416 protein-coding genes, 1 tRNA gene, 5 pseudogenes and 1 riboswitch (2 of these 423 running past the window's edge) are annotated in these 451,965 nt (G+C 65.5%); of the genes and pseudogenes, 185 read left to right on the top strand and 237 right to left on the bottom strand.

Translation table 11 applies throughout. The features are described from left to right. The 3 genes in view from QHC78_RS12030 to QHC78_RS12020 are tightly spaced (at most 3 nt apart) and all read right to left on the bottom strand, a layout consistent with a single transcriptional unit that may run on beyond the window. Positions 1-165: the 5' portion of an enoyl-CoA hydratase/isomerase family protein gene (locus tag QHC78_RS12030; protein WP_319744741.1), read on the bottom strand. The gene continues 636 nt to the left of window position 1, outside the view; only the first 165 of its 801 coding nucleotides appear in the window; it begins with the start codon at positions 163-165; the stop codon falls past the left edge of the window. Continuing rightward, entirely contained in the window at positions 162-1,400 is a 1,239-nt protein-coding gene (locus tag QHC78_RS12025) for a CaiB/BaiF CoA transferase family protein (RefSeq protein ID WP_319744739.1), read from the bottom strand. The genes QHC78_RS12030 and QHC78_RS12025 overlap by 4 nt, the downstream gene beginning before the upstream one ends. A 3-nt stretch (positions 1,401-1,403) precedes the next feature. After that, positions 1,404-2,378, bottom strand: a complete 975-nt coding sequence (locus tag QHC78_RS12020) for a tripartite tricarboxylate transporter substrate binding protein (RefSeq protein ID WP_319744737.1) — start codon at positions 2,376-2,378, stop codon at positions 1,404-1,406. A 238-nt stretch (positions 2,379-2,616) separates the two neighbouring features. Between QHC78_RS12020 and QHC78_RS12015 the strand changes: the two genes are divergently transcribed. Genes QHC78_RS12015 through QHC78_RS12005 form a run of 3 tightly spaced genes read left to right on the top strand, consistent with a single transcriptional unit; the run spans position 2,617 to position 5,686 of the window. Continuing rightward, complete coding sequence (locus tag QHC78_RS12015; RefSeq protein WP_319744736.1) at positions 2,617-3,600, top strand: tripartite tricarboxylate transporter substrate binding protein; 984 nt, start codon at positions 2,617-2,619, stop codon at positions 3,598-3,600. Positions 3,601-3,623: 23 nt separating this feature from the next. After that, positions 3,624-4,586: a DUF6282 family protein gene (locus tag QHC78_RS12010; RefSeq protein WP_319744734.1), complete on the top strand. Its 963-nt coding sequence runs from the start codon at positions 3,624-3,626 to the stop codon at positions 4,584-4,586. After that, on the top strand, positions 4,583-5,686 hold the full coding sequence (locus QHC78_RS12005; protein ID WP_319744732.1) for a CobW family GTP-binding protein: 1,104 nt from the start codon (positions 4,583-4,585) through the stop codon (positions 5,684-5,686). Before QHC78_RS12010 ends, QHC78_RS12005 begins: the two co-directional genes overlap by 4 nt. Here the strand turns inward: QHC78_RS12005 and QHC78_RS12000 are convergent. From QHC78_RS12000 to QHC78_RS11970, 7 genes are all read right to left on the bottom strand, one after another. After that, positions 5,683-6,390, bottom strand: a complete 708-nt coding sequence (locus tag QHC78_RS12000) for an ABC transporter ATP-binding protein (protein WP_319744730.1) — start codon at positions 6,388-6,390, stop codon at positions 5,683-5,685. The genes QHC78_RS12005 and QHC78_RS12000 overlap by 4 nt on opposite strands. Next, entirely contained in the window at positions 6,383-7,147 is a 765-nt protein-coding gene (locus QHC78_RS11995; RefSeq protein ID WP_319744727.1) for an ABC transporter ATP-binding protein, read from the bottom strand. Before QHC78_RS11995 ends, QHC78_RS12000 begins: the two co-directional genes overlap by 8 nt. Then, positions 7,144-8,142: a branched-chain amino acid ABC transporter permease gene (locus QHC78_RS11990; protein ID WP_319744913.1), complete on the bottom strand. Its 999-nt coding sequence runs from the start codon at positions 8,140-8,142 to the stop codon at positions 7,144-7,146. Before QHC78_RS11990 ends, QHC78_RS11995 begins: the two co-directional genes overlap by 4 nt. Before the next feature lie 26 nt (positions 8,143-8,168). Then, a complete protein-coding gene (locus tag QHC78_RS11985; protein ID WP_319744725.1) occupies positions 8,169-9,029 on the bottom strand; it encodes a branched-chain amino acid ABC transporter permease in 861 nt (286 codons plus the stop codon). Positions 9,030-9,096: 67 nt separating this feature from the next. Further along, positions 9,097-10,272 carry an ABC transporter substrate-binding protein gene (locus tag QHC78_RS11980; RefSeq protein ID WP_319744723.1) on the bottom strand — a complete coding sequence of 392 codons (1,176 nt, stop codon included), beginning with the start codon at positions 10,270-10,272 and terminating at the stop codon, positions 9,097-9,099. A gap of 127 nt (positions 10,273-10,399) precedes the next feature. Next, the gene (locus tag QHC78_RS11975) at positions 10,400-11,182 is read right to left on the bottom strand and encodes a GntR family transcriptional regulator (RefSeq protein WP_319744721.1); all 783 of its coding nucleotides are present in this window, start codon (positions 11,180-11,182) and stop codon (positions 10,400-10,402) included. Positions 11,183-11,410: 228 nt separating this feature from the next. Next, positions 11,411-12,142 (bottom strand): GntR family transcriptional regulator, encoded by a 732-nt coding sequence (locus QHC78_RS11970; protein ID WP_319744720.1) that lies wholly within the window; start codon positions 12,140-12,142, stop codon positions 11,411-11,413. 160 nt (positions 12,143-12,302) lie between these two features. Here QHC78_RS11970 and leuC (QHC78_RS11965) point away from each other — a divergent pair, with 160 nt between their 5' ends. Genes leuC (QHC78_RS11965) through QHC78_RS11955 form a run of 3 tightly spaced genes read left to right on the top strand, consistent with a single transcriptional unit; the run spans position 12,303 to position 15,375 of the window. Next, a complete protein-coding gene (gene leuC, locus QHC78_RS11965; RefSeq protein WP_319744718.1) occupies positions 12,303-13,703 on the top strand; it encodes a 3-isopropylmalate dehydratase large subunit in 1,401 nt (466 codons plus the stop codon). Further along, positions 13,700-14,335, top strand: coding sequence for a 3-isopropylmalate dehydratase small subunit (gene leuD, locus QHC78_RS11960; RefSeq protein ID WP_319744717.1), 636 nt, complete (start codon positions 13,700-13,702; stop codon positions 14,333-14,335). The genes leuC (QHC78_RS11965) and leuD (QHC78_RS11960) overlap by 4 nt, the downstream gene beginning before the upstream one ends. 29 nt (positions 14,336-14,364) lie before the next feature. Next, positions 14,365-15,375 (top strand): tripartite tricarboxylate transporter substrate binding protein, encoded by a 1,011-nt coding sequence (locus QHC78_RS11955; RefSeq protein ID WP_319744715.1) that lies wholly within the window; start codon positions 14,365-14,367, stop codon positions 15,373-15,375. Positions 15,376-15,456: 81 nt separating this feature from the next. Here the strand turns inward: QHC78_RS11955 and amt are convergent, their stop codons facing one another. From amt to QHC78_RS11940, 3 genes are all read right to left on the bottom strand, one after another. Further along, positions 15,457-16,674 carry an ammonium transporter gene (gene amt / locus QHC78_RS11950; RefSeq protein ID WP_413816459.1) on the bottom strand — a complete coding sequence of 406 codons (1,218 nt, stop codon included), beginning with the start codon at positions 16,672-16,674 and terminating at the stop codon, positions 15,457-15,459. 132 nt (positions 16,675-16,806) lie between these two features. Continuing rightward, positions 16,807-17,145: a P-II family nitrogen regulator gene (gene glnK, locus QHC78_RS11945; RefSeq protein ID WP_319744714.1), complete on the bottom strand. Its 339-nt coding sequence runs from the start codon at positions 17,143-17,145 to the stop codon at positions 16,807-16,809. Positions 17,146-17,211: 66 nt separating this feature from the next. Further along, positions 17,212-17,943: a TorF family putative porin gene (locus QHC78_RS11940; protein ID WP_319744712.1), complete on the bottom strand. Its 732-nt coding sequence runs from the start codon at positions 17,941-17,943 to the stop codon at positions 17,212-17,214. 291 nt (positions 17,944-18,234) lie between these two features. Here QHC78_RS11940 and QHC78_RS11935 point away from each other — a divergent pair, with 291 nt between their 5' ends. Then, a complete protein-coding gene (locus tag QHC78_RS11935) occupies positions 18,235-18,501 on the top strand; it encodes an accessory factor UbiK family protein (RefSeq protein ID WP_319744711.1) in 267 nt (88 codons plus the stop codon). Positions 18,502-18,553: 52 nt separating this feature from the next. Here the strand turns inward: QHC78_RS11935 and QHC78_RS11930 are convergent, their stop codons facing one another. Then, positions 18,554-19,459 (bottom strand): LysR family transcriptional regulator, encoded by a 906-nt coding sequence (locus tag QHC78_RS11930; RefSeq protein WP_319744710.1) that lies wholly within the window; start codon positions 19,457-19,459, stop codon positions 18,554-18,556. A 147-nt stretch (positions 19,460-19,606) separates the two neighbouring features. Here QHC78_RS11930 and QHC78_RS11925 point away from each other — a divergent pair, with 147 nt between their 5' ends. Together QHC78_RS11925 and QHC78_RS11920 are read left to right on the top strand one after the other, a co-directional pair. Then, positions 19,607-20,632 carry a winged helix-turn-helix domain-containing protein gene (locus QHC78_RS11925; protein WP_319744708.1) on the top strand — a complete coding sequence of 342 codons (1,026 nt, stop codon included), beginning with the start codon at positions 19,607-19,609 and terminating at the stop codon, positions 20,630-20,632. Positions 20,633-20,765: 133 nt separating this feature from the next. Further along, positions 20,766-22,574 (top strand): ABC transporter ATP-binding protein, encoded by a 1,809-nt coding sequence (locus QHC78_RS11920; protein ID WP_319744707.1) that lies wholly within the window; start codon positions 20,766-20,768, stop codon positions 22,572-22,574. Here the strand turns inward: QHC78_RS11920 and QHC78_RS11915 are convergent. Further along, positions 22,516-22,782: a hypothetical protein gene (locus tag QHC78_RS11915; RefSeq protein ID WP_319744705.1), complete on the bottom strand. Its 267-nt coding sequence runs from the start codon at positions 22,780-22,782 to the stop codon at positions 22,516-22,518. The two genes, QHC78_RS11920 and QHC78_RS11915, sit on opposite strands and share 59 nt — an antisense overlap. 205 nt (positions 22,783-22,987) lie before the next feature. Between QHC78_RS11915 and QHC78_RS11910 the strand changes: the two genes are divergently transcribed. After that, the gene (locus tag QHC78_RS11910) at positions 22,988-23,947 is read left to right on the top strand and encodes a Bug family tripartite tricarboxylate transporter substrate binding protein (RefSeq protein ID WP_319744703.1); all 960 of its coding nucleotides are present in this window, start codon (positions 22,988-22,990) and stop codon (positions 23,945-23,947) included. 28 nt (positions 23,948-23,975) lie between these two features. Here the strand turns inward: QHC78_RS11910 and QHC78_RS11905 are convergent, their stop codons facing one another. After that, positions 23,976-24,473 (bottom strand): MarR family winged helix-turn-helix transcriptional regulator, encoded by a 498-nt coding sequence (locus tag QHC78_RS11905; protein WP_319744702.1) that lies wholly within the window; start codon positions 24,471-24,473, stop codon positions 23,976-23,978. Positions 24,474-24,700: 227 nt separating this feature from the next. Here QHC78_RS11905 and QHC78_RS11900 point away from each other — a divergent pair, with 227 nt between their 5' ends. From QHC78_RS11900 to QHC78_RS11870, 7 genes are all read left to right on the top strand, one after another. Further along, positions 24,701-25,570, top strand: coding sequence for an FAD binding domain-containing protein (locus QHC78_RS11900; protein WP_319744701.1), 870 nt, complete (start codon positions 24,701-24,703; stop codon positions 25,568-25,570). A 2-nt stretch (positions 25,571-25,572) separates the two neighbouring features. Beyond that, the gene (locus QHC78_RS11895) at positions 25,573-27,846 is read left to right on the top strand and encodes a xanthine dehydrogenase family protein molybdopterin-binding subunit (RefSeq protein ID WP_319744699.1); all 2,274 of its coding nucleotides are present in this window, start codon (positions 25,573-25,575) and stop codon (positions 27,844-27,846) included. After that, a complete protein-coding gene (locus QHC78_RS11890; protein ID WP_319744698.1) occupies positions 27,839-28,360 on the top strand; it encodes a (2Fe-2S)-binding protein in 522 nt (173 codons plus the stop codon). The genes QHC78_RS11895 and QHC78_RS11890 overlap by 8 nt, the downstream gene beginning before the upstream one ends. After that, positions 28,357-29,442: a 2,5-dihydroxypyridine 5,6-dioxygenase NicX family protein gene (locus QHC78_RS11885; protein WP_319744696.1), complete on the top strand. Its 1,086-nt coding sequence runs from the start codon at positions 28,357-28,359 to the stop codon at positions 29,440-29,442. The genes QHC78_RS11890 and QHC78_RS11885 overlap by 4 nt, the downstream gene beginning before the upstream one ends. An 18-nt stretch (positions 29,443-29,460) precedes the next feature. Beyond that, positions 29,461-29,931: an SRPBCC family protein gene (locus QHC78_RS11880; RefSeq protein WP_319744695.1), complete on the top strand. Its 471-nt coding sequence runs from the start codon at positions 29,461-29,463 to the stop codon at positions 29,929-29,931. An 87-nt stretch (positions 29,932-30,018) separates the two neighbouring features. Next, positions 30,019-30,960, top strand: coding sequence for a Bug family tripartite tricarboxylate transporter substrate binding protein (locus QHC78_RS11875; RefSeq protein ID WP_319744909.1), 942 nt, complete (start codon positions 30,019-30,021; stop codon positions 30,958-30,960). Between the two features lie 29 nt (positions 30,961-30,989). Further along, positions 30,990-32,099: an FAD-dependent oxidoreductase gene (locus tag QHC78_RS11870; RefSeq protein WP_319744693.1), complete on the top strand. Its 1,110-nt coding sequence runs from the start codon at positions 30,990-30,992 to the stop codon at positions 32,097-32,099. Positions 32,100-32,213: 114 nt separating this feature from the next. On the opposite strand, the gene dmpG is transcribed toward QHC78_RS11870, so the two are convergent. From dmpG to QHC78_RS11840, 6 genes are all read right to left on the bottom strand, one after another. Continuing rightward, on the bottom strand, positions 32,214-33,221 hold the full coding sequence (dmpG, locus tag QHC78_RS11865) for a 4-hydroxy-2-oxovalerate aldolase (protein ID WP_319744691.1): 1,008 nt from the start codon (positions 33,219-33,221) through the stop codon (positions 32,214-32,216). A gap of 10 nt (positions 33,222-33,231) precedes the next feature. Then, on the bottom strand, positions 33,232-34,182 hold the full coding sequence (locus QHC78_RS11860) for an acetaldehyde dehydrogenase (acetylating) (RefSeq protein WP_319744689.1): 951 nt from the start codon (positions 34,180-34,182) through the stop codon (positions 33,232-33,234). 289 nt (positions 34,183-34,471) lie between these two features. Beyond that, positions 34,472-35,344, bottom strand: a complete 873-nt coding sequence (locus QHC78_RS11855) for an NAD(P)-dependent oxidoreductase (protein WP_319744687.1) — start codon at positions 35,342-35,344, stop codon at positions 34,472-34,474. A gap of 2 nt (positions 35,345-35,346) precedes the next feature. Continuing rightward, the gene (locus QHC78_RS11850) at positions 35,347-36,390 is read right to left on the bottom strand and encodes an aromatic ring-hydroxylating dioxygenase subunit alpha (protein WP_319744685.1); all 1,044 of its coding nucleotides are present in this window, start codon (positions 36,388-36,390) and stop codon (positions 35,347-35,349) included. Positions 36,391-36,408: 18 nt separating this feature from the next. Then, positions 36,409-36,588 (bottom strand): recombinase-like helix-turn-helix domain-containing protein, encoded by a 180-nt coding sequence (locus tag QHC78_RS11845; protein ID WP_319744683.1) that lies wholly within the window; start codon positions 36,586-36,588, stop codon positions 36,409-36,411. 4 nt (positions 36,589-36,592) lie between these two features. Continuing rightward, a complete protein-coding gene (locus QHC78_RS11840) occupies positions 36,593-37,564 on the bottom strand; it encodes a Bug family tripartite tricarboxylate transporter substrate binding protein (protein ID WP_319744681.1) in 972 nt (323 codons plus the stop codon). Between the two features lie 154 nt (positions 37,565-37,718). Here QHC78_RS11840 and QHC78_RS11835 point away from each other — a divergent pair, with 154 nt between their 5' ends. Beyond that, positions 37,719-38,663 (top strand): LysR family transcriptional regulator, encoded by a 945-nt coding sequence (locus tag QHC78_RS11835; protein WP_319744679.1) that lies wholly within the window; start codon positions 37,719-37,721, stop codon positions 38,661-38,663. Here QHC78_RS11835 and QHC78_RS11830 read toward each other — a convergent pair. Genes QHC78_RS11830 through QHC78_RS11795 form a run of 8 tightly spaced genes read right to left on the bottom strand, consistent with a single transcriptional unit; the run spans position 38,648 to position 46,178 of the window. Then, complete coding sequence (locus tag QHC78_RS11830; RefSeq protein WP_319744677.1) at positions 38,648-39,427, bottom strand: SDR family oxidoreductase; 780 nt, start codon at positions 39,425-39,427, stop codon at positions 38,648-38,650. The genes QHC78_RS11835 and QHC78_RS11830 overlap by 16 nt on opposite strands. A gap of 33 nt (positions 39,428-39,460) precedes the next feature. Beyond that, on the bottom strand, positions 39,461-40,318 hold the full coding sequence (locus tag QHC78_RS11825) for an HpcH/HpaI aldolase family protein (protein ID WP_319744675.1): 858 nt from the start codon (positions 40,316-40,318) through the stop codon (positions 39,461-39,463). After that, on the bottom strand, positions 40,315-41,391 hold the full coding sequence (locus tag QHC78_RS11820) for an amidohydrolase family protein (protein ID WP_319744673.1): 1,077 nt from the start codon (positions 41,389-41,391) through the stop codon (positions 40,315-40,317). The genes QHC78_RS11825 and QHC78_RS11820 overlap by 4 nt, the downstream gene beginning before the upstream one ends. A 29-nt stretch (positions 41,392-41,420) precedes the next feature. Beyond that, positions 41,421-41,813, bottom strand: coding sequence for a RidA family protein (locus QHC78_RS11815; RefSeq protein WP_319744671.1), 393 nt, complete (start codon positions 41,811-41,813; stop codon positions 41,421-41,423). A 47-nt stretch (positions 41,814-41,860) separates the two neighbouring features. Further along, on the bottom strand, positions 41,861-42,853 hold the full coding sequence (locus QHC78_RS11810) for a DODA-type extradiol aromatic ring-opening family dioxygenase (protein WP_319744669.1): 993 nt from the start codon (positions 42,851-42,853) through the stop codon (positions 41,861-41,863). A gap of 44 nt (positions 42,854-42,897) precedes the next feature. After that, positions 42,898-43,881, bottom strand: a complete 984-nt coding sequence (locus tag QHC78_RS11805; RefSeq protein WP_319744667.1) for a PDR/VanB family oxidoreductase — start codon at positions 43,879-43,881, stop codon at positions 42,898-42,900. 7 nt (positions 43,882-43,888) lie between these two features. Then, entirely contained in the window at positions 43,889-45,157 is a 1,269-nt protein-coding gene (locus QHC78_RS11800) for a Rieske 2Fe-2S domain-containing protein (RefSeq protein ID WP_319744665.1), read from the bottom strand. Positions 45,158-45,197: 40 nt separating this feature from the next. After that, positions 45,198-46,178: a Bug family tripartite tricarboxylate transporter substrate binding protein gene (locus tag QHC78_RS11795; RefSeq protein ID WP_319744663.1), complete on the bottom strand. Its 981-nt coding sequence runs from the start codon at positions 46,176-46,178 to the stop codon at positions 45,198-45,200. A gap of 229 nt (positions 46,179-46,407) precedes the next feature. Between QHC78_RS11795 and QHC78_RS11790 the strand changes: the two genes are divergently transcribed. Then, on the top strand, positions 46,408-47,328 hold the full coding sequence (locus QHC78_RS11790) for a LysR family transcriptional regulator (RefSeq protein ID WP_319744661.1): 921 nt from the start codon (positions 46,408-46,410) through the stop codon (positions 47,326-47,328). A gap of 75 nt (positions 47,329-47,403) precedes the next feature. Next, positions 47,404-48,846: a hydroxysqualene dehydroxylase gene (locus QHC78_RS11785; protein WP_319744659.1), complete on the top strand. Its 1,443-nt coding sequence runs from the start codon at positions 47,404-47,406 to the stop codon at positions 48,844-48,846. Here the strand turns inward: QHC78_RS11785 and QHC78_RS11780 are convergent. Then, positions 48,843-49,496 (bottom strand): acetoacetate decarboxylase family protein, encoded by a 654-nt coding sequence (locus QHC78_RS11780; protein ID WP_319744656.1) that lies wholly within the window; start codon positions 49,494-49,496, stop codon positions 48,843-48,845. The genes QHC78_RS11785 and QHC78_RS11780 overlap by 4 nt on opposite strands. A 210-nt stretch (positions 49,497-49,706) precedes the next feature. Here QHC78_RS11780 and QHC78_RS11775 point away from each other — a divergent pair, with 210 nt between their 5' ends. After that, complete coding sequence (locus QHC78_RS11775) at positions 49,707-50,192, top strand: Lrp/AsnC family transcriptional regulator (RefSeq protein ID WP_319744654.1); 486 nt, start codon at positions 49,707-49,709, stop codon at positions 50,190-50,192. A 42-nt stretch (positions 50,193-50,234) separates the two neighbouring features. Here the strand turns inward: QHC78_RS11775 and QHC78_RS11770 are convergent, their stop codons facing one another. Beyond that, positions 50,235-50,537 (bottom strand): LysR family transcriptional regulator, encoded by a 303-nt coding sequence (locus QHC78_RS11770; RefSeq protein WP_319744652.1) that lies wholly within the window; start codon positions 50,535-50,537, stop codon positions 50,235-50,237. A 34-nt stretch (positions 50,538-50,571) separates the two neighbouring features. On the opposite strand from QHC78_RS11770, the pseudogene QHC78_RS11765 reads away from it, so the two are divergent. After that, positions 50,572-50,652 (top strand): annotated as a pseudogene (locus QHC78_RS11765) (fumarylacetoacetate hydrolase family protein); the annotation flags it as partial. A gap of 20 nt (positions 50,653-50,672) precedes the next feature. Here QHC78_RS11765 and QHC78_RS11760 read toward each other — a convergent pair. Together QHC78_RS11760 and QHC78_RS11755 are read right to left on the bottom strand one after the other, a co-directional pair. Beyond that, on the bottom strand, positions 50,673-51,542 hold the full coding sequence (locus QHC78_RS11760; RefSeq protein WP_319744650.1) for an alpha/beta fold hydrolase: 870 nt from the start codon (positions 51,540-51,542) through the stop codon (positions 50,673-50,675). Between the two features lie 23 nt (positions 51,543-51,565). Continuing rightward, a complete protein-coding gene (locus tag QHC78_RS11755; RefSeq protein ID WP_319744648.1) occupies positions 51,566-52,510 on the bottom strand; it encodes a 3-carboxyethylcatechol 2,3-dioxygenase in 945 nt (314 codons plus the stop codon). A gap of 205 nt (positions 52,511-52,715) precedes the next feature. On the opposite strand from QHC78_RS11755, the gene QHC78_RS11750 reads away from it, so the two are divergent. From QHC78_RS11750 to QHC78_RS11730, 5 genes are all read left to right on the top strand, one after another. Next, on the top strand, positions 52,716-53,984 hold the full coding sequence (locus QHC78_RS11750; protein ID WP_319744646.1) for an aromatic ring-hydroxylating oxygenase subunit alpha: 1,269 nt from the start codon (positions 52,716-52,718) through the stop codon (positions 53,982-53,984). Positions 53,985-54,004: 20 nt separating this feature from the next. After that, the gene (locus QHC78_RS11745) at positions 54,005-54,490 is read left to right on the top strand and encodes an aromatic-ring-hydroxylating dioxygenase subunit beta (protein WP_319744644.1); all 486 of its coding nucleotides are present in this window, start codon (positions 54,005-54,007) and stop codon (positions 54,488-54,490) included. Positions 54,491-54,541: 51 nt separating this feature from the next. Next, on the top strand, positions 54,542-55,516 hold the full coding sequence (locus tag QHC78_RS11740) for a Bug family tripartite tricarboxylate transporter substrate binding protein (RefSeq protein ID WP_319744642.1): 975 nt from the start codon (positions 54,542-54,544) through the stop codon (positions 55,514-55,516). A gap of 18 nt (positions 55,517-55,534) precedes the next feature. After that, positions 55,535-56,566, top strand: a complete 1,032-nt coding sequence (locus tag QHC78_RS11735; protein ID WP_319744640.1) for an alcohol dehydrogenase catalytic domain-containing protein — start codon at positions 55,535-55,537, stop codon at positions 56,564-56,566. A 119-nt stretch (positions 56,567-56,685) separates the two neighbouring features. After that, the gene (locus QHC78_RS11730) at positions 56,686-57,495 is read left to right on the top strand and encodes a helix-turn-helix domain-containing protein (RefSeq protein ID WP_319744638.1); all 810 of its coding nucleotides are present in this window, start codon (positions 56,686-56,688) and stop codon (positions 57,493-57,495) included. 12 nt (positions 57,496-57,507) lie between these two features. Here the strand turns inward: QHC78_RS11730 and QHC78_RS11725 are convergent, their stop codons facing one another. Continuing rightward, positions 57,508-58,395: an alpha/beta hydrolase gene (locus QHC78_RS11725; protein ID WP_319744637.1), complete on the bottom strand. Its 888-nt coding sequence runs from the start codon at positions 58,393-58,395 to the stop codon at positions 57,508-57,510. Positions 58,396-58,636: 241 nt separating this feature from the next. Here QHC78_RS11725 and QHC78_RS11720 point away from each other — a divergent pair, with 241 nt between their 5' ends. The 4 genes from QHC78_RS11720 to QHC78_RS11705 are packed head-to-tail and all read left to right on the top strand — an operon-like array spanning position 58,637 to position 61,969. Continuing rightward, positions 58,637-59,554, top strand: coding sequence for a TauD/TfdA dioxygenase family protein (locus QHC78_RS11720; RefSeq protein WP_319744635.1), 918 nt, complete (start codon positions 58,637-58,639; stop codon positions 59,552-59,554). An 8-nt stretch (positions 59,555-59,562) separates the two neighbouring features. Beyond that, complete coding sequence (locus QHC78_RS11715) at positions 59,563-60,777, top strand: alpha-hydroxy acid oxidase (protein WP_319744633.1); 1,215 nt, start codon at positions 59,563-59,565, stop codon at positions 60,775-60,777. Further along, positions 60,765-61,541 carry a fumarylacetoacetate hydrolase family protein gene (locus QHC78_RS11710; protein ID WP_319744631.1) on the top strand — a complete coding sequence of 259 codons (777 nt, stop codon included), beginning with the start codon at positions 60,765-60,767 and terminating at the stop codon, positions 61,539-61,541. Before QHC78_RS11715 ends, QHC78_RS11710 begins: the two co-directional genes overlap by 13 nt. 2 nt (positions 61,542-61,543) lie before the next feature. Next, positions 61,544-61,969, top strand: a complete 426-nt coding sequence (locus QHC78_RS11705) for a nuclear transport factor 2 family protein (RefSeq protein ID WP_319744629.1) — start codon at positions 61,544-61,546, stop codon at positions 61,967-61,969. A gap of 134 nt (positions 61,970-62,103) precedes the next feature. Here QHC78_RS11705 and QHC78_RS11700 read toward each other — a convergent pair whose 3' ends face one another. Further along, positions 62,104-63,132, bottom strand: coding sequence for a Bug family tripartite tricarboxylate transporter substrate binding protein (locus QHC78_RS11700; protein ID WP_319744627.1), 1,029 nt, complete (start codon positions 63,130-63,132; stop codon positions 62,104-62,106). A gap of 181 nt (positions 63,133-63,313) precedes the next feature. Here QHC78_RS11700 and QHC78_RS11695 point away from each other — a divergent pair, with 181 nt between their 5' ends. The 5 genes from QHC78_RS11695 to QHC78_RS11675 all read left to right on the top strand — a co-directional run bounded on the left by QHC78_RS11695 (position 63,314) and on the right by QHC78_RS11675 (position 67,978). Next, a complete protein-coding gene (locus QHC78_RS11695) occupies positions 63,314-64,231 on the top strand; it encodes a LysR family transcriptional regulator (protein ID WP_319744625.1) in 918 nt (305 codons plus the stop codon). An 81-nt stretch (positions 64,232-64,312) separates the two neighbouring features. After that, the gene (locus QHC78_RS11690) at positions 64,313-64,915 is read left to right on the top strand and encodes an NADPH-dependent FMN reductase (protein ID WP_319744623.1); all 603 of its coding nucleotides are present in this window, start codon (positions 64,313-64,315) and stop codon (positions 64,913-64,915) included. A 42-nt stretch (positions 64,916-64,957) separates the two neighbouring features. Further along, complete coding sequence (locus tag QHC78_RS11685) at positions 64,958-65,749, top strand: alpha/beta fold hydrolase (protein WP_319744621.1); 792 nt, start codon at positions 64,958-64,960, stop codon at positions 65,747-65,749. After that, complete coding sequence (locus QHC78_RS11680; protein WP_319744619.1) at positions 65,746-66,882, top strand: LLM class flavin-dependent oxidoreductase; 1,137 nt, start codon at positions 65,746-65,748, stop codon at positions 66,880-66,882. The genes QHC78_RS11685 and QHC78_RS11680 overlap by 4 nt, the downstream gene beginning before the upstream one ends. Before the next feature lie 109 nt (positions 66,883-66,991). Next, positions 66,992-67,978: a Bug family tripartite tricarboxylate transporter substrate binding protein gene (locus tag QHC78_RS11675; protein ID WP_319744617.1), complete on the top strand. Its 987-nt coding sequence runs from the start codon at positions 66,992-66,994 to the stop codon at positions 67,976-67,978. Between the two features lie 82 nt (positions 67,979-68,060). Here QHC78_RS11675 and QHC78_RS11670 read toward each other — a convergent pair whose 3' ends face one another. From QHC78_RS11670 to QHC78_RS11655, 4 genes are all read right to left on the bottom strand, one after another. After that, positions 68,061-68,492 (bottom strand): MarR family winged helix-turn-helix transcriptional regulator, encoded by a 432-nt coding sequence (locus tag QHC78_RS11670; protein ID WP_319744615.1) that lies wholly within the window; start codon positions 68,490-68,492, stop codon positions 68,061-68,063. 61 nt (positions 68,493-68,553) lie between these two features. Beyond that, positions 68,554-70,170, bottom strand: coding sequence for a tannase/feruloyl esterase family alpha/beta hydrolase (locus QHC78_RS11665; protein ID WP_319744614.1), 1,617 nt, complete (start codon positions 70,168-70,170; stop codon positions 68,554-68,556). Positions 70,171-70,262: 92 nt separating this feature from the next. Then, positions 70,263-71,294, bottom strand: coding sequence for an aromatic ring-hydroxylating dioxygenase subunit alpha (locus QHC78_RS11660; protein ID WP_319744612.1), 1,032 nt, complete (start codon positions 71,292-71,294; stop codon positions 70,263-70,265). A gap of 19 nt (positions 71,295-71,313) precedes the next feature. Then, on the bottom strand, positions 71,314-72,294 hold the full coding sequence (locus QHC78_RS11655; protein WP_319744610.1) for a Bug family tripartite tricarboxylate transporter substrate binding protein: 981 nt from the start codon (positions 72,292-72,294) through the stop codon (positions 71,314-71,316). Positions 72,295-72,374: 80 nt separating this feature from the next. Between QHC78_RS11655 and QHC78_RS11650 the strand changes: the two genes are divergently transcribed. After that, positions 72,375-73,388 (top strand): LysR family transcriptional regulator, encoded by a 1,014-nt coding sequence (locus QHC78_RS11650; protein ID WP_319744608.1) that lies wholly within the window; start codon positions 72,375-72,377, stop codon positions 73,386-73,388. 1,267 nt (positions 73,389-74,655) lie between these two features. Here QHC78_RS11650 and QHC78_RS11645 read toward each other — a convergent pair. Further along, on the bottom strand, positions 74,656-74,970 hold the full coding sequence (locus QHC78_RS11645) for a hypothetical protein (RefSeq protein WP_319744606.1): 315 nt from the start codon (positions 74,968-74,970) through the stop codon (positions 74,656-74,658). A gap of 183 nt (positions 74,971-75,153) precedes the next feature. Here QHC78_RS11645 and QHC78_RS11640 point away from each other — a divergent pair. From QHC78_RS11640 to chrA, 3 genes and pseudogenes are all read left to right on the top strand, one after another. After that, positions 75,154-75,421, top strand: a pseudogene (locus QHC78_RS11640) (nitronate monooxygenase); the annotation flags it as partial. Positions 75,422-75,559: 138 nt separating this feature from the next. Then, on the top strand, positions 75,560-77,086 hold the full coding sequence (locus QHC78_RS11635; RefSeq protein ID WP_319744604.1) for a YifB family Mg chelatase-like AAA ATPase: 1,527 nt from the start codon (positions 75,560-75,562) through the stop codon (positions 77,084-77,086). Positions 77,087-77,273: 187 nt separating this feature from the next. Beyond that, the gene (gene chrA, locus QHC78_RS11630) at positions 77,274-78,635 is read left to right on the top strand and encodes a chromate efflux transporter (RefSeq protein ID WP_413816448.1); all 1,362 of its coding nucleotides are present in this window, start codon (positions 77,274-77,276) and stop codon (positions 78,633-78,635) included. On the opposite strand, the gene QHC78_RS11625 is transcribed toward chrA, so the two are convergent. From QHC78_RS11625 to QHC78_RS11610, 4 genes are all read right to left on the bottom strand, one after another. After that, on the bottom strand, positions 78,619-79,701 hold the full coding sequence (locus QHC78_RS11625; protein WP_319744602.1) for an aromatic ring-hydroxylating dioxygenase subunit alpha: 1,083 nt from the start codon (positions 79,699-79,701) through the stop codon (positions 78,619-78,621). The two genes, chrA and QHC78_RS11625, sit on opposite strands and share 17 nt — an antisense overlap. Positions 79,702-79,721: 20 nt before the next feature. Then, positions 79,722-80,693, bottom strand: a complete 972-nt coding sequence (locus QHC78_RS11620) for a Bug family tripartite tricarboxylate transporter substrate binding protein (RefSeq protein WP_319744600.1) — start codon at positions 80,691-80,693, stop codon at positions 79,722-79,724. Positions 80,694-80,787: 94 nt separating this feature from the next. Continuing rightward, positions 80,788-81,675 carry a fumarylacetoacetate hydrolase family protein gene (locus QHC78_RS11615; protein ID WP_319744598.1) on the bottom strand — a complete coding sequence of 296 codons (888 nt, stop codon included), beginning with the start codon at positions 81,673-81,675 and terminating at the stop codon, positions 80,788-80,790. Further along, entirely contained in the window at positions 81,675-83,360 is a 1,686-nt protein-coding gene (locus QHC78_RS11610) for an FAD-dependent monooxygenase (RefSeq protein ID WP_319744597.1), read from the bottom strand. The genes QHC78_RS11615 and QHC78_RS11610 overlap by 1 nt, the downstream gene beginning before the upstream one ends. 157 nt (positions 83,361-83,517) lie before the next feature. Here QHC78_RS11610 and QHC78_RS11605 point away from each other — a divergent pair, with 157 nt between their 5' ends. Next, positions 83,518-84,417, top strand: a complete 900-nt coding sequence (locus QHC78_RS11605) for a LysR substrate-binding domain-containing protein (protein ID WP_319744595.1) — start codon at positions 83,518-83,520, stop codon at positions 84,415-84,417. A 35-nt stretch (positions 84,418-84,452) separates the two neighbouring features. Here the strand turns inward: QHC78_RS11605 and QHC78_RS11600 are convergent, their stop codons facing one another. The 8 genes from QHC78_RS11600 to QHC78_RS11565 form a co-directional block, all read right to left on the bottom strand. Then, positions 84,453-85,841: an APC family permease gene (locus QHC78_RS11600; RefSeq protein WP_319744593.1), complete on the bottom strand. Its 1,389-nt coding sequence runs from the start codon at positions 85,839-85,841 to the stop codon at positions 84,453-84,455. Positions 85,842-85,901: 60 nt separating this feature from the next. Next, a complete protein-coding gene (locus tag QHC78_RS11595) occupies positions 85,902-86,894 on the bottom strand; it encodes a tripartite tricarboxylate transporter substrate-binding protein (protein WP_319744591.1) in 993 nt (330 codons plus the stop codon). A 50-nt stretch (positions 86,895-86,944) separates the two neighbouring features. Then, positions 86,945-87,904 carry a D-2-hydroxyacid dehydrogenase gene (locus QHC78_RS11590; RefSeq protein ID WP_319744589.1) on the bottom strand — a complete coding sequence of 320 codons (960 nt, stop codon included), beginning with the start codon at positions 87,902-87,904 and terminating at the stop codon, positions 86,945-86,947. Positions 87,905-87,926: 22 nt separating this feature from the next. Then, on the bottom strand, positions 87,927-89,114 hold the full coding sequence (locus tag QHC78_RS11585; protein WP_319744587.1) for a mandelate racemase/muconate lactonizing enzyme family protein: 1,188 nt from the start codon (positions 89,112-89,114) through the stop codon (positions 87,927-87,929). Beyond that, positions 89,111-89,653: a MarR family winged helix-turn-helix transcriptional regulator gene (locus QHC78_RS11580; protein WP_319744585.1), complete on the bottom strand. Its 543-nt coding sequence runs from the start codon at positions 89,651-89,653 to the stop codon at positions 89,111-89,113. The genes QHC78_RS11585 and QHC78_RS11580 overlap by 4 nt, the downstream gene beginning before the upstream one ends. A 151-nt stretch (positions 89,654-89,804) precedes the next feature. After that, entirely contained in the window at positions 89,805-90,770 is a 966-nt protein-coding gene (locus tag QHC78_RS11575; RefSeq protein WP_319744583.1) for a tripartite tricarboxylate transporter substrate-binding protein, read from the bottom strand. A gap of 77 nt (positions 90,771-90,847) precedes the next feature. After that, complete coding sequence (locus QHC78_RS11570; RefSeq protein WP_319744581.1) at positions 90,848-91,924, bottom strand: enoyl-CoA hydratase/isomerase family protein; 1,077 nt, start codon at positions 91,922-91,924, stop codon at positions 90,848-90,850. Next, positions 91,921-93,474, bottom strand: coding sequence for a class I adenylate-forming enzyme family protein (locus QHC78_RS11565; RefSeq protein ID WP_319744579.1), 1,554 nt, complete (start codon positions 93,472-93,474; stop codon positions 91,921-91,923). The genes QHC78_RS11570 and QHC78_RS11565 overlap by 4 nt, the downstream gene beginning before the upstream one ends. A gap of 82 nt (positions 93,475-93,556) precedes the next feature. Here QHC78_RS11565 and QHC78_RS11560 point away from each other — a divergent pair, with 82 nt between their 5' ends. The 3 genes from QHC78_RS11560 to QHC78_RS11550 all read left to right on the top strand — a co-directional run bounded on the left by QHC78_RS11560 (position 93,557) and on the right by QHC78_RS11550 (position 96,050). After that, positions 93,557-94,393, top strand: a complete 837-nt coding sequence (locus tag QHC78_RS11560) for an IclR family transcriptional regulator (protein WP_319744577.1) — start codon at positions 93,557-93,559, stop codon at positions 94,391-94,393. After that, complete coding sequence (locus tag QHC78_RS11555; protein ID WP_319744575.1) at positions 94,377-94,877, top strand: MaoC family dehydratase; 501 nt, start codon at positions 94,377-94,379, stop codon at positions 94,875-94,877. The genes QHC78_RS11560 and QHC78_RS11555 overlap by 17 nt, the downstream gene beginning before the upstream one ends. Before the next feature lie 267 nt (positions 94,878-95,144). Further along, a complete protein-coding gene (locus QHC78_RS11550) occupies positions 95,145-96,050 on the top strand; it encodes an AEC family transporter (protein ID WP_319744574.1) in 906 nt (301 codons plus the stop codon). 16 nt (positions 96,051-96,066) lie between these two features. Here the strand turns inward: QHC78_RS11550 and QHC78_RS11545 are convergent, their stop codons facing one another. Next, complete coding sequence (locus tag QHC78_RS11545; RefSeq protein ID WP_319744573.1) at positions 96,067-97,032, bottom strand: helix-turn-helix domain-containing protein; 966 nt, start codon at positions 97,030-97,032, stop codon at positions 96,067-96,069. A gap of 278 nt (positions 97,033-97,310) precedes the next feature. On the opposite strand from QHC78_RS11545, the gene QHC78_RS11540 reads away from it, so the two are divergent. Continuing rightward, a complete protein-coding gene (locus tag QHC78_RS11540) occupies positions 97,311-97,844 on the top strand; it encodes a 2,4'-dihydroxyacetophenone dioxygenase family protein (RefSeq protein WP_319744572.1) in 534 nt (177 codons plus the stop codon). Between the two features lie 16 nt (positions 97,845-97,860). Here the strand turns inward: QHC78_RS11540 and QHC78_RS11535 are convergent, their stop codons facing one another. Continuing rightward, complete coding sequence (locus tag QHC78_RS11535; RefSeq protein ID WP_319744571.1) at positions 97,861-98,115, bottom strand: YkgJ family cysteine cluster protein; 255 nt, start codon at positions 98,113-98,115, stop codon at positions 97,861-97,863. Between the two features lie 14 nt (positions 98,116-98,129). Next, on the bottom strand, positions 98,130-98,681 hold the full coding sequence (locus QHC78_RS11530; RefSeq protein ID WP_319744570.1) for a hypothetical protein: 552 nt from the start codon (positions 98,679-98,681) through the stop codon (positions 98,130-98,132). Between the two features lie 160 nt (positions 98,682-98,841). On the opposite strand from QHC78_RS11530, the gene QHC78_RS11525 reads away from it, so the two are divergent. From QHC78_RS11525 to QHC78_RS11510, 4 genes are all read left to right on the top strand, one after another. Further along, positions 98,842-99,669, top strand: coding sequence for an alpha/beta hydrolase (locus QHC78_RS11525; RefSeq protein WP_319744569.1), 828 nt, complete (start codon positions 98,842-98,844; stop codon positions 99,667-99,669). Positions 99,670-99,940: 271 nt separating this feature from the next. After that, complete coding sequence (rnk, locus tag QHC78_RS11520) at positions 99,941-100,351, top strand: nucleoside diphosphate kinase regulator (RefSeq protein ID WP_319744568.1); 411 nt, start codon at positions 99,941-99,943, stop codon at positions 100,349-100,351. Positions 100,352-100,415: 64 nt separating this feature from the next. Beyond that, a riboswitch (cobalamin riboswitch) is annotated at positions 100,416-100,660 on the top strand. A gap of 140 nt (positions 100,661-100,800) precedes the next feature. Then, a complete protein-coding gene (locus tag QHC78_RS11515) occupies positions 100,801-102,660 on the top strand; it encodes a TonB-dependent receptor domain-containing protein (RefSeq protein ID WP_319744567.1) in 1,860 nt (619 codons plus the stop codon). A gap of 31 nt (positions 102,661-102,691) precedes the next feature. Then, entirely contained in the window at positions 102,692-103,618 is a 927-nt protein-coding gene (locus QHC78_RS11510; protein ID WP_319744566.1) for a cobalamin-binding protein, read from the top strand. Positions 103,619-103,672: 54 nt separating this feature from the next. Here QHC78_RS11510 and QHC78_RS11505 read toward each other — a convergent pair. Further along, positions 103,673-103,748 (bottom strand) — tRNA-Arg (locus QHC78_RS11505). Positions 103,749-104,028: 280 nt separating this feature from the next. On the opposite strand from QHC78_RS11505, the gene QHC78_RS11500 reads away from it, so the two are divergent. After that, positions 104,029-104,973 carry a c-type cytochrome gene (locus QHC78_RS11500; protein WP_319744565.1) on the top strand — a complete coding sequence of 315 codons (945 nt, stop codon included), beginning with the start codon at positions 104,029-104,031 and terminating at the stop codon, positions 104,971-104,973. Positions 104,974-105,181: 208 nt separating this feature from the next. Here QHC78_RS11500 and QHC78_RS11495 read toward each other — a convergent pair whose 3' ends face one another. Continuing rightward, positions 105,182-106,408 (bottom strand): CaiB/BaiF CoA transferase family protein, encoded by a 1,227-nt coding sequence (locus QHC78_RS11495; RefSeq protein ID WP_319744564.1) that lies wholly within the window; start codon positions 106,406-106,408, stop codon positions 105,182-105,184. Positions 106,409-106,673: 265 nt separating this feature from the next. Between QHC78_RS11495 and QHC78_RS11490 the strand changes: the two genes are divergently transcribed. After that, positions 106,674-107,648, top strand: a complete 975-nt coding sequence (locus QHC78_RS11490; protein ID WP_319744562.1) for a Bug family tripartite tricarboxylate transporter substrate binding protein — start codon at positions 106,674-106,676, stop codon at positions 107,646-107,648. 40 nt (positions 107,649-107,688) lie between these two features. Here QHC78_RS11490 and QHC78_RS11485 read toward each other — a convergent pair whose 3' ends face one another. The 12 genes from QHC78_RS11485 to QHC78_RS11430 form a co-directional block, all read right to left on the bottom strand. Beyond that, complete coding sequence (locus QHC78_RS11485) at positions 107,689-108,462, bottom strand: GntR family transcriptional regulator (protein WP_319744560.1); 774 nt, start codon at positions 108,460-108,462, stop codon at positions 107,689-107,691. Between the two features lie 154 nt (positions 108,463-108,616). After that, on the bottom strand, positions 108,617-109,396 hold the full coding sequence (locus QHC78_RS11480) for a GntR family transcriptional regulator (RefSeq protein ID WP_319744558.1): 780 nt from the start codon (positions 109,394-109,396) through the stop codon (positions 108,617-108,619). A 136-nt stretch (positions 109,397-109,532) separates the two neighbouring features. Further along, a complete protein-coding gene (locus tag QHC78_RS11475) occupies positions 109,533-109,937 on the bottom strand; it encodes a RidA family protein (protein WP_319744556.1) in 405 nt (134 codons plus the stop codon). After that, on the bottom strand, positions 109,930-111,075 hold the full coding sequence (locus QHC78_RS11470; protein ID WP_319744554.1) for an alpha/beta fold hydrolase: 1,146 nt from the start codon (positions 111,073-111,075) through the stop codon (positions 109,930-109,932). The genes QHC78_RS11475 and QHC78_RS11470 overlap by 8 nt, the downstream gene beginning before the upstream one ends. After that, positions 111,072-111,896 (bottom strand): DODA-type extradiol aromatic ring-opening family dioxygenase, encoded by an 825-nt coding sequence (locus QHC78_RS11465; RefSeq protein ID WP_319744552.1) that lies wholly within the window; start codon positions 111,894-111,896, stop codon positions 111,072-111,074. The genes QHC78_RS11470 and QHC78_RS11465 overlap by 4 nt, the downstream gene beginning before the upstream one ends. Before the next feature lie 54 nt (positions 111,897-111,950). Further along, a complete protein-coding gene (locus QHC78_RS11460; RefSeq protein ID WP_319744551.1) occupies positions 111,951-112,718 on the bottom strand; it encodes a dienelactone hydrolase family protein in 768 nt (255 codons plus the stop codon). Between the two features lie 79 nt (positions 112,719-112,797). Beyond that, a complete protein-coding gene (locus QHC78_RS11455; protein WP_319744549.1) occupies positions 112,798-114,987 on the bottom strand; it encodes a hydantoinase B/oxoprolinase family protein in 2,190 nt (729 codons plus the stop codon). A gap of 17 nt (positions 114,988-115,004) precedes the next feature. Further along, positions 115,005-117,098 carry a hydantoinase/oxoprolinase family protein gene (locus QHC78_RS11450; protein ID WP_319744547.1) on the bottom strand — a complete coding sequence of 698 codons (2,094 nt, stop codon included), beginning with the start codon at positions 117,096-117,098 and terminating at the stop codon, positions 115,005-115,007. A 150-nt stretch (positions 117,099-117,248) separates the two neighbouring features. Then, positions 117,249-119,273, bottom strand: coding sequence for a UvrD-helicase domain-containing protein (locus QHC78_RS11445; RefSeq protein ID WP_319744905.1), 2,025 nt, complete (start codon positions 119,271-119,273; stop codon positions 117,249-117,251). A gap of 199 nt (positions 119,274-119,472) precedes the next feature. Then, positions 119,473-121,683 carry a primosomal protein N' gene (locus QHC78_RS11440; RefSeq protein ID WP_319744903.1) on the bottom strand — a complete coding sequence of 737 codons (2,211 nt, stop codon included), beginning with the start codon at positions 121,681-121,683 and terminating at the stop codon, positions 119,473-119,475. 400 nt (positions 121,684-122,083) lie between these two features. Next, positions 122,084-123,157: a uroporphyrinogen decarboxylase gene (gene hemE, locus QHC78_RS11435; protein ID WP_319744545.1), complete on the bottom strand. Its 1,074-nt coding sequence runs from the start codon at positions 123,155-123,157 to the stop codon at positions 122,084-122,086. A 152-nt stretch (positions 123,158-123,309) separates the two neighbouring features. Next, positions 123,310-123,453 (bottom strand): hypothetical protein, encoded by a 144-nt coding sequence (locus tag QHC78_RS11430; RefSeq protein ID WP_319744543.1) that lies wholly within the window; start codon positions 123,451-123,453, stop codon positions 123,310-123,312. Positions 123,454-123,846: 393 nt separating this feature from the next. On the opposite strand from QHC78_RS11430, the gene QHC78_RS11425 reads away from it, so the two are divergent. After that, positions 123,847-124,746 (top strand): LysR family transcriptional regulator, encoded by a 900-nt coding sequence (locus QHC78_RS11425; RefSeq protein ID WP_319744541.1) that lies wholly within the window; start codon positions 123,847-123,849, stop codon positions 124,744-124,746. Positions 124,747-124,753: 7 nt separating this feature from the next. On the opposite strand, the gene QHC78_RS11420 is transcribed toward QHC78_RS11425, so the two are convergent. Next, on the bottom strand, positions 124,754-125,506 hold the full coding sequence (locus tag QHC78_RS11420; protein WP_319744539.1) for a hypothetical protein: 753 nt from the start codon (positions 125,504-125,506) through the stop codon (positions 124,754-124,756). Between the two features lie 109 nt (positions 125,507-125,615). Next, positions 125,616-126,053, bottom strand: coding sequence for a CoA-binding protein (locus tag QHC78_RS11415; protein ID WP_319744537.1), 438 nt, complete (start codon positions 126,051-126,053; stop codon positions 125,616-125,618). A gap of 241 nt (positions 126,054-126,294) precedes the next feature. Between QHC78_RS11415 and QHC78_RS11410 the strand changes: the two genes are divergently transcribed. Further along, positions 126,295-126,531: a hypothetical protein gene (locus QHC78_RS11410; protein WP_319744535.1), complete on the top strand. Its 237-nt coding sequence runs from the start codon at positions 126,295-126,297 to the stop codon at positions 126,529-126,531. A gap of 70 nt (positions 126,532-126,601) precedes the next feature. Here the strand turns inward: QHC78_RS11410 and QHC78_RS11405 are convergent, their stop codons facing one another. From QHC78_RS11405 to QHC78_RS11395, 3 genes are read right to left on the bottom strand one after another with little or no spacing between them, the layout of a single operon-like run. After that, entirely contained in the window at positions 126,602-128,281 is a 1,680-nt protein-coding gene (locus tag QHC78_RS11405) for a thiamine pyrophosphate-requiring protein (protein ID WP_319744534.1), read from the bottom strand. A gap of 2 nt (positions 128,282-128,283) precedes the next feature. Further along, positions 128,284-128,634 carry an AtuA-related protein gene (locus tag QHC78_RS11400; protein WP_319744532.1) on the bottom strand — a complete coding sequence of 117 codons (351 nt, stop codon included), beginning with the start codon at positions 128,632-128,634 and terminating at the stop codon, positions 128,284-128,286. A gap of 34 nt (positions 128,635-128,668) precedes the next feature. Then, positions 128,669-130,030, bottom strand: a complete 1,362-nt coding sequence (locus tag QHC78_RS11395; protein ID WP_319744530.1) for an acyclic terpene utilization AtuA family protein — start codon at positions 130,028-130,030, stop codon at positions 128,669-128,671. Positions 130,031-130,157: 127 nt separating this feature from the next. Between QHC78_RS11395 and QHC78_RS11390 the strand changes: the two genes are divergently transcribed. After that, positions 130,158-131,117, top strand: a complete 960-nt coding sequence (locus QHC78_RS11390) for a LysR family transcriptional regulator (protein ID WP_319744528.1) — start codon at positions 130,158-130,160, stop codon at positions 131,115-131,117. On the opposite strand, the gene QHC78_RS11385 is transcribed toward QHC78_RS11390, so the two are convergent. The 11 genes from QHC78_RS11385 to QHC78_RS11335 all read right to left on the bottom strand — a co-directional run bounded on the left by QHC78_RS11385 (position 131,086) and on the right by QHC78_RS11335 (position 140,566). Then, positions 131,086-132,048, bottom strand: a complete 963-nt coding sequence (locus tag QHC78_RS11385; protein WP_319744526.1) for a Bug family tripartite tricarboxylate transporter substrate binding protein — start codon at positions 132,046-132,048, stop codon at positions 131,086-131,088. The two genes, QHC78_RS11390 and QHC78_RS11385, sit on opposite strands and share 32 nt — an antisense overlap. A gap of 327 nt (positions 132,049-132,375) precedes the next feature. Beyond that, positions 132,376-132,798 carry a F0F1 ATP synthase subunit epsilon gene (locus QHC78_RS11380; RefSeq protein ID WP_319744524.1) on the bottom strand — a complete coding sequence of 141 codons (423 nt, stop codon included), beginning with the start codon at positions 132,796-132,798 and terminating at the stop codon, positions 132,376-132,378. Positions 132,799-132,921: 123 nt separating this feature from the next. Beyond that, positions 132,922-134,340, bottom strand: a complete 1,419-nt coding sequence (gene atpD / locus QHC78_RS11375; RefSeq protein ID WP_319744522.1) for a F0F1 ATP synthase subunit beta — start codon at positions 134,338-134,340, stop codon at positions 132,922-132,924. 42 nt (positions 134,341-134,382) lie between these two features. Then, a complete protein-coding gene (gene atpG / locus QHC78_RS11370) occupies positions 134,383-135,261 on the bottom strand; it encodes a F0F1 ATP synthase subunit gamma (protein WP_319744520.1) in 879 nt (292 codons plus the stop codon). A gap of 131 nt (positions 135,262-135,392) precedes the next feature. Further along, positions 135,393-136,931 carry a F0F1 ATP synthase subunit alpha gene (gene atpA, locus QHC78_RS11365; protein WP_319744518.1) on the bottom strand — a complete coding sequence of 513 codons (1,539 nt, stop codon included), beginning with the start codon at positions 136,929-136,931 and terminating at the stop codon, positions 135,393-135,395. 53 nt (positions 136,932-136,984) lie between these two features. Beyond that, on the bottom strand, positions 136,985-137,524 hold the full coding sequence (locus QHC78_RS11360) for a F0F1 ATP synthase subunit delta (RefSeq protein ID WP_319744516.1): 540 nt from the start codon (positions 137,522-137,524) through the stop codon (positions 136,985-136,987). Positions 137,525-137,610: 86 nt separating this feature from the next. Then, complete coding sequence (locus QHC78_RS11355) at positions 137,611-138,081, bottom strand: F0F1 ATP synthase subunit B (protein WP_319744515.1); 471 nt, start codon at positions 138,079-138,081, stop codon at positions 137,611-137,613. An 80-nt stretch (positions 138,082-138,161) separates the two neighbouring features. Continuing rightward, positions 138,162-138,404 carry a F0F1 ATP synthase subunit C gene (gene atpE, locus QHC78_RS11350; protein ID WP_319744513.1) on the bottom strand — a complete coding sequence of 81 codons (243 nt, stop codon included), beginning with the start codon at positions 138,402-138,404 and terminating at the stop codon, positions 138,162-138,164. Positions 138,405-138,617: 213 nt separating this feature from the next. Continuing rightward, positions 138,618-139,484: a F0F1 ATP synthase subunit A gene (gene atpB / locus QHC78_RS11345; RefSeq protein WP_319744511.1), complete on the bottom strand. Its 867-nt coding sequence runs from the start codon at positions 139,482-139,484 to the stop codon at positions 138,618-138,620. A gap of 78 nt (positions 139,485-139,562) precedes the next feature. Next, positions 139,563-140,159: an ATP synthase subunit I gene (locus tag QHC78_RS11340; RefSeq protein WP_319744509.1), complete on the bottom strand. Its 597-nt coding sequence runs from the start codon at positions 140,157-140,159 to the stop codon at positions 139,563-139,565. A 236-nt stretch (positions 140,160-140,395) separates the two neighbouring features. Continuing rightward, entirely contained in the window at positions 140,396-140,566 is a 171-nt protein-coding gene (locus tag QHC78_RS11335; protein WP_319744507.1) for a hypothetical protein, read from the bottom strand. Between QHC78_RS11335 and QHC78_RS11330 the strand changes: the two genes are divergently transcribed. Then, complete coding sequence (locus QHC78_RS11330) at positions 140,565-141,557, top strand: Bug family tripartite tricarboxylate transporter substrate binding protein (protein WP_319744505.1); 993 nt, start codon at positions 140,565-140,567, stop codon at positions 141,555-141,557. The two genes, QHC78_RS11335 and QHC78_RS11330, sit on opposite strands and share 2 nt — an antisense overlap. Before the next feature lie 28 nt (positions 141,558-141,585). Beyond that, a complete protein-coding gene (locus QHC78_RS11325) occupies positions 141,586-142,551 on the top strand; it encodes a substrate-binding domain-containing protein (RefSeq protein WP_319744503.1) in 966 nt (321 codons plus the stop codon). A gap of 19 nt (positions 142,552-142,570) precedes the next feature. Here QHC78_RS11325 and QHC78_RS11320 read toward each other — a convergent pair whose 3' ends face one another. The 4 genes from QHC78_RS11320 to QHC78_RS11305 form a co-directional block, all read right to left on the bottom strand. Further along, positions 142,571-143,344: a class II aldolase/adducin family protein gene (locus QHC78_RS11320; RefSeq protein ID WP_319744501.1), complete on the bottom strand. Its 774-nt coding sequence runs from the start codon at positions 143,342-143,344 to the stop codon at positions 142,571-142,573. Positions 143,345-143,359: 15 nt separating this feature from the next. Continuing rightward, positions 143,360-144,346 (bottom strand): Bug family tripartite tricarboxylate transporter substrate binding protein, encoded by a 987-nt coding sequence (locus tag QHC78_RS11315; protein ID WP_319744499.1) that lies wholly within the window; start codon positions 144,344-144,346, stop codon positions 143,360-143,362. A gap of 59 nt (positions 144,347-144,405) precedes the next feature. Next, positions 144,406-144,969, bottom strand: coding sequence for a cupin domain-containing protein (locus tag QHC78_RS11310; RefSeq protein ID WP_319744498.1), 564 nt, complete (start codon positions 144,967-144,969; stop codon positions 144,406-144,408). A gap of 127 nt (positions 144,970-145,096) precedes the next feature. Further along, on the bottom strand, positions 145,097-146,047 hold the full coding sequence (locus QHC78_RS11305) for a LysR family transcriptional regulator (RefSeq protein WP_319744496.1): 951 nt from the start codon (positions 146,045-146,047) through the stop codon (positions 145,097-145,099). Between the two features lie 129 nt (positions 146,048-146,176). Between QHC78_RS11305 and QHC78_RS11300 the strand changes: the two genes are divergently transcribed. Beyond that, the gene (locus QHC78_RS11300; protein ID WP_319744494.1) at positions 146,177-147,121 is read left to right on the top strand and encodes an alpha/beta hydrolase; all 945 of its coding nucleotides are present in this window, start codon (positions 146,177-146,179) and stop codon (positions 147,119-147,121) included. Between the two features lie 60 nt (positions 147,122-147,181). On the opposite strand, the gene QHC78_RS11295 is transcribed toward QHC78_RS11300, so the two are convergent. From QHC78_RS11295 to QHC78_RS11285, 3 genes are all read right to left on the bottom strand, one after another. Further along, the gene (locus tag QHC78_RS11295; protein WP_319744493.1) at positions 147,182-148,159 is read right to left on the bottom strand and encodes a Bug family tripartite tricarboxylate transporter substrate binding protein; all 978 of its coding nucleotides are present in this window, start codon (positions 148,157-148,159) and stop codon (positions 147,182-147,184) included. An 85-nt stretch (positions 148,160-148,244) separates the two neighbouring features. Further along, entirely contained in the window at positions 148,245-149,024 is a 780-nt protein-coding gene (locus QHC78_RS11290) for an SDR family NAD(P)-dependent oxidoreductase (protein WP_319744491.1), read from the bottom strand. Between the two features lie 11 nt (positions 149,025-149,035). After that, a complete protein-coding gene (locus QHC78_RS11285) occupies positions 149,036-150,169 on the bottom strand; it encodes a Rieske 2Fe-2S domain-containing protein (RefSeq protein WP_319744489.1) in 1,134 nt (377 codons plus the stop codon). 179 nt (positions 150,170-150,348) lie between these two features. Here QHC78_RS11285 and QHC78_RS11280 point away from each other — a divergent pair, with 179 nt between their 5' ends. The 4 genes from QHC78_RS11280 to QHC78_RS11265 all read left to right on the top strand — a co-directional run bounded on the left by QHC78_RS11280 (position 150,349) and on the right by QHC78_RS11265 (position 154,042). Continuing rightward, positions 150,349-150,867: a MarR family winged helix-turn-helix transcriptional regulator gene (locus QHC78_RS11280; RefSeq protein ID WP_319744487.1), complete on the top strand. Its 519-nt coding sequence runs from the start codon at positions 150,349-150,351 to the stop codon at positions 150,865-150,867. A 106-nt stretch (positions 150,868-150,973) separates the two neighbouring features. Next, complete coding sequence (locus tag QHC78_RS11275) at positions 150,974-151,891, top strand: LysR family transcriptional regulator (protein WP_319744484.1); 918 nt, start codon at positions 150,974-150,976, stop codon at positions 151,889-151,891. A 146-nt stretch (positions 151,892-152,037) separates the two neighbouring features. After that, a complete protein-coding gene (locus tag QHC78_RS11270; RefSeq protein ID WP_319744482.1) occupies positions 152,038-153,012 on the top strand; it encodes a Bug family tripartite tricarboxylate transporter substrate binding protein in 975 nt (324 codons plus the stop codon). A gap of 37 nt (positions 153,013-153,049) precedes the next feature. Further along, positions 153,050-154,042, top strand: coding sequence for an ABC transporter substrate-binding protein (locus QHC78_RS11265; protein WP_319744480.1), 993 nt, complete (start codon positions 153,050-153,052; stop codon positions 154,040-154,042). Here QHC78_RS11265 and QHC78_RS11260 read toward each other — a convergent pair. From QHC78_RS11260 to QHC78_RS11230, 7 genes are all read right to left on the bottom strand, one after another. Then, positions 154,032-155,000, bottom strand: coding sequence for a PhnD/SsuA/transferrin family substrate-binding protein (locus tag QHC78_RS11260; protein ID WP_319744478.1), 969 nt, complete (start codon positions 154,998-155,000; stop codon positions 154,032-154,034). The genes QHC78_RS11265 and QHC78_RS11260 overlap by 11 nt on opposite strands. 29 nt (positions 155,001-155,029) lie before the next feature. Further along, positions 155,030-155,986 (bottom strand): Bug family tripartite tricarboxylate transporter substrate binding protein, encoded by a 957-nt coding sequence (locus tag QHC78_RS11255; protein WP_319744476.1) that lies wholly within the window; start codon positions 155,984-155,986, stop codon positions 155,030-155,032. A 38-nt stretch (positions 155,987-156,024) separates the two neighbouring features. Continuing rightward, the gene (locus QHC78_RS11250) at positions 156,025-157,479 is read right to left on the bottom strand and encodes an aldehyde dehydrogenase family protein (RefSeq protein ID WP_319744474.1); all 1,455 of its coding nucleotides are present in this window, start codon (positions 157,477-157,479) and stop codon (positions 156,025-156,027) included. Between the two features lie 115 nt (positions 157,480-157,594). Next, positions 157,595-158,491, bottom strand: a complete 897-nt coding sequence (locus QHC78_RS11245) for a LysR family transcriptional regulator (protein ID WP_319744472.1) — start codon at positions 158,489-158,491, stop codon at positions 157,595-157,597. 24 nt (positions 158,492-158,515) lie between these two features. After that, positions 158,516-159,565: an NADP(H)-dependent aldo-keto reductase gene (locus tag QHC78_RS11240; protein ID WP_319744470.1), complete on the bottom strand. Its 1,050-nt coding sequence runs from the start codon at positions 159,563-159,565 to the stop codon at positions 158,516-158,518. 146 nt (positions 159,566-159,711) lie between these two features. Continuing rightward, positions 159,712-160,821, bottom strand: coding sequence for a zinc-dependent alcohol dehydrogenase (locus tag QHC78_RS11235; protein WP_319744468.1), 1,110 nt, complete (start codon positions 160,819-160,821; stop codon positions 159,712-159,714). A gap of 4 nt (positions 160,822-160,825) precedes the next feature. Then, on the bottom strand, positions 160,826-162,124 hold the full coding sequence (locus QHC78_RS11230) for an aromatic ring-hydroxylating dioxygenase subunit alpha (protein WP_319744466.1): 1,299 nt from the start codon (positions 162,122-162,124) through the stop codon (positions 160,826-160,828). 148 nt (positions 162,125-162,272) lie between these two features. Here QHC78_RS11230 and QHC78_RS11225 point away from each other — a divergent pair, with 148 nt between their 5' ends. The 3 genes from QHC78_RS11225 (at position 162,273) to QHC78_RS11215 (ending at position 165,174) form a co-directional block, all read left to right on the top strand. Further along, entirely contained in the window at positions 162,273-163,253 is a 981-nt protein-coding gene (locus QHC78_RS11225; RefSeq protein WP_319744464.1) for a Bug family tripartite tricarboxylate transporter substrate binding protein, read from the top strand. 69 nt (positions 163,254-163,322) lie between these two features. Continuing rightward, positions 163,323-164,102: an IclR family transcriptional regulator gene (locus tag QHC78_RS11220; protein ID WP_319744462.1), complete on the top strand. Its 780-nt coding sequence runs from the start codon at positions 163,323-163,325 to the stop codon at positions 164,100-164,102. 13 nt (positions 164,103-164,115) lie between these two features. Beyond that, positions 164,116-165,174: a CobW family GTP-binding protein gene (locus tag QHC78_RS11215; protein WP_319744460.1), complete on the top strand. Its 1,059-nt coding sequence runs from the start codon at positions 164,116-164,118 to the stop codon at positions 165,172-165,174. A 36-nt stretch (positions 165,175-165,210) separates the two neighbouring features. Here the strand turns inward: QHC78_RS11215 and QHC78_RS11210 are convergent, their stop codons facing one another. The 7 genes from QHC78_RS11210 to QHC78_RS11180 all read right to left on the bottom strand — a co-directional run bounded on the left by QHC78_RS11210 (position 165,211) and on the right by QHC78_RS11180 (position 174,867). Then, complete coding sequence (locus tag QHC78_RS11210; protein WP_319744901.1) at positions 165,211-166,071, bottom strand: ParB/RepB/Spo0J family partition protein; 861 nt, start codon at positions 166,069-166,071, stop codon at positions 165,211-165,213. 98 nt (positions 166,072-166,169) lie between these two features. Next, complete coding sequence (locus tag QHC78_RS11205) at positions 166,170-167,051, bottom strand: ParA family protein (protein WP_319744458.1); 882 nt, start codon at positions 167,049-167,051, stop codon at positions 166,170-166,172. A gap of 63 nt (positions 167,052-167,114) precedes the next feature. Next, positions 167,115-167,834: a 16S rRNA (guanine(527)-N(7))-methyltransferase RsmG gene (gene rsmG, locus QHC78_RS11200; protein WP_319744456.1), complete on the bottom strand. Its 720-nt coding sequence runs from the start codon at positions 167,832-167,834 to the stop codon at positions 167,115-167,117. Beyond that, positions 167,831-169,765 carry a tRNA uridine-5-carboxymethylaminomethyl(34) synthesis enzyme MnmG gene (gene mnmG, locus QHC78_RS11195; RefSeq protein WP_319744454.1) on the bottom strand — a complete coding sequence of 645 codons (1,935 nt, stop codon included), beginning with the start codon at positions 169,763-169,765 and terminating at the stop codon, positions 167,831-167,833. The genes rsmG and mnmG overlap by 4 nt, the downstream gene beginning before the upstream one ends. Positions 169,766-171,478: 1,713 nt before the next feature. Beyond that, positions 171,479-171,934: a MarR family winged helix-turn-helix transcriptional regulator gene (locus tag QHC78_RS11190; protein ID WP_319744453.1), complete on the bottom strand. Its 456-nt coding sequence runs from the start codon at positions 171,932-171,934 to the stop codon at positions 171,479-171,481. Positions 171,935-172,283: 349 nt separating this feature from the next. After that, on the bottom strand, positions 172,284-172,760 hold the full coding sequence (locus QHC78_RS11185) for a fasciclin domain-containing protein (protein ID WP_319744451.1): 477 nt from the start codon (positions 172,758-172,760) through the stop codon (positions 172,284-172,286). Between the two features lie 241 nt (positions 172,761-173,001). After that, positions 173,002-174,867: a phosphoenolpyruvate carboxykinase (GTP) gene (locus tag QHC78_RS11180; RefSeq protein ID WP_319744449.1), complete on the bottom strand. Its 1,866-nt coding sequence runs from the start codon at positions 174,865-174,867 to the stop codon at positions 173,002-173,004. A gap of 198 nt (positions 174,868-175,065) precedes the next feature. Here QHC78_RS11180 and QHC78_RS11175 point away from each other — a divergent pair, with 198 nt between their 5' ends. Beyond that, entirely contained in the window at positions 175,066-176,067 is a 1,002-nt protein-coding gene (locus tag QHC78_RS11175; protein WP_319744447.1) for a D-2-hydroxyacid dehydrogenase family protein, read from the top strand. 162 nt (positions 176,068-176,229) lie between these two features. On the opposite strand, the gene QHC78_RS11170 is transcribed toward QHC78_RS11175, so the two are convergent. Further along, positions 176,230-176,436 carry a cold-shock protein gene (locus QHC78_RS11170; protein ID WP_319744445.1) on the bottom strand — a complete coding sequence of 69 codons (207 nt, stop codon included), beginning with the start codon at positions 176,434-176,436 and terminating at the stop codon, positions 176,230-176,232. Between the two features lie 243 nt (positions 176,437-176,679). Continuing rightward, on the bottom strand, positions 176,680-177,744 hold the full coding sequence (locus QHC78_RS11165; protein WP_319744443.1) for an AbrB family transcriptional regulator: 1,065 nt from the start codon (positions 177,742-177,744) through the stop codon (positions 176,680-176,682). A gap of 77 nt (positions 177,745-177,821) precedes the next feature. Here QHC78_RS11165 and QHC78_RS11160 point away from each other — a divergent pair, with 77 nt between their 5' ends. From QHC78_RS11160 to QHC78_RS11150, 3 genes are all read left to right on the top strand, one after another. Beyond that, positions 177,822-178,997, top strand: a complete 1,176-nt coding sequence (locus QHC78_RS11160) for a methionine aminotransferase (protein WP_319744442.1) — start codon at positions 177,822-177,824, stop codon at positions 178,995-178,997. A 440-nt stretch (positions 178,998-179,437) separates the two neighbouring features. Next, complete coding sequence (locus QHC78_RS11155) at positions 179,438-180,280, top strand: NAD-dependent protein deacetylase (protein WP_319744899.1); 843 nt, start codon at positions 179,438-179,440, stop codon at positions 180,278-180,280. Between the two features lie 110 nt (positions 180,281-180,390). After that, positions 180,391-181,839, top strand: coding sequence for an amidase (locus tag QHC78_RS11150; protein WP_319744440.1), 1,449 nt, complete (start codon positions 180,391-180,393; stop codon positions 181,837-181,839). A gap of 31 nt (positions 181,840-181,870) precedes the next feature. Here the strand turns inward: QHC78_RS11150 and QHC78_RS11145 are convergent, their stop codons facing one another. Next, positions 181,871-182,881: a LysR family transcriptional regulator gene (locus tag QHC78_RS11145; protein WP_319744438.1), complete on the bottom strand. Its 1,011-nt coding sequence runs from the start codon at positions 182,879-182,881 to the stop codon at positions 181,871-181,873. A 165-nt stretch (positions 182,882-183,046) separates the two neighbouring features. Here QHC78_RS11145 and QHC78_RS11140 point away from each other — a divergent pair, with 165 nt between their 5' ends. Genes QHC78_RS11140 through QHC78_RS11130 form a run of 3 tightly spaced genes read left to right on the top strand, consistent with a single transcriptional unit; the run spans position 183,047 to position 185,389 of the window. Further along, positions 183,047-183,859: a Rieske (2Fe-2S) protein gene (locus QHC78_RS11140; protein ID WP_319744436.1), complete on the top strand. Its 813-nt coding sequence runs from the start codon at positions 183,047-183,049 to the stop codon at positions 183,857-183,859. After that, on the top strand, positions 183,846-184,721 hold the full coding sequence (locus QHC78_RS11135) for an aromatic ring-hydroxylating oxygenase subunit alpha (protein WP_319744434.1): 876 nt from the start codon (positions 183,846-183,848) through the stop codon (positions 184,719-184,721). Before QHC78_RS11140 ends, QHC78_RS11135 begins: the two co-directional genes overlap by 14 nt. Positions 184,722-184,738: 17 nt before the next feature. After that, positions 184,739-185,389: a glutathione S-transferase family protein gene (locus QHC78_RS11130; RefSeq protein WP_319744432.1), complete on the top strand. Its 651-nt coding sequence runs from the start codon at positions 184,739-184,741 to the stop codon at positions 185,387-185,389. A gap of 19 nt (positions 185,390-185,408) precedes the next feature. On the opposite strand, the gene QHC78_RS11125 is transcribed toward QHC78_RS11130, so the two are convergent. Further along, the gene (locus QHC78_RS11125; protein WP_319744430.1) at positions 185,409-186,254 is read right to left on the bottom strand and encodes an alpha/beta fold hydrolase; all 846 of its coding nucleotides are present in this window, start codon (positions 186,252-186,254) and stop codon (positions 185,409-185,411) included. 11 nt (positions 186,255-186,265) lie between these two features. Then, positions 186,266-186,685, bottom strand: coding sequence for a VOC family protein (locus tag QHC78_RS11120; RefSeq protein WP_319744428.1), 420 nt, complete (start codon positions 186,683-186,685; stop codon positions 186,266-186,268). A 212-nt stretch (positions 186,686-186,897) separates the two neighbouring features. Between QHC78_RS11120 and QHC78_RS11115 the strand changes: the two genes are divergently transcribed. From QHC78_RS11115 to QHC78_RS11095, 5 genes are all read left to right on the top strand, one after another. Continuing rightward, on the top strand, positions 186,898-188,322 hold the full coding sequence (locus QHC78_RS11115; protein ID WP_319744427.1) for an MmgE/PrpD family protein: 1,425 nt from the start codon (positions 186,898-186,900) through the stop codon (positions 188,320-188,322). 4 nt (positions 188,323-188,326) lie between these two features. Further along, positions 188,327-189,493: an aromatic ring-hydroxylating oxygenase subunit alpha gene (locus QHC78_RS11110; RefSeq protein WP_319744425.1), complete on the top strand. Its 1,167-nt coding sequence runs from the start codon at positions 188,327-188,329 to the stop codon at positions 189,491-189,493. Further along, positions 189,490-189,978, top strand: coding sequence for an aromatic-ring-hydroxylating dioxygenase subunit beta (locus QHC78_RS11105; protein WP_319744423.1), 489 nt, complete (start codon positions 189,490-189,492; stop codon positions 189,976-189,978). The genes QHC78_RS11110 and QHC78_RS11105 overlap by 4 nt, the downstream gene beginning before the upstream one ends. A 12-nt stretch (positions 189,979-189,990) precedes the next feature. Next, positions 189,991-190,224, top strand: coding sequence for a hypothetical protein (locus QHC78_RS11100; RefSeq protein ID WP_319744421.1), 234 nt, complete (start codon positions 189,991-189,993; stop codon positions 190,222-190,224). 86 nt (positions 190,225-190,310) lie between these two features. Beyond that, on the top strand, positions 190,311-191,354 hold the full coding sequence (locus tag QHC78_RS11095) for an ABC transporter substrate-binding protein (protein ID WP_319744419.1): 1,044 nt from the start codon (positions 190,311-190,313) through the stop codon (positions 191,352-191,354). On the opposite strand, the gene QHC78_RS11090 is transcribed toward QHC78_RS11095, so the two are convergent. Beyond that, entirely contained in the window at positions 191,347-192,285 is a 939-nt protein-coding gene (locus tag QHC78_RS11090) for a LysR family transcriptional regulator (RefSeq protein WP_319744417.1), read from the bottom strand. The genes QHC78_RS11095 and QHC78_RS11090 overlap by 8 nt on opposite strands. 118 nt (positions 192,286-192,403) lie before the next feature. Between QHC78_RS11090 and QHC78_RS11085 the strand changes: the two genes are divergently transcribed. After that, positions 192,404-193,939: a CoA-acylating methylmalonate-semialdehyde dehydrogenase gene (locus tag QHC78_RS11085; protein WP_319744415.1), complete on the top strand. Its 1,536-nt coding sequence runs from the start codon at positions 192,404-192,406 to the stop codon at positions 193,937-193,939. A gap of 15 nt (positions 193,940-193,954) precedes the next feature. On the opposite strand, the gene QHC78_RS11080 is transcribed toward QHC78_RS11085, so the two are convergent. From QHC78_RS11080 to leuC (QHC78_RS11070), 3 genes are all read right to left on the bottom strand, one after another. Beyond that, a complete protein-coding gene (locus tag QHC78_RS11080; protein ID WP_319744412.1) occupies positions 193,955-194,854 on the bottom strand; it encodes a LysR substrate-binding domain-containing protein in 900 nt (299 codons plus the stop codon). Between the two features lie 119 nt (positions 194,855-194,973). Then, the gene (gene leuD / locus QHC78_RS11075) at positions 194,974-195,630 is read right to left on the bottom strand and encodes a 3-isopropylmalate dehydratase small subunit (RefSeq protein ID WP_319744410.1); all 657 of its coding nucleotides are present in this window, start codon (positions 195,628-195,630) and stop codon (positions 194,974-194,976) included. Between the two features lie 11 nt (positions 195,631-195,641). Next, on the bottom strand, positions 195,642-197,042 hold the full coding sequence (gene leuC, locus QHC78_RS11070; protein WP_319744407.1) for a 3-isopropylmalate dehydratase large subunit: 1,401 nt from the start codon (positions 197,040-197,042) through the stop codon (positions 195,642-195,644). Positions 197,043-197,165: 123 nt separating this feature from the next. On the opposite strand from leuC (QHC78_RS11070), the gene QHC78_RS11065 reads away from it, so the two are divergent. The 7 genes from QHC78_RS11065 to QHC78_RS11035 all read left to right on the top strand — a co-directional run bounded on the left by QHC78_RS11065 (position 197,166) and on the right by QHC78_RS11035 (position 203,538). Beyond that, positions 197,166-199,100, top strand: a complete 1,935-nt coding sequence (locus tag QHC78_RS11065) for an aconitase family protein (protein ID WP_319744405.1) — start codon at positions 197,166-197,168, stop codon at positions 199,098-199,100. 73 nt (positions 199,101-199,173) lie between these two features. After that, entirely contained in the window at positions 199,174-199,533 is a 360-nt protein-coding gene (locus tag QHC78_RS11060) for a winged helix-turn-helix domain-containing protein (RefSeq protein ID WP_319744403.1), read from the top strand. 69 nt (positions 199,534-199,602) lie between these two features. Further along, the gene (modB, locus tag QHC78_RS11055; RefSeq protein ID WP_319744401.1) at positions 199,603-200,280 is read left to right on the top strand and encodes a molybdate ABC transporter permease subunit; all 678 of its coding nucleotides are present in this window, start codon (positions 199,603-199,605) and stop codon (positions 200,278-200,280) included. Positions 200,281-200,290: 10 nt separating this feature from the next. Continuing rightward, on the top strand, positions 200,291-201,040 hold the full coding sequence (gene modA / locus QHC78_RS11050) for a molybdate ABC transporter substrate-binding protein (protein WP_319744399.1): 750 nt from the start codon (positions 200,291-200,293) through the stop codon (positions 201,038-201,040). Further along, the gene (locus tag QHC78_RS11045; protein WP_319744397.1) at positions 201,037-201,825 is read left to right on the top strand and encodes a sulfate/molybdate ABC transporter ATP-binding protein; all 789 of its coding nucleotides are present in this window, start codon (positions 201,037-201,039) and stop codon (positions 201,823-201,825) included. The genes modA and QHC78_RS11045 overlap by 4 nt, the downstream gene beginning before the upstream one ends. An 80-nt stretch (positions 201,826-201,905) precedes the next feature. After that, positions 201,906-202,850 carry an NAD(+) diphosphatase gene (gene nudC / locus QHC78_RS11040; RefSeq protein WP_319744395.1) on the top strand — a complete coding sequence of 315 codons (945 nt, stop codon included), beginning with the start codon at positions 201,906-201,908 and terminating at the stop codon, positions 202,848-202,850. 94 nt (positions 202,851-202,944) lie between these two features. Continuing rightward, on the top strand, positions 202,945-203,538 hold the full coding sequence (locus QHC78_RS11035; protein ID WP_319744393.1) for a hypothetical protein: 594 nt from the start codon (positions 202,945-202,947) through the stop codon (positions 203,536-203,538). Positions 203,539-203,596: 58 nt separating this feature from the next. Here QHC78_RS11035 and QHC78_RS11030 read toward each other — a convergent pair whose 3' ends face one another. From QHC78_RS11030 to QHC78_RS11010, 5 genes are all read right to left on the bottom strand, one after another. Beyond that, complete coding sequence (locus QHC78_RS11030; protein ID WP_319744391.1) at positions 203,597-205,327, bottom strand: bifunctional protein-serine/threonine kinase/phosphatase; 1,731 nt, start codon at positions 205,325-205,327, stop codon at positions 203,597-203,599. Between the two features lie 26 nt (positions 205,328-205,353). Further along, a complete protein-coding gene (locus tag QHC78_RS11025; protein WP_319744389.1) occupies positions 205,354-206,166 on the bottom strand; it encodes a formate/nitrite transporter family protein in 813 nt (270 codons plus the stop codon). Positions 206,167-206,205: 39 nt separating this feature from the next. Beyond that, positions 206,206-206,556, bottom strand: coding sequence for a nitrite reductase small subunit NirD (nirD, locus tag QHC78_RS11020; RefSeq protein WP_319744387.1), 351 nt, complete (start codon positions 206,554-206,556; stop codon positions 206,206-206,208). Further along, on the bottom strand, positions 206,556-209,105 hold the full coding sequence (gene nirB / locus QHC78_RS11015) for a nitrite reductase large subunit NirB (RefSeq protein ID WP_319744385.1): 2,550 nt from the start codon (positions 209,103-209,105) through the stop codon (positions 206,556-206,558). The genes nirD and nirB overlap by 1 nt, the downstream gene beginning before the upstream one ends. A 292-nt stretch (positions 209,106-209,397) precedes the next feature. Then, positions 209,398-210,294 (bottom strand): LysR family transcriptional regulator, encoded by an 897-nt coding sequence (locus QHC78_RS11010; protein ID WP_319744383.1) that lies wholly within the window; start codon positions 210,292-210,294, stop codon positions 209,398-209,400. A gap of 128 nt (positions 210,295-210,422) precedes the next feature. Between QHC78_RS11010 and QHC78_RS11005 the strand changes: the two genes are divergently transcribed. Together QHC78_RS11005 and QHC78_RS11000 are read left to right on the top strand one after the other, a co-directional pair. Beyond that, positions 210,423-211,328: a ferritin family protein gene (locus QHC78_RS11005; protein WP_319744381.1), complete on the top strand. Its 906-nt coding sequence runs from the start codon at positions 210,423-210,425 to the stop codon at positions 211,326-211,328. After that, entirely contained in the window at positions 211,329-212,246 is a 918-nt protein-coding gene (locus tag QHC78_RS11000; RefSeq protein WP_319744380.1) for an alpha/beta hydrolase, read from the top strand. A 36-nt stretch (positions 212,247-212,282) separates the two neighbouring features. Here the strand turns inward: QHC78_RS11000 and QHC78_RS10995 are convergent, their stop codons facing one another. The 4 genes from QHC78_RS10995 to QHC78_RS10980 form a co-directional block, all read right to left on the bottom strand. Beyond that, positions 212,283-213,212 (bottom strand): tripartite tricarboxylate transporter substrate binding protein, encoded by a 930-nt coding sequence (locus QHC78_RS10995; RefSeq protein ID WP_319744378.1) that lies wholly within the window; start codon positions 213,210-213,212, stop codon positions 212,283-212,285. 246 nt (positions 213,213-213,458) lie between these two features. Further along, positions 213,459-214,133, bottom strand: a complete 675-nt coding sequence (locus QHC78_RS10990) for a histidine kinase dimerization/phosphoacceptor domain -containing protein (protein ID WP_319744375.1) — start codon at positions 214,131-214,133, stop codon at positions 213,459-213,461. A 196-nt stretch (positions 214,134-214,329) separates the two neighbouring features. Further along, complete coding sequence (locus tag QHC78_RS10985; protein ID WP_319744374.1) at positions 214,330-215,841, bottom strand: helix-turn-helix transcriptional regulator; 1,512 nt, start codon at positions 215,839-215,841, stop codon at positions 214,330-214,332. A 108-nt stretch (positions 215,842-215,949) separates the two neighbouring features. Beyond that, positions 215,950-216,864: a LysR family transcriptional regulator gene (locus QHC78_RS10980; RefSeq protein WP_319744372.1), complete on the bottom strand. Its 915-nt coding sequence runs from the start codon at positions 216,862-216,864 to the stop codon at positions 215,950-215,952. A gap of 176 nt (positions 216,865-217,040) precedes the next feature. On the opposite strand from QHC78_RS10980, the gene QHC78_RS10975 reads away from it, so the two are divergent. The 7 genes from QHC78_RS10975 to QHC78_RS10945 all read left to right on the top strand — a co-directional run bounded on the left by QHC78_RS10975 (position 217,041) and on the right by QHC78_RS10945 (position 225,717). Further along, a complete protein-coding gene (locus tag QHC78_RS10975; RefSeq protein ID WP_319744369.1) occupies positions 217,041-219,134 on the top strand; it encodes a hydantoinase/oxoprolinase family protein in 2,094 nt (697 codons plus the stop codon). Positions 219,135-219,148: 14 nt separating this feature from the next. Continuing rightward, on the top strand, positions 219,149-220,888 hold the full coding sequence (locus tag QHC78_RS10970; protein ID WP_319744367.1) for a hydantoinase B/oxoprolinase family protein: 1,740 nt from the start codon (positions 219,149-219,151) through the stop codon (positions 220,886-220,888). After that, the gene (locus QHC78_RS10965) at positions 220,878-221,264 is read left to right on the top strand and encodes a hypothetical protein (protein WP_319744365.1); all 387 of its coding nucleotides are present in this window, start codon (positions 220,878-220,880) and stop codon (positions 221,262-221,264) included. Before QHC78_RS10970 ends, QHC78_RS10965 begins: the two co-directional genes overlap by 11 nt. Beyond that, the gene (locus tag QHC78_RS10960; protein WP_319744363.1) at positions 221,261-222,334 is read left to right on the top strand and encodes a CobW family GTP-binding protein; all 1,074 of its coding nucleotides are present in this window, start codon (positions 221,261-221,263) and stop codon (positions 222,332-222,334) included. The genes QHC78_RS10965 and QHC78_RS10960 overlap by 4 nt, the downstream gene beginning before the upstream one ends. 47 nt (positions 222,335-222,381) lie before the next feature. Further along, a complete protein-coding gene (locus QHC78_RS10955; protein WP_319744361.1) occupies positions 222,382-223,347 on the top strand; it encodes a Bug family tripartite tricarboxylate transporter substrate binding protein in 966 nt (321 codons plus the stop codon). Between the two features lie 113 nt (positions 223,348-223,460). After that, on the top strand, positions 223,461-224,441 hold the full coding sequence (locus QHC78_RS10950; RefSeq protein WP_319744359.1) for a tripartite tricarboxylate transporter substrate binding protein: 981 nt from the start codon (positions 223,461-223,463) through the stop codon (positions 224,439-224,441). 25 nt (positions 224,442-224,466) lie between these two features. After that, on the top strand, positions 224,467-225,717 hold the full coding sequence (locus QHC78_RS10945) for an FAD-dependent monooxygenase (protein WP_319744357.1): 1,251 nt from the start codon (positions 224,467-224,469) through the stop codon (positions 225,715-225,717). A gap of 33 nt (positions 225,718-225,750) precedes the next feature. Here QHC78_RS10945 and QHC78_RS10940 read toward each other — a convergent pair whose 3' ends face one another. Further along, positions 225,751-226,515, bottom strand: a complete 765-nt coding sequence (locus QHC78_RS10940; protein ID WP_319744355.1) for an IclR family transcriptional regulator domain-containing protein — start codon at positions 226,513-226,515, stop codon at positions 225,751-225,753. Positions 226,516-226,643: 128 nt separating this feature from the next. Between QHC78_RS10940 and QHC78_RS10935 the strand changes: the two genes are divergently transcribed. From QHC78_RS10935 to QHC78_RS10910, 6 genes are read left to right on the top strand one after another with little or no spacing between them, the layout of a single operon-like run. After that, on the top strand, positions 226,644-227,120 hold the full coding sequence (locus QHC78_RS10935) for a MaoC family dehydratase (RefSeq protein WP_319744353.1): 477 nt from the start codon (positions 226,644-226,646) through the stop codon (positions 227,118-227,120). A 21-nt stretch (positions 227,121-227,141) separates the two neighbouring features. Continuing rightward, positions 227,142-227,591 (top strand): MaoC family dehydratase, encoded by a 450-nt coding sequence (locus QHC78_RS10930; protein WP_319744352.1) that lies wholly within the window; start codon positions 227,142-227,144, stop codon positions 227,589-227,591. Positions 227,592-227,625: 34 nt separating this feature from the next. After that, positions 227,626-228,603, top strand: coding sequence for a Bug family tripartite tricarboxylate transporter substrate binding protein (locus QHC78_RS10925; protein ID WP_319744350.1), 978 nt, complete (start codon positions 227,626-227,628; stop codon positions 228,601-228,603). A 7-nt stretch (positions 228,604-228,610) separates the two neighbouring features. Beyond that, positions 228,611-229,870 carry a CaiB/BaiF CoA transferase family protein gene (locus QHC78_RS10920; protein WP_319744347.1) on the top strand — a complete coding sequence of 420 codons (1,260 nt, stop codon included), beginning with the start codon at positions 228,611-228,613 and terminating at the stop codon, positions 229,868-229,870. Positions 229,871-229,903: 33 nt separating this feature from the next. After that, entirely contained in the window at positions 229,904-230,296 is a 393-nt protein-coding gene (locus QHC78_RS10915; protein ID WP_319744345.1) for a Zn-ribbon domain-containing OB-fold protein, read from the top strand. Next, the gene (locus QHC78_RS10910) at positions 230,293-231,453 is read left to right on the top strand and encodes an acetyl-CoA acetyltransferase (RefSeq protein WP_319744343.1); all 1,161 of its coding nucleotides are present in this window, start codon (positions 230,293-230,295) and stop codon (positions 231,451-231,453) included. The genes QHC78_RS10915 and QHC78_RS10910 overlap by 4 nt, the downstream gene beginning before the upstream one ends. 27 nt (positions 231,454-231,480) lie before the next feature. Here QHC78_RS10910 and QHC78_RS10905 read toward each other — a convergent pair whose 3' ends face one another. From QHC78_RS10905 to QHC78_RS10895, 3 genes are all read right to left on the bottom strand, one after another. Beyond that, positions 231,481-232,626: a winged helix-turn-helix domain-containing protein gene (locus tag QHC78_RS10905; protein ID WP_319744341.1), complete on the bottom strand. Its 1,146-nt coding sequence runs from the start codon at positions 232,624-232,626 to the stop codon at positions 231,481-231,483. Positions 232,627-232,752: 126 nt separating this feature from the next. Further along, the gene (locus QHC78_RS10900; protein WP_413816458.1) at positions 232,753-233,499 is read right to left on the bottom strand and encodes a slipin family protein; all 747 of its coding nucleotides are present in this window, start codon (positions 233,497-233,499) and stop codon (positions 232,753-232,755) included. Between the two features lie 80 nt (positions 233,500-233,579). Continuing rightward, entirely contained in the window at positions 233,580-235,046 is a 1,467-nt protein-coding gene (locus QHC78_RS10895; RefSeq protein ID WP_319744337.1) for an NfeD family protein, read from the bottom strand. Positions 235,047-235,240: 194 nt separating this feature from the next. On the opposite strand from QHC78_RS10895, the gene QHC78_RS10890 reads away from it, so the two are divergent. Continuing rightward, positions 235,241-235,837 (top strand): flavin reductase family protein, encoded by a 597-nt coding sequence (locus tag QHC78_RS10890; RefSeq protein ID WP_319744335.1) that lies wholly within the window; start codon positions 235,241-235,243, stop codon positions 235,835-235,837. Positions 235,838-235,861: 24 nt separating this feature from the next. On the opposite strand, the gene QHC78_RS10885 is transcribed toward QHC78_RS10890, so the two are convergent. The 4 genes from QHC78_RS10885 to QHC78_RS10870 form a co-directional block, all read right to left on the bottom strand. After that, complete coding sequence (locus tag QHC78_RS10885) at positions 235,862-236,800, bottom strand: aldo/keto reductase (protein WP_319744333.1); 939 nt, start codon at positions 236,798-236,800, stop codon at positions 235,862-235,864. Then, positions 236,797-238,131 (bottom strand): NTP/NDP exchange transporter, encoded by a 1,335-nt coding sequence (locus QHC78_RS10880; protein WP_319744331.1) that lies wholly within the window; start codon positions 238,129-238,131, stop codon positions 236,797-236,799. The genes QHC78_RS10885 and QHC78_RS10880 overlap by 4 nt, the downstream gene beginning before the upstream one ends. 81 nt (positions 238,132-238,212) lie before the next feature. After that, complete coding sequence (locus QHC78_RS10875) at positions 238,213-239,178, bottom strand: Bug family tripartite tricarboxylate transporter substrate binding protein (RefSeq protein ID WP_319744329.1); 966 nt, start codon at positions 239,176-239,178, stop codon at positions 238,213-238,215. Between the two features lie 22 nt (positions 239,179-239,200). Further along, the gene (locus QHC78_RS10870) at positions 239,201-240,202 is read right to left on the bottom strand and encodes a dihydrodipicolinate synthase family protein (RefSeq protein WP_319744327.1); all 1,002 of its coding nucleotides are present in this window, start codon (positions 240,200-240,202) and stop codon (positions 239,201-239,203) included. A gap of 145 nt (positions 240,203-240,347) precedes the next feature. Here QHC78_RS10870 and QHC78_RS10865 point away from each other — a divergent pair, with 145 nt between their 5' ends. The 3 genes from QHC78_RS10865 (at position 240,348) to QHC78_RS10855 (ending at position 242,394) form a co-directional block, all read left to right on the top strand. Next, the gene (locus QHC78_RS10865) at positions 240,348-241,271 is read left to right on the top strand and encodes a LysR family transcriptional regulator (RefSeq protein ID WP_319744325.1); all 924 of its coding nucleotides are present in this window, start codon (positions 240,348-240,350) and stop codon (positions 241,269-241,271) included. A gap of 110 nt (positions 241,272-241,381) precedes the next feature. Continuing rightward, positions 241,382-241,783, top strand: coding sequence for a DUF4878 domain-containing protein (locus QHC78_RS10860; RefSeq protein ID WP_319744323.1), 402 nt, complete (start codon positions 241,382-241,384; stop codon positions 241,781-241,783). Further along, positions 241,780-242,394, top strand: coding sequence for a YiiX/YebB-like N1pC/P60 family cysteine hydrolase (locus QHC78_RS10855; RefSeq protein ID WP_319744322.1), 615 nt, complete (start codon positions 241,780-241,782; stop codon positions 242,392-242,394). Before QHC78_RS10860 ends, QHC78_RS10855 begins: the two co-directional genes overlap by 4 nt. A gap of 16 nt (positions 242,395-242,410) precedes the next feature. On the opposite strand, the gene QHC78_RS10850 is transcribed toward QHC78_RS10855, so the two are convergent. Beyond that, entirely contained in the window at positions 242,411-243,328 is a 918-nt protein-coding gene (locus QHC78_RS10850) for a LysR family transcriptional regulator (protein ID WP_319744320.1), read from the bottom strand. Between the two features lie 191 nt (positions 243,329-243,519). On the opposite strand from QHC78_RS10850, the gene QHC78_RS10845 reads away from it, so the two are divergent. The 5 genes from QHC78_RS10845 to QHC78_RS10825 all read left to right on the top strand — a co-directional run bounded on the left by QHC78_RS10845 (position 243,520) and on the right by QHC78_RS10825 (position 247,868). Then, entirely contained in the window at positions 243,520-244,080 is a 561-nt protein-coding gene (locus tag QHC78_RS10845; RefSeq protein ID WP_319744318.1) for a cupin domain-containing protein, read from the top strand. Further along, positions 244,061-244,867, top strand: coding sequence for an alpha/beta fold hydrolase (locus QHC78_RS10840; protein WP_319744316.1), 807 nt, complete (start codon positions 244,061-244,063; stop codon positions 244,865-244,867). Before QHC78_RS10845 ends, QHC78_RS10840 begins: the two co-directional genes overlap by 20 nt. Positions 244,868-244,910: 43 nt before the next feature. Beyond that, positions 244,911-245,963: a TRAP transporter substrate-binding protein DctP gene (gene dctP / locus QHC78_RS10835; RefSeq protein WP_319744314.1), complete on the top strand. Its 1,053-nt coding sequence runs from the start codon at positions 244,911-244,913 to the stop codon at positions 245,961-245,963. A gap of 92 nt (positions 245,964-246,055) precedes the next feature. Continuing rightward, a complete protein-coding gene (locus QHC78_RS10830) occupies positions 246,056-246,562 on the top strand; it encodes a TRAP transporter small permease (RefSeq protein ID WP_319744313.1) in 507 nt (168 codons plus the stop codon). Positions 246,563-246,569: 7 nt separating this feature from the next. Beyond that, positions 246,570-247,868 (top strand): TRAP transporter large permease, encoded by a 1,299-nt coding sequence (locus QHC78_RS10825; protein ID WP_319744311.1) that lies wholly within the window; start codon positions 246,570-246,572, stop codon positions 247,866-247,868. Between the two features lie 42 nt (positions 247,869-247,910). Here the strand turns inward: QHC78_RS10825 and QHC78_RS10820 are convergent, their stop codons facing one another. Further along, on the bottom strand, positions 247,911-248,411 hold the full coding sequence (locus QHC78_RS10820; protein ID WP_319744309.1) for a YaiI/YqxD family protein: 501 nt from the start codon (positions 248,409-248,411) through the stop codon (positions 247,911-247,913). A gap of 388 nt (positions 248,412-248,799) precedes the next feature. On the opposite strand from QHC78_RS10820, the gene QHC78_RS10815 reads away from it, so the two are divergent. From QHC78_RS10815 to QHC78_RS10805, 3 genes and pseudogenes are all read left to right on the top strand, one after another. Beyond that, complete coding sequence (locus QHC78_RS10815; RefSeq protein WP_319744307.1) at positions 248,800-249,984, top strand: STY4528 family pathogenicity island replication protein; 1,185 nt, start codon at positions 248,800-248,802, stop codon at positions 249,982-249,984. 72 nt (positions 249,985-250,056) lie between these two features. Beyond that, the gene (locus QHC78_RS10810; protein ID WP_150342693.1) at positions 250,057-250,341 is read left to right on the top strand and encodes a HigA family addiction module antitoxin; all 285 of its coding nucleotides are present in this window, start codon (positions 250,057-250,059) and stop codon (positions 250,339-250,341) included. A gap of 736 nt (positions 250,342-251,077) precedes the next feature. Next, positions 251,078-251,938 (top strand): annotated as a pseudogene (locus tag QHC78_RS10805) (phage integrase N-terminal domain-containing protein); the annotation flags it as partial. Positions 251,939-251,995: 57 nt separating this feature from the next. Here QHC78_RS10805 and QHC78_RS10800 read toward each other — a convergent pair. The 9 genes from QHC78_RS10800 to mnmE form a co-directional block, all read right to left on the bottom strand. Beyond that, positions 251,996-254,104: a UvrD-helicase domain-containing protein gene (locus tag QHC78_RS10800; protein WP_319744300.1), complete on the bottom strand. Its 2,109-nt coding sequence runs from the start codon at positions 254,102-254,104 to the stop codon at positions 251,996-251,998. Position 254,105: 1 nt separating this feature from the next. Further along, positions 254,106-260,468 (bottom strand): DEAD/DEAH box helicase, encoded by a 6,363-nt coding sequence (locus tag QHC78_RS10795; RefSeq protein WP_319744298.1) that lies wholly within the window; start codon positions 260,466-260,468, stop codon positions 254,106-254,108. A gap of 1 nt (position 260,469) precedes the next feature. Continuing rightward, positions 260,470-262,353 (bottom strand): DUF8451 domain-containing protein, encoded by a 1,884-nt coding sequence (locus tag QHC78_RS10790; RefSeq protein ID WP_319744296.1) that lies wholly within the window; start codon positions 262,351-262,353, stop codon positions 260,470-260,472. 23 nt (positions 262,354-262,376) lie between these two features. Further along, positions 262,377-264,647 (bottom strand): KAP family P-loop NTPase fold protein, encoded by a 2,271-nt coding sequence (locus QHC78_RS10785; RefSeq protein ID WP_319744293.1) that lies wholly within the window; start codon positions 264,645-264,647, stop codon positions 262,377-262,379. Next, on the bottom strand, positions 264,644-269,611 hold the full coding sequence (locus tag QHC78_RS10780) for an Eco57I restriction-modification methylase domain-containing protein (protein ID WP_319744291.1): 4,968 nt from the start codon (positions 269,609-269,611) through the stop codon (positions 264,644-264,646). Before QHC78_RS10780 ends, QHC78_RS10785 begins: the two co-directional genes overlap by 4 nt. Then, complete coding sequence (locus QHC78_RS10775; RefSeq protein ID WP_319744289.1) at positions 269,608-272,526, bottom strand: DEAD/DEAH box helicase; 2,919 nt, start codon at positions 272,524-272,526, stop codon at positions 269,608-269,610. Before QHC78_RS10775 ends, QHC78_RS10780 begins: the two co-directional genes overlap by 4 nt. Positions 272,527-272,591: 65 nt before the next feature. Then, on the bottom strand, positions 272,592-272,783 hold the full coding sequence (locus QHC78_RS10770) for a type II toxin -antitoxin system TacA 1-like antitoxin (protein WP_104588210.1): 192 nt from the start codon (positions 272,781-272,783) through the stop codon (positions 272,592-272,594). Between the two features lie 208 nt (positions 272,784-272,991). Next, the gene (locus QHC78_RS10765; RefSeq protein ID WP_319744285.1) at positions 272,992-274,182 is read right to left on the bottom strand and encodes a tyrosine-type recombinase/integrase; all 1,191 of its coding nucleotides are present in this window, start codon (positions 274,180-274,182) and stop codon (positions 272,992-272,994) included. A gap of 184 nt (positions 274,183-274,366) precedes the next feature. After that, positions 274,367-275,737, bottom strand: a complete 1,371-nt coding sequence (mnmE, locus tag QHC78_RS10760) for a tRNA uridine-5-carboxymethylaminomethyl(34) synthesis GTPase MnmE (RefSeq protein ID WP_319744898.1) — start codon at positions 275,735-275,737, stop codon at positions 274,367-274,369. Positions 275,738-275,916: 179 nt separating this feature from the next. On the opposite strand from mnmE, the gene QHC78_RS10755 reads away from it, so the two are divergent. Then, positions 275,917-277,866: an FAD-binding monooxygenase gene (locus QHC78_RS10755; RefSeq protein WP_319744283.1), complete on the top strand. Its 1,950-nt coding sequence runs from the start codon at positions 275,917-275,919 to the stop codon at positions 277,864-277,866. A gap of 234 nt (positions 277,867-278,100) precedes the next feature. Here QHC78_RS10755 and yidC read toward each other — a convergent pair whose 3' ends face one another. From yidC to rpmH, 4 genes are all read right to left on the bottom strand, one after another. After that, the gene (gene yidC / locus QHC78_RS10750; RefSeq protein ID WP_319744282.1) at positions 278,101-279,762 is read right to left on the bottom strand and encodes a membrane protein insertase YidC; all 1,662 of its coding nucleotides are present in this window, start codon (positions 279,760-279,762) and stop codon (positions 278,101-278,103) included. A gap of 129 nt (positions 279,763-279,891) precedes the next feature. Continuing rightward, positions 279,892-280,200, bottom strand: a complete 309-nt coding sequence (gene yidD, locus QHC78_RS10745; protein ID WP_319744280.1) for a membrane protein insertion efficiency factor YidD — start codon at positions 280,198-280,200, stop codon at positions 279,892-279,894. 29 nt (positions 280,201-280,229) lie between these two features. Continuing rightward, a complete protein-coding gene (locus tag QHC78_RS10740; RefSeq protein WP_413816447.1) occupies positions 280,230-280,616 on the bottom strand; it encodes a ribonuclease P protein component in 387 nt (128 codons plus the stop codon). A gap of 65 nt (positions 280,617-280,681) precedes the next feature. After that, the gene (gene rpmH, locus QHC78_RS10735; RefSeq protein WP_008650850.1) at positions 280,682-280,816 is read right to left on the bottom strand and encodes a 50S ribosomal protein L34; all 135 of its coding nucleotides are present in this window, start codon (positions 280,814-280,816) and stop codon (positions 280,682-280,684) included. A 398-nt stretch (positions 280,817-281,214) separates the two neighbouring features. Here rpmH and dnaA point away from each other — a divergent pair, with 398 nt between their 5' ends. The 4 genes from dnaA to QHC78_RS10715 all read left to right on the top strand — a co-directional run bounded on the left by dnaA (position 281,215) and on the right by QHC78_RS10715 (position 287,232). Then, positions 281,215-282,726, top strand: coding sequence for a chromosomal replication initiator protein DnaA (gene dnaA, locus QHC78_RS10730; protein WP_319744277.1), 1,512 nt, complete (start codon positions 281,215-281,217; stop codon positions 282,724-282,726). 243 nt (positions 282,727-282,969) lie between these two features. After that, positions 282,970-284,076, top strand: coding sequence for a DNA polymerase III subunit beta (dnaN, locus tag QHC78_RS10725; protein WP_319744275.1), 1,107 nt, complete (start codon positions 282,970-282,972; stop codon positions 284,074-284,076). A gap of 417 nt (positions 284,077-284,493) precedes the next feature. After that, positions 284,494-286,887 carry a DNA topoisomerase (ATP-hydrolyzing) subunit B gene (gene gyrB, locus QHC78_RS10720; RefSeq protein ID WP_413816457.1) on the top strand — a complete coding sequence of 798 codons (2,394 nt, stop codon included), beginning with the start codon at positions 284,494-284,496 and terminating at the stop codon, positions 286,885-286,887. Positions 286,888-286,965: 78 nt separating this feature from the next. Continuing rightward, a complete protein-coding gene (locus QHC78_RS10715; RefSeq protein WP_319744270.1) occupies positions 286,966-287,232 on the top strand; it encodes a hypothetical protein in 267 nt (88 codons plus the stop codon). On the opposite strand, the gene QHC78_RS10710 is transcribed toward QHC78_RS10715, so the two are convergent. Next, the gene (locus tag QHC78_RS10710; protein WP_319744268.1) at positions 287,216-288,142 is read right to left on the bottom strand and encodes a fumarylacetoacetate hydrolase family protein; all 927 of its coding nucleotides are present in this window, start codon (positions 288,140-288,142) and stop codon (positions 287,216-287,218) included. The genes QHC78_RS10715 and QHC78_RS10710 overlap by 17 nt on opposite strands. A 101-nt stretch (positions 288,143-288,243) precedes the next feature. Between QHC78_RS10710 and QHC78_RS10705 the strand changes: the two genes are divergently transcribed. Continuing rightward, positions 288,244-289,017, top strand: coding sequence for an IclR family transcriptional regulator (locus QHC78_RS10705; protein ID WP_319744267.1), 774 nt, complete (start codon positions 288,244-288,246; stop codon positions 289,015-289,017). A gap of 25 nt (positions 289,018-289,042) precedes the next feature. On the opposite strand, the gene QHC78_RS10700 is transcribed toward QHC78_RS10705, so the two are convergent. From QHC78_RS10700 to QHC78_RS10660, 9 genes are all read right to left on the bottom strand, one after another. After that, positions 289,043-290,002, bottom strand: a complete 960-nt coding sequence (locus tag QHC78_RS10700) for a Bug family tripartite tricarboxylate transporter substrate binding protein (RefSeq protein ID WP_319744265.1) — start codon at positions 290,000-290,002, stop codon at positions 289,043-289,045. Between the two features lie 37 nt (positions 290,003-290,039). After that, a complete protein-coding gene (locus QHC78_RS10695; protein ID WP_319744263.1) occupies positions 290,040-291,236 on the bottom strand; it encodes a CaiB/BaiF CoA transferase family protein in 1,197 nt (398 codons plus the stop codon). A 23-nt stretch (positions 291,237-291,259) separates the two neighbouring features. Beyond that, positions 291,260-292,045, bottom strand: coding sequence for an enoyl-CoA hydratase/isomerase family protein (locus tag QHC78_RS10690; RefSeq protein WP_319744261.1), 786 nt, complete (start codon positions 292,043-292,045; stop codon positions 291,260-291,262). A 112-nt stretch (positions 292,046-292,157) separates the two neighbouring features. Beyond that, the gene (locus tag QHC78_RS10685) at positions 292,158-292,874 is read right to left on the bottom strand and encodes a DUF6216 family protein (RefSeq protein WP_319744259.1); all 717 of its coding nucleotides are present in this window, start codon (positions 292,872-292,874) and stop codon (positions 292,158-292,160) included. Then, on the bottom strand, positions 292,864-293,679 hold the full coding sequence (locus tag QHC78_RS10680; protein WP_319744257.1) for an IclR family transcriptional regulator: 816 nt from the start codon (positions 293,677-293,679) through the stop codon (positions 292,864-292,866). Before QHC78_RS10680 ends, QHC78_RS10685 begins: the two co-directional genes overlap by 11 nt. Before the next feature lie 30 nt (positions 293,680-293,709). Further along, positions 293,710-294,690, bottom strand: a complete 981-nt coding sequence (locus tag QHC78_RS10675; RefSeq protein WP_319744255.1) for a Bug family tripartite tricarboxylate transporter substrate binding protein — start codon at positions 294,688-294,690, stop codon at positions 293,710-293,712. 42 nt (positions 294,691-294,732) lie between these two features. Next, positions 294,733-295,095, bottom strand: coding sequence for an NIPSNAP family protein (locus QHC78_RS10670; protein WP_319744253.1), 363 nt, complete (start codon positions 295,093-295,095; stop codon positions 294,733-294,735). Then, positions 295,092-295,856, bottom strand: a complete 765-nt coding sequence (locus QHC78_RS10665; protein WP_319744251.1) for an RraA family protein — start codon at positions 295,854-295,856, stop codon at positions 295,092-295,094. Before QHC78_RS10665 ends, QHC78_RS10670 begins: the two co-directional genes overlap by 4 nt. Before the next feature lie 15 nt (positions 295,857-295,871). After that, positions 295,872-296,846 (bottom strand): dipeptidase, encoded by a 975-nt coding sequence (locus tag QHC78_RS10660; protein WP_319744249.1) that lies wholly within the window; start codon positions 296,844-296,846, stop codon positions 295,872-295,874. A 184-nt stretch (positions 296,847-297,030) separates the two neighbouring features. Between QHC78_RS10660 and QHC78_RS10655 the strand changes: the two genes are divergently transcribed. Genes QHC78_RS10655 through QHC78_RS10645 form a run of 3 tightly spaced genes read left to right on the top strand, consistent with a single transcriptional unit; the run spans position 297,031 to position 300,923 of the window. Then, the gene (locus QHC78_RS10655) at positions 297,031-297,633 is read left to right on the top strand and encodes a (2Fe-2S)-binding protein (protein WP_319744247.1); all 603 of its coding nucleotides are present in this window, start codon (positions 297,031-297,033) and stop codon (positions 297,631-297,633) included. Between the two features lie 9 nt (positions 297,634-297,642). Then, positions 297,643-298,650, top strand: a complete 1,008-nt coding sequence (locus tag QHC78_RS10650; protein ID WP_319744245.1) for an FAD binding domain-containing protein — start codon at positions 297,643-297,645, stop codon at positions 298,648-298,650. A gap of 44 nt (positions 298,651-298,694) precedes the next feature. Further along, a complete protein-coding gene (locus tag QHC78_RS10645; protein ID WP_319744243.1) occupies positions 298,695-300,923 on the top strand; it encodes a xanthine dehydrogenase family protein molybdopterin-binding subunit in 2,229 nt (742 codons plus the stop codon). Here QHC78_RS10645 and QHC78_RS10640 read toward each other — a convergent pair. Then, on the bottom strand, positions 300,832-301,863 hold the full coding sequence (locus QHC78_RS10640) for a LysR family transcriptional regulator (RefSeq protein WP_319744241.1): 1,032 nt from the start codon (positions 301,861-301,863) through the stop codon (positions 300,832-300,834). The two genes, QHC78_RS10645 and QHC78_RS10640, sit on opposite strands and share 92 nt — an antisense overlap. Positions 301,864-301,966: 103 nt before the next feature. On the opposite strand from QHC78_RS10640, the gene QHC78_RS10635 reads away from it, so the two are divergent. The 4 genes from QHC78_RS10635 to QHC78_RS10620 all read left to right on the top strand — a co-directional run bounded on the left by QHC78_RS10635 (position 301,967) and on the right by QHC78_RS10620 (position 305,895). After that, a complete protein-coding gene (locus tag QHC78_RS10635) occupies positions 301,967-303,310 on the top strand; it encodes an aromatic ring-hydroxylating oxygenase subunit alpha (RefSeq protein WP_319744239.1) in 1,344 nt (447 codons plus the stop codon). Continuing rightward, entirely contained in the window at positions 303,310-303,807 is a 498-nt protein-coding gene (locus QHC78_RS10630) for an aromatic-ring-hydroxylating dioxygenase subunit beta (protein ID WP_319744237.1), read from the top strand. The genes QHC78_RS10635 and QHC78_RS10630 overlap by 1 nt, the downstream gene beginning before the upstream one ends. Positions 303,808-303,816: 9 nt before the next feature. Further along, the gene (locus QHC78_RS10625; RefSeq protein ID WP_319744235.1) at positions 303,817-304,821 is read left to right on the top strand and encodes an FAD-binding oxidoreductase; all 1,005 of its coding nucleotides are present in this window, start codon (positions 303,817-303,819) and stop codon (positions 304,819-304,821) included. A gap of 78 nt (positions 304,822-304,899) precedes the next feature. After that, the gene (locus QHC78_RS10620; RefSeq protein WP_319744233.1) at positions 304,900-305,895 is read left to right on the top strand and encodes a Bug family tripartite tricarboxylate transporter substrate binding protein; all 996 of its coding nucleotides are present in this window, start codon (positions 304,900-304,902) and stop codon (positions 305,893-305,895) included. Here QHC78_RS10620 and QHC78_RS10615 read toward each other — a convergent pair. The 12 genes from QHC78_RS10615 to QHC78_RS10560 all read right to left on the bottom strand — a co-directional run bounded on the left by QHC78_RS10615 (position 305,885) and on the right by QHC78_RS10560 (position 317,424). Further along, complete coding sequence (locus tag QHC78_RS10615; protein ID WP_319744231.1) at positions 305,885-307,462, bottom strand: class I adenylate-forming enzyme family protein; 1,578 nt, start codon at positions 307,460-307,462, stop codon at positions 305,885-305,887. The genes QHC78_RS10620 and QHC78_RS10615 overlap by 11 nt on opposite strands. Next, positions 307,459-308,082 carry a 2-hydroxychromene-2-carboxylate isomerase gene (locus QHC78_RS10610; RefSeq protein ID WP_319744230.1) on the bottom strand — a complete coding sequence of 208 codons (624 nt, stop codon included), beginning with the start codon at positions 308,080-308,082 and terminating at the stop codon, positions 307,459-307,461. Before QHC78_RS10610 ends, QHC78_RS10615 begins: the two co-directional genes overlap by 4 nt. Before the next feature lie 4 nt (positions 308,083-308,086). Continuing rightward, complete coding sequence (locus QHC78_RS10605; protein WP_319744228.1) at positions 308,087-309,052, bottom strand: Bug family tripartite tricarboxylate transporter substrate binding protein; 966 nt, start codon at positions 309,050-309,052, stop codon at positions 308,087-308,089. Positions 309,053-309,233: 181 nt separating this feature from the next. Then, the gene (locus QHC78_RS10600) at positions 309,234-310,013 is read right to left on the bottom strand and encodes a class I SAM-dependent methyltransferase (protein ID WP_319744226.1); all 780 of its coding nucleotides are present in this window, start codon (positions 310,011-310,013) and stop codon (positions 309,234-309,236) included. Positions 310,014-310,137: 124 nt separating this feature from the next. Continuing rightward, a complete protein-coding gene (locus QHC78_RS10595; protein WP_319744224.1) occupies positions 310,138-310,956 on the bottom strand; it encodes an ABC transporter ATP-binding protein in 819 nt (272 codons plus the stop codon). Further along, entirely contained in the window at positions 310,953-311,909 is a 957-nt protein-coding gene (locus tag QHC78_RS10590) for an ABC transporter permease (RefSeq protein WP_319744222.1), read from the bottom strand. The genes QHC78_RS10595 and QHC78_RS10590 overlap by 4 nt, the downstream gene beginning before the upstream one ends. Beyond that, positions 311,906-312,895 (bottom strand): isopenicillin N synthase family dioxygenase, encoded by a 990-nt coding sequence (locus tag QHC78_RS10585; protein ID WP_319744220.1) that lies wholly within the window; start codon positions 312,893-312,895, stop codon positions 311,906-311,908. Before QHC78_RS10585 ends, QHC78_RS10590 begins: the two co-directional genes overlap by 4 nt. A 21-nt stretch (positions 312,896-312,916) precedes the next feature. Further along, positions 312,917-313,897, bottom strand: coding sequence for an ABC transporter substrate-binding protein (locus QHC78_RS10580; protein WP_319744218.1), 981 nt, complete (start codon positions 313,895-313,897; stop codon positions 312,917-312,919). A 44-nt stretch (positions 313,898-313,941) separates the two neighbouring features. Beyond that, positions 313,942-315,342 (bottom strand): FAD-binding oxidoreductase, encoded by a 1,401-nt coding sequence (locus QHC78_RS10575; protein ID WP_319744216.1) that lies wholly within the window; start codon positions 315,340-315,342, stop codon positions 313,942-313,944. After that, positions 315,339-316,205, bottom strand: coding sequence for a creatininase family protein (locus QHC78_RS10570; protein ID WP_319744214.1), 867 nt, complete (start codon positions 316,203-316,205; stop codon positions 315,339-315,341). The genes QHC78_RS10575 and QHC78_RS10570 overlap by 4 nt, the downstream gene beginning before the upstream one ends. A gap of 25 nt (positions 316,206-316,230) precedes the next feature. Continuing rightward, on the bottom strand, positions 316,231-316,689 hold the full coding sequence (locus QHC78_RS10565) for a RidA family protein (RefSeq protein ID WP_319744212.1): 459 nt from the start codon (positions 316,687-316,689) through the stop codon (positions 316,231-316,233). 81 nt (positions 316,690-316,770) lie between these two features. Then, positions 316,771-317,424 carry a TetR/AcrR family transcriptional regulator gene (locus QHC78_RS10560; protein ID WP_319744210.1) on the bottom strand — a complete coding sequence of 218 codons (654 nt, stop codon included), beginning with the start codon at positions 317,422-317,424 and terminating at the stop codon, positions 316,771-316,773. Between the two features lie 435 nt (positions 317,425-317,859). Between QHC78_RS10560 and QHC78_RS10555 the strand changes: the two genes are divergently transcribed. Continuing rightward, complete coding sequence (locus QHC78_RS10555; protein ID WP_319744208.1) at positions 317,860-318,963, top strand: aromatic ring-hydroxylating dioxygenase subunit alpha; 1,104 nt, start codon at positions 317,860-317,862, stop codon at positions 318,961-318,963. Between the two features lie 94 nt (positions 318,964-319,057). Here the strand turns inward: QHC78_RS10555 and QHC78_RS10550 are convergent, their stop codons facing one another. Continuing rightward, on the bottom strand, positions 319,058-319,891 hold the full coding sequence (locus tag QHC78_RS10550) for a DUF3014 domain-containing protein (RefSeq protein ID WP_319744206.1): 834 nt from the start codon (positions 319,889-319,891) through the stop codon (positions 319,058-319,060). 249 nt (positions 319,892-320,140) lie between these two features. Here QHC78_RS10550 and QHC78_RS10545 point away from each other — a divergent pair, with 249 nt between their 5' ends. The 4 genes from QHC78_RS10545 (at position 320,141) to QHC78_RS10530 (ending at position 325,544) form a co-directional block, all read left to right on the top strand. Next, entirely contained in the window at positions 320,141-320,935 is a 795-nt protein-coding gene (locus QHC78_RS10545) for an enoyl-CoA hydratase-related protein (protein WP_319744204.1), read from the top strand. 256 nt (positions 320,936-321,191) lie between these two features. Next, positions 321,192-322,166, top strand: coding sequence for a Bug family tripartite tricarboxylate transporter substrate binding protein (locus QHC78_RS10540; RefSeq protein WP_319744202.1), 975 nt, complete (start codon positions 321,192-321,194; stop codon positions 322,164-322,166). Between the two features lie 41 nt (positions 322,167-322,207). Continuing rightward, the gene (locus QHC78_RS10535) at positions 322,208-323,998 is read left to right on the top strand and encodes a thiamine pyrophosphate-binding protein (protein ID WP_319744200.1); all 1,791 of its coding nucleotides are present in this window, start codon (positions 322,208-322,210) and stop codon (positions 323,996-323,998) included. A gap of 73 nt (positions 323,999-324,071) precedes the next feature. Continuing rightward, positions 324,072-325,544: an aldehyde dehydrogenase family protein gene (locus tag QHC78_RS10530; protein ID WP_319744198.1), complete on the top strand. Its 1,473-nt coding sequence runs from the start codon at positions 324,072-324,074 to the stop codon at positions 325,542-325,544. Here the strand turns inward: QHC78_RS10530 and QHC78_RS10525 are convergent, their stop codons facing one another. After that, on the bottom strand, positions 325,545-325,841 hold the full coding sequence (locus QHC78_RS10525) for an acylphosphatase (RefSeq protein WP_319744195.1): 297 nt from the start codon (positions 325,839-325,841) through the stop codon (positions 325,545-325,547). It abuts the gene before it with no gap. Positions 325,842-325,990: 149 nt separating this feature from the next. On the opposite strand from QHC78_RS10525, the gene QHC78_RS10520 reads away from it, so the two are divergent. Then, the gene (locus QHC78_RS10520; RefSeq protein WP_319744193.1) at positions 325,991-327,190 is read left to right on the top strand and encodes an MFS transporter; all 1,200 of its coding nucleotides are present in this window, start codon (positions 325,991-325,993) and stop codon (positions 327,188-327,190) included. A gap of 82 nt (positions 327,191-327,272) precedes the next feature. Next, positions 327,273-327,935: a bifunctional 4-hydroxy-2-oxoglutarate aldolase/2-dehydro-3-deoxy-phosphogluconate aldolase gene (locus QHC78_RS10515; protein ID WP_319744191.1), complete on the top strand. Its 663-nt coding sequence runs from the start codon at positions 327,273-327,275 to the stop codon at positions 327,933-327,935. A gap of 30 nt (positions 327,936-327,965) precedes the next feature. Here QHC78_RS10515 and QHC78_RS10510 read toward each other — a convergent pair whose 3' ends face one another. Next, positions 327,966-329,801 (bottom strand): ABCB family ABC transporter ATP-binding protein/permease, encoded by a 1,836-nt coding sequence (locus tag QHC78_RS10510; protein ID WP_319744189.1) that lies wholly within the window; start codon positions 329,799-329,801, stop codon positions 327,966-327,968. Between the two features lie 216 nt (positions 329,802-330,017). Here QHC78_RS10510 and QHC78_RS10505 point away from each other — a divergent pair, with 216 nt between their 5' ends. The 4 genes from QHC78_RS10505 to QHC78_RS10490 are packed head-to-tail and all read left to right on the top strand — an operon-like array spanning position 330,018 to position 334,127. Next, entirely contained in the window at positions 330,018-331,007 is a 990-nt protein-coding gene (locus QHC78_RS10505) for a Bug family tripartite tricarboxylate transporter substrate binding protein (RefSeq protein WP_319744185.1), read from the top strand. A gap of 10 nt (positions 331,008-331,017) precedes the next feature. Next, the gene (locus QHC78_RS10500) at positions 331,018-331,986 is read left to right on the top strand and encodes a TAXI family TRAP transporter solute-binding subunit (RefSeq protein WP_319744184.1); all 969 of its coding nucleotides are present in this window, start codon (positions 331,018-331,020) and stop codon (positions 331,984-331,986) included. A gap of 24 nt (positions 331,987-332,010) precedes the next feature. After that, positions 332,011-333,021 (top strand): hypothetical protein, encoded by a 1,011-nt coding sequence (locus QHC78_RS10495; protein WP_319744182.1) that lies wholly within the window; start codon positions 332,011-332,013, stop codon positions 333,019-333,021. Further along, the gene (locus QHC78_RS10490) at positions 333,018-334,127 is read left to right on the top strand and encodes a zinc-dependent alcohol dehydrogenase (protein ID WP_319744180.1); all 1,110 of its coding nucleotides are present in this window, start codon (positions 333,018-333,020) and stop codon (positions 334,125-334,127) included. Before QHC78_RS10495 ends, QHC78_RS10490 begins: the two co-directional genes overlap by 4 nt. Before the next feature lie 33 nt (positions 334,128-334,160). On the opposite strand, the gene QHC78_RS10485 is transcribed toward QHC78_RS10490, so the two are convergent. From QHC78_RS10485 to QHC78_RS10465, 4 genes and pseudogenes are all read right to left on the bottom strand, one after another. After that, positions 334,161-335,042 (bottom strand): LysR family transcriptional regulator, encoded by an 882-nt coding sequence (locus QHC78_RS10485; protein WP_319744178.1) that lies wholly within the window; start codon positions 335,040-335,042, stop codon positions 334,161-334,163. A 5-nt stretch (positions 335,043-335,047) separates the two neighbouring features. Continuing rightward, the gene (locus tag QHC78_RS10480; RefSeq protein ID WP_319744176.1) at positions 335,048-335,455 is read right to left on the bottom strand and encodes a DoxX family protein; all 408 of its coding nucleotides are present in this window, start codon (positions 335,453-335,455) and stop codon (positions 335,048-335,050) included. 145 nt (positions 335,456-335,600) lie between these two features. Further along, positions 335,601-336,407, bottom strand: a complete 807-nt coding sequence (locus tag QHC78_RS10475; RefSeq protein WP_319744174.1) for a DODA-type extradiol aromatic ring-opening family dioxygenase — start codon at positions 336,405-336,407, stop codon at positions 335,601-335,603. Positions 336,408-336,514: 107 nt separating this feature from the next. Next, positions 336,515-337,479, bottom strand: a pseudogene (locus QHC78_RS10465) (LysR substrate-binding domain-containing protein). Positions 337,480-337,581: 102 nt separating this feature from the next. On the opposite strand from QHC78_RS10465, the gene QHC78_RS10460 reads away from it, so the two are divergent. Then, positions 337,582-338,475: an MBL fold metallo-hydrolase gene (locus QHC78_RS10460; protein WP_319744169.1), complete on the top strand. Its 894-nt coding sequence runs from the start codon at positions 337,582-337,584 to the stop codon at positions 338,473-338,475. A gap of 53 nt (positions 338,476-338,528) precedes the next feature. Then, the gene (locus QHC78_RS10455; protein WP_319744167.1) at positions 338,529-339,506 is read left to right on the top strand and encodes a Bug family tripartite tricarboxylate transporter substrate binding protein; all 978 of its coding nucleotides are present in this window, start codon (positions 338,529-338,531) and stop codon (positions 339,504-339,506) included. Here the strand turns inward: QHC78_RS10455 and QHC78_RS10450 are convergent. Next, positions 339,483-340,292, bottom strand: a complete 810-nt coding sequence (locus QHC78_RS10450) for an AraC family transcriptional regulator (protein ID WP_319744165.1) — start codon at positions 340,290-340,292, stop codon at positions 339,483-339,485. The genes QHC78_RS10455 and QHC78_RS10450 overlap by 24 nt on opposite strands. Positions 340,293-340,402: 110 nt before the next feature. Here QHC78_RS10450 and QHC78_RS10445 point away from each other — a divergent pair, with 110 nt between their 5' ends. From QHC78_RS10445 to QHC78_RS10435, 3 genes are all read left to right on the top strand, one after another. Continuing rightward, positions 340,403-341,635 carry an MFS transporter gene (locus QHC78_RS10445; RefSeq protein WP_319744163.1) on the top strand — a complete coding sequence of 411 codons (1,233 nt, stop codon included), beginning with the start codon at positions 340,403-340,405 and terminating at the stop codon, positions 341,633-341,635. Between the two features lie 129 nt (positions 341,636-341,764). After that, positions 341,765-342,817 (top strand): ABC transporter substrate-binding protein, encoded by a 1,053-nt coding sequence (locus tag QHC78_RS10440; RefSeq protein WP_319744160.1) that lies wholly within the window; start codon positions 341,765-341,767, stop codon positions 342,815-342,817. A 19-nt stretch (positions 342,818-342,836) separates the two neighbouring features. Next, entirely contained in the window at positions 342,837-343,790 is a 954-nt protein-coding gene (locus tag QHC78_RS10435) for an isopenicillin N synthase family dioxygenase (RefSeq protein ID WP_319744158.1), read from the top strand. 6 nt (positions 343,791-343,796) lie between these two features. Here the strand turns inward: QHC78_RS10435 and QHC78_RS10430 are convergent, their stop codons facing one another. After that, positions 343,797-344,702 carry a LysR family transcriptional regulator gene (locus tag QHC78_RS10430; RefSeq protein ID WP_319744156.1) on the bottom strand — a complete coding sequence of 302 codons (906 nt, stop codon included), beginning with the start codon at positions 344,700-344,702 and terminating at the stop codon, positions 343,797-343,799. 174 nt (positions 344,703-344,876) lie between these two features. Here QHC78_RS10430 and QHC78_RS10425 point away from each other — a divergent pair, with 174 nt between their 5' ends. Both QHC78_RS10425 and queC read left to right on the top strand, forming a co-directional pair. Further along, complete coding sequence (locus tag QHC78_RS10425) at positions 344,877-345,038, top strand: DUF6726 family protein (protein WP_319744154.1); 162 nt, start codon at positions 344,877-344,879, stop codon at positions 345,036-345,038. Continuing rightward, a complete protein-coding gene (gene queC / locus QHC78_RS10420; protein WP_319744152.1) occupies positions 345,038-345,751 on the top strand; it encodes a 7-cyano-7-deazaguanine synthase QueC in 714 nt (237 codons plus the stop codon). Before QHC78_RS10425 ends, queC begins: the two co-directional genes overlap by 1 nt. A gap of 25 nt (positions 345,752-345,776) precedes the next feature. Here the strand turns inward: queC and QHC78_RS10415 are convergent, their stop codons facing one another. Then, on the bottom strand, positions 345,777-346,745 hold the full coding sequence (locus QHC78_RS10415) for a D-2-hydroxyacid dehydrogenase (RefSeq protein ID WP_319744150.1): 969 nt from the start codon (positions 346,743-346,745) through the stop codon (positions 345,777-345,779). 90 nt (positions 346,746-346,835) lie between these two features. Then, positions 346,836-348,092: pseudogene (locus tag QHC78_RS10410) on the bottom strand (malic enzyme-like NAD(P)-binding protein); the annotation flags it as partial. Positions 348,093-348,277: 185 nt separating this feature from the next. On the opposite strand from QHC78_RS10410, the gene QHC78_RS10405 reads away from it, so the two are divergent. Next, positions 348,278-350,131 carry a PhoX family protein gene (locus QHC78_RS10405; RefSeq protein ID WP_319744149.1) on the top strand — a complete coding sequence of 618 codons (1,854 nt, stop codon included), beginning with the start codon at positions 348,278-348,280 and terminating at the stop codon, positions 350,129-350,131. 139 nt (positions 350,132-350,270) lie between these two features. On the opposite strand, the gene pcaDC is transcribed toward QHC78_RS10405, so the two are convergent. After that, the gene (gene pcaDC / locus QHC78_RS10400) at positions 350,271-351,443 is read right to left on the bottom strand and encodes a bifunctional 3-oxoadipate enol-lactonase/4-carboxymuconolactone decarboxylase PcaDC (protein ID WP_319744146.1); all 1,173 of its coding nucleotides are present in this window, start codon (positions 351,441-351,443) and stop codon (positions 350,271-350,273) included. A gap of 3 nt (positions 351,444-351,446) precedes the next feature. Beyond that, positions 351,447-352,808 carry a class-II fumarase/aspartase family protein gene (locus QHC78_RS10395; RefSeq protein WP_319744144.1) on the bottom strand — a complete coding sequence of 454 codons (1,362 nt, stop codon included), beginning with the start codon at positions 352,806-352,808 and terminating at the stop codon, positions 351,447-351,449. Positions 352,809-352,970: 162 nt separating this feature from the next. Here QHC78_RS10395 and QHC78_RS10390 point away from each other — a divergent pair, with 162 nt between their 5' ends. Further along, positions 352,971-353,921 carry a bifunctional helix-turn-helix transcriptional regulator/GNAT family N-acetyltransferase gene (locus tag QHC78_RS10390; protein ID WP_319744142.1) on the top strand — a complete coding sequence of 317 codons (951 nt, stop codon included), beginning with the start codon at positions 352,971-352,973 and terminating at the stop codon, positions 353,919-353,921. A gap of 195 nt (positions 353,922-354,116) precedes the next feature. Next, on the top strand, positions 354,117-355,325 hold the full coding sequence (locus tag QHC78_RS10385) for a zinc-dependent alcohol dehydrogenase (protein ID WP_319744140.1): 1,209 nt from the start codon (positions 354,117-354,119) through the stop codon (positions 355,323-355,325). Between the two features lie 32 nt (positions 355,326-355,357). On the opposite strand, the gene QHC78_RS10380 is transcribed toward QHC78_RS10385, so the two are convergent. The 8 genes from QHC78_RS10380 to QHC78_RS10345 all read right to left on the bottom strand — a co-directional run bounded on the left by QHC78_RS10380 (position 355,358) and on the right by QHC78_RS10345 (position 362,292). Further along, entirely contained in the window at positions 355,358-355,834 is a 477-nt protein-coding gene (locus tag QHC78_RS10380; RefSeq protein ID WP_319744138.1) for a BON domain-containing protein, read from the bottom strand. A 111-nt stretch (positions 355,835-355,945) separates the two neighbouring features. Further along, positions 355,946-356,806: a fumarylacetoacetate hydrolase family protein gene (locus QHC78_RS10375; protein ID WP_319744136.1), complete on the bottom strand. Its 861-nt coding sequence runs from the start codon at positions 356,804-356,806 to the stop codon at positions 355,946-355,948. Between the two features lie 22 nt (positions 356,807-356,828). Further along, positions 356,829-357,806 carry a Bug family tripartite tricarboxylate transporter substrate binding protein gene (locus QHC78_RS10370; protein WP_319744134.1) on the bottom strand — a complete coding sequence of 326 codons (978 nt, stop codon included), beginning with the start codon at positions 357,804-357,806 and terminating at the stop codon, positions 356,829-356,831. 49 nt (positions 357,807-357,855) lie between these two features. Further along, positions 357,856-358,374: an aromatic-ring-hydroxylating dioxygenase subunit beta gene (locus tag QHC78_RS10365; protein ID WP_319744132.1), complete on the bottom strand. Its 519-nt coding sequence runs from the start codon at positions 358,372-358,374 to the stop codon at positions 357,856-357,858. Positions 358,375-358,389: 15 nt separating this feature from the next. Next, complete coding sequence (locus QHC78_RS10360; protein ID WP_319744130.1) at positions 358,390-359,670, bottom strand: aromatic ring-hydroxylating oxygenase subunit alpha; 1,281 nt, start codon at positions 359,668-359,670, stop codon at positions 358,390-358,392. 25 nt (positions 359,671-359,695) lie between these two features. Then, positions 359,696-361,051: a metal-dependent hydrolase family protein gene (locus tag QHC78_RS10355; RefSeq protein ID WP_319744127.1), complete on the bottom strand. Its 1,356-nt coding sequence runs from the start codon at positions 361,049-361,051 to the stop codon at positions 359,696-359,698. A 10-nt stretch (positions 361,052-361,061) separates the two neighbouring features. Next, on the bottom strand, positions 361,062-361,868 hold the full coding sequence (locus tag QHC78_RS10350; protein WP_319744125.1) for an alpha/beta fold hydrolase: 807 nt from the start codon (positions 361,866-361,868) through the stop codon (positions 361,062-361,064). Between the two features lie 16 nt (positions 361,869-361,884). After that, positions 361,885-362,292 (bottom strand): RidA family protein, encoded by a 408-nt coding sequence (locus QHC78_RS10345; RefSeq protein WP_319744123.1) that lies wholly within the window; start codon positions 362,290-362,292, stop codon positions 361,885-361,887. A gap of 188 nt (positions 362,293-362,480) precedes the next feature. Between QHC78_RS10345 and QHC78_RS10340 the strand changes: the two genes are divergently transcribed. Next, positions 362,481-363,428 carry a LysR family transcriptional regulator gene (locus QHC78_RS10340; protein ID WP_319744121.1) on the top strand — a complete coding sequence of 316 codons (948 nt, stop codon included), beginning with the start codon at positions 362,481-362,483 and terminating at the stop codon, positions 363,426-363,428. A 10-nt stretch (positions 363,429-363,438) separates the two neighbouring features. Here QHC78_RS10340 and QHC78_RS10335 read toward each other — a convergent pair whose 3' ends face one another. Further along, positions 363,439-364,185 carry an SDR family oxidoreductase gene (locus tag QHC78_RS10335; RefSeq protein ID WP_319744119.1) on the bottom strand — a complete coding sequence of 249 codons (747 nt, stop codon included), beginning with the start codon at positions 364,183-364,185 and terminating at the stop codon, positions 363,439-363,441. 103 nt (positions 364,186-364,288) lie between these two features. Here QHC78_RS10335 and QHC78_RS10330 point away from each other — a divergent pair, with 103 nt between their 5' ends. Genes QHC78_RS10330 through QHC78_RS10315 form a run of 4 tightly spaced genes read left to right on the top strand, consistent with a single transcriptional unit; the run spans position 364,289 to position 367,837 of the window. Next, on the top strand, positions 364,289-365,239 hold the full coding sequence (locus QHC78_RS10330; protein ID WP_319744117.1) for a LysR family transcriptional regulator: 951 nt from the start codon (positions 364,289-364,291) through the stop codon (positions 365,237-365,239). A 56-nt stretch (positions 365,240-365,295) separates the two neighbouring features. Continuing rightward, positions 365,296-365,706 carry an alpha/beta fold hydrolase gene (locus tag QHC78_RS10325; protein WP_319744115.1) on the top strand — a complete coding sequence of 137 codons (411 nt, stop codon included), beginning with the start codon at positions 365,296-365,298 and terminating at the stop codon, positions 365,704-365,706. Further along, on the top strand, positions 365,681-366,784 hold the full coding sequence (locus QHC78_RS10320) for a cupin domain-containing protein (RefSeq protein WP_319744113.1): 1,104 nt from the start codon (positions 365,681-365,683) through the stop codon (positions 366,782-366,784). The genes QHC78_RS10325 and QHC78_RS10320 overlap by 26 nt, the downstream gene beginning before the upstream one ends. A 60-nt stretch (positions 366,785-366,844) precedes the next feature. Further along, complete coding sequence (locus QHC78_RS10315; RefSeq protein ID WP_319744111.1) at positions 366,845-367,837, top strand: Bug family tripartite tricarboxylate transporter substrate binding protein; 993 nt, start codon at positions 366,845-366,847, stop codon at positions 367,835-367,837. Between the two features lie 34 nt (positions 367,838-367,871). Here QHC78_RS10315 and speE read toward each other — a convergent pair whose 3' ends face one another. The 6 genes from speE to QHC78_RS10285 all read right to left on the bottom strand — a co-directional run bounded on the left by speE (position 367,872) and on the right by QHC78_RS10285 (position 373,923). Further along, complete coding sequence (gene speE, locus QHC78_RS10310) at positions 367,872-369,110, bottom strand: polyamine aminopropyltransferase (RefSeq protein ID WP_319744109.1); 1,239 nt, start codon at positions 369,108-369,110, stop codon at positions 367,872-367,874. 293 nt (positions 369,111-369,403) lie between these two features. After that, positions 369,404-370,408, bottom strand: coding sequence for a Bug family tripartite tricarboxylate transporter substrate binding protein (locus QHC78_RS10305; protein WP_319744107.1), 1,005 nt, complete (start codon positions 370,406-370,408; stop codon positions 369,404-369,406). Positions 370,409-370,642: 234 nt separating this feature from the next. Continuing rightward, positions 370,643-371,449 (bottom strand): aspartate dehydrogenase, encoded by an 807-nt coding sequence (locus tag QHC78_RS10300; RefSeq protein WP_319744105.1) that lies wholly within the window; start codon positions 371,447-371,449, stop codon positions 370,643-370,645. A gap of 29 nt (positions 371,450-371,478) precedes the next feature. Further along, a complete protein-coding gene (locus QHC78_RS10295; RefSeq protein ID WP_319744103.1) occupies positions 371,479-372,279 on the bottom strand; it encodes an IclR family transcriptional regulator in 801 nt (266 codons plus the stop codon). A 3-nt stretch (positions 372,280-372,282) separates the two neighbouring features. Beyond that, positions 372,283-373,179 (bottom strand): alpha/beta fold hydrolase, encoded by an 897-nt coding sequence (locus QHC78_RS10290; protein WP_319744101.1) that lies wholly within the window; start codon positions 373,177-373,179, stop codon positions 372,283-372,285. A 207-nt stretch (positions 373,180-373,386) separates the two neighbouring features. After that, positions 373,387-373,923, bottom strand: coding sequence for a cupin domain-containing protein (locus QHC78_RS10285; protein WP_319744099.1), 537 nt, complete (start codon positions 373,921-373,923; stop codon positions 373,387-373,389). Between the two features lie 355 nt (positions 373,924-374,278). Between QHC78_RS10285 and QHC78_RS10280 the strand changes: the two genes are divergently transcribed. Further along, positions 374,279-375,694 (top strand): DEAD/DEAH box helicase, encoded by a 1,416-nt coding sequence (locus QHC78_RS10280; protein ID WP_319744894.1) that lies wholly within the window; start codon positions 374,279-374,281, stop codon positions 375,692-375,694. A 248-nt stretch (positions 375,695-375,942) separates the two neighbouring features. Then, the gene (locus QHC78_RS10275) at positions 375,943-377,184 is read left to right on the top strand and encodes an FAD-dependent monooxygenase (RefSeq protein ID WP_319744097.1); all 1,242 of its coding nucleotides are present in this window, start codon (positions 375,943-375,945) and stop codon (positions 377,182-377,184) included. A gap of 58 nt (positions 377,185-377,242) precedes the next feature. Here the strand turns inward: QHC78_RS10275 and QHC78_RS10270 are convergent, their stop codons facing one another. The 5 genes from QHC78_RS10270 to QHC78_RS10250 are packed head-to-tail and all read right to left on the bottom strand — an operon-like array spanning position 377,243 to position 382,151. Next, the gene (locus QHC78_RS10270) at positions 377,243-378,649 is read right to left on the bottom strand and encodes an amidase (protein WP_319744095.1); all 1,407 of its coding nucleotides are present in this window, start codon (positions 378,647-378,649) and stop codon (positions 377,243-377,245) included. A gap of 35 nt (positions 378,650-378,684) precedes the next feature. Continuing rightward, the gene (locus QHC78_RS10265; protein WP_319744094.1) at positions 378,685-379,737 is read right to left on the bottom strand and encodes a 2,5-dihydroxypyridine 5,6-dioxygenase NicX family protein; all 1,053 of its coding nucleotides are present in this window, start codon (positions 379,735-379,737) and stop codon (positions 378,685-378,687) included. 9 nt (positions 379,738-379,746) lie between these two features. Continuing rightward, a complete protein-coding gene (locus QHC78_RS10260; RefSeq protein WP_319744092.1) occupies positions 379,747-380,382 on the bottom strand; it encodes an isochorismatase family protein in 636 nt (211 codons plus the stop codon). 10 nt (positions 380,383-380,392) lie between these two features. Continuing rightward, the gene (locus QHC78_RS10255; RefSeq protein ID WP_319744090.1) at positions 380,393-381,148 is read right to left on the bottom strand and encodes a maleate cis-trans isomerase family protein; all 756 of its coding nucleotides are present in this window, start codon (positions 381,146-381,148) and stop codon (positions 380,393-380,395) included. 28 nt (positions 381,149-381,176) lie between these two features. Next, positions 381,177-382,151, bottom strand: a complete 975-nt coding sequence (locus QHC78_RS10250) for a Bug family tripartite tricarboxylate transporter substrate binding protein (RefSeq protein ID WP_319744088.1) — start codon at positions 382,149-382,151, stop codon at positions 381,177-381,179. A 183-nt stretch (positions 382,152-382,334) separates the two neighbouring features. Between QHC78_RS10250 and QHC78_RS10245 the strand changes: the two genes are divergently transcribed. Next, complete coding sequence (locus QHC78_RS10245) at positions 382,335-383,168, top strand: IclR family transcriptional regulator (RefSeq protein ID WP_319744086.1); 834 nt, start codon at positions 382,335-382,337, stop codon at positions 383,166-383,168. A 22-nt stretch (positions 383,169-383,190) separates the two neighbouring features. Here QHC78_RS10245 and QHC78_RS10240 read toward each other — a convergent pair whose 3' ends face one another. The 11 genes from QHC78_RS10240 to QHC78_RS10190 form a co-directional block, all read right to left on the bottom strand. Further along, positions 383,191-383,700, bottom strand: a complete 510-nt coding sequence (locus QHC78_RS10240; protein ID WP_319744084.1) for a 3-hydroxyanthranilate 3,4-dioxygenase — start codon at positions 383,698-383,700, stop codon at positions 383,191-383,193. Between the two features lie 11 nt (positions 383,701-383,711). Then, positions 383,712-384,116, bottom strand: a complete 405-nt coding sequence (locus tag QHC78_RS10235) for a RidA family protein (RefSeq protein ID WP_319744082.1) — start codon at positions 384,114-384,116, stop codon at positions 383,712-383,714. Next, complete coding sequence (locus tag QHC78_RS10230) at positions 384,109-385,524, bottom strand: amidase (protein ID WP_319744080.1); 1,416 nt, start codon at positions 385,522-385,524, stop codon at positions 384,109-384,111. Before QHC78_RS10230 ends, QHC78_RS10235 begins: the two co-directional genes overlap by 8 nt. 9 nt (positions 385,525-385,533) lie before the next feature. Then, positions 385,534-386,694: an ABC transporter substrate-binding protein gene (locus QHC78_RS10225; RefSeq protein ID WP_319744078.1), complete on the bottom strand. Its 1,161-nt coding sequence runs from the start codon at positions 386,692-386,694 to the stop codon at positions 385,534-385,536. Between the two features lie 173 nt (positions 386,695-386,867). After that, positions 386,868-387,590 (bottom strand): ABC transporter ATP-binding protein, encoded by a 723-nt coding sequence (locus QHC78_RS10220; protein ID WP_319744076.1) that lies wholly within the window; start codon positions 387,588-387,590, stop codon positions 386,868-386,870. Continuing rightward, positions 387,583-388,350 (bottom strand): ABC transporter ATP-binding protein, encoded by a 768-nt coding sequence (locus QHC78_RS10215; protein WP_319744074.1) that lies wholly within the window; start codon positions 388,348-388,350, stop codon positions 387,583-387,585. The genes QHC78_RS10220 and QHC78_RS10215 overlap by 8 nt, the downstream gene beginning before the upstream one ends. Further along, a complete protein-coding gene (locus tag QHC78_RS10210) occupies positions 388,347-389,312 on the bottom strand; it encodes a branched-chain amino acid ABC transporter permease (RefSeq protein WP_319744072.1) in 966 nt (321 codons plus the stop codon). The genes QHC78_RS10215 and QHC78_RS10210 overlap by 4 nt, the downstream gene beginning before the upstream one ends. Next, a complete protein-coding gene (locus tag QHC78_RS10205) occupies positions 389,309-390,169 on the bottom strand; it encodes a branched-chain amino acid ABC transporter permease (protein ID WP_319744070.1) in 861 nt (286 codons plus the stop codon). The genes QHC78_RS10210 and QHC78_RS10205 overlap by 4 nt, the downstream gene beginning before the upstream one ends. A gap of 98 nt (positions 390,170-390,267) precedes the next feature. After that, positions 390,268-391,428, bottom strand: a complete 1,161-nt coding sequence (locus tag QHC78_RS10200) for an ABC transporter substrate-binding protein (protein WP_413816456.1) — start codon at positions 391,426-391,428, stop codon at positions 390,268-390,270. Between the two features lie 289 nt (positions 391,429-391,717). Further along, the gene (locus QHC78_RS10195; protein ID WP_319744066.1) at positions 391,718-392,407 is read right to left on the bottom strand and encodes an RES family NAD+ phosphorylase; all 690 of its coding nucleotides are present in this window, start codon (positions 392,405-392,407) and stop codon (positions 391,718-391,720) included. Then, positions 392,404-392,808: an MbcA/ParS/Xre antitoxin family protein gene (locus QHC78_RS10190; protein ID WP_319744064.1), complete on the bottom strand. Its 405-nt coding sequence runs from the start codon at positions 392,806-392,808 to the stop codon at positions 392,404-392,406. The genes QHC78_RS10195 and QHC78_RS10190 overlap by 4 nt, the downstream gene beginning before the upstream one ends. Positions 392,809-393,015: 207 nt before the next feature. On the opposite strand from QHC78_RS10190, the gene QHC78_RS10185 reads away from it, so the two are divergent. Next, a complete protein-coding gene (locus QHC78_RS10185; protein ID WP_319744062.1) occupies positions 393,016-394,641 on the top strand; it encodes a peptide chain release factor 3 in 1,626 nt (541 codons plus the stop codon). 47 nt (positions 394,642-394,688) lie between these two features. Further along, positions 394,689-395,315 carry a hypothetical protein gene (locus tag QHC78_RS10180; RefSeq protein ID WP_319744060.1) on the top strand — a complete coding sequence of 209 codons (627 nt, stop codon included), beginning with the start codon at positions 394,689-394,691 and terminating at the stop codon, positions 395,313-395,315. A 407-nt stretch (positions 395,316-395,722) separates the two neighbouring features. Here the strand turns inward: QHC78_RS10180 and bfr are convergent, their stop codons facing one another. Then, positions 395,723-396,202, bottom strand: a complete 480-nt coding sequence (bfr, locus tag QHC78_RS10175) for a bacterioferritin (protein WP_319744058.1) — start codon at positions 396,200-396,202, stop codon at positions 395,723-395,725. Positions 396,203-396,402: 200 nt separating this feature from the next. After that, the gene (locus tag QHC78_RS10170; protein WP_319744056.1) at positions 396,403-396,687 is read right to left on the bottom strand and encodes a (2Fe-2S)-binding protein; all 285 of its coding nucleotides are present in this window, start codon (positions 396,685-396,687) and stop codon (positions 396,403-396,405) included. A 286-nt stretch (positions 396,688-396,973) separates the two neighbouring features. Here QHC78_RS10170 and QHC78_RS10165 point away from each other — a divergent pair, with 286 nt between their 5' ends. Both QHC78_RS10165 and QHC78_RS10160 read left to right on the top strand, forming a co-directional pair. Further along, a complete protein-coding gene (locus QHC78_RS10165) occupies positions 396,974-397,948 on the top strand; it encodes an amidohydrolase family protein (protein WP_319744054.1) in 975 nt (324 codons plus the stop codon). Positions 397,949-398,018: 70 nt separating this feature from the next. Next, positions 398,019-398,786 carry a DNA-binding transcriptional regulator gene (locus QHC78_RS10160; RefSeq protein WP_319744052.1) on the top strand — a complete coding sequence of 256 codons (768 nt, stop codon included), beginning with the start codon at positions 398,019-398,021 and terminating at the stop codon, positions 398,784-398,786. Between the two features lie 31 nt (positions 398,787-398,817). On the opposite strand, the gene QHC78_RS10155 is transcribed toward QHC78_RS10160, so the two are convergent. The 5 genes from QHC78_RS10155 to QHC78_RS10135 form a co-directional block, all read right to left on the bottom strand. Then, a complete protein-coding gene (locus tag QHC78_RS10155; RefSeq protein WP_319744050.1) occupies positions 398,818-399,675 on the bottom strand; it encodes a hypothetical protein in 858 nt (285 codons plus the stop codon). Positions 399,676-399,703: 28 nt separating this feature from the next. Next, complete coding sequence (locus QHC78_RS10150; RefSeq protein WP_319744048.1) at positions 399,704-400,459, bottom strand: HpcH/HpaI aldolase family protein; 756 nt, start codon at positions 400,457-400,459, stop codon at positions 399,704-399,706. A 35-nt stretch (positions 400,460-400,494) separates the two neighbouring features. Further along, entirely contained in the window at positions 400,495-401,139 is a 645-nt protein-coding gene (locus tag QHC78_RS10145) for a flavin reductase family protein (RefSeq protein ID WP_319744047.1), read from the bottom strand. 149 nt (positions 401,140-401,288) lie between these two features. Then, positions 401,289-402,269, bottom strand: coding sequence for a Bug family tripartite tricarboxylate transporter substrate binding protein (locus tag QHC78_RS10140; protein ID WP_319744045.1), 981 nt, complete (start codon positions 402,267-402,269; stop codon positions 401,289-401,291). A 374-nt stretch (positions 402,270-402,643) separates the two neighbouring features. Beyond that, positions 402,644-403,636 carry a ketopantoate reductase family protein gene (locus QHC78_RS10135; protein ID WP_319744043.1) on the bottom strand — a complete coding sequence of 331 codons (993 nt, stop codon included), beginning with the start codon at positions 403,634-403,636 and terminating at the stop codon, positions 402,644-402,646. Between the two features lie 121 nt (positions 403,637-403,757). Here QHC78_RS10135 and QHC78_RS10130 point away from each other — a divergent pair, with 121 nt between their 5' ends. Beyond that, entirely contained in the window at positions 403,758-404,657 is a 900-nt protein-coding gene (locus QHC78_RS10130; protein ID WP_319744041.1) for an NUDIX hydrolase, read from the top strand. Here QHC78_RS10130 and QHC78_RS10125 read toward each other — a convergent pair. After that, a complete protein-coding gene (locus QHC78_RS10125) occupies positions 404,647-404,886 on the bottom strand; it encodes a DUF3717 domain-containing protein (protein WP_319744039.1) in 240 nt (79 codons plus the stop codon). The two genes, QHC78_RS10130 and QHC78_RS10125, sit on opposite strands and share 11 nt — an antisense overlap. Positions 404,887-405,034: 148 nt before the next feature. On the opposite strand from QHC78_RS10125, the gene QHC78_RS10120 reads away from it, so the two are divergent. Then, a complete protein-coding gene (locus QHC78_RS10120) occupies positions 405,035-405,793 on the top strand; it encodes an outer membrane lipoprotein (RefSeq protein ID WP_319744037.1) in 759 nt (252 codons plus the stop codon). 22 nt (positions 405,794-405,815) lie between these two features. Here QHC78_RS10120 and QHC78_RS10115 read toward each other — a convergent pair whose 3' ends face one another. Further along, positions 405,816-406,769 carry a LysR family transcriptional regulator gene (locus tag QHC78_RS10115; protein WP_319744035.1) on the bottom strand — a complete coding sequence of 318 codons (954 nt, stop codon included), beginning with the start codon at positions 406,767-406,769 and terminating at the stop codon, positions 405,816-405,818. 92 nt (positions 406,770-406,861) lie between these two features. Here QHC78_RS10115 and QHC78_RS10110 point away from each other — a divergent pair, with 92 nt between their 5' ends. Both QHC78_RS10110 and QHC78_RS10105 read left to right on the top strand, forming a co-directional pair. After that, positions 406,862-408,043, top strand: a complete 1,182-nt coding sequence (locus tag QHC78_RS10110; protein ID WP_319744033.1) for an FAD-dependent monooxygenase — start codon at positions 406,862-406,864, stop codon at positions 408,041-408,043. Between the two features lie 184 nt (positions 408,044-408,227). Next, positions 408,228-409,211, top strand: a complete 984-nt coding sequence (locus QHC78_RS10105) for a Bug family tripartite tricarboxylate transporter substrate binding protein (RefSeq protein WP_319744031.1) — start codon at positions 408,228-408,230, stop codon at positions 409,209-409,211. 39 nt (positions 409,212-409,250) lie between these two features. Here the strand turns inward: QHC78_RS10105 and QHC78_RS10100 are convergent, their stop codons facing one another. The 4 genes from QHC78_RS10100 to dprA all read right to left on the bottom strand — a co-directional run bounded on the left by QHC78_RS10100 (position 409,251) and on the right by dprA (position 414,666). Further along, entirely contained in the window at positions 409,251-409,817 is a 567-nt protein-coding gene (locus QHC78_RS10100; protein WP_319744030.1) for an SET domain-containing protein, read from the bottom strand. A gap of 12 nt (positions 409,818-409,829) precedes the next feature. Then, positions 409,830-412,508 carry a DNA topoisomerase III gene (locus tag QHC78_RS10095; RefSeq protein ID WP_319744027.1) on the bottom strand — a complete coding sequence of 893 codons (2,679 nt, stop codon included), beginning with the start codon at positions 412,506-412,508 and terminating at the stop codon, positions 409,830-409,832. Between the two features lie 420 nt (positions 412,509-412,928). Next, positions 412,929-413,387, bottom strand: a complete 459-nt coding sequence (locus QHC78_RS10090; RefSeq protein ID WP_319744026.1) for a Smg family protein — start codon at positions 413,385-413,387, stop codon at positions 412,929-412,931. A gap of 166 nt (positions 413,388-413,553) precedes the next feature. Further along, on the bottom strand, positions 413,554-414,666 hold the full coding sequence (dprA, locus tag QHC78_RS10085) for a DNA-processing protein DprA (protein ID WP_319744024.1): 1,113 nt from the start codon (positions 414,664-414,666) through the stop codon (positions 413,554-413,556). Between the two features lie 299 nt (positions 414,667-414,965). On the opposite strand from dprA, the gene def reads away from it, so the two are divergent. From def to QHC78_RS10010, 15 genes are all read left to right on the top strand, one after another. Beyond that, positions 414,966-415,472 (top strand): peptide deformylase, encoded by a 507-nt coding sequence (gene def, locus QHC78_RS10080; protein ID WP_319744023.1) that lies wholly within the window; start codon positions 414,966-414,968, stop codon positions 415,470-415,472. A 288-nt stretch (positions 415,473-415,760) separates the two neighbouring features. Continuing rightward, entirely contained in the window at positions 415,761-416,708 is a 948-nt protein-coding gene (fmt, locus tag QHC78_RS10075) for a methionyl-tRNA formyltransferase (RefSeq protein WP_319744021.1), read from the top strand. Continuing rightward, positions 416,708-418,030, top strand: coding sequence for a 16S rRNA (cytosine(967)-C(5))-methyltransferase RsmB (gene rsmB / locus QHC78_RS10070; protein ID WP_319744019.1), 1,323 nt, complete (start codon positions 416,708-416,710; stop codon positions 418,028-418,030). The genes fmt and rsmB overlap by 1 nt, the downstream gene beginning before the upstream one ends. After that, positions 418,027-418,872 carry a DUF4390 domain-containing protein gene (locus QHC78_RS10065; protein WP_319744017.1) on the top strand — a complete coding sequence of 282 codons (846 nt, stop codon included), beginning with the start codon at positions 418,027-418,029 and terminating at the stop codon, positions 418,870-418,872. The genes rsmB and QHC78_RS10065 overlap by 4 nt, the downstream gene beginning before the upstream one ends. A 23-nt stretch (positions 418,873-418,895) precedes the next feature. Then, on the top strand, positions 418,896-421,349 hold the full coding sequence (locus tag QHC78_RS10060; protein WP_319744892.1) for a sensor histidine kinase: 2,454 nt from the start codon (positions 418,896-418,898) through the stop codon (positions 421,347-421,349). A gap of 17 nt (positions 421,350-421,366) precedes the next feature. Then, positions 421,367-422,101: a response regulator gene (locus QHC78_RS10055; protein WP_319744015.1), complete on the top strand. Its 735-nt coding sequence runs from the start codon at positions 421,367-421,369 to the stop codon at positions 422,099-422,101. Then, positions 422,098-423,474, top strand: a complete 1,377-nt coding sequence (gene trkA, locus QHC78_RS10050; RefSeq protein WP_319744014.1) for a Trk system potassium transporter TrkA — start codon at positions 422,098-422,100, stop codon at positions 423,472-423,474. The genes QHC78_RS10055 and trkA overlap by 4 nt, the downstream gene beginning before the upstream one ends. A gap of 17 nt (positions 423,475-423,491) precedes the next feature. Beyond that, complete coding sequence (locus QHC78_RS10045; RefSeq protein ID WP_319744012.1) at positions 423,492-424,961, top strand: TrkH family potassium uptake protein; 1,470 nt, start codon at positions 423,492-423,494, stop codon at positions 424,959-424,961. A 469-nt stretch (positions 424,962-425,430) separates the two neighbouring features. Next, positions 425,431-425,682, top strand: a complete 252-nt coding sequence (locus QHC78_RS10040) for a BTH_I0359 family protein (RefSeq protein ID WP_319744010.1) — start codon at positions 425,431-425,433, stop codon at positions 425,680-425,682. A gap of 424 nt (positions 425,683-426,106) precedes the next feature. Beyond that, entirely contained in the window at positions 426,107-427,348 is a 1,242-nt protein-coding gene (locus QHC78_RS10035) for a YbdK family carboxylate-amine ligase (RefSeq protein WP_319744008.1), read from the top strand. A gap of 114 nt (positions 427,349-427,462) precedes the next feature. Further along, the gene (gene metH / locus QHC78_RS10030) at positions 427,463-431,233 is read left to right on the top strand and encodes a methionine synthase (protein ID WP_319744007.1); all 3,771 of its coding nucleotides are present in this window, start codon (positions 427,463-427,465) and stop codon (positions 431,231-431,233) included. A 177-nt stretch (positions 431,234-431,410) separates the two neighbouring features. Next, positions 431,411-432,382, top strand: coding sequence for a Bug family tripartite tricarboxylate transporter substrate binding protein (locus QHC78_RS10025; RefSeq protein WP_319744005.1), 972 nt, complete (start codon positions 431,411-431,413; stop codon positions 432,380-432,382). A 255-nt stretch (positions 432,383-432,637) separates the two neighbouring features. Beyond that, positions 432,638-433,246, top strand: a complete 609-nt coding sequence (locus QHC78_RS10020; protein ID WP_319744003.1) for a TetR/AcrR family transcriptional regulator — start codon at positions 432,638-432,640, stop codon at positions 433,244-433,246. Between the two features lie 207 nt (positions 433,247-433,453). After that, positions 433,454-434,449, top strand: a complete 996-nt coding sequence (locus QHC78_RS10015) for an isopenicillin N synthase family dioxygenase (protein ID WP_319744001.1) — start codon at positions 433,454-433,456, stop codon at positions 434,447-434,449. A gap of 48 nt (positions 434,450-434,497) precedes the next feature. Further along, positions 434,498-435,496: a Bug family tripartite tricarboxylate transporter substrate binding protein gene (locus QHC78_RS10010; RefSeq protein WP_319743999.1), complete on the top strand. Its 999-nt coding sequence runs from the start codon at positions 434,498-434,500 to the stop codon at positions 435,494-435,496. Positions 435,497-435,647: 151 nt separating this feature from the next. On the opposite strand, the gene QHC78_RS10005 is transcribed toward QHC78_RS10010, so the two are convergent. Continuing rightward, a complete protein-coding gene (locus QHC78_RS10005) occupies positions 435,648-436,139 on the bottom strand; it encodes an Hsp20 family protein (protein WP_319743997.1) in 492 nt (163 codons plus the stop codon). A gap of 196 nt (positions 436,140-436,335) precedes the next feature. Here QHC78_RS10005 and QHC78_RS10000 point away from each other — a divergent pair, with 196 nt between their 5' ends. Next, the gene (locus QHC78_RS10000) at positions 436,336-436,458 is read left to right on the top strand and encodes a hypothetical protein (RefSeq protein ID WP_319743995.1); all 123 of its coding nucleotides are present in this window, start codon (positions 436,336-436,338) and stop codon (positions 436,456-436,458) included. An 85-nt stretch (positions 436,459-436,543) separates the two neighbouring features. Then, positions 436,544-438,241: a 2-isopropylmalate synthase gene (gene leuA / locus QHC78_RS09995; RefSeq protein ID WP_319743993.1), complete on the top strand. Its 1,698-nt coding sequence runs from the start codon at positions 436,544-436,546 to the stop codon at positions 438,239-438,241. Positions 438,242-438,310: 69 nt separating this feature from the next. On the opposite strand, the gene QHC78_RS09990 is transcribed toward leuA, so the two are convergent. Next, on the bottom strand, positions 438,311-438,895 hold the full coding sequence (locus QHC78_RS09990) for a DUF924 family protein (RefSeq protein WP_319743991.1): 585 nt from the start codon (positions 438,893-438,895) through the stop codon (positions 438,311-438,313). A gap of 11 nt (positions 438,896-438,906) precedes the next feature. Continuing rightward, positions 438,907-439,218: a DUF1840 domain-containing protein gene (locus QHC78_RS09985; RefSeq protein ID WP_319743989.1), complete on the bottom strand. Its 312-nt coding sequence runs from the start codon at positions 439,216-439,218 to the stop codon at positions 438,907-438,909. A 116-nt stretch (positions 439,219-439,334) separates the two neighbouring features. Here QHC78_RS09985 and QHC78_RS09980 point away from each other — a divergent pair, with 116 nt between their 5' ends. Continuing rightward, positions 439,335-439,850, top strand: a complete 516-nt coding sequence (locus QHC78_RS09980) for a hypothetical protein (protein WP_319743987.1) — start codon at positions 439,335-439,337, stop codon at positions 439,848-439,850. 59 nt (positions 439,851-439,909) lie between these two features. On the opposite strand, the gene QHC78_RS09975 is transcribed toward QHC78_RS09980, so the two are convergent. The 5 genes from QHC78_RS09975 to QHC78_RS09955 are packed head-to-tail and all read right to left on the bottom strand — an operon-like array spanning position 439,910 to position 445,149. Then, on the bottom strand, positions 439,910-441,226 hold the full coding sequence (locus tag QHC78_RS09975) for an amidohydrolase (protein WP_319743985.1): 1,317 nt from the start codon (positions 441,224-441,226) through the stop codon (positions 439,910-439,912). Position 441,227: 1 nt separating this feature from the next. Next, a complete protein-coding gene (locus QHC78_RS09970) occupies positions 441,228-441,998 on the bottom strand; it encodes an ABC transporter permease (RefSeq protein ID WP_319743983.1) in 771 nt (256 codons plus the stop codon). After that, complete coding sequence (locus QHC78_RS09965) at positions 441,995-442,795, bottom strand: ABC transporter ATP-binding protein (protein WP_319743981.1); 801 nt, start codon at positions 442,793-442,795, stop codon at positions 441,995-441,997. Before QHC78_RS09965 ends, QHC78_RS09970 begins: the two co-directional genes overlap by 4 nt. Continuing rightward, the gene (locus tag QHC78_RS09960; RefSeq protein WP_319743979.1) at positions 442,795-443,787 is read right to left on the bottom strand and encodes an ABC transporter substrate-binding protein; all 993 of its coding nucleotides are present in this window, start codon (positions 443,785-443,787) and stop codon (positions 442,795-442,797) included. Before QHC78_RS09960 ends, QHC78_RS09965 begins: the two co-directional genes overlap by 1 nt. A gap of 18 nt (positions 443,788-443,805) precedes the next feature. Next, positions 443,806-445,149 carry a UbiD family decarboxylase gene (locus QHC78_RS09955; RefSeq protein ID WP_319743977.1) on the bottom strand — a complete coding sequence of 448 codons (1,344 nt, stop codon included), beginning with the start codon at positions 445,147-445,149 and terminating at the stop codon, positions 443,806-443,808. A gap of 211 nt (positions 445,150-445,360) precedes the next feature. On the opposite strand from QHC78_RS09955, the gene QHC78_RS09950 reads away from it, so the two are divergent. From QHC78_RS09950 to QHC78_RS09935, 4 genes are all read left to right on the top strand, one after another. Next, a complete protein-coding gene (locus QHC78_RS09950; RefSeq protein WP_319743975.1) occupies positions 445,361-446,059 on the top strand; it encodes a GntR family transcriptional regulator in 699 nt (232 codons plus the stop codon). Positions 446,060-446,152: 93 nt separating this feature from the next. Further along, positions 446,153-447,838, top strand: a complete 1,686-nt coding sequence (gene argS / locus QHC78_RS09945) for an arginine--tRNA ligase (protein WP_319743973.1) — start codon at positions 446,153-446,155, stop codon at positions 447,836-447,838. A 24-nt stretch (positions 447,839-447,862) separates the two neighbouring features. Next, positions 447,863-448,504 carry an SPOR domain-containing protein gene (locus tag QHC78_RS09940; RefSeq protein ID WP_319743971.1) on the top strand — a complete coding sequence of 214 codons (642 nt, stop codon included), beginning with the start codon at positions 447,863-447,865 and terminating at the stop codon, positions 448,502-448,504. Positions 448,505-448,595: 91 nt separating this feature from the next. Further along, on the top strand, positions 448,596-449,258 hold the full coding sequence (locus QHC78_RS09935; RefSeq protein WP_319743969.1) for a thiol:disulfide interchange protein DsbA/DsbL: 663 nt from the start codon (positions 448,596-448,598) through the stop codon (positions 449,256-449,258). Between the two features lie 311 nt (positions 449,259-449,569). Here the strand turns inward: QHC78_RS09935 and QHC78_RS09930 are convergent, their stop codons facing one another. Then, on the bottom strand, positions 449,570-451,009 hold the full coding sequence (locus QHC78_RS09930) for an FAD-binding oxidoreductase (RefSeq protein ID WP_319743967.1): 1,440 nt from the start codon (positions 451,007-451,009) through the stop codon (positions 449,570-449,572). A 103-nt stretch (positions 451,010-451,112) separates the two neighbouring features. On the opposite strand from QHC78_RS09930, the gene QHC78_RS09925 reads away from it, so the two are divergent. Both QHC78_RS09925 and QHC78_RS09920 read left to right on the top strand, forming a co-directional pair. Beyond that, the gene (locus QHC78_RS09925) at positions 451,113-451,865 is read left to right on the top strand and encodes an SDR family oxidoreductase (protein ID WP_319743964.1); all 753 of its coding nucleotides are present in this window, start codon (positions 451,113-451,115) and stop codon (positions 451,863-451,865) included. A 27-nt stretch (positions 451,866-451,892) separates the two neighbouring features. After that, positions 451,893-451,965, top strand: partial view of a SulP family inorganic anion transporter gene (locus QHC78_RS09920; protein WP_319743962.1) — the 5' end (the start) only. It continues 1,604 nt past the right edge of the window; only the first 73 of its 1,677 coding nucleotides appear in the window; its start codon is at positions 451,893-451,895; its stop codon lies beyond the right edge, outside the window.

Raw genomic sequence — 451,965 nt, 5'->3', positions numbered from 1 at the left:
TACGTCGTCATCCTCTTCGGCATCGAGCATGGCCTCGATGATGGCCACCATCAGCCCGCGCGACAAGGCGTTGCGGCGCTCCGGCCGGTTCAGCCTCAACAGCCTCACGTGGCCTTCGGTGGATACGACCAGTTCCGCTTCCGTGGCGGCATGGCCTTGATTCATGATAGTCCCTCCTGCTTGACGTCATAGACGATACGGTCGCGGATGGCCGCCTCGACCTCCTCCGCGCCGAAACCGCATTCTCTCAATACGGCCACCGTGTCCTCCCCCAGCCGCGGAGCGGGCCTGAAATCGGTCCGGTTGCCGCCCGAAAACGCGTTGGGCAGGCCGATCTGGCGGATATCGCCCTCGGTGGGGTGCTGCGCCCGTTCGATGAAGCCCGCATCCTGGAGATGCGGATCGTCGAGCAGGCTCTCCAGCGTGTTGTAGCGCATGGCCGGAACATCGATCCGCTCGAATATTTCCAGCCATTCCGCCGATGTCCGCCCTTTCAGGGCGCTGGCGCGGAGCGCGTAGTAGTCCAGGCTGTTGGCCGTGCGCGCCGCGACGCTGCAAAACCGCGGATCGGTCTTCAGTTCGGGCCGGCCGATGGCGTCGAAGAACGCGAACGCCTGGGGATCGGTATTGGGCGAAATGGCAATGTAGCCGTCCTTGGTAGGAACCGGCCGGTTGTCCGCGTTCAGGATGCGGGCGTCGCCCGGTGGCCCGATGGGCGGGTCGAAGGTCATGTTACCCATGTGTTCCCGCATGACAAAGGCCGCCATGGTCTCGAACATGGGCACTTCGATGGACTCGCCTTCTCCGGTCCGGGACCGCCGGTACAACGCGAAGCCGATGGCTTGCGCGGCCACCAGGCCGGTGATGTGGTCGGTCATCACGAACGGCACGAAACGCGGCTCGCCGCTGGACGCCTGGAACGCTCCGGCCACGCCCGAAGCGCTTTGGATCACGGTGTCATAGGCGGGCCGCCCGGCATAGCGGCCCTTGCGGCCGAAGGCCAGCACCAGGCAGTGAATCAATCGCGGATTGACCGCGCGCAGCGACTCCCAGTCCAGGCCGAGCTTATCCAGCGCGCTCGCCCGCATATTGGTGACGAACACATCCGCGGTTCCCAGCAGCCGCCGTAGGACGGCACGGCCGCCTTCGGTCTTGAGATCGACACAGACGGAGCGCTTGTTGCGGTTGAAGTTCATGAACTTGCCCGTCATGCCGCGATGGCGGGCGCCCCCGCCCAGCTGGCGCATCAGGTCGCCATCGGGAGCTTCGACCTTGATGACCTCGGCCCCATGATCGGCCAAGGCCAGCGTGCAGGCCGGCCCGACCACCACGGTCGACAAGTCGACGACGCGAACGCCTGCGAGCGGGCCCTGGGCGGCAGTTTTGATTGTTTCCATCATGCCTTATTCCTGCTTGATGCCGATTTGGCGAACCAGTTCGCCGGACTTCCGTATGTCCTCCCGCAGGAAGCGGTCGAACTCCGCCGGGCTACTTCCGACGACGTCCGAACCGTCGGAGCCGAGCCGGGTGCGCACGTCGGGCTGCTTGAGGACTTGCGCAATACCGCGGCTGATTTTCTCCACGATGGCCGGCGGGGTCCTGGACGAGGCCACCACGCCGAACCAGTTGAGAAACTCGTAGTCTTTGACGCCCAGCTCCTGCATGGTCGGCACATCGGGCAGCATGGGCGTGCGCCGGGTGCTGGTCACCGCAAGCGGCCGCAGCTTGCCGGCGTTCATCAATTCCTTGGCGGTGACCTGCGCCACGAAGGCGAAGTCCACATCGCCGGCCGCCACGGCCGAAGCCGCCGGCGCGGCGCCACGATACGGAACGTGCACGGCCTGCATGCCCGTCGACAGCCGGAGCATCTCGGCAGTCAAGTGCCCGCCGCTGCCGACGCCGGCCGATCCATAATTTAAGGAACGCTTGCGGGACAACTCGACCAAGTCCTCGATGCGCTTGATGGGCGAAGCGGCACTAACCACCAGCGTCAACGGCGACGTCACGACCATCGAGACGCCTGCTACATCTTTCCCCGCATCATAGGGCAGATCCTTGTAGAGGCTGGGCGCCAGCGAGTACGAGGTGTAGACGAACTGCAGGGTATAGCCGTCGGCCGGCGCATTGAGCATGGCGCTGGTGGCCACGATGCCGCTGGCGCCGGTACGGTTCTCGACCACCACGTTCTGGCCCAGCGCCTTGCCGAGGGGTTCGGCGATGATGCGGGCGTAGGTATCGGTCGAAGCGCCGGGCGGCGACCCGACCAGCAGGCGCAGCGGCCGCGACGGAAAGTCCGCAGCCGCGTCGGCGGCCATGGCGGGGGCGGAGAGTTGAAGCGAGATACCGGTCAGCAAAACGCCGAGCGCCCGTTTGAGCATGGTTGCCTCCTTCTAATCATTGCGGCGAATGCGCCGTTCGTTGTTCGTCGGCAAATGATAAGAACGGCCGCACGGCCGGAACAATCGCCAACGGCCGCCAGTGCTTCGAAATCACATATGTGATTTCACCATTTGCACCGCAGCAAAGCCGTCCACGCCGCAAGCGCGCGGTCTACAGTCCGTCCATTGCCGATGGCCCGGAGACAGGTTGCCGTTCATCGCACTACAAGGAGACACCATGCACCGCCCCTATGGACCGCTCGAACATCGGCGCGCCGCCGCCCTGCTTGCCCTATCGATACTGCCCGCGGCGGCTGCCGCGCAGCCTTCTTCCTATCCCTCCAAGCCGGTACAGATCATCGTGTCGTGGGCGGCGGGAGGCAGCATCGATACCATGGCCCGCGGCTTTGCCAGGGCCATGAGCCAGGAGCTGGCGCAGCCCGTGGTGGTGGAGAACCGCGACGGCGCCTCGGGCATGATAGGTACCGCCGCCACCGTCTCCGCGCCGCCCGATGGCTACGTGCTCAATTTCGGACCCATCACGCCCATTACCAATGCGCTGCACTTGGTGAGCAAGCCGGCCTACGGGATCGATTCGCTGGAGTACGTATGCCAGGTGTTCGAGAACCGCTTCGCGATCGCGGTCCCGCAGAACTCCCCCTACAAGACGCTGCAAGACTTGTTCGCCGCGATCCAGGCCTCGCCCGGCAAGCTGAGCTACGGCCACCTCGGCGTGGGCAGCATCACGCACCTGTCGCTCGAGACCGCCATACAGGGCCGCAACTTTTCGGTCACCGGCGTTCCGTACCGGGGAGAAACGCCCATGTTCCTGGACCTGCAGACGTCGCGGCTGGACTTCGGCATCGTGACCGTCGGCAATACTCTGGCCACGTCGCGGCCGGTGCGCATGCTCGCCATCATCAGCGAACGGCGCCACCCCGAGATGCCCGGCGTCCCTACCCTCAAGGAGCTCGGCCTGCCCTCGCTGCAACCCGCGCTGGTCGGGTTGATGGCGCCCAAGGGCACGCCCGCGCCCGTACTGGCCAAGCTGGAAGCGGCGTGCAAGAAGGCGGTGGAAACCGATGTCATGCAGTCGGCCGTCAAGACGCTGCGCGACGAGATCGTCTACAAGGACCGCAAGGCCTTCACGCAAAGCGTGATGCGCGACTACGAAGAGAAAGGGGCGCTGGTCAGGCGGCTCGCCATTTCGCCGCAGAACTGAACACCGCTCTACAGGAGGAAGACATGCCCGACGTATCCACCCTGCACGACCGCTATGTGCAAGGCCCCTTCGACCTCACCGATTGCGTCGACCTGCACGTGCATTCGGCGCCCTGCCTGTTTCCCCGGCTGGGCGACGACCTGGACATGGCCACCCGCGCCCGCGACGCCGGCATGCGCGCCATTGCGCTCAAGAGCCATCACGAGAACACCGTCTCGCGTGCCTATCACGCGCAACGGGCGGTTCCCGGCCTGCAAGTCATCGGCGGCGTGACGCTCAACCAATGCGTGGGCGGCGTCAATCCGGCCGCGGTAGAGGCCGCGCTCATGCTGGGCGGCCGCATCGTATGGGGCCCCACCGGCCACGCCTGCTACCACGGCACGATTACCGGGGAATTCGGTAAATGGGGCGTACCGGGCATGGTGCTGCCCGGCAGCGAACGGGGCGGCGTGACCGTACTCGACGCCGGCGGCAAGCTGACCCGGGAAATCCTGGACGTGCTGGACCTGATCAAGCAGTACGACGCGCTGTTCTGCACAGCCCATCTCAGCCCCGATGAAATCAGCCTCATCGTCGACCGCTGCGCGCAGATCGGCGCCCGGGTCATGGTGAACCACATCTATTACTTCCCCCGGGTCGACATTGCCTATGCCGAGGACATTACCCGGCGCGGCGCCTACATCGAACTGTGCTCGACCCTGCTCATTCCGTCGCGGCACCGCAAGGAACTGCGCTACGACTACGAGCTCATGGCCGAGACGGTCAAGCGCGTCGGCGCGGCGCGCTGCGTGATGTCGACCGATGGCGGCGGCATGATCTCCGGCTTGTTCCCACACGAGCAATTCCGCATGTTCGGGCAACGCCTGCAAGGTTACGACGTCGCCCTGGCCGACATCTACCGCATGATGCGGGACAACCCCACCGAACTGGCGGCGCTCAAGGACCGCACACCGCTCGGGCCCCCGGCGCGCGGAGCGGAGGCATGAGCGCCATCGCCCGGCCGCCCGAAGGGCCCGCGTCCCGCGCCGCGCGCATCCCCGTCACCGTACTGACCGGCTTCCTGGGCTCGGGCAAGACGACCCTGCTGAACCGCATCCTGACCGAGCGCCATGGCCAGCGGATTGCCGTGATAGAGAACGAGTTCGGCCCCGAAAGCATAGACACCGACCTGCTGGTGCGCGAAGCCAGCGAGGAAATCGTGGAGATGAGCAACGGTTGCCTCTGCTGCTCGGTGCGGGGCGACCTCACGCGCGCCCTCGAAGACCTCGCCCGGCGACGCCAGGACGGCAAGCTGCGCTTTGACCGGGTCGTCATCGAAACCACCGGCATGGCCGATCCCGGGCCGGTCGCGCAGACGATATTCCTGGAACCCGGCGTAGCGGCCGCCTATGAACTGGACGCCATACTGACGGTCGTCGACGGCTGCCACGGTGTCCGCACGCTCGCCGCGCACCCCGAGGCGCGGGCGCAAGTGGGCTATGCGGACCGGCTGCTAGTCTCCAAGGTGGACTTGGTCGACGAATGCGAACGGGACGAGCTGGCGCAGGCCCTTGCCGGCATCAACCCGCGCGTTCCCATCGCCTGGATGCAGCACGCGAAGACGGACCTGGCGGCCTTGCTCGACGTCGGCGGCTTCGATCCGGCCTCGGTACTGCGCGACCACGCGGCCGACGCCGATACGGCACCGGCAAGCGGCGCAGCCTGCCACGGCCATGCGCACCACGCCCATCACGTCCACGACGGCGATTGCGCCCACGGCGGGCCGCACACTACAGCTGCGCACCATACGCCGGACGTCGGTTCGTTCGTGTTCGCGGCCGACCGGCCCTTCGACGCCGGACGGTTGGAGCAATTGCTGTCGGCGCTGGCCGAGGGGCTGGGTACCGATTTGTACCGATGCAAGGGTGTGCTATGGGTGGCGGGCCATCCGCGGCAGATCGTCCTGCAGGCGGTCCAGCTGACGATAGCCGCCGACCTGGGCCAGCCCTGGGGCGACGGGCCACGGCGCAGCCGGCTGGTGTTCATCGGCCGCGACCTGCCGGCCGATGCGATCAAGGACAGCTTGTCGCGGTGCCTGGTGCGCTAGTGCTTCGCTACGCCAAGCAACCCGTCCAGTTGCGCTTCCTCCGCCAGCAAAGCCTGCGCCGTGCTCGCATGCACCACGCTGCCCCGTTCCAGCACGATGGCATCGTGCGTGATGCCCAGCGCCTTGCGTGCGTTCTGCTCCACCAGGATCACGGACATCCCTTCATCGCGGATGATCCGATGCAGCACGTTCATCAGCTCCTGCACGATGATGGGCGCCAGGCCCTCCAACGGTTCGTCCAGCAGCAATACGCGCGGATTCAACATCAGCGCGCGGCCGATGGCGAGCATCTGCTGTTCGCCACCCGACAGCTGGTTGCCGAGGTTCGCCCTGCGTTCCTGCAGGCGCGGGAACATGTCGTAGACGCGCTGCAGGTTCCAGGGGCCCGGCACGGCGACGGCAGTAAGGTTCTCTTCCACCGTCAGCGATTTGAAGATGTTCCGCTCCTGCGGCACCCAGCCTATGCCGGATAGCGCCCGCTGGTCCGGACGCAGCGCGGTCAGCTCCTTGCCCGCGAGCCAGATGCGGCCGGCGAAGCGGCGGGTGTGGCCGACGATGGTGTTGATCAGCGTGGTCTTGCCCGTGCCGTTGCGGCCCAGCAAGGCGAGCGCCCTGCCCTCGCCCAGCGTGAGGTCGATGCCGTGGAGGACCCGCGCCTCGCCATAGCCGGCGACGATGCCTTCGACTTTCAGCAAATCAGGCATGGGCGCCCCCGACGATTTCTTCGCCCAGATACACGGCCTTCACGCGCGGGTCGCGGGCGATTTCGGCGTTGGTGCCTTCGACGAAAAGGCCGCCGTTCACCAACACCGAAATCCGGTTGGCAAAGCTAAATACCAGGTCCATGTCGTGTTCGATCAGCAGGATGGTGACGTCGTCGGGCAGCGCGCCTACGGTATTGAGGATTTCGCGGCGCTCGCCGTCCGGCACGCCCGCCACCGGCTCGTCCAGCAAAAGTACGCGCGGCTTGGCCGCCAAGGCCAACGCGATCTCCAGCAGGCGCTGCTTGCCATAGGGCAGCACGGCGGTCTTGCGGTCCATGACGTCCAGCAGGTTGCATTGCTCGAGCAGGGCCGCGCATTCGTCCATGATTTCGCCGCGCCGGCCGAGAGGACGCAGGAAACGCCAGCCTTGCCCCTCACGCTCGGAGATGGCCACGGCGAGCGATTCGGCGGGGGTCATCTCGGCGAACAGCTGGTTGATCTGGAAGGTGCGCACCAAGCCCCGGCGCGCACGCGCGTGCACGGGCAGGCCGGTGATGTCGCGGCCTTCCAGCTCGATGCGGCCGGAGGTAGGCGCGAGCACGCCGGTCAACAGGTTGATCAACGTGGTCTTGCCGGCGCCGTTGGGACCGATCAAGGCCTGGCGCGCGCCGCGCTCGACCTTGAGAGAAACGTCGTTGGTGGCGACCAGGCCGCCGAAGCGCTTGGTCACATTGAAGGTCTGCAGTACGGTGGTCATTGTCCGCCTCCTTGGCTGCGGCGGAACCACGTCCAGGGACGCACCAGTTTTTCGTGGCCGACCACCACGATGACGACCAGCAGCAGGCCGATCCAGAATTGCCAGTACTGCGGCGTGATGCCGGACAGCCAGTCCTGCATGAACTTGAACACCACGGCGCCGATGATGCCGCCGTACAGGTAGCCGGCGCCGCCGATGACCAGCATCAGCATCACGTCGGCCGACCGGTGGAAATCCAGCACGTCCAGCGAAGCGAAACCCGTGGTCTGTGCCAGCAGCCCGCCCGCCACGCCGGCATAGGCCGCGCCCAGCGTGTAGACCGCGGCCCGGCGGCGGTTGACGGCCACGCCCATGGCAGCCGCGCGCAGCGGATTCTGGCGCACCACTTGCAGCGACATGCCGAAGGGCGAGTGCACGATGGCGCGGGCGATGAAGAAGAGTATCGTCAGCACGACGATCGAATACAGGTACGCCGTGCGGCCGAACAGGTCGAACTCGAACGTGCCGAACAGCGGGACCATGGTGACGCCGGTGAGCCCGTCCGCGCCACCGGTGAGCCAATCGAACTTGTTGGCGAGCTCGTAGAGGATGAGAGCAACGCCCAGCGTGACCATCAGGCGGGTCAGGTCCGAACCGCGCATGACCAGCACGCTGGTCACCAGGCCCAGCAGCGCGCTGACCGCCGCCGAGGCCAGCAGTCCCAGTACCGGGTCCAGGCCGAAGTGCTTGGCCAGCAGTGCCGCGCAATAGGCGCCCAGGCCGAAGAAGGCGGCGTGCCCCAACGAAACGATCCCGGCATAGCCCAGGATGAGATCCAGCGACACCGCGAACAAGGCCAGGATGGCCAATTCATTGAGCAGCAGGAAGCCGCGCGGCAACACGAACGCCGCGCCGATGGCGACCACCCAGAACACGATCTCGAACGGCTTGATGCGCGACCAGCGCGCGCCCAGCGTACGCAGCCCGGTGGGGGACTGCCCTGCCGCGGCCTGCATGGTGGCTTGGGTTGCGATGGCCATTTTCACTTACCCCCTGCCCGGGCGAACAGCCCTTGCGGGCGCAACATCAAGGTGACGATCATGACGCAATAAATAATGAATGCCCCCAGCGTGGGTATGTAGTACTTGCCCGCGACGTCGGCAATGCCCAGCAGGAGCGAGGCCAGCAGCGGCCCGGTAATGGACGTCGTGCCGCCTACGGCCACCACGACGAGGAAATAGATCATGAACTTGAGCGGAAACGTCGGATCGAGCCCGAGCAGGTCGGCGCCCAGCGCACCGCCCAGGCCCGCCAGGCCCGAACCGAAGGCAAAGGTCGACAGGAACACCAGGTTGATGTTGATGCCTAGCCCGCTTGCCGCCCGCGGGTCGTCCACTGCCGCGCGCAGGCGGCTGCCGAAACGGGTCTTGCTCAGGATGAGCTGTAGCGCAATGACCAGCACTACGCAGATGGCGATGACGAACAGCCGGTAGTGGCCTATGCCTACGCCGCCGATTTCCGAACGGCCGCTGAGCCACTCCGGCAATTGCAGGAACTGCTGCTGCGAACCCATGAAGTAATCGACCGCCGCCGTAGCCATGAAGGTCAGCCCGATCGAGAACAGCACCTGGTTCAGATGCGACTGTCCATACACCCGGCGGTACAGGGTCCGCTCCAGGATCGCGCCCAGCAGGGCCGATACCAGGAAGGCCAGGGGCAGGCACAGAAGAAACGGCACATTCAAGCGGGACATGGCCAGCACGGTGACGTAGCCGCCCGCCATGGCAAAGGCGCCATGGGCCAGGTTGATGAAGTTCATCAGGCCCAAGGTCACGGCCAGCCCGCAGGCCAGCACGAACAGCAGCATGCCGTAGGCAATGCCATCGAACAATATGGTCAACATGAAGCTCTACCGGAACAAGCCCGTCCCTGGCGGTGCATAGCCGCCAGGGACGGGCTTCCCTTGCGGGTTACTTGATTTTGGCCGGGTCCTTGACGGCCTCGATCTTGTCGAAAGGCACGTTGTAAAGACCGCCGTTCACGCGCTCGACCTTGCTGATGTAGATGTTCTGCACCATCTCGCGCGTTTGCGGATCCAGCATGACCGGGCCGCGCGGGCTTTCCCATTTCTGGCCCTTCATGGCGGCCAGCAGCTTGTCGCCGTTGGTGTCGCCTTTGGTCGCTTCCAGCGCCTTGTAGATCAGGTGCATGCCGTCGTAGCCGCCCACGCTGTGGAAGTTGGGCCGCATGCCGTTGTTGGCTTTCTGGAAGCCGGCCACGTAGGCCTTGTTGGCGGGATTGTCGAGCGCCGCGCTGTAGTGCATGGAGGTCACCACGCCCAGCGCCACGTTGCCCATGTCGTTGAGCAGATCGTCGTCGGTCACGTCGCCCGTGCCGATCAGCTTGATGCCCGACTTGTCCAGACCGCGCTCGGCGAACTGTTTCATGAATACCGAGCCCACGCCCGAGGGCACGAACACGAAAACCGCGTCGGGCTTGGCATCGCGCACGCGCTGCAGGAAGGGCGCGAAATCCGGGTTGCGCACCGGCACGCGGAGTTCCTGCACGACTTCGCCGCCGCTGTCCGTAAAGACCTTCTTGAACGAGTTCTGCGCATCGATGCCGGGGCCGTAGTCGGATACCAGCGTCACGACGCGCTTGATGCCGTTCGCGGGGGCCCACTTGCCTATGCCCAGCGTGGCTTGCGGCAGCGTGAAACCGGCGCGCACGATGTACGGCGACTGCTCGGTAATCATGGCAGTAGCCGCCGCCATGACCACCATCGGGACTTTTGCCTGGGTGGCGATGGGCGCGGTGGACAAGGCCAGCGGTGTCAAGCCGAAGCCGGCCAGCACGGCCACGCGGTCATTGACCACGAGTTCTTGCGCCAGGCGCTTGGTGGTGTCGGCGACGTTGGTGTCGTCCTTGACGATCAGCTCGATCTTCTTGCCCGCGACGGTGGAGCCGTGCTCGGCCATGTAGAGGCGCGCGGCCGCTTCGATCTGGCGGCCGGTGGATGCGAACGGACCCGTCATGGGCAGGATGAGGCCGACCTTGACGACGTCCTGTGCATAGGCAGGCAGCGCACTGGTGCCGGCAAGCATCAGCGCGGCTGCGATTTTGAGCAGACTGCGTTTGTTGTTCATGGTGTCTCCTAGCTAACTCACTCGACGTGAATCGTTTAAGAATCGAAAACCGCCTGCGACGCCGCATAGCGTATCAGTTTGTAAGCGGCGGAAGGTACAACTCCAGGGTAATCCGGGTCCCGGAACGTCAGCGCGGAATGCGCCGCCGTATCAGGCGGGCGCCCGGTATCTGTTCGAACATGTGCTGGTTGCGCAGCACCGACTGCATGTTGCGGAAGGCGATGCGCGCGTGTTCGCGCATGATCGCCTCGGCACGTGCCCCTTCGCGGTTCTCGATGGCGGCCAGCACCATCCAGTGCTGGTCCTGGGCGACGATCAGGCTGAGCCACGCCTCGTCGTCATCGGCCTGGGCCTGAAGGAAGCCGTTAGGCGAGGCAAAAGGAAGATTGCTGGCACGTTCGATCTGGCGCTCGAGCACGGAGCTGCCGGGCAGATAGCGCAGCATTTGATGGAACTGGCGATTCAACTCGACATAGCGCGACAGGTCGGCCACGCCCTTCTCCGCCCCCTTGAGGGTCTTGTCGATGTCGGTCAGGCAGTCCCGCATCGCGTCCAGGTCCGCCGGCGCCACCCCGCGCTCGGCCGCCATGCGCGCCGCCAAGCCTTCCATCGTGCCGCGGACTTCGATGGAGTCGCGGATCTCGGTTTCGGTGAAGGCCTTGACTGCATAGCCACCCGACGGGATCAGCTCCAGCAGTCCTTCGTCTTCCAGGCGGGCCATGGCCGCACGTATGGGCGTGCGCGAAATGCCCAGCCGCTCGGCCACGCTGGGTTCGGACAGGCGCGCGCCCGGGGCCAATTCGCCGGAAAGAATGAGTTCGCGCAAGCCCAGTTCGGCGGCGGTGGTCTGCGCGCCACCCGATTTGGTCTTGCCCTCCGCGCGCACGAGGGCGGGTGCCCGCGCGATCATGGACGATGCCCTGCGGAAAAAGAAACGGGGCCGGCGCGGCGCGGGCCATGCGGGGTGCCGGCGACGCGGCGGAAGCGGCGGGGGGTACTCATTGTCTCCATCGACTGCGTGGCAGCTTGTTGGATACAGACTGTATACAAAGGCCCTGCCCTATAACAAGACCTTTTGGGCCGGCCTAGGGAAAACATGGAGCCATGTGTACAGCCCGGGCACGGGCCGCTCGCGGCGTCACCCCGCGATAGTGACGCGCATCTGGTAGCGGTCCGGCGGCCCCAGGACGTTCTGGTATTCCACCGGGCGTTCGTGCTTGTCGAAAGCCACGCGGTGCACGTCCACCAGCGCCGCGCCGATGGGCACTTGCAGGCTGCGGGCAATGAGCGGATCGGCCAGCGAGGCCGCGGCCGTCGCTTCGATGCGGGAATACGGAAAACCGGCGCGCGCCATCAATTCGCTCAACGCGTAGCGGGAAATGTCGGCCGGCTCGAATCGCGTGCCCACGTCCAGGGGCAGCCAGGCGGTGCTATGCAGGATGGGCAGGTTTCCGCGCACCCGCAGGCGCACCAGCTTCATCACCCGCTCGCCCGCCGCCAGGGACAGCGCCGACCGCACGTAGGGCGGCGGCTCGGCCTCCTCGAAGGATTCCAGGCGCGGTTGGCTCAGCGCCCGGCTTTCGGCCACCTGCTTCATATAGCCGGCCAACGGCGTTTGCAGCGATACCACCGACGCCGACTGCGCAACGAAGGTGCCGTCGCCTTGGCGCCGGTCGATCAGCCCCTGTTCCTCCAGTCCTTGCATGGCGCGGCGCACGGTAATGCGCGAGACAGAGAACAGGCGGCACAGCGCGTCCTCGGTAGGCAGGCGTTGGCCCGGCTGGTAGCGGCCGGTGGCAATGCCGTCCTTGATCACGGCGGAGATCTGGTGGTGCAGCGGGGTTCCGAGTGTGCGGCTGAGTTTCTGCATGGGGCGACGGGATACCGCGGAAGACGCCATTGTGGCATGGCACCAGCCGGGCCGGCGCCGTTGCGCCGCCGGACTGCCGCGGTTAATTGTTATGTTGTAATAATGAATATACAATCTGCCGCCGGCAGGGTCGGCCGACCCGGCGTAGCAAGGAGCATCCATGGGGCGCACGCTCTTCGACAAGATCTGGGACGAACACGTCGTGGCCGATTTGGGCGACGGCTTCGCGCTGCTGCACGTCGATCGTCATTTCATTACCGACGCCGGCAGCAAGGCACTGATGGAGATGCGGCGGCGCGGGCTGGCCATGCGCAACCCGGAACTGGCCTTCGCCTCGCCGGACCACTCGGTATCCACCACGCCCGGACGGGGCGACCTCAACGCCAACAGCATCCGGCTGGTGGGCAACCTGCGCCAGGAAGCGGCGGCCCGCGGCATACGCCTGTTCGATATGGGCAGCGGGTCGCAAGGCATCCTGCACGTGATCGGCCCCGAGCTGGGACTGACCCTGCCGGGCGCTCTCGTGGTGTGCGCCGACAGCCATAGCTGTACCCACGGCGGGCTGGGCGCGCTCGGCTTCGGCATAGGCGCAAGCGAGTTCGTGCATATCGGGGCGACGCAAACGCTGGTCCAGCAACGGCCGCGCACCCTGCGCATCCGCTTCGACGGCCAGGCGGCGCCTGGTGTCACGGCCAAGGACCTGATCCTGCACACCGTCGGCGTCATCGGCGCCTCGGGCGGCACGGGCTACGCGGTGGAGTACGCCGGAGAAGCTATCCGGGCGCTGGACGTCGAGGCCCGGTTGACACTGTGCAACCTGTCGATCGAACTGGGGGCCAAGTTCGGGCTGGTCGCGCCCGACGAAAAAACCCTGGCCTACGTGCGCGGACGCCCTTATGCGCCCGCGGGGCGCGACTGGGATGCCGCGGTGGACCACTGGCGCACGCTGTACAGCGATACCGACGCGGCCTTCGACCGCGAAGTGGTGATCGACGCCGGCCTCGTCGTGCCCCAGATTACCTGGGGAACCAGCCCGGAACAGGTGATCGGCGTCGATGCCGCCATCCCGGACCCGGCGCAGCTGGACGGCGACCGGCAGCAAGCCGCCCGGGCCGCGCTGGACTACATGGGGCTCGAGCCGGGCCAGCCCATCGCCGGGACCCCTATCGATTGGGTATTCATCGGCTCGTGCACGAACTCGCGGCTGTCCGACCTGCGCGCCGCCGCGGCCGTCGCGCGTGGCCGCAAAGTGGCGCGGCACGTGCAGGCCTGGGTCGTACCTGGATCGGAAGGCGTCAAGCGCGCGGCCGAGGCGGAAGGACTGGACCACATTTTCCGGGACGCCGGCTTCCAGTGGCGCGAACCCGGCTGCTCCATGTGCGTGGCGGCCAACGGCGAGACCGTCGGCCCCCGGCTGCGCGCGGTGTCCACCTCCAACCGCAATTTCGCAGGGCGCCAGGGCCCGCTGGCCCGCACCCACTTGGCCAGTCCCGCAATGGCGGCAGCGGCCGCGATCACCGGGACCATCTGCGACGTGCGCTCGCTCCAGGAACCAGCATGACGCCTTTCACCCGCCTGCAATCGAATGCCGCGCCCCTGATGCGCGACAACATCGACACCGATCTCATCATTCGCGTGGAACCGCTGTTCAGCGGCGTGCCGCGCCAAGAACTGGGCCGCTACTGCTTCGAGTCGTTGCGCTACCGTGCCGACGGCTCCGAAGACCCGGACTTCGTGCTGAACCAGGCTCCATACCGCGACGCGCGGATCCTGCTGGCCGGCGCCAATTTCGGCTGCGGCAGCTCGCGCGAAGGCGCGGTATGGGCGCTGATGGCCATGGGCGTGCGCTGCGTGATCGCTCCCGGTTTCGGCGACATTTTCTACGGCAACTGTTTCCAGAACGGCTTGCTGCCGGTGCGGTTGCCGCGCGCCGAAGTCGAACGGCTGGCTGCGCAGGTGCGAAACGACCCGGCGCAACCGCTCACGGTGGACCTTGAACAATGCATGGTCGCGGGGCCGGACGGCCGGCCCCTGGCTTTCGAGATCGCCGCGCTGCGGCGCGAAGCACTGCTGGAAGGACTGGACGCTATCGCGCAAACCCTCCGGCGCAGCGAGCTGATCGACGCTTTCCAGGCGCGCGATGCCACACGGCGGCCGTGGATCTATCGCGTCGGCCACCCCACCCACTCATAACACCAGACAACCCTGCCAAAGGAGCAAAAATGGATCTTTCTTCCCCCTTCAATGCCGGCCGCCGCACCTGGCTGACCGGCGCCGCCGCGCTTGCCGCCGGCGCCCTCCTGCCCGTTCCGGCGGGCGCCGCCCAACCCGCCGCGGATTATCCCCGGCGGCCGGTACGGGTCATCGTGCCCATGCCCCCCGGCGGCGCCACCGACGGCACCGCACGTCTGATCGCGCAAAAGCTGGGCGAAGCCTGGGGCCAGAGCGTCGTGGTGGAAAACCGCGCGGGCGCGGGCGCCATCGTCGGCACGCAGGCCGTCGCACGGGCCGAGCCGGACGGCTACACGCTGGGCATGGTCATCAGCTCGCACACCATCAATCCCGCCATCCGCAGCAACCTGCCGTACGACACGCTCAAGGATTTCACGGCCCTGACCCAGATCGGGTCGGCCGTGATCGCGCTGGTCGCGCATCCCGCCTTCCCGGCGCAGGACGTGGCGGGGCTGGTCCGCCTGGCGCGGGCCCAGCCCGGCGCGCTGGAGTATGCGTCGCTGGGCGTCGGCACCGCCACCCACCTGGCCGGCGAGATGCTGAAGGTCAAGACCAACGTGGACCTGGTCCATGTTCCCTACAACGGCAGCGCGCCTGCCTACAACGACCTCCTGCCCGGCCGCATCCGCCTGGGCTTCGTGCTGCTGGAATCCGCCCTGCCGCACATCCAGGCCGGCAAGCTGCGCCTGCTGGCCATCACCAATGCCAAGCGCAGCCCCGCCCACCCGGACTTCCCCACCGTGGGAGAAACCGTTCCCGGCTACGCGTCCGAAAGCATCCTCGGCTTCGTGGCGCCAGCCGGCGTACCCGCGCCCATCGTGCAAAAGCTATCGACCGACCTCGTCGCCGCCATCAAGCGGCCGGAAGTCGTGCGCCAGCTCAGCACCTGGGGCACCGACATCGTCGCTTCCACGCCGGCGGAATTCGATGCCTTCATCCGTGCCGAGATCGCGGAAAATCGCAGCATCGTGAAAGCGGCCGGCGTAAGAATGATGGATTGACCCCGCGCGCCGGCCCATGAAAAAACCGCCATGCCTTTGCCGGCACGGCGGTTTTCTTTTCCAGCGACAGGCGTCTACCGATTACGAGTGGTAGGCGCTTTCTCCGTGGGTCGTGATGTCCAGGCCTTCGCGCTCTTCCTCTTCGGAAACACGCAAGCCCAGCAGCGCATCAGCGATCTTGTAGGAGATCAGCGCGACGATGGTGGTCCAGACGATGGTGATGATCACCGCTTCGATCTGCACCCACAGCTGGCCCATGATGGTCACGCCTTCCACGCCCGGGCCGCCCAGCACCTTGGCGTTGAAGATACCGGTCAGCAGCGCACCGACGATACCGCCCACGCCGTGGACGCCGAAGACGTCCAGCGAGTCGTCGGCCTTGAGCAGGCGCTTCAGGCCATTCACGCCCCAGACGCAGATCACGCCAGCGGCCAGGCCGATGACGAGCGCGCCCACCGGACCGACCACGCCGGCAGCCGGCGTAACGCCCACCAGGCCGGCGACCGCGCCGGAAGCACCGCCCAGCATGGAGGGACGGCCCTTGACGGCCCATTCGGTGAACACCCAGCCCAGCACCGCGGCGGCGGTCGCGACCAGCGTATTCATGAAGGCCAGCGCCGCCACGTTGTTGGCCGACAGCGCCGAACCGGCGTTGAAACCGAACCAGCCCACCCACAGCAGCGACGCACCGATCATGGTCATGGGCAGGTTGTGGGGCGACAGGGCTTCCTTGCCGAAGCCGATGCGCTTGCCGATCACGTAGGCGCCCACCAGGCCGGCCACGCCAGCGTTGATGTGGACCACGGTGCCGCCCGCGAAGTCGAGCGCCCCGCGCGCGAACAGGAAGCCCTGGGTATCGCCGCCGAACCAGACCATGTGCGCGATGGGAATATAGGCAAACGTGAACCACAGGACCATGAACAGCAGCACGGCAGAGAAACGCGCGCGCTCGGCGAAGGCGCCGACGATCAGGGCGCACGTGATGCCGGCGAACGTCGCCTGGAACGCGGCGAAGCTCAGTTCAGGCACCGTGCCGGACAGCGGGAAGGTTCCGGTTTCCGCATCGAACAGGCCTTTCAGGAACAGCCGGTCCAGCCCGCCGAAGAAGGCGTTGCCGCTGGTGAAAGCCAGCGAATAGCCATAGATGAACCACAGGACGATGATGAGCGAAAACGTCACCAGGACCTGCATCAGCACAGACAGCATGTTCTTGCTACGGACCAGGCCGCCGTAGAACAGCGCCAGGCCCGGTACCACCATCAGCAAAACGAGGATGGTGGAAGTGCTCAGCCAAGCCATATCGGCCCCCACCAGCGTGGGAGCTTCCTCCGCCAGCGCGGGGCCGGCAAACAGTGCCAGCACCAGCGCCAGACCCGCCCCGAGTGCCTTGACCAAAGAAGAATGCATTGTTTTCATTTTTGAATCGTCCTATCAGAGGGCGTCCTTGCCGGTTTCCCCGGTACGAATACGAATGACTTGCTCGAGCGGGAACACGAAGATCTTCCCGTCCCCGATCTTGCCGGTGCGCGCGGAATTCTCGATCGCCTCGACCGCACGATCGACCAGGTCGTCTTCCAGCGCGATCTCGATCTTGACCTTGGGCAGAAAATCGACCACGTATTCGGCGCCCCTGTAGAGTTCCGTGTGGCCTTTCTGGCGGCCGAAGCCCTTGATCTCGGTGACCGTGATGCCCTGGACCCCGATACCGGAGAGGGCTTCGCGCACCTCGTCAAGCTTGAACGGCTTGATGATTGCAGTGATGAGTTTCATGACGAACCCCACATGTTGATGAATCGAATGGCTGACCGGAAAGCGGCCTGGCGGCCGCCGCCGGGGTCAGAACGCTTTGCTCAGGCTAAGCACCGCGCCGAAGCGGCCGGCATTCTTGCCCTTGTTGGTGATAACCCAGTCCTTCTCGCTCGTCCCGACCAAGGACAGGCCCAGCATCCAGCCGTTCAGGTCCTTGGTCACGCCGGCCTTGTAGTCGACGTAGTGGCTTAGGCCGGCGGGGTCGTTCTTCAGCTTCTGGTAGCCGACGTGCGCGTTGGCGCCCCAGCCGTTACCCAGGTCGAACGCAGCGCCCAGATCCAGGTAGTAGTTGTTCTTGCTGTCGGGGGTATTGAAGAAATCGGTCATGCCGTGCGAATACTTCAGCGTAAACGGCCCCCAGCCCACCGCGCCGTACAACTCGAAGTTGTCGATGGTGCTACCGTTCAGATCGGAGCCGGGGTAGTAGTAGTAAAGGCCCCCGACGTCGAACTTCAGGCCCTCGTATTCGAACTTGTAGCCCCCATAGAAGTCCATTTCAATATTGCCGCCGCTGTACAGCTCGCTGGCGACATTCGAGTTCCAGTTGCCCAGGTAGAAGCCCGACTTGTGGGCAAAATCGAAGCCGCCCTGGAATGCCGGCTTCAAGTTGGTCTGGCTGAATCCGCGGAATCGATAGTCGCTGAAGAGACCGGCGTTACCGGTGAACGTGAAATCGGGTTCGGGCTCGGCCGCAAAGGCGGCCGAGGTCGCGCCCAGGGTGCCCATGGCCAGGGCTATCGCAAGCAGTCTCTTCTTCATCTATGTCGCTCCGAAGCGGGGTTATCAGCCAAGCGGTGCAGGTGCGTGGGTGGCGCAACCGGCGTGAACGCAGGAAAAAGCCGCCGCAGATGGCGGCCCTGACTGTTACCGAGCATTTCCCGTGCCAGCTTGCGCCGCCCACGGAGCGCACCATGCCTGGCCACAGAAGGAACCAATCTGGTGCGCTCGTGACCGAAGAAGCGAACAAGCCGCACCATTATGTTGCACACCCGCTCGGGGCCGGGCCGGACTACACTGGAGGTCGTCAGCCCGCATGAGAGGAAGCGCATCATGATCCATCGCACCGACTGGTTCGAAGACTTGCAGAAGAACATCTCCGACCTCATCGCCCGCAGCCCGGCGGCCGACATCGAGCGCAACGTCAAGGGATTTCTGGGCCAGACCTTCACCCGCCTGGACCTGATTACCCGGGAAGAATTCGATATCCAGACCGAGCTGCTGGCGCGCACGCGCGCAAAGGTCGATGCGCTGGAAGCGCAGGTCCAGGCACTCGAAGCCCGGCTGATTGCCCTGGAAAATCGATCGTCGCAACCTTAAGGCCCATGCCCCGAGACGGGGCATGGCTGTTCCGCTCCGGCCGCGGGCAGCATCATCCGGGCTCGAAATCCGCGGCCACTTCCGTCAGCAGATTGGCCATGTGCCGCGCGGCGGGTCCCACGTCGGAAGGATTGCCGAACATCAGGTAGAGCGGCACGCGGCGCGTGCCGCCCTTGTCCAGCGGCAGCTCCAGCAAATGGCCGGCCGCCAGTTCCGTTGCCACCAGATGGCGGGGCAACCACGCATACCCCAGCCCCGTACACACCATCTGCAGCGACGTTTCCATCCCCGTCACCGTCCATCTCCGCGGCGCGCCGAGCCAGCCATCGTCGCGCGGGCTGACCGTGCCGGAATCGCGGATGACTACCTGCATATGCTTTTTCAGGTCTTCGGTGGTGAGGGACCAGCTCAAGCCATGGAGCGGATGATGCGGAGCGGCCACCGCGACGAACTCGATATCGAGGATCAGGTCCCCCAGGAAGCCCGTAGGCACCCGAGTGCCCACCACGATGTCCGCCCTCCCCTTGACCAGCGCCTCGTCGGCGCCCGACAGCACCACCTCCGATAGCTGCACCCGCGTCTGCTCGGCCGCTTCCATGAAACGCGTCAAGGCGCGCAACAACAGCGGCGTAGGAAACGCCATGTCGACGACCAGCCGGATCTCCGGTTCGCGCCCCTTGCCCAGGCTCTGCGCCAGCAACTCCAGCTGGCGGGCTTCGTTCAACAGGCCGATTGCCTCTTCCAGCAGCACCTTGCCCTTTTCCGTCAGTCTTGCCTTGCGCCCCTCGATCGCCAGGATCTCCACGCCCACTTGTTCCTGGAGCTTGGCCACCATGTAGCTCAGCGAAGACTGGCTTCGGTGCAAGGCCTGAGCAGCCTGGGCATACCCGCCATGATCCACGATGGCTTGCAGGATGCGCCACTGCTCCAGGGTTGTTCTTAACGTGAGCGTATTCATCGAAAAATATGATTAATTTGCACGAAAATTACCGCTTTTTTATCTAACTTACGAAACCTAGACTTTCTTACCGAGGAACTGCAATGAAACTTTAAGGGTTGTCGCCGCGAGGTCAAACGACGCTCCGGTTCCAAGCCCGGAGCACATATGGATACCCTGCGCGCCAATACCCGGATTCTATTTACCCTCCTGCTTCAAGAAACGTCCAGGATGGGCTACCTGCTTGCGGTGCACGAGGCGCTGAGCACGAAGACCATGGCATGCCGGCTGTGCACCGACCCGAAGGAGCTGCGACGCAGCCCCGACAACGTGCCCGCCGCCTACCTGTTCGACTGCTCCGTAGAAAACACGCATCCGCTATGGCAATGGACCCATACCATACGCGCGCTGCAGCCCGCTTTCATTGCGGCGCTCGTGGATGACCGTCCAGGCGTCGCGGACGTGCTGAAAACCTGGCCCGTCAATCTGTATATCCCCGCCCAGGCCACGGCCGTCGACGTCGCGGACACATTCATCGCGGGCGCATCCCAATGGCATCACCGCTCGCCGTTCGACGACCATCGCGAACCGGAAAACGACTGGCCTTTGAGTACGCCCGGAAGCCTGTCCGGCTGGTCTCCGAAGCGGGAGCAGAACGAAGCACTCTACGCGCGGCTGTTGGAAGAAGTGCAGCAGTCGCAGCGGACCACACCCCCGGTACCGGCCTGGTTCGCTCCACCGCCGTCGCCCGGCACGCAAAGCCTGGGTCGGCCCGAAAATCCGTTCCAAGCGGAGACGGCGGTCCCGCGGGAAACACGGCCTGCCGCCGCGCCCGATGAAGAAAGAAAAAAAGGGGGAGAAGGAGAAAAACCATCGCGGTGGATCCTGGCTGACCAAGGCTTTTCCCTGGTGCCGCCCAAGGGGAAGACCGTGCACCTGACACGGGCCGAAAGAACGTTGCTGCTCTGGTTTTCCCAGGCGCCGAATGGCCTGATTACACATGACGCCATCGAATCGGCCGAGCCCGACGTCCCTTTCCAGACCCGGACGCTTGTATCCGTGATCGTCAGCCGGCTACGCACCAAGTGCGCCGCAGTGGGCATCGAGCTTCCTATTACCTCCCGGCGGGGGCTGGGCTATCAGTTCACGGAAATGTTGACGCCCGGGACGGCGGAAAGGTGGTCACGCGAATGAGTCCTGGCGCCCCAGCAACACCTGATCGACGATACGCTGCGGGGCGGCGACGAATAGTGAAAAATAGAGGGCTTTGCGCGTCCGCGCCTGCCGCGGCCGACGTGCTGCGACCGCGCCGAGGAGTGATGCCCGCATGCCGAAGTCAGAGTCCCCGTCCCGTCCACCCGCCATCGGCCTGAGCAGCGCCGCGCGCGACCTGTACCGCGCACTCTGGCGCCACGCTGCAGGCGTGCGTGCCCACATGCTCGGCGCCGCCGGCCTGCTGTCGGCGGCGCAGCTGCTGCGCCTGACCATGCCGTGGCTGGCCTCCCACGCAATCAACGCGCTACAGCAGGGCAGCCTGGCCAATGCCGGCCGCTGGATCGTCTACCTCGTCGGCGTCTATTTACTCTCATGGCTGCTCCATGGTCCGGGCCGGGTGCTGGAACGCAACGTGGGCGTGCGGGTACGCGAGCGCTTGGCGGACCAGCTCTATGGCCGTATCGCCGCGGCACCGCTGGCGTGGCGCGACGGCCGGCACTCGGGCGAATTGCAGCACCGCGTGATGCAGTCCAGCCGTGCGCTATCGGAATTCGCCCAGAACCAGTTCGGGTATCTGCAAAGTGCTTTCAATTTCGTCGGGCCCCTGGTCGCGCTGGCCCTGCTCTCACGCACCAGCGGCACGATCGCCATAACGGGCTACGTGATCATCGCCCTCATCATCTTGCGCTTCGACCGTGCGTTGATGCAGCTGGCCCGCGCCGAGAACGACGCGGAGCGCCGCTATGCCGCTGCGCTGCTCGATTTCGTCGGCAATGCCGGCACCGTGATAGGCCTGCGGTTGCAGGCCGCTTCGCGCAAGGTGCTCGGCCGCCGCATGGAAGCGGTGATGGCGCCGCTACGGCGCGCGGTCATGGTCAACGAAGGCAAGTGGTTTACGGTGGACCTGCTCGGCATGGGGCTGACCTGGATCCTGGTGGTGGTCTACGTGCTGCAATCGCGCCAGCCCGGGCAGGCCGTGATGCTGGGCACCGTATTCATGATCTACCAGTACGCGCAGCAGGCTGCCACGGTGGTCGGCGCGATGGCGACGAACTTCCAGAGCTTCGCGCGCATGCATACCGACTACACCAGTGCCGAGCCGATCTGGGAAGCCCCCAGCGATCCCGATGCCGCGGTGCCGGCCGTGGTTCCGGATGCGCCTTGGCAGACACTGGAACTGCGCGGCGCCACCTGGCGCTACGCCGACGACGCGCGCGGCGGCCTGCATGGCATCGACCTGATACTGCACCGGGGCGCGCGCGTGGCGCTCATCGGTCCCAGCGGAGGCGGCAAGAGCACGCTGCTGCGCATGCTGGCCGGGCTCTATCCTCCGCAGCAAGGTGAGCTGTTGCGCGATGGCGCGGTGGTGGACTGGACCGAGCTACGCACCCTGGCCACGCTGATCCCTCAGGAGGCCGAGGTGTTCGAGGCCAGTGTGGAAGAAAACCTCACCTTCGGCGAATCGGCCGATGCAGCGGCGCTGCAGTCCGCCGTCCATGCGGGCGTGTTCGACGAAGTTCTGCAGCGCATGCCCGAAGGCCTGGCCAGCCCGCTCAACGAGCGCGGCGGCAACCTCTCCGGCGGCCAGCGGCAGCGGCTTGCATTGTCCCGGGGTGCGCTGGCGGCGCGGGGAAGTTCGCTACTGCTGCTGGACGAACCGACCAGCGCGCTGGACCCGCAAGCCGAGGGCCGCGTGTTCGACCGCATGGTCGCCGCCTTCCCGTCGGCCTGCATCGTGGCTTCGGTGCACAGGCTGAGCCTGCTGGCGCGGTTCGATACGGTCGTGGTGATGGAGGCCGGCAGGGTGGTCGATGCGGGCCCGCGCGACGAGGTGCTGGCGCGGCGCATGCATGGCGACCCCCTCACCCCCGTATCCGCCCCCACAAATACGCCACCGCCGCCACCACTGCCACCGACGTAATCGGGTGCTGCCGGATCACGTCCTTCGCGCATAGCAGCGCGTTCTCCAGCGCGTCGCTGCCCTGCTCCAGGGCATCCGACGCAACATCCTTCGCGCGATGTGCGGCGCTGGACACCTTGTCCGCCGTGGCGTGAGCGGCTTGCTCGACCGTGTTCGCGCCTTCTTCCAGCACGTCCTTTGCCTTTTCCACGTTGCCGTTCGTCGCCATGATGTTCTCCTGGTTTGGGTTCGCCTTGAGTATTCCCAACAATCGGCGGGCAAACCGCAACGGGGTGCAACAGGCGGTCATCGCCTTTTATTGACGGGCGCCATCGCGGTGCTTATGATGACTTCCGATATGCGAAACTTTGTTTCGCATTTTACGGACAGGTGCTGCTGCCGGTCTTCCCCCTGCCATCCGGACGGAGGCGTTCATGAAGATTCTCACCTTCTTTGTCGGCGTGGCCCTGTCGTTTGCCGCGTTCACTGCCGCGGCGCAGGATACCGGGCACCCGATACGCATCGTCGTGCCCTTCCCGGCGGGCGCCACGCTGGACAATACGGCACGCAGGCTGGCACCGCTGCTGTCGCGCCAGCTGGGGCAGCCAGTGATAGTGGAGAACCGGGTCGGCGCGGCCGGTAACGTGGGCGCCCAGCACGTGATGCGGTCCGAGCCCGATGGCTTGACCCTGCTCTACACCGCTCCGGCCACGCTGGTGGTGAACAAGCATCTCTATCCGAAGATCGGCTTCGACCATACGTCGTTCGCGCCGGTCTCGCTGGTGGCTACCAGCCCCTTCGTACTGTTCGTGCCGGCATCCTTTCCGGTGCGCACTTTCCAGCAATACATCGACTACGCCAAGAAGAATCCGGGCCGCCTCTCCTATGGGTCGATGGGCGTAGGGACGGCGTCCCATCTTTTGCTGGCCGCACTGAACGGCGAAGCCGGTACCGATATCCTGCACGTGCCCTTCCTGGGCGCGGCACCGGCGCTGAACGCTTTGCTCGGCTCGCAGGTGGACTCGATGACGACGGGGCTGACCTCGACCATGGAACACATCAAGGCCGGCAAGCTTATCCCGCTGGCGATCACCAGCCGGGAACGCAATCCGGTGCTGCCGGATGTGCCCTCGATGAACGAGTTCTATCCCAAGCTCGAACCGACAGGTAACTGGTTCGCCTTCCTGGCCCCGCCCAACACGCCGGCCGCCGCCACCGAGCGGTTCGCGCGGGCGCTCCAGACCGTGCTCAAGGACGAGACCTTGAAGGCGGACCTTGCCCGGATCGACGTCAAGCCGGTAGGCAGCACGCCGGCCGAACTGGCCGAGTTCATGGACAAGCAGGCGCGGGTCTGGGGCGAAGTGATCGTGTCGAACAACATCACGGTGCAATAGCGCGGCGGGGCCGCGAGGCGCATTCCGCTCAGGCGACGCTGCGGAGCGATTCGTCCGCCTCGTCCCCCGGATCGCCATCGGCGTTCAGCTCCCGGGGAGCGGGCGTGGCGGTGATTTTCTCGAGCAAGTACACCAGCGCGACTTGCTCGGCCGGGGTCAGCCCTTCCATGGTGAGTTCGGCTACCTGCTGCGACCGCGGGCGCATGGCGTTGACCATCTCCATGCCCGCCGGCTCGAGCGACACGAAGGACTTGCGGCGGTCGCTGGGGTCTTGCTGTATGGCGACCAGGCCGCGCATCTCCAGCCGCTTGACGACGTCGCGCGTGGTGGCGGCGTCGATGTCGGCCTTGCGGCCGATCAGGGCGAGCGAGCACGGGCCGTGCTTCTCCAGCACGTACATCACGGCGAACTGCACCGACGTCATGCGCGGATCGACGCATAGCCGGCTGTAGATCGCCTGGTTTTTCTGTACGGCTTTCCGCAGCAGGTGTCCCACCTGCTTCGTGAAATCGAATTCTGTGGTCATGTTCTTGGGCCGTCCTCCACGGGCGTCGCTGCATGGGACGACTCCCAGCCAGGGATTATAAGCACGCCAAATTCGAGTGTATACATCGACACATTCCCATATTTTTAGGGAAAACTCTTATAAAAATCGAACGTATACATTGTATTATTTCCGCAAGGCAGTTGCGTGCCCGCCGGTGCCGAGCGATGGCGGCGTGCAACCTCGAACCCAATGTCCATGGTGGTGATATGAAGCCCGCGCCGTTCCAATACGTCCGGCCTGCCAGCGCGCAGGAAGCGGTCGCGCTCCTGCAGCGCCACGCCGATATGGCGCGGTTGCTGGCGGGCGGGCAGAGCCTCGTGCCCATGATGAATTTCCGTATCGCGCGGCCCGAGGTATTGATCGACCTGGGCGCCTGCGCCGAACTGGCCTTCATCGACCGCGAGGCCGATCGCCTGCGGATCGGTGCCATGACTCGGCAACGGACGGTAGAACTGGATGCCGGCGTACGCGCCATGTGTCCGCTGGTCACCATGGCCCTGGAGAACGCGGGCCCGGTGCCGGTGCGCAACCGGGGCACAGTGGGCGGCATGCTGGCCAATTGCTACCCGGCCGCCGATTTGGTCTGCGCCGCGCTTTGCCTGGACGCCGAGCTCGAAGCCCTGGGGCCGTCCGGCATCCGCACCGTACCGGCCCACGAGTTCTTCATCGCGGAATTCACCACGGCGCTGGAACCCGATGAACTCTTGTTCGCCTTCTCGATTCAGTGCAAGCCAGGGCGCCGCTATGCCTACCGGAAGGTGAGCGACCACGCAGCCGGCGCCGCGGCGGTGGCCATCGCGCTGGCCGCTACGCCCCCAGCGTCTGCAACGTCCGGCTGGACCGACGTCGCCGCCGGCGCACTTGGCTTCGACAGCGTGGCTATCCGCCTGTCCACGCTCGAGCAGGGCCTGTCCTCGACCGCGGCGCCGGCCCCCGCCCAGATCGCCCGATGGCTGGCCGACGATCTGGCGCAATGCGGATCCGACCCGGCCGAACCGGAGGCGGCCTACAAGGTACGCGCCGCCGCCGCCCTGGTACGCCAGTCGCTGCCCACCCTCCTTCACCCTGAAAGGTAGCCATGACGCCATCGCAAGACCCGCCACGCGCACCGGGTGGCACAGCACGCATCGGCGACGCGATTCCCCGGCTGGAAGACGACCGGCTGCTGCGTGGCGAAGCCTGCTTCCTGGACGACGTCGGCGACCTTCCGGGGATTTTGCATGCGTGCTTCGTGCGCAGCCCGCACCCGCACGCCCGCATCGCACGCATCGACACTTCCGCCGCCCAGACCTTGCCGGGCATCGTCGCGGTATTGACCGCGAAGGACCTGGAAGAGCAGGTGCGCCCCATCCTGGCGGACATGGCACTGCCCGGCTTCGTGCAAACCACGCGCGACGTGCTGGTCAGCGACCGGGCGCGGTTCGTCGGCGACGGCATTGCCCTGTGCGTGGGCGAGGATCCGTACCAGGTGCTGGATGCGGCGGAACTGGTCGATGTGCAGTTCGATCCCTTGCCTGCAGTGGCGTGGCTCGAGGACGCGCTGGCCGAGGATGCGCCGCGGGTCCATGACAACGTTCCCGGCAACCAGGTGTTCCGGGGCAGTTTCGCGACACCCGGCTTCGATGCCGAGCAGGAGGCGGCCCCGCTGCGCCTGCGAGAGGAATTCCGCAGCGGGCGCATTGCCTGCGTATCGATGGAGCCGCGCGGCTGCATCGCGCACTATGACCCGGACGCCGGCCGCCTGCGCTTCTGGTCTTCCACCCAGGTGCCGCATATCCTGCGTACCTGCCTGGCGGAGCAGCTGGGGCTGGACGAATCCGCCATCACGGTCATCGTGCCGGACGTGGGCGGCGGCTTCGGCGGCAAGACCACCGTGTACCCGGACGAGATCGCCGTGGCGGCCGCCGCCATGCGGCTGGGCCGGCCCGTGAAATGGGTGCAGGACCGCTACGACGATCTGCTGACCACCTCGCAGGCCCGCGATCATCGCTACCTGGTCGATGCCGGCTTCGACCATGAAGGCAGGCTGCTGACCCTGGACGTGGACGTGGCCGTGAACGTGGGCGCCTATCCCATGCTTCCCTTCGGTTCCAGCCTCGAGGCGAACGGCGCGCCGCGGAACATGCCGGGGCCCTACCGGCTGCGCCACTTCCGCTATGCGACCCAGGCCGTGTTGAGCAACACCTGCGGCACGGGCGCCTATCGCGGCGTCGCGGCGCCGCTGGCCTGCTTCGTCATGGAAAGCGTGATGGACCGCATCGCGGCCCGCCTGAAGCTGGACCCCGCCGAGGTGCGGCGCCGCAACCTGGTTACCGAGTTTCCCTACGTCAACGTGCTGGGTCTGACCTACGAGGAGGGCTGCTTCCTGCCGGCCCTGGACCGTGCCCTCGAACTCATCGATTACCGGGGCTTCCGCGCGGAACAAACAGCCCAGGCCCCCGAGAGCCGAGTGCGCAAAGGCATAGGTTTGGCCGTCATTACCGAGCAGACGGGCATGGGCCGCGCCCGCTACCAGGCGCGGGGGCTGCTGCGCATACCGGGCCACGAAGCCGCGCGCGTAACGGTGCAGGCCGACGGCATGGTGGAAGTCTTCGTCAGCCAGGCCTCGCAGGGCCAGGGCCACCAAACCGCGTTCGCACAGATCGCCGCCGATACCCTGGGTATTCCGATCGACCGCATCTCGGTCGTGGAAGGCGACACCGCCCGTACGCCAGGCGGCACGGGGACCTTCGCCAGCCGCGGCATGGTGCTGGCCGGCGGCGCCGTGGAAAAGGCGGCCCAGGCGGTCAAGCGCCGCATGGCCGCGGCGGCGGCCGAGGGCCAGCCAGCAGGCGGCTTCAGCGAGGAGGCCCAACACGACATTCCCGGCATCCGCCTCGCGAGCGGCGTGCACGCGGTGACGGTTCAAGTCGACCTGGATACCGGCAAGGTCGCCATCGACGACTATGTGGTGATCCACGACTGCGGCCGCATGATCAACCCGATGATGGTCGATGGCCAGATCCACGGCGCAGTGGTGCAAGGCATCGGCGAAGTGCTGCAGGAGCAGGTGAGCTACGCCCGGGACGGAACGCCCTTGAGCGTGAGCCTGCTGGACTATCACCTGCCGCGCGCCAGCACGCTGCGCAAACTGGTGGTGGAGGCCATGCACACCGAAGCCGGGGCCAAGACCTTCAAGGGCGTGGGCGAAAGCGGAACCATAGGCGCGGTACCGGCGCTGGCCAACGCCATTGCAGACGCCCTGGCGGACCTGGGCATCCGCCCCACGCGTCTTCCCCTCGATCCTGCCACCCTGGCCGGCCTGATCGGCCAGGTCGAAGCCGCGCAGGCACCGGAGACCCAACATGCATGACACCGGATCCGAACCGGTCGGCCAAGCCACCGTTCGCGTACGCGTCAATGGCCGCGAGGTGACCCAGACCGTGGAATGCCGGCTGCTGCTGGCGGATTTCCTGCGGCATCACGCCAGCCAGAAAGGCACCCATATCGGCTGCGAGCACGGCGTGTGCGGCGCCTGCACCGTGCTGGTCGACGGCGCGAGCGCGCGCAGCTGCCTGATGTTCGCGGTGCAGGCCGACGGCCGAGAGTTGATCACCGTGGAAGGGCTGGGCTCGGGACAAGCGTTGAACGCGCTGCAGGCCGCCTTCAAACGCCACCATGCCTTGCAATGCGGCTTTTGCACGCCGGGCTTTTTGGCGGTAGCCACCGAGCTGCTGCAGCACAACCCCGACCCCACCGCCGAGGAAGTGGTCGCGGCGCTGGACGGCAATCTTTGCCGGTGCACGGGCTACATCAACATCGTCAACGCGGTGCTCGATGCCGCGCGGCAACTGCGCGAAGCCGCCGGCGCCGGGAGCCGGCCATGACGCCTCGCCGCCCGACCCTGCCCCACGCGGTGCGCAGCCTGCTCGACTACATGAGCGTCAAGCCCGGCGAGACCGTGCTCATCACGGCCGACACCGGCACCGATATGAAGGTGGCCGATGCCCTCTTCCTCGGCGCGCTGGATCTGGACGCGCAGCCCGCCATCGTCCGCATGCCGCAGCTGCCCTTCCAGGGCCAGCTCGCCGATCCGCACATACCGGCCCCTGCACGCGCCGCCATGCTCGCCGCGGACTGCTGGATAGACCTGACCTTTCCCTACCTGGCGGGCTCGCATGCCCATGACGAAGCCATGAAGCAGGGCAAGACGCGCTACCTGCTGGGCGGCGACCTTCATGAAAAGGCCTTCTGCCGCCTTTTCGGGGCGCTGGACTTCGACCGCTACTACCAGGCGCAGGCGGTGTTCGACCAAGTGCTTCGTGCCGCGATCGGCAAAACCTGCCGCATCACCAGCCGTACCGGCACCGACGTTTCCTTCCGGCTCGACAAGGCGCCATTCGCCAAGCCGCGCCGCGTCACGCAGCCCGGCATGTACGTGGTTCCGGGAACCTGGACCATCGCTCCCGACATCGAATCGGTAGCCGGCACCATCGTGGTCGAACGCGGTTTCCACGAAGCCTATGGCGTGTTCGGCTCGCCCGTCACACTGTACATAGACCGGCAGGTAATCGACGTCGCCGGAGACGCGGCGGCATTGGCCCCGCTCCGGCGCGCCATGCTGCGGGCCGGCAATGGCAAGGGCTACGGCGGCGTCATTCATTTTTCGCACGGCATGCATCCGGCAGCCATGCTGACCGGGACTTGCTTCATCGAGGACTCGCGCACGCTGGGCAGCAATGCCATAGGCCTGGGTATTCCCTGGTGGCTGCCCGGCGGCGGAGAAAACCATCCCGACGTCGTGCTCACCGGCCATTCCGTCTGGATAGACGGCGTGCCCATCATCCAGGACGGCCTGATCGTCGGCCCGCCCGAGCTGGTGGACGCCGTCGGGCCGCTGGCGCCGACTTATCCGCCCAACATCACGGACAGCGTGACATTGGCGCGTCCCCCACACATCCCTGGTTAAAGGTACCCGCAGATGCACATGCAAGACGAGCAGACATTGCCGGCCGCGCAAGAAGCCGTATGGAAAGCGCTCAACGATCCGGAAGTGCTGCGCCAGGCCGTTCCCGGCTGCACCGAACTGACCCGCACCGCGGAGGACAGCTTCGACGCCACCGTGGAGATCAAGATCGGCCCGATGAAGGTGCGGTTCAAGGCCAAGGTCAATCTGCTGGAGATCAACGCGCCGTCCGGCTACGTCATCAGCGGCGAAGGCATAGGCGGGGTAGCGGGTTTTGCCAAAGGCTCGGCCCGCATCGATCTCTCCTCCGACACCCCGGCGGAAACCACCATGCGCTACGAAGCCGACATGCAGATCGGGGGAAAAATCGCGCAGCTGGGCGCCCGCCTCATCGATACCACCGCCCGCAAGTACGCCGAACAGTTCTTCGCCAACTTGCGCGCCCTACTGGCGCCCGCCGCCGACGCCCCGGCCCCCGCAACGCAGGCGTAGCCCGCGGCGTCCCCCTGAAACCCTCGTCCTGACAGGTCCAGCATGAATCCCTTTCATTTTCTTCGTACACGAAGTGTATTGGCGCTGATGGCAAGCGCGCTGCTATCCGGCACTTGCCTGGCGGACAGCTTTCCCAGCAAGCCGCTGCGCATTTATGTGCCCAACCCGCCGGGCGGCGGCGGCGACACGATCGCGCGGCTGGTCGGCAGCAAGCTGGCGGAACGGCTGGGGCAGACCGTCGTAGTCGAGAACAAGCCGGGCGGCAGCTCCGTCATCTCGACCGATGCCGCGGCCAAGGCCGAACCGGACGGCCACACGCTGGCCTTCATTACCGACACGCACTCGATCAACCCCGTGGCCAACGCCAACCTGCCCTACGACTCGATCCGCGATTTCGCCCCGGTCGCCCAGCTCATCCGCGGCGACTACATCCTGGTCGCCAGCCACAAGTCGGGCATCCGCGACCTGCAAGACCTGATCACCAAGGCCAAGGCCCAGCCGGGACGCTATTCCTACGGGTCGACCGGCATCGGCTCGGTCCACCACCTGGCCATGGAACTGATGAGCCATAAGGCCGGCATCAAGCTCTCCCACGTCCCCTATAAAGGCGTGTCGCAAGCCATGGCCGACGTCCTTCCCGGCCACATCGACCTCGTGCTGTCCGGCACCGCGGGCGGCGTGGTCCCCGCCGTCGCCGCCGGCAAGCTGGTCGGCCTGGGGGTCACGGGTTCGTCGCGCGTGGCCGCCGTGCCGGACGTGCCGACATTCGCCCAGGCGGGCCTGCCGCAGTTCGATTCCAGCTTCTGGTTCGGTTTCGTGGCGCCGGCCAAGACGCCGCCCGCGATCGTGGACCGGCTTAATCGCGAAATCATCGCTGTGCTCAAGTCCGACGAAGTGAGCGAGAAACTCGCCGGCTACGGTATGAAGGCGGCCCCGCCGCTGTCGCCCGCCGAGTTCCGGCAATTCATGATCGAGGACGCCAAGCGCTACAAAGACCTGATCGAATCCACGGGCACCAAGCTCGACTGATCCGGGGCCGATAGGAAAAAGGAAGCTCAATGTCCAAGAAGTATCGAATCGCGGTGGTCGGCGCAGGAATGGGGGGGCTGCTGGCGGCATGCATGCTGCAGCGTGCCGGCCACGCCTGCACCGTGTACGAGCAGGCGCCCAAGCTGGCGAAAGTCGGCGCCGGCATCAACGTCGCCCCCAATTCCACCCGCATCTTCCGCGCGCTTGGCCTGGAACAGCAAATGCTGGAGGCGGGCATCCAGCCCAAGCTCAAGTTCAGCCGCGAGTGGGACACCGGCGAGCTGCTCTATACGGTGCCGGTGCCGGAACTGCGCGCACGCTATGGCGCCCCCTTCCTGGCTTTCCATCGCGGCGCGCTGCAAGAAGTCCTCTATAGCGCGCTCGAACCGGACACCGTGCAATTCGGACGGCAACTGGCCCGCCTGGAGCAAACACCCGATCACGCCCGGCTGGATTTCGCGGATGGCTCCAGCGTCGAGGCAGACATCGTCATCGGCGCGGACGGCGTGCACTCGCGGGTGCGCGAAAGCCTCTTCGGCGCCGCGCCGGCGGACTACCACGGCTTGGTCGCATACCGCTCGCTCATCACCGGCTCCGGGCTGAAACCGGCGGACAACACCAAATGGTGGGCGCCCGACCGCTATGTGCTGATCTACTACACCACCGAGGCGCGCGACGAGATCAACCTCGTCACCGGTAGTCCGCAGCCGTGGACCCACGGCGACTATCAGCCGCGCCCGGCCTCGGCGCAGGACCTGCTGGACACCTTCCGCGGATTCCACGAAGAGGTCCAGGAAGTGCTGCGGGCGGCCACGTCGGTCACCTGCTGGCCCATGCTGGAGCGTGTGCCGTTCTCGCCCTGGAGCCAGGGCCGGGCCGTGCTGCTCGGGGACGCCTGCCATCCGACCACGCCCCACATGGGACAGGGTGCGGGCATGGCGTTCGAAGATGCCGTCGTGCTGGCGCGCTGCATCGATGCCTTCGGCGACGATCTGACGGAAGCCTTCGGACGGTACGAAAAAGCCCGCCACGCGCGGACCTCGCGCATCCAGCACGAGTCGCACGAGAACCAATGGACCAAGAAGGGGATGGATCCGGACTGGGTCTACGGCTACGACGCGCTGACCGTCCCGCTTTGATAGAACGGACTATGCCCCCACGCTAAGCGGGCGACAAAAAAACCCGGAGCGGTCATCCGCCCCGGGTAGCCAAATGCGCCTTGCGGCGCCACGTGCTCTTTACTGCGTCGCGCTTTACTTCTTCAGGTCCAGCGCCACGTCGACGATCATGTCTTCCTGCCCGCCCACCATTTTCCGGCGGCCCAGCTCGACCAGGATGTCGACCGTCTTGAGGTCGTACTTGGCGGCGGCGGCTTCGGCATGGCGCAGGAAGCTGGAGTAGACACCCGCATAGCCCAGGGCCAGCGTTTCGCGGTCCACGCGCACCGGGCGGTCCTGCAACGGACGCACGATGTCGTCGGCCGCATCCATCAGCTTGTACAGGTCGCAACCGTGGTTCCAGCCCATGCGCTCGGCCGCGGCGATGAAGACTTCCAGCGGCGCGTTCCCGGCGCCCGCGCCCATGCCCGCCAGGCTGGCATCGATACGGTCGCAGCCTTCTTCCACCGCAACGATGGAGTTGGCCACACCCAGGCTCAGGTTGTGGTGGGCGTGGATGCCGGTCTGCGTTTCCGGCTTGAGCACATCCTTGAACGCGCGGAAGCGGTCCCGCACGTCGTTCATGTTCAGCGCGCCGCCCGAATCCACCACGTACACGCACGAAGCGCCGTAGCTTTCCATCAGCTTGGCCTGCTCGGCCAGCTTCTGCGGCGTGTTCATGTGGCTCATCATCAAAAAGCCCACGGCGTCCATGCCCAGCTCGCAGGCATACTCGATGTGCTGCTTGGAAACGTCGGCCTCGGTGCAATGGGTAGCCACGCGCACGACGCGGGCGCCCGCATCATAGGCATTGCGCAAGTCGTGCACAGTACCTACGCCCGGCAGCAACAGCGTCGCAACCTTGGCATGCTTGACCGTTTCCGCCACGGCGGAGATCCATTCCAGGTCGGTATGCGCGCCGAAGCCGTAGTTGAAGCTCGAGCCCGACAGGCCGTCGCCATGGGCGACCTCGATGCTGTCGACGCGTGCTTCGTCCAGCGCCTTGGCGATCTGGCGAACGTTCTCGACGCTGTACTGGTGGCGGATGGCGTGGCTGCCGTCTCGCAGCGTGACGTCGGAAATATAGAGTTTCTTGTTGCTCATAATGCGGTCCTCAGGCGGCTTCCACCAGGTGGGTCTGCGCGAAGCGCTCGGCGCACGCCAGCGCGGCCGAGGTCATGATGTCCAGGTTGCCGGCGTAGGCGGGCAGGTAGTGGGCAGCGCCCTCCACTTCCAGGAACACGGAGGTCTTCAGGCCCGACAGCTTGCCCAGGCCCGGCACGTTCAGCGGCGCGCTGGCGGGGATCTCGTCGAACTGCACGCGCTGCTTCAGGCGATAGCCCGGCACATAGCTCTGCACGGTCGCGACCATCTCGGCGATGCTGTCCTCGATCGCCTTGGTGTCGGCCATTTCCGATAGCGTGAACACCGTGTCGCGCATGATCAGCGGCGGCTCGGCGGGGTTCAGGATGATGATGGCCTTGCCGCGCGCGGCGCCACCGATCACCTCGATCGCCTTGGACGTGGTTTCGGTGAACTCGTCGATGTTGGCCCGCGTACCGGGGCCTGCCGACTTGCTGGCGATGGAAGCGATGATCTCGCCGTAATGCACCTTGGCCACGCGCGAGACGGCCTTGACCATGGGAATGGTGGCCTGGCCGCCGCAGGTGACCATGTTGATGTTGGGCGAATCCAGGTGTTCGTCGATATTGATCGCCGGGATGACGTACGGGCCGATGGCCGCCGGCGTCAGGTCGATTACCTGCACGCCCTTGGCCTGCAGCAGTTCGTTGTGGCGCTTATGGGCGCCGGCCGAGGTCGCGTCGAAAGCGATGCGGATCTCGTCGAAATCAGGCATGGCGAGAAGGCCATCGATGCCGCCCGCGGTAATGGGCACGCCCAGCCGCTCGGCGCGCGCCAGGCCGTCGGATTTCGGATCGATCCCGACCATGGCGCCCATCTGCAGGTGCTTGCCATGCCGCATGATCTTGATCATCAGGTCGGTGCCGATATTGCCCGACCCGATGATCGCCACTTTGGATTTGTTGTCGTCTTGCCGCCCCATGAGCCGCTCCTGAGTGTGGTGATGCTGATACGGATACGGCGGATAGTATCTTCCAGATGGGGGGAAATAGCCTTGCTTTTTTTGGGTTTTCTACCTGTTAAAGCAGAAGATCCTTCTTTTCAGACCTACTTATATGGAAGAAACCCCTTCATCGCTAGACGAAAGCGCCTAGGGGGCACCGAACTGGCGTGAAACCCCGCGATAACCGCGCTGGACGGGCATGTCATGACGCGCGCGTACCCACGTCCTGGAACCACCCCAAAGGCCGATAAAGATGCGACCTGCCCTTTCACGTCACGGTTTTCCGCAGCTTTGGGGCGAGCGCATCAAAGATGTCCACGTCCATTCCCTCAGCCGCTCCCGCTGCGTGCAGCACCGATTCCAACTGGGTCAACCATTGCATTGCGACCGGATCGGCAGAGTCGCGCTCCTCTACGCCCTTGAGGTCTTTCAGGGCGCGCCACACCAGGAATCCGGACTGAGATTCGGGATCCTTCAAGGCATCCAATCGAGCATTGATAAGGGGATGCGCGCACGCGCCCTCGAGAAGGACTGGCCACAATGACTCGGCTGGCAGCCCGGCTTCGCTGCCCAATCGTGCTCCTAGCGCAAACGCGGCGTTATACGACAGATAAATAAACTGCACGACCGCCTTGAGTTGGCTGCCGCTGCCACTGCCCCCAGCATGCACCACCCTGCCGCCCAGGCGTGCGAGCCATGGCTCGGCAAGCTTGAACGCGTCGGTATCGCCGCCGACCATGACGCAGAGCCGTCCTTTCTCAGCACCGAGCGACCCCCCTGTGACCGGGGCGTCCAAATAACGAATGCCAAGACGGTCGAACCGGGAAGCGAAGCCTCGCGATACGGAAGGAGGCGTCGTACCCATGTCCACCACCAATCGGCAGGTATTGGGGCCGCCTTTCTCCCAGCGCTGCAGCAAAGCCTCGACGCCATCGGGTGTAGGCAAGCATAGAATGCACACGCTCGCCTCCGGATTCCCGAGTTCAGCGGCCTCGCACACCACCCCGCCGGCGGCGCGCCAAGCCTGCCGCGCGGTTTCCTGCGTGTCCCATGCTCGCAAGGACACACCGCTGTTCAGCAGCTTGAGAGCTAGTGGATAGCCCATGCGGCCCAGCCCCACGAAGCAGACATCGTCCGCCATGCTCATCCGTCCACCGATTGCGCGGCGGCCTGCAGAGCCTGGGCCTGCTGCTTGGCGATCTGATGCAGCATACGACGCAGGCGGACGATGCCGATATCGGTCTGGAACAATCCTTCACGATGCCGAGCGTTATGGTCGATGGTCTCGATCATCTCCTCGTCCTGCGCCGCGACATAGGCATGCCGCGCGTCGAGCCGGTTAACGTAGAAGAACCTCCACAAGTCCCGCCGCCAGCCACTGGATCGTTGATAGCGAAAGAACCAGATTAAGGTGCGGTTTTCGTCTATGGGGGTTGGATAACCCAGGATCCGGAAGAAATTTCCTCCGACCGATTTCGGGTAGGGGATCTCGGTTTCGATCCAGATATTGTTGCCCGGACGGTAGGTTACGTACGTGTGGTCGATATTGACGCCGGCCTGGTTGTCCCTATAGATCTCGAATCCATCGGGAGTTTCGTCCAGCATAATGACCGAGCTCTTCTTGCCAAACCCAAGCGTGAACGTGTCATTGTGTAGATAGCTGCCGTGTATCGGGTCCACGCGGTTATCAAGCGGACCGCTGTAGTGGCAGTTCCATTCCGTCATGTAGAGAAACCCCGACCACTCCTCCGAGGTCAACGGTTCGGGCAACCAGAACTCAGGAACCTCGTCGCTGGTTCCGTCCGAAAAATACAGGAATATCGCACCGTTCGACTCTCGCAAGGCGTAAGTTCGATTGCGCTTCTCCCCGTGGTACGCACAGCTTTCCACAGCGGGAACTTCTGCCACCGTGCCGTTCGGCGCAACCACCAGGCCGTGGTACTTGCACGCGATACCCCCATCGACCGCGACACCTTTCGACAGTGCTGCCCCGCGATGGGGACAGAAATCTTCAAGGGCGTGGGCTTGCCCGGCAGCGTCGCGCCACAGAACGATGCGTTGGCTAAGCCGGGTGAGGCCAAGTGGCCGCGCACCCACCTCTTCGCTGCGGCAGACCAGATACCATTGATTCAGAATGCCGGTGCGCAGGATCGATTCCGCATTAGGTATCGACGATGTATTTTTCATGATCTTGATGAAACCAGGTCAGGCGCCAAGGCGCTGCAGTTCGGCAACGAGGCTGTCTGGAGTCCACCTCCCTTTCGTGGGTGGCTCCAGGCCGGAAGCGTTGAGACCCTCAACGATGGCCTCGAGCGAATCGGCGCCCCCTTCCAGAATGCGCTCCAGGTGGTCGCCCAGTTGGTTCGCATAGTCCGAGTCGTGCATATGTTCAATCCTGTGGAGGAATATTCGCCTTGCGTACGATGTCTTTGAACAAGGCCATGTCGGCGGTGTAGCGCGTCGCAAAATCGGCACTTGAGTTGCCCACGGGCTCCTGGCCCTGGGTACGCAACTTGTCGGCGATTTCTGGCGTCCGGACCGCGTCCCTGGCGGCCTCATTAATGGCGCGCAGCACGTCGGCAGGCATCTGGGCGGGACCGAACAAGCCCTGCCAGCTTGATACCTCGTAGCCGGGGAGGCCGCTCTCCGCGACGGTCGGCACCGTGGGAAGATATCTACTTCGCTGGCTGCCCGTGACGGCCAATGCCTTGAACTTGCCGCTATCGATATAGGTACGCGCCACCGAGATGGGCATGACGGCCAGTTGCACTTCGTTTGCCAGCAACGCAGTGATGATGGGGCCGTCCCCGCGATACTGAATGGCCTGGACGTCGATGCCCGCATTGGTCTTGAGCAATTCGACGGCAAAATGCAGGGGACTTGCGACACCGGTGGAACCGTAGTTCAGCGTGCCCGGCGAACGCTTAGCCAGAGCAATTAATTCCTGCACGTTGTCCGCGTCCAACTTGGAAGCGCCGACCAAGACCAATTCCGAGGCGATCAACTGCGTGATTGGCGTGAAATCCGTGGCGGCGTTGAAGGATATGTGTCGGTAGAGCGCCGGCATCATGGCAAGATTGATCGGCATAATTAGTACCGTGTGGCCATCAGGCGTTGCCCGGGCCACCTGACCCGCGCCGATGATGCCGCCCGCTCCTCCGGCGTTGACCACCACGACCTGCCGCCCCAGGTTCTCCGACATGCGAGGAGCGATTAGACGCGCCAGTGCATCGATCGAGCCGCCGGCGGCAAATGGCACGATCAATTGCACAGGCCTGTTTGATAACGCCTGTGCATAGGAAGCCCCCAGCGGACAGAGTACTAACAGCAGCGTCAACAACGCAGTGCGACGACTGAGCATATATGCTCCCACGATGGTTAAGGAAAGTGGCGATGAACCAATCTTAGAAGGGTCGCAACATCGTCATCCATAGCAGAAATGGGAAGATAAATTGCGCAAACCGGGATAATCGGAGGATACTGATCCGACACATGACAGCCGGCAGGGGCATGCAATGGATCGATGGACGGAAACCCGTCTGTTCGTACAGACGGCCGAAATGGGCAGCCTCAGCAAGGCAGCGGACTTACTGAATCTCTCCAGCTCGTCCGCCAGCCGCTACCTGGCCTCGCTTGAAGGGCGATTGGGCGCCCGGCTCATTGAGCGATCAACGCGGCGCATCGTTCTGACGGAAGTCGGCAGCGCCTATCTTGCACGCTGCAAAGCCATACTTGCCGACCTGGCAGATGCCGACTCCATGGTGACTGCCGCATCCAGTCAGCCCAGCGGCACCTTGCGTATCACGGCATCGCAAACCTTTTGCCAGAATTTCATCGTCCCGCTGCTACCGGCATACCATCGCCGCTACCCGGACGTGCGATTCGTCATCGAGGCGGCCAATCGTTATCCGGATCTACTGGAAAGCGGCATGGACTTGGCAATCCGGACGCGTGAATTCGAAAACAACTCCAGCATTATCGTGCGCCGTCTCGCCACGACGCGTAGACCGATCACGGCAGCCCCCTCGTACCTTGAAAGAGCGGGCGTGCCGCGCAAGCCGGCAGATCTCCTACAGCACAATCTTTTGCTGTACACGCTCGCCACTCGGCCACACGAACTGGCGCTCAGCTCCCGGCAGGGCCGCACCGAAACACTGCAAGTGAGCGGTTTCCTGGAATCGAACGACACCCAGGTCTTGAGGGCCGCAGCGCTCGCCGGCCTGGGACTTCTGATCCAACCCGTCTTTGCGATCCGGGAGGATCTGGACGCGGGCCAACTAGTGCCGGTCCTATCCAACTGGAGCCTTCCTCCCCTGACCATCAATGTCGCCTACCCCAGCCGCAAGCACGTCTCAGCCAAGGTTCGGACATTCATAGACTTTCTTGCGGACAGGTTCAAGGACGGGCAGTTCGACCGGCGATTTCCGCCCGCTCTCGACACGGGTCATATAAGCCCGTGATACGACCCCCCATCCACCTGCAGATTCTGTCCCGAAATAAACCCGGCCTGCGCCGAGCACAAATACGCGCACGCGCTGGCCAGCTCCTCCGGCGTCCCCATCCGCTTGGCCGCGATGCTGTCCGCAAAGCGCGCCCGGGCTTCCTCGTAGCTGATGTCCTCCAGTTGCATCAGCCTTTTTGCCATGAATTGCTGGCGCGGGGTGTCGATGCGTTCCGGCAGGAGGTTGTTGATGGTGACGTTATCCGCGGCCACTTCCATCGATAGCCCTTTGCAGAAAGCGGTGAGCGCGGTACGCGCGGCGCTGGACAGGGATTGGTGGACGCGGGGCGACTTGACCATGGCCGAGGTGATGTTGACGATGCGGCCGAATTTGCGGGCGCGCATGCCGCCGACATAGTTCCTGATGAACAGCGCATGCGGGATCATGTTTTTCTCGAAGGCCTTGACCCAGGTGTCGTGATCCCAGTTTTCCAGGCTGCCGGGCGTCGGGCCTTCGTTGTTGGTGACCAGGATGTCGACGTCGCTGATTTCCGCAAAGATCCGCTCTCGATCCGCCTCCAAGGTAATGTCCGCGGCGATGGTTTGCACGCGCCCCGTCGCGCCGCGCCGTATTTCTTCCGCGGCCGCCTCCAGGCGTTCGCTGTTCCGGGCGTTGACCCATACATCCACGCCCTCCGCCGCCAGCGCCTTGGCGCAGGCGAGTCCCAAGCCGCTGGACGAGGCCATGAGGAAGGCCTTGCGTCCCTTGATTCCTAAATCCATATCGTCTCCTGTTGCCGCTTAACGCATTCGGGATCAGCCGCCGGCCAGCTGCCGGACTTTGTCCAGCGCCGGATAGGTACGGCTGGGGCCGCACACCAGTATCCGGTAGCCTTCATTGAAGACGTGCTCTGCGTTCTCGGTCGTAACGTGGGGATGGGCGACAGGAACGTTGAATTCCTTGCAGGCCGCCCGGATCTCGGCCATGGCGGACAACAGTTCCGGATGTTCGTACTGGCGGGGTATGCCCAGCTCCTGGGACAGGTCGCCCTCGCCTATCATCACCGCGCCTATGCCCGGGACTTGCTTCAGGATGTCGCGCAGGTTGCCGATGCCTTCGAGGTCCTCGATCATCAGCATGGCAAAGATTTCACCGTTGGGATTCAACGGCCAGACGTCGGCCTTGGCGTAGTACTCCTGCTGGGTCAATCCCCAGTAGCGCACGGCGCTGGTCGGGCCGTCGCCGCGCTGGCCGAAGGGCTGGTGCAGGGGGTGGCTCTCGAGGGTCGGGTACCGGCAGGCGGCGATGGCGGCATAGGCCTGCTCCACGGTACTGATATGGGGCCAGACGATTCCATAGGCGCCCAGGTCCAGCGCCTGCTTGGCCAACCATTGGCTGTGCTCGGCGCCGTTGGCGGGAATGCGCACGATGGGCGTGACCGACGGCGCGATGGATCCCGAGGCCGCGATCAAACGGCGGTTCAACAGGTATTGGAACGTGTCGCGCAGGGACAGCGGGTTCCAGGGCTGGTGCTCGCATTCGATCAGCACGCCGTCGTACTTGGTGGTGCTGAAGGCGATCGCCGATTCAATGGTGGGAGGGCAGAACGACATCGTCGCGATCCCACCCGATTCGAGTTTGCGGATAAGCCCATTGAGCCTTTGCGTAGTCATTGCAGCACCTGGTTGGAAGTAGCGTTGGTCGACGGAGATTGCGCAGCGGCCGCGCGCCGCTCGAGCAAGGGGTTCAGGCGCGGGAACACCTTCCTCGCATTGCCTTCGAAGAGCTGGTGCCGGGCGGTCTCGTCCAGCGAGTCGACGGCTTCCAGATAGCGCCGCGTGTCGTCGAAGTGGAAGCCCGTCTGCGGATCGATGCCTTTTACCGCGCCCACCATTTCCGATGCGAACAGCAGATTGTCCAGGGGGATGACATCCGTCAAGAGATCGATGCCGCGCTGGTCGTAGACGCAGGTGTCGAAATACACGTTCTTGAAGAGGTGCTCTTCGAGCGGCGGCCGCTTCAGCATCTGGGCCAGGCCGCGATAACGCCCGAAGTGGAAGGGAAACGCGCCGCCGCCATGCGGGATGATGAGCCGCAGGGTGGGAAAGTCCTTGAACAGGTCGCCCTGGATGAGCTGCATGACAGCGGTCGTGTCGGCATTGATGTAGTGGGCCCCGGTGGCATGGAAACACGCATTGCAGGATGACGATACGTGGACCATGGCCGGCACGTCCAGCTCGACGAGTTTCTCGTACAAGGGATACCAGTACCGATCGGTCAACGGGGGGTCCTTCCACCATTCGCCGGAGGGGTCGGGGTTCAGGTTGCAGCTGACGAACCCCAGTTCGTTGACGCAGTATTCGAGTTCGGGAATGCAGTTTTCGGGCGAGACGCCGGGCCGCTGGGGTAGCTGGCAGGCACCCGCGAAGTTGTCGGGGTAGAGCTGCGTCAGCCGGTGGATGAGGGTGTTGCATACGCGCGCCCATTGGGCGGCGACGCGCTCGTCGCCGTACTGGTGCGCCATTCCCGCCGCGCGCGGGGAGAATATCGTGAGGTCGGTGCCGCGTTCGCGCTGGAACTTCAATTGCGCGCCCTCCACGGATTCGCGCAGCATGTCGTCCGTGATGCCCAGGGATTCGATGGACGGCCGCAGGCTGGGGTCGATCATGCCGGCCAGCTGCCTGGCCCGGAAATCCTGGAGTTGCCTGGGGGCGGTGGTGTAGTGACCGTGGCAGTCGATGATCATAAGCTTTCCAACTTGTACGAGGTTGAGGGTCAGTCGCGAACGACAGCGATCGCTTGCAGCTGCAACAGCATGCCGCCACGCAGGGGCTGTACGCTGGTGTGCCGGGCGGGGCGATCGGCTTCGTCGGGGAAGTGCTTGAGCCATGCCTTGTTCAACGCGTCGCGCACGGATTCGTCCGCAACCGCGACGTTGATCACCCCGACGTCGCGCATCGTCGCGCCGCCTTTCTCGAGCAGCGCTTCCAGGTTTTCAAATGCCTGATACGCCTGTGCCTCCGCTCCTTCCGCCAGCTTGTTGGTGGCAGGCAGCTTGCCAGCGATGCCCGAGGTAAAGATGGTGTTGCCCACTTTGGCACCCATCGGGATGGGCGTCGATCCGTGGCTCACCCCGTCGATTTCCAGTGAACGTCCGGCTGTTTTCATCTGACAGTCCTTTGGATGGTTGAATGATCCGGCACCGGCCATGCCCGTTACGCCTGCCAGACGCAGAACGCCGCCCCCACGCCGGTACCCGCCTCGGTCCGGTACAGCGGGTAGTACTCGATATCGCGCACCGGCAGGAAATCGACCGCACCGGCCGCGAGGATCCAGTTGAGGGTCTCGGACGTGCCCGAGCGCAGCGCTTGCGGCGGGATCGCGCGAAGGCCCTGTTCATCCTTTTCTTTCAGCATGCGGATGAACGCGAGGTCGAAGTCTTCCTCGACGACGAAGTGCGACAGGCCGCCGGACGCCACCACGGCGACCCGGAGTTCGGAGGGATGCGCTTCGATGGCCACGCGCAGGCGGCGGCCTATCTCGTAGCAGCGATTCGCCGTCGGCACGTTGGGCGGAAAGTACGTATTCAGCATCACCGGCACGACGGGAATGTTCTTCCGGAACAGCCGCTTGATGATGAACCCATAGGCATGGCCGAACCCCGCGCGGGCGGGATCGGCGACGGCCGCGACCGCGGCCACGTCGATTTCCTGCCGGATCAGCCCTTCGATCAAGGAGGTCCCGAACTCGGCGGCGGCGGGCGTCCGGTATATGCCGTCCATGAGGTAGCCCCGGCCGATCTGCATCATCCAGTCCGGCGCCCCATCCGCATACTTGCCGCGGGTGGTGGCGATCTCGGTCCCGTGAAACACGGCCACAGCGGGCTGGTGGTCCGGTGTGAAGAGTTCCGCCTGGTCATCGCCGACGATGACGACCACGTCGGGATCCACCTGCTCCAGGGTGTCGGCCAGCCGGTCGAGCGCCGCTTCGCAGGCGGCCGCTTTTCTTTCCATGACGCCGGTCTCGACCTCGGCCCGATAGCGCGGTCCGCGCAGCTCCAGCAGCTCCGGGTAGGTCATCCGCCTCCCGTTCGACAAATGCAGCTTCTTGTTCGCGAAGTCGATGTCGGCACGGTGATGCCACTGCTGCGCGGTCAGGTTCAACATGGGACTGTGGCTCGTGCCCAGTCCCAACACAATCTTGGCCATAGTCGTCTGAAGGTTGGTTATGCGGGGTTGTCGCAAGGACCCGATCAAAGATCGAGCACCAGGCGAGGGGACGTGCAATGCGAGACGCACGCCTGCATCAATTGCCGCTGGGAGCGGTCGCTGTCGGTCAGGCAGGTATCGTGGTGGACCACGTCCCCTTCCAGCACCTTCACCCTGCACAGGCCGCAGAAACCGGAACGGCAGTCGTACGGAATGTCGACCTCCTCGTCGACCAACACATCCAGCAGGCTCTGGCCCGGCCCGACGGACAAGGTCTTGCCGGTTTGCTGCAGCACGACCTCGTATCCCGACCGGGTCTTGCTGCTTTCGTCTACGCCGAACAGCTCGAACTTCACCATGTCCGCAGGCCAGCCCAACCGCCCCGCGGCGGCGACCGTTGCGTCGATCATGGGCTTGGGCCCACATACGTACACGGGACGAGGGCCGCCTTGCCCGAGTACGGCGGCCACGTCGAGATGATGGCCAGCCTCCTCGTCGACGTGCAGTTGCAACCCGTCGCCGCAAAGCCGCGCGAGCTCGTCGCGGAACACCGCTTCGTCGCGACTGCGTACCGCATAGCAGAAGCCGAACGGGATGCCTTGCCGGCGCAGTTCCGCTGCCATCGAGACGATGGGCGTGACACCGATGCCGCCGGCCAGCAGCGTTGCGCCGCTCGCCCTGCCGAGCTGGAATTCGTTCTTGGGCCGGGAGATGCGCAAAACATCGCCAGGTCGAACCGCCTCGTGCAATTGCCGCGATCCGCCGCTGCCCTTTTCGTCCAGCCGGACGGCGATCCGGTAGCAGGCCTGCGGCAGGGAGGTGTCGATAGACGGGTCGGTGTTGACGAGCGAGTAGGCCCGTACCCGGTCCGCCCGGCCCGGCACAGGCAGGTGCGCCGAAACATGCGCCCCGGCCTGGAACCCGGGCAGCGCAGCGCCGCTCAGGCCAGCCAGCTTGAACGCCCGGATGGTGGGACTGCACCAGGTGATCTGCACCACCCGGACGTCGATAAGATCTTCGCTCGCCATCGCTCTCTCACGCTTGAACGGTTGTCCCGTTTTGGCGGACTTCCGCCAGAATGCGTTCGAGCAGCGTGTGCCAGTCCTGCCCTTCGTCGATGACGCCGCCGATCGAATAGACCTCGGAGTAATCCAGCGCCGAGTCCTGCGCCACCCAGGGCACCTCGCCCTTCTGGTAATCGCGCACGGCTTTCAGCAGCATCTGGCGCAGGCGTATGACTTCCGTGTCCGCCGAGCAAAGCTGCTCGTCGGTACGGTCGAGGATGGGGCCTTGGCTCATGAACATGGCGAAGTCCTCGGTGGCCACGCCCTCGGGGAAGCCCGAGAAATGCCCGCGCTTCATGAGGTCGCGATTCTGGCCCCAGTTGTCCTCCGGCGGTCCCGGCGGAAGCGGGGGCCAGTTGGTGATGTCGGGGCTGGCCGACAGCGGCGTCATGCCCAGCGGGCGATGAACGTTGAAATGCACGAACCACGCGCGGTAATGGGTGTCATCGACTGGCACCGACATGAATACGGTGGAGGGTCCGCCCGGGTCGGGCGCACAGATGACGCCGTACCATGGGAATACGTAGTGGTTCACGCGCGCATAGACCTTGCCATCGCCAATGCGCCGCACGGCAACGGAACGAAAACCGAAGTGGGTACGTTCGTATTCGAGCCGCGGGTGCTTGTCCACCAGCATGTTCTGCTGCTCGCGGCGGCCACGTACCTGTATCTGGGTCTGGTGCAGGTGGCTCACGTGCGACGAATCCATGGTGGCTTCGACGCCTTGCAGCCAGTTCACGGGCGCGATGACCGACGTGACCGAACGCTGGTTCTCCGGCAGCTCGGTGAACGGCAGGTTGGGGAACTTGGGCGCCTTGCCCTGGCCCAGCCATACCCAGATGATGCCGCCCCGCTCTTCGACCTGGTAGCTGTTGAAGCGCACCGAATTGCAAAAGGCCTCCTGGTCGCCGTGAATGTTCGGCGCTTCCACCATCTTTCCTTCGACGCTGAAGCGCCATCCATGGAACAGGCATTGCAGCGAGTCGTTCTCGTTGCGGCCCAGCGCCAGCGAGGCCTTGCGATGCGGACATTGTTCATCGAAGCATCCCACGCGGCCGCCATGGCCGCGGAACAGGACGTAGTTCTTGCCGAGCAGACGCAGCCGGTACGGCTTGCCGCCGGCCTCCAGTGCCGCGGAAGGATAGGCGGGAAGCCAATAGAACTGCCTGAACATTTCCCCGAGCGGCGCGCCGTTCTCGACCCGAGTGATCAAGTCGTTTTCTTCTTTCTTCATTGCCATGTCATAGCTCCTAGATGTGCTTTCGCGCCGGCCGCTGCGCTCACGGCTCGGCCGTTATGCCGGCCTGCTCTGCCGTCTCGCGGTTCTTCTTCATTTCGCGCTGGATGAAATCGGCGAACTGGGCAGGTGAACTGGCGAAAGCCTCGGACTGGATGGAGTCCAGATATCCGGCGAACTCATCCGACGCGACGATGGCCCGCACGTCGGCAGCGATCTTGTTGACGATGGCATCGGGTGTCCCGGCGGGCGCCAGCAGGCCATACCAGCTTTGCGTATCGAAATTGCGCAGCCCCTTTTCGGCGAACGTCGGCACATCGGGCAAGGACGACAGCCGCGTCTCGCCCGACACGGCCAGCGCCTTGAGCTTGCCGGACTTGATGTGCGGAAGGTAGAAACCGGGGATCTCCAGCGCAAACTTCAGTTGTCCGCCCATCAGGTTCGTCGCCAGGTCGCTGGTCCCCTTGTAGGGAATGTTCTGGAGCTTCACGCCTATCGCCCGCATCAGGCTTTCGTTGGCCAGACGGCCTATGCCTGCGGCGCCCACGGTCGGCAGGTTGTACGCGTCGGGATCGGCGCGCAGCTTGGCGATGAATTCATCGAGGTCGTTGGCCTTCATGCTGGGATGGGTCAGCAGCACGAAGCGATTGATCAACACCGTACAGACGGGCGTGAAATCGCGCACCGTGTCGTACGGTAACTTGGGCATGACCGAGGGGTTGATGGTGTGGCTCGTGTTGGCAAACAGCAGCGTATAGCCGTCAGGCTCCGCCTTCGCGACGATGTTCGAGCCGATAACCGTGTTGCCGCCCGGGCGGTTGTCGACGATGACCGGTTGGCGCCACTTCGCCGAGAGCTTGTCGGCAAGGAAGCGGGCGGTGTTGCTGGTACCGCCCCCTGAGGTGAACGGCACCACGATACGCACCATCTTGTTGGGATAACCGGCGTCGGCGCTTGCCTGGCCGGCGGCCATCATGCTGACGGTGGCAAGAGGAAGCAGCATCGCTGCATGCAGGATCTTCATTTTTGTCTCCGGTTGATTATTGGCCGCGTGGCGGGCGCTGCGTCCCGACTGCGCGACCGGCGCCGCCCCGGCGTTGGCGGCGACCCGGCTCCCGCGCGGCGGCCTTCCCGCTATACGTGCTGCGCACAGCGGACGGCATGAATTCTAGGAAGGGCAATTACCCATAACAATCAAATTATTTTTGTCCATTATTATTGACCTTGTTATTAATAGTCCTGGCCGCCCCGCCATGCGAATCACGTTCCGCCAGCTAAGAGCCTTCGTGTCCACTGCCCAGCTCAACAGCTTCGTCGAAGCGGCGCGGGCCTTGCATATCACCCAGGCCGCCTTGAGCAACGCCGTCAGGGAGCTCGAAGACGCAGTCGGCTTTCGTCTGCTCGAACGCACGACCCGGCGGGTCCGGCTATCGCAGGAAGGCGAACAGTTCCTGCCCCATGCCATCCACGCGCTGGATGCCCTCAAACAGATCGAACAATGCGCCGCCGAGCTGCGGGGCCACCATCACGTCGTCAAGATCGCCACTTCGCGCCTGGTGGGCTGGTCGCTGATGACGCGCATTTATCACGACTTCCATGCTGCCCATCCCGACGTCCGGCTGACGCCGGTAGACGTCAAGGTCGATGACATACGGACCTCGGTGGAACAGGGCTACGTCGACCTTGCGATTTCCACGCACTCGCCCGTCGCCGAGCACGTGCTCGCCATTCCGCTCTTCCACAGCCGCATCTGCGTGGTCTGTCCGCAGAACCACCCACTGGCCCACCGGAAACGGCTTCGCTGGAGGGAGATCGTCGACGAACCGTTGATATTCGTCGGCAACCTGCCCCTGTTGCATCTGTCCAAGCAACTCGGGCCCGGCTACCGCTTCAGTCAGGTGCGCCAGGTGGGCGACACGACTGCGGCATTGAGTCTGGTGGCGGCCGGCATGGGGCTGGCCGTATGCCCCGGCTTTGTGGAACCTGCCACGCGCGTACATCAGTTGAAGGTGCTGAAGGTGGAAGGGCCGGCGGTCAGCCGCCCGTATTCCTTGTTCGTCGACTCACGGCGCTCCAGCAACGCCGGCGTCAAGCGATTTTCGGAGTTCGTGCTCGAATACTTTGCAAGAGTCGGCCAGCGGCACGTGGAAGATGCGCCGCGCGAGGTGTTCTAAGCGGCTGCGGCACGAGCCTGGCATGTCCGTTGCTACCCACCCTTCCCCGCCGCAGCGTCCAGCCAGGAGCGCGCCATGCAGCTACGCTCGTCCGCCCCACACCCCGACGTCGTCATCGTCGGCGCCGGCATCGCCGGGCTATCCTGCGCCACGCTGCTGGCGGAAGCCGGCCTGCGCGTCCTGGTGCTGGAAGCCGGCGAGACGCCGGGCGGCCGGGCACGGAGCTGGGTAGACCCGGCCACCTCGCACACCGTGGACATCGGCCCGCACGTCATCCTGAACAAGTACGTCAACATGCTGACGCTGCTGTCCAGGCTGGGGACGCGAAGCCAGATCGCCTGGCAGACCGAGGAATTGCTGACCGTCCTGGACAAAGGGCGGCACATTCACTTCAAGATGCGCGGCCTGCCGGCTCCGCTGCACACTCTTCGCAACCTGCACCGGGTGTTGCCCAGCGTGCCGCTGCCCCAGTTGTTGTCGAATGTGCCGCTGGCCTGGCGCACGATGCGCAGCACCCCCGAGGACATCCGCGCACTGGATGACCGCAGCGGGCGCGACCATCTCCGCGCCGCCGGCGTGAGCGACGATTTCATAGACTGGTTCTGGGCCTCGGCGGCCATCGCTTTCCTGAACCTGCCGGTGGAAGCGTGTTCGGCCGCTTCGCTCATGCGCATGTTCGTGCATCTGCTGGGTCACAACGATGCCGCCTTCGGCTTCCCCAAAACCGGCCTGAGCGAGTTGTACGCGTGGCCCGCGATCCAGTACATAGAAAAACGCGGGGGCGAGGTCCGCCTCAGTTGCGCGACAACGGGGCTGCGATGGGAACAGGGCAGGGTCGCCGGCGTCCAGCTGGACGAGGGCACACGCATCGATGCGCCGGTCGTGCTGGCCGTCCCGCCCGACGCCTTGCCGGCGCTGCTGCCCCCCGGGCATCGGCTGGCCCGGCTCGCACCCCGCTTCGAACCCAGTCCCTATATCAGTTGCTATCTCTGGTTCGACCGCAAGATCACTACTTCCCGCTTCTGGGCGCGCCCCTGGTCGCCCCAGGACTTCAACACCGATTTCTACGATTTGTCGAACGTGCGCACCGACAGCACGGGCGCGGGTTCCCTGATCGCCTCCAACATCATCTGGAGCCACAGGGTGAACGGTTTGCCGGACGCGGCCGTCATCGAGGCGACCCTCAAGGAAATCGGCGAGTTCACGCCACAAGCCCGCACTGCGCGGCTGCTTGGCGCGTCGGTACACCGCATTCCCATGTCGGTTCCCTGCGCCCGGCCCGGCATCGAGAGCGCAAGACCGGCGACCCGCCAGGACCCGGGACTCTTCCTGGCGGGGGACTGGATCGATACCGATCTGCCGTTCTGCATGGAGAGCGCCACGCGGGCAGGCGCCCTGGCCGCCGAAGCGGTCATGGCGGATCGCGGGCATCGGCGGGCCTGGGCACTGCCGCCGCCCGCGCCACGGGGCCTGGCCGGCCTCCTGAGGCCGCGCATGCGCGGCAGCATCGCGGACTAGATGCCGCAGGCCAATTGCATGTCGGAGATCTGCACGCTGAAGAGGGGCTGGCGTCCATGCAGATACGCCAGTGGTCCATCAAGCGGGAAATCCCAGATCGCGCGGCCGCCTGCGACTTTCCCGCTGACCGAGCAACGGGTGCGCAGCGGCCCGCCTTCCCCGACCTGGACGACGAAACCCTTGAGCTTGGGCCGCCCCGGCCACGTCGAGCCCGGTTCGAAGCGCAAGGCCGCCACGTCGCGGCCGGCTTCCGACAAATGCCGGGCGTACCCGCGGTTATCGTCGGGCGGCGCATCGAAACTCCCCACTACCTTGGGAATGCCCCACAAGCCACAGCCGCCCTCGGCCGCCACGGCGTCGCTCACCCAGATCTGGCTCACTGTGCACGCCGCCAGCAGCCCCGCCCCACGTACCGGCACGGCCACCGCCAGTTCGTCGTACTGCACCGTGCTGCCTGGCGCGTAGCTGGCCCAGATGGTAAACAGCAGCGCCTGGTCGGCCCACTGCGCGTAGCGGAGCCCGGTTGCAGCCGGGGGAAGCGCACGGCCCGGCACCTTCCATAAGGACACCCACGCGGATCCGAACAGGATCCACGGGGCGGCAGGGTATGCGTCGGCGCTGCTGGCAGTCGTCGTCCCGGTCGCTTCCATGGCTGTCTCCGTAAACCATCGGTTCAAGGCGCCCTCGCAGGCATCTTAAAGCAGCGGGGCCGATGCGGATATCACCGGCTCGCGTTGCGGCGGGCCCGTTCCACGCCAGCCGCGCTCAAGACGGGCCACGGGTCCGGCGCTAGCTGCGAAGCCGTAGATTCTTGGCGCGACCCGCTTTACAGTAGATCGTTCTTTTTCTAAGCTAGACCGATGAAGAAGAACGCCCCCACCGAATCCCTCGACGATATCGATCTGCAGTTGATGCGCCACCTGCAGGACGACGGCCGCCTCTCCAACGCCAAGCTGGCGCAACGCGTAGCCTTGAGCGAAACGCCTTGCTGGCACCGGCTGCGCAAGCTCGAAGCCGAGGGCTACATCCAGGGCTATCAGGCCATGCTCGACCGGCGCAAGCTCGGGCTGGGGGAGCTGGCCTTCATCAGCCTGAACTTCTCGCCCCACACTGCCGAAGCCTTCGCCGCGCTGGAAAAACTGGTGGAGGCGAGCGACCAGGTGCTTACCTGCCACCGCGTCACCGGCGAGGCCGACTTCGTCATGATGGTGGTGGCCGAAGACCTCGATTCCGTGCGCGACTTCATCGACAAGGTCTTGCGCACGCTGCCCAACGTAGCCACCGTGCGCACGAGCTTGTCGCTGCGGGAAGTGAAGTTTTCCAGCAAGCTGCCGCTGCCGGCCTAGCGCACGCGCCGCTTCCCCGGTCCTGCGCCATCACGGCCGGCGTCAGCCGACCACCTCGCGAAACAGCCTGGAAGCGGCTTCCAGCGCATACACCACGACCGCGGAGCGGCTCCAGCGCGTTTGCGCGATCAGGCAGATCGTGGTGGCAATCTCGGCGCGCCCATGGCGGTGAAACAGCGTGGCACGCAACTCGACTTCCAGCGCCCGGACCTGGCGGCTGAGCGCGGGCTGCGCCACGCCGAGCAGCCGGGACGTCTTCACCGTGCCGCGCAACCAATGGGTGCGCCATGTTCCGAGCGGCCCGCAGGCCAGGCTGTTCGTCGTCAGCAGCGCACTGGACGTCAACGGCTCACGCCGGCAATCGTGCTATCCGCGGGACATGATCATGGGCATCGCCGAACAGATCGCGTGGGTCAGCGAGTACTGCACGCTGTGGCCGGGCGATGTGATCATGACCGGCCCGAAGGCCGGCCCGGCATCTCAATGCTGGAGGAAATCCAGCACCATACGGTTGAACTTGTCGGCGTGCTCCCACTGCGCCCAATGCCCGCAGCGGTTGAACACGTGCAGCTCGGCATTGGGCAGGCCCCAGACCAGGCGCAGCCCGACGTCCATGGGCACGAAGCGGTCGTCGCGGCCCCAGATCACCAGCGTCTGGGCCCGGATCTCGCCCAGGCGATGGCCCAGGTCGGGATACTGCTTGGGATTGAGCTCGGAACTCTTGACGAAGTTCTGCAAGTGCTCGCGGCGCGCCAGCATGTTGTCCAGGCGCGCCTTGAAGAGTTCCTCCGTCAAGCTGCTGGGATCGTAGACGAACACGTTCATCATGCGCTTGAGGTTCTCGATGGTCGGGTCGCGGTACAGCGCCCCGATCAGCTTCAGCCCTTCGGTAGGCATGGGCACGAACTGGCTCGGGCCGCCCGTGCCGCCGCCCATCAGCACCAGCTTGCCAGTGCGGGCGGGGTTCGCGAGGGCGAAGGCCACGGCGCTGTGGGCACCCATCGAATTGCCGACGATATGCGCCTTCTCCAGGCCGATCGCATCCATCAGGCCCTTGAGCGCGCTGGCATTGAGATCCGAGCGCGAACCGGTGCTGACGATGGGATCGCTTTTGCTCCAGCCAGGGAAATCCAGCAGGATGACTCGGTAGCCGGCGGCGACGAAGGGCTCGATGTTGCGGCTGAAGTTGGCCCAGCCGCTGGCCCCGGGCCCCGAACCGTGCAGCATCACCACCGTTTCGGTCCCGTTGCCGATTTCGTTGTAATGCACTTGCAGCTTCAAGTCGCCGCTGTCGATGCGGGCAAACTTGCTGGTGGCTTCCTCGCTGATCGGAAGAGATTGCGTAGACATGTATCGATATCCTCCTGGTGGGGTTATTGGGTGTGCATGAACAGCACGCCGTAGCCGGCGATCAATTCCGGTATCGCCTGGTAATGGCGCAGCTTGCACGGCAGCGGCCCGGCGGGCAGCGCAGCGCGCGCCACCAGCCAGGTCTTGGACTCGTGCGCGGACAGCCCGGCCTCGCGTTCGATGGCGGCCTCGTCCCAGGCGGTCAAGTCGGCCAGCGCTCCGCTTTGCAGGGCATCCATCCAGCGGGCGTCCCAGGCCGGGTTGAGGGGCTTCATGCCGGACGTTCCGCTGGCCAGCGCCATGCCGGCGGCCATGACACGCGCGGTCTTCGCATCGCGCTCGGCCGCCGTGGGCGCCTGGCGGACGATGATCCGCTCGCGCACTGCGCTGTCGGGATGATCGAGCGTGGGGACGGGCGGTTCGTGCGACAGCCCCCCTGACCCGATCACCAGAGTCCGCCGCGGCAATCCGTCCAGGAACCTGCCTATCTCCTCGCCCAGGCGCAGGCACCGGCCCAGGCGCGGAATGCCGGGCTGTGCCACCGCGTTGAGAAAAAGCGGGATCACCGGCGGCGTATCCAGTCCGCCCCACAAGAATTGCAGCGCCTGTACGAAACCGTGGTCCACCTGCATGCGGCGCGACAGTGCGATGTCGAAGCCCGCGTCCATCAAATGGGTCGCCAGGCCCAGCGCGGCCTGTTCGTCCACATTCAGCTCGCCCTCCGGCGTCAGGTAGTCGCCTACCGAACGCGCCGCGCTGCCCAGGCAGAACGGCGGCATCAGCTCGTTGAAGAATCCGTTGTAGTGGTCGGGGCCGGCCAGCACCACCAACTCTGGATCAAAGGCGCGCACCAACTCCCGGGTCCGGTCGATCGCTGCGGTCAACGCCTGCTGCACGTCGTCGGCCAGCGGGTTCAGTCCGAACAACGGTGTATGCGACATCCCCAGGAACGCTCGCTTGGCATTCACTTGGTCACCTCGTCTTGTCTTTTATCTTGTGCGCCGCGGGAGCGGCAACGGTTCGCCGCCGCGCCTGGCCGGTGCGTGAAAGCAGGCACTTTAAGGACTAACCCGGCAAAATGGGGTGCACATTGTGCACCCTGATCCACGCCATCGTTGATGTCCGCCGGAGCGGCTCATAGCATGCGTCCCACCTAGAAGTAGGAGTAGACACATGAATGCCCGGCTGGAATCAAGTCCGTTCGCTGCCATGGTGGATGAGCAGCCCAACGAGTTCCGCGTCTCGACCGCGGCCTATCGGGGTCCGGAGATCTTTGAAGAAGAAATGCAGAAGATCTTCTACAAAACCTGGATCTATCTCTGCCACGAAAGCGAGATTGCCAACCCTGGCGACTTCAAATCGACGCAGATCGGCACCCGGCCGGTCATCGTCGCGCGGGGCCGCGAAGGCGGCGTGCACGCCTTCCTCAATGTGTGCTCGCATCGCGGCGCCACGCTGTGCCGCGAGGAAAAGGGCAATACCCGCTCGTTCGTCTGTCCGTATCACGGGTGGTCGTTCCGGACGTCCGGCGAATTGCTGGGCATTCCCGACGAAGCGCGCTACCCGGCAGGCTTCGACAAATCGAACAAGAATCTCAAGCAGGTACCCCGCCTTGCGTCGTACGGCGGCCTGGTCTTCGGGTCGTTCAACCCCGACGTGGAAGACCTGGAAGTATTCCTGGGCGGCGCCAAACGCCACATCGACCTGTGGCTCAAGCGCGCGGCGGGTAGCCGTTATCACCTGGCTACCTCGCACAAGTACGGCTTCCATGGCAACTGGAAATTCCAGGCCGAGAACGTCCACGACGGATACCATCCCGGGTTTGTCCATAAATCCGCGTTCAACACGGTACGCAAATTCGACGGATCGTTCGAAAACCGCGAGCTCAAGGCCGCCGTGCGCCAGCAAGGCTACACCCGCGGCTACCCCGAAGGGCACGGCACCCTGGAAGCCGGCGCGCCGCTGGAATCGGGCGGCATCGATCCCGCCGTCCGGCAGGCTTACTGCGACAAGCTCAAGGCGCTGTACGGCGAGGACGAAGCCGCCGAGATCCTGACCAACCGGCAGTTCCTGATCTTCCCGAACCTGGTCATCTTCGACTTCAACATCCGGGTGGTCCAGCCGATCGCGCACGACCGCACGGAGGTCTATTCCTACCCCGTCATGATCGAGGACGCGCACGAACAGCTCAACGCCAACCGGATGCTGGACGCCCAGACCCGCGTGGGCACGGCCGGCATCCTTTCGGCGGACGATATCGATGTGTTCGCCGGCAACCAGTACGCGCTCCAGGCCGAGGGATTCGACTGGATCACCCTGAGCCGGGGCCTCGACAAGGAAGAAGTGCTGCCCACCGGAGAACGCGTGGGCGTCTATAGCGACGAAACGCCCCAGCGCGCGTTCTGGCGCACGTGGCGCTCGAAGATGACGTCAGCCTGCTGAACAGCCCGCGCGGAGAATCCATGTCCCATCCCATCCAACGACTCATTTTCCAAGAAGCCCGGCTGCTGGACGAAGGCAAGCTCGACGACTGGCTGGCCCTCTATACCGAGGACGCAACCTACTGGGTGCCGATCGAAGAAGACGCGGATCCGCTGCGGGATTCCTCGGTCATCTACGACAACCGCCTTCGCCTGGCGATGCGCGTCGAACAGATCATGCGCCAATCCCGCGTGGCCCAGTCCCCGGCCTCGAATACGCTGCGCATGATCAGCAACATGGAGGTGGCCGAAACCGGCGACGACACCGCGACCGCCACGTTCGCCTTGCTGTTGACCGAAGTCCGGTCGGGAGACTGGCGCCAGAACGGGCTGGGCGAAACCCGGCTCTTCCCGGCGCATTGCGCCATGACGTGCAAGAAAACCGGCGACGGCTGGAAGATCCAGCACAAGAAGATCGTGCTGCTGCATCGCCGGCAGCCGATCGTCGGACTCTCGTTCATCATTTAGGACTGCCCGCCGCGGCTGCCCCCGCAGGCACCCACAAAACCAGGAGACCTCATGAAAACCATCATCGCCCGCGCGCCTCGTGCCGTTGCGACCGCCGTGGCCGTGGCGGCCGCGGCGTTCGCCTCGCCTGCCCTGGCCTACCCCGACAAACCCGTCACCATCGTAGTTCCCTTCGCCCCCGGCGGCTCATCGGACAGCGCCACGCGCATGCTGGCCGAACAACTGAGCCAGAAATGGAAGAAGCCCGTGGTGGTCGAAAACAAGCCCGGCGCCTACAGCAGCATCGGCGCGGGCCAAGTGGCACGCGCCGCGCCCGATGGCTACACCATCCTGCTAGCCTCGGTGTCCGTGGGCACCATCAAGCTGTTCCTCAAGAACCCGGGCTTCGACCCGCTCAAGGACCTCACGCCGGTCACGCAGATCGCGCGCGGGGACTATGTGCTCGCGGTGAACAAGTCCCTGCCCGTAAGCAACATGAAGGAACTGGCCGAATACGCCCGGGCGAACCCCGACAAGGTCAACCACGCTGCCTTCGGCAGCGGCTCCATGCTGGCCTTCGAGCAATTCTCGGAATCCATGAAGTTCAAGGCGCAGAACGTCAACTACCGCGGCGAGGCGATGGCCTTGAATGCCTTGATGGCGGGCGACGTGCAGCTGATGCTGGCCACGCTTAGCGCGGCACGTCCTTTCATCGAAGCCGGCCGCATCAAGCCGGTGGGTATCTTCTCCAAGCAACGCTCGCCCATCGCGCCCGACATCCCCTCGGCGGACGAGAGCGGCGGAAGCGGCTATTACGTCGACTTCTGGTTCGGCTTCATGGTGCCTACCGGCACGCCAGAAGCCATCCGGCGGAAGATCGCGGCCGACACCGCGGAAATCCTGCAAAAGGACGAGGTCAAGAAGAAGCTGTACTCGCTGGGACTGGTCGCCACGTCGTCCACGGCCGAGGCGTTCGGCAAGCTGATCCATACCGAATCCACACGGTGGGTGGAAACCGCCAAGCGCGCCGGACTGCAAGCGGAATAACCTGCCAAGGGGCAAGCGATGTTGTCTTTGAATAAAGTCCAGGCCGGCGTCAACGGACTGGCGCTGCTGGACCGGGACGTGCGGGAGCCGGGCCCCGGGGAAATGCTGCTCAAGGTGCACGCCGCGGGCGTCTGCGGCACGGACATGCAGATCTATGGCGGCAGCGGCGCGTTTGCCCAGCGGGTCAAATTCCCGACCATCCTGGGCCATGAGATGTGCGGCACCGTGGTCCAGGTCGGACGCGACGCGGGGACCGTCAAGGTCGGCGACGTGGTCAGCCTGGAAAGCCACATCCCCTGCTGGACCTGCCGCGCCTGCCGCACCGGGCGCGCTCATGTCTGCACCCATACCCGGTATCCGGGCATAGACATCGACGGCACGTTTGCCGAATACGTCACCGTGCCCGCATCGATCGCGTGGGTCAATCCGGCGGACGTCTCCAAGGAAAAGGCGGCATTGCTCGAACCGCTGGGCATCGCCGTACACGCCACGCTGGAAGGCAGTGGCGTCGCCGGACAAACGGTCGTGGTCAATGGCTGCGGGCCGATCGGCCTGATGAATGTCGCCGTCGCGCGGCACTTCGGCGCGCGCCTGGTAGTCGCCGTCGACCCCAACCCGAAACGGCGGCAGGCCGCACTGCGGATGGGCGCGGACCGGGCCGTGGATCCCATTGCCGAATCGCCGGTGGACGCCGTGCGCGACATGACCCGCGGCGACGGCGCCGACGTGGTATTCGAATACACCGGCAGCCACGACGGCGTACGCAACTGCTTCGCTATGGTCGGGGCGCTGGGCGAGGTACGCTGGTGCGCAACGCCCGGCAAGCCGATGGAGTTCGACTTCGGCGCCTGGCGCCGGGGCCGGCCCACGATCTACAACATCCACGGCCGCAGGCTGTGGCAGACCTGGGAAGCCGCCGCGCCGCTCGTCTACGAAAACAAGATCGACCTGGAGCCGGTCATCAGCCACCAGATCCCGCTGGCCGAAGCGCCGCGGGCATTCGAGCTCATCCTCGCCGGCGAGGCCGTCAAGCCGCTCATCCTGTGCTGACCCGGCGGCCGCCCGGAGCCGGCCGCCCCGGTACCGCCCTGCGCCGCTCGAGCCGGGCGGCGCTGCGCCCATCTGTCGTAAGATCGGAGGAAGACTCTTCCAGCACGAGACATCCGCAGATGGCGAACGACTCCGGTGGCAGCTACCGGCTTTGCCAATCCCTGGTCAAGGGCCTGGACATCCTGGCCGCGCTCAACCGCGGCTCCGGCGCGTCAGCCTCCATTGCCGAACTGGCGCGCGCCACCGGCCTGCACCGGACCACCGTCAAGCGCCTGCTGGAAACCTTGCGCGATGCCGGCTACGTAGAGTGGGATCCCGCGACCAATCTCTACCGGCTGAGCTTCCGGGTGCACCAGCTCAGCTATGGCTACCGCGACAACGTCGCGATTACGGAAGTCGCCTGGCCGATGATGCGCGCGCTGTCCAAGGCCATTGTGTGGCCCTGTTCCATCGTGTCGCTCGAAGGCGACGAAATGATCGTGCGCGCCTCCACCCGCTCGTACAGCCCGCTGTCCTTCCATCCCGGCATGCCGGGCCGCCGCCTGCCCATCCTGACCACCGCCGCGGGCCGCGCCTACCTGGCGTACTCGCCGCCCGAAGAACAGGAAGCCATCCTGGACTTGCTGCAAGGACGCTCAGACGAACATGCCGGACTGGCGGCGGATCATCGCTTTGTCCGTACGCTGATCGACCAGACGCGCGAGCGCGGCTATGCGCTCAACCAGGGCGAATGGAGCGACGAGCCCAAGTTCGGCGGGGTGGCCGTGCCCTTGCGCTTCCAGGACCGGGCCGTGTCCTGCCTGAACGTCATCTTCCTGTCCCGGGGCGTGAAAGACGAGGCCTCGTTGCGAAAAATCGTCACCCACTTGTTCGAGGCGCAGAAGGGCATAGAGGAACGGTTCGCCCTGCACAAGCTGCAAACCGGCTGAACGCAAAACCGACTACCGGGGCGCCCCGTTGGCGATCATTTCCAGCGTCGCCCGCGTCAATGGGCTCTCCGCCTTGGCCAGCTCGCACAGCAGGTTGAAGTGGTTGCAGTGCGCGGCCTCGACCCGCTGCACCTGCACGCCGGCTTCGCGGCAGGCTGCTTCGTAAGCCGCGGTCTGGTTCTTGAAACCGTCCGTCTCCAGCCCGCCCACCGACACTACCATGGGCAAGCCGCGCGGCGGCAAGGCGAACAAGGGGCTCAGGCGCTCGGCCTGGTCCGGATACAGGCGCAGCCATTCGTTGACGTTGATGTCGCACAAGGGCCGCACGTCGAACAGTCCGCTGAGCGCGACGGCGCCTTTGACGACGTTCTGCGGCACGCGGTATTGATCCTGCCAGCCGGTGGCGGCGGCCATGCCGGTCAGATGGCCGCCGGCGGAACTGCCGCCCACGTAGATGCGGTCGCGGTCGAGCCCGTAGCGATCGGCATGGTGATACACCCAGGCCACCGCGGAGCGGACTTCGCGCACGGCTTCGGCCAGGGTGCCTTCGGGCAGCAGGGTGTATTCCACCGGCACCACCGCCACGCCGGCGGCGTTGAACACCGGCGCCATGATGGGCGCATCTTCCTTGGCCTGGGAGCGCCAGTAGCCGCCATGGATGAAGATGAACACAGGCGCCGGCTGGCGCTCGGCGGCGGGCAGGAAGATGTCCAGGCGTTCGGCCGCGCCCATGCCGTAATAGAGATCGCATACGGCGGCGCATTGCCGGCGGGCCACCGTGGCGAGTTCGGCATACTCGCGCACGCAGGCGTCGAAGTCGGGCACCGACGCGCGGGCGTTGTACTGGCGGGCCCGTTCGGTAAGGTCGGCGAAAAGCAGGTCAGGCTTCCTGGAAGTCATGCGAGGCGGCATCCTTGAGAGGTAAAACGTGCGATCCGTTCCGCGGTCGTGCGGTGGTGCATGGCCATGGCTTGATGGGCACGCCCGGGCTGGAACTCACAAATGATAATTCGCGGCAGTATCGTATCGGCGATCGCGCCATTGTTTCCTGCCAGGAAATAACAAGTTTGCGCACCATGGATGTCCAAACCGGCCGCCGATGCCTACCATTGGGCCATCGTTCAGCAAGACAGGACTCACCATGATGGACATCGTGCCTTCCGGAAAAATACTCGGCGCCACCGTGCAGGGGCTGGACCTTTCCCAGCCGCTTACCGAGGAAAACTTCGCCACGCTGCTGGCCGCGCTCGGCAATCACGGCGTGCTGCGGTTCCCGGCGCAATCGATCACGCCGGCGCAGCTGCGAGATTTCTCCAGCCGGTTCGGCTCGTTGCAGCGCACGGTTTCCAGCGCCAACGAACCCGGCATTCCCGAAGTCAGCATTCTTTCCAATATCGTCGAAAACGGTAAACCCATAGGCATCGCCGACGCCGGCCAGGACTGGCACACGGACATGTCCTATAACCGCACGGTGGGCTTCGTCAACGTGCTCCACGCCCTGATCGTGCCGCGCCGCGACGGGCGCGCCCTGGGCTCTACCAGCTTTGCCAACATGCACGCCGCCTACGACGACCTGCCCGAGGACATCAAGCAGCGCCTGGAAGGCGCGACGGCGACCCACGACTTCAACAAGTTCTGGGAAAACATGCGCGCCCGGCCCGGCAGCGAGCGGCCGCCGCTGACGCCCGAACAACGCGCCAAGCGGCCGCCTTCGACCCATCCGGTTTTCCTGACCCACCCCATCACGGGGCGCAAGGTGCTGTACTGCAATCCCGGCTACGCCATCCGCATCAACGAACTGGACCCGCGCGAGAGCGACGAGATGCTGGAGATGCTGTTCGCCCACCAGTTGCAACCGAAGTACCAGTACACCCACGAATGGACCGAAGGCGACGTGCTGATGTGGGACCACATCGGCACGCTGCACAACGCCTGGCCCGACTATCTGCCGCACGAACACCGGCTGATCAAGCGCTGCCAGGTCATGGCCGACCGCATCTTCGATCCGGCATTCCTGCCGGCGGCGGTGCGGGATGCCCGCGCCGCCGCGGGGCAGTGAGCACTGCCATGGGCATTTTCGATCGCGGCATCGCCCGCGCCCAATCCATAGACGAGCTCCGCGCGGCAGCGCGGCGCCGCCTGCCCCGCCTGGTGTTCGACTTCTTCGACGGCGGGGCCGAGAACGAACTCACGCTGTCCGCCAACCGCGAGGCCTTCGAGCGCGTGCGCCTCCTGCCCCACGTGCTGGTGAACGTGGCGAACGTCTCCACGCAGTGCACCGCCCTGGGTGCGCCGGCCGGCTTTCCGCTGGCGATCGCCCCCACCGGCGGCGTCGGCTATGGCCGCCATGGCGGCGACCTGGCCATTGCCAAGGCCGCGGCTCACTACGGCATTCCCTACACGCTTTCCACCAGCGCCACGGCCTCGATCGAAGAAGTGGCGCGCGTAGCGCCGGGCCGCCTGTGGTTCCAGGCCTACGTGCTCAAGAACCAGGACTTTTTCCACGGCCTGATCGAGCGCGCCCGTGCCGCCGACTATGAAGCCCTGGTGATCACGGTGGACCTGCCGGTGGGCGGCAAGCGCGAACGCGACGTGCGCAACGGTTTTCGCACGCCATTCCGGCTCACCTACCGCAGCTTCGGCGACGTCGCCCTGCATCCCCGCTGGGCGTTCGCGCTGCTGCGGCATGGCATGCCGGTCAACAAGAACCTGATCGGCCTGCAGCGGGACGTCACCTCGGTGGCCGGCCTGGCGTCGGCGGTGGGACGCAACTATGACCCGTCGTTCGACTGGGGCCGCCTGGCGCAGATCCGCGACCGGTGGCCGCGCAAGCTGATCGTCAAGGGCGTCCTGCGCGGCGACGACGCCGATCGGCTGGTCCGGCTGGGCGCCGATGCAGTGGTGGTCTCCAACCATGGCGGGCGCCAGCTCGATGGCGCATGTGCCACGCTGGACGCGCTGCCGGGCGTGGTGGAGGCCGTTGCCGGGCGCATCCCGGTCTGGCTCGACGGCGGCGTGCGCCGCGGCGTCGATATCGTCAAGGCTCGTGCGCTCGGCGCCGAAGGCGTCCTGGTCGGGCGCGCCACGCTCTACGGTGCGGTAGCCGGCGGCGACACCGGCGCCCAGCGCGCGCTGCAGATCCTGACGGAAGAATTGGTCAGGGCGATGAAGCTGTGCGGCGTCAGCCGGATCGAAGACATAGACCACACTTTGCTGGCGCCGCCCCGCCCCGTGCGGGCGCTGCGCCTTGCGGCCGAGGAGGGCCAGACATGCGTTGGATAAGATTCACGGACGCCGCCGGCACCCATTACGGCCTGCTCGAAGGCGAGCGGGTACGCAAGGTAGCCGGTTCGCCGTTCGACGGGTATGAAACCACCGGCGAGTGGGCCGAGCTTGCGCAGGTGCGGCTCGAAGTCCCGGTAATTCCGCGCACGTTTTACTGCGCCGGGCTCAATTACGCGGAACACACCATCGAAGCCGCCCGCAAGCGCGGACAGGAACCGCAGCTGCCCAAGCAGGCGGACATCGGCTACCGTGCCAACAACGCCCTGGTCCCCCACGGCCACGACGTCGTGATCCCGCCCGATGCGCGCACCATCCATTACGAAGGCGAACTGGTGGTGGTCATCGGCCGCGAGGCCCGCAACCTCACGCCGGACGAGGCGCTGGACTGCGTGCTCGGCTACACCATCGGCAACGACGTCAGCGAACGCAACTGGCAGCGTTCGGACCGCACGCTCTGGCGCGCCAAGAACACCGATACCTTCAAGCCCATGGGGCCGTGGATAGACACCGATTTCGATCCGCGCGAAGCGCAGACGCGCGTCCGGGTCAACGGCAAGACCACCACGGAGTTCCCCACGGCCGCGATGATCTTCGACATCCGCACCTTCCTGAGCACCATGAGCCGCTACCTGACGCTGCATCCCGGCGATGTGGTCTGGATGGGTACCGACGGGCAGTCGCCCGATCTCAAAGCCGGTGACGTGGTCGAAGTCGAGATCACGGGCCTGGGCACGCTACGCAATACTTTCGTCCAGGGATGACCATGTCCGAACTCGAACGCTGGGCGGCCGTTGCCGGCTGCCAGCAAGCCATTCACCGCTTTTATCTTGCGCTCGACGCTTCCGATTTCGATACGGTCGCTGCCAGCATGGCCGGACATGGCGTCTGGCATCGCCAGGGCCGCGCCCTGCAAGGCCCGGAGCAAGTGCGCCAGGCGCTGGCCGAGCGTCCGGCGGGGCGCAGGACCGCTCATCTGGTGCAGAACCTCGTGGTGGACGTGACGGCGCCGGACCGGGCCACGGCCCGCTACATGACGCTGGTCTACCGCGTCGATGGCGCGGAAGCGGCAGGGCCGGTGGCACTGCCGCCGCCTTTGTCGATCTCGATGTACGAGGAACGGCTCTGCCGGTCTGCCCAGGGAGACTGGCTGGTGGAAGAAAAACGGTCGCGGCGGGTATTCGGGGCTTGATCTCCCGACTGTGCTGTTCGACAGCAGAGGCCGCACCAGGCTGAAAAGCGAACCAGTCTGGAAAACAAACGGGCCGCCACCGGCGGCCCGTTGGAGCGGGCAGGCGTCGAGCACGGCGCCCGCCCCGCCTGCATTTACTGCAGCGTGTTTTTCGCCTGCTTCAGCAGCGTTTGATACTGCTTGGTATCGCGCGCCAGCAGTTCGCGCAGCTCGGCCGGGCTGGAGATGCGGACCTCCATGCCCTGCGCGGCCAGCGTCTGGACGATCTTGGGCGACTTGCCGGCCTGCACCAACGCGGCGTTCAGGCGCTCGACCACCGCCGCCGGCGTGCCGGCGGGTGCCATCACGGCCTGCCACGTCTCGGCCTGGAAGCCCTTCAGCCCGCTTTCGTCCACGGTAGGCACCTCGGGCGTCGCGGGCGAGCGCTTGAGGCCGGTCGTCGCGATCAAGTTGAGCCGGCCTTCGGTCACGTGTTCCATATTGCCCACCAGCGAGCTGAACATCACGTCGACGCGGCCGGCCAGCAGGTCGGCCATTGCCGGCCCCGTGCCTTTGTACGGGACATGGACCATTTCTATGCCGGCAGCCTTCGCGAAGGCCTCGCCCGCCAGGTGCTGGGCCGATCCGTTGCCCGACGACGCAAAATTAACCTTGCCGGGATTGGCCTTGGCGTAGGCGATGAAGTCCTTCACCGTGCGGATCTTCAGGCCCGGCGTCACCAGGATGCCCAGCGACTGCACGGTGGTCTGGCCCACGGGCTGGAAATCCGTCAGCGGATCGTAGGTCTTGGTGTCGTGCAACAGCGGCGTGATGACGAAGGCGTTGGTGCCGAACAGCAGCGTATAGCCATCGGGCGCGGAACGCTTGACCGACTCCGTGCCCACCAGGGTGCCGCCGCCGGCCCGGTTTTCCAGCACGACCGTCTGGCCCAGTGTCTCGGACATTTCCTGGGCGAACATGCGGCCGACGATGTCGGTGGCGCCGCCGGGCGCATAGGCCACGATCATGCGCAGGGGATGCGTAGGGAAGGCCTCGGCCCGGGCGGGCGCGTGCGCCCACGGGCCCACGGTAGCCACTGCCAGCGCGAGAGCCGTCAGGCGGCGGCGGGCCGGGTTGGGCGAACCGGCGTCTTTGGCGCCGGCACGCAGGGGATTCTGGAACATGTGTCGTCTCCGGGGGTCTGGGCCCTGCGGCGGTCCTGCTGGAACCGGCCGCCGCATCGCCCGATCTAAAGTGTCGATTGCGAAACAATGAACGCAGGCATTATTCGGTGCTGCTGCCCGCTCAACAAGGCAGTGGTGCTAAATTTGAAATTTCCAAAATCGAAACAAGCGAGAACGAGAAGTGGACCAGCTCAGCTGCCTGCGCATGTTCCTGGAGGTGGCCCGGCGCAATAGCTTCGCCGGCGCGGCGCAGCATTTCGGCGTCTCGCGGGCCACTTGCACCAAGCAAGTGGCCTGGCTGGAGCGCTCGCTGGGGGTCAAACTGCTCAACCGCACCACCAAGCAGCTGGGCCTGACCCCGGCCGGCCTGCAGGTGCTGGAAAACGGCGAGGAACTGCTGCAACGCTACGACGACCTGCGCGAGTCGGTGCACGACCTCTCGCGTGATGTCTCCGGCGTCGTCCGGGTGGGCGTGCCGCCCGCCTTCGGCACCCGCCGCCTGCTGCCGGTGATCGCGCAATTCCACGAACGCTATCCCGACGTCCAGATCGCGCTCAGCCTGCTGACGGTCCGCAAACAGGAAACCTTCGTCGAGCAGGGTCTGGACGTAGGCATCATTATCGTCCCGGTGCTCAAGGATGCCAGCTTCATCGCCATCCCGCTGGCCGAAGCGCGGCAAGCGCTGGTGGCCTCGCCGGGCTATCTGGCGTCGGTGCCCCCCATCCGCCACCCGCGCGACCTGCAACACTGCAAGTGCCTGGTGAACTGGAACAAGTCCCCCACCGCGACGTGGAACTTCACCGGCCCGGAGGGCCCCGTATCGGTCCGCGTCCAGGGGCCGCTGCGGTCCGACTTCGGCGACGCGCTCAAGGAAGCCGCCGTGGCGGGAATGGGCATCTCCATGCACCCCTACTATATGCTGGCCGAGGAAATCGAGCGCGGCGAGCTGCAGGTCGTGCTGCCCGACTACGTGCCCTCGGGACTGGACGTCTACGCCATCTACTCGTCGCGCAAGAACCTGCCCATGCGGGTCCAGGTTTTCCTGGACTTCCTGAAGGAATGGGCCAAGACGCCCAAGTCCTGGAGCAAGGGCATGTAACCCTCGGTAGTAACCATCTCTTGACATTTGCGCGTGTTGGGCGCGTAATACATAGCTAGCTATGTATCGACGGAGACAAGCATGAATACCTCCCCGCCCCGGATCGTGGCGCTGGGCGGCACGACGCGCCCCGATTCATCCACCGAACGCGCGCTCAGGCATGCGCTGGACGCAGTGGCCGCCGCCGGCGCGCAGGTCGTCCTGCTCGCCGGCGACGATCTCGTCCTGCCCATGTATGCCCCGCACGACCCCAGCCGCACCCCGGCGGCGCTGCGCCTGGTGGCCGAGCTGCGGCGCGCCGACGGCGTCATCATCGCCTCGCCCGGCTATCACGGCAGCTTGTCCGGGCTGGTCAAGAATGCGCTCGACTACACCGAGGACCTGCGCACCGATGCGCGGCCCTACCTGACCGGCCGCGCGGTCGGCTGCATCGCCAATGCCGCCGGCTGGCAGGCGGCCGTGACCACGCTGGGCGCGCTGCGGGACATCGTGCACGCGCTGCGCGGCTGGCCCACGCCGCTGGGCGTCTGCATAGGCGGGACCGAACCGGCGTTCGGGCCTGACGGCCGCTGCATCGATCCGCGGGTGGACGAGCAGCTGCGCACACTGGGCCGGGAAGTGGCCGAGTTCGCGCAGCGCATGCGCGCCCAGGCCCCCGGGGCGGCCGTCCGCGCCGCGGCATAGGGCAGCCGCCCTCAGATACTTATTCCATCAAGGAGGACATCCATGACCACAATGGACGCGTCAACCCTGCGCGTACGCGATACCGAGCTGCGCGTCGCGCGCGCCGGCAAGGGCGAGCCGCTGCTGTTCCTGCACGGCCCTGGCGGCCTGGCCGAATCGCAAGCCGTACTGCCCGCGCTGGCCGAGCACTACGACTGCCATGCCCCGGAGCATCCGGGCTACGGCGGCAGCGCCGTGCCCGGCTGGCTGGACAACGTGCGCGACCTCGCCAACTTCTACCTCGACTATATCGACCAGCAGAAGCTCCGCGGCGTGCATCTGGTGGGCTACGACCTGGGCGGCTGGATCGCGGCCGAACTGGCGGTGCGCAACAGCCACGCCCTGGCCTCGCTCACGCTCATATCGGCCCAGGGCATACACCTGCCGGGCGTCCCCACGGTAGACGTCTTCCTGCGCACGGACGAGGATCTGGTGCGCGACACCTATCACGACCCGGCGCTGGCTGCCCGCATGCTGGAACGCAAGCCTTCCGAGGAAGAACTGGACGTGGCCGTGCGCAACAAGGAAATCACGGCCCGCCTGACCTGGCAGCCCCGCGGCCATGATCCCGACCTGGCCAAGTGGCTGCACCGCATCACCGTTCCCACGCTGGTGGTATGGGGCGCGAACGACCGTATCCTGCCAGCCGAGTACGGCCGCTCCTGGCGCGACCGCATCGCCCGCGCCACGCTGGCCGAGATGGGCGATTGCGGCCACGCGCCTCACCTCGAACGCACGGCCGAAACCGTGGCCGCGCTGACACGATTCACCGCCTCGACCGGGAGCACCGCATGAAATTCTTCAATTTCCACCTGATGCCCTATCGCCATGCGGACCTGGAGGCGATCCAGAAGAACGGCTCGGCGTGGGTGACCTTTTCCAATAGCCACTACGACCCCAAGCTGGGCGCCGAGCTCTACCACGAGTACCTGGACCAGATGGAGTACGCGGACCAGCTCGGTTTCGATGGCGTGTGCCTGAACGAGCATCACCAGACCGCATACGGGATGATGCCCATTCCCGGCGTGCTGGCCGGCGCGCTCGCGCGCAGCGTGAAGCGCGCGCAGATCGCCATCCTGGGGCGCGCCCTGCCGCTGTTGAACAATCCGTTGATGGTGGCCGAAGAGTTCGCGATGCTGGACAACCTCACGCGCGGACGGTTCATCGCCGGCTTCGTGCGCGGCATCGGCGCCGAATATCACGCCATGGGCATCAACCCCGCTGAGTCGCAGGCACGCTTTGCCGAGGCGCACGACCTGATCACCCGCGCGTGGACCGAACCGGGGCCGTTCTCCTACACCGGCAAGCACTACCAATTCCAGTACGTCAATCCGTGGCCGCGCCCCTACCAGCATCCGCATCCGCCCATCTGGGTGCCGTCGCAGGGATCGAGCAGCACCATCCGCTGGGCCGCAGGCTTGCGCTACACCTATTGCCAGACCCTGAGCCCCATCGCGACGGTGAAGAAATTCTTCGACATGTACCGCGAGGAAGCGCGCAAGGCCGGCTACGAGGCCAGCCGCAGCCAGCTGGCCTGGTCCAACTGTATCTACGTGGCGGAAACGGACCAGCGCGCCATGGCCGAAGCCAAGCCGCATTTGGAAGCGCTGATGACGCGGCTGTTGAAGATGCCGATGGAAATGCTGCTGCCTCCCGGCTACACCAACATCGAGGCCATGAAGCGCATCAAGTCGACGCGCGCGGTAGGCGCCAAGCCGCAATCGGTGGAAGACCTGGTCAAGGCGGGCCTGGTCATCATCGGCAGCCCGGCCACGGTGCGCGAGAAACTGGCCGAATACGAAGAGCTGGCCGGCTTCGGCACCACGCTGACCAAGACCCAGTTCGGCACCATGCCCGACGACATGGTGCGCGCCAACATGCAGGCCATTGCCCAGGAGATCATCCCCCACTTCAAGGACGCCGCCTGAACCCGCCGCCCGGCCGACGGGCGTGTGCCTGCGCGCGCAAGATTGCCGCGCAGCGACAGGAGGCCCCATACTGAGCAGCCATTTGGTATCAAACGAGGAGACAAAAAATATGCCTTTCAAGCTATCGCGCATGCTTGCGCCATGGGTGGCGCTGACCGGCGTGTTGCTCGCGCCAGCGGCCATGGCCGACACGGCGGCCAATTATCCGGAGCGGCCGGTCAAGCTTGCCTTGCCATTCCCGCCCGGCGGATCGGCAGACACCATCACCCGCAGCATGGCCGAAAGGCTGCAGGCGCAGCTGAACCAACCCTTCCTGATCGAGAACCGGCCCGGCGCCGCCGGCAACGTCGCCACCCGCTACGTCGCCAAGGCGCAACCCGACGGCTACAACCTGCTGGTGGGCGTAACCGGCGCCATGGCCATCAATCCCAACCTCTACAAGCTCGACTACGATCCGCTGCAGGACTTCGTCGCCGTGTCCATGATGGCGCGCGCGCCGGTCGTCGTGGTGGCCGACCCCCAGGCCGGCATCGGCAACATCAAGCAGCTGATCGAACAAGCCAAGGCCAAGCCGGGAATGCTGACCTATGCCACCAATGGCGTCGGCACCAGCCACCATCTGGCAGCCGAGCTGTTCCGCCAGGCCGCCGGGCTGGACATGCGCAACGTGCCCTACAAGGGCACGCCCGAAGCCTTGCAGGACATCATCGGCGGGCGCGTGCCGATCGGCTTCATGGACTTGACCGCATCCATTCCGCTGATCGCCTCCGGCAAATTGAAGGCGCTGGCCACCACCGGCACAAAACGCTCGCCGGCGCTGCCCGACGTACCGACCGTGGCCGAAGCCGGCCTGCCCGGCTTTTCCGCCGACACCTGGGTCGGCATCTTCGCGCCCAAGGGCACGCCGCGGCCCATCGTCGAGAAGCTGAGCGCCGAGATCAAGACCGCACTGGCATTGCCCGAGCTGCGCGCCCGCGCGCAGACCCAAGGCCTGGAGGTTGGCAGCAGCACGCCTGCCGAACTGCAGCGGTTCGTGCAGGAAGAATCGGTGAAGTGGAAGCGGGTGGTGAACGAGGCGGGGATCAAGCTGCAATAGCGCCAGCAGCGGGGGCCGGGCCCGCAAGGCCTGGCCCCTCGGCGCGACCGCGAAAGGCGGGCAGGCATCGCGCCCGCCCGTCTTATTTTTCCTCTTCGAGGTTCTCGATCATCTTCGCGCCTATCCGCAGGAACTCCGCCACTTCGTCCGGCGTCAGGCCATTGCATGCATCCTTGTAGACCTCCATGGCCGAGTCGGTCATCAAGGCCAGCATGTCCTTGCCGCGGTCGGTCAGCGAGACCAGACGCCGGCGCGCGTCCTGCTCGTCCGACACGCGCTGGATCAGCCCGTTCTTTTCCATGCGCGTAAGCGTGGCAGCCATCGACGGCTGCTCGACGCCGACCATGCGCGCCAGCTCCATCTGCGTCGAGACCTTCACGTCCCGCAAGCAGCGCAGCACCGGGAACTGCCCCGGCATGACGCCATGCGGCCCGGTAAGCTGCGCCAGACGCCAGACGATGCGGCGGTTCAGCGTGCCGACGACGAATCCTAGGCTTTGCGTGCGTATGTTCATGAGCGGGGGAAGCAGCGGCGGAGCGGCAAAAGTAGCACAACTCCGGCCTGCGCCGCCCCCCTCAATCGACGCGCAAGGCCGCCTCGCCTGCCACCTGCCGGCACGAGAAGCTGGATGCTTCCTCGGGCTTGCCCGCACCGTCGTAGACCGCCTCGAGCGGATACGGGCATTGCGGCCGCGTCGAACCATCCGACGGCCTGGTGCCTACGATGCCTTCCGGTGCCTTGCCCTCTTCCACCCAGGCCGACAGCGCGGACATCCAGTCGATGGTGTTATGCCCCTGGCCGCCTCGGCAGTGCCCCAGCGCCGGCACCATGTACAGCTTGTAGAACTCGTCGACCTTGCCCGCGTCCCCGAACACGGTCTCGACGTTCTTGCGATATTCGATCGTGCCCCGCGGGTTCACGCCGGGGTCGCCCCAGCCGTGGTACATGATCATCTTCTTGCCGGACTCGGCGAACTTGCGCAGGTCGGGGTCCGTGGCGTTATAGATGGACTTGGCCTTGTCCATCAGCAGCGGCTCCCGGGACCAGTCCAGGTCGCGGAGATAGTCGAACTCCGGGCGGTCGGGCTCGAAAAGCAGGTACTGGAACGCATCGGCCATGACGGTGTGCAGCTGCGGCACGCCCGCGCCACTGGCGATGAACCAGGTGCCCCATCCGCCCTCGGTGAACTCGCTCCCCGGCGGAAGCGGCAGGACATTGACGTCGGGCCGGCCCGCATAGACCGCCTCGATAGCCGACAATTCGGTCGGCGTAAAACAGGTCTCGCCATCGGCTTCGGCACACCGCGGCAAGTGCTGCGCCGGATCGAACGTGCAGGCCAACGGGTTGGTAATAATGCCGTCCTTCAGGCCGTCGATGGCATCGCACCCGGCAAAATCGCCGCCGTTGCCCTGGTAGACAATGTCGTTCAACAGCTTGAGCTTGCCGTAGGGCAGCTCGGAGGGACCGCGTATGCCGTTCTTGTACAGGTTCTGGAGAATGGCCGGGGCCGATAGTTGCTGACGCGTGTAGTCATAGACCGGCGCACCCACCAGGTAGCCATCGAAATCGTCCGGGTAGCGCTGCGCCTCCATCAGCCCTTGCCTGCCGCCGGTAGAACACCCGTTCCAGTACGAATAGGCAATATCGGTTCCGTAGTGCGCCTGGATGAGCTCCTTGGCCACCACCGCCGTCAAATGGACCGAGCGGTAGCCGAAATCTATCTCCATCTCGTCGCCGAACTCCTGGTCAAAGCCGAACCGCGCACCCGACTGCGCCGGCACGCTGGCATCGTGGCCGGTATCGGTCGAAGCCGACGCATACCCAGCCTTCATGGCCGTTTCCATATCGGAGAGGGAAATGCTGCCGGCCTTCCCGCCATTGCCGACCATCTGGAATCTTCCGTTCCAGTCGCGCGGCAGGTAGACGGCAAACTTGATGTTGCCCTTGATCGATCCGCGGACATCGCAATACGCGGGCCGGCCGTCCTGCGCGGGCACCTCCGCCGCCGAACCGATCTCGACCCGTTCGGTCTGGCTGGAAGCAAAGCGGGCGGGAAGGTCCGCACAGGCAATGGACAGCGGCGGCGGACTGCCCGGGCCGTCGTCGTCGCCGTCTCCACATCCGGTTGCCAGGAATGCGCACAGGATGGATGCCGTGAGCGCGGTCATGCGGGGGGAAAAGGGTGTTTTCATTGGTCTCCTCCAAGGCGTCGAGCCTGCGCGTATTAAGCTCCCCCGCGCGGAATGTGTGAAATTAAGATAAGAAATGGATTGATAAGCCTCCGCTATCGTTTGGCTCCTTCCTCGGCCTCCAGCAAATGCCGGACGATGCGCCTGGCCCGCACCGCGGCGGTATCGATTGGCAGCAGCACGGGCTTGAGGCTCATCAGGTCGGTCGTCCCCATGGCCTGCTGGACGGCTTCCAGCATGGGCTTGTCCTGCTCGCCGAAGCCCACCCTCTGCCAATGGGCGATGGCCTCGTCCATGTCGGCATCGCCCACGCGGAAATTCCGGCTGTGCGCAAAGAAGTAGTGCGTGCTGGTCTCGGTCTCGGGCGTCAGGATGTGGGCGGTAAAGCTCTGGCCGCCCTCCTCGCGCGGCCTGCCCGCCGGCGTAATGCCGGTATCCAGCCGCAACAGGCAAGGAGGATCCCAGCGCATGTCCATCCACTGGTCCACCGGCGACCGGCCGTCGTAGCCAGGGATGCGCTTGGCGAACATGGGAGATGCGGCGCCGTTCGGGCACCAGAGGTTGCTGTGGACGGTATCGCCGGCCTGCGTGACTTCGTGCCTGCCCTGCAGGATGGCCTCGCTGAAGTGGAAGTTGGGATGAACGAACTGGGTATGGCTCAGGTCCAGGAGATTGTCCGTCTCGAGCAGGTAGTTCGCCTGCACGTGCAGATAACCGTCGACCCGGCCACGGCCCGGGTCGTCCAAGAACGAGAAATCCGGGATGGTGGAAGGGTCGGCGCGCGCCGGGTCCCCGAACCAGATCCACAACAGCGTGTACTTCTCCACCAGCGGAAAGGCCTGCACTTGCGCCGCCTGGGGGATCCTGCCGTCGCCATGGGGATTGCCCACGCATTTCCCGCCCGCGTCGAAGCGCAAGCCGTGATAGCCGCATTCGATGACGCCGCCCTCGAGCCGGCCACGGCTGAGCGGGGCAAAGCGATGCGGACACCGGTCATGCAAAGCGGCCGGCTGGCCGTCCTCCCGGCGATAGACGACAACGGGCGTATCGGCGATCCGGCGGGCCAGCATGGCGCCATCGATTTCCCGCGCCCACCCCGCCATGTACCACGCATTGCGCAAAAACATGAATGGCTCCAACTGCTGATTAATCGACGCGGATCCCGAGCCGCTTGACCATGGCCCGGTATTCCTCGAACTGGGACGCAAAGAAGCCCGCAAAGGCCTGCCGGTTCAGTCTCCCGGGCTCGACACCCAGCTGAGTAATGCGCTGCCGCGTCTCGGCATCGGCCAGCGCCGCTTCGGCCGCAACGGCCAGCTTGGGGACGATGGCCGGCGGCGTCGCGGCCGGCGCGAACAGCCCGAACCATTGCGTCATCTGCACCGAGGGATAGCCCGCCTCCACGGTAGTAGGCAGGTCGGCCAGTAGTTCCGTGCGCTTTTGCGCGGCCACCGCCAGGGCCTTGAGCTTGCCCGAGCGGATATAGGTAATGCTCGATGCGATGGGCAGCACCGAAAAGTCGAGCCGCCCGGCAACCAGGTCATTGATGATGGCCGGTTCGCCCTTGTAGGCGATTTCGGTCACCTGCAGCGATGCTGCGCGCCCGAACAACTGGGAAACGATATTCGTCGTCGCGCCGGTGCCGAGCGAACCGAAGTTGGCGGGACGGCCGGCCCGCGACGCCGCGGCGGCGAATTCCCGCAGGCTGCGCGCGCTCGAGCTGCCCGACACCAGGAACACGTTGGGCGACGACGCCACCTCGGCCAACGCAACGAAGTCCTTGCGGGCGTCATAGGGCACGCTTGCGTACACATGGGGATTGATGGCCATCACCCCCGAACTGCCCAGCATCACGGTATAGCCGTCGGGCGCGGCCTGGGCGGTCGTCCGGGCGGCGATGAATCCGCTTGCGCCCAGCCGGTTCTCGACAATGATGTTCTGTCCGATGTGCCGCGACATCCCCTGCGCCAGGATCCTGCCCAGCAGGTCCGCCTGGCTTCCCGGGGCGTTGGCCACGATGATAGAAATCGGCTTGGCGGGGAAATCCGCCTGGGCTCGGCCCGGCGCCGCCTGCGCGCCGATAGAGGCGGCCACGCAGGCCGCATGCACCACGCATCGTTTCCACATGTCTCCATCCCCTCTTGTCTTCCGGTGGGTGAAGAAACATGCTATTGATGCGCGTGGAATTCCTCAAACAAATTTTGGCCATGTCCACTATTAACGATATAGATGTGCTGGCGGGGAAGATAGACCTGAACCTGCTGCGCGTCTTCATCGCCGTGATGCAAGAGCGCAGCATCACCACGGCGGGCGCGCGGCTCGGGCTGACGCAATCGGCGACCAGCGCGGCGGTGAACCGCCTGCGCCAGCAATTGAACGATCAGCTGTTCGTACGCACGCGGCAAGGCATGGAGCCCACGAGCCTGGCGATGTCGCTCAGCGCCCCCGTGGAAAACGCGCTGGGCCTGCTGCGCGACGCGCTACGGGAATCGCGCGGCTTCGACGCCGGCAGCACGGTCAGGGAATTCCGGCTGCTGATGACGGACGTAGGCAAACTCATGTTCCTGCCGCGGCTGACCGCCTGGGTCCATGAACACGCGCCCGGCGTGCGGCTCAGTTGCAGGCAAGTCCCGCGCGACCAGTACGGCGCGGAACTGGAAACCGGCGGCGCCGACCTGGCGCTGGGCATGCTGCCCCTGGGCGAACGCGATTTCGTGCAGCAGCGGCTCAAGGACGAAACCCTGGTGTGCCTGGGTTCGTCCCGCAATCCGGTGCTGCGCAAGCGCCTGACGATGGAGGCCTTCCTGTCGGTACCCCACGTCGTCATCCGCGCCCCGGCGATGGGCGACAGGTTCGTGGTCAAGGCCCTGGGCGAACGGGCCAGCCGCCGCAAGATCGTGGCCGAGGTCCAGCACTATCTGTCGGTGCCTATGATTCTGCGCGACAGCCTCTTTCTTGCCGTGGTCTCCACGTCCGTGGCGGAAGCGCTGGCCGCGCCGAACCAACTCGCCGCCATTTCTCTTATCTATTTCCTCCTATCTTGCGAGCATTTGTATGGCTCTCCCACGGAGGTCATTCTGTCCCTCCCTCGCAAGTGGCGACGCCTGCCCTGCGTCAGACAGCAGTTGCAGCAGCTGTCTGCGCTGTGGCTCTGTTACTTTGGAGGCGATCGCGGGCCCGAATTGGGCAGCCATGACTGCTGCCACCTGATTGCTCCCTGAAGACGAGCCAAGCAGTTGGCCAAGCATGAACTCCGGCATCGCGTCATTTGACACGCCGGCCAGACGGCCTCGGGCCTCCAGCCAATTGTTGTAGTCCACCGATGGAAAACCACCCGCGGCCCACCCCGGCGCGCGACCGGGCTCTTGGCCCAGGAGAAACGCGTCGAGTTTCTGCTTGCTCGCAGGGCCGATTGAGCCCGTAAATTTTTCGGACTTCAGATATGCCCCAAGTAGCCGGGTAAGGGTGATCGCCTCTGGACCATTTACACGCAGCCCAGCGAGCACGAGGATGGAGTCGATGGTAACGTCCTGGTCGGCGCGCGCGAGGGCTGGAATCTGGATGATGGACTCCCGCATGAAATGCTCAGCACCCAAGGCACCTCGCTGATTCGCCTGCTGGATCAAAGCCACGGCACGCGGACCCGGTGCGATGCGGGAATGGGCCAGCACCGCAGTACGGGCAACGTCGTCGTCCTTGTCAATGGCAGCCTGTTGAAGGAACGCCAAGACTTCGTTGTTGCGAGAGGGGTTCGTATCGGCAGGCGCCTTGCCCTCAGCCCAGGGAGTGCTATAAAGCCCAGCAATAGCCTGAACCAGTTGAACGCGGCTCCTGCTTGGCGTATCCGCCCGCGCGAATTCTTCCTTTAGTTCTTGCAGTTTGTCAGCCGGTTTGAGAAAACCGATCGCACTCGCGGTATAAGCAGCGAGCGTGGGCTCAGTACGATATGCCTGATACGCTTTCCAAAGCGCGTCGAACTTCGCTTGTGTACTCAATCCTCGGTTCTCGACCAGCGCGCGCGTCGCAGTGTCCAAGTCACCCATATTCTGCTTCTTCACTGCTTCACCGACCTGGGTCAGATAGGTATCTGCCGGGTTTGATGCAACAGGCTGAGCTCCAGCACCTTGGGACAGACCGGCGAAGACAATTGCCAGCGTCAGGTTACGGATCCTAAACGTCATGTCTGCCTCCCTTACCGAATGCTAAATGCGTAAAACATGGTGTTGGGCAACTGGGTACCTGGAAAGGACGCCACAGGAACCGTGTCGCCGGTCCTCCACACCTCTCGTACAAATGTGTCGCACCTAAACTTTCCCATGGTCGGCCCCTTGTAAATAGGATTCGCCGGCGGCCCCCACGGAGGCGACTCTGGCGTGTACCAACCACCGGGCTGAGGATGCGTAAAAAGGACCGTTGTTGTGTAGGTTGCGCCGGCAGCCCACCACAGGCTGGCTTGCCATTGAAGGGCATAGTCAGGAGGGTACGTAATTAGGTTGTCGCAGTACGCAATGTTGTTGCAGACCTGAACGTATGGTCGGTCATTAATGAAGAGTAGTAGCTTGCTCCCCAATACGCCGTACGCGACTTGAAATTGCTCGGAGAGTTTTGCTGAAGTGCCGTTGCTTCATCCAGCATTTCGATGACATAGCCGACAGCGCTACTCCACAGCCCGACGTGTCCAATGGCTCCGAGCAGAGGAACATTAAGGTCGCGCCCAACCATGTCTGCGTTCTGCCAAGGGTCCGCAGCGTATGTGAGACTGGCGGTGCAAGCCAATGCTACAGCCGTGATGATGCGTTTCATCGTTTCCTCCCGCAATATTCTCTAGTTAGTGAATAATGAGAATAAGCGATGTATTTGCGTTACGAAACGGGGAAAACACGATACCAGTGGATCGCCCGTGCCCTAGGCCCCATTCGCCATCACTCAGTGAAGGTCGGCAGTCTAAGAAGCATTCCGGCCACCCGTCGTGAGCTTTCATTTCGGGCTGCTGGCAATCTGTTTACCGGACGCCCGGCGCGGGGGCATCGTCAATCGCCTCATGAAAGAGCTGGGCCCCATCAGCCCGGCTGCTCCGGCCTTTCCGTTGGCCACCTCCGCCATCGCCCCATTGCGCGCCAAGGCCGAAGCCAAGGGGTTGGACGACTTTTCTCCGCTATGGTGCGGCCAGAATGCCAGTGCTGGCCGCGAGGTGCCCGCGGCGCAGTTGCTGCGCAAATTCGCCGATGCGTGGCGCCAAGCCGCAAGCAGGTAGCGCTTGCGCCAAGCGCGGGCCTTCTGCGGAAATCACCAGCACGAAGCGCCGGCGGGCGTGGACCAAATCGTCCTCGTCCCGCTCCGGTTGCCGTCGTTTTGCGGGGATACTTCGGTCTTTTCACCGCCCCCGCCCACCATGACCCTCGCCGTCCTCGCCAGTTGCGCGCTTACGGGCATCGACGCGCCTCCCGTGCGCGTCGAAGTCCATCTCGCGCCCGGCCTGCCCTCGTTCACCATGGTCGGCCTGGCCGATACCGAAGTCCGCGAAAGCCGCGAACGCGTGCGCGCGGCGCTGCTCAGCTCGGGCTACGAATTCCCGGCGGGCCGGGTCACGGTCAATCTCGCCCCGGCCGACCTGCCCAAGGAATCCGGGCGTTTCGATTTGCCCATCGCCGTCGGCGTGCTGCTGGCATCGGGGCAAATCGCCATGCCGGCGCTAAAGGGCCGCAAGCGCCCCTCCTCGCCTCTCGCACGATGGGTGCTGGCAGGCGAACTCTCGCTTACCGGCGCCCTGGTCCCGATAGCCGGCGCGCTGGCTATCGGCCTGTCGCTGTCGCGCCGGCAGCCGGACGCCGACCTGCTACTGCCCGCGGCGAGCGCCGCCCAAGCGGCACGCGTGCCGGGGCTGCGCGTCTACGGCGCTGCGACGCTACAGGAGGTGGTGGCGCACCTAGAGGAAAAATGCATGCTGACTGCAACGGCCAGTCAGGCCGAAGCCACAGCCTGCACGCCGCCCTGCCTGTCCGACGTCAGAGGTCAATACGGGGCGCGGCGGGCGCTTGAGGTCGCGGCGGGAGGTGGCCACAACCTGCTGATGCTTGGGCCGCCGGGCTCGGGCAAGAGCATGCTGGCGCAGCGCCTGCCCGGCCTGCTTCCGCCGCTGCGTCATGATGAAGCCCTGGAAGCCGCCGCCATCGCAGGCTTGGCGCCGGGGGCGCCGCCGCCATTTGGCCTGCGGCCCTTCCGTGCCCCTCACCACTCGATCTCCGGCGCCGCGCTGGTCGGCGGCGGTAGTCGGCCGCGCCCGGGCGAAATTACCTTCGCGCACCTGGGCGTACTGTTCCTGGACGAGCTGCCCGAGTTCGGCCGACACGTACTCGACACCCTGCGCGAACCGCTGGAAACTGGCCGGGTATCCATCGCCCGCGCGCTACATCGAACCGACTATCCCGCGCGATTTCAGCTCGTGGCCGCGATGAACCCCTGCCGGTGCGGCTGGCACGGCAGTACGGTGAAAGCATGCTCCTGCACGCCCGATCAAGTGGCGGCCTATCGCAGCCGGCTGTCCGGCCCCTTGCTCGATCGCATCGACCTGCAGGTCGAGGTTCCCGCCGCCGGGGACGACTGGACCGATCTTCCGCCGGGCGAGCCGACGGCAGAAGTACGCCGGCGCGTCGAGGCAACATTGGACCGCCAGCTCCACCGCCAGGGTTGCACCAATGCCGCTCTCTTGCCTGGGCAGGTCGATGTTCATTGCCGTGCCGATACCGCCGCGCGCGCATTGTGGAAGCAGTCCATGAAACAGTTCGCCTGGTCGGCGCGTACTGCGCATCGGGTGCTGAAGGTGGCGAGGACGATTGCGGATCTGGCCGGCGCGGCTGAAATCGGGAGCATCCACATGGCCGAGGCGGTGCAGTTCCGGCGACCGCTCCGCGAGCGATGAAAGAATGCATGGAAAGGCGGAGCGCCGCCGTTAGCGGACTGCCGGCAAAGACTCCGGCCGGATCCTGCCGAAGCTTGGCGATTGCGCGTGTCGTGCTAGCATTCATTCATTCGGGATTTCAGCCTCCCGCTCTTCCAAGATAGACGGTGTCCCGTCCAAGCGCTGGCACTTTCAGCCGGAGTTTTCCGTGGACACCGCTACGCCCGTATCCATCCCCCCATCCGAATCCGGGCGCCCTCAGCTTTCGCTGGGCGCCGCGCTGCGTTTTTGGCTGAAGCTGGGCTTCATCAGCTTCGGCGGACCAGCCGGACAGATTGCCATCATGCATACCGAGCTGGTCGAGCGCCGGCGCTGGATCAGCGAACGGCGTTTCCTGCACGCCTTGAACTATTGCATGCTCTTGCCCGGTCCCGAGGCCCAGCAGTTGGCGACCTATATCGGCTGGCTCCTGCACCGCACCTGGGGCGGCATCGCAGCCGGCGGCCTGTTCATCCTCCCTTCCCTGCTGGTGCTGGTTGCCCTGTCATGGGTCTATGCCGCGTATGGCAGCCTGCCGGCCGTCGCGGGCCTCTTCTACGGCATCAAGCCCGCGGTCACGGCCATCGTGCTGCACGCTGCGCATCGCATCGGATCTCGGGCGCTGAAAAGCACGGCGCTCTGGGCGATTGCCGGTGCAGCGTTCGTAGCCATCTTCGCGCTCGGCACTCCCTTCCCGCTCATCGTAGCCGTTGCCGCATTGGCCGGTTTCCTGGGCGGGAAGTGGCGGCCGCAGCTGTTTCGTACGGGAGGAGGACACGGCTCAAGTATCCAGGAGCCTGGCCCAGCCATTATCGACGACGATACGCCGACACCGGCTCACGCGCGCTTTCGCTGGCCTCGCTTAGGCGTGCTGCTGCTGGCGGGCTGCGCGCTCTGGGCCATTCCCATGGCGGCACTAGCCGCTCTCTACGGATGGCATGGCGCCTATACGCAAATGGCCTGGTTTTTCACCAAGGCCGCGCTGCTGACCTTCGGCGGCGCTTACGCCGTGTTGCCCTACATATACCAGGGCGCCGTGGACCACCATGCCTGGCTGACTGCCCCCCAGATGATCGACGGCTTGGCGCTGGGCGAGACCACCCCGGGGCCGCTGATCATGGTGGTGGCCTTCGTGGGTTTCGTGGCGGGCTACTTCCATGAACTGCTTGGCCCAGGCGCGTTGTTTCTTGCAGGCGCGCTGGGAGCGACGCTCGTGACGTGGTTCACGTTTCTACCCTCCTTCCTTTTCATCCTGGGAGGCGGGCCGCTGGTCGAAGCGACGAAAGAAGACCTAAAGTTCACCGCGCCGCTGACCGCTATCACCGCCGCCGTGGTAGGGGTGATCCTGAACCTCGCCTTGTTCTTCGGCTACCACGTCTTGTGGCCCGAAGGCTGGTCGGGGAGGTTCGACTGGGTCTCCGCCGTGATCGCTCTTGCGGCGGCAATAGCGCTATTCCGCTGGCAGCGCAGCGTCATCCAGGTCATTGCGGGTTGTGCGATGATAGGACTGCTGGTCACCCTGGCAGGTTGAAGCCCGCGCCGTGGCGGACCGGCGCGCCCGCCTGGCGCTCCTCTTCGATCAGCTTGTCGAGCAGGCGGTTTGCCCGCACGACGCCGGCATCGCTTTTCAGCAGGCATTGCCGTGCGGTGAATTGCGGAAACCGGCGGATCACCTCCTGCTGCGCCTCGATCATCGGCTCGTCCTGGTGCTCGAAGGCCTGGCGGCGCAACTCGGTCAGCTGGACGGCGAGCTCCTCGGCATTGCGCTCCGGCGGCAGCGGCACGCCTTGCCGGACAGCGGCGAAGTGATACATGGTGTTGAACTCGTCGATGGGCGTCAGCAGATGCGCGCTGAGCAGTCCCGCGCCGTCCGACCGCACGCCGTTGACCGGGTACACGCCGGAATCGTTCTTGAAGTTGCTGGGCGGGGTCCAGCGTATCGTCTGCCAGGCATGGACCGGTTGCCCGTCGTTCCGGAATAGTTTGTCGAGCAGCCCGGGCGGCGTCACATCGAATTTGTCGCGCGAGACGAACACCTCGTCGCCGCGTTCTTCGACGCGGGTGTCGGCCTTAACCGTGCTGGCGTTGCCCAGCAGGCCCTCGTGCAGATACGGCACGTGGCTCAGGTCCAGCAGGTTGTCCAGCACGAGCCGGTAGCTCGCCTTCATCGTCAGCCACTCGCGGCGGCTCGCCACCTGCCCGGGTTGCTCTTGGAGGAAGGAAAAATCCGGAATGCGGTCGGGGCGTGGCGGCTCGTTGCCCATCCACACCCACACGATCGTATCCTTTTCCACGACGGGATAGGCGCGAAGCCGGCATGACGCCGGCGCGGCACCATGCGGGTTGTGCACGCATTCGCCATGCTGGTCGAACTGCAATCCGTGATAGCCGCACTGCACCCGCCCGTCTGGACGTACGCTACCCTTCTGCATGGGGGCGAACCGATGCGGGCAGATGCCGAACAGCGCCCGTGCCTCGCCCGCGGCGTTGCGGAACAGGACGAGCGGCTCGCCCAGGATCGTCCTTGCCGCCAACTCGCCCGGGGCGAGGTCCTGGCCCCATAGCGCGACATACCAGGCATTTCTCAAGAAGCTCACGCTCATCTCCCACGATTCTGCTATTCGGGATGTACGCCGGCGTTGTTGACCAGCTGATGCCAACGTTTCTGTTCGCTGGCAACGAAGGCAGCCATCTCTTCCCCGGTCGTTCCCCAGGGCTGGACGCCCAGTTCTTCGAGCCGCGTCCGCAGCTGCCTGGTCTGCACGGCCTGGATCAGCGCGTCCGTCAGCTTGCGCCTTACCGCGAGCGGCACGGCGGCCGGCGCTGCAAAGCCGAACCAGGACTCGACGTCTGCGCCTTCGAGCCCCGCATCGGCCAGCGTGGGAACGTTGGGCAGCTGCGCGAGCGGCACTTTCCCGGTGACCGCCAGCGGCACGAATTTGCCGCTTTTGATGTAAGGAAGCACGCCGGGCACGCCGTCGAAGAGGAAATGTATGCGTCCGCTCAGCAGCTCGGAATAGGCCGGCGATGAGCCTTTGTATGGGATATGGACGGCCCGCAAGCCGGCCTTGGAAAGGAAGAGTTCGCCAGCGATGTGCAAAGGCGTGCCGATTCCCGCGGACCCGTAGGCCGCTTCGTTCGGATGCTGGCGCAGCCAGTCGCGCAGTTCCGCCACCGTGCGGACCCCGAGCTGCGGCCGCACGAGCAGCACCTGCGGCACTTTTGCCACCAGCGACAACGGCGCGAAGTCGGCAATCGGATCGTAAGGCAGGGACTTGAACAGCCAGGGATTGATCGCCATCAGGCCCGTATAGGCGAACAGCAGCCGGTATCCATCCGGCGGCGCTCCTTTGATGTCGGTGGCCGCGATGAAGCCGGAAGCGCCGGGCTTGTTCTCGATGACCACGGGGGCTCCGAGCTGCTGCGCGAGCTGCTCGCTCACCAGCCGCGCCACGATGTCGTTGGGCCCGCCCGGCGCGGCACCGACGACCACGGAAATCGAGCGCGTGGGAAAATCCTGCGCCGCCGCACGGCCGGATGCCGCGGCTGCGATGGTGGACAGGATGAACTGACGTCTGTTCAGGGCCATGGGCGTGTCTCCATTGTTGTAATCGCTGCTCGCTAACGAGCACTCTGCTGGCGCCAGCCCGACGCGCGGCACGTGGGACGCGCCGGCTGGCATGTCATGCGGTGGGCGACTTGCTCCGGTTCCCGTGCTCGAACGCCGCATTCATGCCGTGCGTCGACTGCCGCACCGCGAGCGCCATCGCGCCCAGGCCCTCGACCTCGATCGACACCGTATCGCCGGCGCGCAGCGGTCCTACGCCGGCCGGCGTGCCCGAAGCGATGAGATCGCCCGGCTGCAGCGTCATGACCGACGAGGCCATCTCGATCATTCCTGGGATGTCGAGGATGAGGTCACGCGTGTTGGCCTGCTGGCGCACCTGCCCATTGACCGACAGACGCAGCGCCATCGCGTGCGGGTCCGGCACCTCGTCGGCAGTAACGAGCCAGGGGCCGATGGGCGTGAAGGTGTCGTAGGACTTGCGCATCACCCGCTCTTCGTCGCCGCGCACCGTCATGTCGATCAGGCAGCAATAGCCGAACACGTGCGACATGGCCTCGGCGCGCCCGATGCCGCGTCCGCCGCGCCCGATCACGATCCCGAATTCGCATTCATGGTGGATCTCGCGCAGCGGTATGTCGGGCAGCTCGATGTCATCGGCGGGACCGCAGATCGACGAGGTGGCCTTGAGGAAAAATCCGCGCGAACTGGCGCGATAGGGCGAGCGCATTTCATCGCGATGCGCTTCGAAGTTCGCCGGATAGGCGATCAGGTTGCCCGGCCGTGGCTGCGGCGGACCCAGCCTCACCGAATCCAGGGGAACCGCGGCAGCCTCGATGGACCGCCGGCGGATTTCCGGGGCAAGACGGGGAAACTGCGCAATGAGCCGCGACATGCCGATGGGCGGCCAGAAATCGGCGGGGACGCCCGCAAGGTCCGTCACGTCGACCACCCCGCGCGCCGTGACCACGCCCAGGTGTCCGCCGTTGTAGGTAACGAGTTTCATCACGTCGCTCCTTCCGCTATCGGCTCGCGCCGGGTCTGGGAGGCCGATGCGCCGCGCAGCGTGTCGAATATCGCCTCGGGTTGCGCCGGCACCAGGTGGCCGCGCCAGCCGACATGCCCGTCCGGGCGCACCAGGACCAGCTTGCGTTCGTACAAGCGGCAGATGTCCGGATCGGCGATGTCCAGCACCGAGAAAGGAATGCCCAGCCGCGCGGCAGCCGCCGCGAACGGATCCGCGGGCGGTGCGTCGGGCCCGGAGCGCACCAGCGTGAAGCCGCGCCCGAAGGCATCCAGGGTCGAGCGCCCCGGCGCAAGCCACGCATGCGGCGCGCGCGCGCCGGGCAGGGTGGTCTGCTCGTAGGTGGACACCGTAAGGGGCGGCCGCGGACTGGCGTCGTAGCAGATGACGCAGGAATCGTCGTAGCGATAGCCGAGGTTGATGCCGATGGTGAACCATTCCTGGCGCAGCAGGTCGGCATACCATTCCCCATACTCCTTGCGGACCGCCGCCGCCCGTTCGCCGTCCTGGAACACTTCCGGCGGCGGCCGCCGCTTGCGGGTTTCCAGCATGCGGCGCAGGTTGCCGGTCGCTTCAGCGACGTTGCGCAGCGCGACAGGACGGCGCTCCTGCTCGTAGGACAGGAGCAGACCGGGACCGCCCCATCCTTTCAGCACGGCATCGAGCTTCCATCCGATGTCCACGGCATCCTGCATGCCGGTGTTCATGCCAAAGGCGCCCGTGGGCGACATCAAGTGCGCGGAGTCGCCCGCGAGAAAGCAACGCCTCGTGCCATAGTGCTCGGCCACGAGTTCCCGGCGCACCCATGGCATCACGTCGATGATGTCGTAGTCGAACTCGCATCCGACGGCGCGGAAAAGCGCCTCGCGCACCTGCTCGGGAGAGGGCTTGCTGGGCGCGGCGTCCCCGATGAACTGGACCCGCCATTCGTCCCTGCCGTTGGTCGACGTGATGGTCAGCCAAGTGCCTTCGGGACCGACGAAGATGTAGCGGTAGCCCCGGCCCTTGTCATGAAGCGGGTCCAGATCGGCGCGGATCAGCACATTCGTCGTGTAGGTCAAGGTGCCGGAGCCCGACATGCCGATCGACAGCGCCTTGCGCACCGTGCTGTCGCCGCCATCGGCACCGACCACGTAGTCGGCGCGTATCGTTTTTTCGTGGCCGGTCCGGACGTTGCGGAGCACGAGCTCGACATGCGATTCGGTTTCGACGAGGCTTTCGAGCTGCGTCTCATAGCGCAGTTCGACCGTCGGGAACGAAGCGGCAAAGCGCGCCATGATCGGATCGAACATGTGCTGCGGGCAGCGCTCGCGCTTCTGCGGGCTTTGCGGCGGACAGGGCTCCTGGTCCTTGCTCGGGAAGGGTTCGCGCGAGAGCTCGAACCCGCGCAGCGAGGTCAGGTAGATGTAGTCCTGCGGGACGTCGCGCGGATAGGGTGCCGCCTCGACCGCCGGCACCAGACCCCAGCGGCGGCAAAACTCCATCGTCCGCACGCCGACCAGATCCATTTTCGGCTGGTTGACGTTGCCCGTCCCGCGCTCCACGAGCAGGCAACGATTGCCTCGCCAGCCGAGGTCTCCCGCCACGGCGAGGCCGACGGGACCGCCGCCCACCACTACCACCGGGTAGTGCCTCTCCTGCGTCACCCCCTCATCGAATGAAGTCATATACGTCCGTCCTGGTCTGCGACAGGACTACTTTAGGGACGCATGATCGATAGGTACAATATCTAAATAGTCGTTCAATAAGATGATTTCGGTATCGTCGTAGCGACCGCGCCATCGGTTGCCGCGGCGTTCCCGCTTCTGTCCTTGCTCGCCCCCCATGGACTTCAAAGACCTGCAGTGCTTTCTCGCGCTGGTGGAAGAGCTCAATTTCACCCGGGCGGCGGCGCGCATGCACATGGCGCAGCCGCCATTCAGCCAGCGCATCCGGCGGCTCGAAGAAGCCGTGGGCGTGCGGCTGTTCGATCGCAATAACAAGTCCGTTCGGTGCACGGACGCCGGCCACACCTTCGAAGCGCATGCCAGGCAACTGCTCGGCGCCGCCCGCAATGCGGTCCAGTCCACGCGGCAGGTGGAACAGGGGGTCGCGGGCCGCGTATCCCTCGGCGCCATCTATTCGAGCGTCTATCGGGCCGTGCCCGACATCATCAAGGCCATGGCCGAGCAGTACCCGGCGGTCGAGCTGCAAGTCGAGGAAATGTCGGTCGAGGCGCAGCTCGCGGCGATCCGCAAGGGCACCATCGATGGAGGCATCCTGCGCTTGATGCGGTCCGAGGCCGACATCGCGACCGAGACGCTGTTCCGGGAAAGCTACCTGGTCGCGGTGAGCAACGAGGATGCCATCTCCCGCCGTTCGCGCGGATTGACGCTGAAGGACGTGGCCGCGAAGACGCTCATCGCCTTCGAACCCTCGTTCAGCCCGGAATACGAAGCGATCGTTTTCGCCGCCTTCGTTTCTGCAGGACTGGAGCCGGCGCAGGTGCGCCGGGTGAGGAGCATGCACATGATGCTGGGCTTCGTCAGCGCAGGCGCCGGCGTCGCCATCGTCCCGTCGTCACTCGCCGGCATACAGCTGCAGCGCGTGACCTATGTACCGTTGAAGGACCGCTTGCCGGCGCAGGAAGTCAGGCTGGCCTGGCTGCGTTCCAGCCCGCCGCCGATCGTGCTGCGGCTGGCGGAGCGGGTGCGCGCCATACGGCATACGTGGGTGAACGAGTAGCCAGGTCCGAGGCCGCCTCCGCCCCCCCGTCGACCCTACAACTGCTCAGGGTCCAGCCGGCTCACCTTCTTGCGGTGCGAAATGAGGGTCACGCCCCACATCACCACCCCGACCAGCAGCAGCCATCCCGCGACTTCGTACTGGATGGGATCGCGTCCAGTAAACGGCGTGACCAGGAACAGGCAGGCGGCGGCCCCGAGTGCGGCCACGAGCGCGTTGGTGCGGAAGTGCGGATGTTCCACGCGGTCCCGCCGCAGCACCAGTACCGCCACGTTCACGAACGCGAATACCGCGAGCAGCAGCAGGGCCGTGGTGCCACCCAGGGCGCGGATGGCTTGCGAATCGCTGGCGGCGGACACCAGCACGATGAGGCCCACCGCCAGCGCGGTCGTGAATACGATGGCCGTCCAGGGCGTCTGGGTACGCGCATGCACGTGCGCCAGGAAACCGGGCAGCACGCCCTGGCGCGACATGCCGTACAAGAGGCGGCTCGCCATCATCATGTTGATCAGCGCGGAATTGGCCACCGCGAACATGGAGATGACCGGCATGATCGTTTCCATGGGCAAGCCTGGCGCGGCGCGCTGCACCACCAGCACCAGCGGCGTCGAGCTGGCCGCCAGTTCGCCGACGGGAATCAGCGCCACCGCGCAGATGGACACAAGGACATAGATCGTGGCCGTAAGGCCCAGGCCGGTCAGCAGCACCTTGGGGAAGATGCGGTGCGGATCGTGGGTTTCCTCGGCCATGTTGACGGAGTCCTCGAAACCGACCATGGCGAAGAACGCCAGCGCGGTGGCCGAGGTAATGGCCAGGAATACGCTTTTGTCTTCCGGGGTGTCGAAGGCCACGACACGCGAGAAATCCGCCTGCCCGCCGGCGATGGCGTAAAAACCCAGCACGATGACCAGCAGCAATCCGCTCAGCTCGACCAGGGTCAGCACCACGTTGGTCTTCACGCTGTTGGAAACGCCTCGCAGGTTGATCGCCATGATCAGCAGCATGAAGCCCACGGCCCCCAGCGTGACGATGGCGGCATCGGGCTCGATGCCCAGCGACACGAAAAGATTGGCGGCGAAGGCCTGGGAGGCGGTCGAGGCGGAAGTAAGCCCCGAGCACATGACGGTGAAGCAGACGATGAAGGTCAGGAAGTGCAGGCCGAAGGCCTTGTGCACGTAGAGCGCGGCGCCGGCGGCCTTGGGATACTTGGTGACCAGCTCGAGGTAGGACAACGCCGTGAGCAGCGCCACCACGAAGGCCACCAGGAATGGCGCCCACGCCGCGCCGCCGACCTCGCCCGCCACCTGTCCGGTGAGGGCATAGACGCCTGTACCGAGGATGTCGCCGACAATGAACAACAGCAATAACTTGGGACCCATGACGCGTTTCAGGGGGGTATCGCCCGAGCCTTGCTTGACGGTCATTGCCGGCCTCTTCGCAGATATGCTGGAAATACGATTCTAAATGGTCCGGCCCCGGAAGCGTCAATCCTGCGCGACGAAGTTCACGGCCTTGACGATCTTCTGGTACTTCGACCATCCCTCCCTGATCTCGTTGCGGAATGCTTCGGGCGCCAGCGTATCGGGCGGCGATCCGAGCTTCATCATCGTCTCGGCGATGCGCGGCGTGCGTACCGCCTCGTTGACCAGGGCATTGAGGCGTGCCGTCCGCTCCGGCGGCATGCCCGCGGGACCGAGGAAGCCGCTCCAGTCCTGGAACAGGACGTCCGCATAGCCGGACTCGGCCATGGTGGGTACATCGGGCATGGCCGGCGAACGCTTGCCGCCGGTCGTGGCCAGCACCCGCAATTTGCCTTCGCTACGCTGCGGCGCGGTCTCCGACAACGGCGCCACCACCGCGGCGATATGGCCGCCCAGGCAATCGACGATGGCAGGCGCGCCGCCCTTGTATTGGACCAGCTGGAGGTTGATCTTCGCCGATCGGGCGAACTGGGCGCCGGCGAAATGCTGCGACGATCCGGCCGGCGCGCCGAAATTGCTCTTCTCCGGATGCTCGCGCGCCCACGCGACGTAATCCTGCACCGTGCGGACCTGAGCGGGAACGGCAGGCCCCACCGCGAAGGCCATGATGCCGCGGTGGGTCATCGCAACCGGCGTGAAATCCTTCAGCGTGTCGTACGTCATGTTCTTGTAGACGTGCGGGTAGATGATCATCGGGAAGGCTGGGGTGAAAAGCAGGAAGCTGCCATCGGCGGGCCGGTTCTTGACGTAGTCCGCGCCTATGCGCCCGCCAGCGCCGGCCTTGTTTTCCACGATGACCGTCTCGGCGTATTTTCCGCGGATACTGTCGCTGACTAGCCGCGCGATGATGTCGGTCCCACCTCCGGGCGGAAAACCGACGACCACCGTCAGCTGCTTGATAAGCGCCGATTCCCCGGCCACGGCGAAGGGCGAATGAAAAAGCGCAGGCAGCGCGGCTGCCGCCAGCGTGCCGACGAACTCCCGGCGTGTGGGCATGACTGTCTCCTCGTTTGGTGGTGGTCCGACCTGGCCGATCTTGCGTCAGCTCATATCCGATGCTTGAGTTCTTTCCCTGCCATGAAAAGCGTTGCGTTCTCGGCCAGGCCATCGGCAATCCGCGCCAGGCCCCGCGGGCTGCCCGCGCCGGCGTAATGCGGCGTCAGCAATAAATTGGGCGCCCGCCACAACGGGTCCGACTCGGGCAGCGGTTCGGGATCCGTCACATCCAGGCCTGCGCCGCCCAGCTGTCCCGATGCAAGCGCCTCGCCTAGCGCGGCCTGGTCGATCACTTCGCCGCGCGCGACGTTGACCAGCAGCGCGCCGCGCTTGCACCGAGCAAATTCGGCCGCGCCCAGCAAATGGCGCGTCTGCGGCGTGAGGGCCACGCAAACCACGACGACGTCGGCCCGCTCCAGCGCCGCATGCAGCTGCGTCAAGGGCAGGGCCTCGTCCACCCATTCGTCGCGTTGAGCCGATCGGGATACCGCAAGAACCTGCATGTCGAAGGCGCGCGCGCGCCGCGCCAGGTGCCGGCCGATATGGCCGTAGCCGATGATGGCCAGCGTGCTGCCTTCCAGTGCCGCTGCGCGCGGCACCATCGTCCGGTCCCAGGCATGGCGCGCGGCGGCGGTCACCGCATCGGGCAGGCGCCGGCACAAGGCCAGCATCAATGCCATGGCATGTTCGGCGACGCCGGCCGAGGCAGCGCCGGCCGCGAAGGTGACGGCCAGGTGCGGGGGAAGGCCGGCTTTCTCGAGGTTCTCGCGGCCGGCGGTCAGGATGTGCATCCAGCGCACCCGGCTGTCCGGCGAGCCGAGGGCAGCCACCAGTTGCCGCGCCTGCGGCAGCGGAGGATCGCACAGGCATATCGCGTCGGCCGATGGCAGCATCGCGATGGCTTCCTCCAGGCGCTCCACCGTCACCAGCTCGACGCCGTCCAGCGCGTGCAGCCGGGCGGTAATCTGTGCGCGGGCGAGATTGGCATTCGCCCAGTAGAGAAGACGCATGAAACGGAACTCCTTTTTTGATTCAGTGGGTTTTCACCGGGTGGGCGCGCAGCGCTTCTTCATCGATATCGGTGCCCCAGCCCGGACGCTCCGGCACCCGCACGCAGCCCTCGTCGATCTGCAAGGGATGAGTGAGGAACCCATGGGTCCACGGCGCTTCGTCGTAGCGCAGTTCCATGATCCGCACGTTGGGCACGGCGGCGCATAGGTGCGCGCTCATGAGGGTGGCGAGGTCGCCCACCGGGTTGTGCGGGGCTATGTGCGTATCGAACGCGTCGGCCAGGGTCGCGATGCGCACGGACTGCCAGACCCCGTTCCAGACCGGATCGACGATAGCCACGTCCACCGTGCGGCGGGCAATGAACGGACGGTACGACGACAAGCCGTGCAAAGACTCCAGCGACGCGATCGGCGTGCGCGAACTTTGCCGGACGATGGCCAGCGCCTCCTCGTCGGCGGTATCGAGCTCCAGCCAGAACAGGTTCAATGGCTCGAGCCGGCGCGCGAGCCGCACGAATCCCTCGGTGCGCTGGCTGAACCCCACGTCCAGCATGAGGCCGAAGTCCGGGCCGACGCCGGCGCGAAACGCCTGCAGCTGGTCGATCACCGCGTCGATCTGGCGCTCGCTGATGCTGCGATCGAGAAAGTTCGGCTGGATGCGGAAGCCCGCGTTCATCATCACGGGTCCATGCGGCTCGAAGAACACGGCGTTGGTCTTGAGCGCCCTGAAGCCCGCCGCGGCGGCCTCGCGCCCGAGCCGGGTGAAATCCTCGAGCGACCGCACGGGTTCGTAGCCCAGGCTTTGATAGAACGCGGCATGGCGCACGCGGAAACTGCCGCAATGCGTCCAGTAGACCGGCACACGGTCGCGGAATGGTCCCCCGAACAGGCGGTAGACGGGAATGCCCAGCGATTTCGCATGCACGTCCAGGCAGGCGTTCTCGATGGCGGCAATGGCCTGGTGCGATAGACCGCCCTGGGCCAGCCGGGTCGTCGCCAGCAGCGATTCGCTAAGCAGCCCCGTGGCCCGTGGATCCATGCCCAGCGCCGTGCGCGCGAAGCCATGGATCAGCGGCGCCAGCTCGGCGCCGGACAGGCCGTCGTAGAACTCCGACCATCCCACCAGGCCGTCGTCGGTAGTCAGCTTCAGGTAGCTGCATACCCGGTAGCCGCCGTCGGCGTGGAAGGTTTCGATGCGCGCTATCTTCATTCCGGTTCCTTCACGGTTCGCAGAACCGGCTTGCCCAAGGCCTTGAGCAGCTTGTTCAAGCCGCTGTACATCGCCGCTTTCTCCTGCGGCGTGAGCACTTCCAGCAGGGCCAGCTGCGTTTGCTGCGCGATGGGGAACAGCCGGCGCGCAATCGCCCGGCCCTGGACCGTGACGTCGACCACGATGCGGCGGCCATGCGCCTGGTCATCGCGCAAGCTGACCAGCCCGCGGCGCTCGAGGCCTCGCAGTACCCGCCCGGCTTGGGCCTTGTCGACACCGGTCATGCGGCAAAGGCGACTGAGCTGCATGGGCGGATTCTTCCATTGCGCTAGCCGAGCGATCAGCCGCCATTCCGTCGGAGTCAGACCGTGGGCCTTGGCGTAGACGCGGGTGATGTCCTGCTGGGCGGCGGACGCCACGCGCTGGAGCAGGGACACCGGGTAGTCGTCCAGGTCGAGAGGCGCCGTGCTGGCGTCCGCATCGAGCCACGGGCAGGCATCCGGCTGGGAAGATCTGGGGAGGGGACGAGATGTAGACATGTCCACATCTTGGCGGCGTCTATGTAGACATGTCAACAACCGGGGACAGGAGGGATTTCCCGCAGAGGGCTCTCTAGCATCCCAGCCCGGCCATGGCGACCGCCCCCGCCCGGAGGCCGCGCCGGCCGACCTCAGGCGGGCCGAGATCCGGCTACTGCCCCACGTAGCCGCTCGCCTTGACCAGCGGGCCGAACAGCTTCAAGTCCGCGGCCTGGATGGCAGCAAGCTGTTCAGGCGACGACGGCGCCGTAATGATGCCGTAGCCCGCCAGCTTTTCCCGTACGTCTCTGGCATTGACCGCCTGCACCGCTGCTTCATTCAACTCGCGCACGATTTGCGGCGGGATGTTCGCCGGTCCGTAGATGGCGACGGTGTTGGGGAAGGACAGGGGAATGCCGGCCTCCTTCAGGGTCGGCACGTCAGGGACCACCGGCGAGCGCTGGTCGTTGGCAACGCCCAGTATGCGCAACTTGCCGGCGCGATGCAGTTCGGTAATGTCGCTCAGTGAGGTCACCAGCACCGGGACACGGCCGGCAACGATGTCGGTCAAAGCCGGCGTGCTGCCGTTGTAGGGAACGTGGGTGAGGTCCACGCCGATGGCCTGCCCGAAGGCCACTCCCAGGAACTGCGGCACCGTGCCGGCGCCGGGCGTCGCATAGGACGCCGCGTTCTTGTTCGCCCGGAGCCACGCGATCAGTTCCTTCATGTCGCGGGCATTGGTCGCAGGTCCCGTCGCGATCGCGGTGTCGAACTGAGCGACACGCGCGATAGGGGTGAAATCCTTCACGGGGTCATAGTCGAGCTTGGTGTAGATGTGGGGATAGGTTGTAAGCGGACTGGTCGTGCCCACGAAAATCGTGCGGCCGTCAGGCGCGGCGCGGCGCACCTCGTTCATCGCCACGCGCTGGCCGGCGCCAAGCTTGTTTTCCACGACTACCGGCCGGCCCAGGCTGACTCGCAGCTTGTCGGCCAGTACACGCCCCACCAAGTCCAGGGTGCCGCCGGCGGCCAGCCCTACGACAATGCGGATCGGCGCCTTGCTATCCTGGGCGAATGCGGGGCGGCATGCCGCCGCGGCAGTAGCCGCGAGGGCGATGAGTACGTTGCGTCGTTGCATGTGTTCTCCTCCTTTTTCCTTTTGATCTATTGATCCGCTGCGTCACCCCGGCCCGTAGGTTGGCCGGGGTTTGCGCGCTAGCGGAAATGACGCGCGACCAGATCGGCGTCGACATCCTGAAAGGTGGCTGGCGACCACTTGGGCGCACGATCCTTATCGATGAGAAGGGCGCGCACCCCTTCGATGAAGTCATGTCCTCGCTGGCAAGCCTTCGCGAGCACCAGGTCCAGTTCCAGCGTCTGCGCCACCGACAGTTGGCGGCTGCGGCGCATGTACTCCCAGGTCACTGCGGCGGCCGTCGGCGAACCTTGCGAGAGGCTGCGCGATGGAACCCGCCACCAGTCGTCGCGGCCGGCCAATTCGGCTAGGGCATCGCGGTAGGCCGCGGGGCCTGGCGTGCGGGACAAGGCACGGATCTCGCCGGACCGCGACGCAATGTTCGAGACGCCGCAGTCCTGCGCCAGGGAGGCAAAGAAGGCGTCCAGCATCTGACTGTCGCGCGATGCGTTGCCTGTCCATTGGAGATCAGCCATCCGGTCCAGCAACTGCTGCCGGTCGGCATCGGACAGGCACCAATCGGCCAAGCCGCAGTAGAGTGCGTCAGCCTCGGAGATCATCAGGCCGGTCAGCGCCATGAGCAGGCCGACTCCAGGAGGCGTGCGATTCAGAAACCAGCCGCCGCCCACGTCCGGGAAGAGGCCGATGTGGATTTCCGGCATTGCCATCTTCAGAGACTGGCTGACGATGCGGTGCGATGCGCCCACCGTCAGGCCTACGCCGCCCCCCATGGTGATGCCGTGCGCGACCGAAACCAGCGGCTTGGCATAGGTGTGGATCAGCAGGTCAAGGTCATACTCGACGGTGAAAAAGGCATCGCCGTACACGAAGCGCCGGGGGCCCCCGGCGCGCACCTCGCGCACGACCTGGGCGACATCGCCGCCCGCGCAGAAACCTTTCTCGCCGGCACCCTGGAGCACCACCGCGACAATGTCCTCGTCGGACTGCCACGCACGCAGCCGCTCCAGCATCAGGCTGCACATCTCGAGCGTCAATGCGTTTACCTGCGCCGGGCGGTTCAGGGTGGCCACGCCGATACGGCGCTGGCCGGCGTTGATTTCTTTGAAGACGACGGGGGATTCGTTGTTGGTGTTCATGCTTGAGGGTCGGTCTGTGCGTAGAGGCGGCTGAGAGTGACTTTGTCGGTCTTGCCGTTGTGCAAGGTAGGGAATTCGGGGAGACACACGATGCGCCCGGGGCGCTTATACGAAGCTAAGCGCGGTTCCAGCCAGGTACGGATTGCCTCGGGCGTGCAATGCGCACCGGCCCGGGGTTGCACGAAGGCGATGATTTCCTCGTCGAACGCGGCCCTGCGTCCGATGACGGCGCTCAGCACCACGTCCGGATGCTCGTTCAACAGGGTTTCGATATCGGCCGGGTACACGTTGAACCCCGAACGCTTGATGACATCCTTGATCCGGCTCATCACGTACAGGTAGCCCCTGGCATCGATCCGCCCCAGGTCTCCCGTCTTGAACCAGCCGTCGGCCGTGAAGGTGGCGTGGGTAGCGGCCTCGTCGCGGAAGTAACCCGCGAAGATGTTGGGCCCGCGCATCTGCACCTCGCCGGGCTCCCCGGGCGGCACCGGCTCGCCGGTGCCGGGATCCGCCAGCCGTATTTCCACGTCGGGCAGCGGCAGGCCGGTGGTGGACGCTTCGTGCGACTCGCCCAGCGGCGTCTGGCATCCGGTGGCCGTGGATTCCGTCAGCGCGTACGCGTTGAGGAGGGAGAGCCCGAACAATGCCTCGACCTCCGATTTGACCCCCGGGTCAAAGAAACCCGCGGAGGAAGAAATCATGCGGATCTGCCCGGCGGGCGGACGCCAATCGTTCTGGCGTACCCAATCCATGAACTTGACGAACAGCGGAGGCACTCCCGGGATGATGGTGACGTTGCGCCGCTCGATGGCATCGGCCAGGTCGGCAGCCGCGAAGCGGCGTGGCAACAACACGGTGGCCCCCGCATAGAGGGCCGTGCAGAGCGACGCGGCGAGTCCGCCCACATGGCTCAGCGGCGACACGCAATAGGCCTTGTCCGCCGGCGAGTACCCACGCAAGCGCGCCAACGTGCGCGCGGCCCACAACAGGTTGGCGTGGGAAATCATCGCGCTCTTGGGCGTACCGGTCGTACCCGACGTGTAGATGAACGTCGCTACGCGCCCGCCGAGCGCAGCGGCGGCCGCCTGCGCCTCGGCATCCGGGGTGGCCACGGCATGGCGCCAGCCGCCGACCTCGGCCGGAAGACGCCCGGTGGCGCCCAGCGCATCGGCATGCGCGGCCGTCTCCGGAGAGTCGGTATCGACGAAGAGCACCACCCGCGGCTGGGCATGGCCGATCACGCGGACCAGTTCGGGGGTGGCGAGACGGCCGCTGATGTTGACGGCACATGCGCCCGCATGGAGGGCCGCAAAAAACGCCACGACAAGGTCGGGCCCGTTCTCGCTCACCAACACGACACGGTCGCCCGGCGTGACGCCGAGCCGCTGCAGATGGATTGACAGCGCCTCGACGCGCTCCCACAGTGCCGCATAGCTTAGGCCGCCGCGCGGGCCCTCCAGGGCTATGGCGTCCGGAATGGTGCGGGCATGGATGGCCAGCACCTGCTCCATCCTGGACACCTGTTCCAATATAATGTTACTTGAACTCAATTTTTCTCCATTTTTTTATTATTGGATTGCTTGTTTCGTTTTTTTCCGCGTTTAATCGGAACATTATTCCATAATTGAACTCATGTCTACACCACCCCCTGTCGAGCGTTCACCCGATGAGGTCGCCGCGCTCAGCCGCGGCATCGCCGTCCTGCGTTGCATCGCCCACTCGCCCCAACCGCTGGGCAATCGCCAGATCTCGGACCTGACGGGCTTGCCCAAAGCCACTGTGTCGCGGCTCGCAGGCACGCTCGTCTCGCTAGGCCTGCTGCAACAGTCCGGCGAAACCGAGCGCTACGTGCTGGCCCCTGGCGTGCTGGAGTTCAGCAGCGCGTATCTGTCCAGGCTCGACGTTGGCCGCGTCGCCCAGCCGCATCTCGTCGCCCTGGCCGAGCATGCCGGCGGTGGCGTCCTGCTTGCATCGCGCGACCGGCTGGAAATGGTGGTGTTATCCAGCGTCCGGCCGCAGTCGGCCGTGGTGATTGCCCGGGTGGACGTGGGTGGGCGCCTGAGCCTCGTATCCTCGGCGATCGGGCGCGCCTACATGGCCATGCTGGACCCCGCTGAGCGCGATGCCTTGATCGCCGGGGTGCGTCTCGCCCGTCCCGACGAATGGAACCGTTCCGAAACGGGCTACCACGCCGCCATGCGCCAGGCGCAATCCGAGGGCTACTGCTTGTCGCTGGGCGAATGGCATCCCGAGCTGAACACCATCGGCTCCGCGTTTACAGGACCCAGCGGTGAGGTCTACGCTGTCACTTGCGGGGGGTCCCCGATCACCCAGACGCGCGAGCGGCTACTGGCACATGTCGCGCCTGCGCTGCAGCACTGTGTCCAAGCCATCGCCGCCGAAATCGGCGGCCGCGCCCTCCAACCCTCCGTTTCTGGAACAAGGCCAGCCCATGACAGTCATCATTGAATCCCTGGACGCCTTGGCGTCCTTCGTCGGCCGGGAGTACGCCGTGAGCGATTGGATCGAAGTCACGGAGGACATGGTGCGCCGCTTCGCCGACCTTACCTTCGACCATCAATGGATCCACCTGGACAATGACCGTGCCGCCCGCGAAACGCCTTTCGGCGGCGCGATTGCGCACGGACTGCTGACGCTGTCGCTGGTTCCTGCATTCATGCAGAGCGCCCAGCAGATCAAAGGCGTAGGACTGATCATCAACGAGGGCTTCGACCGGGTACGCTTTACCTCGCCGGTGAGGGTCGGTTCGCGGCTGCGCGCACGCTTGACCCTGCAGTCGTTCGAATGGCGCGGCAGCGATGACGCCGAGGCCAGCGACGTGCGGTCGCGCCGGCACGCCCATATCAAGACCGAGGTGTGCATTGAACGGGAAGGCAGCGACAAGCCCGTTTGCGTCGCCGAGGCCGTGGTGCGCCGCTACCCGGCACGCTAGGGCCTGTTCACGCTAAACGGAGCCTTGCATTCCCACCCCAATGGGCGCCTGGCAAGGCGCGAGGCTCTCGCGCGGCGCCCGGTAGCGGGACGATGAGGGGATGCCCTGCATGGGAATACGTTTCGCGCTATCCTTGCCCGTCGGGCAAGCCCGCCTTCCAGCGATTCGTTCCATGTTTGCACCCTCCCGCCGGGACCGCAGCTCCTGTCCCCGCCGCCGGTTTCTTCCCGCCTCGTCGCGCATGCGCCCTTCCCACGTACGCTGACGATGGGCGTCTTCCATATCTATTTCTCGCTGCTGAGCCTGCTCGCGCCGCTGGTGGTCGTGATCGGCGTCGGCACCACGTGGGGCAAGCTCGGGCACCCGTTCCCGGCGCAGTTCGTCGCCGTGCTGGCCACTACGGTGACGACGCCGGCGCTGGTCTTCAACACGCTGGTCACCACCCCGCTCAGCAATGAAATCATGGCCTCGGTCGCCGGCGCCGGGGTGCTGGCGCTGGGCCTGTGCATGGCGGTGTCGGCCATTGCCCTCAAGCTGTGCGGGCTGCCGGTGCGCAAGCTGCTGCAGACCACCGCATTCCCGAACGCGGGCAATCTGGGCCTGCCCGTTACGCATCTGGCCTTCGGCGATGCCGGACTGTCGACCTCGATCGCCTTCTTCGCGGTCTGCTCGTTCATCCAGCATACGGTGGGCGTGCGCACCCTGCCGAGCGTGCAAGGCATGCCGGCGCCGTGGAAAAGCCCCATCCTCATTGCTTCGCTGCTTGCCGTCGCGTGCCGGCTGTTCGGCTACACGCCGCCGGAATGGATCATGGAGTCGGCCCGCCTGCTGGGCAGCATGACCGTCCCGCTGATGTTGCTGGGGCTAGGCCATGCGCTGGCCCTGATCCCGGCAGCGGGGCTGCGGCTGGGCGGCCTGGTCGGCGGCATGCGATTGGTTTTCGGGTTGGCGACCGGCGCCGCGGCGGGGTGGCTGGCGGGCCTGCCCATAGAAATGATCGGCAACCTGGCGCTGCAGATGGGGATGCCCTGCGCAGTGGTCAGCTACATGTACGCGCGGCGCTATACCGACATGGGCGATACGTCCGCCGGCGCGGTGCTGATTTCCACGGTGGTCTTTCTCGTGCTGGCACCCTTGCTATTGTGGCTGGTCGGATCGCCGGTGGCGCGGTGAAGCTTTCGCTGGCGCGCTAGAGCCGGGCGCCCCGCCGGTGCTGCGTCGGCGTCATGCCGTAACGCGCCCGGAAGGCACGCGAAAAATGCGCCTGGCTGGCGAACCCCCAACGGTCGGCAATGTCGCCGATGGACAGCCGCTTCATGCGATGGTTGGCCAGTTCCTGATGCGCGCGTTCCAGGCGCTTGTCCCATATCCATTGGGTGACGCTGCGGTCGCGATGGGCGAACAGGCGATGGAGTTGGCGTACCGAAAGCCCCATCGCCCGCGCCACCATGGCGGCATCGAGCCCCGGGTCGCCCAGGCGTTCGGCAATGAATGCCTCCGCCCGGAGGAGTCGCCATGCGGCCGTATCGTTCAGGGCACGCGCCGCTTCGGGATCGAGTACGGCATGCAGCAGGTGGTGCGCCTGTTCGGCGACGAGCGGTACGGCATCGGCCTGCGGGTTTTCGACGAAGTCCAGCGCCATCGACCGGAGGGAGTTGGCGATCAGGCGGCCCGTGCGCAGGCGGTTGTCGACCTGTATGGGCGCAGCCGGCCGCAGTTCAGGGCGCCCGCGGAACAACCGCGCGGATTCGATCTCGACGATCAACTGGCGCATGTTGCCGGTAAAGCCGTACAAGTACGGAACGGCGTTGGAATAGACGATGACATCGCCGGCGCGCACCGTGTAGCACTGGCCGGACTGGAACAGGAAAGCGTCGCCCTCCAGCAGGAGGCAAGCGAAGATCGAATCCTTGGGATGCGTCTTCAGCAGCTCGCGCGTACGCTCGATGACGTGCTGATTGCCCCGGATATCGGTGAAGGCGACATCGTGCGCATCGTAGACGCGGCCTTGAGCATGCAAGCCCTGCGGATCGTAGGTCGAACAGATCAGCCCGATCAGTTCGGAGGCGTTGTACGACTCCCAGAATTCCAGCCGCTGGGACGGCGGCACCTGATCGGTGGATGCCTGCGCGCGAGGAGACAGGATCGTGTTCATCGTCGTGCCCGGAAAAAACCGCCGCCCGCAACTCGGACGGACTAACCAGCGCGGCGGCCCGCCACGCCCGCACGATGCTAGCACGCGGGTTCTGCAGACAGGGACCGGGTTGACCCTGGACGCCGGGCGCCGGAAGGCGCCGGAAGCCCATTCCGGCGGCCTGCCCCGCGGCGCTGCCATGTCGCGTTCAGTCAAATCCCCTGTCTCGGCCGGTCAAGCAGGGACTGCGCCCCCTCGCTACAGTGAGGCCACCCACACAAAACGAAAGGAGGCTCTCCATGCTCAAGACTTCCGGCAACGAATTCTGGCGCGACATCCCGGCTATCGCCGACGTGTTCAAGCCGGACGCCAAACCCGAGGTGCACATCGGCAACGCGCCGACCGACGACAAGAAGTGGTACGTGCCATTTACCGATACGGTCGCGTCGCGGCCGCTATGGATCTCGCCTTCGGAAAACCGCTGGTGCGACATCCTGCGCGCCGACGCGGCAGGGCTGGTCAACCGCCACTACCATCCGCACGAAGTCTTCGCCTATACGATCTCCGGCAAATGGGGATACCTCGAGCATGACTGGATCGCCACGGCCGGCGACTTCGTCTATGAAACGCCGGGCGAGGGCCACACCCTGGTGGCCTTCGAGCACGAGCAGCCGATGAAAGTGTTCTTCATCGTCAAGGGACCGCTGATCTGGCTGGACGAAAATGGAAAGTCCACCGGGCACTTCGATGTGCACGACTACATCGCCATGTGCCGGGCGCACTACGAGAAGGTCGGCATCGGTGCGGCCTACGTCGACACCCTGTTCCGCTGATCCGGCAGTCCGCGCGTCAGGGACGCGTGGCCGCCTCCAGCGTGGCCAGGAAATGCATGGCATGCGCGCGTGACGGCCCGCACATGTCGGCCTGGGGCTGCAGGCCGCTGCATACCGCGGGCCGCTCGCGCCGGCCGAAAATCGCGCAGCGCAAATCCTCCGTAAGCTGCACGCAGCGCACGCCAGCCGGCTTGCCTTCCGGCATCCCCGGAATCGGCGAGGAAATCGATGGCGCGGTGCAACAGGCGCCGCAAAGCGGACGGCATTCCATGGCGCGCGCCCGGCTCAATCGGCCCGTGCCGATTGCACGAAGGTTTCGGCGGCATCGCGGGGCAATTCGTCTTCCCGCCCCAGCGCCACCACTTCTATCAGGTGATTGCCCAGCAGGTATACACGCCCCAGCAGCCAGGACGGCGTATTGGCCACGGTGCCGTGCACTTCCAGTTCGACGGCCCGCGCCAGCTTGCGCGGGTCGGCGGACGCCTGCTTGAGCGTGACGTCCTTGCGGTGGGACAGCGTGCCACGCAGGTTGGCGCGCAGGACTTCTTCGAAGGCGTCGGCCACCTTGGCCAGTTCCTGCGGGTCGGCCATGATGGCCTCCGGCAGCACGACGTGGCCGACGGCGAAGATGGAGGTGTCGATGGGCGCGATGTCGAAAGCCAGCGGCAGGGTATGCCCGGCGATGTCCACGTCGCGCCGGTCGGACTGGGGCCTGGCCGGGAACGTGACGCGTATCGCACCGTCGGCCGCCGGCATCTCGCGCCAGTTGTACTTGGGCGAACAGGCGGCCAGCAAGGCCAGAAGAAAGACGAAACAGAGGCGAAGCGGCGGAATCATGGGCATTTGCAGGACAGTCTGCGCTACGGCCAACCGAAAAAGCGCGACAAAACGGTACAAGCTGTTACACGTGAGCATTCCGCCCCGGATGAGCGGGTGAGCGACAATCCGCGTTTGATCGACACGACCGACACGGGACAACGAATTGTCGCTGATTTCCATGACGACCGCTCCGGACGGCACGCAGCTCGCCGCGTACCGCTGGGACGCGCCGCCTCGCCCGCAAGGCTATCGGCCGGCCTATCTGCTCCATGGCCTGGGGGAACATGCCGGCCGCTACGAAGGGTTGGTGCGCTGGCTGGCGGCCCGCGGTTGGGCGCTGGCGGCGCACGATCACCGCGGCCATGGACGCTCCAGCGGCAAGCGGGGCGCACTGCGCACCGCCGATGATCTGGTGGTGGATGCCGAGCACCGTTTGTCCGAATACGCGCGCGAGACCGGCGCACCCCCGCTGCTGATCGGCCACAGCCTGGGCGGCCTGGTGGCGGCGCGCGTGGCCTTGCGTGGCAATGTCCCGCTGGCCGGGCTGGTGTTGTCGTCGCCGGCCTTCAGCGTCGAACTGCCCGCGCGCCAGCGCTGGATGCTCGACATGTTCGGCAATCTTGCGCCCGACCTGCGCGTCGGCACGGGATTGAAGCTCTCCAGGCTGTCCCACGAACAGGCGGTCATCGACGCCTATGCCAACGATCCGCTCGTGCACGACCGGATCAGCGCCCGGCTGATGCGCTTCATCCTCGACGCGAGCGCACAATCCATTGCGCAGGCCTCGGACCTCAAGCCGCGCACGCTCCTGCTGGTGGCGGGCGACGATGCCATCGTCGCTCCCGCCGGCAGCCGGCGGTTCGCCGATTCGGCGGCGCCCGGCAAGCTGGCGCTGCGCTGGTATCACCAGGCCTACCACGAAGTCCTCAACGAAACGCCGGCGCTGGCCGCGCCGGTCTATGCCGATTTCGAAACCTGGCTCGCGACCCTGACCGACCCGGTTTGAACGCGCCCGGAAGAATGGGCTATCCTAGCCTTATGGAACGCTTCCGGCGTGCCTTGGCGGCACGCGCCCTCCCGCCCCGATCCCGTACGACGCGCCAGCTCGCGCGTCGCGGCTCGTCGCGCGTGTCGGTCCTGTTCCCGCTCATCCCGGCCTTCCACTCCTGAGCCCGGCGATCCCCTCCTCCCCCCTACCGCTTTTCGTCATCGATCGCCGGGCCTCACGAACTCACTGAGCGCCGCCCCCCGGTGGCATCGTTTTTCAGGAGACAGGCATGCAGTCCCCCTACATCACCGTCAGCGAACTCGACTACGTTCGCCTCACCAGCCTCCTCGGCCAACTCGACCGCGAGCCCGTGCCGGGGTCGGCCCCCGCCGTCCTGGCCGAAGCCCTCGACCAGGCCGACCAGCTCGAACCGCAGGACATGCCGGCCGACATCGTCACCATGCATAGCCGCGTGGAGCTCGAGGACGAGGCCGGCACCCGCCTCATCACGCTCTGCTATCCGAAGGAAGCCGACGCCGCCAAGGGCATGGTCTCGGTGCTCTCGCCCATGGGCGCCGCGCTGCTGGGCACCCGGGTCCCGGGCACCATAGGCTGGACCCCTCCCGACGGCGAACCGCGCCGGGCGCGCGTGATCCGCATCGACTACCAGCCCGAAGCCAACGGCGACTACACCGCCTGACCCTTCTCCCCCGCCGCCGGGCCGTATTCCTCGCGCGCCTCGGCCCGCGTCCCCCAGGCCGTGCTAGAGTACGCGCCGAGCCGGTGCTTCACAGTTAAACGGGAAACAGGAGGGTCCTGCCTCGGGATCCAACCTGTGCTGCCCCCGCAACGGTAAGCATTCCGTCCCGCGTGGCGACTCCGCCCGCGCGACACGCCGCATCGAGCCCACTGTGCCCGCGTCCGCCGCATCCTCCGGCGCGATCCGGCATGGGAAGGGGATGTGGCCACGAATGCCAGCCCGGATACCGGCCGGCTCGAGGTCCCACGGGACCGATCAGGGGGAAGCGCCGCGGGTGGGCGGCGAACCGACACAGCCTGGATGGCATGCGCAACGCATGGCCGCGCGCGGCGCTTCCCGAATCGCAAGCCGACGTGCGGGGATGCGCGTCACCGAAACAGCAGGCATTCATGTCATCCACTCTCACTCCCAGGCGCCTTGCTGGCGCCGCCGGCGCGCTGCTTTGCGCGGCCCATGCCCAGGCGCAGGTTGCGTCCGCGCCCGCCACCCTCGATCCCGTTACCGTCACCGCCTCGCGCATCGAGCAACCGCTGTCGAGCGCGCTGGGCGACGTTACCGTCATTGACTCGGACACCATCGAGCGGGCCGGCCAGACCAGCCTGGCCGAACTGCTGCAGCGCGAGCACGGGGTGGACATCGCCACCAACGGCGGTCCGCAAACCACCACCAGCGTATTCCTGCGCGGCGCCAATAGCGGCCAGACCATCTTCCTGATCGACGGCCAGCGCGTGGGCGGGTCCACGTCGGGTATCACCGGACTCGGCGCCATCTCCCTGGCCGAGGTCGAGCGCATCGAGATCCTGCGCGGCCCGGCCAGCAGTCTCTATGGCGCCGACGCCATCGGCGGCGTGGTGAACATCATCACCCGCCGACCGACGGGCGATGCGCCGCTGCAAGCGCACGGCTCGATCGGCCTGGGCTCGTGGAATACCCGCAAGGCTGACGCCGGCCTGTCGGGCCGCCAGGGGGGATGGCGCTACGCGCTGTCCGCCGGCTACGCCCGCAGCGACGGCTACAGCGCCGCCAAGCCCGGCGAACCCGGCGGCGCCTACAACCCGGACCGCGATGGCTACAAGCTCGAACACGTGGCCGGGCGGCTCGGCTATGCCTGGCGCGAGGGCCAGGAGCTGGAGGCCTCGTTCTACCGTTCGCGCCTGAACGGCCAGTATGACGGCGGCCCGGCGTTCGACGACCGCAATGTCCAGCGCATCGAGAGCTATGCGTTGACCAGCCGCAACCGCATCAGCGACGCGTGGGCCAGCCGCCTGAGCGTGGCGCGCACGGTGGACGACAGTCTGAGCGTGTACGGCCCGGGCGAGGCAGGCCGTGCGGCCTTCCGCACCCGCCAGACCTTGTTCAGCTGGCAGAACGACATCGCGCTGACGCCGTCCCAGTCGCTGTCGCTGGCCGCCGAACGCCGCAACGAAGAAGTCGACAGCACGACCTTGTTCGACCAGACCAACCGCATCACCAACTCGGCCGTGGCGATCTACCGCGGCGATTTCGGCGCGCACCACGTGCAGGGCAACGTGCGCTATGACCACGTCGCGCGCTACGGCAGCCGGACCACCGGCGGCCTGTCGTACGGCTACGATGTGGCGCCTGGATGGCAGGTGACGGTAGCGGGCAATACGGGGTTCCGGCTGCCCACCTTCAATGATCTGTACTACCCCGTCTACGGCAACCCGGATCTGCGCCCCGAAACCTCGCGCAACATCGAAGCGGGCTTGCGCTACCGCCGCGACGGCACCGAGGCGGGCATCGTCGCCTATCGCAACAAGATCGAGAACCTGATCCAATACCAGGGGTACACCCAGGTGGCCAACAAGAACGCGACCATCAAGGGCGTTACGCTCAGCGCGTCGCAGCGGCTGGGCGCGACCACCCTGCGGGGCAGCTTCGATTGGATGGATCCCAGGGACGACCATACCGGCGAAATGCTCGCCCGGCGGCCCCGCACCGCGCTCAAGCTTGCGGCCGAGCGCCAGATAGGCGCGTGGCGCCTCGGCGCGGAATGGCTGGCCCGCGGCCACCGCATGGATACCTCGTACAACAGCGCCACGTTCATGAACGAAACCACCCGCCTGGGCGGCTACAGCCTGATCAACCTGGTCGCCTCCTACGACATCAACCGCAACACGCAGGTGCAGGTGCGATGGAACAACGTGACCGACAAGGACTACGAACTGGTACGCGGTTATGCCACGCCGGGCTCGAATGTGTTCGTCAGCCTGAGCTATCGGCCGTGAACGGCATGCCGTGGCGCTGCCGAGGTGTTCCATGCCGCCCCACGCTGCCATGACGCGCGTGCTGAGGCTGCTCGCGCCGGTGTGCCTGCTGGCCATCTGCGCAGTGGCCGGCGGCGCACCCGTGCATGACGACGCCGGCCGCGAAATCCGCTTGGAAACCCCCGCGCGGCGAGTGGTGGCGCTCGCTCCGCATGCCACCGAGCTGATCGTGGCAGCCGGCGGCGGGCCGGCCCTGGTCGGCATCGATCGCGACAGCAACTATCCGCCATCGGTGCGCCGGTTGCCCCGGGTGGGCGACGGCATGCGTCCGGATGCCGAGCGCATCCTGGCGCTGCGGCCGGACTTGGTCGTGGCCTGGTCCTATGGCGGCGCCACGGCGGCCGGGGGCGTGCCCGCCGCGCTGCTGGAGCAGCTCGGCATCACGGTCTATTACAGCAATCCCCGGCTGCTCGCCGACATCCCGCCCGCGATCGAGCGCCTGGGCGCCGCGCTCGGGACGGCGGCACAGGCCCGCGCCGCCGCCGAACCCCTGCGCCGGCGCCTGGCCGAACTGGCCGCGCGGTATGCGAACCGGCGTCCGGTGCGGGTGTTCTATCAAGTGGGCGTAGAACCCATGTATACGGTCAGCGACCGCAGCATCATCGGCGATGCGCTGCACCTGTGCGGAGCGGTCAACGTATTCGGCACGCTCGCCGCCGCGGCGCCTAGAGTGAGCGCCGAAGCCGTGCTGCATGCCAACCCCGAGGCCATCGTCATCGGCCAGCTCGGCGCGGAAGCCGAGGCGGCGCTGGACGGCTGGCGGACCTTCGGACCGGCACTGGCCGCCGTGCCGGATCACCTGTGGATGGCCGACCCTGACATGCTGCATCGCCCCGGACCGCGTCTGATAGAGGCCACGGCGGCCTTGTGCGAACGCATCGACCGGGTCAGGCAGAGCCGCGCGGACGAACGCCGCTAGCGCCACGACGGCGAGGAGCGCAAGGGACAGAAAGGGGAAGGGACAAAGCGGGAATGGCGCGCCCGGCTGGGATCGAACCAGCAACCCCTGCCTTCGGAGAGCAGTACTCTATCCATTGAGCTACGGGCGCGTAGCCGCTAATTGTACCTTGCCTTGGCGATTTCGTCTTTTCACTTTGACGACAGGGGCCACCCGGCCGCCGAAGGGGGGTTGCGCGCGCCAAAAGCGCGGATTGAACCGGGATACGGGGCTACCGTTATAATCGGGCGTTTATGTGCGGGAAGCGACGACCGGAGGAGATAGTCGGCCGCGCATCCAGCGCAGTACAAGTATCAAAGCAAGCAGTCATCAAACCCCATAAACCGTCACGTGCCGGGCACGCCCGGCCAATAGACTTGCAGGACTTGGCAATGAGCAACGCGCAGCAGAATCATACGGAAGACCACGTATCGCCGATCAGGACGCCTCGCCAACTGATCACGGTCGTCATACTGGCTTTCGTCGTCCCCATCGTCACCATCTTGCTGCTCGTGAGTTTCGTCGCCAGCGGCACCAAGTCCAACGCCGGCTCCGACGCGCAGACGCCCGAAGCCATCGCGGCCCGGATCAAGCCGGTGGGCGGCTTCGAACTGCGCGACGCCAACGCTCCGCGCGTCTTCCAGACCGGCGAGGCGGTCTACAAGGCGGTCTGCTCCACCTGTCACGCCGCCGGCGTGGCGGGCGCGCCCAAGTTCGGCGACAGCGCCTCGTGGGCCAAGTACATCGCCGCCGGCTACGACTCCATGCTGCAGGTCGCCATCCATGGCAAAGGCGCGATGCCGGCCAAGGGCGGCAATCCCGACCTGGACGATTTCGAAGTGGCCCGCGCGGTGGTCTACATGGCCAACAATAGCGGCGCCAATTTCAAGGAACCGGCGGAACCTGCGCCGGCCGCACCGGCTGGCGGTGAAGCGCAGGCCCAGGCCGGCGCGCCCGCCCAGCCTGCCGCCCCCGCCGAGCAAGCGCCGGCTCCGGCACCCGCCGCCGCAGCGCCCGCGCCCCAGGCAGCCCCGGCACCTGCCCCCGCTCCGCAAGCCGCCGCGCCGGCTCCCCAAGCCGCGGCATCGGCTTCCACGGCCGACGGCAAGAAGCTGTACGACACCACCTGTTTCGCCTGCCATGGCACCGGCGTAGCCGGCGCGCCCAAGTTCGGCGACAAGGAGGCCTGGGCCAAGTACGTGGCCACCGGCATGGACGCCATGGTCCAGGTCGCCATGCAAGGCAAAGGCGCCATGCCGCCCAAGGGCGGCGCTGCCAACGCCAGCGAGGCCGAGATCCGCGCCGCCGTGCAGTACATGGTCGATGCGGTGAAATAGGCCCACCCCCTACGCGCTTCGCGCGCCCCCTCAAGGGGGCGGCACTGGCGGACCGGCGGAGCCGGATCCGCGGTGCCCTGGATCAGGCGGGGTTCTTTAGTTGCGGATCTGATGTGCCCAGAGTGGGGGCTAGGCTCTTGCGTTGGTCCGCGGTGCCTTTACAGCATCAGGTCCGCCTGTCGTCCGCGCGGCCCCTCCGGCTTGGCTGTTAGCGGGGGGAGGCGATGCGGCGGGCTTCTTCTTCAGTCATGCCCAGGTACTCCTGCAATACCGCTTCGGTGTCCTGGCCGAGCAGCGGGGGTGCGCTGCGGTAGCGTACCGGCGTGTCGGACAGCCGCAGCGGGCTGGCTACGGAGGGGGCCGTGCCCGCAAGCGGATGCGGCAGGTCCAGGCGCAGGCCGCGGGCGCGGACCTGGGGGTCGTCGAAGGTCTGGTCGATGGTGTTGATCGGGCCGCACGGCACGCCGACGGCCTCGAGGCGTTCCAGCCAATAGTCGCGCGGCTTCTTCTCCATGATCCCTGCCAGGAGGGGCACGAGCTTGTCGCGGTTGATGACGCGGTTGCTGTTGATGCTGTAGTCGGGGTCGTCGGCCAGGTGCGGCGCCTCGAGCACGCCGCAATAGGCCCGGAACTGGCCGTCGTTGCCCACGGCGACGATCAGGTGGCCGTCGGAAGCGGCGAACACCTGGTAAGGCACGATATTCTGGTGGGCATTGCCCGCGCGCCGGGGCGCCTCGCCGGACGTCAGGTAGTTCAGCGCCTGGTTCCCCAGCATCGCCACGACGCTGTCCAACAGCGCGATGTCCAGGTACTGGCCCAGGCCGCTGCGGTGACGTTCCTGCAGGGCGGCAAGAATGCCGACCGTGGCGTACATGCCGGTCAGGATGTCGGCCACCGCGACCCCGGCCTTCTGCGGACCGGCGCCGGGCAGTCCGTCGCGTTCGCCGGTGATGCTCATGAAGCCGCCCAGCCCTTGGATCATGAAGTCATAGCCGGGCCGGTGCGCATACGGCCCGCTCTGGCCGAACCCGGTGATCGAACAATAGACCAAGCGCGGGTTCACCTCCTTGAGCGAGGCGTAGTCCAGTCCGTACTTCGCCAGCCCGCCGACTTTGAAATTCTCGATCAGGACGTCGCATTGGGCAGCCAGTTCGCGTACCAGCCGCGCGCCTTCGGGGGTGGCGATGTCGAGTGCGACCGAACGCTTGTTGCGATTGACGCTCAGGTAATAGGCCGCTTCGGCGGTATCCTGGCCCTTGGTGTCCTTGAGGAACGGAGGGCCCCATCCGCGCGTATCGTCGCCGCTGCCCGGCCGCTCGATCTTGATGACCTCGGCGCCCAGGTCGGCGAGGTTCTGGGTACACCACGGACCGGCCAGCACGCGGGTCAGGTCCAGAACGCGGATGCCGGCCAGGGGGGAGGAACGTTCGGTCATGTCTGCTCGGGTTCTCGTGAAGAAATGCGGGAAGCGGGGGGCCGCAAGGCCGTCCGTAAGCTTACCGCAGCCATCGATATAACCGCCGCCCCCTGCTTTCGTCCCCGCTCGCGTATCCCGGCCAGGCCCTGTGCCCGCCGCAGCACTGAGGTTTTCCCTGTTTCACGCGACAATAGCTAGTAGTATAGTTTACTGACCTATTAGCAAATTCGGCCTGGACCACGCGTACCTGGCGGCGCGCCCACGGCGCGAGAAGGAGACAACCTTGCAGCTCACGCTTTGCTGGCGCCTGGCCATTGCGGCCGTGGCCCTTGCCTGCTCCCCGGCGGTCCAGGGCGAAGAATTCCCCGCACGTCCCATACGTTTGCTCACCCCCTATCCCGCCGGCCTGACCCCCGATGTCGCCACGCGCATCATGGCGGAGAAACTCGGCAAGCTGTGGGGCAAGCCGCTGGTCATCGAAGCCAAGCCCGGCGCGAATGGATTCCTGGCTTTCGGCGCCGCCAAGCAGGCCGCGCCCGACGGCTATACGCTGCTGGTGGTGGGCGACGCCCATATGACCACCAATCCGAAGCTGCTGTCATCGGTGCCCTACGATCCGCAAAAGGACTTCGAGCCGGTTTCGCTGTTTTTCCGTGCGCCCTTCCTCTTCTATACCTCCGCAGCTTCGCCGTACGCTTCCATGCGTGACCTGATCGAAGCCGCCCGCAAGGACCCGAAGAAGATTACCTATGGGACACCCTACGTCGGCAGCCCGGCCCATTTCGGCGGCGCCACCCTGGCCCAGGCGACCGGCACGCAGATGATGCCGGTCCACTACAAGGAGGGCGCGCAGATCTACACCGCCGTTGCCAATGGCGACATCAGCTTCAGCGTGGCGACCATAGGCTCGGGCCTGCCGCTGGTGAAAGCCGGCCGCATGAAAATGCTGGCTACCGCGTCCGCCCAGCGCCTGGCGGACTATCCCGCGGTCCCCACGGTGCGGGAATCGGGCGGCCCGGACCTGGTGGTGGAGACCTGGGTAGGATTGGTCGCTCCCGCCGGCACGCCGGCCGCCGTGGTGCAGAAGCTCAATGCCGGCATCGCGCAGGTGCTGAAGGATCCGGAGCTGATCGAGAAATTCGCGGCACTGGGAATAGCACCGCAAAGCAGTTCGCCGGCCGAACTGGCCACACGCGTACGCGATGAACTGGCCGCGGTGGAAAGCCGCATCAAGCGCCTGGGCATCACGATCGAATAGCCGGCAGGGCGCGCGGTGCCAAACGCCCAGGCGCGCCCGGCTATCTGAGCCGCATGTGCACCCGCACGAAGTCGCTGCGGAACAGGCCCTGCGACTCGTACATCAGCACCTCGTCCTTATCGAACACCGATCGGGTCACCACCATGATGGCGGTGTTCACGGGCACGTCCAGCAACTGGGCGACCTCGAAATCGGCATTGCTCGCCTGGATGGTCTGCTCGACGCGGCCCAGGCGGGCACCGGCATGCTTCTGTATCAGCTGCATGGGCACCGGCGAGTTGAAGCCCTTCTTGCCGATGGCGCGGAACAACGCGCGCTCGACATACGAATCGCCCACGAAATAAGGGATGTGGTTGTGCTTCTGCAGCCGGCGCAAATGTTGATAGCCGTCGGGCGCAAGCGTGCCGCCGTGGTGGTTGATGGACTGCGGCTGCATGACCGTATTGCTTTCCAGCCATTCGATCTGGATGTCCGGCACATGGTTGACCAGCGTGTCCCAGCTGGTGGGGATGTCGTAGAACACCTCGCTTTGCGGACGCCGCAGGACAAAGGTGCCGCGGCCCCGGTAGCGGCCGATCAGCCCTTCGGCTTCCAGGAAACCGATGGCATGTCGGATAGTGGCGCGCGCCACGCCCTCTTCCCGGGCCAGTTCGTCCAGCGACGGGATTTGCTGGTCGACCGGCCATTCCCCCGACTCGATGCGCTTGCGGAACGACATCACCAGCTTGACGTAGATCGGGGTGCCCACTTGCGCCAGATTCGCGATGGCGGTCGACGAACTCGTGCGCGGAGCGCGGGGCGGAGGCAAGGTCATAAGGCCGTTGTGCTGGTTGACTAGATGTTTATTCTATCAGCGCGTCCCGCAGACGCCCGCCGTGACATCGCTCCGCCGCGCAGGCGGACCCGGTGCAGGCGCAATGGGTGGGCGTCTACCAGGATGCGGCGTAGCGGCGGCGACGGACGCCGCATTATTTCAGGTTGGTGTGGATCTCGACGAAGTCGCCGCGGAAGATGCCCAGCGATTCGTACACCAGCATGCCATCGCGGTCCAGGACCGAGCGCGTAACCTGGATGAGCGGCGCGCCGGAGGTGAGGTCCAGCAGCCGGGCGGTGTCGAGATCGGCGACGCTGGCGCGCACCGTCTGCTCGGCGTGGCCGATGCCGCCGGGCAGGCAGGCATCCAGCGTTTTCAAAGGCAACGGCCTGGCCAGCACGTCCTGCCCGATGGCTTCGTAGGTCTTCTTCTCGATGTAGGTGTGGCCGATGCCGTAGGGAATGTGGTGGCGCAGCAGCCGCCTGCGTACGGCCTGGTAGGCCTCTCCCAGCTTGGCCCGTGCATGGACCGATGCGGGAGGCTGCGCGCATTCGTGGGCATCCAGCCACTCGACCTCGATATCGGGCGGCGCGCCGGTCAGTTCGTCCCAGTGCATCGGGATGCGATACCAGATGTTGGATTGGGGCCGCGCCATGACGAAGGTGCCGCGTCCGCGATAGCGGCCCACCAGCCCCTCCGCTTCCAGGAGGCTGAGTGCGTGCCGCACCGTCACGCGGCCCACGCCGAACTCCTGCATCAACTCGTCCAGCGAGGGAATGCATTCGTTCAAGGGCCAGGTGCCGGTCTCGATGCGTTGGCGGAACAATGCAAAGAGCTGGGCATACATAGGCTGGCCGCCGCGCGCGCCATTGCCGGACGCGGCGCCGCGGTCGGGCGAATCGGAGGGAGCGGTCTTGCGCCGTGCTGGTGCCATGGACGAGCTTGAGTGAAACGAAGCGTGGGCGCGCGAGGCGCAAACGCGTATTGTGCCGGCCCTTGCCGCGCGCCGGCAATCGCGGGGCGCGACAAGGACTGGCGCGGACCGGCGCAGGCTGGCCGCCGGCCGGCCATCAGGGCGCGAGCGCGATGACATCCAGCGCGTAATGCGCATTGCCTCCCGGCGCGGCATTGGCATCGGCCACGCCTACCGCCAGCCTGGCAGGGGGATCGATGGGAAAGAATTCCATCCATGCCCGGTGAAACGCCTGCCGCGTGTCGAGATCGTGCAGGTACAGCGTCACCTTGACCACGTGGCGCAGGGTCGCGCCGGAACCGGTTAGTACCGCCTCCAGGTTGCGCAGTGCCTGGCAGGCCTGTTCATACGGGTCGTCCGGCATGCGGCCCGTGGCCGGATCACGCCCACGTATGGCGGACAGGAACAGGAAGCCGCCTGCACGCACGCCCGGCACCATGCCGGCCATGCGCTCCGGCGCATGGGGCGACTGCGGCATGGTTGCCCTGTCCAGGCTAGTCATTCAAGAAGCTCCGGATGATGTCGGCGCAGCGGTCTGGCGCGTCGGTCTGCACTTGGTGGCCGGCGCCTTCTATCCATTCGATGCGGGCATCCGGCAGCATGTCGGCCAAGGCTTGGCCGCTCGCGGGCACCGCAAAGGTATCGTTCTTGCCCCACAGGATGAGGGTCGGGATACGGCGCGTGAGCGCGGGCAGCGCTTCGCGCCATTGCGTCTGCAACTTGAGCACGGGATCGTTGCGCACGAACTCGATGCCCTGGGCCATGCGCTGGAAGGCCTCGAACGCCCCGAGCCGCGTAGCGGCGCGCTGACGTTCGTCGATGAGCTGGTCGGTGATGCGGGACTTGTCGATGATCAGCGCTTCCAGCAGGCGCTTCATGCCTTCGCGCGTCCCGTCATAGCCCATCAGCGCCCGCATCGCCTCGTTGGGCTCCTGCTTGATGCCCATGGACGTGGCAATGGTCAGCGACGAAACGATGATCAGCTTCTCGACCCGGTCCGGATGCAGCATGGCGTAATAGACCCCCGCCCACGCCCCCTGCGAATTGCCCAGCACGCTGAACTTCTCCAGGCCGATGGCATCGACGAAATCCGCCGTATGCGCGGCACGGCTGATCAGGCCATAGGGCGTGGGCGCGCTGGGATCCGTCAAGCCGAAACCACCGATGGAATCGGGCGCCACGACGCGGAAGTCGCGGCCCAGCAGCGGCATGACCAGACCCATGCCGGAAGCGCCCGACGATCCCGCGCCGCCGCCGTGCAAGGCCACCAGCGTCTTGCCGTCGTTTCCGGTCTCGGCGTAATGCGTACGCACCCCGTTGGCCAACACCCAGCGCGAGCGGATTTCCGTTTCTTTCATGTCGATGTCTCCTTTTCTAAAGCATGGACGGGGCCCGAGGCCGCGCGCGCGATAGGCCTGCACGTAGTTCAGGCCCAGGGTGCCGGCGAAATTTCGGATCAGGAGCGGATGCACGCCCCATTCGTACAGGGTCGCCAAATCGCGCTCCCGCAGTACCCGGCGCTCGTGCTCTTCCAGTTCGTAGCCCTGGAACACGGCATCGGTGCCGGCCTGCAGCGCGGCCTGCAATGCCGGTTCCTTGTCGAAGCGGAACAGGAACTTCTCCAGCGCATGGCGGCTCATGGCTCAAGCTCCGTCACCGCGATACCCGTCACCCAAGCGGCGACCGGCTCATAGGCCAAGACGCGGGCCGAACGGGCCTGCGCCGCACCGGCCGCCAGCAGCCAGTTGCGGATCTCCGCCGCGCCATTACCGGCCGAACGAACCACCTCCTCCGCATCCCAGGCCGCAATGGCATCGAAATGGCCGGCGGCAAAATCATCCAGGAAGCGGCGGTCGAAGGCCTGGTTGATGCGCCCGGTCTCGGGCATCCCCACCCAATGGCTCAAGCCGCCGGTGCCCACCACGGCGACCCGCGACGCCAGCGATTGCCGGCGCAATACCTCGCCCAACGTCCGGCCGAAAGCCAGGCACCGGTCCAGGCGGGGCAAGGGCTCGACGGTGCAATTCACATACACCGGCAGGATGGGCACGTCCCAATCCGCCAGCAGCAGCTGCAGCGGGCACGTGAAGCTGTGGTCCAGAGGCAGGTCGCGCGCGCCGGCCACGTCAAAGCCAGCCGCGACCATCCCGGCCAGCACCGCCTCGCCCAGGCCGGCCACCGCGGTGAAGTCCCGCTTGGGCACGCCGAATTCCCCGTGTCCGGGAAATCGTGTGCCGGTGCCGATCGCGAAGACCGGCAGCGCGGAATAATCGAACGTAAGGAAATGGTCCGTGGCGGCCACGACCAGTACGTCGGGACGGGCCGCCTTGAGTGCATCGGCAAGCACCGAAAAGGCCCCGAAGACCCGATCGGCCCGGGCAAGATCGTCCGGGTCGCCCTTGGGGGTGCGCATCATGGCGCCCGTATGCGCGGTGGCGCCCGCCCAGACAATGTCAGCCATCGATGTCCCCTCCTGTCGCTGTGCGACATCCTCCGCGCGGGAGGACGCGCGCCTTCATGGGCGTGCCCCCGCATCCAGATGCCGATGCAGGAAGGCGACGAACCGCTGGTAGGTCAGCGCGGACGCCTCGGGCGAGTAGCGGTCTAGCGTGCTGTCCATGTAGGCATGACGGGCGCCGGGATAGGTATGGAACTCGACGGGCCGGGGCGACTTGGCCTCCAGAGCCGCTTTCAGCGCCAGGGTCTGGTCCATGGGGATGGCTTCGTCCGCCTCGCCGAAATGCAGCTGCATGGGGCACTGGATGCGCGGCGCCAGCGCCAGGCGGGAACGCTCCCGGCCATCGGGCGTATAGGGCGCAGGAATGATGGGCAACGCATACAACACCACCGCGCACGCCAGGTCCCGCGTCTCGGCCGCCCAGGCCAGCACGGTGCCCCCGCCCAGACAATAGCCGATCGCGCCGATGCGGTCGGGCGCCACGCGCGGCTGGGTACGCAGCCATGCCAGCGCCGCCTGGCAATCGGGCACGACGACTTCGTCGCGCGCCGCGATGAAGGCCTTGCTGCGCCGCTCCTCCGCCGTGGTGTAGTCCTGCGGCGGCCGGCCGCCGATGCGGCTGTACGGATCCACCGTCAACACGATGAAGCCTTCGGCCGCCAGCCGGCGCGTTTCTTCCTGCCGGTGCTCGGTCACACCCAGGTTCTCGGGCGCGCATACCACCGCCCCCCGTACGTCGGTGCCTTCGGGCTCTGCCAGGTAGCCGCGCACGTGGTCGGCACCGCTGGGAAAAGTCACCCAGCGGCCGGTGCTGGTCGTCTTCATGGGAATACCCTCCTGCCTGTCCCCGACATCCTGCCCAAGGAAGAACTCGCGCACCCTTCGGGAAACCGGGCCGGCGCGCTCATGCCGCTACCTGTATATCGAACAGCGAGGCCTCGCCCTTGCGCCGGACTTCGACGTCGAGCAGGGTGGCGCAGTGCGGGCAGGCGTGCTGCACGACTTCCAGGTCGTGATGAATGCGTACCCGGGGACCCAGCTCATCGGGCGTCGCCAGATGCTGGCGCGCGTAGTCCTTCCAGTTTTCCTGCGCAGGCGCGATGGCGTGGTCGCAACTGTTGCAGACCATGTAGGCCGCCTGCGCGTCGCGCGCGATGCGCGCCGCATCGCCCACGATGGCGACCGTCGCCGCCTGCGCCAGGTCGGGCTGGGTATCCAGCCGCTTGCCCGCCGCCGGCCAGGCCTGCCGCCGTCCACGTATCGCCGATCGCGCCGCCTCGGTCGCCGCCGCATCCAGCGCGCCATCCCGCACCACCACGCCGAAGATGCGCTCGGCCACCTGCGGCGAGAACGCGCCCGCCGCCACGTCGGCGGCCACGCTCGCCGCGGGCCGGCCCAGCGGATCGCCCCAGCCGCCGCCGGCCGTGGGGTTGCACTCGTAGACGTCGTCCTTGCCGAACTCGAACTCGGGCGGCTTGGCGTTGAACGCGACCTCCTCGCCGCGCAAACCGTCCATGCGGTCGGGGAAAACGCCCTGCGACAACAGTTCGCGGATATTGGTGTGCCGCAGGAAGCGGCGATGGTTGCAGCCGCTGGGATAGCCACCGAACAGGCCTCGCGAGGTGGGCGATTCGTAGCCGTGGCAGGCGACCAGCGACTCCACCTCGTCCACACCGTGCAGCACGAAGGCCGCGCCGGCGGCCTGCCCGCCGATATTGCGGCCGGCGCCGGCGCTGTCGGTAATGATACGGCGGTACATGTACAGCACCGGCAGCTTGAGCTCGGTGGTCTCGACGTTGGGCGCGCGGCCGGCCGTGATATTGCGCTGGCCCGATACGCTGATGCCGTCGCGATGCGCGTAGGCGCCGCCGCCCGATAGCATCACTTCCAGGATGGGCGCCGTCGCGGGTTCGCCGTACTGGTTCCTGCCGTGGATGTGGAAGAGGTCCGGACCGCTGGCCGGCGAGGCCTGCGCCTCGGCCAGGTAATCGCGGTGCGTCGCCATCAGCTTGGAGATGGCCTCGGTGGTGGTGACTTCGACCAGCCACATCGCGCCCAGCGGCCCCTGGCTGCAGGGTGCGGGGAATTTGCACGACACGATCGAGCCTTCTTGCGACAAGACCTCCAAGGGCCGCAGCAAGCCTTCGTTCCAGGGCAGGTCATAGGCGATCACAGGCAGGATGCCGGCATACACCCCGGCCAGCAGCCCGGTGCGCGTGGCGTTGACGAAGCCCGGCGCCTGCGGATCCGAGCCGGTGTAGTCGAATACGATGTGGTCGCCCTGCTTGCGCAACTCGACGTGGATCTTGTAGACCTTGTTCTCGAAGCCGTCGTGGTCCAGGAAGGCCTGGGCGCGGAACACGCCGTCGGGCAGTTCCCGCAGCCGGTTGCGCATCTTGGTTTCGGACAGGTCCATCATGCCGTCCATCACGGTCAGCACCGTGTCCACGCCGTACTTGCCGATCGTATCGAGCAGGCTCTTGACCCCGATGTTGTTGGCCGCCATCAGGCCTTTCAGGTCGAGGCTGATATTGGTCGGCAGGCGTGACATGCCGGTGATGAAGTTCAGCACGTCGCTGCGCAGTTCTCCGCGGTCGATGATCTTGACCGGCGGAATCAGCATGCCCTCCTGCCGGATATCCTTGGCCATCGATGCGAAGCTGCCGGGCACCATGCCGCCCACGTCTAGCTGGTGCGCGCAGGCGCCGGTCCAGCCTATGCGCTTGCCCTCCACGAAGATGGGCGCCAGCACGCCCACGTCCGGGCAATGCAACGCCCCCTTGTGCGGATGGTTGACGATGAACATGTCGCCGGGGTGGATGCCGACCGTGTCCTCGCAATCGTCGATCACGTGCTTGACCATCAGCGACAGCGATGCCGCATGAAAAGTCACGGTCTTGCCCATGGTGACCACTTCGCCGAAGGCCCGGTAAAGCCCCGTATTGAAATCGGTCGCCTCGTTCACCAGCGCCGATCCGGACACCGAGGCCAGCGTGGCGGCCTGCTCGTCGGTGATGGACAGCAGCCGATGGCGGATCACCTCGAAGGTGATCGGGTCGACCTCCTTGGCCGTGTATTCATAAACCTGGTGCATGGCTGGTCTCGATAGCGTCATTGGTTGCGCGCGATGGAAATCACGAAGTTGCCGTAGGGCTCCATGTCGGCCGTCTGGCCCGGGCCGACCACGATGGTGGTATCCGGCCGTTCGATGATGCAGGGGCCTTCGATGCGATGGCCCGGGCCCACGTCCTCGCTGCGATAGATATCGGTGCGGATAAAGCCATGCCCGTAGAAATAGACCTGGCGGTCGGACACCGGGCGCCCCGAGCGCCCCGCCCCGTCCACCTGGCGCGGCATGGGCTTGATCACCGGCGAGGTAGCCTCCACGCGCACCACGGTGAACTCGACGCCGGAGCTGCGCAGCGCGGTGTTCTTGCCATAGACCCGTTCGTACTGGACCTCGAAGGCATCCACCAGCGCGTCCACGTGATCGGCTGCCAGCGTGCCGGGCGGCACTTCGACGCCGATCTCATGTACTTGCTGGCGAAAGCGCATGCCGACGTAGCGGTGGATGGTGACGTCGTCGCCCAGGGCTTGCCGGGCGCGCTGCTCGATCTGCGCGAAGCCTTCGTTCAGCGCGGCGATATCGATATGGTCCGAGGCACGTTTGAACCGCGCCGGCGCGTGCTGCCCGACCGCGAGCGAGAACGAACGATGGCGATCGCCCGTTACCGTGCCGTAAGCGGAATGCGCCGGGCCGGTGTTGGGCACGATCACCTTGCCGATGCCCGCCACTTCAGCGTACTGGTGGGCGTGCGTAGCGCCCGCGCCGCCGTAGGCCATGAGCACGAAATCGCGCGGATCGTAGCCGGCCCGCAACGTGACGCGCCGCAAGAGATCGGCCATCTGGTTGTTGGCGACTTCACGGATGCCCGCCGCCGCTTCCTCTACGCTCATGCCCAGCGGCTCGGCCACGTGCTTGCGCACGGCCTCGCGCGCGGCCTCCACGTCCAGGGGCATGCGGCCGCCCAGGAAATAACGGGGGTCGATGATGCCCAGCACCACGTCGGCATCGGTAATGGTGGGCTCGACGCCGCCCCGGCCATAGCAGGCCGGCCCGGGCGTGGACCCGGCGCTTTCGGGACCCACCGTCAGGTGGCCGTCGCGCACGCGGGCAATGGAGCCGCCGCCCGCGCCGATCGCGGTGACCTTGATCGACGGCAAGGCCACATGAAAGCGCCCGACCTCGCGCACGGTTTCCAGCAAGGGCTGGCCGTCGACGATCAGGCCCACGTCGAAACTGGTCCCGCCCATGTCGGCCGTCAACACGTTGCGGTAGCCCAGCAGCTCGCCCAGCTTCTGCGAGGCCAGCACGCCGCCGGCCGGCCCGGAGGTCAGCAGGTTGGCCGCCTGGAACGCGGCTTCCGATGCGGGCAGCACGCCGCCGCCGGACTCCATGATGGAGATAGGCCCGTCGAAGCCGAAGCGCCGGATGGCCGTTTCCAGCCCATTGATGTAGCGATGGATGACCGGGCCGAGATAGGCGTTGATCGCCGTCGTCGAGGTTCGCTCGTACTCGCCGATGATGGGCACCAGCAGCGAGGACGTGGTGATGAATACGCCGGGGGCTTCTTCTTCCACCAGTTCGGCCAGGCGGCGCTCGTGCGCGGGATTGCGGAACGACCACAACAGGCTGATGGCGATGGCTTGCACGCCGGCGTCGCGCAACTCGCGGATCGCCTGGCGGGCGGCAGCCTCGTCCAGCGGCACGATGATGTCGCCCTTGTAGTCCACCCTCTCGACGATGCCCTTGATCAGCGCCGGCGGCACGATGGGGTCCGGCAGCCGCCGCTTGGAGAAATGCGAGATCTCGTGCGTAGGCATGCCTATCCAGCCGCCCATGGCGCGCTGGATGCGCAACGTGTCCTCGAACCCGCGCGTCGTCAAGAGGCCGGTCTTGGCGCCCTTGCGCTCGATGAAGGCATTGGTGGCGGCGGTCGTGCCGTGGGAAAAGTATTTCAGCTGGGAGACCAGCCGGTCTGCGGGGATGCCCAGTGCTTCGGCCGCCAGCTTCATGGCGTCCAGCACCCCGCGCGTCCGGTCGTCGGGAGTCGTCAGCGCCTTGAAGATGCGCACGTCGCCGTCGTCGGACAGAAGGACGAGGTCGGTAAACGTCCCTCCGATATCCGTACCTATGTAAGACACGAGTCTTTCCTCCAAATGCCGCCCTGGCGGGCGATCGAGTAGTGCTTGCCCGCCATTAGACTCCGAAAAACATTCTATGTATAGAACTATAGAATGTTATAAGTCTAGGTGATTACCCTTGGGCAGCAGCGGAGAAAAGCAGAGAGGGGGTCAGTCCTTCTTCAACAGGGACTTGAGCCGGTCCAGCCTTTGCTTGGCGCTCAGGCCCGGCGTGGCGTCGGCGATGCGATCGTCCTCGAGGCCCATTTCCTTGATGAAGCGCGACGGTTCGCGGGGAATTTCTTCGCGACCGCGCTTGCGTTTCTTGCACCAGGTGAGGTTGAGCGTGCGCTGCGCGCGCGTGATGCCGACATACATCAGCCGGCGTTCCTCCTGCACGCGGGCCTCCAGCGATTCGGCGGCCTTGGCCGGATCGCCTTCCTCGTCGTCCTTGCCCAGGTGGGGCAGCAGCCCTTCCTCGACGCCGACCAGGAACACATGGGGATATTCGAGCCCCTTCGATGCATGCAAGGTAGAAAGACGTACGAGGTCCGGATCTTCGTCGTCGCTCTTTTCCAGCATGGTGATCAGGGCGATGTGCTTGACGAGCTCCATCAGGCTCATCTTGTCTTCTTCGGCCTTGCGCTTGAGCCAGCCCAGCAGGTCCAGCACCGTCTGCCACCGGTTTTGCGCCCCGCGTTCGTCGAAGTGGTCGTACAGGTAGCGCTCGTAATCGATGGCCCGGACCAGGTCGTCGAGGATGTCGGCAGCGGTTTCGCCGGTGGCGACGGCCTCGCCCTTGCCGGCGCCCGCACGCCATTGCATGCGGTGGATGAACTCGCAGAACTCGCGCAGCGGCGCGAGCTGGCGCGGCTGCAGACGCTGCTCCAGCCCGCTTTCGAATACCGCTGCGAACAGCGGGATCTCGCGTTCTCCCGCGTAGGTGCCGAGCGCCTCGAGCGTGGTCTGGCCCACGCCGCGCTTGGGCGTGGTGATGGCGCGAATGAAGGCCGGGTCGTCGTCGTCGTTGGCGATGAGCCGCAGGTAGGCCATGATGTCGCGCACTTCGGCCTTGTCGAAAAAGCTCTGCCCGCCCGATACCATGTAGGGAATCTTCAGGTTGCGCAGCGCCTGCTCGAACACGCGGGCCTGGTGATTGCTGCGATAGAGGATGGCGAAGTCGCGCCAGTCGGCCTTCAGTTCGAAACGGGCCGCGGAAATGCGCATGGCCACCGATTCGGCCTCGGCTTCCTCATCGTCCATGGGAATGACGGCAATGGGGTCGCCCGTGCCCAGCTCGGACCACAGCTTCTTCTCGAACAGCTTGGGGTTGTTGCCGATGACATTGTTGGCCGCGGCCAGGATGCGCTGCATCGAACGGTAGTTCTGCTCGAGCTTGATCACGCGCAGCGCCGGGTAATCGGTCGTGAGCTTGGCGAGGTTCTCGATCGTGGCGCCGCGCCAGGCATAGATGGCCTGGTCGTCATCCCCGACGGCGGTGAACATCGCGCGCGGCCCGGTCAGCAATTGCACCAGCCGGTACTGGCAGGCATTGGTGTCCTGGTATTCATCGACCAGCAGGTAGCGCAGCCGCGACTGCCAGCGCTCGCGCGCCTCGGCATCCATTTCCAGCAGCCGGGCCGGCAGCCGGATCAGGTCGTCGAAGTCCACCGACTGGTACGACCGCAGGGTCGCGTTGTAGCTGCGATAGATGCGCGCCGCGTCGCGCTCGCTTTCGGTCGACGCGGTGCGCTCCGCCTGGTCGGGCTCGACCAGCGCATTCTTCCAGAGCGAGATGGCGTGCTGGATGGCGCGGATATGCCCCTTGTCCGTGGTGGCCGTGAGGTCCTGCACGATGCCCATGGCATCGTCGGCCGCAAGAATGGAGAACTGCGGCTTGAGCCCTACCAGCTTGGCCTCTTCCCGCAGCATCTTCACGCCCAGCGAATGGAAGGTGCTGATGGTCAGTCCCTTGATGGCATTGGGCGGCGCCACGGCCTTGACCCGTTCGGCCATTTCCCGCGCGGCCTTGTTGGTGAAGGTCAGCGCCGCGACATTGCGGGCCGAGTATCCGCAGTCGCGCAGCAGGTAGGCGATTTTCTGCGTGATGACGCGGGTCTTGCCGCTGCCCGCCCCCGCCAGCACCAGGCACGGTCCGTCGAGATAACGCACGGCCTCGCGCTGCGCGGGGTTCATGCCCGCGTCGATCGGCGGCAGCGCCGAGGCGGCGCGCGCGTCGGGCTTGTTCAACCGCGCGTCGGCGCGGTCCATGGCTCGGGTCGCGGCGGAAGAAGAAGAGGCAGTCATGCGCAATGGAAGGGATCAAGAGGGGGCGGCAGGCCGCCACGCGAACGGAATGAAAACGCAGGAGCGGGCAATGGCGAACGGACCAGCATCAGATTTCCAGCGGATCGACCTCCAGGTGCCAGCGCACCCGCGAAGCCGATGCCAAGCCGTGCAAGGCGGCCACCCAGGCGCGCAGGAAGCCTTGCAAGGCCGGGCGGCTGTCGCTCTCTACCAGCAGCTGGGCCCGTTCGACGTTGGCCACGCGTACCACGCGCAGCGGTACGGGATCATAAAGTGTAATGCGCGACACCTCCGCGAGTTGGGACAAACCATTCCCATCCGCCGGATGGGGGCGCTCGGCCAAGTCCCTGGCGTGGGCCAGGAATTCCTGGGCCTGGGCCAGCTCGCGTGCCTCCGCGGTGAGCAGGGCCTGGTAGGCGAACGGCGGCAATCCGGCCGACTGCCGTTCCTTCAGCGCATGGCGCGCAAACCCGGCATAGTCGTGGCGGATCAGCGCCTGGTAGAGCGGCTGCTCGGGATACCCGGTCTGGATGTAGACCTCGGCCGGCGTACCCGCCCGCCCTGCCCGGCCCGCCACTTGCATCAGCTGCGCGAACAGCCGCTCGGGCGCGCGGAAATCGTGCGAGAACAGCATCGCGTCGGCGTTCAGCACGCCGACGAAGCCCAGATTCTGGAAGTCGTGGCCCTTGGCGACCATCTGCGTTCCTACCAGGATGTCGATCTCGCCTGCGTGCATGCGGGCGAACAAGGCCTGTGCGCTGCCTTTGCGGCGTGTGCTGTCCGCATCGATGCGCGCGATCCGCGCCCCGGGAAACAGCTCCCCCAGGTGCTCCTCCAGCCGCTGCGTGCCCCGGCCCATCGGTTGCAGGTCCTGGTTCCCGCAATCGGGACAGGCGGCGGGCACGCGGTGCTGCCAGCCGCAATGATGGCAGCGCAATTCGTGCCGGCCCAGCGCGCCCGGCGCCCGCGGGGGCTCCCGGTGCAAGACCATGTAGGCGGAGCACCGGATGCAGCCGCTGAGCCAGCCACAGGCGTCGCAATGCAGCACCGGCGCGTAGCCTCGCCGGTTCAGGAAGATCAGTGACTGCTCGCCTTGCTCCAGCCGCTGGGCCACGGCCTTCAGCAACTGCGGCGCGAGCCCTTGCTTGAGCGGCTGGTTGCGCGTGTCCAGCAGCCGTATCCGGGGCGGCTCGGCCGCCAACGCGCGCTGGGGCAGATCCAGCAACAGGTAGCGGCCGCTTTGCGCGTGATGCCAGCTTTCCAGCGAAGGCGTGGCCGATCCCAGCACCACCGGTACGCCGCGGTCGCGCGCCCGCCAGATGGCCAGGTCGCGCGCGGAATAGCGCAGCCCTTCCTGCTGCTTGTAGGAAGGGTCATGCTCTTCGTCGACCACGATCAGGCCGAGGTCGGGCAAGGGCGTGAACAGGGAGAGGCGCGTGCCCAGCAGCACGCGGGCCTGTCCGCGCACGGCTCGCAGCCACGCCTCGAGCCGCTCGCCATCGGCCAGGCCGCTGTGTAGTACCGCCACGCCGCCAGGACCCGCGATGGCTTCCAGCCGCCGGCGAAATACCTGCTCCAATTGCGGCGTCAGGTTGATTTCGGGGACCAGCAGCATGACTTGGCGGCCCTGTTGCAATACCCGTTCGGCGGCACGCAGGTAGACCTCGGTCTTGCCGCTGCCCGTTACGCCGTGCAGCAGGACGGGCTTGAAGCCGGTCAATGCGGCAAGGGCGTCGACCGCGGCCTGCTGGGCGGCATTGAGACGGGGGCGGGCGGGCGCCACCGCGTCTGGCGGCGTGGAGGGAGGGGGCACGATGCCTTCGGCTTCAGACCCATACGAAGAAAGCGTGTACTCGCTTTCCGGTGTTTTCTTCTTTCCTTTGCGCGGCTGCGCTTTACGGGCGGCCCGGGCGTCGAGCCGCGCGACTGGGCCCCCGGCTGCCCGCTTGCCCTGGTAGGCGGCGGGCTTGCGCAATGGGCCGGGTAGTGCGGGCAGCATGACCTCGCCTAGGGGCCGTTGGTAGTAGTCGGCGGCAAACGCCGCGAGTTTCAGCCAATCCGCCGGCAGCGGCGGCAAATCGTCAAGTACCCGAATGACCGACTTGACCTGTTCCGGCGCCAGGGCAGGCACGTCCGGCGTTTCGACCACGATCCCGACCATCTCGCGCCGCCCGAAAGGCGCGATAACTCGTTGTCCGACGGCCACCGGCACGCCGGCCCGGTAATCGAACAGTCCGGCCAGCGGAACGTCCAGCGCGACCCGCACCCATATCGTCGCCGGGCTCGCTGGCTCGGCCATATGGTCTAGATCAGGCGGATGTGTGGACAAGTGTCCGACTCCAAAGGAATGAGGGGCGAGATGGCCGTCAAAAGTTAAAGTAAAAACTCTGAATCGGCGCTAACCCCGTTGTGGGACAGGGAATTTCGTCAACAGCCTGTGGATAACTTTGGGGACAACCGCCACACAAATGCGGTAATAGGACGTACGAGAAGGCCGCATTCTTTGAGAGCTAATCATAAGAAAGGCCGCAACCCTTTTTAAATCAATAACTTACAAGAAATATCCACGTGCCGTACGAATTTGCAAAATCCGTACCCAGGAAAGCGCGGTGTGTGCATAAGTGGATGGCTGGATCCGCACAATCAGGGTTAACGCGTACCCTGTCCGCATCTTGGCCCGCGATTTGTTCACACGCCGGTCAGGTGCCTTGACGCTGCCGACGGCTGTGTTCGTGGACCGCCTGGACCAGCACTTCCACCGCTTCGGGCGGCGTGTATTGGGAAATTCCATGGCCGAGGTTGAATACATGACCGGGGCCGGAGCCGTAGCTATCCAGCGTATGGATGACCTCGGCCCGGATGCGCTCGGCGCCGCCGAACAAAGTCATAGGATCGAGGTTGCCTTGTAATGCCACGCGATCGCCCACTGCGGCGCGGGCCTTGCCCAGGTTGACCGTCCAATCGACACCGACCGCGTCACAGCCACAGTCCGCGATCTGCTCCAGCCATAGGCCTCCGCCCTTGGTAAAAACGATAGTGGGCACTTGCCGACCCTGGTGGTGGCGGATCAGGCCGGCCACGACCCGCCGCGTGTAGTCGAGCGAAAACTGCTGGAACCAGCCGTCGGCCAGCACGCCGCCCCAGCTATCGAAGATCATCAGTGCCTGGGCTCCGGCCTCGACCTGGGCATTCAGGTAGGCGGCGACCGCCTGGGCATTGATCTCCAGGATCCGGTGCATGAGGTCCGGCCGCTGGTACATCATGGTCTTGACCAAGCGATAGTCGCTGGAGCCGGCGCCTTCGACCATGTAACAGGCCAGCGTCCAGGGACTGCCCGAAAAGCCGATCAGGGGCACCTTGCCATGCAGTTCGCGGCGGATCTGGGCCACGGCGGCAAAGACGTAGTCCAGCCCGGCCATGTCGGGCACCGCCAGCTTGGCCACGTCGGCTTCGGTACGCAGGGGCCGCGCGAACCGTGGCCCTTCGCCGGCGACGAAGTCCAGGCCCAGGCCCATGGCGTCCGGCACCGTCAGGATGTCGGAAAACAGGATGGCCGCGTCCAGCGGATAGCGCGCTAAGGGCTGCAGCGTCACCTCGGTCGCGTAGTCGGGATTCTTGGCCAGCCCCAGGAACGAACCGGCGCGCGCGCGGGTCGCGTTGTATTCCGGCAGGTAGCGGCCTGCCTGGCGCATGAGCCAGACCGGCGTGTATTCGGTTTCCTGGCGCGAGAGCGCCCGCAGGAAAACGTCGTTCTGGAGAGTGGGCGCGGACACGGCAGACCTCGGCAAAGGGAAGCCTTCGATTTTACCTGCGCGCGGGCGGGAAAGCCGATCTATAAGAGAACCGGCGCACGGTTCACCGGCAGCGGCCGCCCCGGGCCTCGCTCTTGAGGCGGCCCGGGCGGCGAACCGGCATGCTGGAATTGTTACCGTGCAAGAAACAATATGCCCGCCATGATGAGGAAGGGCAGCAGCACCTTGGCGCCGGCGACGAGGACCTCGGCCGGGCGGAAACTGAACGGCTGGCTTGGAACCACGGGCGTGGTCTTGGTATAGAGATGGGTATTCATGATGCGCTTCCTGTCTATCGCAGCACGCGTGGCGAAGCACGCGGCGGCGCGGTGGTCGTGGATAAGACGGTGTCCGGATGGGGCCGCTTGCACATGCGCGATGCGCGGCGGCGGTATCGTCTGGACGACGCTAACGATCCGGAGCGGGCAAGACCGGGGAAGCGCGGAAGGCACGGGCAAGACGGCCGGAAAACGCCAGCCGGATGCCTGCTGCGGCATGGCCGGGAGTTGCGGGATGTCTTGCGGCGAACGAGGCAGGGCGCCTTGCGCTCGGTCCGCCGGACAGCGGGCAGAACATGGGGTCGCTCCTTGGAAAAGGGCTTTACTCGGTCTTTTCAGTATAGGCGGTCATTGCTTCGATGCCATGACCATATTGTTCCCTATAATTGAACAATGGATCGTCTCACCCCCATCAGGGCCTTCCTCGCCGTGGCAGAAACCGGCAGCTTTACCGGCGCCGCTCGCAAGCTGGGCGTGTCCCGTTCCGCCATTACGGGCCACATTCAGGAACTGGAACGCCACCTAGGCACGCAGTTGCTCAACCGCACCACCCGCCGGGTATGGCTGACGCGGGAAGGACGGCGCTATGCCGAGCGGGCCGGCCTGCTGCTGGACGGACTGGCCGCGCTGGACGCCGAGATGCAGACGCGCAGCGGCCGGGCCGAAGGCCACTTGCACGTGGAGATGGCCGAATCCGTCGCCAATGCCCGCGTCATTCCGCGCCTGCCCGAGTTCGTACAGGCCTATCCGGACATATCCCTGCGCATCTCGCTCAATGAAGGCGTGGTCGACCCCACGGTTTCGGGCGCCGACATCGGGCTGCGAGTGGGGCCGCTGCGCGACTCGCCGCTTCGGTTCAAGATGCTCGGCCGCGGCAACTACATCATGGCCGCCAGCCCGGAATACCTGCGCCTGTACCAGGCGCCTCGGCACCCGGACGATCTGCGCCGCCACCGGCTGATCGAATTCTGGGACGCGGACACCGGCCGTCCCTACGACTGGCAGCTGGTAAAGGGCAAGCAGACGGTAAGCGTCGCCGCCCAAGGCCGGCTCATCGTGGACAACACCCGGGCCGGACTGACCTGCGCGTTGGCGGGACTGGGCATCTATGAAGACCTGGACTTCCTGCTGGCGCAATCCCTGGCGGAAAAACGCCTGCTGCAGGTACTGCCCGATTGGAAGCGGCCCGGTCCGCCCATTGCCGTGCTCTATACGGCGCGGCGGCCGGTGCCGCCCCACGTCAAGGCCTTCGTGGATTTCCTGGCCTCGGTATTCGGGTCCAGCCGCAGCTGACCCATGCCTAGTCGTGCATGCCCGCACCCGAGGTTGCGGCCTCACGCGCGCCCAGGCCTTGCCGGTACGGGGCCGCGGCGATGTCGTGCTTGCGCATGAGCTGCCAGAAGGCGCGGCGGTTCTTGCATGCCGCCCGCGCCGCCTGCGAGATGTTGCCTTGATGGCGCATCAACATATCGGCAATGTAGTGCCGTTCGAATTGCGTCACCACCTTGGCCTTGGCGGTCTGGAACGGCTCGCGCAACGCCTCGTCGGACTCGGCCGGCTGCGGCGGCATGTCCCCAGGCTGCGCCGGTTCGCCTTCGGCATCGGCGGGCCGCGGCGGCTTGGCAGGGCCGGCCATCAGTGCCAGCCTCGTCTTGAACTCTTCGGCGCATAGCGGGTAACGCATGAAATCGTCCAATCCGAAAGACAGCAGGTCCTGCAACCCGGCCGCGCTCATGCCGCGCACAAGCCCCAATAGCGGTGTCTGCCGCGTACCGTCCGCCAGCGCCAGCGCCGTACGGGTCCATCCCAGCGTGGCGAGCGTGACCGGCAACAGGCAAGCGTCATAGCGCTTGAGTACCAGCCCCAGGCGCGCCAGCGCGTCGGTGGGCGCGGGCACGCAGGCACCTTCGGACGCGTTCTCCCCGGCATCGTCCAGGTAAACGCGGTGCAGCGCGACGCGATGGCACGAGGACGCCCAGTCCTCGATGAACTCATGCATCCATTGCCGGTGCTCGGGAACCATCAGCACCGCGCAGTCTATTGTTCCTCTCATGGCTGTTCCTATGACACGGAAGCGCCAGACTAGGGGTGCATGCCTTCCCCCTCAATTCGGAAAAATACAAAAGGGAGATTTGCGTATTCAGCCCGGGCGGCCGCGGCCGTTAACGCATCACCCTGCCCCACTCGACCTTCAGGCATCGATTCATCTCGACGACAAGACCCGCCGCACGGGCCCGCTCGGCCGCCTGTTCGTTGACCACGCCCAGCTGCATCCACAACGCACGCGCGCCGATCAGCACCGCATCGTCGGCAATGGGCGGCACGTCGGCCGACGGCCGAAAGACATCGACGATGTCGATGGCGATACCCTGCTCGCGCAGGTAGGCTGCCGCGCTGCCCAGGTCGGGCCATGCCTTCTCGCCGAGTATGGCCTGGCCGCCGGCAGCCGCAGCGGGATTGATCGGTACGATCCGCAGGCCATGCGCCTGAAGCGCTTGGGCGACCCCATGGCTGGGCCGGTCGGCGCGGGGGGAAAGGCCGACCACGGCGACCGTGCGCGTGGACGAGAAAAGATCTTTGAGCTGCTGGTCCGTCAACATGGTTCCATCCTATCGAGTGGCCAGCCGAGCTTAACGCTTTACGGCCGGGACGCGCAGCTGCAACGGGGTGAAACGCTTCGGGCCAGCGATGGGACTCGGACGCGGGCCCCAGAGGTACGGGATACGGAAACGGCGGCCCGGCAATCGACCGCTCATATCCTGCTACAAATTGTCCGACTCCTTCCATGTGACTGTAGGGAATCTGCTGCACACTACGGGCCGTAAACGCAGGAAACCCAGCATGAACAAGCCCAAGACCATCCGCTCCGCCGCCTCCTTGATCCTCGTCACCACGGCGCTCGCATGGGGCTTGCCGGCTCGCGCCGACGACATCCGCACTCTGGAGTCCGAACAGGCAAGCCTGTTGGATACGAACCCCGGCCTACGTGCCGCCGGGGCACGAACGGCCCAGGGCCCGGACGACACGACCGGCGCCGCGGGCGGCAAGACCGGCAGCGGCGGCCAGGCGGCCGGCTGACGCCGGCACGGCACATCGAGCCGGCTTCAGGACGTAAGCGCATCGTCGCGCCCGGCGTACCGGCCCCGTCCTACGCGGCGCCCGCCTGGGCCGCGCGCAAGGCGGCGAAGCTGTTCTTGCGGAACGAGAAATCGCGCTCCTCGCTGGTCATGATCTCCAGCAGCACCGGGTGGCCTTCCTCGGTCTTGCGGCGCGCGCGCGCGAAAGCCGCGGCCAGCTGGGCGGGGTCGTCGACGCGCTCGGCGTAGCCGCCCAGGTCGCGCCCTATGCCGGCATAGTTGCCGCCGATGTCGCGCGTGCCGTAGCGCGCATGCGAAAGCTTCATATTGTTGGTTTCGACCGCCATCGTGGCATTGTTGAACACCACGGTGCAGATGGGCGCGCCGACTCGCACCGCCGTCTCGAAATCCAGCCCTGTCATCCCGAACGCCGCATCGCCCATGAAATTGACGCAGAACTTGTCGGGCGCGGCCAGCTTGGCGCCTATGGTCAGGCCCAGCCCGGTGCCCAGCGCGTGGGATTTCCCCCAGCCCAGGTAGCTGTGCGGCGTGGTCGCCTCGTAGAACGGCAGGATCTGGTCGCGCGGACTGCCTGAGTCATGGGTGACGATGGCCTCGGCCGCGGGCACCGCGTTCATGAACTCGTGGATCGCGCGATAAGGCGTGATCGGGACGGCCCGGCTCTCCAGCTTGTGCCGCCATTCGGCCAGCCATGCCTGCTTGATGGACAGGATCTGCGGCCGCGGATCGCCGCGGCGCGCATTGCCCAGGCGGTCGCGCACGGCCTCGATCAATTGGCGCAGTACCAGCTTGGCATCGCCCAGGAGGGCCACGTCGGTCTCGTAGCCTTTGTACAGATCGCGCGGGTCGGATACCGCGTGAATAATCTTTTTCTCGGCAACCGGCATGACGCGGTTGGTCAAATGGTGCCGGGTGAGGCTGCTCCCCACCGCGAGCACCAGATCGGCGTGCTCCAGGAAGTGGTTCCCGTGGCCGGTCAGTACCGCGCCCGACGTGCCTAGCGACAGCGGGTGGTTTTCGGGAAAGGCGCTCTTGCCCTCGACGGTGGTGATGACGGGCAGCGATGCCAGTTCCGCCAGCTCGAGCAGCTCGGCGCAGGCCTCGGCGTAGAAAATGCCCTGCCCGGCCTGGATGATGGGGCACTTCGCCTCCAGCAACAGCGCCGCGGCGGCATCGATATCGCGCTCGTCCGCGGCCGACCGGACTTGGCGCACACCGCGGAAGGCCAAAGGCATGTCGCCGAGCTCGTGTTCCACCAGGTCCATGGGGAACTCGATCATGACCGGCCCCAGCCGACCGTTCTTCAGGTGGTTGATGGCACGCCGCATGACGTTGGGAATCTCCTCGGGCGCCACCACTTCTTCCACACTACGCGTCACGCAGGCGTAGGCCCGCGAAGAACGGAAGGTCGGCGCCACCTGCGCCACTTCGCGGCGATGGCCCAGCGGCAGCAGCAGGATGGGCGAGGAATCGGAATAGGCGGTGGCGATACCGGAGAAGGCGTTCTCCGCCCCCGGCCCGTATTGCATGGCGAATACACCGAACGGCCGGCCGTTCTTGATGCGGGTATAGCCATTGGCCATGTCCACGCCCACCCGCTCCTGGCGGCAGAGCACCGGGCGTATGCCGGCCTGCGCGGCGGCCTCGATAATCGGTGTGGTGGGATAGCAGAACAGGGTGTCGATGCCCTCCTGCTTGAGCATGCTTGCGACGACGTCCATGACGCGCATGTTCACTGCTCCTGTGGACGGACAGCGCCCGGATCTGGCACATCGCCCGGCAGAACGATCTCCAGCACGATGGAGCTCAAGGCCTTGCCGTGCGGATCGATCCTGAGCGAACGCGTGACCCCGCCCGCCAAGGCATTCTCGATCACGAAGTTCAGCGCCCGCAGCCGAGGCAGCTCGTAGCGCGTGACCGGCCCGGCGGCAAGATGGGCATAGGCCTGCGCGACCCGCTCGGAAGTCAGTTCGCGCTGCAGAATCTCCCAGCCGGCATCGTCATAGGCGATTACCGCCACGTTGGAGGTGTTGCCCTTGTCACCGGAGCGGGAATGGGCCAGATCGTAAACCCGTACACTCATCGCATTTCCTTATTAGTACCGCGAACCTGGGGAGTCATTCCAATACGGAAATTTCCGGTTGGACCCACGCGCGCGGCATCAGCAGCGACTGCACCGCAATGATCTCCCGGGCGCCAAAATTGACCGGTCCGCCCGGACCCGCCGGCCCCTGCATATTCAACTGCCTGACTTCGTCGCCCAGCAGGTCGGCGCTGCGCCGGTCGGGACACCGGCCCGCCACGCGCAGGCGGACTTCGTAAGGTTCGGGACGAGAGCCGGGATCGCCGTGCAGGCTGGACATGCCTATCACGTCCACCTGCAGTTCCGAGGCCACGCCTCCTTCCAGGCGGAACCGTTCCTTGACCACTTCGCCGGCCAGGCGCGCGCGGGCCACGGCGTTTATACCGGCATAGCCGATTTCTCCCACGCCGATGTAGCCGTCGAAATAACCCACGGCCACCTTGTAGGAATCGGTGCGGGGCTTGCCGATGGCGCCGCTCACGCGGACACGGTCGGGCGCGGTTTCGGCCAGCTCCACCTGCGTCAGGTCGAGCACGCAGTCGGGCGTGATGTAGCGGGTGGGATCGTGGATTTCGTACAGGAGCTGCTCGGTGCAGGTCATGCGGTCCAGCCGCCCGCCCGACCCCGGTGTCTTGCCCATCAGCACCCCGCCGTCACGGGTGATGTCGGCGAACGGATAGGCGATGTCGGCCAAGCCCGGAACGTCTTTCTTCCCCGGATCGGCGAAATAGCCGCCCGTGACCTGGACCGAGCATTCCAGCAGGTGGCCCGCGAGCGTGCCGGCCGCCAGCCGCGCCAAGTCGTCGTAGGACCATCCGAAGTGATGCATCATCACGCCCAGGAACAAGGAGGGGTCGGCCACGCGGCCGGCCATGACCACGCTGGCACCGGTATCCAGCGCCCGGGCGATCACGTCGGCGCCCAGGTAGGCGTTGGCCGAGGCCAGCCGCGGCAGCAGAGCCTCGACCGGCACCCCGCTCTCCATCAAAGGCAGCCCCGGGTGGGCACGGACCAGTTCCGTCACGTCGTCCCCGGTGATGACCGCGCACGACACTTTGCCCAATCCCAGCTCCAGGGCTTCCCGTTGCAGCGCCTGCGCGCCCCCGAGCGGATTGGCGGCACCCATGTTGGTCACCATCCGCACTCCCTGCTCCCGGCACAGCGGCATGAAGGCGCGGGCGCGGGCCTCGAGCATGGGCGTGTATCCCGCCTCGGGCTTGCGCTTGCGATTCAGCGTTTCGCGCGCAATGGTGCGCTCGGCCAGGCACTCGCACACCAGGTAATCCAGTTCGCCGCGCTCAAGCAGCTTGACGCCCGGGTAGATGCGGTCGTCCGCCATACCCGCCCCCGTGCCCACACGCAGGGTATCGGGGCCATGTCTGCCTCGTCTAGTCATTATCAAGGACTCCGTTCAAGGAACAGCGAGCTCGAGGAGCCCGGCTGGTATTCTGGACAAACTCGATTGATGTAGGAAATGAATTTATAAGATCATAGTGATCCACTAATAGAATCAATGGCCGGCCATGCGCACCCAACTCACGATCCAGGAACTGGAGGCCTTCATTGCGGTGGCCGATACCCTCAATTTCCGCGCCGCCGCCGCCCTGTGCTTCGTGTCCCAGCCGGCGCTCAGCCGCACCGTGGCCGCCGCCGAATCCAAGCTCGGCACCCGGCTGTTCGACCGCAATACCCGGCGCGTGACCTTGACCAGTTCCGGCGAAGAACTGCTGCCGATCGCGCGGCGCATCGTCTTCGAGTTGCGCGACTCGCTCAGCGATCTGTCCGAATTCGTCGCCGGGCGCAAGGGCAGCTTCACCATAGCCAGCCTGCCCGCGCTGGCAGCCTCCATCCTGCCCCGCCCCATGCACCTGTTCCTGGCGGCCCATCCCAACGTGTCGATCGGGCTGCAGTCGGTATCGACCGCCGACGTGCTGCGCATGGTGCAGGACGGCTCGGCACAAATAGGCGTGACCTCGCAGCCGCCGTCGGACATGGCGCGCGACATTCATTTCACGCCCTTCGTCAACGACGACCTGATCCTGATCTGTCCCGAGCATGATGCGCTGGCACGGGAGGCTGCCGTCTCGTGGGAGGTATTCGCCCAGCGCCCCTACATTGCCAACGGCCCCGCCAGCAGCCTGCGCCCCCTCGTAGAACGGGTGCTGGCCGACCGCCGCATCACGGTCGAACCCCGCTACGAATCGGTGAACCTGTCGGTCACCGCCAGGATGGTCGCCGCCGGGCTGGGCATCGCCGTCATTCCCACCCTGGCGCGGGGGCTGGTCAATCCCGAAGGTTTGGCCTTCGTGCGCCTGACCGACCCTGCGGTCTCCCGGAACATCGGCGTCGCCACCCGCAAGGGACGGTCGCTGTCGGGGCCGGCATACTCCTTCGTGCAGGCCTTCCTCGCCCACCACGGCATCGGCCAGCCCTCAGGGCGCGCCGACGGCGCTACTTCAACCCGCCCGGGAAATTCCGAATAAAGTCGCGCACGCTGGACACGTCCTCTTTGAAGAACGCGGCGAACTGGGCTTCGCCTTGCACGAACGGCACCGCACCGAGCCCGGAAAAGCGCTTGGCGATCTCCGCATCCTTCATCGCGGCCTCCACCGCCAGGGCCAGCTTCTGCTTGACCGGGGCCGGCGTTCCGCGCGGCGCCAACAGGCCGTACCAGGCGCGAGCCTCGAAACCCGGCACCCCCGACTCCGCGATGGTGGGGACATCGGGCCGCAGGCCGACCCGTTCGGGAGACGCCACGGCCAGGACCTTGATACGGCCCGTTTCCAGGTGCGGCATGGCGATGGGCAAACCCACGAAAATGCTGTCGATATGCCCCGAGGCCAGATCGGTCATGGCCGGCCCGGTGCCTTTGTACGGTACGTGCAGCAGGTCCGTGCCGGTGGCGAGCGCAAACTTGGCGCCGGCCAGGTGGCCGCTCTGCCCCGCGCCCGATGACCCGTAGCTCAGCTTGCCAGGCTGCTTCTTCGCCAGCGCGACGAAGTCCTGCACCGTTTTCACGGGCAGCTTGGTGCCGGTGAACAGGAAGTAGGGCGTGTTGGCATAACTGGCGATGGGTTCGAGGTCCTTGGCCAGATCGAAGCGGACATTCTTGTTGTACGCCACCGCGATGGGCAAGCCGGCCGTGGCCACCACCAGCGTGTAGCCGTCCGGTTCGGCGCGTGCTACGGATTCGGTGCCGATCAAGCCGCTGGCGCCGCCCCGGTTCACAACCACGATGGACTGGCCCAGCTGCTTTTCCATGGCGGGCGCGATGACCCGGAACAGCACATCGGCGGTGCCGCCGGGTTCGTAGGGAACGACCACGGTAATGGGCCGTGCGGGATAGGTGTCGGCGGCAGAAGCCGCACCGCAGGCGAGCGCAATGCCGGCCAGTGCTAGCAGAAGGTGTCTCATAGTCCTCCAGGGGGTGGCGGTCCGGCCCGGCGTTCTATGCGCCGGATACCGGTTGCAAATCTGCGCAGGATTGCCGGACGATGTATACGGCTCCTCCCGCCGCCTCATTCTGCGCTTGCCGCATTGATTTGAGAATTAGAATTATGCGATTAGAGCGATGCCGGATCTGGATCAATCGCCCGCGCGGAGCATGGCAATGACGGGCTCGGATCGCTGCGCCGGCGCAACCCCGGCCCATAAAAAAACCAGGCCGTACGCGACGGCCTGGTTCCTAGTGCAAAAAACAACGAGCTACGTTAACGGGCGACCGTTAATGCGGTTAAACCGTTAACTGCGGCCGCCCCGCAGCTTGCGAATAGCGGCCAACTGCGCGGCCAGCATGGCGAGCTCGGCCTCGACCACGGCCACTTCGGCCTTGTCCTTGGCGTTGCGCAGCGCCTCTTCTGCCGCCTTGCGTGCCTGCTCGGCCTTGGCCTCGTCGAGGTCTCGGCTGCGAATGGCCGTATCGGCCAGCACCGTCACGGTACCCGGCTGGATTTCAAGCAGCCCGCCGGCAACGAAGATGTGCTCTTCCTCGCCGTTATCCGCGCGCGAAATCTTGACGGTACCGGGACGGATACGCGAAATCAGCGGCGCATGGCCGGGCAGAATACCCAGCTCGCCCGCCTCGCCAGGCAGCGCCACGAACTTCGCCTCGCCGGCGAAAATCGACGCCTCGGCACTGACGACGTCTACATGAATAGTTGCCATACTCAATTCTCCTGTGCCGCGCGTCGCGCAGCCCCAGCACCAGCCCCAGGGTGCCGCGGATCCGGCTCCGCCGGTCCGCCAGCACCGCCCCCTGGGGGGCGCCCGTAAGGGCGTAGGGGGGGATTACAACTTTTTGGCTTTCTCGAAGGCTTCGTCGATCGTGCCAACCATGTAGAAGGCCTGCTCGGGCAGCGCGTCGCACTCGCCGTCGACGATCATCTTGAAGCCGCGGATGGTTTCCTTCAACGGCACGTACTTGCCCGGCGAGCCGGTGAACACTTCGGCCACGTGGAAGGGCTGCGACAGGAAGCGCTGGATCTTGCGGGCGCGGCCCACGGCCTGCTTGTCTTCCGGCGACAGTTCGTCCATGCCCAGAATCGCGATGATGTCGCGCAGTTCCTTGTAGCGCTGCAGCGTCTGCTGCACGCCGCGGGCGACCGCGTAGTGCTCTTCGCCCACGACTTGCGGATCGAGCTGGCGGCTGGTGGAGTCGAGCGGATCCACGGCGGGGTAGATACCCAGCGCGGCGATGTCACGCGACAGCACCACGGTCGAGTCCAGGTGCAGGAAGGTCGTGGCGGGCGAGGGGTCGGTCAAGTCGTCCGCGGGCACGTACACGGCCTGGATCGAGGTGATCGAACCGGTCTTGGTCGAGGTGATGCGCTCTTGCAGCTTACCCATTTCTTCGGCCAGCGTGGGCTGATAACCCACGGCGGAAGGCATACGGCCCAGCAGAGCGGACACTTCGGTACCGGCCAGGGTGTAGCGGTAGATGTTGTCGACGAAGAACAGGATGTCGCGGCCTTCGTCGCGGAACTTCTCGGCCATGGTCAGGCCCGATAGCGCCACGCGCAGACGGTTGCCCGGGGGCTCGTTCATCTGGCCGAACACCATCGCCACCTTGGACTCTTCGATCTTGTCCAGGTTGATGACGCCCGCTTCCGCCATTTCATGGTAGAAGTCGTTGCCTTCGCGGGTACGTTCGCCCACGCCGGCAAACACCGACAGACCGCTGTGCTGCTTGGCGATGTTGTTGATGAGCTCGAGCATGTTCACGGTCTTGCCCACGCCGGCGCCGCCGAACAGGCCCACCTTGCCGCCCTTGGCGAACGGGCAGACCAGGTCGATAACCTTGATGCCGGTTTCGAGCAGCTCCACGGAGGGAGAGAGCTCGTCGAACTTGGGCGCGTCCTGGTGAATGGCGCGGCGCTCTTCCGACTTGATCGGGCCGGCTTCGTCGATCGGACGACCCAGCACGTCCATGATGCGGCCCAGCGTACCGGTACCGACGGGCACCGAGATGGGAGCGCCGCTGGCGGTCACGGCCATGCCGCGGCGCAGGCCGTCGGACGAGCCCATGGCAATGGTACGGACGACGCCGTCACCCAGCTGCTGCTGCACTTCGAAGGTCAATCCCTTTTCGGCGAACGCCGAGCTATCGTCGGCCAGCGTGAGGGCCTCGTAGATCTTGGGCATGCTGTCGCGGGGGAACTGGATGTCCACCACGGCACCGATGCACTGAACGATGGTTCCGTTGCTCATATCGATTCCTCGATTCCTGATTCTTGATGGCGCCACGCCGGCTTACACAGCCGCCGCACCGCCCACGATTTCCGAAATTTCCTTGGTAATGGCCGCCTGGCGGGTCTTGTTGTAGACCAGCTGGAGCTCGCCGATTACCTTCTTGGCGTTGTCCGATGCAGCCTTCATGGCCACCATCCGCGCCGACTGCTCGGACGCCATGTTTTCGGCAACGGCTTGGTACACCAGCGCTTCGACGTAGCGCAGCAGGAGCTCGTCCACGACCGACTTGGCATCGGGTTCGTAGATGTAGTCCCACGAGTACGCCTTCTTTTCTTCCTCGGTCTGGCGGAAACGATCGGCCGACAGGGGCAGCAGCTGCTCGATCACCGGCTCCTGCTTCATCGTGTTGATGAAGCGGTTGTACGCGATGTAGACCACGTCGACCTTGCCCTCCGCATAGGCGTCGAGCTGGACCTTGATCGCGCCGATCAGGCGTTCGAGGTTGGGCGCATCGCCCAGCTGCACCACCTGGGACACCACGTTGGCATCGAGCCGGGTCAGGAAGCTCAGGCCCTTGTTGCCAATGGCCGTGGTCTGGACCTTGATGCCCTTGGCCTCGGATTCCTTCAGGCGATTGAGCACCGAACGCAGGATGTTGGTGTTAAGCGCACCGCACAGCCCCTTGTCGGTGGTGACCACGATGAGCCCGGCGGCCTTGACGTCTTCGCGCTTGTCCAGGTAGGCGTGTTCGTAGTCAGGATTGGCTTGCGCCATGTGCGCAGCGATGTTGCGCACCTTGTCGGCATACGGACGGGCCGCGCGCATCCGGTCCTGCGCCTTGCGCATCTTGGATGCGGCGACCATCTCCATCGCCTTGGTGATCTTGCGCGTGTTCTGCACGCTCTTGATCTTGGTACGGATTTCCTTGATTCCGGGCATCTATCTTCCCTCGTCTGTTTCCCTGACTCCGGCCCCTTTATCCAGGGCACCGCGGATCCGGCTTGGCCGGTCCGCCAGTGCCGCCCCCTGGGGGGGCGCGCGTAGCGCGTAGGGGGGTTCCACCTAGGGGTTCAGATGGCGTTCTTCTTGAAATCCTTGACCGCTTCGTGCAGCGCGGCTTCGTCGTCCTTGGACAGTTCCTTGGTGTCCTCGATACGGCCGATCAGCGCCTCGTACTTGGACTTCAGGTATTCCTTCAGCGCTTTTTCGAACGCCAGGACGTCCTTGACTTCGACGTCGTCGAGGTAGCCGTTGTTGGCGGCAAACAGCGAGACGGCCAGTTCCCATACCTGCAGCGGCTGGTACTGGGGCTGCTTGAGCAGTTCCACCACGCGGCGGCCGCGCTCGAGCTGGCGGCGGGTCGATTCGTCGAGGTCGGACGCGAACTGCGCGAACGCGGCCAGTTCACGATACTGGGCCAGGTCGGTACGGATACCGCCGGACAGCTTCTTGATGACCTTGGTCTGGGCGGCGCCGCCCACGCGCGATACCGAGATACCGGCGTTGATGGCGGGACGGATACCGGCGTTGAACAGGTCCGATTCCAGGAAGATCTGGCCGTCGGTAATCGAGATCACGTTGGTCGGCACGAAGGCGGACACGTCGCCGGCCTGCGTCTCGATGATGGGCAGCGCGGTCAGCGAACCGGTCTTGCCTTTCACGGCGCCGTTGGTGAATTTCTCGACGTACTCTTCGTTGACGCGCGCGGCGCGCTCGAGCAGGCGCGAGTGCAGGTAGAACACGTCGCCCGGATAGGCTTCGCGGCCGGGCGGGCGGCGCAGCAGCAGCGAGACCTGGCGATAGGCCCAGGCCTGCTTGGTCAGGTCGTCATAGATGATCAGGGCGTCTTCGCCGCGATCGCGGAAGTACTCGCCCATCGTGCAGCCGGAGTAGGCGGCGATGTACTGCATCGCGGCCGAGTCGGACGCCGAGGCGGCCACGACGATGGTGTATTCAAGGGCGCCGTGCTCTTCGAGCTTGCGGACCACGTTGTTGATGGTCGAGGCCTTCTGGCCGATCGCCACGTACACGCAGGTCAGGCCCTTGCCCTTCTGGCTGATGATGGTGTCGACCGCGACGGCGGTCTTGCCGGTCTGGCGGTCGCCGATGATCAGCTCGCGCTGGCCGCGGCCGATGGGCACCATGGCGTCGATGGCCTTCAGGCCCGTCTGCACCGGCTGCGACACCGACTTGCGCGCGATCACGCCCGGCGCGACCTTCTCGATCACGTCCGTGGCCTTGGCGTTGATGGGGCCCTTGCCGTCGATGGGCTGGCCCAGTGCGTCGACCACGCGGCCCTTCAGCTCCGGACCGACCGGCACTTCCAGGATGCGGCCGGTCGATTTGACCGTGTCGCCTTCGGAGATGTGGGTGTAGTCGCCCAGAATAACGGCGCCGACGGAGTCGCGCTCGAGGTTGAGCGCCATGCCGAAGGTGTTGTTGGGAAACTCGAGCATTTCGCCTTGCATCACGTCGGACAGGCCGTGGATGCGGGTAATGCCGTCGGTCACGGAAACCACCGTGCCTTGGGTGCGGATGTCAGCGGTGTTGCTCAGGCCCTCGATGCGGCTCTTGAGCAATTCGCTGATCTCAGACGGATTGAGTTGCATGGTTGACTCCTGGAATCCTTTCTCTCGGTGCCGATGAGGGCCTAGCGACCGAACTATGCGACGAGCGCGTCGCGCATGCGATCAAGCTGCGCACGCACGGAGGTATCGAGCACCTGGTCCCCGACGGACACGCGCACGCCGCCGATCAGCGAAGCGTCGACCCGGACGGAGGGCTTGATTTTCAGGCCGAATTTCTTTTCCAGCCCGGCGACCAGGTCGGCAACCTGGGCATCGGTCAGCGGAAACGCGCTGGCGATCTCGGCGTCGGCAATGCCTTCGTGGCGGTTCTTCAACCACAGGAATTGCGAGGCGATCTCGGGCAGCAGCAGCAAGCGGTCGTTTTCGACCAGCAGCTGCACGAAATTGCGCGCAGCCGGCGACAGCGGCGTCTTCAGCGTAGCCGTGAACAATTCGACTCGCTGTGCGTTGTCGAGCTTGGGATTGGCGATGGCGCTGCGCACATCCGGGTGCGCGGCGGCCTGCGCCATTTCGGCGACAAGCTCGGCCCAGGCGGCAAGGCCTGCGCTATCTGCACGGGCAACGCCGAACAGCGCTTCAGCGTATGGCCGGGCGATGGTGGACAGTTCAGCCATGGTGGCTCTCGATGCCTGATACGGTTAGCGAGGTGATTCGCAAACACGTGAGCGGCACGCAACCGTGCCACCCCCGCGGGTTCGTTTTACAACTGCGCCTTGAGCCGGCCGAGCAGCTCGGCATGCGCCTGGGCGTCGACTTCGCGCTTGAGGATTTCCTCGGCGCCTTTCACGGCCAGCTGGGCAACCGCATCGCGCAGGCCGTCGCGGGCACGCTGGGCTTCCTGCTCCGCCTCCTGGCGAGCCTGCTCGAGTATGCGGGCACGTTCTGCCTCGGCGTCCTTGCGAGCCTGCTCGATCAGGGCGGCAGCCTGTTTCTCGGCCTGGGCCAGGCGAGTCTGGTTTTCGGCCTTGGCAGCGGCTTCGATCTGGCTGATGCGGGCTTCCGCCTGCGCCAGCTCGGTCTTGCCTTTCTCGGCCGATGCGAGGCCTTCGGCGATCTTCAGACGGCGCTCTTCGATGGACTTCATCAGCGGCGGCCACACGAACTTCATCGTGAACCACGCCAGAATGAAGAACACGAGCATCTGGAAGACGAGTGTCGCGTTCAGATTCACGGTGTTTCCTTATTCGGAAAAGATCATCATCCGTGACGGCGAGCGGAGCGGCGCCACGGAGCGGTCATGTCGAATAGGTCTTAGCCGGCGAACGGATTCGCAAAGGCGAACAGCATGGCGATACCAACACCGATCAGGAAGGCGGCGTCGATCAGGCCGGCCAGCAGGAACAGCTTGGTCTGCAGCGGGTTCATCAGCTCGGGTTGGCGAGCCGAAGCCTCGATGTACTTGCCACCGACGATCGCGATTCCCAGGCATGCGCCGATGGCACCCAGACCGATGATCAGACCGCAAGCGAGAGCGACGAGAGCGACGTTGGTCATGACAACTCCTTGATATGAATCGAAAAACGACTAGTTATGTTGATAATTGAACGACGGATACTGCTAACTTGCTACGGGAGCGCGGCAACCCGCCACGCCCCGGTATTTCTACACACCACCACTCCCTCCCGACTCCGGGGCGCCGCGGATCCGGCTCTGCCGGTCTGCCAGCGCCGCCCCCTGGGGGGCACCCGAAGGGTGTACAGGCGCCTACTAATGCCCTTCGTGCGCCTGGCTCACATACACCAGGGTCAGCATCATGAAAATGAATGCCTGGAGCACGACGATCAGGATGTGGAAGATGGCCCAGATCGAACCCGCGATCACGTGGCCGATGCCCAGGAACACGCTGGTGGCATTCAGGCCGGCCCACGCGCCGCCCAAGAGGGCGATCAGCATGAAGATCAGTTCGCCGGCGAACATGTTGCCGAACAACCGCATGCCCAGCGAAACCGTCTTGGCAGCGTATTCGATCAGGTTGAGCAACAGGTTGAAGGGAGCCAGGATGATTGCAGCGATGCCGTGCCCGTGGAACGGCGCGGTGAACAGTTCCTTGACGAAGCCGCCGGGAGACTTGATCTTGATGCCGTAGTAGAGCATCAGCAGCAGCACCCCGAGCGACATCCCGATGGTGGCATTCAGGTCCGCGGTGGGAACGATGCGATGGTAATGGATGACGTCGGCCAGCCCGACCAGGCCGAACAAGTAATGGGGAAGGTCCACCGGCAGCAGATCCAGCGCGTTCATGAAGATGATCCACATGAACACGGTCAGCGCCAGCGGCGCGACGAACTGCCGGGACTTCGCGTTATGGACGATGCTCTTGGCCTGCTCGTCGACCATCTCCACGAGGATCTCGACGAATGCCTGCATCTTTCCCGGCACGCCGGCCGTCGCGCGGCGCGCGCCCAGCCACATCAGGAAGACCACGAGCAGGCCCATGCTGATGGACCAGAAAAGCGTGTCGTAGTTGATGACCGAAAAGTCGGCGATGACGGTCTGCTTGTGCCCGGTGTTGTTCAGGTGTCCCAGGTGGTGGACGATGTACTCGGACGCGGTCGGCGCTGTAGTGGAAGCCATATCGGGGGGTTCTATCCTACGACCTGATTTTCGAAATTCTCGCGATGCCGGCCGGACGCTACTGCCGCACCGTCATCTTCAATCCTTCTTGCCGAAAGCCAGTACCAGCCACTGGCTTTTGAGCGCACACACCAAGCCCGCCAAAAAGGCTGGCCAGACAAGCCACTCACGACCGAATCTCGCCGCCGCGACGATGAGTGCGGCAGCGATGGCGATCTTGAGAAACTCGCCCAAGAAAAACGTTGCGGGGTTTGCTCCCTCCGGCTTCTGCACACTCAGGACCAGCCTGAATGCGAACAAGGCGTTGGGAATGACGTATGCCGCGGCGCCAGCCAGCGCAGACCCTGCAGCAGTGCTCCCTGACACCGCGTAGGCCAGCCCGGCAATGACCACGCTGACGGCAACCTGAACAATTATCGCACGCAGCAAGTCCCGCACGGCCTGCTGGCGCAACACTATCCGTTCTGCTTCGGTAAGCCGAAGCGGTTCCACCTGTTCGTTGGAACGCAAGCGCTCAGCGTCTCGGGCCTCCCAACCCCATGGATCGGGTTCGCCGGCCCCCCTCCCATCTTGCGCGCCGTGCGGCACCGCGGCATGGGCCGACTGGTGCGCAGCTCTTTCGCAAGCATTCGCGCTGGCATCTGAAGGGCGCGGATCGTCTTCGACCGTCTTCATCGGACGACTAGCACCTTTTCAAGACCTGCTTTCCGACAAACCATACGAGTATAGCGGGTTTACCCCCTTCAGGCAAACCAGCATGGTGCGCGGGAACAGACAGCATGCACCGTCCTAGCGCCCCTTCCGGCCCCAGGCTTGCTGCCGCCCGCTGCGGCGCAGCGCGCCTTTCCCGAGCCGGCCCAATCGGCGCAGCAATTCAGTACACGTATAAATGTACTTATTAAAAATTCCTTTTAATTCATGTATTTAAATGACTGTATTTTTGAAAATGCAGTGATATATTGCTTTCTTCTTTCACTAAGGGTCAGCGCCGCCTGCGCAACGCCCACATCCATGAGCGCGGCCGGCCGGCCGCGATCGCCACGGGCGTCACCGCTTCCAGGCGGCTTGAACGGGGGTTCCATGTTTCGTCGTCGTTTCCTGGTGGGCTTGGTCGCAGCCCTCGCGTTGTCTTGCCTGCCGTGGCGCGCAGCCACCGCACAACCCTGGCCCGCGCGGCCCATCACCCTGCTTGTTTCTTCCGGTCCGGGCGCCGGCGTGGATCTGTTCGCACGGGTGCTGGCCGAACAACTGCAAGGCCGGCTGGGGCAGTCGATCATCGTCGAGAACCGTCCCGGCGCCTCCGGCATGATCGCCGCGCGGCTGGCCTCACGCGCCGCACCGGACGGCTACACGATCTTCCTGATGCCGAACACGCTGGTCATCGCGCCCTACGTGCTGGCCGAGAACGCCGCCACGGTCAGCGTCATGAAGGAGCTGGCGCCGGTGATCATGCCCGTATCGACCATGATGGTGCTGGCCGTCAATGGAAAATTCGCCGACCGGAACGGCATCCGGACGGTATCGGATCTGGCCGAGTACACGCGGCGCCACCCCGAGCTGCCCTACTCGGGCGGGGACAACGGATCGCCGATGAACGTGATGGGCGAGCAATTCAAGAAAGAAGCCGGGCTGCGCATGACCCACATTCCCTATGGCGGCGTCGCCAAGACGGTGTCGGCGCTGATCGGCGGGCACGTCAACGTCGCCTGGATGCCGACCTCCGGCAACATGTCGCATTTCAAGAACGGCGCCTTACGCGCGCTGGCCACCTCGTCGCCCGCCCGTTCGCCGCAAATGCCGGATGTGCCGACCATGGCCGAGCTCGGCTTCAAGGATGTCCGCGCCACGGCATGGTTCGGGATACTGGCGCCGCTGGGAACGCCGCAGCCCATCGTCGGCCGCTTGAACAGCGAAATCAATGCCGTCCTGGGCTCGGCCGACATGCGGGCCAAGCTGGCCGAGCTGGGCTACGACCCCGAAGGCGGCGGCCCCGAGGCATTGGCGGCGCAAATGCGCGAGGACGACGAGCGCTATCGCCGCCTGACCTCGGACCTGAACATCCGCGCCAAGTGACCCCGCGCCGCACACTCGAGAAACCACCGTGTCCGATACTCCGCTGAAACTCAGCATGACCTGCGGTCCGTACGACCGCGCGCAGGCGCTCATCGATGGCAGCGTGAAACCCCGCGGCATCGAGCTGGACATCACCGTCAACGACGACGACGTCAGCCGGCAATCGCAAAGCGCGCGGGGCCTGTTCGACGTGACCGAGTTCTTCACCGGCACCTACATCGCCGACCTGCCGCGCCGCACGCTCGGGTTCACCGCCTTGCCGATTTTCGTCAAGCGCATGTTCCGCCATTCGTACATCTACATCAACAAACGGAAGAACATACGGCGGCCGTCCGACTTGAACGGCCGGCGGGTAGGCCTGCAGACGTGGATCACCAGCGCGGCGCTGTGGGCCAAGGGCATGCTGGAAGAAGACCACGGGGTGGATCTGGAATCCATCACCTGGGTCGCGTGGCAGCCGGTCAGGCTGCCCGATTGGACGCCGCCGCCCTGGCTCAAGCTGGAACTGGCACCTCCCGGCTCGACCCAACTCGACCTGTTGGCGTCGGGTGCGATCGATGCCGGCATCACCACGGAAATCTGGGCCCCGGACGTCCATCCCGACGTGGACTTCCTATTCCCCGACTACCCCGATCGGGAACGCGAGTACTTCAGCCGCACGGGGTGCTTTCCCATCATGCACACGCTGCTGGTCCGCACCAGCATCCTGGAAGCCCACCCCTGGGTCGCGCGCAGCCTGTTCGACGCCTGGGAAGCATCCAAGCGGCAATGCTACGAGCGCCAGGAATGGCAGCGCATCCACATGACGTCGCTCTGGTACCGCGGATTGTGGGAAGAAGAGCGCCGGGTGGCCGGTCCGGACATTTACCGCTGGGGGTTCAAGCAGACCCGCCACGAGATCGAGCGGATGCTGGCGTATGCCCATCGGCAAGGGCTCACGCCCCGCCGATACGAACCCGAGGAACTGTTCTGGCCCTCGATGCTGGAGACCTGAGCCCGCGGCGGCCACGGGCTCAGTCGCGGTAGGACGGATCCCGGCGGTCAAGCAGCCGCAACAGCGCCGGCCATTCCAATAACCCGAAGCGCCGCCGCGTCTCCGGCTTATACAAGTGATTGGTCAGCCGCACCACCTCCTCCCCCGGCAGGTGCAAGGGCGTATTGCAGGCCATTGCCATCGCCTGCGCCTGGCAGGCGCGCTCCAGCCAGTACATCGCCGTAAATGCCTCGGCAATGGATGGCCCCACCGTAAGCAGGCCGTGATTGCGCAGAATCATGGCCTGGCTGTCTCCCAGGTCCTCCACGATGCGTTGCTGTTCCCCCAGGTCCACGACGACGCCTTCGTAGTCGTGCACCGCCACCTTGCCGAAGAACATTGCGGTTTGCGTCAGGGGTAGCAGCCCGCACGCCAGCGCCGATATCGCCATGCCGGCGGGAGTATGGGTATGGATGACGCATTCCACGTCCGGACGCGCCCGGTGCACCGCCGAATGAATGACGAAGCCTGCATGATTGATCCCGTAGGACTGGCCGCGGTCATCGACGACCCGGCCCTCGAGATCGATCTTGATCAGGCTGGACGCGGTGATCTCCTCGTACGCCATACCATAGGGATTGATGAGAAAGTGTTCGCCCGCGCCCGGCACGCGGGCCGAGATGTGGTTGTAGATCAGGTCGTCCATCTTGAAATGGGCCACCAGCCGATAGCAGGCCGCCAGGTCCACGCGCACCTGCCGTTCGGCCTCGCCGATATCCGGCGCGCCCGTCCCCACGATTTGTGCTTGCCTCATGCTTGCCTTCCTTCGTCAATCGAATGCGATCTTCGCGCGCCGTATGACGCCGCCCCATTTGTCGATGTCCGCCGCGATGACGCCGGCCATCTCGGCGGGCGAGGTGGAACGAGCCTGGATGCCGAGCGCATCGAACCGGGTCTTGGTTTCGGGCAGCGCCAGCACGGCCGCGATTTCCTTGTTCAGGCGAGCGATGATCGGCGCCGGCGTCCCCGCGGGCACTTCCACGCCCTGCCAGCCATCGGCCTCGAAGCCCGGCACGACTTCGGCGATTGCCGGCGTATCGGGAAGGGCCGGCAAACGCTTGGTGCCGGTCGTGCCGAGCGGAATCACCGTGCCGGCCTTGACCTGTTCGATGGCGGTGGTGGTCGGCTGGAAAATCAGCGGGACCTGCCCGCCGATCACATCCACCAGCGCCCCGCTCTTGTAGGGGACGTGGGTCAGCCGCACGCCGGCCAGCGAGGTCATCAGTTCCATGATGACGTGGCCCGCGCCGCCCACGCCCATCGAGGCGTAGTCGATGGATGCCGGCTTGGCCCGCGCGGCGGCTATCAACTGGGCCAGGGTGCGATGCGGAAAGTCCTTGTTGGCAATCAGCACGTAGGGCACCGCCGCCACGATGGAGACCGGCGCGAAGTCCTTCACCGGATCGTAGGGGAGTTTCTTGTAGATGAACTGGTTCATAGTCACGATGGAATTGACCATGAAGAACATCGTGTGGCCGTCCGGCGGCGCCTTGGCCACGGCTTCCGCCCCCAGCATGCCGCCCGCGCCCGCGCGATTGTCCACGACAAAAGGCTGGCCCATGCGCTCGGCCAGCTTCCCGGCCAGGTAGCGCGCCACGATGTCGGGCGAGCTGCCGGCCGGAAACGGCACGATGACGCGCACCGGCTTGGACGGATAGGCATCGGCCGCGCCCGCCTGCCCCGTTGCACAGGCCATGACCATGGCCACGGCCGTCCATAAGTGCGCCGCGGTGCGGCGCATCGAGATCTGTCCCATGGTTGTCTCCCTCTCCCGCCCCCGGCTCATGAAAGGCCGGATGTCTCGCTCCTGCGACCCTAGATGACCGAGCCCTCCACGTCGCCGGGCATCTTGAAATTGGGCAGCCGCTGCAAGTTGCCCTGCTCGTCGACGGCCAGGCCCGATTCGTCGGCCGCGCGGCGCAACACTTCCTCGTGCCAGGTCACCGCGCCGCCGCCGGTATGTCCGCCGACCAGTGCGAGCATGGTCAGCTCTTGGTCGCCGTAGTTGCGAAAGCCCCGCATGACGCCGGTGGGCACGGAGATCACGTCCAGCGGCTGCAGCACGATCTCTTCTTTGTCGTCGCCGATCAATACATGGACCGGACCGGTAATGGGAATGAAGACTTCGGCCGTCTTGTGCGCGTGCAGTCCCGCGCCGCCACCGGGCGGCACGACGATGTAAGAGATGGTGAAGCCGTGGTCGTCGGTGATGGGCGGCTGCATGTCGGGGTTCTCGACCACGCCTCGCCCGATCACCTTCAGGTTCTTTTTCCTGCCCTCGGGCAGCAGCGAATCGACGAAGGCGAGACTGAACGGCTTGAGTTGGCTGAAGCGCGCAACGCGCGTGCGCGCTATGGTTTCTAGCAACGGGCTGGCCATGGAGGCTCCTTGACGGTCCGCGGCATGGGAAGTCCACCGCGATGCCCACATCATGGCCGCGCGCGCGGCTTCGATAAATTATCGATTTGCTATGCCCGCCATGCCGTCAAGGTATGGCGGCGTCCGATCAAACACGGGCGCCGCGGCGGCGCCCCATGAGCCGCGCGCCTTGCCACTGCCCCCCCTGCACCTGAGCCATGATGAGTTCGCGCACCATGGGCAGGACCTCGCTGGCCACGCGCGACAAAGGACGCGACACCGGCCAGGCCAGGCTGCGCTGCAGCCACAGCCCGGTAATGGGCGTGGCGGCCAAGCCCTGCTCCAGGGCCACGCTGGACGGCAGGTAGACGGTATATCCCATGCCCATGCGCACCAATTGCGCCGCCAGCGAAAAGGTGCCGACTTCCGCCTCTATCCGCAGCGGAACCCGCTGGCGCGCGGCCAGCGCCTCGATCTCGTTGCGTATCCCGGCGCGCGATACGCCGGTGAGAATGAGCGGCAAATCCCGCAATTGCCGCACCGGGACTTCGCTGCGCGCCAACAGCGGATCTCCCGCGGGGCCGACCAGGCATAAGCGGTCCTCGAACAGGGGCTCGACCGCCAGCATGTGCGAAGGCGGCGGCGCCGGCGTGGCCCCGCTCAGCAGCGCGATATCCACCGCGTTGTCGCGCAGCATGTCGTGCATGGCGGGGCTGAAGGCCTGGATGATGTGCGGCTGCGCCTCGGGGAAGCGCCGCTTGATGGCCACCGTCAGCGGCGCGCCGACAACGGAAACGTAATTGGGCGTCATGCCGATGATCACCGGCCCGGACGGCGGCCCTTGCGTGTCGTGGACGTCGCTCTTGAGCTGGTCGAAGCTGCGCAATAGATATTGGGCCCGATCGAGCAGACGGCGCCCCTCCGGCGTCAACGTCGCGCCGCGCAAGTGGCGCTCGAACAGGCGCACGCCCAGCTCGTCTTCCAGCATGCGGATGCGCCGGCTGAGCGCAGGCTGGGCAATGAAAAGCTGCTGCGCCGCCTTGGAGAAATTCTGGTGCGTCGCGACGGTGACGAAGTACTTCAGTTGGCGAATATCCATAGCGCCTGCCATCCCGGGTCCGGTCCGCCATACCGCTGCGGCATGACCCCTGGACTGCGGAAATATGACGCGCCGCCGGGGGGCCGGCCCTATCATAGCGATGTCGCTCTAGCTCGTCACCGCAACACCATGAAGCCTGATGACACCTTGCTCGCCCGGCTCGACCCCGACATCGCACCACGGGTCATGCGCCTGGTCGAGGCCGAGACCACCCCTGCGCACCTGCTGGACCCAGCCCAGGTGCGGGCGGCCTTCCTGCGCAACCGCCAGCCGCTGCGTCGCCCGCCCGTGCCGCTGGACATCGAAGACCGGCACATAACGGCCGATGGCGCGCCGCTGCCATTACGCGTCTACCGCCCGCGCCTGCCACGGCCGCCCGCCCTCCTCTACATGCACGGCGGCGCATTCACCAATGGCGACCTCGACAGCCACGACGCCATCTGCTGCGCGCTGGCCGTCGATGCAGACGTACTGGTGGTCAGCGTCGATTACCGCGTCCTGCCCGGCCATCCTTTTCCGGCAGCCTTGAACGACACCATCGGCGCGCTGCGCTGGATGCATGGCGCCGCCGGAGCGCTGGGCGCCGATCCGGACCGGCTGGCCATAGGGGGGGACAGCTCTGGCGCCAACCTGGCCCTGGCAGCGGCGCTGGAGACCCGGGGCGACATCGCCTTGCGCGCCCTGTGGCTGGCGTACCCCATTATCGGCATCGACTTCGATACCCCTTCTTACCGCGAGAACGCCAACGCGCCGCTGCTGACGCGAGCCCGTTGCCAGCGCATCCTGCGTGATTACCTGGGGCGGGAACCGACATCGGCCGACTGGCGCGCCGCGCCGTTGCTGGCGCCGGATTTCGGTGCCCTGCCGCCGGCCGTCGCGCTGGCGGCGGAACTGGATCCGCTGCGCAGCGACGCCGAGATCTTTGCCGATAAGCTGCGGGCGGCCGGCGGCATGTGCGAGTTGATCCACGCCCCGGGCATGCCCCACGGATTCCTGCGGTGGATCGCCGAGAGCGAGGCCAGCCGCCGCATTGCGCGCCAGAGCGCCGCAGCCCTGGCCCGCTTGCTGGCCTGAGCCGCAGCGGCGTGCCTGCGCCGTCGGGGCGACCCGCACCACCGCCCATATGGCGCCAGGCTAGTCGGCCGTGATGTTCGCCGTGCGGACGATCTTGCCGTAGACCTCCGTGTCGCGCTTGACCATCTCGGCCAGCACCTCGGGCGGTCCGCCCACCAGGATTTCTCCCGAGCCCTCAAGCGCTGCCTTCACGTCCGGCATCTGCAGGATCTTGTTGATCTCCCGATTCAGCCGCTCGATGACCGGCGCCGGCGTCTGGCGCGGCGCGAACAGGCCGCTCCAGATATTGGCCACCACCGCGGGATAGCCCTGTTCACGGATCGGCGCGATATCGGGCGCGAACGCAAAGCGCTCGGCATCGAGACCCCCCAGCGGGACCAGCGCCCCCGATTTCAGATGCGGGGCAAGCGTGCCATAAGGGCCGAATATCAGCTTGACGTGCCCGGCCAGCGTATCGGCCACGGCCGGCGCCAGGCCTTTGTACGCGACGAACATCATGTCGATGCCGGCGGCCTGCTTGAACATTTCGCCCGCCACATGCATAGGCGAACCACTGGACGACCCGGTGTAGGTGACGCCAGGATTCCGCTGGGCGTAGCGCACCAGTTCATCGAGCGTCTTGACGCCCAGGCCGGGATGCGCGGCCAGGACCAGCAAGGCCTTGGACGGAACGATGACCGGCGCAAAATCCGCCTGCACGTCATACTTCACCACGCCCTTGGGCAGGACCAGCGGCGAGAGCACGAACGTATTGGGCGCCATCATGAGCGTATGGCCGTCCGGCACCGCGCGCGCAACGTGCGCCGCACCCAGCGTGCCGCTGGCGCCCGGCCGGTTTTCGACGATGATGCTCTGGCCAAGACTGACGGCGAGTTTTTCGCCTATGACCCGCGCCAGTTTGTCGGGACCGCCGCCGGGAGGAAACGGCACGACGATGGTGATGGGCCTGGCCGGATAGGCCGTATCCGACGCCGCTTGCGCCCCGGGAACCAGGGCACAAGAGACAAGAAGCAGGGCAAGCAGCGCAACAGATTTCATGACAGACCTTCCGTGCTGAACAATTCCAAGGAAAACCGCCGGCCGTTGCGCTCCTGCGCGAGCGCCCGACCGGCGGGCAGAGGCGTTAGGCGAGGCGCGTGCCGCTGGCCGACACCCCGCCATCCACGGGCAACACCGCCCCGGTAATGAAAGAGGCCTCGTCCGAGGCCAGCCACAGAACGGGAGCCGCGATCTCGGCGGGATCCCCCCAGCGGTTGATGGGCGCCGGTACGCAGCCGCGCTCCACCAATTCGTTTTCCGTCATGCCGCGCGCCGCCGCGCGCCCCAGCGTGAAGCCGGTCAGGACCGAGCCGGGACAGACCGCATTGGCCCGCACGCCATGGCGGGCTTCTTCAATGGCCAGCACGCGCGTGGCGGCGATCATCGCGGCCTTGGTCGCATCGTATTGGCCCATGCCCCCCCGGCCGCTGAGGCCGAACGTAGAGGCCACATTGACTACCGCGCCGCGGCCGCTGTCCCGCAGATACGGCAGCATCGCGGCCGTGACGAGCGCGGTTCCCGTCACGTTGACGGCAAGGATGCGTTGCCACGATGCCGCGTCGGCATCGGCAAGCCGGTGGTATTCGCGGACGGCGGCGTTGTTGACGAGGATATCGAGCTTGCCGCCTTCCTGGCCGATAAACGCCGCAAGTGCGCCGACCTGCGCCTCGTCGGAAATATCGCAAACCTGGGTGGCCACCTGGGGCGATTGGATGCGCGCCGCGGTGCGGGCCAAGGCCTGCGCATCGGCGTCAACCAGCACGATGCGCGCGCCTTCGGCGACGAACAACCGCCCGATGGCCTCGCCTATGCCGCCGCCTCCCCCCGTCACCAACGCCGTCTTGCCCTGCAATCGAAACGTCATCGCAACCTCTGTCAAACCGGGTAGTCCAGCGCGCCGGCCGGATTGTCTATGCGCGACCGCTCGGTGATCTGGGTGACGAAGGCCGTGCGCAGCAGCCGCCGCACTTTGACCACGTCCTCGTCCGGACCGAGCAGATATTCGCGCGACCGGGCTTCGATCAGGTCCCCCTGCGCCTCGGCGGCCATGGCGTCCTCGTCGCTGACCTGCTTGAGCCGCGCAATGGCGACCTCGTTGAACAGCCGGGTCGCCTCGGCGCGTTCGGCCGGCGTGGAGGCCCGCCAGGCCAGGTACCGCACCACCATCGTGTGCTTCTCGTCCTGGGGGAACTGCCACAGCCGCGAGGCATAGGGCGCGGCGCCCGGCGCCGGCATGATGGGATTCGTGGTCAGACAGGGAAGACAGAAACGCTGGCCTTTGACGTCGACGGTGAAATGCCCATGGTTGAGGGAATTGCCCTCGAGGTCCACCGACACGCCGCGGATGCCGTGCGTGGTCTTGATGATCTTGATGCGCCGGTCTTCCAGCGGCGTTTCGGTATCGCCGGCCTTGCGCTCGGCACGGTGCACGGCCTGGGAATCCGTGTGCAGCACGACGGCGTGGAAACCGTCGCTGCCGTCGATGGCCAGCAGCCAGTTGGCGTTCCAGATTTCGGTAGGCAGGCGAAAGCAGATGAATTCGTCGGGCTTGAGGAGTTCTTCGGGCACCTGCGTTTCGAGCGGCGGCGGCGGAAAGCGCGTGGCGTCGCCCAGGTAGGCCCATATGTAGCCGCCGAGTTCCCGCGCAGGATAGGCGGTTACCGCCAGCTGGTCGTGATGCCTCGTGTGGGACGGCTCCCAGGGAATCAGGGTGCAGCGGCCTTCGCCGTTGAAGCGCAGGCCGTGCATGAGGCATTGGAGATCGCCGTCCAGCACCCGCCCCACCGAAAGCCGGATGCTGCGGTGCGGGCACCGGTCACGCACGACATTGGGGTTTCCCGCCCCGTCGCGCCAGACGGCGAGGTTTTCGTCGAGCACCTTGATGCCCACGGGGCGATCGGCCGGCAGTTCCTCGCTCTGCAGGATCGGGTACCAATAATTGCGCAGCCCGGAGGGCAGGCCCTCCGGAATCAGGCTGGCCAGTTCCTTTACGACGGTTTCGTCACCCACGGTGCCCTCCTAGTTCGTTGCATCCACTATAAGCGGCGTTTTTATGCAAGTCAATATATCGTTGTCTGTCCTATCACATTGATTTTTTTCAGTTTCTAAATAAGTAGACTTATATGTCTACATACAATAAAAAGGGAGCCTGGGCCCGGTATGGTATTTTCTCGGGCCGGAGGAGATCCATGCTCGCAGACCCCCCCAAGCCCCGTACCGACGACGTTCCAGCCGAACCGGATCCCCTGCTCGTGCTCTACAGCATGCCTGGGCACCTGATTCGCCGGGCCAAGCAGAAAACGACGCTGGCCTTCGCACCCATCGCCCGCCGCTTCAACCTGACGCCCATCCAGTACGTCGTGCTCAAGGCGGTGGCGATCCGGCCGGGGGTGGACCAGGCCGAGCTGGGCGACATCGTCGGGCTCGACACCTCCACCACTGGCCAGGTGGTGGCGCGGCTGGAGCAACGCGGCTTGATCGGCCGCCGGGCCGATGGCCGCCGCCAGCGGGTCGAGATCCAGCCTGAAGGTCTGTCGATGCTGGAGGCACTGCAGCCGGCACTCAGCGATATCCAGGAAGAAATCACGCACCCGCTCACCGCCAAGGAAAAGCAGCAGTTCCTGCGGCTGCTCTCGAAGATGCTGGGTATCGCCAATCTTTATCACCAGCCGCGCGCCCGCCGGCGCCCGCGTACACCCGGCCGGTAATCGCGCCACGGACGGGCGCCGGGCAGCCCGTGCCGATAAAATCGGGGCTTCCCCCAGGAGGCCTCTGCCGGCGGCCCCCGGGGCCACCGCTGCAAAGAAGGCCGACTTGGAACTTCGCCAGATCCAGTATTTCATCTGCCTCTTCGAGGAGGGCACCGTGACGGGCGCCGCGCGCCGCGTCAACGTCGTCCAGCCCGCGCTCAGCGCGCAGATCGTCAAACTCGAAGAAGAACTGGGGCAGAAGCTGTTCGTGCGAAGCGCCCGGGGCATGGAACCCACGGAAGCCGGCCGCCGCATGTACCAGTTGTACCTGCCCATCCTGCGCGATCTGGCCCATGCGCGCGAGCAGATGACGCTGCGCAGCGGCGAAGTCGGCGGCCAGGTCGTGGTGGGCATGATCTCATCGCTGGCCGAAAGCGTGCTGAGCGAAGCCCTCACCGACTTCGCGCAGGCCTATCCCAAGGTCCACGTCACCGTTACCAATGGGGCACTGCTGGACTGGGTGGCAGCCGGCAAGATCGATGCCGCCATCGTCGACAAGCCGCGGCGCCCGTTCTCGCTCAGCGTCGAGCCCATCATCGACGAAGAATTAGTACTGGTGGGCCCCGACGACGACCGGGTGCCGGACGTCCTGCCGCTGGCGGCCGTGGCTGCCCTGCCCCTGTTGTTTACGCCACGCGAGCATAATTTGCGCGAGATCCTGGAAGACTATGCCCGCCAGGAGAACCTCGTGTTCAAGCCGGTATCCGAGATCTATTCGATGACCGCGCTGCTCAACCTGGTCGAAGACGCCGGCTTCTACGCCATCCTGCCCCGCACCGTCGTACGGCGGCACGCACGGCGCGCTTCGCTGCGCGTGCGCACCATCGAATCGCCGGCCATGGTCCGCCAGATCATCTGCGTCACGCATCCACGCCGCCCGCTCAACACCGCGTCCGCCTTGTTCGTCGAAGTGCTGCGCCGGCACATACGCGGACTGCCCGACGGCACGGCATGGCCCCAGGACGCCGGCCGGAACGGCTGACGCGGCGAGCCGCCGTCCGGGCGGTCCAGTTCTGCAGCCCGGTGATATGCATCGGTGATGGCTGCGATCAGTATTAATCATGGCCGGCGCGGCGTTTGGCCTCGCGTTCTCACTTAGAATTTTTGCAGAAGCAGTAGGAGACTCGCATGAAAGCACCGGCACGCGCCTTGCTCGCCATATTGTCCCTGGCCGTGGCGGCCGCCTCGCCCCTGGCGGTGGCAGACAACTATCCTTCCAAGCCCGTCCGGATGATCGTGCCCGTTACCGCCGGCGGCGGCGTGGACACGGCTGCCCGCCTCATCGCCACGCACCTGCGCGCCGAGCTGGGACAGACCTTCGTGGTGGAAAACAAGCCGGGTGCCGGCGGCAACATCGGCCTGGACCTGCTGGCGAAATCCCCGGCCGACGGCTACACCCTGGCCGTGATCCCCAACACCATGACCATCAACCATACGTTGATGAGCAAGCTGCCGTTCGACACGCTCAAGAGCTTCGCCCCGGTCGTGCAGATCGGCAATACGCCGGCGGTGCTGGGCGCGCGCGCCGGGCTGGCGCCCAAGTCCCTGAAGGAACTGGTGGCCTACGCCAAGAGCCACCCCGGCAAGCTGTCCTACGCCGGCTGCGATACCGGTTCCGCGCTGCACCTGGCCGGCGAGATGTTCAAGCAGCAGGCCGACGTCGACATCACGCACGTCCCCTACAAGGGCTGCTCGGACTCCGTGCCCAACGTGCTGGGCGGCCAGGTGGACCTGATCTTCATCACGCTGACCAACATCGCCGGCTACATCAAGGATGGCCGCATGCGCGTCTACGCCGTCGCGGCGGATCGGCGCACGCCCTACGCACCCGACCTGCCGACCGGGGCGGAACAAGGTTTCCCGGACTTCAACATCGACATCTGGTATGGCATGCTGGCGCCGGCGGGCACGCCGCCCGACATCGTCGCCAAGCTGAATACGGCGGTGAACGCCATCCTTAGAAAGCCGGACGTGCAGAGCTCGCTGGCCACCAGCTATCTCACGCCGGTGGGCGGCACCCCCGGGCAGTTCGGCCAGAAGATCCGCTCCGACATCGAACGCTACGGCGCCGTCATCCGGAAGGCCCATATTCGCGTCGAATGATTTCCTTGTATTCCCTTGTTCACACACCGAGACCGCTATGTCCAAACTGAGACTTTCGCTAGGCTGCTGGGACTATGACCGTACCCGCGCGCTGATGGACGGCACCGTCGTTCCCGACGGCATCGACCTCAACTACCTGAACATGCCGGTGGAAGAAACCTTCTTCCGCATGCTGCGGCATCGTGAGTTCGACGTGGCGGAAATGTCGCTGTCGTCCTACACGGTGTCGCTGTTCAAGCCCGACCGGCCGTTCATCGCGATTCCCGTCTTCCCGTCGCGCTTCTTCCGCCACTCCTGCATCTACGTGAACGCCGACGCCGGCATTCGCGAGCCCAAGGACCTGATCGGCAAGCGCATCGGCACCCCCGAATACCAGATGACCGCACCGGTGTGGATACGCGGCATCCTGGACGAGCATTACGGCGTGCCGGTCGATAGCGTCACCTACGTCACCGGTGGCGAAGAAGAGCCGGGCCGGCCCGAGAAACTGAAGCTCGACCTGCCGGCCAACATCAAGATCGAACAGATCGGCCCCACGCAGACCCTGTCGCAAATGCTGCTAGACGGCGAAATCGACGCCCTGCATACGGCCCGCATGCCCTCCACCTTCCTTACCGGCAAGGGCAAGGTCAAGCGCCTGTTCCCGGACTTCGAGTCGGTCGAACGCGACTACTTCCGCAAGACGGGCATCTTCCCCATCATGCATACCGTGGTCATCCGCCGCGAGATCTACGAAGCCAACCGCTGGGTCGCGCAATCGCTCTACAAGGCCTTCGTGCAGGCACAGCAGATCGCCTACCAGAACCTGAAGGAAACCGCGGCGCTCAAGATCATGCATCCCTGGCTGCTGGGCAACATGGAAAAAGTCGTCGAGGAAATGGGCGATGATTTCTGGGCCTACGGCTTCGAGAACAACCGCAAGACGCTGGAAACCTTCCTGCGCTATCACCACGAAGGCGGGCTGTCCAAGAAGCTGCTGACGCCGGAGGACTTGTTCGCGCCGGAAACCTTCGAGGCGTTCAAGATCTAGTCGGGAAAAGCTCATCCAGCGCCGGCCGGCGCGGGATGAGCCCTTGCTCGTAGGACCAGCGTATCTGCGTCTCTATCATGTCGCGGTTCACCTCCAGGCCGTAGGGCCAGAAGTCCTGGCCCATCAACGCCTGGGTGCTCTCGGCTTCGGCCTGCATCCACGGCAGCATGACAGGCAGCGCCTGGTGAATGGCCAGGCGGTCCTGGGCCATTCGCTTGGCCTGGCTGAAAGCAGTCAGCAATGCGCCCGGCAAGTCAGGGTACGCTTCGGCCACATCGCGCCGCAGGGCAATCACGTGCATGATCGGAAAGCGGCGCGTGCGTGCGTAGTACTTTCTTTCCACGTCGCGCCAATCCGGAAACAGCCGCACGACGCCGGCGCGTCCGAAGGCCACCGGCGGCGTGTAGGCAATCAGCGCGTCGAGCTCGCCGGCCTCTATCATCGAGGACAAGGTGCGCCCTTGCACGGCCTGAATGCGCACACCCTGCGCCGGCCAATTGCGCGAATCGATCGCCTCCCGCTCGACATGGTCGACATCACCGGCGAACCACTCGCAGCTGCCCGGATCGAACCCGTATTCGTCCGACAGCATGCCGCGTGCGACCAGTGCCACCGTATTGGAGTATTCGCGCAGGCCGATGCGCTTGCCGGCAAGGTCGGCCGGCGTCTCGATGCCGCTGCCGGTCCGGACATAGATGGCCGAATGGCGAAACGAGCGCGACGGGAAAATCGGCAGCGCCAGGTACGGGCAGCCGCCGCGCACACTGGCGATCAGGAAGTTGCTGAAAGACAGCTCGGTGACCTCGTACTCGGCTGTCTGGAACGCCTGTGCAAAGATAGCTTCGAGGTCGCCAGTTGCGAACTGCGTCTCGAAGCCCTCGACGCCGACGCTGCCGTCGACCAAGGCACGGGTGCGATCGTAGTCGCCGACGGCGACCCGGATGGAGGGTTGGGTCATGGCGTAGCCTCGTGGCGTGGACAAAGGGACTATATCTTGGCGCCGGACGCCTTGATGATCTTTTCCCATTTGACGATCTCGGCTTTCGTGAAATCGCCCAGGGCCTCGGGCGTGCCGCCTGCCGGGACGGCGCCCTGCTGGGCCAGTGCTGCCTTGACGTCCGGCATCTGCAGGATCTTCACCATGGCGGCGTTGAGCTTGTCGATCACCGGCCGGGGCGTGCCGGCGGGCGCGTAGATCGCAGACCAGGCGGCGGTCTCGAATCCCGGCAGGGTCTCGGCAATGGTGGGTACGTCGGGTACCTGCGGCGCCCGCTGGGCGCTGGTGACCGCCAGGATGCGCACTTTGCCGCCTTTGACCATAGGCAGGCCCGTAGGCATGTTGACGAACATCATTTCGACCTGGCCGCCGGCAAGATCGACGATGGCCGGGGCGCCGCCCTTGTACGGCACATGCAGTACGTCAATACCGGCTATCGACTTAAACAACTCGGACGAAAGCTGGCTGGACGTCCCCAGCCCGGTAGAAGCGTACGACATCTTCTTGCCCGACTTGGCGTATGCGATGAGCTCTTGGGTGGTATTGACGGGTAGCGAGGGACTCACGAGCAGAATGTTGGGCACGGTGCCTACCAGCACGACGGGCGCCAAGTCCTTCAACGGGTGGTAGCCGAGTTTTTCGTACAGCGTGATGTTGATCGAGACGATCTCGGACCCCATCAGCAGCGTGTAGCCGTCGGCGGGCGACTTGGCGACTGCCTCGGCGGCAATGTTGCCGCCCGCGCCGGAACGGTTCTCGATCAACACGGGTTGGCCCAGCGCCTCGGCCAACCTCGGGCCTACGGTGCGGGCGAAGAAGTCCACCGTGCCGCCCGCCGGAAACGGCACCAGCATTTTGATCGGTTTGGAAGGATAGGTCTCGGCACGGGCGACACCCGACAACACGGCTAAAGCGGCGATCCAGCAGAATACGGTGAGGCGTTTCATGGCTAGGCTCCTGGCGTCAAGGCGGGGGAGGAATAGAGTCAGGCGTAGTTGATGACCATCAGGCGAATCTCGGACATCTCGTCCATGGCGTAGCGCGTGCCTTCGCGGCCGGTACCGGACTCCTTCCACCCGCCGAAGGGCATGTTGTCGATGCGATAGATCGGCACATCGTTGATCATCAGACCGCCGACTTCCCAATCCTCGAGCGCACGGAAGGCACGGCGCAGGTCCTGCGTAAAGATGCCTCCCTGCAACCCGTACTTGGAATCGGCGGCGCGGCGCACGGCCTCGTCGAAATCCCGATAGCGGTTGACAGTAACGACCGGTCCGAAAATTTCTTCGTCCTCCACCTTCATGCCCGGCCGGGTGCCGGCCAGCACGGTCGGCATGACCACGGCACGCTCGCGCGAGCCGCCGGCCAGCACGCGCGCGCCTTGCGCCACGGCCTCGTCGACCCACGCCTGGATGCGCCGGGCCGAGTCCTCGTCGATCACCGGGCCCACATCGACCCCCTCTTCCATGGGATTGCCCACGCGGCAGGCCTTGACCTTCGCGACGAGCTTCTCGGTGAAAACATCGGCCACCGACTCCTGCACCAGGATGCGCTGCACGCCGATGCAGTACTGGCCGCCGTAGACCACCCCGCCGCGCACGCAGCGGGCGGCAGCCAACTCCAGGTCGGCGTCCTCGGCTACGATCACCGCGCCGTTGCCACCCAGCTCCAGCGCGACCTTCTTGCGGCCGGCAATGGCTTTGATGTGCCAGCCCACCTTTGCGCTGCCGGTAAAGGTCACCATCGCGAACCGGTCGTCGCGCACCATGGCCTCGGCCAGGTCGACCGGGCAGTGGCAGACTTCCAACGCACCCTCCGGAAGTCCCGCGTCGGCCAACAGCTTTTGCAGCAGCAGCGCAGTGAGCGGCGTCTGCGGGGCCGGCTTGAGCACCACGCTGTTACCGACCGCAATGGCCGGGGCCACCTTATGCATGACCAGGTTGAGCGGGAAATTGAACGGTGCAATAGCCAGAATGGTTCCGATCGGAAAGCGGCGTGCAATCCCCACGCGCCGACGCATCGAAGCCAGCGCCGCATGATCCAGATCGGCGAGCGAAGCCGGGCGGCCGTCGGCGCCTGTGGTCTGGTACTCGAACACGCCGGCGTCCGCGTCCAGGGGGACTTCGTCGCCGTGCTGAAGCCGGGCTTCCGCCGCCGCATTCGTCAGGTTGAAAATCGCCCTGGAGACCTCGCCGCGCGCATCGTAGAGCGGCTTGCCCGCCTCGGCGGCAATGGTCCGGACGAACTCGTCGCGCCGCGCCTTCAGCAATTCAGCAGCGCGTGCCAGGATGTCCGCGCGCGCGAACCGCGGCAGCTTGCGCATGACCTCGAAGGCACGCTGCGCGCGGCCAATGGACCGCTCGACGTCGGCTGAACTGGCCACCGGCATTTCGCCCACGACGCTGCCGTCATAAGGGGAGAGGATTTTCTCGAAGGACATGCGTCAGGCTCCCGGCGCCCATGAAAGAGGTTTCATTAAACGCGCCCGGGCTGTCACGCGGAAGCCAGAAACAAGTGATGGTGGTGTTCTTAAAAATAGAACACTGGCGGGGGAGTCACCGCCTCTTGCATACCGCCAGGAGCGGCTGGAGGAAGGCCGTGGCTGCCGCCGAAAGCTTGTGGTGGCGCGCGGTAATGATGTCCAGGCTGGCCAGCCGGCACGACTTGTCCGAGACCGGCACGCCGACCAGCAACCCGGCGGCCTCCTCGTGCGCAAAGGTAAGCGGCGGCATGCACGAGATCACGTCCGAACCGGCCACGAGCGCCTTGAGCAACTGCAGAGAGTTGGCCACGCAGTGAACCGACAGGGCGACGCCCGCGCGCGCTGCGGCGTGGTCGATCAGGTAGCGGGTACCGAAGGTTTCGTCCGGCAAGGCCATTCGCTCCCCGGCCAGGTCCGACATGCGCAGCGACTTGCGGCGAGCCAAGGGATGGGAAGGACGGCAGATGACCTGCAGCGGTTGCGGGAGGCGGCCTTGGAGCACGAGGTCCTCGCGGCTCAGCACGTCGAAAGCCAGGCCGATCTCGGCCGACTCCCCGACCACGCGGTCAGCGATCTGGTGCGTGCCGCAGACCTCCACTTGGAAGTCGATGCCGGGATAGGAGGCGCTGAAACGCGTCATGAGCGCCGGCAGGAAGTCGCCAGTGACGGCTTCGATGACCGCTAGCCGGATCGTACCCCGGCGCAGTGCCGTCAAGTCGTGGATGTCGGAGCGGACACGCTCGATGCGGCTGCCGTTGTCGCGCACGAACTCGAACAGCATGCGGCCTGCTTCGGTAGGCAACATGCCGCGGGGCGAGCGTTCGAACAGCGGCGTACCCAGCTCCTGCTCCAGATTGACGATCTGGCGGCTGATGGCGCTGGGCGCGACGAAGAAAATCTCGGACGCCCGGCGCAGAGAGCCGGTGCGGACAACTTCGGCAAAGTAGCGAAGAGCCTGGGGCTGGAGCATCGCCGAGCGATGGGTTGCGGTCCGCTACGGGCAGGGGTTGGGCTGAGCGCTGTGTATGGCCTCGATACCCTCGACCACTTCAGGCGACAACACGACCTCGGCACTGGCGATGTTTTCATCCAGCTGGGCGATCGAGGTCGCACCGATCAGATTGCTGGCAACGAAGCGCTGGCGGTTGACCCAGGCCAGCGCCATCTGCACCGGCGACAGTCCATGATCGCGCGCCAGCTGCACATACTGCCGTATCGCGGACTCCGCCTGCGGGCTGCTGTAGCGCGTAAAGCGCGTGAACAGGGTCATGCGTGCGCCTTCGGGGCGCGCGCCGTCCAGATACTTGCCCGACAGCGCACCCATCGCCAGCGGCGAATACGCCAGCAGGCCGACCTGCTCGAAGCGCGAGAACTCCGACAAGCCGATTTCATAGACCCGGTTGACCAGGCTGTAGGGATTCTGGATCGACGCAATGCGTGGCAATCCCTTGGTCTCGGACAGCTTGAGGAACTGGGCCACGCCCCACGGCGTTTCGTTCGATACGCCGATATGCCGGACCTTGCCGGCGCGCACGAAGTCCTGCAGCACCGACAGCGTTTCCTCGATGGGCACGGTGTAGTCGTCCTCCACCCACGGGTAGGCCAGCTGGCCGAAGGTAGCGGTCGTGCGGTCGGGCCAGTGCAGCTGGTACAGGTCGATGTAGTCGGTCTGCAGGCGCTTCAAGCTGGCATCGAGCGCGGCGGTGAGGTTCTTGCGATCCAGGTAAGTCTTGCCGTCGCGGATGTGGCCGGGACGCTTGGCATCGCGCATGGGCCCGACGGCCTTGCTGGTCAGGATGATGTCGTGGCGGCGGCGGGTCTTGGCCAGCCAAGTGCCGATATAGGTCTCGGTACGGCCCTGGGTTTCGGCCTTGGGCGGCACGGGATACATCTCGGCAGCATCCACCAGGTTCACGCCACGGGCCAGCGCGTAATCGAGCTGTTCGTGCGCGTCGGCCTCGCTGTTCTGCTCGCCCCAGGTCATGGTCCCCAGGCCGATCAAGCTGACTTTGAGATCGGTGCGTCCAAGTGTGCGGTATTCCACGTGCGTACTCCGGTTGTTGATGATGCGCACTTCAAGGTTACCGCAAGGCTGCGCATCTGGACCAACGCCGGCCGGAGCATCACCCGCGCCCCTTTTGCACCAGCGTACGGGCTATCACGCCGATAAATGACGTTCCCGCCGCGCCTTCAATTCCACGGATCGATGGTCATGTGGATGGCGCCCTCCACGCCCTGGCCTGCCAGGCTGCGCAGGGCAAGATCGGTGTCTTCCAGCCCGAACATATGGGTGCTCATCTTCTTGACGCCGTGGCGGTCGCCGGCGATCAGCTGCAGCGCCAGTTCCACCGATTCGTAGCTGTGTCCGCGCATGCCTTTCACGGTCAGGAAGCGGGCGATGATCCGGTCGCTGTCGAACTCCGGTATGCGGCGGCGCTTTTGCCCGCCCAGGATGACCCGGCCGCGCTTGCGGGCCAGCTGGATGGCCGTGCCGACGGATTCGGTGCCTCCCGCCGCGCAGTCGATGACCAGGTCCGCCATCAGCCCGCCCGTCAGCTCGGCCACCGTCTCGAGCAGGTCCTGCGATTCGATGTCGATGGTGTGGTGGGCGCCCAGTTCGCGCGCCAGCGCAAGGCGGCGCGTATCGGTTTCGTTGGACAGCCCCGTCACGATGATGCGTTCGGCTCCCGCTTCCCGCGCGGCCACCACGCACGACAGCCCTTGCTGGCCCGGCCCCTGTATGACGACCGTCTGGCCTGGCCCTGCGCCGCCTTGCAGATAGGTCCATTCGATACCGTTGGCCAGCGGCAGCGCCAACGCCGCGTGACGCGGCGATACGCCCGCCGGTACGCGATGGAATACCGTGTTCAGATGCAGGAACTGGTATTGGCTGAAGCCGCCCCAGAGCCCCGGCTCGACCGCCAGGCCGGTAGCCCCGTAGCGCAGCCCGCCCAGCCGCCAATCGGTCGCATCGCACAAGCGGAATTCGCCGCTGCGGCAGAACTCGCAATGGCCGCAGGGCAGGTACTCTTCCAAGGCGACCAGGTCGCCTTCTTTCACGCCCCATTTGGCGCGGGCGACCTCGCCCAGTTCGGCCACGTGGCCGACCGTTTCGTGGCCGAGCACCAGCGGGCCGCGGCTGGCCGGCAGCTGTTGGTAATAGGGCCAATCGCTGCCGCAGACGCCGGTAATGGCCACCTTGAGCAAGCCGCTGGTGGCCGACGTGACGGGTGCGGGCAGTTCGCGCAGTTCGGTCTTGCCGGCCTCCACCGCGACGGCGGCGCGTACGTTGAGCGCCATGGCGTCACACCGACGCGTGAGGTTGGCCGGGCTGCACGCTCAGCGCTTCGGCGGCCGCCTCTTTGAAGTGCTGGTCGCGCGGCAGGATGACCGCGGCCGACCGCACGTGGTGCGCGGAAGGTTGCGTCCCCGGCGGCGGCACGCCTTCTTCGGCCAGCGCCTTGACGGCCTTCATCAAGGCGCGGCGCATTTTGACAATGCCGTTGTCCGTCGACGTCAGGTGTTCCTTGGTGCGATCCTGGATAGGGCCCATGCTTTCCTGCAGCGATGCATCCTGCATGCCTATGCCCTCGACCCCGCTGAAGGTCTTGCCGGCTTTCTGCGCAGCGCGGTCCATCAGGTAGTCGTTGTCCTTGTTCTGCAGCGGGCGGAAGGTACCCGGCACGTAGCGCACGTGGATGCCCTTGCCATCTTCCATGGCCCGCACTTCCGCTTCGGTCAGCGGCCGGGTCGCGTGGTAGTCGAAGCTCCAGGCCCAGCAGTTCTCGTCGTCGATGGGTACCCAAAAGTGGCCGTGCACGGGATGGTCGCCCCGGGGCGGCACCATGGTGAAGCAGGGCATCAGCCACGGCGTGATGCGCCAGTAGTAGGTATCGTCATCGGCATTGCGGCGCACGCCCACCAGCAGGCCCGTATCGGTATCCACCACTTCGAAGACCGGCCGCAGATCCTTGAAGTTGTACTGGTTGCCCGCCGCGCCCTTGAACAGCGGATCGGACTTCAGGCTGTCCCGGTGCAGCCACGACACGTGGCTGGAATCGATGCCGCCTTCCAATGCCTGCAGCCAGTTGTTTTCCTGGATCCGCTTGGAGACGAAGCGCTGGTTGTCCGGCACCATGGCGAACTCGTACTCGGGCAGGGGCGGCTGGTGTTCGGGCGGACCCATGTAGGTCCACAGGATGCCGCCGCGCTCGACCAGCGGGTACGCCGTCAATTTCACACGGGTGTGGAAGTCGCTGCCGTCGGGCTCGGACGGTACCTCCAGGCATTGCCCGTCGGCGCTGTATTTCCAGCCATGATAGGGGCAGCGTATGCCGCCGCCCTGGCCTTGGTCCTCGTAGCGGCCGAACCACAGCGACACGCCGCGGTGCGCACAGAATTCGTCGATCAGGCCCAGGTTGCCTTCCTCGTCGCGTATGGCCAACAGCCGCTCGGAAAGCAGTTTGATGCGTACCGGCTCGGATCCCGGCCCGGGCAATTCACTGCTGAGCAGAACCGGCAGCCAGTAGCGGCGGAACAACGCTCCCAGGGGCGTTCCCGGTCCGGTCTGGGTAAGCAAATCGTTCTGTTCTTTCTTCAACATCGGAGTCCCCTCGTTCAGATATCGTTCCGTATAAAGGAACATTGTTCCTTGATAGGAAACGAAGTTATCATTCGCTCCAACAACATGTCAATCCGGCGCGCATCGCCGATGCCGGTCAACAGAACCTGGAAAGAAAGGAGACACAACGATGATGCCTCATCGCCGTTCCATCGCGCGCGCGTTCTGCGCCACCCTCGCATTGGGCGCCTTCGCCGCGCCCGCCTGTGCCCAGGATACGTGGCCCAACCGCCTCGTCAGGGTCGTCGTGCCCTATGCGCCCGGCGGCAGCGCCGACACACTGGGCCGGCTCATTTCACGGCACCTTTCCGAGACGTTCAAGCAGAGCTTCGTGGTCGAAAACCGCGGCGGCGCCGGCGGCGTCATAGGCTCGCAAATGGTCGCCCGCGCCGAACCCGACGGCTATACGCTGGTGGTATCGGGCATAGGCTCGCACGTGGTCGCGCCGCTGACCAACGCGTCGAGCTTCGACCCGATCAAGGACTTCACCCATATCGCGCTGCTGGGCGGCCCCCCCACGGTGCTCGCCGTGAACGTCGCGCAGCCCATCAAGGACGTCCCCGGCTTCATCAAACACGTCAAGTCGCTACCCGAGGGGCTGAGCTGGGCCTCGCCCGGCCAGGGCACGCACGGCGCCCTGATCGGCGAGGCATTCCGCCAGGTCACCCATCTGAACCTGGTCCACATCAGCTACAAGGGTGCCGGTCCTGCCGTTGCCGACGTAGCGGCCAACCAGGTCCCTGCCGCCTTCATCACGTTGAGCACCGCTGCGGGCAATATCAAGTCCGGCAAGCTGCGCCCGCTGGCCGTGACGTCGGCGCAGCGTATCGTCGACTTTCCCGACATCCCAACCTTCAAGGAACTGGGCTACCCGCAGCTGACCGGCACGACCTGGTTCTCGCTGTCGGGCCCGGCGGGCATGCCTGCCGATCTGGTGCAGAAGCTGAACGTCGCCGTGCGCAAGGCCTTGCAGTCGCCGGAAGGCCAGGCCGAACTACGCGCCCAGAACATGGAAACCTTCGACTGGGATGCGCCGACCTTCAATGACTTCGTGAAGAAGGAAATCGCGCACTGGAGTCCGTACATCAAGCAATCACAGGCCACTAAATGAGGGGGTGGGTTACGTCCACCGCGCCGACGCATGTATAAAGATGGATTCCTTCCACCTTTGTCATCGCACATGCAAGACTCACAGGACGGCACCGAAGGAAGGCTTTCTTCGGTCGCCTCGGCCATTCGCGTCCTCAAGGCGTTTTCCGAAACCGAGGTCGAAATCGGCATCAGTACGCTGGCCAAGCGCCTGGGGCTGGCCAAGAGCACGGTCCACCGCCTGGCCAGCACCCTGACCTCGGAAGGCCTGCTGGAACAGAACCCGGAAAACGGCCGCTACCGGCTCGGACTGGGCCTGTTCGCCCTTGGGGCGCTGGTGCGCCGGCGCATGGACATATCCACCCAGGCCTTGCCCTACCTCCACGAACTGCGCGAGATCACCGGAGAGACCGTGCACCTCGCGACGCTGGAGCAAAGCAACATCATCTATCTCTTCAACCTGGAAAGCCACCAGGCAATACGCATGCGCTCCTACGTGGGCGCCCGCAAGCCGGCCTTCTGCACCAGCGAGGGCCGGGCGCTGCTCGCCTTCCAGGAGCCGGAGGTCCTGGCACGGGTCGTCAAGGACGGGCTGGTGGCGCGCACGCCCCATACGCAGACCAATCCCGCGGAGCTGCGCAAGACGCTCGAACTCGTGCGCCGCGAGGGCTATGCGCAGGACGACGAGGAAAGCGAAGTCGGCATGCGGGGGCTGGCTGCGCCGGTACGCGACCACAGCGGCAATGTGATCGCCGCCATCGGTATCGCAGGACCGGTCCAGCGGCTGACCAAGAAGGCGATGCGCGGCTTCGTCGCGCCGGTCATGCAGGCGGCCGACGCTGTTTCCGCCCGCCTGGGCTATCAAGCCTGACATCGGCCGCATCATGGACGCCTCGCGCCGCGCGCGCATTCCCGTCTACTTGCTGACCGGCTTTCTCGGCAGCGGCAAGACCACCCTGCTCGGAGCCTGGCTGGGCCAGCCGGCACTGCGCGATGCCGCAGTCATCGTCAACGAACTCGGCGAGGTGGGCCTGGACGGGGCGCTGTTGGGAGTGGCGGATCAGTCCCTGGTGTCGGGCGCGTGTGTATGCTGCACGGGCCTGCCGGGCCTGGAGCAGGCGCTGGAAGATCTGTTCTGGGCACGCCTGGAGCGGCGCATGCCGGCATTCCCCGCCGTGGCCATTGAAACCACCGGCCTGGCCGATCCGGGGCCGGTCATCGAGGCCTTCCAGCAGCATCCGCTGCTCAGGGAGCGCTATGCGTTGCGTGCCGTGATCGCGGTCGCCGGCGCTGCCGGCGGCGCGACGGTCATCGATCGCCATCCCGAAGCGCAGGCGCAGATCCGGGCAGCGCACATGGTGGTGGTCACCAAGACGCGGGAGGCAACGGCCGGGCAACTGCGGGATCTGGGCGCGCGCCTGGCGGCGCTGAATCCCCAGGCACCGGTGCTGGTGTCCAACTTCGCCGACCTCGCGCTCGACACGGCACTGCAGGCGCTTTCACGCAGCGCCGCCGGCGCGCCCGCCGAGGGCCAGGCGGCAGACCGCAGCGCGCCTTCGCCCGCAGCCACGCCCGCGCCTTGCGCGGATGCCGTGGCGCATCACCACGGCCACGCCGGCCATGAGCCACCGCACGGACACCACCATACGGCCCAGGCATGCTTTCTGCCGCTGCCGCATCCGGTCGCCCGCGATTGGCTGCTGATCCGGCTGCACGCCCTCGCCGACGCGCTGGCGGACGACCTGCTCCGCCTCAAAGGCGTGGTGGGGCTGGACGACGGCCGGCACGGCCTGGTGCAGTTTTCCCCGGACGAACGGCGCTTCGATTTGCGCGCAACCTCCCCGCCGCCTGCCGGACAACCTTTGGGCCTGACCGTCATCGCCGAACACGCCGGCGCAGACCGCATAGGCAAGGCGTTCTTCGGCAGCAAGCCATCCGCGTAGCAACACCCCGGCGGGCACGCCGCTCGCGCGAGCGCCCTAGCTGTTCTCCAGCACGTCGGCCAGGCCCTGCTTCTCGAGCAGGGAGGACAGATGTTCCCAGCCGTGGAAGTCGATGATGATCTGGCCGCGTTCCTTGGCACCGATCTTGAACACCACTTGCGTACCCAGCCTGTCGGACAGCGCTTCTTCCAGCCGCACCACATCGCGCGATTTGGCCGCGGGCTTGCGGCTGGATTTCTGCGCCGACTCCTGCAAGGTCAGGGCCACGAGCTTTTCGGCTTCCCGTACCGACAGCCGCTTGGCGACGATCTGGGTGGCAAGCTGGATCTGCGTCGCGGCATCCACGGCCAGCAGCGCACGCGCATGGCCCATGTCCAGGTCGCCCGCGAGCAGCATGGTCTGCACCGGCACGGCCAGGTTCAATAGCCGCAAGAGGTTGCTGGTCGCCGAACGGGACCGTCCGATGGCTTGCGCGGCCTGCTCGTGCGTCATGCCGAACTCGCCGATCAGCCGATGTACGCCCTGCGCCTCTTCCAACGGATTGAGATCTTCGCGCTGGATGTTCTCGATCAGCGCCATCACCGCCGCGTTCTCGTCGCTGACTTCGCGCACGAGCACCGGCACTTCGCTCAGGCCGGCAAGCTGCGCAGCCCGGAAGCGGCGTTCGCCGGCGATGATCTCGTAGCGGTCGCCGTCGATGGCGCGCACCAATATCGGCTGCATCACGCCTTGCGTGCGTATCGATTCAGCCAGCTCCGCCAGTGCGCCTTCGTCCATCCGGGATCGCGGCTGGTACTTGCCGGCCTGCATCTTCCCGACCGGCAACATATTGGGCGGACCTTCCTTACGCGGCGCCTCGTCGGACGCCTTGGTCCCCAGCGTGCTGACCGCCGGCATGTCGGCACCCAACAGGGCATCGAGTCCGCGACCCAGTCCTTTGGGTTTCTTCACACCCTTCGTTCCTGCTTTCATCTCCATGATGTGCTTCCCCAAAGCTACAGCGTTTTCATGCGCTCTATCATTTCCGCCCCGAATGCCATATAGGCTTGCGCGCCCTTGGATGCGGGGTCGAACACCACGCCGGGCAAGCCGTAGCTGGGCGCCTCGGCCAGCCGCACATTGCGCGGAATAATGCTCTTGAACACTTTGTCGCCAAAATGGCTTTCCAATTGCGCCGACACCTGCTGTTGAAGGGTCACGCGCGGATCGAACATGACGCGCAGCAAACCGATGACGCGCAGGTCCGGATTGAGATTGGCGTGCACACGCTTGATCGTATTGACCAGGTCCGACAACCCTTCCAGCGCAAAGTATTCGCACTGCATGGGGATGATGACACCATGTGCGGCGGCCAGCCCGTTCAAGGTCAGCAGCGACAGCGTCGGAGGACAATCGATCAGGACGAAGTCGTAACGGTCGGCCACTGCGGCAATCGCATGCTTGAGCTTGCGTTCGCGCTCTTCCAGGTCCACCAAGTCTATTTCGGCGCCCGCCAGCTCGCGATTGGAAGGCAGGACGTCATAGCCGCCGTTCTCGGACCTTTTGGCAGCTTCGGCAATACTGGCTTCGCCGATCAGCACTTCATACAACGTGGCGCCCAAGTCGCGCTTGTCGATGCCGCTGCCCATCGTGGCGTTGCCCTGCGGATCGAGATCCACCAAAAGTACGCGTTGCTTGTGCGTCGCCAGGCCGGCGGCAAGATTGACGGCAGTCGTGGTCTTGCCCACGCCGCCTTTCTGGTTCGCGATGCAAAAGACTCGCGCCGTTGCGCGAGCCCCCTTGGCGGCCAGCGGTTCGGCGCCGGTGATCGCGCCCAGTTCGTCCGACCGTTCGCCGGCCTGCGCCGCCTCGTTGACCGTGCTGGAATTGGAAGACATCGAATAGATAGCCTGATTTTTCTGGAATTGAACCTGATGCGCCGACGGCCGGCGCCGCGCTATTTATTTATTGCCCTGCGACGACTCGTTTTCGATGCGGTCCATCCACACGAGGCACCGACGCGCAGACAATCTCGGTACGTAAAGCGTGGTGACCCCCTCCACTCGCCACAGCCCTTGATCCTTGAGCGATTGCATTTCCTCTTCCGGCGGATGCCCCTTCATCGCCGCGAGCACCCCGCCCGGCTTGACGTGGCGCCCAGCCAGCGCGGCGAAGTCGTGCAGAGACGCGAACGCCCGCGAAATGACCACATCGCAGTCCTCCGGTTCGAGCTCTTCCACCCGGGCATGTATGGCCTGCAGGTTGGGCAGCCGAAGGACGCCGGCCACGTGCTGGACGAAGGCGGTCTTCTTTTCCACCGCATCGACACAGCGGACGTCCCATTCCGGGCAGCAGATCGCGAGCACCACGCCCGGCAGCCCGCCTCCGGAACCAACGTCCAGGATTTTGGCGGATTGCCCAGCCAGCCGTTGGGCAAGCTCGGGCACGACTGCCAGGCTATCCGTTATGTGATGCAAAAGCATCTGTTCTGGCGCACGGATGGCGGTGAGGTTATAGGTGCGGTTCCACCGCAGCATCTGGGCCAGGTAATTCAACAGCAGGTCGATGCGCGAGTGGTCGAGCGGCAACCGCAACGCGGCGCAGTCCGATTCGAGCTGCGCGGCGAATACCGCGCCATTGAATGGCTCCGGAGCGGCTGTGGGCTTGTTGGTCACGCTCATGCCGCCCGGTTCGCGTCGAGGGGATCCGCGAGCCGTGCATACTGGCGACGCTTGAGGTGTATCAGCAACAGAGAAATGGCCGCCGGCGTCATGCCAGAAATCCGCGCCGCCTGGCCTATGGTTTCCGGTCGGTGCGTCTTGAGCTTCTGGCGGACCTCGAACGACAGGCTGCGCACGGAGTCGTAGTCGATATCGTCGGGAATGCGCTGGTTCTCGTGGCCCGCCTGCTTTTCTATCTCGGCCTGCTGGCGGGCAATGTACCCGGCGTACTTCACCTGGATTTCCACTTGCTCCGCGACGACCTTGTCCGCGACCCCTGGCCCCGCCAACAATTCCTCATCTGCATTCTTCGCTTGCATTAGGGCATCATAGGAAACGTTGGGACGCTTGAGCAAGTCGAACAGTGTGTACTCACGTTCAATAGCCTTGCCCAGCAAGGGCTCAGCCGTATGCGCCGGCAAGGTCCGCGGATTCACCCACGTGGAACGCAGCCGTTCCACCTCGCGCGCGACCGCGTCCCGCTTGCGGTTGAACGCGTCCCAGCGGGCATCGTCCACCAAGCCCAGACGGCGGCCAGTTTCCGTGAGACGCCAATCGGCATTGTCTTCGCGCAGGCTGAGGCGATATTCCGCACGTGAGGTAAACATCCGATACGGCTCCGTAACGCCTCGGGTCACCAGATCATCCACAAGCACGCCAAGATACGCTTCGTCGCGCCGAGGCACCCACGGCTCCTCGCCTTTGGCTTTGAGGGCGGCGTTGATGCCGGCGAGCAGGCCTTGCGCCGCCGCTTCTTCGTAGCCCGTGGTGCCATTGATCTGGCCGGCGAAGAACAGGCCCGAGATGGCGCGTGTCTCCAGCGAAGCCTTCAGGCCGCGAGGATCGAAATAGTCGTATTCGATCGCGTAGCCCGGCCGCAGGATATGCGCGTTCTCAAGGCCAGGGAGCGAATGAACCAGCTCCAGCTGGACGTCGAACGGCAAGCTGGTCGAAACGCCATTGGGATAGAACTCATTGGTGGTCAAGCCTTCCGGTTCCAGGAAAACCTGGTGCGAGCTCTTGTCGGCAAACCGGTGGATCTTGTCCTCGATGGAAGGGCAATACCGGGGCCCCACCCCCTCGATCACCCCGGTGTACATGGGTGAGCGGTCCAGACCGGCCCGGATGATGTCATGCGTACGCGCATTGGTATGCGTGATCCAGCACGGGACTTGGCGCGGATGCATCGACGCCTCCCCCAGGTAGGAAAAAACCGGCACCGGATCCAGATCCCCCGGTTGTTCTTCCAGCACGCTGAAATCGATGGTGCGTCCATCGATACGCGGCGGCGTCCCGGTTTTCAACCGGCCCTGGCCCAGCTTGAGTTCTTGCAGACGCTTGCCCAACGAGATGGCCGGCGGGTCGCCCGCCCGGCCCGCAGAGTAATTCTGCAGTCCTACGTGTACCAGACCATTCAAGAACGTTCCCGCAGTCAATACCACTGCACGCGCCCGGAAACGCAAGCCGATCTGGGTGACCGCGCCCACGACCCGGTCCCCCTCAAGAATCAAATCGTCCACCGCTTGCTGGAAGAGCCAGAGATTAGGCTGGTTTTCCAGGCGGTGGCGAATCGCTTTTCGGTACAGCACGCGGTCTGCCTGCGCACGGGTAGCGCGGACAGCAGGCCCCTTGGACGCATTAAGGATGCGGAACTGGATACCTGCCTCATCGGTGGCAAGCGCCATAGCACCTCCCAGCGCATCGACCTCTTTGACCAAATGGCCTTTCCCGATTCCCCCTATAGAAGGATTGCAGGACATCTGGCCCAAAGTTTCGATGTTATGCGTAAGCAGTAGCGTCTTGCTGCCCGTGCGTGCGGACGCCAGGGCAGCTTCAGTGCCAGCGTGGCCGCCGCCTACAACAATGACATCAAACTCGGTCGGATACAGCATGGTGAAGTCCAATGGGGAGGCCGGAAAGTTTCCAGCTGGGCCCTGGTTTCGCTACGGAAACGCCAGGACACGAGAGGGTTCGCGCGGGAAGAAGCGACTTTTAATACACGATTATAGGATCCCCTACTCTCCAAAGCGAGTCATAGAGACAAATCGAGTCATGTTTCACGTGAAACATCCTCGGTCCGCGCGTTTATTGCGACCGTATAGCCTTCACAAACGTGGTTTTAGTCCTAATCACCTGTTGTGCCGGCGGCGAGATCAGTCCCCGGTTCCGACTCGGCGAAGCCCGGGAGCTTAGTTGACGGGTCGACGCGGCGCACCGGAGATGGACTGCTCGGAAACGGCGTAGGGGTCTATCGTGGCGGTCGAGGCCGAGTTGACCGTCGAATCGGCTTGGAGCTAGGTCTCAGGGTCCGGCGCTGGTCTGGGTTCGGGCCCGCATCTCCCAGTGCTTGAGGCCCGAGTTCTCGGCCAGCTTGGATTTGGCTTGCTACTTGGCACTCCGGACGCGGGCTTGGGCCTTCGATACTTGGACTTGAACTTGGGCTTGGACCGGCTTGGACTTGGCGCTTGGCTTGACGCTTGTCACTTGGAGCCGGGCACTCGGATTAGGCTAAGCTTCATTGGGTGAGGAGCGGGTTCAGGGCACGAGTTCGGGCTGAGATTGCGGCAAGGTACTCGTTTCGCCGGGCCTCCTGCCGGTAAATCGCCCGTACCGGCCTGAACTCCCAAAGCGCAGGGCGACCAGTCCAACGAATCGACAAATACAAGGCCATGCCATCTGGCCCGCGGATACGCGGCAATGGCCACCCGCCGCATGGACCGCTCAGAGGCGCCCCAAACCGGTACCGGTCGCTGGATACACCGCTTTAAAGCCGGCGCTGGTCCCGACTAGATACCCCATCCCCGTCAACGACGGCCAAGGGCCCCGCGCCCTAGGTAGCGAGCGCTGACCCGGTAAGCACATCTCGGTATGCTCGCCATCCAGGCAACTATGGTATGTCTGGCATCAGCTACCTATCGCCGCCGGCCTTAGAAATGCAGCGCTCCACGCCACGCTCACATGGCAACGGGTATCTGGTCCGCACCTGAATTACGCTAGGACACTTTGCCCTTACTCGTGGCTTTCCCAACTGCGCCATCGAGTTGATTCCCTTGGCTATCTGGTGACCGGTCTTTTGTAGCCAGGACCCCACCTTGTACCGAGCAGCGGACAAAAGATATTGCCACTGCCGAGCAGTAGCTATAAAGCGGTGCAGACTCGGGCAGCTATACCGGCAATTGCGGATTGTCCTTCACTCCGTATCGCCTCCGCCACGAACAAAGTGCCCGCCCTTCCCTCCGCTGCTGGAAAAAAGCGTTCATCTCCGCCCGGTGCTATGTGCCCTCCCTAGGGAAGACCCCGGGCTGGCCTCCGAAGTACTGCCTTACGCCCGAGCAATGCCGGGAAGCAATTTAGGCATTTACAGAGCTTAGAAGCCTGCCTGGGCTCTGCAGACCTTTCTTTTTGCGCGGCGAGAATCCTAACGCCATAGGCTCGATATCCCATCGAACTTCTGGTTCCACCGTCCGCCGGGCCTCCGACCGATCCAGACCGCCAGACCAGGCGATGTTCCACGTGAAACATCGCGGTCTACCGCCGCACCGACGGATAAGCGAATCACGGCCTATTTTTCGCTACGCCCGGCGACAGGCGGCCCAATTGAACAGTCACCTGACCCGGGCGCCGTCGGCTTCTTCTCGCATCGCGCGGGCAATCAATACGTCCAGCGCTTGGAAAAGCTCGGCTACCTTCTGCGGCTCGAATCCTTCAAACAATCGCGCATTACGCTCGAGCGCGGTCCGCCGCAGCTGCGACATGACGTTCATACCCTCCTCAGTAAGCGTCAGCTCGGCTTCCCTGCAATCCCGTTGCGACCGCCTTCTTGTCACGAGTCCCCGTTTGGACAGACCCGAAACCGCCCGGCTGATCTGGGCCGCATCCACTAGCGCGGTGTAAGCCAATTGCCGGATGGACACCGGCTGAAGAATGCCGAGCAATGTGATGACTTGCCACTCGACTTGCGAAATACCGAACTGTGCCTTGCCATATTGAACGGAAGCCCGCATCAAGGCTTTACTGAGCGTGGCAACCTTGGGCGCCAGCAGCTTTTCGTGCTCGCCCATCGTAGCTGCCGGAAGCCCATCCGTCATGGACGCCAGCTCTGATTCGTTTCTGATAGTCAAACTGCCCCCGACGCATTCAGTTTTTACTTCTTATGATGGCCATGATCAGGCGCCATGTCCGCCACCTCCGCGATTGTCGCTACTCCGCGTAGGCAGCGCAATATGCACCGATCAATGCACGATATGGGGAGTTCGCGACACGGAGTATGCGCGACAAAGCCAACGGGGCAAGCTCAGCGTCGACACGGCAATATTAAATGATTTTATCATGTATTAGGCCCCGTGCGCCCCCATCCCTGTGCGCCACCCAGCGGCGGACGCCTGAGCAGAACGGCCGTCAAGGATTACGCTAGGGAAACAGCACCATATCGAGCACGTTGATGACACCGTTGTCCACCTCGACATCCGGCTCTAGAACCTCGGCCTTGTCGAGCCGCAGGTTGCGGTCCTTGCGATGCACCGTCAGGGTCTTGCCCGCCTCGGTTCGAATCTGGGTCCCTTCTTTGGCATCCTTGAGCAGAATCTTGCCGGCAGCCATGTGCAGCTTGACCACGCGTACGAGAGTCTCCTTATCCCTGAGCGCATCCCTTTGGGCCGCGGGAAGCTTGGCGAAGGCCTCGTCCGAAGGGGCGAATACCGTGTAGGGTCCGTCGTTCTGGAGGGTCTCCTCCATACCGGCTTCCCGCACTGCATTGATCCATGAGCTGAACATCCCGGCGGTAGCAGCGGTGTCGACGATATTGCGCGCCAGGGCCGGGCCCGACCCGAGGAGCAGCCCCGCGGTCAATAGAATCCCGGCAAGGGCGGGTAGGTACCTGCTTAGCATGCGCTTCTCCCGAGCGATGAGTTTCTCCTTGTCGCTTGCGGCGCCGAAACGCCTGCATCGGCGAACGCCGACCTTTTATGGTGACTCTTGCCGCTGTAACCAGGGCCATCTGTTCGCAAGGGGGCGCAACAGGATGCGCAACATTCCGATACGAAAACGGCCGGGCCCTAGTGGGCCTGGCCGTAGATAAAGCGAGGAAGTGGGGCCCGCCGCCTCGAGAATGCGGCGGCGGAAAGCTGGCTTAGCTCGCCAGCCGATTGGCAAGCTGCTGCTTGACCTTGACGAGTTCCTCGGGCAATCCTTGTTGGAGAAGCTCGAACAGCTCTTCGTGGAGGCGCAATTCTTCCTTCCACGCGTCGGCATCGATGGCAGTGATCCGGTCGAACTGGTCCTGCGTGAAGTCCAGGCCATCCCAGCTCAGATCGCCATACGAGGGCGTCACGCCGAAGACGTGGTCCACGCCTTGCGCCTTGCCTTCGATGCGTTCCAGCATCCACTTCAACACGCGCATGTTCTCGCCGAAGCCCGGCCAGACGAACTTGCCGTTTTCGTCCGTGCGGAACCAGTTCACGCAGAAAATGGCAGGCAGCTTCACGCGGGCCGATTCGAGCTTGGCGCCCAGTTCCAGCCAGTGACGGAAGTATTCGCTCATGTTGTAGCCGCAGAACGGCAGCATGGCGAACGGATCGCGACGCACGACGCCCTGCTTGCCGGTCGCCGCTGCGGTTGTTTCGGAGCCCATGGTGGCGGCCATGTACACGCCTTCGACCCAGTTGCGTGCCTGGGTCACGAGGGGCACGGTGGTCGAACGACGGCCGCCAAAAATGAAGGCATCGATCACCACCCCCGCGGGGTTGTCCCATTCCGCATCGATGGCGGGGTTCTGGTCGGCAGCCACGGTAAAGCGCGCGTTGGGATGCGCTGCCTTGCGGCCGGTGCTCTTGCCGATCTCGGGCGTCCACTCCTGGCCCTGCCAATCGAGGCAGTGCGCGGGAGGCTCGCCCATGCCTTCCCACCATACGTCGCCATCGTCGGTCAGCGCGACGTTGGTGAAGATGACGTTCTCGCGCAGCGTGGCCATGCAGTTGAAGTTGGTCTTCTCGTTGGTGCCCGGTGCCACGCCGAAGTAGCCCGCTTCGGGGTTGATGGCGCGCAGCTTGCCGTCCGGGCTCGGCTTGATCCAGGCGATGTCGTCGCCAATGGTGGTGACCTTCCAGCCGGGCAGCGAGGCGGGCGGGATCAGCATGGCGAAGTTGGTCTTGCCGCAGGCCGACGGGAACGCGGCCGCCACGTGCATTTTCTTGCCTTCGGGAGAGGTCACGCCGAGGATCAGCATGTGCTCGGCGAGCCAGCCCTGGTCTCGCCCCATCTTCGACGCGATGCGCAGCGCCAGGCACTTCTTGCCCAGCAGCGCGTTGCCGCCGTAGCCGGAGCCGAACGACCAGATTTCGCGCGTCTCGGGGTAATGGACGATGTACTTGGTTTCGTTGCAAGGCCAGGCCACATCGGCTTCGCCTTGAGCGAGCGGCTTGCCCACGGTATGAACGCAGGGCACGAATTCGCCATCGGTTCCCAGCACGTCGTAGACCTTGCGGCCCATGCGGGTCATGATGCGCATGTTGGTCACGACATAAGGCGAATCGGACAGCTCCACGCCGATCTGCGCGATGGGCGAACCAAGCGGACCCATGGAGAACGGAATGACGTACATCGTGCGGCCACGCATGGAACCGGCGAACAAGCCGTTCAGCGTAGTGCGCATTTCAGCCGGGTCGACCCAGTTGTTCGTGGGGCCGGCATCCTCCTTGCGCTCGGAGCAGATGAAGGTGCGGTCTTCAACCCGTGCCACGTCCGAGGGGTCGGACCAGGCGAGGTAGGAGTTGGGCCGCTTGGCCGGATTCAGGCGGCGCAGCGTGCCGGCCTGCACCATTTGCTCGCAGAGCCGGTCGTACTCTTCCTGCGAGCCGTCGCACCACTCGATGCGATCGGGCTGCGCCAGGGCGGCGATTTCCGCCACCCAGGCCTTGAGCCGCTCATGGCGTACCCAATCAGGCGCATCGAGTGCCGAAAGATGTTTGGTGACCGATGTTTTGGGTACGGCATTCATTCCTGAGATTCTCCTCGACGCTCGAAAGGCGCCCTATCAAATGACAAGACCGGGCGCCGACGGGCCCGGTTGAAGTTAACCTAATATACCGCACCACCTCCTACCAAACGTTTCCAGGAGGAAAGGGTCGGTTACCGATAGCTGCTAACGCTCGCCAGACCAATTGGACTACCATCGCGTCTGGCTGAAGGAAAAGCGATGCGCATTACGATTCTGGACGACTACCAAGACGCGGTACGCAAGCTCGAGTGTTTCAGCTTGCTAGGAAGCCACGAAGTTAAGGTTTATAACAATACGGTCAAGGGATTAGGCCAGTTGGCAGTGCGCCTGCGCGATGCGGAGACGCTGGTCCTGATACGCGAACGCACGGTCATTACGCGCGGCTTGCTGGACAAGCTTCCCCAGCTGAAATTGATATCCCAGACGGGTCGGGTCGGCTCGCACATAGACGTGGCGGCCTGCACCGAACGCGGTATCGCAGTCGCTCAAGGCGTGGGCTCGCCGATCGCGCCGGCCGAACTGACATGGGCGCTCATTATGGCCGCAATGAGGCGGATTCCTCAATACGTGGCCAATCTCAAACACGGCGCGTGGCAGCAATCCGGCATGAAGGCTTCATCCATGCCCGCCAACTTCGGCCTGGGCCGCACCCTGCACGGACGCACCCTCGGTCTGTTCGGCTACGGCAAGATAGGCAAGCTGGTGGCGGGCTACGGCAAGGCCTTCGGCATGAAGGTCGTAGTCTGGGGCCGCGAGTCCACCCTGGAACGCGCCCGCGCCGACGGCCTCGAGACGGCGTCCAGCAAGGAAGCCTTGTTCGAAAGCAGCGACGTCCTGTGCTTGCTGCTGAAACTGAGTGACGAAACCCGCAGCATCGTGACGCTGGCGGACCTGCAGCGCATGGGGCCGGAGTCGCTGCTGGTGAATACGTCGCGCGCCGAACTGATCGAACCAGACGCGCTGGTTGCCGCATTGAACCGAGGTCGCCCCGGCATGGCAGCCATCGACGTTTTCGAGACCGAGCCCATTTTGCAAGGCCATCCGCTGTTGCGGATGGAGAACGTCATTTGCACGCCGCACATCGGCTTCGTAGAGCGGGACAGCTACGAGCTTTATTTCAAGGTGGCGTTCGAGAACATCGTTGCCTGGACATCGGGCAAGCCGGCCAACATCGTGAACCCGGAAGTTCTGGGCCGGTAGCCATCCATCACCGGGCTTAATACTTTTGGCGGGATCCGGTGGCCCGGATCGACGTGCACCGCTGGGCACGATTGCACGGAGGAGGCACAGAAACGAGAACACCCCGCCTTGGCAGCGGGGTGCGCGCACGGCACGGAAATCGCGCCGCGCGTAGAAACGCGTTTACAGCGGCTTGATGTCCGCGGCCTGGGGGCCTTTGGGACCATCCTTGACTTCGAACTCGACTTCCTGGCCCTCGGTGAGGCTGCGATAGCCGCGACCCACGATGGCGGAAAAGTGAGCGAAAACATCGGGACCACCGGAATCCGGCGTGATGAAGCCGTAGCCCTTGTCCGCGTTAAACCATTTGACTTTGCCCTTCTGTGCCATGTGCGGCGTCCTCTAAACAATAAACAATGCAATAGAACCAAGAACGCCGACACGAACTGAAATGCGGTAATGGCGGACATCCGCAAATGCCAGACGGGACTTGCGTGCTGCTTGAATTCAACTGCGAATGGCAGCATACAGGGCCGAACATTACGAATCAATAACATTTAGCGGGCGTATCGCAAATGTCGCGTACCCGCGGAACAACGGGCTAAAACGGCCTTGCGCACGGCCCGGCGAAACCTACGCGGACCCTTCCCGCAAGGCCGGAAAATGCTTGAGCAAACCGCGGTAGAGCGGGCCGCTTACCAGCAGTACCGCTGCCAGCCGGAATACCTGGAATGCGGTCACCAGAGGTACACCCAATTGCAGCACCTTGGCGGTAATGCACATCTCGGCGACACCCCCGGGGGCCAGGCCCAGGATCAAGGTGGGGGACGAAATACCGGTGGCCGGCGCCAATGCTACGCTGGCGCCCACTGCGAGCACGATGGCGATCAGGGTATATACCAGGATGGAAGCCATGAAGCGGGGCGCAATACGGAAGAAGTCAGGGGTATAGCGGTCGCCCAGCGACCAACCGATAAGCAGTTGCGCACCGTTGAGCAGGAAACCCGGAAGGGCGGAGAACGCCATGTCCTGGGAAGTCAGGGCAATCGTGACGGCCATGGGTCCGAGTACCCAGGCATTGGGCATCCCGACCCTGCGCGCGAGCAAGGCGCCACAGCCGGTCAATGCGAACATCAGCGCCAGGCCGGGGAGATCGACCATCAAGGTGGCCGGCGGAAACAGGCCCGTGCCCGTTATCCCGGAAAACCGGAACCCCAGCGGCACCAGCACCACCACCAGTAAAATCCGCAAGCTGTGGGCCGAGGCCACCAGCGACACCTTTCCACCGTAGCGGTCCGACAGGTTCGCCATTTCGGCGGCGCCGCCGATGGTAGACGAGAAATAGGCCGTGCTGAATTCCACCCCTGCCGCGCGCCGCAGGAAACAGGCGCCGGCCAGGCCGATGAGGACGGCGAACAGCGCGCCGGCAACCAGCGGAATGACATTGCCGGCGATCTCGTCGACCACCGTCGGCGTGAAATACAGTCCCAGGCCCAGCCCTATCACCCATTGACCCGCGCAGCGCAGCGCCACATGGCTCTCGGACCTTACGCCGCCGATCTTGCTGGCCGCGGTCGCAACCAGTGCGCCCAGCATCCAGGGCAGCGGCGTGTGCAGGGCAACGGCTATCAACGAGCCGCACAGGGCAATGGCGAAACCGAGTAGCAAGCGAGCGGGCATGGGCGAAAAACGAGGCACCGGCATGTCCGCCGGAAAAGCGCAGGGGTAGACTGATCCGTTGAGGATCAATGGTACATCCAGGTACGAGCAAACCAATGATTAATTCCAAACTGCCGGACGTAGGCGTCACTATCTTCACGATCATGAGCCGCCTGGCCACCGAGACCCGGGCCATCAATCTCGGCCAAGGCTTTCCCGACTTCGACCCGGACGCTGCCCTGTTGGCCCAGGTGGATGCCGCGATGGCCGCGGGCCATAACCAGTACGCGCCCATGGCGGGCATTCCGGCCTTGCGTGCGGCCATCGCTGCCAAGACCCAGGCGCTGTACGGTACCTCGTACGACCCCGAAAACGAGATCACCGTCACCAGCGGCGCCACCCAGGCCTTGATGACGGCCATTCTCGCGGTAGCCGGCGCAGGCGATGAAGTCATCGTGCTCGAACCGACCTACGACTCCTACTTGCCGGCCATCAAGCTGGCGGGCGCCACGCCCGTCGCCGTGCAATTGCTGCCGCCGTCGCCGCAATCGCCCTATTACCGCCCCGATTGGGACGCCGTGCGGCGGGCCATTACGCCACGTACGCGTGCCTTGATGATCAACTTCCCCCACAACCCGACCGGCGCGGTCTTGGCCGACCAGGACCTGGACGCGCTCGAGCGTCTGCTGGACAGCACCGGCGTCGTGTTGATCTCGGACGAAGTCTACGAGCACATCGTGTTCGACGGCTGCCAACACGCTTCGATTGCCCGCCGCCCGGCGCTGGCCGCGCGCAGTTTCCTCATTTCTTCGTTCGGCAAGACCTTTCATACCACGGGCTGGAAGATCGGCTATTGCTGCGCGCCGGCGGCATTGTCGGCCGAATTCCGCAAGATCCACCAGTTCATGGTGTTCGCGGTATCGACACCGATGCAGCACGCGCTGGCCGCGTTCCTGGAAGACCCGCGCCACTATCTCGACCTGCCGGCCTTCTACCAGGCCAAGCGGGACCGGCTGGAAGCCGGCTTGCGGCAAACCCGGTTCAAGCCCCTGCCGTGCCCCGGCACCTATTTTCTGCTGGCGGACTACAGCGAGATTTCGGATGCGCCCGAAAGCGAGTTCGCCCGCTGGTTGACCACCGAACATGGCGTGGCCGTCATTCCGATCGCGGCCTTCCATGCCGATCCGGATGCGCCGGCCTCCAACCGGCAGCTGGTCCGGTTCTGCTTCGCCAAGAAAGATGCGACGCTGGATGCGGCCCTGGAGCGGCTGGCACTCATTAAAAAGTACTAATACCTCTAGTCCTTTGGCATACCCTCCCCGGGAGCCTGCGGCCTTGGCCGTTCCACCATCGGACCGATTCCTTCCATCTTCATCGAGAGGCAGCATGGTGCCTGGGCCGCATGCGGCCCGTCGTCGTCGTAGGAAAGAAGTGTTTTGGGGTTTTACTTAAAACTACCTATCCTATTCGTAGTAAGTAATAGGAGCCTGTGGATAACTTTGACGGGCGGGAAAAGTCTTTTTGATTCAATGGCTTGCCTAATTTTAAGGCATGTGGATAACCTTGTCCACATGGTGTACCCCGAAGTTGAACAAGTTTTCCGGTTCGGAAATCGACGGCGGTTATCCAGAAAGCGTCAACACATTGTGCACACCCTGGTTCCCTAGAGCTTATCCACAGGCTGCTACACCTCTTTTCTTCGTCCGGCGCCGTCGCGGTATGCTTGCTTGCGATGCGAATCCCGGAGCCTATCGTGTCTACTCCCCTCCAGCAGTTCGTCGGCCGCTACCGGCGCTTGTTCGTATTGACGGGCGCGGGGTGCAGCACCGAGTCCGGCATACCCGACTACCGGGACGCCGACGGACAGTGGAAACGCAGCCCGCCCATCGATTTCCGGACTTTCATGGGGGATCCCCTCGCCCGCCGCAGGTACTGGGCCCGCAGCATGGTGGGATGGCGCCGCTTCGGCAAGGCGGGGCCCAACGACGCCCATCGCGCCTTGGCCCGGCTGGAAGCCGCCGGATGCGTGCACCGGCTGGTGACCCAGAATGTGGACGGCCTGCACCAGGCCGCCGGCAGCCGGGCGGTGGTGGACCTGCACGGGCGGCTGGACCAGGTCCGCTGCATGCAGTGCGAACGGCGCCAGGCGCGGACGGTGTTCCAGCAGCACCTGGCGGCCTTGAATCCCAAGTGGGTGGCGCTGGAGGCGGGAGACGCGCCCGACGGCGATGCCGACCTGGAGTCCGACGACTTTGGCAGCTTCCGGGTACCGGAATGCCCTGACTGCGGCGGCATCTTGAAGCCGGACGTCGTGTTCTTCGGCGAACCGGTGCCCGCGGCACGCGTATCGGCGGTGCTGGAGGCGCTTCAGGCATCCGATGCCATCCTGGTCGTGGGGTCCTCGCTCATGGTGCATTCCGGCTACCGATACGTACGTGCCGGCGCGCAGGCCGGCCTGCCCGTGGCCGCCGTGAACCTGGGCCGTACCCGGGCCGATGAGTTGTTGGCGCTGAAAGTGGAGCAGCCGTGCGCCCAGGCGCTGGCTTTTCTGCTGGACGACAAGGCGGCGGCCTGATTCTGGGCGGGTGCTGAGTCAGGAAAGGCGAGCCGTTTGCGAGGAAACGCTATCCATGGGCGCCGGCGCGCCGGTTAAGCTGGACCGACCTTGTTTGTCTGAACAGGCTCATGTCCTTGAATCCCCTTCTGCTGGATGCCACCGAACTGGCGCAGGCCATCGCAACCGGACAGGTGTCGTGCCGGGAAGTCATGGCGGCTTATCTGGACCGCATCGAACGCTGCAATCCGGCCGTCAATGCCATTGTCGCGCTGCGTCCGCGCGAAGAGCTCGAGGCCGAGGCCGCCCGTGCCGATGCCGAACTGGCGCAGAAGGGGCCCCAGGGCTGGATGCACGGTTTCCCTATCGCGGTAAAGGACCTGGACCCGGTGCGCGGATTGCCTTGGACCGAAGGTTCGCCGGCGTACCGCGACCGCGTGGCTGCGGCCGACAGTATCCAGGTGGAGCGCATGAGGGCCAGCGGTGCCATTCTTATCGGCAAGACCAATACGCCGGAGTTCGGCTTGGGGTCGCACACCTATAACGGCGTCTATGGCGTGACGCGCAACCCGTACGACGCCGGCCGTTCGGCGGGCGGCAGCAGCGGCGGGGCCGCGGCCGCCGTAGCGCTGCGCATGCTGCCGGTCGCCGATGGAAGCGACCATGCGGGATCCCTGCGCAATCCCACGGCCTTCAACAATGTATACGGCCTGCGTCCCTCGTATGGACGCGTGCCGGCCCTGCAGGCCGACGTGTTTGCCAACACGTTGGGCGTGGCGGGCCCCGTGGCGAGGAACCCGCGCGACCTCGCCAATTTGCTGGCGGTCCAGGCCGGGCCGGATCCGCGTGCGCCGCTTTCGATCCGGGAACCACCATCGGTGTTCGCCCATCATGCCCGCGCGCCGTCTGCGTCGCTGCGGGGCCGCCGCATTGCCTGGCTAGGTACCCTGGGCGGGCACCTGCCCATGGAACCCGGCGTGACCGCGGTGTGCGAGCGCGCATTATCGGTATTCGAAGACCTGGGTTGCGTGGTCGAGCCGGTGGCGCTGGATTTTCCGGTCGAAGCCATCTTCGAACAATGGCTGGTGTTGCGGGCCTGGGCGATCTACCGGCAGCTGCGGCCGTTGTACGAGGACCCGGTCAAGCGGGCCATGCTGGGGGACCAGGCCCAATGGGAACTGGAGAACGGCCTGCGCCTGACGCCCGCCGGGCTGGCGGAGGCGGAGGCCTTCCGCACCCGCTGGTTCCATTTCGTGGCGGCCTTGCACCGGCAGTACGATGTGCTGGCCCTGCCGTCGGCTCAGGTGTTCCCGTTCGACGCGGCCTGGAAATGGCCGACCGAGATCGCCGGCCGTGCCATGGATACCTACCATCGCTGGATGGAGGTCGTGATACCCGGAACGATGTCGGGCTGCCCGGTCATCGGTTTGCCGGCAGGATTCGACGAGCGCGGGCTGCCCATGGGCATGCAGTTGATCGGCCCCATGCATGGGGAACTGCTCTGCCTCGATATGGCCCGCGCGTACGACGATGCGACGTCGTGGGCGCGGCGGCGGCCGCCGCCGGCATTTCCGCTCTAGGTACGGTGTGCCTGCTGGCCGGCCCGGGATCCTAGCGATCGGGATTGACGCCGTGCTGCGAAAGGAAATCGCCGGCTTTTGCCACGAAGGCCTCGATCAGCTCCGACGATGCGTGCTGGTACTGGCGCACGGCGACCAGCTGCGAAGTCCGGCTATAGCCCCGCACCGGACGGTAGACGATGTCTTTGCGTTCATGGCTGCCGAAATTCAGCAGCGAATAGCCGAACCCGCTTGCCACCAGGCCCCGCACCATTTCGGCCGAGGTCACACGATGGGCGATATTGGGTTTCAGGCCCAGCGTGGCGAACACCGACAGAAAGTAGTCCCGGGTCTTGGGGATGTCCAGCATGATGAAGGGCATGTCCTCCAACTGCGCGAGGTCCACCGTATCGTTCGCGAGCCAGTGCGATGCCGGCAATACGCAGCGCACCGGCCCTGGACAGAGCACCGTCGTCGCCAGCGCCGGGGAGATCTCGAAGTCCAGCACGAAGATCACGTCCAGCGCGCCGGCCTCCAGTTGCGCCATCAGTTGGGGATGGCCATCGGTGTGCCAGCGCACGTCGGTACCCGGGTAGGCGGCCTGGAAGGCGCGTACCAGCGGCGGCACCACGCTGGGCGCGATGTCGCCCAGGCAGCCCAGGGTAATGCGTTGATAGGCATGCCGCCGGCGGTTGATGCGGCTGAGTTCTATCTCCTGGACCTGGCCGATGATGTTGCGCGCGGTCTGGAGCAGCTGGTGGCCGGCTTCGGTCAGCACAAGACCCCGCGCATGACGCCGGACGAACAATTGCTCGCCCAGCAATGACTCCAGTCCCGCGATCGCGCTCGATATGGCCGGCGGAGAAATACTGAGTTCCTCGGCCGCGCGCAGCGCGCTGCCATGCTTGGCCGCTGCCGCGAAATACACCAGCTGCCGCAGCGTGATGCGGGGGATGCCGCTGGCTTCCTCGGCCAGTTGGGCACGATGGCCGGGCGCTGCAAATCCGGTGGGCATGGCGGAAGGCTGGGCCGCGCCGCCGAGGGAGTCGATGGCCTGGAGCATGGTGAAGGTACCGGTCGTGGCGTGTAGGCGTAGGTACGCAAGATCTGCGCCAAGCGCCGGCAAAAAGAAAAATCCGAACCAGAGCCCAGGAAATCCGTTTTTCCTGAAGCGGCGGCTATGGGATGCTGGTTTCCGACGATGCGACTTCCGGGAGCCGGCACTTTCATGAATCATGCGCTTCACTCTCATGCCCTGCCATGGTGCGCGGTGGCAGCCTCGCGCGACGTGCCGGCGTTGATGGTGATGCCCGTGATGCTCGCCGACCTGCCGCTGGCGATTTGGCGTTCGGACGACGGGCACATCCATGCCTGGTACGACCGGTGCCCGCACCGCGGCATGCGCCTCTCATTGGGCGCCGTGGCGCCGCGCGGCCTGGTTTGTCCCTATCACGGCTGGCGGTTCGGTAACGACGCGCAGTGCAATTTCATCCCGGCGCATCCAGCCAGCGTGCCCCCGGCGTCGGCCAAGGCGCAGTCCTATCCCGTCGTCGAGCGCCATGGATTCATCTGGGTGGCCAAGCAGGACACGCCAGCCGAACCGCCGCCGCTGCCGCACGAGTTGGAGCCAATACGCAGCATGCACATGCCGGTCGACGGTATGCGGCTGGCCGAGGCCTGGCTGAGGTCCTGCCTGCATACGGCCGGCCGGCTCAGCGTGGCGGAATACGAGCCGGTGCAGGCCGGGGGAAGCGTACGCCGGCATGGTTGGCGCTTGCCCGAAGGAAGCTTCGAAGCGACGGCGGAATCGAATGGCGCCGTTTTGCATGGCCGCTGGCGCGAAGGCGGTTCGGGCGTGGACTACGTCGGACTGGTCCAGCCCGTCAGCCGTGGGACGTCCATGCTGCATCTGGCTGGCGTAGGACCGCTGTCTGCCGATGCCAAACGCGGGTTGAACCAGGCGCTCGTAGTCTTGCGTCATGGGCTTGCAGAGCAGCGGGGGCATCGAATCGATTGGAGAACGGCCCATGAATGTGCGTGACGATCTCGTGGCCTTGAACGACTGGTATGTCGTGGCCTATGCGGAAGAACTGCTTCCCGGGCAGTCCGAGCATGCGCGCTTGCTGGGCGAAGACATAGAACTGGTCCGCGACGAGAGCGGGCGGTTCCATTGCAGCTGGCTGCGAACGGACGGCACGCGCCAGCCGCTGGACCACGTACTGGAACGCTATGGGTTTGTCTGGGTGTCGTTGGGGCGGCCGGCACGGGACATCGTCGCCATCGCCGAGTTCGACGACGGCCAGCCGCGGCGCTTCTTCCATCGCGGCCGCATCGGCGTACCCTCGTCGGGCCAGCGGGTGATCGAAAACTTCTTCGACCTTTCCCATTTTTCATTCGTGCATACGGGCACGCTGGGCGGGTACGAGTCGGCGGAGGTACCGACCTACCAGATCGAGTATCGCGACGACGGCCGGGAACTCTGGGCCACTGGTTGCAGCTTCTTCCAACCCAAGGCGTCGGCCGCCGCCGGACTGGGGACGCAGGTCTATTACGACTACCGCATCGCGTCTCCTTTCATCGCCATCATCTACAAGGACAGCCTGGTCCGGCCCGGCATGAAGGATCTCATCGGCCTTTTCATACAGCCCTGCGACGAAGAACATTGCACGGTGCATTCGTTCGCGCGCGTCTTCGACCACACCAACAGCGACCAGCACATTCTGCATTTCTATCACGAGATATTCGCGCAGGACCGCATGGTGCTGGTTCACCAGCGTCCCCGCAAGCTCCCTGTGCACCCGCGGCAGGAAGTGCCTGCGGCATCGGATGCCAGTTCGGTGGCCTATCGCCGCTGGCTCGACCGTTCCGGCCTGCAATTCGGGCTGGAGCGCAACCTGGTCTGATGCGCTCGGGAGCCGAGATGATCCGCTTGTACGACTACATCCTGTCCGCCGAAGGCTACAAGGTTAGATTGCTGATGAGCATGCTGGGCCTGACCTACGAGCCGGTGAAGGTCGATGTCCATCCTGGCCGCATGCATCGCGATCCGGCGTTTCTGGCCATCAATCCCCTGGGGACGCTGCCTGTGCTGGAAGATGGAGAGGTCTGCCTGCGCGATGCCCAGGCAATCCTGGTCTACCTGGCCGCCCGCCACGATGCGTCGCGCGCATGGTTGCCCGCGGGACCGGAGGACGCCGGGCGGGTCGCGATGTGGCTGGCTTTCGCGGGGCATGAAATGGCGCCGCTGCTGCGCCTGCGCATGGCCGATATCCAGGCCGCGCCCGTGCCCGGCCGTGATGGTGTCGAGGCCGCGTCCCGGCATGCCCTGGGGCTGCTGGAAGACCACGTGTTCGAGGGCGAGCTGCATGGCCGGCGCTGGCTGGTGGGCGATCGCCCCACCATCGCCGATGTCGCGGTATTTCCCGGCGTGGCGCTGATGGCCGATTGCGGCCTGCCGGTCGAGGACTATCCGGCGCTGTGGCGGTGGGTGCACGCGTTCAAGCGGCTGCCGGGCTTCATCGTCATGCCCGGCATTCTCCCTCCCGATCTCGCCGACGCGCTGGCGGCATAGACCGTGCCGGCCGGCCGCGTCAGCGCGACGCGGCACCCAGTGTGTTTTCCAGGAACGGCAGGACGGCCGCGGTGAAAGCCGCCGGGTTGTCCTCCACCACCATGTGGGCCGCCGCCGGAATCTCGGCGCGGCTTGCATGCCGGAATTCCGCCGCCATCCGATCGGCGCAGTCTCGCGTCACCAGGTCGGAGTCGCTGCCCCGCACGACCAGCACCGGGCATGCCACATCGGCCACTGCCTTCCATGATCGCTCGGGAGGATCGGGCGTCATGCGCGGATCGAAAATCTTGGGGTCGATACGCCATTGCCAGCGGCCTTGCGCGTCTTGCATCAGCATCCATTCCAGGCGCGTCGCCAGGCTGCGGGCACTGGCGCGTCTATGCAGCGGACGCAGGAAATCGAGCGCCTCTTCCTGGCTGGCGAAGGAACCCGGCGTGCGGCCCAGTTCTTCGCGTATGCGCGCCAGGCCGCGCGGGTCGAGTTCCGGCGCGCTGTCCACGATGACGAGCGCCTCCAGTCCGGGAGGCTTGGCGGCCGCGTAATTCAGTGCGTTGGTGCCGCCCATGGAGTGGCCCACCAAGGCATACCGGTGCAAATTCTTCTGCTCCACCAGCGCCGCGATATCGGCCACATAGTCGTCCGTGGTGTAGCGGCCCGCCGGAGCCCAGTCCGAGGCGCCGCGGCCGCGCTGGTCCAATGCGATCAAGTGGAAACTCCCGGCCGCGGCTTCGGCGAATTCCTCGAACCAGTAGCCGTAGGCGCGCAGGCCATGCAGCAACACGACGGCGGGCAATTCGTCGGCACCCCATTCGACGAGATGCAGCGACAAGCCTTGGCTGGTGATCGACGTAGAACGGGCAGGCATGGCGGTTTGCCTCATGGAAAACGCACAGGGTTGATCGAGTAGCCGACCTTGAGCTCGATCTCGTAGCCGTCGGGGTCGGCGATATAGATGGAGGAGCCGAATCCGCGTGCGCCGTAGACTTCCATCGGGCCACGGATGATGTCGATTTGCATGGCGCGCAGGCTTTCCAGCAACGCGTCCATGTCGGCTTCGATGCTCAGGCAGAAGTGCTCGATGCCGCGCCGGTCCGGCGGCGGCAACGTCTCGCCGGGCTGCAGCGCGATCAGGTCGATGAGATTCGCGCCGCACCGCACCTGGCGCAAATGGATCTTGTCGAAGATGCGTTCTACGCGCAGGCCAAGTACCGATTCGTAGAAGGCGACCGTGCGATCGATATCCGAGACTTTCAGCACCAGATGGTCGACGCCGTTGAAACGTGCCGGTATCGGCATCTTGCAGCTCCCGCGTATGGCCAACGCTTCATCATACGAACCCGCCGCGCGGGCCTACCAAAAAATGGGCACGCAACTAGTTCGGTTTTCCTGAACCAGCGGCATGGGCTGCCAGCTGCTGCGCGAGGCCTCAAACCTGGTTCAGGAAAATTGATCCAGGCGTGCGGGAATCCGAATTGCTTCGCGGCGCCTACCTTCTTTAATGTGGCCGCATGCGATGCGATGAGACGACCTCCAACGTATCGGCGCAGCTGGCGGAGTTCGCGGCCACGCTGGCCGCCGACGATCTGCCCGAGACCGTGGCACAGCAATGCAAGCAGGCCTTGCTGGACTTGCTGGGCATCGCTGTGGCCGGGGAGCGCGTGGGCGAAACCTCGCATGCGCTGGAGCGCTACGCCTCGCAGAGCGGAGGCGGCGCCGCATGGATATGGGCCACGGGCCGGCGGGCGCCGCCCGCGACGGCGGCGCTCGTGAACGCGGCGCATGCGCGCGTGCTGGATTACGACGACATCATCGACTATCCGCAAATACACGTGACGGTGTGCTTTGCGCCGGCGGCCATCGCCATTGCCCAGGCGGCCCGGGTGGACCGCCCCGGCCAGCGCCTGCTGGCGGCGTTGGCCGTGGGGTCGGAAATCCAGTCGCGGCTGGCGGCGGCCATCGCGGCCGGCCTCGGCCCGGGACTGCCGGTGATGCTGGCCAGCCAGCTGTTCGGCTATCTTTCGGCCGCCGCGGCTTGCGGCAAAGTGCTGGGATTCGACGCGACGCGCATGTTGCATGCATTGGGCTTGGCGCAGATGCAGGCGGCCGGCACCGAAGAAATGGTGGTGCATGCGCCGGTAAGCGCCGGCAAGATCCTGTATGCCGGGCTGTGCAACCAGGGCGGCGCCCAGAGCGCCTTGATGAGCCTTGCAGGCCTGTCCGCCCTGGGCGATCCGGTCGGCGGCCAGGCCGGACTGCTGAACGCGTGCTTTCCGGAGGCGTTCGAATTGGGGCCGCTGACCGCGGGCCTGGGGTCGCGCTACGAGTCGCTGAAACGCTGCTTCAAGCCCCAGCCCGGCACGCTGGTGAGCCACCCGTTCTGCGAGGCCGCTCTCGGCCTGATGCGTCTGCACCGGCTGCGTCCTGACGATATCTCGTGGGTGCGCCTGCGTGTCGGGCCGTGGGGACAAGCCATGTGCGAGCCGCACGATGTCCGCCGCCAGCCGCCCAGCGCGTCGGCGGCCATGAACAGCATTCCCTACGCGGTGGCGCTGGCGCTGCTTCGCGGCCAGGTCGGCGTAAACGATTTCGGCGCCCAGGCGCGGACCGACGAAACCGTCCTGCGCATGGCGGCCCGTATCGAGCATGAGCTCGACCCCACCCTCGCGGCGCCGGGCTCCGTGGAGCCCGGCATCGTCATGATCGGCTGTTCCGATGGCGCAGCCTATAGCGAACGCGTCGATGTCGCTCACGGGCAGCCGGCCCGGCCCATGTCGTTCGACGACATCGCAGCCAAGTTCGTCCGCAATATCACTTGCGCCCGCCCGTCGATGTCGCCCGGCGCGATCGATCGCGTCATCGCGACCGTGCGCGAACTCGAGCAGCTCGACGACCTGGATTCCTTTCTTCAACAGCTGTCGGCCACGGCTTCCTGACACCATGAGACCTGCCATCGACCAACTCATACGCCCGGGCGCCGTCCACCGGTCCGTCTACACCGACCAGGACATATTCGATCTGGAGATGCAGCACATCTTCGATACGACTTGGGTCTTCCTGGCGCACGAGGCCGAGATCCCCCAGCCGGGCGACTACAAGACCACGCTGCTGGGCCGTCATCCGGTGATCGTCTCGCGGCAGCCGGACGGCCAGGTGGCCGTGCTGATCAACCGCTGCCGCCATCGCGGCCCGACGGTGTGCGAGAACGAAACCGGCAACAGCAAATACTTTCGCTGCCCCTACCACTTCTGGACGTATCGCAGCTCGGGCGACCTGATCGGGGTTCCCTCGCCCGAAGCCTACGGCAGTACGTTCAAAAAAGAGGAAATGGGACTGCAGCGGATAGCCAGGGTGGACCAGTACCAGGGTTTTATTTTCGGCAGCATGAGCGCGGGCGGACCCAGCCTGCGCGAGCACCTGGGCGGCGTGGCGCGTTTTCTCGACGCCTACGTTGGCGCCGCACCCGGCGGCAAGCTCGCCCTGTTCGAGGGGTCGCAGAAATGCGCCTACAACGGCAACTGGAAATTCCAGCTCGAGAACGGCGTCGACCCTTACCACGTGGGCGCTTTGCACATCAGCGCCGTCACGCCCAAGGCCATGGAAATCTACCAGCAGGGCGGCGGCTGCGTGATTGCGATGGATGGCCACGGTGTTACGGACCATACGGACTACGGGCCCATGCCGCTGGATGCCAGCCTGTCCGGCGGATTCAACCTGGTCATTTTTCCCAACCTTATCGTATTGCGCAGCCAGATACGCACCATACGGCCGGTCGCCGCCAACCGTACCGAGATCCATACCCGCGTGGTCAAGCTCGAGGGCGCGCCGGAAGACATCAATCTGCGCCGCATGCGTGACCAGGAATTCGAGTTCGGCGCGGCGGGGACTTTTTTCACCGACGACCTGGAGATCTTCGAGCGCACGCAGTACGGATTGCAAAGTTCTGCCGTGGAGTGGCTGACTTTCTCGCGCGGCCTGGAGACCGATAAGGTGAAGGACGGCTATGTGACCGGCGGCATTACCGACGAAACGCAGCATCGCGGCATGTACCGGAACTGGCTGCGCATGATGACGGCCGGTTCTGCCTTGCAGGAGCCGCACGCATGAATGCCTTGCAAGAACTGCGCGCGGACGCGGAAAGTTTTCTCTATCGCGAGGCCCGGCTGCTGGATACGCAGCGGTTCGAGGACTGGCTCGATCTGTTCACCGATGACGCCACCTATTGGGTACCGGCGGGGCGCGACGACATCGATCCGGCCCGCCATGTCTCCATCATCCACGACGACAAGGCCGCCATGGCAAGACGCGTCAAGCGCCTGCGCTCGGGCTTCGCGTTCGCCCAGGAGCCGGCATCGCGCCTGCATCGCATCGTGTCCAACGTCGATATCGTCGACGCCGATGCCGATGGCGGCAGCTGCGAGGTGCACTGCATGATGCTGCTGGTGGAACTCGCACGGCATAGGCAGACGATGCATTCGGCGCATTGCGAGTTCACGCTGACGGGCAGCCGCCCGCAGTGGCGCATCCGCCGCAAGAAGGTCAACTTGCTGCGCAATGGCGAGGCGCTCGAATGCATTTCCTACCTGCTCTAGCGCGAGACGTCCATGGCGCGTGAGGGCGATCTGCCATCGGCGGTGCTGAGCAACGAGTTCGCGGCAGTCCGCGTCAGCATCGACACGCGCGGCCTAAGCCCGCGATTGCGGGTCGACGACCTGCGGCACGACCGGACGGTATGGCTGGACGCTTTCCAGTTGGCCGCGCTGGCTGGCACCGAAGTGGCGGATTTCGATATGCACATGATCCCGGGACGAACACCGGGACATGGAGGGGGACGATGAGCAAGCGTTCCGGGAGATGCCAGGCCGGATGCCGCGCAGGCGCATGCCCCGCGGGTTCCATTCACTTATCGATAGAAAGGTGTGCCATGATGCAATTCGCGTTTCATCCGCTGCAGCGCTGCGGCGCCATGCTGCTCGTCGCGGGCCTGGCCCTGGCCGGTGCGCTGTCCGCCCAGGCCCAGCCGCTTACCAAGATCCGCTATACCCATGACTGGCGCTTCGACGGTCCCGCTTCCATCGTGCTGATGGCACAGGGCAAGGGTTATTTCGCCAAGGAAGGCCTGGACGTGAGCGTCGATACCGGCACGGGCTCGGTCTCGGCCATCCAGCGCGTCATAGGCGGTACCCACGAAATGGGCACCGCCGATACCAGCGCCATGATCGAGTACATGGTCAACAACCCGTCCACACCCTCGGTGCTGGGCGTCTACATGCTGCTCGAGCAGTTGCCGGCATCGGTCTTCTCGCTCAAGAAGAAGGGCATTTCCAAGCCGGCAGACGTGCAGGGCAAGACGCTGGCTTCGCCGGTGTTCGATGCGGGGCGCAAGGCTTTCCCGGTATTCGCCCAGGCCACGCGCATCGATCCTTCTTCGGTGAAGTGGATCAACGTCGATCCGGCGCTGCGCGAAACCCTGTTGATCAAGGGCGAGGTCGACGCCATCACCGGCTTCTACTACACCTCGCTGTTGACCCTGGAGTCGCGCGGCGTGAAGGAAAGCGAATTGAACATCATGAAGTACAGCGACTACGGCGTGAACCTGTACGGCAACATGGTGGTGACCTCGCCCAAGTTCGCGGCCGAGAATCCGGCGGTCGTATCCGCCTTCCTGCGGGCGTTCAACCGCGCAGTCAAGGATACCCTGGCCAATCCCAAGGAGGCCGTGACCTATCTCAAGGCGCGCGACGGCATTATCGACAGCGCGATCGAGGAACGCCGGCTGCGCATGTTCCTGGGCAGCGTTTCCACGCCCGCGACCCGCGCCAGCGGCCTGGGCGGGGTAGACATGGCGCGCCTGCGGCTGAACATCGTCCAGGTGGTCGACGCTTTCGGGCTGAAGTCCTACCCCGATGCCGAGAAGCTGTTCACCGACAAATTCCTGCCGTCGGCGCAGGAACGCGCGATCAAGTAGCCTGCGACAGCGGAAATCCCTGCGCGAGCGATTCGCGCAGGTACTCGACAAAGCACTGGACCGCCCGCGGCACTCGCGGCGCCCAGGGCCGCAGCGCATAGAGCTGGTTGCCGAAAAAGCCCTGCACGCGCCAATCGGGCAGCACCGGCCTGAGTTTGCGCAGGCTCGGCGCCGCGCTGAAATCCGGCAGCAGGGCGATCCCCAGGCCGTCCAACACCGCGTCGCGCAAGACTTCGCTGTTATTGGCCTTGAATGGTCCTTGCACCGGAATGGGCAGCGGCTCGGCCGACCCGCCGCCGGCCGGCACGAAGGTCCAGGTATCCGCGCCGGGCCCCAGATACAGCAGGCAGTCGTGTGCCGCCAGGTCGCGCGGATGCCGGGGGGTGCCGCGCCGCCGCAGGTAGGCGGGACTGGCGACCAGCAGCGATTGCGTTTCGCACAGCGGCCAGGCGACGTAGCTTTCCGGCGCCGCGCCGGTATGGCGGATGGCCAGGTCATAGCCTTCCTGCGCCAGGTTGACGAACCGGTCCGTCAGGTCGAGATGGATGCGGACGTCGGGATAGCGCCGGATGAAGGGGGCCAGCCGCGGTGCGATGTGTTGCCGGCCCAGGGCGACCGGCGCCGTGACGCGTACCGTGCCCCGCGGGGTGCCCGTCAGGTCCTTGACCGCGGTGAAGCCGGCATCGATGCGCTCGAAGGCGGGAGCAGCATCCATGACCAGTTCACGGCCGGCATCGGTCAGCACCACCGACCGGGTCGTGCGCTGGACCAGCGGCACGCCGGCCGCCCGCTCCAGCGCGCCGATGCGCATGCTGACCGAGGCCTTGGACAGTCCCAGGCGGCGGGCGGCCTGCGTAAAGCTGCGGGTCTCGGCCAGGACCGTCAGCAGGTGGATATCGGCCACCCAGGGCGCGATGACGTCGGAAGCCATTCGGTTACCCCCGGATTGTTCAAAATAATGAACACTTTAATTGGATTCGGACCGCTTATCCAATCGGCCTGAGCGGCCTAGACTCAAGGCCTCGATGTTTATCGCCAGGATGCTATCCATGTCCATCGTTTCCGCTTCTTCCGGCAATCCGTCCCTCATCACCCATTGGAGGGACGGCGCCGCCGCGTCGTCCGTGGGCACGCGCACGGCCGACGTCTTCAATCCCGCCACCGGTGCGGTAGCGGGCCAGGTCGCGCTGGGCAACGCCGCGGACGTGGATGCCGCTGTCGCGAGCGCCAAGCGCGCCTTCCCGGCCTGGGCCGATATTCCGCCCATCCGCCGCGCGCGCGTGATGTTCCGCTTCCTGGAATTGCTCAATCGCCACAAGGACGACCTCGCGCGCGCCATCACGGCCGAGCACGGCAAGGTATTTACCGATGCGCAAGGCGAAGTCGCGCGGGGCATAGACATCGTCGAATTCGCCTGCGGTATCCCCCAGCTGCTCAAGACCCAGTTCACCGACCAGGTGTCCACCGGCATGGACAACTGGACGCTGCGGCAACCGCTGGGCGTGGTGGCCGGCATTACACCGTTCAATTTCCCGGTGATGGTACCGATGTGGATGTTCCCGGTGGCCATCGCGGCGGGTAATTGCTTCATACTCAAGCCCAGTCCGGTCGATCCCTCGCCGTCGTTGATGATGGCAGACCTGCTCAAGCAGGCCGGCCTGCCCGACGGCGTGTTCAACGTCGTGCAAGGCGACAAGGAAGCGGTAGAGGCGCTGCTGGCCCATCCCGACGTCGACGCGGTGTCCTTCGTCGGCTCTACGCCCATCGCGCAGAGTATCTACGAGACCGGCGCCCGCAACGGCAAGCGCGTGCAGGCGCTGGGCGGCGCCAAGAACCACATGGTGGTCATGCCCGATGCGAACCTGGACCAGGCGGTCGACGCCCTGATCGGTTCGGCCTACGGTTCGGCCGGCGAGCGGTGCATGGCGATCTCGGTAGGCGTGCTGGTGGGCGAGGTCGCCGACCAGATCATGCCCCGCCTGGTCGAGCGCACGCGCGCGCTCAAGGTCAAGAACGGCATGGAGCTCGATGCCGAAATGGGGCCTATCGTGCACGCCGCGGCGCACCGGCGCATCAGCGACTACATCGGCATCGGGGTCGAGGAAGGCGCCAAGCTGCTGGTGGACGGCCGCAAGTTCGATGCCGCATCGGCAGGCGCCGGCTGCGAGCGCGGGTTCTGGATGGGCGGCACGTTGTTCGACCACGTAACGCCCGAGATGCGGATTTATCGCGAAGAGATCTTCGGGCCGGTGCTGTCCTGCGTGCGAGTGCCGGATTTCGCCGCCGCGGTGGAATTGATCAACGCGCACGAGTTCGGCAATGGCGTGAGCTGCTTTACCAGCGACGGCAACGTGGCGCGGGAGTTCAGCCGCCGCATACAAGTGGGCATGGTGGGCATCAACGTGCCTATCCCGGTGCCCATGGCCTGGCACGGCTTTGGCGGCTGGAAGCGCTCGCTGTTCGGCGACATGCACGCCTATGGCGAAGAAGGGGTACGGTTCTATACCCGGCAGAAGAGCATCATGCAGCGCTGGCCAAGCAGTATCGGCAAGGGTGCGGAGTTCGTCATGCCGGTTGCCAAGTAGCCCCCCAGCCGCGGCTTATCGGCTGGCGAGAAAGTTCACCAGGGCGGCGGCGGGAGCGGTCAGGCGGTCGCGCTGGCGGAAGACGATGACCAGTTCGCGGATGGCCCAGGGTTCTTCGATGGGAATGAGCGCGAGGTCGAGGGTGTTCACGTAGAGTTCGCCGCTGTGCTGCGGAACGACGGCGACACCGAGGCCGACGTGGACCATGCGGCACAGGGCGTCGAGACTGCTGACGCTGATCTTGACGTGCAGCGAGGCGCCGCGGCGGCCGGCTTCGCGGACCAGCAATTGCGTCAGCGACGTACCCTGGCCCATGCCGACGATGTTCTCGTCCATGAAATCGCCGAGCCGCACCACGGTGGCCCTGGCCAGGCGGTGATGGCGCGGGACCGCGAGGTAAAGCCGGTCGCTGCGGTAGGGCAGGTGCTCGAGTTGTTCGATACCCGGCACCGGGTTGCAGAAGCCCAGGTCGAAATCGCTTTCGACCAGGCTGCGCAGCACCTGGCTGCTGGTCTGTTCGTCGATCTGTATGTCCACGTCGGGAAAGACGCGCTTGAAAGCTGCGATGTCTTCCGGCAGGAACTGCACGGTGGACGACATATTGCCGACGATGCGCAGAGTGCCCTTGGCGCCGGTCGCGTATTGCGAGAGTTCGGCTTCGAGCCGCTCGATGTCGGCCAGCACTTCCTGGGCGTGCCGCAGGACTGCTTCCCCTATGGGCGTGACCGAGATGCCGCGCGATTCGCGGTGGATGACCGGCAGGCCGATCAGGCCTTCGATTTCGGCGATGCGCCGGCTGACCGCCGACGGCGCGATGGCCTCGCGTTCAGCGGCGCGTGCGATGTTGCGTTCCTGGCAGACGGCGACAAACAGGCGCAACGAAGTCAGGTCGAGTTTTCTGACGAGATTGCTCATGCAGGCACCGGTTCGCTAGGGACGATGGCCCTGCGCGAGAGATCGAAAGCCCCACGCATGGCCGCAAAGCCGGATTGTGGCACGGGGGGCGGTGCCGGGCAACGCGGGGGGAGACCCGGTCAGGGTCTCCCGCGCGCCGGCGCCAGCCACGGAAAGGCGCGCAGGTGGGCCTCTTCGAAGGCGTGTATTTGCTCCGCTTTGCGCAGTGTCAGCGCGACGTCGTCCAGGCCGTTGATCAGGCAGTACTTGCGGAAAGGCGCAATGTCGAAGCGAAAACCCGATTCGGCGTCGAGCGTCGACACGGTCTGCGCTTGCAGGTCGATCGCCAGGCGCAGCGCGGGGTCGCCGCCGGCGCGCGCAAACAGCGCATCTACCTGTGCTTCGTCCAGTACGACGGGCAGCAGCCCGTTCTGCAACGCGTTGTTGTAGAAGATATCGCCAAAGCTGGGCGCGATCACCGCACGGAAACCATATTGCTGCAAGGCCCATGGCGCGTGCTCGCGCGAGGAACCGCAGCCGAAGTTGGCGCGCGCCAGCAGGATGGTGGCGTCCCGGTATTGCGGCTGGTTCAGCACGAAGTCGGGATTCAGCGGGCGGCCCGAGCAGTCCTGCCCCGGTTCGCCGCGGTCGAGATAACGCCATTCATCGAACAGGTTGGGACCGAAGCCGGTGCGGCGGATGGATTTCAGGAATTGCTTGGGAATGATGGCGTCGGTATCGACGTTGCTGCGGTCCAGCGGGGCGACGATGCCTTCCAGGCGCTCGAATTTTTCCATGGCGCGGGTCCTTACAGGGATCGGACGTCGACGAAGTGTCCCGCCACGGCGGCCGCGGCGGCCATGGCGGGGCTGACCAGGTGGGTGCGTCCGCCCGTGCCTTGCCGCCCTTCGAAATTGCGGTTGGAGGTCGAGGCGCAGCGTTCGCCCGGGGCGAGCCTGTCGGCGTTCATCGCCATGCACATCGAACAGCCCGACTCGCGCCATTCGAAACCGGCTTCGATGAAGATCCGGTCCAGCCCTTCTTCCTCGGCCTGCGCCTTGACCAGGCCTGAGCCGGGAACCACCATGGCCAGGCGGATGCCGGGCGCCTTGTGCCGCCCCTTGAGCACCGCCGCCGCGGCGCGCAGGTCCTCGATACGCGAGTTGGTGCACGAGCCGATGAATACCTTGTCGAGCCGGATATCGGTCATGCGCGTGCCGGGAGCCAGGTCCATGTAGGCCAAGGCCTTGCGCATGCCCTCGCGTTTGACAGGATCCGACTCGGCGTCGGGATCGGGCACATTGCCGTCTACCGGCACCACCATTTCGGGCGACGTGCCCCAGGTGACTTGCGGCCGGATGGCCGACGCGTCGATCTCGACCACGGTGTCGAATACGGCATCCCCGTCCGAGCGCAGCGTGCGCCAGTACGCCACCGCCTGGTCCCAGAGCGCGCCGGTAGGCGAGAACGGGCGGCCGCGCAGGTAGTCGATGGTGGTGTCGTCCACCGCGATCATGCCCGCCCGCGCGCCGGCTTCGATGGACATGTTGCAGATGGTCATGCGGCCTTCCATCGACAGCGCGCGTATGGTGGAGCCCGCGTACTCGATGGCATGGCCGGTGGCACCGGCGGTGCCGATCTTGCCGATCAACGCCAGCACGATGTCCTTGGCCACCACGCCGGGCTGCAAGGCGCCCTCCACCCGCACCAGCATGGACTTCATCTTGCGCGCCAACAGCGTCTGGGTGGCCAGGACATGCTCGACTTCCGAGGTGCCGATGCCGTGCGCCAGGCAGGCGAAGGCGCCATGGGTGCTGGTATGCGAATCGCCGCAGACCACGGTCATGCCGGGCAGGGTCGCGCCCTGCTCGGGACCGACGACGTGTTCTATCCCCTGGCGCCGGTCCTGCATGCCGAAGAAGGTGACGCCGTAGGTGCGGGCGTTGTCCTCCAGCGCCGCGACCTGCGTGCGCGAGAACGGATCGTCGATGCCGCGGCTGCGGTCGGTGGTCGGCACGTTGTGGTCGGCGATGGCGAGACAGGAATCGGCGCGCCACGGCTTGCGGCCCGCCAGCCGCAGTCCTTCGAAGGCCTGCGGGCTCGACACTTCGTTGATCAGATGGCGGTCGATGTAGAGCAGGCAGGTGCCGTCCGGCTCGGCGGCGAAGGCGTGGGTGTCCCAGAGTTTGTCGTAGAGTGTGCGTGGCATGCGTGAAATGATAGGAGCGGCGCGAGGGGCGTGGAATGGCGATTCGAGATGGCTGCCGTGCCGAAACGGCGCTTTATGCAGCCAAGGGTTGCCTCCTAAAGTCGGATAAAAAGGAGCCCCTGCATGGAAGACGCCATCCGCTTCGGCGGCCGCATTCTTTACCTTTCCCGCGATCCCGCGTGCATAAGCCGCCAGCTTGCCGGCGAAACCGTATCGCTGGCCAAGGCCGCGCCGCTGCGCGACGACATATCGACCGACGAGATCACGCCGGTCACCACCATGCTAGTCTATGACGAGCGGCTGGGCCGCTATCCCTATGTGGGGCTGAAGGCCGGAGAGCAACTGCCCATAGGCGAGGACGCCGTGCGCCAGGGCGGGTTCGCGGTCACGGTCGCGGGCAAGCGCTACGGCAAGGGCTCATCGCGCGAGCACAGCCCGCTGGCCGAACTGTCGGCCGGGATCCGGTTGATCGTGGCCGAAAGCTTCGAGCGCATCTACCAGCAGAACTGCGACAACATCGGCATCCTCACCACTACCGATTTCGACGTGCTGCGGCGCATCGAGGCGGGCGAAGCCATTCCCATCGAGCATTTTCTGAAGGGACGCGATGCGCTGACCCAGGCCATCATCCGTAGCGGCGGGCTGATGGCGTACAGCCGCCAGGCGCTGCGGGCCGACGTCGCGCCGAGGCCGGCACCGCCGGGCGCCGGCCGCACGCTGGTCGAGAAAATCATTCATCGCCATCTCCATCCCGACATGGCCGCGGCCGGGCGCGGCAGCGGCGTATTCATCCGGGCGGACTGGCGCTTCAGCCATGATTACTTCACCGGCATGAGCGCGCACCTGATGCAGCGGGCCTACGGCAAGCCGGCTCCCCTGCGCGATCCGGACCGTATCGTCGCCTTCCACGATCACCTGGTGCTGGCGCCGCAGAGCGTTCCTCACGTCAAAGGCGGGCTGTTGCCGCGCGTGGCGGCGCTGGTTCAAGGCCACCACGATTTCACGGCGGACTATCCCGTGCGCCATCATGGGCAGCTGCCCGACGGCAACGGATCGGAAGGGATCTGCCATGCGTTGATGACCGAGCGCTATGCCCTGCCCGGCGAGGTGGTGGCCGGAACCGATTCGCATACGCCTCATGCGGGGGCACTGGGGTGCCTGGCCTTCGGCGTAGGGTCCACCGATATGGCCAAAAGCTGGGCGACCGGCTACGTGCGGTGCAAGGTGCCCGAGACTTTGCGCATAGAGGTGTCGGGCACGCTCGCACCCGGCGTTACGGCCAAGGACATCGTGCTGGTGCTGCTGCGTTCGGAAGCGGTGCGCAATGGCGAGGCCATCGGCGCGGTGTTCGAGTACGGCGGCGAGGCGGTGCGGGCGATGCCGGTGGACGAGCGCGCTACCTTGACCAATATGGTGGCCGAGCTGGGCGGCTTCACCGGCATCGTCGAACCGGACGACAAGACCGTAGCGTTCCTGAAGGAACGGCGCGGCATAGCCTTCGAGCTCGAAGAGTGGATGGCGAGCGACGCGGACGCGGTCTACCGCCGCATCATCCACATCGACGGCGCCAGCGTGCGGCCCATGGTGGCCCGGCCCGGCGACCCCGGCAACGGCGTGGCGGTCGACGAGCTCGACACCGACGTCGCCGTGGACATTGCCTATGGCGGTTCCTGTACCGGCGGCAAGCGCGCCGACTTCGACGCCTACCACGAGGTATTGAAATGGGGCTTGGACCGAGGCCTGCGGATTGCGCCGCGCACGCGCTTCTTCCTGCAGTTCGGGACCCTGGAAGTGCAGCGCTATTGCGACGAACGGGGCTATCTGCCCACCTTCGAGCGCGCTGGCGTGGAACTCATCATGCCGGGCTGCGGGTCATGCGCCAATTGCGGGCCCGGGCAATCGACCTCGGCCTCGCAGGTCACCATCAGCGCGATCAACCGCAATTTCCCGGGCCGCTCGGGCCCCGGCAGCGTCTGGCTGGCCAGCCCATACACGGTCGCGGCCAGCGCGTTGGCGGGGGCCATCACCGACTTCCGCGGCCTGCAAGCGGCACACTGAAAAACGGCATGCCTGGACGGGCGGGCGCCGCCTACAATGCCGGGATCTTTGGTCTTCGTTTTCCAGGCATGCCATGGCTACGTCATCCCAGCCCCGATTCCAGTTCCGGCTGCGTGTCTACCGCGACGGCGGCATCGCCATCGGGCCGGGTAAGATCGCGCTGCTGGAAGCCATTCTGCAGGCCGGTTCCATTACCGCGGCGGCGCAGCAAATGGGCATGTCCTATCGGCGGGCGTGGCTGTTGATCGACGAACTCAACCGCGCGCTACGCGAACCCGCCGTCGAGAGTGCGGTGGGCGGCGCGCGTGGCGGCGGTACGGTGGTGACCGAGGCCGGCAAGGAACTCATCCGGCTTTACCGCGGGATCGAGGCCACGGCCCATGCCGCCGCCGCCGACGACATTGCGGCCATGACGCGCATGTTGGCGGACTGACACAACGGTAGGCGGGAAGCCGCGCCATTCGCTATGGTTCGATGCGGCTTTCGTTGTATTCTTCCGGATATGACGACACCGCTGCTGGATACGTTCGACGCGTTTCCCCTCATTCTGTCCCTGAAGGTTGCCGCGCTGGCCACGGTGCTGGCCCTGGTGGCCGGCGTGGGACTGGGCTGGCTGTTCGCGCGCCGGCCCTTTCCCGGCAGCTCCGTCGTCGAGTCCTTGTTCATGCTGCCGCTGGTGCTGCCGCCTACCGTCATCGGCTATGCCATCCTGCTGGTCGCCGGACGGCGCAGCGCACTGGGAGGATGGCTGTACGAGAACTTCGACTACACCATCATCTTCAGCTGGCATGGCGCGGTCGTAGCGTCGGCCGTCGTGGCCCTGCCCCTGGTACTGAAGTCGGCCGGCGCCGCCTTCGCCGGCATAGACCGCACGCTGGAAGCGGCGGCCAGTACGCTGGGCCAGTCGCGCTGGTCCGTCTTCCTCCGGGTCACGCTGCCGCTGGCCTGGCCGGGCATCCTGGCGGGCACGTTGCTGGCTTTCGCGCGTGCCATGGGGGAGTTCGGTGCCTCGCTCATGGTCGCGGGGTCCATTCCGCATCAAACCCAAACGCTTTCCATGGCGATCTACGACGCCACGCAGGCCGGGCAGGACCAGCTCGCGCTGCTGTTGGTGCTTATCACGTCGGTCATTTCCATCGTCATCCTGGTGGCCAGTAACCGCTATTTGTCGCTACGCTGAAAGGAGCGCCATGCCCCGCTTCCGTCTTACCGCCGTGCTGTTCGCCCTGGCCCTGCCGCTGTCGGCGGCGGCCGAAGCGCTTACGGTTTCGGCCGCCGCCAGCCTGACCAACGTCTTCAAGGAGCTCGGACAGCGGTTCGAGCAAAGCCACCCAGGCACCATGGTGCGGTTCAATTTCGCCGCCTCGGGCGTCCTGCTGCAACAGATGGCGCAGGGTGCGCCGGTCGACGTGCTTGCCAGCGCGGACCAAGCCACGATGGACCGGGCGGCGGCGCAGAAGCTGGTCGACACGTCGACGCGGCGGGACTTCGCGGCCAATAGCCTGGTTGTGATTGCGCCGCTCCAGGGCGGTCCGGCGGTGGCGTCGCTGCCGGACCTGGCTCGCAGCGAGGTCAAGCGCATCGCCATCGGCAAACCGGCCACCGTACCGGTGGGCAACTACACCCGGCAGGCGCTCGAAAGCGCCGGGCTCTGGAGTCCGCTGCAGTCCAGGCTGGTACAGGCCGACAGTGTGCGGCAAGTGCTGGACTATGTGGCCAGGGGCGAGGCCGATGCCGGCTTCGTCTATCGGACCGATGCGGCCATCATGCGCGACAAGGTGAAGATCGTGCTGACCGCGAGCGGTCACGATCCGGTGTCCTATCCGGTTGCGGCCGCCGCGGGCAGCCGTCACCGCGCCTTGGCGGACCGCTTCATCGCCTTCCTGCTTTCCGCGCCGGGACAGGAAGCGCTGGCCCGCTACGGGTTCGGCAAACCATGATCGACGTCGACATCGCGTTGACGGTGCGCGAAGGCGCGCGGCGCTTCGATCTGGCGGCGCGCTTCGGCACCGACGCGCGCTTCGTCGCGTTGTACGGTCCTTCCGGATCGGGCAAGTCGCTGACCCTGCAGGCCATGGCGGGCCTGATCGGGCCGTCGGCCGGACACGTGCAACTGGAAGGGCGCGTGCTGTTCGACCGGGCGCGCGGCGTCGACCTGCCGCCGCCGCAACGCCGAATCGGCTATCTGTTCCAGCACTATGCCCTGTTCCCCCATCTTACGGTGCGGCAGAACATCGCCTTCGGCCTGACTTCCTGGCGCAAGCGCGGCCTTGCCGCCGGCGAGCGGCAACGGGTCGAGGATTTGATGAACCGGTTCGGCCTCTCGACGTTGGCCGATAGCCGCCCTGCCGCGCTGTCGGGCGGGCAGCAGCAGCGCGTGGCGCTGGCCCGCGCGCTTGCCTGCGAACCGCGCGCCCTGCTGCTGGACGAACCGTTCGCGGCGCTCAACCCCTTGCTGCGTGGCGCGCTGCGCAAGGAACTGGCCGAGGTGGCGCGCCAGTGGAAGATCCCCGTGCTGATGATCACCCACGATATCGACGATGTCCTGGAGCTGGCCCAGGTGGCTTTCGTCTACCAGGACGGCCAGGTGGTTCGCGAGGTGGACCTGCGCACCGGCGGCAGCCGCGATATGGCGCGGCGGGCTCTCGGTGACGATACGCCCGCCGATACGCCGGCCCGGCAGCGGCTCAGGCAATTGCTCAACGAGTCAGACGCGCCGCGCTGAGCTCGCCCGGCGGCCGGCGGTAGAATCGTCCATCGATGAACCTGCCGTGCCTGTCCCCGGCTATCCGTTTTCCCGCCTCCATGACTACCCTTGATCGTTCCGCTGCCGTCGGCTTTGGCTTCAATCCGCTGAACCGCCTGTCCGAGTCGCGGGGCGATGAAGCCTTCATTCGGGCCTGCCGGCACGATCCCGCTACCCGCTTCGTAGTGTTCGTCGGCGACGTACCATTGCTCGAACTCGGGGGAGAGGGTCCGTGCGCAGTTTTGCCGGCCGATCGTTGGGCAGGCCTGGGCCCGGTCCGGTATGAAATCTTCCTGGGCCGGGACGACCGCGGCGGTGCCTTGTTCGCAGTCTCGCTCGACGCGAGCGTTGCCGCATCCACGCTGCCGCGCCCGGGACTGGAGCTGGTGGACGTGCGCAGCATCGCGGCCCGGGGCCTGTTCCCGCCCGACATACTGGGCGAGCTCGGCGGCGCCAAGGCCGTCCTGAGCTGGCATGATCGCCATCGCTATTGCGCCAATTGCGGCGCGCCCAGCCGCGTGTCGTCGGCCGGGTGGCGCCGCGACTGCGACGCCTGCGGGGCGCAGCACTTTCCCCGCGTCGATCCGGTGGTGATCATGCTTGCGGTGGACGGCGATCGCTGCCTGCTGGGGCGGCAGGCCCGGTTCGCGCCGGGCATGTATTCGGCCTTGGCGGGGTTCCTCGAACCCGGCGAGACCATCGAGGACGCGGTGCGGCGCGAGGTCCGGGAAGAAGCGGGCATCGACTGTGCGCAGGTTGCCTACTTCGCTTCGCAGCCATGGCCGTTCCCGGCGTCGCTGATGATCGGATGCTTTGCCCGCGCGGCCACGACCGACGTCGTGGTCGACCGCCACGAACTGGAGGATGCGCGCTGGTTCACGCGCGACGAGCTCGCGCGCATGCTGGCCGGCACGCATCCGGACGGGCTGTCCGCCCCGCAGCCGTTCGCCATCGCCCACCACCTGATCAAGGCCTTCGTCGAAGGCGACGGTCCCCCGGTCTAGCGCGACGGCGCCCGCCACGGGTGTGCAAGCGCAGTGTATGGCCCTACAATCGTCCTGGCTTCCCGGCATACACGCGTGTTCTTCGGACAAGGCAATGGCTGACGGCGTAATCTCCGCACACGACGTATTTCCCCATATCCGCATCGTCATGGGTATGGTCATCGGGCTAGGCGTCACTCGCCTCTTGTCCGGCCTCTCCCGCATCGTCCAGCATCCGCGGCACTATCCCGTCTATCCGGTCCACATAGCCTGGGTATTCTGGCTGCTGCTGATGCTGGTCCACTTCTGGTGGTGGCAGTTCAACCTGTACCTCGTGCCGGAATGGACGTTCGGCAAGTATTTGTTCATCATCGTCTATGCCATCGTCCTGTTTCTGCTGTGCACGCTGCTCTTTCCGGATTCGCTGGAAGACTACGATGGCTACGAGGATTACTTCTTCGCCCGGCGTGCCTGGTTCTTTGGCCTGCTCGCGGTCGCGTTCTGCCTCGATATCGTCGATACCCTGATCAAGGGGGAAGCCCATTTCGCCCGCTTCGCCCATGAATACATGATCCGCACGCCGGTCTTCGTGGCGCTGTGCATGGTCGGTATCGCGACGCGCGGGCGCCGCGTGCACATCCTGCTGGTGGCGGCCATGCTGGTCTACCAGATATCGTGGATCTGGAGGATGTTCGACACCATCGTCTGAGGCGTCGCGTTCTTATGCCGCACCTGTTGCACCAGGCCTGCGGTCTCGCTGCGGCGTTCTAGCGCAGCGCCGCCAGCACCAGGACCGCTATCGCCAGCACGAGGCAGAGCAGTTTCCAGAACAAGAGCGGATTGCGTTCGGCCAGCGGGACGGCGCGGACGTGTGCCGGATCCGGATGGCGCAGCGCATGCGCGAACTCGGACGGCTCCTGGTAACGCTGCCCGGGATCGATGTGGACAGCCTTGGCCAGGACCCGGTCTACCCACGCGGGCAGGTCGCTCGTTTCGTCCAGTGCCGATGTGTAGGCCAGCCGCCGCTGCCCCGCTCGCGTCCGCGTCTTGGCTATGTCGGGACCATAGGGCAGGCGGCCCGTCAGCATCTGGTAGGCGATCACGCCCAGCGAGAAAATGTCGGCGCGCACCGATCCGCCCTCGCCCAGGAAATACTCGGGCGCGGCATACAGCGCGGCGCCGGGGATTTGCAGCGGATCGCCGGCCTGCGCGATCTCCACGACGCCCGCAACCTTGGTCGAGCCCAGGTCGATGATGCGTACGGTCCCGCCGGCGTCGAGCAGGATGTTGTCCGGGCGCAGGTCCTGGTGAACGATTTCCAGGCGATGAAAGGCCTGCAGGCCCTGGGCGATCTGTTCGACGATGCGGCGGACCTGCTCGAGGTCCGGACGCGGATGCCGGGCCATCCACTGCGTCAATGTCCGGCCTTCGATGTACTCGGTAACGGTGTACAGGTAGCGCCGCTCGCGCACCGGTGGCCATGCCTTGACCACGTGGCGGCTATTCATGCGGCGCGCGATCCATTCTTCCATCAACAGGCGTTCGAGATAGGCGGGATCGTGCCTGAGGTCGAGCGACGGGATCTTGATGACGACCCGCGCGCCGGTGTCGCCGTCTTCGGCCAGGTAGACATGGCTGCGGCTGCTGGCGTGCAGCTCCGACACGATGCGAAAGCCATCGAACGTCATGCCTGCTTGCAGCAGCGGCGGGCACGGCAGAGTCCTTGCGTATTGCCGGACCTCGCCCGCTTCCAGTCCGGGCAGCGACGCGACCCGGACGATCTGCACCGTCAGGTTGTCGGTGCTGCCGTTCTCATAGGCAAGGCGTACCAGCGCGCGCGCCGCCTCATCGAGTGCTTCGGACGGCGCGCTCGCCGCCTGTACGATGTCCTGCGGGCTGACGTGTTCGTAGACGCCGTCGGTCGCCAGCAAGAAGACATCGCCCTGCGCGAGGCGCTGTGTGTGGTAGTCGATCTCCAGGTGCGGCGAGATCCCCAACGCCCGGCCCAGGTAGCTCCGGTCGTGCGCGACCCAGACCCGATGGTCCTCGGTCAGTTGTTCCAGCGTGCCGTCGCGCAGCCGGTAGATGCGCGCGTCGCCCACATGCAGGATGTGCGCGGTGGCCGACTTCAGCACCATCACGCTCAGGGTGCAGACGTAGCCCCGGTCATGGTTCTCGCGGTGCCCGCTGTTGCGGGTCTGGGCATGCAGCCACGCATTGGTCGCGCCCAGCACCCGCTGCGCGGATTTCTTGACCGACCAGGTCTCCGGCGTGCTGTAGTAGTCCTCCAGGAATCCGGCCACCGCCGTTTCACTGGCGATGTGGCTGACATCGCTGCTGCCTATCCCATCGGCCAGCGCCACGGCGATGCCCTTGGCGCCCAGCAAGGGCTCCTGCGGAATGCACAGGCCGTGGAAATCCTGGTTGGCCGGCTTGCGTCCGCGGTCGGAGTACTGCCCCACCGTCACTTGCAGCTGGCCGGGCGATACCGCTTGCACGGACGCATCCATCGCGGCCGGGCCGATCAGTTGAAGCTGCGCTGCGGCGCCGTCTTCATGTGGGTGGTGTAGAGCGTGAGGCCGGTCAGCGAGAGGCCGCCGACCAGGTTACCCAGCACCACGGGGATCTCGTTCCAGATCATGTAGTCCATGATCGAGAAGTTGCCGCCCATGATGAGCGCGGACGGGAACAGGAACATGTTGACCACCGAATGCTCGAAGCCCATGAAGAAGAACAGCATGATGGGCATCCACATGGCGATGACCTTGCCGCTGACCGTCGTGGAAATCATGGCGCCGACCACGCCCAGGGACACCATCCAGTTGCACAGCACGCCGCGGATGAAGATGGTCAGCATGCCCGCCGCGCCGTATTCCTTGTAGCCCAGCGTGCGGTTCTCGCCGATGTGGGAGATGACCTCGCCGACCTTGCCCGGCGGAACCGAAAAGCCGTAGGTGAAGACAATGGCCATCAGCACGGCCACGGTCAACGCACCCAGGAAGTTGCCCACGAAGACGACGCCCCAATGCTTGAGCACAGCGCCCAGCGTCACGCCCGGCCGTTTCTCGAACAGCGCCAGCGGCGTCAGGACGAATACGCCGGTGAGCAGGTCGAAACCCATGAGATAGAGAATGCAAAAGCCGACCGGAAAAAGGGCCGCGCCCAAGATGGCCGAGCCGGTCTGCACCGTGACCGTGACTGCGAATACCGCCGCGATGGCCAGGATGCCGCCGGCCATATAGGCACGGATCAGCGCGTCGCGGGTCGCCATGTAGATCTTCGATTCGCCGGCGTCGACCATCTTGGTGACGAATTCGGATGGAACGATATAGGACATGATGGATTCCAGTGATTGAAAACGGGGGTTCGGTTGCGCTTAGCCGATCTCGACGGCCGCGCCGTTGATTCGTGCGGGCCAGGTACGCAGGCGCTGCTCGGGATACTCCAGGCAGCGGCCGTCTGCCAGGCGGAAGTGCTGCTTGTAGAGCGGGGCCGCCACCACGAGGTCGCCGCCCAGTTGGCCGACGATGCCGCGTCCGATGACGTTCGCGCCGGACTTGGGATCGCGGTTTTCGATGGCGTAGACCATGTCGCCGTCCTTCCCGGGAAGGTAGAACAGCGCGACCTGTACGCCATCGACCAGCGCGACGACGCCGGAGTGGGCAACCAGGTCCTGGCGCGAGCAGGCAACGCGCCAGCGGGCGGGCAAAGCGTCGCGGGATGACATCAGGAGATCTCCTCGGCGATGGGGATGACGCGTGCGGCCGGCTCGGCCGGCCGGCGCTGGCCGCGTTCTTCCACGAACCGGATATCGGGATCGGCGCGCCTGTCGTTGACGAAGGTGCGGAAGCGCTTGAGTTTTTCCGGGTTGCTCAGGGCATTGGCCCATTCGCATTCGTAGCGGTCCACCACCAGCTGCATTTGCGCTTCCAGCTCGGCCGCCAGCCCCAGGCTGTCTCCGATGACCACCGCTTTCAGGTAGTCGAGCCCGCCTTCCAGCGACTCGCGCCATACCGACGTGCGCTGCAGGCGGTCCGCGGTACGGATGTAGAACATCAGCAGGCGGTCGATGTAGCGGATCAGCGTGTCGTCGTCGAGGTCGGTCGCGAACAGCTCGGCGTGGCGCGGCCGCATGCCGCCGTTGCCGCACACATAGAGGTTCCAGCCGTTCTCGGTGGCGATCACGCCGATATCCTTGCTCTGCGCTTCCGCGCATTCGCGCGTGCAGCCCGAGACGGCGAACTTGAGCTTGTGGGGCGCGCGCAATCCTTTGTAGCGGTTTTCGATGTACAGGGCCATCTTCACGCTGTCCTGCACGCCGTAGCGGCACCAGGTGCTGCCCACGCAGGACTTCACCGTGCGCGTGGACTTGCCGTAGGCGTGCCCGGTCTCGAAGCCGGCGGCGATCAGCTCGGCCCAGATATCGGGCAGCTCGTGCAGCTGCGCGCTGAAAAGGTCGATGCGCTGGCCGCCGGTGATCTTGGTGTAAAGCTTGTATTTGCGGGCCACCTCGCCGATGGCGATCAGCCCCTCGGGTGTGATCTCGCCGCCCGGTATGCGCGGCACCACCGAATACGTGCCGTTCTTCTGCATGTTGGCCATGAAGGTATCGTTGGTGTCCTGCAGCGGCACCAGGTGCGGCTCCTGGATCGGCCGGTTCCAGCACGAGGCCAGGATCGATGCCACCGCCGGCTTGCAGATCGCGCAGCCCAGCTCGCCGCGACCGTGGCGGGCCAGCAGCGCCTCGAAGGTTTCCAGGCCCTCGACGCGGACAATGTCGTAGAGCTCCTGCCGGGTATATGGGAAATGCTCGCAGAGGCTCTTGTCGATGGCCACGCCCCGGCTGGCCAGTTCATGATCGGCCACTTGCTTGAGCAGTGCCGCGCAGCCGCCGCAGCCGGTCGCCGCACGAGTGCAGGCCTTGATGCTGGCGACATCGGTGCAACCGCCGGCTATGGCCTCGCAAATGGCGCCCTTGCTGACGTTGTGGCAGGAACAGATGGTGGCCGTGGCCGGCAGGGCGTCGGCGCCCAGCGCCGGAGCCGCCTCGCCCTGGGGAAGAATGAGCTGGGATGGGTCCTCGGGAGGCGCGATCCCATTCTGCACGTACTGCAGCAGCGTGTCGTAATAGCTGTTGTCCCCGACCAGTACGGCGCCGAGTATCTGTTTGCCGTCCGCCGAGACCACCAGCCGCCGGTAGGCTGAACCCGCTTCATCGATATAGCGGTAGCTGCGCGCGCCCGGCGTCGTGCCGTGGGCGTCGCCGATCGAACCGACGTCTACCCCCAGCAGCTTGAGCTTGGTCGACATGTCGGCGCCTACAAAGGGCTGGCCCGCCGCGCCGCACAGGTCGGCCGCCACGGTGCGCGCCATCTGGTAGCCGGGCGCGACCAGGCCGAAGACGCAGCCATTCCACGACGCGCACTCGCCTATTGCATAGATGTCGGCGTCGCTGGTGCGGCAATGCGTATCGACGGCCACGCCGCCGCGCTCGCCCAGCGCCAGGCCGGCTTGCCTGGCCAGTTCGTCCCGCGGCCGGATGCCGGCCGAAAAAACCACCAAGTCGGTTTCCAGGAAGGACTCGTCCGCGAAACGCATGCGGTAGCGGTAGGCTTCGCCCGCCTCGATCGCCTGGGTCGCGCGCGAGACGTGCACGCCCACGCCCAGCGCCTCGATGCGTGCCTTCAAGGCCGCGCCGCCGAAGTCGTCCAGCTGCACCGGCATCAGGCGCGGGGCGAACTCCACCACATGCGCCTCCAACCCCAGCGACTTGAGCGCATTGGCGGCTTCCAACCCCAGCAGGCCGCCGCCCACGACTACGCCGCGCCGTGCGCCGCGGGCCGCTTCGCGGATCAGGTCCAGGTCGTCCAGCGTACGGTAGACCAGGCGCGAAGTGCCGGCCGCGCCCGGAATGGGCGGGACGAAAGGATAGGAACCGGTCGCCAGCACGAGCTTGTCGTAGGCAAGGGAGCCGCTCGCGGTCATGATCTCGCGGCGATCGCGGTCTATGCCGGTAACCGCTTCATCCAGATGCAGCGTTATGCCGGGCTGCTGGTATAGCGCGGCGTCGCCCATGGCCATCGATTCCGCATCGCGGCCGCCGAGGTACTCCGACAGGTGCACGCGGTCGTAGGCGCGCCGGCTTTCCTCGCCAAAGACGTGGATGCGATAGCGCTCGAGCGCGCCTTGGGCCAGCAATTGCTCGACGCAGTGGTGACCGACCATGCCGTTGCCGACGATGATCAGGGTTTGCAGAGGGGTGTTGGCTGCATTCATGGGCGATTCCGGGTAGCGCTGTCCGATTCCCCAGAGCCAAAACAAAACGGCGCCCTGGACCGCGAGGTCCGGGGCGCCGTTGCCTGGGGTTCGATACGTTGTCTTGCCGGACCGCAGTCCGGTTACCCCTCAAAATGCAATAGGCGTGCCAACACCGGTAGCTCCGCTGTGGAGGCGGTCTCCCGGGCAGGAGGCAGAGTGGAAAAGCGTGGGCGCACCAATATGGTTCCCTAAAGCGGAGTGCAGGGTGCGGCGGCGCACCTTGGCGGTGCCGGATGCGGCCGACCGGCGGTCAGCGCTTGAAGGTGCGCTGAACCACCGCCAAGAAGGCGCCTACCACGGGGTTGTCGGAGTCCGCCTGATGCACGAAGGCCAGGGTGTAGCCGGGCGGCGTGCGTGTATCGGCAATATCCAGGAAGGCCACATCGGGCATGTGGACGGTGCGCATGGCTGCCGGTACCAGCGCGACGCCAAGGCCCCCCGCCACCATGGTCAGCACGGTCTGCATCTGGGCCGCTTCCTGTACCACGCGAGGGGAGAAGCCGGCCTGCTGGCAGGCGTTGAGCAGCGCGGATACGAAGCCCGGGCCTTCCGAGGCGGGAAAGGAAATGAAGGGCTCTTCGGCCAGGTCCTTCATGCGTACCTTTTTCTGCTGCGACAGCGCATGCTCGGCAGGTACGGCCAGCACAAAGCGCTGTTCACGCAGGGTAGTGACTTTCAGGCCTTTCTGATGGGTGAGCGGGGTGACCACCAGCGCCAGATCCACGGTTCCGCGCCGCAACGCCTCTACCTGTCGCCCGGTGGTTTCGGCGGTCAGCTGCAGCTGGACCGTTGGATACTCGCGCTGGAAGCGCTTGAACAGGACTGGCAGCAGGTCCAGCGCGGCGCTGGGTACGAACGATAGCCTCAGCAAGCCTTCCATGCCGTCGGCGGCACGCTGTGCGCGCTCGATGCAGAGCCTGGCTTGCCGCAGTGTGCGCTGGGCCTCCTTGAGAAAGACCGCTCCCGCCGGCGTCAGCTTGACATGATGGCGGCTGCGCTCGAGCAGCCGGGTTCCCACTTCATGCTCCAGGTTCTGGATCGATACGCTCAATGGCGGTTGAGACATGTGCAGCCGTTCGGCCGCGCGGCGGAAATTCAGTTCCTCGGCAACGATCTCGAATTGGCGGAGCTGCTTGAGTTCGAACATGGTGATTCGCTTATCGAATAACGATATGCCATAAATAATATTGGAGATATCAACGCGCCGCTCGTATCGTTGCCAGGCCGGCCAGTGCTTATAGCTCGGCACGCCTATGCTGGAGAACTGGAGTCAACATGCAACCTTCGCTGCTCGAAGAAGTCGTCACCGTCCCCAATCCCTACCCTGTCGTCTCGGAAGTCGGCTATCCCGAAGTCTGGCGCCTTTGCACGCAGGCTCGCGAACTCGCCTGGGACCCGGCAACCGATATCGACTACTCGGACCTTGCCGGCGCCGACCTGCCGGCCGAAGCGCGCGCCGCGGGGGCGGAATGGTGGAGCCTGCGCGCCTGGATGGAGCATGGCGCCACGCCCTACGGTGCCGAACGGCTGCTCGATTCGATCTTCCAGCACCAGCCCTTCGAGATCAAACAGCACATCACCAATTTCATTGCCGAAGAATTCCGGCATCACGAGGCCAGCTTTCGCATCGCCGAGGTGCTGGGCGGCTACCAACCTTCGCCGCGGGCGGACTACTTCAAGGCCATCATTCCCAAATTCCACGATGAAAAGGACGAGAAAGCGATGAGCTTTTTCGCAGGCCTGTCCGTCAATACCCTGTTCGAGCAGCTCTCGGGCGAGCTGCTGCAGGCCCGCTATGAGAACGCCCGCTTCGAATCGATCAAGGAGGCCTGCCGGTTGATTTTGCGCGACGAGGCCCGCCACATCCAGTTCGGTCGCATTATCATGCGGCGCTTCTTCAATGAACTGAGCGCCGAAGAAAAACAGACGGTGGGCAACAAGGTGGCGAAGAAGCTTCGCGGCAGCCTGCTCAGCGGTGTCTATGCAGTCGTGAACCTGCCCGCCGACGAACGGACACGATCAGGCCGCGCGCGGGCGCTGGCCGCCGAATATGGCCTGGGGGCGACGCATCCTGACGAAGAAATCGACATCATCAGGAAAGGCGTCGGCAGGATCCGCGAGGACGTGGGGGTGTATGGCGTGGAGATTCCCCAAATTCCCGAACTCGATGGCAAAGGCTGAATGATGCCGCCGCGCCGCCAGGTACCCGGACGTCCCGATGCGCTGAGCCGCCTGCTTGAGGAGGTCGGACCGCGCTGGGCCGGCGACATCCGCGGTTGCGGAGAGCGTGTCAAGGAGGCCTACCTGCCATGGCTGGCGGCCGCGCCTAAGGAAGGCTATAGCGTGCGGCGGGATGTGGCCTACGGTGCGCATGCCAGGCAGGTTCTGGATATCTACCGGCCCGAGGGCGCGCGCGGTGCGCCGGTGGTCGTCTTCGTGCACGGCGGGGCATTCGTGCGCGGCGCCAAGGAGATCAATGCCCAGATGTATGCCAACGTGCTGGCGTGGTTTGCACGCCAAGGCTGCGTTGGCGTCAACGTGGAATACCGGCTGGCGCCCGAGACGCCCTTCCCCGGCGGCGCACTTGATGTGGCCATGGCATGCGCGTGGGTCCAAACCTTCATCGCGAACCATGGCGGCGATCCCACGCGCATCTGCCTGATCGGCCACTCCGCAGGAGGCACCCATGCGGCGTCGTACGCCTTCGACCCGGCACTGGGATACCTCGGTTCGCACCTGGCCTGCCTGGTACTGATATCCGCGCGGATGCGCGCCGATGTGCTGCCGGAGAATCCGAACGCTGCCGGGGTGCAGGCCTATTTCGGGACCGACACTGGGCAGTATGAACGTTGTTCGCCAGTCTCATACGCGGCCGCCAGCAGCCTGCCGACGTTCATCGTCAACGCCGAGTACGAGAATCCGCTGCTGGACTTGTACGGACTCGAGACCGCATACCGGATGAGCGCGGCCAGGCGATGCGCGCCGCGCTACCTCGCCATGCCGCTGCACAATCACGTATCGATCATGGCGCACTTCAATTCCGGCGAAACAGAGCTTGGCGAAGCCATTCTCGATTTCTTCGCGCGCGCCTGCCCGTGAGGGCCGGTCTCTGGCGGCGAGCAGGCGTGCGCGGGCTCAGTCCTTGGCCGCCAGGCCGGCTGTACGTACTACCTTGGCCCATTTAACCGCTTCGTTTTGCACGTAGCTGGCGAAGTGCGCCGGAGTATCCGGCACGGGTTCGGCCCCCAGCTTGGCCAATTGTGCTTTGACTTCAGGCTTGGCCAGCAGCCGGGCCAGTTCGGCGTTGAGCTGATCAACGACGGGCCCGGGCATTCCGGCCGGCCCGAAAATGCCAAACCATGCAGAGGCTTCGTAACCCGGCACGCCGGATTCGGCCACCGTGGGCAGATCGGGCAGCAGCGCGCTGCGCTTATCCGACGTGATGGCGAGCGCCTTGACCCGGCCATCCTTGATATGCGGCATGGCCGTCAATTGCAGGTCGAACATCAGGTTCACCTGGCCCGCCAGCAGATCATTGAGGGCGGGAGCACTGCCCTTGTAGGGAACATGCAGCAGATCGACGTGCGACAGGTTTGCCAGCAGTGCGCCCGCCAAGTGGTTCGAGGTGCCGTTGCCCGCGGAGGAATAACTCAAGATACCCGGTCTGGCACGCGCCAGCGCCAGCAATTCGTTGATGTTGCCGGCCGGTACGGAGGGATGCGCGAGCACCACGAAGGGAATCGATACCAGCCGGGCAATCGGTGTGAAGCTCGCGACGGGATCGTAGCCGACGTCGCTCATCGCCGGGTTCATCGCGTGTGAACTGACGGTTCCTAACAACAACGTATAGCCGTCCGGCGGAGTGGCCGCAACAAACTTTGCGCCAATCGCGGTCCCCGCGCCCGGCTTGTTCTCCACGATGACCGGCTGCCCCATCTGTCCTGACAGGTTCTGGCTGATCAGGCGCGCGAGCACGTCGGCCGAGCCGCCGGGCGGGAATGGGACGACAAGGCGTATGGGGCGAACAGGGTAATCGGCGGCATGCGCCTGACTGGCCGCGGCCATGGCACTAACCAGGGCACAGGCCGCCGCGAGTCGGTGAAGCATGGATGGGCAGCTCAGCATAGGACGAGACCTTTTTTGCCAGGGACAAACCGGCGGCGCGTCGTCGCGGCCTTCACCGGGCCTGGTCTCCTCCTGCGGCCGCGCTCTGGGGGCGGCATCGACGAATCAACTATACGCGGATGCAGTCATACGCATTAATACTATTTATTCATATCGGTGATCGTGCTGCGATATCAACCCGGAGCCTCAGCCCCGCACCCCGATGACCGCCACGACGCGGGTGAACGGGACCGAACGATCAATGGACAGGGAGCCCCCGCTGCAAGTACAGACGCGCGAAACCAGGCGCAGCCCGAAGCCGGCATCGGCAGGCAGCTGGAAGGATGCAGGAAAGCCTTCGCCCTCGTCTTCGATCGCCAGGGCGATGGAAGCGAGGCCTGTACGCAACGATAAACGGATGTCGCCCTTGCCGTACTTGATGGCGTTGGTGATCAGTTCGATCAGCACCGACGTCACCGACACCAACTCATCGGTCTCGAGCTGGATCGGCGAGTCGGACGTGAAGGCGAGCCTGCGCGGCGAACGCGGGTCGATCAGCGCGGTCTGCAGATGTTGCACGAGTCTGGTGAAGTGCGCCGAGGCTTCCGGCGCGCGTGCGGGATCACGTTCGTAGGCGTACTCATGCAGGCGCACGAGGCTCTCGATGCGGCTCACGGCGATACCCAACTCCAGCCGGACCGTCGGGTCGCTCGAGCGCCGCGCCTGCACTTGCAGCGAACTCGACAGAAGACTCAGCCCGTTGTGCACACTGTGATGGAATTCGCGCAACCGCATACCGAGGTCGGCAACATGTTCGGTCAAGCCGGCGCCGAGGTCCGGGCCAGCGGGGATATCGTCCTTGGGCGGTACGCTCTTCTTCATATATGGCAGAAACGGGCGATGCGCTGTACCGGTCCTGGCCGCAGCAGGCCGGCCGGTCTTCTCGGTGATGGAGCGGCCCGGGTACGACGCTTGAGCGTTGCGTGCCGAGGCGCGGGCTATAGGGATGACTCTATCCCCCGTGGAGCGTGCCAGCCAGATGATCCCGTACTAGCTGCCCCGGTATTTTTTTCCCGGTTTACGTCCGGGGCAGCCGCCGGTGGCGCGTGGCCGCTTTCTCGTAGCTGGTAATGCCTCGCCGGCGGGCCCAGACGATGGCGTCGCTGCGGCGGTGGACGCCTATCTTGCTGTAGAGCGTAGCGATGTGGTTGCGTATCGTGTTTTGCGAAAGCTTCAAGGCACGCGCGATACCGGCATTGTCCGTGCCTTCGCACATGAGTCCCAGCACTTCCCGCTCGCGCGGCGTGAGGTCGGCCAACTGCGCGGCGGGCGCCTGAGTATCCTCCGGGCGGCGGAGCTGCGCGAGTTTCTCGATGACGCTTCGGCTGAACCAGGATGCGTCCCGCATGACGGTGTCGATGGCTGCCACCAGCTCTTCTTCGCCGCGCTTGCGATCGGTGATGTCCTGGATCGCCGTCAGTACGCAACGCTGACCGTGGATGGTGACTGCTTCGGCCGATAAGAGGCAGTCCAGGATGTCGCCATTGCGCGTGCGCAGGCGCACTTCCTCGTTGCGGACGCTGCCTCCCGCTTCGAGCGTTTCCCTCAGTTTGCGGCGCATGCGGTCGTCGGCCCAAAGCTGCAGCTCCGACGGGTCCCTGGCGACGGCTTCCTCGGCCGCATAGCCCGTGGTTTCGACAAACGCCTCATTGACGTCCATGAGCAGCAAGCCCTCGAGCGAACTGACCGCCATGGGCACCGGCGCGAGCCGGAAGGCCTTGGAGAAGCGTTCTTCGCTCTGGCGCAGCGCATCTTCCGCTACCTTGCGCGGCTCCAGGTCCATGAAGGTGAAGAGCATGCAGGCTTCCTCGCCCACCTCGATCGGCTGGCCGGCGACGACGACCAGCTTGGCCTGCCCGTCCGGCAGTTGCAGCGTGGCCTCCATCTGCGAGATCGTGCGGCCTTCCTGCAGGCAGCGTAGTCCTTCCTCGCGGCGGGTGGCTTCGTTCAGCACGTCGATCTCGACCACGGAGCACCCCAGGACTTCATCGCGCGCAAAGCCCGTCATCTGCAGAAAGCCGGGATTCACCTTCACATAGCGCAGGTCGGACAGGCGGCAGATAAGGGCCGGCGCGGGATTCGTATTGAACGTCCGTTCGAACCGGTCTTCGGCATTGAATCGCTCGGTTTCGTCCTGGATCACCAGCACCAGCGACTCCGGCTCGTCTTCCTCGTCGGTCAGCACGAGGCTGCGTATCCGCTGGACGCGCCGGAAAGCCGGGTCGTCCGTCTTGGCGAGTTCCACGATCACGTTGTGCAGCCGCTCGCCCGCCAGCACGCGCATGACCGGATATTGCTCGGGCGTCAAAACGTGGTTGTTGCGATACTTGAGCGTAAAGGCCGCGATATAGTCCTGGGCCGATTTGCCCAGCCCCGCCGGCTTGTCGACGCCGTGCACGGACAGCGCGGTTTCGTTTGCCCATTCGATGGAGCCGTCCGGATCCACGAGGATGATGCCTTCGGACAACCCGGCGATGATTTGTTGCAGCTGGCGCCGGTCTACGCGCGGCTTTTCGAGGGCTTTTCTCATCCGACCGTCTCGGTGGCGTGATGGCGATTGCCGGATGATGCGGTGGCGCGCCATCTGGAGCAAGGCCGTTGCGATGCAAGGGCTGGCAGCCAGTGTATACGAAGGACACTATTCCCGCGGCCACAATTCGCCGCCCCACTCTTCGACAATTTCCTGCAGCGCGAGGGAAACGGCCTGGCCCGCGCTGGTCAGGACGCCGGACTTCGGCAACGCCAGGGTCACGAAACGGCGCAGGTCGGGGTTGACGATGCGCGTGGCTTGCAGCGTGCCGAGCTTGCGTTCCTGCATGATGGAATACGGCCCCAGAATGGCGTAGACCGACTGCGTGGCGGCCAGTTCTTTTTGCATGGTCAGGGAGTCGGCCTCGATGACGGCGTTGAGCGCGAATCCCTTGGCGCGGGCGGTTTCGTCGAGGATGGCACGCCAATGGGCCGGGCGACGCGGCACCACCAGCGGCAGGTTCTGCAGGCGGGCGAAGTCGATGGTGGGTGCCTGCGTGAGCGCATCGCCGGGCCGCGCGACCAGGTAGGTATGGCCGGTGGCAAGCAGCCGCTCTTCGGAGCTGGCGGGTTTGTGATAGCGGAACAGAATCGCCATGTCCACCAGGCCCGCGTCCAGCAGCGCGTCCAGTTCCCCGCCCTGGCCTTCGCGCACATTCAGGCGTATGAGCGGATAGCGTTGGCGCAGGCGGCCGAACAGCGTGGTGAGCAGCGGATGGGCGGCCGACGGAAGAATGCCCAGCCGTACTTCGCCCATCGGCACCGAGGAGGTGGACCGGATTTCGCGGAGCAGCTGGTCGGTGTCGCTAAGCCAGGCGCGCACCCGGGCGATGATGCGCTCGCCCAGTTCGGTCAGCACCACGCCGCGGCCGGTGCGGCGGAACAGCCGTCCGCCGCATTCTCGTTCCAGATTGCCGATCTGGCGGCTGATGTGCGATTGCACCGTCATCCGCGCGGCGGCGACCTTGGTGAAACTGCCGGCTTCGGCGACTTCGACGAAAAGTTTGAGATCCGCCTGGTTCATGGCTGCCGCGTAGATAGGGACATCACAATTTTGGCATGTCTGAAATCTCTGGTTCAAGGCTAGGAAGATATCTCGGCGCTTCCTACACTGCGGACCGTTACGACATCGCGCGATGCGTACGGACATCCGATCAACGGTGCCGAGCACGGCCCGGTACCTGAACTGCGTCCATCACCATGACAGAAACCACCCTGGCGCCAGAGATGGCGCCCCTGCGCATCGCCGTGGACATCGGCGGCACCTTTACCGATCTGGCCGCCTTCGATGAAAGCGCGGGCACCCTGCATTTCGGCAAGGCTCTCTCCACCCATGGCCGGCTGGTCGAAGGCATCCAGCACACGCTGGACGGCGCGGGCGTCGACCTGCGCCACGGCTATTTGTTCCTGCACGGTTCGACCATCGCCATCAATACGCTGCTCGAGCGTAACGGGGCCAAGACCGCGTTGCTCATCACCGAAGGCTTCCGCGATATCTACGAGATCGGCCGTGTGAACCGTCCGGACGCCTATAACCTGTTCTTTGCCAAGCACACGCCGCTGGTCAAGCGCTCGCTGCGCTACGAAGTGGAAGAGCGCCTGCGTGCCGACGGCAGCGTGCACAAGCCGCTGAACGAGGCGCGCGTGCGCGAGGTGGCGCGCGAACTCAAGGCGCAGGGCGTAGAGGCCGCCGCCGTCCTGTTGCTGCATTCGTACCGCAAGCCCGGACACGAAAAGCGCGTGAAGGAAATCCTGCTGGAAGAACTGCCGCACGCCTTCGTGACGGCATCGCACGAGCTGTCGCAGGAGTACCGCGAGTTCGAGCGCGTCTCGACCGCCGTGGCGAACGCCTATGTCGGGCCGCGGGTGTCCGCCTATCTGGGGCAGCTGGAAACCCACCTGGCCGAGCACGGCTTTGGCGGCGACTTCTATGCGGTGCAGTCCACGGGCGGCCTGTTTCCGCTCGAGCATGCCCGCCGCGATTGCGTGCGCATGCTCGAATCGGGACCGGCCGCCGGGGTGATCGGCGCACAAGCTATTTGCGCCCAGCTGGGCCTGCCCGATGCCATCGCGTTCGACATGGGCGGGACCACCGCCAAGGCCGGGGTGATCAGCGAGGGCCGGCCGCTTACCACGGGAAGTGCGTTGATCGGGGGCTACGAAAAGGCGCTGCCCATCCAGATTCCCATGATGGATATTTTCGAGGTCGGCACGGGAGGGGGGAGCATTGCGCGCGTCGAACTGGGCAATTCGCTGCGGGTAGGTCCCCAGAGCGCGGGCTCCATGCCGGGCCCGGTCTGCTACGGGCGTGGCGGCACGGAGCCGACCGTGACCGACGCCAACCTGATCCTGGGGCGCCTGGATGCCGGGCACTTCCTGGGCGGCGACATGCCGCTCGACCTGGACGCCGCGCACGCGGCCATGCAAGCGCGCATCGCCGGGCCGCTGGGTTTGGAGACGGTACAGGCGGCCGACGGCATCCTGCGTATCGCGGTGACCGCGATGTCGCATGCCGTCAAGGCCGTCACGACCGAACGCGGCCTGGATGCCGGCAGCTTCACCATGGTGGTCTACGGCGGCGCCGGCCCGCTGCACGCCTCGGCCATCGCCCGTGAACTGGGCATACGGCGGGTGCTGATTCCCTATGCGCCCGGCTATTTCTCGGCCTATGGCATGTTGTTCAGCGACCTGCGCTACGACTATGTGCGTTCGGTGTTCCGCCGCCTGGAAGACCTGTCGTTCGACGAGATCGAGGCCTTGTATGCGTCCATGGAAGAGGAAGGCCGTGCGGCTATCGCCACATCGGCGGTCCGGCCCGACCAGATCGTCATCGAGCGTTCGGCCGACATGCGCTATGTAGGCCAGGAACACGCGGTCACCGTCGACCTGCCCCGCGTATTTTTCGAGCGGCAGGACCGCGACGCCATCAAACGGCATTTCGACGATGTCCACGCCGTGCGCTATGGCACTTGCGCGCCGTCCGAGCCGGCCGATATCGTCAGCCTGCGCGTCACGGTGCTGGGCGTGATGCGCAAGCCGCCACGCCATGCGGTGGGGGCGGGCGCCGAGTTGCCGCCCGACGGCGCCTTGCGCACGCACAAGCCCGTGTACTTCCGCACGCACGGCCATGTGCAGACGCCCGTGTACCGCCGCGATGCCTTGCTGGCCGGCAACCGCATCCCGGGCCCCGCATTGATCGAAGAACACGCGTCCACGACCGTCGTCCAGCCGGGCGATGCACTGACCGTGGACGATTGCGGCAACCTGCATGTGGCCATCGGGAGCGAACGCTGATGAATGCGCGAGACATGGAACAACGTACCGTCGATCCGGTGACGGTGGAGATCGTCCGCAACGGTCTGCTGGCGGTTACGGAGGAAATGAAGACCAATCTGATGAGGACGGCCTACAACCTCATCATCTACGAGGCGCTGGATTTCACCGTCGGTCTGTTCACGCCCAAGGGCGAGACGGTTTCCATCGGCCTGGGCCTGCCCATGTTCATCCGCGGCATGTCCGAGACGGTCAAGGCCAAGATCCGGCATTTCGGCCTGGACAACATCCGCCCGGGCGACATCCTGGTAACCAACGATGCCTACGTTACGGGTAGCCACCTGAATCACTTCACCTTCACCATGCCGGTGTTCCATGAAGGCCGCATCGTCGCCTTCACCTGCTGCATGGCGCACTGGCTGGACGTGGGCGGGACGCTGGGGCAGGTCACGACCGACATCTTCTCGGAAGGGATACAGATTCCCATCGTCAAGTATCGGCGCGAAGGCGTGGTCAACCAGGATCTGGTGGACATCATCGCGATGAACGTGCGCCTGCCCGAACGCGCGCTGGGAGACTTGCGCGCCCAGATCACCGCCATCACGACCGGCGAGCGCCGCTTCCTGGAGCTGGTCCAGCGCTACGGCGCCGATGCGGTGCAGGCCTCGATCGCCCAGATCATGGACCAGTCGGAAGCCGTCGCCAGGCGCAATACCCTGAGCATTCCCGACGGCACCTACGAGGCCGAGTCCTACATGGACGACGACGGTGTGGACGTGGGCCGGCGCATTCCCATCCGGGTCAAGGTGATCAAGCAGGGGGACGAGATGACCATCGATCTGTCGGACGTCAGCCGGCAGGTCCGCGGTTTCTACAATTCCGGCTTCACGACCGGCATCGCCTGCGCCCAGGTCGCGTTCAAGTGCCTGACGACGCCCACTGACTATCCGGTCAACGACGGCAGTTTCCGGCCGCTCAAGGTGGTCATGCCGATGGGTACGGTCATCAGTGCCGAGCGCCCGTATCCGATGCGAGTCTGGATGACCTTCCCCATGACTGTCATCGACACCATCTTCAAGGCGCTTGCCCCGGCCATACCCGACCGTGTCATCGCCGGGCACCATGCCGATCTGGTGTTTCCCAACATCCACGGCATTTCGCCCGAGGACGGGCGGCTGTTCATCGTCGGCATCGGCCCTCTGGGCGGCGGCTGGGGCGCCAAGTCGCGCGAGGACGGCGTCTCGGTCACCGTCTGCATCAATGACGGCGATACGCACAACAGCCCCACCGAACAGCTCGAGGCCAAGTATCCGGTGCTGGTCGAGCGCTACGCCATTCGCCCCGACAGCGGCGGTGCCGGCAAGTATCGCGGCGGCCTGGGTGCCGAGATGGTGGTGCAGGCGCTGTCGCCCTTTGCGGTCACGACCCGTATCGACCGCATGCATTGCAAGCCGTGGGGACTGCATGGCGGCCATGAGGCCGCTGGCAATGGCATCGCCATCCGCAAACAGGAGCAGTGGGACGAGAGCATGCCGAACGCCAAGATCTTCAACGTCCGGCTCGAGCGGGGCGATGCCTACAAGATGCTCTCCGGGGGCGGCGGCGGCTTCGGCGATCCGCGTGGGCGCGATCCCGAGGCGGTGGCCGAGGACGTACGCGAAGGGTATGTCAGTGCCGAGACGGCGCGCCAGATCTATGGCGTCGCGCTGACAACCGAAGGAACGGTGGACTGTGCGGTCACCGAAGCGCTGCGGCGGGGCGGCCATGCCGCCTGAAGCCCCCGTGCACGCGTCCGCGCTGCTGCGCCTGTGGAGCGACCTGGCGCTGCAGCACGTATCCATGGGCGGCGCGTGTGCATGCGGCATCGGCGGTGTGACGCTGCGCCTGCAGGATTTCGAACGCGACATCATCGACTACCTGCGTGCCGAGGCCGAGCGCCTGGGCCAGGCCGATGCGTGCGCCTTGCTCGACCGGCATGCGGCCGCTGGCGACGGCGCCGTCGCGGCCGTGCTGGGCGAGCTTGCGGCAGCCGGCGCCGGCGTCCCGGCAGACGCCGCGGCATGGGTGCTCGCCCGGCTGGACCGCACGCTCACCTCATTCGCACGCCTGCATGGCCCGGCGCGCGATGGCCGGCCGGGAGCAAGCTCATGACGCGCATCCATCCAGACGACCAACGCATTCCAGTGACGGTCTTGACCGGCTTTCTGGGCAGCGGCAAAACGACGCTGCTGAATCGCCTGCTGGCCACGCCCGCCCTGCGCGATACGGCGGTCATCATCAATGAGTTCGGCGAAGTCGGCCTCGATCATCATTTGCTCGAGCAAAGCGCCGAGGACATGGTGCTGCTGGCCAACGGCTGCATATGCTGCACCATACGAGGCGACCTGGTGCAGGCCTTTGCCCGGCTCGACGAACGGCTGGCCGGCCAGGGCATGGCGCTGCGGCGCGCGGTTATCGAGACCACCGGCCTGGCGGACCCGGCGCCCATTCTCCATACGCTGATGAGCGAGCCGGCCGTCAGCGGGCGGTACCGTCTGGACCATGTCGTGGCGACCGTGGATGCCTGCAATGGAGCGGGAACGCTGGACACGCACCGGGAAGCCCAGAAGCAGGTGGCCGTGGCCGACCGGCTGGTGTTGACCAAGACCGATCTGATGTCCGCGGACGCGGTGCAGGGGCTCGTCCGCCAGCTTCGCGCGATCAACCCTGGGGCCGCGGTCGAGCCCGCCCAGGAGGTGCCGCAAGCAGCACAGGACTGGCTGGCCGCGGAAAGCCCCGGGTCCGGCCCGCACCTGCGGCGGTGGCTCCGCGCGGAAGCCTACGAATCCGATAGCGATAGCCATCGCGGGCATGTCCACGGCGACGAGGACCACCACCACGGCAGCGACTCCCATCATCACGACCGCATCCGCCATGGCGACCGCATCCGTTCTTACGTGGTTACCCGCGACGAGCCAGTGTCGTGGGCGGGCGTGCAGCGCTGGTTGGCGATGTTGGCGACGCTGCGCGGTCCCGACCTGCTTCGCGTCAAGGGCATCGTCAACGTCATCGAGCATCCCGGCAGGCCCGTGGTCGTCCATGGCGTGCAGCATGTTTTTCATCCCCACGCGTTTCTGCCGGCATGGCCCGACGCCGATCACCGCACGCGCATCGTCTTCATCACCCGCGACATCGAGCGCGACCTGGTCGACGAAACCCTGAGGATTTTCGAGCACAGATAGACACACCGCCGCCCCGTATCACCAAAACCAAAGGAAAGGAGACAGACGTGAAAGCATTCATTCGATACTTCGCCGGCATGCTGGCCTGCGCCGCAGCCGTGGCGGCCAGCGCGCAAGCCTACCCTCAGCGCCCGGTGCGCGTCATCGTGCCGTATCCGCCGGGGGGAACGGTGGACGCCGTGGCACGGGTCTTCGCCGACAGCCTGAGCCAGCAGCTGGGCCAGACCTTCGTGGTCGAGAATCGTGCCGGCGCCAGCGGCTCGATCGGCAGCGAGGCGGTGGCGCGCGCGCCGGCCGATGGCTATACCTTGCTGGTCAATGCCTCCACCTTCGCCGCCAGCCCGCTGCTGCTCAAGGCCCTGCCTTACGATATCCACAAGGATTTCACGCCCATCACCAACCTGGGCGAAGTACCGCTGCTGATCACTGCCAACCCCGGTGTTCCGGCCAAGGACTTGCGCGAATTCATCGCGCTTGCGCGGCAGGCGCCCGGCAAGTACTTTTTTGGCGCCTCGGCCGCAGGGTCGGCCAGCCATCTGGCTGAGGCGGCCATCAGTTACGAGGCCAAGGCCGATATACCCATCGTGCTGTACAAAGGCACGGGACCAGCGTTGACCGACCTCATGGGCGGGCACATCAGCGCAGTGATCGACGCGGTGCCTTCGTCCCTGCCGCCCGTCAAGGCCGGCCGCACCAAGGCGCTGGCGGTGACGAGTGCCCAGCGTCTGCTTTCGCTGCCCGAGGTTCCCACCGTGGCCGAATCGGGCCTGCCGGGATTCGAGATGGTCTCCTGGTACGGGCTATGGGGCCCTGCCGGGCTGCCCGCCGATATCGTCCGCACATTGCATGCGGCGGTGGTCACGGCCATCGAATCGCCACGCGTTAAACAGACGCTGAACGAGCAGGCCTTCGTCGGCAAGGGCTCCGCGCCGGAGGCATTCGCCGCGTATGTGCGCGCGGAGAACGCCCGGTACGCCAAGCTGATCAAGAACGCGGATATCCGTATCGATTGACCCGGCGGGGGAGTTCTCCCTGCTTGACAGCTTTCGCAATCCTCGCTCAATATGAACACATAGCGGTTATTAATAACCGCTAAGCGGTCATCATAAAAAGCGAGGAGACCCACATGAAGCGAGGGTTGCGCGGACTCTGGGCATGGGTCCTGAGTCTGGTGTTGCTGTTCACGCCGCAGCTGGTCGCGGCGGCCGGCGATTATCCCCAACGTCCCATCCGCCTGCTGGTGGGCTTCGGGCCGGGCGGCCCGACGGACCTGACGTTCCGCAAGCTGGCCGAGCTCGCCGCCAAGGATCTGGGCCAGCCCATCATCGTCGAGAACAAGCCCGGCGTCGGCGCCACTCTGGCCGCATCGACCATGGCCAGGCAGGACAAGCCCGATGGCTACACCATTGCCGCGGCGACGGCCGGCATGTTCCGCGTGCCCTATATGCAGAAGGTGGATTGGGATCCGATCCGGGACTTCACCTGGATAGCCGGCCTGGGCGGCTATACCTTCGTGCTGGCGGTCAAGGCCGACTCTCCATATAAAACGGCGGCCGACCTGGTGAACTTTGCCAAGGCCAACCCGGGCCGCGTATCGGTGGCGACCGCCGGCGCGGGGACCAGCATGCATTTGCTGACCGAGGCCTTCGCGGCCAACGCCGGCGTGGAACTGACCCATGTGGGCTACAAGAGCAGCAGCGAAGCGGCAGTCAGTTTGCTGGGTGGCCAGACGGTGGCCGCGGTCGATGCGGTGGGAAGCCTGCTGCCCCACGTGCAATCCGGCGCGCTGCGTTTGCTCATGTCGTTCGATGCCGAACCGCCGGCATGGCTGCCTGGCGTGCCCACGGCCAAGAGCCTGGGTTATGGCGTCGCGAATTCGGCTCCGTACGGCCTGATCGGTCCGCGCGGCATGCCGCCCGCCGTGGTCGACCGGCTGGCCGCCGCATTCAAGAAGGCGGTCGATGATCCGGAATATGCCAAGCTGCTGGAACGGCTGGGGCAGACCTACTGGTTCAGCCCGCCTGCCGAATATGGGCGGTTCGCGGCGGAGTACTACGTGTCCGAACGGGCCCTGGTGGAGCAGGCCAAGCTGATGCGCCAGCAATGACCCGACGCATGCAGCGAGGATAGTCATGAAGATTGTTATTGCGGGCGCCGGCATAGGCGGGTTGACGGCGGCCCTCAGCCTCCACGCGGCAGGTTTTTCCGACGTGACCGTGTTGGAGGCAGCCCGCCACATCCAGCAATTGGGCGTAGGCATCAATCTGCCGCCGCATGCCGTGCGCGAGCTCGACGAACTGGGCCTGCACGAAGGCGTGGCCGCATTCGGCATTCCGACCGCCGAACTGGCGTACATCGACAGCGCCGGGCGGCTCATCAACGCTGAGGCGCGCGGCCTCGAGGCCGGCTATCGATGGCCGCAGTACTCCGTGCATCGAGGCAAGCTGCAGGATCTGCTGCTGGATGCCGTGCGTTCCCGTCTGGGGCCGCAAGCCGTGATCGCCGGCCAGCGCGTGCAAGAGGTCCACTACGACACCGAGCGCGCGACGGTACGGACAGTCGGCCACGATGGCGCGACCTCGACCTGCGAGGCCGATGTGCTGATAGGCGCCGATGGCATACGTTCGGCCGTGCGTGGCGCGCTCTATGGCCAGCAGGCGCCGCTCGCCACCAACGGCTGGACCATGTTCCGGGGAACGGCCGAAGGCCAGCCTTTCCGCGGCGGCCGCGCCATGGTCATTGTCGGCGACGAGCACTTGCGCTGCGTGGTCTATCCCATCGGCCCGGGGATGCTCAACTGGTTGATCGTGCGGCCTACCGGTCCCGAGGGCGCGGGCGAGCTCGGCAATTGGAATCGTCCGGTCGCCCCGGAAACGGTGGCGGGCTATGTCAGCCACTGGGATTTCGACTGGCTCGATATTCCGGCGCTGGTGCGCCGGTCCCCGGCCGCCTATGAATATCCCATGGCCGATATCGACCCGCTGCCGCGCTGGACGTTCGGCCCGGTCACGCTGCTGGGCGATGCGGCGCATGCCATGTATCCGTTCGGTTCCAACGGCGCGTCGCAGGCCATTATCGACGCCCGGGTCCTGGCCTACCAGTTGGCCACGCAGCCGGACCGCGACGCCGCACTGGCCGCCTACGAGCAGCTGCGCCGCGAAACGGTAGGTGCCGTGCAGCTGGCCAATCGCAGCATGGCGGGGGACGTCATGAAACGCGTCAGCACGCTGGCACGGGCGAGCGACCATGCCTCGGCCGCGGCGGAGCTGGAGCGGGTGGAGCAGTCGTACAGGAAACTGGCCGGTTTCGATGTGGCGGCACTGAACGAGCGGCCATCGTGGAGCGTGGCGCGCGACCCGGGCATGGCCGTCCCGCCGCGTTAATCCGCCGCGACGGCCATGCCCGGAAGCGAACGGCTAGAGAGTCGCCGCGCGCAACTGTGATGCCGCCTGCCGCAGCTCGGCCAAGTACAGCTTTACGGCTTCTTCCTGCGTCACTTGGCCGGTCGGCAGGCTGACGTTGATGGCGGCGATGGTGTTGCCTTCCTGGTCGCGCACCGGTACGGCCAGTCCGCAAATGGACTCGTCGAGCTCGCTGTCTATCCATGCATAGCCTTGCTTGCGTGCCTGGAGGATGCGCTCGCGCAGTACGCCGGGATCGACCACGGTGGCACTGGTGAGCGGCTTGAGCGTGGCGGTCTGCAGGTAGTGGTCGAGTTCTTCGTCGGGCAACCCGGCCAGCATGACGCGGCCCATGGACACCGCATGGGCAGGCAGGCGGCTGCCCAGCGACGGGCTCATGGGCAGGATGCGCTTGGAGTGCTGGCGCTGGATGTAGACGATGTGCTCGCCATCGAGCACCGATAGCGCGCACGACTGCTTGATGCGCGCACACAGTTCTTCCAGGCTCAGCTGCGCCTGGCGCCAGTACGGCAGGCTGTTGAGATAGGACAGCCCCAGCCGCAGCACGCGGGGCGTGAGCCAGTAGCGCTTGCCGTCGGTCTGCACGAACGACAGCTCGATCAGCGTCAGCAGGAAGCGCCGCACGGCGGTACGGGGCAGTTCCACCGCTTCGGCGATTTCCGCCAGGTTCTTCCGGTACGGGCCGTCGCCCATGGCTTCGATGACGGCCAGGCCGCGGGCGAAGGTACGAACGAAGGATTCGCTTTCAGGGGTCGCCATGCATCCTCCCCGGCCTTGACAGCGCAGGCCGGAATTCCAAATAATGATCATACAGCGGACATAAATATCCGCTAAGCGGTCATTCTAGCAAAGCGTGACGGCGGAATCAACTTCATTCACGGATAGCCATGGCAACCGAGACAAATTTCGAAACCGATTTCTGGAAAGATGCGGAATTGCGCAAGACCTGGGACCAGATCATTCCCGGCGAACCGCGCAAGACCATCCCCTACACCCTGACCCTGGAAGCGATCCAGAAGTATTGCCGGGTGGTCGGCGACATGCACCCGCTGTACTTCGACGAAGAGTACGCCAAGAAAACGCCGTACAAGGGCCTGATCGCGCCGCCCGCCATCCACATCCTGCTGATGTTCGCGTGCACGCCCGCCGACGACTGGATGCGCAGCCCCGGTACCGTCAATGCCGGCCAGTCCTGGAGCTACAACGTGCCGGCCCGGCCGGGCGACACCATCCGCTTGCAGGCCCGCGCGCTGGACAAGTTCATCAAGAAGGAACGTCTGTTCGTGGTGCACGACAACGTGTTCTTCAACCAGCACGACGAAGTCATCTGCTCCGGCCGGGGCTGGACCATCCGCCCCTTCTGAACTGGAAAACAGAGATCAATCATGAGCAATGCATTCGACACCTTGAAGCCCGGTCAGAAGATCGAGGGCACGCCGTTTTCCCCCACCCGCGAAACCATCCGTGATTTCTGCGAAGCCTCGCTCGACTACAACCCGCTGCACTGGGACGACGAGTACATGAAGGGCAACTTCGGCCGGACCAATTTCGGCGGAATCATCATGCACGGCATGAACAACTTCGGCGTCATCACCAAGATGCTGACCGATTGGCTCTATCCGCGCGGCGGTCTGCAGCGCCGGCTCGAGACGCGCTGGAAGATCCCGGTCAAGCCGGGCGACACCATCACGCCCAGCGCCACGATTTCCGCGGTGCAGGTCACCAAGAAGAGCCGCTGGGTCACGCTGCAGGTGCAGGTCGCCAACCAGCGCGGCGAAGTCGTGGCCCTCGGAGAAGCCATGGTCGAGTTCCCGCATGGAATGGAAGCGGCCTGAGCGACCGTCCGCCATTACAACGACAGGAGACGACATGACGATACCAACCAGACGCGCGCTTGCCATGCTGGCATGCGCAGCGGGAGGCGTGCTTCCCGCCTATTCTTCCGCGCAGTCCTTTCCCGCCCAGCCGGTGAGGATCGTCGTGCCGTTTCCCCCTGGCGGCACGACCGATATCCTTGCCCGCCAGCTGGGCGCGGAACTGCAGAAGATGTGGGGCCAGGCGGTGGTGGTGGAGAACCGTGCCGGCGCCAGCGGCACGATTTTTTCCGAGCAGCTCGCCGGCATGCAGCCGGACGGCTATACGCTGATGCTGACCGCTACGCACCATGTCATCAACCCGGGCCTGTACAAGAACCTGCGCTACAACACGCGCACGGATTTCACGCCGGTCGCGCAGGTCGCCGCGGTGCCCAACGTGCTGGTGGTGAATCAGGGCTTTCCGCCTCGCAGCGTGAAGGAACTGATCGACTACGCCAAGCAGCGCCCGGGCAAAGTGGACTTCGGCTCGGCCGGCACGGGCGGCGCCAATCACCTGTCCGGCGAATTGTTCAAGTCCATGGCCGGCATAGAAATGGTGCACATCCCCTACAAGGGCGCCGCGCCGGCCCTGAACGACCTGCTGGGCGGGCAGATCCCGGTGATGTTCGATTCCGTGCCGGGGGTCTTGCAGCACATCAAGTCCGGGCGCCTGCGCGCGCTGGGGGTCACCTCGCTCAAGCGCTCGCCCGCGTTGCCCGACGTACCGACCATCCACGAGGCGGGGGTCAGGGGCTTCGAGTCCACGGCCTGGTTCGGCTTGTACGCCCCGGGCCGCATGGCACCCGATCTGACGCGCAAGCTGTCGGCCGACGTGCTCAGGGCCCTGGCCAGTCCCACCGTACGCAAGGAGTTCGCGGCGCAAGGCGCCGAGGCCGGCACCATGACGCAGCCGGAATTCGCCGCGTTCGTCGATGCCGAAATCACCAAATGGTCCAAAGTCATTGCCGACGCCAACATCAAGATCGACTGATTCCTCCATGTCCAACGAGCATTTCCCGGCCGCCGCGCGCGGCCAATCCGGCGCGCTGTCCCATATCCGCGTCCTCGATCTGTCGCGCATCCTGGCCGGGCCCTGGTGTACGCAGAACCTGGCCGACATGGGCGCAGAGGTCATCAAGGTCGAACGTCCCGGCACCGGCGACGACACGCGGGCCTGGGGGCCACCCTGGGTGCGCGACGCCGAAGGCCACGACACGAGCGACTCCACCTATTACGCGGCTGCCAACCGCGGCAAGAAGTCCATCACCGTCGATATCGCGAGCGAGGCCGGCCAGGCGCTGGTGCGGCGGCTGGCTGCCAAGAGCGACGTCGTCATCGAAAACTACAAGATCGGCGACCTCAAGCGCTACGGCTTGGACTACGACAGTCTGTCGGCGGTGAACCCCGGGCTGGTCTATTGCTCGATCACCGGTTATGGGCAGGACGGTCCGAGTGCGCACAAGCCCGGCTACGACTTCGTTTTCCAGGCGGTGGGCGGCTTGATGAGCATTACCGGCGAAAACGACGCGCTGCCCGGCGGCGGGCCGCAGAAGGTCGGCATTGCGATCGCCGACGTGATCACCGGCATGTACGCCACCATCGCCATCCTGTCGGCGCTGCAGCATCGCACGGTGTCGGGCCGGGGCCAGTACATCGACATGGCCTTGCTCGACTGCATCGTCGCGCTGGGCGGCAACCAGGTCACCGGTTACTTTGCCAGCGGCAAGGTGCCGCACCGCTACGGCAATGCGCACGCCAGCTTGGTTCCCTACCAGGTATTCGCCGTGGCCGATGGGGAAATCGTGGTGGCCGTGGGCAACGACAAGCAGTGGCAGCAGTACTGCGCGGCCATCGAACGGCCCGACCTGGCCGAGGATGCGCGATGGAAGAAAGTCACCGGCCGTATCGTGGGGCGGCAGGAACTCGTGCCCGAACTCGCGCGCACCATGCTGGGCCGCAAGCGCGCCGAGTGGATCGAACGGCTGGAGGCCCACGGCGTGCCGTGCGGACCCATCAATGATTACGCGCAGGTGTTCGAAGACCCGCAAGTGCGCCATCGCGGTTTGCGGGTCGATGTTCCGCGTCCCGGCGGCGGCATGGTTTCCACCATTGCCAGCCCGTTGCGGCTGCGCGAGACCCCTCCGGTATACGACCGGCCACCCCCCACGCTGGGCGATTCCACCGATGCGGTCCTGCGCGATGTGCTGGGCTGCAGCGACGGAGAGATCGACGCCTATCGCCGGGACGGCATTGTCTGAACCGGCGGCCCGTCCCACTTCGGATCCATACCCATGACCCGCGATACTTCTCCCGCCCCCGCTTCGCCGCTGGCCGTCTTTCGCGACTACCTGGCGCGCGGCGAACTGGCCTACCAATACGATGCCGCGCGCAACCGCCCCGTCTTCCACCCGCGGGTGATCGGGCCGGGCAGCGGCAATCCCGACCTGCAATGGCGCGTCAGCGCGGGCACCGGTACGGTATATGCCGTCACCGTGATCAGCCCGCGCGGCGAAGACCCGTACAACGTGGTACTGGTCGACATGGACGAAGGCTTTCGCCTGATGAGCCGGGTCGACGGCGTGCCGCCCGACGAGGTTCGCATCGGCATGCGTGTGCGCGCCGAGGCGCACCAGCCCGGCGACGGCCAGCCCCCCTATCCCATATTTCGCCCGGAGGCCGCATGACGCAGCAAGGCTTGCAACGGGGCGCCTGCGCCATCGTAGGCGTGGCCGAGTCCGATCTGGGGCAGGTAGCGGCGGGCCTGTCGCCGCTGGACTTGATGGGCCAGGCCACGCACCGGGCCCTGCAGGATTGCGGACTGTCGCTGCGCGACATCGACGGTGTGTTCGCCACCACCTCGCAAAGCCGCATGCCGACGCTGGCTTTGTGCGAGTATCTCGGCATTGTCCCGCGCTATCACGACGGCACCAATATCGGCGGCTGCAGCTTCATGTCCATGGTGGCGCATGCGCAGATGGCCATCCAGGCGGGGCTGTGCAAGGTTGCGTTGATTGCCTATGGCAGCACCCAGCGCAGCGCCGGCCGCTCCAATGTGGCCGCCCCCGACGTGAATCCGTACGAGGCGCCGTACCGCCCTATCTACACCGCCAGTTCGTATGCGCTTGCCGCGTCGCGCCACATGTACCAGTACGGCACCACGCGCGAGCAGCTGGCCCAGGTGGCCGTCGCGACCAGGCAGTGGGCCTTGCGCAACCCGGCAGCCTGGGAAAAAACGCCGCTTACCGTGGAGGAGGTGCTGCAGTCGCGCATGGTCAGCCATCCGTTGACGGTACGCGACTGCTGCCTCGTCACCGATGGCGGCGGCGCCCTCATCATGACCTCGGCCGCGCACGCTGCCACGCTACGCAAACCGCCGGCCTACGTGCTGGGTGTGGGCGAGCATCTCAGCCACCTCCATATCAGCAGCATGCCCGACCTGACCGTCACGGGCGCGGTGCAATCCGGCGCGGCCGCCTATGCCATGGCCGGGCTCGGCCCCCGCGAGATCGACGTGGTCGAGGTGTACGACGCCTTCACCATCACCACGCTCCTGTTCCTGGAAGACCTGGGCTTCTGTCCCAAGGGCGAGGCGGGACGCTTCGTGGCGGACGGCGCCATCGCGCCGGGCGGCAGCCTGCCGGTGAACACCAGCGGCGGCGGCCTGTCGTACTGCCATCCTGGCATGTATGGCGTGTTCGTGCTGATGGAGGCGGTACGTCAGATCCGTGGCGAGGCGGGGCAGCGCCAGGTCGCCGATTGCGAGACGGCGATTGCGCATGGCAACGGCGGCACCTTGTCGAGCCAGAGCACGGTGATCCTGGGGAGCGCGGCGACGGTCTAGCCACCGCAACGGCTTGCCGCGCGGACCTCAGCTGCGCTGGAACTGTTCGAAACGATCCAGCGCTTCTTCGATGGCGGCCTTCCACGCCGGCCGCGCCTTGGCCACCCAGGTCCACTTCTGGACCAGCAGGCGGCCGGCCTTGCGGTCCATTTTCAGGTCCAGCGCCGCGACGATGACATCGCCGACCAGGACCGGCAGGGCGAAGTAGCCCAGTACGCGCTTGTCCGCCGGCACATAGGCCTCGAAGCGATGCTCATAGCCGAAAAATGCCTGCAGGCGCTTGCGCTGGATGATGAGCGGGTCGAAAGGCGAGAGGATATGGACCGGAGCGGGGGCAGCCGGCTGTCCGGAGGCTTCCAGGTCCGCGGGTGCGATCCAATGCTGCGCCTTGGCCAACCCGTCGATATGTACGGGCACGAGCTGCTTCTTTTTCACCATCGCGTCGATCACGGCCCGCACGCCCGGCTTGGCCGCTGCATCGCCGTAGCAGGCCGATTCCAGGCTCACCATGCCTTGCGAACGCAGCGCGCGCTGCAACAGGTAGCGGGCGGACTGCTCCTCGCCGACCGGCCGGGGCCGCCGCTGCCAGCCGAAGTGGCGGCGCGCAAGATCGTAGGTCTTGAGCATCCCCGTACGCTTGCTGACGGCCAGGTCGCCGACGAAGAAACCCAGCCTGAGCGCCCGCTTCGATGGCTTGCGGCTGGCCCAGGGGTGGGTCTTTTCCACGAGGACGTCGTCGTCGATGTCGCGGATGGACAGCGGGCCTTCGTTGCGGATGCGGCGCAGCAAGGCGGCATAATCCTGTTCGGGAACGCCTGAAATCCACGGTCCGGGCTGCGCGCGCCGGCGGTCCATGGCGGCAACGAATTGCCGGTAGTCCGCGGTGGGTACGTAGGCCAAGGCATGCGTCCAGTACTCGAATACCGTCTTGTCCCCGGACTGCGCCTGTTCCAGGTCGGTGCGCCGGTACGCGGGAATGCGGGTGTAGAGAATGTGGTGATGGCAGCGCTCGATCACATGGATGGTGTCGATCTGCACGTAGCCCAGATGTTCGACGGCGCGCCTGACCGCATCAGGGCCCGCCCCGAAGGGCGCGGCTGCATCCAGTCGCTGGGCGCGCAGCCAGATGGCGCGGGCCTGGGATGGGGATAGAGCATGGGAAGCAGGCGGCATGTTGTCCGGGCGCCGCCGCCCGGGCGCATGCCGGCATGGCCGGTCCGCCCGTCGAACGCGGCGGCGTTGCAAGTCGTCGGGGAAAGAACTCTACACCATGATTCCGGCCGAGCCGCACCGCGGCGGTCAGGACGGAGCCGTTCCTGGCGCGGCCGGCGCCTGCGCCCGGGCCTCCGGCCGTCCGGGTCGCGCATCGAAAATATGGCGCAGCATGTCGATGGGTACCGGAAACACGATGGTGGACGACCGGTCGTTGCTGATGTCGTACAAGGTCGAAAGAAAACGCAGCTGCATGGCCTCCGGCGCGGCCGATAGCGTGTTGGCGGCCTCGACCAGGCGCTGCGCGGCCTGCTGTTCGCCCTCGGCATTGATGATGCGGGCGCGCCGGTTGCGTTCGGCCTCGGCCTGCCGGGCAATGGCGCGCACCATGCTCTCGTCGATATCCACGTGCTTGATCTCGACGTTGGCCACTTTGATGCCCCAGTCCTCGGTCTGCCGGTCCAGGATCTCCTGCAGGTCGGCATTGAGCTTGTCGCGCTCGGCCAGCATTTCGTCCAGGTCGTGCTTGCCCAGCACCGAACGCAGCGTCGTCTGCGCCAGCTGGCTGGTCGCTTCCATGTAGCGCTCCACCTGGATCACCGCCTTGTCCGGGTCGACGACGCGAAAGTACAGGACGGCGTTGACCTTCACCGACACGTTGTCGTGCGAGATGATGTCCTGGCTAGGGATGTCGAGCACTACCGTGCGCAAGTCCACCCTCACCAATTGCTGAATGAAGGGGATGAGGATGATGAGCCCCGGCCCCTTGACACCGGAGTAGCGTCCCAGCGTAAAGACGACACCCCGCTCGTATTCGCGCAGGATGCGGATCATCGACAACAGTACGGCTACGATCAGGACCGCGAGGACGATGTAGGGGACGATGGCTATCACCATGGTGCGTGCTCCTTATCTCATGTCGTTGTTGGTTCGTGGGCTCGTACGATCAGGGTCAGGCCCTGCCGGCCGGCGACCTGTACGCTTGCGCCGGGAGCCAGCGGGTCGTCGCTGCGGGCATGCCAGCTTTCGCCGTGTATCCGCACGAGGCCGGCGTCGCCTGACCACGACAGTACCGTGCCGGTCCTGCCGATCAAGGTTTCCCCGCCGGTGACCACGGCCCGTTTGCGGCTGCGCACGACCGAGGCCAGCACCACCGCCATCAGCACGCCGCTGGCAACGGCCGCGGCGACGATGAGCGGCAGGGACAGCTGGAAACCGGGAATGTCGCCGTCGAACATGAACAGCGATCCCAGCGCGAAAATGACCGCCCCGCCTATGCCCAGCAGGCCGAAGGTGGGCGTGAAGGCCTCGGCGCCCATCAGCACGATGCCCAGCAGGACCAGACCGATGCCGGCATAGCTGATGGGCAGCAGGTTCAGCGCGAAAAGGCCGGTCACAAGCGCGACGGCACCCAGCACACCGGGAAAGATGCTGCCCGGGCTCATCAGCTCGAAGATAATGCCGTAGATGCCCAGCAACATCAGGATGTAGGCAATGTTGGGGTTGGTGATGACGGCCAGGAAGCGGGTACGCCAGTCAGGCTCGACCGCAACGACCTGCGCGCCGCGCGTTTCCAGTTCCATGGCCTGCCCGTTGACCTCTACCTGCCTGCCATCGGCTTGACCGAGCAAATCGGCCAGGTCGGGCGAGACGATCTCGATCACCCGCTGTTCGAGCGCGGCCTGGGCCGAGATGCTGGCGGCGCTGCGAACCGCCTCTTCGGCCCACTCGGCGTTGCGGCCCCGCATTTCCGCCAGGCTGCGGATGAAAGCGACCGCGTCGTTGATGGCCTTCCTCTCCGCAGCTTGAGCCGGAGCGGGTTTCTGCCCGGCTGCGGGCCGTTCCTGCGCCTTCTTGCCCTCCTCGGCGGCCCGGTCTTCCTTGCCGTTTTTGCCGTCGGGAGCGCCCGTGGGCGGGCTGTCCCCCGGCGAGCCGCCCATGTTTACCGGCGTGGCCGCGCCGGTATTGGTACCCGGCGCCATGGCGGCAAGATGGCTGGCATAGAGCAGGTAGGTCCCGGCACTGGCCGCCTGCGCGCCGCTGGGCGCGACATAGGCCAGAACCGGGATCGGCGACGCCAGCATCAGGCGAATGATGTCCCGCATGGAAGAGGCGAGCCCGCCGGGCGTGTCGATGCGCAGGACGATGGCCTGCGCATTCTGCCGGGAAGCGGTCTCGAAGCCGTGGCGCAAGTAGCCGGTCGTAGCGGGCCCGATGGCCCCTTGGATGTCCAGCAGGACGACGCTGCGTTCAGCGGGCGCGGCCGCCTGGGAATATGCCGGCAGCAGGGCGGCGCCAGCCACGGCCACAGCCGCCAGGTACCGCAGGGCGCGCCACCAGCGCGGCGGGCTGCATCGGTAGGGAGCGTCCTGCAAAGGCATGGCGTCTCCTTGTTCGACCACGGCGAGGCGGCAAAAGCCGCCGCCGTGCCGGGGCCTGGCACGGCGGCTACCGCCAGCAAGCCACGTTCCTGCCGGCGCGCAATTACGGCGGGTGCGGGCAAAGCGCGGCACCGCCGCCGGGCGGGCTTCTCTCTAAAATAGCAGCAACCCCTTCTGCATCCAAGCCCGGAAACATGAATAGCCACTTCAGCCCCGTTGCGCTGGAACATGCGAGCCGCCTCATCAACCATGGCCCCACGGTCCTCGTGACGAGCGCGCACGGTGCGTCGCGCAATGTCATGGCGGCGGCATGGTCCATGCCGGTCGAGTTCACCCCGCCCCGCATTGCCATCGTCATCGATAAACGGACCTATACGCGCGAACTGGCAAGCGCCAGCGGAAGCTTCGGTGTTTGTGTGCCGGGCGCGGCCGCCGCCGATCTCACCTATGCGGTCGGCAGCACCAGCGGCCGGGATATCGACAAGTTCGCCCGGTTCGGCATCGCCGCCATGGCGGGTCCGGTGCTGGGTCTGCCATTGATCGAGGCGGGGTGCGTGGCCTGGCTGGAATGCCGGCTCATTCGGGAGCCGCATACCGAAGACGCGTATGACACCTGCTTCGGCGAGGTCGTTTCGGCCGCGGCGGATCCCCGCATCTTCGAGCAGGGGCGCTGGTCCTTGCGCGGCGACAATGCCGATCTTCATACCCTTCATCACCTTGGCGCCGGCAATTTCGCGTGCGCGGGCAACGTGATCCAGGCCCGCCCGCTGGCGGGCGAGATCGCGGAATGAGGGCGTCGCGGCGCTGCCGGCCGGTCAAAGACTTTCGATGTGCCGCGCCATGCGTTCGCGCAGCGCCTGGTCAGGCAAGGCGCCGCGCGCCGCGCCCAGATTGTCGATGACGTTGACGGGCCGGCTGGTGGCCGGCGTGGCGCACGTTACCGCGGGATGCGAAACCACGAACTTGAGGAAGAACTGCGCCCATGACCGGATCCCGACCTCGGCCGCCCAGGGAGGTACGTCATGGCCCTTCACTTTCTCCCACAGCCGGGTGCGGCCGAAGGGCGCGTAGGCAAGCACGGCGATGCCGCGATCGGCAGCCAGCGGCAGGATGCGTTCCTCCATGACGCGATTGTCGATCGCGTAGTCCACGCCGATGAAGTCCAGGGGTTCCGACCGCATGGCCTGTTCCAGCATGTCATATTGCCGCGGGAACGTGGTCGTGAGGCCGGCATAGCGTATGCGCTTCTGGTCGCGCAGTGCCTTGAGCAGGCCGAACTGCACGGGCACGTCGCCCATGTTGTGGACCTGGATCAGATCGATCACCGGCTTGCCTATGTGCCGGAACGACGCCTCGATCTGCGCGCGCGCCTTGCCAGCGTCTGCCTTGCCGTCCTGCGCCACATTGAGCTTGGTCGCCCAGAACACCTTGTCCGCCATGCCGGCGTCCCGGACGATGCGCCCGGCGACTTCTTCCGATGCGCCATAGGCGGGGGCCGTATCGAAGACCGTTCCGCCGTTCTCCAGCAGGGCGGCGAAGACTTCGTGCAGCCGTTGCCGCTGGTCGTCGCCGGCGGCGCGCGAAAAAGTGGCGGAGCTGCCCAGGCCGACCACCGGCAGGCGCTCTCCCGATTTTGGAATGGCGCGCGTGATGAGCGGTCCGGAAGGGCTGGCGGCCCACAGCAGCGCGGGGTCCAGCGCCGCCGCGGCGCCTGCGGCCAAGCTCAGTTTCAGGTAATTGCGACGTGAAATCATGGTTCGCCTCCTTCCTGCACAGCATTGAAAGCGCGCGTTACGGCCGGCGGCCCCGCCGGTGCGTCGGCCATGGCAATCCGCTGCTGCGCACGCCCCAGCCACCAGGCCAGTCCGGCCCACGCGATGGAGAGCGGCACGGCCACGCCGGCGACCGCGGCAAGACCCATGGCCAGCCGCCCCAGCATTCCCTCCAACTGGGCGCCGGCCACGTCGCCGAAACGATAGACAAAGGTATCGATGAAGGCCTTGGACTTGTACTTGTCCTCGCGCGAGAGGACGGTGAACAACGTTTCCCGGGCGGGCCGCATGATCGCGCGCTGGACCGCCCTGAACGCCGCCTCGAAAGCGATCAGCGCCGCCAGCGAACCGACGATGGCCAGTCCCAGGAACCCCAGCAGCGTGGTCAGTGGAAGCAAGGCCAGCGTCAGCGCGACGCCGAGCCGCTTCATCAGGTGGCCGGCCACCAGCAGCTGGATCACCAGCGTGGCAATCTGCGTCAGCATGTCGATGCGGGCGAACAGCGCCGTCCGCGTGTCGAGTTCCTGGCCCAGCGCCGCGACCATTTGCAGGCGTGTGAAATACAGGAAGGTCGCCATGATGGCCAGAACGACGACATAGCTGGCAATAGCCGCGAGATAGCGCGAGCGGAAAACCGCCTTGGCGCCTTCCCATGCGCTGCCGCCAATGCGTTCCCGGTTGCGGGCCTGGACGGCGCGAGGGTCGGCTTCCGGCTGTATGCGGACGATGGCCGCGCCCAGGGCCAGCGCGGCCAGCAGGAAGCCCGCCGCAACCAGCAGCAGGCCCGCCGTGCCGAGCGGTCGCGCCAGCACCGAGGCCAGCCAGGGGCCGAATATCGCCCCCAGCGTGCCGCCTACCGAGATCAGGCCGAAGAACCGCTTGCTCTGCTCCAGCGCGAAACGATCCGACATCAGCGCCCAGAACACCATGGTGGCGAAGAGGTTGAACACGCTGAACCACACATAGAACACCTGACCGCTGGCCACGCCGACAGCCGCGGGCGCCCAGACGATCAGCAGGTAGAACCCCACCAGGCCGAGGGCGAAGAACAAATAGGTTGCCGCGATGAACTGCATGCGCCTGAGCCGGCTCACGAGCAGACCGAACACCGGGTTGACCAGCAGCGTCACCAGCGCCGTGCCGACAAACAGCCAGCGCACGGCATCCAGTCCGCCGCGCATGCCGAGAGCTTCCCGTGCCGGCCGCAGGATCATCAGCGCCGTCAGGACGCAAAAGAAGAAGCCGACCGCCACCGCGACGGGCAGCACTTCGTCGCGTCGTACGTTGAACAGCGAGGAGGGGGCGAATCTCATGCGTCCAGTCCGTTGCGGCGCCCAGGTCCGCGCCAGGACACCTGGGCGGCGGCAGGACAAGCATATCGCGTGCCCCGTGGCTCAGTCGATGGTAATCCCGGCCTCGCGGATGATGCGGGTATAGCGCCGTGCTTCCGAGGCAAGGAAATCCGCCAGGGCCTGTGGCGTACCGGGCGCGGTTTCGAAGCCTTGCAGCGCGAACTTCTGCTTGACCTCCGGATCCGCCAGCGCGCCGTTCAAGGCTGCATTGAGACGGGAGATCACCGGCGACGGGGTGCCGGCGGGCGCCAGTACCGCCAATGCGCTGGGGATGTCCACGCCCTCCACGCCGGCGGCGGCCAGCGACGGCACGCCGGGCACCAGAGCCGATTCCTTGGCGGTGGTCAGCGCGAGCGCCCGCAATCTTCCATCGCGCAACTGCGGCACGACGCCGACGTCGGCGATCATGAAATCGACTTGCTCGCCCATCAAGGCCACCAGCGCCGGACCGACGCCCCGGAATGGAACATGAACGAATTCGGTGCCGGTGGCGCGGGCAATGATCTCCGTCGCCAGATGCGGGGCGGCGCCATTCCCGCTGGACGCGTAGGTAAGGCGCCCGGGCCGCGCCCGCGCTGCCTCCAGCAGTTGACGCAAGGTCTTCGCCGGGGAACTGGGATGCACGACGACGATGAACGGAGATGTCGTCATCATGCCCACCGGCGCGAAACTCTTGAGCGCGTCGTACCGGAGGTTCTTGTAGAGCGCTTGCGAGGTGACGTGGGTCACGGGACCGGTCACATACAGCGTGTATCCATCCGCGGGCGCGGCGGCCACATAGGCCGCGCCTATGGTCGTACCGGCACCCGGACGGTTGTCCACGAATACGGTTTGCCCCAGGGTCTCGCTGAGCTTGGCCGCCACGATACGGGCGCCCACGTCGGTGGATCCGCCCGGGGGAAACGGCACCACAAGCCGTATGGGGCGGCTGGGAAATTCATCGGCCCAGGCCGGCAGGCAAGCCAGTACGCTGACCAGAGCGGCGGCAACATATCTAGTGATCTTCACGGTGTCTCCTCTTGGGGGGTGGTCACGCAGCTGGGCGCGCTTCGACGATAGGCAGGCCGGTGGCCTGCATCAGGCTCCGGATGCGGGCGATCTCCTCGGGGCGCGCTGCCGGCATAGGCGGCCTCATGCGGGGCGACGAGACCAAGCCTCGCAGCCAGGCGGCAATCTTGTAGCGGACATGCAGGCGGCCGGGCTCGGAATAGATGTACTCGTGCAGCCGTGCCATGCCATCGTCCCAGATACGGCGCGCCGTCAGGAAGTCGTTGCGGCGGAACGCCTCGATATGCTCGAACATCGGTTCGAGCGCGTAGTTCCACGAGCCGCTGATGGTGCCGTCGAAATTACCGACCGACTGGTATTCGTGGAAAAAATGCGCGCTCGAGCACAGCAGCGCCACGTGCGGCGCGTGCTCGCGCATTGCGCGGGCCAGAATGCGATGGCCGGGATAGGCGTAGGTCATCTTCCAGCCAACGATATTGGGTACTTCGCGGCAGAACTTCAGGGTGGGCTCCAGAGGCAGGCCAATGCCCCACGGCTGCGACGCGTTGGTGACGGGATGGGTAAAGATCGGCAGGTCCGCCACACGGTCCTGGCCCTTGATCTGGTCCAGCCATACCTCCGGATAACGCACCGAATCCCAGGCGATGGACACGTCCATCGAGCCGGCGGGCGGCACGACGAACAGGCCGTCTGCGCCCATGGCCTTGGCTTCGGCCGCCAGCTCTACCGTCTCGTGGGTGGTCCATGCGAACGTGCCCGCCAGCACCGGCATGCGGCCGTGAGCCTCCTCCAGCACGATTTCCAGCACACGCCGCTTTTCTTCCCGCGTCAGGTAGAAGGCCTCGCCGGCCTCGGGGTTGGCGATCAACCCGCCGTGCCGGGCAAAGCCGGCGTGATCGGTGTAGTAGCGGACCAGCTTGCGCAGTCCGGCCTCGTCGACCTGCAGCCGGTCGTCCAGAGGCAGGACCAGCGCGGTATACAGACGGCGAGCGATATCGCGGCCATCGCGATTGACGATTTCCATAGTCTCTTCCTTGTGGGTGGTTGGCGGGCGCCGGGCAGGCGCCGAAGGATGCGGGTGACGCGCACAACGTACCCGGAAGAGCATTCTAGGAATCGGCATTTAATTTGTCTAATATATGTCCTGAATCGATTTATTTTTTTGCTTTATGAATTTATCGACCCGAAGCCTGCGTGCCTTTCTCACGCTCGCCTCCGCGCGCAGCTTCACGCGGGCGGCGCAGCAGCTGCATATCAGTCAGCCGGGTTTGAGCCTCATGATGCGTGAGCTGGAAAGCCAGCTTGCCTGCCAGCTGTTCGAGCGCACCACGCGGTCCGTCGAACTGACGGGCGCGGGCCGGCAGCTGCTGGCTCGCGCCCGGCGCATCGTTGAAGAGCTCGACAGCCTCGCGCCTGCATTGAGCCAGGCCTCCGTTGAGCAACGCCGCACGCTTCATGTCGCCGCCACCCCCATGTTTTCCGCCAGCGTCATGCCCGAGGTCTACATGCGGCTGCGGGAAAGCCATCCCACCATCTCCATCCACCTGATCGACGCGCCCAAGCCCGAGGTCGAGAACCTGGTGCGCAACGGCATGGTCGATTGCGGACTCGGCATCTTCGCCAAGCGGCTGGCCGAACTGGTGCGCGAACCGCTGTTCAAGTTCGATTTCATCTATGTCGAATCGCGCAAGGCGCCGGTGCTGTTCCGCGGGCGCCGCACCCCGGGGTCCGTCGCCTGGCGCGATCTGCCCGATGTGCCGTTCGTGGAGCTGGGGCACGGATCCGAGCTGCAGCAGTTGATCGCCAAGTGCAAGCACCGTGCGGGAAAGCGCGGCGAACCAGGCTTTGCCTTCAATAACCTGGAGTCCTTGCTGGGCATGGCCGCCGCCGGCGTGGGGCCGACGATTCTTCCCTCTTTTGTCGTGCCCGCTTCGTCGGATTCCGGCGTATCCATTGCATTGCTGAATCAGCCGGTGCTGTCGCTGGACTTCCATTTGATCAGCCGCCGCGGCCGGCCGCAGCCGGCGGCATTGGATATCTTCCGCAATGCGCTGGGGGAAGTGATCCGCGAGCGTGGTGAACAAATGTTTTGATTCCACGCCTTGCCCACCGGTTTTTCGCCAGCGCCCGTGGGCTATCATTGCCCGCGCCGCGGGCCGAGGCCCGGGGCATTCCATCCACGTCAAGAACAAGGAACCGTCCGATGCTGCTTGCCCGCCCCTTTTCCACTGTCTTTCTCGCCCTGTGCGCATTGGTTCTCGCCGCCTGCTCCGGCGGCAAGCCCGAGTCGTCGCTCGAGGCGTTCTACCAGGCAGCGGCCAAGGGCGATGTCGAAAAGGCGACCGAGCAGATTTCTTTCGCGCAGGTGCCGGCCGCCCAGATGGTCCAGGCCAAGGGCAAGGTCCAGATGATCGTCGGGGAAATGCAGAACCGCATCAAGGCCAATGACGGACTGGACAAGATCGAGATTCTGGACAGCAAGGTCGATGAGGCGGCCAAGACCGCGCAAGTGCGCGTCCGCGTCAAGTACAACAACGGCAAGGACCAGACCGAGTCGCATCGCCTGGTCAACGAAGAGGGGCACTGGAAGATCCTGCTGAAGTGAGGAGGCGGCCTCGCGTTCCGCTGGCGCAGTGCGCGCTTGCGCTGATGCTGGCCGCGGCGCGAGCGGCTGAGCTGCCTGCCGGCGCGCAAGCCGGCGACCTGATTTTCCGGGAAGGCACCGAGGCCATCAGCGCCGCGGTCATGGCGGCCGATGGCGGCGCATTCAGCCATGTCGGCATGCTAGTGGGCCGCCCGGGCCAATGGCACGTGGTGCACGCCACCCCTTCGGAAGTCCGTGGGCGGCCTGACGGCGTCGTGGCCGATACTCTCGCCTTCTTCACCGACCCACGTCGTTCCAAGCGCCACGTGGTCTATCACGTAGAAGCCAGCGGCGAACAGCGCCGCCGTGCCGTGGACCGCGTCCAGGCGATGCTGGGCCGGCCGTTCCGCGTAGCCGACGGGGCCGGAACGTATTGCACGGCGCTGGTATGGCAGGCGTGGAAGGACGCTGGGCTGGATCTGGAGGTCCGCTTCACCTCGCTGTCGCTGCCTTTGCTGCCCGGGCGTTATCTATTGCCCAGCGACCTGCTTGCCTCGCCGCGGATGCGGCCGTTGATGCCCGGCGCGCGGGCGAGCGGCCCGCCGCCATTCCCCACCGCCAGCGCCCACTGAGGCTTTCCTGCGCGGCTCAGCGCCAATGCCCGCACACTTGGTCGATCAGTTCGCGCAGCCAGCGATGCAGCGGGTTGTTGTGCGTGCGGTCGTGCCACATCTGCACCACATTGATGGCCTCCAAGGCCAGCGGCGGTTCGAAAATCCGTATCGGCGCTATGTCGGTAAAGCGCTGGGCAACGCGTTCGGGGAGCGTTGCCACCAGATCGGTCTGGGCGACGATGAACGGCACGCCCAGGAAGGTCGGCTTGGACGCCGCCACGCGCCGCTGGCGGCCGGCACGGCGCATCGCGTCGTCCACCAGGGCGTTGTACATGGTGGCGCCCTCGGCCGGCTCGATCGCGATATGGGCGAAGTCGCAGAACCGGTCCAGCGATAGCGGCCGTTCGAAGAGCGGGTGCCCGGCGCGTGCGATGCCCACCAGCCTGTCCGAGAAAAGCGGCCGGGTGCGGATGTTGTCCGGCGGTTCGGGAAAGTACGAGAGCGCGAGGTCGATTTCGCCGTTGCTCATGACCTCGCCGAGCCGCCGCGGATTGGGGCCGACGATGCGCAGCGACACGTTGGGCGCCAGCCGCTGCAGCTCGCTAAGCAGGCGCGGCATGACGACGAAGTCGATGTAGTCGATGACGATCATCGTCACGGTTTCCTGCGCCTGGCTGGGATCGAACGGCTGCTGCTCGCTCAGCAGCATATCGACGCTGCGCAGGATCTCTTCCACCTTGGGCACGAGGCTGCGGGCTTTCTCGGTGGCGATCAGGCCGTTGTGGCACTTCACGAGCAGCGGATCGTGGAATATGACGCGCAGCTTGGACAGTGCCAGGCTCATCGACGATTGGCTGACGTCCAGCCGGTAGGCCGCGCGCGTGACATGGCATTCGCGCATCAATGCGTCGAAGGCCACCAGCAGGTTCAAGTCCACATCCCGCAGTCGCAAAGGCTTTCCTCCGGAGAAACCCTGGGATGCCGCCCATCCAGGACGGCACGCCGCCGTTGCGCAGCGCACCAACGAGAAATCGATAGCGGCTATCGGCGTGGCAGATTGTAGCGGCCAAGGGGCCGGTCTTTTAATAGGGACGGCCGTTCGGCGCTCGGCCGGCGGCATCTGCCATCGAAGAGGAGAATGCGATGAGTCTACCGACGATACGCGTGACGCGCGAGGAAATGCGCAAGCGGGTCGCGCTGTTCAGCGAGATCAGAGGCTATGACGGCGGTCTGCCGGATAGCCGTTACCCGGGTGCCGAACGCACGCTCTACAACGTGATCGGCTTCCAGCCGCCCGAAGGCGAGCCAGGACGGGTTTCTCCGGTGGGCGCGCAGGCAGCCGAGCATGCCGCCATCAAGATCAACGAAGGTTTCAATCTCGGGTTCTGCGAGGCCGCGCCGGGCAAGGGGCCGATGATGCACAACCACGATACCAACGAGACCTTCATGCCGCTGACCGGCCGCTGGCGCTGTTCCTGGGAAGTGGACGGCAAGGTGGAATCGTTCGAGCTCGGCCCGCGCGATGTGATTTCCTTCCCCGCCGGCGTGCAGCGCCGCTTCGAGAACATCACGCACGAAGAGCCCGACAGCAAGCACTGGCTGCTGTTCGTGATCGCAGGCAACGCGCCCCAGGCGGAGTTCTCGCCGCAGGCGATGGACGAACTCAAGGCCAAGGGATACGTCGATGGCGACGGCAAATATTGAATCCCCCCGGGTTTGGCTGGCCGACCTGGAGGCACGTTATCCATGGCGTTCGATGTTGGTCGATGGTCAGGAGTGGCGCTGGCTGGATACCGCGCGTCCGGGCCCGGCCGCGGTGCTGCTGCCCGGTTCCGTCGGCGACGGCGCGATGTTCGGCCGCATCCTGTTGTCCCTGGGCGAACGCGTGCGGCTGGTGGCGGTGACCTACCCGGCGCTGTCCGAGCCAGGGGCGCTGGCCGCTGGCCTGGCGGCGGTGATGGATCGCCTGCAAGTGCCGCGGGCGACCGTCGCCGGCTCGTCCTTCGCGGCGTATTGGATCCAGTTCTTCGCGCTCGCCTATCCGCAGCGCGTGCGCGCGCTGGTCATCGGCAACGGCTTCACGGACAGTTCGGACCTGGCCGACAATCCGTTGTTCGACCGCGGCTATGTCGAGTCGGTCGATGCCGCGACGCTCCACGCGGAATGGCTGCGGCGGGTGCGCGCCATGCCCTCGTCGCCGCTACAGGCGCTGCAGGAAATCATGCTGGCCGAGCGGCAGTCGCCTGAAAACCTGCGCGCCCGCTTCCTGGGCGTGGTGCGGGCCCGCGCTTGCCCTCCGTTGCCGCTGGCGGCGGAGGCCATCACCGTGCTCGACTGCGACGACGATCCGCTGATTCCGCCGCCGGCCCGGGCACGGTTGCGGGCGGCTTATTCCGCCGCACGCCACGTCTCGCTGCCGCACGGCGGGCACTACCCGCACCTGCTGAATCCCGGGGAGTACGAAAAACTGGTGCTGGGCACCCTGTCGTGACCGACAATCACGACCGCTACAACGATTACACGGAGACATAGGAATGAAGCCTGCTCAGATTTTTGCCGCCGTGACGATGCTGGTCTGCGCGGTGGGCGCGCGCGCCGACAGCTTTACCTTGCGCATGGGCTCGGGGCATACCACGGGCCTGACCTACGTGTCGGTCTACGATGATTTCTTCGCCAAGGAAGTGGCCACGCGGGTCAAGGCTAAAACCGGACACACGGTGCGCTTCATCAAGGCCTGGGGCGGCAGCGTCGCCAAGGTCGACGGCACCATCGAAGCAGTACAGAAAGGCACCCTGGATATCGGTCTGTCGCCCATCGGCTTCGAGCAGTCGCGAGCCGGGCTGCTCAACTACAGCGCCTATGTCCCCTTCACCTCGCCCGATCCGATCGTGCAGCACGAGGTTGCCACGCGTATGCTGAAAGAGGTGCCGGCCCTGCAGGACAGCATGAAGCCGTACAACTGCTACGTGCTCGGTTCGATGGTGTCCGAGGCCTATGGTATCGCCAGCCGTTTCGACTGGAACAGCGCCGCCGAGCTCAAGGGAAAGCGCATCGCGCTGGCCGGCACCAATGCGCCCTTGTTCCTGCCGCTCGGCGCCGTGCCGGTCACGCTGGGCATTGGCGAACACTACCAGGCCATGCAGAACGGCCTGGCCGACGGCAGCCTGTTCTACATCTCCGGGATGGAGGCGTTCAAGCTCAAGGAGGTCGCCAAGTTCTTCAACAAGACGGGTTTCGGGTCGCTCAGCACGCTGGTGGCATTCATGAACATGGACACCCGGAAGAAGCTGCCGCCGGAAGTCGTGGCCATCATCGACGAAGTGGCTACCGAGGCATCGGCGCGCGTGGCGGAGATCAGCAAGCGGCGCGACGAGGAAGTGGAGGCCCGGTTGAAATCGGCTGGCATCAAGGTCAACGCCTTGCCTGAAGCCGAGCGCCGCCACTGGGCCGGCCTGCTCAAAGACCTGCCCGGCAAGGCCGCGAAGGAGCTCGACGGCAAGGGCTATCCGGCGACCGACGTACTGAAGACCTACATACGTTTCCTGGACGAGGCGGGATACAAGTTCCCGACGGATTACCCGCTGTAAGCCGAGCCGGCGCAGCCGATGCGGCATGCCGCTGGCATGGCGCATCGCCGTTTACCGGCGCACGCGGCGCGCCGCAACGAGGAGATCTGGACATGAAGCTGTGTATCGACAGGTTGCTGCTGGGCCTGCACGTCGCCGGCGCCTGCCTGGTGGCGGCGCTGACCCTCATCATCGTCTACGACGTGAGCGGCCGGCTGCTGTTCAACCGGCCGTTCGCAGGCACGGCGGAACTGGTGGGCGTGGGATTGGTGCTCCTGACTTTTCTGCAGACGCCTTATGTCATCCGCCAGCGCAAGCTATTGCGGGTAACTTTCCTGCTCGACCTGCTGCCCGCCATGGTGCGTAGCTGGCTCAATGCCTTCACTTATTTGCTCGGCGCGGCATTCTTCATAGCCATGGCCGTAGCGTCGTGGGAACCGGCATGGAATGGCTGGGCCACCGACGAGTTCTTCGGCAACGACGCTTTCCGGATCGCGGCGTGGCCGCTGCGCTTCGGCACCTTGGCGCTCTGGATCGTCGCGGCCCTGGTGTGCCTGCTCTACGCCATCGATGGCGTGCGCGGCCGGATGCGGGACAAAGACGATCAGCTCCCCGAGTGAGGACGACATGGCTTTTGAAATCTGGGGCGGGCTGGTCGCGCTCGCCGTGTTGGCGGTACTGGGAGTGCCGGTGGTATTCGCCTTTGCCGGCGCCGCGGCCTTCGGGCTGTACTTTGCGCTGGGCGGACTGCAGCCCGCCATCGACCTGCTGCAGCAAACGGCGCTGTCGGGCATCAAGGAATACAACTTCGTCGTCATCCCGCTGTTTACCGTCATGGGGATGCTGATCGCCCACTGCGGCGCCGCCAGCGACCTGTTCAGCGTCGTCAACCGGCTGCTCAAGGGCGTACCCGGCCGCCTGGCCGTGGCGACGGTGGGCGGCAACGCCATCTTCGCAGCGGTGACCGGCGTGGGCGTGGCTGCCGCGGCGGCCTTCAGCCACGTCGCCTATCCCACCATGCGCGACAATCGCTACAGCCGCAGCTACGCGGTCGGCTGTATCGCCGGCAGTTCGGTGCTGGGGCTGCTGATTCCGCCTTCGGTGTTCATGATCGTATGGGCCATCCTCACCGAGCAATCGGTGGGGCGGCTGTTCGCCGCGGGCGTCTTTCCCGGCATCCTGCTCGCGGTGCTCTATGCGCTCTATTGCATGGCAGCCGCCAAGCTGCGTCCCGCGCTGGCGCCGGAGGGAGAAGGCAGTGCCGTGGCGCTTACGTCGGGGCAGGTCATCGGTTCGCTCGGCGTAGTCCTGCTCATCGCCGTGACCCTGGGCGGCATCTGGTTCGGCTACTTCACGCCTACCGAAGGCAGCGCGGTCGGCCTGCTCGGCGCCGCCATCCTGGCCGTCGCCAAGGGCATGCGGCTGCGCGGACTGGCCATCGCCTTCGTCGAATCCGGACGCACCGTCACACCCATCATGCTATTGCTGCTGACCGCCGTGATGTACAGCAAGCTGATCGCGCTCAACGGCATACCGCAACAGGTGCAGGAAGTGCTCGAGTCCATGGGACTGGGACCGGGGCAGACCATGCTGTTCATGGTGGCCGTCTGGTTCCTGCTCGGGATGCTGATCGATAGCATCTCCATCATGCTGCTGACCGTGCCGATCTTCTGGCCAGTGGCTGCCAGCCTGGGTGTGGATCCTATTGTGTTCGCGCTTGTCGGCATCCTGGTGATCGAGGCCGGGGTACTGACGCCCCCATTCGGCATTGGCGTATTCGTGGTGAAGGCGGCGATTCCCGACCGGGACATCGCCATCAGGCAGATCTTCGCCGGGGCGGCGCCGTATTGGGCGCTGATACTGCTCGTGGCGTGGGCGATATACCAGTGGCCGCCGCTGGCGACGTGGCTGCCGGGGAGGATGTAGGAACTGCGGCGGACATGGGCTTGCGGCATCTTTTGGGGCGCATCAGCGCGGGCCGGCCGCTCCCCCCGACCCCGACGCCGGCCCCAGCGCGGTGCGCAAGAAGCGATCGAGCGCATTGCCGAATGCCCGCCGGTCCGCCTGGCCGAACGCGGCCGGTCCGCCGGTGGCCACGCCGCTCGACCGCAGTTCCTCGAGCATGTCGCGCATGGCCAGCCGTTCGCCTATGGTGGCCTCGGTGTAGCGCTCGCCGCGCGGATTCAAGACCGCGGCGCCCTTCTTGAGCACCTCGGCGGCCAGCGGGATATCGCCGGTAATCACCAGATCGCCCGGCTGCGCTTGCGCGGCGATGTAGGCGTCCGCGACATCGAAGCCGCGGGGCACCTGCACCGCATTGACCCAGCGCGACGGCGGCGTGCGCAGCATCTGGTTGGCGACCAGCGTTACTTGCACGCCGCAGCGGTCCGCGGCGCGGAACAGGATGTCCTTGATGACGGCCGGGCAGGCATCGGCGTCGACCCAGATGCGGAGAGGGGAAGGGTTCATTTGCCGATGCAGAAGGGTTGATTGAGTCGTATCTTTTTGATTTTAAATGGCATTTAAAGATGACGTTGACCTGCTTGGACCTTTTCTTGGACCCAAAGCCGATATGTGTCTCTTGATGGACGTGCATGGCGCTGCTTGGACGAATCGTGCTCTGGCTACGCTGATGAAGTGCGCTGGCCGACGCCTCTTGTCTTGCCATCAACGCCCACTGACTGCTGCTGGGCTATTTTCCTACCTTCTGTCGCAGAACGCCAAGAATGCTTCGACCTGCCCCAGCCCAAACAATACGGGTAGCGCGCAGTTCGGATTGTTTGCGGCGGCAGCGGTAATGCTGGGGTGAGATGGCGGCTCCTTTGGCCATGTGGCCGATACCGACAGGAGCCTTGTCATGTCACATCAACCTTCAGACATCATCACCCCGAAAGCCTTGTTGCTGGATGAGCGGCTGACGCCGCTGGAGCGCAATGCCTGGCTGACTTTCCGTGCGCTGGCCAGCAGCGACGGCACCGTGGTCCTCAGCTACGATGCGCTACGCAAATACCTGCCCAGCGCACCGGGCAGCAAGCAGGCGGCCCTTGAAACCGTGTCCAGGGCTGTACTTTGCCTGCGGCTGTCTACGTGGATTGCGTTGGTTGAATACCGCCGCAATCCCATGACCGGCTTCTCCATGGCCAGCCGTTATGCCGTGCGCAATCAACCGCTGACCTTCGCCGAAGCCTGCCTGGAAGACGACGATTATCTGCCGTTGCTCGAACGGGCACTCAGCCATAGCAGTGCGACGATTCGCCAGTTGGCTCGGTCCATCCTCGACGAGGCCATGCGTCATCCTGATGCTTTGGAGCGGTTGCCCGCAGCAGCGAGGAAGTGCATCGAACAGCTGCGGGGCAATGACGATGACCATGATCCAGGTGGCCCAAGTGGGTCAACGCCAGCCGATGGTCGCGGTCCCATCACGAACAGGTCTGTCGAAGCCAGGGACGGCATTCCGAAGTCCACACCCGCATCCACTGCAACAGTACGTACAGTAGAAAAAGAAGTATTAAAAGAAGTACATACGTACCCGTCACAGTCCGAAGTGCAAGTATCCGGGTCAGCTTTGCCAATTCGCTTCCAGAAACTGCCGCAGGATCAGCAGCAAATCCTCATGGCGCGTCTCAGGGGCTTGGCGCTGGAACAACGCCAGGCTGTACTGGCGGAATGGGACGCGCGTTGCGCCTCGGGTGGTGTGCATAACGCCATTGCCTACCTGTACGGGCTGAACAAGAAGGCGGTGAACGGGATGTTCAAGCTGTGGGCAGCACGCAAACCTGCTCCGCAGCAAGGGGCTGCAACAGCAGCCAGTGGATTGCAGGTTTTGCCGCCTTCAGCCTCTGCATTGTCTGATGTCCCAGCCGTCAAACCGGCCTCTCGTGACGTGGTGGAACAGTCCTTGGCGCAGATTCGGCAAATTCTGCAGCCGTCCGCAAAATCGGTTGGACAGATCATTGAGAGCATGGCGGGCAGTGGTGCGCTGCCCACTCGGCCCAAGGGGAAGCCCATTGCAGGAGTGCCAGGATTGCTTGGCGCAACGTAAGGTATGACCTTGCACTGGATGTTAGGCTAGACCGCGCTGTCGTTGGTCTCTATCACGGGGAGGTACCACGCCATGTCCATGCACAATCCACCGCATCCTGGCGAGTCCCTGCGCGAGGATGTGTTGCCCGCTATTGGCCTGAGCATCACTGCCCTGGCCGAGCACCTGGGTTACTCCCGTGGCCAACTCTCCACTGTGTTGAATGGCCGTGCCGCCATTAGCGCTGATCTGGCCTATCGGCTGGAACTGGCGGGCTTGGGCAGTGCGAGCCAGTATCTGAATGAGCAGATCGTCTATGACCTATGGCAGGCTCGGCAGCGGCCACATCCACCGATCAAGCGTCTGCAGACACAGTGAAAGTGGTGGATGAGTGCGCCAGCCCTTGATAACAGAGGCTTGCTGCAGTGCCTGGCTCCGGTTATAGGGCCGTCACTGCCCGCCGCAGTGACGGCCCGGCGAACTGCAGCAACAATACGGGTTGGCGCGCTACCGCATTGATTGCTGCGTACATGATGATGCCCCGGCACACTGGCCTTGCAATGACCTGCCGGTGGGTATGAACACCGGAACCTTGGCGCAGGGCAGTAAGCGCCACATGGAGCATCGCCATGCTTTCCATGCCGTTCCCACACGGTTGCCTCGATAGCGCAGGTTCCTGCAAGCGCTGATCCGGTTTGCCGGATGGAATCATCCCAGGTACACCCCAGGCTCGTTCGGTGTGCCGTCCTACCCACGGGCAGAGCCTTTCTCATCTTCGGCGTGGTTCGTCACGCCAATCCTTGTCGTCCAGTGCCTGTTGGCGCTTTGCCATATACGGCGTGTATTGCCGGTCGTCCCGACCTGGCACGACATGCTTGCGCCCGTTTTCCATCACTCCGCAGGAGGTATTCATCCCAGCACATCGCGTCGTCGTCCCTCGCAATTCCTCCGCCTGACCTTCCTGCAGGAAGCGCGGCGGACGCCTCATTCGAGGCCACAGGTGAACTGAGCATCTGGCCCTTGCCCTTTCGGGATCTCGCTTTGGCGAGTTGGCACAAACACTGACCCTTGTATCTCAGCCCCAATAATCGACAACCGATGGAGGGACGCTCCGATGGACGACCTGACCTATACCTTGCGACAACTCTGCCTGCGCAACCGCGACGGCAGCCATGCCACCCAGGCCGATCGGCAGCGCTCGCTGAGCCTGGCCGCTCATCAATTGCGCGAAGCAGGCTTCCGCCAGATGCGTGCTACGTCGTTGAAGGGCAAGCATGTCGAAGCCCTGTTGCAACGCTGGCAAGCCGAAGGCCTGTCCGCCGGTACATTGAAGAACCGTATGGCGCATCTGCGCTGGTGGGCCGAGAAGGTTGGCAAGGCAGGTATCTTGCCGGCAGACAACACCAAGCTGGGCATTCCCGAGCGGCGCTATGTGACCAATGAAAGCAAGGCCAAGGAATTGGGCGACAGGTTGGACAGGGTCACTGATCCTCATGTCCGCATGAGCCTGCGATTGCAGGCTGCCTTCGGTTTGCGGCGGGAAGAGTCCATCAAGTTCCAGCCCCGCTATGCGGACCGTGGTGACCACATTGCCATCAAAGGGTCATGGGCCAAAGGCGGACGTGACCGGACGGTGCCGATCACTACGCCGGAGCAGCGGACGGTGCTGGACGAAGCATACCGACTGGCAGGGTTGGGCTCGCTGATCCCGGCGAACAAGACCTACATCCAGCAACGGCACGTCTACGACGGGCAATGCAAGGCGGCAGGGTTGAGCAACATGCACGGACTGCGGCATCGGTACGCGCAGATGCGGTATGAGGTGCTGACGGGATGGAAGGCGCCGGCGGCGGGTGGCCTCAGTACGGTGCAATTGGATTCGTCCCAACGCCTGCTGGATCAGCAAGCCCGGCAACAGATCAGCCGAGAGCTGGGACATGAGCGTGCGACAATTACAGCGATTTACCTGGGAACACGAGATTCCAATCAGGCCAGCTCTTGCAACATCAGCTGTTCCCAGCAATTTGACGGTTCAATCTTGTGAGTCACCCCTGGCGAGCACAAACAGATGCCGTTTGGCGCGTGTTGCCGCAACGTGTAGTAGACAACGTTCGGAAATCTCCGTGTCGTCCGTGACACCGACGTCTTCGTCATGGCTGAACTGCTCGGCATACTGCCTGGCGCCGCGATAGCCAGCCAGGATGACGATGTCGAACTCCAGCCCCTTGACGCGATGCATGGTGGCCAGTCGGATACCCGTTTCCGCAGGATCATCCGTCGTGCCGTGCTCCAGCCTGAGAAAAGCCACGCCGCGTTGCCGCAATACCTGTGCCAGTGCATCCAGATCTTCGTTGGTGCGGGCCGTGACGCAGATACGCCGGGCTTCGATGTCATCGGCTTTGCCGTGCTCAACGATGGACAGGATGTGCTCCACGTCCTGCTGCAAGGAGGCGGATGGAAGAACTTCCGGCAAGTCGCCGTGGGTCAATGAGCGATAGCCGCGCAAGCTGTCGATGCTTCCATCCAGGTCGTCGATATCAATACCTTCCAACTGTGCGCAGGCCCAACGTCGAATCTCATCGGTGGTCCGGTAATTGACCTTGAGGGTACGGCTGCGACCTCTTACCTCGATCCCCACCTGTCCAAGCGTCACCTTGTGGCGATAGATGCGTTGGTGGGCATCGCCGACGATGAACAAATCGTTCTCGGCCTTGGGCACGGCCGCGCGAATCAGGGTGTAGGCAGCGGCGCTGATGTCCTGCGCCTCATCCACCACCATGGCGCGAATGCCCAGTTGCGGCTTCTCCTGCAGTATCAGTTGGCAGGCTTCCCTGAAGGCGTCTTCCGGCTCGCGAAGGTTGGCCGCGTGCAATTGCGCCCGATATTCGGCAAACACCGGCCACAACGCCTTGCGCTGCAAACGGCCCAATTGCCCGCCACGTCCGATGCGACGGGCGCGCATGTAATCCTCCGCCGTTTCGCAACCTTGGGGCAGGATCACGCGCTCGTACTCCGCCCTCAGGAAAGCGGCGCTGTAGGCAGCGCCTGCAGGCAGCGCGGACAAGGCGGCTTGCCAGAAGCCACGTCGCTGTTTCTCGTCATAGAGCAGCGCGTAGGGATAGCCGAAGCGGCGCAGCAGGCCTGACGCCCATTGATCCAGGTTGACCACCTGAATCTTGGTCAATTCTTGCGGTGAGCACAGCAGAGACAGGTTGTGACGGATGTCTTCGGCCAGCGTGCGAGTAAACGTGGTGAAGATAATCGGGCGCCCCGGAAGGTCCGCGTATTGCCTGGCCAACCACCTGGCTCTATGCATGGCCACCACCGTCTTGCCGGTACCGGCACCGCCGGTGACCTTGACGGGGCCACTCTTGTTGCCTTCCACCAGTTTACGTTGGCTCGGATGCAGGAACACGCGCCAGCGCTCCAGTGGGGCGGCCAGCAGTGCGTCCAGATCACTGTCATCGGTGAGCACTACAAAGTGACGACGTGTGCTGTCGCGCGCCAAAGCGGCACCGAAATCTTCGGGGTCGACCGCATCGGAAGGTGCCCGTTCGGCCAATATCTTGTCCAGGGGCTCGCCGGCGGCAAACAGATACAAGGCCTCGAAGGCCTCATCCGGCAATTGTGCTTCGAGGGCCTCCAGGTCCGCTTCTGATACGGCTGCTCGCACGGCTGCCAGCCGTTCTTCCGGCACCCCCAGCTTGCGGATCTCCCGGTCACGCAAGTCCGCAAACAGGCCTTTGCTTGTGGGGGTTTCGGTCTGGGCTATCTCATTATTGGCCAGGGAATGCGTTTCCTGTACCGCATAGACTTGCAGGCTGCCCACGTCAGGGTGAATCGCGACACGGTGGCGCCTGGCCCACTGATAGGCATCGTCGTGGCGATCCACCCACAACAGGCAATACACATCGCCTGTTTCGGGCTTGAGTATGATGCCGCGCAGGTTGTCGTTGATGCGCACCGAGCGCATGTTGGGATCGGCGGCATCATTGATGCGCTCGTAGTTGATACCGCTGGCCAGCGGGTTCTGGCGGAACTTGGCGACGAAGGTCAACACCGCCTGTTGGTTCTGGCGCGGAATCCTGGCGAACGACTTCAGAAAGTCGTCGGACATGGCAATCTTGGGTGCAAGGGCCATTTCAATGCTCCTTCAAGCGATCCAGAAGCGCCTGGACTGGCGCGTCTTTTGTCGCGATATAGATCGACCAGCCTTCTGCCTCGAAGCAGGAGGCATCGGCCTGGTCATCGGCCAGCAGCACGGCGATCTTCAGGCTGACCCAGGCCAGCTCTGCCTCCGCCAGTACCCGCCCGCGTCCGTCGATCAATTCGAAGCCGACTTCCGGCAGCGGCGCGCCTGCATGCGCCAATGCAAGCAACCATGCCTGCACATCCGGGCTGGCCAACTCCAGTGCCGTTTGCCAATGACTGTCGAATGTCTGTTCCGCCTGGCGCAGTACAGGGCTGGCCTGGAAACCAGGCAGGCCGGCCATCTCGTCATGGCCTGCCCAAAGATGGCGCAAGGGCAACAGCAGGTTCAGGCACTGCCAGAGATGGCGCCAGCGCCGTTGCAGTTCGGCCTCCGGTACATCGTCCGGTTGCCACTGCACCAGCACCACCGGCTCTGCGGACGATGCTGCCTGGCCGGTCATCCATTGCTGCAACTGCTCCGATGACAGACCCGCCAGCCATTGCACGGCAGCGCTCCAGCTGCGTTGGCCCCAGCGGTGCCTGCTGGTGTCGGGCAGCAAGCCATAGTCGTCCAGCCGCCGGCGGAAGGCGCCTTGCTGGAAGTCTTTCAAGGCGGCGCCGTCGCCAGGTGGCGCCGACATGGCCGCACCCAGAACGCCGGCGAGACGGCGCAAGGCATCGTGCCGTTCCTGCGCCAGCCGACGATGCAGTTGCAGGAAAGGTGACAAGCGGTGGAAGGCGGCCAGCGAGGCAATCTCCTGGGCCTCGCACAGACGCATGACGACCTGATCGGCAGGCCCGAGCAACAATTCGTCCCAGGCTGTGGAATCCGGGACCGGTTCGGCACGCAGAGCCGCGTCAATGTCGTCCCAGGTCAGTGTCCAGACTGCGAACCGTCCGCTCTTGGCCACCGCCATGCGCTTGGCCAAGTCTTCGGCCACGATGTGCTTGTGATACTGCCAGCCATCAGTGAATACCGCGATCGGCACATCGTCCACGCCATCATCGGGCCAGAAAACGAAATCCGGTTTGCATGGCACGACGACACCTTCGCGCTCACCGAGTGCCACCTGCAATTCCAGACGCCAGCGGCGACTGCCTGCTTGGATCAGGTACCCATGCTTACCGCCGACGAGCTTGTCCTTGAGCGTGAACGCGACGCCAGCATGCTCACGCCGCAGTGCTTCGAGAAATCGCTTTTCCAGCGTACTTTCCAGTAGGCTGTTGCCTGTTTGCTGGGAAAGGTTGCTGACGGACTTCAGCTCTGTGCGGTGCTCCAGGATCTGTGCCAACAGCTTCTGCGCCACCGTGCGCGAGATGGCTTGGCGTTCATGGCTGTTGCGATAGCGGTACATGCACCGATAGCAGCCGTCGGCGGTGTCGTCCTGGTTGCAAGTGCAGGTGTTCAATGCGGTTGCCGCCAGACTGAATACTTCGAACAGCGGGGCTGGGTCGCGCATCAGCTCCTTCAAATATCCGGTGCCGCCCGGCACGCTGTCGTAGATCACCAGATAGGTTCGCGCCGACTCCGCGTCGGCTGCCATCCGTACGTCGGTAGCGATGCGCAGGTGCGCCACTGCCCCTTTAAAACGTTTGCTCAATCCCAGCTCCAGCGCGGAGATGAAGCTCAGCAAGGCTTCCTTGGATTCGGCAAATCCGACCTCGGGCAGAAATAGTCGGATACCTTCACTGGCGAATTCCCGGTACAGGAAGATGCATTGCTGGGTGCTGGCCTCGGGTGTTTTTCGGCGTGAGCACCAGGGGGCATGGTTGCGATACAGCTCTTCGGCCTTGCGGCGACGCTGCAGCGTGCCGCACTCAGGGCAAATGGCGAAGCCCGGCCGGTTGAGTTCTTCGCCCGCGATGGTCATCGGCGTGGCATCCACCGTCTGCTCGCCGAAGTTCACCTCGCGGAATGTCACCCGGTCAAGGAATTCGAACCCAAATGGGAAACTGGGGTTTTCGATGGCGAACGCCTGGCGCACCGCTTCCGGCGGGCTGTCCACCAGCGCCTGGCGCACGTAGAAACCACGTGTGCGCTCGTCGGAGTCATCGGCGATCCGGCTTTCTCGGTCCAGCGTGCGTGCAAACACGGTGGTCAGGCGCAGCATTTCATGGACCCGCCCGGTGTCGCGCCACTGGCCATCGCCGCAACGTGGGCATTGGTGGTGCCTGTCGCCCGCCGACAAGGGCTCCGCGTAGGAGCACTGGCGGCACAGGCGCCAGGCCTCTGGTTTGACACGAGACACATCCACCTGGTTGATGACCACCCGGCGGCCTTCGGCATAGAAGGTGTTGTTGGGCGCCAGCTCGGTGATGGCGGTTGCGCCGGGGCGCTCGTATTCAAAGGTCAAGGGCTCGGCAGGCGGTCCTTCCCGGCGGGTGTCGCGCACGATGATCGAGCGTAGCAGCACGCCTTGTTCGGGGAATGCATAGTTGGGCAGCAGGCCTTCGTCGGCAAAGACGTTCAGGGTGAGCTTGCCCTCAATGCCACCGATCAGGCGCGCCAACGCCGCACGTTCCTGGCGCAGGGTTTTCAGTTCTTCTTCCTGTTCCTCGCCGCGCACAGGAAGCTGCTCCAGCTTCTCCACTTCCTTGACGGTCTTCTCGCGCAGACGCTTGATCTGCGCCACGTCACGGGCGATACCCTGCAGCTTGCTGACGATCTTGAAGCTCAGGGAGCTTTCCTCGTCCTGCCGACCATTGACGAAACGTGCCAGCCACTGCCGGGTGGCTTCGGTCAGGATCTGCCCGCCATCCTGCTGGAACAGCGCCAGGAAGCGATCCAGCAAGCTGGCCCGGTGTGCCTCCACATACTCCAGCCAGGGGAAGGGAAAACGCGTCGTCGCACCGTTTTCCACTGCGCTGAGTACCATGCGGATCTCCTGCGGAATCGAGGCGTTACGACCCCGTTCGCGCACCCAGCAATCCAGCGTGAACGCCGTCAACTGGCGCTCCAGCACCGCCGAGGCGTTGAGGAACACACCTGGTGCCGGCACGCTGCCGGCGATCATTTCCCTGGGGTCGGCCCAGAAATACAGGTCGTGCGGTTTGCTGGCCGCCATGGTCAGCAACAAGGCATTGCCGGTGCTGCGTCCTGCGCGTCCCGCGCGCTGGATGTAGTTGGCTTGCTGTGGCGGCACGGAACACTGCAGCACTGCCGACAGATCGCCGATGTCGATACCCATCTCCAGCGTCGGCGTGGCCGAGAGCACATTGATGCTGCCAGGAGCCTGGCTATCGGACTTGAAGCTATGCTCTACCCGCTCGCGCGTGCCGCGTGGCAGCAGACCGGTGTGTTCGTGGGCGACCACGCGCTGGATGTCCGCACGCAGATACAGGTTGCGGTAATAGTCGGCATCGCCTTCCGTCAGCATTTCCAGATGCCCTCGGCAGCCGGGGTGTCGGCAAGGCTGCCCGGCAAGCGAAACTTCAGTCCCCGTGCGCCACTCGCTGTGGCAGATGCCGCAACGCCAGGCGCGACTGCCCAAAGAAACCAGAAACGCGCCAGGCTCCAGCCCCCACACGCGAATCTCCGGTTTGCCATCTGCCTGTTCAGCACCGAGCAAACCTGCCTCGGCCAGCGCCTCGAATGCCAGCTGATACAGCGCCGGCAGCAAACTGTCAGCGCCGAGGGCCAACGCATGCAGCGGTTTCAGTGTCTTGAAGGCCCAGGCGCGATACCACTTCGCGTGGCTGCCCAACACACCGACGCAGCGCTGGTAATCGACCAGGCTCACGAAGCGTGGCGGACGCGGGCCAGACAGCATCTGGAACTGCACAGGATTGCGCTTGTAGACCCACGGCCGATTGCCGACCTGTGCATAGAAATGCAGTCCAGCGTCGCGCCAGGCCCCAAGCCGCTGCAGGGATTGCACGATGCCTCGCAGGAATACCGCCAGAGCATCCGCTGGCACGTCAGACAGCGGCTCCAGCGTGGCCTGCAGGCGTGGCAGCATCCACTGCACGGCCGATGTCAGTGCCTGCGGTGGCGGTTCCACGCTGGCGGTCCCGGTCACGGTCAGGCTGCGGCCGATATGGGCGTCCTGGCCGAACTCGGCATTCAGCACCCACGGCAGGATGCGACGCAAATCCTGCGGTAACTCGCTATTGGTTGGCAGCGAACCTTCGCTCATCAGCGTTTCAAAATCCCGCAGCCAATGCAGTTGCGGCGGCAGGAAGTTGGCCAGGTAATGGCCCTGCCCCATTGCTGGCAGCCAGTGGTCCTCGAAGGCTTGCGGCAGTTGAGCCAGCGTCAGCGGTTCCCCGGCCTGCTGCGCTGCGGCAATGACCTGGGCCACCGCCGGGCGCAAGTTCAGGCGCCAGGTCCGGGCCGCCAGGAACCCCGCACGGTGCGCCGCGTCCTGCACCGAATCGGAAAACGCGATCAGCTTCTTGTCCGGGTTGAAACGTGAACCGAACAGTTGCGCCAGCATCACCGCCGCCAAGCTGGCTGCTTGTGAACCGACGATGGACAGCGTCTTGTGCCCGCCGCAGTACGGGCAGTCATGATGGGAACGGGTATAGCGGGCGCCGTTGCGCGTGCCTTCGCGCAGGTTGGCGGTCACATCGACATCCACCAGCGCGACCGGGTCCTCCGCGCAGTCGCAGTGCGTCTGCCCCAGCGCATGCAGCGTACCGCAGCGCGGGCAGACCTTCTTGTGCTCGAATAGCTTCGGGTCTGCGCTTTCGCCATGGGGGAATAGAAAGCGGGTGCTGACATCCTCGGCGAAGAAGGCGCTGTAGAACTGCTGGATGTCCTGGTTGAATTGATTCGGGCTGGTCCTGGGCAAGGTGGTGCCCCAGCCGGTGGCGTGGCAGTCTCGGCAGTGGATCACCGGCAACCAGACCTGTGTCTGCTCGGCCTTGCCCAGATCGTCGTGATGGGTCAGTCGAGGCGGGTTGCCCAATGAAGCCACCATGCGGCGCAACTCGCGTAGCCAAAGCTCCACCTTGACTTGCAGGAAGAAGGTCACGTCCTGTTCGCCGCGCACCGCGTCGAGCGACACGCCACGAGGCTGGCGCGCATGCGCCACCAGCGCCAGCAGGCTGCCCAGCCACAGCAGTGGATAGCGCGCGTCGGCATGGGGTGGCAGGCGGCGCGCCAGTACCGCCAGCAGATCGTCCAGCGCCACGGCGCGTGGCCCCAGGCGCTCCATATCGCGCAACAGGTTCTGGAAGGCGAAGTGGCTTTTCAGCATCCCGCCCAAGCGACAGCGCCAGCCCGCATCGTTCACTTGCTCGGCGCTGCATGAGGTGCCGAACCACAGTGGCACCTGGGCCGCCAGCCAGGACGGCAAGTCGTCATGGCCTGCCGGATCCAACACCGACGCGGCGTCCGGCGGCGGAGACTGGGTGAACTCCACCACGGCATCCGCCAGATAGTCCGCCACCGGCTCGCGGTCTTCGGCGATCACGGCTTGGTCATCCAGCGTCTCGCCGAAGATCTGGCCGGCAAACGCCAGCAAATCCTGTTCGCCATCGCTGCCCAGCGTGGCCGAGGTGCCCACGCACACCAGTTGCCCCGGCGGCGTCTCCAGTCGGCCCTTGAGGCGGCGAATCAGGCAGGCCAGATCCGTACCCTGGGCACCGTCGAAGGTGTGCAACTCATCGACCACCAGATAGCGCAGCGTATCCGGTTGCTGCCGCGCCCACAGTGGCGCATCGGCGGCACGGATCAGCAGGAAATCCAGCATCTTGTAGTTGGTCAGCAGGATATCCGGCGGGTTTTCGCGCAGGGCGTTGCGGTCGGTGATGATCGAGAAGCCGCCATCGGCCAGTTGCTGCACGCGGGAGGATTCCTCGGCCGGGGCCTCGCCCACGTACAGGCCCGCGCGGATACCCGCCAGGGCCGGTGTGCGCAGGATCTCCTTGGCCAGGCGGCTGGCTTGGTCCGAGGCCAGCGCGTTCATCGGGTACAGGATGATGGCCTTGATGCCCGGCCGGCCCAGTTCCCGTTGTTCGCGGCAGTGCTCCAGGATCGGATAGAGGAAGCACTCGGTCTTGCCCGAGCCGGTGCCGGTGGCCACCAGGGTCGAGCGGGCCAGCTCGCCGGTCAGGCGGGCGAACGCCCGGCCCTGGTGGGCATGGGGGACGAAGCCTGGCGGTAGCCAACTGAACGCGGGCTGCTTCCTATCGGCCTGCTTGCGGAACGGCAGTGGCAGGGTCAGGTACGGCCCCTTGAACACCCGTTCGCGGTCGGCCAGGAAGCGCTGGATCAGGCCATCAAAGCCCGGCGTGGCGGCCGGGAAGGCCGCGCGCAGAAAGTCGGCCACTCCTTGGGTGATTTGCTGGGAAACGATTAGGGGTTGCATATCAAAGATCCCCCGCTTTGGGCGTCACATAAGCCTGATGCGGGTGTTTGGCGCTTTCCGGGTAACGGAAACGCAGCTCGCCGTCGCGCACCATCGGAATCAGATGTTTGTTACGCAAATATTGCCGACTCTTGCCCAGAAAGGTTGCAAGCTGATCCACCGTCAGCGGCTTCCAGTCGCACAGGCGGCAAATAGCGTCGCGCAGGGCGGCCTCCGTTGTGCGTCCTTTCAGGGTTGCAAGAAAGGTTGCAAGCTCGGGAGGCAAGGTTGCAAGCTCAAGGTTGCAAGCTTCGTCGGTTTGGGTGGCATGCTCGGCTGAGCGGCTGTGCAGGGTGTCGGCGTGGGGCGGAACATCCAGCGGCAGTTCAGTCTGGTCGGGAGGGACGCTTGCCTGGCGCTCGGAAGCCGCCAGGGTGTAATAAGTGCGGCTGCCCGCTCCTTGCTTCTCCAACAGTCCCCGGTCGCGCAGCCGGCGCAGGACCAGGCTGGCCGCCAGCGTATCCAGCCCGCAGAAATCCCGGCAGGCGGTGTTGTCCACCGCGCCGGTGGCGCGAACGTAGATCAACACCTTGGCTTCGTCGGCGCTGACCGCCGGGCCGGCGACCCCCCGCAGCCAGGCATGGTCGTCCTCGGTCAGCAGGTTGTGCAGGAACAGGGTGAGCCGGAACTCGTTGGCCTGCCGGTCGGAGTGGAATTCCGGCAAGGGCAAGCCTGCCTCGGCGGCCAGGCGGCGCATGGCGCGGATGCCGGTGCCCTTGGCCTCGGCCAGGTGCAGGTCGTGCAGCACAGCGGCAATGGCCGGGTTGCGCAGGCGTGACCCCGGTGTACCCAACTGCGCAGGCTCCTTGAGCGAATAGCCGACGTTGCGGATTTCGATGCGGTTGCTGTAGCGGATGATCTGGGTCGGGCTGTGCACGGTGTAGCTGCGGTGCATGGCGGCATTGGCCAGCGCCTCGCGGATCACCTTGCGCGGCAGGATCGGCTCCTGCACGCTGTGCAACTGCCCTTCGGGCAGACGAAAGCCCTTGGGCAACTCGTCGATGATGCTGGCCTCGGCCTGTGGCAACGCCAGCAACAGCGGCTTGCGGATGTCGATGGACTGGAAGCGGTTTTCAGGGTCTTCCACCCACTCGTTACCCGGAACGCGGATGTAGTCGATGCGCACCATGGGCAACAATCGGCGCAGCGCCAGGGGTTTGCCGAACAGCACCATGCCGGCAAGCGTCGGCTGCAATCGACCGTCCACGCGACGCAATGCGCCCAGGGCTTCGAGCAGATCCTCGTCGCCGTAATCCAGCTCCTCGGCTTGGGGGTTGATGCGGGCACGTTCGCGTCGATAGGCGGCTACCGCTGTCTGGTCGAAGTCATCCAACCGGGCATCGGGCAGGATGCTGGAATCCGGTCCGTGCAACGGCTGGCTTTCGCCGCGCAGCACCCACAGGTCTTCATCCACGCAATGCTGGTCGCTGGAACCGATGCGGCGGTAGGCCCCGCGCGGCAAACCGGTAGCCTTGAGATAGACCGGCTTCTGCGTGACATCGGCCTCGGGCACGTACACCACCAGCACCGTCTTGCCGTCCACGATCTCGGTCTGCATCTCCGGCCGCAAAACGACATTGAGCCCGGACGCACACTGGCTGGCCAGGTCGCGCTGCACCTTGTCAGGGTCGGGCAGGCCAGCGGCACGGTACACCGTATCGCCCTTGTCGTTGACGAACCAGTCCGCACCCAACAGCAGATAACCGCCCTCCAGCCCAGGCTCATTGGCGAAGGCGATGACCGTCTGCATCACGGATTTGCCTAGTTCGCTGGCGCGCTTGGCCTCGATGCGGGTGGACTCATCGACCGAGTTGAGTTCCTCGAAAAGGTCGGTGGCGCTACGCATGGCTCTGTTTTCTCGCATAGGTATTACTCATCATCGCCAGCGCGAAGCGCCGCCAACAGATCCTTGGCTGAATCCGCGACTCGCCGGTCTGCCACATCCACCAGGGATTCCAAGCGGGCCTTTACCTGCTCGACATCCATGAACCTGGAAAGGGAAGACATCTTCAGGGGATACGAAACAACGCCATTCGTCGCTTGCCAGCTACGCATGCCCTGCAAAAGATTCAGGAACCCTGAATCATTCCCACATATCTCTTCAACCTTCTTCTTTATTTCATCAATGGAATCTGGCGAATACTGTTTCCACGCATAAAGCACGTTCGCCATATTTGGCAGGAGCGGAAGATCTTTGGCAGCCAGTTCCCGGTAACGCTGCAATAACTGCTGCGCCACGACATCAAGCTCATCACGGGAGAAAATTCGCTCGTTCTCTGGCTTAGGTTCGCTGCCATAAATTCCATGGGCAAATATCTCGCCACGCAAAATTCCCGTCAGCCATCCGATGGCACGCCCATCTCCAAAGAGTTGCCTCAGTAGAGCTTTGCGATCACTTTCAGACTGACTTTCCCTCAGCCTGCTCCACAAGCCTTCGAAAACCTTGTCCGCATCCCGCCATACCCAGTATTCGCCCCAGTCTCCCCTGCCTGTTTTGAGAGCAGCAACGTCCATGCCCTCGGCAAGAGACACCAATATTCCCGGAATCGCTTCCTTTGGAACATCGTTGATGGCATCGCCTTTCAGGCGGTCCAACAACGCTTGAACAGAAGATTTCCCCTGCGGATTCAATGACGCGGCAAGTTCGGAAAACTGAAGGACAGCAGCTTCCGGGGAATTGCGGGCATTCTCGATGAACGCGGCATACTCACGGTCATGGATTGCACCTTGCGGTGCCGTCCAGGAAAAGTAGTAGCGGAAATGCTGAGGGCTACCCAGCCGTTTTCCTCGGATCTGTGAACTCACATCTTCGCGGCCATACAGGCTCAACACCATCTTGACGTTCTTCTGGTCAGCCTGCCGCTCGAAGTCGAACTCGATTCCAGGAAGCTCCGTCAGGGCCAGCATTCTCGGTTCACGGTTCGAGTCAATGCCAGGCAAGCCGTCGAGGATCGAATTGAGCTGTTGAAGTTCGGCTTTCTTTCCTTCGTCGCTGATACTTGCTCCTGCATGTTTCGCGGCAAAGCCGATCAGATATCCCTCGACCCATTCGTAGAGTCTTTCGGATTGCAGGCGGATCAGTTGCAGCCACACCATGTCTGGAACGTCGATGTTCTCCAGTACAGGCGTTGCATGGAAGCGCAATGCATTGACTGCCCTGACGACATGTCGCGGTGTCAGCAGCGCCCGCCCCCCTTCGGTATCGATGACGTGAGCGAGCCGCTCCATCAAGGCCCGTGAATGTGCTCCGTCCCCCTCCAGCAACTCCGGATACAACAGTTGCAGATCATGGCGGAACATGCGGCGCAGATCGAACGCTTCCGGGCGTGGCACCGAAAAGCTCACCTGGACGATCTTTTCAAGAAATTCCTCGCCCTTCTCGATATGCAATGCCGTCGACAGGTTCTTGGCGATGATGTCCCGGGAGTAGCACAGCACGTAAATCACGTTCGGGAAATCCACGACCGCCCGTACCAAGCGAAGGACTTCCACCACTTCATTCGGTTCCAGGCGGTCGAGATCGTCGACGAAGACCACGATCTTCCGTTCCAGCTTGCGAAGCTCTTCTTGTATCTGCGCCTTTTCCTTCTCAAGCGAGGTGTTGCCCAGCCATTCTTCGACTGCACGTTTTCCCGCTTCCATGGCGGTTCCCGCCCCTGGCAGTCCAAGAAGTTCGGCCAGCTTTCCGGCTTGCACCAAGCGCGAGGAAAACCGCGAGAAGAGTCCTTTGATCTTTCTCTTTCGAAGTGCCTGCGCCGAGTAACGGCTTGGCCAGATATGACCGCGGAGCCTTTTCCATCCATGAACCTGCACGTCCCCGGCATCGATGCGGAGCGCGGCTTTGGTGATCTCCGCGAAAAGCTCCTTGAGCAAGCCCTCGCGTGAGCTGATCAGCCAGGGAAGGAAGCGGACGATCTCCGGTGCATTGTCGGGTTCGCGCAACGCATCCGAAACCAGGTTGATGAAGCTCGACTTGCCGGAACCCCACTCTCCCTCGATTCCAATCACGAAGCCGTCAGGCGACGCCATCTTGCGAATCGCTTCGGCGACATGACCAGCAGCCGGTCCAAAACCCAATCGATCTTCAGATGGCGCTTCGATGGGACGGTCACCGTGGAAGGATTGCTCGGCCGCTGTCATGGCGCCCTCCCACCTTCAAAGTGCATCCACGCCACGCGGTAATCCGCTTCACGATCCGCCAGGGTGAAGGGCGCGACATAGCGGATGGTGCGGTCGATGGGGCCGCCGGGTTGGGTGGTGTCGGTGATGGGGCGTTCGATCACCGTGCCGTCGGGGACTTGGGGTTGGAGGGTGCCATCGGGCATGAGCTTGGGCTGGATGTCTTCCCAGCCGAGGCGGCGCGGCTGGCGGATGCCATCGGGGGTGACGACGGTGCATTCGGCGTCCTTGCGGTTGGCCTTGCGGGGCAGGCCGACGCCGACCAGGCCCTTGCTGGCGGTGAAGACAATGCGGCCGTTGGCGTCGTACCAGGTGTCGCGCTCGTACTGGCGCATGACAGGGAACTGCACGCGGTAGATGGTGAGCAGTTCGTCGAGCGTCAGGCCCAGGGCCTGGGCGGCGAGGACGTCGATTTCCACCAGGGCCTGGCGGCGGGCGTAGTCGCTGCGCAGGGCGTTGTGGCGTTGCCAGTCGGGGGTGAGACTGGCGAAGAAGTCTTGCGGCAGGCGCGGGTCGGGGCTGGCCCAGCGGTCCTGGGCGAATTCGGGTTGCCAGCAGGTTTGCCAGAGATCGGCGTAGTGGGTGGTAAGGCAATTAAGGGCCAAGGCTCGCAAGCGAAGTCTGGGCCCAAGCGGTGAGCCGGAGGGCAGCAAAGGCAGTTGGCTTATCAATGTCGTGTTAGCGTGCCCCATGCCTGTGCTTTTGACCCGATAGTCAACTGGCACTGATAGGCAGAGAGCGTGATAGCCGATCAACTCCTTTTCATTTCTGAAGGCACTGGCAAGCACGGTATTGATATGCCCCTCTCCGGCTGGGATCAAGGCAGGAATCAAGGACCGTTCTGCCGAAGGGCTGATCATTTCTCGATTGACGTGGCGGTAATACGCCGTCACAGGCTTCGCCTCTTTCTCCCCTTCCTCCACCCAACTGACGCGCGGCACGCGGCGGGCGTATTCGTCTGGGCTGCATGCCGGGCGGTAGTTGCTGCGCGGCAGATAGTGGTCGGGCAGGTGTTCGAGGTCGAGGGTGTCGTAATGCCCCTTTTCGGTGCAGATGGCACGCGGAGTTTTGCTGAGCGGGTTGCCGACGTAGAAGTGCGGGCCGGAGAGCACGAAGTCTTCGGGGCGGCTGACGAAGCCGGTTTCGCGGCGGATGGTGCCGTCTTTCTGCGCGCCGGTTTCGTGCCACATTTCCAGCGTGAAGTAGTCGTCCTTCAGGTCGCCCAGGCGGCGCGGGACGCAGGCGAACTTTTCCAGCACCGAAACCAGCTCTCGACTGTGCACAGCGGGCAGGCGTGCCTGCAAGGGCGGCGTGCCGGGGGCATCGTATAACTTGGCGAAGGTGGCAAGCACGCCCTCAGTCACTTCCACGATACGGTTGTGGTGGCCGCTGAAGTCCCATCCCCCTCCATCGTGTTTGATACCGGGTGTCGGCCCGACGCCGCTGTGCTCCAGGCTGGCCTTGATGGTCGACGGGTGAAACAGATTCGCCATCGTCTGGAACCGTGGCGTTGCCTGCTTCGGCCCGTAGATGTTGATGCTGTATTTCACACGATCGCCAATCTCGAACAACATCAACTGGTTCTGGAACTGGAAGTGGCTGCGCAACCGCGCATACATCGCCGCACGCAGTTCCCCACCCTTCGGATCGTCATACGGCCCTTCCGGATGCAGCAGCGCCTGTACGCCGCTGCCCACGCGCCACACCAGCGGCAGAAAGCACTTGTACAGATTGCTCTGCTGGCCCTTGAGCAACGGATAGTTCTGCACCGCGTTGAGAAACTCGCCCAGGCCCTCGGTGGCCACGCATTCGGCCAGGTAGTCGGCGCGGGCCTGCGGCATGGCGGCAAACACGGCCTCGCGCTGGTCGCCGGTCTGCTTGGCGCTGAGCTTGCGGATGGCAAAACGCGGGTCGAAGTCCGACAGCAGGCTTTGCTCGTTCCATTCCACCTTGATCCAGGGCGGATTGCCCAGCACCACGTCGAAACCGCCGCGCTGCCGGAAGATGTCGGCGAATTCCAGCTCCCAATGCAAAAAGCGCTGCTGCTCAGCCACTGCTTGCGCAACTTGTAGCTCTGATCGGGTTTCGATCAGCAATGCGATGTCCACATAGCCGTAGCGGTCGCGCTCGGGGGTGAAGTCCAGCGTGGATTGCGGGATGGTTTCCGGGAACAGGTCGCTGCCACCGGGGTTGGCGGCGAGGCTGGCGCTGCCCAGCAGCACGGTTTCCAGTACGAACCACCACTCTTCGCGGCTGGGCAGGTCGTCCGCCTTGTCCAGCGGCCAGAACCAGAGGGCGCACCAAAAGTCCATCACCAGTTTCAGACGGCGGTAGGGGCTGGCGTTCTTCTGCGCCTCGCTGAGCATTTCGCGCTGGAAGGTGGCGTCTTTCTGCGCGGTGGTGGTGGGCGCACGGTTGGCGTCGGTACTGGGCCAGACGTGCAGTTCGTCGCTGGTGGCCCGGCGTACACGGGCCAGTTCCTGGGCGTGCTGCTGCCAGAGAGCTTCGGCGGCCTGGGAGATGGCTTGCACGCGGGCGATTTCGCTGCGGTCCAGCGGGGCGGTAAAGGCCTTGCGCCATTGCCTGAAGCGTTCGAAGGCAGCGGGTTCCAGCGCCTTGACCACCTTGTCGGAGACGGTGCCCATACCCTCGGCGGGCAGCAGGAAGTGGAAGATATCGGTGGCGGAGGGGGTTTCCGAGAGCGCGAGGGCGAGCGGCACGGCGCAGCGCCAATCGCGCTCGGGCATGTCTTTCTCACCCCGGCCGGGCGACAGTTGCGCGGTGCTGAAGACATCACGCCGCGCCCCGACCAGGGAGTTGCCGGCCACCAGTTGCATACCGAACCAGGGCACATGGCCGCCCTTGAAGATGGCGTTGAGCCAGAGCGAGACTTCGGCCAGTTCCACCGCTACGGGGTTGAGATCGACGCCGAACACGTTGGTATCGGCGATATACATCTTGACGCGCTGTTTTTCCGCTGCGTAGTCGTCATGGGGGATGCTCTTGCCCAGTTCCTTTTGCTTGGCCTGCAAGTAGGCTTCGGCCAACTGGCTGACGGCTTCGTTCAGGAAGGCCGCGCTGCCCATGGCGGGTTCGCAGATGGTCAGGCGCAGGATCTCGTCAGCGGATTTGCCGGGCAGGATTTCGCGCAGGGCGTGTTCCACCAGGCAGCGAGTAAGGATTTCCGGGGTGTAGTAGCTGGCGGATTTTTCGCGGGCGCGGCCGGCCAGACGGTAGATGAAGCGGCCCTTGGGGTAGAGGCGAGGTTCGCCGCCGAACAGGCGTTCAGCGTCGCTGTACTGGCCGATGGCGCTGGCAGGCACGAAATAGGCGGCTTCCAGCGGATCGAGTTCGACATCCTTGCGTTTTTCGCGGGCGCTGGGCGATGGTGTGTCGTCGTCATCCGTGGCGTCGCTGTCATCGGGGATGTCGGCTTCGTCGTCTTCGGTGCTGCTGGCCTTTTTGGCCTTGGGGTCGCGGCGCACTTCGTACAGGTCTTCTTCGGCGAAGAAGCCACGGAAGGAGAGCAGCGCCTCGTACACGGCACCGAGCTGGTTGATGCCAAGGGTGGCGTAGCTGATGCGGCCACGGCGGCCGTTCTTGCCGCTGCTGCCGCGCGAGAGCGACATCAGCTCGATAACACGTTGCAATACGTGGTTGCGCAGCTTGACGCTGTTCAGCAACCGGGTGCGTTCCGGGTCGAACAGGTGGCCTTGCAGCGGGGCAATGGTGAAGCCGCTGCCTTGCACAATGTCGCCCGGTGCAGGCTCAAGACCGGCGTTCAGCTCTTGCTGCCCATTGCCGGCATCGCGGCGCGGGAAGCCCTGCCAGATGAGGTCGAACAGTTGTTGCAGGCTGTCGTGGAAGTAGAAGCCATTGCGGGCTTCGTCGGTGGTGAGCGGGGTTTGTTCCAGCTCGCGCAGGTGCTCGACGCTGTAGCCCTTCAGATAGGCTTCGGCCTGGATGGGGGCGTAGCCGAGTTCGGGGCGGGCCTCGATGTAGAACAGGAACAGCAGCCGGTACATGTAGCGCAGGCTTTCGCGGCTGAGCTGGTCGGCCAGGTCGGTGTCGGTGCGCTCGTAGATCTTTTCCTTACTGACTTCGCGCTTGTAGCGGATGGCCTCGTTGGCGATCAGTTCGATGCACTCGCGCAGGGCGTACTTGAGGTCGGTGGAGACCTCGAAGGCGTGCTTGTGGGAGCTGTCATCCAGGCTGTCGAGCAGGGCTGCGCCGCCTTCGGCGGGCAGCACGGATTGCTTGCCCAGTAGCGCCGCGAAGGCGCGCAGGCTGTGTTCGTCGCGCGGGCCGAACAGTTCCGGCAGATCGAAGCGCAGCAGGGCCTTGCGGCCCCATTTGCTGCGTTCGATCAGCAGCCATTGTTCGTGGTGAACCAGTAGCACCCAGCGCGGCGGGGTGTCGTCGGCGAACAGGCGGCGAGACAGGGTTTCCTCCCAGTCCGCGTGGTGACGGCCGGCTTTGGCGCCGTTGCCGTCACGCGGGGGCAGTTGCAGCGGCGCGGTGTCTTCGTCGCCCGGCAGGGCTAGCGCTGTGGCAATGGCCAGCAGCGGGTGGCCCTTGCTGTCGCGGTACAGGGCCAGCAAGGGCAATTCGCCTTCGCGGCCGGCGTCGGCCAGGGCCAGGGTGTGCGGCTGCAATGCGTAGCCGAGCGCGGCCAGCAGCGGCTGGGCCAGTTCGTGCAGCAGGCGCGCGCGCGCCTCGGGGCGTTTTTCACCCAGGAAGCGCTCGCGGTCGCGGAAATAGCCGTTGGCACCGCTGGCGCTGCGCAGGCGGGCAACGGGGCTGTTGCTGCCCTGTTCCTTCCACTGATCGAACAGTGGTTTGAGATCCTTGACCAGGATGTCGTCCAGGTAGTGCTGGCTGTAGAACTCGTTGGCGTTGATGAGGCCGTTGATGGTGAAGCTCATTGGGCCGCTCCTTGCGCCATGTCCTGTGGTGCTGCGTCCTGTTGGGAAATCAGGGCGGCAACCACGGTGAACTGGGCGCGGTCGTCCAGTTGCAGGGTGTCGCGCACCCATTGCTGGTATTGGCCGAACAGATCCGCCGTGGCGCTTTCACGCTGCTGGCGCTGGGCGGCGCGGACCTGTTCGATGCCGCCCTGCGCCAGTTCCAGTTCCATCTGCGCGAGGTGCTTGTCGCGCAGGGTGGCCAGCTTGGTCAGTTCCTGGTCCAGGCGCTGGCGGCAGTCGGCATCGAATGCCTGCTTGATGGGGCGCAGGTAGGCTTCGGCGGCGTGGATGACGGCAGGCAGGGCTTGCTGCCAGAGGCGGCTGTCGGGGGCATGGCCATCGTTGGCCGGGGCCGGGTTCTGGCCGCCATCCAGCCCGGTTCGGTGCAGGGTATCGGGCAGGCTCAGCACGGTCTGCACCTGGCCCCGCGCATCGAGCTGCACGCCCAGCCATTCGGCCAGCATGGCCTGGCCGCGCCGGTTGGGCACCTGGGCCAGCACGAGGATGATGGCTTCACCCGCGTGCAGACCTTGCGGTACGCGCAGCAGCGGGGCGCGCTGACGGCCGAAGGCCGCCATCAGCTTGTAGTCCAGCCATTGGGCGATGGGGTGCAGCGGCCAAAGATAGTGCAGTTGTGGCCAGTCGCTGCCGTCGCGGGACTGGGCGATGGCGGCCTCGACCGTGCGCTTGTCGGCGCAGAGGGCAAAGGTATTGTCGGTGGGCCACATTTCCGGAGCGAGGTCGCGCGCCAGAATCTGCGCCAGGTCGCGCCCCGGCTGGAAGCTGAGGGTGTGGGTGGCGTCGTCGGCCTGTACGGCGGGTTGCTGCTCGGGCTGGTGCTGGCGCAGCCAGCGCAGGCCGTCGCGGGCATAGTGATAGTGACCGGCGAACAGGCTGGGCAACGTAGCGGTAGGGGATGGCGTGGTGGAAGGCACCGGGTTGCCCACCGGTGGCGTCACGCTGTTGGCGGCGTCGCCCCAGAGCAGTTCGAAGGGATCGACGTCGCCGCCCGCCAGTTGTTGGGCAAAAGCTTCGGCAGTGGTGTTGCCTTCGATGGCCTTGGCCACCTCCAGAGTTTCGGCGTCTTCGTCGTACAGGCCCATGAAGGCGGAGGGGTCGCCAATGTTCTTCGCGGCCTGTTCGTCCTTTTCGATCAGGATTTCCAGGTAGCGCAGATCACCACGGACACGCTCGTTACGGGGCTGGGTGTAGAGGTAGCCGATCTTGGGCGGTTGCGTCTGGCCATAGCGGTCCACACGGCCGTTGCGCTGCTGGAACACCATCAGCGACCAGGGGATGTCGAAGTGGATCAGCCGGTGCGACTGGTAGTGCAGGTTCAGGCCTTCGGAGGCCACGTCGGAGGCGATGAGCAGGCGCAGCGGCGAATGGCCGCGGCCGAAATCCTCGACCGTCTGCTGGATGTCCTGATCGGGCAACTGGCCGTGCAGGATGGCGACGTCGTCAGCCTTCAGGCCCAGTGCGGCAGGCAGGTGTTGTTGCAGGAATTTCAGGGTTTCGATGCGCTCGGTGAAGAGCACCAGGCGGTCATCGGCGGCACGGCCGTCCCAGCGCCAGTGCGGGTCGTCCTTGAGCTGGGCGATGAGATATTGCAGCTTGCTGAACTGTACAGGCTCGATCTGTTGCACGAGGGCTTGCAGGTCGCGCAGCGAAGCCAGGTCGGGATGCGTTGCATCGCGGGCCTCCAGGCGGCGAATGCGCTCTTTAAGCGTTTGCAGGCAGGCGGCGGGCGAGGAGAACAGCGCCTTTTCCAGCACGGTGCGGAACAGCATGGCGCCGTCGCGCGCGCCGCTGCCATCGCTGGCGAGCTTGAGCTCGGCCAGCGCATCGAAGGCAAGGTTCTCGGCAGCGCTGGCCTGGGCAGCCAGTTTGAAGACCTGACGCTCGGGGAAATCCTCCTTCATCTGTTCGCGCACGTCGCTCTTGAAGCGGCGGATGAACAGGTGCTCCACGTCGCTGCGGGTGTAGTCGGCCCTGGGTGGCAGCACGGTGGGGTCGAGCATGCGCACCAGGCTGGCGAAGCTTTCCTTCTTGCCGTTGTGCGGTGTGGCGGTGAGCAGGATGAGCGCATCGGAGCGCTGCGCCAGCAGGTCAGCCAGACGGTTGCTCTGGGTGCGATTGCCCTTGTAGGAGACGTTGTGGGCCTCGTCGATGATGATGAGATCCCACCACGCGCTTTCCAGGTAGTGGCGGTATTCGCTGTCGCGCTTGAGCGTATCGACCGAGATGATGGTGCGGTCGTAGTAGCTGAAAGGGTTGTGGTTGGCCGGGATCTGGCGGCGGATGCGCTGGATGCCAGCCGAATCCAAGCGCGTCAGGGCGATGGTGAAGCGGTTCCAGAATTCCTGCTGGAACTGGCGCATCATACTTTTGGTGGTGACCACGAGGATGCGCCGGGCACGGCCGCGGCGGATTAGTTCTGCCGTGAGGATGCCTGCTTCCAGTGTTTTACCCAGACCAACGGTATCGGCGATAAGCAGACGCGGGCGCAGTTGCTGCAACACATGGTGGGCCGGATCGAGCTGGAACGGTAAGGTGTCCATCACGGCCTGTTGCCCCAGCACCAGCGCATCGCCCTGCACGGCAGATTGGCGCAGACGCGCTTCGATCGCCAGCCGTGCGGCCATGAACCCGGGAGAGTCGTCAAACACCAGCTCGGTCTGTGACGGGTCGATCAGGGTGACGTCATCGAGCGCCGTCAGGAACAGGGCGTGGCGATTGCGCACGGTTTCCGACACGCCGATGCAGGACAGTTGCCAGCCTCCCTGGGCGCATTGATCGGCGTGCTGGACGAGCCATTCTTCGTCGCGGATCAGAGCGCGGGAACCGGGGGCAGGAGGCTGGGAGAGGGACATGGAATTTCTACGCTACGGTCAGGTGGATGGATGGGGTACTGGGAAGCAAGCCAACGGACACTTCATCACGCTGACGATTCCGACGGCCGTCCATCCTGCGCAGGAACCTGCAACCCGTGCTTGCGGGCATATTCGATCACCAGCACCTCCACCATCGAGGCCACGGAGCGGTGTTCACGTTCCGCTGCGGCACGCAACAGTTGTTTGACGTTTGGCGACGTCCGAATGGAGAGCGTTTCAACCTTCAAGCGCGTCATTGCAAGGCCTTTGGACAAGTCATATTTACTTGCAAATGTACTGCACTTTGCATGGCACGGAAAGTGCCATGCGTTAAACACATGCGAATAGACGGTTGGGTAGCTTCTATTACGAAAGGGGGCAAGGGTAGTAAGTCGAAGGGGAATGGCAATCAAGGGTCAACGGCCCTACCCAAAAAGGAAAAGGCCACCAACGCCCCGGTCGGACTCACACCACCAAATTGGCCGACGGTGCCAACCCGTCGATGTAGTCCGACCACGCCTGCAACATCTCCCGCCGCTGCTCGGCGTACTCGGCCCGGTTGTACACGCCACGCACGCCACCAATGGTGTGATTCAGCGCTTTCTCCACCACATCCGAAGGCCAGCCCTGCTCGTGTAGCAAGGTCGATGCAGTGCGCCGCAGGTCATGGATGGTGAAGGCGGGAATCTCCTGCCCCTGCAATGACACCTTCAGCGCCTGGTTCAGCGCATTGTTGGCGAAGGGCTTGGCCAGGGTGCTACGCCCCGGCAACACCCAGACGCTGCTGCTGGCCAGCGGCTTGAGCTCCTTGAACAGCGTCTGCGCCTGGGTGGATAGGTAGACGATGTGCGGCTTGCCGGTCTTGGAGTTTTCCACCGGGATGTGCCATTCGCTTTCGTCCAGATGCACGTCCTTCCACTGCGCCAGCATCAGCTCGGACTTGCGCACCAGCGTCATCAGGATCAGCTGGAAGGCGATCTTGAACTGGCGGCGGATGTTGGAGGTCTGCATGGCACGCAGGAACAGCCGGATTTCGTCTGGCGTCAGTGCCCGGTCGCGGGCGGCGGCGCGGTAGACGTGGCGCATCGGTAGGGCCATGACCGGATTGGCCTGGATCAGCCCGCAGGTTAGCGCGTAGTCGAACATGCGCTTGAGCAGGCCGCGCACCTGGCCGGCGGCAGCGTCGAAGCCTTGTTCCTTCTTGCGCCAGATGACGCTGCGCACGTCCTCGGCGGTAATGTCACGGACTGGCTTGCTGCCGATGTGAGGCAGGATGTCCTTTTCCAGGTAGCGGCGAGGCATGGTCACGTCCTTGCGGTCGCGCGACTGGATGTCCTTGAAGAAGCGTTCGGCGAAGTCGGCCACCGTGGCGTCTTCTGCGCCGGCCATCTTGGCCTGCTGCTTCTTCTTTGCAGGCGATTCGCCCATCGCTACTTGCTGGGCCGCCTCATCCCGTTTCAGGCGAGCGTTCTTCAGCGTTAGCGCAGGGTACTTGCCCAGCGTCAGCTTCTCGTACTTGCCGTTCAGCCGGTAGCGGTAACGCCAGACGACGCCCCCGGTTGGGAAGACTTCCACATACAGCCCGCGGTCGTCGGTGACCGTATAGGTTTTGTCCCTGGGCTTGAGTGCCTTGAGCGCGGTGTCGGTCAGTGCCATCTCATCCTCCGTATGTCCAAGCAGGGGGATGAGAGACAAAAACCCAGCTACTTGGAACCAAACTTGGACATAAAAGCGATTGGCTTCGACTGTATCACCGAATCACTCAGAAGACAAAAATCCCTTTATTTATGCGGCCTACAGCCGCATCAGCAGACTTCAGTGGACGTCCATGGACCCCACCTCACTTCCCGATGCAGAAGCGGGAAAAAATCACGCCCAGCAAATCATCGCTGCTGAACTCCCCCGTAATCGACGTCAGCGCTTCATGCGCCAGCCGCAGTTCTTCCGCGAACAAGTCCAGCACCCGGTCGCTCTGGCCTGCATGTTCGGCGGCCAGCTCCAGGTGATTCGCGGTCGCCAGCAGCGCCTGGATGTGCCGTTCGCGCGCGAGGTAAGGCGATTCGGCCGACGGGCTCCATCCCGCGATGGCCAGCAGTTCGCGCTTGAGCCCATCCAGCCCCTGCCCTGTCCTGGCCGAGACGTAGAGCCGCTTGGCCCCTTCGGCCTGCGCCTGTCCCTCCTCGCCCGCGGCGACCAGGTCGATCTTGTTCACCACTTCCAGCACCGGCGTGCGCGGCGGCAAGCGCGAGGTGATGGCGGCGTCGAGTTCCGGCCCGGGGCGGGTGGCGTCGATCAGGTGCACGATGACGTCGGCCTTGCCGATTTCGGTCCAGGTACGCTCGATGCCGATGCGCTCCACGGTGTCTTCGGTCTCGCGCAGGCCGGCGGTATCGACCACGTGCAGCGGTACGCCGTCGATGTCGATCTGTTGCACGACCTTGTCGCGGGTAGTGCCGGCGATGGGGGTGACGATGGCGGCGTCGAAGCCGGCCAGCGCGTTGAGCAGGCTGGACTTGCCGACGTTGGGCTGGCCGGCCAGCACGACGTGCAGGCCTTCGCGCAGAATGGCGCCCTGCCTGGCCTGGGACAGCAGCTTGGCCAGGTCGGCCCGGATGGCGGCCAGGTTTTCCCGCGCCTGGTATTTTTCCAGGAACTCGATTTCTTCCTCGGGAAAGTCCAGCGTGGCCTCGACCAGCATGCGCAGATGCACGATGCGGTCCGCCAGCCCATCGATTTCAGCCGAGAAAGCGCCGGCAAGCGATGCCGCAGCGCTGCGGGCGGCCGCTTCCGACGACGCGTCGATCAGGTCGGCCACGGCTTCGGCCTGGGCCAGGTCCATGCGGTCGTTCAAGAACGCACGGCGGGTGAACTCGCCCGGCTCCGCCAGCCGCATGCCGATTTCCGCGCCGGCCTGCAGGCAGCGCGCCAGCAGCCGCCGCAGCACCACCGGCCCGCCGTGGCCTTGCAGCTCCAGCACGTGTTCGCCGGTATAGGAATGGGGGGCCGGGAATGACAGCGCGATGCCCTCGTCGATGATGCCACCGTCCGCGTCGCGGAAAGGCAGGTAGTGCGCGTGGCGCGGCGCCAGGGTACGGCCGAGCAGCGTTTGCATCAGCGCATCCAGCGGCTGGCGGGCGGAGATGCGCACCACGCCTATGCCGCCGCGGCCGGCGGCGGTGGCAATGGCGGCAATGGGATCGTGGTCGGAAATCTTGGCGGGCATGCGTGACAAATCGTTGCGGGCGGCATTACCCGGCACTGTAAAACAGTTTTCCGGCGTTCGCCGGCGCTTGCCCGGTACGGGCCCGGTCCGCGGGCGTCCCCGGGGGCGACGAAGCGCCCCCAGCCTGAGATAATGCGGCGTATCGCCATTGTTCAATTAGACGTGCCATGCAATTTCACCTGAATGGGTTCAAGCCCGGCGACCCCGAGATTTCCGAACCAGCCGAGAACACCGCCGGCGCGCGTGCCGACGCGCTGCCCGAGGAGGTCGATGTCCTGATCGTGGGCAGCGGACCCACGGGCCTGACGCTGGCGACGCAACTGGCCGCGTTTCCCGATATCAAGACCTGTATCGTCGAGCAGAAGCCCGGTCCGCTGCAGCTCGGGCAGGCCGACGGGATTGCCTGCCGCACGGTCGAGATGTTCGAGGCTTTCGGCTTCAGCCATCGCCTGCTGAAGGAAGCCTATTGGGTCAACGAGATCTCGTTCTGGAAGCCCGACGACAAGCAGCGTGACCATATCGTCCGCACCGACCGGATCCAGGACACCGAGGACGGGTTGTCAGAATTCCCGCACGTGATCCTCAACCAGGCCCGGGTGCACGACTTCTACCTGAACGTCATGCGTAATTCGCCGTCGCGCCTGGAGCCCGCCTATTCGCGCCGGCTGGTGGACCTGGCCGTGGCCGAATCCGCGGCCGGGGATTTGTCCGGCCATCCCGTCACGGCGCGCTTCGAGCGCATCGACCCCGAGCACCAGGGCCAGGTCGAGACGGTGCGCGCCCGTTTCGCCATCGGCTGCGACGGCGCCCGCAGCACCGTACGCAAGTCGCTGGGGCGCGAGCTGCGCGGCGAGTCCGCGAACCAGGCCTGGGGCGTGATGGACGTCCTGGCCATTACCGACTTCCCCGACATCCGCCTCAAGTCGGCCATCCACTCGGCCAGCGAAGGCAGCATCCTGATCATTCCGCGCGAAGGCGGCTACCTCGTGCGCCTGTACGTCGAATTGGACAAGCTCAACGAGAACGAGCGCGTGTCCAACCGGCAGATCACCGCCGACCACCTCATCGCGGCCGCGCAGCGCATCCTGCGTCCCTACACCCTCGACGTCAAGGAAGTCGCGTGGTGGTCCGTGTACGAGATCGGGCAGCGCCTGTGCGACAAGTTCGACGACGTGCCTGAAGACCAGGAAGGCTCCCGCCTGCCGCGCGTGTTCATCGCCGGCGATGCCTGCCACACGCATAGCCCGAAGGCCGGCCAGGGCATGAACGTATCCATGCAGGACGGCTTCAATCTCGGATGGAAGCTCGCGGCCGTGCTTCGCGGCCAGAGCTCGCCGCGGATCCTCCATACTTATTCGGCCGAGCGCCAGACCGTGGCCAAGGAACTGATCGACTTCGATCGCAAGTTCGCGCAGATGTTCAGCGCCGCGCCCAAGGACCCGTCCAGGCCCGACAGCGAAGGTGTGGACCCCGCCGAATTCCAGCGGTATTTCGTCAAGCAGGGCCGCTTTACCGCCGGCACCGAGACCCGCTACTACCCATCCATCATTTGCGGTGAAGCTACCCACCAGGACCTCGCCCGCGGCCTGGTCATCGGCATGCGCTTCCACTCGGCCCCGGTCATTCGGCTGGGCGATGCCAAGCCCATGCACCTGGGCCATACGGTCAAGGCGGACGGGCGTTGGCGCGTGTTTGCCTTCGCCGACGCGCAAGAGCCGGCGGCCCCTGGTTCACCGATCCAGGCGCTGTGCGCCTTCCTGGCCGAATCGCCGCGATCGCCGGTCAGGAAGTACACGCCCGCGGGTGCCGACATCGACGCCGTCATCGACGTGCGCGCCGTCTTCCAGCAAGACCATCGCACGCTGGCGCTCGAGGCCATGCCCGGCTTCCTGTTGCCGCGCAAAGGCCGCTATGGGTTGATCGACTACGAAAAGATGTTCTGCCCCGACCTGAAGAGCGGCAACGACATTTTCGACATGCGCGGCATCGACCGGCAACATGGTTGCCTCGTCGTCGTGCGCCCCGACCAGTACATCGCGCACGTCCTGCCGCTGGACGCCCACGCCGAGCTGGCGTCGTTCTTCGATGGGTTCATGGAGTCCCCCCCTACGCGCTGACGCGCGCCCCCCAGGGGGCGGCACTGGCGGACCGGCAAAGCCGGATCCGCGGTGCCCTGGATCCAGCGAAGCCTTCTTGGCCTGCTAAACCGCTGCTGCCGCTGGCAGCCAGCGACAGCACAAATGCGCCAACCCAAGACAACGGCCCTAGACTCAGGATGCGGTGGATCCGGCTCCGCCGGTCCACCCGCATCGCCCCCTGGGGGGCGCGCGTCAGCGCGTAGGGGGGGGCTTCTACCCCGCCTGCCTAGTAACGAACCACTGCTGCGCGATGGACAGGATGTTGTTCACCACCCAGTACAGCACCAAACCGGCGGGGAAGAAGAACATCATGCCGCCGAACACCAGGGGCATGATCATCATGACCTTGGCTTGCACGGGATCGGGCGGCGTGGGGTTGAGCTTCATCTGCAGGAACATGGTGGCCATCATCAGCGCCGGCAGAATGAACCAGGGATCCGGCGAAGCCAGGTCCTGCACCCACAGAATCCACGGGGCATTGCGCATTTCGACGCTGGCCAGCAGCACCCAGTACAGCGCGATGAATACCGGCACCTGCACGATCATCGGCAGGCAACCGCCGACGGGGTTGATTTTCTCGGTACGGTAGAGCTCCATCATCGCCATGTTGAGCTTCTGGCGATCGTCCCCGAATTTTTCCTTGAGCGCCTGCATGCGCGGGGCGACTTTCTTCATGCGGGCCATGGACTTGTAGCCCGCGGCGGACAGCGGGAAGAACACGGCCTTGATGATGACCGTCAGCGCGACGATGGTCCAGCCCCAGTTGCCCAGCATCTTGTGCAGCCAGGTCATGAGCAGGAACAGCGGCTTGGCGATGATGGTGAGCCAGCCATAGTCCACCACCAGGTCCAGGCCCTCCGCCACGGCGGCCATCGAGGACTGGTCCTGGGGGCCTATCCACAGCTTGGCGTCTACGGTGTTGCCGGTGCCAGGAGCCAGCGTGCCGACCGGCTCGATCGCGCGCACGGCGTACAGGTTGTTGCCCACCTTGGACATGTCATAGGTACGCGCCACGCCCTGCGGCGGTACCCAGGCCACCGCGAAGTAGTGCTGGATCATGCCCAGCCAGCCATCGTTGGCCGACTTGGTGAACGAGGCCTTGCCCTTGTCGATGTCGGAGAAATTGACCTTCTGGAACTTGCCTTCGGCGGTATAGATGGCCGGGCCGGTGAAGGTGCTGTAGAAGTGGCTTTCGCCGGGAGGCTTGTTGCCGTCGCGGGTCAGCTGGAAATAGAGCGACGGCGCAACCGGCTCGGTTCCCACGTTGGCCAGGTTGTGGCGCACGTCGATCGCATACTGCCCTTTGTGGAGCGTGTAGGTCTTGATGAGCTTGACGCCGCCGCTTTCGGCCTCGAACGAAATCTCCAGCTTGTCGCCGGTGAGCTCTCGTGCCGGAGTAACGACGCGGAAGGGCGTGCGGTGCGTGGGATACGAGGCGCCGTTGGGCGCGCCGACGACGCCGGTCTGCGCCAGATAGATGCGCTCGGCCGAGTCGTCGAGCAGTACGGTGGCGCGGCCGCGGTCCTCGATGTCGGCATGCTTGAGCAGCTCGGCCTTGACGATCTGGGCGCCGGTGGTGTCGAAAGTCAGGCGCAGGACATCGGTCGTGACGACCACCTTCTCGGCCGGCGCCTGCTGTGCGCTCGCGGCGGCGGTCCCGGGCACGGCATCGCCGCCGGCTGCGGGCGGGGCGGCGGACGCGGTGGTCGGCACGCCGGCCTGATCCGCCTGGGCCGGCGGGGTCTGGGCGGTCTGCGTCTTGGCGGGAGCCGAGCCGAATATAGAAGGATGCCCGTTGTACTTCTGCCAGCCGTCCCAAAGGAAAAGCAGGGAAAGCGAGAAGATCATCCAGAGGATGGTGCGTTGAATGTCCATGGACGGAATAATTCCAATCGTCGTCGCGGCAAAGTCCGCTAGTGTAGCCGAGGCTCCCCCTATGCGCTCAAAGCGCGGGCTGCCCCGGCAAGCAGCGCTGGCGGGGGCGCCAGGTGGGAGTCGAAAGTTTCATGACGGCGGCTCGGCATGGGTGCTCGAGGGCGCCTGGTTGTGTCGCCTGGCCGGGGGGACCGGGTCCAGGCCGCCTTCAGCGTAGGGATGGCAGCGGCAGATGCGCCGGAATCCCAGGTAGGTGCCCATGGCGGGGCCGTGCCGCTCGATGGCTTCGATGGCGTAGGCCGAACAGGTGGGCGTGAAGCGGCAGGATTGTCCAATCCAGGGGCTCAGGAAATACCGGTAGAAACGGATAGGCCAGATCAGCAGGCGGCGCGTGAGTGTCGAGCCGGCCGGTAGCGGATTGCTTGGATTTTCCGTCACGATTTGCCCCTGTTGTGGGAATCGTCCGTCTAGGGCCGTCCCCCGGGAAGGGCGGGTCGGCTGGCCTTGGCGGCGCGGGCCAGATGGCCGTCGATTTCCTGCCTGGCCTGGCGCTTGAGGGCGGTCAGCGAGCAGGAGGGAATGCGGGCATGCAATCTCAAGACATAATCGCCGGCCGGCAGTTCCGTGCGGCGCAGCCGGAAGGCTTCACGGGCGACGCGCTTGATGGCATTGCGGCTGGCGGCAAGCGGCGCGAACCGCTTGCCCACGACCAATCCCAGCCGCGGCTGGGAAGACGGGGCCATGCTCAAAACAAAAAGCGCCCCTTTGGCAAGGCGGCGCCCTTTCAGCGCAGGAGCGAACTCGGCCGGACTGCGCAACCGCGCGGTGCCGGGATACGACGCGCGCAGCTTCAACGGAGCAGCAATATGGGACTGGCCGCCGCCGGCGGATCCCGCCGAAGCGGCCGCCTGCACGGCCGTCAGATGGCCAGGCGCTTGCGGCCCTTGGCGCGGCGGGCGTTGATGACGGCGCGGCCGCCACGGGTCTTCATGCGCACGCGGAAACCATGGGTGCGCTTGCGACGGGTGACGGAAGGTTGATAGGTACGTTTCATGACGGTTCCTGCTGAGTTCCGGTATGGGTATGAGAGCCGCCCCGGAAGCTTGCGCAATCCCGGCCTGCCCGTAAACCGGCGCGGCCGGCGCTTGTCCTGATAAAAGGAAAGCGCACGCAGGCCCGGCGTCCCGGCGTGTATCAGAGCGGAAAGACTGCCAACCCAGGGTCTTCGATTCAGTCCGAATCTCGTCTTGAAATTCGGAAAGCCCTCCATGGTGTCAAATAAATCCAATGTTGTCAATCAGTTAGCGCTGGCCCCCGTCTGAGGCGGCGCGCCGTGCCTGTGGATAACTGCCGGCTGGAGGAGTAGAATTGGAGGTTTCGGGACCGGCCAACAAAGAACCTCTTTCGCGCCCCCTGTCCTGTGTGGGCGCACCGGTCCTTTTAGCGAGATTCATGGAAGATTTTTGGCAAACCTGCGCCCAGACGCTAGAGCAGGAACTCACTCCTCAGCAGTACAGCGCCTGGATACGTCCCCTGGTACCGCTCGCCTTCGACGAGGCCGAGTCGGTGCTTCGGGTCGCGGCGCCCAATCGTTTCAAGCTTGATTGGGTGCGCAGCAACTTTTCCGGTCGTATCGAATCTCTGGCGGCGCAGTGGTTCCAGCGCCCGGTGCAAGTCAAGTTCGAACTGGATACCCCGCGCGCGCCTGCGCCGCTGCGGGCCCCTGCCGCGGTGGCAGCTCACGGCAACGGCCATGGCAGCCTCGGCAACGCGGCCCCTGCGCCCGCTCCCGCCCGGATTCCGCCCGGTTTTCCCGGCAACCCGGTCGCCACGGCGCAGTCGGCCGCGGCCCGTGCAGCCCAGAGGGCGGCCGAGTCCCCGCGTCAGGCGCCGGCCCCCCGGGCGGCCAAGGCCGATGCCACCGAAGCCACCGGCATCTACGAGCGCTCCCGCCTGAACGTCGAACTCACCTTCGACAACTTCGTCACCGGCAAGGCCAACCAGCTGGCGCGCGCCGCGGCGCTGCAGGTGGCCGAGAACCCCGGCACATCCTACAACCCGCTGTTCCTTTACGGCGGCGTCGGGCTGGGCAAGACCCACCTGATCCACGCCATCGGCAATTCCATGGTGGCCGAGAACGCGGCCGCCCGGGTACGCTACATCCACGCCGAGCAGTTCGTCTCCGACGTGGTCAAGTCCTACCAGCGCAAGGCGTTCGACGATTTCAAGCGCTATTACCATTCGCTGGACCTGCTGCTGATCGACGATATCCAGTTCTTCTCCGGCAAGAACCGTACCCAGGAAGAATTCTTCTATGCGTTCGAGGCGCTGGTGGCGCTGCGCAAGCAGATCATCATCACCAGCGACACGTATCCCAAGGAGCTCTCCGGCATCGACGACCGGCTGATCTCCCGCTTCGATTCAGGCCTGACCTGCGCCATCGAGCCGCCCGAGCTCGAAATGCGCGTCGCCATCCTGCTGAAGAAGGCCGAGACCGAGGGCGTGCACCTGCCCGAGGAAGTCGCATTCTTCATCGCCAAGCACCTGCGCAGCAACGTGCGCGAGCTCGAGGGCGCGTTGCGCAAGGTCCTGGCCTATGCCAAGTTCCATGGCCGCTCCATTACGGTGGACGTCTGCAAGGACGCCCTGAAGGACCTGCTGTCGGTATCCAACGGCCAGATCACCGTCGAGAACATCCAGAAGACGGTGGCCGATTTCTACAAGATCAAGGTCGCCGACATGTATTCCAAGCGGCGGCCGGCCAACATCGCCTTGCCTCGCCAGATCGCCATGTACCTGGCCAAGGAGCTGACCCAGAAGAGCCTGCCCGAGATCGGCGAGCTTTTCGGCGGGCGCGACCACACTACGGTGTTGCATGCGGTGCGCAAGATTGCGGAATCGCGCGCCAAGCAGGCCGAGTTGAACCACTCGCTGCACGTGCTCGAACAAACCTTGAAAGGATGAAGAACCGCCGAAGAACCCCATCCCGGGCCCTGTGGGATTGATTGTGGACAAGCCGTGGAGCGTTTCTGGACAACCTCGACCCGCCGTTTTTCGATCGATGGTTGTTCATGGTTGTGCGCTATGCTCCAGGCCGGTTCTCCACGCTCGAAATGCTGGACAAGTTCTTGATTTATAATGTTTTTTTGAAGAACTTCCAGTTGTTCACAGGGTCCTGTCAACTACCAACCCAAAGAAGGATTGGATATGCAATTGGTCAAAGCCTCACGCGATGCGCTGCTCAAACCGCTCGCGACCGTCTCAGGCATCGTGGAGCGGCGGCACACCCTGCCCATTCTTGCCAACATCCTGTTGCGCAAGGAAGGCAATCGCGTGTCGTTCGTTTCAACCGACATCGAGGTTCAGATCACCACCCATGCCGACTTCGGCGTGGGTGATGCGTCTGAATCCACTACGGTGGCAGCTCGCAAACTGCTCGACATCCTGCGCGCGCTTCCCGACACCGGCGACGTGGCCTTGTCGCTGACCAACAAGAAGCTGTCCGTGCAGTCCGGCAAGAGCCGCTTCGCGCTGCAGACCCTGGCGGCCGAAGAGTTCCCGACCGTGGCGCAGCCCGCTTCGTGGAATGCGTCGCTGACCATGACGCAAAAATCGTTCAAGCACCTGCTGAACATGGTCCATTTCGCGATGGCCCAGCAGGACATCCGCTATTACCTGAACGGCATGCTGCTGGTCCTGGACGGCAATCATGTCCGCTGCGTCGCCACCGACGGCCACCGCCTGGCCTACTGCGCGGTTGCCATCGATGGCGATGCCCCCAAGCAGGAAGTCATCGTGCCGCGCAAGACCGTGCTGGAACTGCTGCGTTTGCTTGAAGACAGCGACGAGCCCATCGAGATTTCGGTGGCTGCCAACCAGATCCGCTTCCAGTTCGGCGACGTCGAGCTCATTTCCAAGCTGGTCGAAGGCAAGTTCCCCGACTTCCAGCGCGTGATCCCGAGCGGCTACACCAAGCATTTCCCGATCGCCCGCGAAGCCCTGCAGCGCAGCTTGCAGCGCGCGGCCATCCTCACCACCGACAAGTTCAAGGGTGTGCGGATGCAGATGGCCGATCATGTATTGAAGATTTCCGCCAGCAATGCTGAACAGGAAGAAGCCCAGGAAGAGCTGGAAATCGACTTCGGTTTCGAGCCGCTCGACATCGGCTTCAACGTGGGATACCTGCTCGATGTGCTGGGCAACCTGAAGGCGGAAACGGTGCAGTGGAGCGTCGGGGACGCCAACTCCTCCGCGTTGATCACGCTGCCCGATAACTCGGACTTCAAGTATGTCGTGATGCCTATGCGGATTTGAGCCCCCCGTACGCGCGGACGCGCGCCCCCAGGGGGCGATGCGGGTGGACCGGCGGAGCCGGACCCACCGCATCCTGGGTCTAGGGAGGGTGTCTTGGTTTGTGGCGCTGCCGTTGAGGGGAGAGGTCGGCCGCTTCGGAGGGCGCCTCCAGTCCAGCGTCACCGGCTCGAAGGGACGCGGGAAGTGCGGCGGCGGCTAGGCCGCAGATGGGGCGGATCGTTCCCCTTGATGTTCAACGCTTTAGTTTTTCCTGCAGGGCGCCGGTAAGGGTCTGGGCAGATGGATGGTTTCAAACTTATGACTGAACAGAACACCGCGCCCGAGACGGGCGAGATCGATAACAGCCTCGCAGCCAATACGGTGGTCGATGCCCAGGCACCCGTTTCGACGGACGGCTACGGCGCCGATTCCATCAAGATGCTCAAAGGGCTGGAGGCCGTGCGCAAGCGGCCGGGCATGTACATCGGGGACACCTCCGACGGTACCGGCCTGCATCATATGGTGTTCGAAGTGGTCGACAATGCCATCGACGAAGCGCTGGCCGGTTATTGCGACGAGATCGTCGTCACCATCCATACCGACAACTCCATTTCGGTGGCGGACAATGGCCGCGGCATTCCCACCGACGTGCACAAGGACGACGAGTTCCAGCGCAGCGCCGCAGAAATCGTGATGACCGAGCTGCATGCGGGCGGCAAGTTCGACCAGAACTCGTACAAGGTCTCGGGCGGCCTGCACGGCGTGGGGGTGTCCTGCGTGAATGCGTTGTCCGAATGGCTCAGGCTCAGCATCCGCCGCAACGGCCAGTTGCACCAGATGGAGTTCCGCCGCGGCGAACGCGTCGAGCCGCTGAAGGTCACCGGCAAGACCGACAAGCGCGGCACCAAGGTCCAGTTCCTGGCCGATGCGCTCATCTTCTCCAACATCGAGTATCACTACGAAGTCCTGTCCAAGCGCCTGCGCGAGCTGTCGTTCCTGAACAATGGCGTGCGCATCAAGCTCGTCGACGAGCGCCAGGGCAAGGAAGAAGACTTCGCCTTCAGCGGTGGCGTCAAGGGCTTCGTCGAATACATCAACCGTTCCAAGACGGTGCTGCACCCGAATGTCTTCTCGGTAGCGACCGAGTCGTCCGCCGGCGGCGTGCCGGTCGGGGTCGAGGTCGCCATGCAGTGGAACGACAGCTACACCGAAAACGTTCTCTGCTTCACCAACAACATCCCGCAGCGCGACGGCGGAACTCATTTGACGGGCTTGCGCGCGGCGATGACGCGCATCCTCAACAAGTACATCGACGAGCACGAACTGGCCAAGAAGGCCAAGGTCGAGACCACCGGCGACGACATGCGCGAGGGCTTGACCTGCGTGCTGTCGGTCAAGGTGCCCGAACCCAAGTTCAGCAGCCAGACCAAGGACAAGCTGGTGTCGAGCGAAGTGCGCCCGGCGGTGGAAGAAGCGGTTGCCCGCACGCTGGAAACCTGGCTGCTCGAGCATCCCAACGACGCCAAGGCGCTGTGCGGCAAGATCGTCGAGGCCGCGCGCGCCCGCGAGGCGGCCCGCAAGGCCCGCGAAATGACGCGGCGCAAGGGCGTGCTCGAAGGCGCCGGCCTGCCCGGCAAGCTGGCCGACTGCCAGGAAAAGGACCCGTCCAAGTCCGAGCTCTACATCGTGGAGGGCGACTCCGCCGGCGGCTCGGCCAAGCAGGGCCGCGACCGCAAGTTCCAGGCCATCCTGCCGCTGCGCGGCAAGGTGCTGAACGTCGAGAAAGCCCGTTTCGACAAATTGATCAGCAGCGACCAGATCGCCACGCTGATCACCGCGCTGGGTACCAGCATCGGGCCGGACTTCAACATCGACAAGCTGCGCTACCACCGCATCATCATCATGACCGACGCGGACGTGGACGGCGCGCACATCCGCACGCTGCTGCTGACCCTGTTCTACCGCCAGATGCCGCAACTGATCGAGCGCGGGTACATCTATATCGCCCAGCCGCCGCTGTACAAGGTCAAGGTCGGCCGCGAAGAACGCTACCTCAAGGACGATAGCGAAGAGGCCGCGTTCATGCTGGACCTGGCGCTCAAGGATGCCCGTCTCATTCCCGTCGCCGACGCCGAGCCCATCTCCGGAGACGCCCTCAGGGAGCTGGCCCGCCAGTACAACCTGGTCGACGCAGTGATCGAGCGCCTGTCGCGGGTGCTGGACGTCGATTCCTTGTCGGCCATCGTCGGCGGCCTGGAGATCGACCTGTCCACCCGGGACGAGGCCGAGTTGTCGCGCCAGCGCTTGCAGGCTGAACTGGAAGACCCGGCCATGCCGGGCGTGGTGCAGGTCAAGGTCGTGGTGGACGAGGAAACCCAGCAGTCCAAGCTCGAGGTCCATCGCAACCACCATGGCAACATCCGCGTCAGCGTCCTCGACCAGGCCTTCATCGACGGACCGGACTACAGCGTGCTGCGCCATGGCGCCAAGACTTTCCAGGGCTTGATCGGTCCCGGCGCCAAGGTCGAACGCGGCGAGGGCGACAAGCGCAAGGAACTCGCCGTCTCGGATTTCCGCGAAGCCATGCTATGGCTGCGTGCCGAGGCCGAGCGGTCGATTTCCAAGCAGCGCTACAAGGGCCTGGGCGAAATGAATCCCGGCCAGCTCTGGGAAACGACCATGGATCCGGCCGTGCGCCGGCTCTTGCGCGTGCAGATCGAGGACGCGATTTCGGCGGACGAGATCTTCACGACGCTGATGGGCGACCACGTCGAACCGCGCCGGGCATTCATCGAGTCGCATGCGCTGATGGCGGGGAATATCGACGTCTGACGCCGTTCCCTCCGCCGGCCCTGGTAGTGTGATGGCGTCGAGGGCCGGCGGCGTATCCACGCAGTACGGGAGGTCACGATGCGAACCTTGATTCTCACCGCGGTCGGGTTGGTGCTGGCGGTGGCGCTACTGCGGCTGGCTCCGGCCCCCTACCGGACCTGGGCTGCCAGCCTCTTCACGCTGGCCTGGCTGGGTTTTTCGGCCTGGAACCTGCGAACGGGCCTCGCCCACGGCTATACCTTCGCCGAGGAACTGCCCATCCACCTCGTTCTCTTCGGCATACCTGCTGCGGCCGCGTGGGGACTGTGGTGGTGGGCTCGCCGCGCCGCTACCGCACTTCCATGACGCGATTGGACAGCGTGCCTATTTTCTCGATCGTGCACTCGACCAGGTCGCCGTCCTTGAGCCACTGGCGCGGGTTCATCGCGTAGCCCACGCCCGACGGGGTGCCGGTGGCGATGACGTCGCCCGGTTCGAGCGTCAGCCCCGCCGACAAGGACTCGATGATGCGCGGAATGGTGAAGATCATGTCGCCGGTACTGGCGTTCTGGCGCGGTTCGCCATTGACCGTGAGGGAGATGGCCAGCGCGTGCGGGTCGCCGATTTCGTCCGGCGCGACGATCCACGGCCCGAAGGGGCAGTTGCCGTCCAGCGCCTTGCCTTTGAACCACTGGTCGTGGCGCTTTTGCAGGTCGCGGGCACTGACGTCGTTCAGGATGGAATAGCCGAATACGTGGGCGTAGGCGTCGTCCGCCGGGATATCCCGGCCGCCCTTGCCGATGATCACGGCCAGTTCCACTTCATAGTCCAGCCGGCGGGTGACCCGCTGGTCGTAGCGGATAGGGGCTTCGTGCGGGACGATGGAGGTCCAGGGCTTGGTGAAGAATTGCGGATGTTCGGGCACCTGCGTCTGCAGATTGCGCGACACGTTATCTTCCTGGACGTGCTCAATATAATTGCGTCCAAGGCAGAAGATGTTCTTGGGCGGCCGGGGCACCGGCGCCGCAAGGCGATAGCTGCCAGGCGGGACCAGGTTGGCGCCGCCCTTGGCCGCGATGTCGCGGCACCAGGCCCAGGTCTCGGCACCGCCGGCGGCCAGATCGGCCATGGTCAGCTCGCCGCGGCCCGTCCAGGGAAAGGGCAGCGAGGCCGGACCCGCCGCCTGCGCCAATGCATGCAGGTTGCAGAGGCGGCCGTCCTCAAGAAGGAGTGCCGGGGTCTGGTGACCGTCCAGTTCAATGGTGGCTAGTTTCATTATTCGTTCCTGAGAAGAAAAAAGCGGGGTTTTCCGCCGCCGCATGGATGCTGCCGCTTCATGCCGGGGCAGGGTAGCGCGGCGGCGGTGGAGACAGCGACATGGCGCCCAAGGTCAAATCGGCCCAACGGGCTATAGAAATCCTCGAATTTTTTGCGCGGCGCAAGGCGCCGGCGACCCTTAGCGAAATCGCCGGGCAGCTCGGTTATCCGGCGTCCAGTACGCTGGCATTGCTGCGCACGCTGAGCGAAATGGGCTATCTGGACTATTCGGCCAGCGAGCGCACCTTCGTCCCCACCGTGAAGGCGGCGCTGCTGGGCATATGGGTCAACGATGCGCTGATGAGCGATGGCACCATCGCGCGCCTGATGTACCAGATGCGCGAAGAAACCGGCGGTACGCCGACGCTCGGCATCCAGAGCGGCCACCACGTCCAGTACATCCACGTGATACGGGGTCCGGACGCGGTGCATCGCCGCGATGTCGCGCCCGGCACGCTGCGGCCGCTGCTGCGCTCGGCCATGGGCTGCGTGCTGCTGTCGCTCAAGCCCCCTTCCGAGCTCTGGTCGCTGGTCAACCAGATCAATGCGGAAGAACCGCCCGAGTATCGTGTCTCGATGGCGGAGCTCGGGCGCCGGATCCGCGAGTACCGCGAAAAAGGCTACGCCTACAGCGAAGGGGTATCGACGCCCGGGGCGGGCATCATTACGACGTTGCTGGCGGCGCCGGCCCACCAGCCGCCGATGGCCCTGGGCATAGGCGCCAGCATTGCGACGCTGCGGGCCAAGAAGCTGGAGTTCCTCAAGGCACTGCAACGGGTGGTCGAGCTTCATCGCAAGCATATGGAAGCGCTGCCGAACAAATTCGGCCATTGAGGAGCACGGGCCGCGCGCCGGGACATTACTGCACCAGCCCGGCCTGGTTCGCCACCGTGCGCAGCGTCTGCATCTCCTTGGCGTGGAAGGCGCGCATCTGTTCCGGGTCATGCTTGAGCAGCTCGGAGCCGCCCTTCTCGGCAAATTCCTGTACCGCGGGCGCATCGAGCACAGCTTTCATGGTGTCGACCAGGCGTCGCGTGATGGCGTCGCTGGTTTCGCTGCGCACCATCAGTGCCGACCAGCCGTAGATGGAATAGCTGGGGTAGCCGCTTTCCCGGATGGTGGGCACGCCGGGGAACTCGGGGTGGCGCTTTTCGCCCGTGACGGCCAGTAGACGCAGCTTGGCCGCTTTGACGGAAGGGGCCAGCGAAGCCACGCCGTCCATCGCGGCGTCGATCTGCCCGCCGATGAGGTCGGTGTTCATCTGGCTCGTGGACTTGTACGAGATGGGGGTGAAGCGTATGCCGGCCAGGTTGGAGAACCATTCGCTGGCCAGGCGGTAGCCCCAGGCGAAGTTGCCGAAGTTCAGGCGGCCCGGATCGGCCTTGGCGGCGGCCACCAGGTCGGCCAGTGTCTTGTACGGCGAATTGGCCGGCACGGCGATGCCCAGCATGCTGCGCGTCACGCCGGAGATGGGCTTGAAATCCTTGAGCGGATCGTAGGGCAGGTCCTTGATGACGATGGGATTGACCGACAGATTGGTCCAGCTGCCCAGCACCAGCGTGTAGCCGTCGGCGGGCGCGTTCTTGGCGGCCATGATGCCGATCCGCCCGTCCGCGCCCGGCATGTTGTCCACGGTCACCGCCTGGCCCAGGCGGCTCGCGAGCTGCTGGGCGACGACGCGTCCCGACGTATCACTGGTGCTGCCGGGGGCGAATGGCACGATAAGGCGGATGGGTTGCGAGGGGTAGGCGGCCTCCTTGGCCTGCGCGCTGGAAAGTACCAGGGCGCAGAACGCGGCGGCGAGGTGCATCGGTTTCATGGCGAGTCTCCTTCCTTTTTTTGTGTGTCGGATGTGGTCAGGCGGGCCGGTTGCGGCGGTCCAGGAAAGCGGTGATTTGCTCGGGCGTATAGCCGAGCTGTGCCAGGATCTCGGCGGTGTGCTGGCCGAGTGCGGGCGGCACGGCGTCCACGCCCGGACCATCATGTTCGTAGCGGAACCCGGCATTCAGGATGCGCAGCCCGGGGCCATCAGGGGCGCCGAGCGCCAGCAGCAGCCCCCGTTCGTCCAGATGGGGTTGGGCCAGGGCCTCGGGCAATTCGCGCACCGCGCCGGCCGGCACGCCCTCGGCGTTCAGCAGCGCTTCCCACTCGGCGGCGGTGCGGTGCGCCAGTGCGGCGCGAACCTCCGCCTGGAGTGCGTCGCCATGGCCGAAGCGCGACGCGCGGTCCCGGAACCGCGGATCGCCGACCAGGTCGGTGCGGCCGATCACCCGGCACAGCCGCTCGAACTGGTCCTGGCGCACCGCGCCCAGCGTGAGGTGGCCGGCAGCCGTCGGAAACGTATCGGCGGTCGGAGACATGCTGTAGCCGCGATTGCCTTGTTTGACGGGGCGTTTGCCCGTCAGGAGATAAGGCCCGACCATGGAGATCATCATGACCAGCGCCGCGTCGAACATCGCGACATCGACGCGTTGGCCCTGCTTGTCGCGGGTGCGCTGTAGCAGCGCGGACACCACCGCGAATGCGGCCAGCAGGCCCGAATAGGTGTCGACTGCGGGAAAGCCGACGCGTGTGGGGGCGCTGCCGGGTTCGCCGCTCAGGCTCATCATGCCGGAGGTGCTCTGGATGATCTGGTCGATGGCGGGTTGGTGGCGCGCGGCGCCGTGCTGCCCGTAACCCGAGATGGAGCAGAAGACGATGCCGGGATTGATGGCCTTGCACGCCTCGTAGCCCAGGCCGAGCCGGTCCATGACGCCTGGCCGGAAGTTTTCCATGACCACGTCCGCATCTTTTATCAGCCGGTGGGCAACCGCGACATCGTCCTGTTGCTTGAGATCGAGCACGATGGATTTCTTGCCGGCATTGACCGACGCGAACGAGGGGCCCATGCCGTCGGCATATTGAACGCCGCCGTAGTTGCGCATGGTGTCGCCCGCGGCCGACTCGATCTTGATCACTTCGGCGCCCAGCAGGCGCAGGAAATGGGTCGCTATCGGGCCGGACAGCACGTGAGTGAAGTCGACGACACGATAGCCGTGCAGGGGTTGTGACACGGTAGAGATTTCCGGACTGAGGATTAGTCGGCGACGCGAGGAAATGCGCCGGTGAAAGCCGGCTTGCGGCGTTCGTTGAAGGCGCGCTTGGCCTCGCGGCCGTCAGGTGTCAGGCCGAGGTAGCGTTGCATGGGCGCGCCGGCCTCCATGTGGGTGCTGAAACCCGCCATGTCGAGCAACAGGTTGGTGGCGTTCTTGGTATAGCGGATGGCGAGCGGCGGCAGCTCGGACAGCGCGGTGGCCAATTCGTCTACTGTGCTCTCGAAACCGTCCGCGGCCACGCAGCGGTTGATCAGGCCCCATTCCAGCGCCTGGGCTGCCGGCAGCCTGCCGCCCAACAGCGACAACTCGAGCGAGCGGGCCCGGCCCACGGTGAACAGGAAGGCGCCACCGCTATGGTTGCCGGCCTGGATTTCCCGCATCTGGAAAAATGAGGTATCGACCGCGACCACCAGGTCGCAGGCAGTCGCCAGGTAGACGCCGCCGCCAATGGCGGGGCCATTCACCCCCGCGACGACGGGCTTGAAGTTGCGCTGGATGCGTTGACGGGCCGCCACGTTCCAGCGGCCGTAGTCGTCGATGGCCATGGCGTCGGCCTGTGCCGTGAAGCGCAGGTCCTGGCCCGCGCTGAAGAAGTCGCCGGCTCCTGTGAGCACCGCGCAGCGGCAGCCGGGATCGGCCTCGACCTGGTCGAAGGCCGCCACCAGTTCCTTGAAGGTCTGCAGATCGTGGGCGTTCTTGACCTCGGGCCGGTTGATCACGATGCGCCAGATGGCACCGCGTTTGTCGATCTCGATATGTTGGCTCATGGCCTCTCCCGTGCGGCGCGCGCAAGCTCCGGGGTGGGCTGCGCGTCGTGCGGCGCATTATCTTGGCGGCCGGCCCCGCCGATCGGGAGTTTTCACATATGTGAAGCAGTTTTCATGGTTGTGAAAGGGTGCGTGTGACGGGGCGGCGGCCGTAGAGGTTTTCCCTCAATCTCGTAGCTTCGGCGGCAGCATTAATGGCTACAACACTGGAGAGGGCAAGCAGCATGGCGATCGCCATGCCGATCCCGCCTGTCCACCGTTGCAGCTGCACCGTATCGGCGACTTGCTGCTTGAGCGATTCCCCGTACAGGGCGCCGCAGATCTCTTCGACTTCTTCATCGACGAAGCCGCTCTTTGCAATGACCGCCGTCCGGTTATTTTTGCATTCGTCGGCGTCGAAGGACCACTGTCTGGACACGGCTTGTACGGTGATGGCATCCGTCTTGAACCATACCTTCGAGGTTCGCATTTGAAAGAGGGCATACGTCGACGCGCCGGGAAGGCTTGCGCCTATCAATAGGAATGCCGCAAGACAAAGCGTGATGAGCTTGAAAGCCGTATGGCGCGCAGGAGGCGCAAGCACGATTTCGCTCGAGGCCGGATCGACCCAGCGCCGCATTTTCTGCAGGCGGGAGATGTCCAGGGAATGCTTGTCGAGCCAAGCGGCCAGCTTGCCGACGTCATCCAGCGTGCCCGCCTTCAAGCGATACACGAAGCGAAACTTTTCCAGATCCCGGTTTTTCTGCAGTAGCGATTTCAAGACCGGGTCCTCGACCTCCGCCCTGCCCGCAATCAAACTCCAGATCGGGTCCAGGACGCTACGAATCAAGCTCCAACCGCAGGGTCGCCGTACGCGCGGGCGGCAAGGCCAGGCTGCGCTCGATTCTCTTTTTTCTTTCTTCCAGCGCTTTCACCAACGCCGGCACGCGCTCGGGCCGTATGCGGTCCTGCACCGCGCTCAGGCTCAACGCGGCGGCCGGTTGCCCCCGTGCGTCCCGTACCAGCACGGCGAGTCCCCGCACGCCGGTCATGACCAAGCCGTCGCTGAAGGCATAGCCGTCGGTGCGGGCGCGTGCCACGGCATCGCGCAGCGCGGCTTCGGAAACGTTCGGATAGGCCCGCAGCGGTTCGCGTATCGATTCGAATACCAGTTCGGCTTCGTCCTCGGGCATGGCGGCGATCATGATGATGCCGCCGGCTCCCACACCGAGCGGACGCCGCGTGCCGACGTCCACGGTAAAGGCCTTGATGGGATAAGGGCCCATCTTGCGCTCGATGCAGACGGTGTCGTAACCCGAGCGGACCGCCAGGAAGGCGGTATCCCCGGTTTCATCGGCCAGCGCCTGCATGTCCGGACCGCACAGCTGGCGCAGGTCAGGGCGCGCGCCCGACACGGACCAACCTAGCACTGCCATCTCCATGCCCAGCCGGTAGCGCCGGGTGCCGGGATCCTGTTCGACCAGGCCATGCTGCAGCAGCGAGCTCAGCAGGCGATGGACGGTGGGCTTGGACAGGCCGGAAGCATGCTGGAGGTCGATCAGGCGCAGGCCGGACTCGCCGGCCGACGCCAAGAGGCGCAGTATCGCGACGGCGCGGTCTACGGTCTGCGCGCCGCTGGGGTCGGATCGGGTCATGGCGCGCATCGTAGCACGCAGCTGCGCCGGTTATTCGCCGTCGAGCTTGATGCCGGTGTCGCGGACGATGTTGCTGTACAGCTCGATCTGTTGTTGCCAGAAGGTGGCCAGTTCGGCGGGCGACGATCCCACGGCGTCGGCCCCGGCATCCTTGAAGCGCTGGCGCGATTGCGGGTCCTTGGCGGCCGCCGCTACCGCCGCCGCGAGCCGGTCGAGCACAGGCCGGGGCGTGGAGGCCGGCGCATAGATGGCCACCCAGAACGGAAAGGCGTAGTCCGGGACGGTCTCGGCTACGGTAGGAACGTTGGGCAGCATCGCCGACCGTTCGGTGGTGGTTACCCCCAGCGCCCGCACCCTGCCTTCCTGGATATTGCCGATCTGCGGCGGCACGCCGTCCAGCATCATGTGGATGCGGCCGCCCAGCAGGTCCTGCAAGGCCGCGGACGTTCCCTTGTACGGCACGTGCTGCATGTTGACGCCGGCCAGGGTCTTGAACAATTCAGAGGCAAGATGGATGGCGGTGCCATTGCCGGACGACCCGTAGTTGTACTTGTCCGGATTTTTCTTGAGCAGCGCGACGAACTCCTTCATGTCCTGCGCCGGTACCTTGGGATTGATCACCATGACCAGCGGAAACTGCGCCACCAGCGATACCGGCGCGAAATCCTTGACGGGATCGAAGCCCAGGCGCTCCTTGCCGAGCAGCCCGGTGGCGACGGCCGAGGACGAATTGAAGATCAAGGTATAGCCGTCGGGCGCGGCATTGGCGACGGTCTTGGCGGCAATGGCGCCGCCTGCGCCCGCCATGTTCTCCACCACGACCTGCTGCTTGAGGTCCTCGCTCATTTTGACGGCGGCGATGCGGGCCAGCTGGTCGATGCCGCCGCCGGGAGAGAATGGCACGATCAGGCGCACGGGCCGGGTCGGAAAGGCCTCGGCCGCATGGGCCGGCAGCTGAGCGACGGCCGCCAAGGCGAGGGCGGCCGCGCAACGAGCATATCGTTTGAACATGTTTGTCTCCGTAATCGGACCGTGGGTCCGTGTCGTTGTGCGTCACGCCGCGGGGTGCGGCAGGCTGTGCGCATCCTCGACGAGGTACGCCAGCCGGCTGCGGAAAAAGGGCGCGGGTTTGAGAATCCGGCACTCCTGGGCTTGCATCAGCGGCCGCGCCTGGGTCAGAAAGGCTGTCCACTCTTCGTCGGCGAACAAGGCTTCGCGGCAGTCCATGCGCTGTTGCAAGCTGTGGTAGCCCCATAGCGTGACGGTCTGGTTCAAGGCGCCGATTTCGCCCACGTAATAGCCGAGCAATGCGGGCAGGTGGCGCAGCTGCACCGCCATGCCCTTTTGCTGGTAGAGCGCGAGGAAGGCATCCAGGTTGCCGGGGTGGAAGGTATAGAGGCGCTGTTCGACGATCATGGAGTCGTCCCCGGGTCCTGGCTGAATTTGTAGACGTGCGTGCGTTTGGCCAGCTCGGGGATGGGCATGCCGCTCTGGATGTCGTCGTAGCGCCGGGCTTCGCCCGCGGCGATTTCCTGGGCGCGTGCCAGTACGGTTTCTACCGCTTCGCGCGGAATGAAGCAGATGGCGCCTTCGTCGGCTACCACCAGGTCGCCCGGGCGCACCTGCACGCCGCGGATGCGGACAATGCCGTTGATGGCCACCGTTTCGAGCCGCCATTTGCCGGTAATGGAACTGACTCCGCGGGACCAGATAGGGAAGTCCTGCGAACGCGATTGCTCGATATCGCGGATGCCGCCATCGACGATGGCGCCGGCTTCGCCCTGGCGCTTGGCGATGGCTGCCGACAATCCGCCCATGTTGGAGATGCCGGCCACACCCTCGATAACGAGTACGTCGCCAGGCTCTGCCAGGTTGTGGGCCTCGATTTCGGCCATTTTCGAGATGCGGTCCTTCGCGCCTTTGTAGGCGTCGTCCCGCTGTTCGACATTGCGCAGCGTCAGGGCGGGCCCGGCCATCCGGCGTCCCGGGAGCGTAGGCGGCAGGTCGCAGCCCGGCACGACACTGCACAGGCCGAGCTCGTCCATGGCGTCGGAGACGGTGCCCGTCAGGTCTTCCAGCGCCAGGAAGGCGTCGATAACGGCTGGGGAATAGCGGGGGATGTCGAGTTCGCCGAAGACGGCGGCGGGCAATTTGCCGAGCGGGGTTTTACGGGTCATCGTTTTTCCTTGATATCAGGCAGCGGACGGCATGCCCGCCATTACGGTCTGGAACAGGCGCAGGAAGTTGTCGCGGGCGACGGCCTGTATGTCCGCGCGCGACAAGCCGAGGTCGGCCAGGCCGGCCAGCATGTTCTGCTGCGCCGCCAGGTCGTCGATGGGATAGCGCCACGGCCAAGTGCCGTAGACCTCGGGCTTGCGCATGAACTCCTGATAGCGCTCGGCCGGCTGGCCGGTAATGAAATCGCTGCCTATGCCGACGTGGGCGACGCCCAGGCGCTCCACCACATAGCGGATGTGCGCCACCACATCCTGCATGCCCGGGGTCTCGCCGGGCATGCGGACCAGCGGCGGCAGGTAGGTGACGCCTATGACTCCGCCGTTGGACTTCAGGGCGTCGAGCAGCGCATCGCTCTTGTTCCGGGCATTGGGGCACAAGGCATAGGCGTTGGCATGGGTGACCGCCACCGGTTGCTTCGACGCTGCAAGCACATCCAGGCCGCTACGGTCGCCGACGTGCGAAAGGTCGATGACCATGCCGAGCTCGTTCAGGACGGCTACCAGTTCGCGTCCCAGCGAAGAGAGGCCGGCATCGGCGGGCTCGGCGCAGCCATCGGCGTACAGGTTCCGGATGTTGTGGGCAACCTGCACCACCCGCACGCCCAGGGCGTGAAAAAGCTCCATCAATGTCAGGTCGCGCTCCACGCCCGGAACGTTCTGGTAGCCCAGCACGATGCCTAATTTGCCGGCGCGGCGGGCACGTTCGAAGTCTGCTGCGTTTTCCACTATGTGGACCACAGAAGACAGCGTCTGCAAGTGGGCGCGGTAGGCCGCCAGCTCGTTCAAGGCATGGCGCAGGTCCGGCACGGGATTGATGCCGCGGTAGTTGTTCAGGGTGATATGGACCGCTTCCACCCCGTGGGCGAGGCAGTCCTCGGCGTACGCGGCCGTCATGCGCGCGCCGTTCAATAAGTCGAATACCTTGATCATGCCCGGTTCCTTGTTATTGGTCCGTAATGTGGACCTATGTGCGAAAAATTCTGTTCTTTTCGCCAGGGCCTGTCGATACCCGCGTTCCGGTATCCGGACCCTTCCGCAAAAAAGCGCGCAACTGTTCCTTGCCTGTGTGCAGGAACGGCGGTTGCTCACGAACAAGATCCTCCTGGAGATCCCTATGCCCGGACTTTCACCCCCTCCCAACGTGCGCCCCGGTCAGTCCGAACCCGATCTGGCTACGAAGTCCCCCGGCGCCGGCGAGAGCGGCAATCCCGCGCCCGCCGCGGATACCGCCCCGGCATCCGCCATGTACCTCTCGATGAAAATCAAGGTCACCGTCAATGGCACCAGCCACGAACTGCGGCTCGACCCGCGCACCACGCTGCTCGATTGCCTGCGCGAGCACCTGAACCTGACCGGGACCAAGAAAGGTTGCGACCATGGCCAGTGCGGCGCCTGTACCGTCCACGTGAACGGCCGGCGCGTGAACGCTTGCCTAGTGCTGGCCGCAACGCTGGACGGGGACGAGGTCACCACGGTCGAGGACCTCGCCCGGGACGGCGAGCTGCATCCCGTGCAGGCGGCTTTCCTCGAGCATGACGCCTACCAGTGCGGCTACTGCACCGCCGGCCAGATCATGTCGGCGGCGGCGTTGTTGTCGGAGCCCTGCGGACCGGAAGATGCCGACGTGAAGGAATGCATGAGCGGCAATATTTGCCGTTGCGGGGCCTACCAGAACATCGTCGCCGCGGTGCAGCAGGTGCGCCGCGGCAGGACGTAAGGAGCCGTTATGGACGTATTTCAGCTGCGGCGGGCGGACGACATCGAGCAGGCCGTGCGTGCCGCCGCGTACGCGGAGGACCGGCAAGGCGCGCCCGTTCGTTTCCTGGCGGGCGGCACCACGTTGATCGACTTGATGAAGCTCGACGTCGAGAAGCCGGCGATGGTGATCGACATCAGCCGCCTGCCGCTCGACCGCATCGAGCCGACTTCGGACGGCGGCGTGCGCATCGGTGCAACCGTACGCAATGCGGACCTCGCGCATCACCCCTTCATCCAGGAACACTATCCGGTGCTGTCCCAGGCCTTGCTGTCGGGCGCCTCGGCCCAGTTGCGCAACATGGCCACTACGGCCGGCAATCTGCTACAACGGACACGCTGCGTGTATTTCCGCGATGTGGCGATGCCTTGCAATAAACGCGAGCCCGGCTCGGGCTGCTCGGCCATGGACGGCTACCACCGCAACCTCGCCATACTGGGGACCAGCGATGCCTGCATCGCCAGCAATCCCTCCGACATGAATGTGGCGTTGATGGCCTTGGGCGCATCCATCGACATCCAAGGTCCCGAGCATGCACGTACCGTCGGCATCGACGATTTCTTCACCTTGCCCGGCGATACGCCCCAGCGCGAAACCGTGCTCGAGCCGGGGGAGTTGATTACCCATGTGACGCTGCCCCCCCTGCCCACCGGCACCCGGTCCTGCTATCTCAAGCTGCGGGACCGCGCTTCCTACGAGTTCGCGCTGGCCTCGGCGGCCGTGGCGATGACCGTGAGCAACGGCGGTATTACCGTCGCACGCTTTGCGATGGGCGGCATCGGCACGCGGCCATGGCGGTCTCCCTCGGCCGAACTGTTGTTGACGGGCGCACCCTCGCCGGCCGTGTTCGAAGCGGCCGCCGACGAACTATTGCGCGACGCCCGGCCCCGCCCGCAGAACGCGTTCAAGGTCGAACTGGCGCGGCGATGCCTGATACACGCCCTGCACATGGCGGTCGATGGGCGAAGCATTCCGTGATGCCGCCCGGTGGCAGCGGACATCCCAGCTGGAGGACAAACGAAATGACATCGGCAACCGTTGCTCCCCCCGTTATCGGCGGCGGCTTCACGCGTGTGGAAGGGCCTCTCAAGGTGACCGGCCGCGCCCGCTATGCCGCGGACCGGACGTTTCCCGGCATGCTGCATGCCGTGCCGGTTTGCGCCACCGTAGGAAACGGACGCATTCGCCGCATCGATACGGACGTGGCCCAGGGCATGCCGGGGGTGCACAAGGTTTATACGCGCGAAAACATCGGCCACTTCCACCGGCTGCACGAAGCGGTCGCGAAGCTGGACGAATACCGGCCGCCGTTCGAGGATGATGTCATCCGCTACTACGGCCAGTACGTTGCGCTGGTCGTGGCCGAGACGCTCGAGCAAGCCATGGCCGCCGCGGCTGCCGTGCGCGTGAGCTATGAGGCGCAACCGCCGAACGTCGAGATAACGCTCGCTCCCGACGACGAGCCCGGGATCGATACCGAGCGCGGCGATGCGCCCGGCGAGTTCGCGCGGGCCGCCATCAAGATCGACCATACCTATGGCACGCCGCCCGAGACGCATAATCCCATCGAATTGCACGCCACGGTGGCGCTCTATGACGGCCACACATTCACGCTTTATGAATGCTCCCAGGGCATCGTGAATCACCGCACGGCGCTGGCCGCCATGCTGGGCGTACCGCCTGAACAGGTACGCGTGGTTACCGAGCACGTCGGCTCGGGCTTCGGCAGCAAGCTGTGGCCGTGGACCCAGTCGCCGTTGGCGGCGGCGGCCGCGCGCGATCTGGGCCGGCCTATCAAGCTGGTGGTGAGCCGCCGCATGATGTTCCACAACACCGGCCATCGCGGCAACACCCAGCAGCGCATGCGCCTGTCGGCCACGCCCGAAGGCAAGCTCACCTCGCTGCAGCACGACTACCTGTTCCACGTCGCGATGGAGGAGTATCACAAGGAGTTCTGCGGCGAAGCCACGGGCTTTCTCTACAGCACGCCCAATCTGCGTGTTACCTATGGTTCGGCTCGCAGGAACGTCGCGCCGACGACGTCCATGCGCGGGCCGGGCGCGGTGCCGGGGCTGTTCGCGGTCGAATCGGCCATGGACGAGCTGGCGGTGGAGTTGGGGATGGATCCCGTCGAACTGCGCTTGCGCAACGAACCGGAAAGGGACGAGGCGGACAACGTGCCGTTCTCGTCGCGCCATTTGCGGGAATGCCTGTTGGCCGGCGCCGAGCGTTTCGGTTGGACCAGGCGCGATCCGCGCGTGGGCGCCATGCGCCGCGGCGGCTTGGTGCTGGGCTGGGGCATGGCGGCCTGCTCGTGGCCGGCCCGGCGCCTCAAGGCCGAGGCCTCGGTGGAGCTGCGGGCCGACGGCACGGCGCGCGTGGCCAGCGCGACCCAGGACATAGGCACCGGTACCTATACCGTCATGGCGCAAATGGCGGCTTCGGCACTATCGCTGCCGCTCGAAAAGGTGGACGCGGCTCTGGGCGATACGGCATTGCCGCCCGGACCGACATCGGGCGGTTCCATGGCAACGGGGTCGCTGGTGCCGGCGGTCCTGGCCGCAGCCCGGGATGCGGCGCGCCAGGCGGTGGACTGCGCGCTGCGCGCCGGCCTGCCGGCGTTTCGGGGTTGGGCGCCGGATGCGCTGCGCGTGGGCGGGGGCCGTGTCCACGCGGCGGACCGGCCACCGTCCTCGGGAGTGCCGATCGGCGAGGTGCTACGGGCCGCCGGCTGCGACAGCGTGACCGGCCACGGCAAAGGCGATGCCAGCGAAGACGACGGCAGCTTCAAGCGCTACTCCACCCACTCGTTTGGCGCGCATTTCGTCGAGGTGACGTGGGAGCCCGCCCTCGCCCGCCTGCGCCTGGCCCGCGTCGTGACAGTGATCGATGGCGGCAAGATCATCAACGCGCGCACCGCCCGCAACCAGATCGAAGGCGCCATCGTGATGGGACTGGGCATGGGGATGCTGGAAGAGACGTCCTACGATGCCCGCAACGGCGCACCCATCAACAACAACCTTGCCGATTACATCGTGGCCACCCATGCCGATGCGCCGGAGATCGACGTGCATTTCCTGGACTATCCCGACACGGTCATCAACGAGCTGGGTGCGCGCGGGGTCGGCGAGATCGGGCTGGCTGGCGTCGCGGCGGCCATCACGTCGGCGGTCTATCACGCGACCGGGGTGCGGGTGCGCGACCTGCCGGTGAAGATCGAGGACCTGCTGGCTTCCGAGGTGCGGGCTTGAGCGCTTCGTTCCCGGCCGCGGCGGGGCCGCCCTGGAACAGCGCTACGATCGCTTGCCGCAGCCACGCATTGCCCGGCTCGTGGTCGTAGCGCTTGTGCCAGTAGACCATGACGTCGTAGCCGGGCATTTGCACCGGCGGCGAGAAGTGGCACAGTCCCCAGCGTGCGGCTACCGATAGCGCCAGGTTGCGAGGCATGATCGCAATCACGTCGGTGTTGGCCACCAGCTCCGCGATGGCCAGGAAGTGGGTAACGCGGGCGACGACCTGTCCGCTCATGCCATTGGCTGCCAGCATCCGGTCGATCAGTACCGCGTGGTTGGTCCCGGCCACGGCGGGCACGACGTGGCGGGCGCGCTTGAATTCCGCCAGGCTCAGCGTGCCGCGCGGCACGGCCGACGGGCGGGCGACGCAGGCATACACGTCCGAGAACAGCGTGTGGCTGGAGACGCCGGCGATGTCGGGATTGATCGCGCCCAGGGCCAGGTCGATGCTGCCCTTGGAGAGTTCCTGCGCGAGGTCTTCCGGACTGGCGCTGGTGGCGACGGTCTCCACGCACAGCCGCGGCGCGTGGCGCTGGAGGTGGCGGATCAGGCGCGGCATGAACGTGTGCTCGCCGATGTCGGTCATGGCGAGCCGGAACACCCGCCGCGCGGTCTCCGGCACGAACGAACCTTTTTCCAGCGTCTGTCCCAGTATCTGCAGCGCTTGCGAAACCGGCCCGATCAGCTCGTCTGCAAACGGGGTCGGTGCCACGCCCTTGGCCAGCCGCACGAACAGCGGGTCGCCGTACATGTCGCGCAGCCTTGCCAGCGCATGGCTCATGGCGGGCTGGCTCAACCCCAGCGCCTTGCCCGCCGCGGTCAGATTGCGGCTGCGGTAGATCGCATCGAACAGGTCGAGCAGATTGAGGTCCAGCTGGCGCGACAGGGGTTTGTCCATCCGCTAAGACATTCTTCTGAAGAATGAATGTGATTCAATCATTTCATTTTACATATATCTAGGCCCAACCTAAGATTCGCCCCACATCGAGTGGAGCGAGACGATGACACAAGCAAACACTGCGGACCGTCCCGGATTCGCGGAGTACGTGCTGGACGATCCGGACAGCGGCAGGTTCCTGGTCGACCGCGAGATCTACAAGGATCCGGCGCTGTTCGATGCCGAAATGGAACGCATCTTCGAGAACGGCTGGGTCTACCTGTGCCACGAAAGCGAACTGGCGCAGCCCGGCGACTACGTGACCCGCCACATGGGGCGCCAGCCGGTGGTCGTGAATCGCCGCAAGGACGGCAGTCTCGGCGCTTTCGCCAACGCCTGTTCGCACCGGGGCACGGTCGTCGCACCGCTGCGCAAGGGCTCGGCCAAGAGTTTTACCTGCCGGTTCCACGGCTGGACCTACAACGATGCCGGCCGCTGCATCAAGATCAAGAACCAGGAAACCGGCGCCTATCGCGACGATGCGGACCTGCGTGAAGGTTTCGGCCTCAAGCCCGTGCCGCGCGTGGAGTGCTACCGCGGTTTCGTGTTCGGCAGCCTGCGCGCCGACGTGCCGGAACTGACCGCGCACCTGGGCGCGGCCAAGGTCTGGATAGATCTAATGGTCGACCAGTCGCCCGACGGCCTGGAAGTGGTCGAAGGCGACGCCACCTACATCATCCGGGGCAATTGGAAGATGGGCGGGGAAAACGGCGTGGACGGTTATCACGTCAGCACCGTACACCGGGTGTTCGCCGCCACCATGGCCATGCGCGAGGAAGCGCGCGGGGACGCGGGGACGCAAAAGACCGAGGCCGGACGCATCGTGGGCCGGGTGGAATCGGGCACCGCCGATTTCGGCAATGGCCATATCGGCATCTGGGCCCGGCGTTCGTCGCCGCAGGCGGCGCCGCTTTATGAAGCGCGGGAGCGGCTGCTGAGCGAGTTCGACGAGCGCAAGGTGGACTGGATGGTCGGCATGGGCCGCAATCTCTACCTGTTCCCCAACATGCTGCTGTTCGACCAGCCGTCCACCCAGATCCGTACGCTGCGGCCGCTATCGCCGGATCGCACCGAAGTCCGCATCCAGTGCGTCGCGCCCCGTGGCGAGAGCGTGCAGGCCCGTGCCTCGCGACTGCGCAAGTTCGTCGATTTCTACCTCCCGACCGGAATGGCCACTTCGGACGACATCGCGGCGCTCGAGGACACGGCCATCGGCGGCGAAGCGCGGCTCAGCCGCTGGAACGACTACGGTCGCGGCGAAACGGCCACCCGCCCGGGCACCGAGTGCCGCTCGCTGCTGGATATCGGCTGCGAGGCTGTGGCGGCGTCCGACAACTGGGATCACGAAGCTTTCTACCAGGGCTACTACCGCCACTGGCTGCGGATGATGAAAGAGGAGCGGGGCTGATGTCTGCCGATACCGATTTGTACGTGCAGGTCAGCACCCTGCTGGCCAAGGAAGCCCTCTACCTGGACGAAAAGAACTGGGATGCCTGGCTGGACCTGTTCGCGCCGGACGTGGAGTACTTCGTGCCGGCCTGGGTGTCCGAGGACGCCGTGACCACCGATCCCCGCACGCAGTTGTGCCTGATGTACATGGATTCGCGGCTGGGCCTGGAAGAGCGGATCTTTCGTATCCGCAGCCGGGACTCTTTCGCGTCGCTGCCGCTGGACCGGACCTCGCACCAGACCACCAATATCGTGATTACGGCGCAGGCTGGCGACGAGGTCCAGGCTAGTGCTTCCTGGCTGGTTCATTGCGTGGGGCCGCGCGGCGATGCGACCCGCGGCGGGCGCTATTACTACACATTGCGGCGCCTGGACGGCCAGTGGAAGATCGCCCGCAAGCACATCGTGATGATCGACGAAAAGATCGAAGGCACCATCGACGTCTATCACATCTAGGGCCGGCTCATGCATTCCATTACCGCGATTTACGAGGACGGCCGCGCAGTCAGCTTTCCGGCCCGGCCCGGCGAAGTGGTCTACCAGGCGGCCTACCGCGCCTCGGTGCACTTGGCCCATGATTGCCTGGAGGGGGCATGCGGCGAGTGCAAAGCCTGGTGCACGGCGGGCGAGTTCGACCTCGACGATTACAGCGACGAGGCCCTGTCCACCGACGAGCGCGAGCAGGGGCAGACCCTGCTTTGCAAGATGGTGCCGCGCACCGCCTGCGTGGTGGAGCTGCCCTATCCGTCCGGCTTGCACGGCGCGCCAGCGCCGGCCTGGGGCGAAGCGCGGCTGATCGACGTGGCGCCGGTGTCGTCGAGCGTGGTTCGCACGCGGCTCGAAACCGCCCAGCCGGTCGGGTTCCTGCCGGGGCAGTACGTCAACCTGCAGGTTCCCGATACCGGCGTCTCGCGCGCCTATTCCTGCGCCAACCGGCCGGGCGACACCGTCCTCGAATTCTTCCACAAGCTGGTGCCGGACGGTGCGATGAGCGGCTACCTTACAAGGCGTGCGTCAGCCGGCGACACCTTGAAGATCAGTGCGCCGGCCGGGCACTTCTACCTGCGCCAGAACGACCGGCCGCTGTTGATGGTGGCTGGCGGCACCGGGCTGGCGCCCTTCCTGTCCATGTTGCGCGCGATGGCGCTGCAGCCCGAACCCCGGCCGGTCCGCTTGCTTATCGGCGTGAACGACGCTTCGGAGTTTTTCGCCGAGGCCGAGCTGGCGGATCTCGGCGGCCGGCTGCCGCTGACTGTGGAGCGGATTGCCGCATCGGACCAGGGTTGGCATGGGCCGGTCGGCTACGCGACCGCCTTGTTGCGCGACGAGTTGCTCGCGGATGCGCCGGATGCCTATTTGTGCGGACCCCCGGCAATGATCGAGTCCTGCTCGCAGTGGCTGGCTGCACATGGCGTCGACCGGCGCCGGATACGGGCCGAGAAATTCCTGCCATCGAATTCATCGTCGTAAGGAAGGACCCGGCGGCATGCATGGCCGCTGGCTGTGCCAAACGCGGCTTCACGCCGCGAACAACATTGGAGACAAGCCATGAACAAGCCCGTTTTGCCGTTCCGCCTCAGGCGTGCCGCCTGTTCCCTGCTGGCAGGCTGCCTGCTGGCGGCGCCGCTCGCCGCCGGCGCCAAAGAAGAAGCGTGGCCCAGCAAGCCGATCCGTATCATCGTGGCCTTCGCACCCGGCGGACTGACCGACATCATCGCCCGCACGCTGCAGCCGCAGTTGAGCGAGGCTTTCGGGCAGCCGGTCATCATCGAGAACCGCCCCGCCGCCGGCGGCACCATCGCCGAAGGCGCGCTGGCGCGCTCCGAGCCTGATGGCTATACGCTGCTGATGACGGCCGATGGCGTGCCGGCCAACCCCCACCTGTACAAGGGACTGTCATACGACATGTTCCGCGACCTGCAGCCGGTCAGCCAGCTGGTGCGCATTCCGCTGGCGCTGCTGGTCAATCCCGCGCTGCCAGTGAAGTCGGTCAAGGAACTGGTGGCGTTTGCCGCGGCCGCGCCGGGCAAGTATTCCTACGCCAGCCCGGGCGCCGGCACCAGCAACCACCTGTTCTTCGAAGTGTTCAAGGACATGACCCGGATAGACATGGTCCATGCGCCCTACAAAGGCGGCAGCCCCGCCATGACCGACCTGGTGGGCGGGCATGTGCAGGCGCTGCTGATTTCCGGCACGCTGGCCGCGCCCCAGGTGCAAGGCGGCAAGGTCCGCGCGCTGGCGGTGACCAGCAGCAAGCGCGTGGAGTCCATGCCGGACGTCCCGACCTTCGCGGAAGCCGGCTATCCCGAGTTCAACCCCCATCAATGGACCGGCCTGTTCGTTCCCGCAGGCACCCGGCCGGACGTGGTCGCGCGCATACATGCGGCCTTCTCCAAGGCGACGCGCGCGCCCGACGTGGTGGCCCGGCTCAAGGAACTGTCGGCCGAGCCCATCATGACTTCGCCCGAGGAGTTCAAGCGCAACCTGAAGAAGGACTACGACATGCTGGGGGCGCTGATAGAAAGCAAGGGCATCACGCGCTAGGCGCCGCGGCCAGCTCCCTGAGCCTGGCCTTCGAGATCTTGCCGACGCCTATGCGAGGGAAGTCGTCCACGAACACGACGTCGCGCGGCACCTTGTACTTGGCCAGCTCCTTCCGGCAAGTCTCGATGATGGCCTCCGACAGCCCCGCCGGCGCGCCACCGCCGGCTGCCAGCCGCACGAAGGCCACCGGCACCTCGCCATAGGCGGGATCGGGCCGGCCGACTACCGCCACCTCGCCTACCTCGGGCACGCTTCGGATGACCCGCTCGATTTCGGCCGCCGAGACGCCCTCGCCGCCCACCTTGAGCAGGTCCTTGGCGCGGTCGCCGAACTGGATCGAGCCGTCGTCGTGCAGCAGCACGCTGTCGCCTGTCTTGAAGTAGCCGTCGTCGTCGAAGGCATCCCGGGTCGCCTGCGCATTGCCGAAGTACTCGGCAAACAGCGTGACGCCGGGGATGCCGCGGATGAGCAGGTGGCCGCGCTCGCCCGGCCGGCAGTCACGGCCGCGGTCGTCGACGATGCGCACGCCGTAGCCCGGCGAGGCCCGGCCAATGGCGCCCGCGCGGGGCGGCGACCAGGGATCGGTAACGATGCCTTGCGCCACCATCTCGGTCATGCCCCATGCGCCCATCATCTTCAGGCCAAAGTGCGTCTCGTGCTCGGGCTGCCATAGCGCGTTGCACCACTGCCGGAATGCGTGGCCGGGCGGGGCCGGCATGCCGGCCAGCACATTGGCGCTGAAGATGACATGCGACCCGACCGTCGAACGGTGCTCGAGGGCGACGGGCCAATAGCGGCTGGCCGAGAAGCGCGGCTGCAGCACCACGCTGGCCCCGGCCCACAGCGCGGGAAAGACGGACCAGGACAGGCCCACCACATGGAACAGCGGCAGGAACACCTGGTAGATGTCGTCGCTCCGCAGGCCCTGCTGCAGGGCGCCCAGCCTGCCTGCCCACAAGGCATTGGCGTGGGTCCACAGCACGCCCTTGGGCCGCGAGGTCGTGCCGCTGGTAAACAGCACGGAAAGCGGTGCGGCGGCGTCGGGGGTGCGCGCGGGCGCAGGGTTGCCCAGCAGGCGGGCGTAGCGTTCTTCGGGCGGGGGGGCCGTAGCCGGATCCGCGGGTTGGCCGGCGTCGTCCTCGGTCACGGCCAGCCATGCGAGTCCGCCGCAATGGCTGCGGACCTTGTCCGCGAACTTCGGTTGCGTGATCGCGCCACGGGAGCCGGTCAACTCGGCGAAGTAGGCCAGCTCCGGTCCGGCCGCCATGGCATTGGTAGGTACGCAGACCGCACCCAGGTGGGCACAGGCGAAATAGGTCAACAGGAACGCCGGGCAATTCTCCAGGTGCATCAGCACCCGGTCCCCGGCGCCTATGCCGCGTGCCTGCAAGCCGCCGGCCAGGCGGGCGGCCTGGTCGGCGAACTCGGCATAGGTCCAGGTGCGCGAGACGCCGGGCTCCGGCGCCCAGATCAGGAACGGGTGGCGCGAGCGCTCGGTCGCTTTCCGGGCAAGCAGGGTCGCCAGGTCCTGGCCGGCGAATTGAAGCAGGGCATCCTGGCGGGTCATGGCGCGGGGTCCCAAGAACCGTGCTCGAGCCAATGCTCGAGCATCCATAGGCGGTCCACGCCCCATATGGGCTGGCCGTCCACGATGAAGAAAGGCACGCCGAACACTCCGGCGGCAACGGCGCGGTCCACTTCTTCCCTGAGCCGCGTCTTGATCTGGGGCGACTCCATGCCGTCGCGCAGCGCGGCCACGTCCAGGCCCAGCAGGGCTGCCTCGTGAAGCACGGCTTCGGCCGTGGAGATGTCTTCGCCGCGCGCCCATAGCCTTGCACAAATGCTGCGGGCGAAGCGGGCGGCCTCTGCCGCATCCCGTTCCTTGAGCCAGAGGAAGGCGCGCAGCGCACGGATGGGCGAGACCTCCGGATGGCGGAGCTCGCATATCGGGACGCCCAGCAGCCGCGCCATCCGGTTCTTATCCTGGCGCGAGTAGTCGCCTTTGAGCGGCGTGGCCGGCACCGGCTTGAGTCCCATGACCTGCAGGACCGTGACGCTCAATAGCACCGGCCGCCAATCCACCTGCCGGCCGTAGCGCGCGGCCAATTCCTCGATCTGCGTCGAGGCCAGGTAGCCGTAGGGAGAGATAGGATCGAAATAGAAGGCGATGGGCGAAGGCTGGTCCATACCGCTACAGCTTTTCGATGCCCGCGGCTTTCACGATACCGCCCCAGCGGGTCAGCTCGCTGGCGATCAACGCCGAGAACTCCGCGGCCGTACTGGTTTCCGGATCGAGCCCCATGCCGGCATAGCGTTGGCGCACCTCGGGCAGGGCGATGACGCGATGGACCTCCCGCTGCAGCCGCTCGACGATCGCCGGAGGCGTCCCGGCCGGCGCCAGCAGTCCCTGCCATAGCTGCATGTCCAGGCCTTTCAGGCCCAGGCTGGTGAAGGTCGGCACGCCAGGAAACGACGGATGTTCGGCGCGCGAAGTGATGGCGATGGCCTTGAGCTTGCCGCTTTTGATGCCGACGCCGATCGAGATCGAATCCGAGATGGTGGCCAGCACGTCGTTGGCCATGGCGGCGTTGACCGCGTCGGTGCTGCCTTTATAGAGGATTTCCTGGAACCGCGTGCCGGCCTGCAGGTTGAGCTGTTCGCCGATGAGCCGGAACGGTGCGGCGGCGGACGAGTAATTGGCCTTTTCGGGATGCGCCTTCGCATAGGCCAGCAGGTCGGGTAGGTTCTGCGCCGGCGCTCCCTTGTTGACCGCCATCAGCACCGGCAGCGACGCGACCAGCGAGATCGGCGCGAAATCCTTCGCGGAGTCGTACTTCACCTCCTTGTATAGCGCAGGATTGATCGCGAGCGCGCCGCTGGCGCCCAGCAGGATGGTATAGCCGTCGGGGGCGGCGCGGGCCACGTACTCGGTCGCGATCATCGAGGCCGCGCCCGGGCGGTTCTCGACGATGACCTGGACTCCCAGCCCTTCCGACATTTTCTGCGCGAGTACGCGCGCCAGGATATCGCTGCCGCCGCCCGCGGTGTAGCCCACCACCAGGCGGATCGGGCGGGCCGGGTAGTCGCTGGCGACGGCGGGCGCTTGAGCGATCGCGGCAAGCACGGCGGCCCCCGCCCATAGGCGTATGCAAGGCATGTTGTCTCCTGGATCGTTGGCTGCTTGTGCCCGGATCGGTGATCGCGGACTGGGCTGCTGCTCGTTTGGCAGTTCCAGGATAAATGTAAGGTATCCTTATATATTAGGAAACCCGGGGGAACCCTAGCGGCGGCCCCTCTGCCGCTCGGGTAAAGGCGAGGCTCGTGCCGCCCCTGCGTAATCAGTCCAGTCGTGCCAGGCAGTAGGCAGCGGTATCGTAGGGAACCGTCACCACGGCTTGATCGCGCAGTTCGGGTTCGGCTGCGATCAGCGCACGCAGCCGTTCATCGACTAGCGCTTGTTTTTGCGGGGGCAAGGCCGAAATGAAACTGGTCGAGCGTACGCGGTTCAGGATGACGTCTTCGGGTGAGCCGGTGTGATGGTTGGCATAGTGGCGCTCGTCCATGGCGCCAAAGCCGGGATGGGGAAATGCCTTGCGCCAAGCACCTGTGTAATAGCGCGGCGCGTCGCCTTCGAACTCGTTCACGATACTGTCCATCCGCGCCACCCACGGCACGCGCGCATCCCGCATATTCCAGACCAGCGCGAGCCGGCCGCCCGGCTTGAGCACGCGGTGGATCTCCGTCAGTGCTTCGGCCGTGGCGAACCAGTGGAAGGCTTGGGCGCACACGACGACATCGACGCTCGCATCGGGAAGCGGGATGGCCTCGGCTTTGCCGACCATAGTCCGCACGCCGGGCTGGGTTGCGGCAAGCTTGGCTAGCATGGCGGCAACCGGCTCCACGGCGATCACCCGCGCTCCGGTTGCCAGTAGGCGGGGCGTAAATTTTCCGGTGCCGGCGCCTAGATCGAGCACGGTGCTGCCTGCCGTCAGTCCCAGCGTCTCGTGTAGCCACGCGTCGATCTCCGGCGGGTAATCGGGACGCCCGCGGACATAAGTGTCGGCGCCTTTGGCATAGCCGTCGGCAGCGGCGCGGTGAATGGCGGGTGTGCTGTCCATGTTTTTCTCCGGTGGCGGGGGGCCGCCAGTCTTACCATGCAGCCGCGGCCCCGCCAAGTGGACCTTTTAGCGTTGTTGCCGCAGATGCGCCAGGCCTGCCGGAGTGGACGTTACGCGCGATCTCTCAAACGTGCAGCACGCCCTGCGCTTCGAAGGTCTCCCTGACCTGGGCCATCAGCGCGTGGAACGCCGGGTCCTGCAAGGCTTCCTTCCACCGGCGCGGCCGCGGCAACGGTATCGGCAACTCGAGCGCGATCCGGCCCGGGCGCGGGGACATGACGATGACACGGTCCGCCAGGAAGACCGCTTCGTCGATGCCGTGGGTGATGAACAGTACCGAGTTGCCCAGCGAGGTCCATAGCGCCTGCAGGTCGGCGATCATTTGCTCGCGCGTGAGGGCGTCCAGGGCGCCGAACGGCTCGTCCATCAACAGCAGGCGCGGGTTCTGGATCAGCGCACGGCACAGCGACACGCGCTGGCGCATGCCGCCGGACAGTTCGTGCGGATATTTGTTGCCGAAGCCCTCCAGCCCCACCTGCTTGAGCCAGGCCTCGGCCCGTTCGCGGTGCCGCGCCGTGAGTTTCTCCCGCAATCCCAGCGGCAGCAGGATGTTGTCCAGCACCGATCGCCACGGCAGCAGCTGGTCGGCCTGGAAGACGGTGGCCGATTCGGGATGGGGCCGGGCCAGTTCCTTGCCATCGACGCTGACATGGCCGGCCGTGGGCGTGTCCAGGCCCGCGGCCAGGGAGAGCAGCGTGCTCTTGCCGCAGCCGCTGGGGCCAACGACCGCGACGAACTCGCCCGGGGCGATCGTGAGGTCGAAGTCGTCGAGGGCGCACACCTCATCGCCTTCGCGCGTGTCGAACAGCTTGGTGACGCGCGCAAAGCGCAGGGTGGCGCCGTCGCGGACGCCGGCGGGAACGGGGGCGAGCCGGGCATTCATCGTTGCGTGTTCCGTGAGAAGACGAATCGGGACTCGACCAAGGCCAGCAGGCAGTACAGCAGCGAGCCCATGATGGCGATGATGAAGACCGAGGCGAGGTTGAGCGTGGTGTCGAAGTTGGCGTTGGCTTGCAGCTGCAGATACCCCAGGCCTTTTTCCGCGGCCACGTACTCGCCGATGACCGCGCCGATCACGGCCAGGCTCATGCCGACCTTGAAGCCGCCGAAGATATTCGGGAGCGCCGCGGGCAGCCGCACGCGGAAGAAGATCTGCCGTGGCGTGGCGCCCATGGAGCGCACGGCGTTGACCAGTCCCGGATCCACGCCCTTCAGGCCCAGCACGGTCGAGACCACGATGGGGAAGAAGGCCAGGAAGCCGGCCAGGAACAGCTTGGGTCCCCAGCCGTAGCCCAGGTACAGCACCAGCAGCGGCGCCAGCGCCACCTTGGGCACTGTCTGCAGGCCGGCAAGAATGGGATAGACCGCGCGCTCGAACAGCTTGGAGTAGAAGATGAGCAACGCCATCAGTATGCCGAGCATGGCGGCCATGGCAAAGCCCAATACCACCTCCAGGCCGGTGATCCAGGCGTGGCGCATGAACATCGGCCACTCGGCCGCGATGCGCTTGATGGTGGCGAACGGTGTGGGGAGAATGAATTCTGACAGGCCGGCTGCGGTGGCGCCCAGCTGCCAGGCCAGGACCAGCAGGACGACCAGGGCCGGCGCGGCGATCTTGTAGAGGCGCTGGCGACGGCGTTGCTGCTGCCGCCGTGCCGCGCGCTCGGCCTCGGTCCGGTAGGGGCTGGCCGGCCGGGGTGCCGATGCGGGCGGCGTGGCCCCGTGCGCCAGGACGTAGACGTCGCCGGGAGCCGGCCGGGCCTCGGCGCCGTGGCTGGCTGCATGGGCGCGGCCAGTGGAAGACGGATTGCGGGACATTGTCGAGGTAGCCATCATGCCATCGCCGGTTTGCCGTAGGTCAGGCGGAACATTTCGGCGATGTGCTCGCCCACCGTGCACGGCGCGTAGTCCGGTTCGCCGTCGGCGGGACGGCAGGTCGGCACGCATTCGACACGTGTGAAATGCTCGGGGTTGAAGAAGGAAGCCACCGAATAGCGATCGCGTCCGCTGGTGTTGTTCATGACCCGGTGCAGGGTCGATTGATACAGGTTGTTGGTCCAGCGGCGGACCATGTCGCCCAGGTTGACCACGAAGGTGTCCGGGATAGGCGTGGCACGCAGCCACACGCCGTCGCTATTGCGTACCTCGAGCCCGCCGCAGTCGTCCTGCAGCAGCAAGGTGATGGCGCCCCAGTCGGTATGGGCGCCGGCGCCGAGCTGGTTGAAGCCCGCGTCGGCGGGGTGCGGCGGATAATGCAGCAGGCGTACCGAGCACATCGGCTCGGCCAGGCCGGCGTCGAAGTAGGACTCGGGCAGTTCCAGCGATAGCGCCAGGCAGCGCATCAGGTGCCGGCCCAGCGCGATGACGCGCGCCTGGTAGTCCACCATCTGTTCGTGAAAGCCCGGCAGGCCGTCAGGCCACTGGTTGGGACCATGATTCGGCACGCCGCTGACCACCAGCGGGTGGTCCGCCGCCAGGTCGCGGGCGAACTGGAAGCCCTCTTTCAGGTCGGCCGGCGAATCGACGTCCAGGGTCTGGCTGCGCATGGGGTCGTAGCCGCGATGACACGGCGAATGGGCCATGGCAATGCGCATCTTGGCCTCGAGCGGCTGCGCAAAGAAGCGCCGGGCCTCATCCAGCTGCGCTGCCAGCACGTCGGACGGGATGCCGTGATTCGCCACGTAGAAAAAACCCGTGTCGCGGCAAGCCTGATGGATCTTCCAGGCGACTGCCTCGCGCCGCGCGAGTTCCGGCGAGAAGCTGTCGGCCAGGTCGATGACCGGGATCTCCCTGGCGGCATGGGGCGGTGTATAGAGAATCATGGCCGATGTCCGGACGGGTGCTTATTCAGTGAACAAGGCGTTGCTGTAGAAGGCGTCGACCGGCTTGTCGCCTTGCAGTTCGCCTACCGACTTGAGCATGTCGATGGCCGTCGACAAGTCCTTGGGGTCGATATAGCCGGCCGGCCGGTCACCGCGCTGGGGAATCGCCTCGAGCGTGGCGACGACCTGGGCCTTGACCACCTCGGGCTTGGGGCTGCCCGACCAGGCCTTGCGTATGGCCTCGGCGGCAGCGCCCGGATCCTTGCGCGCGGCCGTCACGCCCTCGTCCAGCGCGGCGAGGAAGTCGCTCAGCGGCTTGGCCTTCTTGGTCACCGCGTCGTCCTTGACCACGACCGACATGCCGGGCAGCACCAGCCCGAACTTCGAAAAGTCCAGCGTGACCAGCGGTTCCTTGCTGACGCTGGCCAGCAGCGGCGAATCCACGTTCAGGTAGGTCGTCAGCGCATCGACCCGGTTGGCCAGGAACTGCGACGATCGGACCTGGCTGTCCATCATCACGCGATCGATCTCGTCGCAGTCGACCTGGTTCATCTTGCAGACCACGCCCAGGTAGGACGCCACCGTATCGCCGACGGACACCGCAATCTTCTTGCCTTCGAGGTCCTTGGGGGTCGCGACGGGATTGGAGGCGTGCGAGAGGATGCCGATAGGCGCGCGCGGATGGTAGAGCGCGACGATCTTGACCGGCATGCCCTTGGAAATGGCGGTCAGCGCGAACGCGGCCGGTACCACGGCGGCGTCCTCCTGGCCTTGCAGCACCGCGCCCAGCGCCGCTTGCGCGCCCGCGCCCTCGCCCAGGCTGACCTCGAGCCCGCGCTTGGCGTAGGCGCCGATCTCCTTGGCCATGTAGAACTGCGCATACTCCCCCTTCAGTTTCCAGGAGTAACGCACCTTGAGCGATTCGGCGGCCGACAGGCCGGGCAGCAGGGCGGCGAGGGTGGCGCCCAGGACGAGGGCGGTCTTCAAACGGGTCGCGAGCATGGAAGGTCCTTGGTTTCGTGGGGCGGAAAGGAAAGGTTGCGGAATCAGGCTTGCGCCTGGGCGGCGATGATCTGGTCGCGGATCTCCCATCCCCGCAGCTTGCCGGGGTTCAGGAGGCCGTGCGGATCGAAGGCGAGCTTCTTCATGACGACCGCGGGATTGATCTGGCCCTGCTTGCCGTCTTCCACCACGTACACGTGCGGATTGGCGATGCCTACGCCGTGGTCGCGGTAGATCTGCATGATTTCGTTCAAGCGCTCGTCCGTGGTGTAGCGGATGATGGGCAGGCCGTTGCAGGTCAGCGTGCCGTCGCGCAGCCGCAGGAATTCGACGTGCATCAACACTTCGCCGCCCAGCAGCTTCTCCAGCTGGCGCACCTGTTCCAGGTTGCGCCCGGGCTGGAAGCTGCATTGGATATAGGTGAGGCCCCGATCGACCTTCAGCGCATGCATGGTGGTGTGGTTCCACGCATACTCGACCAGCGTGCGGCGCGTGGCCTGCACCTGCTCCGTGTCCTGCCGGTAGGTGATGCGCCCGCCGAACTCGCCCACGATCTGCTTCATCGCTGCTTCGTTGAATTCGGCCACGATCACCATCAGCGCATGGCAGCCCTCGGGCAGGAAGTCCTTCAGTGCTTCCATATAGCCGGGGATGGGCGCCGCCAGGAAGGTGACCGATTTCTTGATGATGCCGGGCGCCTGCGCGAGGGCCTGGGCGCAATCGAGCGCGCGATCGAAGTCCTCGAAAACGACGATGTTCTCCAGCCAGGGATGCGCCGGGGCCAGCGCCACTTCCAGCTCCAGCACGATGCCGTTGGTTCCGTAGCCGTGATGCAGCAGCAGCGCCTCGGGGCCGGACAATTCCACGATGCGCGGTTCCGCCTCCACCGTCATGGCCTTGATCGCCAGGACATTGCCAGGGGCGCCCAGGGGGCCGTAGGTAATCGAGCCGACGCCGCCGAACCCGCCGCCGAACAGTCCGCCCAGCGTGGCCATGCGGAAAGTGGAAGGCAGGCAGCGCAGTTCCCATCCGTCGGGGCGCGACTGCTGGTCGAAGTCGGAAAGCCGTATGCCGGCCTGTGCGCGCCCCACACCGTTGCGCACCCACAGCAGCTTGTTGAAGCGCGACAAATCCAGGATCAGGCCGCCATTGAGCGGCGTCGACTGCGCGTAGTTGCCGGTTCCGCCACCCCGCACCGTGAGCGGCACGCCATGGCGTGCGCAGGCGCCGACGACCTGGCGGATCTCGTCCTCGTCGCGCGGGCGCGCCACGGCATCGGCCTGCTTGTCGTCGAACAAGCGCTTGAGAACGGGGCTGAACCAGAAATAGTCCTGCGACAAGCGCTTGACGCGCGCGTCATCCACGATCCAGTCGATGGAAGGCAACTCGGCGCGAATCAGCTCGAGTTTGCGCAGGGTCAGCAGGCGGCTGTCGGCAGCGTTCATTGCGCGCCTCCGTCGGCCGCTTCCACGTGACCGGTGAACTGCGAGCGTCCCCACGACGGCTCGTCTCGCGTGACCCATTCGAGTTCGTGGAATTCCTTGATGGCGGCGGCCCAGCTCGTGGCCAGCGAATCGAGAATGGCCTCGCCCTGTTCTTTGGTGGCGCCGGTGGGGTCGCCGATGACCCCCGTCGGACCGAAGTCGCGCGCCACCCATGCCACGGCCGGACGGCCGTCCGGCGACAGCAGCTTGGACGGGAATTCGGGCGCGTAGTTGGCCACGGCGCGCTCCATATGCACGGTATCGGGCGCCAGGGCCAGCGTGATCGCGGTCTCGGCATGACCGGCGTGCATGGCCTGCTTCTTTTCTTTGTCCGACAGATAGCGGCCGGCCACGTGCGGCACGCGCCAGGTGAAGTGCGGCACGACCATATAGTCGCCGTGCCGCACGCGCAGCTCCCGCGCTGCCATTTCGATAGGCTGCGGTTGGCCGCCATGGCCGTTGATGATCAGCAGCTTGCGGAAGCCCGCGCGGTACACCGATTCGCCTATTTCCACCAGTATCGCCAGCAAGGTCTCGCCGGTGAGTGTGATCGTGCCGGGAAAATGCAGGTGTTCGTCCGATTTGCCGTACACCTGGGGCGGCAGCGCGAAGGCAGGTACCGAAGGATCCAGGCGTTCGAGCGCCTTGCCGGTAATGCCCGCGGCGATCAGGCTGTCGACCGCGCAGGGCAGGTGCGGCCCGTGCTGCTCGATCGCCGCCACCGGCAGCACGATGACCGTGTTTTCGCGGTCCGGCAGCGCAGCGATGTCCGACCAGCTCAGGTAGGGAAGAAAACGGTGGGGCGGCGTGAATCCGTGCAGCATGATGGTGTCGATAGATAAGGAGCGGTCAGCGGGACAAGGGGAGATAGGCGGTAGCTTCGACTTCGACCAGCATCTCGGCGCAAGGCATCAGGCCCGACACCTCGACCACCGTGGATACGGGCGGGTCGTCGGGGAAGAACTGCTTGCGGACGCGGTTGTAGTAGGGGAAGTGGTCCAGGTTCTTGAAGTACTGGACCAGCTTGAAGACGTCGGACATCCGGCCCCCGGCCGATTCGATGGTTTGCCGGATGCGATCCAGCACGTACCAGCTTTGCGCGAGGATGGGGCCTTCCTTGTAGTCGGTCGAGAACTCGCCGGTTTCGCCCAGGGCTTCCCGCGCATGTGCCGGCAGGTCGGCATAGCCGCGCACGATGCGGTTGGCGTCGGGATCGACCGCGATGATGCCCGACATGAAGATGAAATCGCCGACGCGCTTGTAGGCGGCGTAGCGGGCGAGCGGTTTGGCAACGGCGGGTTGGCTCAACGCGGCGGCTCCAGAAAACTTTCCAATCGGTCAAATCTTTTGGAAAGTTTCAAAGCAAGCGTCGTGCCAACGCGATGGCGGTCAGCCCGCTTCCGAGCCCAGCCCGCAGCCGCAAAGAATGAAGCGCGTCACTTCATCGACGATGTGCTCGTGCGGCAACGACGGCGACCCCACGCCGCCGAACATCAGTGCTATCTGCGGACCGTAGTCCGCGTAGTGCTGCGTGACCGTCCAGATGTGCATCAGGAACATGCGCGCATCGAGCGGCGGCATGAGCTTCTGGGCGATCCACCGCTCGATGGCGGCAACCTTGCGGTGGGCCGAAGCCGAGGCCTGCGGCCAATACTTCTTCAGGTAAGGCCCGCCGCTGAGCACCTCGCGCGTGAAGATGCGCGAGAGTTCCGGGAACGCGAACGAGTACTCGAGTTTGGCGCGGATGTAGTTGGCCAGCGCCGTGCGCGGATCGCCGGAGTGCTCGTCGAAGGTCGCTGCGCCCGCCCATGCGTTCAGCACCGATTGCAGCAATTCTTCATACAGCTCTTCTTTGCCGAGGATGTAGTAGTGCAGCTGCGCCTTGGTCATGCCGGCACGCGCCGCGATGGCCTGGGTCGAGGCGCCTTTGAGCCCGTGCAGTGCGAACTCGGTGATGGCGGCTGCGCGGATGCGGGCAAGCGCGGCTTCGCGGCCCTTGCGGGCGGGTTTGACGGGGGGCAAGAGCGTTGCAGTGGCGGTCATTCGTCGGTTCACGTTGTTGGTCTGCCCCGAAATGGGGCTGCGGTGTCCTGAATTGGTGCGGGCGCTTGGGACTGGTGCGCCCGCCGGCAGCGAAAACCGGCGGGTTGCCGCCAGCGCGGATGAGTGGTGCGGAGGCTTGCACGTTTCGCGCCAAGGCGGCGCGGCGGTCATGGCCGGGAGGCAAGCTCCCCAGGGTGCTTGCCGGCTCACCCGGGCGGCACGGACATGAGGCGAAGGGTAGGTATAACTGTATACAGAAATAGTGGAACGCCTCGGACATCTGTTGCATTTCCCAAAATTTTCTGCGGGTTTTCCCGGTATTTATCCCGTTTTGGTTCAGGAGCAAAATCAGCCTGTATACAGATCAACATTCGCCCCATCATCCCGCATGGCGCCCGGGCGGTGCCGCGCAGGGCAGGGCTTGGAGGAAAGACAATGTTCTTGAAGAATGCGTGGTACGTCGCCTGTACCCCCGATGAAATCGCCGAGAAGCCGCTGGGCCGCATGGTCTGCGGCGAGCGCATGGTGTTCTACCGCGGCAAGGACGGCGTCGTTTCCGCCCTGGAAGATTTCTGCCCTCACCGGGGCGCTCCCCTTTCACTGGGCTTCGTCGACAACGGTGAACTGGTCTGCGGCTATCACGGCCTGCGCATGAATGGCGACGGTACCTGCGCCGGCATGGTGGGGCAGCGCGTGCGCGCCTTCCCCAGCATCCGCAGCTTCCCCGCCGTGGAGCGCTACGGGTTCATCTGGGTCTGGCCCGGCGATGCCGAGCTGGCCGATCCTGCCAGGATCCACCACCTGGAGTGGGCGGACAACCCGGAATGGGCGTACGGCGGCGGCCTGTATCACATCAATTGCGACTATCGCCTGATGATCGACAATCTCATGGACTTGACCCACGAGACCTATGTCCACGCCAGCAGCATCGGCCAGGCGGAAATCGAAGAGTCGGTACCTTCCACCAAGACCGTGGGGGACGAGGTGATCACGAGCCGCCACATGGAAAACATCATGCCGCCCCCGTTCTGGGCCGCGGCGCTGCGCGGCAACGGGCTGGCCGACGACGTGCCGTGCGACCGTTGGCAGATCTGCCGCTTCTCGCCCCCTAGCCACGTCATGATTGAAGTGGGTGTGGCGCATGCCGGCAAGGGCGGCTACCACGCGCCGGCCGAATTCAAGGCGTCCAGCATCGTGGTCGACTTCATCACGCCGGAAACGGAAAGCTCGATCTGGTACTTCTGGGGCATGGCGCGCAACTTCAAGCCGGATGACGAACAGCTCACCGCCACGATCCGGGAAGGCCAAGGCAAGATCTTCGGGGAAGACCTCGACATGCTGGAAGCCCAGCAGCGCAACCTGTCCGAAAACCCGGGGCGCAAGATCCTCAAGCTCAACATCGATTCCGGCGGCGTCCAGTCCCGCGACGTGCTGGACCGCCTGCTGGCCGCCGAAGCGGCGCAGCGCGCCAGCCTCGGGAAGACCGCGGGCGAAGCCCCGGTGCATTTCACGCAGCGCACGGCAGCTACCGCCGGTTGATTTCCGGACCGGTCTAGCCTGGACCCGGCATGGCGACATCCATGCCGGGTTTTTTCGCGCCCGCGAGGACCGTCCGGCGCCGTTGCCTGCCGGCCTACTGTGGCATCGGCTGGGCGATGTGGCGGCGCAGTTCTGCCAGCTTGGCCTTGAGCGCGCGGCGGTTTTCCGGGCCCATGCGCAACAGGATTTTCTGCCCGGCGGGCAGCGCTTCGAGCGAAGGGTCGGAATACTGATAGCGGGCCCATGGGCGCTGCAGTTCCTTGGGACCCTTGACCTCGGGAAGGTCGACGGCGATCGGCTCGGCCGGATCGGGCGTGGCAAGCAGAATGTCTATCACGGCCACCAGGCGGTCGTTGAAGTAGCCCCGCGGATAGCCCAGTTCTTCGTACGCCTGCTGGAACTGCGGGTAGAGCTGCCGGTAGAGCGCCGCCGCCCGCCCGGCGTCCACCGCGGCGATTGCCGCCACGAAGGGCTTGTAGCGGTCGTAGTTGGCGGCGGCGATGTGTTCGTCGGGAGCCGCGCCGTCCAGGGCCAGCCGGCCCGGGGTGGGATTGACCGGCCAGACCGTCGGCGGCGCGTGCGGGCGCGCCAGGTTGTCTACCGTGGCGACCGCACGCTGGATGAACCGGTCGAGATTGAAGAAGGCCAGAACGCTATCCCGGCTCAGCAGTCCGCTAAGCGCGACGTTGATGTCAGGCGGGGCGGCGCGCTGGGGTTCCTCGGCCGCGGCAGCGGGCGGCTCGATCGGATGCTGGATCTCCGGTGCGGGCGCGGGCGGCGCGATTGGTTCGGTCGGCTCGGCCACCACCGGAGGCGGCGGCTCCACGTTGGCTGTGGGCGGCACGGGTTCCGGCCGCAGGTACAGGTAGAGGCCGGTGCCGATGGCTGCCAGGGCCAGCACTATGACGAAGGATGACAGTCGATTCATGACGGGCCTAAATCGGAAGAATCACGGACACTGTACCAGCCATCTGTCCACCGGCCCAAACGGCGGATAGCGTGTTGCCGCATCCGCATGAAGGCGTGCGGAAATGCACACCGGCGGCACGGCTGGCGACCCTCGCGGCGCGCAGGTTTGCTATCCTGGATACGTCCGGCCGCTGGCTGTGGAGACCGCCAGGCCGGCTGTCCAACGCGCACCCGATTGCGCTTCCCACCGCGAACTGGATTTCCTGCCATGCCTGACAGCCAAACCCAACAGAACAAGGCGCCGGTGCGCCAAGAGCGTCATGACAATGTCGGCGTCATCGTCATCGATCGTCCCGAACGGAAAAACGCCCTCAATGCCGAGGTGAAGGGCACGCTCATCCGATACCTGCACGAGCTCGAGCAGGATCCGGGCGTCGGCTGCATCGTGCTGACCGGCGCGGGGGGTTACTTCGTCGCGGGCTCGGACATCGTCGAAATGTCCGCCATGCGGCCGACCGACCATGCCCTGCAAGGCGGCGACCAGGTGTTCCACGTGCTGCGTACGCTCGGCAAGCCGGTCATCGCCGCCGTCGAGGGCTTTGCGCTGGGCGGCGGCTGCGAGCTGGCGCTGGCTTGCGACATCATCATCGCAGCCGAGGGCGCCAGTTTCGGCCAGCCCGAGATCAAGGTCGGCATCATCCCGGGCGGCGGGGGTACGCAGCGCCTGTTGCGTACCGCGGGCAAGTACAAGACGCTGCTGTGGGCGCTCACGGGCGAGCGGATTCCCGCCAAGACCGCCTACCACGCCAATATGGTCAGCGAATTGGTGCCCGACGGCACCGCGCTCGAGCGCGCCGTCGCGCTGGGACGGCAGATCTGCGCCATGCCGCCGCTGGCCGTGCGCGCCATACGCGATGCGGTGCGCCTGGGCGCCGACGCCAGCCTCGAAGCCGGCTTGGCGCTCGAGCGCCGCGCTTTCGAGCGGCTGTTCGACAGCGAAGACCAGAAGGAAGGCATGCGCGCCTTCATGGAAAAACGCGCCCCGGTGTTCAAGGGGCGTTGACGCGAACGCTGCGTCCCGCTTGTTGCACCCCCAGGCCGGCCGCTGCGGCATCCGCCGCCAGCGGCCGGTTTGTCTTGCGAGCCGGCTTAGGTACTGAAGCCGGCCTATGCATTGAATAGTGATTCAAGATTGAGAGCGTTGAATCAATATTCAAGATTGAAGTGCCCGACGTGACTCCCTATCATGGCCTCCGCCAATAAACCGGCCGCCTCCGCGGGCGCACGCGCCCGCGGGCAGCGGCCCATAGCGAGGAGACATGATGAAGCACGCATATCGCGCGGCGCTGGCCGCGGCGCTCATCGGTTGTTGCGCCGCCCAGGCCGTCTACGCACAGGATTATCCCGATAAACCGATACGCATCATCGTGCCGCTGCCGCCCGGCGGTTCGAATGACGTGCTCGCCCGCCTGCTCAGCCAGGAGATGTCGGAAACCTTCGGCCAGCCCGTGGTGGTGGAAAACAAGCCCGGCGCGGCCGGCAACATCGGAACCGATCTCGTGGCCAAGTCCAAGCCGGACGGCTACACGCTGGGCATTGCGCCCAACCAGACCGTGGCGGTCAATCCCGCCTTGTATCCCAAGCTTCCGTTCGACGTACAGAAGGAGCTGACGGGCGTCGGGCTGCTGGCCACGGTGCCCATGGCGCTGGTGGTGCCCAGCCAGTTCAAGGCCAACTCCATCGACGACCTCATCACCATGGCCAAGGCCGCGCCTACCAAGTTGACGTATGCCTCGGCCGGGGCCGGCAGTCCCCAGCACATGTCGGCGGAGATCTTCCAGTCCCTGACCTCGACGCAGCTGACGCACGTGCCCTACAAGGGGTCGAGCCCGGCGCTGGTCGACGTACTGGCCGGTACGGTCGACGTCATGTTCTGCCCCATCAACTCCGCCCTTCCCTATATCCAGAACGGCCGGTTGAAGGCGCTGGGCGTGACCGGGGCGCAGCGCTTCCAAACCCTGCCTGAGGTGCCCACCATCGCAGAGAAGGTCAAGGGCTTTGAAAGCGACATCTGGATCGGCCTGATTGCGCCCGCCGGCACCCCGCCCGCCGTCGTGGCGAAGCTGAATGCCGAGGTGAACCGGGTGCTCAAGCTGCCCGCGGCGCAAGCCAAGCTGACCGAGCAGGGCATACAGGCGGCGACCAGCACGCCGGAGGAGTTCACGCGCATGATGTTGACCGACCGCCAGCGCTGGGCCGAGGTCATCAAGCGCGCCAACATCCGCGTCGATTGAACCGTTTCCGCATCGTTTCTTTTATCTCCATAGGAATCTCCATGAAGTCCTCGACCGAATCCCTGGTGCGCCGCGATGAACCGCAACCCTGGAACGACGATGGTGTCGTATGGGGCAGCGACAGGATTGCCGACATGCTGCGCGCGCTCGACATTCCGTACTTGATCCTGAATCCGGGTTCGAGCTACCGGGGGCTGCACGACAGCCTGGTCAATCACCTGGGCAACCGCCAGCCGCAGATGATCGTGGTTCTGCACGAGGAGCACGCGGTCGCGATCGCGCACGGCTACGCCAAGGTAACGGGCAAGCCGCTGGGCGCCGCGCTGCATGCCAACGTCGGGCTCATGCATGGCTCCATGGCCATCTACGATGCCTGGGTCGACCGCGCGCCGGTAATCATCCTGGGCGCTACCGGGCCGGTCGATGCAGCCAAGCGGCGCCCGTGGATAGATTGGATCCACACCGCGCAGGACCAGGGCGCGCTGATCCGCCACTTCATCAAGTGGGATGCCCAGCCCGCGTCCGTGCCCGCCGCGCTCGAGGCGCTGCTGCGGGCGCGCCAGATCGCCACCAGCGCGCCGCAAGGTCCGGTATACGTGTGCCTGGATGCCTCGCTGCAAGAGGCGCGCTGCGAGCAGGACCATCCCCTGCCCGATCCGTCGCGCTACCTGGCGCCGCCGCCGGCCCGGCCCGCGGATGAGCAGGTCAGGCAGGCGGCCCAATGGCTGTCTCAGGCCAAGCGGCCGGTCATCCTTGCCGGCCGGGTTTCGCGTTCCGAGGAGGGATGGGCGCAGCGCGTGCGGCTGGCCGAGACTTTGCAGGCGCAGGTGCTGACCGATCTGCGCGTCGGCGCCGCTTTTCCCACCGATCATCCCCTGCATGCGGCGCCCTGCGGCATGTTCCTCAATCCGCAGTCGGAGAAGGTATTGCGCGAGGCCGATGTGGTCCTCAGCCTGGATTGGCTGGATCTTGCCGGTACGCTTAAGCAGGCCTGGGGAAGCGACCCGGTGGGCAGCCGCATCATCCAGGTGTCGGTAGACCATTACAACCATAACGGCTGGAGCATGGACCATCAGGGACTGCCGCCGGTCGACCTGTTCCTGTTGTCCGAGCCCGAACCCGCCGTCGCGCTGCTCAACGAACATGTCACGCCTCGCCAGGTTCCGCCACCGCCGCGCGCCCCCCTGCAGCGGCCGGCGATCCCGGAGGATCCCGCAGCACCGATGTCGGTGCCCACCGTGGCCGCCGTGCTGCGCAAGGTGGTGGCGGATGCGCCGACGTGCCTTATGCGCCTGCCGCTGAGCTGGAGTGGCGATTTGTGGGACTTCCGGCACCCGCTGGACTTCATTGGCTACGACGGCGGAGGCGGCGTGGGATCCGGTCCCGGCATGGCGATCGGTTCGGCCCTCGCGCTCAAGGGAAGCGAGCGGCTGCCGGTGGCATTGATCGGCGACGGCGATTTCATGATGGGCGCCAACGCGCTGTGGACGGCCGCCAATGCCGGCATTCCTATGCTGATGATCGTGTGCAACAACCGGTCGTTTTTCAACGACGAGATTCACCAGGAACGGGTGGCGCGGCAGCGCGGCCGGCCGGTCGAGAACCGGTGGGTCGGCCAGCGCATCGACGAGCCGGCGCCGGACTTGGCCGCCATCGCGCGCGCGCAGGGCTTGACCGGCATAGGGCCGGTGCATCGGGCGGCGGAATTGGAGCGGGTGCTGGCCGAAGCTGTCGCCGAGGTCAGGCAAGGCGGCATCGTGGTCGTGGATGCCATCGTGCAGCCGGGCTACAACCCCGCCATGACGGCCGGGCTGACGCGCTCCACCCACTGAGCGCCGGTCTGCCGGACGACACTGCGGCTGCGCCTGCGTGGCCGCTACCATTTCTACTTCGCGGAGATTTTCCATGCGTGCTTACGAGATCCCCGAGGGCATCCTGCCGGCCCAGCGCGGTCTTTTCTACGGCGGCGCCTGGCACGCCCCCCGATCGGGCGAATATGCCGACACCATCAATCCGGCCTATGACGAGCCGATCACCCAAGCGCCAGTGGCCGGCGCGGATGACGTGGATGCCGCCGTGCGCGCGGCCCATGCGGCATTTCCCGGCTGGGCCGGTACGCCGCCCGCCCGGCGGGCCGATTACCTGCGGCGGGCCGCCGCGGTGCTGCGTGCCCATGCGGAACCCCTGGCGCAGCTCGATTCGCTCAACAATGGCAATCCTGTTTCCATCCTGCTGCACGATGCGGGTTTTGCGGCCGACGGCCTGGAATACTTTGCCGGCCTGGCTACCGAGGTAAAGGGCGAAACCATTCCCATGGGGGACGGGAACCTGAACTACACCGTGCAGGAGCCCATGGGCGTCATTGCCCGCATCGTCGCCTATAACCATCCGTTGATGTTCGCGGCGCTGCGCATCGCCGCGCCGCTGGCCGCCGGCAATACGGTCGTGGTCAAGGCGCCGGACCAGGCGCCGCTGTCCATCATCCGGCTGGCCGAGCTGATCGGCGATATTTTTCCGCCCGGCGTGGTGAATTTCCTGTGCGGCGGCCGCGAATGCGGCGACGCCATGTCGCGGCACCCGCTGGTGCGCAAGATCACGCTTATCGGCGGCGTGCCGACGGGCAAGGCAGTCATGGAGACCGCGGCCAAGGATCTCAAGCCGGTGCTGCTCGAGCTGGGTGGCAAGAACGCGCTGATTGCTTATCCGGACGCCGAGCTGGACAAGCTGGTGCATGGCATCATCGGTGGCATGAACTTCACCTGGTCGGGACAGAGCTGCGGGTCCACCAGCCGCGTGTTCCTCCACGAATCCATCCATGACCAGGTGCTGGCCGAAGTGGCGCGCCTGCTGCCCGAGCGCCACAAGCCCGGCATTCCGACCGATCCCGCCACCACCATGGGGGCCTTGGTCAGCCGCGCCCAGCTGCAGAAAGTCGAAGGTTTTGTCGCGTCGGCACTGGAAGAAGGCGCCCGGCTGGTCTGCGGCGGCAGGCGTCCAGCCGATCCCGCGCTGGCAAGCGGTTTCTTCTTCGAGCCCACGGTTTTCGCCGATGTCCAGCCTCACATGCGGCTGGCGCGCGAGGAGGTCTTCGGCCCCATCCTGTCGGTTTTCAAATGGCGCGACGAAGACACGCTGTTCGAACAAGTAAACAGCGTGGAATTCGGCCTGACCGGCTCGATCTGGACCCGCGACCTGAATACCGCCCACCGCGCGGCACGGCGCATGACCACCGGCTATGTATGGATCAACAACACCAGCCAGCACTTCCTGGGCGCGCCTTTCGGCGGGGTCAAGCAGTCCGGTATCGGCCGCGAGGAGTGCTTTGCCGAGCTGCTCGAATTCACCTATACCAAGAACGTGAACGTCAAGCTGGGCTGATTACTGCTGTTCGAAGCGGGCGAATCGCCGGTCGATGAACTGGCGTTCGCTCGTGAGCTCGTCCACACGGGCCTGCGGCGGGCCCTGGCGCATCCATTCGAGCATCTGGTCGACCTGGTCCGGCGTGCCCTGGACCAGCGCCTCGACCGAACCGTCCTCGTTGTTGCGTACCCATCCGCCTACCCCTACCAGATGGGCGCGGCGGACGGTGGCCAGCCGGTAGCCCACGCCCTGGACCTTGCCGGTGACGCGGACGATGACGGTTTCCAAAGGATGGGAGCTGTCGAGTTCTTGCATGGCGGATATCGCTAGGATCGGGCAGGTGGTTGTCGTGGGTCGCCGGGCGCCTGTCCCGGCGTAAAAGTCTACCAGCGGAAATTATCCATTGGATTCATTGATGGCCAGTGGGGAATAATGCGTCCCGGTAAGCCGTTTTCCCCTTCATCATGACTGACCCTTCGACCAGCAAACTCAATCCCGGCCTCGTCTGGCTGATGTCCATCGCCACGGGCCTTACCGTGGCGTCCAATTACTATGCGCAGCCGCTCTTGCACGCCATCGCCCAGGACCTGGGCTTGTCGGTGCCGGCAGCGGGCGCCATCGTGACGACTGCGCAGGTCAGCTACGCCTTGGGGCTTTTCTTCCTGGTGCCGCTGGGCGACCGGCTCGACCGGCGCAAGCTCATCTTCATCATGACGCTGTTGGCGGCGGTCGGGTTGTGCGCGAGCGCCCTGTCGAGCAACCTCGCGGTGCTGCTGGCCGGCACGGCCGCCGCCGGCTTGTTCTCGGTGGTGGCCCAGGTCCTGATGCCGTTCGCGGCCACGCTGGCCGGCCCCCACGAACGGGGCAAGGTCGTCGGTACGCTGATGAGCGGGCTGCTGCTGGGCATCCTGCTCGCGCGGACCTTCGCCGGTATCGTGGCCTCGCTGGGCAACTGGCGCGTGGTCTATGGCGTCGCGGCGGTCCTGATGGCCGTGCTGGCCTTCGTGCTGCGCCAGGCGTTGCCCCGCCACGCGTCCCAGGCCGCGGCCGGCATGTCGTATCCGCGCTTGATCGCCTCCATTGCCGGCCTTATCGCGCAGGAACCGGTGCTGCGGACCCGGTCGCTGATGGGCGCGTTCTCGTTCGCCGGTTTTGCGATGTTCTGGACCTCGCTGGCCTTCCTGCTGTCGGCGCCGCCGTTCAACTATTCCACCTTCACCATCGGCCTGTTCGGGTTGGTGGGGGCTGCCGGGGCGCTGGCCGCGGCACGCGTGGGCCGGCTGGCGGACCGCGGCAAGGGCGAGACGGCGACCCGCTTCGGCCTGGGCATCATGCTGGCGTCATGGCTGCCACTGGCCCTTGGCCAGCAGTCCGCGCTGTGGCTGGTGCTGGGCGTGATCCTGCTCGATCTGGCTGCGCAAACCGTCCATATCAGCAACCAGAATGCCATCTACCGTATCCGGCCCGAAGCCCGTAGCCGGCTTACGGCGGCGTACATGACGAGCTACTTCATCGGCGGCTCCATCGGATCGATGATCTCCGCGTGGGCCTATGCGCACGGAGGTTGGTACGCGGTCACAGCGGCTGGGGCCTGCATGGCGATAGGCTGCATGCTGGTGTGGAAAACCCGCCCGCGGACGACGGCTGCGGCCGTCCAGGGGTAAGGCCGGCGCTGTTGCCGCCTTTTACAGGCGCGGCCGCCGGCTCGTGCTAGCCTGCCCTTTATAGGCCGATGGGACCATGCCGATGACCGATTCCCTTTCCCGACAGCGCTGGGCAGTACTGCGTGCCGCCCACTTGATTCCCGTGCTGCGCTACCGTGATGCCGAAACGGCGCTCTATGCGGCCCAGGTCGCGTTGCGCGCCGGCTGCCGTGGCATCGAACTGACCTGGACCATACCCGGCGTACTCGACGTGCTGAAGGCGGTACGGGCCGATGCCGAACTGGCGGAGCGGGGCGACGTGCTGATCGGCGTGGGGACCGTGCTGGATGCCGAGCAGGCGCGCCAGGCCCTGGAGGCGGGTGCAGATTTCCTGGTCGCGCCGGGCGTGGTGGCGCCGCTGGTCGAATTGGCGCGCGCGGCCGGGGCGCTGAGCATGCTGGGCGCGTTCACGCCCACCGAAATTCTTGCCGCCCGGGCCGCCGGTGCCGACGTGGTGAAGATCTTCCCCGCCGATACGGGGGGGCCAGGCCATCTTGCCGCGCTCAAGGCGGTATTTCCCGACACCCTGTTCTGTCCTACAGGCGGGATTACCCGCGAGAATATGGCCGCCTATTTCCGCGCCGGCGCCGAGATCGTCGGCATGGGCAGCAATCTGTTCGACAAGCAGAAGCTCGCCGCGCGCGATACGGACGCGCTGGTCGCGCAGCTGCGCGCCACGGTGGAGGAAGCCGCCGCCAGCCGGTAGAACAGCCGCCCCGCGCGGGCCGGCCGGCGGCTAGGACACTTCGACGGCTGCCCGGTAGGGCTTGAGATCGTCCCCGTCGTCACCGCCCTCCTGCTGGCGCCGCCACATGGCCGCGTACGCGCCGTCCAGCGTCAGCAATTGGTGGTGGCGTCCCTTCTCCACCACGCGGCCGCCATCGAGCACGATGATCTCGTCCGCATCGATGATGGTGGAAAGACGGTGCGCGATGGTGAGCGTCGTGCGGCCCCTGCTTACCTCGCGCAGGTTGGTCTGGATCTCGCGCTCGGTATGGGTGTCCAGCGCACTGGTCGCTTCGTCGAAGACCAGCACCGCCGGCCGCTTGAGAATGGTACGGGCAATGGCCACGCGCTGTTTTTCGCCCCCCGACAACTTCAGCCCGCGCTCGCCCACGACTGTCTGGTATCCGTCCGGCATGGCCAGGATGAAGTCGTGGATGTGCGCGAGCCGCGCGGCTTCCTCGACCTCGGCCTGCGTGGACCCAGGGCGCCCGTAGGCGATGTTGTAGTAGATGGTGTCGTTGAACAGCACCGTGTCCTGCGGCACGATGCCGATCGCCGCGCGCAGGCTGGACTGCGTCACTTCGCGGATGTCCTGTCCGTCGATCAGGATGGCGCCCTCGTCTACGTCGTAGAAGCGGAACAGCAGCCGGCTCAAGGTGGACTTGCCGGCGCCCGATGAGCCCACCACGGCCACCGTCTTGCCGGCCGGGATGGTGAAGCTGACGTCCTTGAGGATCATGCGCCGGGGATCGTACCCGAACACCACATGGTGGAACTCGACGGTTGCGCCCTCTACCTGCAGCTCAGGTGCGCCCGGCTTATCGGCAATCTCGCGGTCTACCGCCAGCAGCTCGAACATCCGGTCCATGTCAATCAGCGATTGCTTGATCTCGCGGTAGACGAAACCGAAGAAATTGAGCGGCTGGTAGAGCTGCAGCAGGTAGGCGTTGACCAGCACGAAATCGCCGATGCTGAGCCGGCCTGCCACGATGCCGCGGGCCGCCATCCACATCACTACCGTCAGCCCGACCGAAATAATCGCCGCTTGGCCGATATTGAGCAGCGACAGGCTGACCTGGCTCTTGACCGCCGCCCGCTCATAGCGGTTCAGTGCCTGGTCATAGCGCCTGGCTTCATGCTCCTCATTGCCGAAGTACTTCACGGTTTCGTAGTTGAGCAGGCTGTCGATGGCCTTGGTGTTCGCCTCCGAATCGGTCTCGTTCATCTGGCGGCGGAACTTGGTGCGCCACTCGGTGACGATTAGCGTGTAGGCGATGTAGAGCGCGACCGTGACGAAGGTAGCGAGCGCGAACCACACGTCGAACATGCGCCACAGGATGATCGTGACCAGCCCGATCTCGAACAGCGTCGGCAGCACGTTGAACAGCATGTAGGACAGCAGCGTGTCGATGGCCTTGGTGCCGCGCTCGATCGAACGGGTCAGCCCGCCGGTCTGCCGCGCGAGATGGAAACGCAGCGCCAGCGCATGGAGGTGGCGGAACACCTGCAGGCCCACCACCCGGATGGAATGCTGCGCCACCCGGGCGAAGACGGCGTCGCGCAATTCCGAGAACACCAGGGTCAACACTCGCGCCCCGCCGTAGGCCAGGATCATGCCGACCGGAATGGCGATGGCCGCGCCGGCCGTGCCGCCCAGCGCATCGACTGCCGACTTGTAGAAGAGGGGGACATAGACGTTGGCCACCTTGGCGGCAATCAGCAGCGCGACCGCCGCGACAATGCGCAGGCGCAGGTTCGAGGCGCCGGCGGGCCAGAGATAAGGCAGGAGGGTGCGCAAGGTGGAAAGTCCACCACCTTGCAGACGAGGAGAAGCAGGGGTGTTCAAAGCAGGGTTCCTGAAAGCGTTAGGGCAAACGATACGCCTGTTTGGATGTCCAGGCTCGTTTACCCGAGGCGGCCATGGGGCTACAGCGAAAGGCGCTGCGGCGGGGAGAGAATTCGGCAGACCGCATCTCACCCGCTGAGAAGCGCGTTTGACCGCCCGCCGCGCCGCTCACAGTATTGACAGGACAATCAACCCGAAAAAAAGGGGGAGACAGCCATGTATGACATTCGGAAAGTGGGTGGTGCCAGGCTGCTCGGCGGGGCCTGCGCGGCATGGGTCCTGGCGGCCGGCACGCCGGCCCGCGCCGAGCCCTTCGAGGGCGGGCGCGTGACGATCGTGGTTTCCGGCCGCGCAGGCAGTTCGTTCGACAATGCGGCTCGGCTGGTGGCCGAGCCCCTGGCCAAGGAGTGGGGCGTGCCCGTCGTGGTGGATAACCGCACGGGCGCTTCCGGGATCATCGGTGCCGCGTACGTGGCCAAATCCGCTCCGGACGGCCGCACGCTGCTGCTCGGCACCACTCCCGCTGTTCAGGCGCCTCAGCTGCTGCAATCGGCCGGCTATGACCCGGTGTCGAGCTTCGCGCCGGTTGCCCAGTTGTTCAACGCTCAGCTGTGGCTGGGGGTGAACGCCGGCCTGCCGGCCAAGACCGTCAAGGAATTCGTGGCCCACGCCGCGCAGCCAGGATCGAAGCTGGCGTTCTCCAGTCCCGGGCAGGGGTCTACCCCGCACCTGAATACGGTCATCCTGATGAAACAGACCGGTATCGATATGCTGCACGTGCCCTTTACCGGGATCCCTCCCGCAGTGATGGAAGTGGCGGCGGGACGGGTCGCCAGCGTTTTCGCGTCGTATTCCGATCTGCTGCCGCACGCACAGTCTGGCGCCATGCGCATTCTTGCGAGCACCGGTTCGGCGCGATCGCCGATCAGCCCGGACATTCCCACCATGAAGGAGTCCGGCTACACGGGATTCGAAGTGGTGGGCTTTGGCGGCCTGCTGGCGCCCGCGGGCACGCCCCCCGAATTGACAGCCAGGATGGCGGCTTCTGTGCAGAAGGTCCTGGCGCGGCCGGAGATCCGGAAGCGGCTGCTGGAGCTGGGGTTCGAACCGGTCGACAGCAACCAGGAGGCTTTCGCCGCGCTGATACGGGCACAGAACGACTTCTGGGCCAAGGTCATTCGCGATGCCGGGATCAAGGTCGAATAGGAGGCGCATCATGCAACCGGCACTTTCCCGCTCATATCACCTGCGCTTCGTCGGCGACTGGGGCCAGGCGAATTTCCATCGCATCTGCGGCTGGTTGTGCGAGGAGTTCTGCAAGCGCACCGGGCCCAGGAGCCGCATCGCCATCTGGAGCATCCGCGCGGGTGGTATCGAAGCCATCGATCTGGTCCAGGACGGCGAGGCCGACCTGTGCCTGGTGACGCCCGCCATGCTGATCCCCGCCGCGCTCGGTGGCGAGCTGATTTTCCAGGGCCGAGCCGCGCCGAACTTGCTGGCGCTGGCCGTCCTGCCGCAGAACGACCGCATGGTGCTGGCGCTGCGCCCGGACCTGGGCATCCGTTCATTCGAGGAACTGCGCCGGCGCAGGCCTGCGCTGCGTATCGCCGCCTCGCGCAATGACGGGACGAATTTCATCGGCTACGTCAGCCGCCTGTTCATGCAGGCGCATGGCATCGGCGAAGCGACTCTTGCTTCGTGGGGCGGATCCTATGTCGAGGATACCAACCCCCGGGACAGCCTGGCGCGCATGGAAGCAGGCGAAGTCGATGGAGTCTTGCAAGAAGCAATCATGACCCCATGGTGGGCACGCCTGGTGGAGTCGGGGCAGGCCGTACCCCTGGCGGCCGAGCGCGCCGCCTTGGGTCGGCTCGAGGCGGACTATGGTTTTCCTGCGAATCCGCTGCCGGCGGGATATTGGCAGAACCTGGAATCGCCGCTCGATGCGCTGGATTTTTCCGACTTTCTGGTACTGGTGCGCGACGACATGGACCCCGACGTGGCGCATCTGCTGACGTGGTGCCTGGCCGAGACCCGGGACGCCATCGAACGCCAGTACCGGCATTTGCCGCCGCAGCGCAGTCCGCTGTCGTATCCGCTGGAGCCGGCGCGGATGGCTCGTCCGCCTGTCCCCTTGCATGCAGGCGCGCAACGCTACTACCGCGAAGCCGGGGTGCTGTCCTGAGCCGCCCGATAGAAGGAGAACGCCGTGCCTGAAGTCCTTGAATACCTGGAGGTCTTTCCGTTCCATGCGGAGCCCCGGGTCCTTCGCCGTCGCGAAGACCTGCTGCTGGGCGATCCCTTGCCCGGCCGCATGCGCGCGCCGCGCGAATATCCTCCCATCGAAGCGGCGTTCTTTGCGCCCGACTACGTCGACCAGCCTTTCGTGCCGCCGCGGGGCGTCTACGAAAGCGAGTCGGTGCGCATCGAGTGGCAGACCATGAACGCCCGCCAGCCCTTCTATCACCGGAACTGCGGCGTGGACGAGATCTCGTTTCAGGTTTGCGGCGACCGGACCATCATGACGGAGCTGGGCAGCGTCGACGTGGCGCCGGGCGAGTTCGCGCTGTTGCCCGATGGGGTCGCGCATGACAACTATGGCCGGCGCGATATCCATTTGCTGTTCTACGTTCCTGGACCCGTGCGGCGCCTCGCGCCCGTGGACCGCCGGTCCGAAGCCAGGATCCCGCCGTTTCCCGGCTGGTCGGCGGCGGTCGTCAATGAGCTCGTTACCGAAGGCGCGGGCGGACCCGGCCAGGATGTCGCGTTTGCGCCGGTAGACGAACAAATGCTTCTGGCGCATGCCGACGAAGTCCAGGACCGGCTGGAGGTGCTGCGCCCCGATGCCCGTTCTTCCGGGACCGCCTGGCTCTATCAAAGTGCGGAGATCATGATCGGGCAAGTCGCCGTGCATGGCTCCGAAGGGACGGTCTACCGGCGGCTCTGCAACGCCGAAGAGATCCAGTACCAGGTCGCGGGCACCCGCACCCTGGTTACCCAGCGGGGCGCACTTCATTTGAAGCCTGGCGACTTCGTCCGCATTCCGCGCGCGGTCGCCTTCACCAGCATCCATGCCGAGCCCAGCGTCCACCTGACCCTCGCTTCCACACGACCGATTCCGTGCGTTGCCCGGGATAAGCGGGCCGCGGTGAGGATGCGTCCCGACGAAATCGATGCGCTGCGCGGCAGCGGCCGCAAAAAGAACGGAGAACCGCAATGACGACCATGCTTGCCGCGCGCGGCTATCGGGGCGAGAGCGAACTGCGCCTGGAGCGGCTTCCGGTGCCCGAACCCGGCGCCTGCGACGTATTGGTACGCGTCATGTCGGCGGGCATCGCGCCCGGCATGATCAAGCTGCTCGAGCGGGGCCGGTTCAAGCACCTGCCCGCCACGCCCGGCCACGAGATTGCCGGGGTGGTCGTTGCCGCGGGCGCCGAGGCGGACGGGGGCCTGTTGGGCCGGCGTGTCCGTGTGCACCCCATGCTGTCATGCGGTGAATGTCTCTACTGCCGTACCGATCGGCAGCAGATGTGCCAGGAAACCGCCATGATCGGCCATGCTGCCTTCGGCAGCGGCAAGCTTGAGCTGTATGCCCGATACCATGACGGCGGACTGGCCGAGTATGCACGCGTGCCGGCGTGGCTGGTCGACCCGCTTCCCGACAACGTCAGCTTCGACGTAGGCGCCAAGGTCCACGACCTGGCGAACGCCGTCCGCGCGCTCAAGTGCGCCGCCATTGCCGAACCGGGGCGCCTGGTCATTACCGCCGCGACCGGCACCATGGGCACCGCGAGCATCAAGCTGGCCCGGTTTTATGGCGTGCGCCAATTGATACTGGTCGGACGATCCCGCGCCCGGCTCGAGGCGCTGCGGCCCCTGGCGGGAGACTTGCCGGTCGAGCTGGTGGCCCTGGACGAACTCGGATCGGATTGGCCGGACAGCGAAGGGCTGACACGCAGCCTGCGTGAACGGCTGCCTGACGGCGCCGACGCCGTGCTCGACTATTTCCCCGGCGGGCCGGGGACCGCGCAGGCCCTGCGGTCGCTCGCGCTGGGCGGCACTCTGGTCCATATGGGCGGCAACGCCGGCCCGCTGCCGGTCCCGATCAACGAGTTCATGCACAAATGCTGGCGGCTGGTCGGCACCCGCGCGTGCACGCGCTCGGATACCGATGCGGTGCTGGATTTGCTGGGCTCCGGACGGTTGCACGTGGACGAGCTGATTACGCACCATTTCGCGTTGGATGACGTGAACCACGCGTTGCGGCTCATGCTGGATCGCAGCGAGCCGATGTGGATGACCGTCGTGCACCCGGCCCAGGCCTGACCCGGACCCGTTCCGGAACCGCACCCGACGCGGCTAGCCGAACGCCTTGCTGAAGAAGTCGATGAAGGTCCGCACTTTCGGTGCCAGGAACTTCCGGCTCGTGTAGGCGGCATACAGCGTTACCGACGGCGGCCGGTACTCGGGCAGCAGTCGTACGAGGGCGCCGCTGGCCAGGTCGTCGGCAATCAGCCACTCGGGCAGGTAGCCGGGTCCGATGCCTGCCAGGAGGCTGTGCCGCGCCAGGGCCGAGTCGTCGGTTTTCAATGCCACGGGCATGCGGACCACGGCCGGGCCGGCGGGGCCGAGCAGGCGGATCTCTTCCGGCTTGCGGATGTAGGCGGGCAACACGGCGGGATGCGCGGCCAGTTCCGCGGGCGTCCCGATGGCGCCCCGGCGGGCCACGTAGTCGCGCGAGGCGACCAGCGCAAAGCCCACCTCGCATAGCGGCCGGACGATGAGCGCGGGGGCGTTCTGCGTGGCGGCGCGCAGCGCGAGATCAAAGCCCTCCTCGGCCAGGTCCACCTTGTAATTGCTGAGCCGCAGGTCGATGACCACGCGCGGATAGCGCTCGCGGTAGCGCGCCAGCATGCCGGCGAAGCGGCTGTTGGCGCACCAGACCGGCGCGGTGATTTTCAGCTGCCCGCGGGGTTCGGCATGACTGTCCTGCAGGGTGGCTTCGGCGCTATCCAGGACGTCGAGCGCTTCGCAGCACTGGTCGAAATAGACCTGACCGGCTTCGGTCGGGCTGACGTGCCGGCTGGTGCGGTTGAGCAGCCGCGCGCCGAGGCTTCGTTCCAAGTGCGCGACGTGCTTGCTGGCCATGGCCGGCGAAATGCCCATCTGGCCGGCTGCCCGGGCGAAGCTGCCCGCCTCGATAACGAGGCGGAACACCTTCATGCTGACCAGCGTATCCAAGCGGCCTAGGCCTTGCCGCGCGCGGCGTCGATGCTGAAGGCGCCGGCGCCCGCCACGGCGAAGAACAGGTAGACGAAGCAATACAGCACGGCGGGTTCGCCGCCATTCTGCAACGGGCTCAGGAAAGCCTTGGGTGCATGCGCCATGAAATAGGCTACCGCCATGAAGCCCGACAGGATGAAGGCCACGGGCCGGGTAAACAGGCCCACGATCATCAGCAAGCCGCCGACCACCTCCAGCACCCCCGCCAGTCCCATCAGCGAAAACAGCTCAATGCCCTGGAATCCCAGTGCCGGGATGCCGAAGAACTTGGCCGTGCCGTGCTGCATGAATAAATAGGCCACGATGATGCGCATCAGCCCTTGCGCGCGCGGGGCCCAGACGGCGAAGAAGTCGTTATGGGAAGTCTGCATGGTGGTTTCCTTGGATGAGAGGAAGGTGGGCGGGTTGGGCAACAGCACTGCAAACTGCGACAGCGGTTCGATCCGGGGACGCGGCGGCAACCCTGGCCGGGCCGCGGGGATGGAAGGCGGGGGACGTGGACGCCACCTGGCTTGCTCAACCGAAGCGGCTGGCGGAAACGACGACGTTCATGACCTCGTCCTGGAAGATGCGGCGTCCCGCGTCGTTGCCGGCGGCGCCCGCCGCTACCATCAAGGGCAGCAAGTGGTCGGGACGCGGCTGGACGAGGCGGGCGTCGGGGGCATCCTGCCAGTTCTCCAGGGCGCGGTCGCGGTCCGCCGGCGGCAGCGCCACGGCGTGGGCCAGCCATTCATCGAAGCGCAGCGAGGCGGCGCGAAACGCCGGCGTGAATCCGCGCATGTTGTGGAAGCTCATGCCGCTGCCCACGACCAGCACGCCTTCGTCGCGAAGCCGGGACAGGGCCTGGCCGGCCGCGAGATGTTCGCGCGGATCCAGGCCGGTTTTCATGGATAGCTGGACGATGGGTACATCCGCATCCGGGTAGATCAGCTTGAAGGGCACGAATACGCCGTGGTCCAGCCCGCGCGATGGGTCCGAACCCGATGCGATGCCTGCCTCCCCCAGCAGGGCCTGCACCCGCGCGGCCAGCGCGGGCGATCCCGGCGCCGGATATTGCAGCCGGTAGGTGTGCTCGGGAAAGCCGTAGTAGTCGAACAGCAGCGGGGGGCGAGGGCTGGCGTTGACGGTAAAGACCTCTTCCTCCCAATGGCCGGAGATGACCAGCACCGCTTGGGGGCGCGTTTCCAACGACGCGGACAGCCCTTTGAGGAAACCGGCCATGCGGTCCCACATATGGGGGTTGCCCGGCCAGTCCATGAAGAAGCACGGCCCTCCCCCGTGGGGAATGAAGAACGTGGGCAAGCGGCGGGTCCGGACGGACATGACGAATTTCCTTTACCTTTCGCGCAATATAGGCGCGTAGCGGCAGGCAATCAATCGCCAAAAACGGAACGGTTCGTTTCTTTTGTGTTGATGATCCGCGTGCCGCGTTATTCCTGTTCCGCCTTCTCCAGCCTGGCGGCTTCTTCCCGGACCGCCGCCAGAAAGAACTCCAGCGCCGGCGAGGGTGCCGCATCCGAGCGCAGCACGACGCCCACCGGCGGCAGCGTCCAGCCCGGTTTGAACTTCAGAATGGTCAACACGCCCAGCCGGGCGTAATGCCGGGCCACGCCGCGGGGCATGGCCGACAGTACGTCGGTATTGCGCAGCAGCACTTCGTTGGCCAACAGCGATACCGACTCGGCCAGCGGTACGTCCAGGGCGAGGCCCTGCTCGGCGAAATAGGCATCGATGCGCTGGCGCAGCGGCGCATCGGGGGCGGGAGTATCCAGGACTGCCGAGCCAGCGTGGCAGCGGTGACGCGCGTGGATCGCGCCAGGGGATGCCCCACCCGGGCCACGACGTAGATCGGTTCCTGGTACAGGACCTCGGTGCGGAACATCGCTTGCGCGGCGCCCTGCATCAGGCGGCCGATGATGCAGTCCAGTTCTCCTCGCGCCAAGGCGGCGAGCAGCAGGTCGTTGGTGCCTTCCTGCAGCATGACGGTGACGCCGGCATGGGCCGCGTGCATGCGGGCCAGCGCACGCGGGACCAGTACCGGCAGCACGACTTGCAGCACGCCGGCACGTACGCGGCCGGTAGCGCCGCGCGTGAGCGCCTCGATCTCGTGGCGGGCACCGTCCAGGTCCGCCAGCAGGACGGCAGCCTTCTGCGCCAGAGTAGTGCCGTAGGCGGTTGGGGTGATCCCACGCGGAGAGCGGGTGAACAGCGGCACCCCGAAGGCGTTTTCCAGTTCCGCCAGCAGCTTGCTGGCCGCCGGCTGGGTCATGCCCAGCCGTGCCGCTGCCTTGTGCACGCTATGCGTGGCGTGCAGAGCCTCGAGCAGATCGAGGTGGCGCAGCCGCAGCCGCGACCGGATCTGCTTGACCGACGGGACACGGTAGCCGGCTTCCATGCAGTGATTCCTATCGGTTTTCACTTGATTCTAATAATTTATTCATCGGTAGTCACCGCATCCCTACACTGGACCGGTCCCATCAACGCCACGAGGTAATCGATGAAGATCACCATGCTGGGAACCGGTGCCGCCCTGCCCGATCCCGACCGCGGCCAGTCCGCCATCCTTCTGACCCTGGACGATGACCGCCACTACCTCTTCGACTGCGGCGAGGGAGCCACCCGCCAGATGGTTCGAGCCAATGTGGATCCGGCAAAAGTCGGGGTCGTGTTCCTGACCCATCTGCATCACGACCACATCTGCGATTTTCCCTACTTCGTCATATCGAGCTGGATTCTGAACAGGACCGGCTCGCCGTTGCTCCTGGGGCCGCGCGGTACCCGCCACTTCGTGGATCACTTGTTCGAGAACGGCGCTTTCCAGGCGGATTTCCGCGCACGCAGCGCCTATCCGGTGCGCCAGCAGAATATCGAGGCGGTCCGGCCCGAGGTACGCGAAGTCAAGCCCGGCGTAGTCTTTGAGGACGACAAAGTGAAGATCACCGCCGACTGGGTCGAGCACATCCCGCGCGATATCTGTGAATGCTTCGGCGTGCGGGTGGAGGCCGAGGGCAAGGTCATTGCTTTCAGCGGCGATACCGCGCCGTGCGAGGCCATGGTCCGGCTGGCACAGGACGCGGACCTGCTGATCCACGAATGCACGTTCCCGGAGTCCTTCATCGCCCATCGCGCCAAGACGGGAGTCGGCACCTACGCCCATACCAGTCCCACGGATCTCGGCAAGATCGCCCGCCGCGCGAACGTGAAGAGCCTGCTGGCTACGCACTTCGGCCATTTCGATTCCACCAGCCCGGTGCTCAAGCGTACCGCCGGCAAGCACCTGCCGGTGGAATTGATGGGGCCGCACCTGATGGACGAGATCGTGGCCGACATCCGCAAGAACTATGACGGTCCATTGAGGCTGGCCCATGACCTGATGCGCATCGACCTGTAGGGTCGCCCGCCGCGCCGGTGGGATGTCCGGCGCATCTTCAAGGAGAGCATGCCGTGATCGATATCGTTCGTCGCCATACCGCGTTGTTCGCCGCCGGTCTCTTGAGCTGTTGCGCCGCCGCCCGGGCGGATTATCCCGATCGCCCCATCCGCATCGTGCTTCCTTATGCGCCCGGGGCAGCGGGCGATATCGTTATCCGGCAAGTGCAGCCATTGCTAGAAAAGCGCCTGGGCCAGCCGCTGATCGTCGACTACCGCACGGGCGCGGGCGGCAATATCGGGGCCCAGGAAGTGGTTCGCGCCAAGCCCGATGGCTATACCTTGCTGTTGGGCGCGACGAACAATTTCGTGATCAACCAGTTCCTGTATAAAACGCTCGGGTTCGATCCGCTGCAAGACTTCGCCATGGTCGGCAAGGTCGCGGACGTCCCTGCCTTCATCTATATCAACGCTGCCGTACCGGCCAAGGACTACGCCGAATTCGCGGAGTACGCGCGCAAACACCCCGGCAAGCTCAACTATGGCTCGCCCGGCACGGGTACTACGCCGCATCTGTCCGCGTTTATGCTGAGCGAGGCCATGCAGGCCAGGATGACCCATATTCCCTACCGTGGATCTTCGCCGGGCGTCCAAGCTTTGCTGGCCAATGAGATCCAGCTCTATATCGGAGGCTACGGCATTGCCTCCGCCTATATGCCGCAGCAGCGGGTACGCGCGCTGGCCGTCGCCTCGCCCTCCCGCTATCCGGGGTTGGACCAGGTTCCTACCGCTGCCGAGGCCGGGATGCCCGACGTGGTGCTCTCCAACTGGTGGGCGCTGGCGGCGCCCAAGGGCACCGATCCCGCCGTTGTCGCGACACTGTCGAAGGCGCTGAGCGACGTGCTGGCCACGCCGCAGGTGCGCGAGGCCTTCGCCCAGGGTGGCTTCGTGCCTGGCAAGCAGACGCCGGCGGCGTTCCAGGCGGCGCTGCGCGAAGAAGCCAGGCGCTGGCAGGAAATCGTCCAGAAATCAGGCGTGGCGCTGGACAACTGAGGGCTCGGCCTGCCCGAAGAATGCACTGGGCGTGACGCCGAACTGCCGCTTGAACATGGTCGAAAACGCGCTGGGGCTGGCATAGCCGAGCTCGAGCGCTACATCGACGATCTTCGCCCCTTCCGCGATGCGCTCCAGCGCCGCCAGCAGCCTGGCCTGCTGGCGCCATTGGCCGAAAGTCATGCCGGTTTCGCGCAGGAACAGCCGGTGGACGGTCTTGGCGTCCACGCCCAGGCGCGCGCCCCAACCCCGGGCGGTGGTCTTGTCGTCCGGCGCGGCGACGATGGCTTCGCATACCGTCCGCAGGCGGCGGTCCGCCGGGCGCGGCAGGCGCAGCGGCAGTGTCGGGAGCTGCCGCAGTTCGTCCAGCAGCAGGCGCATGACCCGTCCGTCGCGGGAGTCTTCCTGGTAGGGCCCTTCGATGCCGACCGCCGCGAGGATCAGTTCGCGCAGCAGCGGCGAGACCGCGATGACCGCGCAGTGGCCGGGCAAGTCATGCGTGGCTTCGGGGTGGACGTAGGCGGTGCGCATGCGGACCTGGCCGACCATGCGCAGTTCGTGCCGGACGGCCGGCGGCATCCACAGCCCGCGCGTGGGCGGGACGACCCATCGCCCCATGTCCGTGTGTACCACCATCACCCCATGGACGGCGTATATGAGCTGGCCGGAAGGATGATGGTGCACGCCCGTGCTTGCGCCGGCTGGGAAGTCCTTGGCCATGACCGTGACCGGCCGGGGCCGGTGGTCGAATTCGCGGTAATCCGGAAAAAGGATAGGTTTGTCCATTTCAAGAAGGGCCCTGCCTTATTTTCGCAAGACAGGCGCCATCCGGAAGAGTACGCTTACGAAAACTACGTATAAACCCTGAGCCCTTCGTGGTTTAACCCCGAGACATCATGCAAAGCGTCCATCCCGCCGACGTCCGGCCTGCCCAAGCCGAACGGACCGGTTTCAAGATATTGGGTTTCATCAGCTTCTCGCATTTCCTCAACGATATGCTGCAGTCGCTGATCCTGGCGGTCTATCCGCTGCTTAAAAGCGAGTTCTCGCTCAGCTTCACCCAGATCGGCCTGATTACGCTGCTCTACCAGCTGACCGCATCGCTGCTGCAGCCGCTGGTGGGCTTATACACCGACCGCCATCCCAAGCCCTACTCGCTGCCCATCGGCATGACCTGCAGTCTTGGCGGCATCGTGCTGCTGGCCTTCGCGCCGAACTATCCAACGCTGCTGCTGGCGGCGGCACTGATGGGAACCGGTTCGTCCATTTTCCATCCGGAATCTTCGCGCGTGGCGCGCCTGGTGTCCGGCGGCCGCCACGGGCTGGCCCAGTCGATCTTCCAGGTGGGCGGCAATGCCGGTAGTGCCATGGGGCCGCTGCTGGCGGCCTGGTTCATCATCCCCCGGGGCCAGGACAGCCTGGCGTGGTTCGCGCTGGCGGCGCTGCTGGCCATCGTCGTGCTCTACCAGGTAGGCGCCTGGTATCACCGCCAGCATCTCTCCGGCCCCCGCAAGGCCAAGCCGGCGGCTCCGGCGGCTGTGCTCCCGCGCGGGACCGTTGCCGGTTCGATGGCCATCCTGCTGACGCTGCTGTTCTCCAAGTATTTCTACATGGCGAGCTTCACCAGCTATTACACCTTCTACCTCATGCATCGTTTCGGCGTCTCGGTGCAGAACGCGCAGATGCATTTGTTCGCCTTCCTGATCGCGGTGGCGCTGGGAACCATACTCGGTGGCCCCATCGGCGATCGCATCGGCCGCAAGAAGGTGATCTGGGGATCGATCCTCGGCGTGGCGCCTTTCGCGCTGGTCCTGCCGTATGTCGGCCTGGCGTGGACAGGCGTGCTGAGCTTCGTGATCGGCCTGATCCTGGCCTCCGCCTTCTCGGCCATCCTGGTGTTCGCCCAGGAGCTCATGCCGGGCAAGGTAGGTACGGTATCGGGCCTGTTCTTCGGATTTGCCTTCGGCATGGGCGGCCTGGGCGCCGCGGTGCTGGGCAAGGTGGCTGACGTGACCAGTATCGAGTACGTCTACCACTTGTGCTCCTTCCTGCCGCTGCTGGGGCTGCTTACGGCTTTCTTGCCCGACCTCGGGCGTCCCCGGCCCAAGGCGGCGCTGGCCAAGGCCTGAGCGCTGCGCCGCGGTCTCCGGGAGATTGTTGCCTTCAAGGCAACAGTAGGGCCGAAAAACGATTCTTGTGGGCAATGCAGACGCGGGCTACCTTAGCCCGCGTCCATTCGTCCCTGTATCGAGAGTCTCATGCGTTTCGTATCGCGTCTTGGCGGGATCGCCCGCTCGGCCGGCTGTGCGGCCCTGGCGGCCTTCCTGTTCAACCCCGCCGTTCATGCGGCCCCGCTGGACGTGACCTTCCAGCTCGACTGGCGGTTCGAGGCCAGCTCCGTTCCCTACATCGTTGCCAAGTCCAAGGGGTATTTCGCCGCCGAAGGGCTCAACGTCACGCTCAATGTGGGTGCCGGATCGGCTGCCACCATCACGCGGCTGGCGGCGGGCAACGCCGACATGGGCGTAGGCGACATCAGTTCGTTCGTGGAATTCGTCGGCAACAACGGCCGCGTGCCCGCCAAGGCCGTCTTCCTGATGTATGAAAGTACGCCGGCGGGCATCTTTACGCTCAAGAAGTCGGGCATTACGCGCCCGGCGGACTTGAAGGGGCTTACCGTGGCCGCACCGGTCAACGACGGCGCGCGCAAGATATTTCCGCTGTTCGCCCAAGCCGCGGGGCTGCCGCCTGACGGCGTGAAATGGATGTCGGTGGAGCCGGCCATCCGCGAAACGCTGCTGGTGCGCGGGCAGGTGCCCGTCATCGCGGGCTACGCCACCTCGGCGCTGGTGTCGCTGCAGCGGCTGGGCGTGGCGCCGGGCGACATCGTCGCCATGATGTACGCCGATCATGGCGTGGATCTCTATGGCAATGCCGTATTCGCCACGCCGCGTTTCATCGAGGAGCATCCCGAGGCGGTGGCCGGTTTCCTGCGCGCACTGGCGCGCGCGCTCAAGGATATCGCCGCCGATCCGCAGGATGCGGTCAGCCGGCTCAAGGCCTTTGATCCGTTGATCGACGCCAAACTGGAAGCCTTGCGGCTCGGCATCCTGCTGGACCGCCAGATCGTCACGCCGCACGTGCGCGAAGCCGGGGTGGGCGACATCGATCCGGCGCGCCTGCAGGCCTCGATCGACAAGCTCGTTGGCGCGCTGGCGCTCAAGAGCCGGCCGGACGGCCGCATGCTGGTGGATATGCGCTTCCTGCCCGCCCAGGCCGAACGCATGATTGCCCCGGTTGCGGCGAAATAGACAAGAGGACGACATCGCCATGGAGAGCTTGCCCCAGATCGACTTTACCGATTTCCGATTCGGCGACCGCGCCCAGCGGCTCGCGGTGGCGCGTCGTATCGCCGATGCCTGCGCCCGCTATGGGTTCTTCTACCTGACGGGCCATGGCGTCCCGCAGGAAGCGATTGCGCATGCGTTCGCGGTAGGCGAGCGTTTCTTCGCCCTCCCCCTGGACCAGCGCCTGGCGTGCCGCTCGACGGCGCGCAACCAGAACCGCGGCTACCAGCCCATGTTCGATACGAAGCATGGCGACCAGCCCGATGGCAAGGAGTCGTTCGACATGGGTTTCCCGCTGCCGCCCGACGACCCCGACGTCGTGGCCGGCCTGCCCTTCCACGCGGTCAATACCTGGCCGGCCGATCCCGAACTGCGGCACGCGCTCGAAGCCTTGTATTTCGCCAAGCTTGAGTGCGGGCGTAATGTGCTGCGCGCCATGGCGCTGGCGCTGGACGCGGACGAGAATTTCTTCGTCAGCCGCTGCCGCAAGCCCACGACCAATATGCGCGTGGTGCACTACCCGCCGCAGGAGCTCATTGCCGATCGTACCGACATCGGGGCGGGCGAGCATACCGACAAGGGCATCATCACGTTGCTGCTGAACGACCGGCAGGGCGGCCTGGAGGTCAAGACCCCGGCCGGAGACTGGATCGAGGCGCCGCCCATGGAGGGCGCCCTCATCATCAACGTCGGGCGGCTGCTCACGCGGTGGACGAATGGCCGTTTCATCAGCGCGGTGCACCGCGTCTACAACCGGACCGGCCTGCGGCGCTATTCGATCCCGCAGTTCCATCATGCCGATTACCGCGCCGTGATCGATCCTCGCGACCTGCCGGGTGTTACCGAGCCCAGGTTCGAGCCCGTGGTGGCGGGCGAGTTCGTGGCGGCCAGCTTCCGGCAGGACCGCGCCTCGTGGCGGGAGGCGGCGCCCGCCTGAGAGGCCCTAGCCCACGTAGTCGTCGAAGCGCTGCTGCAACAGTTCGAGCACGACCGAGGCAGCAATGGGCAGGTGGCGTTCCGTGCGCACATGCAACGAGAATGCAATGCTGCTGCTGCCGCGGTCCGCCAGCGGCACCAGCGCCAGCCGGCCGGCCTTGAGTTCGGGCAGAATGGAAATGCGCGTCATCACCGATACGCCCGTGCCGTCCAACGCCATCTGCCGCATCATCGCGATCGAGTTGGTTTCGAGCAGCGGCTCGAAGCGGCCCTCCGGACCGAGGTTCAACCGGTCCAGCGTGGTGCGCAGCTCCATGCCGCGCGCGGGCAGGACCAGCGGCAGGTCCAGGCATTCGCGGAACCGCACGCTCTTGCGCCGGGCCAGCGGATGGTCGGGCAGGAGGGCGAGCCCGATCGGAATGCTGGCGGTTCGCAGCCGCGTGACCGGTTCGGCCAGCGGCGGATCCCAGCACATGCCCATGTCCAGCTCGCCCTTGCCCACGTCGGCGGTGATGTCCGCCGAGTTGCCGGTATGGACGCTGAACGAGATGCCGGGATAGCGGCGATGCACGTCGGCGATCAGCCGGGGCGCGATCAATTCGCTCATGTACTGCAGGATGCCGATGCGCACGCGGCCGCGCCGCAAGCCCCGCAGCGCGTCGATCTGCGCCAGCGCATCGTCGAAGTCCCGATCCAGGCGCTGGGCTGCCGCGAGCATGGTCTCGCCCGCGGCGGTCAGCCTCACGCCTCGCGGCAGCCTCTCGAACAGCGGAACGCCCAGCGATTCCTCGAACTTCAGTATCTGCCGCGTGACGGCCGACGGCGCGACATGGAGATGATCGGCCGCACTGCGGACCGAACCGCGTCGCGCGACCTCGACAAAGTAACGGATGAATGGAGCAAACGGGTGCAAGCCCTGCCTCGCGCGATGGGTGTTGACATGGCCGCGTAGCGGCGCTCCTGCACTATACCGAGGGTTGTCGCCTTAGCACGAGATATCGCTCGCATGGCCTCTTGCGCGCACGGGGGCGCGCCGTTTTATAGTGCTACCCTGTGTCTACCGGCACCCTATTCAGCAGGTCCTGTCATGAAACGTCTACTTCTCGTCCTCGCCGCCATGTTCGCGCTCAACGGCTGCGGCGTCGTCGCAGCCCCGTGCCGCGTGGCCTCGGCCGGACTCAAAATCGTTCCCGTCGTGGGCGACATCGCCGCGGTCCCCACGGACGCCTGCGCCGAGATCATCGATTGATGGACTCGCGCAAGGCCCTGGTCCTGTTCTCGGGGGGGCAGGACTCCACTACGTGCCTGGCGTGGGCACTGGCGCGCTACGCGGCCGTCGAGACCGTCGGCTTCGATTACGGCCAGCGTCATCGCGTGGAGCTCGAGGCCCGGCAGAATGTATTGCGCGAGTTGCGCGCGCGGTTTCCCCGGTGGGCCCAACGCCTGGGCGAGGACCATACGATCGATTTCGCCGTGCTGGGCGCGATCAGCGACACCGCGCTTACGCGGGAAAGCGAAATCAAGCTCACCGCGGCCGGCCTGCCCAACACGTTCGTGCCGGGCCGTAATCTGGTCTTCCTGACCATGGCCGCCGCACTTGCCTACCGCCGCGGGCTCGATGTCGTGGTGGGCGGCATGTGCGAGACCGACTTCTCGGGCTATCCCGATTGCCGCGACGACACCATCAAGGCCCTGCAGGTCGCAGTGTCGCTGGGCATGGGCCAGCGTTATACCTTCGAAACCCCGCTGATGTGGCTGGACAAGGCACAGACGTGGCAACTGGCGGCTGACCTGGGCGGAGACGCGCTGGTCGACGTGGTGGCCGAGCATAGCCATACCTGCTACCTGGGCGATCGCAGCAAGCGTTTCGACTGGGGCTATGGGTGCGGCGCCTGCCCTGCCTGCGAGTTGCGAGCCGCGGGATACGAGCGCTGGAAGGCCATGGGAAGGGCCGCCGGCTAAGAACGACCCGGCGCCGCCTGTACTGTCATGGCCCCTTGGGCGCCACCACGTTGCGCGGTTGACCCGCCACAAATGCTTCGAGGTTGTCCACCAACTGGTCGGCCAGGGTCTGCATGGCCTCCTGGCTCGCCCATGCCACGTGCGGCGTGAGGATGAAGTTGGGTTGCTTGACGTGCAGCAAGGGGTTGTCGTCGCGAGGCGGTTCGCCGTCCAGCACGTCGAAGCCCGCGCCGGCGATGGTGCCATTGCGCAACGCATCGGCCAGCGCGGCCTCGTTCACCAGCCCGCCGCGCGCGGTATTGATCAGCAGCGCGGTCCGCTTCATGGATGCCAGCTGTTGGCGATCGATCATGTTTCGCGTCGCCGGGCTGAGCGGCAGGTGCAGCGTGACGACGTCGGCGGTACGCAGCAACTCGTCCAGCGGCAGGTTGGTCACGCCCGGCTCGTCCACCGGCGTGCGGCTGGCGACACATATCTCCATGCCGAACGCCCTTCCAAGCGCCGCCACCGAGCGGCCCAGCGCGCCGTACCCGACGATGCCCAGCCGGCTTGCCGCCAGGTCGCGGATGGGATAGTCCAGGAAGCAGAACTGTGTCGAGCGCTGCCATTTGCCTGCTTCGACGTCCGCCGCGTAGGCGCGCAGGTTGCGCCGCAGGGCCAGGATCAGCGCGAACGTGTGTTCAGGCAGCGAGGCCGTGGCGTAGTTGCGGATGTTGGACACCACGATGCCGCGCTCCTGGCACGCCGCCAGATCAATGATGTCGGTGCCCGTGGCGGCCACCGCGATCATGCGCAGTCTCGGCAGCTGGTCCAGTTCGGCCTTGCGCAGCGGCACTTTGTTGGTAACGGCGATGGTCGCGTCCCGCAGCCTGTCGACGACTTCGTCCCGGGCTGTCGCGTCGTGATCGAGCCAGTCATGCGCGAAGGCCGGGGGCCGGATGGTGGCCTGCAGGCTGGCCCGGTCCAGGAAGACGATCTTGTGGGCGGACGACATGGAAAGCCCTCGATATAGAAGAAGACAAGGTGGGCGCCAGGCGGTGGCCGATAGTACGGCTGGCCGCCTGGCGACTTGGCATTACCCCTTCAGCGATGCCCGATAGGCTTCGATATCGGCGATGGGCCGGCGCGCGACGTTGGAGTCCATTGCAGCCAGCGCCACGGCAGCCGCGACTTCGCTGATCAGGCGCGGGTCGAAGGGCGTGGGGATGAAGTAGTCGGGACCGAACTCCAGCTTGCGGTTCGGGTAGGCCTTCGCCACTTCAGCCGGAATAGGCTGCTGCGCCAGGCCTGCGATTGCGTTCACGCAAGCAAGCTTCATCTCGTCGGTGATCCGCATGGCGTCCACGTCCAGCGCGCCCCGGAACAGGAAGGGGAAGCATAGTACGTTGTTGACCTGGTTCGGATAATCCGAGCGGCCGGTGGCGATCAGGCAGTCCGAGCGGACTTCCTTGGCCAGCTCGGGCCGGATCTCGGGCTCGGGATTGGCCAGTGCCAGGATCAGCGGCCGCAGCGCCATGGTCGAGACCATCTCGGGCGTGAGCAGGCCGGCGGCCGAGCATCCCAGGAAGATGTCCGCGTCCTTGACCGCATCGGCCAGGGTGCGGGCGCTGCTGCTGGTGGCGTAGCGCGACTTGTTGAATTCCATCGACGCGTCGCGCCCTTCATAGACGACGCCCTTGGAGTCGACGAGCAGGATGTTCTCTTTCCTCAGGCCTTGGCGAACCAGCAGGTCCAGGCAGGCAATGGCTGCCGCGCCGGCGCCGGAGCAGACCAGCTTGACTTGATCGAGCGTCTTCTCGGCCAGCTTCAGGCCGTTGACGATACCGGCCGAAGCGACGATGGCCGTACCGTGCTGGTCATCGTGGAACACGGGGATCGACATGCGCTCGGTCAGCTTGCGCTCGATGTAGAAGCACTCGGGCGCCTTGATGTCCTCGAGGTTGATGCCGCCGAACGTGGGTTCCATCATCGCGATGGCGTCCACCAGCTTGTCGGGGTCGGTTTCCGCCAGTTCGATGTCGAACACGTTGATGCCGGCGAACTTCTGGAACAGGCAGGCCTTGCCTTCCATCACCGGCTTGGCCGCATAAGGGCCGATGTTGCCCAGGCCCAGCACGGCGGTGCCGTTGGAGATGACCGCGACGAGGTTCGAGCGCGAGGTGTAGTAGCGCGTCGCCTGCTGCTCGTTGGCGATGGCTTCGCATGCGGCGGCGACGCCCGGGGAATACGCGAGCGACAGATCTTGCTGGTTGTCGAGAGGCTTGGTCGGGACGACCGAGATTTTTCCAGGAACAGGGAACTGGTGATAGGCGAGCGCCTTATCGGTAAGCGAAGAATCCATTGTTTTGTAGGTAAAACACTCAGCGGCACGTGAAGTCCCATTGTATGCCCGGATCGGTAACAGGCTGTGTTGTCGCGGCCGGGCCGCGACGCTTCGTCATGGCGCTGTCACGTACGGCGAATAACCTCGCGCTCGTCATGGCTGACAAAAAGCTTAACGACCGTTATCAATTCCACGAGGTTTGAATGTCCTACCTGACAGATAAATTGCGCGCTCCGCACCGCGAGGCGCAGGGGGAAGTCACCGTTCCCGGCCAGATGTTCGACGAAATCGTCGCGGCCAATCCCGCTCGCCGTACCCTGCTGCGGAACAGTTTTGGCCTGTCGATCCTGTCCGTGTTCGGTGCCACCTCGCTAGCGGCCTGTGGCGGCGATGACGACGATCCTGCGCCGACGAATCCGGGCGACGGCAATGGCGGCGGCGGTACGGACCCGGTCGGCCCTGACTACTCCGTCAAGTTCCAGCCGCTGGCCGGCAAGATCACGGCCGACACCGTGACCGTGCCCAGCGGCTATGTGGCCGAGGTGCTGTACTCGGCCGGCGACAAGTGCCTGCCCGATTCCATTGGCTATACCGGCACCCCGCAGTCCTATCCGGACACCGAGAAGCAGGCAGGCGGCCAGCATGACGGCATGCACTACTACCCGCTGGAAGGCGTGGACCCCAACAAGGGCGGCCTGCTGGTGCTCAACCACGAGAACGTCGATGGCGCCACGCTCGACCTGAGCGCGGACGCGGTCCGGACCAACTCGTCGAACGTCGGCGTGTCGGTGATCGAAATCGTCCGTAGCGACGACGGCAAGTGGTCGGTCAACACCAACTCGCGCTACAACAAGCGCTATACCGGCAACACCACCTACAATGTCGGCGGTCCGGCGGCCGCGAAGGTGGGCGCTACCGTGGTCGGCACCTTGAACAACTGCGCCAGCGGCCCGACGCCGTGGGGCACCTATCTCACCTGCGAAGAGACGACCAACAACTACTGGGATGACACCCAGCCCGAGGTCGGCTATGGCTGGGTCGTTGAGATCGATCCCTACAATCCGGACTCCACCGCGGTCAAGCGCACCGCCATGGGCCGCTTCGATCACGAGAACACCGCCTACATGCTGGACGAGAACAACCGCGTCGCCTTCTACATGGGCGATGACGGTACGCCCGGCTGTATCTACAAGTTCGTCCCGAGCAAGGCCTACGATCCGAACAACCGTGCCAATAACATGAACCTGTTGGACGAAGGCACGCTGTACGCCGCCCGCTTCAATGAGGATGGCACGGGCAACTGGGTCGAGCTGACCGTTGGCAAGAACAACCTGACGCTCAACGCCATCGATCCGGGCAACTACACGCAGACCGATCCGAGCCAGCCTCCGCAGCCCAGCATCATCAACTTCGCGGATCAGGCCGACGTGCTCATCAACACCAAGGCAGCCGCCCGCGTTGCCGGCGCGACGCTGATGGACCGTCCGGAGTGGATTACCGTGGGCCTGGACAAGAAGGTCTATTGCACGCTGACCAACAACAGCAGCCGCAAGCGCACCCACCCGGCTAACCCGCGGCCTAACAATTCGCATGGCCACATTGTCAGCTGGACGGAGAACAACAACTCCCCGCTGGCCACGTCGTTCCAGTGGGAATTGCTGCTGCTGGCCGGCCAGGACGAGGCCGACGGCGCCGCCGACAATGTGACCGGCAACATCAACGGCGACGTGTTCTCCAGCCCCGACGGCATCCGGGTCGATCCCCAGGGCCGCCTGTGGGTGCAGACCGATGCCGGCACGGGCAGCAGCACCACCAGCATCTTCGGCAACAACTCGATGTACTACATCGATCAGGAAACTGGCGAGTCCAAGCGCTTCCTGGTGGGGCCGGTGGGCTGCGAGATCACCGGCATTGCCTACACGCCGGACCTGACCACGTTCTTCATCAACATCCAGCATCCGAACGGCGCGTGGAACACGGTGCGCGCCGGTGGTGGCGATGCACGTTCCGCCACGGTGGTCGTGCGCAGGGAAGACGGTCTGCCGGTAGGCGCATAAGGTTCAAGGAGGGGGCGTTGCCGGCGGTTTGAGGCAGGTCCCCATTTTCAGCCCGGATGGCCCGCCCATCCGGGCTTTTTTTCGTGCCTGCCCGGCGCACGGCCGGTCCCTGCGGACCGCCGATGCGCGCCCGGCATGATCAGGTCCGGGCGGCCTGATGCTTCTCGATCACCTTTCCGGCCAGGTGGAATCCGGTATTGGCGGCCGGCACCCCGCAGTAGATGGCTGCCTGCACCAGCGTTTCCTCGATTACCTGGGGCTCTATCCCCGCCCGCAGCGCGGCGGCCACATGCATCTCGAATTCTTCCCAGCGGCCCAGCGCCAGCATCATCGAAAGCACCGCGATCCGGCGCGTGCTGTCCTCGAAGCGGCTCGACGTCCAGACCTCGCCCCAGGCATAGCGGGTGATGAAGGCCTGGAAGCGGCGGTTGAACGGCGTGATGGAGGCATTGCGCGCATCGACGTAGCTGGCGCCCAGCACCTGGCGGCGGCGGGCCATGCCGTAGTCGTAGCGGTCTTGTTCGGTCACGACGGGCGGCTCGGTCAGGAACTCGATCAGCGTATCGCAGAACTGCACCGGCACTTCGCTGGCCGCGATATGGGCCGCGGGCAGCATGCGGGTCGTGGCGCCCGGGATCTTGCCGGCAATGAACTCGCCGGCGGCAGGCGGGGTGGAGACGTCGCGTTCGCCGGTGATCACCAGGGTGGGCACGTTGATGCGCGCGAGGTCGTCGGCTACCTGCATGTCGCGGATGGCCGCGCAGCAGCCGGTATAGCCGACCGGCGAGGTGCGCAGGAAGGTGTTGCGCACGCGCTGGTAGGCGATGCTGTTGCGTTCTACGTATTCCGGCGTGAAGAAGCGGCCCATGGCCATGTCGACGATGCTTGCCATGCCGTTGGCACGCACGGTGTCGATGCGCGTTTGCCAGGCCTGGGGGTCCATCTGGCTGGAGGTATTGCAGAGAGCCAGGCGGCGAAGGCGGCCGGGCTTGTTGATGCCATACCACATTCCGACCATGCCGCCGAGGGAAACGCCGGCGTAGTCGAAGGTTTCGCAGCCGGCGGCAGTGGCCACCGCGTCCAGGTCGTTGCCCAGCTGCTCCAGCGTGTAGTCGCCGGCCGGCGCATCGGAAGCGCCATGTCCGCGGGCATCGAAGCGGATGACCCGGAAGTGGCGCATCAGCCGCGGCAGGACATCGTCCCACACCGAGAAATCGGTACCGATGGAATTGCCGAGCACCAGGGGCGGCAGGCTTTCGTCACCGTCGCTGCGCCAGTAGATGCGGGCGTCTCCGCTGACAACGTGGGGCATGTTCTAGTCCTCCTGGATAAGGGTTTTTTGTTCCTGCCATTGATACAGCACGGCACTGCACATCGGCTGGCACGCCGCGATCTGAGGCTGCGGGCCCGCCAGGGTGTCGATGTCGTCCGCGCCGAGCACGGCAGTGACTTCGGGAATCTTCTTGAGCAGCGAGGCGACCGGGGTGCGTTGGCCGATGGCTTGTTCGCAGACCTGGCCGACGATGCGCTGGGCCTGGGCCGGCCCGAGCAATGCGGACAGCTTGAGCGAAATGCCTTCTGAATAGACCACGCCGTAGAGGCGGTCGATATTCGCCTGCATGGCCTCTGCGTCTACGCGCACGCCTTCGGCGATGTCGACGGCCGCCGCGATGCTGCTGGCGGCGAGGTTGAACAGGTCGGCCAGCACCGGCATCGCATTGGGCCAAGTGCCCAGTCCGCGCTCGTGTTCGGAGGTCAGTTCGCCGGCCAGGATGCCGGCCAGCGCCGGCGCCCGGTACGAGGCGTCGAGCAGGTACATGCTCGAGACCGGATTGCGCTTGTGCGGCATGGCCGAGGAGCCGCCCCGGCCTTCGCCCGTGGGCTCGAAGGCTTCCGCCACTTCGGCCTGCATGAGCAGCGACATGTCGCGCCCGATCTTGCCCAGCGCGCCGCACAGAATGGCCAGCTCGCTGCCCAGGCGGGCCAGGCGGTCGCGGCCGCCTTGCCACGAAATGGCCGGGACCCGCAGGCCCAGGCGCGACGCCAGGACCTGCGCCACGCGCTGGCCTTCGCCGTAATGGGTGGCCAGCGTGCCGTTGGCGCCGCCGAATTGCAGCGTGCACGCTTCGTCGGCGGCTCGCTTGAGCGCCACGCCGCAGCGGCCGGCGGCATCGAGCCAGCCGGCCACCTTCCAGCCGAAGGTTACCGGCGCTGCAGGCTGGATGAGCGTGCGGCCCAGCAGCGGTGTGCGGCGATGCGCCTCGACCTGGGCGGCCAGGGCGTCGCCGAGCCTGACGAGCTCGGCTCGCAACAGGTCTATGGATAGACGGGCCAGCGAGACTACGGCGGTATCGGCGATGTCCTGGCTGGTCGAGCCGTAGTGCACATAGGCGGCGGCCTTGTCGTCCTTCTTGGCGACGGCCGCCTTGAGCGCCTTGACCAGCGGGATGGCCAGGGTCCCGGCCACGCGCGCCTCGGCCGCCAGCTTGGCGGGATCGACGGCGAAGGACGAGCAGGTATCGATAATGACCGCGGCGGCGTCGGCCGGGATGACGCCGCATTCGCGCTGGGCGGCGGCCAGCTCCGCTTCGAAGCGGACCATGGCGGCGATCACGGCCTGGTCGGTCCAGAGGGCCCGGATCGCCGGCGTCGAGAAGAAGGCGTTGAGAGCGTCCATGGTGATGTATATCGAGGGTCTGCGCCGGAGAGCGCGGGTCGGCATGACGATAGCACGTCGGCCCGCCCTTTCTTGGGGCCGGCGGCCGCTGCGGCGGGCACCCAGGGTTGGTCCGGCCGACGATTTGGTTGTATCGTACAACCTTAGTGCAAGGAGGCAGCCATGGCCATCGCCGTCGAGCCCGCTCTTATCGATCAGGTCCGCGAAGCCTCGCGCGAGATCGTGCGGGAGCTGGGCTTCATGAAACCCCACTTGGCTGCCACGCCCCACCCGGCGTCGGCGGTGCATGCCATCGTGGAAATCGGCAGGCATGGCGCGCTGCCCGCGTCCCGCCTGGCCGAGCTGCTGCGCCTGGAGAAGTCCAGCGTCAGCCGCATGGTCCGCAAGCTGGTCAAGGCGGGGGAGGTGCGCGAAAGCGCCAGCCCGGACGATGGTCGGGTCAAGCTGCTGACCCTGACCGCGCGGGGCCGCCGGACGCTCGCCGCCATCGATGCCTACGGCAGCGGGCAGGTGGTTCGTGCCCTGGCGGGGCTCCCGGGCGCGCAGCGCGAGGCCGTCAGAGCCGGCCTGCAGACGTATGCCCGCGCCCTGGCGGGACCAGGCGCTTGCACTGGCGCGTCCCAGGCGATCGATATCGCGCACGGCTATCGTCCCGGCATGATCGGCCGCATCGTCGACATGCATGGCCGTTTCTACGCGCGCGCCGCCGGTTTCGGCCCCTACTTCGAAAGCAAGGTCGCTGCCGGACTTGCGGAGTTCTGCGCCCGTGCGTCCTCCCCTCGCAGCCGCGTCTGGACGGCCGAGCAAGAGGGACGTATCGTCGGTGCGGTCGCGATCGACGGCGAGGACTTGGGCGATAACGTGGCGCACCTGCGCTGGTTCATCGTCGACGATGGGGTGCGCGGCGCGGGCATAGGCCGGCGCCTGCTGGACGAGGCGCTCGCTTTTTGCGACGAAACGGGTTTTGCCGCCATCCGGCTGTGGACCTTTCGCGGCCTCGACGCCGCCCGCCGCCTGTACGAGGCGCACGGTTTCATGCTGGTAGAAGAATGGACCGGCAACCAATGGGGCGAAGAGGTGGTGGAACAGCTATTCGAAAGGACGCGGCCATGAGCGCGTTGCCTTCATAGCGATTACCGGGAGACCTTGTGGCCGCTCGCGTCGTGCTGGCTGGATACGGGTGAGGTGCCGTCGGGACGGGTCGAATCCCGAACGGGCTCGATCGATTGATCGCGGCATGGGACTTGCTGCCCGTCCGCCCCGCCGGGCATGGTCCGGCGCTAATGGCGCGAACACGGGAGATTGCTCATGAAAGCTGTTGTATTCCACGGCATAGGCGACATACGTCTGGACGACGTAGCGGATCCGGCCATCGAACAGGAGACCGATGCAATCGTCAGGTTGACCGCTAGTGCGATTTGCGGGACCGACCTGCATTTCATCCGGGGCACGATGGAGGGTGTCAAACCCGGGACCGTGCTGGGACATGAGGGTGTAGGTGTGGTCGAGCAGCTTGGCCGCGAAGTACGCAACCTGAAGGCCGGCGACCGCGTCATCATTCCGTCGACCATCGCCTGCGGCTATTGCTCATATTGCCGGGCCGGCTACTACGCCCAATGCGATAACGCCAATCCGCACGGCAAGCAGGCGGGAACGGCCTTTTATGGCGGACCGGAGCAGACCGGCCCGTTCAGCGGCCTGCAGGCCGAAAAGGCCCGCATACCGTTCGCGAGCGTGAACCTCGTCAAGATTCCCGACGATGTCAGCGACGACCAGGCCATCATGCTGTCGGACATCTTTCCTACCGGCTACTTCGGCGCTGATCTTGCCGGTATCAAGCCGGGCCACACTGTCGCCGTGTTCGGATGCGGTCCGGTGGGCCAGTTCGCCATTGCGTCGGCCAAGCTGATGAAGGCGGGCCGCATCTTCGCGGTGGACGCTGTACCGGATCGCCTGGAGATGGCGCGGGCCCAGGGGGCGGAAGTGGTGGACTTCAACACCGAGGATCCCGTCCAGGCGATCCGGCAGGCGACTGGCGGGATAGGCGTGGATTGCGCCATCGACGCCGTGGGGGTGGACGCGGTCCATGCCCATACCGGGCCGGCCTCGCACGATCCCGGCGTGCCCAAGCAGGAGCAGCAGGCTGCCGCCACTGCGCCCCACGCGCAGCCCAGCGACGGCAACTGGGTGCCGGGCGATGCGCCGGGCCAAGCTCTCGATTGGGCTGTGCGTGCCCTGGCGAAGGCCGGCACGCTGTCCATCATCGGCGTCTATCCGCCCACCGACAATACCTTCCCTATCGGCGTGGCGATGAACAAGAACCTGACGATCCGGATGGGTAACTGCAATCACCGCAAGTACATCCCGGAGCTGGTCGAGTTGGTACGCACCGGCGTTATCGATCCGCTGGCCGTGCTCACCAAGCGCGAGCCGCTGGCCTCCGCCATCGATGCCTACAAGGCATTCGACCGGCGCAAGCCCGGCTGGGTGAAGGTCGAACTGGAGGTGTCCGCCTAGCGCGGCGTGACCGGTTCGCCTCGTGGGCTTGGTCAGGACTTGGACGCCCCCTGAAGCTCCGGTACGAAACCCGGGTGCTCGTGCACCTCCAGCCGGTCCTCTACGCTGTCCACACCGGGTACGGCGCTGACTTCCGCAATCAGCTTTTCATGTTCCGAGGCCAGGATCTGTCCGCTCAGGCAGACTTGGCCGGCCGTTGCGGAAACGTCGATGGAGCCGGGATGGCTGGTGACCCGGCCCAGATGGGAGCGGACCCGCTCGACCAGTTGCCACTCGTCAACGGGCGATCCGTCCATCCCTATGGTGCTGCGCGCCCGGGCGGCGACGCCGTGGAGTTGGTCCGCCGCGCGTTTGCGGGCCTTGCGCGCATAACGGTCGAGGTCATGGCGGCTGGCCGCGGCCTTATCGCGCAGCAGCGCCCTGCGCCGCCGTCCGCCTATAGGGTCGAACAGATACATGGCGGTCGCACCGAGCGCGGCCGCAGCGACATAGTTCAGTAAATGTTTCATGTGCTTCTCCCGACTGTCGATGCTGAGGTGGACGAAGTGCCTCGTTCGAGGCCCCCCGCCGGGAGAATGCGCAGCACGACGTGTGCCTGTAGAAAAAACGCGGGTCTTCGGTCAGACCGGCTCATCGGGGTGCCGGACGACGCGCTGGGTCTGGGTGCCGAGACCTGTGGCGCCCAGCGTGATGATGTCGCCGGGCGCGAGATAGCGTGGCGGGCGGGCGCCCATCCCGACGCCGGCCGGCGTTCCTGTAATGATGAGATCACCGGGTTCGAGCGTCATGACACGGCTGCAGTAGCTGACCAGTTGCGCGCAGGAGAAGATCATGTCGCTGGTATGGCCGTGCTGCTGGCGATCGCCGTTGACATCCAGCCAAAGCTCGAGGGCCTGGGGATCGCCGACCTCGTCGGCCGTGACCAGGTAGGGGCCTACCGGGCCGAAGGTGTCGAATCCCTTGCCCTTGCCCCATTGGCCGCCGCTGCGCTCGAGCTGGTACTCGCGTTCGGACACGTCGTTGGCCAGGCAGTATCCGGCAATGTAGGCGGGTGCATCCGCTTCGGCGACGGAACGCGCGCGCCGGCCGATGACGATGCCCAGTTCCACTTCCCAATCGAGCCGGCTGCAACCCGGAGGGATGACGATGTCGTCGTCCGGGCCGCAGAGACAACTCGTCCATTTGGGGAACAGCGTCGGCTCTGCCGGGATGGCCATGCCCGACTCGGCGGCATGTTGCCGGTAGTTCAGGCCGACCGCCACGAACTTGCCGATGCCTGGCCAGGGGACGCCCAGCCGGGGCCGGCCTTCTATGACGGGCAGACGCCGTGTGTCGAGCGCGGCCAGCATGTCCAAGGCGGCCCTGTCCAGCATGCGCGGGCCGATATCGTCCAGCAGTCCGGACAGATCGCGGAGTACACCGTCCCGGTCCATCAGGCCGGGACGCTCTTCTCCGGCCGGACCGTATCGCAATAGCTTCAATTCGGTTTCCGATAATGGGGTATCAATTGGGCGTGATGCCGGCAAGCTTTACGGCTTTGCCGAACTTCTCCAGGTTGGTCCGGATGTTGGCGGCGTAGCCTTCGGGCGTGCTGCCTATGGCGGTCGCGCCCATTGCGTTCAGCCGTTGGACGGCATCGGGGTGCTTGAGCGCCGAGGCCACGGCGCTGGAGAGCTGCTTGACGATGGGCGCCGGCGTGCCGGCCGGTACGACGATGCCCATCTCGGAACTGAAGTCGAAGCCCGGAATGGTTTCGGAAACGGCAGGCACGTCGGGTGTCATGGCGGGGCGCTCCAGCGTCGTTACGGCGATGATGCGGGCCTTGCCGGTCTTGACATATTGTTCCAGGGCCGGATAAGCGGCGATGACCAGCGAAGTCTCGCCGCCCATGAAGGCCGGGACCGACTGGCCCGCGCCCTTGTAGGGGACATGCACAATGTCGACACCCAGGCCGTTCTTGAGCGACTCCATCGTGATGTGGTGGATGCTGCCTATGCCTGACGAGCCGTAGGTCAGCATCCCGGGCTTGGCCTTGGCCAAGGCGGCCAGATCGGCCAGGTTGTGGACATTCAGCGACGATTGCACGGCGACGTACAGCGGGATGGCGGCAGCCAGCGTAACCGGCGTGAAATCCTTGGCGGCCTGGTAGGGCAGCTTGGCAAAGAGGTAGGGGTTGATGGCCAATTGCTGGATGTCCGAGAAGAACAGTACCTGGCCGTCGGCCGAGGAATGGGCGACCGCTTTCGCGGCACCGATGCCGCCGGCGCCTGGCCGGTTCTCGACGACGAACTGCTGCTTGAACGTCTCGGAAAGCGACGGACTGAGCGACCGCGCAAGAACATCGGGAGCGCCTCCTGGCGCATAAGGCACGATCATGCGTACCGGCTTGGTGGGATAGGTTTGCGCCTGGGGGGCGGCGGCGCTCCATAGCAGGGCCAGCCCTGCGAAGATGGAGCCTATGCGTAGACGACGGGGGTTCATCTGGGGCCTCGAACGAACGTGGATGGAAATGACGAACCGCCGGCCAGCCTTAGAAGGGCTGAGTCAGCAGGGGAAAACTCTGGTCGCAGTTGGTCAGCAGGACGCGTTTCTGGGCGATGCGCAGCTGGCCGCCTTCCCGGCGAAGGGTATGCAGGTAGTGGCCGCCGAATAGGCGGCGCTCAGCCCCCATTCGGTCTTCCAGCATGATGAACTTGCTGCGTATGCAGTACTGGGCGCCGGTATCGTCGACCGATTCAAGCTTGAAATTGGACAGCACGCGCACCGTGGCCGAGGGAGGGTCCTGGCAATGGATCATCGGGTGCTTGAGACGGGTCACACGGGTCTTCATCGTGTGTTTCTCGTCGTAGTAGAGCGAGACGTGGCTGGTCCAATCCGGCTGGCCGTGGGCGGCAGGTACCCAATACACGGCATCCTCGCAGTAGAGGTCCAGCCACTCGTCGAATCGCCGGGCATCGAGCAACTCGGCTTCATGCTCGACGAAATCACGCAGTTCTTCCAGATCAGGTCCGGCGTGGCCGGTCGGGGCAAGCTTGGTAACGGTATTCATGTCGTCCTCTCGGCATCAAGCGCCCATCAACGCGCGCCAGGCGTAGTGCTTGGCACGCTGGCCGACTTCGCTCGAACGCGCGCCGAACAGCACGCCGTCGCCTTCGTCGACTTCTTCGCCCATGCCGCGCGCCACCAGCACCCAGTCGCTCCCGTGCGCCATCAGGCCTTCCTGGCAGCGTTCGAACGCCTCCAGGTCGTCGGTCTGGATGAACGAGGAGGCGGAGTGGGTCATGTTCAGATACTTGACCAGGTCGTTGGAGATCACGTCCGGCGCGCCCGCGAGCCGGACCGGCCAGACTTCAACCTCGGTAAAGTCCACCGTTATGGGCTTGACCACCCGGACCGAGGTCTGGGCGATCAGGATGTCCAAGGTGGGGAACAAGGTCAGGCTGTGACGGCGGTTCTTCAGAATGTCGGCCGTGCGTTCTTCGCCGTAGCGGGCCACCAGCATCGCGCGATACTCGTCCCACGCGCCGCCGGACTGTTCCTTGTCGAACAGAGATTGTTCGGAACTATGGCCGTTCTTGAAGCCACGTACGCCCAGCTGCGAGACGACCGCCTCGCCGTTGGGAGCGAAGAAGCGCGCCGCTCCGCCCTCCTGGCCTGCCCGGCGCTGGAACTGGCGCCCGTCGGGGCCTACCGTCGAGCCGTGGGCCGCCGCCGGGTGGTAGGTGTCGGCCATGTTGTCCATCTGCAGCTTCCAGTTGCCGCGAAAGTGGTAGCGATGGCAGCCCGCCGAAAACTCGATCCGCCCCTCCGGCGAGCGGTCCACCAGTTCGTCTATGCCTTGCCGTGCCACGCCCAGGAAATCGAGCAAAGGCATCACGTCCGGGTCCATCGAAGCAAAGACGAAGCCCCGATAACTGTCTACCCGTGCCAGCCGCTCCATGCCGGCGCGCGGCTCGCGCAGCGAGGCCTCGGGGAAATCGGCGCGCATCGGCACGCCGGCCAGGTCGCCGTTGGGCCGGAAGCCCCAGCCGTGGTACATGCAGGAGAAAACGCGGGCATTGCCTCGGGTCTTGGAAAGCACTTTCGCGCCGCGGTGCCCGCAGCGGTTGTACAGCACGTGTACGTCGCCCTGGTCGTCGCGGCTCAGGACCACCGGCTGGCCCGCGAGCGTCGTGCAGTAGTAGTCGCCGGCATGGGGCACGAGGCTGTCGTGGCCGACATAGACCCAGACTTTGCCGAACACCTTCTCCATTTCGGCTTCGAACACGGCAGGATCGGTGTAGTAGGCACGATGCACGCGATCGGCCTGCACCATGTCCGCGAATTGCTCTTTCGTATATGTCATTAGGGGTTTCCTTGCAGCGTAACGGTCAGCGTCTCAGGACGCCCTGCCCCGCATCCTGGTCGTAGTGGAAGATGCCGTTCAGGAACATCTTGTGGCGTTCGTAGTGCATCTGGCGGCGTGGGGCGGGCGGGGTACGGTCCACCGGGCGGCCCGATTTGAATATCCAGTCGAAGCGCGACGGCTTCTGCAAAAGCGCGATGTCCTGCGTGGGATCGCCGTCGACCACGAGGAGATCGGCGTAACGCCCGGGCTCGATGCGGCCCACCTGGTCGCCGAATCGCTTGAACAGCCGTGTGGCGCCCAGCGTGCCGGCGTGGATGGCCTGCAGCGGCGACATGCCCAGGTCGTCGACAAAGATCTGGAGTTCCCGGGCATGCCATTGGCCGTATGGAACCGGCGACCAGCCGCTTTCCGACCCCGGCACCAGTGGGATGCCGGCCTGGCGGGCCCGTCCCAGGTTGGTAATGGCAGCGTCCACTTCACGCTGGAAACCCGCGTTCGCGGGATTCTGCGCTCCGCCGGTCGCCGCGATGGCGTTGACCAGCAGCGGCAGCGTGGGGACGATGACGCACCCGTTGCGCAAGCACCACTCGATGCCTTCGTCGTCGATGAACGACGCATGGAAAATGACGTCGAACCCCGCCCGGGCCGCATCCGCCACCGCATTGCGCGACCGGGCATGGACCGTGCACATGCGGCCCAGCCTATGGGTTTCTTCGGCGACGATGCGGTACTCGTCATAGGTGAATGCCGAGCCGTCGAGCGAATCGGGCGTGATGAAGGAGTCGTTGGAGCCCGACACCTTGATCGCGTCGACGTTGTCCTTGACCTGGTAGCGGATCTGCTCGATCAGCTCGTCTTTGGAGCGGACCAGGACGCCGGCCTGGCCGGGCGGAAACTCCATGCCGTTGGGGAAGGAGTCTTCCAGTCCCTGGTGGGAGGTCAGCTGGCGCCCCGATACGGCCAGCCGGGGGCCCTCGAACATGCCGCTGTCGATGGCATCACGCACGGACTGCGCGATGTTGTAGGTGGTCGCGGCATCGAAGGCGCTGGTGACTCCCGCCTGGAGCACTTTGCGGGCGTTCCAGACGGCCTTGAGCGTGCGGAACTCCACTGGCGTGTACAGCGCGAGTTCTTCTTCGGATCGGGCTTCCCCGAACGAGATATGGATGTGGCCATCGATGAGGCCGGGCAAAACGCTGCGGCCCGGCAAGTCGATGACCGTGTAGTCGGGGCTGCGGCAGAAATCGGGCACTGCGCAGGCCTCGCCGACCCATTCGATGCGCTCGCCTCTCGTCGCCACGGCGCCGTTCTGGATCGGCGCGTCGAGCGTTCCATCTATGACCTTGCCTTTGATGAGGTAAGCCGGCGTATCGGACATTCGATGCTCCTCAGTCGAAGAACGCGCGGGCCAGGGCCAGGAATTTGCCGGGATGCTCGAAGGCCACGGAGTGTCCGCAGTGGTTGAGCAGGTAGACATCGGCCTGCGGCAGCGACTGGGCGATGCGGATCGTCAATGCCTCGGCCGGGAATCCCGCGTCATTGCGGCCATGCAGCATCAGGACATCGCACTTGATCTGCGCCAGTTCGCTCGGAGCGAGTGCGATTTCGTCGATGAAGCGGCGCTTGTCGCCGGCGAACATCTCGGCAAAGCGCCGCGCATAATCGCCGTTGAACAGGATGCGCTCGCGGTTGGCCAGGTAGGCTTCGTCGATCAAGGCGGGATCGTGGACCAGGGACCGGGCTACACGCAGCAGTTCGTCCCGGTTGCGGGGGAAGGTCCACGCGAGTTCCGTGGCCGGATTGGGCGCGAAGGATGCACCCATCGTAGCGGTCGTCATGACCTTTGCGATACGCGGTTCCAGCCCTGCCAGGCGCAAGGCCAGTGTGCCCGATAGCGAATGGCCGACGATGCCTACGTTGTCGCCCGGAATGCGGCGCAGCATCTCGCGGCATTGTTCGAGCCATAGCGGATAGTCGAAATGCGGCCCGGCGGGCTTGGGGTCCGACGAGCCGAAGCCGATGAGGTCCATCGCGTACACGCGGTAGCGTTCCGCCAGGGCAGGCAATACCCGCCTCCAGTTACCCTGGGTAGAGGCGCCGGCCCCGGAGCCGTGCAGCATCAGCACGGGCATGCCGGAACCGCCCTCGACATAGTGGCAGGAGAGCCCTCGACAGGCGAAGCGGCGTTCTTCCATGGCGTCAGAGGAATCGCTAGAGCGCCGCAATGGCCTGGACTTCGATCAGGAAATCCTCGCGCAGCAGGCGATCGATCATCAGCAGCGTGTTGGTCGGATAGGCGCGGTCGCCGAACATGGACGGAAATTCGCGATTGCGGAAGGCGCCGAGCCGGGGGATGTCCTGCGAGTGCACGAGGTAGGTGGTGAACTGCACGACGTTCTGCCACCCGGCGCCCACTTCCTCCAGCGCAATGCCGATGTTGCGGAAGACCTGGACACACTGCGCGTCGAAATCGCCCGCGCCGACGGTATTGCCCTGGGCATCGGTTGCCACTTGGCCGGCGATGAAGACGAACTCCGAAGCCTTGACGCGCGCTACCTGGGAATACTGGGCCAGCGGTGTGCCCAGGCCGGCGGGGTTGAGGATCTGGATCTGGGGCATGGCAAACCTCGAGACAGGCGTATCGTTAGGTGAACTAAACTCATGCCACGGGGCTGGCCGGGCTGGCTCGCCCCCGCGGACATCGCCTGGAGGTTGATTCCCCGGCGTCGTAGGATCAATATAGAGAGGGGCCACGACGCTGTCACACGAATTATGTTCGTGGTTGAGATAAGAAAATCTAAACTTAGATGAGCCAATCGCTACCGCCGTTGACGGCGCTACGGGCGTTCGAGGCCGCCGCCCGGCACCGGAGCCTGAAAAAGGCCGCTGAAGAGTTGAATGTCACGCCGGCGGCCGTCAGCCATCAAATCCAGTTGCTGGAAGAGCTGCTGGGCGTCAGGCTGTTCCGCCGCGTGCACCGGGGGATCGAAATGACGGCGAGCGCCGAAATCTTCGCCCCCAAGCTGCAAGAAGGATTCGAGTGCCTGCGCCAGGCGGTAGGCCGGTTGCGCGAACATCGTGGCGCCGACGTGCTGGAGGTAGGAGCGCCCCCCTCGTTCATTTCCAACTGGCTGATGCCGCGGCTGCATCGATTCTTATCGGCTTACCCGGAGGTCGACGTGCGTGTCTCTACGCGCGTGCGGCAATTTTCGCAGTTGCCCCGTGGCGTGCGGGGAGACGTCGCCAGCGTGATGAGCTGGGTCGACGAAGTCGACGTACTGGTGGTGTTTGGCAATGGCGATTATCCCGGCACGCGGGTCGACATGTTGCTGCCGCTCACCGTGACGCCCCTGTGCAGCCCGTCGCTGCTCGAGGGGCCAAACCCGCTGCGCGAACCCCGAGACCTGCGTCGCCACACCTTGCTGCACGACGATAGGGGCGTGCTCTACGAGGGGCCTTCGTTCTGGGATATGTGGCTCGAGAAAGCCGGCGTTACGGGCGTGGACACCAGTCGAGGGCTGCACTTCTGGCATTCGATCCCCGCCATGGAGGCCGCGGTGGCAAGCCAGGGCGTGGTCGCCACGACCAAGGCGCTGGCCGAGATCTACCTGTCCACTCGCCGCCTCGTGGCGCCGTTTCCCCTGGAAGTGCGGCTCGCTTCGAGTTATCACATCGTCAGCAACGAACCCGCTTCCAAGCGCGAGGTGGTCAAGCAATTCCGGGAGTGGCTCCAACACGAGGCGCAGTCGGCGTAGCCGGCGGCTGCTACAACCCGCCGGCCACCCGCAGCACCGTTCCCGTCACATACCCGGCCTTCGCCGACAATAGCCAGATCACCGCCTCGGCGATTTCCTCGGCCTGTGCCACCCGTCCCATCGGCACTTTCGCGGCGACGCGTGCGGGCCTGTCTGGTTCGCCGGCCGTGGCATGGATATCGGTCAGCGCGGTTCCCGGCGATACGGCGTTCACGCGTATCCCGCGGGCCGCCACTTCGCGCGCGAGCCCGACCGTAAAGCCTTCCACGGCCGCCTTGGACGCGGCGTAGTGCACGTACTCGTTGGGCGCGCCGAGGGTCGCGGCCACCGACGAGAGATTGACGATCACCCCGGCGGCGCCGTCGGCCAGCCAGCGCCCCACGGCCTGCTGGCTGAACAGCATCGTCCCCATGACGTTGACGTCGAGCACGCGCCGCATCGTGGCCGCCGTGGTGGCGGTGAAGGGAGCGATGGGACCGGTAATGCCGGCATTGTTGACGAGGGCCGTGACCGGCTGCGGCAGCACGTCCGCTTGCTCGAAGACCCGTTCGGCCGCCCGCTCGTCGGCCAGGTCGGCCTGCAGGCCCAGCGCATGGCGCCCCATGGCCTGGACTTCCCGTACCAGGGCTTGCGCGGCATCCTGCTGCTCGCGAAAGGTGAAGCAGACGTCATAGCCGGCCGCGGCGGCGAGCCGGACGATGGCCGCGCCGATGCCGCGGCTGCCGCCGGTGACGAGTACGGTGCCGGGATGGGTCATGGCTGGATCTCCTCTGAGTGGTGTATTGACCGTACTCTACGGCATAGCGGCGCCCATATCATGCCGCTCACGCCCGCGCCGAAGCCTGAACCATGAGGTTCTCATGTCCGCCAACAAGCGTATCAATCTCCAGTTGCTGACCTACCTGGATGCCTTGATGAAAGAGCGGCATGTGACGCGCGCGGCGGAACGCGTGGGAATCGGGCAGTCTGCCATGTCGAGTGCGCTGGCGCGGCTGCGCGAAATCTTCCATGATCCGCTGCTGGTCAAGACCTCGGCCGGCATGGAGCCCACGGCGCGCGGCCTCGAGCTGGCCCGCAAGGTGCACGAAGCGCTGGACCTGATCGAGGCGGCGACGCGCGGTACGGACGTGTTCGTGCCGGAAGTGGCCGAGGGGCATTTCCGCATCCTGGCGTCCGAAGGGGTAGCGCGCCAGTTCCTCCCCGGACTGATGGCCAGGGCGCGGCAGGAGGCGCCGCGGTTGCGCTTCACGTCGCGCCCGGTGGATATCCGTCGCACGCACGAGTATTTGCGCGATGCCGAGGGAGACCTGGTCATCGGCTATGTGCGGCAAGTCCCGCAGGACCTCCACCAGACCGTGCTTTATCCGCAGAGCGTCGTCTGCATTGCGGCGGCCGATCATCCGGATATCCGCGGCTCGCTCACGCTGGAGCAGTTCATCGCCTATCCGCACGTGGTATGGGGAACCGGCCCGGTGCCTTATCCGACCATCGAAGTCATGGTGGACGACATACTGGAGCACCGGGGCCTGGCGCGGGACGTCGGCCTGCGCGTGCCCAACGTGCTGCTGTCGGCGGACGTGGTGGCGGTGACCGACATGCTGGCCATCGTGCCGCAACGCATCGCGGACGATGCCGCGCGCACGCTGCCCTTGCAGATCCTTCCGCTGCCGTTCGACGCCGACCGGGCCGATCTGAGCATGCTGTGGCACGAGCGCGTGCACCGCGAGCCGGCCCATATCTGGCTGCGCGGCGTGATGCGCGACGTGGCGGCGCGGCTGCGGAGCGATGCCGCGATTGACGGACTTCAATAGCGGTATCGGCGGTGCGGCATTGTGCCGCGCGGCGCCGGCTTGCTGTAATCGCCGGCATGCAAGATTCCGTCCGCGGCCTTGAAGGCCGCTTCCCTCGAGAACGCCTGGACCTGGCGGTCAATGGCCGCAACGTCCCCGGCGTGCTATGGCTGCCCGCCGGCGCTTGCGCCGGCCTGGTGCTGGCTTGCCATGGCGGCGGAGGCCACAAGGAGGCCCCCGTCATTCTTGCCATCCGCGATCGCTTGTTGCCGGCCGGCTTTGCGGTAGGCGCCATAGACGGACCGGTGCATGGCGACCGGCGGTCCGACGGCGTGCGCGATCCGGCCGTCGTGCGGCAGGATTTCCGCGTCGCATGGCGCCGCGGCGTCGCGGATTTGTTCGATGCCATCGGCTGCGGCAGGCCCGCGGACGGGAACCCGCCCGTTCATAGATGGAGCACCCATGAAAACTCTGGACGTATCGCCTGAAACCATGCTCGCTCGCACGGCCCGCTTCGAGGATTACGGCCGCCTCCACGCCCAGGGGCCGCTCGCCGCGGCCGCCGAGGCGCTATGGGGCGCGCGGCTGGTGCCCTTGATGGGGGCGCGCAATACCAAGGGGCGTTTGGCCGGACCGCCCGTGCCGAGTCCAGCCAGGGCCTGTACCGGCTACGCCGCGTGGGCCGCCGGCGCTCGCTCGCTTCCCTACCGCAACCCCGATGCGATGGAGAACCTGCTGTGCCTGGAAGGGACGCTGCACGTGCGATTCGGTCCTGATCTGGCGCACGAGATCCGGCTGGAAAGGTTCGATCTGCTGTCCATTCCCGCCGATGTGCTGCACCAGGTATTCAGCGATGGCAAGCAAGGCGCCACGGGCTTGGTGCTGCTCAATGGCGCGCCCGATTGCGCGTATCCCGCGTTGTTTGCAGAACCGCCGGCGGCGCCGGTCGATGCCGATGCGTTGGCGGCCTTGAATGCCGCCTTAGACGCTGGCCGTGGCCGCGCTATCGATCCGGACGCGATGGCGCAGCGCGTAACCCGTTTCGCGTCGCTGGTGCCGTACAAGCGCGCACTGAATGCGCGCAGCGCCATTCCGCCCGAGGCCACCGAGTGGCTCACCGCCAGCTCGGTGTTTCCGCTGCTGATCCCGGAGGGGCATGTGGGCCGCTCGCAGGACGCACCGCTCAAAGGCCTGCCCGGCCTGTACGTCGCGATCGCCGAATGCGTGCCGGGTGACGGGCCCCTGCCCCATGCGCACTTCGACACGCAGGAATCGTTCTTCGTGCTGGACGGCGAATGGGACATTAGCTGGGGATTCGAGGACGAGTTCCGGCTGCCGGCCCGGCGCTTCGACCTGGTAGCGGTACCTACCGGCGTCATGCGCGCCTTCCGCAACACCGGGAAGGAGCCTGCCCGCCTGTTCGTCATCATCCAGGGCCAGGAAAGAATGAGCGATACCGTCGTGTATTCGCCCAAGGTAGGCGAAGAGGTCCACAGGCGTTTCGGTCCGGAAGTGGTCGATGCCTTGCGCAAGGTGAACATCACTTTCGACGCGGAGCGCGGCTGACGGTCCGGACCCGTATCGCGCCGCTTCCGCCAGAGAAGCGCGCATTCAGGAGGAGTGGAGATGAAACACCCGTATCGGGCCGCTCGCGGTCCCATGCCGCGCTTGCTCGCGGCCGCCATCGCCGCCGTGGCGGTACAGGCCGGCCATGCCGGCGAACCGGCCTATCCGGCCCGGCCGGTCAGGCTGATCGTTCCCTATGCGCCCGGCGGCGTCACCGACGTCTCGGCCCGGCTGGTTGCGCAGCACCTGAGCACCTTGCTCGGGCGCTCGGTCTACGTGGAGAACAAGGGCGGCGGCGGCACGCGCATCGGCGCCGCCGAGGCGGCCAAGGCGGCTCCCGACGGCTATACGCTGCTCTACGCCAACTCCATCACCCATGGCACGCTGCCCGCCACGGCGGCCTCGCTGCCATTCGATCCCGTCAAGGATTTCGCGCCGGTCGCCAAACTGTTCTGGTATGCCAGCACCATCGTCTGCCATCCGTCAGTGCCCGCGGACACGGTGGCCGAACTGGCGGACTATGCCAAGGCGCATCCGGGCAAGCTGAGCTATGCCAGCGCCGGACCCGGCACGGGCAACCATTTCTCCAGCGAATTGTTCAACGCCATGGCCGGCGTGAAGATCGTGCACGTGCCTTATCGCGGGAGCGGCCCGGCCCTGCAGGACGTCGTCGCCGGCCAGGTCAGCTGCACCCATGACGGCGCCGCCAAGCCGCAGGTCGACGCCGGCAAGGTCAAGGCCATCGCGACCACCGGCATTGCCCGGGACCCCCGTTTTCCGGATCTGCCCACCGTGGACGAGGCAGGTCTCAAGGGCTACGACATGACGTGGTGGCAGGGGTTGATGGCGCCCGCGGGCACGCCGCCCGAAGTCGTGGCGCGGCTGACGGAGGCGGTCCGCACCCTTGCCGGGGACGAGGCGTTCCGGGCCAAGGCCTACGACATTGGCCTGAACGTGCAGTATGCGCCGCCGGATGCCCTGGCCGAGCAGGTGCGGCGCGACATTGCCAAGTTCCGCAAGATCGCGGCCGATGCCAATATCGTGCTCGATTGAGGCAGCCGCCGGACGCGGACCTGCCTCGCTCCGTTCAGTCGTCGCTGAGCTTGCGGTAATAGTTGGGCAGCGCGAACAGTGCGCCGTGGACGTCGGCGTTGTAGTACTGCAGGTCGCCTACTTCGCGCTGCGCCAGCCGGGCCTGGATCTCGCCGGGGGAAACGGCTGGGGGATCGAGCACGTCGGAAGCGACGGCCAAGCCCCAGTAGGTCCCGTACAGAGGGATGTGCAGGCCGTAAGGCCGGACGTGGGCGAACACGCTGCGCAGCGCCCGGCATAGGCCGCGCACTTGGTCGGGCTGGTGGAACGGCGAGCCGATGTGCAGCACCAGGGCACCTTCCGTCGTCAGCACTTCCTTGCAGCGCCGGAAGAACTCAGCCGTATAGAGCGGCCCGGCGGGCGTATCGGGATCGGTGAGATCGAGCAGGACCAGGTCGAAGCGATCGGGCGTGCGCTCGAGGAAGTCCACGCCGTTTTCTGCCAGGATGGTGGCGCGGGGATCGTCGAGCGCACCGCGGTGGATGTTCCGCAGGTGCTCGCGCGCGACCTCGATGACGTCGCCGTCCAGGTCCACCAGCGTGGCCCGTTCGATGGTGCGGTGCTTGAGCAGTTCTTCGAGCGCGCCGCCGTCGCCGCCGCCTATGATCAGCGCGGACCGGGGGGCCGGATGAGCGGTGGCGGCCGGATGCACGAGGGCTTCGTGATAGAAGAACTCTTCCGCTTCGGAGGTCATGTAGCGGCCGTCCAGCCTGAGCGTGCGGCCCAGCGTGGGTGATTCGAGCAGCTCCAAGTGCTGGTAGGCGGTCTGCTTGTTCAGGATCCTCCGGTCGAACCGGAAACCGAAATAGGCTTGTTCGGCCACGTCTTCGAGCAAGAGTTCGCCTACGTCCGCCGGGCCTTCGGCGTCGCCGCGGCTCAGGCGCTGGCGTTGCATGTCGCCCGGGCGGAACGCTTCGACGATGGCCCTCATCAGCGCTTCGGCCTTGCGGGAATTGTCTTCCTGGAAATTACAGACGTACACGTCCAGCGTCACGCCCTTGCGCTCGGGCCACGTGTGGACGGCCAGATGGGATTCGGCAAGCAGCAGCATGCCGGTGACGCCGCCAGGCTGGCCTTGGTACTCGGGAAAGGTGTGCCACTTTTCGGCGACCAGGGTCAGCCCTGCTTCGAAGGTGTGGCGGCGGCAAAGGCGCGCGAGCGCATCGGCATCCGTCATCAGGACGGGATCACACGCGCATTGATAAAGATCTGCGGTAAGGTGCAGGCCTTGCATGGTGTCAATGCTCCTTGGAGTTGATTCTTGCGCCAAGGGATGGGCACAACGAAAAGCCCGAAGACCGACGGCCTCCGACTTCAAGCCCCACGCTGGCCGCTCTGGGGCGCTGCCCGGCAGGGCACTTTTTTGCTTTTGAGGGGGCGGCCTGATAGCAAAACCCTCGAGTCTACCGGAAAGCGGCGGCCCTTGCCGGAGGCTCACCGGGAAGGACGCGTGGGGCGGATCAAGACAAAAAACCCCTCGCAGGCGAGGGGTCGTGGACCGGCGGAGCGCAAGCGCCCGTTGGGGAATCAGCCGGCGGTGATGCCGCGCGCCTTGATCACCTTGGCCCAGGTATTGGTTTCGTCTTCCTGGAACTTGCGGAACTCTTCCAGGCGCAGGGGCGAGACTTCCAGGCCTTGCGCCTTCAGCGTTGCCAGAGTGGCCGGGGCGCTCAGGATCTTGGTGACGTCGCGAGCCAGCTGGCCGGAGACGTTGGCCGGGGTCGAGCGGGGCGCGTACAAGCCGTACCAGGAAACGACGTTCACGCCCTTGACGCCAGCCTCGGCGAGGGTGGGGATCTCGGGCATGATGGGCGAGCGCTCGGAACCGGTCAGCGCCAGCGCGCGCAGCTTGCCCGACTGGATCTGCGGCATCAGGGTCGGCAGCGCGCCGAAGATGACCTGGATCTGGCCGCCCAGGGCGTCGTTGAGCGCCTGGGTGGTGCCCTTGTAGGGCACGTGCAGCAGATCGGCGCCGGTCGCGTCCTTGAACAGTTCGCCGGCCAGGTGCAGACCGCTGCCCACGCCGGGCGAGCCGTAGGCCATGGTGCCGGGCTTGGCTTTGGTCAGCGCGATCAGTTCCTGGATGTTCTTGGCGGGAACGGACGGGAACACGGCGATGACGTTGGGGGCCTTGGCCATCATCGCGATCGAGGTGAAGTCGCGGTCGACGTTGTAAGGCAGGTTGGCCATGAGCGTGGGATTGATGGTCATGTTGCCGGCCGGGACGACCAGCAGCGTGTGACCGTCGCCCGCGGCGCGCTTGACCTGATCGATGCCGATGTTGCCGTTGGCGCCAGGGCGGTTGTCCACGACGGCGCTCTGGCCGTATTCATTTTGCAGGCCGGTGCCCAGCAGGCGGGCCAGTACGTCAACCGGGCCTCCCGGGGGGAACGGGGCGACGATGCGGAATTGCCCGGACTTCAGAGCGGCCTTGGCGGCGGCGTCGTCGGCGGCGGGGGCTTGGGCGAAAGAGGCCGTGGCGACGGCGGTGAACAGCGCGCCGGCCACCAGGCGGGTACTACGTTTGAACATGATGCAACAACTCCAAAACGGATAGGTATTCGCGCTCGTGGCGCGGGACGAAGGGGACGCCTGTAGGACGGCCCCGCTTCGGACCGGGGGATGGCCCATTGCGGCAGAGCGCGATATGCGCCCGGTGCCTGAATGCCCGGCGTTTTTCGCCAGGCACTGTCTCCGCCTTGCAGTGTCCCGCGGGGCCGGTCGGCCGGTCCGCGGGACCCGCTCTCCTCGAGAGGCGACGAGGTCTTATATCGAGATGGCGCGCGCCTGGTTGATGATGGCGCGTACGACGCTGTAGACGGTCAGCGCCGAGGTCTTCGGGTTGGCTGCAAGCGGCTTGCCGCGCATCGTGATTTCGAAGCTGCCGAAGGCGCCACTTGCTTCGACGTGGTGAACGTTCTCCTTGCTCGTGGGATCGGCGATCAGCCGCACCTGGGTGCGGTCCAGGCCGAGGCCGGCCAGGGACAAGGTCGCGGCGACGTTGGCATTCTTGGGGAACAGCCGGGCGGCTTCGCCGGCCGGGCCTTCGAAGATGACGGTCGGTTCGGTCAGCGTCTCGAGCTTGAAGGGACCGTCGGCCGGCGTGTCCTTCCAGGCCAGCGCCGGCTTGCGGCCGGTATAGACCACGGAGTCCAGGCCGCCGATTTTTGCCGCGGCCAGGGCATCGATGCCGCCGATGGCCCCCGAGAGCAGCTGGATCTGGGTCTTGCCGCGCGTGGCGGCCTCTTCGAGCTGGCGTGCCAGTTCGACGTCGGACAATGCACCGATGGATACCACCACGCAAGGGATGCCCTGTTCCAGGGCGGGCAGCACATGGGCCCGCAATGCGCCGTGGCCCGCGCATTCGACCAGCAGGTCGGGGCGCTGGGCAACGTCGGCGAGGCGTGCGACCACCTGGGCCTGCGGCGCCAGCGCCGCGATCTGTTCCCGCGCCTGCTCCAGCGTGGCCTCGGCCACGATGACGCTGTCGACCGATACGTCAGGATCGTTCTTGAGCAGCGACAAGACGCTGGTGCCGATGGCACCCGATCCTATCATCGAAATACGTAGCATGAATGGCTCCTGGGCGGCGCGCCGCCCGGTCAATGAGAAGGTGAGTAGTTGAGCAGGCGGGACAGCTCGTCGGCGGTGCCGCGTACCTGCGCGATCAACTCGCCGATGCGCGATTGCTCCACGCGCGAGGACGGCAACGCCGCGCCCAAGGCGGCGACGACGCGGCCGGTGTGGTCGCGCACCGGCGCCGCGACGCTGGTGATGCTTTGTTCGTAGAAGCCTGCGCCCATGGCATAGCCCTGCTCGCGGTCCTGCGCCAGTATCTGGCGCAGCGCCGTGAGGGTGGAGGGCGTGCTGGGCGTATAGACTTCCAGCGCTTCGTCGGGATAGAGCTCGTCGAGCTCGGCGTCGCTCAGATCGGTCAGCATGACGCGGCCCAGCACCGTGGCATGGGCGGGCAACCGGGTGCCGAGATTGACGGCACTGGGGAACAGCATGGGCGCGGACACTTTGGCGACATAGACGATGGACTTGCCGTCCCGCACCACGAGGTTGCACGAGTAGCCGATTTCATCGCGCAGGCGCTGCAGCAATGGCGAGCCGAGTTCGGTCAATTCCAGCGAGGCGAGATATTCGAAGCCCAGGCTGAGCACGGCCATGCCCAGCCGGTAGCTGCGTCCGCCTTCGGTCCGCTCGATAAAGCCCAGGGCCTCCAGCGTGGTCAGCAGCCGGAACACGGTCGACCGGGGCAGTCCCATCCGGCGCGCGAACTCCGGCGCGGATAGCGTGCGGTCCTGGCGATTGAAGTGACTGAGCAGCCGCAGGCCTCGTTCCAGGCCAGGAACGATGTAGCGCTCGGGAATGTCTTCGCTGATGGCGGCGTCGTTCATGAATCAGTTGGGCGCAGCGCCGGCGGTCGCGGCGGCGTAGGCGTTTTCGAGAATGGCGGCGATGGCTTCGGGCCGCTCGATGTGGCAGGCATGTCCGGATACGGCGATCGAGCCGTAGGGCGCGCCGAACATTTCCGCAATGGCGCGGCAGTTGGCCGGGACGGTCACGGTATCTTCGTCGCCCGAATGGACTTCGACGGGGACGGGCGCGGGTGCGTAGCGTGCCATGTCGGCATTGCAGAGCATTTCGATGGCCTGCCGGTAACCGGCAGTATCGAGGCGCTCCATATTCCAGCGTACCCAGGCCAGCGCCTCGGGGGCAGGCTTGGACGACAGCATCTTGGCCGGCCGCGTGCGCGCCATGCCCGCAATGCCGACTTCGTCCAGCGTGCGCAGCCGTTCGGCGCGCACCGCCTGCTGGCGCTCGGCCAGCGCGGGGTTGCCGTAGCCGCGCGTGGGGCTCAGCAGCACGAGGCGCGCGACCCGCTTCTTGCCGAGGTCATGGGCGTAGGCCGTGGCCATCAGCGTGCCGAGCGAATGGCCGGCCAGCACGCAGCGCTCGATACCCAGCGCATCGAGCATCTGGTGCAGCCGCGCCGCGTAATCCTCGGCGCCTGGCGAGGCGGGTTGCAACCGGGCCGAATTGCCATAGCCCGGGGCATCCCAGGCTATCACACGCGTGCGCGCGGCCAGCCGCAGCGCCGCATGCAACCAGGAACCGGCACCCGATCCGATGCCGTGCAACAGCACGACGGCCGTACCACCCGCCGGCAGCGATCCCGCCTCGCGGTAGCACTGCACGCCATCGGCAGTCTGCACCGACCGTTCGGCAAAACGGCTATCCAGCAACTGCAGCGTCTCCGGCGACGGTTCCGGCGCCAGCGTATCGGTATGCATCATTCAGTCCTTCAAGCAAACACCCCACGACCCACGGCCACTCCCTTTGGCGTGCCCTGGCTCATCACAAGAACACTCCGTCACGCACCCAGACGCCCGCAAGACCCCGGGCACCGCGGAGCCGGCTCCGCCGGTCCGCCAGTGCCGCCCCTTGAGGGGAGTGACCGAAGGTCACCTGGGGTGGGCTTCCCTTTGCGTAGGGGGGCTTGATCAGCGCTTGATCTTGGCCAGCGGGTGCTCGGGCGGATACGTCGGGGTGATGGGCTTCTTGGCGCCCAGCATCACGCACATCAGCGCGTCCTCGTCACCGATGTTGATCTCCTCGCGGTAGACGCCGGGAGGAACCGAGATCAGGTCGCGGTCGGTCAGGATGGTCTCGAAGCGCTCGCCGTCCTTCTCCAGGATGACCTTGAGCTTGCCGCGGATGAGGAAGAAGACTTCCTCGACGTCGGTGTGCAGGTGGGGAGGGCCTTCGTGGCCGGCCGGGATCACCATGGTCGAGAACGTGAAGTGCTCGGAGGGCACGGTATTGGCGTCGGCGGCCACGCCGGTGCCGCCCGTACCCACGTAGCGCATTTGCGCACGGCGGTACTTGGGATCGAAGTCGGCCTGGAATTTCAGGGCGTCCCAGTCGTACTTGCGGGTCGAGAAACGCGCGATGCGCGAGTTCATCCAGGTCTCGAAGTCAGCGCCTTCGGGACGATCCCAGGTACGAGCGACTTGCTGTTGTTCAGACATATCCGTCATGGTGTACTCCTGCATGGGCGCGGCTGGGCGCCGCTAAAGCCGGTGAAGGCAGGCCCGGGGAGGCCTGCCGCGGTGTTCGCTCTCACTGTTCGTGGCGTTTTATATATAAAACGCGGATTTAATAGTGAAACAAGGTTAAATATACGCCTTGTTGCCTCACTAGTCACTAGGGTAAACACCAAGCGGACATATGCGGGTACAATGGCCGCTTCCGTGCCCACCTCCAATCCGGGCACGCATTCCGGTCCGGCCCCTGTGCCGTATCTCGACCGGCACTTCCCTAGTCCTACGCACGTCAGCCTCGATTGGAGTCACTCAACTCACTGAGCGACGGGCCGTCGCTGGAGTTGTCTTGATTACTTCCGAAATTTCCTTTGCCGACCTCGGCCTGGCCGAACCGCTATTGCGGGCCATTGCCGATGCCGGATACAGCCATCCCACCCCCATCCAGGCCCAGGCCATTCCCGAGGTGCTCAAAGGCGGCGACCTGCTGGCCGCCGCGCAGACCGGCACCGGCAAGACGGCGGGATTCACCCTGCCCGTCCTGCACCTGCTTGCCGGCAAGCGGCCCGCCCAGGCCCGGCCCGGCCGCCCGCGCTGCCTCATCCTGACGCCCACGCGCGAACTGACCGCCCAAGTCGAGGAGTCGGTGCAGACCTATGGCAAGTACCTGCCCCTCAAGTCCATGGTGATGTTCGGCGGGGTCAACATCAATCCGCAGATTGCCGCGCTGAAAAAACCGGTCGATATCCTGGTCGCTACCCCGGGCCGCCTGCTCGATCACGTTGGCCAGCGAACGCTGGATCTGTCCGGCGTGGAAATCCTCGTGCTGGACGAAGCCGACCGCATGCTGGACATGGGCTTCATCCGCGACATCCGCAAGATTCTTGCCCTGTTGCCCGCCAAGCGCCAGAACCTGCTGTTCTCGGCGACGTTCTCCGATGACATCCGCGCGCTGGCCAAGGGTGTGCTGAACGATCCGGCCGAAGTGTCGGTCGCCCGCCGCAATACGGCTTCCGAGCTGGTGCGCCAGTCGGTGCTGCTGGTGCCCAAGGAGCAGAAGCGCGATCTGCTGAGCCACCTGGTGCGGACCAACGGGTGGAAACAGGTGCTGGTGTTTACGCGCACCAAGCATGGCGCCAACCGGCTGGCCGAGAAGCTGGTCAAGGACGGCGTGCCGGCGGCGGCCATCCACGGCAACAAGAGCCAGTCCGCCCGCACGAAGGCGCTGGCCGGCTTCAAGGACGGTTCGGTCGAAGTGCTGGTGGCGACCGACATCGCGGCGCGCGGCCTGGATATCGACCAGCTGCCGCAAGTGGTGAATTTCGAGCTTCCGAACGTACCGGAAGACTATGTGCACCGGATAGGGCGTACCGGCCGGGCGGGCGCGACCGGCTCGGCCGTCTCGCTGGTCGACGGCGAGGAAGGCAAGCTGCTGGCCGATATCGAGAAGCTCATCAAGCGCAAGATCGACCGTGAGCCGTTGCCGGCGTTTGCCGTGACGGCTCCCGATCGCGATGACCGCGAGCGTCCGCCCCGCTCGCACAACCCGAGGCAGAGCCGCCAGGGGGCACCCGGCAACCGGCCTGCGCAGGCCCCGCGCGCGTCCCAGCCATCGCGGCAATCGCAACCGTCGCGGCAAGCACGCACTTCTGCGGGCCAATCCGCCGGCGCGGCCAGCCAGGAAGCGGCGCGCCCCCACGGGCAACGGTCCGACCGCCCGGCACGCCGCCCTGCGCTGCTGGCGCCCAAGACTCCCGCTTCGCGTTAATCGTCTCCGCCCGCGTGGCCATGGCCGCGCGGGTGCTTTTCTTTTCTCTCGCCTGACGTACCGACTGTTCCCGCCGCGCGCGATGCGTTGACAGGGTGGAGTGTCGCTCGTACACTGTTTGCGAAACTAATTTTCGCAATGCGAACCACCCAGGTTATGGCCGGTATGTGCTTCGCCCCGAGGCTCGGTGCACTGCAGTCCGGACGTCCTTTATACCGTCATCACGTCTTACAGCGAGAACTGCACGCATGGAAGCGCCACAGGTACAGCCGCGGATTCTTATCGCGGGCGCCGGCATAGGAGGGCTGACTGCCGCCCTGGCACTCAAGAAGCTGGGGTTCGAGAACGTCGAGGTACTCGAGCAGACGGCGGTCTTGAAGGAAGTGGGAGCCGGCATCCAGCTGGGCCCCAACGCCGTCAAGGTCCTGCATCACCTGGGCCTGGGGCCGGCGCTGGAAGCGGTGGCCGTGGCGCCGCTGGCCACCAAGTCGCGCAATTGGGCGAGCGGCCGCACGATCCGCAACTTTCCATTGGGACAGGAGTGCGCGCAGCGCTATGGAGCGCCCTACCTCCATGTTCACCGGGCCGATCTCCACAATGCGCTGATCGAGGCCTACGGCCTGGGCAACGTTCGGCTGGGCAAGCGCGTCAAGACGCATGCGCAGGACGGCGGCGGCGTGCGCGTGGCGCTGGAATCCGGCGAAGAGCTTCGGGGCGATGTGCTGATCGCCGCCGATGGCGTGCATTCGGTCATCCGCGGCGAACTGCTGGAGGGCCGGGAACCGCGGTTCACCGGACTGCTGGCCTGGCGCGGAATGGCTGACGCCGAAAAAGCACGCCACCTAGGCATAGAGAGGAACGTCAATGCCTGGTGGGGTCCCCATCGGCACTTCGTGAACTATTACGTTTCGGCCGGCAAGCGCATCAACTGGATCGGCATCGTGCCGGCCGGCGAATGGCGCCTGGAGTCGTGGTCGGCGCGCGGGGACAAGGCCGAAGTGCTGAAGGAGTTCGACGGCTGGCATCCTATCGTGCGCGGCCTGATCGAAGCGACCGGCGATGTGTTCAAGTGGGCTTTGTATGACCGGGATCCCTGGCCGGTATGGACCCAGGGCCGGGTCACGTTGCTGGGAGACGCGGCGCATCCCATGGTGCCTTTCCTCTCGCAAGGAGGCGCGCAGAGCATCGAAGACGGCTATGTGATTGCGCTTTGCCTGGCCCGGCTGCCGCACGATCCGGCTGCCGCGCTGCAGGCCTACCAGGACCTGCGCACGGAAAGGACGGCGCGCGTGCAATTGGGTTCGCGCGAGGCGGGGCAGATGTTCCACCAGACCGATCCCTTGAAGAAGCTCATCCGCGACGTAAAGTTCCGCTGGGCGACATTGACCAACAGCCAGGAAAAATGGCGCCGCGTGGACTGGCTGTATCGCTACGATTGCGAAGCCGAGGTGGCGGCCCGGCTGGGGCCCGCGGTGGCCAAGGCGGCGTAAGGCGCAATCCACGCGGGGGCGCCGCGCGGCGTGCGCCACCCGGGTTTGCCGCTGGCGCTCAGTCCGCCTTCAAGGGCGGCCGAGGATCGAAGCCCAGGACCGATTCGAGCGCATGTGCCGCTTGCAGCACCAGCGCGTCGCCCCCGCGGGGCGCCACGATGTGCAGGCCCATGGGCAGGCCGGCGCGGGTCAGCCCCATGGGTATGCTGATGGCCGGCTGCTGCGTCAGATTGAAAAGCGAGGTGTACGGCGTCCATGCCCTGCGGTTGGGGAATTCCTCGAACGCTGCCGGGTAGGTGCGATCCGCGTCGAAGGCGGGGGCGGCAACCGTAGGAGTTAGCAGCAAGTCGAAGCGCTGGTGGAAAGCGAGCAGGCGCCGCGCCAGGTCCTGGCAACGGGCCTGGGCAGCCATGTAATCTTCCAGCGTGACCGTCCGTGCGTCGGCGAGAATCTCCAGCATGCCTGGCGAGAGCAGCGCCTTCTTCTCGTCGGACATGTGCTGCAGCGCGTAGCGGTAGCCGGACTGCAGCAGCACGAGATAGGCATCGATGGGGTTTTCGATGTCCGGGTCGGCTTCTTCCACCGTCGCACCCAGGTCTGTCAAGAGACCCGCCATGCGCTGGAAGGCTTGCGCGATGTCGGCGTCGACCTTGGGCGCATAGCCCAGCGTCAGGCTCAGGGCGATACGCCGGCCGGCCAGGCCCCGCTCCAGGTCGCCTGCCAGGCTTTCGGGCCGCCAGGGCAAGGCCATGGCATCGCGGGGGTCGGGCCGGGCAATGATGTCGAGCACCGTGGCCGCGTCGCGCACCTGGCGCGCAACGGGTCCGACGCAGGACAGTCCTCCCGCCACGTTGGGCGGATACATCGGTACCAATCCGCCGGTGGGCTTGAAGCCGACCACGCCGGTCAAGGCCGCCGGTATCCGCAGTGATCCGCCGGCGTCCGAGCCGAGCGCGAACGGACAAAAGCCGGCCGACACCGATACCGCGCCGCCGCCCGTGGAGCCGCCCGCCTGCTTGCTCGTGTCCCAGGGGTTGCTGGTGATGCCGGTCAGCGGGCTGATGGTGACCGGACCGGCCCCCAGTTCCGGCATGGTCGTCAGGCCGAGCAGCACCGCCCCGCCTTCTTGGCAGCGCTGGACGCCGGGCGCGGTTTCCCTGACGGCGTCTTCGGGCATCGCGCGGGAACCGCGGCGGTACGGCAGGCCCGCCACCATCAGGTTGTCCTTGGCGGTGAAGGGAACGCCGTCCAGCGGACCGAGCGGCTGCCCCTGCATCCAGCGGGCTTCGCTCGCTTGCGCGGCGGCGCGCGCGCGTTCGGCGTCCATGACCGTAAAGGCATTGAGGCGGGGATTGAGCGCCTGGATGCGATCGAGCTGCGCGTCCAGCACCTCTACCGGCGAGAATTCCTTGCGCTGGAAGCCGCGCGCAAGCTGGGACAGGGAAAGGAACGGCAAGTCTGACATGCTGAGATCTCGGGTGGGGTGGATGGGACGATCGCCTATTGCGGGCCGGCGCCTTCGACCCGCTGGCCGGGCGCCACGACATCCCCGTCGACCACCATGGGTTCGTCGTCGACGTAGAACGAGCACCGGCGCATAGGAATATCGAGATGCGCCTTGGTGCGCCGGCTGCCGCCGGGGCCGGTCGAAAAGAGGAAATTGCCGTAGAACGATCGCGCCTCCATGCCGATGGTGGCAGCCTTGTCGTACAGGCCCAGCGAGGTCCAGCGGGCCTTGGGCTGCAATCCCCATCCCAGGTGGGACACGGCAAAGGCATCCGGATCGTTGAAGCCGCGCAGGTAGGTGTCCAGGAATTCGGCATCGAGCCCGCCGGAGATGCCGACGATGGTGCCGCGTTCGATCTCCAGCGTGATGGGGCTCTGCACGTAATTCTTGAATGGCAGGATGATGTCGCCCGGCGCCAGCACGACTACGCCTTCGGCCGTGCCGTCGTCCGGCAGGCGGGCCACGAAGCCGCTGGGCCAGTGGTCCCAACGGCCCGGAGCATCCACGTATCCATATTCGGCGGTAATCGGATAGGCGCCGATGGCGGCGGTCAGCCGCGTGCCCGCGGCGGAGGTGACCGTGATGCGCCGGCCTTGCGCATAGACATCGCGCGCGGCCAGCACGCGGCGCTTGTCGTCCTCGGACGGCATGACCCGCGCCAGCACCTCCGGCGGTTCATAGGCCAGCAGCATGCGCGTGCCCGATTGCAAGACCTCGCGCTGGCCCGGCGTGAACAGCAGGAATACCGTGTCGATCACCAGGTCCGCCGCCTTCATCGCGGCCAAGGCCATGGGGTCGTCATCGATGGGCGAGGCGCCGCTCACGACGGTGGGGTCGGTGCCGACCTCGCAGGTGTCCCAGTTGGGCGGGATCTCCAGGCGCACGACGCGGGCGCCCAAGGCCACCGCCGCCCGGGTCGCGGCTTCAACCACGCGGGTATCCGAGTTCTGCGAGGTCAGGACCAGCACGTTTTCGCCGGGCACGAGCCGCGACAGCGTCAGGACTTCCGTCCAGCACTCGGTGAGTCGGGATGGGCTCAGGGGCATGGCACCTCCTTATGCGCGCAAATGAACGAGTCGGTCCAGCACATCGGCCAGCGTCTGCACTTCCCCATACTTCTGGCTCATGTCGAACAGGCTGGCCTCGTGGGGCCCCGGCGCGCGGTCGCCGACACAATCGGCCACCACCACCGGACGGAAGTTGTAGCTCATGGCGTCGACCACGGTGGCGCGAACGCAGCCGCTGGTGGTGCAGCCCGCCACCAGAACCGTATCGGCGCCTTGCCGGATCAGCCAGCCGGCCAAGTCGGTACCGAAGAACGCGGAAGGCTGGGTCTTGCGTATGATCGCATCCTCCGGCCGAACCTCGAGCTGCGGCACGATCTGGCTTTGCGGATGGTCTTCATGCAGCGAGGCCAAGGCGGGGATCTTCATGCAGAACACGCTGTCGGCACCGGGGGCATAGACGATGCGGCTGAAGGCCACGGGCATGCGCGCCTGGCGTGCCGCCGCGAGCAGGGTGACCGTCGCGTCGATCGCCGCGGGAATATTGCCGCCGCCCAGCACGTCGGGGTCGTTGAAGCCATTGACGAAGTCGACCACGACCAGCGCTGGCCGGCTGCCCCAGCCGCTGCTCGCGCCCAGGCCCTGCTTGCGATAAATGGATTCCGCGGTGCGGCCTGTGTCGTTCATGGCGCGCTCCTCAATACGCGCCGCTCAGCAAAGCGCCGGCTTGCGGCACCTTGCGCTCGAGGCCCAGGCGCTGGAGCATGGTGTAGGTCGTGGCGACCGCCGCGGACAGCACCGGCAGACCCAGCCGCGCTTCTACGGCCGGTACGGCGGCGAGCGACGGCATTTGCACGCACGCCGACAGCACGACGGCGTCGGCGCCGCGGATTTCGAGCTTGTCGGCGATGTCCACCAGTGCCAGCGGATCGCGGTTGCCCACCGCACGGTTATCGTCGATCTCCAATGAAATGGCGTCCACCACTTCGACGCCTTCCGCCTCGATGTAGTCGACCACCAACCGAGTCAGCGGCTTCATGTACGGCGTCACGATAGAGACCTTGCGGGCACCCAGCGCCTGGATGCCATTGAGCAGCGCACCGGCGCTGGTGACGACCTGGGTGGACGGATGGCCCGCGGCGGCGATGCGGGTCAACTTTTCTTCCGATTCGCGATGGTAGCCCTTGCCCATGGACATGATGGCGACCAGGCATGCGTAGCCGATCACGTCGACCGCCGCATCGCTGAGTTCGGCCGCGCAACGGTCGGCCTGCGCATCCATGGCGGCGAGCTCTTCCTTGTTGACCTTCATCATCCGCATCCGGCTCGAATGGAAGGTGAAGCGTTCCGGCGCGATGGTCTCGCGGGCGCGGAACATGGCGGGGACTTCCGTCTCCATGGTGGTGTTGGAACTCGGGACGATCTGCCCGATGCGGTAGAACGGCTTGTTCATGCGAGAGTGCTTCCTGTGGAGGCGAGCGTTATTCCGGCCGGATGTTCGCGTCGCGGATGACGGTCCGGAAAGTGGCCAGTTCCTCGTGGATGATCCGCGCGGATTCCTGGGGCGAGGTGTATCGGGTAATGATCGATTGTGCCAGCAGCGGTTCCTGCACTGACTTGTCCGAGAAGACCTGCTTGAACGCCTGGTCCAGCTTGGCGATGACCTCGGGTGGCGTGCCAGCAGGCGCGAGCGCGAACAGCTTGGCGCTGACGTCATAGCCCTTGAGGCCGGCCTCGGCTGCCGTCGGTACGTCGGGCAGCAGGCTGATCCGTTCCGGCGAGGCCACGGCCAGCGCCTGCAGTTTGCGGTTGCGGATATGGGGCAGCGTGGCGGCGAGGCTTTCGATGCTCATGTCGACCTGGCCGCCGACCAGATCGAGCAGCGAGGGCGCGATGCCTTTGTAGGGCACGTGCAGCAAGTCCACGCCGGCGGTGCGCTTGAACATTTCGCCCGCCAGGTGCTGCACCGATCCGTTGCCGCTCGAGGCGAAGGTCAACACGCCGGGCCGCGCCTTGGCCTGGGCGACCAGCTCCGGTACGGACGCGGCCTTGACGCCGGGGTTGGTCACGATGACGAACGGGATGCTGCCGAACACGGAAACCGGCGTGAAGCTTTTTTCCAGGTCGAACGGGGTGGAGCGCTCGTAGAGCAAGCTGTGGATGGCATGGCTGGTCAGCGAGCTCCACAGCAAGGTGTAGCCGTCCGGCGCGGATTTGGCGACGAAGTCCGCGCCTATGCTGCCCGTGGCGCCGGGCCGGTTAACCACGACGACCTGCTGGCCGAGCTGCTTGGCCAGCACGGGGCCGGCTACCCGGGCGGCCGCGTCCACACCGCCTCCCGGGGGCCAGGGCACGACGAGGGTGATGGGCTTCTCCGGCCATTCCGCCTGCGCCGCGAGACTGCATACCAGCGCGGCGCCCCCGATGGCGGCCTTCAGGACAGCTTTGACGTTCATGTTGGACCTTTGATGATGAGAAGGAAGGCCCCCAGCTCCCCCTGCTGCGGGCATGTGGCGCGAAACCGGCCGGAAGCGGCGCGATAGGTGAAGGTTCGCAATGCGAAAGTTAGTTTCGCAAATATTTCGGGTATCCTACCCAACAACTTTTAAGCGTGTCAACGAAGTTTGCGAGCAGGAAGGATGAGAGGAACTTCCCAGTCCAGGGCGAACCACCGCGTGCAATTCGCTGAACCGGGCGCCGACGAGGACCCCGGCCGGCAGTTCGTGACGGCGCTCGCCCGCGGCCTGAATATCCTCCAGGCCTTCACCCAGGGCGATGCCTCGCTGGGCAACCAGGAGCTGGCCGAGCGCACCGGCCTGACCAAGCCCACGGTTTCGCGCCTGACCTACACGCTGACGCGGCTGGGCTACCTCGTCTGTTCGCCGCAGACCGGCCGCTACGAACTCGGTACCTCCGCCCTGGCGCTGGGGTACTGGGCCATGGCCGGTTCATACATCCGGCAGGTCGCCAAGCCCTTGATGGAACAGGTGTCGAGCGAGCTGAACCTGTGCTGCGCGCTGGGCTACCGCGACGACGCCGATGCAATCTATCTCGAACATACCCGCGGGTCGGGCGCGCTCATCATGAGCGTACAGTCGGGATCGCGCACGCCGCTGGTCACGACTGCCATGGGCCGGGCCCTCATCGCCGTCATGGACAAGCGCGAGCGCGACAAGCTGTTTGCCGCCGAGAAGACGCGGTACGGCGCGCAATGGTCCAAGATATGCAAGGGGGTCGAGGAAGGCCTGAAGGACTACCAGGAGCGCGGCTTCACCATGTCGCTGGGCGACTGGGAAAAGGAAATCCACGCGGTGGGCGTACCGCTCGCCCTCAACGACGGCAACCCGCCGATGGCGCTCACCCTGGGCGGTTCGGCTTATACGCTCGATCGCAACCTGCTGGTCGGGCAGATCGGCCCCCGGCTGGTCGACCTCGCCCAGCAGATCCGCCACAGCCTGAAGTCCCGCGCTTAGCCGCGGCCGCCCTGCGCCGCTTTCAGGGCCTGGGCATGACCGTCCCGCACGACTTGCAAGTGCGGAATTCCTCGCTATCGAAAAAACGCTGGTAGGCTTTCGAGACCGGATCGGCGGCATAGTCCGCGACGTGGCACGATTCCTCGTGCAGGAAGGCGTCGCAATTGGGGCAGAACCACTGGAAGCGGTCGAGTTCGCCGGGCTTGCGCTTGCGCTCCTGTACCAGCAGGTAGGCATCCGGCGGAAAACGCGGCGAATGCGGGATGCCGGCCGGTGTGTAGATGACCGATCCCTGCGCAAGGACGGCGATTTCTTCCTTGCCCTCGGGTGTCCGGTAGTGCAGGTTCATCTGCCCCTTCACCATGTACATCATTTCGTCGCTGGGGTTGATGTGGAACTCGCTGCGGTATTCGCGGCCGCGCGCGAGGAACACCAGCGACTCGGGTTCCTGCCAGAGCACGCTGACCCGCTTGCCGCTTTCGGCGAGTTCGTCGCCGCGCTTCATCAGGTCGACGATGGGCATCTTGAACATCGCGAGTCTCCTTATCCGAAATAGGCGACGCAGTCGATCTCGACGCGCACCCGGGGGCGGTGCGGCGTGCCGCCTATGCAGGTCCGCGTGACTTTCTCGCCGCCCATGAAGTCGCGGAACGCTTCGTTGAACGCCGGGAAATCGGCCACGTCCCGCAGGCATACCCGCATGTTCACGACGTTGGCCAAGGTGGCCCCGCCGGCTTCCAGCACCGCCACGAGGTTCTGCAAGGTGCGCCGAGTCTGCTCCCGGATGTCGTCGGACACGACTTCCTTGGTGGCCGGGTCCAGCGGACCCTGGCCCGAGACGTAGAGGAAGTCGCCTGCCCGTATGGCCTGGGCCAGCGGCGAGGGGGTGTTCTTGTCGGTGAACCCGGTGACGGGCGCCTGCGAGGATTGGACGATGATCTTAGGCATGATCGGACTCCTGGATGAAGCGAGTGGACTCCAGCATCTGGGCGAAGTCGAGCACGTCGTCGTCGCGGTATTTGCGGCCGACGATCTGCAGCCCGACCGGCAGGCCATGGGTGTCGGCCGTGAGCGGCATGCACAGGGCCGGCTGTTGAGTCAGGTTGAAAGGAAAGGTGTAGGGATTGGCCAGGTGCCAGTTGCACGCCTGGCGGATCCGGTCGCGCAGCGGATGGTCGTCGGCGCAGAAGGCGCCGACCGCGGGCGGCCCGGCGGGGCTGGCCGGAGTCAGCAACAAGTCGATGTCGGCGAAAGCGACCGCGATCTCCGTGGCGGCGTCCCGCAGCCGGACGCGGGCCCGCGCCAGCCGTTCGTTGCTAAGGGCCCCGCCGTCTTCGCATGCCTGCTGCAGGCGGGGGTCGAGTTCGGCGCGCTGGGCCGGCGTGGCGTCCACGAAGGATTCATAGAGGCGGTTCAGCCAGAGCGCCCAGGAGTCCTCGGCAAGCGCCATCCAGTCCATGTGCAGCCGCGTTACGGTGTGGCCTTTGCGCGCCAGGCGCTCGGCCAGCGCTTCGACCGCCGCTTCCACGGCCGGGTCCAGCGCGGTGTCGGCGCCGACGCCGGTCATGTAGGCGATGGCGGGCCGCCGGGGCGGCAGCTCCTGAGCGCGGGAATATAGCGAATGGGGATCCAGCGGATGCGGCCGGCCCATGACTTGCAGCGCCAGCCGGCAATCGGCCACGGAGCGGGCGATGGGCCCCAGGTGCGCGAAGTCGGCGAATGCGCTCAGCTTGGGGCCGGAGGGAATGGCCCCGAAGCTTGGCTTGATGCCCACCAGGCCGCAGTACGAAGCGGGAATCCGGACCGAGCCGCCGGCATCGCTGCCTACCGCCAACGGCCCCCATCCCCGCGCCACGTGCGCAGCGGCGCCCATGCTCGAGCCGCCCGCGCTTCGGCCGGGGGCGGCCGGGTTGTGCGTGACGCCGGTGTGCGCCGAGTCGGAATCGGCCAGCCAGCCGAACTCGGACGTAGTGGTCTTGCCGAACAGCACCGCGCCCGCCTGGCGCAGCAAGGCGACGCTCGGCGCATCGGCCGCCGCCGGGCCGGCGCCGGCCGTCAGCCTGGAGCCCCGCCGCGTGGGCCAGCCTGCTACATCGACCATGTCCTTGATCGAGACCGGGATGCCGTCCAGCGGCCCGATCGGGGACCCCGAGCGCCAGCGCCGGGCCGATGCCTCGGCCGCCCGCATCGCAGCTTCCCGGTCGATCAGGCAAAAGGCGTTCAGTTCGCGGGCATCGTCATCCAGGGCCTCGAGCAGCGCCGTGGCGAGTTCCAGCGGCGACAGCGTGCGGCTGCGGTAGGCCTCGTGCAGTTCCACCGCCGATTTCGACAGCCAGGCGTGGGCCGGTGCTGGCATGGACGTCTCCTACTTGGGTTCGATGGTCTCGAACTCGACGTTGGCGAGCCGGCCATCGACCCGCTCTACCTTGCGCATGTAGACGCGTTGCCGGACGTCGCGCGTGGCCGGATCGATCTGGATCGGTCCGCGCGGGCTCTCCAGCTTCACGCCCTTCATGGCGGCGATGAGGGCATCGCCGTCGGTCTTGCCGCCGGTCTTGCGCAGGGCTTCGTAGATCAGGGCCATGCCGTCGTAGCCGGCGACAGACATGATGGTGGGCCGCGCCTGCGGTCCGCGCAAGGCCTTGAAGGCCTGGACGTATTTCTTGTTCAGCGGCGAATCGTGGTCCATCGAATACGGATAGCCCGTGACCACACCCAGTGCCGCGTCGCCCATGGATTCGATGGCCGCCTCGTCGGTAATGTCGCCGGTACCGATCAAGGCCGTGCCGGCCTCGGACAGCTTCCTGGCCCGGTATTCGCGCATGAAGGCGGGCGCCACGTCGCTGGCGTTGACGAAGGCGAAAATCGCGCTGGGGCCGGTGTCCTTGATCTTCTGCATGTACGGCGAGAAATCGAGGGTATTGATAGGCGTGCGCACCGCTCCCGCCACGTTGCCGCCGGCCTTCTTGTAGGAGTCCAGGAATGCGGCTTCCACGTCATGGCCGGGCGAGTAGTCCGCCACGACCGAGTACGCCGTCTTGTAGCCCTGCTTGAGCATCCACTGGGAGATCGGCGGCACGATCGCCGGCAGCGAGAACGACGTGCGCACGATGTAGGGCGAGGTCGCAGGCAGGTTGCCTGCCGCGGCGTTCATGATGACCATGGGCTTCTTCGCCTCGGTGGCGATGGGCGCCACGGCCAGCGCGTTGGGCGAGAACGCGAAGCCGGCGATGAAATCCACCTTCTCGCGCACTACCAGTTCCTGCGCATGTCGCTTGGACAGCTCGGGGTTGGGCCCGCCGACGTCCTTGACGATCACCACCACTTTCTTGCCCGCCACCGTGTCGCCGTGCTCTTTCTGGTAGACCTGGATGCCGGTTTCCATCTGCTTGCCGAATTCGGCGAAGGGCCCGGACATCTCGCCTATGAAGCCTACCTTGACGACGCCCTGCGCTTGCGCGCCCGCAGCCGCCACCAGCGCGCCCGCCGCCAGCCCCAAGCGCAACCCCAGTTTCTCGACTTTCATGATCACACACTCCTAGAGCAGAACTCATTTCCGCGAACCGCGACACCGCCCCAAGGCGCAGTGCGAACTTCCAGCAAAGCAAACCTGCTACGCCCCAAGATGCCGGCCGCCGACCAGGATGCGGCGGATCCGGCTCCGCCGGTCCGTCCGCATCGCCCCCTGGGGGGCGCGCGTCAGCGCGTAGGGGGGGGCCTTCTACCCACACCCAGCAATTGATCGAGCCGCTCGGTATCGGCGGCCAGCTCGGCACTGCTGCCGGCGTAGCTGACCACTCCCCGCTCGAGGACGATGGCGTGTTGCGACATCGACAGTGCAAGGACGGGATGCTGTTCGACGATGATGGCGGTCAGCCCTTCTTCGGCGCACATGCGCCGCACCGCCTCGGACAGTTCCTCGACGATGATGGGGGCCAGCCCTTCCATGGGTTCGTCCAGCAACAGCAGCTGCGGATTGGTCATCAGCGCGCGGCCGATGGCGAGCATCTGCTGTTCGCCGCCGGATAGCTGGCCGCCATAGTTGGCGGCGCGTTCGCGCAGGCGGGGAAAAAGGCCGTAGACGCGTTCCCGCGTCCAGTGCGTGCCGCGCGCGATGACCTCGAGGTTTTCCTGGACCGTGAGCGAGGGAAAGACCTCGCGCTCCTGCGGTACCCAGCCTATGCCTCGCCGCGCCCGCTCGGCCGACCGCAGATGGGTGATGTCCTCGCCCAGCCAGCGGATGCTCCCGCGCTTGACGGTCGTGTTCCCCATGATGGTTTCGAGCAGCGTGGTCTTGCCCACGCCGTTACGGCCCAGTATGGCCAGGCTCTGGCCGCGTTCGACCGTAACCGACAGGTTGTTCAGCACGACCGCGTCGTTGTAGCCGGCCGTGAGGTTCTGTATTTGCAGGAAATCAGACACGCGAATTCCCCAAGTAGGCAGCCCGCACTTGCGGGTCGGCGGCGATTTCGGCGGGCGTGCCCTCGACCAGTACCGCGCCGGCCACCAGTACCGAAATGCGCTGCGCAAAGCGGAACACCAGGTCCATGTCATGCTCGATGAAGAGCACGGTCATTTCCCGCGGCAGGCTGGCGATGACCTCGAACAGCTCGCCGCTTTCGTCTTCCGGAACGCCTGCGGCCGGTTCGTCCAGCAGCAGGATGCGCGGCTTGGAGGCCAGCGCCAGCACGATCTCCAGCAGGCGCTGCTTGCCATAGGGCAGCTCCGCCGTATCGGTGTATGCGTACTGGGCCAGATTGAACTGCTTGAGCAGCGCGTGAGCCTCGTCCGAGACCCAGGAGCAGCCTTGCAGCGAGCGCCACCAGACCTTGCCGAGCGCGTCGCGCTCGGCAATGGCCAGTGACGCCGCCTGCAGCGGCGAGAGCCGCGGAAACAGCGTGTTGATCTGGAAAGTGCGCACCAGCCCCCGGTGCACGCGCTTGTCGGTCGACAAATCGGTGATGTCCTGGTCGTCCAGGCTGATGCGGCCTTCGGACGGGCGCAGGATGCCGGTAAGCAGGTTGATGAGCGTGGTCTTGCCAGCGCCGTTGGGGCCGATCAGCGCCTGCCTGGAGCCTGGCGCGATGTCGAGCGTGACATCGTTGACGGCGGTGAAGGCGCCGAATCGCTTGGTCAGATTCCGCGTGCGCAGCGCGGGCGTCGTCATGGCGGCGGTCGTCATTGCTGATGCTCCCGCACCCTGAAGACCTTGGACAGCATGCCCAGCACGCCCCCGCGGCCGACCATGACGACGATGATCAGGAAAATGCCCAGCCAGAACATCCAGAACTTGGGATCGAAGTCCGAGAAGAAGTCATGCACCGTCATATAGAGCAGTGCCCCGATCAGGCCGCCATACAGGCGGCCGGTGCCCCCAAGGATCAGGATGATGAGGATCTCTGCAGAACGGTTGAAGCTGATCATCTCCAGTCCCACGAACTGCGTGGTCTGGGCCAGCAGCGCTCCCGCCACGCCGGCGATGGCAGCCGAAAAGCAATAGGCCAGGCGCAGCCGCGAATCCACCGGGGAACCGATGGCGAGCATGCGCCGCCGGTTGTCGTGGATGCCGCGCAGCACCAGGCCGAACGGCGATTTCAGCATCAGGCGCACCGCCAGGAACAGCAGCAGCACGATGCAGAAGGTGTAGATGAAGGCCGTCTTGCCCCACAGGTCGAAGCGGAACTGGCCCAGCACCGGCCACATGTCCACGCCTTGCAGGCCGTCGGCGCCGCCGGTGATGGGCGTGAGCCGGTTGGCCAGCTCGAAGAACAGTACGCATACGCCTATGGTGATCATCAGCCGGGTGAGGTCGCTGCCTCGCACGATCAAAAAGCTCAGCAAATAGCCCAGCACGGCGCACGTCGCCAGCGCCAGCAGCAGTCCCGAGAAGGGCTCGCCCCAGCCGTATTTGGCCAGCAGGCCCGCCAGGTAGGCGCCAAAGCCGAAGAACGCCGCATGGCCGACGGTGAGAATGCCCGCATAGCCCAGCGCGATGTCGAGCGCGATCGCGAACAGGCCCGTGATCAGGATCTGCGTGATCAGCACCAGTTTTTCGGGCAGCAGGAAGTAGGTCGACGCCAGCAGCAGCCAGAACACCACTTCCAGCGCCAGGGTCTGCTTCGGATTCAGATTGAGTTTCGTCATGTCAGCCCCCGCTTGGGGATCAGGCCGTGCGGCCGCACCAGCAGCACCACCACCATGAAGACGTAGATCAGGAAGGCACCCAGCTGCGGTATGTAGTACTTGCCGCCGACGTCGACGATTCCCACCAGTACCGCGGCCACGAAGGGGCCGACGATGGTGCCGGCGCCGCCTACGCACACCACGATCAGGAAATAGATCATGTATTTGAGCGGGAAGGAGGGATCCAGGCCCAGCATGCCGAGTCCCAGCGCGCCGCCGAGGCCGGCCAGCCCGCAGCCGAACGAGAAAGTCAGGAAGAACAGGCGGTCCACCCGCACGCCTAGCCCCGCGGCCACCCGCTGGTTGTCGACCGCGGCGCGGACCATGGCGCCATAGCGCGTCTTGTTGATCAGCAGCAGCAGGCCCGCGAGCACGGCAAAGCCCACGATGATCAGGAACAGCCGGTAGGCCCCGACGTCCATGCCGAGCAGCGAGATCTGGCCTTGCAGCCATGCGGGCGTGGTGAAGGGCTGCATGGTGGGGCCGAACAAATAAGTCGCGCCCGCGACGAAGACGAACACGATGCCGATGGACAGCAGGACATGGTCGAGCGGATGGGCCCGATAGAGCCTGCGGAAGAAGGCGAACTCCAGCAGCGCGCCCACCAGGGCCGCGGAGAGGAATGCCAATGCCAGGCTGGCGACGAACGGTATCTGGAGACGGCTCATGGCCAGCGCGGCTACGTAGCCGCCCACCATGGCGAAGGCGCCGTGCGCAAGGTTGACGAAGTTCATCAGACCGAGCGTGATCGACAAGCCGACCCCGATCAGAAACAGCAACATACCGTAGGCCAGGCCGTCGAAGATTACGATGCCCATGAATCCTTCCAGGTGACGTGCAGGGGGAATACGGAGTTTCTAAGCGCGGCGTGGTCCGGCCCGCGACGGACCGGACCACTGCGTCGCACAGCCGCGAATTACTTGGCCTTGCCGGGATCCTTCACGTTGGCAAGATGCGAGAACTCGACGTTGTAGAGGTGGTTGCCGCGCCGCTCGACCTTGCGGATGTAGATGTTCTGCACCACGTCGCGCGTTTCGGGGTCGATCATGATGGGACCGCGGGGGCTTTCCCACTTCGTGCCTTTCATTGCCTCGATGGCCTTGGTGCCGTCGATCTTGCCATTCAATTTCTTGATGGTTTCGTAAATCAGCGCCATGCCGTCATAGCCGCCTACCGCCATGAAGTTCGGGCGGATCGAGGTGCCGAACAAGGACTCGTAGCCTTTGATGAAAGCCTTGTTCTTGGCGGAGTCGTGCGCGGCCGAGTAATGGAAGGAGGTGGTCAGGCCGAGCGCCACGTCACCCATGCTGTCCAGGAACATGTCGTCGGTACCGTCGCCCGTGCCCAGGGCGCGGATGCCGGCCTGCTCCAGCCCGCGTTCGCGGTAGGCGCGCAGCATGAGGACCGACAGTTCGCCCGACGGGAACCACAGGAAGGCGGCGTCCGGCTTGGCGTCCTTGATGCGCTGCATATAGGGCCCGAACTCCGGGTTCTTCAGCGGTACTGCCACCTCGGCCACGATCTTGCCGCCGCCGCCGGTGAAGGTCTTGCGGAACTGTGCGTTGGCGTCCTGCCCCGGGCCGTAGTCGGCATACAGCGAATACACCGTCTTGATGCCATTCTTGAGGGCCCAGTCGGCAATGGCGTAGGCGTTCTGGGGCAGCGTCATGGACGTACGCACGACATAGGGCGAACGCTCGGTGATCGAGGAGGTCGCCGCATTCATGACCACCATCGGTATCTTGGCCTCGGTGGCCAGCGGAGCCACGGCCAGCGCGTTGGGCGTAAAGCCGAAGCCTGCCAGGAATTCCACTTTGTCGCGGGTGATGAGTTCCTGCGCCACGCGCTTGGCGACTTCCGGATTGGGGCCGCCCACATCCTTGATGACGAGTTCGATCTTGCGGCCGGCGACGACGTCGCCATGCTCGTGCAAGAACAGCTTGGCGCCGTTGCTCATCTGCAACCCATATTCGGCTTGCTGGCCCGACATTTCGCCGACGAAGCCGATCTTCAAGGGAGTCTGCGCCGCGGCCACGCCGCTCAGCGCCATTCCCAGTACATAAACCCACATGCGCATTTTCATTGTCGTGGTCCTCCCGATAAGGAACGAGGTCTACGCCCGGGGCGGCAGGGCCCCGGCACGTGTACGTACTGCATTGCGGGCAATGCCGCGGCGTTGCTGCTGCATGGATACCAATGGTGACGATATCAGCGCCCGGTCAATCACGTAACCGTATACGAAAATCGAAATTACGCCAATAATCGATTTCCAGCAGTCAGGGGGGAGAAAAGGCCCGTAGAGCCCCGAAAAACGGGCCTCCAGCCAGTGGTGCGGGAAATGCCCGGGCAGCGTCAGGCTTGAAAAGTCAGACCGAACGCAATGCCGATTTGGAATACCAGCCGCTCATCCGCGTGCCGTCCCAGACAAAGGCAATGTGCTGGGATTGTCTGCACCGGCTGAGCGCGCGCGGCCGGAACACTGCCGCGCACTGTCCGCCCGGGCGGCGCACGCTGTCGTAGGCAACGCCCCAGCTGCCTTCGCGGCGGAGTTCCCGGGCGAACGCCTGGCTGGCGGCGTAGTTGTCGGGGTCGTAGATCTCGGGCAGGGTGTGCTGGCGGCCCCGCAGGTCATGCAGCGGCGCGGCCAGGTCGGCCAGGTAGTGCCGCATGTCGATTTCGATGGCCGGTTCGCGGGTGGCGGCAAGGAATACGGAGCGGTGGTACATGGTCTCCGCCACCGCGGTCTCCAGGCTTTCGCCGGCGTAGTAGACGCCCCAGGTGCCGTCCGTGAACCGGCTGCCCTCCGGGTTCAGATGCGTGAAGGCGGCCATGATGGGGGTCGTGCCCGGCCCGGAGACACGTTCTTCGGGCGGCACCAGGTGCAGGTGGCCTGCCTCGTCGCGCACGCGGGGATTGGTCAGGTTCTCGATGGCGAAAACCACGTCCAGGTCGGCCGGGTCGGCCACGCGGTCGTACAGGCTGGTGGGGGGAAATCGGCTGGGAACCAGGCGGTGGCAAGGCGTCCATTGCACGTCGGAGACGACCGCAAGCGTCATGTCCAGCCTCCTCGCTGGGCATCGAGATAGGTGCGCACTACATACAGGTCGCTGGTCATGCCGCTGAGCATGCGTTCGAGCGCGGGCCGCCCGCCGAACAGGGGCGCTTCGTTGGGGCGACGCAGCCAGGCGTCGGCGCGCTCGGGTACCGGCAACAGCACCTGCAAGGCCTTGTAGATGCCGAATACCAGCGACAGGCGTTCGAGCGTGTCCCGTGGCAAGGGCGCGGGCGCGCGTCCGTTTTTCCAACGGAACATGGTGGAGCGCGGCACCCCCAGCAGCGTGGCCGATTCCTCGGCGCTGAGCTGCCACGCCTGGGTGATGCGGAAAAACGTGCGCAGGGCGGCGTCGGTCGCCGCCTGGCTGTTCAATTCGGGCGTCTTGGAAGCAGCAATGGCCATGGTGCTTTCCTGTGTCGTGCATGCAGGAACCAGCTTAATCTCATTTGAGACTTAAATCAAGAAATTATCTTTAATGGGACTACGCGCTACCAGTCGGGGCGACGTGACCCGGCGTGCGGACGATACGGCCGGGCGCGGGTAACGACGCTGGGAACAAGAGGAAACGGTGCAAGCGGCCGCCTCGGTCTCCAGGTAAAATTCCTGACGATGACCCTCTCCACCGAAGTCGCCCGGCGACGCACCTTCGCTATCATTTCCCACCCCGACGCGGGCAAAACCACGCTGACCGAAAAGCTATTGCTGTTCGCCGGCGCGATCCAGATCGCCGGTAGCGTCAAGGCCAGAAAGGCTTCGCGCCATGCTTCGTCCGACTGGATGGAAATCGAGAAGCAGCGCGGCATCTCGGTCGCCTCGTCGGTCATGCAGATCGAATATCGCGACACGGTCATCAATTTGCTCGATACGCCGGGGCACCAGGATTTTTCGGAAGACACGTACCGGGTGCTGACGGCGGTCGATGCCGCATTGATGGTGATCGACGCGGCCAATGGCGTCGAGCCGCAGACCATACGCTTGCTGCAGGTATGCCGGGCCCGCAACACGCCCATCATCACCTTCGTCAACAAAATGGACCGCGAAGTGCGCGAACCGCTCGACCTCCTGTCCGAGATCGAGTCCCATCTGGGCATGGATGCGGTGCCGTTTGCCTGGCCGGTGGGGATGGGCAAGACTTTCGGCGGGGTTTTCGACATCCGGCGGGACCGGATGCGGGTGTTCCGCGCCGGCAGCGACCGCTTGAGCGACCAGCACGACGAAATCATCGAGGGCATCGATAATCCCGAGATCGCCGAGCGTTTCGGCGCGGCCTTCGAGCAGGCGCGCGGCGAGATCGATCTCATCGCCGGCGCGGCGCCGCCGTTCGACCAGCAGGCCTTCCTGGCCGGCAAGCAGACGCCCGTGTTCTTCGGGTCGGCCATCAACAATTTCGGCGTCCAGGAAGTGCTGGATGCGCTGGTCGAGCACGCACCTGCCCCGGGCCCACGCCATGCGCTGGAACGCGAGGTGCGTCCCGACGAACCTAAGTTCACCGGGGTCGTATTCAAGGTGCAGGCCAACATGGACCCCGCCCATCGCGACAGGGTGGCGTTCGTGCGCGTATGCTCGGGCCGTTTCGAGCGTGGCATGCGGCTGAAAGTCTGCCGCACCGGGAAGGAAACGCGGCCCAATAACGTGGTGTCGTTCCTGTCGCAGCGGCGCGAGCTGCTCGACGAGGCCTATGCTGGCGACGTCATCGGTATTCCCAACCATGGCGTGCTGCAGCTGGGCGACGTGCTGACCGAAGGGGAAGCGCTCCGGTTCACCGGGCTGCCGTTTTTCGCGCCCGAACTGTTCCAGGCGGTGGAAGTGGCGGATCCGCTCAGGACCAAGCAACTGCGTACCGGCCTGACCCAGCTTGGCGAAGAGGGTGCCATCCAGGTATTCCGGCCGGTGGCCGGCGGGCCGCTGCTGCTGGGCGCCGTCGGGCAGCTGCAGTTCGAGGTCGTGGCGCACAGGCTCAAGACCGAGTACGGGGTGGCAGCGCGCATGATGCCGTCGCGCTATTCCATGGCGCGGTGGATTACCGCCGAGAACCCCAAGGACCTGAAGAAGTTCATGGATGCCAACATGCAGCACATCGCCTATGACGTGGTCGAGGCGCCCGCCTTCCTGATCGGGTCCTCGGCGCAGCTGCGGGTGGCGCAGGAGCTTTATCCCAACGTGCAATTCCATGCTTTGCGCGAGCATGGTGGACAGGTGTTCCAGACGCGGGTGGGCGACTCGGCTTTTGCCTGATCGTCGCCCTGGCACTGCGGCCCGGAGCATATCGAAGAGGTGTACCTATGCGTAAGCGCATTTTGATGACCCTGGCCGTGTTGGCCATGGTCGTTCTGGTGGGAGTGTCGTTCGGACTATGGCTGTCCTGGAACGCCCCCGTGGACCGTGCGGCCGAGGCGCCGGACCCCGTCGCCCAGGGCCGCCCGGGCGAGGCCCCCGTGGCTTCCGTGGACCAGCAGGTTTACCTGCCCGAGCCCCCGCAGCCTCGCGTGGACGGGACGCTGGGGGTGCCGTCGCGGCCCGTGCGGCCGAACGATCCCATTCCCATGGTGTCGGCGGCCGATCAGCCGCAGCCGGATACCTTGGTGTCCACCATCGCGCCGGACCTGCAGGGCTTGTCGGCCCCTCCCCCGACGCCGGAAGCCCCGCGTGTCGTGCAGCCGTCGTCACAGGTGGTGACGGTGCTGGCCGGCGGCAACGGCCCGGGCGAACCGCCGCGTACGTCCGAGCCCGCGCCGGCCGCCCCCGGCCAGGAATCCTGGATCAACGCGCTGCGGTCCGAACTGGCACGCTGTGCGTCGCAAGGGGTGGTCGGCCGCGGGATATGCACCGAGCAGGCGCGATGGAAGTACTGTAATCCGGGTAACCACTGGGGCCGCGTGCCCGAGTGCCCGGCCACCGGCAACAACTGACGCCGGCTGCGCTAGGGCGTTTTCCCTCCGGTCGCCGGGTCCTCGTCATCCGGCTCGTCGTCGTCATCGTCGAACTCGTCGTCGAGCGCGCTGTCTTCGTCGTCCGGCTCGCCGTCTCGCCGTCTCCGTCGCCGTCCTCCGGTTCCAACTCGTCGCCACCCCCGGCGCCTGGCGCGTCCTTTTCCTCGCGGGGCAAGTCCGCCGCGGGCATTTTCCGGTTCTCATCCTTGAGTATGTCGTCGATATGCTTGGAAATGGGATTGCTGCCGCCGGTGATAGCCATGGACGCCTCCTATAGGTGACACCAGCGGCCAGCAAGTTGTATTCCGCCATTCGGTGTCATCCCGGCGCGGACAAGAAAAAGCCCCGGCTGGCGGGGCTTGAAGCAATTCGGGACGGGGGGTGGCTCAATCGCCGTGTTCGTCCATCTGGGACTGCAGGTAGTTCTGGATGCCAACCTGGTCGACCAACCCGATCTGCGTTTCCAGGTAATCGATGTGTTCCTCGGTGTCGTCCAGGATGTCCTGGAGGAGATCCCGGGATACATAGTCGCGCACACTTTCGCAGTAGGCGATGGCCTCTTTCAGCGTGGCTTGCGAAGCCAGCTCGAGCTTGAGGTCGCAATCCAGGATTTCGGGGACGTTCTCGCCGATGAGCAGCTTGTGCAGGTCTTGCAGATTGGGCAGCCCGTCCAGCATGAAGATGCGCTGGATGAGGCGGTCGGCGTGCTTCATTTCCTCGATGGACTCGTCGTACTCGTGCTTGCCCATCTTGCCGAGGCCCCAGTGCTTGAGCATGCGCGCATGCAGGAAGTACTGGTTGATTGCGGTCAGCTCATTGGTGAGCTGCTTGTTGAGATACTGGATGACGGTCTTGTCGCCTTTCATGCTTTTCCCCTGCAGATTCCTGGATGGTGCAAGGTTAGCATTGTTGGACGTATGGTCGGCAGACCGCACGTCCGTCTGTAATGGGCTAGAAAAGCGACAAGCGAAACCGCTATGAGAACGGTTTGCGAAACGTGGGGTAGTTCGGAGCCGGAGTGACCGCTTGCTGCGACGGAACGGCGCCCTTAGGGAAGGGCGCCCTTTTACGCTGCCTTGGCGATGACGTGAACGGGGAAGCGGCGCGTGGAGGCACCGGACACACCGGCTTCGACCGCGGCGGGGTGGCCCCCTTGGTCCATGGCGGCTTCATAGGCGTGTTCGCAGCCGCTGGCTCCCGTGGGCAAGTACTGGCAGGCCGTTTCGGCGCACGAGCCGCAGCAGGTGGCGACGCCTAGGTCGAATTGCAGGTCGGCCAAGGTGACGGAGCCGGATGCCACGCTGTTGCGCACCTGGCGTTCGGTAATCGCGTTGCAGACACAAACGTACATGGCAGGCACGTTGCGGCGGGCAGGCCACCGCGTCAGGGGTCGTAATGAGATTAATTATCGATAATATTCTCAAGTCATGCAAGCGGCTTCGCCGCACATATCGAATCTCGCTTGAAACGGCTTTGCGCCCTGGCGCCGCCACACCGGAGTTACGCATTCGATGCATCACGGATGCAGTGCAAAACAGCTTTTCTCCTAGCGAAAAGTCTAAGAAAACCGGGTGCGGGCGTCCAGCCATGGCGATAAAGTCGCCCTGCCTACTGCAGTCAATACAGAAGAGTTGGATATGACCCAAGTTAAGCAAGACCCGACGGCGACCGTTGCTTCGAGCCGGCCGCTGCTGTTCGATTCGCACGCCCATCTGGTGGCGGACGACCAGGTCCGCTATCCCCGCAATCCCATGACCCGTCCGTCGAGCGCGCCCCCGCGGCCGCCCGGGGTCATCGGCAAGCCGGGCGGCAAGCACGGTCCCAACCCCATCAACGAGGTGCCGGACGTCAGCCGCATGCTGGTCTGGATGAAGGAAGAGAACGTGGACGGCGCCGTAGCGGTGCAAAAGCGCATGATCTATCGCTACGACAACAGCTACATCCTCGATTCGTCGGACGCCCATCCGGACATCTTCTCGGCGGTAGTGATCCTGGACGCGGAAGACTCCGCGACGCCGGGGCTGGTGCGCACCTACATCGAGAAGCACGGCCTGGCCGGCGTACGCTTGTTCGGCGGCCGCGAGGCCGACGGCAGCATGCCGTGGCTGAACTCGCCGCAGGCGCTCAAGACCTGGGACGTGGCCGAGGAATTCGGCCTGGTCATCGATCTGGAAGTGCTGGCCATCGGCGGGGGCGGCCCCTCGGTGCCGGCGATCGTGGAACTGGCGCGGCGCTATCCGAACGTGCGCATCGTGCTCGATCACCTGCTCGAACCCGAGGCGACCGAAGGCGAGCATTTCGGGCTGGACGAGCGTTTCGAGAAGCTGGCGCACGAGAAGAACATCTTCTTCAAGTTCACCTCCATCAACCTGGACGAGTACCGCGAGGCCGACGTGCCGGCCGAGAAGGTGCTGCGCCGCGCCGTCGACATGTTCGGTGCCGACCACATCATGTGGGGCTCGGACATCGGCACCTCCTCGGGTACCTACAAGGAGATGGTGCAGCGCATGATCGACGCGTCGGTGCTGCTGACCGACGACGAGAAGCGGGCGGTCTGGCACGATACCGGCAAGCGCGTGTTCGTCAAGGGCGGTACCCGCCGCGCGGGGTAGGGTTCCTGGGCTGGTCGGCGGGACGATGCGATAATCGCCGGCCAGCGCCCTTTCGCCACGGAGGCCCGCCGTGCCGTCATTCCCGCCCGTTCAGGCCGTGGTTCGCACGATCGAACTGCTGCAGGCCTTGAACCGCCAGCCGGTGTCCACGCTGGATGTGCTGTATAAGCAGACGGGCATACCCAAGCCTTCCCTCATCCGGCTGCTCGAGTCCCTGGCCTCCAAGGGGCTGGTGCGTCATGCGCCGCAGTATGGCGCCTACTACCTGACGTCCCTGGTCAATACGCTGTCCTCGGGCTATCACAGCGAGCCGCGTATCGTCGAGGCCGCGCGGCCGCGCCTGGATGCGTTGACCGAGGCCATCAAATGGCCATTGGCCATCGCGGTGTTCGACACCGACGCGATGGTCGTACGCTACAGCACGATTCCCCATTCCCCGCTGTCGCTGCTGCATTCCACCATCAATATGCGGCTGAGCCTGGTCAGCCGGGCGATCGGACGAGCCTACCTGGCCTTCTGCGACGAAGACGAGCGCCAGACCATCCTGTCGCTGCTGCAGCAGTCGACGAACCCGGAGGATGCGCCGGCGCGCGACCGGGAATCGGTGCAGCGGATGATTGAACAGACGCGTGCGCAAGGCTATGCCTTGCGCGATCCCTCGGTGCGTCCCGTCTCCGGTACGTTGGCCGTGCCGGTTTTCGACGGCAAGCACGTGGTCGCCTCGTTCGGCATGACGTGGTTTGCTTCGACGCTCACCAACGAGCAGGTGGTCGAACGCTACCTGGACCAGCTGCTGGAAGTTTCCCACGCTATCTCGGACGACCTGGCCAAGCTGTAGCTGGCCAGGCTCGCGATGCCGGGCGGCTGCCTCAGGACGCCGTGGCCGGCTCGGGCATGGGATATTCGTCCGCATTGCAGACCAGCCCGGGCCTGTTCGAGAAGTCCAGGCGCGGAGGGCCGAAAATGTCGATCAGCCAGCAGTCGCCTTCGCTGACATTGCGGCTGGTATGCACGACCTTGGCGGGCATGACCGTCACCGAAGGGCTGCCGATCTCGACGTGTTCGTCTTCCTTCCACATGTCCATGTCGGGCGTCCATGGCCAGCGCAGGGAGTGCACGTAGGTGCCTTCCACCACCAGCGACGCCTGTTCGAAATCGGCATGGCTGTGGGGGCTGAGCTTGTGGATGTCGCGCGGCACCAGGCGCTTGGCGAGCACGTTGATCATCAGGTTGGTGGTGCGGAAGATGCGCATGTTGGTGTCCGGCCGCGCATAGTCGGCCAACACGTAGTGGCGCAGCTTGAACCCGGCGGGCGGGTCGGGCCAGGAGACCAGTGGCGCGACTTCCGGCGCGCCGTCGGCATAGACGGCGTTGTTGGCCGAGGCCTCGACCAGATCGGTGGCGTGCTTGGAAAACACCCGCACGAGGGTGCCGGCGGCCGTGGCTTCGACGCGGCTGGCGCCGGGCGGTACGATGGTGAGCGTTTCCGCCGCGGCGTCGATGTGCTCGCCACCGGCCTGGATGCGCGCGCCGCCCTTGTGCACGAAGACGAAGTACTCGTCGGGGTTGTCGTCGCGCGCCAGCACGGCGCCCGGTTCGACCTGGGAAACGGCGACGACGAAGTTGGCCGCGCGCGTCAGCCACGTGCGCGCCCCTGCCGTTTCTTGCTGCGGGGCGGTTTCGTAGAGCGCGGCGTAGGTCGCCGGACGTGGTAGTCGGGTTGTCATGGCTTCACCTTTTTGGATATGGGGCGCTTCAGCCGCGCGGCCGGCCGGCGCCAACGGCCACCGATTGCGCGCCTTGGCGCAGCAGGGATTGATCGGAACCAATTACGAACCAGGTCACGCCCTGGGCGGCGAATTCGTCGCGCTCGGCGGCGTTGCCGACGAACATCGCGGCGATCTTGCCGGCGTCCAGCGCGGCGCGCACGATGCGCGCGGTGGCTTCCAGCACGGCGGGGCTGCGCGAGCCTTGCTCGCCCATCGACAGGGAAAGATCGGCGCGTCCCACGAAAAGCCCGCTCACGCCAGGCACGGCCGCGATGCTTTCCACGTTGGCCAGCCCTTCGACGCTTTCGATCTGGCACAGCACCAGGGACTGGTCGCCCGCCTCTTGGGCCTGCTGGTAACTCATGGTGCCGTAGCCCGCCGCGCGGGGCGAACTGGAGAAGCCGCGCACGCCGCCCTGGTAGCGCGCCCGGGACACGATCAATGCCGCCTGCTCGGCCGTATCCACATGCGGCACGACGATGCCCGCCGCGCCGAGGTCCAGGGTGGACAGGATGGTGGCAGGCTCGAAATCGGGGATGCGCACGTACAGCGGCAGCCGCGCTGCGCGTCCCGCCAGCATCATCAGGTCCAGCGATGTGCGGTCGAAGGGCGCGTGTTCCGCGTCCAGCACGCCGAAATCCAGCGCCGTGGTGCCGAGGATCTCCACCACGTGCGGCGATACGGTCTTGATGAATGTCCCGGCCTGCACTGGCCGGTCCGTTTCGGAAGATGAGCGCGTCATCGTTCAATCCTTCATAAGCTTTGATCAGGGAGCGCCTAGGATTGCTCCGGGGAAGAGTCGCCCACGGGGGGCGACTGCAGCATGGGCCGATGGAAAATCTCGCCCAGGCCCGCGTAATACGGCCCGCCCAGGCGGCCGATCGGCCGCATCGCCACCGCGTCCACGTGGCGGCCGTTATAGATGCTCTCGGACAAGTGAAAAGCCACTACCTCTCCGATATAGAGCGTATTGAGCCCGCGCCCCAGCGGCAGTACGTGCTCGAGCCGGCATTCCATCTGGATGGGCGTGGCCGGTATGCGCGGCGCGCGTACCACGACACTGGGCGCGAGTTCTATCCCGAGCGCCTGCGGTTCGCCGATCTCCGCCGGATAGTCGGCGCCGGTTGCGTGCATGAGGTCGAGCGTGGCTTCGGTGGCGACGTTCACCACGAATTCGCCGGTTTCCTTGATGTTGCGCGCGGTGTCCTTGAGCTCGCCTTTGCGCGAGCCTATGTTCACCGCCAGCATGGGGGGACTGTGCGCCACATAGTTGTACGAACTGAACGGCGCGGCGTTGACCCGGCCCGATGCGTCCTGGGTGGTGATCCAGGCTACCGGCCGGGGCGCCACACAGCCTACGATCAGGCGGTAGGCTTCCTCGGTGCTCATGCCCTCGGTTTTCAGTGTTACGAATCCGGTCATGTCCTGGCTCCCCTGGGCGCCCGCGCCCCGGCCGCCACACTGGCCGGATGGACGGTCCGATTGCAAACGGCGATGTACCGCATAAGTCGATCTTCCTCGATGTCGCTGCCTGCCCGCCGCCGGCGGAGGGTGGGCAGACGGGTGAAACCTCAGTCCAGCTGGATGTTGGCAGCCTCGATCACGCGTTGCCATTTGGCGCTTTCGACCTTCATCAGCGAGCCGAGCTCCTCGGGCGTGCCGCCGCCTACCACTGCACCGAACTGCTCGAGCTTGGCGCGTCCTTCGGGCGAATCCAACACCAGGTTGATCTCGCGATTGAGCTTGTCGATGATGGGGCGGGGCATGCCGGCCGGACCGGCCACGGCAAACCATACCGAGGCTTCGACGTCGAAGCCTTGCTCGATGGCCGTGGGCACCTCCGGTGTACCCGGGAAGCGCTGCTTGGAGGTCACGGCCAGGCCGTTCATCTTGCCGCCCTGGATTTGGGGGATGAAGGCGGTGATGGGCGCGACGATGCCTTGGATGGAACCGCCCAGGAGGTCGGTCATGGCCGGCGTATCGCCCTTGTAGGGCACGCCGAGGAACTCCGTCTTGGTGTTGTGGCGCAGCAGTTCGTAGGCCAGGTGGCCGATGGTGCCGTTGCCCGGATTGCCGATCGAATACTTGCCCGGCGCGGCCTTGGCCAGCGCGATGAATTCCTTCAGGTTCTTGGCCGGCACCTTGTCGGTGGAGACCACGACCAGCGGGATCTCGCCCACCAGCACCACCGGCGCCAGGTCCTTGGCCGGGTCGTACGGCATGGACTTGTACAGGTATTTGTTATTGGCCAGCGGTCCCGAGGTGGTCAGCGTGAGCGTATAGCCATCGGGCGCGGCCTTGGCGACCATATCGGTGCCGATGTTGCCGCCGGCGCCCGGGCGGTTGTCGACCACGAATTGCTGCCCCAGTTTCTGGCCCAGCCGCTCGGCGATCAGGCGCGCGACGACGTCCGTGCTGCCCCCCGCGGGAAACGGGACGACCAGCCGGACGGGCTTGCTCGGCCATGACGAGGCGTCATCCTTGGCGCAGGCAGCGGTAGCCCCGATTGCCACGATGGCAGCCGTGCAGGCGAAAAAGCGACTGTGTTTCATGAGAGTCTCCGGTCTTTCGTATTGAAAAGTGCGCGTATCCGACGCGGGGACATCAGACCGCGTGGCAGGCGGAGCCGCGACGATGCGCAGGCCAAGAGCCGCGGTCAGCGTCGGCATGGGGGCGTCGTAGCAAGGAACGGGGCCACGGTGGCGCGGCCAGCCGCCGCGCGGCACGGCCGCCGGCGTTATTCGGGGGCCACCGGGCGGACGACGAAGGAACGGTCGTGGGAACTTCGCGGTAAATCGACATCGCATGCCGCCGTCTGCCGGCGCTACGTACTGACGTTATGCTGGCAGGATGCTGCGGCGGCGGCCGCGGTTCAAGCGAAGTTTTGGCGGTTTTCGCCTATAGAAAAGTTGGTGCCGGACCGGCGTCAGCCGGGATACAGGCCCAGCATGCGCGCCCGCATCCGCGCTAGCGCATAGACGGCGTCCAGGGCTGGCGTGGGGAAGCGCATGGCGCCGGCGGCTTCGACCAGCGCGCCCAGGATGCTGTCGATCTCCACCGGGCGGCCGGCTTCCACGTCCTGCAACATCGAGGTCTTGACGTGGCCCAGGCTGCGGGTGAACGCGATGCGGTCGCGCGACGACACTTGCGTCGACAATCCCAGCCGGGATCCCAGGGCCAGCGCCTCCTCCATCATGGCGACGAACAGATCGTGCAGGCGGGAATCGTCGATCATGACGTCCGTATGGGCGCCCGTCAGCATGCTGACGGGATTGAAGCAGGCATTGCCGAGCAGCTTGGTCCAGATGTCGGTGCGCACGTCGGCGCTGGCCGATGCATTGAAGCCGGCCCGGCTGAACAGGGCGGCCACGGTCTCGGCGCGCGCGCTCGTCCCGCCGCCCGGCTCGCCGAACACCAGCCTGTCGCCCGAGGCGTGACGGGACAGCCCCGGTTCGGGCGTGGATGCCGACGCGAACACGACGGCGCCCAGCACCTGGGGCAGCGGCAGGTGGGTCTCGATGGCGCCTTCGGGGTCTACGCTGCGCAGCCTCGTGCCTGCCAGCGGCTGGCCCGGGGCGAGGAAGAACCACCACGGAATGCCGTTGAGCGCCGGGATGACGATCGTATCGGCCCCGACCATCGGCGCGATGCTTCGCGCCACTTCAGGCAGCGCCGGTGCCTTGACCGTAATGATGACGATATCCTGCGGGCCGAGTTCGGCGGCATCGTCGCTTGCCCGGACAGGCGGCGCCATGCGTTGTCCCTGGGATTCCAGCCGCATGCCATGCGTGCGCAGGGCCTCCAGCGTCCGGCCGCGCGCCAGTACCGAGATGGCGTTGCCGGCGTGGGCCAGGCGTCCGGCGAACAGGCCGCCTATGGCGCCGGCGCCGACGATGCAGATGCGGGGGTGCTCGATCATGCTGTTCCTCTTGCTGGACCATGGGCGCGTCGACCGGCGCCCCCGGCATCTTACCCGACCCGACCCGGTTCACTTTCGCTTACCAAGGCTTCTTCCGCACCGGGCCCGGAGTTCCGGCACAATGAGGATCCCATTGTGGATATTCACGAACTGGATGAACGTATTCGACTCGATATCGGCCCGGGCGCAGTCCGATCCGCCGCCCGGCGCCCACCGGTTGCGCATCGCCGGCCACGATTGCGGCTGGGTGGCCCAGGACGCGCTCCGATGGCTGGCCCCGTTCAAGGACGAGGTCTCGATCGGGACCGGGATGGTACGGATGCTTCCCGCGCTGGAATCTGCCCCGCCTTCGGACGACCGGAGGACGGCGGTCAGCGAATTACTGTCCCGTATTGCGCAGGCGCTTTTCGAGGCCGGCCGGCTCAACGGCTGGCGTAACGAACTCCTGGACGTCGTCGCCGAGGACGGCGTGGTCCTCGGGGTGATCGAGCGCGCGGCGGTGCGGCCGCTGGGCATCGCTACCCATGCGGTGCACCTGAATGCGTGGACGGACAGCGGACAGCTTTGGATTGCCCAGCGCTCGTTTACCAAGACGACCGACCCGGGGATGTGGGATACGCTGGTAGGCGGACTGATCAGCGCGGCCGAAACGCCGGAGACCGCGCTGCTCCGCGAGAGCTGGGAAGAAGCCGGCCTGTTGCCCCATCACTTGAAAGATGCGCGCCGCAGCGGGACGTTCCAGGTGCGGCGTATATTGCCCGAGGGCTACCAGATCGAGAACGTGACGGTGGTCGATACCGTGCTGGGCCCGGAAGTCGTGCCCGAGAACCAGGACGGTGAAGTGGCGGCCCTGCGTACCGCGACTCCGCAAGAAGTAATCGACATGGTCGCCGAAGGGCTGTTTACCCTGGAAGCGGCCCTTGCCATGAAAACCAGCCTGGGCCCGCTGGCATTGGCAGCGTCCGGCGCGGTGCCGGCCGAGGCCGCCGTCGTGGACGAAACGGCCCGCGTCAGTCTTTGACCGATGCGGCAGGCGGCCGGCGCGCCTGCAGCCAGGCCCTCAGCGCTTCCTGCGCCGGGGCCGGCATCTGGGCCACGTCCGTGCTGCGCCGGCGGCCCATGATCATGGCGGCGTAGGGCACGGCCAGCGCTGCCGCTTCCGCGCACAGCGTGCGTTCTTCCCCCTGGGATGGCTTGCGGGCGCGCCAGTAATTGATGGCGTCTTCGAGTTCAGTCAGCGTGATCTCCATGCGGCCCATTCTGGCAGACTTTGGCGGCCGCCGGCAGAAACATTCAGTCAATTCCGATACACAAAGGCAGGTCCCGGCGCGGACAGGGAAACACCCTGGAAACCGGCTTGGATGTACCTTACGTGAATCTTACGTGCGGAGCAGCACCATGTTTTCAGGTACTTCTTCTCGTCTTTCTTCCAGCCCCCGCGGCCGCCTCGCGCGCGCGTTTCCCGCCATGAAGGGGGCGGCGGCGCTGCATCCCCTGGTGGCTGCCGCGGCGGTCAGCCTCATCGTCCTGTCGGCGGTGGGCGTGGGCGTCCTGACCGGGCTGCTGCCCTCGCCCTTGGCCAAGTCGGCGCCGGACCAGGCGTTGGCCGAGGCGGACCGTCCCTCGGTGGGCGGCCGCGATTTCGGCAAGGCGGCGGCATATGCCCCTGCCGATAAGCGGGCGGGAGACGAGAAGCAGGTGTCCGCGGAGCGCAGTCCGCGGGCAAGCAGCCAGCCGGCGCCGGTCTACCGGGAGCCAGCCCGCCCGGTCGCGGCGGCGTGCAGCAATTGCGGCGTTGTCCAAAGCGTACGTACCATCCAGGCGCCGGGCCGCGGCACCGGCCTAGGCGCGGTAGGGGGCGGCGTCGTAGGCGGCGTGCTGGGCAACCAGATCGGCGGTGGCAGCGGCCGTACTGCATTTACCGTGCTGGGCGCCATCGGCGGCGCGTTCGCCGGCAACGAAGTCGAGAAACGAGTGCGTACGACCACGCAATACGAGATGACCGTACGCATGGACGACGGCAGCGTGCGTACCTTCCACAGCGCTTCGCCCTACCCCTGGCGCAGTGGCGATCCGGTGCGCGTCGTGAATGGATCGGTGGTCTCGCGCAATGCCGGTTCCAGCGCCCAGGCCGTGCGTGTCAGCGAGTACCAATGACGCTATAGACGCCGCGTAGGCGTCAGCGTGGCTCGGGTCCGCCTGGCGTAGCCAGCGCTGCAGGCGGCTCGTTGCGCTGGAACAGGGATTGCATCGCCGCCCGCAGCCAGCGGTTCAGGGCATCGTGGTGGTAGCGCTTGTGCCAGTGCTGGCGCAGCGGAAAAACGGGCGAATGGAACGGCAGCGGATGGATGCGCACGTTGCGCGGTGCCAGCGTGCGCGCGACTTCGAGCGGTACGGTGGCCAGCAAATCCGTTTGCGCCACGATGCCCAGCAGCGCGATGAAATGCGGAACGCATAGGCGGATGCGCGGTTGCGGGGCGCCCGCCGCTTGCCGGGAACGTTCCAATACCTCCATGCTTCGCAGGGCCGTGTGCGCCGAAATGTGCGGCGCCTCGAGGTAGCGCGCCAGCGTCAGCTTGCGGCCGACATGCGGATTACCGGTCCGCGCGATGCAGACAAAGCTGCTGGTAGACAGCTGTTGCTGGTAGTAGTTGTCCTTGGTCAGGTCAGGGAAATACCCCATGGCCAAGTCCACCTCTCCGCATGCCATGGCCTCCTCCAGGCGATCCGGTGTCAGCGATACGACCTTGAACGTCATGTTCGGCGCGATGGCGTCCATCAGCTTCAGTATGCGGGGCATGTAGTACATCTCGCCGATGTCGGTCATGCAAAAGCGGATTTCCCGCGTGGACGTGGCCGGATCGAAATGCGGTGTGCCCAGCACCTGGCTCTCCAGCATCTCCAGCATTTGCCGGATCGGGCCCGACACCACGATCGCTCTGGGCGTGGGTTGCATTTCGTTGTTGACGCGCACGAACAGCGGGTCGTCCAGGAGCTGGCGCAGCCGGTTCAGGCTGTGGCTGATGGTGGGCTGGCTGGTGCCCATGGCGTGCGCCGCCAGGGTGACGCTGCGTGCGCGAAACACCGCGTCGAAGGTCCGCAGCAACTGAAAATCGACACTGTCCGAATTCAATTTCTTAATACCTTGTATGAGGTTGATCGGATTGAGTGCTTCGCTTCGCGGCTCCTAAGATAAATCAAACGAATAAGCAGCCAGAGAGGCACATGGAGACAAGCACTGCACGGCAGGCCGGCGAAGTCCTGATCGCCGGCGGCGGGATAGGTGGCGTCGCCGCCGCGCTTGCGCTGGCACGCCGCGGTTACCGGGCGAGGGTTCTGGAGCGTTCCGCCGAACTGGGGGAAATCGGCTACGGCTTGCAGCTGGGGCCCAACGCCTACCGGATGCTGGAACAGTTCGGCGTGGCCGGCCAGCTGGCCGACAAGGCCTTTTTTCCGCGCAACCTGCGCGTCCGGGATGCCATCGACGACCGGGAGCTGACCTGCATGCCGCTGGGCGACGCCTTCCTGGCGCGTTTCGGCTATCCGTACTGCGTCATCCATCGCAGCGACCTGCACCAGATCTTGCTGGACGCCGTACGGCACGAGCCCGGCGTGGTGATCGAAACCTCGCGCGCGGTCGACGCCTTCACACAGGATGCCGACGGCGTCACCGTGACCTGCGAGGACGGCAGCCGCTACGAGGGCATGGCCCTGATCGGGGCGGACGGACTGCGTTCCCGCGTGCGTGCGATGGTGCTCGACGATGGCGCGCCCTGCGTGGCGGGGCAGGTCGCGTACCGCGGCGTGGTACCCATCGAGGACGTGGACGATCGCAGTCATGCGGACGACGTGGTGTTGTGGGTCGGGCCTAACCTGCACCTCGTCCAATACAGGCTCAAGGGCGGCCGGGTCATGAACAACGTCGCCGTCGTCGAGGATCCGGACCTGCGCGCGGGACGCATCCAGACCATCGAGCCGGCACGCATGGAGCAGATGTTCGAGGTCTGCAGCCCGTCGATCCGCAGAATGCTGAACTTCGTTTCCAAGGAGCGCCATTGGGTTTTGCACGACCGCGACCCCCGGCCCGGATGGTCCCGGGGACGCGTCACGCTGCTGGGGGACGCCGCGCATCCCGCGCTGCAATACATGGCCCAGGGCGCCTGTATGGCGCTGGAAGACGCGCACGTGCTGGCGCAGTCGCTGGCCGGCACCGTTTTGCCGCCTGATGCCCTGCAGCAATACGAAGCCGCGCGTTTCTTGCGCACGGCCCGGGTGCAACTGACCTCGCGCTTTTTTTGCCGGGTCTGCCATGCCGAAGGCGGCGCCCGCCTCGTGCGCAACGCGTTGCTGGCGCAACGGCCGCGCGACAGCTATTTCGAGATCGACTGGCTGTATCGCGGCATTTGAGGAGAGGGCATGAGTGTGCAAGTCGGCGGCAGCGCCGGCGCGGTCGTGTTTGCGTCCAGCAACCGGCCGGTCCAGGACAGCCGCGGGTCCGGCGGGAACGTCTGCCGTGATCCATGGAGGCACCCGCCGCTGATCCATCGGGTTTTGAAACCTATAACAAGCAGTACACGGAGGAGGTCAGAAGATGAACAGAAGAGGATTCCTGCTGGGGGGGTTGGGGTGGGCGGGCGGCGCGATGACGGGCGCCACCCACGCGGCGCAGCGCGCCAGTGCCTGGCCCGTGAAGCCGGTGCGGCTGGTCGTGCCCTTCCCGGGCGGCTCCGCCCCCGACGTCATCGTGCGGCACATCGGCACGGTGCTCACCGACACATGGAAGCAGTCGGTCATCATCGACAACCGCCCGGGCGGCAGCGGCGTCATCGGCCTGAACAACCTGCTTACCTCGCCCGTGGACGATCACAGCTTCGCGTTTACCCAGGGTTCGGCCATTTCCATCGTGCCGCGAACCATCAAGAACGTTCCATTCGACATGGAACGCGACTTTGTCCCGGTGTCGTTCAGCGTGCTGGCGCCGCTGGCGATCGCCGTGCCGCCAGACTCTCCGTTCAGGACGATGGCCGATCTGTTCGCCGCCGCGCGCCGTAAGAACGAAAGTGTCTCGATCGCGGATGTGGGCACGTATTCCTATCCTCACCTGGCGGGCGAATTCATGGGGCTCAATGCCGGCGTGAAGTTCTTGCACGTGCACTTCCAGGGAGGCCCGCCGGCCATCCAGGCCACCATCGGCGGCCACACGCAGGCGGTCATCGAGGGCATGGGACCGCTCTATCCGCACGTGCAGGCGGGGCGTTTGCGTGTGCTGGGCTCGTTCGGCGGCGAGGTCTACCCGGGGCTGGAAGGCGTGGAGCTCGTGTCGGCCACCGCGCCGGGGACCGTGATCGACGGCTGGTTTGCCACCATCGCCCGCAGGGGGACCTCGGCGCCGGTCATCCGGGCGATGAACAACGCGCTGAACGTGGCCATGGACGCCCCGGTGGTGCAGAAGGCGATGAAGGAGCAGATCCTGTTCGCCCACAAGGGACCGCCCGAGGATCTGGTCAAATGGATCGAACAGGAAAACGCCAAATGGGGGCCGGTGATGGACAAGCTGGGCATCCGGCCCGAATGACCTGCCGGCGGGAGCGACACCCCCTCTTCGCGCCCCAGGCTAGGCGCTGCGTCCGGCGCGCCGCCGCTTGAGCGCAAGCATCGTGCCCCGGCACGAGGGTGCACCGCACAGGCAACGGTAGTTCTTCTTGAGCGTGGGCGTGATCCGCTCGTCGATCACCAGGCCGTAGTCGTAGTTGAGTTCCTCGCCCCGGTCGATGGGACGCAGGGAGACGATGAAGACCCTGCCATCGTCGGTTTCTTCCGCTTCGCAGTTGGGCTCGCAGCAGTGGTTGATCCAGCGGGCGTCGTTGCCTTGGCTGCCGCCGTCGATGACCTTGCCGCTTTCCAGCGAGAAGAAGAAGGTGTGGTACGGGTCGTCCGGATTGACCGGGTGGCGGCGGTCGGCCTCGGCGGCGGTAATGCGTTCACCGGCGTACTCGATGATGCGGGTGCCGGCCGGAATCTTGCGCGCGGCAAAGACACCGGTGCCGTGCACGCGCGACCGCCGGACGGTATACCAGGATTTGCCCCCGGGGACCGGATCGACGCCTGCTTTTTCGGCCGCGGCCGGTTCGGCGGCGGGAGTCTTGCGCGCCCGGCTGGGCGTTTTTTTCTTCGAGGTCATGGACGAAAAGGCTTAACTGGGAGTTTTTACGGCCGTTTTGCGAGCGGCCTTCTTGGCAGGGGCTTTCTTCGCAGCGGTCTTGGTTGCCGGTGTTTTCTTGGCTGCCGCCTTCTTGGCCGGTGCCTTTTTGACTGCCGCCTTTTTGGCTGCTGCCTTTTTCGCCGGGGCGGCCGCCTCGTCGCCGGTGGCAGCGGTTTTCCTGGCCGCTGCCTTGCCGGCGGCACCCGCTTCGGCCGCCTTGCCGCCCTTGGCCGGGCGCGGTTCGAACTCGAAGCCGACCTTGCCGTCCGGTTGCCTGACGAGGAAGGCCTTGAATTTGCGGTTGGTGCGGCTCGACACGAAGTTTTGCAGCAGGTCGGTGCGGCCTTCGGTCAGGAGCTTGCCCATCTGCTCGGCCGTGATCTCCTGCTGCAGGATCACCTTCCCGGACCGGAAATCGCAAGTGCGCTCCGGGCCCACCGACTTTTCGCAGACGTAGCTCATGCCGTGCTCGAACACGCGCGCGCCGCACTTCGGGCAGGGCCCCACCGGCGTGTGGCCGGAAAAATCTACCGCCTCGGTCGCGTCATCGTCATCCTGGCCGAAATCGAACTCGAGCTTGTAGTCGCCGGTAATGCGCAGGATGGCCGAAAAGGGCCGGCCCATCTTGCTGATGAAACCATTGAGCGGGCCGATTTCGCGCTTGGCCAACAGCTCTTCCACTTCCTGCAATTCGAAGGTGCGGCCGCCCGGATGCTTGCTGATCGAAAAGTCGCAGGCCGTGCAGGCATAGCGCCGGTAGTTTTCTTTGACCACGCTGCCGCATTTGGGGCAAGGCGTCTTCAGCGTGGCATAGTCGCCGGGCACCGTGTCGCGGTCGTATTCCTTGGCGCGCTTGACGATGACCTGGGTCATCTGCGCGATCTCGCGCATGAAGGCCTCGCGCGGCAGTTGCCCTCGTTCGATCTGCGCCAGCTTGTGTTCCCATTCGCCGGTAAGCTCGGGCGAGGTCAGTTCGTCCACGTCGAGCCCCGACAGCAGCGTCATCAGCTGGCGCGCCTTGGCGGTGGGCACGAGCTCACGCCCTTCGCGGCGCAGGTAGCCTTCGTTGATCAGCCCTTCGATAATGCCCGCGCGTGTGGCCGGGGTGCCCAGGCCGCGCGCCGACATGGCCTCGCGCAATTCTTCGTCGTCCACCAGCTTGCCGGCGCCTTCCATGGCCGACAGCAGCGTGGCTTCGGTAAACCGTGCGGGCGGCTTGGTCGCCAGGCCCACGGCTTCGATTTCTTCCGTGCGGACGTGCTCGCCAGGCGCCACCGGCACCAGGTTGGCATCCTCGCCCTGCGCATCGCGGCCGTAGATGGCCATCCAGCCCGGGTTGACCAGCACCTTGCCTTCGGTCTTGAAGTGATGCCCGGCTACCTCGGTGATGCGGGTCGTGACCAGGAACTCGGCCGCCGGGAAGAACACGGCCAGGAAGCGCTTGACCACCATGTCATAGAGCTTGGCCTCGGCTTCGCTCAGCTCCCGCGGCGCCTGCAGCGTGGGAATGATGGCGAAGTGGTCCGACACCTTCTTGTTGTCGAAGACCCGGCGGTTGGGCTTGACCCAGTCGCTATTCAGGATCTGCGTGGCGAATGGCGCATAGGTCGGCCGGTTGGCCGCCAGCGTCTGCATGGTCTGGCGCACCGTGGACAGATAGTCTTCCGGCAGGTAGCGCGAATCGGTCCGCGGGTAGGTGAGCGCCTTGTGGCGTTCGTACAGGGTCTGGGCCAGCGCCAGCGTGGTCTTGGCCGAGAAACCGAAACGCGAGTTCGCTTCGCGTTGCAGCGTGGTCAGGTCGTACAGCAGGCCCGACAGCTGCGTGGTGGGTTTGGATTCCTCGGTGACCGACCCCGTGCGCTCGCGGCAGGCGGCCACCACGGATTCGGCGGCGGCCTTGGTCCAAAGGCGCGAATCGCGCTTTTCCGGGTCCTGCGGATCCTTGACGTGCTTGGGATCGAACCACCTGCCTTCGTACAGGCCAGCGGCTGCGACGAACTGCGCCCGGACTTCCCAGTAGTCGCGCGGGACAAACTGGCGAATGCGCTCCTCGCGTTCGGACACGATAGCCAGGGTAGGCGTCTGGACGCGGCCCACGGTGGTCTTGAAAAAGCCGCCGTCCTTGCTGTTGAAGGCCGTCATGGCCCGCGTGCCGTTGATGCCCACCAGCCAGTCCGCCTCGGCGCGCGAGCGCGCGGCCGCTTCCAGCGGACGCAGCGCGGTGTCGCTGCGCAGGTCGGCGAAAGCCTCGCGTATGGCCTGCTGGGTCATCGATTGCAGCCACAGGCGCCTGATGGGCTTGTTGGTCTTCGAGTACTGCACGATGTAACGGAAGATCAGCTCGCCCTCGCGTCCCGCGTCACAGGCGTTGATGAGCGCGTCGACGTCCTTGCGCTTGATCAGGCGCACCAGCAGGCGCAGCCGTTCTTCGGAGCGCTTGTCCGCGGGCCCCAGTTCGAACTCGGGCGGAATGACCGGCAAGTGCGTGAAGCTCCACTTGCCTTTCACCGGATCGTTGGGCGCCACGAGCGTGAGCAAGTGCCCCACGCTGGACGCGAGCACGTAGTCGTCGCTTTCGAAATAGTCACCTTCGCGCTTGAAACCGCCCAGCGCGCGGGAAATGTCCAGCGCAACCGAGGGTTTCTCGGCGATGATCAGAGTTTTGCCCATTGACTTCCAGTTGAACGGAGCCGACGCATAGGAATAGTGCGTCAAAGCGCCGGATAATACGGGGGGATTTTTATGAAGTGCAAGTCGGGCCTGTGCCGCGGAAGGCAAAAAACACCCCATTTTTGCCGCCGCACGCCCCTTTACGACACGCTTTCCACCTTCCAGCGCCCCGCAAAAAAGCCGCCCGCAAGTCCCGGTCCTGCCTGCTTCAGCGAGCGCGGGCCCCTGAACAGACCGCCCAACCTAGGCTCCGTTCCAATCGAACGTCAGCCGCCGCTACCTCGTGGGTTTCCAGGGCACAGCGGATCCGGCCTTGCCGGTCCGCCAGTGCCGCCCCAAGGCGAGTCCCGGCCCCCTTGGGGGGCTACCGCGTAGCGCCTGGGGACTTGCCATGCCGGGCGCGTAAGCGCGTAGGGGGGATTAATGTATTTGTCTAGCGCTGCCGTCTTCCAGCAGCTCTTCCAGGATCAGGTTGTCGATCTCGGTTTCCTGGCTCCAGAGGACCATCAAGACGATGATCTTCAGCTTGTCCAGGGGTACGGGCGATTCGCCCAGCGCGAAGGCGCGGTCGATCACGATCTCGCGCAGGGGGGACGACAGCACGCCCGCCGACTCGAGGAAGGCGATGAAGCCGACGGCTTCCGAGCCGAGGTGGCGATATTCCGCCTCGGCGTAGATCCGACAGCCAGTGCTGGGAACGAGGGCGAGATCAACACAACGATGAGTAGATTCGGCGAGGCCGGACAACCAGGTCAGTGCGTCGTCGATCTCATCGTCTTCGAAGCCGGCGGCGGCGAGCTTGCGCGCCAGCGTTTCCGGGTCCGGGCACGCTTCCGGCGTGTAGTAGTTCTCGAAGAGGTAGACGAGAATTTCAAACATAAGTCAGCGTGTAATGCTGGATCCACTGTACGCTGAAACGCATCCCTAGGCAAATGACCGGGCATTCCTCGCTCATGCGTTGCGCGGGGAGTACATTCCGGCGGCGCGGCAGTTTGGAAGGTGACCGCAGCACCCGGAATCCGGGGTCCCATGCGAGGCCCATGCGTCACGGTGCGGCGCGGCGCTGGTAGCGTCCGCCGTCGAGCCGGACGACACGGCCTTGCAGTTCCAGCTCCAGCAGCCGGGCCTGCAGCTCGGGAATCGCCAGTTCCGCGCGCGCGGCCAAGGTGTCGAGGTGCACCGGACCGTATCCGAGGGCCGTCAACAGCGCGTCGTGGGGGAGCGAAGCGTCCGGCGCTGTTTCCGGCGCGATGGCGGCCGGCGTGCCTTGCAGCTCATCCAGGATGTCCTGGGCCGATTCGACCAGCTTGGCGCCTTGTCGTATCAGTGTGTGACACCCTCGCGACAAAGGGGAATGGATGGACCCCGGTATCGCGAACACTTCGCGGCCCGTGTCCGCGGCCAGCCGGGCGGTAATGAGCGAGCCGCTGCGTGCGGCCGCTTCGGCAACCAGCGTGCCGCGCGCCAGTCCCGCCACCAGCCGGTTGCGGCGGGGAAACTGGTGAGGCAGCGCGGGACTGCCCAGCGGAAACTCCGAAAGTATGGCGCCCGCCGCGGCAATCCGGCGCGAGAGGTCCCGGTTGCGGGCCGGATAGACCACGTCGGCGCCTGTTCCCACGACGGCGACCGTGCCGCCCGTCCCCTCGGCCTCCAGCGCGCCCTCATGGGCGGCGGTGTCTATACCCAGTGCCATTCCGCTGACGATGCACCAACCTTGCCGGCCCAGGTGGCGGGCAAAGGCGCGCGCGTTGGCAAGCCCTTCGGGCGTGGCATGGCGAGCCCCTACGATGGCAATGGCCGGATGCGCCAGGCGCGTGGGGTCGCCCGCCACGTATAGCACCGGAGGCGGATCATGGATATCGAGCAGGGCCTGGGGGTAGCCGGCATCGGCCAGCGTCAGCAAGTGATGGCCGGGTGCCTCCGCCCAGCGCAGCGTGCGCTCGATGGCGGCAGACAGATCGGCCGACGGCGGGCCCGCCACGCGGCCGGCGAGCGGCGCAGGCAGGGCGTCGGCCAGTACCTGGGGCGGCAGGGCGAAAATCTGCTGAGGCGGCCCCCATCGTTTCAGCAGCTCCCGGGCGACGGCGGCTCCGATGCCGGGTTCCAGGGTGAGCCGCAGCCAGGCGGACAGTTCTTCCGGGGTTTGTGTGAGGGGCATACGAGCGGGGACGAGGGTGCGGCGCCAGGGGGCGGGCCGCCGGGCGATATGTAACCACGCCGGGGAAGGCTCCTGGCGTTTCCGGTCGGACCGGATTGTCCGCGACCGGTGTATGTCCGGCGGAACTGGCGTCCCGGGCTTCTGTCCTTCTATATATATTGTCTGTCGCCACGGGGCCACGGGGCCACGGAAGCCTCGGGGCCAAGCCGGGACCTATGGTATCTTGGCTCTTGGATTCCGGCCGTTCGGCCCCACTTATTCCATGACGACGCCCGTCGCGGGGCGCGCGCTACATAACCATGGCATTGCTACCCATACTCCACTATCCCGACCCACGGCTGCACAAGAAGGCCAAGCCGGTGGCCGTGGTCGACGACCGTATCCGCGGAATCGTCCGCGACATGGCCGAGACCATGTACGCGGCGCCGGGTATCGGGCTGGCGGCTACGCAGGTCGACATCCACGAGCGCATCGTGGTGATCGACGTTTCCGAGCAGAACGACGATCTGCTGGTGCTCATCAATCCCGTCATCACCTGGAAAAGCGAAGAAACCCAGGTCTACGAGGAAGGCTGCCTTTCGGTGCCCGGCATCTACGACGAGGTCAAGCGTTCGTCCCGGATCAAGGTCGAAGCCACCAACGAACAGGGCGAGCGCTATGAGTTCGATGCCGAGGGCCTGCTTGCCGTGTGCGTCCAGCACGAGCTGGATCACCTCGACGGCAAGGTTTTCGTCGAATATCTCTCTCCCCTCAAGCAAAGCCGAATCAAGACCAAGCTGCGCAAGCTGGAACGGCAGAGCGCCTAGCCAAGCCGCGGACGCGCCCGCTCGAGCGGCGGGCGCCGCACGGCGCTGATCGAGCCTTCCCCACGACCTCCGTGAGAGACCCTCTCTCCACGGTATCATTCCCTTCTCTCTGATTAACAACAGGCCTCCATCCCCCGTGGGCGACAGGATGACCCGCGCCGCGCCGGCCGCCCTGACCCGGAGGCCGCTCTGCAGCGGACCCCCATCCAGGGCACAGCGGATCCGGCTCCGCCGGTCCGCCACTGCCGCCCTCCGGGGGCGCGCGCTAGCGCGTAGGGGGGACGCTCCATGAATCTGGTTTTTGCCGGTACGCCGGAATTCGCCAAAGTCGCCCTGCAAGCCTTACTGGCTGCCGGGCATGAGATTGCGCTGGCGCTGACGCAGCCGGACCGGCCGGCCGGCCGCGGGCTCAAGCTCACGCCCAGCCCGGTCAAGGCCGCCGCGGTGGCGGCAGGTGTGCCGGTCCTGCAGCCGCGCAGCCTGCGGCTGGACGGCAAGTATCCGCAAGAGGCCGCCGAGGCACACGAAGCGCTGCGCGCGGCGCGAGCCGACGCGATGATCGTCGCGGCATATGGCTTGATCCTGCCGCAGTCGGTGCTCGATATACCGCGCCTGGGTTGCCTGAACATCCATGCCAGCCTGCTGCCCCGATGGCGCGGCGCGGCGCCCATCCAGCGGGCCATCGAAGCCGGCGACGCCGAGACGGGGATCACCATCATGCAGATGGACGCGGGTCTGGACACGGGAGACATGCTGCTCAAGGCTGCTCTTCCCATCATGCCCGGGCAGACCGCCGGCGAACTGCACGATGACCTGGCCCGCCTCGGCGGCGAGCTGATCGTGCAGGCGCTGGCACGCCTGGAGGTCGGCGACCTGGCCGCCACGCCGCAGCCGGCCGAGGGAGTGACCTACGCCGCCAAGCTGGACAAGGCCGAGGCCGCGCTGGACTTCACGCGCCCTGCCGAGGAGCTGGCGCGCCGCGTGCGGGCATTCAACCCGGTTCCCGGCGCGACCGTGCGCCTGCCCGGCCTGCCCGACCCCGTCAAGGCCTGGCGCGCCCAGGCATTGGACGAAACAGTCGCCGCCGCGCCGGGCAGCGTCGTGCGCGCCGGGGCGGCCGGGGTCGACCTCGCCACCGGCCGGGGTATTCTCCGGCTTACCGAACTGCAGAAAGCCGGCGGCAAGCGCCAACCTGCGGATGTCTTTGTACGGGGCTGGAGCCCGGGACCGCTCTGATGGCGCCGTCCGCTTCTCTCGCACCCGCATCGGCGCCTTTGTCCGAGGTGCTGCTGGCTGCAGCGCGCGCGGTCCAGGCGGTATTGGCCGGGACGTCGCTTACCGATGCTTTGTCGCGCGTCACCCCGGACCTGAGGCCGGCCGCCCAGGCTGTCTCTTTCCATGCCATGCGCCAGCTCGGCCGGGCGCGCGCGGTGCGGCAGGCGTTGATTCCGCGCAAGCCGTCCGATGCCTTGCTCGATGCCCTGCTGCTCACGGCTTTTTCGCTGCTGGTGGTGGACGAGGCCGAGGCCGCCGGGGCAGGCGTGGGCTATGCCGCCCATACGGTGGTGGACCAGGCGGTGCGCGCGGCTGCCGGACAGCGGTTCCTCGCGCCTTTCAAGGGCTTGGTCAATGCCAGCCTGAGGCGCTTCCTGCGCGAGCGCGAGCAGGTGCTCGAGACGACGGGCCGGCGGCCAGAAGCGGCGTGGAATCATCCTGAATGGTGGGTTCGCCGCCTGCGCACCGACTATCCCGGCCAGTGGCAGGACTTGCTGCGCGCCGCCAACCGGCCCGCGGCCATGGTCCTGCGCGTGAACCGGCGGCGCACCAGCCGCGAGGCGCTATTGGCCGCGTTCCGCGAGGCCGGCATCGAAGGCTGGCCGGTGGGCGAGGCCGCGGTAGTCCTGTCGCAGGCGCGCCCGGTCCATCAATTGCCCGGTTTCGCCGAGGGGTGGTGGTCGGTGCAGGACGCCGCGGCGCAACTGGCCGCGCCGCTGCTGCAGGTGCGGGACGGGATGCGCGTGCTCGATGCCTGCGCCGCGCCTGGCGGCAAAACGGCGCACCTGCTGGAAATGGCCGATGTCGACTTGCTGGCGCTGGACGTGGACGCGGAACGTCTGGCTCGTGTCGACGCCAATCTCGCGCGGCTCGGACTGGCGGCCCGGACCCAGGCCGCCGACGTGGCGGATCTCGATTCGTGGTGGGACGGTCAGGCCTTCGACGCGGTGCTGGCCGACGTGCCTTGTACGGCGTCGGGCATCGTGCGGCGCCATCCGGATATCCGCTGGCTGCGCCGCGAGGGCGACATCGCCAACACCACGGCGTTGCAGGCGCGGATCGTCGACGCCTTGTGGCAGGTGGTAGCGCCCGGTGGTAAATTGCTCTATGCAACCTGCTCGATTTTTCCCGCGGAGGGGGTCAAGCAAGCCGAGGCCTTCCAGCTCAGGCACCCCGATGCGGCGCGGCTGCCTGCACCCGGACAATTGCTTACGCAGGCGGAGCCTGATCGGCCGGCCGAGCAGCACGATGGTTTTTTCTACGCGTTGTTTGCCAAGGTTTGATCATTCTCCGATTTCGTCGCGCCTTCATTCTGCCGGTCGTGATCCTGATGCTGCTATGCGGTGGCAGGGTCGCGGCCGCCGATCCCGCGGTCCAGTCTGTGGAGCTGGTCGAACGCGGCCGCGACCTGCTCCTGAGCGCCGACGTGTCGCTGGACTTGAACGACCAGCTCGAAGACGCGGTATCGCGCGGCCTGCCGCTCTATTTCTCGGTCGAGGTCGAAATCCGGCGGCCTCGATGGTATTGGTTCGACGAGGTGGTGCTTGCCTCCAACCAGACCTGGCGCATCGTCTATAACCCGCTGACCCGCCAATGGCGGGTGCATTCGGGCAACCTGGCACTGCCGGTGGGCTCGCTGGGCGAAGCCCTGTCCGTGGTACGCCACGTGCGCCACTGGCGCATCGGCGACCGCGACGCGTTGGAGCCGGACACCCGCTATCAGGGACGCCTGCGCGTGCGCTTCGACATATCCCAGCTCTCCAAGCCGTTCCAGGTCAACGCGCTCAATAGCAGCGATTGGTCCCTGGCCACGCCGTGGACCGACTTCGAAGTACGCCTGGGCAAGGAGCTGCCGCCCCCACCGGCTCCGCCCGCGCCCTCCGGCCTGCCGCCGCCTTCCGCGCCGCCGCCCGACCGGCACTCCGGGGCGCCTGGAGCCGTTCCGTCTGCGCCATCCATGCAGCTCGTGCCCGAGCCCGACGAGCAGCAGTCGTCCTCTTCGACGCCGTCATCCCCGGCGCCGGCCAATGGAACCAAGGACCGGAACGGGCTGACTTTGCCGGGCGGTCCGGCGCCCGCAGGTCCCGGCGGGCTGGGGCTGAACCCGCCAACGGAGCCGCGCTGATGCGAACCCGCCGCGTCCGTATCATGAACCGGTTCCTGCGCGTGCTGCTTGGCGTGGCGGGGGTGAGCGCATTGCTGCTGCTCTTGCTGCTGGCGTGGTCCACCGGCAACTCGTCCCGCCTGGAGCAGCAGTATGGGCTGCTGCTCGGCTTGAATGCCATCGTCGCGCTGGTCCTGTTCGTCTGGGTGGTGGTCCTGACCGTCCGTCTGCGAGGCCAGCTGCGGCGCGGCCAGTTCGGCGCCAAGATCACCTCGCGCTTCGCCCTTGCGTTCGCGCTGGTAGGCGTGGTGCCGGGCGTGTTGATCTACATGCTGTCGGTGCAATTCCTGTCGCGCTCCATCGAGTCGTGGTTCAACGTGCGGGTCGATACCGCGCTGGAGTCCGGACTGAACCTGGGACGTGCCGCGCTCGATTCGCAGTTGCAGGACATGAATGCCAAGGCGCGCACCATGTCGATCGAACTCGGCGACACAGCGGAGTCGAATGTCGGCCTGTCGCTGACCCGGCTGCGCGAGCAGGTGGGCGTCCAGGACGCGCTGGTATTCACGGCCAGCGGCCGCGTCATCGCGTGGTCCACCAATTCGTACGGTTCGCTGGTTCCGGAAACGCCGCCGCCGCAGGTGCTGCGGCAGCTGAAGATATCGCGCGTGTATGCCGAGGCCGAGGCCAACAGCGCTTCCAGCCCGACGACCGTGGAAGGCATACAGGGACCGCTGGGGACGACCCGCGATACGGCCGACGGCGGTGCGCTGCGGTTGCGCGTGATCGTTCCCATTTCGCCGATGGGCGGTTTCGAGCTGCCGGGAATGCTGCCAGTCGAAGCGCGCTACCTGCAACTGCTGCAAAACGTGCCCGAGCAGATCGCCAGGAATGCCGACGAGGTCCAGCGCGGCTACCGCGACTACCAGGAACTGTCCTTGTCGCGGGTGGGCTTGCGCAAGCTCTACGGCATCACGCTGACCCTGGCGCTGCTGCTGGCCGTGTTCGCGGCGATCGCGGCGGCGTTCTCGCTCTCGTCCAGGATGGTGCGGCCATTGCTGCGCCTGGCCGAGGGGACGCAGGCGGTAGGGGTGGGCGACTATCGGCCCATTCCCGAGCCTCCGCAGAGTGACGAACTGGGCCAGCTGACCCGTTCGTTCAACGCCATGACGCGCCAGCTCGACGAGGCGCGCCGGATGGTCGAGAGCAATCGGCGCCAGCTCGAACGCAGCAACGTCTATCTCGAAAGCATCCTGTCCAACTTGTCGTCGGGCGTGCTGGTATTCGACGAGGGATTCCGGGTCGCGACGGTCAACCGCGGCGCCCAGCAGATCCTGCGGGTCGATCTGCGCGTGGTTACCGGGCGGCCCCTGGAGACCGTCGACGGGCTGACGGCGTTTGCGCAGACCATACGGACGGCATTCGCGGAACATGCCGCCGCCGGCACCGGCCGGCCATACTGGCAGCAGCAATTCGAGATCGTCCGGCCGCAAGCCGGCCCCGGTTCCGCCGCGCCGGGCGGCGAAGGTAACAATTCCGATCCCACTCGCGACGACAATACGATTACCCTGCTCGCGCGAGGGTCACATCTGCCGGCGGTGGGAGCGAGCGGGGGCTACGTGGTAGTGTTCGACGATATTACGGAGGTCATTTCGGCCAACCGTGCGGTGGCATGGGGCGAGGTGGCCAGGCGGCTGGCGCATGAAATCAAGAACCCCTTGACGCCGATCCAGCTATCGGCCGAACGTATCGCCATCAAGCTGGCCGACAAGCTGGCGCCCACGGATGCCGAGATGCTGAAGCGCTCGACCACCACTATCATCAACCAGGTCAGCTCCATGCAGCGCATGGTGGATGACTTCCGCGAGTACGCCCGGACGCCGCCGGCGCAGCACCAGCAATTGGACCTGAACGAACTGGTGGCCGAGGTCCTGACGCTCTATGGCTGGGACCCGGCTGGAGGCATGTTGAAAGCAGGTACGGGAAGCATTGCACTGGCGGTCGAGCTGGAGAACGCGCTGCCCCGCGTGCGCGGAGACGCGACGCAGCTGCGCCAGGTCATTCACAATCTCATCGCCAACGCGCGCGATGCGATCGAGGAAAAGGCCAAGGAGGCGGCCAAGCAGTCCGGCGGCGCTGCGGCCACCCGGCCCGGCGACCGCATCTCGGTCAGTACGCGCCTGATCAATACGCAGCTCTCGGACGGCCGGGAGCATGCGAGCGTGAAATTCATGGTGACCGATACCGGCGCCGGGTTCGCCGCCCGCATCCTGCAACGCGCTTTCGAGCCCTATATCACGACCAAGGCGCGCGGTACCGGATTGGGTCTGGCGATCGTGAAGAAGATCGTCGAGGAGCATGGGGGAAGAATTGATCTTGCGAATCGGCCCGAAGGAGGCGCAATGGTCTCTATACTATTTACTCGGCTCGCTGGGGGTAGTGACGTCGAACATGACGCCGCGCGTTTTTCCGAGGCTGCGGGGGCACAGTCCGCGTAACAGAGGTTTCTAAAGATATGGCCAGAATTTTGGTGGTTGACGACGAGGTCGGCATCCGCGAACTCCTGTCGGAAATTCTTTACGACGAAGGGCATACGGTCGATCTGGCCGAAAATGCCGCGGCGGCACGCGCGCTGCGTGCCGCCCATCGTCCCGACGTGGTCCTGCTCGATATCTGGATGCCCGATACCGATGGCGTGACCTTGCTCAAGGAGTGGGCGTCGCAAGAGCTGCTAGACATGCCCGTCATCATGATGAGCGGACATGCCACCATCGACACGGCGGTCGAGGCGACCCGCATAGGCGCCATCGATTTTCTGGAAAAGCCCATCACCATGAACCGCCTGCTCAAAACCATCGCGGCTGCGCTGGAACGGGGCCGCGGCGGCGCCAAGCCCGCGGCCGCACCGGCCGCGGTACGTCCCGCCACCCCCAGCTATGCCGTGCCGCCGCTGGTGACGGGCGACGGCGGACGGGCGCCTGCCACGGGCCTGGCGCCCGCGGCCGACCGAAGCGCCGGGACCTTGGCCATGCACGACAACTCGTCCCGGTCGCCGTTGCTGAGCGTGTCGCTCGACCAGCCGCTGCGGGAAGCCCGCGACGCGTTTGAACGCGTTTATTTCGAGCATCACCTGGCGCGCGAGGGAGGCAGCATGACTCGCGTGGCGGACAAGACGGGGCTGGAGCGGACCCACCTGTACCGCAAGCTCAAGCAGCTGGGGATAGAGCTCTCGCGCAAGCGCAACGTATGAAGATCCTGATACTCGGCGCTGGGCAGGTGGGTACCAGCGTGGCCGAGAACCTGGTGTCCGAGCACAACGACATTACCGTCATCGACACGGATGGAGCCCGGCTGGCGCTGTTGCAGGAGCGCCTGGACCTGCGTGGACTGATGGGTAACGGCACCCACGTCTCGACCTTGCAGGAGGCCGGTGCCGCCGACGCCGACCTGTTCATTTCCTGCGTGACCGCCGATGAAAGCAACCTGGTGGCGTGCAAGATCGCCAAGCAGGTCTTCAATGTGCCCCGCTGTATTGCCCGGGTGCGGTCATCGGAGTTCCTGGACCACGAGGAACTGATGGGCGAGGACGGCTTCGACGTCGACCACCTGATCTGCCCCGAACGCAGCGTGACCAGCTACATCGAGAATCTGATCGAGATTCCGGAGGCGCTGCAGGTAGTCGAGTTTGCCGGCGGGCGGGTGTGCGCGGTGACAGTCCGGGCCGGGGCCGGCAGCGCGCTTGCGGACCAGCCCATCCTGAGCCTGGGCGATCGCCTGCCCGGGGCCGACGTTCGCATCATTGCGATATTCCGCCACAACCGGCTGGTCGTTCCAGAGGGCGATACCGTCATCGAGCCGGGCGACGAAGTCCTCTTCCTCGCCAATACGCGCCATGTGCGCAACATCATCCGCGGGCTGCGCGAGAGCGACAAGCGGGTCAAGCGCGTGATGATCGCCGGCGGCGGCAACATCGGGCTGCGACTCGCCCGCAGCATCAGCGACCAATACGACGTCAAGGTCATCGAGCAGAACCGCCGCCGCTGCGAATTCCTTGCCACGCAGCTTCCCAGCCGTGCGCTCATCCTGAACGGCGACGCCACCGACGAGAGGCTCCTGGAGGACGAGAACGTCGCCGAGATGGATCTTTTCCTGGCGCTGACCAGCGACGACGAGGACAACATCATGTCGTCGCTGCTGGCCAAGCGTATGGGCGCGCGCCGCGTGATCGCGCTGATAGGGCGTAAAAGCTATGGCGAGCTGATGGAAGGGGGGCGGATCGATATCGCCATCTCGCCTTCCGAGGCGACCATCGGCGAACTGCTGCGCTACGTGCGCCGGGGCGACGTGGTTGCCGTCCACCGCCTGAGGCATGGCATTACCGAGGCCTTGGAGGCCATCGCCCATGGCGATGCCAAGTCTTCGCAGGTGGTGGGGCGCCGCATCGAGCAGATCGACCTGCCGGCCGGGGCTACCATCGGTGCCGTCGTGCGACAGGACGAAGTGCTGATGGCCCACCATGACACCGTCATCGAGTCCGACGACCATGTCATCGTGTTCGTCGCGCACCAGCGCCTGATCGCGCAGGTGGAAAAACTCTTCCAGGTCTCGGCGACCTTTTTCTGACCTTCCGCCCCCGGTTCATGCGCAAACTGCTCCCGGTCCTGCACGTCCTCGGGCTGGTCATCGCCCTGTTCTCCATGACGATGGCCATTCCGCTGGCGACCTCGTTCATTTTCCGCGACGGCGCCCAGGACGCCTTCATCCAGGCCATGATCGCCGGCCTGGTCGGCGGCCTGGTGCTGTCGCTGGCCACCCGCAGCCAGCGGCGGGAGCTGGCGCCGCGCGACGGGTTCCTGCTCGTGTCGCTGGTGTGGAGCGTGCTGGCGCTGATCGCTACCCTTCCGCTGCTGTTCTATTTCCGCGAGGCGGGACAGTCGCTTTCCATCACGGATGCGTATTTCGAAGCCATGTCGGGGCTGACCACCACGGGGGCCACCGTCCTCTCCGGCCTGGACAACCTGCCGCCTTCCATCAATGTCTGGCGCTGCACCCTCGTCTGGATAGGCGGGATGGGCATCCTGGTGCTGGCGGTCGCCATCCTGCCCATGCTGGGAGCCGGCGGCAGCCAGATCTTCCGGGCCGAGACTCCGGGACCGATGAAGGACGAAAAGCTTACGCCGCGCATTACCGGCACCGCCAAGGGGCTGTATGCCATCTATATGGCGATCTCGCTGCTGTGCGTACTGGCCTATCGGGCGGCGGGACTGAATTGGTACGAGGCTTATTGCCACATGGCGGCCACCATTGGCCTGGGCGGGTTTTCGACCCGCGATGCGGGTTTTGGCGCATTCGATTCGCCCGCCATCGAACTGATCGCGGTCGTGTTCATGGTGCTTGCGGGTTTCAGCTTTACCCTGCATTTCCAGGCGTTCCGGCGGCGCAGCCTGATGCCGTACCTGAACAATTCGGAAGCCAAGGCCTATGTATCGGTGCTTGTCGTCGCCGTGACCGCCATTACCGCCCTGCTGGTATTCCGGGGTACCTACGACTCTGTATGGACCGCCCTGCGCTACGCGCTGTTCAATACGGTGTCGGTGGCTACGACCACCGGCTTCGCCAGCACGGACTACTCGACCTGGCCTATTTTCGCGCCCGTCCTGATGCTGGTACTGTCCTGCTTCGCTACGTCGGCCGGCTCCACCGGCGGGGGGATCAAAATGATCCGCATCGTGATCCTGGTCAAGCAGGCCCGGCGCGAATTCATTCATATTCTTCATCCCCGCGCCATCAATCCGGTCCACATCGGCGGGCTGCCGGTGCCCAACCGGGTGGTGTTCTCGGTCCTGGCCTTCATGTTGCTCTACTGGGCGTCGCTGCTGGCGCTCACCATGGCGATGCTGTTTACCGGGCTGGACCCGGTCACGGCTTTCACCGCAGTACTGGCCAGCCTGAACAACACCGGGCCCGGCCTGGGGGCGGTCGGCCCGGCCAGTACCTTTGCCGTCCTGACCGACGCCCAGACCTGGATCTGTACCTTTGCCATGTTGATCGGGCGTTTGGAATTATTTGCTGTACTGGTCCTCTTTACGCGGGCATTCTGGCGCAAATGAACCCTGTGCCCGTGATGCTAATTGTGGGTGCTTACTTACGCGAAGGGCGAAGCTTAGCCTTGGAGAAGGCGCGAGCCCATCTTGGCGAGGGGGTGCAGGCCGTAATCGTCGAAGGCGGACCGGGAACTTTAACCGCCCCGCCGGGTGTCCAAATGGTACAGCTGGCGCCCGGGTGCGTTTGTTGCGTGGGACAGCTGCCGCTGCGGGTAACCGTTGCGCGGTTGCTCCGGCAGGTCCGGCCGGCCAGGTTGTGGATAGAGGTAAGCGCTAGCGGGCATGTCGCCGAGCTGCGCAGGCAGTTGGACGGACCAGGTTTTGCGGGAGCAGTGAAGCTGTACGAGGGCGAACCGGGCCACGGACCGTAAGCCGATAGTCGGAACCAATCCAGTCGACCCTCTTGATTTCCAAACGCAGGCACCAATTTAATAGTCAGGTGGTCGGTCAGACCCCTGTCTTCAGGAGCCAGACCATGGAAATGATCTATAACAGCCCGAACTACGTAGTAGTCGAGTTCGCCCAACTCGACGGCGCTTCCAACGCCGGCGGATTCGAGATCGTCGACAAGCAATCGCGCCGCGAGGTCTATATCGCCGGTGAATCAGCGGAACAATTCCGTACGCAGGTGCGGGAACTGATCGCCACCGAACCCTCCATGGAGGACGTCGACGAATTCCTCAGCCAGTTCGACGACTACATGCACCATCCACTGACCTTGCATTGATGCCTGTGCCGCCGGCGCTGCGCGCCGGTTAATGAATGTAAGGACACACTTCCCGCATGTGGGGCCGTCCTGGCCCCTTTTAGCCGTTCCCCCGGCCCTTATTCGAATAATTCTGTCATCCGGGCTTGGTACGCTGCTTCTCGTCGGCTTATCGGCCAGCCGCGGAATTCCGGGCAATTCGGTCCGTTGCGCCGCATGTTTGCTCGCTTGTCAGTGGACACTTACTCCAAAGCGCTGCGTGGTCGCGAGTTTTCCTAGGGGAAACACCTAACGTCGGCCAATTTTCGGGGATCTGTCACCAACTTGCGGCTAAACTCGCCCGACGATAACACCATCGTGATGCTGGCCTACGACGCGCACCGCGCGTCCGGCGTCGCCACTCCGGGTAGCCCGCTGCCCGGACGTTCTCATCAAGGAGACCCCGATGCAGACCATCGCATTCACGGCGTCCGCGCCCAACACGCTAGGTATTGAACTCGAACTGCAAATCGTCGACCCGCAGAACTTCGACCTGACCGGCGCGGCCGAGGAATTGCTTGCGCAAATCGCCAACCATCCCTGCGCCGACCGGGTCAAACCGGAAATTACCCGGTCGATGATTGAACTGAACTCTTCGGTGCACACCGACCCCACCCGCCTTTTGGTGGAGATGCGCGGCATGCGCGATCTGCTGGTGGAGGCTGCCGACGCCGTCGGGGTCCGGGTGGCGGGCGGCGGCACGCACGCCTTCATGCGTTGGCATGACCGCACCATTTTCGATTCGCCGCGTTTCCAGTACCTCTCCGAGATGTACGGCTATCTGGCCAGGCAGTTCACGGTCTTCGGTCAGCATATCCATCTGGGCGTCAGCAGCGGCGATGCCGCCATCGCGTTGACCCAGAAGCTGTCCGCCTATGTGCCCCATTTCATTGCCCTGGCCGCCTCCTCGCCGTACTTCGAGGGCGTGGATACCCAGTTCGCCTGCAGCCGCCTCAACGCCCTGAACGCCTTCCCGATGTGCGGCCACCTGCCGCCCGAAGTGGTGGACTGGCATGGTTTCGAGTCGTATTTCGCGCAGCTGCAGACGTCCGGCCTGATCGAAAGCATCAAGGACCTGTACTGGGACGTCCGGCCCAAGCCGGAGTTCGGGACCGTCGAAATCCGCGTCTGCGATACGCCGCTGACGGTCGAAAAGGCGTGCCAGCTGGCGGCCTTCGCGCAGACCCTGGGCGTTGCGCTGGCCAACGAGCCGATGCCCGGCGTGCAGGCCTGGATGGCCTACCGCACCAACCGCTTCCAGGCCACCCGCTTCGGACTGCACGGCAACTATGTCGACCCCGCGCATGGGCGGGTCCGGCTCAGCGACCACCTGAAACTGACCTTCGACAAGTTGCAGCCGCTGGCCCGGGAACTCGGTACTGCGGACCTGCTGGAGGCGCTGCAGGAAGAGACGTTCAGGAACGGCGGCGATTCCAAGTGGTTGCGGAGCCGCTTCAACCGGAGCCAGGAGATCGCCGAGGTGGTCGAGGCGGCCGTGGGCGCCTGGCGCGGAGAAGCGCCGGGCGCCGAGCCGCGCGTTCCGGAACTGCCGGCGCGCCGCCGCGTCCGTGCCAGTTCCGAACCCATCCTGAGCCTGGACGCGCTCAAGCCGCTCGATTTCAAGCGCTTGGGAGGCCGGTTGCACTAAGCGGCAGGGCAGCAGCGGCCGGCCTTGCCGGCTTGGTAAAATGGACGATTCGTCTTAGCCGACAGCCCGGGTCCATGTCTTCATGCCGGGGCTGTTCATCGAGGCCGCTCGCCCATGTCGTTCCCGTCGCTCCCCTACCCCCCCTCCACGTATACCCGCGGCGCCGAATTCGCGCGCCTGCTGACCGAACGCATCCTGATCCTGGATGGCGCGATGGGCACCATGATCCAGCGCTACAAGCTGGACGAAGCGGCTTTCCGGGGCGAGCGCTTCGCCGCCCACGGCAAGGACCTCAAAGGCAACAACGAGCTGCTCAGCCTGACCCGCCCCGAGGTCATCCTGGAAATCCACCGCGGCTACCTGGCGGCGGGTGCGGACATCGTCGAGACCAATACCTTCGGCGCGACCTCGATCGCCCAGGGGGACTACGAGCTGCCCGAGCTGGCCTACGAACTCAACCTGGCCTCGGCGCGCCTGGCACGCCAGGTCTGCGACGAATTCAGCACCCCCGAGCGGCCGCGTTTCGTAGCCGGGGCCCTGGGGCCGCAGCCCAAGACGGCGTCGATCTCGCCTGACGTGAACGACCCCGCGGCCCGCAACGTGACCTTCGACGAGCTGCGGGCGGCCTATACGGAACAGTTGAACGGCCTGCTGGACGGCGGTATCGACCTCGTCCTGATCGAGACCATCTTCGATACCCTGAACGCCAAGGCGGCCATCTTCGCCGTCGAGGAAGTGTTCGAGGCGCGCGGCGAGCGCCTGCCCGTCATGATCTCGGGCACGGTCACCGATGCATCGGGCCGCATTCTGTCGGGGCAGACGGTCGAGGCGTTCTGGAACTCGGTCCGCCATGCACGCCCGATCACCATCGGCCTGAACTGCGCCCTGGGCGCCGCGCTGATGCGCCCCTATATCGCCGAGCTGTCCAAGATCTGCGACACCTTCGTCTGCGTTTACCCGAACGCCGGCTTGCCGAATCCGCTCAGCGACACCGGCTTCGACGAGACGCCGGAGGACACCTCGCGCCTGCTCGAGGAGTTCGCGCGCGCCGGTTTCGTCAACGTCGTCGGCGGCTGCTGCGGCACGACTCCGGACCATATCCGGGCCATCGCCCAGAAAGTGGGCGGCCTGCCGCTGCGCCAGCCGCCGGTCATCGACGTCAAGATGCGCCTGTCCGGGCTCGAGGCCTTGAACATCGACGAACAGACACTGTTCGTCAACGTCGGCGAACGCACCAATGTCACCGGCAGCAAGATGTTCGCGCGGCTGATCCGCGAGGAAAAATTCGACGAGGCGCTGACCGTGGCGCGCCAGCAGGTCGAGAACGGCGCGCAGATCATCGACATCAACATGGACGAGGCCATGCTGGATTCCCAGGCCAGCATGACGCGATTCCTGAACCTGATCGCGTCGGAGCCCGACATTTCCCGCGTGCCGGTCATGATAGACAGCTCCAAGTGGAGCGTGATCGAGGCCGGCCTCAAGTGCGTGCAGGGCAAGGCCGTCGTCAATTCCATCTCCATGAAAGAGGGGATCGAGCCCTTCCTGCACCAGGCGCGGCTGTGCCGCCGCTACGGCGCGGCGGTCGTGGTCATGGCCTTCGACGAACAAGGGCAGGCCGATACGCTCCAGCGCCGCATCGACATCTGCGGCCGTGCCTACAAGCTGCTGGTGGAAGAGGTGGGCTTCCCGCCCGAGGACATCATCTTCGACCCGAACGTGTTCGCCATCGCCACCGGCATCGAGGAACACAACCACTACGCCGTCGACTTCATCGAGGGCACGCGCTGGATACGCGAAAACCTGCCGCACGCCAAGGTATCGGGCGGCATCTCCAACGTCAGCTTCTCGTTCCGCGGCAACGAGCCGATGCGCGAAGCCATCCATACGGTGTTCCTCTACCACGCCATCCGGGCCGGGCTGACCATGGGCATCGTCAACGCCGGCCAGCTCGGGGTATACGCCGACCTGGACCCGGTATTGCGCGATCTGGTCGAAGACGTGGTGCTGGACCGCGCGGAACCGGTCGGCCGCGCCGACCCAGGCGACGAGCGCACGCCGACCGAGCGCCTGGTGCAGTTCGCCGACACGGTCAAGGGCACGGGCGCCAAGAAGGAAGAGGACCTCGCCTGGCGCAGCCTGCCCTATGGCGAGCGCCTCACCCACGCGCTGGTGCACGGCATCAACGCGTATATCGTCGATGACACCGAGGAAGCCCGCCAGGCCGTGGCGGCGCGGGGCGGCCGCCCCATCGAGGTGATCGAAGGGCCGCTGATGGACGGCATGAACGTGGTCGGCGACCTGTTCGGTTCCGGCAAGATGTTCCTGCCCCAGGTGGTGAAGTCGGCCCGTGTGATGAAGCAGGCCGTGGCGCACCTGGTGCCCTTCATCGAGGAAGAAAAGCGGCAGCTGGAAGCCGCCGGCGGCGACGTGCGTCCCAAGGGCAAGATCGTCATCGCCACGGTCAAGGGCGACGTGCACGACATCGGCAAGAACATCGTCAGCGTCGTGCTCCAGTGCAACAACTTCGAAGTCGTCAACATGGGCGTCATGGTGCCGGCGGCCGAGATCCTCGCCAAGGCCAAGGAAGAGAACGCCGACATCGTCGGCCTATCGGGCCTGATCACGCCCAGCCTGGAGGAGATGGCCTACGTCGCGTCGGAAATGCAGCGCGACGAGTATTTTCGCCAGCGCAGCATCCCCTTGCTGATCGGCGGTGCGACCACCAGCCGCGTGCATACCGCCGTGAAGATTGCGCCGCATTACGAAGGGCCTGTGATCTACGTTACCGATGCCAGCCGCTCGGTCGGCGTGGCCCAGAACCTGGTGTCGGAGCAGGCTGCGCAGTACGTGGCGCAGCTCAAGGCCGAGTACGAGCGGGTGCGCGAGCAGTATGCCAATCGCAAGGCTACGCCGCTGATCCCGCTGGCCGAGGCGCGTGCCAACAAGCCGGCGATAGCCTGGCAGGGCTACCAGCCGCCGCGGCCCAAGTTCATCGGCCGCCGCCTGTTCAAGAACTTCGACCTGGCCGAGATCGCACGCTACATCGACTGGCAGCCTTTTTTCCAGACCTGGGACCTGCATGGCGCTTTCCCGGCCATCCTCGACGACGCAGTGGTGGGCGATTCGGCCCGCAAGGTCTACGCCGACGGGCAGGCCCTGCTCAAGCGGGTCATCGACGGGCGGTGGCTCACGGCCAATGCCGCCGTGGCCTTCTATCCGGCCAATACCGTCAACGAGGACGACATCGAGGTCTATGCCGACGAGTCGCGGCAGCAGGTGCTGTTCACCTGGCGCAACCTGCGCCAGCAGACCGCCAAGCGCGAGGGCGTGGACAACAAGTGCCTGGCCGATTTCATTGCGCCCAAGGCCAGCGGCCTGCAGGACTACATCGGCATGTTCGCCGTCACCGCCGGCCTGGGCATCGAGAAGTGGGAAGCCGAGTTCCAGAAGCAGCATGACGACTACTCCAGCATCATGCTCAAGGCGATCGCCGACCGGCTGGCGGAAGCCTTCGCCGAGGCCCTGCACGAGCGCGTACGCAAGGACCTCTGGGGCTATGCGCCGGACGAGACGCTCGACAACGAGGCGCTGATCCGCGAGGCCTACCGCGGCATACGCCCGGCGCCGGGCTATCCCGCCTGCCCCGAGCACACCGTCAAGCGCGATATGTTCGACGTCATGGCATGCCAGGACATCGGCATGGAGCTGACCGACAGCCTGGCGATGTACCCGGCCGCGGCGGTGTCCGGTTTCTACTTCAGCCACCCCGAGTCGCAATACTTCAACGTCGGCAAGATAGGCGAGGACCAGCTGGCCGACTACGCCGCGCGGAGCGGGCGCAGCGAGGACGACCTGCGGCGGGCCTTGATGTCCAGCCTGTAGCGCCGGGGCGGTATGGGCGGCCATGGCGTGCTGGTGTGCGCCAGGGCCGTTTACGGTCCGTGACGGCCTATTTCCTGCCGCTGAATACCGCGGCCAGGACCGATCTTCTAAGCTAGGGCAACAACCATCCCATAAGCCCAGGCCCCAGGACGGATACGGCCGGAGGAGGAGACCCCCATGAGTCTACGCGCGCCCCTGCTCGCCGCCTTGTTCCCGCTCGCCTGTGTGTTGCCGGGAACGGCGGAAGCCCAGGATATCCCTGACAAATCGCTCACCATGGTCGTCGGCTTCGCGCCGGGCGGCGGCGCCGATACCGCGGCCCGGCTCATCGCCCGCAAGCTGTCGGCCAATCTTGGCCGCACGGTCGTGGTGGAAAACAAGGCCGGCGCCGGCGGGAATATCGCGCACGATCTGGTGGCCAGGGCCGAGCCCGACGGGGCGACCATCCTGCTGGGCTCCGTGGGTCCGCTTTCGATCGCGCCCCACCTGATGAAACTGCCGTACGACCCGGTCAAGGACCTTGCGCCCATCACCATGGGGGTCAACTTTCCCAACGTGCTGGTGGTGCCGGCCAACCTGGGCGTCAAGAGCCTGCAGGAATACATCGACCTCGCGCGCAAGCAGCCCGGGCGGGTCACCTACGCGTCCACCGGGGCCGGCTCGGCCTCGCACCTGGCCGGCGAGTTGCTCAACCAGCGGGCCAAGTTGAACGTCGTCCACGTACCCTACAAAGGCGGGGCGCCAGCCATGGTGGACTTGCTGGCGGGACGCGTGTCCTCGTATTACTCGACCCCCTCTTCCGCCCAGCCTCACATCGAAAGCGGCAAGCTGGTGGCGTTGGCGACCACCGGCCTCAAGCGTCCTGACTTCATGCCGGGCGTGCCGACCATTGCAGAGTCCGGCATCCCGGATTTCAATGCCACCAACTGGTATGCCTTCGTCGCGCCCGCGAAGGTGCCGGCCGCCATCCTGGACCGCTGGAACGAGGAGATCGTAAAGGTATTGAACGACGCCGAGATCAAGGCCCAGCTGATCAAGCATGGCCTGACGCCGGAGCCGACCAGCCGGGAGGAGCTGGCGCGGTTCATCGCCAACGAATCCGATACGTGGGGCCGCATCATCAAGGAGCGCAACATTACCGTGCAGTGACGCAGGCCGCCCGCCGGCCGCTGAGCAATGCGGGACGACCCGGTCCCATTGAAGGCGCAGGAAAACCGTATCGGGCCTCCGCGGGCCGACCCGCGATGTCGGGCACAATAGCGGATCACCACTGCGGGCGCCTAGATGGATAATTCGACAAGATCCGCCACCCAGACCCGTGCAAAACGGGCAAGCCAGAAAACGTCCAGGAAATCCGGTACCGCTGCCGCGGCGCCGGCGGGGCAGGAGACTCGGGATTCGATCTTGCGCGCAGCCACGCGGGTCTTCGCGCGCTATGGTTACGAAGGCGGCAGCCTGGACAAGATCTCGCGCGCGGCCAAATCGGTCGACCGCATGATCTACTACTACTTCGGCAGCAAGGAAGGGTTGTTCATCGCCGTGCTCGAGGATATGTACCGGCGCATGAGCGAAGCCGAGATGCGGCTGGAGCTGACGCCCGACGATCCGGTCGCTTCCCTCGAAACCGTGATCCGCTTCGTCTTCCGATACTATCGCCGGCACCCCGAATTCATCGTGCTGCTCAACACGGAAAACATGCATCGCGGGCGGCATCTGGCAAAGTCGCCCCGCGTGAGGCAGCCCGGAGATCGCTACCCCTCGGCCACCATGGGTGCGGTGGCGCAGGTGCTCGCCGCCGGCCGCGCGCAAGGCCTGTTTCGCGACGGCGTCGCCGCCCGCGACGTCTACTTGATGATTCTCGCGACCGGATATTTCTACGTCTCCAACCGCTATACGCTGTCGCGCTTCCTGGGTGAGGATATGGATACCGAGCAGGCCCAGACCGAGTGGGAAAATTTCGTCGTCGAGACGGTCCTGCGTACGGTGTCGGCCAGCCCGGTCTCTTTGCAGTAAGCCCGAGTCGCCAGTCGCAGGGCCGTGCACCGGGTTTTTTTATCCCGTATATGTATGTAGCGCTCCCTACATTTTTATGTTTTCAAACTGCTCGAACCGGTCTATGATTTTCCCGGAAATGTAGCGATTGCTACATGCCCATCCGGGTGACGCTTCGCGGATGGACGGCCGCCGCTTCCGCGGCACTCCGCGCTAAGGAGAGAGCAGATGACCACGCTGAAGGCCCACCACATTCCCGTGGTCGACATCGCACCGTTCTTCCAGGAGGGGGGCGCGGGCAAGGCGGCCGTGGCCGCCGCGGTGCAAGACGCCTGCGAGAGCCTGGGCTTCCTCGTCATTGCCGGGCATGGCGTTCCCGAAGAAAAGATCCAGACCCTGTACGACCAGGCCCTGTCTTTCTTCGATCTGCCCTTGGAGGAAAAGAGCCGGGTCCGCAAGCCGCCGGGCACGGCCTACAAAGGCTATGGAGCCATGGGCGTCAAGACGGTGGGCAAGGACATCAATCCGAAGCTCAAGCCGTCCCTGCACGAAAGCTTTGCTATCGGGCCCTTGGACTATACGGACGACCCGTACTTCACCTGTGAAGCGGCGGGCAACAACTTCACGCCCAACATGTGGCCGGCGCGTCCCGAGGGACTGCGGCCCGCCATGACGGCCTATTACCGCGAAATGGAAAGGCTGGCGCGCGGCATTCTGGATATCTTCGCCCATATCCTCGACGTGCCGCCCGCCTACTTCGCATCGAAGGTCGACAAGCACAACAGCATCCTGCGCACCATCCACTACCCGGGACTGGACAGGGTACCGGCGCCGGGAGAGGAAAGATCGGGCGCGCATACGGACACCACCGCGATCACCATCCTGCGCGTGGACGATGCCCCAGGCGGCCTTCAGGTCCTGCTGCCCGACGGCGGGTGGCTCGATGTACCGAAGATTCCCGGCACCTTCATCGTCAACATCGGCGACATCATGATGCGCTGGACCAATGACCGCTTCGTCTCGACGATGCACCGCGTGGTCAACCCGCCCGATGGACTCGGCGCGGCGGCGCGGCGGCTGTCCATACCGTTCTTCTTCATGCCCAATTACGACGCCTTGGTCGAGTGCATCCCCAGTTGCGCGGGCAGCGGCGCCAAGTACCCTCCCATCGAGTCGGGCAAGCTGCTTTCAACGCGATATGCGGTGACCTACAGCGTCAACTAGCCGCCGTCCGCGTGCCTGCACCCATCCCGGTCTTCACAGGAGTCTCCCATGGTTTACGCACGTATCGGCACCCGTCTTGCTCGTGGATTCCTGCTCCTGTCGTCAGCGGCGGCCGCCGCGCTGGCCGCTTGCCTGCCGGCGCGCGCGGACTGGGTGCCGACGCAGCCCGTCAGGATCGTGGTGCCCTACGCCGCCGGCGGCGGTGCCGATATCGTCGTGCGCCGCGTCGGCGAGCGGGCCAAGGACGTGCTGGGCCAGCCCGTCGTTGTCGAGAACCGGCCGGGGGCCGGTACGGCCATCGGGGCGATGGCGGTGCAGAACTCCGCGCCGGACGGCCACACGCTGCTGCTGGCGACCTCCACCACGCTGGCGGTCAATCCCAATCTGCAGCGGCGGCTGACCTATGCGCCGGAAAAGTTCGTGCCGGTGGCCGGGCTGCAATCCCTGCCGTTCATGCTGAACGTCAGCAAGGATTCCCCGGTGAAGTCGCTGCAGGAGCTCCACGCCTACGCCGTAGCCCATCCTGGCCGGCTCAACTACGGCACGCTGGGTCAGGGCAGCTCCAACCACGTGCTGGGCGGCCTGCTCGGCCAGCGGGCGGCACCCGGGGTCATGCCCATCCATTACCAGAGCGCGGGGCCCGCCATCCTGGCCTTGATGCGTGGGGACATCCACGTCTACTTCGACGGCATCTCTACCTCCATCCCGCGCCTGGCATCCGGCGACCTGCGCGGCCTGGCCGTCACCGGCAAGCAGCGCGTACGCGCCGCGCCCGCCATTCCCACCGTCGCCGAAGCCGGCTATCCCGAGCTGGGCTTGACGATCTGGTACGGCCTGGTGGCACCGCCCGGTACGCCGGCGTCCATCGTGCAAAAGCTGAACTCGGTGTTCAACCAGGTGCTGGCGCAGGAGGCGATCGTCCACAGCATGCAGGCCGACGGCACGGAGCCGCTGGTGTTGAGCCCGGGTCAATTCGGCGAGCTCATACGCGAAGACCGCGAGGTATGGGGCGACGCCATCAGAAGCCTGCAGATCCGGCTGGACTGAAGACGGGTGCCGTCCCTACGCGGGGTCGCTATGCGCGGCGTTCCCCGGAGCGGCGTTCTGAGGCGGCCCGCCGACAAAAAAGGGGCCCCATGCGGGCCCCTCGGGGTTTAGCGATCAGGCGCGGGGCGGCGCGGCCGCGCCGCCGTGGGCGTCAGGCGACTTCCGCTGCCGCGGTTTCGTTGGCCAGCGCCGCGGGTTGGTGGCGTTGCGCCGGCTTGGCGCCGCCGATGGCGATGCGCCTGGGCTTGGCTTCCTCGGGAATTTCCCGGACCAGGTCGATGTTCAGCAAGCCGTTCTCGAGTTGCGCGGCGCGCACTTCGATATGGTCGGCCAGCCGGAACGACAGCTTGAACGCGCGTTGGGCGATACCTTGATGCAGGTAGGTCACCTTGTCTTCGTCTTTTTCGCGTCGGCCGCCGGTGACGGTCAGCACGCCGCGCTCGACCTGCACGTCCAGGTCTTCCTCGCGCAAGCCAGCCGCCGCGATGACGATGCGATAGTCATCGTCGCCGCGTTTTTCGACGTTGTAGGGCGGATAGGTGCTGCCCGTATCGTTGCGCAAGGCAAATTCGAACAAATCGTTGAACCGATCGAATCCAACGGAATGGCGAAACAAGGGCGCCATGGAAAAAGTAGCATTCATGATTCGAACCTCCTGATAATCAGCAAGCTTCACCAGGGGACCCGGCTACGGCATCCCCTGAACCCAATTTCTGGACGGTTGGCCGGTTTTCAAGACCCTTTTTCAGCTGGCCGGCCTACTTGCCAGAGTCACGTATTTATGTTTGACTAACACTTCACGCGCGCCGCGCGCCCTTCCAAAACGTACGATCGCAACCATGGCAGCTACCGCCATCCGCTCCGCCGCTCTCCCGCGCCTAGCCGCGCTGGGTGCCGGCGTGCGCGCGATCGTCGCCATCATCGCTTCGCTGCTACTACTACCGATCGGTTGCCGGGCCTAGCGTCCCGTGGCAGTTCGGCAGCCCTTCTTCACGGCCACAGTTCCGGTTCACCCGTACTAAAAGCCCGCAGTAGCAGGAGCTCTTCATGATGTTGAAAAACCCCGAGGCGAAATACCGCCCGTTCCCCGCTTACGACTTTTCCGAACGTACCTGGCCCAATCGCCGCATGACCAAGGCGCCGATCTGGATGAGCACGGATCTGCGCGACGGCAACCAGGCGCTGATCGAGCCGATGAACGCCGAGCGCAAGACCCGCCTGTTCGAGAAGCTGGTCGAGATCGGATTCAAGGAGATCGAGGTCGGGTTCCCGGCGGCATCGCAGACGGATTTCGACTTCATCCGCGGTCTGATCGACGAGAACCGCGTGCCCGAGGACGTCACCATCGAGGTGCTGACGCAGTCGCGCGAAGACCTGATCCGCCGCACCATCGAGTCGGTCGAGGGCGGTCGCCGCGTGATCGTGCACATGTACAACGCCATCGCCCCGGCGTTCCGCCGCATCGTGTTCGGCATGTCGCGCGAGGAGGTCAAGCAGATCGCGCTGTCCGGCACCCGCCTCATCCGTGAGCTGACCGAGGCGCGGCCGGATACCGAGTGGGTCTACCAGTATTCGCCCGAGGTGTTCAGTTCGGCCGAGCTCGATTTCGCCAAGGAAGTCTGCGATGCGGTGGTCGAGGCCTGGGGCGCCACGCCGCAGCGCAAGATCATCCTCAACCTGCCGGCCACGGTGGAGTGTGCGATGCCCAACGTCTATGCCGACCAGATCGAATGGATGCACCGCAATCTCGCGAACCGCGACAGCATTATTTTGAGCGTGCATCCGCATAATGACCGCGGCACCGCGGTTGCGGCCGCCGAGATGGCGGTGCTGGCCGGCGCGGAGCGTATCGAGGGATGCCTGTTCGGGCACGGCGAGCGCACCGGCAACGTGGACCTGGTGACGCTCGCGCTGAACCTCTACAGCCAGGGCGTATCCCCGGGCCTGGATTTTTCCGACATCGACGAGGTGCGCCGCTGCGTCGAGTACTGCACACAGCTGCCGGTACATCCGCGCCACCCCTATGTGGGCGACTTGGTGTTTACCGCGTTTTCCGGTTCGCACCAGGACGCCATCAAGAAAGGCTTCGCGCAGCGCCAGCCGGATGCGATCTGGGATGTTCCGTACTTGCCCATCGATCCTGCCGACGTGGGCCGCAGCTACGACGCGGTCATCCGGGTCAACAGCCAGTCGGGCAAGGGGGGCGTCTCCTACCTGCTGCAGCAGGAGTACGGGCTCGATCTTCCGCGCCGCCTGCAGATCGAATTCAGCCGTGCCATCCAGCAAGTCACCGACGAAACGGGCCGCGAAGTGAAGGCCTCCGACGTCTACGGCATCTTCAGCCGGGAATACCTGGAGCAGTCGGAGCCCTACCGTTTCGTGCGGCATCGCATGGCCAGCGTGGAGGGCGGTGTACGCGTCGAGGTAGACGTGCAGGCCGGCGGCCAGCCGCGCACGCTGGTGGGTACCGGCAATGGGCCGATCGATGCGTTTGTCCACGCGCTCGGCATGCCGGTGCGGGTCATGGACTACCACGAGCATTCGATAGGCGTGGGTGCCGATGCGACCGCCGCTTGCTATGTGGAGCTGCGGGTGGGCGATGCGCCGACCGGATTCGGCGTCGGCGTCGATAGCGACATCGTCACGGCTTCGTTCAAGGCCGTCCTGAGCGCCGTGAACCGCCATGTACGCGCCAACGTCCAGCCGGCGGCGGCGACCAGCAGGCTCGCCGAAGTGGGTGTCTAGCGCTCACGTCCCAGGCGCGCTGCCTTCGTGGCGGGGGGCACGGATGACCGTTCCCCCCCGGGACCTGCGCTAGAACGATGACCCGGGCTGTTTCAAAAAAGCGATCTCCTCGGGCGTACTGGCGCGGCCGAGCACGGCGTTGCGATGAGGAAAACGGCCAAAACGCGCAACGATGTCGCGATGGCGGACGGCATAATCCAGAGAACCCTGGGATGCCGGATGCTCTTGCGCCAACGTGGTGTACAGCGCCACGCACCGTTCCTGAACGCCGAGGTTCTCGCTGTGCATCAGCGGCAGATAGATGAATTCGCGTTGCAGCGGGGGCAGCCGCAGATAGCGCCCGGTATCGATCAGCTCGAGCGCGTCTGCCAGGGCCAGGGAATCGCCGGAGAACGCGCGAGGCGTTGCGCGCCATATGTTGCGCGGGAACTGGTCGAGCAGCAGGATGCGCGCCAGCGCCCCCTCTAGTTCGCGTTTCCAATCCCGCAAGCCTCCCCCTACCGCCTGTTCGACCCGCGGCAGAAAGCGGGCACGGATCTGGTCGTCGAACTCGGGATTTTTCTGGAACCAGACGTGGCGCGGTTTCAGGTAGCCGGGATCGTCGGCAGGCAGGAACCAGAAGTCCAGCACGTCCTGCCACGGATGTCGGGTCATGCCGCCGCTCCTCAGGTTTCCCAGGTGACGTTGACGTTCTTGGCCTGCGCCTTGCGCATCATGTCCAGCAGCGGGAAAGCGCGCTGCCGAAGGCCCACATAGCGCGCGGCCTTTTCCTTTTCCTCATCGAAGCGAGGCTCCTTCTCGCCGCCTATGGCGGCCTCGATGCGGCGGATGGCTTCCGGCAATTGTTCGGGGGTGAATACGCCGCGCGCGCCTGCAGCGATCTCGGGTATCTTGCCGGCCAGTTCAAGCAGGGGCTGGGCATGTTCGCCCAGCATGATGACTTCGCCCGCGGCTTTGGATCTGAAAGTGACGATCATGGCTCGTTATTCCCGGAAGTAGACGGGTAGTGCGCTCATTATGGCCCATGCCCCGGTTTTCCCCCTGCGGGCGGCCCTGAAATTTTCTGTTACTTTTGCTTGCTTAATTCAACATATTGATTCGTTGGGAAGGGGGAAGGGATGAAGGCACGCTGACCGCCACAGGCAAGGACTACCAGCCCGGGGGCCGGGTAGTGGACGGTACCGTTACGGCCGAGGTGGTCGAAAAGACCAGTCTCAAAGGCAAGCTGGGGGAGGCCGATTTCACCGCCACCTATGACAGCCTGTACGATAATGTGGCCACGCTGGATCCGCTGGTCACGGGTCCGTGGCTGCTGGCGGACAACGCGGGAACCCTTTCACTCGTCAATGTCGCGGCCGACGGCAAGGTGACGGGTGCGGCGCAGGGCGTCGCAGGCGGTGAATGCCCCTTGACGGGCGAGGTCGTGCCTGAGCCGGGCAAGAACTATTACAAGCTGGAAATCACCTTTGCCGATAGCGCCGAATGCCAGCTGCCCAATCAGACTGTCGAGGGAGTCGCGATCCATCAACAGGGCATCATGATCGCGGGCCTGCTGTCCAACGACCAGTCCCGCGGCCTGTTCGCACTGGGTACGCAGGACTTCCGCTGAACCTGGCCTGACCGCGCGGCAAGCGCGCTTCCCGACGTGCTTGCGTGATGACCGAACGATCAGCCGGCCATCAAGCGGGCCCCGGCATGCCGCATGGCCGCCAGGATCTCGTCCTGGTCGAGCAGGGCCAGCCGGCCGTTCTCGACCACCACGCGGCCGTCGACGATAACCGTATGCACATCGCCGCCGCGTGCCGCGTGGACGAGGTTGGTGCGGATGGTGGCAGGCGTGGCGGGCTGCAGGTGGAATTGATCCACGTTCACCAGGACGAGGTCCGCCAGCATGCCGGGCACGAGGCGGCCGGCGGCCAGGCCCAGCGCGTCCGCGCCGTCTGCCGTGGCCATGTCCAGTATTTGCTGCGGCGGCAGCAGCGAGGCGTCCAGGTGCCGTCCCTTGTGGATCAGCGACGCGAATTTCATCACGTCGAACATGTCCAGCCGGTTGTTGGCCTTGGCGCCGTCGGTGGCCAGGGTGACCCGCACGCCCGCTTCGCCGTACATGGGAACCGGCGCGATGCCCGAGGCCAGCTTGAGGTTGGCATGCGGGCAATGGGCGACCGACGCGCCGGCCTGCGCCAGTAGCCGGGCCTCTGCCTCGTCCACCCATACGCCATGCGCCAGCACCGTCCCGGACCCCAGCAGGCCAAGCCGGTGGAGGTGGGTTACCGGGCCCACGCCCGTGCGCCGGCGCGTCTGGTCGGCGGCATGGCGGCTTTCGGCGCAATGCAGGTGCAGGCCGACGCCGTGCCGGGCGGCCAGCCCGGCCCCTTCTACCAGCGTGCGGTCGCTGCACGACTCGAGATCATGCAGGCCCACCCACACGCGGGACGTGGTACCGGTGTCGGCGCATAGCAGCGCCGCCACGTCGTCCAGCGTGGGAGCGAAGTCCCTGCCATCGAGAACGTAGGGCGCCACGGTGCAGCGGATGCCGATGTCGCGCGCCGCCCGCAACGCCGGCACCGGGCGCAGGCACATGTCGAGGATCGAGGTCGTGCCCGATAGCAGCGCCTCCGCATAGGTGGCCAGCGCGGCGGCATGGGCGTCCTCGTCGTTCAGGATGCGCTGTTCGCGCTCGATGGTGGCGATCCAGCGTTCCAGTTCCAGCCCTTCTGCGCTGCCGCGCGTCAGGCTCGAATGCGAGTGCGCATGTGTATTGACGAAGCCGGGCAACAAGGCGTGGCCGCCGGCGTCTATGGTGCGGCCGGCTACCAGCATAGGCGGCTCGCCGGTGCCGACGGCGCGGATGCGCGTGCCTGCTACGTATATCCAGCCGTGGAAGGGCGTGCCCGCGCGCTCGCCGGTAGGCACCAGCAAAGCATTGTGGATCAGCAGCGTGGCCTGCTGCGTTCCGGGGGTACCGGCAACCGAGGCGTCCATGTCACCGTTCCCGCGGCGTTTCGCCGCGCAGGGCCTGGCGCTCCAGCCAGCCGAACAGGGAGAAGGTCGTGATGCCTATGGCGGCGAGCACGATGATGGCGACAAAAAGCAGGTCGGTCCGCAGTTGGGTTGCAGCGGTGATCACGAGGTATCCGAGCCCGCGGTCGGCGCCGTAGAACTCGCCCACGACCGCGCCCACCAGGCTGAGCGAGGCCGCGATCTTGAAGCCGGCGAAGATGAACGGCAGCGCGCTGGGAAGCTGCACCTTGAAGAACATCTGGGCGGTGGTGGCGTTGATCGAGTGCATCAAGTCGACGATGCGCGGATCGGCTGCCTTCAGGCCGCGGGTGGCGTTGGTGACGATGGGGAAAAAGGTAATGATGGCGGCAATGACGATCTTGGTGACCACGCCAAAGCCCAGCCAGATGTTGAGCAACGGTACGATGGCGATGATGGGCACGGCGTTCGACACGATCACGTAGGGGAGGATGCCGCGCTCGAGAAAGCGCGAGTTGGCGATGCCTGCCGCCAGCGCCACGCCCAGCACGGCGGAGATCGCGAAACCGGCGCCTGCCTCGAGCAGCGTGAGTCCGGTGTGATACCAGAGATCCTGCGTACGCGTGAAACGCATCGCGATTGCCGACGGCGCGGGCAGCAGCCATGGGGCCAGGTCCAGCCAGCGGACGATGGCCTCCCATGCGCCGATGGCGAGCGCCAGGATAAGGACGGGCGGACCGTAGCGGTCCGCAAGGCGGCGGGCGTACGAGATCAAGACGGTGTCCTGTGTTCGGCCTGCAAGGCTTCGCGTGCGAGGCGGACTTGTTCGATGAAGGCAAGGGTTTCGCGCATGCCGGGCGTGCGCGGGCGGGGCAGGTCCACGTCGATGACGCGCTTGATGCCGCCTGGGTGGGCCGACATGACCACCACGCGGTCGGCCAGGTAGACGGCTTCGGAGATGTTGTGCGTCACGAACAGGACGGTCTTGCGCTCGCGGTTCCAGATCTCGAGCAAGTCGTCCTGCAACTGGTTCTTGGTGAGTTCGTCGAGGGCGCTGAAGGGCTCGTCCATCAGCAGGATGGAGGGGTTCCAGGCCAGCGCCCGCACGATGGCCACGCGTTGTTTCATGCCGCCCGACAGCTCGTGAGGATAGTGCTGTTCGAACTTCGAGAGCCCGACCGACTGCAGTAATTCGCGGCAGCGGGCAAGGCGTTCGGCAGCGGGATAGCCCACCACTTCGAGCGGCAGGTTGACGTTGTCGAGCGCGGTGCGCCAGGGCAGCAGCGCGGCTTCCTGGAACACGAAGCCGAAATCGTTGGCGCGGCGAGCATCGGCCGTCGAGCCGCCGCGGATGCTGACGGACCCCTGGCTGGGCGCCAGCAGGTCGCTGACCACGCGCAGCAACGTGCTTTTACCGCAGCCGGTGGGGCCCAGCAGGGCGATGAACTCACCCTCGGCAACGTCCAAGGTAACGTCGGCGATGGCTTGTACCGTGGCACCTCGGGCGGCGTAGCTCACGCCCACGCCCTCGAGCGCGATGCAGGGAGACGTGGCCGGTCGGACGGAAGCCATCACTTGAGGAATCCGTCGGCGAACAGGTCCTTGGCGGCCGGCGCCTTTTCCACCAGTCCGACGCGCTGCGCGGTTTCGACCGTCTGCTGCCAGCCCTCCAGGGATTGGGTGCCGAAGCTGGACAGGTCTTGTCCCTGCACGGACCAGAACGGCATGGCCTTGCCGAGCACCTTGAGCTCGCGGGCCGGATCCATTTCGCTGACCGACTTGGCCAGCGCGGCGACCGCCTCTTGCTGGTGGGTGGCCGTGTACTGGACCGCGCGCCGCGTCGCGCGCAGGAAAGCGCGGACCAGTTCGGGCTTGGCCTTCAGGAAGCGGTCACCGCTGGCCAAAGTCAGGCCATAGGCAACAACGCCCTGGTCGGCGATCAGCATTTCGTGCACCGGCATGCCGGCCGATTCGGCCTCGATCGCTTCATTCATGGTGAAGCCCATCAGCGCGTCCACCTGGCCCACCAGCAGCGGCTGCACGCCGAAGCCGATGTCGACGATGTTGACCCGCTTCGGATCGATCTTGTTGACCGCGAGCAGCGCGGTAAGCCCTTGGTAGGTCGAGCTGGCGCGCTTGGAGCCGATCTTGGCGCCGCTGGTCAGCTGCGCCGCCGAAGTGATGGGCTTGGCCTTGGGGCTGATCACGGCGATAGGCGTGCGGGTGTAGTAGGCGGCGACCGACTTAATGGGGACCCGTTGCTCGCCTGCCTGGGCCAGCACGAGACCGTCCACCAGGGCCATGTCGACCGCGTTGGCGCCCAGCTGCTTGACCGAGTCGGACGAGCCCGATCCGGAAATGATTTCCAGGTCGATGCCTTCTTCCGCGTAATAGCCGAGCGCCTTGCCGATATAGAAAGGGGCATGCGCGCCGCTGGGCTTCCAGTCCAGCCTGAAGGTGAGCTTGGCCGGCGCCTTGCCAGCCTGGGCCAGGGCCGGTGCAGCCGGCAGGGCCAGGAACAGCGCCGCGCCGAAGGCGGCCAGCTTGAGCTTGAAGGATGACATGCGGGATCTCCGGTACGGTCAGGGATGGGTGAGGAAGTCGCGTGCCCACTGCACGGCTTCGGCCGGCAATGCGGTGCGTTCGGCTTCGGATTGCAGCGGTGCCGTGGCATCCAGTGCCAGCTTGGCCGACATACCGTCCACCGAGGATGGATCGAGACGGTTGCAGAACACCTTGGGTACCACGAACATGTCGGTGTCAGCCTGGAAGCGGGTCGCCAGGGCCCACAACACCTGGTCTTCGTCGTAGACGTCCACGTCCTCGTCTACGGCGACCGCCAGCTTGATGTAGCTGTCGAGCCCGAGCAGCAGCATGAGGGCGTGGCGCGCCTGTCCTTCCGCGGTCTTGCGCAAGGAAACATAGGCGTGGAAATGTGTGCCGCTCTTGGGATAGTTCAGCGCCAGCACGTTGGGCACCATTTCCTTCAGGCGCGCGAAGACGTGGGCTTCCTTGGCGCTGCGGCCCAGCAGCAAGTGCTCGTTCGAATAACCCGGCACGATATCCAGGAAGATAGGCTGGCGCCGCCGGGTAATCGCCTTCACCACGAAGACGTTCCGGGTGGAGCGCGAGGTGGAATAGCCCGTGTATTCGCCGAAGGGGCCTTCGTCCTCGAACTCATCGGCCAGGATTTCCCCTTCGATCACATACTCGGCCTCGGCGGGCACCTCGACATCTATGGTTTTGCAACGGACCAGGTCCACGGGCTGTCCCAACAGTCCGCCGGCAATGGCGAATTCATCCACTTCCATCGCCACCTTGGCTGCCGCGGCCAGGTAGATGGCCGGATGGCAGCCGATGACGACGGCGACCTCCAGGTTCTTGCCGCGCGCCGCCGAGCGCTGCAGATGTTCCCAGATGTGGCCGCGCGAGTGCAGGCTGGCGCCAAACCGGTCCGGCCCTTTCATCTGCATGCGTTGGAAGCTGAGGTTGCGCACGCCGGTATCCGGGTCCTTGCACACCAGGATGCCGGAGCTGACGTAGCGGCCCGCATCGCCCTGGAAATGGCGGCTGATCGGCAGTGCGGTGACGTCCGCTTCGCTGCCCGTCAGCACCACTTCATGCACCGGCCCGTCGTCGACAATGCGGGCCGGCATCATGCGGTCGAGCGCCGCCGTCCAGGTGGCGTTGAAGCCTTCGCGGGTGGTTCCGGCCATGCGCGCGATCCGGTCCCTGTCGGCGAACAGGTTAGTGACCACGGGCACGTCGTAGCCGGCAGGCGCGGTAAAGCGGATGACCGGGAACTGCTTGCGGGCCTCGAGTTCGAGCGCCAGCGCCGTCTTGCAGAAGTCCAGGCCCACCGGCTCCCGGACGTCCAGGATCTCGTGGGCGGGAAGCGTATCCAGAAAATTGCGCAGCGAGGTCATGCCGCGCCCTTCATTGGTGCACGAAAGACAGGTTGCACCAGATTTCGCCGGCGGCGTGCAGGGTTTTGGGTCATTTTTTATGACAATCCGAGGAATTTTTGTTGGACAATATATTTATGAATTGTCTGAAGAAAGAATCGTGCCACCTTGGTCAAACCGAGGCGAGCTGCCCCAGCACGGCCGGTACGGCTCGCTATTCCGGAGCGGGCAGATGACTGATACGTCCCGGATTACTCGCAGTCCCGACGAACGCGTCTACGCCGCCATCTATCGGGCGGTGCAGGAGCGCCGCCTTCAGCCCGGGGTCAAGCTCAAGGAAGTGGAGCTCGCCCAACTGTTCAAGGTCAGCCGCACCAGCGTGCGCAGTGCCTTGCTGAGGCTGTCGCATACCGGCCTGGTCGACCTGATGCCCAATCGCGGTGCTGCGGTCGCCCGGCTCTCGGCCGACGACGTGCGGCAGCTGCTGGCGGCGCGCCGTGCCGTGGAAGTCGCGATGGTCGAAACGATCGCGTTGCACGGCACGGACGAGAGCATCGCCATCCTGCAGCGGCACGTCGAAGCCCAGCGCGACGCCTTCATGGCGGGCCGGCCGGATGAAGGCATGCGGCTGGCGATTTCCTTCCACCGGGTACTGGCTGCGCAGTCGGGCAACCGCATCCTGGCGCGTTTCCTCGACGATCTGCTCTCGCGCATGCCGCTGGTCACTCTCAGCCACGGCCGGGTCCCCGCCCTGGGTGACGCGACGCACGCCGAGCACATCGACCTGGTCGAGGCGATTGCCGCCCGTGATCCGGAGCGCGCCCGCGCCATTCTGGTCGCTCATTTGAAGAGCCTGGAAGACCAGCTCGACCTTGATGCGCCGTCCCAATCCCGCTCGCTGGCCGACATGCTGGACCTGCAAGGCGACTAGCCCGCCCGTTGCAGGCCGCCGCTTTTTCCTGACCCTCGCGCGCGGCTGTTAACATTCCGCTCTTAGCCTTTTATTTACCGCGATATCCCAGCCATGCTCCCCGAGCAACAGGAACAACTTCTTGGCCTTCTGGGCGCTGCCGTCAAGTCTGTCGCCCCCGAGGCCACGCCCACTTTGCTGCTGGAGCGGCCCAAGGTGGCGTCCCATGGCGATGCCGCCACCAATGTGGCGATGCAGATCGCCAAGCCCTTGAAACGCAATCCGCGCGAACTGGCGCAAGCCATCGTTGACGCGCTGCTTGCGCAGCCCGAAGCCGCGGGCCTGGTCCAGAGCGCCGAGGTGGCGGGTCCGGGCTTCATCAACCTGCGCATCGCGCCCGCCGCCAAGCAGGCGGTCATCAACGCCATCCGCGTGCGCGGCGGCGAATTCGGCCGGGCGCCGGCCAATGGCCGCAAGGTGCTGGTCGAATTCGTCTCGGCCAATCCTACCGGGCCGCTGCACGTCGGCCACGCCCGCCAGGCTGCGCTGGGCGATGCCATCTGCCGGCTGTTCGACGCCAGCGGGTGGAACGTCACCCGCGAGTTCTACTACAACGACGCGGGCAACCAGATCCAAAACCTGGCGATCAGCGTGCAGGCCCGCGCGCGCGGATACGGGCCCGACCACCCCGATTTCCCGGCCGACGGCTATCGCGGCGAATACATCTCCGACATCGCGGCCGATTTCCTGGCCCGCAAGACCGTGCAAGCCGCCGATGCGGAACCGGTCACCGGTTCCGGCGACCCCGACAACCTCGAAGACATCCGCAGGTTCGCCGTGGCCTACCTGCGCCGCGAACAAGACCTGGACCTGCAGGCCTTCGACCTGAAGTTCGACAACTACTACCTGGAAAGCTCGCTCTATACCTCCGGCCGGGTCGAGCAGACGGTGCAGCGCTTGATCGCCAGCGGTCATACCTACGAGCAGGACGGCGCCTTGTGGCTGCGCACCACCGAGCTGGGCGAAGGCGACGACAAGGACCGCGTGATGCGCAAGTCCGAGGGCGGCTATACCTATTTCGTGCCCGACGTGGCCTACCACGTCACCAAATGGGAACGCGGCTACACCAAGGCCATCAATATCCAGGGCTCGGACCACCACGGCACCGTGGCACGCGTGCGCTCGGGACTGCAGGCGCTCGACGTCGGCATTCCCAAAGGCTATCCCGACTACGTGCTGCACAAGATGGTCAAGGTCGTGCGTGGCGGCGAGGAGGTCAAGATTTCCAAGCGCGCCGGCAGCTACGTCACCATGCGGGACCTGATCGATTGGGTGGGGCGCGATGCCGTGCGCTACTTCCTGATCCAGCGCCGGGCCGATACCGAATTCGTGTTCGATGTCGATCTCGCGCTCAAGCAAACCGACGAGAACCCGGTCTACTACATCCAGTACGCCCACGCGCGCATCTGCTCGGTGCTGGCCCAATGGGGCGGCGACGAAGCCGGCCTTGCCCGTGCCGATACCTCGCTGCTGACCGCCGAGCGCGAGTTGCTGCTGTTGCAGCGCTTGGCCGAGTTCCCCGCCATGGTCGGCCAGGCCGCGGCGGACCTGGCGCCGCATCACGTCGCCTTCTGGCTCAAGGATTGCGCGGCGGACTTCCATGCCTACTACAACGCCGAACGGGTGCTGGTGGACGATGCGTCGCTGAAGGCGGCACGGCTCGCGCTGCTGGCGGCCACCCGACAGGTGCTGGCCAACGGGCTGGCGCTGCTCGGTGTCTCCGCCCCGCAGCGGATGTAAGCGCCTATGGTATCCAGAGCGACGATGCTGATGCTTGCTCGCGCCACGCCGGCAAGCCGGTCCCACGACCTTGTCCGGCGCCAGCGCGGCGGGACGATGTTCGGCCTGATGGCAGGCCTGCTGGTTGGCTTGCTGGTGGCGGTGCTCGTAGCGTTCTACATCACCAAGGCACCCGTGCCCTTCGTGACCCGGGGTTCCCGGCCCGCCGTACCGGCGCCGCCGCCCGACCCGGCCAACGCGCCTGATCCCAACCGCAGCTTGTATGGCAAGGACGGCCCGGCCGGCGCGCCGTCCGCCTCAGGGCCCTCGGCCACCGAGCCGGCGCCCGCGCCGGTGCCCCAGGCGACCCGCGATCCGCTGGGAGATTTCCTGGCCAGCCAAGGCGTGAACAAGAACGCGCCGGCCACGCCGCAGGCGAAAGCGCCGTCGGCGTCGGGCGGCACCTACTTCCTGCAGGTCGGCGCCTATCGGGTCATCGAAGATGCCGAGGCGCTCAAGGCCAAGCTGGCCTTCATGGGGTTCGAGGCGCGCCTGGAGACGGCCGACGTGGCCGCGGGGACGGTCCACCGCGTGCGGGTCGGGCCGTTCACGCGGCTGGACGACATGAACCGCACCCGCGCCCGCCTGGCCGAAAATGGCATCGAGGCAGCTGTCATCAAGAAATGAGCAGACGGAACTTCGCGGAGATTTCCGCAGTCCGAGTTTCCATCGCGCCCTGCCGCACAGGTCGGCCGGGCCTCATCACGAGAGGAATCCTATGATTGGTCGTTCCAGCTTTCGCCGCCTGTTGAGCGGCCTGGCGCTCGCCGCGGGCGTCGTTGCCTTCCTGCCAGGTACGGCCCTGGCGCAGCAGCCGCGCGAGGGTACGGACTATATCCGCCTGCAGCAGCCGCAGACCACCGATTCGCCGGGCAAGATCGAAGTCACCGAATTCTTCTGGTACAGCTGCCCGCATTGCAATGCGCTGGAGCCGACCCTCGAAGCGTGGATCAAGAAGTTGCCGCAGGACGTCGTCGTGCGCCGCGTGCCGGTGCGCTTCAACGCCGGCATGGAGCCGCAGCAGCGGCTCTATTACACGCTGGAAGCCCTGGGCAAGGTCGACCAGCTCCACCGCCTGGTGTTCACTGCCATCCACGAACAGCGCCAGCCGCTCAATACCGCCAACCGCATTTTCGACTGGGCCCAGCAACAAGGCCTGGATCGCGCGCAGTTCATGGCCGCCTACAACTCCTTCGGCGTCCAGTCCAAGGTGCAGCGCGCCACCAAACTGGCCGAGGCCTACCGGATCGACGGCGTACCCACCCTGGCCGTCAACGGCCGCTACCTGACTTCCCCGTCCCTGGCCGGCAGCAACGTCGGCGCGTTGCAAGTAGCCGATTTCCTGATCGGGCAAGAAAAGAGGTCCCCCCCTACGCGCTGACGCGCGCCCCCCAGGGGGCGGCACTGGCGGACCGGCAAAGCCGGATCCGCGGTGCCCTGGGTCTAGGGCTGATTTCTTGGCTTGGTGCGCCCGTGCTATCGCTGGCTGCCAGCGGCAGCACGGTCGGGTGACCGGCAAAGCCGGATCCGCTGTGCCTGGGCCTGGGACTGCCCTCTTGGCTTGATGCGCGTTGCTATCGCTGCCTGCCAGCGTCAGCAACGGTATAGCAATCCAAGAAAGCGGAACTAGACCCAGGATGCGGTGGATCCGGCTCCGCCGGTCCACCCGCATCGCCCTCTGGGGGGCGCGCGTCAGCGCGTAGGGGGGGGTCCATACCACACCTGCCCGAGCGCGCCGCGCGGATCGACGGCCTGTTGCACGCGGCCGGCGAGGGCCTGGGTCTCGGGCGAGGCATACCGGTGATAGAAGCGCTCGTTGTAGGGGCCGACGCCGTGTTCGGCGCTGAAGCTGCCGCCGAACTCGCGTACCACCAGGTCGTAGATCGCGACGCGCAGGCGCTCGACTTGTTCGGGGTCGTAGGCGATGGAGGCGTCGTGCGGCCAGACGATGTTGAAGTGCGTGCCGCCATCGGCCCAGTGCCCGAAATCGAACAGGCGCAGCCATGGGAAATCGCGCTCGAGCAGTTGCAGCGCGGTGTGGCGAAAGGCCACCATGGACGAGCGCGGCACGGCGATGTCGAAGGCGATCAGCTTGCCCTGGTGGCGTATCGATTCACTGATGGAGTGACGGATCTTCCATAGGTCGGGACCGCCGTCGAGCACGGCGTTGGCGACCAGCACGTCGAATTGACGCTCGAGGAAGTCGTTCAGCGCGGATTGCAGGTCCACGCCCAGCACTTCGCGCGACGAGGTGGCGGCCAGCTCGACCAGCAGGCAGTAGTCGGGAATGGGGTCCGGCGCGAACGGGTTGGTGACGCCCGGCACGTGGTCGATGACCGATTGCACCGTTGCACGCGACATTCCCTCGTAGGCGGTGAGGAAATCGCCGAACTCGCCCTCCAGCGCAATCAGCAGATCGAGGATGGCCTCCTGTCCGGTCGGCACGATGAGCGCCGTGGCGGTCTGTCGGGGCAGCGGGTGGACTTGCACCACGGCGCGGGTAATGACGCCCCCCGCCCCGCCGACGCCCACGAAGAGCTGCTTCAGGTCGTAGCCGGTGTTGTTCTTGCGCAGGCCGCTCATCAGGTCGACCACCTGGCCGGGCGGATCGGCCAGCACGACTTCCACGCCCAGCAGGTTGTGGCGCACGTCGCCATAGCGGATCAGCCGCGAGCCGCCGGTATTGGTGGCGATCATGCCGCCTAGCGACGGGTTCGCGCCCAGGTCGATCGGGAAGCACAGGCCATGTTCGGCCAGCTTGTCATTGAGCTCCTGCAAGGTCACGCCGGCGCCCACGGTGGCCGTGCGGTTGGCGCGATCGACGGCGATCTCGCCGCGCAGCCGTTCCAGACTCAGCACCACCTGGCTGCCGCTTTCGTCGGGCGTACTGGCGGCCACCAGCCCGGTGTTGGCGCCCTGCGCGATCAGCGGCACGCCGCTCTGCACGCAGTGACGCACGATGGCGGCAACTTCAGCAGTCGATCCCGGGCGCACGACCAATGCCGCCCTGCCATTGCCGTAGCGGGCGCCGGTCTCGTAGCGGGCCTTGTCTGCCGCGTCGATGTAGACATGGGCCTCGCCCACCAAGGCGGCGAGTGCGCCGTGCAGGTCAGGAATGGAGGTAGATGACATCTTCGTCTCTCGATGCTGGAGGAAAGTCCAGGGGAGCAACCTACTATACCGCGCGAGGCGATCCAACAAGGGCGATAATGGCGCTTGTTTCGGAAGGGCGTGCATGAAAGTCTTCATTACCGGCGCAAGCAGCGGGATCGGCCAGGCCTTCGCCCGGCAATATGCGGCACGCGGAGCCTCCCTGGGCCTGGTGGGCCGGCGCGAGCAGGCGTTGCGCGAACTGGCCGCGTCGCTGCCGGGTACTCATCATTGCTATGCGGTCGACGTGCGGAACCGCCCGGCGCTGCATGAGGCGGCCGGCGATTTCCTTGCCCATGGCGGCATCGATCTGGTCATTGCCAACGCCGGCATCAGTACCGGCACGCTCACTGAAGAAATGGGCGATTTCGACGCCTTTCGCGCCGTCATCGATACCAACCTGGTCGCCATGGTGGCAACGTTCGAGCCCTTCATTCCCGCCATGAAGCAGGCCGGGCGCGGGCAGTTGGCGGGCATCGCCAGCGTGGCCGGCATACGGGGATTGCCCGGCGCCGGCGCCTATAGCGCGTCGAAGGCGGCAGTCATTGCCTATTGCGAAAGCCTGCGCAGCGAACTGTCGCCGTACGGCATCCGGGTGTCCACCCTCGCGCCCGGATACATCCGGACTCCCATGACCGCCCGCAACCCGTATCCCATGCCGTTCCTGATGGACGCCGATGCGTTCGCCGCCCGGGCCGCGCGCGCCCTGGACCGGGGCACGCGCTATACGGTGATTCCGTGGCAGATGGCCATCGTGGCCAAGCTGATGCGGTTGATCCCGGACCCGCTGTACGACCGCCTGGCCGTGCGCGCGCCGCGCAAACCCCGACATTCCTGAATCGATCCGACGAGGCTACGTCCCTCCATGCACGCTTCTTTCCGTCGCTACTTTCCTTTCCTGAACTGGCCTCGTCCCACGGCTTCGGAACTGTCTGCCG

Origin of the sequence: Pigmentiphaga sp. (genome assembly GCF_033795525.1) — a bacterium.
Taxonomy (GTDB): domain Bacteria; phylum Pseudomonadota; class Gammaproteobacteria; order Burkholderiales; family Burkholderiaceae_B; genus Pigmentiphaga.
This window is presented reverse-complemented; position numbering and strand designations above follow the sequence as displayed.

What these genes read in the sequence shown, in the direction of transcription:
- QHC78_RS12025 (WP_319744739.1), bottom strand. Translation starts at nt 1,400, where the DNA reads ATGATGGAAACAATCAAAACTGCCGCCCAGGGCCCGCTCGCAGGCGTT.
- QHC78_RS12020 (WP_319744737.1), bottom strand. Translation starts at nt 2,378, where the DNA reads ATGCTCAAACGGGCGCTCGGCGTTTTGCTGACCGGTATCTCGCTTCAA.
- QHC78_RS12015 (WP_319744736.1), top strand. Translation starts at nt 2,617, where the DNA reads ATGCACCGCCCCTATGGACCGCTCGAACATCGGCGCGCCGCCGCCCTG.
- QHC78_RS12010 (WP_319744734.1), top strand. Translation starts at nt 3,624, where the DNA reads ATGCCCGACGTATCCACCCTGCACGACCGCTATGTGCAAGGCCCCTTC.
- QHC78_RS12005 (WP_319744732.1), top strand. Translation starts at nt 4,583, where the DNA reads ATGAGCGCCATCGCCCGGCCGCCCGAAGGGCCCGCGTCCCGCGCCGCG.
- QHC78_RS12000 (WP_319744730.1), bottom strand. Translation starts at nt 6,390, where the DNA reads ATGCCTGATTTGCTGAAAGTCGAAGGCATCGTCGCCGGCTATGGCGAG.
- QHC78_RS11995 (WP_319744727.1), bottom strand. Translation starts at nt 7,147, where the DNA reads ATGACCACCGTACTGCAGACCTTCAATGTGACCAAGCGCTTCGGCGGC.
- QHC78_RS11990 (WP_319744913.1), bottom strand. Translation starts at nt 8,142, where the DNA reads ATGCAGGCCGCGGCAGGGCAGTCCCCCACCGGGCTGCGTACGCTGGGC.
- QHC78_RS11985 (WP_319744725.1), bottom strand. Translation starts at nt 9,029, where the DNA reads ATGTTGACCATATTGTTCGATGGCATTGCCTACGGCATGCTGCTGTTC.
- QHC78_RS11980 (WP_319744723.1), bottom strand. Translation starts at nt 10,272, where the DNA reads ATGAACAACAAACGCAGTCTGCTCAAAATCGCAGCCGCGCTGATGCTT.
- QHC78_RS11975 (WP_319744721.1), bottom strand. Translation starts at nt 11,182, where the DNA reads ATGATCGCGCGGGCACCCGCCCTCGTGCGCGCGGAGGGCAAGACCAAA.
- QHC78_RS11970 (WP_319744720.1), bottom strand. Translation starts at nt 12,142, where the DNA reads ATGCAGAAACTCAGCCGCACACTCGGAACCCCGCTGCACCACCAGATC.
- leuC (WP_319744718.1), top strand. Translation starts at nt 12,303, where the DNA reads ATGGGGCGCACGCTCTTCGACAAGATCTGGGACGAACACGTCGTGGCC.
- leuD (WP_319744717.1), top strand. Translation starts at nt 13,700, where the DNA reads ATGACGCCTTTCACCCGCCTGCAATCGAATGCCGCGCCCCTGATGCGC.
- QHC78_RS11955 (WP_319744715.1), top strand. Translation starts at nt 14,365, where the DNA reads ATGGATCTTTCTTCCCCCTTCAATGCCGGCCGCCGCACCTGGCTGACC.
- amt (WP_413816459.1), bottom strand. Translation starts at nt 16,674, where the DNA reads ATGGCTTGGCTGAGCACTTCCACCATCCTCGTTTTGCTGATGGTGGTA.
- glnK (WP_319744714.1), bottom strand. Translation starts at nt 17,145, where the DNA reads ATGAAACTCATCACTGCAATCATCAAGCCGTTCAAGCTTGACGAGGTG.
- QHC78_RS11940 (WP_319744712.1), bottom strand. Translation starts at nt 17,943, where the DNA reads ATGAAGAAGAGACTGCTTGCGATAGCCCTGGCCATGGGCACCCTGGGC.
- QHC78_RS11935 (WP_319744711.1), top strand. Translation starts at nt 18,235, where the DNA reads ATGATCCATCGCACCGACTGGTTCGAAGACTTGCAGAAGAACATCTCC.
- QHC78_RS11930 (WP_319744710.1), bottom strand. Translation starts at nt 19,459, where the DNA reads ATGAATACGCTCACGTTAAGAACAACCCTGGAGCAGTGGCGCATCCTG.
- QHC78_RS11925 (WP_319744708.1), top strand. Translation starts at nt 19,607, where the DNA reads ATGGATACCCTGCGCGCCAATACCCGGATTCTATTTACCCTCCTGCTT.
- QHC78_RS11920 (WP_319744707.1), top strand. Translation starts at nt 20,766, where the DNA reads ATGCCGAAGTCAGAGTCCCCGTCCCGTCCACCCGCCATCGGCCTGAGC.
- QHC78_RS11915 (WP_319744705.1), bottom strand. Translation starts at nt 22,782, where the DNA reads ATGGCGACGAACGGCAACGTGGAAAAGGCAAAGGACGTGCTGGAAGAA.
- QHC78_RS11910 (WP_319744703.1), top strand. Translation starts at nt 22,988, where the DNA reads ATGAAGATTCTCACCTTCTTTGTCGGCGTGGCCCTGTCGTTTGCCGCG.
- QHC78_RS11905 (WP_319744702.1), bottom strand. Translation starts at nt 24,473, where the DNA reads ATGACCACAGAATTCGATTTCACGAAGCAGGTGGGACACCTGCTGCGG.
- QHC78_RS11900 (WP_319744701.1), top strand. Translation starts at nt 24,701, where the DNA reads ATGAAGCCCGCGCCGTTCCAATACGTCCGGCCTGCCAGCGCGCAGGAA.
- QHC78_RS11895 (WP_319744699.1), top strand. Translation starts at nt 25,573, where the DNA reads ATGACGCCATCGCAAGACCCGCCACGCGCACCGGGTGGCACAGCACGC.
- QHC78_RS11890 (WP_319744698.1), top strand. Translation starts at nt 27,839, where the DNA reads ATGCATGACACCGGATCCGAACCGGTCGGCCAAGCCACCGTTCGCGTA.
- QHC78_RS11885 (WP_319744696.1), top strand. Translation starts at nt 28,357, where the DNA reads ATGACGCCTCGCCGCCCGACCCTGCCCCACGCGGTGCGCAGCCTGCTC.
- QHC78_RS11880 (WP_319744695.1), top strand. Translation starts at nt 29,461, where the DNA reads ATGCAAGACGAGCAGACATTGCCGGCCGCGCAAGAAGCCGTATGGAAA.
- QHC78_RS11875 (WP_319744909.1), top strand. Translation starts at nt 30,019, where the DNA reads ATGGCAAGCGCGCTGCTATCCGGCACTTGCCTGGCGGACAGCTTTCCC.
- QHC78_RS11870 (WP_319744693.1), top strand. Translation starts at nt 30,990, where the DNA reads ATGTCCAAGAAGTATCGAATCGCGGTGGTCGGCGCAGGAATGGGGGGG.
- dmpG (WP_319744691.1), bottom strand. Translation starts at nt 33,221, where the DNA reads ATGAGCAACAAGAAACTCTATATTTCCGACGTCACGCTGCGAGACGGC.
- QHC78_RS11860 (WP_319744689.1), bottom strand. Translation starts at nt 34,182, where the DNA reads ATGGGGCGGCAAGACGACAACAAATCCAAAGTGGCGATCATCGGGTCG.
- QHC78_RS11855 (WP_319744687.1), bottom strand. Translation starts at nt 35,344, where the DNA reads ATGGCGGACGATGTCTGCTTCGTGGGGCTGGGCCGCATGGGCTATCCA.
- QHC78_RS11850 (WP_319744685.1), bottom strand. Translation starts at nt 36,390, where the DNA reads ATGAAAAATACATCGTCGATACCTAATGCGGAATCGATCCTGCGCACC.
- QHC78_RS11845 (WP_319744683.1), bottom strand. Translation starts at nt 36,588, where the DNA reads ATGCACGACTCGGACTATGCGAACCAACTGGGCGACCACCTGGAGCGC.
- QHC78_RS11840 (WP_319744681.1), bottom strand. Translation starts at nt 37,564, where the DNA reads ATGCTCAGTCGTCGCACTGCGTTGTTGACGCTGCTGTTAGTACTCTGT.
- QHC78_RS11835 (WP_319744679.1), top strand. Translation starts at nt 37,719, where the DNA reads ATGGATCGATGGACGGAAACCCGTCTGTTCGTACAGACGGCCGAAATG.
- QHC78_RS11830 (WP_319744677.1), bottom strand. Translation starts at nt 39,427, where the DNA reads ATGGATTTAGGAATCAAGGGACGCAAGGCCTTCCTCATGGCCTCGTCC.
- QHC78_RS11825 (WP_319744675.1), bottom strand. Translation starts at nt 40,318, where the DNA reads ATGACTACGCAAAGGCTCAATGGGCTTATCCGCAAACTCGAATCGGGT.
- QHC78_RS11820 (WP_319744673.1), bottom strand. Translation starts at nt 41,391, where the DNA reads ATGATCATCGACTGCCACGGTCACTACACCACCGCCCCCAGGCAACTC.
- QHC78_RS11815 (WP_319744671.1), bottom strand. Translation starts at nt 41,813, where the DNA reads ATGAAAACAGCCGGACGTTCACTGGAAATCGACGGGGTGAGCCACGGA.
- QHC78_RS11810 (WP_319744669.1), bottom strand. Translation starts at nt 42,853, where the DNA reads ATGGCCAAGATTGTGTTGGGACTGGGCACGAGCCACAGTCCCATGTTG.
- QHC78_RS11805 (WP_319744667.1), bottom strand. Translation starts at nt 43,881, where the DNA reads ATGGCGAGCGAAGATCTTATCGACGTCCGGGTGGTGCAGATCACCTGG.
- QHC78_RS11800 (WP_319744665.1), bottom strand. Translation starts at nt 45,157, where the DNA reads ATGGCAATGAAGAAAGAAGAAAACGACTTGATCACTCGGGTCGAGAAC.
- QHC78_RS11795 (WP_319744663.1), bottom strand. Translation starts at nt 46,178, where the DNA reads ATGAAGATCCTGCATGCAGCGATGCTGCTTCCTCTTGCCACCGTCAGC.
- QHC78_RS11790 (WP_319744661.1), top strand. Translation starts at nt 46,408, where the DNA reads ATGCGAATCACGTTCCGCCAGCTAAGAGCCTTCGTGTCCACTGCCCAG.
- QHC78_RS11785 (WP_319744659.1), top strand. Translation starts at nt 47,404, where the DNA reads ATGCAGCTACGCTCGTCCGCCCCACACCCCGACGTCGTCATCGTCGGC.
- QHC78_RS11780 (WP_319744656.1), bottom strand. Translation starts at nt 49,496, where the DNA reads ATGGAAGCGACCGGGACGACGACTGCCAGCAGCGCCGACGCATACCCT.
- QHC78_RS11775 (WP_319744654.1), top strand. Translation starts at nt 49,707, where the DNA reads ATGAAGAAGAACGCCCCCACCGAATCCCTCGACGATATCGATCTGCAG.
- QHC78_RS11760 (WP_319744650.1), bottom strand. Translation starts at nt 51,542, where the DNA reads ATGTCTACGCAATCTCTTCCGATCAGCGAGGAAGCCACCAGCAAGTTT.
- QHC78_RS11750 (WP_319744646.1), top strand. Translation starts at nt 52,716, where the DNA reads ATGAATGCCCGGCTGGAATCAAGTCCGTTCGCTGCCATGGTGGATGAG.
- QHC78_RS11745 (WP_319744644.1), top strand. Translation starts at nt 54,005, where the DNA reads ATGTCCCATCCCATCCAACGACTCATTTTCCAAGAAGCCCGGCTGCTG.
- QHC78_RS11740 (WP_319744642.1), top strand. Translation starts at nt 54,542, where the DNA reads ATGAAAACCATCATCGCCCGCGCGCCTCGTGCCGTTGCGACCGCCGTG.
- QHC78_RS11735 (WP_319744640.1), top strand. Translation starts at nt 55,535, where the DNA reads ATGTTGTCTTTGAATAAAGTCCAGGCCGGCGTCAACGGACTGGCGCTG.
- QHC78_RS11730 (WP_319744638.1), top strand. Translation starts at nt 56,686, where the DNA reads ATGGCGAACGACTCCGGTGGCAGCTACCGGCTTTGCCAATCCCTGGTC.
- QHC78_RS11725 (WP_319744637.1), bottom strand. Translation starts at nt 58,395, where the DNA reads ATGACTTCCAGGAAGCCTGACCTGCTTTTCGCCGACCTTACCGAACGG.
- QHC78_RS11720 (WP_319744635.1), top strand. Translation starts at nt 58,637, where the DNA reads ATGATGGACATCGTGCCTTCCGGAAAAATACTCGGCGCCACCGTGCAG.
- QHC78_RS11715 (WP_319744633.1), top strand. Translation starts at nt 59,563, where the DNA reads ATGGGCATTTTCGATCGCGGCATCGCCCGCGCCCAATCCATAGACGAG.
- QHC78_RS11710 (WP_319744631.1), top strand. Translation starts at nt 60,765, where the DNA reads ATGCGTTGGATAAGATTCACGGACGCCGCCGGCACCCATTACGGCCTG.
- QHC78_RS11705 (WP_319744629.1), top strand. Translation starts at nt 61,544, where the DNA reads ATGTCCGAACTCGAACGCTGGGCGGCCGTTGCCGGCTGCCAGCAAGCC.
- QHC78_RS11700 (WP_319744627.1), bottom strand. Translation starts at nt 63,132, where the DNA reads ATGTTCCAGAATCCCCTGCGTGCCGGCGCCAAAGACGCCGGTTCGCCC.
- QHC78_RS11690 (WP_319744623.1), top strand. Translation starts at nt 64,313, where the DNA reads ATGAATACCTCCCCGCCCCGGATCGTGGCGCTGGGCGGCACGACGCGC.
- QHC78_RS11685 (WP_319744621.1), top strand. Translation starts at nt 64,958, where the DNA reads ATGACCACAATGGACGCGTCAACCCTGCGCGTACGCGATACCGAGCTG.
- QHC78_RS11680 (WP_319744619.1), top strand. Translation starts at nt 65,746, where the DNA reads ATGAAATTCTTCAATTTCCACCTGATGCCCTATCGCCATGCGGACCTG.
- QHC78_RS11675 (WP_319744617.1), top strand. Translation starts at nt 66,992, where the DNA reads ATGCCTTTCAAGCTATCGCGCATGCTTGCGCCATGGGTGGCGCTGACC.
- QHC78_RS11670 (WP_319744615.1), bottom strand. Translation starts at nt 68,492, where the DNA reads ATGAACATACGCACGCAAAGCCTAGGATTCGTCGTCGGCACGCTGAAC.
- QHC78_RS11665 (WP_319744614.1), bottom strand. Translation starts at nt 70,170, where the DNA reads ATGAAAACACCCTTTTCCCCCCGCATGACCGCGCTCACGGCATCCATC.
- QHC78_RS11660 (WP_319744612.1), bottom strand. Translation starts at nt 71,294, where the DNA reads ATGTTTTTGCGCAATGCGTGGTACATGGCGGGGTGGGCGCGGGAAATC.
- QHC78_RS11655 (WP_319744610.1), bottom strand. Translation starts at nt 72,294, where the DNA reads ATGTGGAAACGATGCGTGGTGCATGCGGCCTGCGTGGCCGCCTCTATC.
- QHC78_RS11650 (WP_319744608.1), top strand. Translation starts at nt 72,375, where the DNA reads ATGTCCACTATTAACGATATAGATGTGCTGGCGGGGAAGATAGACCTG.
- QHC78_RS11645 (WP_319744606.1), bottom strand. Translation starts at nt 74,970, where the DNA reads ATGAAACGCATCATCACGGCTGTAGCATTGGCTTGCACCGCCAGTCTC.
- QHC78_RS11635 (WP_319744604.1), top strand. Translation starts at nt 75,560, where the DNA reads ATGACCCTCGCCGTCCTCGCCAGTTGCGCGCTTACGGGCATCGACGCG.
- QHC78_RS11620 (WP_319744600.1), bottom strand. Translation starts at nt 80,693, where the DNA reads ATGGCCCTGAACAGACGTCAGTTCATCCTGTCCACCATCGCAGCCGCG.
- QHC78_RS11615 (WP_319744598.1), bottom strand. Translation starts at nt 81,675, where the DNA reads ATGAAACTCGTTACCTACAACGGCGGACACCTGGGCGTGGTCACGGCG.
- QHC78_RS11610 (WP_319744597.1), bottom strand. Translation starts at nt 83,360, where the DNA reads ATGACTTCATTCGATGAGGGGGTGACGCAGGAGAGGCACTACCCGGTG.
- QHC78_RS11605 (WP_319744595.1), top strand. Translation starts at nt 83,518, where the DNA reads ATGGACTTCAAAGACCTGCAGTGCTTTCTCGCGCTGGTGGAAGAGCTC.
- QHC78_RS11600 (WP_319744593.1), bottom strand. Translation starts at nt 85,841, where the DNA reads ATGACCGTCAAGCAAGGCTCGGGCGATACCCCCCTGAAACGCGTCATG.
- QHC78_RS11595 (WP_319744591.1), bottom strand. Translation starts at nt 86,894, where the DNA reads ATGCCCACACGCCGGGAGTTCGTCGGCACGCTGGCGGCAGCCGCGCTG.
- QHC78_RS11590 (WP_319744589.1), bottom strand. Translation starts at nt 87,904, where the DNA reads ATGCGTCTTCTCTACTGGGCGAATGCCAATCTCGCCCGCGCACAGATT.
- QHC78_RS11585 (WP_319744587.1), bottom strand. Translation starts at nt 89,114, where the DNA reads ATGAAGATAGCGCGCATCGAAACCTTCCACGCCGACGGCGGCTACCGG.
- QHC78_RS11580 (WP_319744585.1), bottom strand. Translation starts at nt 89,653, where the DNA reads ATGTCTACATCTCGTCCCCTCCCCAGATCTTCCCAGCCGGATGCCTGC.
- QHC78_RS11575 (WP_319744583.1), bottom strand. Translation starts at nt 90,770, where the DNA reads ATGCAACGACGCAACGTACTCATCGCCCTCGCGGCTACTGCCGCGGCG.
- QHC78_RS11570 (WP_319744581.1), bottom strand. Translation starts at nt 91,924, where the DNA reads ATGAACACCAACAACGAATCCCCCGTCGTCTTCAAAGAAATCAACGCC.
- QHC78_RS11560 (WP_319744577.1), top strand. Translation starts at nt 93,557, where the DNA reads ATGTCTACACCACCCCCTGTCGAGCGTTCACCCGATGAGGTCGCCGCG.
- QHC78_RS11555 (WP_319744575.1), top strand. Translation starts at nt 94,377, where the DNA reads ATGACAGTCATCATTGAATCCCTGGACGCCTTGGCGTCCTTCGTCGGC.
- QHC78_RS11550 (WP_319744574.1), top strand. Translation starts at nt 95,145, where the DNA reads ATGGGCGTCTTCCATATCTATTTCTCGCTGCTGAGCCTGCTCGCGCCG.
- QHC78_RS11545 (WP_319744573.1), bottom strand. Translation starts at nt 97,032, where the DNA reads ATGAACACGATCCTGTCTCCTCGCGCGCAGGCATCCACCGATCAGGTG.
- QHC78_RS11540 (WP_319744572.1), top strand. Translation starts at nt 97,311, where the DNA reads ATGCTCAAGACTTCCGGCAACGAATTCTGGCGCGACATCCCGGCTATC.
- QHC78_RS11535 (WP_319744571.1), bottom strand. Translation starts at nt 98,115, where the DNA reads ATGGAATGCCGTCCGCTTTGCGGCGCCTGTTGCACCGCGCCATCGATT.
- QHC78_RS11530 (WP_319744570.1), bottom strand. Translation starts at nt 98,681, where the DNA reads ATGATTCCGCCGCTTCGCCTCTGTTTCGTCTTTCTTCTGGCCTTGCTG.
- QHC78_RS11525 (WP_319744569.1), top strand. Translation starts at nt 98,842, where the DNA reads ATGACGACCGCTCCGGACGGCACGCAGCTCGCCGCGTACCGCTGGGAC.
- rnk (WP_319744568.1), top strand. Translation starts at nt 99,941, where the DNA reads ATGCAGTCCCCCTACATCACCGTCAGCGAACTCGACTACGTTCGCCTC.
- QHC78_RS11515 (WP_319744567.1), top strand. Translation starts at nt 100,801, where the DNA reads ATGTCATCCACTCTCACTCCCAGGCGCCTTGCTGGCGCCGCCGGCGCG.
- QHC78_RS11510 (WP_319744566.1), top strand. Translation starts at nt 102,692, where the DNA reads ATGCCGCCCCACGCTGCCATGACGCGCGTGCTGAGGCTGCTCGCGCCG.
- QHC78_RS11500 (WP_319744565.1), top strand. Translation starts at nt 104,029, where the DNA reads ATGAGCAACGCGCAGCAGAATCATACGGAAGACCACGTATCGCCGATC.
- QHC78_RS11495 (WP_319744564.1), bottom strand. Translation starts at nt 106,408, where the DNA reads ATGACCGAACGTTCCTCCCCCCTGGCCGGCATCCGCGTTCTGGACCTG.
- QHC78_RS11485 (WP_319744560.1), bottom strand. Translation starts at nt 108,462, where the DNA reads ATGACCTTGCCTCCGCCCCGCGCTCCGCGCACGAGTTCGTCGACCGCC.
- QHC78_RS11480 (WP_319744558.1), bottom strand. Translation starts at nt 109,396, where the DNA reads ATGGCACCAGCACGGCGCAAGACCGCTCCCTCCGATTCGCCCGACCGC.
- QHC78_RS11475 (WP_319744556.1), bottom strand. Translation starts at nt 109,937, where the DNA reads ATGACTAGCCTGGACAGGGCAACCATGCCGCAGTCGCCCCATGCGCCG.
- QHC78_RS11470 (WP_319744554.1), bottom strand. Translation starts at nt 111,075, where the DNA reads ATGAGCCGCCATGCGCTGGAGAAGTTCCTGTTCCGCTTCGACAAGGAA.
- QHC78_RS11465 (WP_319744552.1), bottom strand. Translation starts at nt 111,896, where the DNA reads ATGGCTGACATTGTCTGGGCGGGCGCCACCGCGCATACGGGCGCCATG.
- QHC78_RS11460 (WP_319744551.1), bottom strand. Translation starts at nt 112,718, where the DNA reads ATGAAGACGACCAGCACCGGCCGCTGGGTGACTTTTCCCAGCGGTGCC.
- QHC78_RS11455 (WP_319744549.1), bottom strand. Translation starts at nt 114,987, where the DNA reads ATGCACCAGGTTTATGAATACACGGCCAAGGAGGTCGACCCGATCACC.
- QHC78_RS11445 (WP_319744905.1), bottom strand. Translation starts at nt 119,273, where the DNA reads ATGAACCCCGCGCAGCGCGAGGCCGTGCGTTATCTCGACGGACCGTGC.
- QHC78_RS11440 (WP_319744903.1), bottom strand. Translation starts at nt 121,683, where the DNA reads ATGGCCGAGCCAGCGAGCCCGGCGACGATATGGGTGCGGGTCGCGCTG.
- QHC78_RS11430 (WP_319744543.1), bottom strand. Translation starts at nt 123,453, where the DNA reads ATGAATACCCATCTCTATACCAAGACCACGCCCGTGGTTCCAAGCCAG.
- QHC78_RS11425 (WP_319744541.1), top strand. Translation starts at nt 123,847, where the DNA reads ATGGATCGTCTCACCCCCATCAGGGCCTTCCTCGCCGTGGCAGAAACC.
- QHC78_RS11420 (WP_319744539.1), bottom strand. Translation starts at nt 125,506, where the DNA reads ATGAGAGGAACAATAGACTGCGCGGTGCTGATGGTTCCCGAGCACCGG.
- QHC78_RS11415 (WP_319744537.1), bottom strand. Translation starts at nt 126,053, where the DNA reads ATGTTGACGGACCAGCAGCTCAAAGATCTTTTCTCGTCCACGCGCACG.
- QHC78_RS11410 (WP_319744535.1), top strand. Translation starts at nt 126,295, where the DNA reads ATGAACAAGCCCAAGACCATCCGCTCCGCCGCCTCCTTGATCCTCGTC.
- QHC78_RS11405 (WP_319744534.1), bottom strand. Translation starts at nt 128,281, where the DNA reads ATGCGCGTCATGGACGTCGTCGCAAGCATGCTCAAGCAGGAGGGCATC.
- QHC78_RS11400 (WP_319744532.1), bottom strand. Translation starts at nt 128,634, where the DNA reads ATGAGTGTACGGGTTTACGATCTGGCCCATTCCCGCTCCGGTGACAAG.
- QHC78_RS11395 (WP_319744530.1), bottom strand. Translation starts at nt 130,030, where the DNA reads ATGACTAGACGAGGCAGACATGGCCCCGATACCCTGCGTGTGGGCACG.
- QHC78_RS11390 (WP_319744528.1), top strand. Translation starts at nt 130,158, where the DNA reads ATGCGCACCCAACTCACGATCCAGGAACTGGAGGCCTTCATTGCGGTG.
- QHC78_RS11385 (WP_319744526.1), bottom strand. Translation starts at nt 132,048, where the DNA reads ATGAGACACCTTCTGCTAGCACTGGCCGGCATTGCGCTCGCCTGCGGT.
- QHC78_RS11380 (WP_319744524.1), bottom strand. Translation starts at nt 132,798, where the DNA reads ATGGCAACTATTCATGTAGACGTCGTCAGTGCCGAGGCGTCGATTTTC.
- atpD (WP_319744522.1), bottom strand. Translation starts at nt 134,340, where the DNA reads ATGAGCAACGGAACCATCGTTCAGTGCATCGGTGCCGTGGTGGACATC.
- atpG (WP_319744520.1), bottom strand. Translation starts at nt 135,261, where the DNA reads ATGCCCGGAATCAAGGAAATCCGTACCAAGATCAAGAGCGTGCAGAAC.
- atpA (WP_319744518.1), bottom strand. Translation starts at nt 136,931, where the DNA reads ATGCAACTCAATCCGTCTGAGATCAGCGAATTGCTCAAGAGCCGCATC.
- QHC78_RS11360 (WP_319744516.1), bottom strand. Translation starts at nt 137,524, where the DNA reads ATGGCTGAACTGTCCACCATCGCCCGGCCATACGCTGAAGCGCTGTTC.
- atpE (WP_319744513.1), bottom strand. Translation starts at nt 138,404, where the DNA reads ATGACCAACGTCGCTCTCGTCGCTCTCGCTTGCGGTCTGATCATCGGT.
- atpB (WP_319744511.1), bottom strand. Translation starts at nt 139,484, where the DNA reads ATGGCTTCCACTACAGCGCCGACCGCGTCCGAGTACATCGTCCACCAC.
- QHC78_RS11340 (WP_319744509.1), bottom strand. Translation starts at nt 140,159, where the DNA reads ATGAAGACGGTCGAAGACGATCCGCGCCCTTCAGATGCCAGCGCGAAT.
- QHC78_RS11330 (WP_319744505.1), top strand. Translation starts at nt 140,565, where the DNA reads ATGTTTCGTCGTCGTTTCCTGGTGGGCTTGGTCGCAGCCCTCGCGTTG.
- QHC78_RS11335 (WP_319744507.1), bottom strand. Translation starts at nt 140,566, where the DNA reads ATGGAACCCCCGTTCAAGCCGCCTGGAAGCGGTGACGCCCGTGGCGAT.
- QHC78_RS11320 (WP_319744501.1), bottom strand. Translation starts at nt 143,344, where the DNA reads ATGAGGCAAGCACAAATCGTGGGGACGGGCGCGCCGGATATCGGCGAG.
- QHC78_RS11315 (WP_319744499.1), bottom strand. Translation starts at nt 144,346, where the DNA reads ATGGGACAGATCTCGATGCGCCGCACCGCGGCGCACTTATGGACGGCC.
- QHC78_RS11310 (WP_319744498.1), bottom strand. Translation starts at nt 144,969, where the DNA reads ATGGCCAGCCCGTTGCTAGAAACCATAGCGCGCACGCGCGTTGCGCGC.
- QHC78_RS11305 (WP_319744496.1), bottom strand. Translation starts at nt 146,047, where the DNA reads ATGGATATTCGCCAACTGAAGTACTTCGTCACCGTCGCGACGCACCAG.
- QHC78_RS11300 (WP_319744494.1), top strand. Translation starts at nt 146,177, where the DNA reads ATGAAGCCTGATGACACCTTGCTCGCCCGGCTCGACCCCGACATCGCA.
- QHC78_RS11295 (WP_319744493.1), bottom strand. Translation starts at nt 148,159, where the DNA reads ATGAAATCTGTTGCGCTGCTTGCCCTGCTTCTTGTCTCTTGTGCCCTG.
- QHC78_RS11290 (WP_319744491.1), bottom strand. Translation starts at nt 149,024, where the DNA reads ATGACGTTTCGATTGCAGGGCAAGACGGCGTTGGTGACGGGGGGAGGC.
- QHC78_RS11280 (WP_319744487.1), top strand. Translation starts at nt 150,349, where the DNA reads ATGCTCGCAGACCCCCCCAAGCCCCGTACCGACGACGTTCCAGCCGAA.
- QHC78_RS11270 (WP_319744482.1), top strand. Translation starts at nt 152,038, where the DNA reads ATGAAAGCACCGGCACGCGCCTTGCTCGCCATATTGTCCCTGGCCGTG.
- QHC78_RS11265 (WP_319744480.1), top strand. Translation starts at nt 153,050, where the DNA reads ATGTCCAAACTGAGACTTTCGCTAGGCTGCTGGGACTATGACCGTACC.
- QHC78_RS11260 (WP_319744478.1), bottom strand. Translation starts at nt 155,000, where the DNA reads ATGACCCAACCCTCCATCCGGGTCGCCGTCGGCGACTACGATCGCACC.
- QHC78_RS11255 (WP_319744476.1), bottom strand. Translation starts at nt 155,986, where the DNA reads ATGAAACGCCTCACCGTATTCTGCTGGATCGCCGCTTTAGCCGTGTTG.
- QHC78_RS11250 (WP_319744474.1), bottom strand. Translation starts at nt 157,479, where the DNA reads ATGTCCTTCGAGAAAATCCTCTCCCCTTATGACGGCAGCGTCGTGGGC.
- QHC78_RS11245 (WP_319744472.1), bottom strand. Translation starts at nt 158,491, where the DNA reads ATGCTCCAGCCCCAGGCTCTTCGCTACTTTGCCGAAGTTGTCCGCACC.
- QHC78_RS11235 (WP_319744468.1), bottom strand. Translation starts at nt 160,821, where the DNA reads ATGGCGCTCAACGTACGCGCCGCCGTCGCGGTGGAGGCCGGCAAGACC.
- QHC78_RS11230 (WP_319744466.1), bottom strand. Translation starts at nt 162,124, where the DNA reads ATGTTGAAGAAAGAACAGAACGATTTGCTTACCCAGACCGGACCGGGA.
- QHC78_RS11225 (WP_319744464.1), top strand. Translation starts at nt 162,273, where the DNA reads ATGATGCCTCATCGCCGTTCCATCGCGCGCGCGTTCTGCGCCACCCTC.
- QHC78_RS11220 (WP_319744462.1), top strand. Translation starts at nt 163,323, where the DNA reads ATGCAAGACTCACAGGACGGCACCGAAGGAAGGCTTTCTTCGGTCGCC.
- QHC78_RS11215 (WP_319744460.1), top strand. Translation starts at nt 164,116, where the DNA reads ATGGACGCCTCGCGCCGCGCGCGCATTCCCGTCTACTTGCTGACCGGC.
- QHC78_RS11210 (WP_319744901.1), bottom strand. Translation starts at nt 166,071, where the DNA reads ATGCCGGCGGTCAGCACGCTGGGGACCAAGGCGTCCGACGAGGCGCCG.
- QHC78_RS11205 (WP_319744458.1), bottom strand. Translation starts at nt 167,051, where the DNA reads ATGTCTTCCAATTCCAGCACGGTCAACGAGGCGGCGCAGGCCGGCGAA.
- rsmG (WP_319744456.1), bottom strand. Translation starts at nt 167,834, where the DNA reads ATGAGCGTGACCAACAAGCCCACAGCCGCTCCGGAGCCATTCAATGGC.
- mnmG (WP_319744454.1), bottom strand. Translation starts at nt 169,765, where the DNA reads ATGCTGTATCCGACCGAGTTTGATGTCATTGTTGTAGGCGGCGGCCAC.
- QHC78_RS11190 (WP_319744453.1), bottom strand. Translation starts at nt 171,934, where the DNA reads ATGGGCGAGCACGAAAAGCTGCTGGCGCCCAAGGTTGCCACGCTCAGT.
- QHC78_RS11185 (WP_319744451.1), bottom strand. Translation starts at nt 172,760, where the DNA reads ATGCTAAGCAGGTACCTACCCGCCCTTGCCGGGATTCTATTGACCGCG.
- QHC78_RS11180 (WP_319744449.1), bottom strand. Translation starts at nt 174,867, where the DNA reads ATGAATGCCGTACCCAAAACATCGGTCACCAAACATCTTTCGGCACTC.
- QHC78_RS11175 (WP_319744447.1), top strand. Translation starts at nt 175,066, where the DNA reads ATGCGCATTACGATTCTGGACGACTACCAAGACGCGGTACGCAAGCTC.
- QHC78_RS11170 (WP_319744445.1), bottom strand. Translation starts at nt 176,436, where the DNA reads ATGGCACAGAAGGGCAAAGTCAAATGGTTTAACGCGGACAAGGGCTAC.
- QHC78_RS11160 (WP_319744442.1), top strand. Translation starts at nt 177,822, where the DNA reads ATGATTAATTCCAAACTGCCGGACGTAGGCGTCACTATCTTCACGATC.
- QHC78_RS11155 (WP_319744899.1), top strand. Translation starts at nt 179,438, where the DNA reads ATGCGAATCCCGGAGCCTATCGTGTCTACTCCCCTCCAGCAGTTCGTC.
- QHC78_RS11150 (WP_319744440.1), top strand. Translation starts at nt 180,391, where the DNA reads ATGTCCTTGAATCCCCTTCTGCTGGATGCCACCGAACTGGCGCAGGCC.
- QHC78_RS11145 (WP_319744438.1), bottom strand. Translation starts at nt 182,881, where the DNA reads ATGCTCCAGGCCATCGACTCCCTCGGCGGCGCGGCCCAGCCTTCCGCC.
- QHC78_RS11140 (WP_319744436.1), top strand. Translation starts at nt 183,047, where the DNA reads ATGAATCATGCGCTTCACTCTCATGCCCTGCCATGGTGCGCGGTGGCA.
- QHC78_RS11135 (WP_319744434.1), top strand. Translation starts at nt 183,846, where the DNA reads ATGAATGTGCGTGACGATCTCGTGGCCTTGAACGACTGGTATGTCGTG.
- QHC78_RS11130 (WP_319744432.1), top strand. Translation starts at nt 184,739, where the DNA reads ATGATCCGCTTGTACGACTACATCCTGTCCGCCGAAGGCTACAAGGTT.
- QHC78_RS11125 (WP_319744430.1), bottom strand. Translation starts at nt 186,254, where the DNA reads ATGCCTGCCCGTTCTACGTCGATCACCAGCCAAGGCTTGTCGCTGCAT.
- QHC78_RS11120 (WP_319744428.1), bottom strand. Translation starts at nt 186,685, where the DNA reads ATGCCGATACCGGCACGTTTCAACGGCGTCGACCATCTGGTGCTGAAA.
- QHC78_RS11115 (WP_319744427.1), top strand. Translation starts at nt 186,898, where the DNA reads ATGCGATGCGATGAGACGACCTCCAACGTATCGGCGCAGCTGGCGGAG.
- QHC78_RS11110 (WP_319744425.1), top strand. Translation starts at nt 188,327, where the DNA reads ATGAGACCTGCCATCGACCAACTCATACGCCCGGGCGCCGTCCACCGG.
- QHC78_RS11105 (WP_319744423.1), top strand. Translation starts at nt 189,490, where the DNA reads ATGAATGCCTTGCAAGAACTGCGCGCGGACGCGGAAAGTTTTCTCTAT.
- QHC78_RS11100 (WP_319744421.1), top strand. Translation starts at nt 189,991, where the DNA reads ATGGCGCGTGAGGGCGATCTGCCATCGGCGGTGCTGAGCAACGAGTTC.
- QHC78_RS11095 (WP_319744419.1), top strand. Translation starts at nt 190,311, where the DNA reads ATGATGCAATTCGCGTTTCATCCGCTGCAGCGCTGCGGCGCCATGCTG.
- QHC78_RS11090 (WP_319744417.1), bottom strand. Translation starts at nt 192,285, where the DNA reads ATGGCTTCCGACGTCATCGCGCCCTGGGTGGCCGATATCCACCTGCTG.
- QHC78_RS11085 (WP_319744415.1), top strand. Translation starts at nt 192,404, where the DNA reads ATGTCCATCGTTTCCGCTTCTTCCGGCAATCCGTCCCTCATCACCCAT.
- QHC78_RS11080 (WP_319744412.1), bottom strand. Translation starts at nt 194,854, where the DNA reads ATGAGCAATCTCGTCAGAAAACTCGACCTGACTTCGTTGCGCCTGTTT.
- leuD (WP_319744410.1), bottom strand. Translation starts at nt 195,630, where the DNA reads ATGGAAAAATTCGAGCGCCTGGAAGGCATCGTCGCCCCGCTGGACCGC.
- leuC (WP_319744407.1), bottom strand. Translation starts at nt 197,042, where the DNA reads ATGCCACGCACACTCTACGACAAACTCTGGGACACCCACGCCTTCGCC.
- QHC78_RS11065 (WP_319744405.1), top strand. Translation starts at nt 197,166, where the DNA reads ATGGAAGACGCCATCCGCTTCGGCGGCCGCATTCTTTACCTTTCCCGC.
- QHC78_RS11060 (WP_319744403.1), top strand. Translation starts at nt 199,174, where the DNA reads ATGGCTACGTCATCCCAGCCCCGATTCCAGTTCCGGCTGCGTGTCTAC.
- modB (WP_319744401.1), top strand. Translation starts at nt 199,603, where the DNA reads ATGACGACACCGCTGCTGGATACGTTCGACGCGTTTCCCCTCATTCTG.
- modA (WP_319744399.1), top strand. Translation starts at nt 200,291, where the DNA reads ATGCCCCGCTTCCGTCTTACCGCCGTGCTGTTCGCCCTGGCCCTGCCG.
- QHC78_RS11045 (WP_319744397.1), top strand. Translation starts at nt 201,037, where the DNA reads ATGATCGACGTCGACATCGCGTTGACGGTGCGCGAAGGCGCGCGGCGC.
- nudC (WP_319744395.1), top strand. Translation starts at nt 201,906, where the DNA reads ATGACTACCCTTGATCGTTCCGCTGCCGTCGGCTTTGGCTTCAATCCG.
- QHC78_RS11035 (WP_319744393.1), top strand. Translation starts at nt 202,945, where the DNA reads ATGGCTGACGGCGTAATCTCCGCACACGACGTATTTCCCCATATCCGC.
- QHC78_RS11025 (WP_319744389.1), bottom strand. Translation starts at nt 206,166, where the DNA reads ATGTCCTATATCGTTCCATCCGAATTCGTCACCAAGATGGTCGACGCC.
- nirD (WP_319744387.1), bottom strand. Translation starts at nt 206,556, where the DNA reads ATGTCATCCCGCGACGCTTTGCCCGCCCGCTGGCGCGTTGCCTGCTCG.
- nirB (WP_319744385.1), bottom strand. Translation starts at nt 209,105, where the DNA reads ATGAATGCAGCCAACACCCCTCTGCAAACCCTGATCATCGTCGGCAAC.
- QHC78_RS11010 (WP_319744383.1), bottom strand. Translation starts at nt 210,294, where the DNA reads ATGTTCGAACTCAAGCAGCTCCGCCAATTCGAGATCGTTGCCGAGGAA.
- QHC78_RS11005 (WP_319744381.1), top strand. Translation starts at nt 210,423, where the DNA reads ATGCAACCTTCGCTGCTCGAAGAAGTCGTCACCGTCCCCAATCCCTAC.
- QHC78_RS11000 (WP_319744380.1), top strand. Translation starts at nt 211,329, where the DNA reads ATGATGCCGCCGCGCCGCCAGGTACCCGGACGTCCCGATGCGCTGAGC.
- QHC78_RS10995 (WP_319744378.1), bottom strand. Translation starts at nt 213,212, where the DNA reads ATGGCCGCGGCCAGTCAGGCGCATGCCGCCGATTACCCTGTTCGCCCC.
- QHC78_RS10990 (WP_319744375.1), bottom strand. Translation starts at nt 214,133, where the DNA reads ATGAAGAAGAGCGTACCGCCCAAGGACGATATCCCCGCTGGCCCGGAC.
- QHC78_RS10985 (WP_319744374.1), bottom strand. Translation starts at nt 215,841, where the DNA reads ATGAGAAAAGCCCTCGAAAAGCCGCGCGTAGACCGGCGCCAGCTGCAA.
- QHC78_RS10980 (WP_319744372.1), bottom strand. Translation starts at nt 216,864, where the DNA reads ATGAACCAGGCGGATCTCAAACTTTTCGTCGAAGTCGCCGAAGCCGGC.
- QHC78_RS10975 (WP_319744369.1), top strand. Translation starts at nt 217,041, where the DNA reads ATGACAGAAACCACCCTGGCGCCAGAGATGGCGCCCCTGCGCATCGCC.
- QHC78_RS10970 (WP_319744367.1), top strand. Translation starts at nt 219,149, where the DNA reads ATGGAACAACGTACCGTCGATCCGGTGACGGTGGAGATCGTCCGCAAC.
- QHC78_RS10965 (WP_319744365.1), top strand. Translation starts at nt 220,878, where the DNA reads ATGCCGCCTGAAGCCCCCGTGCACGCGTCCGCGCTGCTGCGCCTGTGG.
- QHC78_RS10960 (WP_319744363.1), top strand. Translation starts at nt 221,261, where the DNA reads ATGACGCGCATCCATCCAGACGACCAACGCATTCCAGTGACGGTCTTG.
- QHC78_RS10950 (WP_319744359.1), top strand. Translation starts at nt 223,461, where the DNA reads ATGAAGCGAGGGTTGCGCGGACTCTGGGCATGGGTCCTGAGTCTGGTG.
- QHC78_RS10945 (WP_319744357.1), top strand. Translation starts at nt 224,467, where the DNA reads ATGAAGATTGTTATTGCGGGCGCCGGCATAGGCGGGTTGACGGCGGCC.
- QHC78_RS10940 (WP_319744355.1), bottom strand. Translation starts at nt 226,515, where the DNA reads ATGGCGACCCCTGAAAGCGAATCCTTCGTTCGTACCTTCGCCCGCGGC.
- QHC78_RS10935 (WP_319744353.1), top strand. Translation starts at nt 226,644, where the DNA reads ATGGCAACCGAGACAAATTTCGAAACCGATTTCTGGAAAGATGCGGAA.
- QHC78_RS10930 (WP_319744352.1), top strand. Translation starts at nt 227,142, where the DNA reads ATGAGCAATGCATTCGACACCTTGAAGCCCGGTCAGAAGATCGAGGGC.
- QHC78_RS10925 (WP_319744350.1), top strand. Translation starts at nt 227,626, where the DNA reads ATGACGATACCAACCAGACGCGCGCTTGCCATGCTGGCATGCGCAGCG.
- QHC78_RS10920 (WP_319744347.1), top strand. Translation starts at nt 228,611, where the DNA reads ATGTCCAACGAGCATTTCCCGGCCGCCGCGCGCGGCCAATCCGGCGCG.
- QHC78_RS10915 (WP_319744345.1), top strand. Translation starts at nt 229,904, where the DNA reads ATGACCCGCGATACTTCTCCCGCCCCCGCTTCGCCGCTGGCCGTCTTT.
- QHC78_RS10910 (WP_319744343.1), top strand. Translation starts at nt 230,293, where the DNA reads ATGACGCAGCAAGGCTTGCAACGGGGCGCCTGCGCCATCGTAGGCGTG.
- QHC78_RS10905 (WP_319744341.1), bottom strand. Translation starts at nt 232,626, where the DNA reads ATGCCGCCTGCTTCCCATGCTCTATCCCCATCCCAGGCCCGCGCCATC.
- QHC78_RS10900 (WP_413816458.1), bottom strand. Translation starts at nt 233,499, where the DNA reads ATGATCCGCATCCTGCGCGAATACGAGCGGGGTGTCGTCTTTACGCTG.
- QHC78_RS10895 (WP_319744337.1), bottom strand. Translation starts at nt 235,046, where the DNA reads ATGCCTTTGCAGGACGCTCCCTACCGATGCAGCCCGCCGCGCTGGTGG.
- QHC78_RS10890 (WP_319744335.1), top strand. Translation starts at nt 235,241, where the DNA reads ATGAATAGCCACTTCAGCCCCGTTGCGCTGGAACATGCGAGCCGCCTC.
- QHC78_RS10885 (WP_319744333.1), bottom strand. Translation starts at nt 236,800, where the DNA reads ATGATTTCACGTCGCAATTACCTGAAACTGAGCTTGGCCGCAGGCGCC.
- QHC78_RS10880 (WP_319744331.1), bottom strand. Translation starts at nt 238,131, where the DNA reads ATGAGATTCGCCCCCTCCTCGCTGTTCAACGTACGACGCGACGAAGTG.
- QHC78_RS10870 (WP_319744327.1), bottom strand. Translation starts at nt 240,202, where the DNA reads ATGGAAATCGTCAATCGCGATGGCCGCGATATCGCTCGCCGTCTGTAT.
- QHC78_RS10865 (WP_319744325.1), top strand. Translation starts at nt 240,348, where the DNA reads ATGAATTTATCGACCCGAAGCCTGCGTGCCTTTCTCACGCTCGCCTCC.
- QHC78_RS10860 (WP_319744323.1), top strand. Translation starts at nt 241,382, where the DNA reads ATGCTGCTTGCCCGCCCCTTTTCCACTGTCTTTCTCGCCCTGTGCGCA.
- QHC78_RS10845 (WP_319744318.1), top strand. Translation starts at nt 243,520, where the DNA reads ATGAGTCTACCGACGATACGCGTGACGCGCGAGGAAATGCGCAAGCGG.
- QHC78_RS10840 (WP_319744316.1), top strand. Translation starts at nt 244,061, where the DNA reads ATGGCGACGGCAAATATTGAATCCCCCCGGGTTTGGCTGGCCGACCTG.
- dctP (WP_319744314.1), top strand. Translation starts at nt 244,911, where the DNA reads ATGAAGCCTGCTCAGATTTTTGCCGCCGTGACGATGCTGGTCTGCGCG.
- QHC78_RS10830 (WP_319744313.1), top strand. Translation starts at nt 246,056, where the DNA reads ATGAAGCTGTGTATCGACAGGTTGCTGCTGGGCCTGCACGTCGCCGGC.
- QHC78_RS10825 (WP_319744311.1), top strand. Translation starts at nt 246,570, where the DNA reads ATGGCTTTTGAAATCTGGGGCGGGCTGGTCGCGCTCGCCGTGTTGGCG.
- QHC78_RS10820 (WP_319744309.1), bottom strand. Translation starts at nt 248,411, where the DNA reads ATGAACCCTTCCCCTCTCCGCATCTGGGTCGACGCCGATGCCTGCCCG.
- QHC78_RS10815 (WP_319744307.1), top strand. Translation starts at nt 248,800, where the DNA reads ATGTCACATCAACCTTCAGACATCATCACCCCGAAAGCCTTGTTGCTG.
- QHC78_RS10810 (WP_150342693.1), top strand. Translation starts at nt 250,057, where the DNA reads ATGTCCATGCACAATCCACCGCATCCTGGCGAGTCCCTGCGCGAGGAT.
- QHC78_RS10800 (WP_319744300.1), bottom strand. Translation starts at nt 254,104, where the DNA reads ATGGCCCTTGCACCCAAGATTGCCATGTCCGACGACTTTCTGAAGTCG.
- QHC78_RS10795 (WP_319744298.1), bottom strand. Translation starts at nt 260,468, where the DNA reads ATGCAACCCCTAATCGTTTCCCAGCAAATCACCCAAGGAGTGGCCGAC.
- QHC78_RS10790 (WP_319744296.1), bottom strand. Translation starts at nt 262,353, where the DNA reads ATGCGTAGCGCCACCGACCTTTTCGAGGAACTCAACTCGGTCGATGAG.
- QHC78_RS10785 (WP_319744293.1), bottom strand. Translation starts at nt 264,647, where the DNA reads ATGACAGCGGCCGAGCAATCCTTCCACGGTGACCGTCCCATCGAAGCG.
- QHC78_RS10780 (WP_319744291.1), bottom strand. Translation starts at nt 269,611, where the DNA reads ATGAGCTTCACCATCAACGGCCTCATCAACGCCAACGAGTTCTACAGC.
- QHC78_RS10775 (WP_319744289.1), bottom strand. Translation starts at nt 272,526, where the DNA reads ATGTCCCTCTCCCAGCCTCCTGCCCCCGGTTCCCGCGCTCTGATCCGC.
- QHC78_RS10770 (WP_104588210.1), bottom strand. Translation starts at nt 272,783, where the DNA reads ATGACGCGCTTGAAGGTTGAAACGCTCTCCATTCGGACGTCGCCAAAC.
- QHC78_RS10765 (WP_319744285.1), bottom strand. Translation starts at nt 274,182, where the DNA reads ATGGCACTGACCGACACCGCGCTCAAGGCACTCAAGCCCAGGGACAAA.
- QHC78_RS10755 (WP_319744283.1), top strand. Translation starts at nt 275,917, where the DNA reads ATGCAATTTCACCTGAATGGGTTCAAGCCCGGCGACCCCGAGATTTCC.
- yidC (WP_319744282.1), bottom strand. Translation starts at nt 279,762, where the DNA reads ATGGACATTCAACGCACCATCCTCTGGATGATCTTCTCGCTTTCCCTG.
- rpmH (WP_008650850.1), bottom strand. Translation starts at nt 280,816, where the DNA reads ATGAAACGTACCTATCAACCTTCCGTCACCCGTCGCAAGCGCACCCAT.
- dnaA (WP_319744277.1), top strand. Translation starts at nt 281,215, where the DNA reads ATGGAAGATTTTTGGCAAACCTGCGCCCAGACGCTAGAGCAGGAACTC.
- dnaN (WP_319744275.1), top strand. Translation starts at nt 282,970, where the DNA reads ATGCAATTGGTCAAAGCCTCACGCGATGCGCTGCTCAAACCGCTCGCG.
- gyrB (WP_413816457.1), top strand. Translation starts at nt 284,494, where the DNA reads ATGCTCAAAGGGCTGGAGGCCGTGCGCAAGCGGCCGGGCATGTACATC.
- QHC78_RS10715 (WP_319744270.1), top strand. Translation starts at nt 286,966, where the DNA reads ATGCGAACCTTGATTCTCACCGCGGTCGGGTTGGTGCTGGCGGTGGCG.
- QHC78_RS10710 (WP_319744268.1), bottom strand. Translation starts at nt 288,142, where the DNA reads ATGAAACTAGCCACCATTGAACTGGACGGTCACCAGACCCCGGCACTC.
- QHC78_RS10705 (WP_319744267.1), top strand. Translation starts at nt 288,244, where the DNA reads ATGGCGCCCAAGGTCAAATCGGCCCAACGGGCTATAGAAATCCTCGAA.
- QHC78_RS10700 (WP_319744265.1), bottom strand. Translation starts at nt 290,002, where the DNA reads ATGAAACCGATGCACCTCGCCGCCGCGTTCTGCGCCCTGGTACTTTCC.
- QHC78_RS10690 (WP_319744261.1), bottom strand. Translation starts at nt 292,045, where the DNA reads ATGAGCCAACATATCGAGATCGACAAACGCGGTGCCATCTGGCGCATC.
- QHC78_RS10680 (WP_319744257.1), bottom strand. Translation starts at nt 293,679, where the DNA reads ATGACCCGATCCGACCCCAGCGGCGCGCAGACCGTAGACCGCGCCGTC.
- QHC78_RS10675 (WP_319744255.1), bottom strand. Translation starts at nt 294,690, where the DNA reads ATGTTCAAACGATATGCTCGTTGCGCGGCCGCCCTCGCCTTGGCGGCC.
- QHC78_RS10670 (WP_319744253.1), bottom strand. Translation starts at nt 295,095, where the DNA reads ATGATCGTCGAACAGCGCCTCTATACCTTCCACCCCGGCAACCTGGAT.
- QHC78_RS10665 (WP_319744251.1), bottom strand. Translation starts at nt 295,856, where the DNA reads ATGACCCGTAAAACCCCGCTCGGCAAATTGCCCGCCGCCGTCTTCGGC.
- QHC78_RS10660 (WP_319744249.1), bottom strand. Translation starts at nt 296,846, where the DNA reads ATGATCAAGGTATTCGACTTATTGAACGGCGCGCGCATGACGGCCGCG.
- QHC78_RS10655 (WP_319744247.1), top strand. Translation starts at nt 297,031, where the DNA reads ATGCCCGGACTTTCACCCCCTCCCAACGTGCGCCCCGGTCAGTCCGAA.
- QHC78_RS10650 (WP_319744245.1), top strand. Translation starts at nt 297,643, where the DNA reads ATGGACGTATTTCAGCTGCGGCGGGCGGACGACATCGAGCAGGCCGTG.
- QHC78_RS10645 (WP_319744243.1), top strand. Translation starts at nt 298,695, where the DNA reads ATGACATCGGCAACCGTTGCTCCCCCCGTTATCGGCGGCGGCTTCACG.
- QHC78_RS10640 (WP_319744241.1), bottom strand. Translation starts at nt 301,863, where the DNA reads ATGGACAAACCCCTGTCGCGCCAGCTGGACCTCAATCTGCTCGACCTG.
- QHC78_RS10635 (WP_319744239.1), top strand. Translation starts at nt 301,967, where the DNA reads ATGACACAAGCAAACACTGCGGACCGTCCCGGATTCGCGGAGTACGTG.
- QHC78_RS10630 (WP_319744237.1), top strand. Translation starts at nt 303,310, where the DNA reads ATGTCTGCCGATACCGATTTGTACGTGCAGGTCAGCACCCTGCTGGCC.
- QHC78_RS10625 (WP_319744235.1), top strand. Translation starts at nt 303,817, where the DNA reads ATGCATTCCATTACCGCGATTTACGAGGACGGCCGCGCAGTCAGCTTT.
- QHC78_RS10620 (WP_319744233.1), top strand. Translation starts at nt 304,900, where the DNA reads ATGAACAAGCCCGTTTTGCCGTTCCGCCTCAGGCGTGCCGCCTGTTCC.
- QHC78_RS10615 (WP_319744231.1), bottom strand. Translation starts at nt 307,462, where the DNA reads ATGACCCGCCAGGATGCCCTGCTTCAATTCGCCGGCCAGGACCTGGCG.
- QHC78_RS10610 (WP_319744230.1), bottom strand. Translation starts at nt 308,082, where the DNA reads ATGGACCAGCCTTCGCCCATCGCCTTCTATTTCGATCCTATCTCTCCC.
- QHC78_RS10605 (WP_319744228.1), bottom strand. Translation starts at nt 309,052, where the DNA reads ATGCCTTGCATACGCCTATGGGCGGGGGCCGCCGTGCTTGCCGCGATC.
- QHC78_RS10600 (WP_319744226.1), bottom strand. Translation starts at nt 310,013, where the DNA reads ATGGACAGCACACCCGCCATTCACCGCGCCGCTGCCGACGGCTATGCC.
- QHC78_RS10595 (WP_319744224.1), bottom strand. Translation starts at nt 310,956, where the DNA reads ATGAATGCCCGGCTCGCCCCCGTTCCCGCCGGCGTCCGCGACGGCGCC.
- QHC78_RS10590 (WP_319744222.1), bottom strand. Translation starts at nt 311,909, where the DNA reads ATGATGGCTACCTCGACAATGTCCCGCAATCCGTCTTCCACTGGCCGC.
- QHC78_RS10585 (WP_319744220.1), bottom strand. Translation starts at nt 312,895, where the DNA reads ATGATTCTCTATACACCGCCCCATGCCGCCAGGGAGATCCCGGTCATC.
- QHC78_RS10580 (WP_319744218.1), bottom strand. Translation starts at nt 313,897, where the DNA reads ATGCTCGCGACCCGTTTGAAGACCGCCCTCGTCCTGGGCGCCACCCTC.
- QHC78_RS10575 (WP_319744216.1), bottom strand. Translation starts at nt 315,342, where the DNA reads ATGAACGCTGCCGACAGCCGCCTGCTGACCCTGCGCAAACTCGAGCTG.
- QHC78_RS10570 (WP_319744214.1), bottom strand. Translation starts at nt 316,205, where the DNA reads ATGCTGCACGGATTCACGCCGCCCCACCGTTTTCTTCCCTACCTGAGC.
- QHC78_RS10560 (WP_319744210.1), bottom strand. Translation starts at nt 317,424, where the DNA reads ATGACCGCCACTGCAACGCTCTTGCCCCCCGTCAAACCCGCCCGCAAG.
- QHC78_RS10555 (WP_319744208.1), top strand. Translation starts at nt 317,860, where the DNA reads ATGTTCTTGAAGAATGCGTGGTACGTCGCCTGTACCCCCGATGAAATC.
- QHC78_RS10550 (WP_319744206.1), bottom strand. Translation starts at nt 319,891, where the DNA reads ATGAATCGACTGTCATCCTTCGTCATAGTGCTGGCCCTGGCAGCCATC.
- QHC78_RS10545 (WP_319744204.1), top strand. Translation starts at nt 320,141, where the DNA reads ATGCCTGACAGCCAAACCCAACAGAACAAGGCGCCGGTGCGCCAAGAG.
- QHC78_RS10540 (WP_319744202.1), top strand. Translation starts at nt 321,192, where the DNA reads ATGATGAAGCACGCATATCGCGCGGCGCTGGCCGCGGCGCTCATCGGT.
- QHC78_RS10535 (WP_319744200.1), top strand. Translation starts at nt 322,208, where the DNA reads ATGAAGTCCTCGACCGAATCCCTGGTGCGCCGCGATGAACCGCAACCC.
- QHC78_RS10530 (WP_319744198.1), top strand. Translation starts at nt 324,072, where the DNA reads ATGCGTGCTTACGAGATCCCCGAGGGCATCCTGCCGGCCCAGCGCGGT.
- QHC78_RS10525 (WP_319744195.1), bottom strand. Translation starts at nt 325,841, where the DNA reads ATGCAAGAACTCGACAGCTCCCATCCTTTGGAAACCGTCATCGTCCGC.
- QHC78_RS10520 (WP_319744193.1), top strand. Translation starts at nt 325,991, where the DNA reads ATGACTGACCCTTCGACCAGCAAACTCAATCCCGGCCTCGTCTGGCTG.
- QHC78_RS10515 (WP_319744191.1), top strand. Translation starts at nt 327,273, where the DNA reads ATGACCGATTCCCTTTCCCGACAGCGCTGGGCAGTACTGCGTGCCGCC.
- QHC78_RS10505 (WP_319744185.1), top strand. Translation starts at nt 330,018, where the DNA reads ATGTATGACATTCGGAAAGTGGGTGGTGCCAGGCTGCTCGGCGGGGCC.
- QHC78_RS10500 (WP_319744184.1), top strand. Translation starts at nt 331,018, where the DNA reads ATGCAACCGGCACTTTCCCGCTCATATCACCTGCGCTTCGTCGGCGAC.
- QHC78_RS10490 (WP_319744180.1), top strand. Translation starts at nt 333,018, where the DNA reads ATGACGACCATGCTTGCCGCGCGCGGCTATCGGGGCGAGAGCGAACTG.
- QHC78_RS10480 (WP_319744176.1), bottom strand. Translation starts at nt 335,455, where the DNA reads ATGCAGACTTCCCATAACGACTTCTTCGCCGTCTGGGCCCCGCGCGCG.
- QHC78_RS10475 (WP_319744174.1), bottom strand. Translation starts at nt 336,407, where the DNA reads ATGTCCGTCCGGACCCGCCGCTTGCCCACGTTCTTCATTCCCCACGGG.
- QHC78_RS10460 (WP_319744169.1), top strand. Translation starts at nt 337,582, where the DNA reads ATGAAGATCACCATGCTGGGAACCGGTGCCGCCCTGCCCGATCCCGAC.
- QHC78_RS10450 (WP_319744165.1), bottom strand. Translation starts at nt 340,292, where the DNA reads ATGGACAAACCTATCCTTTTTCCGGATTACCGCGAATTCGACCACCGG.
- QHC78_RS10445 (WP_319744163.1), top strand. Translation starts at nt 340,403, where the DNA reads ATGCAAAGCGTCCATCCCGCCGACGTCCGGCCTGCCCAAGCCGAACGG.
- QHC78_RS10440 (WP_319744160.1), top strand. Translation starts at nt 341,765, where the DNA reads ATGCGTTTCGTATCGCGTCTTGGCGGGATCGCCCGCTCGGCCGGCTGT.
- QHC78_RS10435 (WP_319744158.1), top strand. Translation starts at nt 342,837, where the DNA reads ATGGAGAGCTTGCCCCAGATCGACTTTACCGATTTCCGATTCGGCGAC.
- QHC78_RS10425 (WP_319744154.1), top strand. Translation starts at nt 344,877, where the DNA reads ATGAAACGTCTACTTCTCGTCCTCGCCGCCATGTTCGCGCTCAACGGC.
- queC (WP_319744152.1), top strand. Translation starts at nt 345,038, where the DNA reads ATGGACTCGCGCAAGGCCCTGGTCCTGTTCTCGGGGGGGCAGGACTCC.
- QHC78_RS10415 (WP_319744150.1), bottom strand. Translation starts at nt 346,745, where the DNA reads ATGTCGTCCGCCCACAAGATCGTCTTCCTGGACCGGGCCAGCCTGCAG.
- QHC78_RS10405 (WP_319744149.1), top strand. Translation starts at nt 348,278, where the DNA reads ATGTCCTACCTGACAGATAAATTGCGCGCTCCGCACCGCGAGGCGCAG.
- pcaDC (WP_319744146.1), bottom strand. Translation starts at nt 351,443, where the DNA reads ATGCCCCACGTTGTCAGCGGAGACGCCCGCATCTACTGGCGCAGCGAC.
- QHC78_RS10395 (WP_319744144.1), bottom strand. Translation starts at nt 352,808, where the DNA reads ATGGACGCTCTCAACGCCTTCTTCTCGACGCCGGCGATCCGGGCCCTC.
- QHC78_RS10390 (WP_319744142.1), top strand. Translation starts at nt 352,971, where the DNA reads ATGGCCATCGCCGTCGAGCCCGCTCTTATCGATCAGGTCCGCGAAGCC.
- QHC78_RS10385 (WP_319744140.1), top strand. Translation starts at nt 354,117, where the DNA reads ATGAAAGCTGTTGTATTCCACGGCATAGGCGACATACGTCTGGACGAC.
- QHC78_RS10380 (WP_319744138.1), bottom strand. Translation starts at nt 355,834, where the DNA reads ATGAAACATTTACTGAACTATGTCGCTGCGGCCGCGCTCGGTGCGACC.
- QHC78_RS10370 (WP_319744134.1), bottom strand. Translation starts at nt 357,806, where the DNA reads ATGAACCCCCGTCGTCTACGCATAGGCTCCATCTTCGCAGGGCTGGCC.
- QHC78_RS10365 (WP_319744132.1), bottom strand. Translation starts at nt 358,374, where the DNA reads ATGAATACCGTTACCAAGCTTGCCCCGACCGGCCACGCCGGACCTGAT.
- QHC78_RS10360 (WP_319744130.1), bottom strand. Translation starts at nt 359,670, where the DNA reads ATGACATATACGAAAGAGCAATTCGCGGACATGGTGCAGGCCGATCGC.
- QHC78_RS10355 (WP_319744127.1), bottom strand. Translation starts at nt 361,051, where the DNA reads ATGTCCGATACGCCGGCTTACCTCATCAAAGGCAAGGTCATAGATGGA.
- QHC78_RS10350 (WP_319744125.1), bottom strand. Translation starts at nt 361,868, where the DNA reads ATGGAAGAACGCCGCTTCGCCTGTCGAGGGCTCTCCTGCCACTATGTC.
- QHC78_RS10345 (WP_319744123.1), bottom strand. Translation starts at nt 362,292, where the DNA reads ATGCCCCAGATCCAGATCCTCAACCCCGCCGGCCTGGGCACACCGCTG.
- QHC78_RS10340 (WP_319744121.1), top strand. Translation starts at nt 362,481, where the DNA reads ATGAGCCAATCGCTACCGCCGTTGACGGCGCTACGGGCGTTCGAGGCC.
- QHC78_RS10335 (WP_319744119.1), bottom strand. Translation starts at nt 364,185, where the DNA reads ATGACCCATCCCGGCACCGTACTCGTCACCGGCGGCAGCCGCGGCATC.
- QHC78_RS10330 (WP_319744117.1), top strand. Translation starts at nt 364,289, where the DNA reads ATGTCCGCCAACAAGCGTATCAATCTCCAGTTGCTGACCTACCTGGAT.
- QHC78_RS10325 (WP_319744115.1), top strand. Translation starts at nt 365,296, where the DNA reads ATGCAAGATTCCGTCCGCGGCCTTGAAGGCCGCTTCCCTCGAGAACGC.
- QHC78_RS10320 (WP_319744113.1), top strand. Translation starts at nt 365,681, where the DNA reads ATGAAAACTCTGGACGTATCGCCTGAAACCATGCTCGCTCGCACGGCC.
- QHC78_RS10315 (WP_319744111.1), top strand. Translation starts at nt 366,845, where the DNA reads ATGAAACACCCGTATCGGGCCGCTCGCGGTCCCATGCCGCGCTTGCTC.
- speE (WP_319744109.1), bottom strand. Translation starts at nt 369,110, where the DNA reads ATGCAAGGCCTGCACCTTACCGCAGATCTTTATCAATGCGCGTGTGAT.
- QHC78_RS10305 (WP_319744107.1), bottom strand. Translation starts at nt 370,408, where the DNA reads ATGTTCAAACGTAGTACCCGCCTGGTGGCCGGCGCGCTGTTCACCGCC.
- QHC78_RS10300 (WP_319744105.1), bottom strand. Translation starts at nt 371,449, where the DNA reads ATGCTACGTATTTCGATGATAGGATCGGGTGCCATCGGCACCAGCGTC.
- QHC78_RS10295 (WP_319744103.1), bottom strand. Translation starts at nt 372,279, where the DNA reads ATGAACGACGCCGCCATCAGCGAAGACATTCCCGAGCGCTACATCGTT.
- QHC78_RS10290 (WP_319744101.1), bottom strand. Translation starts at nt 373,179, where the DNA reads ATGATGCATACCGATACGCTGGCGCCGGAACCGTCGCCGGAGACGCTG.
- QHC78_RS10285 (WP_319744099.1), bottom strand. Translation starts at nt 373,923, where the DNA reads ATGACGGATATGTCTGAACAACAGCAAGTCGCTCGTACCTGGGATCGT.
- QHC78_RS10275 (WP_319744097.1), top strand. Translation starts at nt 375,943, where the DNA reads ATGGAAGCGCCACAGGTACAGCCGCGGATTCTTATCGCGGGCGCCGGC.
- QHC78_RS10270 (WP_319744095.1), bottom strand. Translation starts at nt 378,649, where the DNA reads ATGTCAGACTTGCCGTTCCTTTCCCTGTCCCAGCTTGCGCGCGGCTTC.
- QHC78_RS10265 (WP_319744094.1), bottom strand. Translation starts at nt 379,737, where the DNA reads ATGCCCCTGAGCCCATCCCGACTCACCGAGTGCTGGACGGAAGTCCTG.
- QHC78_RS10260 (WP_319744092.1), bottom strand. Translation starts at nt 380,382, where the DNA reads ATGAACGACACAGGCCGCACCGCGGAATCCATTTATCGCAAGCAGGGC.
- QHC78_RS10255 (WP_319744090.1), bottom strand. Translation starts at nt 381,148, where the DNA reads ATGAACAAGCCGTTCTACCGCATCGGGCAGATCGTCCCGAGTTCCAAC.
- QHC78_RS10250 (WP_319744088.1), bottom strand. Translation starts at nt 382,151, where the DNA reads ATGAACGTCAAAGCTGTCCTGAAGGCCGCCATCGGGGGCGCCGCGCTG.
- QHC78_RS10245 (WP_319744086.1), top strand. Translation starts at nt 382,335, where the DNA reads ATGAGAGGAACTTCCCAGTCCAGGGCGAACCACCGCGTGCAATTCGCT.
- QHC78_RS10240 (WP_319744084.1), bottom strand. Translation starts at nt 383,700, where the DNA reads ATGTTCAAGATGCCCATCGTCGACCTGATGAAGCGCGGCGACGAACTC.
- QHC78_RS10235 (WP_319744082.1), bottom strand. Translation starts at nt 384,116, where the DNA reads ATGCCTAAGATCATCGTCCAATCCTCGCAGGCGCCCGTCACCGGGTTC.
- QHC78_RS10230 (WP_319744080.1), bottom strand. Translation starts at nt 385,524, where the DNA reads ATGCCAGCACCGGCCCACGCCTGGCTGTCGAAATCGGCGGTGGAACTG.
- QHC78_RS10225 (WP_319744078.1), bottom strand. Translation starts at nt 386,694, where the DNA reads ATGAAAGTCGAGAAACTGGGGTTGCGCTTGGGGCTGGCGGCGGGCGCG.
- QHC78_RS10215 (WP_319744074.1), bottom strand. Translation starts at nt 388,350, where the DNA reads ATGACGACCGCCGCCATGACGACGCCCGCGCTGCGCACGCGGAATCTG.
- QHC78_RS10210 (WP_319744072.1), bottom strand. Translation starts at nt 389,312, where the DNA reads ATGACGAAACTCAATCTGAATCCGAAGCAGACCCTGGCGCTGGAAGTG.
- QHC78_RS10205 (WP_319744070.1), bottom strand. Translation starts at nt 390,169, where the DNA reads ATGGGCATCGTAATCTTCGACGGCCTGGCCTACGGTATGTTGCTGTTT.
- QHC78_RS10200 (WP_413816456.1), bottom strand. Translation starts at nt 391,428, where the DNA reads ATGCGCATGTGGGTTTATGTACTGGGAATGGCGCTGAGCGGCGTGGCC.
- QHC78_RS10195 (WP_319744066.1), bottom strand. Translation starts at nt 392,407, where the DNA reads ATGACGCTTGCGGTCGTCTCCGACGTGCAATGGACGCCTTGCCACCGC.
- QHC78_RS10190 (WP_319744064.1), bottom strand. Translation starts at nt 392,808, where the DNA reads ATGGCCATTGCTGCTTCCAAGACGCCCGAATTGAACAGCCAGGCGGCG.
- QHC78_RS10185 (WP_319744062.1), top strand. Translation starts at nt 393,016, where the DNA reads ATGACCCTCTCCACCGAAGTCGCCCGGCGACGCACCTTCGCTATCATT.
- QHC78_RS10180 (WP_319744060.1), top strand. Translation starts at nt 394,689, where the DNA reads ATGCGTAAGCGCATTTTGATGACCCTGGCCGTGTTGGCCATGGTCGTT.
- bfr (WP_319744058.1), bottom strand. Translation starts at nt 396,202, where the DNA reads ATGAAAGGCGACAAGACCGTCATCCAGTATCTCAACAAGCAGCTCACC.
- QHC78_RS10170 (WP_319744056.1), bottom strand. Translation starts at nt 396,687, where the DNA reads ATGTACGTTTGTGTCTGCAACGCGATTACCGAACGCCAGGTGCGCAAC.
- QHC78_RS10165 (WP_319744054.1), top strand. Translation starts at nt 396,974, where the DNA reads ATGACCCAAGTTAAGCAAGACCCGACGGCGACCGTTGCTTCGAGCCGG.
- QHC78_RS10155 (WP_319744050.1), bottom strand. Translation starts at nt 399,675, where the DNA reads ATGACAACCCGACTACCACGTCCGGCGACCTACGCCGCGCTCTACGAA.
- QHC78_RS10150 (WP_319744048.1), bottom strand. Translation starts at nt 400,459, where the DNA reads ATGACGCGCTCATCTTCCGAAACGGACCGGCCAGTGCAGGCCGGGACA.
- QHC78_RS10145 (WP_319744047.1), bottom strand. Translation starts at nt 401,139, where the DNA reads ATGACCGGATTCGTAACACTGAAAACCGAGGGCATGAGCACCGAGGAA.
- QHC78_RS10140 (WP_319744045.1), bottom strand. Translation starts at nt 402,269, where the DNA reads ATGAAACACAGTCGCTTTTTCGCCTGCACGGCTGCCATCGTGGCAATC.
- QHC78_RS10135 (WP_319744043.1), bottom strand. Translation starts at nt 403,636, where the DNA reads ATGATCGAGCACCCCCGCATCTGCATCGTCGGCGCCGGCGCCATAGGC.
- QHC78_RS10130 (WP_319744041.1), top strand. Translation starts at nt 403,758, where the DNA reads ATGAGGATCCCATTGTGGATATTCACGAACTGGATGAACGTATTCGAC.
- QHC78_RS10125 (WP_319744039.1), bottom strand. Translation starts at nt 404,886, where the DNA reads ATGGAGATCACGCTGACTGAACTCGAAGACGCCATCAATTACTGGCGC.
- QHC78_RS10120 (WP_319744037.1), top strand. Translation starts at nt 405,035, where the DNA reads ATGTTTTCAGGTACTTCTTCTCGTCTTTCTTCCAGCCCCCGCGGCCGC.
- QHC78_RS10110 (WP_319744033.1), top strand. Translation starts at nt 406,862, where the DNA reads ATGGAGACAAGCACTGCACGGCAGGCCGGCGAAGTCCTGATCGCCGGC.
- QHC78_RS10105 (WP_319744031.1), top strand. Translation starts at nt 408,228, where the DNA reads ATGAACAGAAGAGGATTCCTGCTGGGGGGGTTGGGGTGGGCGGGCGGC.
- QHC78_RS10100 (WP_319744030.1), bottom strand. Translation starts at nt 409,817, where the DNA reads ATGACCTCGAAGAAAAAAACGCCCAGCCGGGCGCGCAAGACTCCCGCC.
- QHC78_RS10095 (WP_319744027.1), bottom strand. Translation starts at nt 412,508, where the DNA reads ATGGGCAAAACTCTGATCATCGCCGAGAAACCCTCGGTTGCGCTGGAC.
- QHC78_RS10090 (WP_319744026.1), bottom strand. Translation starts at nt 413,387, where the DNA reads ATGTTTGAAATTCTCGTCTACCTCTTCGAGAACTACTACACGCCGGAA.
- dprA (WP_319744024.1), bottom strand. Translation starts at nt 414,666, where the DNA reads ATGCCCCTCACACAAACCCCGGAAGAACTGTCCGCCTGGCTGCGGCTC.
- def (WP_319744023.1), top strand. Translation starts at nt 414,966, where the DNA reads ATGGCATTGCTACCCATACTCCACTATCCCGACCCACGGCTGCACAAG.
- fmt (WP_319744021.1), top strand. Translation starts at nt 415,761, where the DNA reads ATGAATCTGGTTTTTGCCGGTACGCCGGAATTCGCCAAAGTCGCCCTG.
- rsmB (WP_319744019.1), top strand. Translation starts at nt 416,708, where the DNA reads ATGGCGCCGTCCGCTTCTCTCGCACCCGCATCGGCGCCTTTGTCCGAG.
- QHC78_RS10060 (WP_319744892.1), top strand. Translation starts at nt 418,896, where the DNA reads ATGAACCGGTTCCTGCGCGTGCTGCTTGGCGTGGCGGGGGTGAGCGCA.
- QHC78_RS10055 (WP_319744015.1), top strand. Translation starts at nt 421,367, where the DNA reads ATGGCCAGAATTTTGGTGGTTGACGACGAGGTCGGCATCCGCGAACTC.
- trkA (WP_319744014.1), top strand. Translation starts at nt 422,098, where the DNA reads ATGAAGATCCTGATACTCGGCGCTGGGCAGGTGGGTACCAGCGTGGCC.
- QHC78_RS10045 (WP_319744012.1), top strand. Translation starts at nt 423,492, where the DNA reads ATGCGCAAACTGCTCCCGGTCCTGCACGTCCTCGGGCTGGTCATCGCC.
- QHC78_RS10040 (WP_319744010.1), top strand. Translation starts at nt 425,431, where the DNA reads ATGGAAATGATCTATAACAGCCCGAACTACGTAGTAGTCGAGTTCGCC.
- QHC78_RS10035 (WP_319744008.1), top strand. Translation starts at nt 426,107, where the DNA reads ATGCAGACCATCGCATTCACGGCGTCCGCGCCCAACACGCTAGGTATT.
- metH (WP_319744007.1), top strand. Translation starts at nt 427,463, where the DNA reads ATGTCGTTCCCGTCGCTCCCCTACCCCCCCTCCACGTATACCCGCGGC.
- QHC78_RS10025 (WP_319744005.1), top strand. Translation starts at nt 431,411, where the DNA reads ATGAGTCTACGCGCGCCCCTGCTCGCCGCCTTGTTCCCGCTCGCCTGT.
- QHC78_RS10015 (WP_319744001.1), top strand. Translation starts at nt 433,454, where the DNA reads ATGACCACGCTGAAGGCCCACCACATTCCCGTGGTCGACATCGCACCG.
- QHC78_RS10010 (WP_319743999.1), top strand. Translation starts at nt 434,498, where the DNA reads ATGGTTTACGCACGTATCGGCACCCGTCTTGCTCGTGGATTCCTGCTC.
- QHC78_RS10005 (WP_319743997.1), bottom strand. Translation starts at nt 436,139, where the DNA reads ATGAATGCTACTTTTTCCATGGCGCCCTTGTTTCGCCATTCCGTTGGA.
- QHC78_RS10000 (WP_319743995.1), top strand. Translation starts at nt 436,336, where the DNA reads ATGGCAGCTACCGCCATCCGCTCCGCCGCTCTCCCGCGCCTAGCCGCG.
- leuA (WP_319743993.1), top strand. Translation starts at nt 436,544, where the DNA reads ATGATGTTGAAAAACCCCGAGGCGAAATACCGCCCGTTCCCCGCTTAC.
- QHC78_RS09990 (WP_319743991.1), bottom strand. Translation starts at nt 438,895, where the DNA reads ATGACCCGACATCCGTGGCAGGACGTGCTGGACTTCTGGTTCCTGCCT.
- QHC78_RS09985 (WP_319743989.1), bottom strand. Translation starts at nt 439,218, where the DNA reads ATGATCGTCACTTTCAGATCCAAAGCCGCGGGCGAAGTCATCATGCTG.
- QHC78_RS09975 (WP_319743985.1), bottom strand. Translation starts at nt 441,226, where the DNA reads ATGGACGCCTCGGTTGCCGGTACCCCCGGAACGCAGCAGGCCACGCTG.
- QHC78_RS09965 (WP_319743981.1), bottom strand. Translation starts at nt 442,795, where the DNA reads ATGGCTTCCGTCCGACCGGCCACGTCTCCCTGCATCGCGCTCGAGGGC.
- QHC78_RS09960 (WP_319743979.1), bottom strand. Translation starts at nt 443,787, where the DNA reads ATGTCATCCTTCAAGCTCAAGCTGGCCGCCTTCGGCGCGGCGCTGTTC.
- QHC78_RS09955 (WP_319743977.1), bottom strand. Translation starts at nt 445,149, where the DNA reads ATGACCTCGCTGCGCAATTTTCTGGATACGCTTCCCGCCCACGAGATC.
- QHC78_RS09950 (WP_319743975.1), top strand. Translation starts at nt 445,361, where the DNA reads ATGACTGATACGTCCCGGATTACTCGCAGTCCCGACGAACGCGTCTAC.
- argS (WP_319743973.1), top strand. Translation starts at nt 446,153, where the DNA reads ATGCTCCCCGAGCAACAGGAACAACTTCTTGGCCTTCTGGGCGCTGCC.
- QHC78_RS09940 (WP_319743971.1), top strand. Translation starts at nt 447,863, where the DNA reads ATGCTGATGCTTGCTCGCGCCACGCCGGCAAGCCGGTCCCACGACCTT.
- QHC78_RS09935 (WP_319743969.1), top strand. Translation starts at nt 448,596, where the DNA reads ATGATTGGTCGTTCCAGCTTTCGCCGCCTGTTGAGCGGCCTGGCGCTC.
- QHC78_RS09930 (WP_319743967.1), bottom strand. Translation starts at nt 451,009, where the DNA reads ATGTCATCTACCTCCATTCCTGACCTGCACGGCGCACTCGCCGCCTTG.
- QHC78_RS09925 (WP_319743964.1), top strand. Translation starts at nt 451,113, where the DNA reads ATGAAAGTCTTCATTACCGGCGCAAGCAGCGGGATCGGCCAGGCCTTC.